At 41.5% G+C, this 461,373-nt stretch carries 407 protein-coding genes, 7 tRNA genes and 3 pseudogenes (2 of these 417 only partly in view); 197 read left to right on the plus strand and 220 right to left on the minus strand.

The window, feature by feature from the left end; translation table 11 throughout:
• On the minus strand, nucleotides 1-786 hold the 5' portion of the coding sequence (holA, locus tag VCM39_RS09725) for a DNA polymerase III subunit delta (RefSeq protein WP_322934010.1). It extends 234 nt beyond the left edge of the window; 786 of the gene's 1,020 nt are visible here — the first part of the coding sequence; the start codon lies at nucleotides 784-786; its stop codon lies beyond the left edge, outside the window.
• A 12-nt stretch (nucleotides 787-798) separates the two neighbouring features.
• The gene (locus VCM39_RS09730) at nucleotides 799-1,575 is read right to left on the minus strand and encodes an AMP nucleosidase (protein ID WP_044166459.1); all 777 of its coding nucleotides are present in this window, start codon (nucleotides 1,573-1,575) and stop codon (nucleotides 799-801) included.
• Nucleotides 1,576-1,637: 62 nt separating this feature from the next.
• Here VCM39_RS09730 and VCM39_RS09735 point away from each other — a divergent pair, with 62 nt between their 5' ends.
• Nucleotides 1,638-2,093, plus strand: coding sequence for a type I restriction enzyme HsdR N-terminal domain-containing protein (locus VCM39_RS09735; RefSeq protein WP_002560185.1), 456 nt, complete (start codon nucleotides 1,638-1,640; stop codon nucleotides 2,091-2,093).
• A gap of 74 nt (nucleotides 2,094-2,167) precedes the next feature.
• On the opposite strand, the gene VCM39_RS09740 is transcribed toward VCM39_RS09735, so the two are convergent.
• The 5 genes from VCM39_RS09740 to VCM39_RS09760 form a co-directional block, all read right to left on the minus strand.
• Nucleotides 2,168-5,269 carry a multidrug efflux RND transporter permease subunit gene (locus tag VCM39_RS09740; protein WP_322934011.1) on the minus strand — a complete coding sequence of 1,034 codons (3,102 nt, stop codon included), beginning with the start codon at nucleotides 5,267-5,269 and terminating at the stop codon, nucleotides 2,168-2,170.
• Nucleotides 5,270-5,322: 53 nt separating this feature from the next.
• Nucleotides 5,323-6,444: an efflux RND transporter periplasmic adaptor subunit gene (locus VCM39_RS09745; RefSeq protein ID WP_221650994.1), complete on the minus strand. Its 1,122-nt coding sequence runs from the start codon at nucleotides 6,442-6,444 to the stop codon at nucleotides 5,323-5,325.
• Between the two features lie 22 nt (nucleotides 6,445-6,466).
• Nucleotides 6,467-7,861: a TolC family protein gene (locus VCM39_RS09750; RefSeq protein ID WP_322934012.1), complete on the minus strand. Its 1,395-nt coding sequence runs from the start codon at nucleotides 7,859-7,861 to the stop codon at nucleotides 6,467-6,469.
• Between the two features lie 183 nt (nucleotides 7,862-8,044).
• Nucleotides 8,045-8,875 carry a zinc ribbon domain-containing protein gene (locus VCM39_RS09755; protein ID WP_007485657.1) on the minus strand — a complete coding sequence of 277 codons (831 nt, stop codon included), beginning with the start codon at nucleotides 8,873-8,875 and terminating at the stop codon, nucleotides 8,045-8,047.
• A gap of 5 nt (nucleotides 8,876-8,880) precedes the next feature.
• The gene (locus VCM39_RS09760; RefSeq protein WP_321029094.1) at nucleotides 8,881-9,975 is read right to left on the minus strand and encodes a Nif3-like dinuclear metal center hexameric protein; all 1,095 of its coding nucleotides are present in this window, start codon (nucleotides 9,973-9,975) and stop codon (nucleotides 8,881-8,883) included.
• 100 nt (nucleotides 9,976-10,075) lie between these two features.
• Between VCM39_RS09760 and VCM39_RS09765 the strand changes: the two genes are divergently transcribed.
• Entirely contained in the window at nucleotides 10,076-11,710 is a 1,635-nt protein-coding gene (locus VCM39_RS09765; RefSeq protein WP_221650991.1) for a DUF4153 domain-containing protein, read from the plus strand.
• 473 nt (nucleotides 11,711-12,183) lie between these two features.
• Here VCM39_RS09765 and VCM39_RS09770 read toward each other — a convergent pair whose 3' ends face one another.
• Nucleotides 12,184-12,570, minus strand: a complete 387-nt coding sequence (locus VCM39_RS09770) for a VOC family protein (RefSeq protein ID WP_221650990.1) — start codon at nucleotides 12,568-12,570, stop codon at nucleotides 12,184-12,186.
• 114 nt (nucleotides 12,571-12,684) lie between these two features.
• On the opposite strand from VCM39_RS09770, the gene VCM39_RS09775 reads away from it, so the two are divergent.
• The gene (locus VCM39_RS09775) at nucleotides 12,685-13,116 is read left to right on the plus strand and encodes an N-acetyltransferase (RefSeq protein WP_289293440.1); all 432 of its coding nucleotides are present in this window, start codon (nucleotides 12,685-12,687) and stop codon (nucleotides 13,114-13,116) included.
• Between the two features lie 30 nt (nucleotides 13,117-13,146).
• Complete coding sequence (locus tag VCM39_RS09780; RefSeq protein ID WP_289293441.1) at nucleotides 13,147-13,599, plus strand: hypothetical protein; 453 nt, start codon at nucleotides 13,147-13,149, stop codon at nucleotides 13,597-13,599.
• Nucleotides 13,600-13,723: 124 nt separating this feature from the next.
• On the opposite strand, the gene VCM39_RS09785 is transcribed toward VCM39_RS09780, so the two are convergent.
• The 6 genes from VCM39_RS09785 to VCM39_RS09810 all read right to left on the minus strand — a co-directional run bounded on the left by VCM39_RS09785 (nucleotide 13,724) and on the right by VCM39_RS09810 (nucleotide 20,013).
• The gene (locus tag VCM39_RS09785; protein ID WP_122201725.1) at nucleotides 13,724-14,251 is read right to left on the minus strand and encodes a complex I 24 kDa subunit family protein; all 528 of its coding nucleotides are present in this window, start codon (nucleotides 14,249-14,251) and stop codon (nucleotides 13,724-13,726) included.
• A gap of 18 nt (nucleotides 14,252-14,269) precedes the next feature.
• Nucleotides 14,270-16,036 (minus strand): NADH-dependent [FeFe] hydrogenase, group A6, encoded by a 1,767-nt coding sequence (locus tag VCM39_RS09790; protein ID WP_221651553.1) that lies wholly within the window; start codon nucleotides 16,034-16,036, stop codon nucleotides 14,270-14,272.
• A gap of 11 nt (nucleotides 16,037-16,047) precedes the next feature.
• Complete coding sequence (locus VCM39_RS09795; protein ID WP_221651552.1) at nucleotides 16,048-17,955, minus strand: NADH-quinone oxidoreductase subunit NuoF; 1,908 nt, start codon at nucleotides 17,953-17,955, stop codon at nucleotides 16,048-16,050.
• 322 nt (nucleotides 17,956-18,277) lie between these two features.
• The gene (locus VCM39_RS09800; RefSeq protein ID WP_221651551.1) at nucleotides 18,278-18,553 is read right to left on the minus strand and encodes a hypothetical protein; all 276 of its coding nucleotides are present in this window, start codon (nucleotides 18,551-18,553) and stop codon (nucleotides 18,278-18,280) included.
• Complete coding sequence (locus tag VCM39_RS09805; protein ID WP_251236880.1) at nucleotides 18,550-19,350, minus strand: ABC transporter permease; 801 nt, start codon at nucleotides 19,348-19,350, stop codon at nucleotides 18,550-18,552. Before VCM39_RS09805 ends, VCM39_RS09800 begins: the two co-directional genes overlap by 4 nt.
• A 42-nt stretch (nucleotides 19,351-19,392) precedes the next feature.
• Nucleotides 19,393-20,013 (minus strand): ATP-binding cassette domain-containing protein, encoded by a 621-nt coding sequence (locus VCM39_RS09810; RefSeq protein ID WP_322934013.1) that lies wholly within the window; start codon nucleotides 20,011-20,013, stop codon nucleotides 19,393-19,395.
• Nucleotides 20,014-20,292: 279 nt separating this feature from the next.
• Between VCM39_RS09810 and VCM39_RS09815 the strand changes: the two genes are divergently transcribed.
• The 6 genes from VCM39_RS09815 to VCM39_RS09840 all read left to right on the plus strand — a co-directional run bounded on the left by VCM39_RS09815 (nucleotide 20,293) and on the right by VCM39_RS09840 (nucleotide 26,770).
• On the plus strand, nucleotides 20,293-20,763 hold the full coding sequence (locus tag VCM39_RS09815) for a T9SS type A sorting domain-containing protein (RefSeq protein WP_289293542.1): 471 nt from the start codon (nucleotides 20,293-20,295) through the stop codon (nucleotides 20,761-20,763).
• Complete coding sequence (locus VCM39_RS09820; protein WP_322934014.1) at nucleotides 20,760-22,535, plus strand: CotH kinase family protein; 1,776 nt, start codon at nucleotides 20,760-20,762, stop codon at nucleotides 22,533-22,535. Before VCM39_RS09815 ends, VCM39_RS09820 begins: the two co-directional genes overlap by 4 nt.
• 256 nt (nucleotides 22,536-22,791) lie before the next feature.
• Nucleotides 22,792-23,322: a ferredoxin domain-containing protein gene (locus tag VCM39_RS09825; protein ID WP_002560202.1), complete on the plus strand. Its 531-nt coding sequence runs from the start codon at nucleotides 22,792-22,794 to the stop codon at nucleotides 23,320-23,322.
• A 47-nt stretch (nucleotides 23,323-23,369) separates the two neighbouring features.
• On the plus strand, nucleotides 23,370-24,485 hold the full coding sequence (locus tag VCM39_RS09830; RefSeq protein ID WP_122201723.1) for an agmatine deiminase family protein: 1,116 nt from the start codon (nucleotides 23,370-23,372) through the stop codon (nucleotides 24,483-24,485).
• A gap of 43 nt (nucleotides 24,486-24,528) precedes the next feature.
• Nucleotides 24,529-25,413, plus strand: a complete 885-nt coding sequence (locus tag VCM39_RS09835) for a carbon-nitrogen hydrolase (protein WP_122201722.1) — start codon at nucleotides 24,529-24,531, stop codon at nucleotides 25,411-25,413.
• 355 nt (nucleotides 25,414-25,768) lie between these two features.
• A complete protein-coding gene (locus VCM39_RS09840; protein ID WP_322934266.1) occupies nucleotides 25,769-26,770 on the plus strand; it encodes an IS110 family transposase in 1,002 nt (333 codons plus the stop codon).
• A gap of 123 nt (nucleotides 26,771-26,893) precedes the next feature.
• On the opposite strand, the gene VCM39_RS09845 is transcribed toward VCM39_RS09840, so the two are convergent.
• From VCM39_RS09845 to VCM39_RS09855, 3 genes are read right to left on the minus strand one after another with little or no spacing between them, the layout of a single operon-like run.
• Entirely contained in the window at nucleotides 26,894-27,277 is a 384-nt protein-coding gene (locus VCM39_RS09845) for a GtrA family protein (protein WP_122201721.1), read from the minus strand.
• Nucleotides 27,278-29,035: an aspartate--tRNA ligase gene (gene aspS, locus VCM39_RS09850; protein ID WP_221651028.1), complete on the minus strand. Its 1,758-nt coding sequence runs from the start codon at nucleotides 29,033-29,035 to the stop codon at nucleotides 27,278-27,280.
• A 60-nt stretch (nucleotides 29,036-29,095) separates the two neighbouring features.
• Nucleotides 29,096-30,124, minus strand: coding sequence for a diacylglycerol/lipid kinase family protein (locus VCM39_RS09855; protein WP_289293027.1), 1,029 nt, complete (start codon nucleotides 30,122-30,124; stop codon nucleotides 29,096-29,098).
• Between the two features lie 222 nt (nucleotides 30,125-30,346).
• Here VCM39_RS09855 and spt point away from each other — a divergent pair, with 222 nt between their 5' ends.
• On the plus strand, nucleotides 30,347-31,531 hold the full coding sequence (gene spt, locus VCM39_RS09860; RefSeq protein WP_221651030.1) for a serine palmitoyltransferase: 1,185 nt from the start codon (nucleotides 30,347-30,349) through the stop codon (nucleotides 31,529-31,531).
• Between the two features lie 188 nt (nucleotides 31,532-31,719).
• Here spt and VCM39_RS09865 read toward each other — a convergent pair whose 3' ends face one another.
• Genes VCM39_RS09865 through VCM39_RS09885 form a run of 5 tightly spaced genes read right to left on the minus strand, consistent with a single transcriptional unit; the run spans nucleotide 31,720 to nucleotide 39,886 of the window.
• A complete protein-coding gene (locus VCM39_RS09865; RefSeq protein ID WP_322934076.1) occupies nucleotides 31,720-32,394 on the minus strand; it encodes an ABC transporter ATP-binding protein in 675 nt (224 codons plus the stop codon).
• A gap of 29 nt (nucleotides 32,395-32,423) precedes the next feature.
• Nucleotides 32,424-34,781 carry an ABC transporter permease gene (locus VCM39_RS09870; RefSeq protein WP_322934075.1) on the minus strand — a complete coding sequence of 786 codons (2,358 nt, stop codon included), beginning with the start codon at nucleotides 34,779-34,781 and terminating at the stop codon, nucleotides 32,424-32,426.
• An 18-nt stretch (nucleotides 34,782-34,799) separates the two neighbouring features.
• Nucleotides 34,800-37,133 (minus strand): ABC transporter permease, encoded by a 2,334-nt coding sequence (locus VCM39_RS09875; RefSeq protein ID WP_322934074.1) that lies wholly within the window; start codon nucleotides 37,131-37,133, stop codon nucleotides 34,800-34,802.
• Between the two features lie 17 nt (nucleotides 37,134-37,150).
• A complete protein-coding gene (locus VCM39_RS09880; protein ID WP_322934073.1) occupies nucleotides 37,151-38,401 on the minus strand; it encodes an efflux RND transporter periplasmic adaptor subunit in 1,251 nt (416 codons plus the stop codon).
• A 39-nt stretch (nucleotides 38,402-38,440) separates the two neighbouring features.
• Nucleotides 38,441-39,886 carry a TolC family protein gene (locus VCM39_RS09885; RefSeq protein ID WP_407934716.1) on the minus strand — a complete coding sequence of 482 codons (1,446 nt, stop codon included), beginning with the start codon at nucleotides 39,884-39,886 and terminating at the stop codon, nucleotides 38,441-38,443.
• Nucleotides 39,887-40,274: 388 nt separating this feature from the next.
• Between VCM39_RS09885 and VCM39_RS09890 the strand changes: the two genes are divergently transcribed.
• Together VCM39_RS09890 and VCM39_RS09895 are read left to right on the plus strand one after the other, a co-directional pair.
• Nucleotides 40,275-41,642, plus strand: coding sequence for a sigma-54 dependent transcriptional regulator (locus VCM39_RS09890; protein WP_322934071.1), 1,368 nt, complete (start codon nucleotides 40,275-40,277; stop codon nucleotides 41,640-41,642).
• Entirely contained in the window at nucleotides 41,639-42,946 is a 1,308-nt protein-coding gene (locus VCM39_RS09895) for a HAMP domain-containing sensor histidine kinase (RefSeq protein ID WP_322934070.1), read from the plus strand. Before VCM39_RS09890 ends, VCM39_RS09895 begins: the two co-directional genes overlap by 4 nt.
• Here the strand turns inward: VCM39_RS09895 and VCM39_RS09900 are convergent.
• The gene (locus VCM39_RS09900) at nucleotides 42,908-43,093 is read right to left on the minus strand and encodes a hypothetical protein (protein WP_002560218.1); all 186 of its coding nucleotides are present in this window, start codon (nucleotides 43,091-43,093) and stop codon (nucleotides 42,908-42,910) included. The genes VCM39_RS09895 and VCM39_RS09900 overlap by 39 nt on opposite strands.
• Nucleotides 43,094-43,140: 47 nt before the next feature.
• Nucleotides 43,141-43,497 carry a DUF1622 domain-containing protein gene (locus VCM39_RS09905; RefSeq protein ID WP_002560219.1) on the minus strand — a complete coding sequence of 119 codons (357 nt, stop codon included), beginning with the start codon at nucleotides 43,495-43,497 and terminating at the stop codon, nucleotides 43,141-43,143.
• Nucleotides 43,498-43,725: 228 nt separating this feature from the next.
• Here VCM39_RS09905 and VCM39_RS09910 point away from each other — a divergent pair.
• Nucleotides 43,726-43,800: transfer RNA gene (locus tag VCM39_RS09910), tRNA-Pro, on the plus strand.
• Nucleotides 43,801-43,828: 28 nt separating this feature from the next.
• Nucleotides 43,829-43,903, plus strand: a tRNA-Pro gene (locus VCM39_RS09915).
• Nucleotides 43,904-43,946: 43 nt separating this feature from the next.
• Here VCM39_RS09915 and VCM39_RS09920 read toward each other — a convergent pair.
• A complete protein-coding gene (locus tag VCM39_RS09920; RefSeq protein ID WP_322934069.1) occupies nucleotides 43,947-44,651 on the minus strand; it encodes a tRNA1(Val) (adenine(37)-N6)-methyltransferase in 705 nt (234 codons plus the stop codon).
• Between the two features lie 186 nt (nucleotides 44,652-44,837).
• Here VCM39_RS09920 and lon point away from each other — a divergent pair, with 186 nt between their 5' ends.
• The 3 genes from lon to VCM39_RS09935 are packed head-to-tail and all read left to right on the plus strand — an operon-like array spanning nucleotide 44,838 to nucleotide 49,532.
• Complete coding sequence (gene lon / locus VCM39_RS09925) at nucleotides 44,838-47,303, plus strand: endopeptidase La (RefSeq protein ID WP_321028574.1); 2,466 nt, start codon at nucleotides 44,838-44,840, stop codon at nucleotides 47,301-47,303.
• Complete coding sequence (gene tgt, locus VCM39_RS09930; protein ID WP_196039863.1) at nucleotides 47,300-48,430, plus strand: tRNA guanosine(34) transglycosylase Tgt; 1,131 nt, start codon at nucleotides 47,300-47,302, stop codon at nucleotides 48,428-48,430. Before lon ends, tgt begins: the two co-directional genes overlap by 4 nt.
• A gap of 4 nt (nucleotides 48,431-48,434) precedes the next feature.
• A complete protein-coding gene (locus tag VCM39_RS09935) occupies nucleotides 48,435-49,532 on the plus strand; it encodes an LptF/LptG family permease (RefSeq protein ID WP_002560223.1) in 1,098 nt (365 codons plus the stop codon).
• A gap of 189 nt (nucleotides 49,533-49,721) precedes the next feature.
• Here VCM39_RS09935 and VCM39_RS09940 read toward each other — a convergent pair whose 3' ends face one another.
• A complete protein-coding gene (locus VCM39_RS09940; RefSeq protein WP_221651035.1) occupies nucleotides 49,722-50,228 on the minus strand; it encodes a peroxiredoxin family protein in 507 nt (168 codons plus the stop codon).
• A 266-nt stretch (nucleotides 50,229-50,494) separates the two neighbouring features.
• Between VCM39_RS09940 and serB the strand changes: the two genes are divergently transcribed.
• Nucleotides 50,495-51,718: a phosphoserine phosphatase SerB gene (serB, locus tag VCM39_RS09945; RefSeq protein WP_221651036.1), complete on the plus strand. Its 1,224-nt coding sequence runs from the start codon at nucleotides 50,495-50,497 to the stop codon at nucleotides 51,716-51,718.
• 51 nt (nucleotides 51,719-51,769) lie between these two features.
• Nucleotides 51,770-53,011, plus strand: coding sequence for a DEAD/DEAH box helicase (locus VCM39_RS09950; RefSeq protein ID WP_002560226.1), 1,242 nt, complete (start codon nucleotides 51,770-51,772; stop codon nucleotides 53,009-53,011).
• Between the two features lie 74 nt (nucleotides 53,012-53,085).
• On the opposite strand, the gene VCM39_RS09955 is transcribed toward VCM39_RS09950, so the two are convergent.
• The 20 genes from VCM39_RS09955 to VCM39_RS10050 form a co-directional block, all read right to left on the minus strand.
• Nucleotides 53,086-53,883, minus strand: a complete 798-nt coding sequence (locus VCM39_RS09955) for a DUF4738 domain-containing protein (RefSeq protein ID WP_221651037.1) — start codon at nucleotides 53,881-53,883, stop codon at nucleotides 53,086-53,088.
• Between the two features lie 36 nt (nucleotides 53,884-53,919).
• On the minus strand, nucleotides 53,920-55,233 hold the full coding sequence (locus tag VCM39_RS09960; protein ID WP_221651038.1) for a UDP-glucose dehydrogenase family protein: 1,314 nt from the start codon (nucleotides 55,231-55,233) through the stop codon (nucleotides 53,920-53,922).
• 24 nt (nucleotides 55,234-55,257) lie between these two features.
• The gene (gene rfbC, locus VCM39_RS09965; protein ID WP_322934066.1) at nucleotides 55,258-55,806 is read right to left on the minus strand and encodes a dTDP-4-dehydrorhamnose 3,5-epimerase; all 549 of its coding nucleotides are present in this window, start codon (nucleotides 55,804-55,806) and stop codon (nucleotides 55,258-55,260) included.
• Nucleotides 55,807-55,808: 2 nt separating this feature from the next.
• Nucleotides 55,809-57,233 carry a capsule assembly Wzi family protein gene (locus VCM39_RS09970; protein ID WP_322934065.1) on the minus strand — a complete coding sequence of 475 codons (1,425 nt, stop codon included), beginning with the start codon at nucleotides 57,231-57,233 and terminating at the stop codon, nucleotides 55,809-55,811.
• Nucleotides 57,234-57,236: 3 nt separating this feature from the next.
• Entirely contained in the window at nucleotides 57,237-57,872 is a 636-nt protein-coding gene (locus VCM39_RS09975; protein ID WP_322934064.1) for a sugar transferase, read from the minus strand.
• Nucleotides 57,873-57,877: 5 nt separating this feature from the next.
• Complete coding sequence (locus VCM39_RS09980) at nucleotides 57,878-58,981, minus strand: glycosyltransferase family 4 protein (protein ID WP_025867763.1); 1,104 nt, start codon at nucleotides 58,979-58,981, stop codon at nucleotides 57,878-57,880.
• Nucleotides 58,978-60,000: a radical SAM/SPASM domain-containing protein gene (locus VCM39_RS09985; protein WP_289059397.1), complete on the minus strand. Its 1,023-nt coding sequence runs from the start codon at nucleotides 59,998-60,000 to the stop codon at nucleotides 58,978-58,980. The genes VCM39_RS09980 and VCM39_RS09985 overlap by 4 nt, the downstream gene beginning before the upstream one ends.
• A 279-nt stretch (nucleotides 60,001-60,279) precedes the next feature.
• On the minus strand, nucleotides 60,280-61,989 hold the full coding sequence (locus VCM39_RS09990) for an alpha-L-fucosidase (protein WP_322934063.1): 1,710 nt from the start codon (nucleotides 61,987-61,989) through the stop codon (nucleotides 60,280-60,282).
• A 216-nt stretch (nucleotides 61,990-62,205) separates the two neighbouring features.
• Nucleotides 62,206-63,123, minus strand: a complete 918-nt coding sequence (locus tag VCM39_RS09995) for a hypothetical protein (protein WP_322934062.1) — start codon at nucleotides 63,121-63,123, stop codon at nucleotides 62,206-62,208.
• Between the two features lie 12 nt (nucleotides 63,124-63,135).
• The gene (locus VCM39_RS10000; RefSeq protein WP_322934061.1) at nucleotides 63,136-64,449 is read right to left on the minus strand and encodes an MBOAT family O-acyltransferase; all 1,314 of its coding nucleotides are present in this window, start codon (nucleotides 64,447-64,449) and stop codon (nucleotides 63,136-63,138) included.
• A 536-nt stretch (nucleotides 64,450-64,985) separates the two neighbouring features.
• The gene (locus VCM39_RS10005; RefSeq protein WP_322934060.1) at nucleotides 64,986-66,728 is read right to left on the minus strand and encodes an alpha-L-fucosidase; all 1,743 of its coding nucleotides are present in this window, start codon (nucleotides 66,726-66,728) and stop codon (nucleotides 64,986-64,988) included.
• Between the two features lie 34 nt (nucleotides 66,729-66,762).
• Nucleotides 66,763-67,509: a DUF2334 domain-containing protein gene (locus VCM39_RS10010; protein ID WP_007485629.1), complete on the minus strand. Its 747-nt coding sequence runs from the start codon at nucleotides 67,507-67,509 to the stop codon at nucleotides 66,763-66,765.
• 29 nt (nucleotides 67,510-67,538) lie between these two features.
• Nucleotides 67,539-68,831, minus strand: coding sequence for a glycosyltransferase family 4 protein (locus tag VCM39_RS10015; protein WP_322934059.1), 1,293 nt, complete (start codon nucleotides 68,829-68,831; stop codon nucleotides 67,539-67,541).
• Complete coding sequence (locus VCM39_RS10020) at nucleotides 68,828-69,862, minus strand: glycosyltransferase (protein ID WP_322934058.1); 1,035 nt, start codon at nucleotides 69,860-69,862, stop codon at nucleotides 68,828-68,830. The genes VCM39_RS10015 and VCM39_RS10020 overlap by 4 nt, the downstream gene beginning before the upstream one ends.
• A 9-nt stretch (nucleotides 69,863-69,871) precedes the next feature.
• Nucleotides 69,872-70,777, minus strand: a complete 906-nt coding sequence (locus VCM39_RS10025; RefSeq protein ID WP_044166296.1) for a glycosyltransferase — start codon at nucleotides 70,775-70,777, stop codon at nucleotides 69,872-69,874.
• Between the two features lie 19 nt (nucleotides 70,778-70,796).
• Nucleotides 70,797-71,219 carry an acyltransferase gene (locus VCM39_RS10030; protein ID WP_322934057.1) on the minus strand — a complete coding sequence of 141 codons (423 nt, stop codon included), beginning with the start codon at nucleotides 71,217-71,219 and terminating at the stop codon, nucleotides 70,797-70,799.
• Nucleotides 71,220-71,436: 217 nt separating this feature from the next.
• Nucleotides 71,437-72,633 carry a hypothetical protein gene (locus VCM39_RS10035; RefSeq protein ID WP_322934056.1) on the minus strand — a complete coding sequence of 399 codons (1,197 nt, stop codon included), beginning with the start codon at nucleotides 72,631-72,633 and terminating at the stop codon, nucleotides 71,437-71,439.
• A gap of 140 nt (nucleotides 72,634-72,773) precedes the next feature.
• Nucleotides 72,774-74,282, minus strand: a complete 1,509-nt coding sequence (locus VCM39_RS10040; RefSeq protein WP_322934055.1) for a lipopolysaccharide biosynthesis protein — start codon at nucleotides 74,280-74,282, stop codon at nucleotides 72,774-72,776.
• 19 nt (nucleotides 74,283-74,301) lie between these two features.
• Nucleotides 74,302-75,858 carry a GumC family protein gene (locus VCM39_RS10045; RefSeq protein WP_320906347.1) on the minus strand — a complete coding sequence of 519 codons (1,557 nt, stop codon included), beginning with the start codon at nucleotides 75,856-75,858 and terminating at the stop codon, nucleotides 74,302-74,304.
• A gap of 48 nt (nucleotides 75,859-75,906) precedes the next feature.
• Complete coding sequence (locus VCM39_RS10050; protein WP_044158554.1) at nucleotides 75,907-76,731, minus strand: polysaccharide biosynthesis/export family protein; 825 nt, start codon at nucleotides 76,729-76,731, stop codon at nucleotides 75,907-75,909.
• Nucleotides 76,732-77,022: 291 nt separating this feature from the next.
• On the opposite strand from VCM39_RS10050, the gene VCM39_RS10055 reads away from it, so the two are divergent.
• The 3 genes from VCM39_RS10055 to VCM39_RS10065 all read left to right on the plus strand — a co-directional run bounded on the left by VCM39_RS10055 (nucleotide 77,023) and on the right by VCM39_RS10065 (nucleotide 80,647).
• Nucleotides 77,023-77,994, plus strand: coding sequence for an SDR family oxidoreductase (locus tag VCM39_RS10055; RefSeq protein ID WP_195351216.1), 972 nt, complete (start codon nucleotides 77,023-77,025; stop codon nucleotides 77,992-77,994).
• A gap of 2 nt (nucleotides 77,995-77,996) precedes the next feature.
• A complete protein-coding gene (locus tag VCM39_RS10060; protein WP_322934054.1) occupies nucleotides 77,997-79,262 on the plus strand; it encodes a nucleotide sugar dehydrogenase in 1,266 nt (421 codons plus the stop codon).
• 86 nt (nucleotides 79,263-79,348) lie between these two features.
• The gene (locus VCM39_RS10065; protein ID WP_322934053.1) at nucleotides 79,349-80,647 is read left to right on the plus strand and encodes an alpha/beta hydrolase; all 1,299 of its coding nucleotides are present in this window, start codon (nucleotides 79,349-79,351) and stop codon (nucleotides 80,645-80,647) included.
• A 53-nt stretch (nucleotides 80,648-80,700) separates the two neighbouring features.
• On the opposite strand, the gene VCM39_RS10070 is transcribed toward VCM39_RS10065, so the two are convergent.
• Complete coding sequence (locus tag VCM39_RS10070) at nucleotides 80,701-81,543, minus strand: hypothetical protein (RefSeq protein WP_322934052.1); 843 nt, start codon at nucleotides 81,541-81,543, stop codon at nucleotides 80,701-80,703.
• On the opposite strand from VCM39_RS10070, the gene VCM39_RS10075 reads away from it, so the two are divergent.
• The 3 genes from VCM39_RS10075 (at nucleotide 81,542) to VCM39_RS10085 (ending at nucleotide 83,610) form a co-directional block, all read left to right on the plus strand.
• Entirely contained in the window at nucleotides 81,542-82,642 is a 1,101-nt protein-coding gene (locus VCM39_RS10075) for an SPOR domain-containing protein (protein ID WP_322934051.1), read from the plus strand. The genes VCM39_RS10070 and VCM39_RS10075 overlap by 2 nt on opposite strands.
• Before the next feature lie 27 nt (nucleotides 82,643-82,669).
• A complete protein-coding gene (locus tag VCM39_RS10080; protein WP_195348515.1) occupies nucleotides 82,670-83,197 on the plus strand; it encodes an FHA domain-containing protein in 528 nt (175 codons plus the stop codon).
• 266 nt (nucleotides 83,198-83,463) lie between these two features.
• Complete coding sequence (locus VCM39_RS10085; protein WP_005931831.1) at nucleotides 83,464-83,610, plus strand: hypothetical protein; 147 nt, start codon at nucleotides 83,464-83,466, stop codon at nucleotides 83,608-83,610.
• An 80-nt stretch (nucleotides 83,611-83,690) separates the two neighbouring features.
• Here the strand turns inward: VCM39_RS10085 and VCM39_RS10090 are convergent, their stop codons facing one another.
• Nucleotides 83,691-85,130, minus strand: coding sequence for a tagaturonate reductase (locus VCM39_RS10090; RefSeq protein ID WP_221651055.1), 1,440 nt, complete (start codon nucleotides 85,128-85,130; stop codon nucleotides 83,691-83,693).
• 27 nt (nucleotides 85,131-85,157) lie between these two features.
• Entirely contained in the window at nucleotides 85,158-86,219 is a 1,062-nt protein-coding gene (locus tag VCM39_RS10095; protein WP_221651056.1) for a substrate-binding domain-containing protein, read from the minus strand.
• A 197-nt stretch (nucleotides 86,220-86,416) separates the two neighbouring features.
• Here VCM39_RS10095 and uxaC point away from each other — a divergent pair, with 197 nt between their 5' ends.
• From uxaC to VCM39_RS10110, 3 genes are all read left to right on the plus strand, one after another.
• Entirely contained in the window at nucleotides 86,417-87,823 is a 1,407-nt protein-coding gene (uxaC, locus tag VCM39_RS10100) for a glucuronate isomerase (protein ID WP_322934050.1), read from the plus strand.
• Between the two features lie 413 nt (nucleotides 87,824-88,236).
• Nucleotides 88,237-89,028 (plus strand): polysaccharide biosynthesis/export family protein, encoded by a 792-nt coding sequence (locus tag VCM39_RS10105; protein ID WP_002560253.1) that lies wholly within the window; start codon nucleotides 88,237-88,239, stop codon nucleotides 89,026-89,028.
• A 10-nt stretch (nucleotides 89,029-89,038) separates the two neighbouring features.
• On the plus strand, nucleotides 89,039-91,369 hold the full coding sequence (locus tag VCM39_RS10110) for a polysaccharide biosynthesis tyrosine autokinase (protein ID WP_322934049.1): 2,331 nt from the start codon (nucleotides 89,039-89,041) through the stop codon (nucleotides 91,367-91,369).
• A gap of 81 nt (nucleotides 91,370-91,450) precedes the next feature.
• Here the strand turns inward: VCM39_RS10110 and VCM39_RS10115 are convergent, their stop codons facing one another.
• Nucleotides 91,451-91,846, minus strand: coding sequence for a BT0820 family HAD-type phosphatase (locus VCM39_RS10115; protein ID WP_221651058.1), 396 nt, complete (start codon nucleotides 91,844-91,846; stop codon nucleotides 91,451-91,453).
• 99 nt (nucleotides 91,847-91,945) lie between these two features.
• Between VCM39_RS10115 and VCM39_RS10120 the strand changes: the two genes are divergently transcribed.
• The 3 genes from VCM39_RS10120 to VCM39_RS10130 all read left to right on the plus strand — a co-directional run bounded on the left by VCM39_RS10120 (nucleotide 91,946) and on the right by VCM39_RS10130 (nucleotide 94,381).
• Complete coding sequence (locus VCM39_RS10120; RefSeq protein WP_221651059.1) at nucleotides 91,946-93,328, plus strand: peptide MFS transporter; 1,383 nt, start codon at nucleotides 91,946-91,948, stop codon at nucleotides 93,326-93,328.
• A gap of 88 nt (nucleotides 93,329-93,416) precedes the next feature.
• Nucleotides 93,417-94,220 carry an MBL fold metallo-hydrolase gene (locus VCM39_RS10125; RefSeq protein ID WP_221651060.1) on the plus strand — a complete coding sequence of 268 codons (804 nt, stop codon included), beginning with the start codon at nucleotides 93,417-93,419 and terminating at the stop codon, nucleotides 94,218-94,220.
• 88 nt (nucleotides 94,221-94,308) lie between these two features.
• Nucleotides 94,309-94,381, plus strand: a tRNA-Lys gene (locus VCM39_RS10130).
• A gap of 96 nt (nucleotides 94,382-94,477) precedes the next feature.
• Here the strand turns inward: VCM39_RS10130 and VCM39_RS10135 are convergent.
• Complete coding sequence (locus tag VCM39_RS10135) at nucleotides 94,478-94,798, minus strand: DMT family transporter (protein WP_221651061.1); 321 nt, start codon at nucleotides 94,796-94,798, stop codon at nucleotides 94,478-94,480.
• A 125-nt stretch (nucleotides 94,799-94,923) separates the two neighbouring features.
• On the opposite strand from VCM39_RS10135, the gene VCM39_RS10140 reads away from it, so the two are divergent.
• Nucleotides 94,924-95,502, plus strand: a complete 579-nt coding sequence (locus tag VCM39_RS10140) for a Crp/Fnr family transcriptional regulator (protein ID WP_221651062.1) — start codon at nucleotides 94,924-94,926, stop codon at nucleotides 95,500-95,502.
• A 34-nt stretch (nucleotides 95,503-95,536) separates the two neighbouring features.
• Here the strand turns inward: VCM39_RS10140 and VCM39_RS10145 are convergent, their stop codons facing one another.
• Nucleotides 95,537-96,124: a lipocalin family protein gene (locus VCM39_RS10145; RefSeq protein WP_322934048.1), complete on the minus strand. Its 588-nt coding sequence runs from the start codon at nucleotides 96,122-96,124 to the stop codon at nucleotides 95,537-95,539.
• A gap of 398 nt (nucleotides 96,125-96,522) precedes the next feature.
• On the opposite strand from VCM39_RS10145, the gene VCM39_RS10150 reads away from it, so the two are divergent.
• The gene (locus tag VCM39_RS10150; protein WP_322934259.1) at nucleotides 96,523-98,235 is read left to right on the plus strand and encodes an ISL3 family transposase; all 1,713 of its coding nucleotides are present in this window, start codon (nucleotides 96,523-96,525) and stop codon (nucleotides 98,233-98,235) included.
• A gap of 152 nt (nucleotides 98,236-98,387) precedes the next feature.
• Here the strand turns inward: VCM39_RS10150 and VCM39_RS10155 are convergent.
• Nucleotides 98,388-98,460, minus strand: a tRNA-Lys gene (locus VCM39_RS10155).
• A 457-nt stretch (nucleotides 98,461-98,917) separates the two neighbouring features.
• Here VCM39_RS10155 and VCM39_RS10160 point away from each other — a divergent pair.
• The 7 genes from VCM39_RS10160 to VCM39_RS10190 all read left to right on the plus strand — a co-directional run bounded on the left by VCM39_RS10160 (nucleotide 98,918) and on the right by VCM39_RS10190 (nucleotide 106,025).
• Complete coding sequence (locus VCM39_RS10160) at nucleotides 98,918-100,315, plus strand: RtcB family protein (protein WP_322934179.1); 1,398 nt, start codon at nucleotides 98,918-98,920, stop codon at nucleotides 100,313-100,315.
• 15 nt (nucleotides 100,316-100,330) lie between these two features.
• A complete protein-coding gene (locus VCM39_RS10165; protein WP_322934178.1) occupies nucleotides 100,331-101,065 on the plus strand; it encodes an RNA ligase family protein in 735 nt (244 codons plus the stop codon).
• Nucleotides 101,043-102,179 carry an AAA family ATPase gene (locus VCM39_RS10170; protein WP_322934177.1) on the plus strand — a complete coding sequence of 379 codons (1,137 nt, stop codon included), beginning with the start codon at nucleotides 101,043-101,045 and terminating at the stop codon, nucleotides 102,177-102,179. The genes VCM39_RS10165 and VCM39_RS10170 overlap by 23 nt, the downstream gene beginning before the upstream one ends.
• A gap of 421 nt (nucleotides 102,180-102,600) precedes the next feature.
• Nucleotides 102,601-103,899 (plus strand): NAD(P)/FAD-dependent oxidoreductase, encoded by a 1,299-nt coding sequence (locus VCM39_RS10175; RefSeq protein ID WP_322934176.1) that lies wholly within the window; start codon nucleotides 102,601-102,603, stop codon nucleotides 103,897-103,899.
• A gap of 476 nt (nucleotides 103,900-104,375) precedes the next feature.
• Complete coding sequence (locus tag VCM39_RS10180) at nucleotides 104,376-104,819, plus strand: DoxX family protein (protein ID WP_289293487.1); 444 nt, start codon at nucleotides 104,376-104,378, stop codon at nucleotides 104,817-104,819.
• A 120-nt stretch (nucleotides 104,820-104,939) separates the two neighbouring features.
• Nucleotides 104,940-105,494: a DUF3332 domain-containing protein gene (locus tag VCM39_RS10185; protein WP_002560268.1), complete on the plus strand. Its 555-nt coding sequence runs from the start codon at nucleotides 104,940-104,942 to the stop codon at nucleotides 105,492-105,494.
• Between the two features lie 78 nt (nucleotides 105,495-105,572).
• Nucleotides 105,573-106,025, plus strand: coding sequence for a hypothetical protein (locus VCM39_RS10190; protein WP_221651427.1), 453 nt, complete (start codon nucleotides 105,573-105,575; stop codon nucleotides 106,023-106,025).
• Here VCM39_RS10190 and VCM39_RS10195 read toward each other — a convergent pair.
• From VCM39_RS10195 to VCM39_RS10205, 3 genes are all read right to left on the minus strand, one after another.
• Entirely contained in the window at nucleotides 105,979-108,288 is a 2,310-nt protein-coding gene (locus VCM39_RS10195) for a BamA/TamA family outer membrane protein (protein ID WP_322934175.1), read from the minus strand. The two genes, VCM39_RS10190 and VCM39_RS10195, sit on opposite strands and share 47 nt — an antisense overlap.
• Nucleotides 108,289-108,439: 151 nt before the next feature.
• Complete coding sequence (locus VCM39_RS10200; protein WP_322934174.1) at nucleotides 108,440-109,723, minus strand: M56 family metallopeptidase; 1,284 nt, start codon at nucleotides 109,721-109,723, stop codon at nucleotides 108,440-108,442.
• 14 nt (nucleotides 109,724-109,737) lie between these two features.
• Nucleotides 109,738-110,100 (minus strand): BlaI/MecI/CopY family transcriptional regulator, encoded by a 363-nt coding sequence (locus tag VCM39_RS10205; RefSeq protein WP_002560272.1) that lies wholly within the window; start codon nucleotides 110,098-110,100, stop codon nucleotides 109,738-109,740.
• 186 nt (nucleotides 110,101-110,286) lie between these two features.
• Between VCM39_RS10205 and VCM39_RS10210 the strand changes: the two genes are divergently transcribed.
• Nucleotides 110,287-111,051: a TrmH family RNA methyltransferase gene (locus VCM39_RS10210; RefSeq protein WP_289293492.1), complete on the plus strand. Its 765-nt coding sequence runs from the start codon at nucleotides 110,287-110,289 to the stop codon at nucleotides 111,049-111,051.
• Here VCM39_RS10210 and VCM39_RS10215 read toward each other — a convergent pair.
• The 5 genes from VCM39_RS10215 to ileS all read right to left on the minus strand — a co-directional run bounded on the left by VCM39_RS10215 (nucleotide 111,002) and on the right by ileS (nucleotide 116,902).
• Nucleotides 111,002-111,253 carry a hypothetical protein gene (locus tag VCM39_RS10215; protein WP_322934173.1) on the minus strand — a complete coding sequence of 84 codons (252 nt, stop codon included), beginning with the start codon at nucleotides 111,251-111,253 and terminating at the stop codon, nucleotides 111,002-111,004. The genes VCM39_RS10210 and VCM39_RS10215 overlap by 50 nt on opposite strands.
• Before the next feature lie 17 nt (nucleotides 111,254-111,270).
• Nucleotides 111,271-112,311 (minus strand): DUF4296 domain-containing protein, encoded by a 1,041-nt coding sequence (locus VCM39_RS10220; protein WP_221651432.1) that lies wholly within the window; start codon nucleotides 112,309-112,311, stop codon nucleotides 111,271-111,273.
• 8 nt (nucleotides 112,312-112,319) lie between these two features.
• Nucleotides 112,320-112,952: a lipoprotein signal peptidase gene (locus VCM39_RS10225; RefSeq protein WP_221651433.1), complete on the minus strand. Its 633-nt coding sequence runs from the start codon at nucleotides 112,950-112,952 to the stop codon at nucleotides 112,320-112,322.
• A gap of 109 nt (nucleotides 112,953-113,061) precedes the next feature.
• The gene (locus VCM39_RS10230) at nucleotides 113,062-113,442 is read right to left on the minus strand and encodes a TraR/DksA family transcriptional regulator (RefSeq protein WP_002560277.1); all 381 of its coding nucleotides are present in this window, start codon (nucleotides 113,440-113,442) and stop codon (nucleotides 113,062-113,064) included.
• Nucleotides 113,443-113,476: 34 nt separating this feature from the next.
• Complete coding sequence (gene ileS, locus VCM39_RS10235; RefSeq protein ID WP_322934172.1) at nucleotides 113,477-116,902, minus strand: isoleucine--tRNA ligase; 3,426 nt, start codon at nucleotides 116,900-116,902, stop codon at nucleotides 113,477-113,479.
• 225 nt (nucleotides 116,903-117,127) lie between these two features.
• Between ileS and VCM39_RS10240 the strand changes: the two genes are divergently transcribed.
• Both VCM39_RS10240 and VCM39_RS10245 read left to right on the plus strand, forming a co-directional pair.
• Nucleotides 117,128-118,177 (plus strand): DUF2776 domain-containing protein, encoded by a 1,050-nt coding sequence (locus VCM39_RS10240; RefSeq protein ID WP_221651435.1) that lies wholly within the window; start codon nucleotides 117,128-117,130, stop codon nucleotides 118,175-118,177.
• Between the two features lie 612 nt (nucleotides 118,178-118,789).
• Nucleotides 118,790-120,178, plus strand: coding sequence for a cytochrome c peroxidase (locus VCM39_RS10245; RefSeq protein ID WP_322934171.1), 1,389 nt, complete (start codon nucleotides 118,790-118,792; stop codon nucleotides 120,176-120,178).
• Between the two features lie 78 nt (nucleotides 120,179-120,256).
• On the opposite strand, the gene VCM39_RS10250 is transcribed toward VCM39_RS10245, so the two are convergent.
• From VCM39_RS10250 to VCM39_RS10290, 9 genes are all read right to left on the minus strand, one after another.
• Nucleotides 120,257-120,502 carry an RNA recognition motif domain-containing protein gene (locus VCM39_RS10250; RefSeq protein WP_002560282.1) on the minus strand — a complete coding sequence of 82 codons (246 nt, stop codon included), beginning with the start codon at nucleotides 120,500-120,502 and terminating at the stop codon, nucleotides 120,257-120,259.
• Nucleotides 120,503-120,714: 212 nt separating this feature from the next.
• Nucleotides 120,715-121,347, minus strand: coding sequence for a peroxiredoxin (locus VCM39_RS10255; RefSeq protein WP_322934170.1), 633 nt, complete (start codon nucleotides 121,345-121,347; stop codon nucleotides 120,715-120,717).
• A 255-nt stretch (nucleotides 121,348-121,602) separates the two neighbouring features.
• Complete coding sequence (gene xylE / locus VCM39_RS10260) at nucleotides 121,603-123,066, minus strand: D-xylose transporter XylE (protein WP_322934169.1); 1,464 nt, start codon at nucleotides 123,064-123,066, stop codon at nucleotides 121,603-121,605.
• A gap of 131 nt (nucleotides 123,067-123,197) precedes the next feature.
• Nucleotides 123,198-124,514 (minus strand): xylose isomerase, encoded by a 1,317-nt coding sequence (gene xylA, locus VCM39_RS10265; RefSeq protein WP_221651438.1) that lies wholly within the window; start codon nucleotides 124,512-124,514, stop codon nucleotides 123,198-123,200.
• Between the two features lie 82 nt (nucleotides 124,515-124,596).
• Complete coding sequence (locus VCM39_RS10270; RefSeq protein ID WP_322934168.1) at nucleotides 124,597-126,087, minus strand: FGGY-family carbohydrate kinase; 1,491 nt, start codon at nucleotides 126,085-126,087, stop codon at nucleotides 124,597-124,599.
• Nucleotides 126,088-126,153: 66 nt separating this feature from the next.
• Entirely contained in the window at nucleotides 126,154-126,885 is a 732-nt protein-coding gene (locus VCM39_RS10275) for an NUDIX hydrolase (RefSeq protein ID WP_002560287.1), read from the minus strand.
• Nucleotides 126,886-127,274: 389 nt separating this feature from the next.
• Nucleotides 127,275-127,745 (minus strand): GyrI-like domain-containing protein, encoded by a 471-nt coding sequence (locus VCM39_RS10280; protein WP_289293498.1) that lies wholly within the window; start codon nucleotides 127,743-127,745, stop codon nucleotides 127,275-127,277.
• A 12-nt stretch (nucleotides 127,746-127,757) separates the two neighbouring features.
• Complete coding sequence (locus VCM39_RS10285) at nucleotides 127,758-128,882, minus strand: GyrI-like domain-containing protein (RefSeq protein ID WP_221651441.1); 1,125 nt, start codon at nucleotides 128,880-128,882, stop codon at nucleotides 127,758-127,760.
• A 6-nt stretch (nucleotides 128,883-128,888) separates the two neighbouring features.
• Nucleotides 128,889-129,320 carry a DUF3788 domain-containing protein gene (locus VCM39_RS10290; RefSeq protein ID WP_289293502.1) on the minus strand — a complete coding sequence of 144 codons (432 nt, stop codon included), beginning with the start codon at nucleotides 129,318-129,320 and terminating at the stop codon, nucleotides 128,889-128,891.
• Between the two features lie 202 nt (nucleotides 129,321-129,522).
• On the opposite strand from VCM39_RS10290, the gene thiD reads away from it, so the two are divergent.
• The 7 genes from thiD (at nucleotide 129,523) to VCM39_RS10325 (ending at nucleotide 134,427) form a co-directional block, all read left to right on the plus strand.
• Complete coding sequence (gene thiD, locus VCM39_RS10295; protein WP_322934167.1) at nucleotides 129,523-130,368, plus strand: bifunctional hydroxymethylpyrimidine kinase/phosphomethylpyrimidine kinase; 846 nt, start codon at nucleotides 129,523-129,525, stop codon at nucleotides 130,366-130,368.
• 91 nt (nucleotides 130,369-130,459) lie between these two features.
• Nucleotides 130,460-131,347 (plus strand): ACP S-malonyltransferase, encoded by an 888-nt coding sequence (fabD, locus tag VCM39_RS10300; protein WP_289293504.1) that lies wholly within the window; start codon nucleotides 130,460-130,462, stop codon nucleotides 131,345-131,347.
• A 405-nt stretch (nucleotides 131,348-131,752) separates the two neighbouring features.
• On the plus strand, nucleotides 131,753-132,046 hold the full coding sequence (locus VCM39_RS10305) for an RNA recognition motif domain-containing protein (RefSeq protein WP_221651445.1): 294 nt from the start codon (nucleotides 131,753-131,755) through the stop codon (nucleotides 132,044-132,046).
• A 223-nt stretch (nucleotides 132,047-132,269) separates the two neighbouring features.
• Entirely contained in the window at nucleotides 132,270-133,343 is a 1,074-nt protein-coding gene (locus tag VCM39_RS10310; protein WP_322934166.1) for a nitronate monooxygenase, read from the plus strand.
• A gap of 53 nt (nucleotides 133,344-133,396) precedes the next feature.
• Nucleotides 133,397-133,861, plus strand: a complete 465-nt coding sequence (locus VCM39_RS10315; protein WP_221651447.1) for a cold-shock protein — start codon at nucleotides 133,397-133,399, stop codon at nucleotides 133,859-133,861.
• An 83-nt stretch (nucleotides 133,862-133,944) separates the two neighbouring features.
• Nucleotides 133,945-134,154, plus strand: a complete 210-nt coding sequence (locus tag VCM39_RS10320) for a hypothetical protein (protein WP_221651448.1) — start codon at nucleotides 133,945-133,947, stop codon at nucleotides 134,152-134,154.
• A gap of 102 nt (nucleotides 134,155-134,256) precedes the next feature.
• On the plus strand, nucleotides 134,257-134,427 hold the full coding sequence (locus VCM39_RS10325) for a hypothetical protein (RefSeq protein WP_007485580.1): 171 nt from the start codon (nucleotides 134,257-134,259) through the stop codon (nucleotides 134,425-134,427).
• 418 nt (nucleotides 134,428-134,845) lie between these two features.
• Here VCM39_RS10325 and VCM39_RS10330 read toward each other — a convergent pair whose 3' ends face one another.
• The 6 genes from VCM39_RS10330 to VCM39_RS10355 all read right to left on the minus strand — a co-directional run bounded on the left by VCM39_RS10330 (nucleotide 134,846) and on the right by VCM39_RS10355 (nucleotide 141,447).
• Nucleotides 134,846-135,430 (minus strand): phosphatase PAP2 family protein, encoded by a 585-nt coding sequence (locus tag VCM39_RS10330; protein WP_323674049.1) that lies wholly within the window; start codon nucleotides 135,428-135,430, stop codon nucleotides 134,846-134,848.
• Nucleotides 135,431-135,563: 133 nt separating this feature from the next.
• A complete protein-coding gene (locus VCM39_RS10335) occupies nucleotides 135,564-136,280 on the minus strand; it encodes an SDR family NAD(P)-dependent oxidoreductase (RefSeq protein ID WP_289293505.1) in 717 nt (238 codons plus the stop codon).
• A 651-nt stretch (nucleotides 136,281-136,931) separates the two neighbouring features.
• Nucleotides 136,932-137,942 (minus strand): IS110 family transposase, encoded by a 1,011-nt coding sequence (locus VCM39_RS10340; protein WP_413544838.1) that lies wholly within the window; start codon nucleotides 137,940-137,942, stop codon nucleotides 136,932-136,934.
• A gap of 502 nt (nucleotides 137,943-138,444) precedes the next feature.
• Nucleotides 138,445-139,014: a Crp/Fnr family transcriptional regulator gene (locus VCM39_RS10345; protein WP_322932715.1), complete on the minus strand. Its 570-nt coding sequence runs from the start codon at nucleotides 139,012-139,014 to the stop codon at nucleotides 138,445-138,447.
• Nucleotides 139,015-139,091: 77 nt separating this feature from the next.
• Nucleotides 139,092-139,808, minus strand: coding sequence for a DUF4396 domain-containing protein (locus tag VCM39_RS10350; RefSeq protein ID WP_322932714.1), 717 nt, complete (start codon nucleotides 139,806-139,808; stop codon nucleotides 139,092-139,094).
• A gap of 136 nt (nucleotides 139,809-139,944) precedes the next feature.
• Nucleotides 139,945-141,447 carry a glutamine synthetase family protein gene (locus VCM39_RS10355; protein ID WP_221651119.1) on the minus strand — a complete coding sequence of 501 codons (1,503 nt, stop codon included), beginning with the start codon at nucleotides 141,445-141,447 and terminating at the stop codon, nucleotides 139,945-139,947.
• 248 nt (nucleotides 141,448-141,695) lie between these two features.
• On the opposite strand from VCM39_RS10355, the gene VCM39_RS10360 reads away from it, so the two are divergent.
• The 20 genes from VCM39_RS10360 to VCM39_RS10455 all read left to right on the plus strand — a co-directional run bounded on the left by VCM39_RS10360 (nucleotide 141,696) and on the right by VCM39_RS10455 (nucleotide 161,994).
• Nucleotides 141,696-142,409: a DUF169 domain-containing protein gene (locus VCM39_RS10360; RefSeq protein WP_221651118.1), complete on the plus strand. Its 714-nt coding sequence runs from the start codon at nucleotides 141,696-141,698 to the stop codon at nucleotides 142,407-142,409.
• A gap of 15 nt (nucleotides 142,410-142,424) precedes the next feature.
• Nucleotides 142,425-142,874, plus strand: coding sequence for a GNAT family N-acetyltransferase (locus tag VCM39_RS10365; RefSeq protein WP_221651117.1), 450 nt, complete (start codon nucleotides 142,425-142,427; stop codon nucleotides 142,872-142,874).
• A 16-nt stretch (nucleotides 142,875-142,890) separates the two neighbouring features.
• Nucleotides 142,891-143,739: a hypothetical protein gene (locus tag VCM39_RS10370; protein WP_322932713.1), complete on the plus strand. Its 849-nt coding sequence runs from the start codon at nucleotides 142,891-142,893 to the stop codon at nucleotides 143,737-143,739.
• A gap of 104 nt (nucleotides 143,740-143,843) precedes the next feature.
• The gene (locus tag VCM39_RS10375; protein ID WP_221651115.1) at nucleotides 143,844-145,043 is read left to right on the plus strand and encodes an MFS transporter; all 1,200 of its coding nucleotides are present in this window, start codon (nucleotides 143,844-143,846) and stop codon (nucleotides 145,041-145,043) included.
• Nucleotides 145,043-145,714, plus strand: coding sequence for a vancomycin high temperature exclusion protein (locus VCM39_RS10380; RefSeq protein ID WP_322932712.1), 672 nt, complete (start codon nucleotides 145,043-145,045; stop codon nucleotides 145,712-145,714). Before VCM39_RS10375 ends, VCM39_RS10380 begins: the two co-directional genes overlap by 1 nt.
• A 172-nt stretch (nucleotides 145,715-145,886) precedes the next feature.
• Nucleotides 145,887-147,422, plus strand: a complete 1,536-nt coding sequence (locus VCM39_RS10385; protein ID WP_289291902.1) for an ATP-binding protein — start codon at nucleotides 145,887-145,889, stop codon at nucleotides 147,420-147,422.
• A 439-nt stretch (nucleotides 147,423-147,861) separates the two neighbouring features.
• The gene (locus VCM39_RS10390) at nucleotides 147,862-148,278 is read left to right on the plus strand and encodes a DUF3788 family protein (protein ID WP_221651112.1); all 417 of its coding nucleotides are present in this window, start codon (nucleotides 147,862-147,864) and stop codon (nucleotides 148,276-148,278) included.
• Between the two features lie 175 nt (nucleotides 148,279-148,453).
• A complete protein-coding gene (locus VCM39_RS10395; protein ID WP_221651111.1) occupies nucleotides 148,454-149,575 on the plus strand; it encodes a DUF362 domain-containing protein in 1,122 nt (373 codons plus the stop codon).
• A 69-nt stretch (nucleotides 149,576-149,644) separates the two neighbouring features.
• Nucleotides 149,645-150,154 carry an ECF transporter S component gene (locus VCM39_RS10400; RefSeq protein ID WP_221651110.1) on the plus strand — a complete coding sequence of 170 codons (510 nt, stop codon included), beginning with the start codon at nucleotides 149,645-149,647 and terminating at the stop codon, nucleotides 150,152-150,154.
• Between the two features lie 4 nt (nucleotides 150,155-150,158).
• Nucleotides 150,159-150,554: a phosphoribosyltransferase gene (locus VCM39_RS10405; protein ID WP_322932711.1), complete on the plus strand. Its 396-nt coding sequence runs from the start codon at nucleotides 150,159-150,161 to the stop codon at nucleotides 150,552-150,554.
• 85 nt (nucleotides 150,555-150,639) lie between these two features.
• Nucleotides 150,640-151,569 carry a DUF362 domain-containing protein gene (locus VCM39_RS10410; protein ID WP_221651108.1) on the plus strand — a complete coding sequence of 310 codons (930 nt, stop codon included), beginning with the start codon at nucleotides 150,640-150,642 and terminating at the stop codon, nucleotides 151,567-151,569.
• 4 nt (nucleotides 151,570-151,573) lie between these two features.
• Nucleotides 151,574-153,097, plus strand: a complete 1,524-nt coding sequence (locus VCM39_RS10415; protein ID WP_322932710.1) for a 4Fe-4S dicluster domain-containing protein — start codon at nucleotides 151,574-151,576, stop codon at nucleotides 153,095-153,097.
• Between the two features lie 160 nt (nucleotides 153,098-153,257).
• Entirely contained in the window at nucleotides 153,258-154,067 is an 810-nt protein-coding gene (locus VCM39_RS10420; RefSeq protein WP_002560317.1) for a patatin-like phospholipase family protein, read from the plus strand.
• On the plus strand, nucleotides 154,058-155,116 hold the full coding sequence (locus VCM39_RS10425; RefSeq protein ID WP_221651106.1) for a Gfo/Idh/MocA family oxidoreductase: 1,059 nt from the start codon (nucleotides 154,058-154,060) through the stop codon (nucleotides 155,114-155,116). Before VCM39_RS10420 ends, VCM39_RS10425 begins: the two co-directional genes overlap by 10 nt.
• 12 nt (nucleotides 155,117-155,128) lie before the next feature.
• Nucleotides 155,129-156,826 (plus strand): alpha-amylase family protein, encoded by a 1,698-nt coding sequence (locus VCM39_RS10430; protein ID WP_221651105.1) that lies wholly within the window; start codon nucleotides 155,129-155,131, stop codon nucleotides 156,824-156,826.
• Nucleotides 156,827-156,983: 157 nt separating this feature from the next.
• A complete protein-coding gene (locus VCM39_RS10435; protein WP_221651104.1) occupies nucleotides 156,984-157,967 on the plus strand; it encodes an aminodeoxychorismate synthase component I in 984 nt (327 codons plus the stop codon).
• A complete protein-coding gene (locus VCM39_RS10440; protein WP_221651103.1) occupies nucleotides 157,951-158,544 on the plus strand; it encodes an aminotransferase class IV family protein in 594 nt (197 codons plus the stop codon). The genes VCM39_RS10435 and VCM39_RS10440 overlap by 17 nt, the downstream gene beginning before the upstream one ends.
• A 276-nt stretch (nucleotides 158,545-158,820) precedes the next feature.
• A complete protein-coding gene (locus VCM39_RS10445; protein ID WP_025866402.1) occupies nucleotides 158,821-159,486 on the plus strand; it encodes a DUF2461 domain-containing protein in 666 nt (221 codons plus the stop codon).
• Nucleotides 159,487-159,521: 35 nt separating this feature from the next.
• Nucleotides 159,522-159,968, plus strand: coding sequence for a YhcH/YjgK/YiaL family protein (locus VCM39_RS10450; RefSeq protein ID WP_221651102.1), 447 nt, complete (start codon nucleotides 159,522-159,524; stop codon nucleotides 159,966-159,968).
• 16 nt (nucleotides 159,969-159,984) lie between these two features.
• Entirely contained in the window at nucleotides 159,985-161,994 is a 2,010-nt protein-coding gene (locus tag VCM39_RS10455) for an alpha amylase C-terminal domain-containing protein (protein ID WP_322932708.1), read from the plus strand.
• A gap of 77 nt (nucleotides 161,995-162,071) precedes the next feature.
• Here VCM39_RS10455 and VCM39_RS10460 read toward each other — a convergent pair whose 3' ends face one another.
• The 5 genes from VCM39_RS10460 to VCM39_RS10480 all read right to left on the minus strand — a co-directional run bounded on the left by VCM39_RS10460 (nucleotide 162,072) and on the right by VCM39_RS10480 (nucleotide 170,221).
• Nucleotides 162,072-162,806, minus strand: a complete 735-nt coding sequence (locus VCM39_RS10460; protein ID WP_221651100.1) for a tetratricopeptide repeat protein — start codon at nucleotides 162,804-162,806, stop codon at nucleotides 162,072-162,074.
• A 695-nt stretch (nucleotides 162,807-163,501) separates the two neighbouring features.
• A tRNA-Arg gene (locus VCM39_RS10465) sits at nucleotides 163,502-163,575 on the minus strand.
• A gap of 89 nt (nucleotides 163,576-163,664) precedes the next feature.
• A complete protein-coding gene (locus tag VCM39_RS10470; protein ID WP_221651099.1) occupies nucleotides 163,665-165,122 on the minus strand; it encodes an AbgT family transporter in 1,458 nt (485 codons plus the stop codon).
• Nucleotides 165,112-165,840, minus strand: a complete 729-nt coding sequence (locus VCM39_RS10475) for a DUF5932 domain-containing protein (RefSeq protein ID WP_002560350.1) — start codon at nucleotides 165,838-165,840, stop codon at nucleotides 165,112-165,114. Before VCM39_RS10475 ends, VCM39_RS10470 begins: the two co-directional genes overlap by 11 nt.
• Nucleotides 165,841-165,907: 67 nt before the next feature.
• Nucleotides 165,908-170,221: a DUF5113 domain-containing protein gene (locus tag VCM39_RS10480; protein ID WP_322932707.1), complete on the minus strand. Its 4,314-nt coding sequence runs from the start codon at nucleotides 170,219-170,221 to the stop codon at nucleotides 165,908-165,910.
• A gap of 229 nt (nucleotides 170,222-170,450) precedes the next feature.
• On the opposite strand from VCM39_RS10480, the gene VCM39_RS10485 reads away from it, so the two are divergent.
• Nucleotides 170,451-171,389 carry a ribose-phosphate pyrophosphokinase gene (locus tag VCM39_RS10485; protein WP_002560352.1) on the plus strand — a complete coding sequence of 313 codons (939 nt, stop codon included), beginning with the start codon at nucleotides 170,451-170,453 and terminating at the stop codon, nucleotides 171,387-171,389.
• A gap of 202 nt (nucleotides 171,390-171,591) precedes the next feature.
• Here the strand turns inward: VCM39_RS10485 and VCM39_RS10490 are convergent, their stop codons facing one another.
• The 5 genes and pseudogenes from VCM39_RS10490 to VCM39_RS10510 all read right to left on the minus strand — a co-directional run bounded on the left by VCM39_RS10490 (nucleotide 171,592) and on the right by VCM39_RS10510 (nucleotide 177,621).
• Nucleotides 171,592-172,743 carry a phosphatidylinositol-4-phosphate 5-kinase gene (locus tag VCM39_RS10490; RefSeq protein ID WP_221651096.1) on the minus strand — a complete coding sequence of 384 codons (1,152 nt, stop codon included), beginning with the start codon at nucleotides 172,741-172,743 and terminating at the stop codon, nucleotides 171,592-171,594.
• A gap of 89 nt (nucleotides 172,744-172,832) precedes the next feature.
• On the minus strand, nucleotides 172,833-174,119 hold the full coding sequence (locus tag VCM39_RS10495; protein WP_322932706.1) for a pitrilysin family protein: 1,287 nt from the start codon (nucleotides 174,117-174,119) through the stop codon (nucleotides 172,833-172,835).
• Between the two features lie 15 nt (nucleotides 174,120-174,134).
• A complete protein-coding gene (gene kdsB, locus VCM39_RS10500) occupies nucleotides 174,135-174,887 on the minus strand; it encodes a 3-deoxy-manno-octulosonate cytidylyltransferase (protein ID WP_255586203.1) in 753 nt (250 codons plus the stop codon).
• Nucleotides 174,888-174,923: 36 nt separating this feature from the next.
• Nucleotides 174,924-175,394 (minus strand): annotated as a pseudogene (locus tag VCM39_RS10505) (2-amino-4-hydroxy-6-hydroxymethyldihydropteridine diphosphokinase); the annotation flags it as partial.
• The gene (locus VCM39_RS10510) at nucleotides 175,285-177,621 is read right to left on the minus strand and encodes a transglycosylase domain-containing protein (RefSeq protein ID WP_322932704.1); all 2,337 of its coding nucleotides are present in this window, start codon (nucleotides 177,619-177,621) and stop codon (nucleotides 175,285-175,287) included. The pseudogene VCM39_RS10505 and the gene VCM39_RS10510, both read right to left, overlap by 110 nt.
• Nucleotides 177,622-178,182: 561 nt before the next feature.
• On the opposite strand from VCM39_RS10510, the gene pyrB reads away from it, so the two are divergent.
• The 6 genes from pyrB (at nucleotide 178,183) to VCM39_RS10540 (ending at nucleotide 183,336) form a co-directional block, all read left to right on the plus strand.
• On the plus strand, nucleotides 178,183-179,139 hold the full coding sequence (gene pyrB, locus VCM39_RS10515; RefSeq protein WP_322932703.1) for an aspartate carbamoyltransferase: 957 nt from the start codon (nucleotides 178,183-178,185) through the stop codon (nucleotides 179,137-179,139).
• On the plus strand, nucleotides 179,126-179,590 hold the full coding sequence (gene pyrI / locus VCM39_RS10520) for an aspartate carbamoyltransferase regulatory subunit (RefSeq protein WP_221651091.1): 465 nt from the start codon (nucleotides 179,126-179,128) through the stop codon (nucleotides 179,588-179,590). The genes pyrB and pyrI overlap by 14 nt, the downstream gene beginning before the upstream one ends.
• A gap of 135 nt (nucleotides 179,591-179,725) precedes the next feature.
• The gene (locus tag VCM39_RS10525) at nucleotides 179,726-180,298 is read left to right on the plus strand and encodes a flavin reductase family protein (RefSeq protein ID WP_289291877.1); all 573 of its coding nucleotides are present in this window, start codon (nucleotides 179,726-179,728) and stop codon (nucleotides 180,296-180,298) included.
• Between the two features lie 93 nt (nucleotides 180,299-180,391).
• A complete protein-coding gene (locus VCM39_RS10530; RefSeq protein WP_323673972.1) occupies nucleotides 180,392-181,090 on the plus strand; it encodes a porin family protein in 699 nt (232 codons plus the stop codon).
• 103 nt (nucleotides 181,091-181,193) lie between these two features.
• Nucleotides 181,194-182,474 (plus strand): serine hydroxymethyltransferase, encoded by a 1,281-nt coding sequence (gene glyA, locus VCM39_RS10535; protein ID WP_221651088.1) that lies wholly within the window; start codon nucleotides 181,194-181,196, stop codon nucleotides 182,472-182,474.
• 154 nt (nucleotides 182,475-182,628) lie between these two features.
• Nucleotides 182,629-183,336: a hypothetical protein gene (locus VCM39_RS10540; protein ID WP_221651087.1), complete on the plus strand. Its 708-nt coding sequence runs from the start codon at nucleotides 182,629-182,631 to the stop codon at nucleotides 183,334-183,336.
• A 240-nt stretch (nucleotides 183,337-183,576) separates the two neighbouring features.
• Here VCM39_RS10540 and VCM39_RS10545 read toward each other — a convergent pair whose 3' ends face one another.
• From VCM39_RS10545 to VCM39_RS10555, 3 genes are all read right to left on the minus strand, one after another.
• The gene (locus tag VCM39_RS10545; protein WP_322932701.1) at nucleotides 183,577-185,244 is read right to left on the minus strand and encodes a formate--tetrahydrofolate ligase; all 1,668 of its coding nucleotides are present in this window, start codon (nucleotides 185,242-185,244) and stop codon (nucleotides 183,577-183,579) included.
• 82 nt (nucleotides 185,245-185,326) lie between these two features.
• The gene (locus tag VCM39_RS10550) at nucleotides 185,327-187,411 is read right to left on the minus strand and encodes an outer membrane beta-barrel family protein (protein WP_322932700.1); all 2,085 of its coding nucleotides are present in this window, start codon (nucleotides 187,409-187,411) and stop codon (nucleotides 185,327-185,329) included.
• Between the two features lie 347 nt (nucleotides 187,412-187,758).
• Complete coding sequence (locus tag VCM39_RS10555; protein WP_007567577.1) at nucleotides 187,759-187,971, minus strand: hypothetical protein; 213 nt, start codon at nucleotides 187,969-187,971, stop codon at nucleotides 187,759-187,761.
• A gap of 106 nt (nucleotides 187,972-188,077) precedes the next feature.
• Between VCM39_RS10555 and VCM39_RS10560 the strand changes: the two genes are divergently transcribed.
• The 9 genes from VCM39_RS10560 (at nucleotide 188,078) to VCM39_RS10600 (ending at nucleotide 191,995) form a co-directional block, all read left to right on the plus strand.
• The gene (locus tag VCM39_RS10560; RefSeq protein WP_004291538.1) at nucleotides 188,078-188,488 is read left to right on the plus strand and encodes a hypothetical protein; all 411 of its coding nucleotides are present in this window, start codon (nucleotides 188,078-188,080) and stop codon (nucleotides 188,486-188,488) included.
• A gap of 161 nt (nucleotides 188,489-188,649) precedes the next feature.
• Nucleotides 188,650-188,865, plus strand: coding sequence for a hypothetical protein (locus VCM39_RS10565; protein ID WP_004291535.1), 216 nt, complete (start codon nucleotides 188,650-188,652; stop codon nucleotides 188,863-188,865).
• A gap of 11 nt (nucleotides 188,866-188,876) precedes the next feature.
• On the plus strand, nucleotides 188,877-189,098 hold the full coding sequence (locus VCM39_RS10570; RefSeq protein WP_004291534.1) for a hypothetical protein: 222 nt from the start codon (nucleotides 188,877-188,879) through the stop codon (nucleotides 189,096-189,098).
• A 13-nt stretch (nucleotides 189,099-189,111) separates the two neighbouring features.
• A complete protein-coding gene (locus VCM39_RS10575) occupies nucleotides 189,112-189,528 on the plus strand; it encodes a PcfK-like family protein (RefSeq protein WP_004291533.1) in 417 nt (138 codons plus the stop codon).
• Nucleotides 189,525-190,856, plus strand: coding sequence for a PcfJ domain-containing protein (locus tag VCM39_RS10580; protein ID WP_004291532.1), 1,332 nt, complete (start codon nucleotides 189,525-189,527; stop codon nucleotides 190,854-190,856). Before VCM39_RS10575 ends, VCM39_RS10580 begins: the two co-directional genes overlap by 4 nt.
• Before the next feature lie 24 nt (nucleotides 190,857-190,880).
• Nucleotides 190,881-191,138 carry a hypothetical protein gene (locus VCM39_RS10585; protein ID WP_004291531.1) on the plus strand — a complete coding sequence of 86 codons (258 nt, stop codon included), beginning with the start codon at nucleotides 190,881-190,883 and terminating at the stop codon, nucleotides 191,136-191,138.
• 19 nt (nucleotides 191,139-191,157) lie between these two features.
• Nucleotides 191,158-191,391: a DUF3873 domain-containing protein gene (locus tag VCM39_RS10590; RefSeq protein ID WP_004304291.1), complete on the plus strand. Its 234-nt coding sequence runs from the start codon at nucleotides 191,158-191,160 to the stop codon at nucleotides 191,389-191,391.
• Nucleotides 191,388-191,633, plus strand: coding sequence for a DUF6956 domain-containing protein (locus VCM39_RS10595; protein ID WP_004291529.1), 246 nt, complete (start codon nucleotides 191,388-191,390; stop codon nucleotides 191,631-191,633). The genes VCM39_RS10590 and VCM39_RS10595 overlap by 4 nt, the downstream gene beginning before the upstream one ends.
• Nucleotides 191,634-191,686: 53 nt before the next feature.
• Nucleotides 191,687-191,995, plus strand: coding sequence for a hypothetical protein (locus tag VCM39_RS10600; protein WP_004304290.1), 309 nt, complete (start codon nucleotides 191,687-191,689; stop codon nucleotides 191,993-191,995).
• Between the two features lie 33 nt (nucleotides 191,996-192,028).
• Here VCM39_RS10600 and VCM39_RS10605 read toward each other — a convergent pair whose 3' ends face one another.
• The 19 genes from VCM39_RS10605 to VCM39_RS10695 form a co-directional block, all read right to left on the minus strand.
• A complete protein-coding gene (locus VCM39_RS10605; protein ID WP_004291527.1) occupies nucleotides 192,029-192,418 on the minus strand; it encodes a hypothetical protein in 390 nt (129 codons plus the stop codon).
• Nucleotides 192,419-192,482: 64 nt separating this feature from the next.
• Nucleotides 192,483-193,010, minus strand: a complete 528-nt coding sequence (locus VCM39_RS10610; RefSeq protein ID WP_004291526.1) for a glycoside hydrolase family protein — start codon at nucleotides 193,008-193,010, stop codon at nucleotides 192,483-192,485.
• Nucleotides 193,007-193,510: a DUF3872 domain-containing protein gene (locus tag VCM39_RS10615; RefSeq protein ID WP_004291525.1), complete on the minus strand. Its 504-nt coding sequence runs from the start codon at nucleotides 193,508-193,510 to the stop codon at nucleotides 193,007-193,009. The genes VCM39_RS10610 and VCM39_RS10615 overlap by 4 nt, the downstream gene beginning before the upstream one ends.
• A complete protein-coding gene (locus VCM39_RS10620; RefSeq protein ID WP_004291524.1) occupies nucleotides 193,507-194,409 on the minus strand; it encodes a toprim domain-containing protein in 903 nt (300 codons plus the stop codon). The genes VCM39_RS10615 and VCM39_RS10620 overlap by 4 nt, the downstream gene beginning before the upstream one ends.
• Nucleotides 194,410-194,416: 7 nt before the next feature.
• Nucleotides 194,417-194,992, minus strand: coding sequence for a conjugal transfer protein TraO (locus VCM39_RS10625; RefSeq protein WP_004291523.1), 576 nt, complete (start codon nucleotides 194,990-194,992; stop codon nucleotides 194,417-194,419).
• Nucleotides 194,993-194,994: 2 nt separating this feature from the next.
• Nucleotides 194,995-195,981, minus strand: a complete 987-nt coding sequence (gene traN / locus VCM39_RS10630; protein ID WP_004291522.1) for a conjugative transposon protein TraN — start codon at nucleotides 195,979-195,981, stop codon at nucleotides 194,995-194,997.
• Between the two features lie 34 nt (nucleotides 195,982-196,015).
• Nucleotides 196,016-197,368 (minus strand): conjugative transposon protein TraM, encoded by a 1,353-nt coding sequence (traM, locus tag VCM39_RS10635; RefSeq protein ID WP_004291521.1) that lies wholly within the window; start codon nucleotides 197,366-197,368, stop codon nucleotides 196,016-196,018.
• Nucleotides 197,349-197,657 carry a TraL conjugative transposon family protein gene (locus VCM39_RS10640; RefSeq protein WP_004291520.1) on the minus strand — a complete coding sequence of 103 codons (309 nt, stop codon included), beginning with the start codon at nucleotides 197,655-197,657 and terminating at the stop codon, nucleotides 197,349-197,351. Before VCM39_RS10640 ends, traM (VCM39_RS10635) begins: the two co-directional genes overlap by 20 nt.
• 6 nt (nucleotides 197,658-197,663) lie before the next feature.
• Nucleotides 197,664-198,287 (minus strand): conjugative transposon protein TraK, encoded by a 624-nt coding sequence (traK, locus tag VCM39_RS10645; RefSeq protein ID WP_004291519.1) that lies wholly within the window; start codon nucleotides 198,285-198,287, stop codon nucleotides 197,664-197,666.
• 31 nt (nucleotides 198,288-198,318) lie between these two features.
• Nucleotides 198,319-199,323: a conjugative transposon protein TraJ gene (gene traJ, locus VCM39_RS10650; RefSeq protein ID WP_004291518.1), complete on the minus strand. Its 1,005-nt coding sequence runs from the start codon at nucleotides 199,321-199,323 to the stop codon at nucleotides 198,319-198,321.
• 3 nt (nucleotides 199,324-199,326) lie between these two features.
• Complete coding sequence (locus tag VCM39_RS10655) at nucleotides 199,327-199,956, minus strand: DUF4141 domain-containing protein (protein ID WP_004304283.1); 630 nt, start codon at nucleotides 199,954-199,956, stop codon at nucleotides 199,327-199,329.
• A gap of 23 nt (nucleotides 199,957-199,979) precedes the next feature.
• On the minus strand, nucleotides 199,980-200,360 hold the full coding sequence (locus VCM39_RS10660; RefSeq protein ID WP_004291516.1) for a DUF3876 domain-containing protein: 381 nt from the start codon (nucleotides 200,358-200,360) through the stop codon (nucleotides 199,980-199,982).
• Nucleotides 200,361-200,400: 40 nt separating this feature from the next.
• On the minus strand, nucleotides 200,401-202,905 hold the full coding sequence (locus tag VCM39_RS10665) for a TraG family conjugative transposon ATPase (RefSeq protein ID WP_004291515.1): 2,505 nt from the start codon (nucleotides 202,903-202,905) through the stop codon (nucleotides 200,401-200,403).
• Nucleotides 202,902-203,234 (minus strand): DUF4133 domain-containing protein, encoded by a 333-nt coding sequence (locus VCM39_RS10670; protein WP_004291514.1) that lies wholly within the window; start codon nucleotides 203,232-203,234, stop codon nucleotides 202,902-202,904. Before VCM39_RS10670 ends, VCM39_RS10665 begins: the two co-directional genes overlap by 4 nt.
• A gap of 10 nt (nucleotides 203,235-203,244) precedes the next feature.
• The gene (locus tag VCM39_RS10675; RefSeq protein ID WP_002560983.1) at nucleotides 203,245-203,562 is read right to left on the minus strand and encodes a DUF4134 domain-containing protein; all 318 of its coding nucleotides are present in this window, start codon (nucleotides 203,560-203,562) and stop codon (nucleotides 203,245-203,247) included.
• 201 nt (nucleotides 203,563-203,763) lie between these two features.
• Nucleotides 203,764-204,492 (minus strand): hypothetical protein, encoded by a 729-nt coding sequence (locus tag VCM39_RS10680; protein ID WP_004304280.1) that lies wholly within the window; start codon nucleotides 204,490-204,492, stop codon nucleotides 203,764-203,766.
• A 16-nt stretch (nucleotides 204,493-204,508) separates the two neighbouring features.
• Nucleotides 204,509-204,862, minus strand: a complete 354-nt coding sequence (locus tag VCM39_RS10685; protein ID WP_004291505.1) for a DUF3408 domain-containing protein — start codon at nucleotides 204,860-204,862, stop codon at nucleotides 204,509-204,511.
• A 2-nt stretch (nucleotides 204,863-204,864) separates the two neighbouring features.
• Complete coding sequence (locus VCM39_RS10690; protein ID WP_004291503.1) at nucleotides 204,865-205,305, minus strand: DUF3408 domain-containing protein; 441 nt, start codon at nucleotides 205,303-205,305, stop codon at nucleotides 204,865-204,867.
• Nucleotides 205,306-205,307: 2 nt separating this feature from the next.
• Entirely contained in the window at nucleotides 205,308-206,234 is a 927-nt protein-coding gene (locus VCM39_RS10695) for a ParA family protein (RefSeq protein WP_005783105.1), read from the minus strand.
• Here VCM39_RS10695 and VCM39_RS10700 point away from each other — a divergent pair.
• The 4 genes from VCM39_RS10700 (at nucleotide 206,233) to mobC (VCM39_RS10715) (ending at nucleotide 210,482) form a co-directional block, all read left to right on the plus strand.
• A complete protein-coding gene (locus tag VCM39_RS10700; protein WP_196029218.1) occupies nucleotides 206,233-206,397 on the plus strand; it encodes a hypothetical protein in 165 nt (54 codons plus the stop codon). The genes VCM39_RS10695 and VCM39_RS10700 overlap by 2 nt on opposite strands.
• A gap of 381 nt (nucleotides 206,398-206,778) precedes the next feature.
• Nucleotides 206,779-207,207: a conjugal transfer protein MobA gene (gene mobA / locus VCM39_RS10705; RefSeq protein WP_004291488.1), complete on the plus strand. Its 429-nt coding sequence runs from the start codon at nucleotides 206,779-206,781 to the stop codon at nucleotides 207,205-207,207.
• A complete protein-coding gene (mobB, locus tag VCM39_RS10710) occupies nucleotides 207,186-208,433 on the plus strand; it encodes a conjugal transfer protein MobB (protein WP_004291483.1) in 1,248 nt (415 codons plus the stop codon). The genes mobA (VCM39_RS10705) and mobB (VCM39_RS10710) overlap by 22 nt, the downstream gene beginning before the upstream one ends.
• A 30-nt stretch (nucleotides 208,434-208,463) precedes the next feature.
• Nucleotides 208,464-210,482: a conjugal transfer protein MobC gene (mobC, locus tag VCM39_RS10715; protein ID WP_004291482.1), complete on the plus strand. Its 2,019-nt coding sequence runs from the start codon at nucleotides 208,464-208,466 to the stop codon at nucleotides 210,480-210,482.
• A 131-nt stretch (nucleotides 210,483-210,613) separates the two neighbouring features.
• Here the strand turns inward: mobC (VCM39_RS10715) and VCM39_RS10720 are convergent, their stop codons facing one another.
• The 13 genes from VCM39_RS10720 to VCM39_RS10780 form a co-directional block, all read right to left on the minus strand.
• Nucleotides 210,614-213,868: a P-loop NTPase fold protein gene (locus VCM39_RS10720; RefSeq protein WP_004291481.1), complete on the minus strand. Its 3,255-nt coding sequence runs from the start codon at nucleotides 213,866-213,868 to the stop codon at nucleotides 210,614-210,616.
• 16 nt (nucleotides 213,869-213,884) lie between these two features.
• The gene (locus VCM39_RS10725; RefSeq protein WP_004291480.1) at nucleotides 213,885-215,015 is read right to left on the minus strand and encodes an ATP-binding protein; all 1,131 of its coding nucleotides are present in this window, start codon (nucleotides 215,013-215,015) and stop codon (nucleotides 213,885-213,887) included.
• Between the two features lie 301 nt (nucleotides 215,016-215,316).
• Nucleotides 215,317-215,922, minus strand: coding sequence for an RteC domain-containing protein (locus VCM39_RS10730; protein ID WP_004304269.1), 606 nt, complete (start codon nucleotides 215,920-215,922; stop codon nucleotides 215,317-215,319).
• A gap of 238 nt (nucleotides 215,923-216,160) precedes the next feature.
• Complete coding sequence (locus VCM39_RS10735) at nucleotides 216,161-216,583, minus strand: dihydrofolate reductase family protein (RefSeq protein WP_004291474.1); 423 nt, start codon at nucleotides 216,581-216,583, stop codon at nucleotides 216,161-216,163.
• A 279-nt stretch (nucleotides 216,584-216,862) separates the two neighbouring features.
• On the minus strand, nucleotides 216,863-218,185 hold the full coding sequence (locus VCM39_RS10740) for a sigma-54-dependent transcriptional regulator (protein ID WP_004291471.1): 1,323 nt from the start codon (nucleotides 218,183-218,185) through the stop codon (nucleotides 216,863-216,865).
• Complete coding sequence (locus VCM39_RS10745; RefSeq protein WP_004291467.1) at nucleotides 218,178-220,496, minus strand: ATP-binding protein; 2,319 nt, start codon at nucleotides 220,494-220,496, stop codon at nucleotides 218,178-218,180. The genes VCM39_RS10740 and VCM39_RS10745 overlap by 8 nt, the downstream gene beginning before the upstream one ends.
• Nucleotides 220,496-222,421 (minus strand): tetracycline resistance ribosomal protection protein Tet(Q), encoded by a 1,926-nt coding sequence (tet(Q), locus tag VCM39_RS10750; RefSeq protein WP_004291466.1) that lies wholly within the window; start codon nucleotides 222,419-222,421, stop codon nucleotides 220,496-220,498. The genes VCM39_RS10745 and tet(Q) overlap by 1 nt, the downstream gene beginning before the upstream one ends.
• A gap of 657 nt (nucleotides 222,422-223,078) precedes the next feature.
• Nucleotides 223,079-228,895: an N-6 DNA methylase gene (locus VCM39_RS10755; RefSeq protein ID WP_004291462.1), complete on the minus strand. Its 5,817-nt coding sequence runs from the start codon at nucleotides 228,893-228,895 to the stop codon at nucleotides 223,079-223,081.
• Complete coding sequence (locus VCM39_RS10760; protein ID WP_004304266.1) at nucleotides 228,885-229,337, minus strand: DUF1896 domain-containing protein; 453 nt, start codon at nucleotides 229,335-229,337, stop codon at nucleotides 228,885-228,887. Before VCM39_RS10760 ends, VCM39_RS10755 begins: the two co-directional genes overlap by 11 nt.
• Nucleotides 229,338-229,499: 162 nt before the next feature.
• A complete protein-coding gene (gene topB / locus VCM39_RS10765; protein ID WP_004291456.1) occupies nucleotides 229,500-231,587 on the minus strand; it encodes a type IA DNA topoisomerase in 2,088 nt (695 codons plus the stop codon).
• 60 nt (nucleotides 231,588-231,647) lie between these two features.
• On the minus strand, nucleotides 231,648-233,219 hold the full coding sequence (locus tag VCM39_RS10770; protein WP_004291455.1) for a DUF3945 domain-containing protein: 1,572 nt from the start codon (nucleotides 233,217-233,219) through the stop codon (nucleotides 231,648-231,650).
• 20 nt (nucleotides 233,220-233,239) lie between these two features.
• A complete protein-coding gene (locus VCM39_RS10775) occupies nucleotides 233,240-233,590 on the minus strand; it encodes a helix-turn-helix domain-containing protein (RefSeq protein WP_004291454.1) in 351 nt (116 codons plus the stop codon).
• A gap of 3 nt (nucleotides 233,591-233,593) precedes the next feature.
• A complete protein-coding gene (locus tag VCM39_RS10780) occupies nucleotides 233,594-233,956 on the minus strand; it encodes a helix-turn-helix domain-containing protein (RefSeq protein ID WP_004304264.1) in 363 nt (120 codons plus the stop codon).
• 201 nt (nucleotides 233,957-234,157) lie between these two features.
• On the opposite strand from VCM39_RS10780, the gene VCM39_RS10785 reads away from it, so the two are divergent.
• The gene (locus VCM39_RS10785; RefSeq protein WP_004291426.1) at nucleotides 234,158-234,457 is read left to right on the plus strand and encodes a helix-turn-helix domain-containing protein; all 300 of its coding nucleotides are present in this window, start codon (nucleotides 234,158-234,160) and stop codon (nucleotides 234,455-234,457) included.
• A 31-nt stretch (nucleotides 234,458-234,488) separates the two neighbouring features.
• Nucleotides 234,489-234,794 (plus strand): helix-turn-helix domain-containing protein, encoded by a 306-nt coding sequence (locus tag VCM39_RS10790; protein ID WP_004291424.1) that lies wholly within the window; start codon nucleotides 234,489-234,491, stop codon nucleotides 234,792-234,794.
• Between the two features lie 77 nt (nucleotides 234,795-234,871).
• Here VCM39_RS10790 and VCM39_RS10795 read toward each other — a convergent pair whose 3' ends face one another.
• Nucleotides 234,872-235,234, minus strand: coding sequence for a hypothetical protein (locus VCM39_RS10795; protein ID WP_004291423.1), 363 nt, complete (start codon nucleotides 235,232-235,234; stop codon nucleotides 234,872-234,874).
• An 11-nt stretch (nucleotides 235,235-235,245) separates the two neighbouring features.
• Complete coding sequence (locus VCM39_RS10800) at nucleotides 235,246-236,481, minus strand: site-specific integrase (RefSeq protein WP_004291422.1); 1,236 nt, start codon at nucleotides 236,479-236,481, stop codon at nucleotides 235,246-235,248.
• A gap of 362 nt (nucleotides 236,482-236,843) precedes the next feature.
• Here VCM39_RS10800 and VCM39_RS10805 point away from each other — a divergent pair, with 362 nt between their 5' ends.
• The 8 genes from VCM39_RS10805 (at nucleotide 236,844) to VCM39_RS10840 (ending at nucleotide 245,306) form a co-directional block, all read left to right on the plus strand.
• Nucleotides 236,844-238,856 (plus strand): HAMP domain-containing sensor histidine kinase, encoded by a 2,013-nt coding sequence (locus tag VCM39_RS10805; protein ID WP_322932698.1) that lies wholly within the window; start codon nucleotides 236,844-236,846, stop codon nucleotides 238,854-238,856.
• A 94-nt stretch (nucleotides 238,857-238,950) separates the two neighbouring features.
• The gene (locus tag VCM39_RS10810; RefSeq protein ID WP_322932697.1) at nucleotides 238,951-240,630 is read left to right on the plus strand and encodes a HAMP domain-containing sensor histidine kinase; all 1,680 of its coding nucleotides are present in this window, start codon (nucleotides 238,951-238,953) and stop codon (nucleotides 240,628-240,630) included.
• A 7-nt stretch (nucleotides 240,631-240,637) separates the two neighbouring features.
• Entirely contained in the window at nucleotides 240,638-241,333 is a 696-nt protein-coding gene (locus VCM39_RS10815) for a response regulator transcription factor (RefSeq protein WP_322932696.1), read from the plus strand.
• Between the two features lie 14 nt (nucleotides 241,334-241,347).
• Nucleotides 241,348-242,118, plus strand: coding sequence for a TonB-dependent receptor (locus tag VCM39_RS10820; protein ID WP_322932695.1), 771 nt, complete (start codon nucleotides 241,348-241,350; stop codon nucleotides 242,116-242,118).
• 134 nt (nucleotides 242,119-242,252) lie between these two features.
• The gene (locus VCM39_RS10825) at nucleotides 242,253-242,783 is read left to right on the plus strand and encodes a hypothetical protein (protein ID WP_322932694.1); all 531 of its coding nucleotides are present in this window, start codon (nucleotides 242,253-242,255) and stop codon (nucleotides 242,781-242,783) included.
• A gap of 9 nt (nucleotides 242,784-242,792) precedes the next feature.
• Nucleotides 242,793-243,680 carry a dTDP-4-dehydrorhamnose reductase gene (gene rfbD, locus VCM39_RS10830; RefSeq protein WP_221651074.1) on the plus strand — a complete coding sequence of 296 codons (888 nt, stop codon included), beginning with the start codon at nucleotides 242,793-242,795 and terminating at the stop codon, nucleotides 243,678-243,680.
• Nucleotides 243,677-244,102 (plus strand): FMN-binding protein, encoded by a 426-nt coding sequence (locus tag VCM39_RS10835; protein ID WP_322932693.1) that lies wholly within the window; start codon nucleotides 243,677-243,679, stop codon nucleotides 244,100-244,102. The genes rfbD and VCM39_RS10835 overlap by 4 nt, the downstream gene beginning before the upstream one ends.
• Nucleotides 244,095-245,306, plus strand: coding sequence for an MFS transporter (locus tag VCM39_RS10840; RefSeq protein ID WP_195350720.1), 1,212 nt, complete (start codon nucleotides 244,095-244,097; stop codon nucleotides 245,304-245,306). Before VCM39_RS10835 ends, VCM39_RS10840 begins: the two co-directional genes overlap by 8 nt.
• A 273-nt stretch (nucleotides 245,307-245,579) precedes the next feature.
• On the opposite strand, the gene VCM39_RS10845 is transcribed toward VCM39_RS10840, so the two are convergent.
• The 3 genes from VCM39_RS10845 to VCM39_RS10855 all read right to left on the minus strand — a co-directional run bounded on the left by VCM39_RS10845 (nucleotide 245,580) and on the right by VCM39_RS10855 (nucleotide 250,309).
• On the minus strand, nucleotides 245,580-246,602 hold the full coding sequence (locus VCM39_RS10845) for an ABC transporter ATP-binding protein (RefSeq protein ID WP_322932692.1): 1,023 nt from the start codon (nucleotides 246,600-246,602) through the stop codon (nucleotides 245,580-245,582).
• 485 nt (nucleotides 246,603-247,087) lie between these two features.
• Nucleotides 247,088-248,023: a DUF1848 domain-containing protein gene (locus VCM39_RS10850; protein WP_322932691.1), complete on the minus strand. Its 936-nt coding sequence runs from the start codon at nucleotides 248,021-248,023 to the stop codon at nucleotides 247,088-247,090.
• Between the two features lie 147 nt (nucleotides 248,024-248,170).
• Complete coding sequence (locus tag VCM39_RS10855; RefSeq protein ID WP_322932690.1) at nucleotides 248,171-250,309, minus strand: AAA family ATPase; 2,139 nt, start codon at nucleotides 250,307-250,309, stop codon at nucleotides 248,171-248,173.
• Between the two features lie 534 nt (nucleotides 250,310-250,843).
• Here VCM39_RS10855 and VCM39_RS10860 point away from each other — a divergent pair.
• The 5 genes from VCM39_RS10860 (at nucleotide 250,844) to VCM39_RS10880 (ending at nucleotide 256,133) form a co-directional block, all read left to right on the plus strand.
• Complete coding sequence (locus VCM39_RS10860) at nucleotides 250,844-251,941, plus strand: MBL fold metallo-hydrolase (protein WP_322932689.1); 1,098 nt, start codon at nucleotides 250,844-250,846, stop codon at nucleotides 251,939-251,941.
• A gap of 291 nt (nucleotides 251,942-252,232) precedes the next feature.
• Nucleotides 252,233-252,793, plus strand: a complete 561-nt coding sequence (locus VCM39_RS10865) for a flavodoxin (RefSeq protein WP_322932688.1) — start codon at nucleotides 252,233-252,235, stop codon at nucleotides 252,791-252,793.
• Nucleotides 252,794-252,803: 10 nt separating this feature from the next.
• Nucleotides 252,804-254,291: a 4Fe-4S binding protein gene (locus VCM39_RS10870; RefSeq protein ID WP_289291854.1), complete on the plus strand. Its 1,488-nt coding sequence runs from the start codon at nucleotides 252,804-252,806 to the stop codon at nucleotides 254,289-254,291.
• Nucleotides 254,292-254,301: 10 nt separating this feature from the next.
• Nucleotides 254,302-255,708, plus strand: a complete 1,407-nt coding sequence (locus VCM39_RS10875) for an aldo/keto reductase (protein ID WP_322932687.1) — start codon at nucleotides 254,302-254,304, stop codon at nucleotides 255,706-255,708.
• 2 nt (nucleotides 255,709-255,710) lie between these two features.
• Entirely contained in the window at nucleotides 255,711-256,133 is a 423-nt protein-coding gene (locus VCM39_RS10880; protein WP_322932686.1) for a DUF1893 domain-containing protein, read from the plus strand.
• Nucleotides 256,134-256,211: 78 nt separating this feature from the next.
• On the opposite strand, the gene VCM39_RS10885 is transcribed toward VCM39_RS10880, so the two are convergent.
• The 3 genes from VCM39_RS10885 to VCM39_RS10895 are packed head-to-tail and all read right to left on the minus strand — an operon-like array spanning nucleotide 256,212 to nucleotide 258,983.
• On the minus strand, nucleotides 256,212-257,108 hold the full coding sequence (locus tag VCM39_RS10885; protein WP_289291849.1) for a helix-turn-helix domain-containing protein: 897 nt from the start codon (nucleotides 257,106-257,108) through the stop codon (nucleotides 256,212-256,214).
• Between the two features lie 41 nt (nucleotides 257,109-257,149).
• On the minus strand, nucleotides 257,150-258,058 hold the full coding sequence (locus tag VCM39_RS10890) for an AraC family transcriptional regulator (RefSeq protein ID WP_322932685.1): 909 nt from the start codon (nucleotides 258,056-258,058) through the stop codon (nucleotides 257,150-257,152).
• A gap of 13 nt (nucleotides 258,059-258,071) precedes the next feature.
• On the minus strand, nucleotides 258,072-258,983 hold the full coding sequence (locus VCM39_RS10895) for a helix-turn-helix domain-containing protein (RefSeq protein WP_025866413.1): 912 nt from the start codon (nucleotides 258,981-258,983) through the stop codon (nucleotides 258,072-258,074).
• Nucleotides 258,984-259,481: 498 nt separating this feature from the next.
• Here VCM39_RS10895 and VCM39_RS10900 point away from each other — a divergent pair, with 498 nt between their 5' ends.
• The 7 genes from VCM39_RS10900 (at nucleotide 259,482) to VCM39_RS10930 (ending at nucleotide 265,367) form a co-directional block, all read left to right on the plus strand.
• Nucleotides 259,482-260,027 (plus strand): flavodoxin family protein, encoded by a 546-nt coding sequence (locus VCM39_RS10900; protein WP_322932684.1) that lies wholly within the window; start codon nucleotides 259,482-259,484, stop codon nucleotides 260,025-260,027.
• Nucleotides 260,028-260,076: 49 nt separating this feature from the next.
• Nucleotides 260,077-261,129 carry an NAD(P)-dependent alcohol dehydrogenase gene (locus VCM39_RS10905; protein ID WP_221649977.1) on the plus strand — a complete coding sequence of 351 codons (1,053 nt, stop codon included), beginning with the start codon at nucleotides 260,077-260,079 and terminating at the stop codon, nucleotides 261,127-261,129.
• Between the two features lie 364 nt (nucleotides 261,130-261,493).
• Complete coding sequence (locus tag VCM39_RS10910; RefSeq protein ID WP_322932683.1) at nucleotides 261,494-262,522, plus strand: alpha/beta hydrolase; 1,029 nt, start codon at nucleotides 261,494-261,496, stop codon at nucleotides 262,520-262,522.
• Complete coding sequence (locus VCM39_RS10915; RefSeq protein ID WP_323673963.1) at nucleotides 262,519-263,073, plus strand: cyclophilin-like fold protein; 555 nt, start codon at nucleotides 262,519-262,521, stop codon at nucleotides 263,071-263,073. Before VCM39_RS10910 ends, VCM39_RS10915 begins: the two co-directional genes overlap by 4 nt.
• 81 nt (nucleotides 263,074-263,154) lie before the next feature.
• A complete protein-coding gene (locus tag VCM39_RS10920) occupies nucleotides 263,155-264,021 on the plus strand; it encodes a DUF3737 family protein (protein WP_002560388.1) in 867 nt (288 codons plus the stop codon).
• A complete protein-coding gene (locus VCM39_RS10925; RefSeq protein WP_322932681.1) occupies nucleotides 264,018-265,178 on the plus strand; it encodes a MalY/PatB family protein in 1,161 nt (386 codons plus the stop codon). The genes VCM39_RS10920 and VCM39_RS10925 overlap by 4 nt, the downstream gene beginning before the upstream one ends.
• Before the next feature lie 18 nt (nucleotides 265,179-265,196).
• Complete coding sequence (locus VCM39_RS10930) at nucleotides 265,197-265,367, plus strand: hypothetical protein (protein WP_002560390.1); 171 nt, start codon at nucleotides 265,197-265,199, stop codon at nucleotides 265,365-265,367.
• Nucleotides 265,368-265,513: 146 nt separating this feature from the next.
• On the opposite strand, the gene VCM39_RS10935 is transcribed toward VCM39_RS10930, so the two are convergent.
• Nucleotides 265,514-268,240: a response regulator gene (locus VCM39_RS10935; protein ID WP_322932680.1), complete on the minus strand. Its 2,727-nt coding sequence runs from the start codon at nucleotides 268,238-268,240 to the stop codon at nucleotides 265,514-265,516.
• A gap of 956 nt (nucleotides 268,241-269,196) precedes the next feature.
• On the opposite strand from VCM39_RS10935, the gene VCM39_RS10940 reads away from it, so the two are divergent.
• Nucleotides 269,197-269,988 (plus strand): class I SAM-dependent methyltransferase, encoded by a 792-nt coding sequence (locus VCM39_RS10940; protein ID WP_413544839.1) that lies wholly within the window; start codon nucleotides 269,197-269,199, stop codon nucleotides 269,986-269,988.
• A 230-nt stretch (nucleotides 269,989-270,218) separates the two neighbouring features.
• Here the strand turns inward: VCM39_RS10940 and VCM39_RS10945 are convergent.
• Nucleotides 270,219-270,292, minus strand: a tRNA-Asp gene (locus tag VCM39_RS10945).
• 194 nt (nucleotides 270,293-270,486) lie between these two features.
• On the opposite strand from VCM39_RS10945, the gene VCM39_RS10950 reads away from it, so the two are divergent.
• Nucleotides 270,487-271,803, plus strand: coding sequence for an aminotransferase class I/II-fold pyridoxal phosphate-dependent enzyme (locus VCM39_RS10950; RefSeq protein WP_221649984.1), 1,317 nt, complete (start codon nucleotides 270,487-270,489; stop codon nucleotides 271,801-271,803).
• 71 nt (nucleotides 271,804-271,874) lie between these two features.
• Entirely contained in the window at nucleotides 271,875-272,468 is a 594-nt protein-coding gene (locus VCM39_RS10955; RefSeq protein ID WP_221649985.1) for a YqgE/AlgH family protein, read from the plus strand.
• 10 nt (nucleotides 272,469-272,478) lie between these two features.
• Here the strand turns inward: VCM39_RS10955 and VCM39_RS10960 are convergent, their stop codons facing one another.
• The 4 genes from VCM39_RS10960 to recR are packed head-to-tail and all read right to left on the minus strand — an operon-like array spanning nucleotide 272,479 to nucleotide 275,293.
• Nucleotides 272,479-273,006: a GNAT family N-acetyltransferase gene (locus tag VCM39_RS10960; RefSeq protein ID WP_221649986.1), complete on the minus strand. Its 528-nt coding sequence runs from the start codon at nucleotides 273,004-273,006 to the stop codon at nucleotides 272,479-272,481.
• A gap of 5 nt (nucleotides 273,007-273,011) precedes the next feature.
• Complete coding sequence (locus VCM39_RS10965; RefSeq protein ID WP_322932678.1) at nucleotides 273,012-274,199, minus strand: glycosyltransferase family 2 protein; 1,188 nt, start codon at nucleotides 274,197-274,199, stop codon at nucleotides 273,012-273,014.
• Nucleotides 274,196-274,648, minus strand: a complete 453-nt coding sequence (locus VCM39_RS10970; RefSeq protein WP_322932677.1) for a hypothetical protein — start codon at nucleotides 274,646-274,648, stop codon at nucleotides 274,196-274,198. Before VCM39_RS10970 ends, VCM39_RS10965 begins: the two co-directional genes overlap by 4 nt.
• A 27-nt stretch (nucleotides 274,649-274,675) precedes the next feature.
• Nucleotides 274,676-275,293, minus strand: coding sequence for a recombination mediator RecR (gene recR, locus VCM39_RS10975; protein WP_002560508.1), 618 nt, complete (start codon nucleotides 275,291-275,293; stop codon nucleotides 274,676-274,678).
• A 105-nt stretch (nucleotides 275,294-275,398) separates the two neighbouring features.
• On the opposite strand from recR, the gene VCM39_RS10980 reads away from it, so the two are divergent.
• From VCM39_RS10980 to VCM39_RS10990, 3 genes are read left to right on the plus strand one after another with little or no spacing between them, the layout of a single operon-like run.
• Complete coding sequence (locus VCM39_RS10980) at nucleotides 275,399-276,874, plus strand: sodium:solute symporter (protein WP_289291820.1); 1,476 nt, start codon at nucleotides 275,399-275,401, stop codon at nucleotides 276,872-276,874.
• Entirely contained in the window at nucleotides 276,855-277,460 is a 606-nt protein-coding gene (yihA, locus tag VCM39_RS10985; RefSeq protein WP_221649990.1) for a ribosome biogenesis GTP-binding protein YihA/YsxC, read from the plus strand. The genes VCM39_RS10980 and yihA overlap by 20 nt, the downstream gene beginning before the upstream one ends.
• 10 nt (nucleotides 277,461-277,470) lie before the next feature.
• The gene (locus VCM39_RS10990; protein ID WP_221649991.1) at nucleotides 277,471-278,067 is read left to right on the plus strand and encodes a DUF4923 family protein; all 597 of its coding nucleotides are present in this window, start codon (nucleotides 277,471-277,473) and stop codon (nucleotides 278,065-278,067) included.
• Nucleotides 278,068-278,249: 182 nt separating this feature from the next.
• Here the strand turns inward: VCM39_RS10990 and VCM39_RS10995 are convergent, their stop codons facing one another.
• The gene (locus tag VCM39_RS10995) at nucleotides 278,250-279,383 is read right to left on the minus strand and encodes an aldose epimerase family protein (RefSeq protein ID WP_221649992.1); all 1,134 of its coding nucleotides are present in this window, start codon (nucleotides 279,381-279,383) and stop codon (nucleotides 278,250-278,252) included.
• Between the two features lie 105 nt (nucleotides 279,384-279,488).
• On the opposite strand from VCM39_RS10995, the gene VCM39_RS11000 reads away from it, so the two are divergent.
• From VCM39_RS11000 to VCM39_RS11020, 5 genes are all read left to right on the plus strand, one after another.
• On the plus strand, nucleotides 279,489-279,881 hold the full coding sequence (locus VCM39_RS11000; protein WP_221649993.1) for a DUF1573 domain-containing protein: 393 nt from the start codon (nucleotides 279,489-279,491) through the stop codon (nucleotides 279,879-279,881).
• Between the two features lie 115 nt (nucleotides 279,882-279,996).
• Entirely contained in the window at nucleotides 279,997-281,985 is a 1,989-nt protein-coding gene (locus tag VCM39_RS11005) for an OPT family oligopeptide transporter (RefSeq protein WP_322932675.1), read from the plus strand.
• Nucleotides 281,986-282,018: 33 nt separating this feature from the next.
• On the plus strand, nucleotides 282,019-285,246 hold the full coding sequence (locus VCM39_RS11010; protein WP_322932674.1) for a glycoside hydrolase family 2 TIM barrel-domain containing protein: 3,228 nt from the start codon (nucleotides 282,019-282,021) through the stop codon (nucleotides 285,244-285,246).
• Nucleotides 285,247-285,248: 2 nt separating this feature from the next.
• Nucleotides 285,249-286,028, plus strand: coding sequence for an N-acetylmuramoyl-L-alanine amidase-like domain-containing protein (locus VCM39_RS11015; protein ID WP_221649996.1), 780 nt, complete (start codon nucleotides 285,249-285,251; stop codon nucleotides 286,026-286,028).
• Nucleotides 286,029-286,036: 8 nt separating this feature from the next.
• Entirely contained in the window at nucleotides 286,037-286,732 is a 696-nt protein-coding gene (locus VCM39_RS11020; RefSeq protein ID WP_323673970.1) for an SGNH/GDSL hydrolase family protein, read from the plus strand.
• Between the two features lie 5 nt (nucleotides 286,733-286,737).
• Here VCM39_RS11020 and lipB read toward each other — a convergent pair whose 3' ends face one another.
• From lipB to VCM39_RS11045, 5 genes are all read right to left on the minus strand, one after another.
• Nucleotides 286,738-287,403, minus strand: coding sequence for a lipoyl(octanoyl) transferase LipB (gene lipB / locus VCM39_RS11025; protein WP_221649997.1), 666 nt, complete (start codon nucleotides 287,401-287,403; stop codon nucleotides 286,738-286,740).
• Nucleotides 287,404-287,507: 104 nt separating this feature from the next.
• Entirely contained in the window at nucleotides 287,508-289,724 is a 2,217-nt protein-coding gene (locus tag VCM39_RS11030; RefSeq protein WP_221649998.1) for a heavy metal translocating P-type ATPase, read from the minus strand.
• Between the two features lie 152 nt (nucleotides 289,725-289,876).
• The gene (locus VCM39_RS11035; protein WP_195350303.1) at nucleotides 289,877-290,188 is read right to left on the minus strand and encodes a heavy-metal-associated domain-containing protein; all 312 of its coding nucleotides are present in this window, start codon (nucleotides 290,186-290,188) and stop codon (nucleotides 289,877-289,879) included.
• A gap of 135 nt (nucleotides 290,189-290,323) precedes the next feature.
• Nucleotides 290,324-292,540, minus strand: a complete 2,217-nt coding sequence (locus tag VCM39_RS11040; RefSeq protein ID WP_322932672.1) for a TonB-dependent receptor — start codon at nucleotides 292,538-292,540, stop codon at nucleotides 290,324-290,326.
• A gap of 329 nt (nucleotides 292,541-292,869) precedes the next feature.
• Nucleotides 292,870-293,265 carry a hypothetical protein gene (locus VCM39_RS11045; RefSeq protein ID WP_289291811.1) on the minus strand — a complete coding sequence of 132 codons (396 nt, stop codon included), beginning with the start codon at nucleotides 293,263-293,265 and terminating at the stop codon, nucleotides 292,870-292,872.
• Between the two features lie 140 nt (nucleotides 293,266-293,405).
• Here VCM39_RS11045 and VCM39_RS11050 point away from each other — a divergent pair, with 140 nt between their 5' ends.
• From VCM39_RS11050 to gcvP, 4 genes are all read left to right on the plus strand, one after another.
• Nucleotides 293,406-294,257 (plus strand): DUF3298 and DUF4163 domain-containing protein, encoded by an 852-nt coding sequence (locus VCM39_RS11050; protein WP_221650002.1) that lies wholly within the window; start codon nucleotides 293,406-293,408, stop codon nucleotides 294,255-294,257.
• 28 nt (nucleotides 294,258-294,285) lie between these two features.
• Nucleotides 294,286-294,906: a 16S rRNA (guanine(527)-N(7))-methyltransferase RsmG gene (gene rsmG, locus VCM39_RS11055; RefSeq protein ID WP_322932671.1), complete on the plus strand. Its 621-nt coding sequence runs from the start codon at nucleotides 294,286-294,288 to the stop codon at nucleotides 294,904-294,906.
• Between the two features lie 28 nt (nucleotides 294,907-294,934).
• Nucleotides 294,935-295,573: an MBL fold metallo-hydrolase gene (locus VCM39_RS11060; RefSeq protein WP_221650004.1), complete on the plus strand. Its 639-nt coding sequence runs from the start codon at nucleotides 294,935-294,937 to the stop codon at nucleotides 295,571-295,573.
• Nucleotides 295,574-295,644: 71 nt separating this feature from the next.
• Entirely contained in the window at nucleotides 295,645-298,494 is a 2,850-nt protein-coding gene (gene gcvP / locus VCM39_RS11065) for an aminomethyl-transferring glycine dehydrogenase (protein ID WP_322932670.1), read from the plus strand.
• A gap of 73 nt (nucleotides 298,495-298,567) precedes the next feature.
• Here gcvP and VCM39_RS11070 read toward each other — a convergent pair whose 3' ends face one another.
• The 3 genes from VCM39_RS11070 to VCM39_RS11080 all read right to left on the minus strand — a co-directional run bounded on the left by VCM39_RS11070 (nucleotide 298,568) and on the right by VCM39_RS11080 (nucleotide 301,082).
• A complete protein-coding gene (locus VCM39_RS11070) occupies nucleotides 298,568-299,134 on the minus strand; it encodes a nitroreductase (RefSeq protein ID WP_322932669.1) in 567 nt (188 codons plus the stop codon).
• A 75-nt stretch (nucleotides 299,135-299,209) separates the two neighbouring features.
• Nucleotides 299,210-300,298 (minus strand): HpaII family restriction endonuclease, encoded by a 1,089-nt coding sequence (locus VCM39_RS11075; RefSeq protein ID WP_322932668.1) that lies wholly within the window; start codon nucleotides 300,296-300,298, stop codon nucleotides 299,210-299,212.
• A 16-nt stretch (nucleotides 300,299-300,314) separates the two neighbouring features.
• On the minus strand, nucleotides 300,315-301,082 hold the full coding sequence (locus tag VCM39_RS11080; protein ID WP_322932667.1) for a C39 family peptidase: 768 nt from the start codon (nucleotides 301,080-301,082) through the stop codon (nucleotides 300,315-300,317).
• A gap of 124 nt (nucleotides 301,083-301,206) precedes the next feature.
• Between VCM39_RS11080 and VCM39_RS11085 the strand changes: the two genes are divergently transcribed.
• Nucleotides 301,207-301,413, plus strand: a complete 207-nt coding sequence (locus VCM39_RS11085) for a CDGSH iron-sulfur domain-containing protein (RefSeq protein WP_002560531.1) — start codon at nucleotides 301,207-301,209, stop codon at nucleotides 301,411-301,413.
• 106 nt (nucleotides 301,414-301,519) lie between these two features.
• Here VCM39_RS11085 and VCM39_RS11090 read toward each other — a convergent pair whose 3' ends face one another.
• From VCM39_RS11090 to VCM39_RS11145, 12 genes are all read right to left on the minus strand, one after another.
• Nucleotides 301,520-302,122: an IMPACT family protein gene (locus tag VCM39_RS11090; protein WP_289291802.1), complete on the minus strand. Its 603-nt coding sequence runs from the start codon at nucleotides 302,120-302,122 to the stop codon at nucleotides 301,520-301,522.
• 93 nt (nucleotides 302,123-302,215) lie between these two features.
• Nucleotides 302,216-303,463, minus strand: a complete 1,248-nt coding sequence (locus VCM39_RS11095; protein WP_322932666.1) for a DUF1015 domain-containing protein — start codon at nucleotides 303,461-303,463, stop codon at nucleotides 302,216-302,218.
• Between the two features lie 8 nt (nucleotides 303,464-303,471).
• Entirely contained in the window at nucleotides 303,472-304,392 is a 921-nt protein-coding gene (locus VCM39_RS11100; protein ID WP_007485459.1) for an NAD(P)-dependent oxidoreductase, read from the minus strand.
• A 120-nt stretch (nucleotides 304,393-304,512) separates the two neighbouring features.
• Nucleotides 304,513-305,580, minus strand: a complete 1,068-nt coding sequence (gene serC, locus VCM39_RS11105; protein WP_221650011.1) for a 3-phosphoserine/phosphohydroxythreonine transaminase — start codon at nucleotides 305,578-305,580, stop codon at nucleotides 304,513-304,515.
• Between the two features lie 516 nt (nucleotides 305,581-306,096).
• Complete coding sequence (locus tag VCM39_RS11110) at nucleotides 306,097-307,428, minus strand: DEAD/DEAH box helicase (RefSeq protein WP_322932665.1); 1,332 nt, start codon at nucleotides 307,426-307,428, stop codon at nucleotides 306,097-306,099.
• 141 nt (nucleotides 307,429-307,569) lie between these two features.
• Nucleotides 307,570-308,841 (minus strand): NADH:ubiquinone reductase (Na(+)-transporting) subunit F, encoded by a 1,272-nt coding sequence (gene nqrF, locus VCM39_RS11115; protein ID WP_002560537.1) that lies wholly within the window; start codon nucleotides 308,839-308,841, stop codon nucleotides 307,570-307,572.
• A 22-nt stretch (nucleotides 308,842-308,863) separates the two neighbouring features.
• Nucleotides 308,864-309,490 (minus strand): NADH:ubiquinone reductase (Na(+)-transporting) subunit E, encoded by a 627-nt coding sequence (gene nqrE / locus VCM39_RS11120; RefSeq protein ID WP_002560538.1) that lies wholly within the window; start codon nucleotides 309,488-309,490, stop codon nucleotides 308,864-308,866.
• 87 nt (nucleotides 309,491-309,577) lie between these two features.
• A complete protein-coding gene (locus VCM39_RS11125) occupies nucleotides 309,578-310,210 on the minus strand; it encodes an NADH:ubiquinone reductase (Na(+)-transporting) subunit D (RefSeq protein WP_195449576.1) in 633 nt (210 codons plus the stop codon).
• Between the two features lie 16 nt (nucleotides 310,211-310,226).
• A complete protein-coding gene (locus VCM39_RS11130) occupies nucleotides 310,227-310,916 on the minus strand; it encodes a Na(+)-translocating NADH-quinone reductase subunit C (protein WP_002560540.1) in 690 nt (229 codons plus the stop codon).
• Nucleotides 310,917-310,931: 15 nt separating this feature from the next.
• Nucleotides 310,932-312,110: an NADH:ubiquinone reductase (Na(+)-transporting) subunit B gene (locus VCM39_RS11135; protein WP_195660114.1), complete on the minus strand. Its 1,179-nt coding sequence runs from the start codon at nucleotides 312,108-312,110 to the stop codon at nucleotides 310,932-310,934.
• A 52-nt stretch (nucleotides 312,111-312,162) separates the two neighbouring features.
• The gene (locus tag VCM39_RS11140; RefSeq protein WP_322932664.1) at nucleotides 312,163-313,512 is read right to left on the minus strand and encodes a Na(+)-translocating NADH-quinone reductase subunit A; all 1,350 of its coding nucleotides are present in this window, start codon (nucleotides 313,510-313,512) and stop codon (nucleotides 312,163-312,165) included.
• A gap of 201 nt (nucleotides 313,513-313,713) precedes the next feature.
• The gene (locus VCM39_RS11145; protein ID WP_221650014.1) at nucleotides 313,714-315,117 is read right to left on the minus strand and encodes a C1 family peptidase; all 1,404 of its coding nucleotides are present in this window, start codon (nucleotides 315,115-315,117) and stop codon (nucleotides 313,714-313,716) included.
• A gap of 231 nt (nucleotides 315,118-315,348) precedes the next feature.
• On the opposite strand from VCM39_RS11145, the gene VCM39_RS11150 reads away from it, so the two are divergent.
• The 17 genes from VCM39_RS11150 (at nucleotide 315,349) to VCM39_RS11230 (ending at nucleotide 339,146) form a co-directional block, all read left to right on the plus strand.
• Nucleotides 315,349-316,602, plus strand: coding sequence for a BamA/TamA family outer membrane protein (locus VCM39_RS11150; RefSeq protein WP_221650015.1), 1,254 nt, complete (start codon nucleotides 315,349-315,351; stop codon nucleotides 316,600-316,602).
• A gap of 124 nt (nucleotides 316,603-316,726) precedes the next feature.
• Nucleotides 316,727-317,476: a TolC family protein gene (locus tag VCM39_RS11155; RefSeq protein WP_221650016.1), complete on the plus strand. Its 750-nt coding sequence runs from the start codon at nucleotides 316,727-316,729 to the stop codon at nucleotides 317,474-317,476.
• A 12-nt stretch (nucleotides 317,477-317,488) separates the two neighbouring features.
• On the plus strand, nucleotides 317,489-319,726 hold the full coding sequence (locus tag VCM39_RS11160; RefSeq protein ID WP_221650017.1) for a GumC family protein: 2,238 nt from the start codon (nucleotides 317,489-317,491) through the stop codon (nucleotides 319,724-319,726).
• The gene (locus VCM39_RS11165; protein ID WP_221650018.1) at nucleotides 319,716-321,065 is read left to right on the plus strand and encodes an O-antigen ligase family protein; all 1,350 of its coding nucleotides are present in this window, start codon (nucleotides 319,716-319,718) and stop codon (nucleotides 321,063-321,065) included. The genes VCM39_RS11160 and VCM39_RS11165 overlap by 11 nt, the downstream gene beginning before the upstream one ends.
• Complete coding sequence (locus tag VCM39_RS11170; RefSeq protein WP_221650019.1) at nucleotides 321,058-321,957, plus strand: glycosyltransferase family 2 protein; 900 nt, start codon at nucleotides 321,058-321,060, stop codon at nucleotides 321,955-321,957. Before VCM39_RS11165 ends, VCM39_RS11170 begins: the two co-directional genes overlap by 8 nt.
• Nucleotides 321,958-321,960: 3 nt before the next feature.
• Nucleotides 321,961-323,151, plus strand: a complete 1,191-nt coding sequence (locus tag VCM39_RS11175) for a glycosyltransferase family 2 protein (RefSeq protein ID WP_322932662.1) — start codon at nucleotides 321,961-321,963, stop codon at nucleotides 323,149-323,151.
• A gap of 1,376 nt (nucleotides 323,152-324,527) precedes the next feature.
• Nucleotides 324,528-325,616 carry a hypothetical protein gene (locus VCM39_RS11180; RefSeq protein ID WP_322932661.1) on the plus strand — a complete coding sequence of 363 codons (1,089 nt, stop codon included), beginning with the start codon at nucleotides 324,528-324,530 and terminating at the stop codon, nucleotides 325,614-325,616.
• 176 nt (nucleotides 325,617-325,792) lie between these two features.
• The gene (locus VCM39_RS11185) at nucleotides 325,793-327,271 is read left to right on the plus strand and encodes a lipopolysaccharide biosynthesis protein (RefSeq protein WP_221650022.1); all 1,479 of its coding nucleotides are present in this window, start codon (nucleotides 325,793-325,795) and stop codon (nucleotides 327,269-327,271) included.
• Between the two features lie 11 nt (nucleotides 327,272-327,282).
• Nucleotides 327,283-328,392, plus strand: a complete 1,110-nt coding sequence (locus tag VCM39_RS11190; protein ID WP_289291782.1) for a glycosyltransferase family 4 protein — start codon at nucleotides 327,283-327,285, stop codon at nucleotides 328,390-328,392.
• Nucleotides 328,389-329,543 (plus strand): glycosyltransferase family 4 protein, encoded by a 1,155-nt coding sequence (locus VCM39_RS11195; RefSeq protein WP_221650024.1) that lies wholly within the window; start codon nucleotides 328,389-328,391, stop codon nucleotides 329,541-329,543. The genes VCM39_RS11190 and VCM39_RS11195 overlap by 4 nt, the downstream gene beginning before the upstream one ends.
• Nucleotides 329,540-330,448 carry an SP_1767 family glycosyltransferase gene (locus VCM39_RS11200; protein ID WP_221650025.1) on the plus strand — a complete coding sequence of 303 codons (909 nt, stop codon included), beginning with the start codon at nucleotides 329,540-329,542 and terminating at the stop codon, nucleotides 330,446-330,448. Before VCM39_RS11195 ends, VCM39_RS11200 begins: the two co-directional genes overlap by 4 nt.
• Nucleotides 330,445-331,593 carry a glycosyltransferase family 4 protein gene (locus VCM39_RS11205; RefSeq protein ID WP_322932660.1) on the plus strand — a complete coding sequence of 383 codons (1,149 nt, stop codon included), beginning with the start codon at nucleotides 330,445-330,447 and terminating at the stop codon, nucleotides 331,591-331,593. Before VCM39_RS11200 ends, VCM39_RS11205 begins: the two co-directional genes overlap by 4 nt.
• Nucleotides 331,590-332,438: a glycosyltransferase family 2 protein gene (locus VCM39_RS11210; RefSeq protein ID WP_221650027.1), complete on the plus strand. Its 849-nt coding sequence runs from the start codon at nucleotides 331,590-331,592 to the stop codon at nucleotides 332,436-332,438. The genes VCM39_RS11205 and VCM39_RS11210 overlap by 4 nt, the downstream gene beginning before the upstream one ends.
• Before the next feature lie 14 nt (nucleotides 332,439-332,452).
• On the plus strand, nucleotides 332,453-333,877 hold the full coding sequence (locus VCM39_RS11215) for a hypothetical protein (RefSeq protein WP_221650028.1): 1,425 nt from the start codon (nucleotides 332,453-332,455) through the stop codon (nucleotides 333,875-333,877).
• Between the two features lie 13 nt (nucleotides 333,878-333,890).
• A complete protein-coding gene (locus tag VCM39_RS11220; RefSeq protein WP_322932659.1) occupies nucleotides 333,891-335,090 on the plus strand; it encodes a glycosyltransferase family 2 protein in 1,200 nt (399 codons plus the stop codon).
• A 69-nt stretch (nucleotides 335,091-335,159) separates the two neighbouring features.
• Nucleotides 335,160-337,808 carry an ATP-binding protein gene (locus VCM39_RS11225; protein ID WP_322932658.1) on the plus strand — a complete coding sequence of 883 codons (2,649 nt, stop codon included), beginning with the start codon at nucleotides 335,160-335,162 and terminating at the stop codon, nucleotides 337,806-337,808.
• A 264-nt stretch (nucleotides 337,809-338,072) separates the two neighbouring features.
• On the plus strand, nucleotides 338,073-339,146 hold the full coding sequence (locus VCM39_RS11230; RefSeq protein WP_322932657.1) for an endonuclease/exonuclease/phosphatase family protein: 1,074 nt from the start codon (nucleotides 338,073-338,075) through the stop codon (nucleotides 339,144-339,146).
• Nucleotides 339,147-339,282: 136 nt separating this feature from the next.
• On the opposite strand, the gene VCM39_RS11235 is transcribed toward VCM39_RS11230, so the two are convergent.
• The 3 genes from VCM39_RS11235 to ettA all read right to left on the minus strand — a co-directional run bounded on the left by VCM39_RS11235 (nucleotide 339,283) and on the right by ettA (nucleotide 345,306).
• Nucleotides 339,283-340,683, minus strand: a complete 1,401-nt coding sequence (locus VCM39_RS11235; RefSeq protein WP_322932656.1) for a choice-of-anchor J domain-containing protein — start codon at nucleotides 340,681-340,683, stop codon at nucleotides 339,283-339,285.
• A 28-nt stretch (nucleotides 340,684-340,711) separates the two neighbouring features.
• Nucleotides 340,712-343,393, minus strand: coding sequence for a TonB-dependent receptor (locus VCM39_RS11240; RefSeq protein ID WP_322932655.1), 2,682 nt, complete (start codon nucleotides 343,391-343,393; stop codon nucleotides 340,712-340,714).
• 218 nt (nucleotides 343,394-343,611) lie between these two features.
• Nucleotides 343,612-345,306, minus strand: a complete 1,695-nt coding sequence (ettA, locus tag VCM39_RS11245; protein ID WP_025866443.1) for an energy-dependent translational throttle protein EttA — start codon at nucleotides 345,304-345,306, stop codon at nucleotides 343,612-343,614.
• 117 nt (nucleotides 345,307-345,423) lie between these two features.
• Here ettA and VCM39_RS11250 point away from each other — a divergent pair.
• From VCM39_RS11250 to VCM39_RS11260, 3 genes are all read left to right on the plus strand, one after another.
• Nucleotides 345,424-345,496 (plus strand) — tRNA-Lys (locus VCM39_RS11250).
• A 274-nt stretch (nucleotides 345,497-345,770) separates the two neighbouring features.
• A complete protein-coding gene (locus VCM39_RS11255) occupies nucleotides 345,771-347,030 on the plus strand; it encodes a site-specific integrase (RefSeq protein WP_005800176.1) in 1,260 nt (419 codons plus the stop codon).
• A 46-nt stretch (nucleotides 347,031-347,076) separates the two neighbouring features.
• Nucleotides 347,077-347,490 (plus strand): hypothetical protein, encoded by a 414-nt coding sequence (locus tag VCM39_RS11260; RefSeq protein ID WP_005800177.1) that lies wholly within the window; start codon nucleotides 347,077-347,079, stop codon nucleotides 347,488-347,490.
• A gap of 29 nt (nucleotides 347,491-347,519) precedes the next feature.
• On the opposite strand, the gene VCM39_RS11265 is transcribed toward VCM39_RS11260, so the two are convergent.
• Entirely contained in the window at nucleotides 347,520-347,762 is a 243-nt protein-coding gene (locus tag VCM39_RS11265; RefSeq protein WP_007667361.1) for a hypothetical protein, read from the minus strand.
• Between VCM39_RS11265 and VCM39_RS11270 the strand changes: the two genes are divergently transcribed.
• Complete coding sequence (locus VCM39_RS11270; RefSeq protein WP_017141539.1) at nucleotides 347,748-348,512, plus strand: hypothetical protein; 765 nt, start codon at nucleotides 347,748-347,750, stop codon at nucleotides 348,510-348,512. The two genes, VCM39_RS11265 and VCM39_RS11270, sit on opposite strands and share 15 nt — an antisense overlap.
• 1 nt (nucleotide 348,513) lies before the next feature.
• Nucleotides 348,514-348,888, plus strand: a complete 375-nt coding sequence (locus VCM39_RS11275) for a hypothetical protein (RefSeq protein WP_005800179.1) — start codon at nucleotides 348,514-348,516, stop codon at nucleotides 348,886-348,888.
• 186 nt (nucleotides 348,889-349,074) lie between these two features.
• Here VCM39_RS11275 and VCM39_RS11280 read toward each other — a convergent pair whose 3' ends face one another.
• The gene (locus VCM39_RS11280; RefSeq protein WP_005800181.1) at nucleotides 349,075-349,347 is read right to left on the minus strand and encodes a hypothetical protein; all 273 of its coding nucleotides are present in this window, start codon (nucleotides 349,345-349,347) and stop codon (nucleotides 349,075-349,077) included.
• A 566-nt stretch (nucleotides 349,348-349,913) separates the two neighbouring features.
• Between VCM39_RS11280 and VCM39_RS11285 the strand changes: the two genes are divergently transcribed.
• The 6 genes from VCM39_RS11285 to VCM39_RS11310 are packed head-to-tail and all read left to right on the plus strand — an operon-like array spanning nucleotide 349,914 to nucleotide 352,071.
• Nucleotides 349,914-350,177: a hypothetical protein gene (locus tag VCM39_RS11285; protein ID WP_005800183.1), complete on the plus strand. Its 264-nt coding sequence runs from the start codon at nucleotides 349,914-349,916 to the stop codon at nucleotides 350,175-350,177.
• An 11-nt stretch (nucleotides 350,178-350,188) separates the two neighbouring features.
• Nucleotides 350,189-350,677 carry an SLOG family protein gene (locus VCM39_RS11290; RefSeq protein ID WP_005800185.1) on the plus strand — a complete coding sequence of 163 codons (489 nt, stop codon included), beginning with the start codon at nucleotides 350,189-350,191 and terminating at the stop codon, nucleotides 350,675-350,677.
• A 6-nt stretch (nucleotides 350,678-350,683) separates the two neighbouring features.
• Nucleotides 350,684-350,902 (plus strand): hypothetical protein, encoded by a 219-nt coding sequence (locus VCM39_RS11295; protein ID WP_005776813.1) that lies wholly within the window; start codon nucleotides 350,684-350,686, stop codon nucleotides 350,900-350,902.
• A gap of 18 nt (nucleotides 350,903-350,920) precedes the next feature.
• Nucleotides 350,921-351,178 carry a hypothetical protein gene (locus tag VCM39_RS11300; RefSeq protein WP_005800187.1) on the plus strand — a complete coding sequence of 86 codons (258 nt, stop codon included), beginning with the start codon at nucleotides 350,921-350,923 and terminating at the stop codon, nucleotides 351,176-351,178.
• Between the two features lie 20 nt (nucleotides 351,179-351,198).
• On the plus strand, nucleotides 351,199-351,786 hold the full coding sequence (locus VCM39_RS11305) for a hypothetical protein (RefSeq protein ID WP_005800188.1): 588 nt from the start codon (nucleotides 351,199-351,201) through the stop codon (nucleotides 351,784-351,786).
• Between the two features lie 27 nt (nucleotides 351,787-351,813).
• Complete coding sequence (locus VCM39_RS11310; protein WP_050443744.1) at nucleotides 351,814-352,071, plus strand: DUF3873 domain-containing protein; 258 nt, start codon at nucleotides 351,814-351,816, stop codon at nucleotides 352,069-352,071.
• An 81-nt stretch (nucleotides 352,072-352,152) separates the two neighbouring features.
• On the opposite strand, the gene VCM39_RS11315 is transcribed toward VCM39_RS11310, so the two are convergent.
• The 16 genes from VCM39_RS11315 to VCM39_RS11390 all read right to left on the minus strand — a co-directional run bounded on the left by VCM39_RS11315 (nucleotide 352,153) and on the right by VCM39_RS11390 (nucleotide 364,478).
• Nucleotides 352,153-352,599, minus strand: coding sequence for a DUF3872 domain-containing protein (locus VCM39_RS11315; RefSeq protein ID WP_005800192.1), 447 nt, complete (start codon nucleotides 352,597-352,599; stop codon nucleotides 352,153-352,155).
• Nucleotides 352,600-352,614: 15 nt separating this feature from the next.
• Nucleotides 352,615-353,199, minus strand: a complete 585-nt coding sequence (locus VCM39_RS11320) for a conjugal transfer protein TraO (protein WP_005800194.1) — start codon at nucleotides 353,197-353,199, stop codon at nucleotides 352,615-352,617.
• 1 nt (nucleotide 353,200) lies between these two features.
• A complete protein-coding gene (gene traN / locus VCM39_RS11325; protein WP_005800195.1) occupies nucleotides 353,201-354,220 on the minus strand; it encodes a conjugative transposon protein TraN in 1,020 nt (339 codons plus the stop codon).
• A 41-nt stretch (nucleotides 354,221-354,261) separates the two neighbouring features.
• Entirely contained in the window at nucleotides 354,262-355,590 is a 1,329-nt protein-coding gene (gene traM / locus VCM39_RS11330; protein ID WP_005800196.1) for a conjugative transposon protein TraM, read from the minus strand.
• Nucleotides 355,538-355,864 (minus strand): TraL conjugative transposon family protein, encoded by a 327-nt coding sequence (locus VCM39_RS11335; protein ID WP_005800198.1) that lies wholly within the window; start codon nucleotides 355,862-355,864, stop codon nucleotides 355,538-355,540. Before VCM39_RS11335 ends, traM (VCM39_RS11330) begins: the two co-directional genes overlap by 53 nt.
• Nucleotides 355,865-355,883: 19 nt before the next feature.
• Complete coding sequence (gene traK / locus VCM39_RS11340) at nucleotides 355,884-356,507, minus strand: conjugative transposon protein TraK (protein WP_005776802.1); 624 nt, start codon at nucleotides 356,505-356,507, stop codon at nucleotides 355,884-355,886.
• 23 nt (nucleotides 356,508-356,530) lie between these two features.
• Nucleotides 356,531-357,538, minus strand: a complete 1,008-nt coding sequence (traJ, locus tag VCM39_RS11345) for a conjugative transposon protein TraJ (RefSeq protein ID WP_065763076.1) — start codon at nucleotides 357,536-357,538, stop codon at nucleotides 356,531-356,533.
• Between the two features lies 1 nt (nucleotide 357,539).
• A complete protein-coding gene (locus VCM39_RS11350) occupies nucleotides 357,540-358,169 on the minus strand; it encodes a DUF4141 domain-containing protein (protein WP_007485401.1) in 630 nt (209 codons plus the stop codon).
• Between the two features lie 77 nt (nucleotides 358,170-358,246).
• Nucleotides 358,247-358,519 (minus strand): DUF3876 domain-containing protein, encoded by a 273-nt coding sequence (locus VCM39_RS11355; RefSeq protein ID WP_005800204.1) that lies wholly within the window; start codon nucleotides 358,517-358,519, stop codon nucleotides 358,247-358,249.
• A gap of 6 nt (nucleotides 358,520-358,525) precedes the next feature.
• A complete protein-coding gene (locus tag VCM39_RS11360; protein WP_196031164.1) occupies nucleotides 358,526-361,036 on the minus strand; it encodes a TraG family conjugative transposon ATPase in 2,511 nt (836 codons plus the stop codon).
• Nucleotides 361,021-361,356 (minus strand): DUF4133 domain-containing protein, encoded by a 336-nt coding sequence (locus VCM39_RS11365; protein ID WP_005800206.1) that lies wholly within the window; start codon nucleotides 361,354-361,356, stop codon nucleotides 361,021-361,023. The genes VCM39_RS11360 and VCM39_RS11365 overlap by 16 nt, the downstream gene beginning before the upstream one ends.
• Nucleotides 361,357-361,387: 31 nt before the next feature.
• On the minus strand, nucleotides 361,388-361,687 hold the full coding sequence (locus VCM39_RS11370) for a DUF4134 domain-containing protein (protein ID WP_005800207.1): 300 nt from the start codon (nucleotides 361,685-361,687) through the stop codon (nucleotides 361,388-361,390).
• Between the two features lie 145 nt (nucleotides 361,688-361,832).
• Nucleotides 361,833-362,555: a conjugal transfer protein gene (locus tag VCM39_RS11375; protein WP_074783448.1), complete on the minus strand. Its 723-nt coding sequence runs from the start codon at nucleotides 362,553-362,555 to the stop codon at nucleotides 361,833-361,835.
• Between the two features lie 12 nt (nucleotides 362,556-362,567).
• Nucleotides 362,568-362,930, minus strand: coding sequence for a DUF3408 domain-containing protein (locus VCM39_RS11380; protein ID WP_074783447.1), 363 nt, complete (start codon nucleotides 362,928-362,930; stop codon nucleotides 362,568-362,570).
• 3 nt (nucleotides 362,931-362,933) lie between these two features.
• Nucleotides 362,934-363,692 (minus strand): ParA family protein, encoded by a 759-nt coding sequence (locus tag VCM39_RS11385; RefSeq protein WP_074783446.1) that lies wholly within the window; start codon nucleotides 363,690-363,692, stop codon nucleotides 362,934-362,936.
• Nucleotides 363,693-364,064: 372 nt separating this feature from the next.
• Complete coding sequence (locus VCM39_RS11390) at nucleotides 364,065-364,478, minus strand: hypothetical protein (protein ID WP_322932652.1); 414 nt, start codon at nucleotides 364,476-364,478, stop codon at nucleotides 364,065-364,067.
• Between the two features lie 13 nt (nucleotides 364,479-364,491).
• On the opposite strand from VCM39_RS11390, the gene mobA (VCM39_RS11395) reads away from it, so the two are divergent.
• Genes mobA (VCM39_RS11395) through mobC (VCM39_RS11405) form a run of 3 tightly spaced genes read left to right on the plus strand, consistent with a single transcriptional unit; the run spans nucleotide 364,492 to nucleotide 368,197 of the window.
• Nucleotides 364,492-364,938, plus strand: a complete 447-nt coding sequence (gene mobA, locus VCM39_RS11395) for a conjugal transfer protein MobA (protein ID WP_074783445.1) — start codon at nucleotides 364,492-364,494, stop codon at nucleotides 364,936-364,938.
• On the plus strand, nucleotides 364,913-366,139 hold the full coding sequence (gene mobB / locus VCM39_RS11400) for a conjugal transfer protein MobB (RefSeq protein WP_322932651.1): 1,227 nt from the start codon (nucleotides 364,913-364,915) through the stop codon (nucleotides 366,137-366,139). The genes mobA (VCM39_RS11395) and mobB (VCM39_RS11400) overlap by 26 nt, the downstream gene beginning before the upstream one ends.
• 45 nt (nucleotides 366,140-366,184) lie before the next feature.
• On the plus strand, nucleotides 366,185-368,197 hold the full coding sequence (mobC, locus tag VCM39_RS11405) for a conjugal transfer protein MobC (protein WP_162098784.1): 2,013 nt from the start codon (nucleotides 366,185-366,187) through the stop codon (nucleotides 368,195-368,197).
• A gap of 56 nt (nucleotides 368,198-368,253) precedes the next feature.
• Here the strand turns inward: mobC (VCM39_RS11405) and VCM39_RS11410 are convergent, their stop codons facing one another.
• From VCM39_RS11410 to VCM39_RS11480, 15 genes are all read right to left on the minus strand, one after another.
• Nucleotides 368,254-368,874 (minus strand): RteC domain-containing protein, encoded by a 621-nt coding sequence (locus VCM39_RS11410; protein WP_005800217.1) that lies wholly within the window; start codon nucleotides 368,872-368,874, stop codon nucleotides 368,254-368,256.
• Between the two features lie 104 nt (nucleotides 368,875-368,978).
• Entirely contained in the window at nucleotides 368,979-369,689 is a 711-nt protein-coding gene (locus VCM39_RS11415) for a helix-turn-helix transcriptional regulator (protein WP_322932650.1), read from the minus strand.
• 166 nt (nucleotides 369,690-369,855) lie between these two features.
• The gene (locus tag VCM39_RS11420) at nucleotides 369,856-370,137 is read right to left on the minus strand and encodes a hypothetical protein (protein WP_005800220.1); all 282 of its coding nucleotides are present in this window, start codon (nucleotides 370,135-370,137) and stop codon (nucleotides 369,856-369,858) included.
• A gap of 77 nt (nucleotides 370,138-370,214) precedes the next feature.
• Entirely contained in the window at nucleotides 370,215-370,727 is a 513-nt protein-coding gene (locus VCM39_RS11425) for an IbrB-like domain-containing protein (RefSeq protein WP_005800221.1), read from the minus strand.
• Nucleotides 370,728-370,731: 4 nt separating this feature from the next.
• The gene (locus VCM39_RS11430; protein WP_074783443.1) at nucleotides 370,732-372,006 is read right to left on the minus strand and encodes a DUF3440 domain-containing protein; all 1,275 of its coding nucleotides are present in this window, start codon (nucleotides 372,004-372,006) and stop codon (nucleotides 370,732-370,734) included.
• Nucleotides 372,007-372,012: 6 nt separating this feature from the next.
• The gene (locus VCM39_RS11435) at nucleotides 372,013-372,453 is read right to left on the minus strand and encodes a hypothetical protein (RefSeq protein WP_322932649.1); all 441 of its coding nucleotides are present in this window, start codon (nucleotides 372,451-372,453) and stop codon (nucleotides 372,013-372,015) included.
• A 29-nt stretch (nucleotides 372,454-372,482) separates the two neighbouring features.
• Nucleotides 372,483-373,793, minus strand: a complete 1,311-nt coding sequence (locus VCM39_RS11440) for an RNA-directed DNA polymerase (RefSeq protein WP_229093100.1) — start codon at nucleotides 373,791-373,793, stop codon at nucleotides 372,483-372,485.
• 124 nt (nucleotides 373,794-373,917) lie between these two features.
• Nucleotides 373,918-374,130, minus strand: a complete 213-nt coding sequence (locus VCM39_RS11445; protein ID WP_140399012.1) for a hypothetical protein — start codon at nucleotides 374,128-374,130, stop codon at nucleotides 373,918-373,920.
• A 132-nt stretch (nucleotides 374,131-374,262) separates the two neighbouring features.
• Nucleotides 374,263-374,577, minus strand: coding sequence for a four helix bundle protein (locus VCM39_RS11450; RefSeq protein ID WP_230583742.1), 315 nt, complete (start codon nucleotides 374,575-374,577; stop codon nucleotides 374,263-374,265).
• 74 nt (nucleotides 374,578-374,651) lie between these two features.
• The gene (locus tag VCM39_RS11455; RefSeq protein WP_005818128.1) at nucleotides 374,652-375,134 is read right to left on the minus strand and encodes a hypothetical protein; all 483 of its coding nucleotides are present in this window, start codon (nucleotides 375,132-375,134) and stop codon (nucleotides 374,652-374,654) included.
• Nucleotides 375,135-375,247: 113 nt separating this feature from the next.
• Nucleotides 375,248-377,926, minus strand: coding sequence for a fimbrillin family protein (locus VCM39_RS11460; protein WP_323673962.1), 2,679 nt, complete (start codon nucleotides 377,924-377,926; stop codon nucleotides 375,248-375,250).
• An 11-nt stretch (nucleotides 377,927-377,937) separates the two neighbouring features.
• Complete coding sequence (locus VCM39_RS11465) at nucleotides 377,938-378,126, minus strand: hypothetical protein (RefSeq protein WP_032588460.1); 189 nt, start codon at nucleotides 378,124-378,126, stop codon at nucleotides 377,938-377,940.
• A 27-nt stretch (nucleotides 378,127-378,153) separates the two neighbouring features.
• Nucleotides 378,154-379,218: a fimbrillin family protein gene (locus VCM39_RS11470; protein ID WP_322932647.1), complete on the minus strand. Its 1,065-nt coding sequence runs from the start codon at nucleotides 379,216-379,218 to the stop codon at nucleotides 378,154-378,156.
• 76 nt (nucleotides 379,219-379,294) lie between these two features.
• On the minus strand, nucleotides 379,295-380,278 hold the full coding sequence (locus VCM39_RS11475) for a DUF5119 domain-containing protein (RefSeq protein ID WP_196031158.1): 984 nt from the start codon (nucleotides 380,276-380,278) through the stop codon (nucleotides 379,295-379,297).
• The gene (locus VCM39_RS11480; protein ID WP_196031159.1) at nucleotides 380,275-381,570 is read right to left on the minus strand and encodes a DUF3575 domain-containing protein; all 1,296 of its coding nucleotides are present in this window, start codon (nucleotides 381,568-381,570) and stop codon (nucleotides 380,275-380,277) included. Before VCM39_RS11480 ends, VCM39_RS11475 begins: the two co-directional genes overlap by 4 nt.
• A 223-nt stretch (nucleotides 381,571-381,793) precedes the next feature.
• Between VCM39_RS11480 and VCM39_RS11485 the strand changes: the two genes are divergently transcribed.
• On the plus strand, nucleotides 381,794-382,672 hold the full coding sequence (locus VCM39_RS11485) for an AraC family transcriptional regulator (RefSeq protein WP_005800233.1): 879 nt from the start codon (nucleotides 381,794-381,796) through the stop codon (nucleotides 382,670-382,672).
• A 217-nt stretch (nucleotides 382,673-382,889) separates the two neighbouring features.
• On the opposite strand, the gene VCM39_RS11490 is transcribed toward VCM39_RS11485, so the two are convergent.
• On the minus strand, nucleotides 382,890-384,092 hold the full coding sequence (locus VCM39_RS11490) for a site-specific integrase (RefSeq protein ID WP_005800235.1): 1,203 nt from the start codon (nucleotides 384,090-384,092) through the stop codon (nucleotides 382,890-382,892).
• Between the two features lie 282 nt (nucleotides 384,093-384,374).
• Here VCM39_RS11490 and VCM39_RS11495 point away from each other — a divergent pair, with 282 nt between their 5' ends.
• The 5 genes from VCM39_RS11495 to VCM39_RS11515 all read left to right on the plus strand — a co-directional run bounded on the left by VCM39_RS11495 (nucleotide 384,375) and on the right by VCM39_RS11515 (nucleotide 396,376).
• Entirely contained in the window at nucleotides 384,375-385,538 is a 1,164-nt protein-coding gene (locus VCM39_RS11495) for a clostripain-related cysteine peptidase (protein ID WP_196031160.1), read from the plus strand.
• Between the two features lie 1,149 nt (nucleotides 385,539-386,687).
• The gene (locus VCM39_RS11500) at nucleotides 386,688-388,016 is read left to right on the plus strand and encodes a DUF3945 domain-containing protein (RefSeq protein ID WP_032846520.1); all 1,329 of its coding nucleotides are present in this window, start codon (nucleotides 386,688-386,690) and stop codon (nucleotides 388,014-388,016) included.
• A gap of 26 nt (nucleotides 388,017-388,042) precedes the next feature.
• Nucleotides 388,043-390,142 carry a type IA DNA topoisomerase gene (locus VCM39_RS11505; protein WP_122139712.1) on the plus strand — a complete coding sequence of 700 codons (2,100 nt, stop codon included), beginning with the start codon at nucleotides 388,043-388,045 and terminating at the stop codon, nucleotides 390,140-390,142.
• A gap of 38 nt (nucleotides 390,143-390,180) precedes the next feature.
• Complete coding sequence (locus tag VCM39_RS11510) at nucleotides 390,181-390,648, plus strand: DUF1896 domain-containing protein (protein ID WP_014298776.1); 468 nt, start codon at nucleotides 390,181-390,183, stop codon at nucleotides 390,646-390,648.
• Nucleotides 390,638-396,376: an N-6 DNA methylase gene (locus tag VCM39_RS11515; protein ID WP_322932645.1), complete on the plus strand. Its 5,739-nt coding sequence runs from the start codon at nucleotides 390,638-390,640 to the stop codon at nucleotides 396,374-396,376. The genes VCM39_RS11510 and VCM39_RS11515 overlap by 11 nt, the downstream gene beginning before the upstream one ends.
• A gap of 278 nt (nucleotides 396,377-396,654) precedes the next feature.
• On the opposite strand, the gene VCM39_RS11520 is transcribed toward VCM39_RS11515, so the two are convergent.
• The 7 genes from VCM39_RS11520 to VCM39_RS11550 form a co-directional block, all read right to left on the minus strand.
• Nucleotides 396,655-397,194, minus strand: a complete 540-nt coding sequence (locus VCM39_RS11520) for a hypothetical protein (RefSeq protein ID WP_032588449.1) — start codon at nucleotides 397,192-397,194, stop codon at nucleotides 396,655-396,657.
• Nucleotides 397,178-397,909, minus strand: coding sequence for a DUF3800 domain-containing protein (locus tag VCM39_RS11525; protein ID WP_032588447.1), 732 nt, complete (start codon nucleotides 397,907-397,909; stop codon nucleotides 397,178-397,180). The genes VCM39_RS11520 and VCM39_RS11525 overlap by 17 nt, the downstream gene beginning before the upstream one ends.
• 33 nt (nucleotides 397,910-397,942) lie before the next feature.
• The gene (locus tag VCM39_RS11530; protein ID WP_055299803.1) at nucleotides 397,943-398,662 is read right to left on the minus strand and encodes a DUF6088 family protein; all 720 of its coding nucleotides are present in this window, start codon (nucleotides 398,660-398,662) and stop codon (nucleotides 397,943-397,945) included.
• Nucleotides 398,663-398,681: 19 nt separating this feature from the next.
• A complete protein-coding gene (locus VCM39_RS11535) occupies nucleotides 398,682-401,723 on the minus strand; it encodes a metallophosphoesterase (protein ID WP_055299759.1) in 3,042 nt (1,013 codons plus the stop codon).
• Between the two features lie 254 nt (nucleotides 401,724-401,977).
• Nucleotides 401,978-402,331, minus strand: a complete 354-nt coding sequence (locus VCM39_RS11540) for a helix-turn-helix domain-containing protein (RefSeq protein WP_005643639.1) — start codon at nucleotides 402,329-402,331, stop codon at nucleotides 401,978-401,980.
• 12 nt (nucleotides 402,332-402,343) lie between these two features.
• Nucleotides 402,344-404,389 carry a bifunctional DNA primase/helicase gene (locus tag VCM39_RS11545; RefSeq protein ID WP_149922529.1) on the minus strand — a complete coding sequence of 682 codons (2,046 nt, stop codon included), beginning with the start codon at nucleotides 404,387-404,389 and terminating at the stop codon, nucleotides 402,344-402,346.
• Entirely contained in the window at nucleotides 404,373-404,717 is a 345-nt protein-coding gene (locus VCM39_RS11550; RefSeq protein ID WP_014298752.1) for a helix-turn-helix domain-containing protein, read from the minus strand. The genes VCM39_RS11545 and VCM39_RS11550 overlap by 17 nt, the downstream gene beginning before the upstream one ends.
• Nucleotides 404,718-405,439: 722 nt before the next feature.
• Here VCM39_RS11550 and VCM39_RS11555 point away from each other — a divergent pair.
• The 7 genes from VCM39_RS11555 (at nucleotide 405,440) to VCM39_RS11585 (ending at nucleotide 411,307) form a co-directional block, all read left to right on the plus strand.
• Nucleotides 405,440-406,651 carry a site-specific integrase gene (locus tag VCM39_RS11555; RefSeq protein ID WP_289292070.1) on the plus strand — a complete coding sequence of 404 codons (1,212 nt, stop codon included), beginning with the start codon at nucleotides 405,440-405,442 and terminating at the stop codon, nucleotides 406,649-406,651.
• A gap of 518 nt (nucleotides 406,652-407,169) precedes the next feature.
• Nucleotides 407,170-407,973: a class I SAM-dependent methyltransferase gene (locus VCM39_RS11560; protein ID WP_195473179.1), complete on the plus strand. Its 804-nt coding sequence runs from the start codon at nucleotides 407,170-407,172 to the stop codon at nucleotides 407,971-407,973.
• 41 nt (nucleotides 407,974-408,014) lie between these two features.
• Nucleotides 408,015-408,641 carry a hypothetical protein gene (locus VCM39_RS11565; protein WP_195473181.1) on the plus strand — a complete coding sequence of 209 codons (627 nt, stop codon included), beginning with the start codon at nucleotides 408,015-408,017 and terminating at the stop codon, nucleotides 408,639-408,641.
• A gap of 129 nt (nucleotides 408,642-408,770) precedes the next feature.
• A complete protein-coding gene (locus tag VCM39_RS11570; protein ID WP_195473182.1) occupies nucleotides 408,771-409,121 on the plus strand; it encodes a helix-turn-helix domain-containing protein in 351 nt (116 codons plus the stop codon).
• Between the two features lie 254 nt (nucleotides 409,122-409,375).
• Nucleotides 409,376-409,960: a BfmA/BtgA family mobilization protein gene (locus tag VCM39_RS11575; RefSeq protein ID WP_195473183.1), complete on the plus strand. Its 585-nt coding sequence runs from the start codon at nucleotides 409,376-409,378 to the stop codon at nucleotides 409,958-409,960.
• Between the two features lie 4 nt (nucleotides 409,961-409,964).
• Nucleotides 409,965-410,906, plus strand: coding sequence for a DUF5712 family protein (locus tag VCM39_RS11580; RefSeq protein ID WP_195473184.1), 942 nt, complete (start codon nucleotides 409,965-409,967; stop codon nucleotides 410,904-410,906).
• Nucleotides 410,903-411,307, plus strand: coding sequence for a GNAT family N-acetyltransferase (locus VCM39_RS11585; protein ID WP_195473185.1), 405 nt, complete (start codon nucleotides 410,903-410,905; stop codon nucleotides 411,305-411,307). The genes VCM39_RS11580 and VCM39_RS11585 overlap by 4 nt, the downstream gene beginning before the upstream one ends.
• 207 nt (nucleotides 411,308-411,514) lie before the next feature.
• Here VCM39_RS11585 and VCM39_RS11590 read toward each other — a convergent pair whose 3' ends face one another.
• From VCM39_RS11590 to VCM39_RS11615, 6 genes are all read right to left on the minus strand, one after another.
• Nucleotides 411,515-412,753: a site-specific integrase gene (locus tag VCM39_RS11590; protein ID WP_322932642.1), complete on the minus strand. Its 1,239-nt coding sequence runs from the start codon at nucleotides 412,751-412,753 to the stop codon at nucleotides 411,515-411,517.
• Nucleotides 412,754-412,773: 20 nt separating this feature from the next.
• Complete coding sequence (locus VCM39_RS11595; protein WP_322932641.1) at nucleotides 412,774-414,009, minus strand: site-specific integrase; 1,236 nt, start codon at nucleotides 414,007-414,009, stop codon at nucleotides 412,774-412,776.
• A 692-nt stretch (nucleotides 414,010-414,701) separates the two neighbouring features.
• Nucleotides 414,702-415,451, minus strand: a complete 750-nt coding sequence (locus VCM39_RS11600) for an RteC domain-containing protein (RefSeq protein ID WP_322932640.1) — start codon at nucleotides 415,449-415,451, stop codon at nucleotides 414,702-414,704.
• A gap of 79 nt (nucleotides 415,452-415,530) precedes the next feature.
• On the minus strand, nucleotides 415,531-416,211 hold the full coding sequence (locus VCM39_RS11605) for an HAD family hydrolase (RefSeq protein ID WP_323673968.1): 681 nt from the start codon (nucleotides 416,209-416,211) through the stop codon (nucleotides 415,531-415,533).
• 4 nt (nucleotides 416,212-416,215) lie between these two features.
• The gene (locus VCM39_RS11610) at nucleotides 416,216-416,812 is read right to left on the minus strand and encodes a sugar O-acetyltransferase (protein ID WP_322932638.1); all 597 of its coding nucleotides are present in this window, start codon (nucleotides 416,810-416,812) and stop codon (nucleotides 416,216-416,218) included.
• Nucleotides 416,813-416,829: 17 nt separating this feature from the next.
• Nucleotides 416,830-417,339: a nitroreductase family protein gene (locus VCM39_RS11615; RefSeq protein WP_221650056.1), complete on the minus strand. Its 510-nt coding sequence runs from the start codon at nucleotides 417,337-417,339 to the stop codon at nucleotides 416,830-416,832.
• Between the two features lie 113 nt (nucleotides 417,340-417,452).
• Here VCM39_RS11615 and VCM39_RS11620 point away from each other — a divergent pair, with 113 nt between their 5' ends.
• The 5 genes from VCM39_RS11620 (at nucleotide 417,453) to tnpA (ending at nucleotide 422,961) form a co-directional block, all read left to right on the plus strand.
• Nucleotides 417,453-418,298 (plus strand): AraC family transcriptional regulator, encoded by an 846-nt coding sequence (locus VCM39_RS11620; protein ID WP_289292074.1) that lies wholly within the window; start codon nucleotides 417,453-417,455, stop codon nucleotides 418,296-418,298.
• Between the two features lie 154 nt (nucleotides 418,299-418,452).
• Nucleotides 418,453-419,544: a PDDEXK nuclease domain-containing protein gene (locus VCM39_RS11625; RefSeq protein WP_289292076.1), complete on the plus strand. Its 1,092-nt coding sequence runs from the start codon at nucleotides 418,453-418,455 to the stop codon at nucleotides 419,542-419,544.
• Between the two features lie 11 nt (nucleotides 419,545-419,555).
• Nucleotides 419,556-420,587 carry an SIR2 family protein gene (locus VCM39_RS11630; RefSeq protein WP_289292078.1) on the plus strand — a complete coding sequence of 344 codons (1,032 nt, stop codon included), beginning with the start codon at nucleotides 419,556-419,558 and terminating at the stop codon, nucleotides 420,585-420,587.
• A 13-nt stretch (nucleotides 420,588-420,600) separates the two neighbouring features.
• Entirely contained in the window at nucleotides 420,601-422,328 is a 1,728-nt protein-coding gene (locus VCM39_RS11635; protein ID WP_289292080.1) for an ATP-binding protein, read from the plus strand.
• A gap of 339 nt (nucleotides 422,329-422,667) precedes the next feature.
• Complete coding sequence (tnpA, locus tag VCM39_RS11640) at nucleotides 422,668-422,961, plus strand: IS66 family insertion sequence element accessory protein TnpA (protein ID WP_407934694.1); 294 nt, start codon at nucleotides 422,668-422,670, stop codon at nucleotides 422,959-422,961.
• Here the strand turns inward: tnpA and VCM39_RS11645 are convergent, their stop codons facing one another.
• Nucleotides 422,962-423,156: a hypothetical protein gene (locus VCM39_RS11645; RefSeq protein WP_289292211.1), complete on the minus strand. Its 195-nt coding sequence runs from the start codon at nucleotides 423,154-423,156 to the stop codon at nucleotides 422,962-422,964. It lies immediately after the preceding gene.
• On the opposite strand from VCM39_RS11645, the gene tnpB reads away from it, so the two are divergent.
• The 4 genes and pseudogenes from tnpB to VCM39_RS11665 all read left to right on the plus strand — a co-directional run bounded on the left by tnpB (nucleotide 423,067) and on the right by VCM39_RS11665 (nucleotide 428,385).
• Complete coding sequence (tnpB, locus tag VCM39_RS11650) at nucleotides 423,067-423,351, plus strand: IS66 family insertion sequence element accessory protein TnpB (RefSeq protein ID WP_289292205.1); 285 nt, start codon at nucleotides 423,067-423,069, stop codon at nucleotides 423,349-423,351. The two genes, VCM39_RS11645 and tnpB, sit on opposite strands and share 90 nt — an antisense overlap.
• A 73-nt stretch (nucleotides 423,352-423,424) precedes the next feature.
• A pseudogene (gene tnpC, locus VCM39_RS11655) lies at nucleotides 423,425-424,997 on the plus strand (IS66 family transposase).
• Nucleotides 424,998-425,830: 833 nt separating this feature from the next.
• On the plus strand, nucleotides 425,831-426,835 hold the full coding sequence (locus VCM39_RS11660; RefSeq protein ID WP_322932637.1) for an MBL fold metallo-hydrolase: 1,005 nt from the start codon (nucleotides 425,831-425,833) through the stop codon (nucleotides 426,833-426,835).
• A gap of 236 nt (nucleotides 426,836-427,071) precedes the next feature.
• Nucleotides 427,072-428,385 carry an FRG domain-containing protein gene (locus tag VCM39_RS11665; RefSeq protein WP_289292084.1) on the plus strand — a complete coding sequence of 438 codons (1,314 nt, stop codon included), beginning with the start codon at nucleotides 427,072-427,074 and terminating at the stop codon, nucleotides 428,383-428,385.
• Nucleotides 428,386-428,704: 319 nt separating this feature from the next.
• Here VCM39_RS11665 and VCM39_RS11670 read toward each other — a convergent pair whose 3' ends face one another.
• A complete protein-coding gene (locus tag VCM39_RS11670) occupies nucleotides 428,705-429,472 on the minus strand; it encodes a hypothetical protein (RefSeq protein WP_278509162.1) in 768 nt (255 codons plus the stop codon).
• Between the two features lie 660 nt (nucleotides 429,473-430,132).
• Here VCM39_RS11670 and VCM39_RS11675 point away from each other — a divergent pair.
• A pseudogene (locus VCM39_RS11675) lies at nucleotides 430,133-430,189 on the plus strand (hypothetical protein); the annotation flags it as partial.
• 158 nt (nucleotides 430,190-430,347) lie between these two features.
• Here the strand turns inward: VCM39_RS11675 and VCM39_RS11680 are convergent.
• Together VCM39_RS11680 and VCM39_RS11685 are read right to left on the minus strand one after the other, a co-directional pair.
• Nucleotides 430,348-430,962, minus strand: coding sequence for a flavodoxin family protein (locus VCM39_RS11680; RefSeq protein WP_289292087.1), 615 nt, complete (start codon nucleotides 430,960-430,962; stop codon nucleotides 430,348-430,350).
• A gap of 239 nt (nucleotides 430,963-431,201) precedes the next feature.
• Nucleotides 431,202-432,209, minus strand: a complete 1,008-nt coding sequence (locus VCM39_RS11685; RefSeq protein ID WP_322932636.1) for a helix-turn-helix domain-containing protein — start codon at nucleotides 432,207-432,209, stop codon at nucleotides 431,202-431,204.
• 412 nt (nucleotides 432,210-432,621) lie between these two features.
• Here VCM39_RS11685 and VCM39_RS11690 point away from each other — a divergent pair, with 412 nt between their 5' ends.
• On the plus strand, nucleotides 432,622-432,840 hold the full coding sequence (locus tag VCM39_RS11690) for a hypothetical protein (protein WP_007485282.1): 219 nt from the start codon (nucleotides 432,622-432,624) through the stop codon (nucleotides 432,838-432,840).
• A gap of 57 nt (nucleotides 432,841-432,897) precedes the next feature.
• Nucleotides 432,898-433,422 (plus strand): DUF2867 domain-containing protein, encoded by a 525-nt coding sequence (locus tag VCM39_RS11695; RefSeq protein WP_322932635.1) that lies wholly within the window; start codon nucleotides 432,898-432,900, stop codon nucleotides 433,420-433,422.
• Nucleotides 433,423-434,053: 631 nt separating this feature from the next.
• On the opposite strand, the gene VCM39_RS11700 is transcribed toward VCM39_RS11695, so the two are convergent.
• The 5 genes from VCM39_RS11700 to VCM39_RS11720 all read right to left on the minus strand — a co-directional run bounded on the left by VCM39_RS11700 (nucleotide 434,054) and on the right by VCM39_RS11720 (nucleotide 440,212).
• Nucleotides 434,054-436,699 (minus strand): carboxypeptidase regulatory-like domain-containing protein, encoded by a 2,646-nt coding sequence (locus VCM39_RS11700; RefSeq protein WP_322932634.1) that lies wholly within the window; start codon nucleotides 436,697-436,699, stop codon nucleotides 434,054-434,056.
• Nucleotides 436,700-436,812: 113 nt separating this feature from the next.
• Nucleotides 436,813-437,805, minus strand: a complete 993-nt coding sequence (locus tag VCM39_RS11705) for a FecR family protein (RefSeq protein WP_322932633.1) — start codon at nucleotides 437,803-437,805, stop codon at nucleotides 436,813-436,815.
• 4 nt (nucleotides 437,806-437,809) lie between these two features.
• Nucleotides 437,810-438,559: a hypothetical protein gene (locus VCM39_RS11710; RefSeq protein WP_322932632.1), complete on the minus strand. Its 750-nt coding sequence runs from the start codon at nucleotides 438,557-438,559 to the stop codon at nucleotides 437,810-437,812.
• Nucleotides 438,560-438,633: 74 nt separating this feature from the next.
• Nucleotides 438,634-439,173 carry an RNA polymerase sigma-70 factor gene (locus tag VCM39_RS11715; protein ID WP_002560591.1) on the minus strand — a complete coding sequence of 180 codons (540 nt, stop codon included), beginning with the start codon at nucleotides 439,171-439,173 and terminating at the stop codon, nucleotides 438,634-438,636.
• Nucleotides 439,174-439,330: 157 nt separating this feature from the next.
• Nucleotides 439,331-440,212 carry a DMT family transporter gene (locus VCM39_RS11720; protein ID WP_221651497.1) on the minus strand — a complete coding sequence of 294 codons (882 nt, stop codon included), beginning with the start codon at nucleotides 440,210-440,212 and terminating at the stop codon, nucleotides 439,331-439,333.
• A gap of 106 nt (nucleotides 440,213-440,318) precedes the next feature.
• Here VCM39_RS11720 and VCM39_RS11725 point away from each other — a divergent pair, with 106 nt between their 5' ends.
• The 4 genes from VCM39_RS11725 (at nucleotide 440,319) to VCM39_RS11740 (ending at nucleotide 444,446) form a co-directional block, all read left to right on the plus strand.
• Nucleotides 440,319-441,662, plus strand: coding sequence for an MATE family efflux transporter (locus VCM39_RS11725; RefSeq protein ID WP_322932631.1), 1,344 nt, complete (start codon nucleotides 440,319-440,321; stop codon nucleotides 441,660-441,662).
• Nucleotides 441,663-441,764: 102 nt separating this feature from the next.
• On the plus strand, nucleotides 441,765-442,439 hold the full coding sequence (locus VCM39_RS11730) for an OmpA family protein (RefSeq protein WP_221651495.1): 675 nt from the start codon (nucleotides 441,765-441,767) through the stop codon (nucleotides 442,437-442,439).
• A complete protein-coding gene (mtgA, locus tag VCM39_RS11735; protein WP_221651494.1) occupies nucleotides 442,420-443,157 on the plus strand; it encodes a monofunctional biosynthetic peptidoglycan transglycosylase in 738 nt (245 codons plus the stop codon). Before VCM39_RS11730 ends, mtgA begins: the two co-directional genes overlap by 20 nt.
• Nucleotides 443,158-443,195: 38 nt before the next feature.
• On the plus strand, nucleotides 443,196-444,446 hold the full coding sequence (locus tag VCM39_RS11740; RefSeq protein ID WP_289292101.1) for a DUF5103 domain-containing protein: 1,251 nt from the start codon (nucleotides 443,196-443,198) through the stop codon (nucleotides 444,444-444,446).
• 71 nt (nucleotides 444,447-444,517) lie between these two features.
• Here the strand turns inward: VCM39_RS11740 and VCM39_RS11745 are convergent, their stop codons facing one another.
• Both VCM39_RS11745 and VCM39_RS11750 read right to left on the minus strand, forming a co-directional pair.
• Complete coding sequence (locus tag VCM39_RS11745) at nucleotides 444,518-446,293, minus strand: oxaloacetate decarboxylase (protein WP_321028984.1); 1,776 nt, start codon at nucleotides 446,291-446,293, stop codon at nucleotides 444,518-444,520.
• A gap of 276 nt (nucleotides 446,294-446,569) precedes the next feature.
• Nucleotides 446,570-447,073: an RNA polymerase sigma factor gene (locus VCM39_RS11750; protein ID WP_007485269.1), complete on the minus strand. Its 504-nt coding sequence runs from the start codon at nucleotides 447,071-447,073 to the stop codon at nucleotides 446,570-446,572.
• Between the two features lie 245 nt (nucleotides 447,074-447,318).
• Between VCM39_RS11750 and VCM39_RS11755 the strand changes: the two genes are divergently transcribed.
• The 4 genes from VCM39_RS11755 (at nucleotide 447,319) to VCM39_RS11770 (ending at nucleotide 452,748) form a co-directional block, all read left to right on the plus strand.
• Nucleotides 447,319-447,879 carry a LemA family protein gene (locus VCM39_RS11755; RefSeq protein WP_002560600.1) on the plus strand — a complete coding sequence of 187 codons (561 nt, stop codon included), beginning with the start codon at nucleotides 447,319-447,321 and terminating at the stop codon, nucleotides 447,877-447,879.
• 25 nt (nucleotides 447,880-447,904) lie between these two features.
• Entirely contained in the window at nucleotides 447,905-448,870 is a 966-nt protein-coding gene (locus VCM39_RS11760) for a M48 family metallopeptidase (RefSeq protein WP_322932630.1), read from the plus strand.
• A gap of 298 nt (nucleotides 448,871-449,168) precedes the next feature.
• Nucleotides 449,169-452,066: a M16 family metallopeptidase gene (locus tag VCM39_RS11765; protein ID WP_322932629.1), complete on the plus strand. Its 2,898-nt coding sequence runs from the start codon at nucleotides 449,169-449,171 to the stop codon at nucleotides 452,064-452,066.
• 187 nt (nucleotides 452,067-452,253) lie between these two features.
• Entirely contained in the window at nucleotides 452,254-452,748 is a 495-nt protein-coding gene (locus VCM39_RS11770) for a DUF4251 domain-containing protein (RefSeq protein ID WP_321028983.1), read from the plus strand.
• 68 nt (nucleotides 452,749-452,816) lie between these two features.
• Here the strand turns inward: VCM39_RS11770 and VCM39_RS11775 are convergent, their stop codons facing one another.
• The gene (locus VCM39_RS11775) at nucleotides 452,817-453,434 is read right to left on the minus strand and encodes a trimeric intracellular cation channel family protein (RefSeq protein ID WP_002560604.1); all 618 of its coding nucleotides are present in this window, start codon (nucleotides 453,432-453,434) and stop codon (nucleotides 452,817-452,819) included.
• A gap of 85 nt (nucleotides 453,435-453,519) precedes the next feature.
• On the opposite strand from VCM39_RS11775, the gene VCM39_RS11780 reads away from it, so the two are divergent.
• Nucleotides 453,520-454,602: a UDP-N-acetyl glucosamine 2-epimerase gene (locus tag VCM39_RS11780; protein WP_025867273.1), complete on the plus strand. Its 1,083-nt coding sequence runs from the start codon at nucleotides 453,520-453,522 to the stop codon at nucleotides 454,600-454,602.
• On the opposite strand, the gene VCM39_RS11785 is transcribed toward VCM39_RS11780, so the two are convergent.
• A complete protein-coding gene (locus VCM39_RS11785; protein ID WP_322932628.1) occupies nucleotides 454,591-455,481 on the minus strand; it encodes a glycosyltransferase family 2 protein in 891 nt (296 codons plus the stop codon). The two genes, VCM39_RS11780 and VCM39_RS11785, sit on opposite strands and share 12 nt — an antisense overlap.
• Nucleotides 455,482-455,583: 102 nt before the next feature.
• On the opposite strand from VCM39_RS11785, the gene VCM39_RS11790 reads away from it, so the two are divergent.
• The 3 genes from VCM39_RS11790 (at nucleotide 455,584) to VCM39_RS11800 (ending at nucleotide 460,534) form a co-directional block, all read left to right on the plus strand.
• A complete protein-coding gene (locus VCM39_RS11790) occupies nucleotides 455,584-458,172 on the plus strand; it encodes a DUF5686 and carboxypeptidase-like regulatory domain-containing protein (protein ID WP_322932627.1) in 2,589 nt (862 codons plus the stop codon).
• A 109-nt stretch (nucleotides 458,173-458,281) separates the two neighbouring features.
• Entirely contained in the window at nucleotides 458,282-459,559 is a 1,278-nt protein-coding gene (locus VCM39_RS11795; RefSeq protein WP_002560608.1) for a replication-associated recombination protein A, read from the plus strand.
• An 18-nt stretch (nucleotides 459,560-459,577) separates the two neighbouring features.
• Complete coding sequence (locus VCM39_RS11800) at nucleotides 459,578-460,534, plus strand: D-2-hydroxyacid dehydrogenase (protein WP_322932626.1); 957 nt, start codon at nucleotides 459,578-459,580, stop codon at nucleotides 460,532-460,534.
• A 713-nt stretch (nucleotides 460,535-461,247) separates the two neighbouring features.
• Here VCM39_RS11800 and cydB read toward each other — a convergent pair.
• Nucleotides 461,248-461,373, minus strand: the final stretch of a protein-coding gene (gene cydB, locus VCM39_RS11805) for a cytochrome d ubiquinol oxidase subunit II (protein WP_002560610.1). It continues 1,023 nt past the right edge of the window; only the last 126 of its 1,149 coding nucleotides appear in the window; the start codon falls outside the window, past its right edge; its stop codon occupies nucleotides 461,248-461,250.

Genomic DNA, 461,373 nt, shown 5'->3' on the forward strand with positions numbered 1-461,373 from the left:
CATTAGATTTGAATAAAAATTGAATAGCAATGAAAGAGTCATTTGTATCGGATTAGTTTTCGGATTTTCCTCAAAGTATTTTATTATTTTATTTGCTTTAAGAATATCCTTCTCTACTAATGCACTACGTAATTCAAAGTTATTATAATCTTTGCTGATACCTATATTCTTCTCTATTTGTTCAGGCGTCACTCTCTTCTGGCCTGCGGGTAAGGTGATGATTAACTTCTCCAGTTCTCCTGTGAGGCGGCTTAGATCTGTACCTACAAAATCCGCAAGCATAGCCGACGCTTTAGGCTCCATGTCGATGCCTTTACGTTTCATGTATGAGTTTATAAATGCAGGAAGTTGTGAGTCTTTGATCTTTTTGGATTCAAATAGAATGCCGACCTTTTCTACTTCTGCCGTCAGTTTCTTTCGTTTATCCAATGTGCCATGTTTGTGGCATATTACAAGGATGGTAGAGTTCAATGGTTTCTGAAGATAAAAAGAAAGCTCTTCCATATTACGGATTGCTTGTGCTTCCTTTACAATTACTACCTGATATTCGGACATCATAGGATATCGTTTAGCAGCATTAATAACTGTTGCTATATCTACATCAGCACCATATACTACAGTCAGATTGAATTCCTTCTCGGTTTCGCTCAATACATTGTCTGTTATATAATCGGCTATGAGATCGATATAATATGATTCTTCTCCCATCAAGTAATAGATCGGGCGGTATTGCTTAGCCCTCAATTCCTTGAGGATGTCATCGCAACTAAGTTCTTGTTTTGCCATATATCAAAAGCCTTACCAGTCGAATTTCAAGTGTTTTACGGTCTTTTTCTCATCAATAATCATGCGTAATGAGGCAATACCTATCTTCACATGTTCCTCGACATAGTTTTGGGTAACAATGTTGTCACTTTTATCGGTTTTTACACCTTCCGGAATCATGGGTTGGTCAGAAACCAATAGTAAAGCTCCTGTTGGGATATGATTGGCAAAACCACAACTGAAAAGAGTGGCAGTTTCCATATCTACTGCCATAGCACGGGTTTTAGTCAGGTATTTCTTGAATTCTTCATCATGTTCCCAAATACGGCGGTTGGTGGTATAGACAGTACCGGTCCAGTAATCACGGGCATAGTCGCGGATAGAGGAAGATACGGCGCGTTGCAGCATAAATGCCGGCAACGCAGGTACTTCGGGTGGAAAATAGTCATTGGAGGTTCCTTCACCACGGATGGCAGCGATAGGGAGAATAAGATCACCTATTTTATTTTTTTTATCGATCCCTCCACACTTACCTAAAAAAAGGCAGGCTTTAGGCTGAATAGCACTTAAAAGATCCATGATGATGGCGGCATTAGGACTTCCCATACCGAAGTTAATGATAGTGATGCCCTCTGCACTTGCAGATATCATGTTGGCATCACGTCCCAGAATGGGAACATTGAATTTCTCTGCAAATATTTCTACGTACTTGTTGAAGTTGGTCAACAGAATATACTCTCCAAAATCTTCCAGGTTACGTTTTGTGTAACGGGGTAGCCAATTAGCTACGATTTCTTCCTTTGTTTTCATAAGATTCATTAAATTTGTGCTCTCTTTACAGAGAGCCATTATTTAACTTACAAAAATACGAAATGTTATCGTTAAACTTGCCAGTATTTGATACTAAAATTGCGTCACGAAATGGAAAAAATGTTATTTTTGACGTAATTCGTAAACGATATGTTGCCCTTACACCCGAAGAATGGGTACGGCAGCACTTCGTTCACTTTCTTATTGCACATAAAGGATATCCGATGGCATTGATGGCTAATGAGGTGCTTCTTAACCTGAATGGAACGAAGAAAAGGTGCGATACTGTACTATATCGGAGGGATCTTACAGCGCGAATGATTGTAGAGTATAAAGCACCGCACATAGAAATTACGCAAGCTGTGTTTGACCAGATTACACGTTATAACATGGTGTTAAAAGTCGATTATCTGATAGTGAGTAATGGAATGCAGCATTATTGTTGCAAGATGGATTATGAGAAGCAATGTTATGTGTTTCTTAAGGATATTCCGGATTATAATAATATGCCAATGTAATAATGTGCCAATTAGCTGCGTGGGGTTAATATAGCGCAGCAATTGGCACATTGGCATATTATTACATTGGCACATTATTTAAATCGTTCCTGCAATTTTTGCATCAGTTCATAGAAGTTTGGTATATAGACGGTAGCAAGTAAAGTATTCATTGCCATACCAAATACTACTGCAGCTCCCAAGGCGATGCGACTTTCAGCTCCTGCACCGGAAGCAAACAGCAATGGCATAACCCCTAATACAAATGCAAATGACGTCATGAGAATTGGTCTTAGACGGACGTGACCAGCTTCATAGGCAGCATCTCTGATGGAGTTTCCTTCTGCCCGGAAGTCGCGGGCGAATTCTACAATTAGAATACCATTTTTGGCTGAGAGTGCAATAAGCAGGATAATACCAATCTGGGTATAGATACTTACCGGTGTACCCATGACAAAGCAGCCAATCATCGCTCCAAGGAGTGCTACAGGCAATCCCATAATAGCTGCTACGGGGCTTGTCCAGCTTTCATATTGTGCGGCAAGTACGAGGAAGGCCACTAGCAACGCCATGAGAAAAACAATTGTAGTAGTATTTCCTGCCTGCGTTTCCTGATAGGCAACAGAGGTCCATTCGTAACCATATTCCCCTCCTAACTGTTCGCTGATAAGTGCCTCCATCTGTTGAATGCCTTCGCCGGAAGAAAAGCCGGGAGCTACATTACAAGTTATAGCCGCCGTTTGATACATATTGTAGCGGTTTATCTGATCTTGTCCCAATTGCTCTTCTACTTTGGTGAAGGAAGAAAAAGGCACCATCTCCCCTTTCCCATTTGGTACACTTAGCTGTAACACATTGTCAATCACCTTCTGAGCTTGATCATTAGCTTCTATTTTCACTTGATAGATGTGCCCGAATTGTACATAGTCGTTCACGTAAGCAGCACCCATATAATAACCCAATGTAGCGAATACCTGATTAAGCTGAACACCCATAAATTGTACTTTATCGCGGTCGATATTCAGAAAATATTGCGGAACATTGGCTTGGTATTGGCTACTGACGGAAGCCAGGGCCGGTTTGCTACGGTAGTTTGCCATTAAAGTTGCAATGGCCTGTTGCATTTCTGTCGGTCCTAGATTACGGGTGTCTTCCAATTGTAGCTGCAATCCCCCGGTAGCTCCAAGACCAGGAATAGCAGGTGGAACCATGGCAAATATCTGTCCTTCCTGTATACTGTATGCCATTTCATTGAAACGTTCTACTACGGCAGCAGCGGTATGTTCTTTACCTTTCCGTTCGCTCCACGGTTTTAGAACGACGAAATACGTACCGCCATTACTTTGCTCTCCTCCCATTATAGAGAAACCGGAAATACCAATATAATCTTTCACTTCGGGATATGTATTGAGTATGTCATTTATCTGTTTTCCAACAGATTGTGTACGTTCCAGGCTAGCTGCAGGAGGGAGTTGTACTACAGCGATAAAATATCCGTCATCTTCGTCAGGAACAAATGTAGACGGCCATTTCACAAATAACAGTATGGCGATAGCGGTGAAAATACCATAAGAGATCAATGCTGTTCCGGGACGTTCGAGCAGCCATTTAACAATGCGGTCATAGGCTCCCTGGGTTTTGTCATACGCTTTATTGAATCCTTTATAGATAAAGAAGGTAGAAGGCTTGCTCTTCTCCAAAAAGAGAGCACAAAGTGCCGGAGTCAATGTCAGGGAGTTAAAACCACTTAATACAGTAGATGCAGCAATGGTAAGAGCGAACTGTTTGTATAATTGTCCGGAGATACCACTGATGAGTGTTGTCGGTATAAATACAGCCAGCAATACAAGTACTACACCGACAATGGGACCAGTAATCTCTCCCATTGCTTTTGTGACGGCTTCACGTGGAGAGTATTGTCCTGTTTCAAGAAGTCGCGAAGAATTCTCTACCACCACTATGGCATCATCTACTACAATGGCAACAGCCAATATTAATCCAAACAGCGTTAGCGTATTGATAGAGAATCCAAGTGCAGCCATCACTGCCAGCGTACCAATAAGAGATACCGGGATGGTAATACATGGAATGATAACCGCTCTCCAGTTCTGAAGGAAAAGGAAAATAACAAGTACTACCAATAGAGTGGTTTCGAGGAAGGTAACGAGTACTTCGTCGATAGATTCATTGATTACGTCTGTTGTATCCAATGTCACGTTATACTCTACCCCTGAAGGAAAGGTCTGAGCCAGTTCTTGCATTTTGGCTTTCACTCCCTTGGATACGTCGAGGGAGTTAGATCCGGGTTGTTGATAAATAGCAATGGCAGCTGTCGGTTTTCCGCGTAACTGAGAAACAACATTATAGGAAGCGGATCCCAGATCGATACGTGCCACATCTTTCAGGCGGAGCATCTTACCCCCTACATCACTGCGAAGAACAATATTACCGAACTCGTCCGGTGATGAGAGGCGCCCTTTCACCGTCAAACTGTATTGGAAAGCATTGGCATTATCTTTTCCAATAGGTTGACCGACCGTCCCGGCACTTACTTCCATATTCTGTGACTGAATAGCCTGATAGATCTCTGCCGGAGAGATACTACGGATGCGCATAGCCTCCGGATCGAGCCAGACGCGCATGGAGTAGTCCCCTGCTCCCATTACATTGACAGCCCCTACGCCCGGAACACGTGTGAGTTGATCTACGAGGTTCAGCTTGGCGTAATTGGTCAGATAAAGTCCATCATATACCGAGTCTTTGGCACTCATGGTGAGGAACATGACGATGTTTGATGATTGCTTTTGTACGGTTACACCTTGTACAACAACAGGTTCCGGTAGTGATGATTGTGCTACACTTACCCTGTTTTGCACTTGTACGGTAGCCATATCCACATCCGTACCCACAGCAAAAGTGATAGTTAACGAATAGGCTCCTGATGAAGAGGAAGTAGACGACATATAGAGCATGCCATCTACCCCGTTCACTTGCTGTTCGATAGGGATACCTACAGTTTGCGCTACTGTTTCGGCATTAGCTCCGGGATATACGGCGGAAACTTGTACCGTAGGCGGTGTAATGTCCGGGAATTGCGCCACGGGCAATATATTGAGTGTCACCAATCCTGCCACCACAATGATAAGCGCCAGAACGGTGGCGAATATGGGGCGGTTGATGAAGAATTTTGAAAACATGATGTTAATGATTAATGGTTAATGATGAATGATTAATGATAAACTGTCAACTGTCAATTGCCAACTGCCTTTACTTTCATTCCATCCCTTACTTTCATCAGGGCTTTGGTGACATAACGTTCCTGTGGAGAGAGTCCAGTTGTAACCTGGCGCAGGCTGTCTCCTATTAGTTGCCCTACACTGATATGACGATAACGTACTATATTTGAATCATTTACAATGTACACATATTTACCAAGCTGATCTGTACCGATAGAAGCTGAATTGATTAGAACAGCTTCTTTCTGTTCTCCGTATGGCAGTGTAATACTGACATATAATCCGCTTTTCAGCAGGCCTTTCGGATTGTCCAGATTGGCTCGGACTGTGAGTGTTCCAGTACTTAAATCCACGTTTGGAGACAGATAATCAAGAGTGGCAGGATAAGTCTGTTTACCATCTTCCCCTAATTTTACAATAACCTCGCGAGGAAGTTCCGGTATTTCTTTACCGTCTTTAGAAGGGGCACTCATCAGCATTGAAAGCCATTGGTTATCGGCTACGTTAAAGTAGGTGTACATACGATTGTCCTTGTAGAGAGTAGCCAATGTGGTAGGTTGTACGGCACCACTGATATAGCTACTTACATCTACTGTACTTCGACTGACGGTTCCATCAAATGGTGCATGAATATAGCAGTATCCCAGATTGGTGCGTGCTGTATTCAGTGCAGCTTCGGCATTACTGACAGCAGCTGTTTCTTCGGCTACGGAAGATTCTGCCTGTAATACTTGTATCCGGCTTACTGCATCGCTTTTCAGTGCTTCACGCATACGGGAATAATTATTGCGGGCGTATGTCAGCTGTGCTTGAGCTGTTTTAAGGGCAGCTTCGGCTTTCGTCACATTGTCTTTATAAATAGTGGGTTCTATGACGAATAGTAATTGTCCCTTTTTGACCCGGCTTCCTGGTGTATAGGAAGCTGATTGTAAAGTGCCGTTGACCCGTGCTACGAGGTTTACCGTCTGTTCGGTGGTTAAATAGCCCGGGTAATCTTTGGTAAGCGTAATATCTTTCACAAGCGGATGGGCTACGCTGACTTCGGGTACAGGCATAGCATCTCCGGTGGCTTTTTTCTTCCCCTGACATCCTATTAATAATGGTAGGGCGAGAAGGATATACAGTAATCTTTTCATTGTTATATAGGTTTTAGTAATTTTAGTTATTCCAGCCCCCTCCTAATGCCTGGTAGAGGGCAATCAGTTGTAGTAGCGAATTGCCTCGTGCCTGTACTAACTGATTTTCGTAAGTCAACAGAGAACGCTGTGCGTCCAGTACATTCTGAAAGGGAGTGAGTCCTTGTTTATATAAGTCGAGAGAGAGGGTCAATGTTTCTTGTCCCTGGTTACGTACTTCCCGCAAGGCCACTATTTGTTTGATAGAATTGCGGTAAGCGTTCATGGCATTATCTGTTTCCTGTATGGCTGTCAATACAGTCTGGTTGAACTGATTTATTGATTCGTCCAATTGTGCACGGGCCAGTTTGGTGGTATTTATCAGTTTGCCACCGTTGAAGATAGTCCAGCTTAGAGCAGGGGCTATTTCGTAGGTGAAACTTTTATGATTGCCAAAGTCTCTGAGGTCTTTAGATGCAAAACCGACGGAACCTTTCAGAAATACTTGTGGTAACCAGTCTGATTTAGAGGCACCCAACAAAGCGGCTTGCGCGTTTACCTGACGTTCAGCACTGCGGATATCCGGCCTTCTCATTAGTAAATCGGCAGGTAGACCAACTCCGATGGGTTCCATATAATCCGGCAATTCCCCTACCCGGTCCAATACGGGACGTACTTCCTGCGGATAGGTTCCGAGCAATACGGACAATGTGGTAATATATTGATTGATACCCGATTCTAATTGTGGTATGGAAGCTTTGGTACTGTAGTATACTGATTTAGCCTGAGCTACATCAAGTTTGGATACCAACCCTGTATTATATCTTACTTCAGTGATTTTCAGTACGGCAGCTTGTGAAGTACAATTTTTCTCTACCACTCGTAACTCTTGTTGTAGTTCCCTCAAATTGATATATGCTGAGGCTACTTGTGCTGATAAAGAAACCATTACTGCTGTATATTCTTCTTTACTGGCGGCAAAAGTCTCTTTCTGTGCTTTTACCCGTTGTCGGATACTTCCGAATATATCTAATTCCCAGCTCATATTGATAGAAGCATCATAATAATGCTGGGTTGTCTGTGGTATCTCACTGGTGTTGCCACTGGTTTGCTGACGTGTCCATCCGGCATTTATTCCAAGGTTGGGAAAGAAACTGCTACGCTCCATACGTAGGTTTGCCTTTGCTGCATTCATACGGTCTATCGCAGTCAATACCGAATAGTTACGGTCTACAGCAATGGTTATCAATGAGTCAAGAGTCTGATCTCCGAAAGATTTCCACCACTGATCGTCTACAGGTAATATCTGTTGAAATACTTTTCCTCCCTCTTCCCAGGTTTGTGGCAAGGGAGTATCCAGATAATGGTTCGCAGTCTGCGCCGAGGCTACGGACGAAAGAAACAAAAGGAGCGATATGCTCCACGCTCGCATATTCATAAGTTCAGGTTTTTAAGAAATGAAAAGAAAACAACTAAAGTTTCAGTTTGTTTAGAATGCCGGGAAGATTGTTCCTCACATACAGAGAAGTATGTAGGATGGGATAAAAGAAAAAGGTGGATAAATTGTAATTATACAATCCATCCACCTTTTAATAGGATATTAACTATCGAGAGTTGTTTTTTATTCAGCAGTTTTTCTTCTGATAGCTCTTTTAGCTGTTGGTGCCGGAGCTTCTTCTACCTTGTGGCTAATCTCTACACCTGCCAGTTCCGGGTCAATCATAATACGTCCGCAGTATTCACAAACAATTACTTTTTTACGTGAACGGATATCAAGTTGTCTCTGAGGCGGGATTTTGTTAAAACAACCACCACAAGCATCACGTTGAACGTATACAACGCCTAAACCATTGCGAGAGTTTTTACGGATACGTTTGAATGACTGCAACAGACGTGGTTCTATTTTGGTCTCCAGATCTTTTGCTTTATCTCTCAACTTTTCTTCTTCCTGTTTTGTTTCAGAAATGATTTCGTCCAGTTCGCTCTTTTTCTGATCCAGGTCTTTTTGTCTTTCTTCCAGAGCAGCTGTACTTTTAGCTACTTCTTCAGATTTCTCCTGTTCTTCGGCAGTAAATTCTTTGATTCTCTTCTCACAGAGCTCTATTTCGAGTGTCTGGAATTCGATTTCTTTCGTTAAGAAGTCGTATTCGCGATTGTTGCGTACGTTGTCTTGCTGTGATTTATATTTCTCTACAGAAGCCTTTGCCGCTTCAATCTCTACTCTTTTGCCTGCGATTGCTGCTTTAAGTTCGCTTACTTCCGCTTTGATTTTATCAATACGTGTACTCAAACCGGCAATTTCGTCTTCAAGATCCTGTACTTCCAATGGAAGTTCACCTCTCAAAGTTTTAATCTTGTCAATCTCAGACAGCATAGTTTGTAGTTGGAACAGTGTTTTCAGCTTCTGTTCCACGGTCAACTCATTGGGATCTTTTTTTGCTTCTTTAGCCATTTTACTTATAAATATTTTATGGGATTTGTGTTCACTTTACTAAATTGGAGTGTAACATTTGGAAATAAATCCCGGATTATGGAATAAAAAATTTCTTTTGTATACTGTTCACTTTCATAATGTCCTATTTCGGCCATTAGAATTTCTGCTTCATGCCCGAAATAATCATGATATTTAATTTCACCGGTAATGAATACATCTGCTCTGTTGCGAATAGCCAATGGCAGCAAGAAAGCCCCAGCCCCGCCACAAAGTGCTACGGTTTGTATTTCACGCCCGGACAGTTTATTGTGCTTCAGGCAGCCTACTTCAAATGTTTTCTTGATACGTTTCAGGAATTCCAGTTCAGTTTCCGGAGTCTCCAACTCTCCTATTATCCCTGCTCCTGCCTGTTGCCAGGAATTCTGTAGTGGATAAATGTCGAATGCCGGCTCTTCATACGGATGTGCAGTAAGCAAAGCACGAATCGCTTCTCCTTTCTTATATACAGGAAGAATGGTTTCAATTCTCGTTTCTCTTTCATGATGAAGCTCTCCGATATTTCCACAGAAAGGACTGCTTCCTTCCTGTGCACGGAATGTTCCTTCTCCTTCAAGATTATAACTGCATGAGTCATAATTACCTATATATCCGCATCCTGCGGAAAACAAGGCGTTACGTACTTCATCCGCCTGTGCGAATGGTACAAATGTAACAAGCTTAACCAGGCTATTCTCTTTCGGATCAAGTACGCGTACGTTCTTAAGTCCTATCTTCTCGGCTATCTTAAAGTTCACTCCTCCGGGAGCGTTATCCAGGTTGGTATGAGCTGAATAAATGACAATATCATTTTTGATAGCTTTCAGTATGCAACGTTCCACGTAGTCTTTCCCCGTGATAGACTTGTAGCCTTTAAAAATAAGGGGATGATGTGATATAACAAGGTTATACCCCATTGCGATGGCTTCATCGAGAACGGCTTCGGTAACGTCCAGACACAACAAAGCCCCTGTTGCTTCCGCATCTGTCAATCCGATTTGCAGGCCGGCATTATCAAATCCGTCTTGCAATGGCAGAGGCGCGAACCGTTCAAGGGCGCTTACAATCTCTTTAATTTTCATTCTTTGTAGAAAATTTGGTTGCAAATATAAGAAAAAAGCAGGGAATAAGTATGCCTTTTATCGTTTTTTAGTACATTTGGGGAAATTTGGAGGAGTACTTATGAAAATAAATCTATCAAAGGTTGGTGCGGATATCATTTTAGCTTTGAAAAAGTATCCGATGGAAGCATTATTGGGCTTGCTATTTTTTGTATTCTTTTGTATTGAAGATCAGTTAAGTTGGGAATCCTCTTCGGAGCTGATTAAGCATATACGGGATGTAATGTCCCTCTTTCCGGCCTTTATGGTACTGGTGTACAGCTTGCATCAGCTTTTGTATCCTACTAAGGGCAGAATATTGTATTATTTGTCGGTATTACTGCCTCTTCCCTTTCTTTGGGCTGATTTGAGTCACTTTGTATTTACTATTTCTTATACATTTACACTGATATTGGCATTTTTCATTCTGCTGGCATGTAAATGTAAGTGGGAGAATCTTTCCTTTGCCCGAAATTGTATGCAAACGTTTGTAAGTCTGATTTTTGCTTTCTTTATCGGACATCTCTTGGCTCTTGCTGTATGGGGGCTTTATTCTTCTGTGGTATACATCTTTAATATAGAGAGGTATGATTTCCCTGAATATATTTATATGTTCTGCCTGTTTGTTGTGATTCCGTTGCTTTATTGCCATTTGCAGGAGAAAGAGAGTGAAGAGAATACGACTCCCCGGTTTATGGAAATTATTATAAACTATATTCTTTCACCGGCAGTGATTGTTTATACGGCAATACTTTACATCTATTTCATAACGATTGCCATTCATTGGGAGTTGCCTAAGGGAGGGATTGGATATATGGTACTTGCGTTGGCTATTTTTGCAATGGCAGGACATATGTTTCAGCTTCTTGTTTCCAAAAATATTTATGGGTGGTTTTACAACCATTTTAGTTGGATTGCGATACCGCCACTTATTCTTTTCTGGGTGGGAACTATTGAGCGCATAACGACTTATAGCTTTACGGCATCAAGAGTTTACCTCTTCATATCCGGTATTTTGATGACACTCTATATCTTTTTCTTGTTTTCCCGGAAGATAGGAAATTATCAGTTGATGGCTGTAGTGAGTAGTATCTGTATTGTGATTTTGACTTTTATCCCTGGCATTAGTGCCCGAAGTATAGGCATTCATTCACAGAAACAGAGGTTAGAAAGATATATTTCCAGGCTTGATATGCTGGATTCTGTTACTCATAAGTTAAAACAAGGAGTCGTATTTAATGAAACTGATTCTTTGAGATGGAAAGATGCCCGGGAACTGGAAGCATGTTATTCTTATTTAGAGGATGAAACAGGTTCTGATTATATGAAAAAGGAATATGGGGAATGCGACATTTCAACTAAGCGTAACTGGCATTACATGAGTCCTGTTTTTCCGTCAGGAATCAATACAGAAGGATATACTCGTTATTATCCAATGAATATTTATGATAGGAAAGAATATGTTGGTAAGGTGGAAGATGGAGTCATTAAGATTCGGCGTGTAGCTGATGACAAGGTGATAATAAGCCGTGATATAAATGCATATATGAATTCTCACCGTGCGTGGATGCAGAATGAAGTATCCGATTCGGTAAGTTCGGAGTTATTTATCACCTGTAATGATTCCTGTATGCTTGTACTTAGTAATATAAGTTATGAAAGCGGAGTTACTCTTCATTGCACCAATGTATTGGTTGATGCTATCTTTATTAAATAATGCGAATCAGTAGTTGAAAACCATGTTTAGTGGGATTTTGTTTATTTCTTCTCCGTTTTGAGTGCTTCCCGCATGGGGAAGTACTTAGTGTTGTAATTAATTCAGAGACGCGTGGGCTGCACGCAACAGAAAAAGAGCTGGTGTTACATGGTAGAAAAATATTACAATTTTAATATTTGTAAGTACTTGATTATTAGCAATATATATGGACGTTTTTTTCTCTACGAGAAACGGGTCGAAACTCTACGGAGATCGAGGTGAAACTCTACGGGGAACGGGTCGATTCTCGTAGAGCAACGCATGGAGTGTTTCTGATGTTTTACAAGACTTATTAATCAAGAGCAATCGACCTGTTCTTATTGTATTAAAGTTTTACTGCAGAGTTTCACTGAAGTTACACAGAGTACTATTTATCTGATTTATAACAATTAAAACTCGGTGAAACTCTGTGTGGCTCTGTGGTGAACTATATGCTAAATAGTAATCTCTACCAGGTTTCCATCCGGATCGAGGATAGCGCTTTCAAAGAATCCATCGCCTGTGGTACGGGGTTCACTGGCTACTACAAACCCATTGTGGCGCAAACGTTCTGTAAGTTCGAGAACAGCTTCTTTACTACCTGCTGAAACAGAGAAGTGTGCCAAACCAATGTGCGGAATCTTGTCTGCCGGAGAAGTAACATCCGTTTTACGCATCATTTCGATTAAAGCGCCTCCTCCATCAAAGCTGATAAGGTAGGATTCGAAACCTTTTGCAGGATTTATGTACTTTTCATTACTTGTTCCATTGAAATAAGTAATGTAAAACTGTCTTAACTCTTCTAATTGAGTGGTCCAAAGTGCAATGTGATGAATATACATGGTTATTTTATAAATGGTTATTTCTCTTCTTTTATGAGTGTATAATAATGTAAATCAAGTATCTTTGCAAAGATAAATAAAGTTGAATACGAACCATTTGATTTGAATCAAAATATGATAAGAAGCTATAATTTTCAAGATACAGACAGGGTGATACGCATTTGGTTAGAAGCCTCTATCCTGGCACATCATTTTATTCCTGCTATGTATTGGATTGGAAAACAAGAAGATATGCGGAATGTTTATCTTCCAGGAAGTGATACATATGTATTTGAAGATGAAAAAACAAAGTCTGTGCAAGGTTTTATTTCGATGGTGGACAACTATTTGGCTGCTATATTTGTAATACCTGAAGCACAAGGTGCAGGTGTTGGAAAGGCATTGATAGAATACGTAAAAAAGATATACCCTGAAATAACATTAAGGGTATATGCTAAAAATGAATCATCAGTGGCTTTTTATGAGAAGCAGGGGTTCAGGTTTGTAGAGAAGCATGTAGAGGAAGAGACAGGCGAGCAAGAGTTTGTAATGAAGTGGAATAGATAAAGTATTACTAATATATTATAATTTAAGAAGATGAAGAAAATTTTATTTTTATTGTTACTGGTTATCACTCTCGGAGCTTGTGAGAGTGATACTGATTCAAATTGGAATAATCGGCCGGGTGGAGGTTCAGATGAAGCTCAGAATTGGGATTCGTATACAATTACTGTTAAAAACTGGGAGCGTATAGGAGGTGTGAATGAAAATAATTCTTATTTTCGTTGTATCGTTGAAGATAAGTATTTAGATCAGTATATCTTTGATAAAGGAAGTGTCATGGTATATCTGATTCAATATGATGGTAATACGCCGGTCCAGACTCCTCTTCCTTATGTAATGTATTATGCTGAGGGAAATAAGAATTGGGCAGAAACGTTCTCCTATGATTATTCCGTAGGTTCGTTTGCTTTCTATGTGACTTATAGTGACTTTCTAACAGAAAATAATCCTGGAGAATGTCAGTTTAAGATAGTAATGCATTGGTAATATTAGGTGTGTATAACAAGAATGTACACTCTTGTCATGCCAAAGTGTACATTCTTGTTATATAAAAGTGTACATTTTTATCATGCAAAACTGTACACTCTTGTATTCATTGATAATCAGCCTGTTATCTTTTGTCTATATTCCCATCGCCCGCCGTACTTCCCCGTGCGGGAAGCACATCTAAGTCATCCAGAATCTTTTTTATGTCTACTGGTTGAAGGCGTCCATATACTTTCTCTCCTATCATCACTACGGGGGCAAGGCCACAGGCTCCCACACAGCGGAGACAATCTAATGAAAACTTTCCATCCGGTGTGGTCTCTCCTACTTCGATACCTAAAATACGTTTGAATTCTTCTAATAATTTTTCCGAACCTCTTACATAGCAGGCAGTCCCCATACAAACTGAGATAGGGTGTTTCCCTTTGGGAGTCATTGTAAAGAATGTATAGAAAGTAACTACTCCATATACTTTTGATACAGGGATATTGAGTTTATGGGCTATGATGCGTTGTATCTCTTCCGGTAAATACCCATGAAGATGTTGGGCTTCGTGCAGAATATTAATGAGCTCTCCCGGAGCATTTCCATGTATGTCACAGATTGCCTTTATCTGTTCGACTACTGTGCATGCTAATTTTATATCTGACATAGTTTTATTTTTTATACGTTAATCAATGGCTTTATTGAAATAATGTGTGTGCAGTAGCATATGTGCTTTCTCACTGAGAGGTTTACCCAAATATTCTTCATAAAGTTTTTGAATATATGGGTTTTCGTGTGATTTCCGCAAAGGTTTCTGCGCATCTTCTTCATATAAAGCACGAGAGCGTGCATACAGTATATCTGCCCGTCCGTGATGGAGCGGTTGCCCTCCGCCACCAATACATCCTCCGGGGCAAGCCATGATTTCGATAGCATGGTACTCATTATGTCCGTTTCGGATATCTTCCAACAAGCGGCGTGCATTCCCTAAACCATGAGCAATCCCCACTTTCAACTCAAAGCCATTCAGGTTGATGGTAGCCCGGCGTACTCCTGCCAGTCCTCTGACGTGTTCAAAGTTTACATTATCCAACGTGGTACCTGTATAAATTTCATATACAGACCGTAAGGCAGCTTCCATAACTCCACCGGTTGTTCCAAAGATAACACCGGCTCCCGTTGATTCTCCCATTGGATTGTCAAACTCACTGTTTGGTAACAGGTTGAAACCGATATTAGCACGTTTGATAAGTGTAGCCAGTTCGCGGGTGGAGATGGAATAATCCACATCGGGATTGCCATTGACTTTAAACTCTTCCCGGTCGCATTCGTATTTCTTTGCCAGGCAAGGCATGATGGAAACCACTATTAGTTTTTCACGTGGAATACCCATTTTTTCTGCCCAATATGTTTTGGCAATGGAGCCGAACATTTGTTGCGGAGAACGAGCCGTAGATGGGATATTTAGTAAATCGGGAAAATGATGTTCAAAGAAGTTCACCCATGCCGGGCAACAGGAAGTCAGGATAGGCAAACATACATTTTTATCCCCATTTAGAAAGCGTGTGAGTCTGTCCAGTACTTCTGCACCCTCTTCCATAATAGTGAGATCAGCTGCAAAGTCGGTATCGAATACATAATCGAAGCCTAATTCGCGGAGGGCATATACCATTTTGCCTGTAACCGGGGTACCGGCGGGCAAACCGAATTCCTCTCCTAAGGCCACGCGTACAGCAGGAGCTGTTTGTACAATAACCACTTTATCAGGATCGTCCAGATCTTCGAGGAGCCGGTTGGTATGATCGCGCTCGGTGAGCGCTCCTACCGGACAAACAGCAACGCATTGTCCGCAATAAGTACATTCACTCTCACTCATCTTTTTATCGAATGCAGGAGCTATAGTTGTATTGAAGCCTCTGCGTACAGCTCCCAAGGCACCTACTGTCTGTACATCATTGCAAACGCTTTCACATCGTCTGCAAAAAATACATTTATCCATGTTGCGAACGATGGAAGAAGTTACTTCCCGTTTACGCAATGAAAGCTCTCCGCCAGTGAATGGCATTTCGCGTACGTTGAAACGAAGAGCAAGGTTTTGCAACTCACAATTGCCGGATTTTGGGCAGGTCAGACAGTCATTCGGGTGATCGGACAGGATAAGTTCAGCTACTATTTTTCGTGCATTCATCACTCGTAGTGTACTGGTACGCACTGTCATCCCTTCTGTACATTTAGTGGCACAGGCAGGAGCAAGATTCTTTCTACCCTCCACCTCTACCACACAGATACGGCAGGAAGCTGGATTGTTTTTGATACAAGTACCCTTCAGGTCAATGTGGCAGAGGGTTGGTATGTTTATGCCGATTTCGGTGGCGGCTTCCAGAATGGTAGTACCAACAGGTACGGTTATCGAGTGACGGTCTATTTGTAGTGTTACTTCTTTTGTTTCCATAGTCTTTGAGATTAACATACAGAGATTGCGTTAAATTTACAGCGTGCCATACACATGCCACACTTGATACATTTTTCGGGAAGAACAGTATGTGGTTTACGTGGCAGACCTGTGATGGCATCTGCCGGACAGTTTTTGGCGCAAAGGTGACAACCGATACACAGATCGGGGTTGATATAGTACGTGAGCAGAGATTTACATTGTTTGGCACGGCAGGTCTTATCCCGTACATGCTCTATGTATTCATCATAAAAGTTATCCAATGTAGACAATACCGGGTTGGGAGATGTCTGTCCCAATCCACACAGCGCGGTATCTTTTATGACTTTACCAAGCGTTTGCAGCGTCTGTAGATCTTTTTCTGTAGCTTTACCTTCCGTTATTTTATTGAGTAGTTCCAATAATCGTTTATTACCGATACGACAAGGGGTACACTTGCCACAGGACTCTTCTACCGTGAAATCAAGGAAGAAGCGGGCTACCGATACCATACAATCGTCTTCGTCCATGACAATCATTCCTCCGGAACCCATCATGGAGCCGGCAGCAAGCAGGTTGTCGAAGTCGATAGGTGTATCGAGGTGTTTTTCTGTGAGGCAACCACCTGACGGGCCTCCTGTTTGTACAGCTTTAAACTTTTTATCTCCTTTGATTCCTCCGCCTATTTCATAAATTACTTCCCGTAGTGTTGTCCCCATTGGAACCTCTATCAACCCTACATTATTAATCTTTCCGGCTAAAGCGAAAACTTTCGTCCCTTTAGAGCGCTCTGTACCGATGGAAGCAAACCATTCGGCTCCGTTGATTAATATAATAGGTATATTTGCTAATGTTTCTACATTGTTCACATTGGTTGGTTTGTTTTGGTATCCCGATTCAGCCGGGAAAGGTGGTTTCAAAGTAGGTTCTCCCCTTTTACCTTCCATAGAATGGATAAGTGCAGTCTCTTCACCGCACACAAATGCACCGGCTCCATATCTTATATCTATATCAAAGCAGAAATCTGTTCCTAATATGTGTCCGCCTAATAATCCGTATTCACGGGCCTGTGTGATGGCTGTTTTCAACCGATGTATGGCGAGCGGATATTCTGCACGGATGTATACCAAGCCTTTGGAGGCTCCGATGGAGTATCCGCACAAAGCCATTGCCTCAATAATAGAATGGGGATCACCTTCCATGATTGAACGATCCATAAATGCTCCCGGATCTCCTTCATCAGCGTTACAGACTACGTACTTAATGTCGGATTCCTGACGGGCAGTCAGTTCCCATTTCAGACCTGTAGGAAACCCACCACCTCCCCGTCCACGTAGTCCGGAGCGTTTTATTACATCTATCACTCTATCCGGAGTATGGTTGAGCAAGTAGTTTGCTAAAGCTACATAACCATTGCGTGCGATGTATTCTTCTATATTCTCCGGATCTATAAATCCGCAGTTACGCAATGCAATTCGTAATTGCTTCCGATAGAAATCCATATGTTTGGAGTCACTTACTTTTTGTTCCGTCTTAGGATCAGTGTACAGCAGGCGTTCTATTTTCTTTCCTCCTATAATATGCTCCTTTACAATTTCTTCGGCATCTTCGGGGGTGACTTGAGTATAGAAAGTGTTGTCCGGAATGATTTTTACGATAGGACCTTTTTCACAAAAGCCAAAGCATCCGGTCGTGATTACTTCTACTTTGTCTGCTATTCCGCTTTCTTTAAGTATTTTGTTCAGATTGTCAGCAATAAGGTGACTGGAAGATGCTTTGCAGCCCGTACCTCCACAGATCAGAATCTGCAAATGTTGTGAACCAAGAGCCAGCCCACAACTGTTTTCAGTTACTTTATCATTGCTCTCTTCACGTAAACGGAGGGCAGTCTCCGCACTTCTTCTGATCTTTTCAAGATCGTGAATTGATAGTATTTTCATCCGTATTAAATTAAGTTCGGAACAAATATAGTAATTCAGACGATTATACAAAAAGAAAGCGTGTGAAATATTAAAAGGAAAGTATTGTATGAAAATTAAATAGCTTATTTAGGATATATTTGTATACTGGAGGTTGCAAAAACGACTTTTATGTATCATTAAGACAGAGTAGTATCTATCTGATGAAACGTGGATTAATACAGATTAAAAGACTGTACTTCTTTATCATACATTTGTTTTCCTTTGCAAAAATCTGCGTTTATGCGTTTTAATAAATATTTAAACTCTGTGGAACCCCGTGTTACTCTGTGGTGAAATACACTCAAAACCGTTTATATTTAATAAGAACTTTATTTTTTAAAGCGTATTTCTCGTCTACTACTCTATCTGTAGGGAAAAATGTGAATATAATCCTCCAATCTTCTTTTTGATAAACGAATTTTCGTGCATTTGTTCCTTGTTCTATTAACACAAGTTTCTCCCGAATGAAGCGTTCTATGTCGGATGGTATAACGATCCCTTCCCGTGAGACTTCTGCTGTAATGAAGAATCCCGGTGTTGATAACTTTGAAATGAATTCCAGAATCTGTTCTGTCATTTTTTCTCTTTCTTTTCTACCATAACCTGTAATAGTTTGCCATAAGCATCAAATGATTTACGTGATGCCAGCGAAATGGTAATCATTAATGAAAGCATGGAAGCTGTAAATGTAATGACCATAATCATCATTTGATATTTGATAGCCACATTCGGACTACTTCCTCCCAATATCTGACCAATCATTGTTCCCGGAAGTGCAACCAGTCCCATTACAGCAATGTTGGCTATCAGTGGGCTGAAAGCTTTAATAATTGCCTGCCGGATGAAAGGTGCCTGTGCTTCCTGCCGGGTAGCTCCGTTGCCGAGCAGATAGCAATAGAGTTGTTCTTCCCGTTTCAAACCACTATAATAGGTATTCAGTGCAATGACATTACTCGAAAGCATGTTTCCCATTAAGATACCGAAAATAGGTATGAAATATTGTGCACTAAATACATTGTCCAGTTGTAACACTATACCGATGAAATACATTCCAACCAGGACGACACTGCATAGGAAACCTACACTGATAGGGATTAATAGTATTTTTCGTTTTAGGCCGGTACGTACGAGAGCTGTCTGCCCGGCTACAAATATCATAATAATCACCCATAGAAAGTTTATCCACGGATTATTCCACAAAAACAGATATTTTAAGTACATTCCGATAAGGAAGAGTTGTACGATCATACGCGCTGTACCGATAAGAGTAGCTCTGAGGAGTCCGGTTTTAAATTTCCATAAATAAAATACAGGGATTATCAGTAAGAGTAACCCTGTTAGCAGACTGAGGTATGATATATCGATGGTTCCCATGGAAATATTTACGATTAGACGATTTACGAGTTACGATTGAAGTTACAAATTTATTAACTGATTACAGCCGTGAGCAAAAGTTTTATCGTGCGAAACGGCTAAAACGGATGCTCCTTGTTCTGTTTGTCGGTGAAAAAAGGCCAGTACTTTATCTGTAGAGCCGGAGTCGAGTGCCGAGGTAGGCTCATCTACTATGATAAGTGGCTTTTTCAGCAAGGCAGCCACGGCTATCATAATACGTTGACGTTGTCCGCCGGATACTTCCCCTACCCGTTTTCGATACAAATCTTCATCCAGCCCCAGTTCTGCAAAACAACCGAACAGTTTTTCTTCAGAAAAAGAGGCTCCCCTGTTTGCTTTTAGTTCGAAAGGTAACTGTACCATTTCTTTTACCCATTCCATAGGCAGAGCCAGTTCCTGCGGAATCCAAGCTATCTGCCGACGAATGGTGTCAATGGTATTTCGGGTCAGTTCGAAGTCACCTACGGTAATTGTTCCTTTACGTAGAGGGACAAATCCCATGACAGCATTTAGAAGAGAAGTTTTTCCTCGCCCCGATTCGCCTGCGATACAAGCGGTTTCACCTTTATGTAACTGCATGCAAAAACCGGAAAAGAGCTCTTCGTCTCCGAAAGCAATACATGCATTGTCTATTTGTAGCATTTTACTTCTTTATTCTATCTTTCTGGCAAAGGTAAACAAAATATTGGAAGAATCGTAGAATAATCTACTTCACATACCTCTTAAGTCTGTTTTTACAGAAACATTGTTTGGGTGTTATTTCTTGTATATTCTCATTGATTTTAAATATAGCTGACAACGATTGTTTTGCTTGAATACTGCGAGTATGCTTAATTGATGTTAAATAACAACATTCCGTTTGGGGTGTTCCTATCTCTCATCTGTTTTATCAAATAGAGTTAATTATTAAATCTTTCTATTATGAAACACATTTATGTATCATTACTGAGTGTCTTTTGCTGTATGTATGCTCTTCCCTCCAATGCTCAGCAGTTAGTAGCCACAGCAGGTGAAGATTCCCCTATAGCAACATGGGCTATAGGAGAAGTTATAGGTGGCCATTATCAATCAGATGATTGTATGGTTATTCAAGGCATTTTGTCTTATGTATCCTTTTCTTCACTTGTTGGACTTGAAGACAATGATTGGCAGGATAAAACGGCTATATGGCCCAATTCGGTCAGTGATTATATAAATGTATGTATACCTCAATACAATTCTCCGATACAAGTTCGTATTTATTCGTCGAATGGAATGCTTGCAAAGCAATTTCGTCTGTTGAGATCCAAAGAAACTTTTGATTTATCGTTTTTGGCTCCCGGTATGTATGCTGTTAGATTGATTGACATAGATGGTAAAGCAGTAATAACCCAAAAAATCATAAAATTATGAGACACGTTCTTTTATTTATCTGCCTTTGTACTTGTTTGAGTTTGTTTGCCACTAATCCCCAGAAAGGATTTAATTATCAGGCAGTCATACGAGATGCTTCCGGAGTTGCTCTGAAAGAGCAAAATGTAACGCTTTTGGTTACTGTTTTATCTGATAATCAAGTCCTTTATAAGGAAACACATCAGCTTACCACATCTGTTTCAGGGTATGTGAATATGATAATAGGTGCCGGAACCAGTGTTTCAGGTACATTTGAAAACATAGAATGGAGTGCTCAAAATCAGTCCATAAAAGTAGAACTTGACAGAGGCAACGGTTATGAAGTGATTAATACTACAACATTGAATAGTGTGCCTTATGCTAAATATGCAGAATATGCGTTAGGTGGTGATTCCGAAGTACTTCAAAAATCAATCAATGCATTGAAAAAAACAAATGATAGTTTAATAAACTGTATTGTTACTTTGGAGGCAAGCTTGAAGAGAAATGAGACATCTATCAGTGATTTGAAAGATGCTACCGCATCATTTACCGAATATCAGGAGCTGAAAGATAAAAAATATACTTCTATTCTTCCGTCGGAGAGCTTAGGACAGGTTAATATAACAGTTAATCTGAATGATGTGACAAAGGATTATCCGGTTTCTGCCAAGTTAACTTATAGTGGTGGGAATGGGTATGGATTCAAGTCGGATATAGAGATAACCTATCAGGGATCTTCATCCATGTCTTACCCCAAGAAGAACTTTTCTATTGACCTTGACAGGAAAATAAAATTTGGAAACTGGATACCAATGGACTCTTATCATTTGAAAGCTAATTATATAGATGCCACACAGGCGCGTAATGTCTGTATGGGACGTGTTATCGATGATGTTGCCGGTACATTACCTTTTGAAAAGCAACGTCCCTGGCGTTCGGGTTGGGGAGACAATATCAAAGGGAGTGTATTGGATAATGGTGCCAAAGGGCATATTGACGGATTTCCTGTGGAGCTTTACATTAATGATGAGTACTATGGACTATATACCTGGAACTTGAAGACGCATCGTGACAACTTCTGTATGGATAAATCCAATCGTAAACATATCTTATTGAAGGCTGAAGACCATAACTATTTCTATGGTTTTGTAGCCGGTAATTGGGAAATGAAGAATCCTAAGATAGATGGTGTAAGTGGTTTGGGTGACATTCCCCAGGATATTCAGAATACAATAGCCCGTCCGTTGAATTGGTTTGGCAGTGTACAGAGGAATCCGAGTTCTTTTAAAAGTGATTTTGCCAGTTATTTTGATAAAGGGTCTATGATTGATTACTATATTCTTCTGGAGGCATTTTATGCTGATGATGATGTAGATAAGAATCTTACGATGTGTACTTGGGATGGGAATATCTGGTATTTTTTGTGGTATGATATGGATACGATTCTGGGGCTTTACTGGAATGGAAGTAAGTTATTGTCAAGTTCGGGTACTGTTCTTAATTCTCCTGAACCCGGAGAAAGTGGCAAACGGTTCTGGAATATGTTTTATACTGCTTTTAAACCAGAAATCATAGCGCGTTGGAATGAATTGAAAAAGGATGCATTGAGTTATAATAATGTAATTGGTCGTTTCTCTGATTTTATGTCACAGATATCACAAGAAGCCTATGAACGTGATTTTAAGAAATGGCCGTATATTCCGTCGAACAGTAGTTGCTATACTTCTTTGGCGCAAATAAGCAGATGGTATCAGGAACGCTTAATATGGATGGATAGTTATTTTAAATGATCTTTGGAAAAGATAAAAGAATAAATGAACAGGCTGTTTCAAAATAATATGGAACAGTCTGTTTTTCTTTATTTTACTGTTAACAATTTGTTTGTAGCAAACGCCTTGCCTGATTGTAGGGGGCGCCTTACTTGCCTGTAGCTTACCCCCGTTCCGCATGTATATAACCCTCCCGGATCAGATAAGGAATTAATTCTTTTTTCAACTGCATTTTTATATTTATCTTTGCTTACTGATTTTATTTAAAGTAAAGGCTATGATACAGAATGAACGAGACATTCGCCACGAGCATATACTCAACGTGGCGCGGCAGATGATGACAGCTGCCCGTACTGCTCCGAAAGGAAAGGGTATTGATATAATAGAAGTGGCTTTGGTTACAGGTGAGGATATCAAAATATTGTCTGACAAGATGATTGCAATGGTTGAGGAACATGGAATGAAATTCTTTCTTCGCGATGCTGATAATATTCTAAGTGCTGAATGCATTGTATTAATAGGTACGCGCGAGCAAGCACAAGGATTGAATTGCGGACATTGCGGATATGCTACGTGTGCAGCTCGTGCCGAGGGAGTGCCCTGTGCGCTAAACAGTATTGATGTAGGTATTGCCATTGGCTCGGCATGTGCTACAGCTGCCGATATGAGGGTGGATACACGTGTGATGTTTTCAGCCGGATTGGCTGCCCAGCAACTCAATTGGCTGAAAGACTGTAAAATGGTGATGGCTATTCCTGTTAGTGCTTCTTCTAAGAATCCGTTCTTTGACCGTAAGCCAAAACAGTAAATAGGGTTGTTCTAAAGATTTATAAATATTAAATTGTAAGTAAACAGATGGGAATTATAGTTGGGCTTCCTCGTTCGGGCGGTTCGGAAAAGGATTTGCAGTTGAATTTTGGTAAGGTGATGGCTCAGCAAACAGAGATGCGGGCGCCCTTTCTTCCTGCTGAATGGTATCCGCAAAGTGGTGTTCAGCTGACCTGGCCTCATGCGGGAACAGACTGGGCCTATATGCTTGAAGAAGTACAGGAATGTTTTGTCAATATAGCCAATGAGATCGCTCAGCGAGAGCTGTTACTGATTGTAACGCCCGAACCGGAAGAAGTAAAGAAGCAGATCGCTGCTACTGTGAATATGGAGAATGTACGCTTTCTGAAGTGTGGCACAAATGATACCTGGGCACGTGATCATGGAGCTATTACCATGATGGACGTAGATGCCCCTTCCCTGCTCGATTTCACTTTTAATGGCTGGGGGCTGAAGTTTGCTTCCGATTTGGACAATCAGATTACCCGTCGTGCCATTGAAGACGGAGTTCTGAAAGGACGCTATGTCAACCGTCTCGGTTTTGTTCTCGAAGGAGGTTCTATTGAGAGTGATGGTATGGGTACATTGCTCACGACTTCTGAATGTTTATTGTCCCCCAATCGTAACGGGCAAATGAATAAAGTGGAGATTGAGGAATATCTGAAGAGTGTATTTCATATTCAGCAGCTACTTTGGCTGGATCATGGTTATCTGGCAGGAGATGATACAGATAGCCATATCGATACACTTGCCCGTTTATGCCCCGCTGATACGATCGTATATGTGCAATGTGAAGATGAGAAAGATGAACATTATAAATCTCTTCATGCCATGGAAGAGCAGCTTAAAACATTTCGCACGTTGGCCGGAGAGCCTTATCGCCTGTTAGCTCTGCCAATGGCCGATGAAGTGCAGGAAGAAGGAGAACGCTTGCCTGCCACTTATGCTAATTTCTTGATACTGAACGATGCGGTACTTTATCCAACTTATGATCAGCCCGGGAAGGACAAACGTGCAGGAGAAGTTTTACAGGAAGCTTTTCCTGGGTATGACATAATTGGCATTGACTGCCGCGCTTTGATCAGGCAGCATGGCTCTTTGCATTGTGTAACCATGCAATACCCCACAGGTATCATAAAGTAACCCCAATCGTAAATCGTAAATTGTCTAATCGTAAATTACTAAGATGAGAAATATAAAAGTCGGCTTGATTCAACAGGCCAATACTTCAGATATCAGAACTAATCTGATGAATCTGGCTCAAAGTATAGAAGCATGTGCCGCACGTGGTGCACAACTGGTTGTGTTGCAGGAGTTACATAACTCTTTGTATTTCTGTCAGACAGAAAACACAAACTTATTTGATCTGGCAGAACCTATCCCCGGCCCCTCTACCGGGTTTTATTCCGAACTGGCTGCCAGTAACCAGATTGTGCTGGTTACCTCTTTGTTTGAGAAACGTGCTCCGGGATTGTATCATAACACTGCGGTTGTTTTTGACAGTGATGGCAGTATTGCCGGAAAATATCGCAAGATGCATATTCCTGATGATCCTGCTTATTATGAAAAATTCTATTTCACTCCGGGAGATATTGGTTTTGAGCCTATCCAAACATCTTTAGGCAAATTGGGAGTACTTGTCTGTTGGGACCAATGGTATCCGGAAGCTGCCCGTCTTATGGCCCTGAAAGGAGCCGAATTACTAATTTATCCTACCGCTATTGGCTGGGAGAGTTCGGATGCGGATGATGAAAAGATTCGTCAGCTCAATGCCTGGATTATCTCTCAGCGTGCCCATGCTGTAGCAAACGGACTTCCGGTTATTTCTGTCAACCGCGTAGGGCATGAACCCGATCCGTCTATGCAGACAAATGGTATTCTTTTCTGGGGAAATAGTTTCGTTGCCGGTCCGCAGGGAGAACTTCTTGTACAGGCCGCTAATGATCGTCCTGAAAATATAGTAGTAGAGATTGATATGGAACGTTCGGAAAATGTTCGTCGTTGGTGGCCATTCCTGAGAGACAGAAGAATAGATGAATATGAAGGGCTGACGAAGCGATTCCTGGATTAAGATTCAAAATTCACCACAGAGTGCTTATTATTTGATAAACGCAGATTAACGCGAATTATCGCAGATTTGAAAGACTGTTATTCTTTTATCTTTTGTTTTCCTTTGCGAAAATCTGCGTTAATCCTTTAGATTTGCATCATAATAAATAGAGGTTGAAATATTATCTTTGTAGTTAAAACAAGTTAACCAAGGGAAGCAGGTGACCTATTGCGTTATCTAGGCAGAAGTCCTATACGCAGAATTAGTCCTGCTTTCCTTTTCAGTTGAATCGTCCCAATTAGAATTTTAGGTCGTTAGCCTATTAAAGGATTTAGTGAGTTCAACCTATGGTTAACAATAATGGTGTAACAAAATTATGAAAAAGAATTGGTTTATCGGCATTGATGTATCCAAAAAAACATTGGATGTGGTTATTTATGACTCTGCAAAGAAACATGCGGACACTGAGAATTACAAACAGTTATCCAACAGCAAGGAAGGATATGATACCTTACTATCCTGGCTTAAAAAGAAAAAGGCAGCACTTGACCAGATCGTTGTCGGTCTGGAGCATACAGGCACTTACAGTTTTGATTTGCGGCTTTATTTGGAAAAACACCAGATCGATTACTGTACGTTTAACCCTTTGCATCTGAAACGTTCATTAGGTCTGGTTCGTGGCAAAAACGACAAGGTGGATGCCGAAGGGATTGCCTATTTCACCTATCTTCATCGGGAAGAACTTACCTATTCTAAACTTTCAGGAAGTACCGTACTTCGTTTGCAGGACTTGTCGGCTGAGAGGAAGCGCTTTGTCACACAGCAGGCTGAATATAAGGCCTTGTTGACTGACAACAAGGAACGTCCCAGAACAAGTACTCTGCTACGCGCTCAAAATATGGTGGATGTGTTGGAAGGAGAAATTAAAACTGTGGAAGAAGAAATGATTGCACTGGTCGGAAAAGATCCGGCTATTGCAAAAAATTATGAATTGCTGACCGGCATAAAGGGTATTGGAAGTGTCAATGCCATTTCCACCCTCATACACACAAATAACTTTGAAGCGTTTGAAACGGCAAGACAGTATGCCTGTTACTTGGGCATTGCCCCCTTTGAACATACTTCGGGAACCTCAGTCAAGGGGGCCACCAGAGTTTCCCATATAGGGGCAAAACTCTTGAAAGCGGACCTTTCGCAAGCTGCAAAGTCTGCAATTGTATGGGACAAGGAATTGAAAGAATATTATATTCGTAAGACAATGCAGGGAAAAGCTTTTGGAGTGGTATTGAATGCTGTGAAGTTTAAATTGATATGTAGAATGTTTGCAGTTGTCAAAAGAGGAACGCCGTTTGTGGAGTTGAATACATATAAAAGTTAAACAGGCTGCTACACTAGATAGCAACCCATTTAACTTATTTAACTGTTTTTTCTTGCACAAATATTTGTGCAGGTCTTAGAATTCTGCGTTTCAATAGTGTTCTCTCTCTGGTGAAATTGAATCTCACCGGAAAGTAAGTTTCCTGTTTGTTATAAAATTAACTGTGCCGTAGATAAATAGTCCGAGGAACTGTGCCAGATACTCGTTTACGTCTCCTGCTTCCACCAGTAAGATAAGGAATATGAATTGCGCACTGTAGGCTATTCCAAAAGCCATAGCAAAGAACAACACCTGTTGCCAGAGGTTGTTCTTTTTGTCTTCTGTGGGGAATACCCAGTACTTACACCATATAAAATTATGTATCTGGGCTACAATATACGCAGTAATATTTGCAGGAATGTAATCGTATGATAGCTCATTCATCATTAACCAGATGACAAATGCTGTAATCAATGCATTGAGCGTACCTATTACGGCAAATCGAAAGATGCGTACTGATTCTTTCACTTATTCCTTAATATCTACTATCAGATTCAGTTCATCAAGCTGAGACGGATCAAGTGCTGCCGGAGCATCCAACATTACGTCACGACCCGAATTGTTCTTTGGGAATGCAATGCAGTCACGAATTGAATCAAGCCCTGCGAAAAGTGATACCCACCGGTCAAGTCCGTAAGCCAATCCACCATGAGGAGGTGCACCGAATTTGAATGCGTTCATTAAGAAACCAAATTGTTCCTGCGCTTTTTCAGGAGTAAACCCTAAAATCTCGAACATCTTGGCTTGCAATTGTGAATCGTGGATACGAATAGAACCTCCACCTACTTCTACACCATTAACAACCATGTCATAAGCATCTGCACGAACTGCTGCCGGATCGCTATCTAATAAATGAATATCTTCATCTTTAGGATGAGTGAATGGATGATGCATTGCCATCAGGCGTCCTTCTTCTTCGCTCCACTCAAACATTGGAAAATCTACTACCCACAAGCAAGCGAATTTATTCTTATCACGTAAACCTAACTGCTTGCCCATTTCCAAACGGAGTTCGCAAAGCTGTTTACGAGTCTTCATAGCATCATCACCGGAGAGAATCAGAATTAAGTCTCCCGGTTTAGCACCGAAAGCTTCCTTCATTTGTTGCAATACTTCCTGGGTATAGAACTTATCGACACTTGATTTTACAGTTCCATCAGCTTCTATACGTGCGTATACCATACCTTTGGCACCTATTTGAGGTCTTTTCACATACTCTGTCAGTGCATCCAGTTGTTTACGGGTATAACTTGCAGCACCCTCTGCACATATGCCACCAATATATGTAGCACTGTCAAATACCGGGAAACCGTGTCCTTTCATGATATCCATCAGTTCGACGAATTTCATATCAAAACGTAAATCGGGTTTGTCACTACCGTAATATTTCATAGCATCACTCCATGGCATGCGTACGAATGGCTCTGTCAGTTCAACTCCGCGAAGTGTCTTAAACAAGTGCTTGGCCATACCTTCAAAAGTAGTGATGATATCCTCTTGCTCAACAAAACTCATTTCGCAGTCAATCTGAGTGAATTCCGGTTGACGGTCAGCACGAAGGTCTTCGTCACGGAAGCATTTTGCAATCTGGAAATAACGGTCGAAACCAGCTACCATCAACAATTGCTTCAGTGTTTGCGGAGATTGAGGCAAGGCATAGAATTGTCCCGGATTCATACGTGAAGGAACAACAAAGTCGCGTGCACCTTCAGGGGTAGAGCCAACCAAAACCGGAGTTTCCACTTCTATAAACCCTTGCTCATCCAAATACTTGCGTACTTCTATTGTCATCTTGTGACGAAGTTCCAGATTGGAACGGACATTACTACGACGAAGGTCCAGATAACGGTATTTCATGCGAATGTCGTCTCCTCCGTCTGTATTTTCTTCGATAGTGAAAGGAGGTGTGGTGGCAACGTTCAGAACGTTCAATTCTGACACGATGATTTCAATATCTCCTGTAGGAATATTTGAGTTCTTGCTAAAACGTTCGTTTACAGTACCGGTCACCTGGATTACGAATTCGCGTCCCAGTTTATTAGCCTGTTCGCACAGTTCTGCATTTACTTCTTCATTGAATACTAATTGAGTGATACCGTAACGGTCACGAAGGTCAATAAAAGTCATACCTCCCATTTTACGGCTACGCTGTACCCATCCTGACAGCGTGACTTGACTGTTTATATCGGAGATTCTCAGTTCTCCACACGTGTGCGTTCTAAACATATATTTTGTATTTTATAATATTCTTTACTTTTGTAGTAGTCTGCAAAAGTACACAAATTCTTAATCCTTTCGGATTAATTTCCGAATAATTTTCTGATTTTTGTGAGTAATATTGTCTACAATAGCTTCGTTAATCATTTTAATTCCATTAACGTATTCCTGGGCCTTCTGCAACACGTTAGCATTGTCTTTTACGATAGTTTCTTTGGGTACAATAACGCGTAGCCCTTTTTGTATAAGCTCAATGTTCACATTCTCATCGGCTTGCATCGGATCACCATCGAAGTGAACTACTCCCGGACTGGTACGGTGAATACGCAACTTTCTGCAGCGAAATGTTTTTATACGGCTATTCTGATCGATGGTTTTATTAAACAACTGAAAAGCAAGTGAAGGAACATCGAGTACGGTAAATGGTTCAAGAATAGTGACATCCAGCAGTCCATCAGTAAGGGTAGCTTGTGGGGTTATATATGCATTATTACCATATTGGGAAGCATTGCCGCAAGCAATGAGGAAAGCCTTATATTTATAAGTACCGTCTTCTGTTTCCAATTCATAAGTTTCCGGCTGATAGGTCAGACTCTCTTGCAGGGTTTTCTCCAGATAAGTCAGTAAGCCGCGTTTTCCGGCATTGGCAAATTTTAAACTGACAAAGGCATCAAAACCTACTCCGCAAGTACAGAAGAAGTCAGCGCCGTTTATCTTGCCGTAATCGATAATGTCGGTTACTCCTTCATTGATTATTTCCAATGCTTTTTTAGGTTCCATTGGGATATGCAGATGTCTTGCAAGTCCATTACCGGAACCACAAGGTATAATGCCCAATGCTGTCTCTGTATGCACCAGTGAACGTCCTATCTCATTGATAGTTCCGTCTCCACCGATAGCTACTACAACATCTGCTTTCTCTGCTGCTGCCTGAGCGGCAATCTCTATTGCATGACCGGCCCTTTTGGTATACACCACATCCCACGTATATCTCTCTTTATTTATCTTTTCATCTAATAAATTGAGAACAAGTTCTTTACCTTGCGTGCCTGAAATCGGATTGACAATGAATATAATTTTCTTCATGCTTTCGTTCATGCTAATTTTAATCGATTGTGGTCGACAAAAGTAATATAAATTTCTTAATTTTAAATCTTCCGGCTTCTCAAAAGCAGAAAGAGTATATTTTTTCTATTAAAAAGAACAGGCAAACGCAAATTTTGTTATCTTTGCCCCCTGTTTTTAAACAGTTATTAAGGATAAAAGGATTTGGACTGTTGTCTATCAGTAACCAATAAAGCGAATAATAAATAACAATTCATGGGATTATTACAAGAGAAGTTAGCTAAGTACGACCTGCCGCAGCAATATATGGCAATGGGCGTATACCCTTATTTTCGTGAGATAGAAGGGAAACAAGGTACAGAAGTAAATATGGGTGGACATAATGTTTTAATGTTCGGCTCAAACGCATATACAGGTCTTACCGGAGATGAAAGAGTTATTGCAGCAGGCATCGAAGCTATGAAAAAATATGGTTCCGGTTGTGCCGGTTCCCGCTTCTTGAATGGTACACTCGACTTGCATGTGAAGTTGGAAAAAGAATTGGCTGCTTTTGTTGGTAAGGAAGATGCACTCTGTTTTTCTACGGGATTTACTGTAAATTCGGGGGTAATATCTTGCTTAACAGATCGTAACGATTATATTATTTGTGATGATCGGGACCACGCTTCTATCGTAGACGGTCGTCGTTTATCATTCTCTCAGAATCTGAAATACAAGCACAATGATATGGCTGATCTTGAGAAACAGCTTCAGAAGTGTAATCCGGATTCTGTGAAACTGATTGTTGTAGACGGTGTGTTTTCTATGGAAGGTGACTTAGCCAATTTGCCCGAAATAGTTCGTTTGAAACATAAGTATAATGCTACTATTATGGTAGACGAAGCTCATGGTTTAGGTGTATTCGGAAAACAGGGACGCGGTGTTTGTGACCACTTTGGTTTGACAGACGAAATAGACCTGATTATGGGAACATTCAGTAAATCATTAGCTTCTATCGGAGGATTTATTGCTGCAGATGAATCAATCATTAACTGGTTGCGTCACAATGCACGTACGTATATCTTTAGTGCATCTAATACTCCTGCTGCTACGGCTTCTGCTCTGGAAGCTCTTCATATTATTCAGAACGAACCGGAAAGACTGGAAGCATTGTGGGAAGCTACAAACTATGCATTGAAGCGTTTCCGCGAGGCTGGTTTTGAAATCGGTGCTACTGAGTCTCCTATTATACCTCTTTATGTACGTGATACAGAAAAGACTTTCATGGTGACTAAACTGGCATTTGACGAAGGAGTATTTATCAACCCGGTTATACCTCCGGCATGTGCTCCGCAAGATACATTAGTGCGTGTTGCGTTGATGGCTACACATACTAAAGAACAGATTGATTCTGCTGTTGATAAATTAGTAAAATGCTTTAAAGAATTAGAGATTATCTAAGCATTCTCTATAAGATATAAAAAACGGTTGTACTCTTGGTTTGGGTACAACCGTTTTTTGTATAGCAAGAGTACGTATTTAAGTCTCCGTTAAATACCTATTTAACAGAGACTTAATATGCATAGTTTGTATGTATAAAGTACGTATTTTTTAATGCATTGAAATACAGATGTATACAGGTGTAATTCCTATATGCTGATTTCTGTTACTACCTGCCCGTCAAATAGATTAATTACTCTTCCGGCGTATCCTGCGTCATGTTGTGAATGGGTTACCATGATAATAGTAGTACCTTCTTTATTTAACTCACTCAGAAGCCCCATTACTTCTTTACCGTTTCTGGAGTCCAGGTTACCGGTTGGTTCGTCGGCAAGAATCAGTTTAGGATTGGCTACTACTGCACGGGCAATAGCAACACGCTGCTGTTGGCCTCCGGAAAGTTGTTGTGGGAAGTGTTTGCTACGGTGAGTAATAGCCATGCGTTCCATTGCTGTTCCTACACGTTTTTTGCGTTCAGAAGCCGGAATACCCATATAGAGTAATGGTAGCTCTATATTTTCGTAGACATTTAGTTCGTCAATCAGATTGAAACTCTGGAAAACGAAACCGATAATTCCCTTACGGAGGTTGGTACGCTGAGACTCGGTGTAGTTGGATACCTCTTTTCCAAGGAGGTAATACTCTCCTCCCGTCGGGTTGTCAAGCAATCCTAAAATGTTCAGCAAGGTGGATTTACCGCAACCGGATGGTCCCATAATGGCCACAAATTCTCCTTCCTTCACTTCTACATTCACATTGTTCAGTGCCCATGTTTCTACTTCTTCGGTCTTGAAGATCTTTTGTAAGTTTACGGTCTTGATCATGATGGTGAGTTTTTATTGATTTCTAAAAGTTATTCTTGCTTCATTGTTACCGTTGGATTCACTTTGACAGCCAGATAACAGTGCAGGCTGATGACAATCATGGATATTCCTACTACGATGAATAGAGGAAGCAGGAAAATCCATAATGACCATCCGGCACTATAGGCAAACTGCTCTTTCCAGGTCTTCATTAACCAATAAGCGGCAGGAATGGCCAGTATATAGCTAATACCTATTTGCAGAAAGAAGGGTTTGCTAAACAGCCAGATCACCTGGCGGAAGGTTGCACCATGTATCTTTCGGATACTAATTTCCCGGATGCGTTGCCGTACTGTATGCCAGAAGATACCGAACAAGCCGAATGAAACAAGCAATAATCCTATCAATGAGTAGTTCATAAGTATTTGCGAAAGTGTAAGGACTTCTTTGTTACGTTCCATAAAGACCTGATGCATATCCTGATAATCAAAGACCTTTCCCCCATTGATTTTTTCCCATCCTTGCCGGATGGCCGGTAGTGTCTCTTTTCTGTTTTCCGGCTTGATCTTTAATTGCAGATAAGAAGCACGAGCCAATTGTTTATCCGGTACAAAGTATATGATCGCCGGAACGATCTTATCTTTCAGTGAGTTTGTGGGGAAATCTTTCACGATCCCTCCGATAATGTATAGCGAATCGGCATACGAATCAAATTCTGTAAGAGTGTGACCTATGGGAGATACGCCGGGGGGAATCATGTGTTTTACATAACTCTCATTCACAACTGCGGAATAGGTATATTGTTTCTTTGAGTTCTTAGGAGGAATACCAGCCAGTTGCTCAATATCCATCGTTTCTATAAAATCGGTATCGGTATATAGTGCGAGCAGATAAGACTTCATTTCAGATCCATCGTCTTGCTTAATTGGTAGCTGGCGTATCCAGGAGTTCAGAACCGATCCTTCTGAGAGCGTCATAGATTCAATTCCCTTTACACTCCGCTGTAGCTCCTGTTGCAATGGCTTTGCCGGATGCTTGTGCGGCATCTTTATTTCAATCTTGTTTTCGTAACAATAAGCCTGATTTTTTAGTATGTTTATCTGGGCATTGGCTGTAAGTGTGGCAAATAATAATCCGATAGAAATAACCAGTTGCAGACACATGAGCCAGGCGATAAGAATACTTTTACTTTTCCCCATGTACCTGCTTTTATATTCGTTCAGCGATATGCGAGATAGCTTATGACTTATATATGCTCCGGGCACAATGGCGATGATGAGTATAAACAGTAGTAACCAGGGTAATACTTGTGTGCTGAAAAAGAAACCTATATGAAGGTGTGCATCCAATAGACCATTAAAATAAGGTAAGATGTCACTGATGAACAATAAGGATAGTATAAATGCAAAGAATACCGTCAAGAAGATATCTCCGAATAACTGCTTTCGGATGCCGGTAAGTGTATTACCCATCAGTTTCTCAATATGTATCATTTTCAGTTGTTGCAGTGTCCGGCTGAGGTTCATATTGGTATAATTGAAACAAGCCATGGCAAATATCAGAAAGGCAGACAGGAGACAGATGTAGAGAAGCTGTACGTTGCTTTGCCGGATGTATGACAATGACTCCTGGCTTGTCTTGCCTGAAGTAGAGAAATAGATTTCAGAGAAGGGCTTGAGGTAATAACGGCCTTCTCCCGGAAGAAGAGTGGGGATAGATTCGTTATTGATTTTATCTGCTAAACTCTGTGGGCTACTTCCTTCTGTTAGTTTTAATAATGTGAATCCACCCCAGAAAGTACTTTCTGTACCTGTGATTAAGTCAAAGCGTAAGAGTGACTGCGGACGTGCTTTAATGACGGCTTTCACTACATATGTTTTATTACCATTGTCTGACATGGATACATCTATATGTTTATCAATCGGATCTGTATCGCCAAACATCTTTTGAGCAAACTCTTCGCTGACGGCTACCTGATCGGGGTGTATCAATACTTCTTTCAAGTTCCCTGTACGAGTCTGGTAATCAAAAAAACAGAGGAGAGATGCGTCGGCACAAATGAATGTGACATCGTGGAATACCTCTGTGTTGTATTTACAGTATTGAGCTGACATTGTGTTGATACGGACGTACTCTTCTATTTCTGCAAATTTATCTTTGAGCAAGGCCGGGATAGTTCCTACTGCATAGCTAACTTTTGCCCCTTCCTGCATGGGAGCATCCTGCTGCAAGCATACAATTTGTTCTTTATCAGGAAGATTGCTTTCTATGTTGTATTCGTAAATAAAGAAAGTGAGCAGCAGATTGGTGCATGCCAAACCGATTGAAAGGCTGAGCAGAGAGATGAAGAAAAAGATTTTATTCCGCCACCAACTACGGGTTATGAGTTTTAGAGTAAAGAGTTCCATATTTGTTGTTCTTTTTGTTTATTCGCTTTTAATTACTTCTGCCGGATTCAGTTTCATGATCCGGTATATTTTGTACCCGATTGTGATAAGTATTACCATTGAGATGCATACCAATGAGCAAGCTCCTATCTGGTAGAAGTTTATAGAAAAATCTTTCAGGTCATTGCCCATGATTGTATGAAAGATATAATAAACCAATGGGAATGCTACGCCGAATCCTATTGCAAGCAAGAGTATGTATAGTTTGCCGAACAAGAGGGTTATTGTACGCGGTGTTGCTCCGTTTATCTTGCGTATTGCTATTTCTTTTTGCCGTCCCTCGGTGTCTAAAGAGATAGCGGAATAGATACTCAGTACAGCAATGAGCAGGCTGATGACGGACAGGAATATGGCTATATCACATGCCATATCTATTGGACCGGTTTCTGCAGTATTGCGTGACTGGTACATGGTTGTGATATTCAATGGGATAGTCTCCGGTGCATAGCACCGGCATATCTTTTCTATCTCTTTTTTTACTTCTTTTTGAGTGCCGGGCACTACTCGCAAACAAATGTTACCACCCAGTGTGGTGGGTATATATACTGAAAATTCCATATATTTCGGATTCAGCTTTTCGTAGGGAGCTGCCTTGTATACACCTGCTATCCGATATGTTTTGGAGTGTATGGTTATGGTGCTTTGTGCGGAGTCCTTTTGCATGATTCTGTCGAGGTTTTCGCTGATATACACTATGTCTTCTTCATCCTCCTTCGGCATTTCTCCTTTCAATAGAGGAATGTTGAAGAAAGATAAGTAATTGGAGTCTGCTCCTGTAACTTTTCCATATAACTTTACCTGATTTCTGGTTTCATAATTCATGTAGCTATTATAGCTGATGATTACTGTTTCCAGTACGTTAGGCAGACTTTTTAGTTGCTGATGGATTTCCTTTGCATGAGGCAGCAATGTGATGCCGGATAGCTCTAATTGCAACCTCTTTTTATATTCAGTGGATGAAACGGGAGTATACATAGCACTACGCATGCTATTGGTGAGTTGTAATATGCCAAATGTCATTCCAGTGAAAAAAAAGCAAATAATAAGCTGTACCCCCATCATGAGATTCCGAAATACGTGTTTACCTTGCTTCCTACCTGAAATGCTTTGCCGGATGCTGATGTATCGTGTTTTGATAACGGATATTGCAGCAATAATCATACATAGCAACAATACGAATATAAAGATTCCCAATTCCATTAGGTTCAGTTGTTGAACATCAATGTATATATACTTCTGATAAGACAGAGGCAGGTAATGATACAGATAGGGAATGATTGATTCGGAGAATGCCAGCGTCAAAAGGAAAGAAAGTAGAAGTATCAACAGGACTTCACATGACAGCATTCGGAACAGTTCCGAATAGGAAGAACCCAGACATTTACGAAGCCCTAACTCCCGTATCCGATTGTAGAAAGACTGAATGGTGAACTTCAGAAAGTTGATCAGCCCGGCCGTTAGTATCAGCGAAGCGATGAGAAGGAGGGATAGCATGGCAACGAACTTTCCTTTGTCTATTTCATATCGTTTATACAGAGGTATGGTTTTAAAATGAAGGGTATCGTCTTGCTGAAATACAATTCTGTTTTCTAATGCTTTATCAACCTGGTTGAAGGTTTGATTCTTATTAATCAATACCTTAGCTTCTAATGACAGCCAATCGGGAGCATCCAGATAAGAGAAAAAGAGATTACTATTGCTATCATAATCATTCTGTATGTACCCAAAATCTGGTATCACATCTTTTATGGTGTAATAGACTGTTTCTGTATTTTCTGTAGGATATTTGGCAAAGGTTAGTTTGTTTCCTATCGGATTCTTTTTGCCAAAGAGCTGCCTGGCATAAGATTCACTCAGGATTACTTCACCTTTGTTCAGTGTAGGAAGATGATGAGTATATATGGAGTGTACGCCAAGATAAATAAAATATTCACTATTGACAAACGTATACCGGGACTGGTAAATATTCTCTTTACCTTCTTCATTTATGACGATTACTTCCCTCTCATTATATCCATATTGGCTTAGTGCCAATAGATCGATACCCGATAAAGGTTGTTGTTCAAGTTGGGCTATGGTTGCCTTTTTTAAACTAGAATGGTTTCCGGTAGTAGTGTTTATAACTTTCAGCGATGCCATCTGATGATAGTGCGGCAACTCGCTATACGGATTACGCATATATTGATTTACATAATAATATACGATACTGAAACATAATATGCCGATAGACAGGCAGAAAATGGTTATAATGTTCTGTGTCTTATGTTTCAGTGAGTTGCGGAAGGCAATCTTTATATAATGTCGTATCATCATTGTGTTTGTTCTCCTTCTTATTTTAATATTAGTTCTTCTACCTCCCCAAAGGTATCATATCCTGTTGTAATTACCCAATCTCCGGGCTGCAAACCGTCTGTAATTTCATATTGCAGCGGATTTTGCCGGCCGATAGAGACCGGAACGCGGGTTGCTCTGGTTTTTGAGGCATTTAGTTTGTAGATCCATTGCCCGCCGGTGGATTGATAGAAATTACCTCTCGACAGGACGATGGCCTGCTCCGGTTGCCCCAGTTCTATTTGCACGCGGAAGCTTTTGCCTACACGTACGTTGTCTGGCATATCGGTAGTAAAAACGAGATCGACATCGAACATGCGGTCTTTTACTTCGGGCACTACTTTGGTTATCTTGAGAGGGTATTTCTTTCCTTGATAATTGATCGTGGCGGGGAGGCCGGTGGTGATGCGGTCGATGTAATACTCACTGAGCGAGGTATGCACTTTATATGGATCGAGCACTTTGATCTCGGCTATACTTTCGCCGGAGCTTACTTGTTGCCCCGGAGTGACTTTGACGAAACTCAGTTGCCCGCTTATCGGAGCCTTCACTATCAGGTTGTCCAGCCGTTCTCGGGTACGGATATACTTTTTCTGTTCTCTCTCTCTGTCATTGCGGATAAGGTCTTTGCGAATGACGGTTACGGTAGAGTCATGTCGGAGCCCTTCGCGTTGAAGCCGGGCATACTTCACTTTATAGTTGTATTCGTCTTCGGCTACTTCGAGCTGTGCTTTGCTTTTGATACCCATATTGAATTCTTCCTTATCGAGATCGTAACTCTTTTTCAGGCGGGCCAGTTCGTAGTTGGTCTGTAGCGTCTGTTGTTGGAGGTTCAGGCTCTTTTGTTCCATCTCTATTTCCTTTTCTTGATAAGTAATGAGTTGCTTCTCCCAGTCATCATGCTGGTCTTCGATGCTGCGCAGAAGGTCGGGATTGGAGAGTATCAGTATGGTGTCACCTTTTTGGAGCAGGCTTCCCTCCTCTCCTGCGATGCGTTCTACACTTCCTGCCTCACGGGTATTGATTTTGATGGTGAGGATGGGCTGGATGAGTCCTTCCACATCTACATATTCCATAAACTTACCTTCGAGTACTTCTGCCATTTGAATGTTTTCCGGGTCGATGCGAAGTCTGCGGGGACCGGCGGAAAGGATAATGACGTATACAAGGAAAGCTATAAAAGTACTCCCTCCGGCTATGTGGTATTTATAGCGGATGTACCAGGGTCTTTTTTTGAGTTGGATGTCCATGAATATATTTACGATTAGATGGTTTATGATTGGAGGAACTTATTCTATTAGGAGATTATAATCGGTGGCAAGGGGGAGGTTCTTCTCGAAGTCGAAAAGCGTCAGGCTACGGAGCGCGTAATACAAATTCCAGTAATTATATAAGGTGGAGATATAGTTGCGCCGGGCGGCATCCTTCTCGGAGATGGAAGCGTTGAGGTCGAGTATGGTAGATTTCCCCTGAATATAGAGGCGGCGGGCTACTTCACTTCTTCGTTGGGCCGTTTCGTCTGTTCGTGAGGCGATGCGTACGCGCTGCGTCTGTAGGTTGAATTGTTTCACCAGTTTGCGCACGTTTAGTTCAAAGTCTGTTTTATCTTGTTCTACCTGCGTATGTACCAGGTCGCGTTGCGAACGGGCCACCTGTATTTGCCCCTTCCCTCTTCCCCAATCGAGAATGGGGAGCGAAATGCCCAGGCTGACATATTGTTTGTCGAGCGGGTCTTTGTAGGCATCTCCCAACTTCCCGGCTTTCTGGGTCAATCCGAAGCTGAGATAGAGGTCTGCTTTCAGCCCGGCGTTGGCACGTGCATACGATACATTGCTTTCACTTTCCAGCTTCCGGCGGATCATGTTTTGAATATCCGGGTTGTTTTCGTTCGCCATCAGCAGGGCTTTGTGCAATTCCACGCTAAAGTCCGGCACGCGGTCACTCACTTTTACTACCAAGTCTTCATCACTTTGAATGCCCAGATACGAGCGGAGTTCCTGCATGCAGTTGTCCATCTCGATGCGGGCGTTCATCTGGTTGGTTTCTTCGGTGAGCATGTTGAGTTCCAGTTGGAGCATTTCATTTTCGGTGATGGTGCCGATGTTGTAACGCCCCCGGGCATATTGATAGAGTGTGTCTGCGTTGGCATAATTGAATGAAGCTATTTCGTGATTGCTTTGCGCGGTGGCAAGGGCGAAGAACTTTTGTGTGGCGCGGGCGGCAACCAGTTCCAGTGTTTCTATGTAAGTCTTCTTGGCTTCTTTGTAGCGGAGCGGTTTGATACGGCGGTTCCATTTCAGGCTGTTGTAGCCAAAAAGCGATTGGCGGTATCCGATGCTGACGGGCGAAGTTTGATAAGACGTACTGTGATCGCCGAACTGATCCATCCGTTGTGCGGCCGTTTCTATAAAAAAAGTACCTCCCGTCCAGGGGATGTTTTGTGAAAGGCTCAACGTAAGATCGGTGCTCAGTAAGTTTTGCTCTACAAATTTCACCTTGCCGTCTTCGAGTGAGATTTTGTCTATCGCCCGGTTCAGATAGGGTGTGGAGGTTAGTTTAAGGCTTGGTAGATAGTTGGAACGATAAGATTTGTAGTTCCAGTATGCCGACCGGAAACTGTGGCGCGCCGTTTGCGCATCGGGCGACTGGTGCTTGGCAAGCTCGACGGTTTGTTGCAAAGATAGATTCATTACCTCCTTTTGTGCTGTTAGCGGAAGCATGAAATTGCTGCCCATTAATATAAGTAGTATTTTGATTTGCATATATTCTGTATTTAATAATTAAAGTTCAAAAGTTATGCCATAGTTGTAACTGATTGTTATTCATGTTGTTGATGTACTATAGCTTACTGTGTGCTTGTGCATATGCGCACAAAAATAGTGCGATATCGCACGCACAACACACGGGCGTAATCGTTATCTTTGCCGTCGCAATAGGCTCTTTATGCTTGATATAGTATAGAAAGCTCCCGATTGTCATAATCAAACGATGTACGACATGTACATGTGGTACTGCTCGACATGTGCATGTGGTGCATGCCGAGATGTACATGTCGTACTGCACGAGATGTACATGTCGTACACCGTTTGATAGTAAGGTAATATACTTAACTCGTAGAAGAACATGGAACACCTCGGTAAGATATTAATTGTAGATGATAATGAAGACGTACTCTTCGCTCTGAATCTATTGCTTGAACCCTTGTCAGAGAAGATAAAGGTAGCTACTACTCCTGATCGTATCGAATATTTTATGACTACCTTTCAACCGGATCTTATCCTGCTGGATATGAACTTCAGCCGGGATGCAATCAGCGGACAGGAAGGTTTTGAAAGCCTCGAGCAGATTCTTAAAGCAGATCCGCAGGCTATCGTGATTTTTATGACAGCTTATTCGGATACCGACAAAGCTGTGCGAGCCATTAAGGCTGGGGCTACGGATTTTATTCCTAAGCCTTGGGAGAAAGAAAAACTCTTGGCAACTCTTTCGTCAGGAATGAAGCTACGTCGCTCCGGAAAAGAGGTGAAGGCACTGAAAGAGCAGATAGAGGTGTTGAGTGGACAGACTGGCCCGGAAAGTGATATTATTGGTGAATCGCCTGCCATGAAGGAGGTGTTTGCTACGATTGACAAACTTAGTGAAACGGATGCAAACATCCTGATACTTGGTGAAAACGGAACAGGAAAAGATGTTTTTGCCCATTTACTATATCGCTGTTCTCCCCGTTATGGAAAGCCTTTTGTTACGATTGATCTGGGCAGCATTCCCGAACAGCTGTTTGAAAGTGAACTTTTCGGTTATGAAAAGGGAGCGTTTACAGATGCGCGTAGAGCGAAGTCCGGACGTATGGAAGTAGCAACCGGTGGAACTTTGTTTCTGGATGAGATTGGAAATCTCTCTTTACCGATGCAGGCAAAGCTACTTACTGCCATTGAGAAACGTCAGATCACCCGCTTAGGCTCTACACAGGCTGTACCGATAGATGTCCGGTTGATTTGCGCTACTAATACCGATATCCGGCAAATGGTGGATGAAGCTAACTTCCGGCAGGATTTATTATACCGTATCAATACGGTAGAGGTACACATTCCTCCTCTTCGTGAACGTGGAAATGATATAATCTTGTTGGCCGAGTATTTTCTGAACCGTTATGCCCGTAAATATAAGAAGGAGATACGCGGATTGACTCGTGAAGCAAAAAATAAACTCTTAAAATATGCCTGGCCAGGTAATGTACGTGAATTACAGCATGCTGTTGAAAGAGCAGTTATTCTTGGAGAGGGATCTTTATTGAAACCCGAAAACTTTCCTTTCCACACTATAGAGCGAAGGAAAAAAGAGGAGGATGAAATTCTTAATCTTGAACAGTTGGAAAGGCAGACTGTGGAGAAAGCATTGCGTCTGAGCCAAGGGAATATGACACGTGCGGCAGAGTATTTAGGGATTACCCGTTTTGCTCTTTACCGGAAACTTGAAAAATTAGGATTATGAAACAATATGGCGTTAGTATTTTTGTACACATTGTATTATTAGTATTGTTTGCTATAGCTTGTTATGTGTTGTTTATACACAATTTATGGTTTAGTACACTTGTTGCTATCCTGCTCTTAGCAGGAACCGGAATTCACCTTTATGTTGTACAAATGAAACTGGCAGGCATGATGACACGTCTGATAGAAAGTATTCGTTATAATGATATGACGCAAACTTTTTATCCTCCATTAAAAAACAGGGTGTTGACAGATATGGCTCAGGAGCTTTCAGAGGCATTGAAAGTTTTCCGTGAGCGGCTTTTTGAAGAAGAGGTTAAACATCAATATTATGAGAATTTATTGAATAAGGTAGACACTGCTGTTCTGGTTACAGATAAATCCGGTCATACGGAATGGATGAACCTTGCAGCTATAACCCATCTGGGCCGGAATCCGCAATTACCGGCAGAAATACTAAAGGCTTCAACGAGCGACACACGGGTTGTACGTATTGAAAGAAATGGAACAGTATTGGAAATGGCCGCTTCTTGTACACTATTTACCACACAGGGAAAGGAACGATTGCTGATTAGTTTGAAAAACATTCATTCTGTTTTGGAGAGAAACGAAATGGAGGCCTGGCAGAAATTGATACGCGTATTGACTCACGAAATAATGAATTCAATAACTCCTATAATCTCTCTCTCAGAAACGCTCAGTGAACGGGGTATACCAAATCAGTTGACAGAAAAAGAGTATGCTGTAATGCTTCAGGCCATGCAAACTATTCATCGGAGAAGTAAAGGATTGTTGGGATTTGTAGAGAACTATCGCAGGCTTACACGAATACCGGAACCTGTATGTACACAAGTCCCGGCCCGTGAATTGTTTGCTGATTTGAAGAAGCTATTTCCAGCTGAAATCTACCATTTTAGACAACCCGATGCTTCCCTTACTCTTTGGATAGATCGGACTCAAATAGAACAAGTTCTGATCAATTTGTTGAAAAATGCACAGGAAGCATGTTTTCGTAAGTCCGATGCCCAGATAGAAATTGAACTTACTCAGACTGCAGAAGGTCCTATTCTTACCGTCTCAGATAATGGAGAAGGTATATTGCCGGATGTAATAGACAAAATATTTGTTCCGTTCTTTACTACCAAACCATCCGGTTCGGGAATCGGGCTCAGCCTGTGTAAGCAGATTATGAACTTACATGGGGGAACTATTTCAGTACGTTCAGAAAAAGGAGCCGGTAGTTGTTTCACACTTGTTTTTCCTGTATTATCCCCTACTTCCCAGACTGTTTATGTCGGGATTTAGCTCTTTAACAACTTCCCGGACATCTTTTTTAGTGGCTTCACTATAGACAGCTATTTGTTGTCCGGGGAGTACTTCTTGTTTTTTACTTTCAAGCTTCAATTGCGCTTCCTCTTTTTTGTTAGAGGGATTCTTCTTCTTTGTATCCATATCTTTTTCTTGTTTAGGTTTAGTATATTTGTAACATAATAAATTCTTTATGGTTCATCAGATTTACCATTTTCTGTCTCAAGTTCTTTAATTTCTTTATTCAGGAAAACAGATAAAACAGTACGCAGTACAACGACTCCTCCCAAAATAGCAAGTTCGTTGAGAGTAGGTTCCAGTACTGTTTTCAGAATATCCGAAGCGATAAGAAATTCGAGTCCTAACAGGAGATAAGTACCAAAAGTAGCCCGTAATCTGCGAATGTTAATAGGGCTGTATTTCCCGGTAAATCGTTTTAATTCATTTATAATGAAAGCTATAAATGCAATCAATGCCCCATAAGTAACAATGAGCAGGCTTATCACACTTATGATAGTGGCCAGAAGGTTCAGAAATTGTGTAAACATAGGTGCGTTTCGTATTTGTTATACTAATACTACATCTGACAGGGCATTTTGGTTCATTTACAGTCGTAAATAACCTTTAGTCTTCTTTAGAAAAAAATGAAACTATAAATAAGTGACAGTCAGTGTATTGAAAATTAAGTAACAAAAATAATGGGTTTAGCTATTGTTAATTTGAAAATACTCCCTATCTTTGCACCGCTTTTCGATAGAACACCAACGATTTTTATTCGGGGTGTAGCGCAGTCCGGTTAGCGCACCTGCTTTGGGAGCAGGGGGTCGTGGGTTCGAATCCCGCTACCCCGACAAAGAAGGAGTTCAATTGAAAAGTTTTCGGGGTGTAGCGCAGTCCGGTTAGCGCACCTGCTTTGGGAGCAGGGGGTCGTGGGTTCGAATCCCGCTACCCCGACGAAAAAGAGGCAATTACATGATTTATGTAGTTGCCTCTTTTTTTACATTTTCAGGTAATATTCTTTGGTTAGTTCAACGTATTCCTTACTGTATTGATAGCGGGTTAGTTCTATTAATAGTTCTTTTGTCCGGTATTCCTGCTTTTTGAATATAAAAGTTATCAAGGTTCTTTTGGGGGGTAATCCGGGTTTGGTGATAACATTCAGTTGTCTGCATGGATATAAAGAGTGATTGAAGGCAACTTCTTTTACATTGTCCGAAACATCTGTAGGCACGACGACAGTAAATTCTCCATCTTCTGAAAGAAGTTGTGATACTCCACTAAACAAATCTTCATAAGTTAATTCATTATTGTGCCGGGCAGCATTTCTTTGCTGATCAGGGCATTTTAAAGAGTCTACGAAATATGGAGGATTAGAGACTATGACATCAAAACGTGCAGTAGAAGTATACTGTTTAAAATCTACCTGTAACACTTCTATCCTATCTTGCCAGGGAGAGCGTACCACGTTTTCTGTAGCCTGTTTGGCAGCGGCACAGTCTATTTCGAGGGCAACAATAAAAGCGTTGCTACGCTGGGCAAGCATTAAAGCTACTAATCCGGTTCCTGTTCCAATGTCGAGTATTCTTTGGGCGTTCTTAACACTGGACCATGCACCGAGTAGTACTCCGTCTGTTCCTACTTTCATAGCACATTTGTCGTGCCATACGGTGAACTGTTTGAATTGGAAATATGGATTTGGCATTTTGCTAATATCTTATGGAATTTGCCAAAAATAAATAATTATTATGAGATAACGTTCGGTAAACGGTATAATTTGGCATTGTTTTTGTGTTTTTATCGTACGTGGGCTTTATTATTAATGAATAATCGATTAACTTTGCAAACAATTTATGCCCATATAATGACATAAACTAATTTAAACGAAATGATGAGAGAAAAATACTTTATGGAAGATTCAGATGATAATGCATTCTCACTGATCGCCGATTTTGAAGGAAATGAAGAGCAAATGTTCGATGTGAAAATCAAATCAGGTGATACTCTTCCGGTACTTCCCCTTCGTAATATGGTGTTGTTTCCGGGGGTATTTATGCCGGTTTCAGTGGGTAGGAAGTCATCCTTGAGATTAATACGTGAGGCTGAAAAGAAAAATATGAATATAGCGGTTGTCTGCCAGAAAGTAGCTCAGACAGATGAACCTCAATTTGAAGATCTGCACACAATTGGAACCATAGGGAAAATTGTGCGTATTTTGGAAATGCCGGATCAAACGACAACTGTTATTTTACAGGGATTGAAGCGTTTGGAATTGACGGGTATTACAGAAACCCATCCCTATCTGAAGGGCAGCATCGAAGTAAAAGATGAAATAATGCCTGACAAAAATGATAAGGAATTTCAGGCTCTGGTTGAAACTTGTAAAGACCTGACAATACGCTATATTAAATCTTCGGATTCTTTGCATCAGGATTCTGCATTTGCTATCAAAAACATTAATAATCATATGTTTTTGGTAGATTTTATCTGCACTAACTTACCTTTAAAAAAGGACGAGAAGATAGAATTACTCCGTTACGATTCATTGAGAGAGCGTACGTATCGCCTGTTGGAGATATTGAACCGGGAAGTTCAGCTTGCTGAAATTAAAGCGTCTATTCAAATGCGTGCCCGTGAAGATATAGACCAGCAGCAGCGTGAATATTTTTTGCAGCAGCAAATTAAAACAATTCAGGATGAGTTGGGTGGCAGTGGACAGGAGCAGGAAATAGAAGAAATGCGCAATAAGGCGTATAAAATGAAATGGAGCGAAGAAGTACGAACTCTTTTCTTGAAAGAGTTGGCCAAACTGGAGCGTACTCATCCGCAATCTCCTGATTTTAGTGTACAGTTGAACTATCTGCAAACGATGCTTAGTTTGCCGTGGAATGTATATACAACGGATAATTTGAATCTGAAGAATGCAGAGAAAACACTGAATAAAGATCATTATGGTCTGGAAAAGGTGAAAGAGCGTATTCTTGAACATTTGGCTGTTCTGAAACTGAAAGGTGATATGAAATCACCGATTATCTGTCTGTATGGACCTCCGGGAGTTGGTAAGACTTCTTTGGGAAAATCTATTGCTGCTGCTCTGAAGCGGAAGTATATTCGTATGTCCTTGGGAGGTGTACATGATGAAGCCGAGATTCGCGGACATCGTAAAACCTATATCGGTGCTATGCCGGGACGAATTATAAAGAGTTTGATAAAGGCAGGTTCTTCCAATCCGGTATTTATTCTGGATGAGATTGATAAAGTAAGCGCAGATCGTCAGGGAGATCCTTCATCTGCTTTACTGGAAGTACTTGATCCTGAACAGAATACAACGTTTCATGACAACTTCCTCGATGTGGATTATGACTTGTCAAAAGTGATGTTTATTGCTACTGCTAATAATCTGAACACGATACCTGGACCATTGCTTGACCGTATGGAACTGATTGAGGTTAGTGGCTACATCACGGAAGAAAAGGTTGAGATTGCCCGTAAGCATCTGGTTCCAAAAGAGTTGGAAGCAAATGGAATGAAAAAGACTGATATTAAGATCCCAAAAGATACATTGGAGGCTATTATAGAGTCTTATACTCGTGAAAGTGGTGTACGTGAACTGGAAAAGAAGATCGGTAAGATACTCCGTAAATCTGCCCGTCAGTATGCTACCGATGGTTATTTCTTAAAGACAGAGATTAAGCCTGCCGATTTATATGATTTTCTGGGGGCACCTGAATATACTCGTGACAAATATCAGGGTAATGATTACGCAGGTGTTGTAACAGGATTGGCATGGACTGCTGTTGGAGGTGAAATTTTATTTGTTGAAACAAGTTTGAGCCGCGGTAAAGGTGGACGTTTGACTTTAACGGGTAATTTGGGGGATGTAATGAAGGAGTCTGCTATGCTGGCGCTTGAATATATCAAAGCACATGCTTCATTGCTGAATCTGGATGAAGAAATATTTGATAATTGGAATATCCATGTTCATGTTCCGGAAGGTGCGATCCCCAAAGATGGTCCATCAGCGGGTATCACTATGGCTACCTCATTGGCTTCTGCGTTGACGCAGCGTAAAGTGAGAGCAAATCTGGCCATGACCGGTGAAATAACTCTTCGCGGTAAAGTACTTCCGGTGGGCGGTATTAAGGAAAAAATTCTTGCAGCTAAACGTGCAGGGATTAAAGAAATTATAATGAGTGCCGAGAATAAAAAGAACATAGATGAGATTCAGGAGATGTATCTTAAAGGACTGACATTCCACTATGTAACTGATGTGAAAGAAGTATTTGCCATCGCATTGACTGATGAGAAGGTGGCTGATGCCATTGATTTATCTGTAAAGAAAGCCAGCCAGGAATGACATTTGAATTACAATATACAGACGCAAAAAGTAACGCCCGTGCGGGTCTGATTACAACAGACCACGGGCAGATACAAACTCCTATATTTATGCCGGTGGGTACACTTGGCACAGTGAAAGGTGTACACCTGACAGAATTGAAGGAGGATATTGAGGCTCAGATCATATTGGGTAATACATATCATCTTTATTTGCGTCCGGGATTGGATGTTATAGAAAAAGCCGGTGGATTACATAAATTCAACGGTTTTGACCGTCCGATGTTGACTGATAGCGGTGGGTTCCAGGTCTTTTCGTTGGCAGGTATCCGTAAACTGCGTGAAGAAGGTGCTGAATTTCGTTCGCATATTGATGGAAGTAAACATGTTTTTACTCCTGAGAAAGTGATGGATATTGAACGTACTATCGGTGCGGATATTATGATGGCATTTGATGAATGTCCTCCGGGAGATTCTGACTATGCATATGCCAAAAAGTCATTAGGACTGACACACCGCTGGCTTGACAGGTGTATTCAGCGTTTTAATGAAACAGAACCTAAATATGGCTATAATCAATCTCTTTTCCCTATAGTTCAAGGGTGTGTGTACACAGACTTGCGTAAACAATCAGCTGAGTTTGTTGCCTCTAAAGGAGCGGATGGAAATGCCATTGGAGGACTTGCCGTGGGTGAGCCTGTGGATAAAATGTATGAGATGATTGAAGTTGTAAACGACATTTTGCCGAAAGACAAACCCCGTTACCTGATGGGAGTCGGTACGCCGGTGAATATTCTGGAGGGTATTGAACGTGGAGTTGACATGTTTGACTGTGTAATGCCTACTCGAAACGGTCGGAATGGAATGTTATTTACCAAGGATGGTATTATAAACATGCGTAATAAAAAGTGGGAAATGGACTTCTCTCCTATTGAAGCTGATGGCGCTTCTTGCGTAGATACTTTATACAGTAAAGCTTATCTGCGTCATCTGTTTCATGCGCAAGAATTATTGGCTATGCAGATTGCTTCTATCCATAATCTGGCATTCTATCTCTGGTTAGTAGGTGAAGCACGTAAACACATTATTGCCGGGGATTTCTCTACATGGAAGCCGATGATGGTAAAAAGAGTGTCAACAAGACTATAATTAAATGAAAAGCAATCGTTTTATCAAACTGCTGGATTGGTATATCATCAAGAAATTCTTGGGGACATACGTATTTGCTATTGCGTTGATTATCTCTATCGCTGTAGTGTTTGATTTCAATGAGAAGATGGATAAGTTTATGGAGCGTGAAGCGCCCTGGACTGCAATCGTCTTTGATTATTATATGAACTTCATTCCCTACTTTGCGAATTTATTCAGTCCGTTGTTTGTATTTATTGCCGTAATTTTCTTCACTTCAAAGCTGGCAGAGAATTCAGAGATTATTGCTATGTTCTCTACCGGAATGAGTTTTAAGCGTCTGATGCGTCCTTATATGATATCGGCAGCCGTTATTGCAGTAGCTACTTTCATGTTGGGTTCATATGTAATACCTAAAGGAAGTGTAACGCGCTTGAACTTTGAGGATAGGTATGTAAAGCCCAAAAAGAAAGGTAGTGCACGTAATGTGCAACTTGAGGTGGCTGACGGCGTAATAGCTTACATTGATAATTATCAGGATTATAATAAGACCGGAAATCGTTTTTCGCTGGATAAATTTGTTGATAAGAAACTGATTTCTCACCTGACAGCACGTCGTATTGTATATGATACAACTACTGTAAACAAATGGACTATTCATGATTATATGATACGTGAACTGGATGGCTTGAAAGAAAATATCATAAAGGGGGATAGAATGGACTCTATTATAAATATGGATCCATCTGATTTTCTGATTATGAAGAATCAGCAGGAAATGCTTACCAGCCCTCAGTTGAGTGAATACATTGATAAGCAACGGAGGCGTGGATTTGCCAATATCAAAGAGTTTGAAATTGAATATCATAAGCGTATTGCCATGTCTTTTGCGTCGTTCATTCTAACTGTGATAGGTTTATCCCTGTCATCAAGAAAAACCAAGGGAGGAATGGGACTGCATTTGGGAATCGGGCTTGCACTAAGTTTCTCGTATATCCTTTTCCAGACAATTACTTCGACTTTTGCTGTTAATGGAAATGTTCCTCCTGTAGTTGCGGTATGGATACCGAATGTATTGTATGCATTCATAGCATTCTACTTATATAAAAAGGCTCCTAAATAATGCTTATTTTCTGCAATGGCAGATGATTAAAAGAGTAATCTGAATCTTTAAAGAAAAAGTCCCGTCAACTTTTAAGTAGACGGGACTCTTTTTGTTGTATTCATTTCCTCTTTTGTCTATTCCCGAACATCTTTATTTATTCAGGAAATTCCCCTTTCTCCTTACACTTTTTATTGAAGTCAGATATATTTATCCGATTTCTTTTATGTGAGCAGAAAGTTCTGCAGCAGAGATGTTTTTGGCTATAATAACACCATTTCCATCTAATAAATAGTTAGTGAAACCCCGGTTCAAACGGTATCTTTTAAATAAACCGGAATCTTCGCCTTTAGTTTCCACGAAACAGGTGGGCGTAACTATTTGATCCTTACGAATAGTCTCTTCAAATACCGAACGGTATTCGTCAAATGACACAGAAACCATTTCCACATTGGGAGCATCAGACCGAAGTGCATTGTTCAAACTTACGTTTTGCATCCGGGACTGTGCATCATAACTTGCCCAAAAACTTAGCAACACATACCGACCTTTTAAGTCAGCCAATTTAAGAGGGCGTTGCTCCCCTGACGTAGATTCGATTCGAAAATCAGGGGCTACGTCACCCACACTTAAGCCTCCGGTAGGTTTGTCTTTTTCAACGAAGGCTGTCAAGGAACAAATTAGTAATACAACAAAAATCCATTTTACATGTCTCATGTAATTCGGTTTTGGTTAATACTATTCGGGACTGTCCTTAAACAGTGGCTTCTCCCCGAAACATCGTCTTTCCAGGCATCAAACGGAGAGGAATCCGTTGATTTTCAATGCCTTTAATTCAGAAACCGGGCGCAAAGGTAAGTATTTATTAAATTAACTTCCAAATAAACAAGCAAATTTCTTACTTTTTGACCATAATTTTTTATGTTCTTTAGCATAGGTACCGACTTTTTTCTCTATTTTTGCAGGATTAAAAGATTTTTTTTATGCAACTCTCAAATACTGAACTTATTCTCATCCGAATAACAGGTGAAGACCGTCCTGGATTGACGGCTTCTGTGACAGAAATATTAGCAAAATATGATGCTACAATTCTGGATATCGGTCAGGCGGATATTCATAATACGCTTTCATTAGGCATCCTTTGTATGACAGAGGAACAGAATTCTGGGTTTATTATGAAAGAGTTATTGTTCAAAGCTTCGTCTTTAGGAGTAACAATTCGTTTTTATCCTATATCTACGGAGGAATATGAAAGTTGGGTAAAGATGCAAGGAAAGAACCGCTATATCCTTACGCTATTAGGGCGTAAACTTTCTGCTCGTCAGATTGCTGCAACTACTCGTATTCTTGCTGAACAAGGAATGAATATCGATGCTATCAAACGTCTTACAGGGCGTATTCCCCTGAATGAATGTGAAGCACGTACACGAGCCTGTATTGAGTTTTCTGTTCGTGGTACCCCGAAGGATCGTATTGTTATGCAGGAACAACTAATGAAACTGGCCAGTGAACTCGAAATGGATTTCTCTTTCCAGCTTGACAATATGTATCGACGGATGCGCCGTCTGATATGTTTTGATATGGATTCTACTTTGATAGAGACCGAGGTTATTGATGAACTGGCAATACGTGCTGGTGTGGGAGACCAAGTGAAACAGATTACTGAGCGTGCTATGCGTGGTGAAATTGATTTTGTAGAAAGTTTCCGTGAACGTGTAGCGTTACTTAAAGGGCTGGATGAATCGGTGATGCAGGAAATAGCGGAGAACTTGCCTATTACGGAAGGAGTAGATCGGTTGATGTATGTTCTGAAGAAATATGGTTATAAAATTGCTATTCTAAGCGGAGGTTTTACTTATTTTGGAAAATATCTACAGCAAAAATATGGCATTGACTATGTGTATGCCAATGAACTTGAGATTGTGGATGGTAAGTTGACCGGGCGTTATTTGGGTGATGTGGTTGATGGGAAACGAAAAGCTGAACTCCTCCGTCTGATTGCACAAGTTGAAAAAGTAGATATTGCCCAAACAATTGCAGTAGGTGATGGAGCCAATGATCTTCCGATGTTAGGTATCGCCGGATTGGGTATTGCATTTCATGCTAAGCCTAAGGTAGTAGCCAATGCTGAGCAGTCTATTAATACAATTGGCCTGGATGGGGTACTTTATTTTCTTGGTTTCAAAGATTCATATTTGAACATGTAAACCTGCCTGTGATTAATTGGTGATATTATTAATTTGTATAATAAGCATAAAATGAAGTTTTCTGAACTAAAACTAAACGATCGTGTACTTGAAGCACTCGACGCAATGCGGTTTGATGAGTGCACACCGATACAAGAACAGGCAATCCCTGTTATTCTTGAGGGAAGAGATTTAATTGCGGTCGCTCAGACAGGTACGGGTAAGACGGCTGCCTTCTTACTTCCTGTATTAAATAAGCTATCTGAGGGAGAGCATCCGGAGGATGCTATTAACTGCGTTGTCATGTCCCCTACCCGGGAACTGGCACAACAGATAGATCAGCAAATGGAAGGATTCTCCTATTTTATGCCAGTATCCAGTGTTGCTGTATATGGTGGAAACGATGGAGTGCTTTTTGAGCAACAGAAGAAAGGGTTGACTCTTGGGGCAGATGTAGTAATTGCTACTCCGGGACGTTTAATTGCTCATCTGAGCTTAGGATATGTGGATTTATCAAAAGTGTCCTATTTTATACTGGATGAAGCTGACCGCATGCTCGATATGGGCTTTTATGAGGATATTATGCAAATTGTAAAGTATCTGCCTAAAGAGCGTCAGACAATTATGTTTTCGGCAACAATGCCTGCCAAAATTCAACAACTGGCCAAAACAATTCTGAATAATCCTGCAGAAGTGAAATTGGCTGTATCCAAACCAGCTGAGAAGATTGTTCAGGCAGCATATGTATGTTATGAAAATCAAAAACTGGGTATTGTCCGTAGTCTTTTCGAAGAAGAAGTGCCCGAGCGTGTTATTATCTTTGCATCCTCTAAAATTAAAGTGAAAGAAGTTGCGAAAGCTCTGAAGATGATGAAGTTGAATGTTGGAGAGATGCATTCGGATTTGGAACAGGCGCAGCGAGAATTCATTATGCATGAGTTTAAGTCTGGTAGAATCAATATTCTTGTAGCGACTGATATTGTGTCGAGAGGAATTGATATCGATGATATTCGTTTAGTGATCAATTTTGACGTTCCTCATGATAGTGAAGATTATGTGCACCGTATCGGGCGTACTGCACGTGCTAATAATGATGGCGTAGCTCTTACATTCGTAAATGAAAAAGAACAGACCAACTTTAAGAATATAGAAAATTTCCTGGAGAAGGATATTTATAAGATACCTGTACCTGCAGAATTAGGTGAAGCCCCGGCTTATAATCCACGAAGCAATGGCAGTGGTGGTAGATCCCGAAACTTTCGTAAGGGAGGTGGACGGAAATCCGGAGATCGTTCAAGAGGGAGAAAACAATAAATGTATAAAAGAGAATAGAGAATATCAATGCTGTAAATTATTGATATTCTCCATTTTTTCTTTCTTCTATTCGATTATTTGTTCGCAAAAATAATGAGCTTTTTATCAAAAGAAATTAATAAATTCACAATATTACATACAGCACTTTCCGGAATACAGACCATAGCCTGATAATGAAATCCTTTATGATCAACACCTTTAAAATCCATATCAGATAATATTGATTGTTGCAGGAAATCTGTGGAGATTACCTTCTCGAACATTTGCTTTGTTATATCACTGGCATACAAACATTTTTTCCCTTCATATAGACATATATGCATAATATTGTCATAATATATATTGTCCATGCTGATACCATCTTCTGAATAAGTGGTTTTTATTACTCTGATTTTAGAAGGATTGATATATACATATGCTCTATAACGGATTCCATCAAATGTTACTACGCTGTCTTTTTTAGTGACTTCTGTATAAGTTGGAATAACCTCAACCGGCTTTCCGGAGAAGGCTAATGAATCATTGGGATCTTCTGATTTGTGGAGTTTTACAATATTATCTGCTAAGGAATGGAACGAAAAGGTATACTCTGTTTGCTTATCAATCTGATAACGTGTCTGTTCATTTCCATAGGTATAAAGAGTGTCCTTTATTACTTTAAAGTATATGGGGGCGCTCTGTGAATCTGCATAATAAATGGTATCACCTTTGATTCGCATTAAAGGAATATCACTTTCGTCATCAAGCCAGATTCCTTGTAATAGTTGTTTGGCTTTGATGTCTTCATTTTGTTCCGAAGAGTTTTGTCTTTGGGTGTTATTACACGCCATAAGCAAGACCGTCAACAACGATATCGCTATGTATTTAATCATTTATTTAGTTTTGTGCAAAAATACACAATTATCTTCTTATTTCCCAATACAATGGTATATGAATCCTAGTTCTTCCATTTCTTTTTTTTCATAGATGTTACGACCATCTAAAACAATTTGTTGTGCCATTGTTTTTTTGATTACTGCCCATGAAGGTAAACGAAACTCTTTCCATTCGGTAACTAACATCAGAACGTCTGCATCAAGTACAGCATCATACATATCACGTGCATAATAAATGGTGTCCCCTATCCTTCTTTTACATTCTTCCATGGCAGCGGGATCATATGCCCTGATATTACATCCGGCCTGCTGCAACTTATCTATAAGTACCAGTACAGGAGCTTCACGCATGTCATCTGTTTCCGGTTTGAAAGCAAGTCCCCAGATAGCAATTGTTTTATTTTGCAAATCATTGCCAAATAGTTTCTGAAATTTATCAAATAGAGCACTTTTTTGTATTTCATTCACTTCCTCTACAGCACGGAGCACACGCATATCATATCCATTTTGCTCTGCAGTCTTTATCAACGCTTTCACATCTTTCGGGAAACAAGATCCCCCATATCCTATTCCCGGATAAAGGAATTTACGTCCGATACGAGTATCTGAACCAATACCGCTGCGTACCATATTTACATCGGCTCCTACAAGTTCACAAAGATTTGCTATATCGTTCATGAAGCTGATACGGGTAGCGAGCATTGAATTTGCTGCGTATTTAGTCATTTCTGCAGAAGGAATATCCATAAAGATCACCCGGAAGTTATTTAATAAGAACGGTTTATAGAGTTTACTCATGAGTTTCTTTGCACGTTCCGACTCTACTCCCACTACCACACGATCCGGACTCATAAAGTCACTGATGGCATTTCCTTCTTTTAGGAATTCAGGGTTTGAAGCAACGTCAAATTCTATTTTGACTCCTCTTTTATCCAGTTCTTCTTGAATGGCATTACGTACTTTCTGAGCCGTCCCTACCGGCACAGTACTTTTAGTAACTACCAGTTTATATTTATTCATATTACGCCCGATTGTATGGGCTACGGCAAGGACGTAACTGAGATCTGCACTACCGTCTTCATCGGGAGGTGTACCTACTGCACTAAAAATCACTTCTACATCATTTAAGCAACTTTCCAATGATGTTGTAAATCGCAATCGTTTTGACTTTGTATTCCGGAGTACCATTTCTTCCAACCCCGGTTCATAAATAGGAATGATACCTTTTTTTAATGTTTCTATTTTTTCACTGTTAGTATCAACACAAGTTACATCTACACCTATTTCAGCAAAACAAGTTCCTGTAACCAAACCTACATATCCGGTCCCTACAATTGCAATTTTCATATTTTGATGTTTTGTTTGAATGGATTATACGAAATATTCAGCTTCTTGAAAAGTTTTAGCTTGTTTGTCCTTCTCAGACATAATAACTTGAGACTCAGCTATAGGCCAATCAATAGCCAATGACGTGTCACAATATAATAAAGATGCTTCTGCTTGTGGAGTATATACATTATCCACTTTGTAAGTAAAAATAGCTTCTTCACTTAACACCAAAAAACCATGAGCAAATCCACGTGGAATAAAAAACTGGCGTTTATTTTCTTCGGTTAGTAAAACACTGACATGCTTCCCAAATGTAGGTGATGATTTTCGTAGATCTACTGCTACATCAAGTACTTCTCCTTTTATGACACGCACTAACTTAGCTTGGCTATATTCCCCTTTTTGATAATGTAAACCACGCAACACACCGAATGATGATTTAGATTCATTATCCTGTATAAAATTTACTGGCCCAATGTATTTTTCAAACTCTTCTTTTTTAAAAGCTTCCATAAAATATCCTCTACTATCAGAAAATACTTTAGGTTCTATTAACCATACGCCATCAATTCCTGTCTGTATGTAATTCATTATCAAAAACTTTTGTGAATCTTTAATTGAAAACCCAAATTATCACCATAGATATCTCCAATATCAAAAGCTGCGGAACCGGTAAAGCTCCAACCTCGCCATTTACTTGGAATATATTTAAACTCTGCAAAGGTAGAAAAATTTTCTAAAATTTCAGGGATTGGTTTAAATGGAGTCCCCCAAGTACGATTGAAGGACAGTTTTGCACGATAGGTCCATTCTTTGGTAATATCACCACTCCAACCAAGATGAATCGCTTTTACACGATTATATAAAAATGCTAAATCTCCGTTTTTATTATATATAGGTGAAGTGATTAATGGATTACCCATTCCCATACCCCAATGTACCCAACCTGGATACCAATCATTATTGTAATAGTCATCAGCACCTCCTGTTTTTTTTATGATAGAATTATCTAATCCATGTAAGGGACCACTTTGATTAGTTGTTTGATAATATTCTATCACTATATTGTTGATAACTTGAGACTTATTCGCTTTGTATTCTATACCCCAAAGACCATCTAAACCATTTTGTTTTCCCATTCCGGAAAAATCATCATAATAATTTTCTAAATATGCGCTAAGGATAAAATCATTATGTTTATATGTTAATTTAAGATGTTCACTCCCCATATAATTTCCTTGGTACCATACTTGTTCTCCTCCAGGACTGGCATTTCCTCCACTTTGAGGTATAAGTACATTCCAATAATCTTTCCATCCGTTACCTAAATCACCTTCATCTCTTCCTCTTACTTTGTACCCTCCAAATTGAGCATCTAAACTCATTCCTACATCAAATAACCACTTTCCTTTTGGAAGGCCAAAACGGAAAAAGAAACTTTTATGGTGATATTTTATCTTTCGTGTATATGAATATTCATCTCCTACATATTTTTCTTGATATTTAGTGTCAGTAAACCAACCGTATGACAATTCTGCTTTTACTTGAACTTTAGGAGCGATATGTACATAATCAAATATACCTACTGCTATTTGTGGTATAGGTCTTGCGTTTCCCGACCATGTTAAACCACCACTACTTAGTTGTTGATTTAATAAAGGAGAATTAATTTCTCTGCTTCCAGCCCACAAACCTATCCATTTATAACGAATATCAGCATAAGCTTGCTGAAGGATAAAGGTAGAAGAAAATCCAGCTGCTACGGCAATATCTACCCCTGTTTCCACTTTCCATGAATGAAGTGTTTTATTGTAAAATACTCCTCCTCTAATATAAGTATTGTTCTTAATAGAAGATAGACCTTGCTGATTGCTAACTTGCCACAGAGGAGTGTAATCTCCTGCATGTATGGCTGTTCCGTACTCTACAAATGTTTCTAAATTTTGTGCATAAATATTCCCTGTTAGAAATAACAAAATAATAGGAAATATTTTATATTGCTTGAACAGAATTTGCATTTATTACTTTTTTATCATCACTCTAATGGTACGTAACATTATCTTCATGTCTAAAACTACTGACCAATGTTGAATATACCACAAATCGTAGTCTACGCGCATTTTCACTCTTCTGATGTCTCTTTCTCCACGTAGACCATTTACCTGTGCCCAGCCAGTAATACCTGGCTTTACCGCATAACGTAAGGGATATTCTTCAATTTTACTCATATATTCTTCATCATGAACAAGCATATGTGGTCTTGGCCCTATAATTGACATGTCTCCTATCAATACATTCCAAAACTGAGGAAGTTCATCTAAACTGGTTGAACGTAAAAAGTTGCCAAGCGAATACTTATTTAATTGTGGATCAATGAATTCATCAGAATGATTCTTTGCATCCATTGTTCTAAATTTATAACATGTAAAAATTACACCATCCTTTCCTGTTCTTTTTTGTTTAAAGAAAATAGGACCTGGCATAAATATTTTTATGCAGCAAGCTATAATTAGATAGACCCATGGAAAAATTAATACTAGGACTATCAAAGCGGTTATAATATCAAATGTACGTTTTATCATTCTGCAACTATTCCGTGTTAACGGTGCATTATTTAATAGAGTCTCTGTTTCCATTTGTAGATATAACGTATTCATATCTGTTATATTGTTTTTTGTGATAAAGAATCATAAATATCTTTGGTTTGCTGAGCTATGTAATCCCAATTATATAAAGACATATTATATTCGCAAGGAGTCCAAGTGGATTGTAGTTTTCTATTTAGGCAATCTCTTAAACTTTGAATATCACCACATTTGAAATAACATGTATCTGTTAATCCAACTTCTTTGTTAGCAGGAATATCACTTACTAAAACGTCACAATGACAATTCATTGCTTCAAGTAATGATATTGGCAATCCTTCATGATAAGATGGTAACACAAATAAACGGGCAGAACTGTATAGCTGTGATAATTTATCTTTTTGTATAAATCCGGTCAATATAACATTCTGGCTTTTTGCCATATCTTTTAGTGCGGATGAATACTGATCCTCATGATCGGCATCCCCTGCTATAATAAGCCTTATATCTTTATTATATATATACTTATATGCTTCCAGTAATAGATCGAATCCCTTTTCTTTTACAAATCTCCCAACAGCTAAAATATAAGAATGTTTTTTAACCCCTAATTCTGCAAGATAGTTATTATCAACTTGTGGACACGTTAGATTCACTCCGTTATGTATGAGAGACAGATTTATTTGGACAGGATATTTTTTTGAAATCATTTTTTGAATATGTTTAGAAATCACGATCACATGATTAGCATATTTTACTCCAATCTTTTCTCCAAACCTTAATATACCTTTTGATAATTTTCCCCATTTCTGACGATCATAGTCGGGGCCATGATGTGTCATTATAGCTTTCATACCTAATAACCGTACAACTGGTATCATTAAAGACGGGCCAACAGCATGGATATGAACGATATCAGCATGGATCCTACGTGCATAGAGTACAGCCATAAAAGTATGCGTAATCGCTTCCAGGTGCTTCCCTGGTAAAGTTTTGATATCTTTAATTAGTATTCCTTTATATTCTTTTATATTATGTCCAGCAGATATATAATCAGGTCTGCGGATGATAATTATTTCATGCCTTTCATCCACAATACGCGGAAACAACTCTTCGCAGTGTGTTTCGACTCCGCCTTGAATGCCAGGGATTCCTCTTGTACCAGTTACTACTATTTTCATTTTTTTTTCAATTCTATAGATATAGCTTTCCCTGTTATAACATTCCATTTATTGCGAATTACCCATCTTAATGGTTGAGTAATGTATTTTTTCATTACAGGCGAGGCTGTTCCCACCATCCAGCAGTTCTTTGGGCAATTTTTCACCATTTGACGGACTTTTTCAGCTTGTTCACTATGCCATATTTCATTGAAAGAAGTTGTTTGTCTTATATTTCCCATGCTTTCTTTCCAGAACTTTTCTTCCAAGCCATTGCAAGGATAAATCTCTCCGTATGGATCAACAAAGAAATTAACCAACCCAGCTTCGCATGGAAGAAGTCTTTCATTATCTTGAATATAATTAATTAACCCCATATTGAAGTATGCTCTAAACCATGATTTAGGATGCTTTTCTTTTAATTGCCATTCCATCAGAGTTCTGAAATTATTACATACCTCCTCTTTATTAGTAATATAATTATCTTCCTTATGAAAGTAGTAAGAATTATGGAATGCAGCTGTCGCAAATTCCATTCCTAATGATTTGGAAAGCTGATATAACGATAGCATATCATTTGAATTATGGTTAGATACCGTAATTCCAAATCCTATATCTTTAATTCCCATATCTTTCAATTTGAGTAAAGTACGCAAACCTTTATCAAAACCACCAACCCTTCCACGAAGTTCATCATTTTTCAATGATAACCCTTCGATACTGATGCGTATTCCTATATTGGGAAAGCGTTTCGCCATTTTTATAATACGATCTTCAAACCAGCCAGAAGTCGAAATAACAACTCTTGGGGACTTACGAAAGCATACATCTATGATTTCTTCCAGGTCTTCTCTCACAAAAGGTTCCCCTCCCGTAATATTTATAAATTTCACAGAAGGGAGTTTCTCTATTTCCGCTATAGTTATTTCTTTCTCTTTCTGAGTAGGATTTTTCCAGATATCACACATTTGGCATTTCATCGGACAGCGATAAGTGACGATAATGCACATGTCGGTAGGGTTAGGTATAGTGGTAGTCATCTTTATTATTAAATATTTCCTGAATGTAAGTTATTCAATACTTTCGGTTTATGATAAAATTAACTTCTGTTTTTAAAAGCTTTTTATATAAAAAAGCCTCTGTTATGTTTCTTAAACGTGAATAACTCATAAAAATTATCTGTTTGCCTATATTTTTGAAGAAATATATGGAATAAGTTTTCTAATATGAAATTTTTAATTGATTTATAAATACAATACAAAATAGGGATTTGCGACAATGTGTTTGAAATTTCTTGATTTGTAATTATAGAATAAGGTCTATTGACGCTCCATTTTAAATTCTCGTACTTTTAGCCATAAATCAATTTGATCAGCAGTAATACTTAGGATATATTCTCCTTGTTTTAAATAAATATTTCCCATATTTTGCCATTCAAAATTGTCATGGCCTGAAGTTGTTCTGTTATTCCCGATCAATGTGAGTTTATTACCGAAATCAAACGTTATTTTCCCCGAGTAAAATCCAGCTAATAGTGCACTGATTTTGTACGTACCATTGCGTGTAATTAGTATTTTATAATTTAGCTGTCTTCCTGAATACCAATTGATGCAGGGCTTTGTTTCAAAATCATCAATAGCTACATGACCGATTTGTGCTCCTAAGGCATCTAATCGGATTATATTATTGATATCTCTTATACCTTCTTTTAATTTAGGTTCATTATTAAATTTAATGTCCAACATAGTGCACATATCCGAGAATTTAGTTTGTGATAAATTGGTTATATGTAATCCTATTCCTTCAACAGCTTTGACTTGAAAAGACATTTGGGGATTTGCTGGAAATGAAAGTTCAACCTCATCGACTGTATTCATTATACCTGGTATCCAAAGTTCGCCACTGCCATCCCAATAAAATATGTGATAGTAAAGGTGCTGAATACCATTTTTCTTACGCCATGTCGTTGGTCCATACGGTAGATTGAATCGTAACGGGCTTTTTTTAGTTTCATATATTCCATCACTATTTATATTAATCCATTGTCCGACTATTTTTAAAGTTGTTTGGCACTCTTCAGGAATGGTTCCATCAGCACGTGGACCTACATTCAGTAATAAATTACCTCCTAATTTATTTGCTCGTAATAAACACCATAAAATATATTCAGGCCTTTTCCATCCATTATCGAACTGATTGTATCCCCATGAATCATTCATAGTCATGCAAAGTTCCATATTTTCATATTCCTCATTTTCGTCCATAGCTTGTTCTGGCGTTGCAAAATCTCCTTGATAAAGAGGTAAGGTGGAAATACGGTTGTTTTGAATGATTGTTGGACTCGAATTGATTACTAAAGAGTTACAACGTATTGCAAATTCTTCATACGGATTGTTTGAGTCCCACCAAAATATATCCGGATGGTAACGATTTAATAATTCTGCTACCATTGGATAGGTATATGTTTCCATGTATGACTGATTTTCGATATATGAATATTCTTTCATTTGCAATTCAGGTATGGGACCAATTCCTCCTGGGTGCATCCAATCTCGAGTATGTGAAAAATATATTCCAAATTTGAGACCTGCATTGCGTGTGGCTTCTGCCAAAGGGGCAATTAAGTCGTGATTCCAACGAATGCCTGCTGGTGTGTGTGATATATCCCAATCGGTGACGTCGCTATCCCATAAGCAGAAACCATCATGATGTTTTGTAGTAATGATAATATACTTCATTCCGGCACTCAATGCTAAATCAACAATTGCTTGTGGATCATATTTTTCAGCGGTAAAAGATGAAGCATATTTGCGGTAAGATTCTCTTGGAATAGAAGCTTCGTATAGTATCCATTCAGCACCGGCTCCTGCTCCGATTTTTACAGAGTCTGATTGGCTGTTATTACGGCCTACGCTTTGAAAATGAATTGGCATGCCTTCTACATTTTTACCAATATATTCTCCTCCTAAAACGGAATATATTCCATAGTGAATAAACATTCCATAGCGGGCATCGTTCCACCAAGACATGTCAACTTCCCTTTTTATCACTTTCCCTCCTTCAGACTGTTTATATGGCTCTTCGGTTTTACATCCGTTACAAATTATACATAGTGTAAACGAAATGTTGAGAAAAAACTTTAGATATGATATTCCTTGCATTTGATTTGATGAGATTTTTAAATTTTGGAATGTGTTTATACAATTAGATCTATCATTCTAATAGATGATGCAAGATATATGTTTCTAATGATTTCTGATTTTTTTAATATAAGTAACTATGTCACTAGAAAAATATTCTGCACCTTTGTCATTCAAATGATCAAAATCGTGGAATAGAAGATTATTTGTGAAATTCGGATTGTTTTGATAAGAAATGAAAGGTATATCATATTCTTTACATGTATTTTTAATGTAGTTAATTGATTTTGAAACGTTTTTTTCTTTTCTATAAGTTGGACTGTATATAACATATAGGCTTGTGCCTTTCTTTTTACATTCTTTGAGGAATTTATTTAGAGAATGTACTTTTTGTTTATCTAATATTTCATTTTTTAGGAAAGTAATGCTGTCTATTGGCTGCTCCCATATTCCTGTTTGAGCTGTAAAACCGTTCTCACTCACATCTTTTGTTGAAAAATTCAGGTTTCCCATGATAATACGAGCAAATAGAGAATTGTATGGATAGATATGAGAAAGAAATTTATATCTTTCAAATTTGCCTTTTTGATTAACCGTTTCTTTTAAAATAGGATGTTTGGCTACATAAGGGTTTAGAATGGATAGTAGATCATAGGATGCTTCATTTATTGATAACTCATAGTTGTTTACATCCAGAATTATAATTTTAGGAGTATATCTTTGAAGTATCGTATTTAATATCGCTTCATGATACAAGATACCTTGACCATCATATCCGGCATTGTAACAAGATAGTTTTAGAGAATCTGAGATAATGTCAGGGTTGTAGTGATGCATTGCCCGGGAGGAACCCATTACAATGACATCATTGGTTTGCTCTTCTATAGCGTATGTTATATTGTATAGTTTCCCCTGTTTTTGATTAAAATATAAATATTCAAGGAATTTTCCTATACCATAATCTAAAATACATAATACAGCAAACAGGTTTGCAAACAAAAAGAAAAAACGTGTATTGCGCATAGAATCAGTATATTAAAATTGAAAATAAATAAATTGCGAACTGTCAAAGACTCCAAACATTAATATTAGGATTACTATTCCAATATAAGATGAATACCGGACCATTTTGCTAGAGTTTTCTAATAAAATATGTCTGTCATTGTTTTTCTCTTGCAAAATATCAGAGCAGATTAGTATTATCATGAAAAAAGAACCATAGATTATGGAATCAATGTTGTTAGTAAATAACGGACCTTTAAATTGGCATATTTTTTTTATTACCAACAATGAGTCTGATAAGTTGTTAGCTCTAAAGAAAATCCAAGTAAATGTAATGAGGATAAAAGTTATTACTACATTACATATGTTTATAGCTTTATTTTTATAGGTGATTCTTTCTTCTCTTATAGCTTTGTTATTTCTTTTAAATAACTTTTCTACAATTTGAAACAGGCCATTCAATGTTCCCCATATTAAAAAGGTCCAATTGGCGCCATGCCATATACCGCTTACAGAAAATGTGATTAATAAATTAATACGGTTTCGACCTTTACTACAACGATTACCACCTAATGGTATATATACGTAATCTTTAAACCAGGTAGAAAGAGAAATATGCCATCTTCTCCAAAACTCTGCTACGGATTTTGATAAATATGGGCGGTTGAAATTGATCATTAAGTCAAATCCCATGATTTTGGCACATCCTATTGCAATGTTAGAATATCCTCCAAAATCACAATATATTTGAAAAGCAAAAAATATAGATGCTACTATTAGCGAAATACTACTATGGTGTGAAACATTATCATACACACTATTTACATATACAGCTAATCTATCAGATATTACTAATTTCATAAAATATCCCCATAAAATAAGTCTAAAACCTTGTACAGCTTTATCTGTATTAAATGAATGTTTTATATGAAATTGAGGTAGTAGACTTTTTGCGCGTTCGATAGGGCCTGCAACTAACTGGGGGAAGAAAGATACAAATAAAGCATAGATCCAAAAATTAGATTCCGGTTTAATATTTTTTCTATATACATCAATTGTATATCCTATAGCCTGAAATGTATAAAAAGAAATTCCGACAGGTAAAAGTATATTCATCTGTGGAATATTCATTTTTATACCTAATATGACAAAAATGTCATTAATGGAGGCTGATATGAAATTAGCATATTTGAAAATAAAGAGAATACCAAGGTTTATTAATAAGCAAATTACTAATATATTTTTTTTTGTATTTGTTGATTTTTTCTTACTCATCCAAATAGCTGATGCCCATGTTACGATTGAAGAAAATAGAATGAGTATACCATACGTAGGATTCCAGTTCATATAAAAATAATAACTGGCTATAAGCAGAAATATATTTCTATATTTAAAAGGTAATATCCAATAGATAATACAGACGATTGGGAAAAATAATATAAAAGCAAATGAATTAAACAACATAATTTATAATATATTAGTGCTATATTGTATTTAAGTCAAAATAAAATTGGTCGTAATTGATAACTTAGTTAATATAGTAAACACGTATTATGATTTTCCCTGAGCCTGTTTTATTACATAAACAATTAATTTTTAAATGTCTATATTGGGATATGTGATTATTTTAATTTATAATTGTATTCCATGATTTCTTTTATTTAATAGAGTTAATGTGGATTTATTTTTGTATTTGCATGCACACATATGAAATTTATTTTTTATGAAGTCCAATATGTTTACGATACTCAATGTATGCTTTGTAGTTTCTGTCTAGTTTTAATTGAGTATTTCCAATAAATTATTGTTTATCTATTGGGAAATAGATAGACAATATTTATTGGAAATTAAGGTTCCAAAACATAACGAGTTTTTGTTAATGTTTAGTTGTCTACACGCACAAGCCTCATAGATGCAAAATTTAATGGACTACCTCCTACTCTTTTGAAAATAATTTCTTGTTTTCCAGATTTAATATACATACTACCAACTTTCATTTCTTGATAATCATCATAACCTCTAGTAGTAGGATATTGGAAATATATATACGCATTGTCATCACCTTCAATTCTCATTTCCAATTCTCCTGGTCCACCATTAGATATGGTAACATAAATATCATATTTTGCAGGATCTTCAACTTTTAATAACCATCCTAAATCGGGCCACAAATTAATCCAAGAATTATAATTTACAGGACCAGATTCAAATCCGCTCATCATCAATCCTCCTTCAGCTAAAGCTGACATAGCATAAAGGTCAGTTTCTTTCATTTTACTACTAATTGGAAAACCTTCATCAATCATAATTGAATTAAACGTAACTTTAACAACTTCTCCTTTTTCTACTCCCATAAATCTATAACCATTGGGAATAGCTTCATATTTTATGTCTCTACCATTTAGCGTTTTTGCACAAAGAATGGGAGAATTCACCCCATATAGTTCAATTTTATCTCCAACGTAGTAATGTAGATATAAAGAATTTCCTTTTCTGGTAACTCGCCCAAAATCTTGTCCATAAATGAAACCACTGTGTTCCGACCCATAAATTGATTCACCATTTGTCCTAATATAGTCTCCGATTTCGTTAAGCATCTTCAATGCATCGGGATGTAAACTGCCATCTCCTTTCGGAGATATATTTAACAGTAAATTCCCTCCCTTTGAGACAGTATTAATAATTTCGTGTAAAAGCTCTAATCTTGTTTTTTTGCTATCAACATAATCACTGTACCCCCATGAACTATCCATTGCAATACAAAGTTCATAAGGTCTTTTAGGTATTTGCACTATAACTCCTTCCGGAGTTTCAAAATCTCCATTAGCAAGAGTTGATAATCTATCATTTTGGAGTATTTTTCTACTATAGTTTTTATGTTGAACTAAAGTATTATACATTTTATCGGTAAATTCCTGACTGGTATTTATTTTAGGTATATCCCACCAAAATACATCCAAGATTTCACCATAACGATCCATCATTTCAGATATTACTTTACATGTATGATCAATATACGATCGATTTGCTTCAATATCATATTTACCTCCATACAGTTGAGGTATCTCCCCTAGACTGCCTTCTTGCATCCAGTCTAAATTTTGTGAGAAATAAAACCCAACTTTTAGGCCTTTTGATTTTGCCGCAGTAAATAATTCCATTATTAAATCACGGCCGTTTGCTCCTGACATGGTTGTACACCAATCAGGTTGTACTTCGGATGGATAAAGTAGGAATCCTTCATGGTGTTTTATAGTGATGATGATATATTTCATTCCGGTTTCTTGAGCTAAAGATGCGATCTCGTTACCATCAAAAGCACTTGCTGTGAATTTGTCTGCTTGTTGTTTGTATGTCTCTCTGGGGATTCCAGCTCTACTTAAAATCCATTCCCCACCCCAGCCACATAGGTAGGGAGAAGCTTCTGTGTATTCTGTTCCATATAGGGAAGGGCCTACATATTTACCTGCCATACCCGAATAAACACCCCAGTGGATGAACATTCCAAATTTAGCGTCATTAAACCAATTTAATCTTGTATCTGGAGGAGATATTTCGATTGGGTCATGGGTGCAACCGATACTAAGTAATGATAATAACAATGAAGCGATGATAATTTTTTTCATATTATTGATATGTGTTAATTTTGAGAATAAAGAATTAGTAATGTCCTTTTATTCTTTTTATAATTAGACGTTTGGCAGATAAAAGATAGCGAAATAGATAATCTTTTATTCTTAGATTTCCATAGGATAAAGCATCTATAGTCGTTACTCTATCTTTATTATTTGCAAGAAAACAATCTAATGAATTTATTTCGTTTATATCACCAACTTCCGGATGTAAACAGATTGTCCAAAGCCCAAAAGGCCTGGAACGAAAACTCCATGATTGCATGGGAATCCATTTAAAACCATAAGCTAAATATGGCTTTAAGGCAAAACCGTCACTGATGGTTGTAATATCAGTGGCTTCTTTCAATGCCTTTAGTGTATTATGATCTAATGTATGTGACGGGGCTACAAAAACGGTGGGATTTAGTCCGTTTTTGTTGAAAATTTCTTTTGCTTTTCTTAATTTCTCTATTTGCCGGTCATAGGGGATACCGGCAAATTCGCTAACTTTAGGCATGGTATTTAACATACCTGAGTTTTTTGATAAATATAAATGTTCATGGCCATGCATAGCTATACACCAACCCTTTTTTTCCCATTCTTTTACCAACTTCCAAAAGTCGGGAATTTGAGGATGATTTAGAAATTCTTGACTTTTATTGTCCGGTATTACTGCTATAATGGGTTTCACATTGTATTTGTCAAACAAATCAAAGTATTTTTGCCACTTCTCGATAGAGAACGTTTCGCAAGCATCATCAAGCCTAATTAAATATTTAGCTTTATTTTTCATCCCATGTTATTTAAGTTGTACATGTAATATTAATAACGCTTATTATAGTTTATTATTGTTTCATTGAATATTTTCGTTAGCTTCTCTAAATGAGACTTTTCCGAATAGTTTTTCTGAAAGAAAGCATCGCACTTTTGGGATTTTTCAAGAATGGATGCGGGATGTTCCAAAACAGCCTGTATCACTTGTTTCAAAGAGTTAAGGGATAGGGCTGTATATTTGAATGAGACGTTGTCATCTACTGTATAAGAAAAAGAACCGAAATCTGGCACAATGACCGGTCTTTGGAAATAAATTGATTCTATCAAAGTATTTGGCAGATTTTCATATATTCTGCTGGGCAGAACGACTACGTTGGCGTTTGTATATGCACTGAAGATGTTCCCGTCGTTTCTGAAAGGTTCAAAAGTGATGTATTTTTCCAGTTGTTTCTCTGATATAAGTCGTTTCACTTTTTCTTGTTCCTGAATACTCACGCCTCCTACTATGTTCAGTAAGAAATTGGAATAATTTTGTTTCAATGAGGCTAAGACCTCCAGCAAATCATAAAGTCCTTTTTTTTCATCTAAGGTACCTATAAATAAGAATTTTATTTTATCAGAAAGGACATTCTCACTTCGCTGGCGAACCGTTTCCTCCGTTTCATGAAAAAAGGTTGGGAGCAACTTCAATTTATTGGCTGCGTATCCATCCTTGTGCATCTGAATTCTCATGAATTCGTTGGTACAGATAAAATTAGATATTTTATTATCCATGTGGAGCTTTTGGTGTAAAAGGATGGATAAATATCGCATTAATGAGAAGAGTGTACTGCCTTTCATACATCTATGGGTAAAGCAGTTTTTTTTAGATCCTTTCACACAATCGTCACATACATGCCCGTCTCTATATAGGTGGGCAGCACCACATATGCTGTTGTAGTCAGATAGCCTATTTACAATAGGAATGTTTAATTCGGAACAAGCATCAATAACACTGGGAGAAAGTGTACGTTTGTATGCTAATAAATAACAGATATCCGGATGAGTGTCTTTGATAATTTTTTTTAGTTTTTTCTTGACTTTAAAGGAGTAGAACTCACGAAAAATCAAATCCCAATAAACTTTAATATTTTTGGGATAGTTATCCATGTATACACTATCAGAATGCCCTATATTCTCAGCAAAATAATTTCCGTATTTAGAACTTATATTGTGAGATGTTTTGACACTGAAGGGGATTATTTCACAGCCTCTTTTTTCAAGAGCGCTCTTTATATTGAATAAATATCGTTCCGGTCCTCCGGTTATGAAATAACGATAATGGACAATTAATATTTTCATCGGATTAAATCATTATAAGAATTGAGATAACATTGGGCTGAATGCGAGATGTTAAAATAAGTATTTACCCGCTCTGATGCTTTCTTTATTTTAATATTATCAGTATGAGGGGTGTTTATGATGTTTTCTATTTTGGTAGTTAAGTCTGCAAGGTTTCCTGCTTCAAAGTAGTCACCACACTCCCCTTCATCGATGACCTCCATTGGACCTGCAAGGTTAGAAACCAATACTGGAACATGGGCAGCCATGGCTTCGATGATTGTAAGACCGAATCCTTCAAAGAAAGAGGGTTGTACCAACAAATCGTATTTATGCAGATTGGCATAAATTTCATTTCGGGATTTTTCTCCTAAAAAGAAGATTTTCTTTTCAATACCTAATTTATCAGTTATTTTTTTTAAATAGTCATAAGATTTCCCTTTACCGGCTAAATATAACTCTGTGTCATATCCGTTTTTTATAACTTTTGAGATGGCTTGAATAAGTAAATCCTGCCCTTTGATGTCTTTGTCTAAACGTCCTATTTGAATGATCCGGAAAGGAGAACCAGGAGGAGATTTTCTTTTTTCTATAAAATCGGGGAATATTCCATTATAAATGACTTGGGCTTCAATTCCGGCTTGTTCTTTGATGTATTCTTTTACAGCATTGGATACTGCAAATACTTTATCATATTTTTTTATATCTGATAATTTGGATTGCACATTATGCAAGGTAAAACATAGTTTTACTTTTGTGAAAAAGAGCATTTTTACTATATTTACATCATGACAATGAATGATTTGTGGTGATATCTTCAGTAAGTGGTAATGCAGTTTTATAAATGCGAATATATTACGGCTTCCCGGGATGCGGTTTAATCGAATTACTCGTACGTCTTTATGAATAGAATTTAAAAGTTCCTGATTGAACAAGTTATTGATAATAATCAATGATACCTTTTCGGTTTTGACTTGTTCGTTTAAGATATCGACAAGCATACTTTCGGTTCCTCCACGCAGGAATGAGAATATAATATGTACTATTACCATGTTGGTTTATCAGTTTATTTTTAAGATAACATGTTTTATATATGCTAATAGAAACCTCGGTTGTTTCCAAATTGTTAATAAGTAAAGTTTTTTCCTTTCATCAATAAATGACTTATAGTTAGGGAATATATCTTCTATTTTGTGATATTTATTATCATAGTATATTACTTTATAATTTATTACTTTTTTGCCGGGACGTAAATATAATAAATCCAGTAAATCATAACCTCCGTATCTCATCATTAACATTGTGTATTCTAACTTTTGGCAAAAACGATTACTGCTTAATTTGGTAGAACCTTCATTTAGGAAAAAACCCATATTTCCTTCACATTTTTTTATTGGAAATTGGCGTACTACTCTTATCTGAAAGTCCAAATCTGCAACTAACCGGAATTGTTCGTCAAAATAGCCAATAGATTTATGGATGCTTCTTCTCCACATTGGAAAACATCCAATATGGTGGTTTCTATAAAAAGCTGAGTTCTGATAAGAAAATTCTGGTTCGGCGCAGAGTCTTCCTATACTATCTCCATATTTTTCCGTTTCAATACAATCACCATAGGTCATTGCTACTTCCGGATTATTATCCAATAAAACGGATTGCCGGTATAGAGAATCGGGGGTACGTATGTCATCTACATTCCATATAGCTATATAATCACTGGTCGCTAATTTTACTCCACGATTCCATGTGGCATAAAGACTTTCACGATTAGGAATAATTATATGCTGGATAAAAGAATATTTGGGTAGTTGCTTTTCTATGATAGCTAACTCTTGTGGCGTAGGAGCATTATGTAACAATAAGACTTTTAATTGTTCTTTGTGCTCTAGCTGTGAGAGTTCCTGAAAATAACTTTCAAGAAATAACTCGCAATTATATAATGAGGTTAAAACAGTGATTTTTTCCATACACATAGATACAAAAAAATTATGGTTTCCATTTAATATTGTGTTTTATTATTTTAGCAGGATTTCCTGCTATCAGAGCGTTGGGTTCATTGAAAACCCCTCTTACTACAGAGTTGGCAGCTATCACACACCCTTCGGGGATTTTTGTTCCTTTATAGATACTGACATTACAACCTATCCAGACATGATTTCCAATATTAATTTTAGGGTCAATCGGAGGTTTATTTTCATAATTAATTTCATGGAAATCATTGTCTAAGAATTGGCACCCCCAAGAAATCGAACAATCGTCTCCTATTTCTATGCCATGTGAGATGATAAATGTGGAGTTTATATTAGTAAAACCACCTTTACCTATCTTTAAAGTAGCACCCTCAGAGATATCCAAGCGACAACCACGACCAATCAGATAGGGACCTTCGATGATTAATTTTCCTTTCAAATTTAAAAAGGTTTTATCCGACTTTAAACTGGTACCAACATAAGCTGTGCCTATATACAAACTATTATGCGTGATAATATTTTCTATTCCCTGTATCTTTACTTTAGGGTGAGCAATAATATCAAGCTTATAGAAAATTTTGTAATATATAAGCCGAAAGAGAACACAATAGAAATTTGACTCCGACTTTTTACAAATGCTATATAATTGAAATATTTTATTCTTCATTTTCATTATTGGTCAGATTGGGATTATTCTTTTCTAAAGTCATATCAAAAAACATGAGGGGAAAAACAAGCATATATACATAATATAATTGGTTTGAAGTTATTGATGTAAATAATAGTAAAAGCAAATACAAAAAGGTTGATAAGGCATAACGTACTTTTCTATGTTTATAATAGAATATCATGATTGAAATATATATCGTTAAATATATTAAAGTACCAATAATTCCATAGCGTATAATTAGGTTAGACCATGCAATATCTGATGTCTCTAATTGTACGATCTCTCCCGTCTTTTCATTTTCAAGGCCAACGATGAAATCAAATTTTTTGTTAGTGTAATTTGATTCTTCCGCCATCAATCCACTACCGAATGCTGTTTCTATAGGTTTTTCTAAGATATGCATGTATCTTTCATAAAAGTGTGCTATTCTGAACAATAAAGTAGATTCCTCACCTAATTCAATTTCTTCAATATCCACAAATTCACCGGTAGTTACACTATTTATATCATTCATCGTTCTACTTGCTAACTGAGCTCCCATAACTGCAACCAAAGGGATTACACATAGTAATAACATAGGAAGATAATTTATGAATTGTTTTATTTTTCCCATTTTCAGGAAAAGTCCTAATATTAAAATGAGAATAAAAGAAATGGTTAGCGAACGGTGTAACGGCATATATACGCACACAATACATATTAATGCTGATATATATTTGTATTTGCCGGTAAATGGATTATTGAATATTCCGTAAAATACAAAGAAATAGAGCATTAACGGTGAATTATAGAAACGCGTAATCAATTTTGCAGATTTATGGCTTTCGGCTCCAATGAGCAATGCGATTCCTGTAAAACCCTGAATAGTGAATAATATAGATTGAAATATTACTATACAAAAAAGAATTTTCAAGATAGAAGAAATGTCTTCCTTTGTTAGCCTTCTCAATACGAAGTAGGATAAGGCAAATAAATAGTAACGGGAGGTACGGATGATTTCAACAAATGGAATATGATAGGTATAATAACTAATTCCTATCAGGCACACAATAAAGAGTAAATACCCTCCTAATAATAAGGTCAATTTATTAATAGGAATGAAGTCTTTAGTATTAATTATGCCATATATAAATAAAATGATAATATATAATAGAGCAAAGTCGGTAGATTTACTGATTCCCATACCTGTTTCGAAGAACTTTTCTGGTATAATTTGAAAACCGTCAAAAAGAAAAAAGAAAAAAAGAATGGTGGAAAGTATCCTTTTACCACTTAGGTATAGAATTATACTTACAATTAATATAGGGATAAACAGCATAATAATTATATTATCTTATAAATACGATTAGCAATTTTACTATCGGAAAAATATCTTGTTAAATCATCAATAGTTACAATCTTTAGATGCTTGTATATCCATATGGTCATAACTGGAATACTTATAGAGATGAATAATAGTTTTAAAATATCAGAGCTAATATAAAATTTCAAAAAATAAATAACCATGAATATTGAGATTAGAATAAGTATTTTTAGCATGTATGAACGGTTCATTTTATAATGAATGGCTAAATATTTTTTTTGATAATAAAGCCCTAATAAATAACTGACAAAATACGAAAGAATATTAGAAATAATAATTGTGTATTCATTTGTAAATTTATAAAGTATAAAAAATACACAAATATTAATGACGACAGAAAGTGATTGAAAAACAACGGTTTTACCCGGATGGCCTTTAGCAGTTAGATATATATATATAGGTAAAGTCAATGGTGAAAATATTAAATATGGAACAACTAAGCCTATGATGAAGATGGTATAATTGAAAATATCGGTACGAAGCCATAAACTAACAATCTCTTCACATCCGACAAATAACATACCACAAACAGGCAATACTAAAAGAAATAGTTTGGAGGTTAAGTCTTTTATTAATTTGGCTATTGATTGTTTATCTGTTAACTGAGATAAGTATGGAAGCAATGGCATAGTTAACTTGGAAAATATACTTGTTAATTGGACTCTTACTTTTAATGCAATTTCAAGATAAGCAACCACATGCATCCCGAAAATGTTTGATACTATTATTTTAAATAGAGGTTCGTTACAAAAACCGATAAGACCGGAGGTATATACTTTACCTCCAAACAATAACTGTTTTTTGGCTACAGGGATAAATTGTTGTCGAAGCTTGTAAGGCTTTATAGGCCCCCAGTAGACGTAAAAGGAACCAATTACAAATAGAAACCAACTAGCGGCTGCTATAAATACAGCCCAACCGATGCTTTCAAGGTTATATCCCAAACTCGTTACACATATAATTCCTCCCCAATAAATGATACTATAGATTAATTGAGCAAAATTAGTAAGGTATATTTTTTGCAAAGCATCAAGTACTGCTGTGAGAATTTGTCCTACAATTAATAAAAAGTTAGAGATTAGGAGTGAAAATAGTAATGTTTTTGTCTGTTCATAATATTGTATTGGGATATTTAATACGTCTATTAGTAGAAATCGATTAAGTATGAAGGCTAATATTGTAATAGGTATGATTATAACCCCAATAATTAATAATGAAGAAAAAATATCATTTTCTGAATCCGGACATTTACCTTGTTCGGAAATATATTTTATTAGTGAAGTATTTAATCCCAAGTTTGCGAATATATTCAGATTCCCAATTACAGACACAATAGCAAATACTCCATATAATTCGACTCCTAATTTATTGATAAAAACAGGAATACATATAAAAGTAAGTAGTGCAGTTATAATAAGCTGCACTAACCCACTTAAAGAATTATTTATCAATGTCTTTTTGGTAACCATAATAATATCTGTTAAAATATCAGACTGATCGTTTTCTATAGAATATAGAAATGAATATCATGGCCAAAATCCCTCCTATTACTATTGCTATAAACATACATTTTAATGGTTTAGGACTAAGTGGTTCTACTAAATTATATGCATGGTCGACTATTCGCATTTTGGGAGTAGTAATAGCCGATTTTATTGCATTTTCCTCTTTTTGCTGTAACATAAAGACGAACATTTCTTGTTTTAAATATTGTTGCCTTTTCATTGTTACAAATTCCCTTTCTTGGGTAGGCATGTTTTTTATCCTATTATAAAATTCATTTTCTTGCTGCCTTAAATCATTTCGAGTAAATTCAATACCTTCTTTAATACTCTTTATTGTTGCCATAACACTTTCATGCGTTGCTTCAATTTGTTCATTCAACAGATTCACTGTTGGGTTACCCTCATGAGTTGAACGTAGCAATTTTAGTCTTTCTAATAATAAGCCATTGTATTTTTGTAACACCTCTACTCCATTTTTGTCGGCAATACCTAAAGTCATAGGAATCATTGCATATTTATTATTTGGATCCTTTAAAAAGGCATCAATTGTTGATATAACAGAATACTGTGTTTCTACTTCAATCATTTTTTCTTTAAAATCACCATTCTTCTCAATTATGATTTTGGCTTCAGCTGTTATATCTGTTAGTTTATTTTTGGTTTTATAAACTTCTATATCTTTTTCTACTTTCTCTAAATCATCTGAAATTAATTTTACACGATCATTGAAAAACACTTCCATCTCTTTTGCATACGCACGTTTATCACTAAGTTCTCGTTCATTATACTTACTAATAAGAGTATTAAGTATGTCTTTACCTCTGTTTATGTTGTTCTCATCAATACCTAATGATATTATATCAGCCTTTTTGGTAACAAGATCTATCAGGATTCTTTCTGTAAGTATTTCCGCTATATATCCGTAACCGGTATAAATAATTTTCATGGATATACTTTTATCAGCTTTATAGAATTGAGTGGTGTTTATTAAGAAATCACCAAAGATTGTGGGTATTTTTGCTGGAAATGATGCCTCTTTTACTTCTGCTATTTTCTTTCTACCTAAATATGTTTTGATATTTACTTTGCTTTCCTCATTTACTTCTACATTGAATTTTAATGCAATTGAGAGAGTATCAGCTATCGGCAACATCGGTTTTAATTCCAAAGGAGAATTGTTATAACAGTCTACGTTTTTAGGAAATTTTTTGATAGTATATATTGTGTTTAGACCAAGAGTTTCGGCTACATTTGACAATAATGTATAAGACCTAAGGGTTTCCATGTCATTATAAATACTACCGTTTGACCCTCCTAACAGTCCGCCAAAGCTTGTGTTTTTCAATAAAGCAGCTTGTATACCACCGACCTTCTCTTCTTCACCTTTTATTTTGGCTTCAACATGGAATATTGGGCTTGCGATTTTTAAATATACAAATGCTAATATGGCACAAACCGTAATTGAAATAACAAAAACATACCAATGTTTTATATATTTTTTTAAAATGTTGGTAAAGTCAACAACTTCTTCTTGTTTCATTTTTATTGTATGTAAAAATTAGTTTTTTTAAGATAAATATACGTACCATTATTTTATAAACAGAGCGATACATAATGAAGCTATCGTGGCAACTACACTTGTAATTGTAGAAGCTACTGATATATTGAATTGCTTTCTTGAATCTATTTTCGAAGAATTTTGTTTAGCCTCATTAGGTTCAATATAGATTATATCATTTTGTTTTAAATAAAAATAAGGAGAAGAAAACAAATCGGAAGAAGTCAAATCAAATCGATAAAAATCTTTTTTCATTCCATTTTCACGAATTAATAATGCATTATTTCGCATACCGTTAATAGTTAAATCACCTGCTAAACTGATTGCATCTAAAATCGTAATACGTTCACCACTAACTGACTTGGTACCAGGAGCATTTACTTCACCTAAAACGGATATTTTAAAATTTATAATTTGTACATTTACCAACGGTTCTTTTACATAAACCTTTACCTTTTCTTTTATATAGTCAGCCAATTCTATTCGGGTCAATCCGCTAGCTTTAATTCTTCCCAGCACGGGAAAATCGATATTTCCATGATTATCAACTAGATAGGTTTGCATTACGGGAGTTGTTGATAATTCAGTGTTACCAGGAGTTAAGTAGGTGGTTGCAGGCAGATTGAATATAGCTACAGCATTAGGGTCTATGCTTGAAACGGCTATTGTTAGTAAATCTGCTGGTCGAATTGTAATTTCATAGCTAGATGAATCCGATATTATTGAACGAATTTTTGTATCATTTTTTGTGTCTTGAAAATAAGTGATTGAATGAGGTGTTTTACATGATACAAATAGAGTTAGTGCAAAAAGCAACACTAAAAATTTAGAATCCCTAAAAAAGAGTTTACTCATAATTCTGAATATTCTTAAAGTATATATAAATAGTTAATCAAGCTGTGTATATACCATAGCTTTTTAATTTAACGGTTCTATTGGTTTTTTATTGCTTAAGCTTTTACTATTTAAAGTATATTGACAAAACGACAATGAGAAGGCTGATCCTCGTAATATCCAAATACCGAGAATGTTCATGGTAGTAAACTGCGGACAATCCTCTTTCTTTGAATTAATAATATTTTCAATGTATTTTTCAAAAACATTCATGTATATTTGCATAAAATTTTAATTTGCAATTTCAATGATATGAAAATACTTGTAACTGGTGGGGCAGGCTTTATTGGTTCAAACCTGTGTGAGGCATTACTGAAGAAGGGTAATCAAATTGTCTGTTTGGATAACTTCTCAACTGGTAAGATTGAAAACATATTACCACTGCTCCGTGATTATTCTTCAAACTTTAAGTTAGTTGTGGGCGATGTATGTAATTATGATGATTGTTCTAAAGCTATTCAAGGAGTGGAATATGTACTTCATGAGGCTGCTTTAGGTTCTGTTCCTCGTTCAATAAAAGATCCAATCACTACTAATCGAGTTAATATAGACGGTTTCTTGAATATGCTTGTTGCTGCGCGCGATGCAGGTATAAAACGGTTTGTTTATGCGGCAAGTTCGTCAACATATGGTAATTCAAAACAATTACCCAAAATTGAGGATGTGATTGGAAAGCCTCTTTCTCCATACGCTATTACTAAATATGTGAATGAATTGTATGCAGATGTTTTTGCCCGTACTTATGGAATGGAAACAATTGGCTTGAGATATTTTAATGTTTTTGGTCGTCGTCAAGATCCATTTGGAAGTTATGCAGCTGTGATTCCTTTATTTGTAAAAAAGCTGATGGCTTATGAAAGTCCAATTATTAATGGAGATGGTGAATATAGTCGTGATTTTACTTATATTGACAATGTAATTCAGATGAATCTATTGGCATTGACTACTAGTAACCCGGAAGCTGTTAACCAAGTCTATAATACAGCATATGGAGAGAGGACAACATTGAATCAATTAGTTCATTATTTAAAAGAATTTTTGAGTGAATTTGACCCAAAAATTGCAGAGGTAAAAGTTGTGCATGGTCCCAATAGATTGGGAGATATACCACATTCATTAGCATGTATTGATAAAGCAAAAGATAAGTTGGGCTATGCACCCGAATATAATATGTATAGGGGTTTAAAAGAGGCTGTGAAATGGTACTGGGAAAATATAAAATGAAAATGGAAAAATTTAAAATTGCAGTAATTGGATTAGGATATGTTGGCTTGCCTCTAGCAAGATTATTTTCAACGAAATATCAAACAATAGGGTATGATTTAAACTCTAATCGAATACAAGCATTAATGCAAGGGCATGATGAAACATTAGAATTATCTGACGATCTATTACAGAATGCGATAAATAACGGTTTCGTTTGTACGAACGAGGTCGATGACATAAAAGATTGTAATTTTTATATAGTAACAGTTCCTACTCCTGTTGATGAGAATAACAATCCAGATTTATCTCCGCTTTATAAGGCTAGTGAAATTGTAGGCCAGGTTATTAACAGAGGTGATATCGTTGTCTATGAGTCTACTGTTTATCCCGGAGTAACGGAAAATGAATGCGTTCCTGTTATAGAGAAAAAATCAGGTCTGTTGTATAATAGAGATTTTTTTGTCGGATATTCACCTGAACGAATCAATCCAGGAGATAAACTGCATACTGTGGAATTGATAAAGAAAGTTACTTCAGGTTCGACTCCGGAAGTTGGTGAAATAGTGAACCGAATATATGGCTCAGTCATTAAAGCTGGAACTCATTTGGCCCCCAGTATAAAAGTGGCAGAAGCAGCTAAGGTTATAGAAAATTCTCAGAGAGATATTAATATTGCATTTGTCAATGAGCTTTCGAAAATATTTTCTAAAATGGGAATAGATACGATGGACGTGTTAGAAGCTGCTGGTACAAAATGGAATTTTTTACCTTTCCGCCCAGGGTTAGTAGGAGGCCATTGCATTGGAGTAGATCCTTATTATTTAGCTCAATGTGCTCAGCGTTATGGGTATAATCCGGAAATTATTTTAGCTGGGCGTCGAATGAACGATAGCATGGGTGAATATGTGGCAAGTCAAATAATAAGGTTGATGTTAAAAAAGGGAATTCAAGTTTTAAATTCAAATATTTTAATTCTAGGATTTACTTTCAAAGAAGATTGTCCGGATATTCGTAATACTAAAGTTGCTAATTTAGTAAATACTCTGAAAGAATATAATTTGAAGATCACTATATATGACCCGTGGGCTGATCCGGAACGTGTAAAAAAAACATATAATTTCGATTTAGTAAATCAATTACCAGAAGAAAAATATGATGCTTTAGTGTTAGCTGTTGCACACAGAAAGTTTGCAGATATTTCATGGAAAACATTGGTTAAAGATAAAAATATTATTTATGACATTAAAGGATATATGCCTCGTGAAATTGTTGACGGAAGATTATAGTACTTTTGTATTATAAACTAGCGCTTCATGTTCACCATATAAGTAAGTTTATAATGAGTGGTTTTAATTTTAAATAGGAAATATGGATGTGTGGCAGAATATATATAATCTATTTATTGGGAAGTATTCTGATATTTAGTTCTTGTAGTGGGGGAAATGATGAAACTTTTGTTAACTTGGATATTTCACTCGTTAATATTGACGGAAATGAATATATTTCAAGAGAGAAAGCTGTTTTAATAGATAATGGCTCTGTTTTTTCTACTAAGTTATTTTCGATTAATGGTGATTTGTCGATTGATTTAGTTGTTTATTTCAAGAATAAAATAATGGATATCAATAACAGTTGCTTACAGCCTATTTTAATTTGTTATAGTCAAAATAATAAGTATTATCAATTTTCTATAATAGATGGAAAAGCTATTATCTCATCTGCTAGTAATGATTCTTTTAGTCTTTTATTTGAAAAATGTGAATTTGGCGAAAACAATTATATTTCCGGTAGTTTTTCTGTTTGCTTAGTGTCGGATATACCTACTCCGAGCTATATTGCTGTGTGGGGGAAGGAACACCCTTTTAAGAGGTGGATAAATGAAGGTACTCAACAGTGGGTAGGAACTACGTTATTGAATGTTCAAAATACAGGTTTGATTATTTATCCATCTGAGAAAAATGAAGTTCCTTCCCCCGCAATTGTTATTTGTCCGGGAGGAGCATACTCGTGTTTAGAAGCTGTTCATGAGGGGCGTTTAGTTGCTGAATGGTTTGCGAAACATGGAGTGACTGCTATAGTTCTACATTACTGTTTACCTAATGGGCATCCGGAAATCCCTCTTAGTGATGTACAAGAGACAATGAGATATTTGCGTGAAAATTTTGCTACTTATAAAATTCGTCCGGATCAGATTGGAGTAATAGGATTTTCTGCTGGTGGACATTTGGCATCTCTTCTTTCGACTCATTTTGATATTGACGAGAAAATAGGTGTGATTTATCCGGAAAAAGCATATAAATCTCGTCCGGATTTTACTATACTTTGTTATCCTGTTATAACAATGAGGGAACCTTATACGCATATAGGTACAAAAGAAAACTTATTGGGAGCGGATCCTTCAGATGTATTAATTGATCTCTGTTCATCGGAAAAGCAAGTAGCTTCTTATACACCTCCAACTCTATTGTTTCATGCGTCAGATGACTATACAGTACCTTTAGAAAACAGTAAAATGTATCATCAATGTCTGGTCCGACAAGGAATAAAATCTCGTTTAGTGGTGTTTCCTACAGGTGGGCATGGATGGGGATTTAGTGAAAATTATCAGTTTGAAGGGGAGTTGAGAGAAAATATATTACATTGGCTAAATAACGAGGTGTTTATTAACTAATTAATAATTAATAAGAGTAACTGTTTTTTCTAAAAAAGAGTAAGTAAAAAGAACTAACGCTTAAATATTTTTTTTATTTGCATGAACCAGATATATGGTAATGAAGCATAGTTATATTCTACGCTTTCTATCCCTCCAAAAGATTTTTTAAATTTATTGATGCCTATAAGATTTGAATCCATAGTGTCATGAGCTATTCCACCCCAATCATAAACAGAATAATTTAACTTTTTAAATTTTAACATATCTTTGTAGTGAAGAAATTTGTTGGCACGTCCAATTAAGTTATGATCTAATTCTTTTGAGAAACGTTGAGTTGCAGACTGATATAATCTAACACGTCTCAACTCTTCGTCAATAATATAAGAATGAGAAGCTAATACCTTATTATTAAATGTAGCCTCTGTAATAATTAAATGTTTACCATACGCTTTCATTTGCGATTCTTTTATAACTTCTAATCCTTTTACACGTGCAAAGTTATTAAAAAAAGGAATAAAATTTTCAATAGAAGTATTGTAAGAAAATGTTCCTCCCTCCCGTTCTGCTCTCTTTATTTCATTACGAACAGTAGCTGAACACTTTCTAAATAATTCCTCCTCGGAGAGTCTAAGATCTGTTAGTAAAGTATGAAATTCTTCTTTATAAAAAGATTGGGTAGGTACATTTATTAGTGCTTGACGATAATAGTAAAATTTATATTTATTTTTTTTATCTATTTTATCGGCAAACCAAGATTCTGTATTAGTAAATCTATATTTTTGTTTAATTATATTGATCATCTTCTGTTTTTTTATGCAAAAGTAGTCAATATTTGGTAAAATACCAGTTAGATGCATATAATTAAGTGCCTTTTTCTGGCATATCTTCAATAAAACTGTTAATTTTGCACTCATGATTGAGTTGTCACAGCATATAGAAGTATTATTATTGGAGAATGATTGTGTAATTGTTCCCGGATTAGGAGGTTTTGTAGCTCATTATACGCCTGCGATACAAGTAGAAGAGAACATGTTTCTCCCTCCTACCCGTACCATTGGTTTTAATCCGCAATTAAAGCTGAATGATGGGTTGTTGGTACAATCTTATATGGCTGTATATGATACGAACTTCTCGGATGCCTCCAAGATAGTCGAGGATGAGGTTTCAGAGTTGATCATTATGCTGCATAAAGAAGGTAAGGTTGATTTGGATAATGTTGGAGAAATCAGGTATACGATCCATGATACTTATGAGTTCATTCCTTATGATAATAAAATTACTACACCTTATTTATATGGGCTTGATTCTTTCGAAATGAAGGAACTGACCGTTTTACATCAGGAAAAAGAAAGGGTATTGGTTCCTGTTATTCAGGAAAGAAAGAAATCATATGAGATCAAGATCAATCGTGGGATGGTGCGTAGTGCGGTGGCTATAGTGGCTGCGGTAGTACTATTCTTCTTCCTTTCCACTCCGGTTGAAAATACTTATGTAGAAAAAGATAATTACGCTCAATTGTTGCCGATTGATCTGTTTGAAAAAATAGAGGGAAAATCTATTGCGATGACTCCTGTTGTGATGAATAAGGATGTGAAGCAGTCGGTAAAGGCAGTGTCCGGTACTTCTAAAAAAACGGGGAAAAAGGTAACAAAACCTGTTGCGGTACGAGAGGTGAAAGTAGCTCAGCCTGTTACAGAAGAGGTACATAAAACGTCTGCTGCTGTACAATCAAATGAGTCTCAATCGATTCCGACATCTGAAGCTGTTGTAAAATCAAAACAGACAGAAGGTAATTTTCATATAATTGTTGCCGGAGGCATTGGTGTAAAAGATGCAGAGGTAATGGCAGAACGATTGAAAGCTGAAGGATTTACAGGAGCGAAAGTTTTAAATAATGATGGTAAGATCCGTGTAAGTATAATGTCGTGTACAACTCGTGAAGAGGGTACAAAACAGCTTTTGAAGTTAAGAGAGAATGACACCTATAAAACCGCTTGGTTGCTGGTTAAGTAATACAAATCCCCCTATATCCTTTAAGATATGAAACGAGTTCGTTGTCCTAAGTGTGAGAATTATCTTTCTTTTGATGAAACTAAGTATACAGAAGGGCAATCTCTGGTATTTGTTTGTGAACACTGCGGTAAGCAGTTTAGTATTCGTTTGGGAAAGAGTAAAGTGAGAGAGACTCAAAAAGAAGAAATACTTGATGAAGAAGCTCATAAAAATGAATTTGGGTGTATTGTTGTTATTGAGAACGTATTTGGTTTCAAACAAGTAATACCTTTACAGGAAGGGGATAATGTTATTGGGCGCCGTTGTGTGGGCACGATGATAAACACTCCTATCGAGACTGGTGATATGAGTATGGATCGTCGGCATTGTATTATTAATGTGAAACGAAATAAGCAAGGGGAACTGGTTTATACACTTCGGGATGCTCCCAGTCTGACAGGTACTTTTCTAATGAATGAAATTTTAAATGATAAAGACCGTATCCGGATAGAAAATGGTGCTATCATAACGATTGGTGCTACTACTTTTATACTTCGGACTGCGGAATCAGAATAAATGCGTTTTATGACAAGTTAATTTCATTTGAGAAGCGAATTATATGCTAAATCGCCGATAATATTAACAGATAAGAAATAATACTATTTTCCTGATATAAAAGTACGTATTCTTACATGTCAAAAGTACGTACTTTAGGGATATAAAATAACGTATTTAATACACTGTTAAATACGTTATTTTGTTTTGGAGTAAAAGTATGCTCGAACAAACTCATCTTCAGTTTGTTCTTTGAGCATATAAAAATTCACTAAACCCTAACGAAAATGAAAGAGAAAAACAGAACATGGATTATTATAGCCATTATTATAGCTGTATTATTGTTGGGCTATTGGGTTTTATCATCTCCCAGAGTGGAGAAAGATGTAAACCAACAGTCAAAAGAGGTTATTGAAGATCTTACTATTGACTAATTCTTTGTATGACTAAAAATAGAAAAGAGCGACCTTCACAAAATGAAAGTCGCTCTTTCCTGTTTATTTTGATCTCTTATTTAGAGAATACTTTTCACAGTTTCCAGCATACCTTTTTCCTGGATAGAATCAAGGTTGGCTTTTACCGCTTCGGCCAGTCCTGGGATATTATTCAGATTTTCACCCCAAATAAACTCAGCGCCAAGTACACCTTCTGTTACTTTCTGAGTACAACCGGTTGCCCACAGTTCTTTCAACAGATTCATGATTTCCGGAGCGTCGTTTGGTATAATTTCGGCGCCATCAGCACGAACACCACCTTTATAATAGGTAATGATAGCAGCCAAACCTAATACTAAACCTTTTGGCAATTCTCCTTTGCGCTCTAAATAAGTTTTCAATCCCGGCAGGTCACGAGTCTGATATTTCGGGAATGAATTCAGCATGATACTTGTTACGGCATGGTCTACAAATGGATTATTGAAGCGCTCCAATACATCGTGAGCAAATTTCTCAAGTTCGTCTTTTGGTAAGTTAAGTGTCTCCATTAACTCATCAAACATTACTTTGTGGATATATTTACCAACAACCTCGTGCTCACAGGCTTCACGCACAATATTTACTCCCGACAGATAGGCTACCGGAGAAAGGACAGTGTGCGGACCATTCAATAAAGTTACTTTACGTTCGTGATACGGAGCCTCAGATGGAACGAATAATACATTCAGGCCGGCTTTGTCAGCAGGGAACTCTTTCGCAATCTCTTGTGGTGCTTCAATGACCCAAAGATGGAATATTTCGGCCTGAACAACCAGATTATCATCGTATTGTAGTTTTTCCTTGATGGCAGCAATGTCTTTACGGGGGAATCCGGGTACAATGCGGTCTACCAATGTAGCATATACGCCGCAGGCTTCTTCAAACCATGTTTTGAATTCTTCACCCAGGTTCCATAATTCAATGTATTGATAGATTGTTTCTTTTAGTTTGTGGCCATTAAGAAAGATAAGTTCGCATGGGAAAATGATTAATCCTTTACTCTTATCTCCATTGAATGTTTTGAAACGATGATATAACAATTGAGTCAGCTTGCCCGGATAAGAAGTTGCAGGTGCATCATCCAGTTTACAAGACGGATCGAAAGCGATACCGGCTTCAGTAGTATTGGAAATAACAAAGCGCATCTCCGGTTGTTCCGCCAACTTCATGAACTCTGCATTTTGTGTATAGGGGTTCAATGCACGGCTGATAACGTCAATCATTGTGAGACTATTAACAGCTTCGCCTTTGTCCAGTCCCTGGAGGTTTACATGATAGAGATCATCCTGCGCATTCAGCATGTCCACCATACCTTTGTCGATAGGTTGAACAACGACTACGCTACTATTGAAATCGGCTTTCTCGTTCATATTATAGATTATCCAATCTACAAATGCACGTAAAAAGTTTCCTTCACCAAATTGGATGATACGCTCTGGGCGTTGTACTTTAAGAGCTGTCTCTTTGTTTAATGCTTTCATGTTAATCAAAATTATAAAATTAATATGTTATTCAAATTCGAAATAAAAATCAATATTCTCTTTTATCAGAATATCAATCGGCATATATTTCAGCGGTTCAACAGATTTTTTGAAGACGATGTTGTCACATAGTGTTTTTACACCACAGTAGCCTTGAAGCCCGGGACGTTGACCTATAAGATAGGTGACTTCTCCTGATTTCAGCAATTCGGTATTGTTCCTTAGAAGATCATACCCTATCAGGCCAGTCATGTTCTGTCCCTTTTCCCGTAAGTAGTGCCCCACCTGGTAAACACGAGAGTTGAATACCGCCCCCAATGTTGCTTTTGGATGTTTCCGGAAAAAGTCACTTAATATTTCATTATTTTTTTCCGGATTATTCTTATTCAATATTACTTCGTGAATCGCGATGTCTTTATGTTCTTCAGAAATATATTTCATGAATCCTTCAAGACGACGTTTCATCTGTATCTCTGCCGGATTATCCTTGTTATTATTTAAAAACAATATCAATTCTTGCCCCTGCTGATAATTGCGCATCAGGATTTTAGCTGCAATATATCCGCTCTTATAAGAATCCTGACCGATGTATTTCAGAGCTTTAGCTTCTTCAATATCAAAATCAATGAATGCAAACGGAATATTTTTATCTTTTAAATATGCGAGCATTGAAAGAGTGTCTTCCCGAAAATTAGGAGCTAAAAGCAGTGCATCTGTGTTGCTTTTCTCTATTTTCTGACATGCATCCTGATAAGATTTTCGGTCTCCATGTTTGTAATGCAAGTAATCTACACTAACGTTAAACGGACGTAACTCTTGCCGGGCACGTTCAATACCGGTTGCCACAGAATGCCAATAATCATGTTCTACATAATAGGGTATCATGCATGTAATGGTGTACTTTTTCTTGGCAGCCAGGCCGATAGCAAATACATTGGGCTGATAATTGATCTCATCGAGCACCTTCTGGACTTTTTCTTTGCTTTTCTGAGATACATCACCCCGATTGTGAAGTACCCGGTCTACCGTTCCGGCAGAAACTCCTGCCATCTGGGCTATATCTTTTATGGTGTAGTTCTGGTCTTCCATAGCTTTAAAACTTAAATATTATAAATATTCGCTGCAAATATACGAATTATTTTGTTCCTACAAGTAATTTTTCTACTTTTGTGTTCGATAACGGTTAATAAAACTAAAACGATAATCAGGCCTATTAGCTTTACAATCAATACTATATAGGTTACGATATAAAAAGTAATTATTTTATATACTTAAAACACAGTAGAATGAAAAACTTTATGGATGAAAACTTCCTGTTGCAGACAGAAACAGCACAGAAGTTGTATCACGAACATGCGGCAAAGATGCCAATTATTGATTACCACTGTCACTTAATTCCTCAAATGGTTGCTGATGATTATCAGTTTAAATCATTGACAGAAATTTGGTTGGGTGGCGACCATTACAAGTGGCGTGCAATGCGTACTAACGGTGTAGATGAGCGTTATTGTACCGGTAAGGATACTACAGATTGGGAAAAATTTGAGAAGTGGGCTGAAACCGTACCTTATACTTTCCGTAATCCGTTGTATCACTGGACTCATCTGGAACTGAAGACTGCGTTTGGTATTGATAAGATTTTGAGTCCGAAGACTGCCCGTGAGATCTATGATGAATGTAATGAAAAGTTGGCTTTACCCGAATATTCGGCTCGTGGTATGATGCGTCGTTATCGTGTAGAAGTGGTTTGTACTACTGATGATCCTATTGATTCACTGGAATATCACATCAAAACACGTGAGAGTGGATTTGAAATAAAAATGCTTCCTACATGGCGTCCGGATAAAGCGATGGCTGTAGAAGTTCCTGCAGACTTCCGTTCATATATGGAAAAACTTTCCGAAGTGAGTGGCGTTACCATCTCTACATATGATGATATGATTGCTGCTTTGCGCAAACGTCATGACTTCTTTGCTGAACAAGGCTGCAAACTGTCAGATCATGGTATTGAAGAATTTTATGCCGAAGATTATACAGATGCGGAAATCAAAGCTATATTTAATAAGGTGTATGGCGGAGCAGAATTGACGAAGGAAGAGATTCTGAAGTTTAAATCGGCTATGTTGGTGGTATTTGGTGAAATGGATTGGGAAAAAGGCTGGACTCAACAGTTCCATTATGGTGCTATCCGTAACAACAACAGTAAGATGTTTAAGCTTCTGGGTCCTGATACCGGTTTTGATTCAATTGGTGAATTTACTACGGCAAAAGCTATGTCTAAATTCCTTGACCGCTTAAACTCTAAGGGTAAACTGACAAAAACAATCCTTTATAACCTCAATCCTTGTGCAAACGAAGTGATTGCCACGATGCTGGGTAACTTCCAGGATGGTACTGTTGCAGGAAAGATACAGTTTGGTTCAGGCTGGTGGTTCCTCGATCAGAAAGATGGTATGGAAAAGCAGATGAATGCTCTTTCTGTATTAGGATTGCTGAGTCGTTTCGTAGGTATGTTGACCGATTCTCGTTCCTTCCTCTCCTACCCGCGTCATGAATATTTCCGTCGTACGTTATGTAATCTGGTGGGTCGTGATATAGAAAATGGTGAAATTCCGGTATCAGAAATGGATCGTGTAAACCAAATGATTGAAGATATCAGTTATAATAATGCTAAGAACTTCTTTCAGTTTTAATCAGATAAAAATCTGATAAGAAAACAGAATACCGGCAGGAACTAATCATGTTCCTGCCGTTTTTTTTATATGAAACCATTGTCATTTCTATTTTATTCATTAACTTTGCAGTCTGTTTAGAAACTTTATATAAAGGTTCTAAATGGTTACATATTAATTAGTTAGAAGCGTTTACGATATTATTCTTGTCAAGGAAATCGCCAATTTCAAAAGAGACACTGGAATAATAAGCAACAAAACGCTCATGCTCGCTGTATATCTACGAATGTATAGTTGGGCGTGGGCTGTTGCTTCATTATTTGTGTTTCGGGTGTTTGGCGATACCTCTTGACAGATAATGGCAACAGTTCCCACGCTTTCTATATATAATTAGAATAGCTGGTGCGGGAACCACCGGCTACGAACAAACAGTAATGAATCGAGCAGTTCAGGCTACCATGGTTGTAGCTTTGTGTCTTGTTGTCATGTCTTGTGCATCAAGCAGGCGGGTTGTCTATTTACAAGAGAAAAGTGTAGAAATACCGGAATCTTCCGTGGCTTTTGATGCCCGGATCATGCCAAAAGACTTAATAACCATTTCTGTCAGTACCCCCGAACCGGAAGCAGCTTTGCCATTCAATCTGATTGTTCCTTCTGCCCAGTCGGGCAACAGCCTTTCCAGTCTTGTCTCCCAACCTACATTGCAAAACTATCTCGTTAACAATGAAGGGGAGATCTCTTTCCCTGTTCTGGGACAATTGAAAGTAGGCGGACTCACAACACAACAGACTTCTGAAATGATTATTTCACAGTTGCATAAGTACCTGAAAGAACCACCCATTGTTACCGTCCGTTTGATAAACTATAAAGTATCTGTCATAGGAGAAGTGAATCGCCCCAATATGTATACGGTGATTAACGAAAAGATAAATGTATTTGAAGCATTAGCTATGGCGGGCGATCTCACGATTTATGGAAGAAGAGATCGTATACGAATCATGAGAGAGGACATCGACTCTCACCGGCATATTATTACACTGAATCTGAATGATGCCAATATCATATACTCACCTTATTTCTATTTGCAGCAGAATGACATTGTATATGTAGAACCTAATAAAGCAAAGTCTCAAAGTGCCAATATCGGTTCTTCTACTACATTGCTGGTTTCTGTTACTTCTATTCTGATATCACTTGCCGGATTGATTGTTAACATACTTCGCTAATTTAAAGATTATGGAAAATAACCGAATGACGAATGACCCTGTTCAGGAACAGGAGATTGATTTAATTGAGCTTTTTTACAAACTTCTTGCCCGATGGAAGTGGTTCGTTGCTTCTCTTATTCTGGCATTGGCTGCTGCTTTTATTTATGTTCATTTAGTAACTCCTGTTTATCAGGCCTCTGCTTCCATTGTTATTAAGGAGACAGAGAATCAGAATAAAGTAGTTGACGAACTTTTTGCCATGGCAAATACCCAACTTCCTAATACAGGAACTCAGATTGATGATGAAATGGAGATACTACGTTCGCGTTCTACCCTTTTACAGGTAGTCAATGAGCTTCGTTTGCATACGACTTATCGCATCAGAAAAAACTTCAGATACGTAGAAGATACTGCTTCACCATTGGTTGCTATTCTTGATGAAGCGGCTATGGATACTTTGACAGGAACTTTGCTACTGGAAATTGATAGTAAGAAAAGAGGATATGTAGTGACTGCAGCATTAAATGATGTTTGCCGGACAACTGAGTTTACAGGGTTTCCGGTTACTGTTGAAACGCCCGCAGGAAAAGTGATGCTTCGTATGACCAACGACCAGAGTGAATGGCCGGGAACTATGAAAATTATGATTTGCCGTCCTATAGATGCTGTGAAAAGTTGCGCATCACGTCTTTCCGTTAGTACCATTTCTAAGAAAACATCGATTATTTCTCTTTCATACACGGATGTCAGTAAGCGCAGAGCAGAGCTTTTCCTTTCCAGATTGATTGAAATTTATAACCGTGATGCGATGGAAGATAAAAACAAAGTGACAGGAAATACTTTGCAGTTTGTAACAGAGCGGCTTGATAGTATCAGTCGTGAACTGGGCTTTGTGGACAAGAATCTGGAACGCTATAAACTGAAAGAGCGTCTTAGTGATATAAAAACCAACATGGTACTTGATCTTAATACAAATAATGAATACGAGAAGAAATTGCTTGATGTAGAAATACAATTGAACATGACTGCTTATATCTATGAATATTTGCAAGATAGTAACCACCCTTTTTCTTTATTGCCCATTAATACCGGAATTGCAGATACTGAACTTGCCAAATTAGTAAATGAGTATAATAAAGAATTGCTGGAGCGTGAAAGATTGTTGCATATAATGAAAGAGAATAATCCGGCTGTTATAAACCAGGGTATTAAGATTGACGCTTTAAGGCGGAATGTGCTCAATTCGCTTTCAGGAATAAAAAATGGTTTACTGATAGCGCGTGACGATATTATGCAGAAAACAAACTATTTTAATACCCGGATAGATAATTTGCCCAAACAAGAGAGAGAATTTAATAACATTGACCGTCAGCAACAAATTAAGGCGAATCTTTATCTGATGTTACTTGAGCGCAGAGAACAGGCTGCTATCTCATTGGCTGCTACTATTAATAAAGCACGTATTATTGATGCGGCGCTTGCTGCTGATGCATCGGTAGCTCCCAAAAGTATGATGATTTATGCCGGAGCGAGCTTCATGTCTCTTGTGCTTACTGCCGGAATAGTTCTGTTTGGAGGAATTTTCCGTACTAAATTGACGTCACTATCTGAGTTGGAAGCAATTGGTTTACCACAGGTGGGGACTATTCCACAGATGAATGATTCGGAACGGCAAGTTGAAGACGGTCGGAATGATGTAATAGATGAAGCATTCAGGCGTTTGCGCAGTAACCTTCGTTTTATGGCCGAAGGAGATGATAAGAAATGTATTCTTGTGACTTCTACGATGAGTGCTGAAGGTAAAAGTTTTACGAGTATAAACTTAGCGCTGACTTTTGCTTTCCTGGGATGCAAAGTATTAATTGTGGGGCTTGATATTCGTCGTCCGAGACTCGCTGAATTTTTTAAGATTAGAAATGAACAGGGAATGACTAATTACCTCTCCGGGAGTGAAGTGTCCCTGGATAGCATTATCTATCCTTCCGGCATTCATAAAGACCTGTCTGTGCTTCCTGCAGGTCCTGTACCTCCCAATCCGGCAGAACAATTGGAAAAAGAAAAACTTAGGGTAGCCTTTGATTATTTGCGTAAACAATTTGATTATATTATCGTCGATTCGGCTCCGGTAGGTATGGTGAGTGATACATTGAGCCTTGGAAAGATAACGGACTTCACTCTCTATGTATGCCGGTTGAATTATACACCCAAAAAGGCTTTGTCAATCATACGGGATTTGGAATCGGGTGGTCAGTTGAATCGTATTTCCATATTGGTAAACGGGTACAATATGTCTGATGAAAAATATGCTTATGGCAAGTACGGTTACGGATATGGCTATGGGCATAAAAACAATAAATAGCATTTTTCTTTTCACTCAACAAAAATACCGCATAAAAGAAATCTTAATATGGGAAGATTTCTCTTGCGGTATTTTTTATTTTCAAAACCATTTTCTTTTCTTTTTAGGCTCTTGCTTGTATATCTCGGCAAAGGTTCTTTTCTCTTTTATTATTTGATAAATAATTCCCCAGTCGGGAAGTCCTCCCAGGTTACGGTCATCAATAAATAAGTCTACTTTTAGTTTCCGGGAATAATCTTTATCTGTCATTTCTTCTTCCGGATAGTCTTTGTTCACTGCATAAAACTCAAGGCCTCGTGCCCTGCACCATTCTACAGCTTCTTCCAGGAGTTTGCCTTCGCGTACACTCCACAATATCAGCCAATGCCCCTCTCGTTGTAACAGTTTCAGGGTCTCAATCGCAAAAGGAATTTCCTTGCCAATACGTGGATAACAATGTTCTACAATGGTTCCGTCAAAGTCTACAGCTATTCTCATTTCACTATTTCTTAGGTGTTATTGCTGACAAATGTACATATAAATAGCCAAAAAAGACTATCTTTGCGCTGAATTAATACATAAAAACAGAAAATTTACATGAACAATTCCCCTCAAAGTGCTACCAAAGGATTCACTAAAGCCTTTTGGGTCAGCAACACAGTCGAACTGTTTGAACGCATGGCTTATTATGCTGTGTTTATCGTTCTCACGATCTATTTATCCAGTATTTTAGGTTTTAATGATTTAGAAGCAAGTATGATATCCGGTCTTTTCTCCGGCGGATTGTATTTACTTCCTATTTTTTCGGGAGCTTATGCTGATAAGATAGGTTTCCGACGGTCTATGATCATTGCCTTTTCACTTCTTTCCATCGGATATTTGGGATTAGGAGTATTACCTACCCTGCTTGAATCGGCGGGGCTGGTTACTTATGGTGAAGTAACCCGTTTTTCCGGTTTGCCGGACAGCAATGCCCGTTGGATGATAGTTCCTGTCCTGACTATACTTATGATAGGAGGCTCTTTTATCAAATCTATCATTTCTGCATCAGTAGCCAAAGAGACAACAGAAGCTACACGTGCACGGGGTTACTCCATTTTCTATATGATGGTAAATATTGGTGCTTTCACCGGTAAAACCATTATTGATCCACTGAGAAACTTTATAGGTGAGCAGGCGTATATTTACATCAATTATTTTTCCGGTGGCATGACATTGCTTGCTCTTCTGGCAGTGATTTTCTTCTATAAATCAACACATACGGCGGGTGAAGGAAAAAGTATGCATGAAATCTGGCGTGGTTTTGTACGAATCATGACTAATTGGCGATTACTGATTCTTATTTTAATCATTACCGGATTCTGGATGGTGCAACAACAATTGTATGCCACTATGCCGAAGTATGTTATTCGTATGGCGGGCGAAACAGCGAAGCCGGGGTGGATTGCTAATGTTAATCCTTTTGTGGTGGTTTGTTGTGTCAGTTTTATTACCCGGTTGATGGCAAAGCGTACCGCTATCACTTCTATGAATATCGGTATGTTTCTGATTCCGGTTTCAGCATTATTGATGGCTTGTGGTAACCTGCTTGGAAATGATATAATATCCGGCATGACTAATATTACCTTAATGATGATTGTTGGTATTGTAATACAGGCGTTGGCTGAATGTTTTATTTCTCCGCGCTATCTTGAATATTTCTCTTTACAAGCACCTAAAGGCGAAGAAGGAATGTATCTGGGATTCAGTCATCTGCACTCATTCCTCTCTTCTATCTTTGGTTTTGGGCTGGCTGGTATTTTATTAACGAAATATTGTCCGGATCCAATTTTGTTTGAATCACATGAAGCATGGGAGGCTGCCAGTGTGAATGCTCATTATATCTGGTATTATTTTGCGGGTATAGGATTGGTAGCAGCTATTGCTCTTCTTATTTTCGCTAAAATCACCCAATCCATCGACAAAAAGAAGAAAGCATAAGGCTTATTTTCTTCTTTTTTGTGTATATTTGCCGTCACTTTGCCACAAAAGTTGACGGCAATTTGCATTTTAAAGAAAAGGATACGAAATGAAAGTAAAATTTATAAGCCTGGCAAGTGGCAGTAGTGGAAACTGCTATTATCTGGGTACTGATACATATGGAATACTAATCGATGCCGGCATTGGAATACGAACGATAAAAAAGACACTGAGAGACATTAATGTAGCAATGGAGTCCATACGTGCTGTGTTTGTGACTCATGATCACGCCGATCACATCAAAGCTGTAGGACATTTGGGGGAAAAACTGAATATTCCGGTTTATACAACGGCTCGTGTTCATGCCGGAATTAATAAGAGTTATTGTATGACGGAGAAGTTACATTCTTCTGTCCGTTATCTGGAAAAGGAACAGCCGATGGAATTGGAGGATTTCCATATAGAGTCTTTCGAAGTCCCTCATGACGGAACAGATAATGTGGGTTATTGCATTGAGATAGATGGTAAGATCTTCTCTTTCCTTACTGACCTTGGCGAGATCACTCCTACCGCTGCCAAATACATCCGCAAAGCCAATTACCTGATTCTTGAAGCCAATTATGATGAAGAGATGTTGAAGATGGGACCTTATCCGCAATATCTGAAAGAACGTATATCAAGCGGTACGGGACATATGAGTAATATAGCAACAGCCGAATTCCTGGCAGAGAACTTTACCGAAGATCTACGTTATATCTGGCTTTGCCACCTGAGTAAAGATAATAATCATCCGGAATTGGCATACAAGACTGTGGAATGGAAATTAAAGAACAAAGGAATCATTGTAGGTAAAGATGTGCAACTGCTTGCATTAAAGCGAAGTACGCCATCAGATCTGTATGAATTCGAATGAAAGCAATAAAAACGGCTAAAAAAGTTCCTGTTTTGTTTGGCTGAATAAAACAAAAAATCTACCTTTGCAAGCGCAAATGAGAAGATAAGCACTCTTAGCTCAGTTGGTAGAGCAACTGACTCTTAATCAGTGGGTCCAGGGTTCGAATCCCTGAGGGTGTACAAGCATTTTGTAAAATAAAAGAATCCGTTGTATTTTGAATAAATACAACGGATTTTCTTTTATTATTAATAGATTCTTTCTGTTTCTGGCTTATTCTAATGTACCATTTTCAGTCCTACTACTCCTGTCAGAATCAGCAGTACAAACAACAGTCTGAATATATTTGTTGAATCATGAAAGAAGAAGATACCGATAAGAACTGTCCCTATTGCTCCGATTCCTGTCCAGATGACATATGCAGTGCCAATAGGAATTGTTCTCTGTGCAAGATATAACAAGAAACCACTTGCTCCCATAGAAACAATGGATATGGTGATGAATAAATAGAAATATTTCTCATAAATACTTGCCAGTTTGAACCCCAAAGGCCATCCTATTTCCAGTAGCCCGGCTCCAATCAATAATAACCATGCCATAATTTAATTATTTAAAATTTTCAGTAAAGATATGAGCTTGGTTAGAAAAAGTAATTGATAATTATCAATTAAGTATTTTAATAGATAAAATCAGTTATATTTGTCGGACAAAATATAGTCATGTTATGGATATTACATCATTTTCCTGTCCTTCAAAGGATACCATTTTACAGAATACAATGAATAAATTGGAGTCTATATGGGATGAAATTTCCTATCCTAAAGGATTTATTTTGTTCACTAAAGATAAGATCGAACGTGATGTATATCTGATAAAGCAAGGTATCGCCAGGGCCTATATTGAAGTGGACGGAAGAGATATTACAATCTGGTTTGGGAAGGAAAATGATATTATTATATCTGCTCAGGGATATGTGAATGGTGAGAAAGGGTATGAGACGATAGAGCTTTTAGAGGATTCCGTGTTGTACAAAATGAATTTAAAACAGTTGCATGAATTGTATCAGCAAGATCTGGAAGTATGCAATTGGGCACGGAAATTCATAGAAAAAGAATTTGTAGGAACCGAACATCGCCTTATTTCCAGTTTGTCTATGACGGCAACCGAACGCTATCTCCGGCTTATGAAAGAGAAACCGGAGATTTTACAGCGTGTACAGTTGCGGCATATTGCTTCCTATCTTGGTATTTCATCGGAGCATTTGAGTAGGATACGTGCCAACACTAAAAGTATGACAATATAAATAAGGTATTCATGAATTACGGTAGGATCTCTGATTACTTTTGCCTTGCCAGTCGCCACACTACTTCTGCCTTTTTGGCCAGAATGAGTGAATCTGCATCGATTTTAACTACATTCAGGGTATCGGTTCCTGTAATGGTCTGTTTGTTGCCAATACTTTCATATCGCAGAGTCAGTGTCCAATTATCCAGATTCCAGTTTTTTATCAGTAAAGTTGCCATATCCACAGAACTGGCCGTTCCGTTTTGATTGAGTGTGAATCCTTGCATCTCTTTGAGATTTATAGGATTGGGTTCAAGCCAGGTTCCCTGAATATAGTAATAAGGAGAATGCACGGTAATTGTTAGCTCGTCGGCTTTCAGAATTTTAACTCCGTCTATATCTTCATGGGTGCAGGTTACTCTGACAGAATCATTGAGTAATACTCCGGGCACTTTCTGTGGATTGGCATCCATTGTGCTGATGTTTACCGTATCTCCCTGATCAGAGATAATTGTCAGGTTGTTCATGCTTGCATCATACACGATTCCGTTAATGATTTGAGTGGCTGGAGCTTGTTTGCATGAAATAATGCCAGCCAATAAAAATACTACTGAAGTCGACAGATAAACTAATTTCTTCATATTCTATTAATTTTAAAATAGTAACAATGAAACAAAGGTAGCATTTATATTTTTAAATTTACATTTTTGCCCGAAGAACTATACTCTCTCCCGAAAAGAAATGAAGGCGTTACACTAACCTGTATGAAGGGGAATTACAAGAGTGTACACTTATGTATTGCAAAAGTGTACAATGATACATAACAAGAATGTACATTTTTAAGGTTCTTCTTCAATTTAGTTGAACCGTGTTTGATAAGTCACTTTTGCAAAGTAGGCTCTATGGGATTCAAAATCATCAACGCTCATTCTTTTATCAGTTTAATGCTCTGTTCACTGATAATAACTGATCTCCTAAAAGAGTTAGGTTTTCCGGCATTTTTGTTATCTTTATATCGCCAAACACAAAGAATCAAGGAATGCCCGATAAACCTAACGGTAACAAAGTTACGATAAAAACCTCATTAAACAATGGCTTGTGTTCAACCCTATTCCATAAAAACAATAGTTTTTCTTTTATTTACGAATCATCCGACCTTTCCATTGAAGATGTAGGGTATGAAGGTAATACGATAGTTCTATATGCCAAAGGTTCAAAGCGGAGTGCGGTATGCCCTTATTGTGGGGGTGAAAGTCATCATGTTCATAGTCGATACACTAGAACAATAAATGATTTGTCCATACTTGGCAAGAAGGTTGTTTTGATCTTGGAATCGCGCAAGTTCTTCTGCAAAAATGCAGATTGCCCCCAAAAGACATTTGCCGAACAACCCGGCAATGAAGTCTTCCGCTACCGCAGGCGTACACGCCGATTAGAGTTAACTGTCATTCGTAATGGTCTTATGATGTCTTCCCGAACCATCAGTAAACTACTTTCGTATTGTGGCGTAGATCTAAGTTCATCAACAATACTGCGTTGCCTACATCAGCTCTGCCCTCCTGATAACAAAGAGATTGAACAAGTTGGAGTTGACGATTGGGCTTGGCGCAAAGGCGTGTCATATGGCAGCATCGTTATCGATTTATTAAATAAGTATCCGGTTGATTTGTTGGGTGACCGTGAAGCGAAAAGTTTCCTCGAATGGATGGAAGAACACCCATGTGTAAATGTCGTCAGCAGAGACAGGGCTACCGGTTATAGTTCGGCCATTGCGTCTACCGGACGGCATGTTGTGGAGGTTGCAGACAAATTCCATCTTATTAAAAACATACACGAATGTATGGACAAGCTCCTAAGCGGGCATTATGCAGCATACTGCAATAAAATCAGGGAGAAAGAATCCATGGACGATTGCCTTTTACAGCCAAAACAGACTGCCATGATCCATATACCTCCAAAGAAAGCGAAAGCAGACTCCCGCATGACAAAGTTTAAAGAGGTGAAAGAACTGCAGCTCAAGGGATTCAACCCCTTTGCCATTTCTAAAAAGTTGGGAATAGCCCGCCCGACTGCACTCAAATTCTGCAGAATGCAAGAACTTGCTCCGCGAAACAGCAAAGCCAGGACCGATTACCATTTGTATGACAAGCACATTGAAGACGGGGTTGTAAATGGAACACCCCTGAGTACCCTTTATGCCCAGATTTGCAACATGGGCTTCAAAGGAAGTCTGGCCCCATTCTATGCCCACTACAGATACTTGAGTGATGGACACAGGGGATTTAGATCCAAATATTTCAAACCCAACCGAAGAGTGAAACAGACCGACGAAAGGTCAAGGATATTACCTCTCAAGCGGATATCTATTATCACTGCCAAATCAATCTATCAAGGAAATATGAATAAGTCGGAAGAAGAACTGATTGAGACATTGTATCAATTCGATTGGTTTAGACAAATGCATGAAGCAGCCAAATCCTTTTATTGTATTATTACAGGCACAGAAACATATGAACTAATAAGATGGATGAAAAAATATTGGAATACAGAGATACAAACGCTTAAAACATTTATACTGGGAATAAGGAAAGATTATAAAGCCGTCAAAAATACAATCAAGTATAACATTACCAATGGGATTACCGAGGGCTTTGTTAACAAACTAAAGGCAGTGAAGCGAACTATGTATGGAAGGGCAGGATTAGAGTTGCTAAGAATTAAGATGGTGATGGAACATGTCTTTTTCAACTAAATTGAAGAAGAACCATTTTTAATATGCAAAAGTGTATACTCTTTTATTGGTTGATTATCAATGTGCTAGCGACGCAGTTTTCTTATTGGTCTTAAAGTTTTTTGTCGACTTAAGACAAATAAAAAAGGAGGCTAAAAATAGTCTCCTTTTTGTACACCCTCAGGGATTCGAACCCTGGACCCACTGATTAAGAGTCAGTTGCTCTACCAACTGAGCTAAGAGTGCATTAGTATTATGCTTTTTTTGATTTCGGGTGCAAAGGTAAAGCTTTATTTTAAAATAGCAAACCTTGCAGCGATTATTTTTAAATTTATTTTCTTTCGCTTTGCTATCATTAAAAAATGAATTACATTTGCAACGATAAATTTAGTATTCACCCTTTAAACTATGGAAAGGGTATTAATTATGTTGGAGAAATAACACATCAAAATCAGGACTAAGCGGCTCATCGGGATGAAGAGCCCCAGTAATTTTATTATCTGAACACTCCGTGAAACTGCTGCCGGAGAAAAATTGATTAGTCCTGCAATCTTATTATTTTATTATTTAATCACTTCAGTGTGGTGAAGCGGGGATGTTATGTTCTGTCTTCTTCTGCACTGCTAACAGGCATATTGCCTCATTACTCCGGAACATTATATGTTTATTCCGGGGATGAGATCAGTGTGCTATGCAAGAAATCATGGGAATACGTTTAAAAGATTTAAGCAAACTGGGATATACAAATAATGTGGCACGCAGTCTGGCTGTTGCCATTGTAAGCAAACATTGCAAGTATGAAAGTAAAGAAGAAATTCTGGTTCGTTTAGCAAATGTGCTTGATAATCCCGAAGCATATAAAAATGATGAAGTATGGGGGAAACTGGCGGAACACTTCTCTCCCACCATTATAGAAAGGAAGTTTCAGGTCTATGATCTGAGAGAAGTGCCGTTGATGCACCAAACTTATGGTAACAAGTTTATAGAAAGTTCTGCCAAACAACAAATGGAACTGGCCATGCGACTCCCGGTAACGCTGGCAGGAGCGTTGATGCCTGATGCACATGCCGGATATGGTTTGCCTATCGGCGGTGTACTGGCAACGGATCATACAGTAATACCTTATGCCGTAGGAATGGATATTGGCTGCCGGATGAGTCTGACGGTTTTTGATGCGAAGCCGGATTTTCTGAAACGATATGCTCATCAGACAAAAGTGGCGTTAAAGGAATACACACATTTTGGTATGGATGGTGGATTAGAGTTTACACAGGAGCATGAAGTGTTGGACAGAGAAGAATTCCGATTGACGCCCCTGTTACAAAAGTTACATGGGAAGGCTGTCCGGCAATTAGGTACATCAGGACAAGGGAATCATTTTGTGAACTTCGGAGAACTGGAACTGGAGGCGGACAATGCTTTACAGTTACCTGCCGGGAATTATGTTGCTTTGTTGTCTCATTCAGGTTCACGTGGATTAGGAGCTGCTATTGCACAACATTATAGTTTTCTGGCACGTGAATCTTGTAAATTACCTCGCGAAGCCCAGTGTTTTGCTTGGCTTGATCTCCATTCGGAAGAGGGACAAGCATACTGGATGAGTATGAATCTTGCCGGAGATTATGCTCGGGCTTGTCACGAAAGGATTCATCTTAATCTTGCCAAAGCCTTGGGATTGATCCCGGTTGCTAATGTAAGCAATCACCATAACTTTGCCTGGGAGGAGGAAATAGCACCCGGTAACTTTGCCATTGTTCACCGCAAGGGAGCTACTCCGGCTTATAAAGGCCAACCCGGACTTATTCCGGGTAGTATGGCTACTCCCGGATACCTGGTCTGTGGTAAAGGAGTACGTGAATCTCTCTTTTCGGCCTCTCATGGTGCCGGACGGGCGATGTCAAGACAACAGGCCCAAAGCACCTTCACACAGTCCGCTTTAAAGAAATACCTGGTACAAGCGGGCGTAACCCTTATCGGAGGCAGTGTGGAAGAGATGCCTCTTGCTTATAAGGACATCGAAAGAGTGATGCGGGCACAGGAAAACCTGGTAGAGATACAAGGGCGTTTTATGCCCCGTATCGTAAGAATGAATAAAGAATAATTAAATAAAAACAAAATGTTATCAGAAAAATATGGTCGTACGTATCACTTTCCTTTCTCACCGGGAACTACAAGTGACGACCGCATCAACCATACTTATTGGGAAGATATCCAGCGGATTGACACGCTTGTATATACCGAAAAATTGGATGGTGAGAATAATTGTCTGAACAGCGCCGGCGTATTTGCACGGTCACATGCTGCACCTGCTACTTCTCCATGGACACGACAACTGCGTGAGCGTTGGGAATTAATGAAGCATGATTTGGGCAGTTTTGAATTATTTGGTGAAAATCTGTATGCTGTTCACTCTATTGAATACAAACGGTTAGAATCGTATTTCTATGTTTTTGCCGTGCGTTGCCTCGATAAATGGTTATCCTGGGAAGAGGTAAAGTTTTATGCTGCTATGTTTGTGTTTGATTTGCCAACGGTTCCCGAATTGGGATTGGAGTCCGTTGCAGAACTTCCTCAGGAACAATTTCGGGAGCAGATACTTACGCTTGCCCGGCAACCGGGAGTCTTTGGTACAAAAGATCCTTTTACCGGAGAAGATTGTACACGTGAAGGGTTGGTAGTGCGGAATACAGATGAATATCCGGTTAGCGAATTTGCACACAATGTATTTAAGTATGTGCGCAAAGGACATGTGAAAACAGATGAGCATTGGACACGTCACTGGAAGCGTGCCCGGCTTTTCTGGGAGTTTAATGAAAATAAAGAAAAATATGATTTGGACATTAACAGATAAGAAAGATCGTAGCTCGCTCGAACTACAATTCGAATGGTTACGCGATATGAATGGGATTTCTCAGGACCAGTTTCATCATGCCGAAGGAGATGTGGCTACACATACCTGGCGGGTGATAGAAGAATTACAGAAACTACCCGGCTATCTTGCCCTTACAGAGCAGGACAAAGAAATACTTTGGACGGCTGCACTACTGCATGATGTAGAAAAACGTTCTACTACAGTCATTGAGGAAGATGGCAGTATCACTGCCAAAGGGCATGCCCGTAAGGGAGAATATACTGTGCGTACGCTTTTGTACAAGGATACATCAACTCCTTTTATCATTCGTGAAAAGATAGCATCACTTGTAAGGTTTCACGGGCTCCCTTTATGGCTGATGGAAAAGCAGGATCCTGTGAGACAGGTTGCCAAGGCAGCTTTCAGAGTGGACACTTCGCAACTCCGTTTACTTGCCGAAGCTGATATAAAAGGACGTATCTGTCAGGATAAAAATACTTTGATGGAATCGCTGGAGTTATTTGAAATCTTCTGCCGTGAGCAGGGGTGCTGGAAAAAGAGCAGAGAATTTACCACTGATCATGCCCGTTTTCGTTACTTTCATACGGAAGAAAGCTATATAGATTACATTCCGTATGAAAAGTTTAAGTGTAATGTTGTTCTGTTATCCGGGTTACCGGGAATGGGAAAAGATCATTATCTTGAAACGTCCGGTATAGCTCTTCCTGTTATCAGCCTGGATGATATTCGCCGGAAGAATAAACTGAGTCCTACTGACAAATCGGCAAATGGATGGGTGGTGCAGGAAGCTAAAAAGATAGCCCGTGCTTATTTGCGTAAAGGGCAGGATTTCATATGGAATGCAACTAATATTACTACTCTGATGCGCTTTCAGCTTATCAATCTCTTTGCCGGGTATGGGGCTCGTGTTAAAGTGGTTTATGTTGAGAAAGACTATTCCGTTTGGCGAAAACAGAACCGTGAAAGAGAATATCCGCTTCCGGAGAGTGTGTTGGACAGTATGCTTGGTAAGCTTGAGGTACCTCAATTGACGGAAGCTCACGAAGTGGAGTATCTGGTAGAGAATGAGATAAATAAAAAAGATTTTCTATGAAATAATACATCGGATGCTTGACTTTTAGTCAAAAAAACAGTATCTTTGTAATTGCAATCATAAAGTAGATTCAGTTAGAATACTTGTAAAGGAGAAAGCTATGGCTTTCTCCTTTATTTTTTTATACCGGCTTCTGAAGGTATATAGGCAGGTATCTATTGCAGTTTTTCCCGGTACTTATTCAAAATTACATGGTATGTTACGGTTCGTTTGTTACTATGTTACGATGCATTTCTCGGTATGTTGCGATGTAAATGCTATTGTGTTGCAATGCAACTGATATTATCTTCTGAGAAAGTCGCTTTCAGGTTAATAATCAATAAATCAGCTCTTGACAAAAACACGTTTGGAGGTAGTGGATAACAAAAACAATTTTCCCTTCCGTGATGTTAATATACTATCAGATTAATATAATAATAACATGATGAATAAAATTGATATTCCCGATAAAGGAAAAAGAAAAAGAGTAGTTATTGTAGGCGGTGGTTTTGGAGGATTAAAGCTGGCACGCAAACTAAAAAATGACAATTTTCAAATTGTTCTGTTAGACAAAAATAATTATCATCTGTTTCAGCCTCTTCTTTATCAGGTAGCTACAGCCGGTATAGAGCCGAGTGCAATCTCTTTCCCTTTCCGTAAGATTTTTAAAAAGCGTAAATATTTTCATATTCGTATCTGTGAAGCCCAGCGGGTTATTCCGGAACAAAATATGTTGGAAACTTCCATTGGAGCTATTGAATACGACTATCTGGTAATTGCAACCGGATGTTATACCAACTATTTCGGTAACGATAAGATGGCTCTCCATACCATGTCTCTCAAAACAACGGCAGAAGCTCTCTATAACCGTAACCAAGTACTGGAAAGCTTTGAGAAAGCGCAGAACACGAGTAATTTGAAAGAACGGGAAAAATTGATGACGTTTATAATTGTAGGTGGCGGAGCTACCGGAATAGAACTTTCGGGTGCATTGGCAGAGATGCGTAAGTTCATTTTGCCACAAGATTATCCCGATCTGGATATAGAGCAGATGCGTATTGTCCTTATCGATGCAGGCCCTCGCCTACTCTCGGCTTTCTCCGAAAAATCGTCTACCGAAGTACATGACTATCTGGCAAAAAAAGGAGTTGAAATAAAGGTGGATTCCAAGGTGGTAGATTATAAAAATGATTTGCTTACTCTGGGAGATGGTACGGCCATACCTTCTACAAATATCTATTGGGTAGCAGGTGTGAAAGCTAACAGTCTTGAAGGACTTCCGCAGGACGCTTACGGACCGGGGAACAGACTGAATGTAGATGTTTTCAACAAGGTAGTCGGTACTAACAATGTATTTGCTATTGGTGATACTGCTCTAATGATTTCAGAAGATTATCCGAGGGGACATCCTCAGGTTGTTCAGCCGGCTATTCAACAGGCTAAGCTTCTTGTTCAGAATCTGAACAACATAGAAAAGGGACTTCCACTTAAACCTTTTGTGTATCATAATAAAGGTTCGATGGCTACCATCGGAAGAAATAACGCCATTGTAGAGTTGAAGAATATCCGTTTTGGTGGTTTTCCTGCCTGGGCAGTCTGGTTATTCATTCACTTAATGAGTATTGTAGGTGTAAAGAACAGACTTTTCATTTTCATAGACTGGATGTGGAGTTATTTCACTTATGACCCTTCGTTGCGATTAATAATAAAGCCTGTGAAAAGAGTAAAACCGAAGAAATGATATATGTTATGTTGCTCTCGTTTTAATAGATATGGGAAAGGGAATGTTTGCGATGACTTATTCCCTTTTTTATTAAGAATAGTATTAGAGTTATAATAGTTATGCTTCTAATATTTGGAACCGGGATGTATAAAATACCTCCGAAGTAATTGAATATACTCCGGAGGTGTGAGAAGATTTGTGGAAGTATATTGCTTCCTTATTCTATTTTATTATTTGTCATCCTCTTCAAAGTAGCCATATTCATGGAGTATGCCTCTACCTATTTCTTCGAGACAATCTTTGAAGAAATCTTTTACCTTTTTCATAACTTTATTCCTTTCTATTAATGTAATATATATCTAATAACAAAGGCTGGCAAAAAGAGTTTATACTTTTTATCTCTGTAATGCTTTATTTGATATGAATCAATTTAAACAATGTGAAGCTAAGGTTTGTTTATATTGTATAAATTATCAAACTAAAAAATGAAACTTATGATCTACAATTTTTTATTCCCCTCAAAGCCCAATAGTACAGGGGCATCTTTATTCTTACTTGCATTACGTATTTTCTTTGGTTTACTGTTGATGAATCACGGCATACAGAAATGGAGCAGTTATCAGGAACTATCCATAGCTTTCCCTGATCCGTTAGGTGTAGGTAGCCCGTTATCTCTGGGACTGGCTATCTTCGGAGAACTCGTTTGTTCAATGGCGTTTATCGTTGGTATATTATATCGTCTGGCTATGTTGCCTATGATTTTTACAATGGGCATGGCGTTCTTTGTAATTCATGGTAATGATGCTTTTGCAGTAAAAGAACTGGCACTCATCTATTTAGTTGTATTTATATTGATGTATATATCCGGTCCCGGCAAGTTTTCTGTCGACTATTTATTAGGAAATGAGCTTCGGAAACGAAGAAAAAATGTAAAATAGAAATTGCACCATGTTTTGTTTCTATTAATTAAAAGGTTTATATTTGCAACTGTATAAAGGACTTATAGCTATTATAAGTCTTTTATCGTTTCACAAAATAACAACTAAAAAACAGAAATTATGAAAAAAAACAGATTGACATTGGTCGCAGCTTTTGCTCTGAGCGGTACTATTTTGTTTAGCTCATGTGTAGGTTCATTTGGTTTATTCAATCGTATTTCTTCCTGGAATCAGTCGGTAGGAAATAAGTTTGTAAACGAACTTGTGTTTCTTGCGCTGAACATCGTTCCGGTATATGGCGTTGCATATTTGGCGGATGCTTTGGTTATCAACTCTATTGAGTTTTGGAGCGGCTCTAACCCGATGGCAAATGCAGGAGATGTAAAGAAAGTAAAAGGCGAAAATGGCAACTATCTGGTAGAAACTTTGGAGAATGGTTATTCAATTACAAAAGAGGGTGAGAAAACTGCTATGGAATTGATCTACAACAAGGAAGCAAATACCTGGAATGTAGTAGCTAATGGTGAGAGTACCGAACTTTTGAAAATGAACAATGATGGTACAGCGCAGATGTATTTGCCTAATGGCGAGTCAATGACTGTCACTCTGGATGCTCAGGGAACTCTTGCAGCACGTCAGATGGTAATGAACGGTCTGCTATTTGCTGCCCGTTAATTTAATGCATAAAGAAATGTCAAAAGATGAAACATGCTCTGTACAAAGAGATGTTTCATCTTTTTTATTCACTAAGTTATGAAAATACTACGAATATTCTCTCTCGTTGTTTTTATGAGTTTGGTTACTGCCTGTCAGAAACAGGTACCTCAAAGTGAAGTTGTACGCAATGCAATAGCATTCTGTGAAACCTTTTATGATCTTGATTATGCGGCTACCAAAGAATTGGTTGCTCCGGCTTCCCTCCCATATCTTAGTTATATGGCTACAAACACTACGCAGGAGCTCATTGACAAGGTAAATGCAAAAGGGCCGGTTATTGTGACTGTAATTAGTGAGCAGATGAATCCGGAAGAAGGGCATGCAACTGTTATCTGTTCAGTAAAAAATTATCTGAAAGCTGATTTCTTCAATGGTACATCTGCTATTCTTACTGAGAAACAGGATACCATTCATTTGATAAAAGAGGGTGAAAGATGGTTGGTTAAAATGGATAACCCACTGCAAAGTGGAATGCAAAATCACGACTGAACTTAGGATGAATAATGGGCCAGCGGTCTTTACCATTTTTATAAGCCGGATTGATAGCTTTCATACCTCCGTCGAAGCGTAAAACAAAGAAATCCAGATCCAAACGTAAACCTAAGCCATAAGCAACGGCAATCTGCTTATAGAATTCATTGAACTTGAATACACCGCCCGGTTGATTGGCGTAATCACGGATTGTCCAGATATTACCAGCGTCGATAAAGGCGGCTCCCTGAAATTTCCAGAACAACTTACTTCGATACTCGATGCTTGCATCCAGTTTGATGTCGCCTGACTGATTCAGGAAGTTACCATCACCGGGAAATGAACCCGGCCCTAAATCACGTACAGACCATCCGCGTACACTGTTGGCACCTCCTGAGAAGTATTGCTTCTCAAATGGAATAGTCTTTGCATTGCCATATGGAACCGCAATACCAAAACCAGCATGAAATGCCAATGAATTACGATTATCTATCCGGATATTCTTGGCAAAGTCAAAATCACCTTTCAGATACTGTGCATACGGAATGCCGAGAATGGCATATTCGCCATCATTGTTTTTTCGTATACTGATCGCTTTAGAGAATGCATATAAAATATTTCCTGCCGATTCTATATTGGCACGGATAGAATAAGAATTAGAACTGATGGTATTGTTCACCAAAGCATTTCCGGCACTGTTATAATTATAACTATAACCCATGCGTACAATAAGCCGGTTCTTATAGTTGTATTCAAAAATATGATTCTGCCCCTTGTTGATATAGTCTTCGCGAAACTTTTGGGAGATCCAGGGTAAATACAGATAACCGATATCTATTAGGTCAATACGGTGTTGTGCCCGTTGACGCTGTGTCCATTTGTAACTCCACGAAGCCGAAGCTACTGTACGTGAGAATTCCGGGCGTAGCTGGTAACTATATTGCAAACCAAACTCTGTGGTAGCACGTATTTTACGTTTAAAATCAGAATTCAGAAAAGGAAATAAGAAGCTCGGAAAGTTTATACTCGTTTCTATACCATATTCTGTGTAGTTGTTACTATGATAGTCGCCTTGCAATCCGGTAATTGCTTCATATGCACCACGAAACTTCATCATAAACGTTTCGGAACCACGAAAGAGATTCCGATGCTGGAAAGATACGGAAGCTGCTGCTCCAAGATCACCGGCAGAATTTGTTCCTTCCAATTCAAAAGAGATTGATTGATGTTTACTTTTGGTTAGCATCACATAACAATTCAGTAATGTACTGTCTCCTGCCAGAGTTTCAAAGAAACGGATATTGGTGTATTTCAATGCTGGCAGGCGTCCGAAGTTTGAGTAAGTACGTTGTACATCGCGTTCGTTATACAGATTTCCTGGAAAGAACAGTAGATTATCTGTCAATACTTTAGGTCGCAGATATAACTTATCTTTATAATAGATGGGATAACCATTGTAATGTATGGAGTCATTAATTTCAATACTACTCAATGCAGAAGACTGGAGAACATCATAGTCTGTGATAAAATTTATTTTGTTGATGTGATATTGATTATGTGCTTTGGGGGTATCAGTAGTGTGCGTTTTATAAGGTTGCAGATGTAAAGTAAGATCCACGAGATAAGTGTTACGCACGGTATCAGCAGTATATGAAATATAGTCTTTATTGAATTTATAGTATCCGTTACGCAATAGATGATCCGTTATTCGTTGCCGTTCTGCGTCCAATACATTTACGTCAAACAACATACCTTCTTTCAACAAAGTATTAGCAGAATCTTTCTGCATATACTCACCTACTTTGGGGTCACTAATGTCATATTTCAATGTACGTACAGTATAAGGCTTACCTGTAGCTACCTCATAATATAGTTTCAGTTTCTTTTTCTTTGTTTTCGTTGTACATTTAACGGAAGCACTCATATATCCCATATTTTGGACAGCTTTTGTTATTTCCTCCTGTGAGCGTTGTGCTTCGTTTTCGTTGTAAATAACCGGAGCATCTCCTATTTTACGAAGAAATTTATTGTACCATTTGCTGGAATCACGCCCTGAAAGATCATAAACATACAACTGTGTTTTTATCAGGCTAAACCATTTTGCATTGGGATTTTGACGTACATAATTACGCAGGCTGGAAGATTTTACGTCTTTGTTGTCAGTAGATACTTTAACTTCGTCCAATAAATAATAACCATCCGGCACAAACTTGGTAGCGGAACACGAAGCCAGCGTCAGAATGGCAAAAGAAAGTAACGTGTAAAGATATCCTCTCCTCATAGGGTTTTATTAGTTGCCTCAAATACCCTACAAATATAGGCGAATTTTTCTGTATGGGGAAATAATAAATGCTAATTCGCCCCTAAGAAGTTGCTACAACATCGTGGGGGCGAACTATTGGTGATTTCAATGTTTTATCTCTGACCGCCGTTTATTTCAGACGGAACATAACTGGTACGGTATATTTTACACGTACCGGTTCACCTTTTTGTGTCCCCGGTTTCCATTTCGGCATTTCATTGATCACACGCAAGGCTTCCGCATCCAATTCAGAATCAACACTGCGAATTACTTTTGCATTATCAATACTGCCATCCGTATTAACAATGAATTGTACGATAACACGACCTTGTGTTCCTTTGGTTTCAGCTCCTTTCGGATACTGTAGGTTTGCAGCCAGATAGTCCATCAGTGCCTTATTGCCTCCTTTGAATTCCGGCATTTCTTCTACCATATCGAAAACAGCATTGGCGATGTCTACTGTATCCGGTTTGACTTCTGTCGGGATGTATTTTACTTCCACTTTTTCTTCTGTTGATTCTTCTTTGGCTGTGTTTGTACAGTTACTGAATAGAATCAACAAAGCAGTTACAGGAATAAACATGAGGTATTTGCTTCTCATGATGTTACGGGTTCTTTTTCTGTTTAACATTTTAATTCGGTTCTTTAAAGGTAATACACTAAAGTTATTATATAAATTTGCTGCAGCCAGTTGATTCTGTTTGAGACCTAAAAGATGATATTGATAAGTTTTTCTGTCGTAACCGCTCGTCACCACCTTCCTGTCGGCAAGATACTCATGGTTAATACGCATTTCGCTTCGTATGAGCCAGGCAAAAGGATTGAACCAGCAAAGAATAATTATGAGTTGTGCCAATAATATATCCGCCGAGTGAAGTTCGCGTACATGCGTCTGTTCATGTACCAATATCTCTTTTGTCTCTTTTTCATTATACATACCTGGATACACACAAATCCACTTAAAGAAAGAATAAGGCTCTTGTTTTTCTTTGGGCTGGCATATGCGGATTCCATCAATATATACTTTTTTACTATGATGAAGTATGATACAGGTTTTGCTGATTTCCAGCAATGTACGGGTTAATAAGATAATCACTCCTGCTATGTAAAGGCCTGTAAGAACTATTGTAACCAATGGAAAAGATGATGCATTATCAGCTGTTTCACTTACGATTATTATTTCGGGCAATACCTTTTGATATAGGGTGTTTACTACGCCGGTTACATTATTGTCTACTATCATCCAGGCAGAAAGATCAAACAAAGGATATGTGAATGCGATGATATAGATTAAAATCAACATCAGTCTGCGTAATCCAAAGAAGGTATCTTTACTAAACAATAATTTATAAAAGAAGTACAGCACAACTAATGCTATATTTACCTTCATGAAGTATAGAATAAAAAGTGTCATATCTCTGGTTGTTTTTAAGATTCTTCGTCTTCAATGATATTAATAAGTTCTTTCAGTTCCTTTTTGCTGATTTTACGATCTCTCACAAAAAATGAAACCATTTCTTTATAGGACCCGGTAAAATAATTACTTACCACTCCACTAAGAAAATAACGCTTGTAATCACTCTCTTTGATTATGGGATGATACTGAATAGAGTTGCCCAGTTTGAAAGGAGACAGATATTGTTTCTTCTCTAAATTACGTACTACAGATGCCACACTGGTATAAGGAGGCTTTGGAGCAGGCATTTGATTCAGTACATCTCTTATAAAACTTGGGCCTATCTTCCAAAAGTAAAGCATTACTTCTTCTTCTTGCTGTGTAAGTCTTTCCATTTTATTTTTATTTACTACTGATAACCAGTCTACTATTTTTAAACAAATCTACGATAATTAAGTAGATAGTATATATTTATTGGTATAAATAATGTTAATCATAAAAAAAAAGATATAGAAAAAGAATCGTGAGAAAGTGGTATATTGGAAATATCTTTATAGCTTTGCCGTAAATATCAGGTTTATATGGCACTATTAAGCAAAAATAAAATAAAGTACATTCGCTCATTGGAGTTAAAAAAGATACGTAAAGAAGAGAAAGTCTTTCTGGCTGAAGGTCCGAAACTGGTGGGTGATTTACTTGGACACCTTTCTTGTACCTTTTTGGCTGCTACTCCTTCCTGGTTACGAGAACACGCATCTGTTCAGGCAGATGAAATAGCAGAAGTTACTCAGGATGAACTATCACGTGCCAGTTTATTGAAGACTCCTCAACAGGTACTCGCCGTATTCAGGCAACCGGAATATGTTTTAAATACTTCTATTCTTCGTGATTCGCTCTGTCTTGCCCTGGATGATGTACAGGATCCGGGAAACCTGGGTACAATTATTCGTCTTGCTGATTGGTTTGGCATAGAGCATATTATTTGTTCATCTAATACAGTGGATGTTTATAATCCTAAGACGGTACAAGCTACTATGGGCGGTATAGCCCGTGTAAAAACATATTATACTCCCCTGCCCGGCTTAATTCGTTCTCTTGGTGATATTCCTGTTTACGGAACATTTCTGGATGGAAAGAATATATACGGGCAGCCATTGTCCCGTAATGGATTGATTGTAATGGGAAATGAAGGAAATGGAATTAGTAAAGAGGTGGAGGCACTAATCAATCAGAAACTATATATTCCTAACTATCCTCAGGAGAGAGAAACTTCCGAATCGCTCAATGTAGCTATTGCTACAGCAATTGTCTGCGCCGAGTTTCGGCGACAGGCTGCATCATTGTAAAATCAAAAGGAAATAAAAGATAAGCGCAGAATTTATCTTTCACCTGGGTTAGTTCTATGACGCCCGGTAACCATTCTACCGATTCTATTTCTTCGGTAAGGGGGAAGAATCTCACAACGTATTCTCCCTCCAATTCTACTACCTGTTGTTTGAGAAAACCAGTATCTGGTGCATGCAAATAATGAGAAGCAAAGCGTTTCATTTTGTTAGTTTTGAAATTTACTGTGACCGGCGGCGTTGATTCATTTGCCGTTCTTGTCTTATTTCACGTTTCTCCATTTGTATGTGCTTCTCTACTTCGAGTTGCTCCGGTTTCACCTCACGTTGCAGATTGCTGCGACGGCGATTCATCTCTTCCGGAGTCAATCTTGGCTGAGGTTGCTGATCTACTTTCTCTATTGTATCGGCTGTTTCTTTTGAAGTAACCTCTTTCACTACATCCCGCTTAAGAGAATCTGTTTTTAAGGAATCATTCAAAACCGGCAACGTATCATTAGAGTGATAACGCATGAGTGTGATACCGTCAGTCAATAAAGTATGCGGTGTCTTTTTCTTTGGATAATAGATAAATCCTTTCACTTCTTTGATAGCTCCCAACGTATCCGATTGCAGGCGGATACGCTGTATCCCCGACTCTGTTACTCGTTTGGTTTCACTAATAATACTGTCATTTTCAAATTGAATCTGCATACCCATTAATGCAAACAGGGTCGTATCCGGTTTGGCACCTTCAAGGAAATGATAACGGACTTCCCATACCAATGTATCGCGTTTCTTGAAATTAGAATCCGAGGGTAGGACAAACGTCAGTTTATTATCTATCGGCATTCCCGTTAGGCGCCTCATACGTTGCCATGCCCATACATCAATGCTGTCGCCAGGAGTAGATGTCATTGGCTTTTTGTCGCGTATAGCAATTAAGTGATTGATCGAGTTTTGTTGTGCTTTTAGCCTTTTGCTGACTCTTTCATAGACTTTGGCCAGTACTTCCGTATTACGTGTATACCATACCATAGACGAATCGAAAACAGCTTCCGTTGTACCATATTTGCTAAATACAGCATTTGTATACAATACTTTTTTATAATTCTCATTGTATGGTAAATTATCACCCATTGCTTTCGCTATATGATAATCATATAACAAATTTTCCATTGTTGCTTCCGGAAGAACTCCATCGGGTCTTTTAACCTTACAACCAACAACGAATACCACTAACAGGCATATGATATACAACCGGCACCGGAAATCTCTTTTCATTTTCTGTCTTAGTCCTTTTTTTCGTGTGAGTGATAAGACTCATTCAGATATTTACTATAAAAAAGAAGCAATGCGATGATACCACAACTGATAGCGGCATCAGCAAAATTAAAGATGGGACTAAAGAATATAAAATGCTCTCCCCCAACAAACGGTATCCATGTAGGCCAGGTAGTATCAATAATCGGGAAATAAAACATATCTACTACCTTTCCATAAAACCAGGTGGAGTATCCTCCCCCTTCGGGCATAAAACTGGCAATTTGTGAATGTGTACTCTCGTTAAACAGTACTCCATAAAATACGCTATCAATAATATTTCCCAGTGCTCCGGTAAGAATCAAAGAAACACAGACAATGTATCCCGTTTTAAATCCTCTCTTTACAATCTTATACAGATACCATCCTATCAATGCTACGGCAATAATACGGAAAGTGGTAAGGAATAGTTTTCCAAAGATCTCCATACCAAATGCCATCCCATTGTTTTCTGTAAAATAGATATAGAACCAGTTGGTAATCCGAATACTTTCGTGCCAGTACATATGGGTCTTAATCCAAATTTTAATAATCTGGTCTATAATCAGCACCGAGAAGATAACGAGCAGGGCAATTTGTCCTTTCGTGAGTAGTTTTTTCATTTTGTTGAATACAAGTTATATAAGCTACGAGCTATAAGTTACAAATTACAGGTACTTTGCAAATAACGCACAGCACATGTGATTTGTAGCTTATAGCTCGTCACTAATTTTATTTCTTGCCACTATTCTTTGCTTCAATGCTGAGTGTAGCATGAGGCACAGCACGCAGGCGCTCTGCAGGAATCAACTTTCCTGTTTCACGGCAAATACCATACGTTTTGTTTTCAATACGTACAAGAGCAGCCTGCAATCCTTGAATAAACTTCAGTTGACGTTGTGCCAAGCGAGTCGTTTCTTCTTTTGACAGTGTGTTAGCTCCTTCTTCCAGTACTTTGTATGTGGGTGATGTATCGTCAGTATCGTTTCCATCAAGACCCATCAGACTAAGTTTCAACTGATCGTAATCACGTTGTGCCAACTCCAGTTTCTCCATTATAATGGCACGGAACTCCTCAAGTTCCGCATCCGAATATCTTGTCTTTTCTGCCATAATTTTTACTTTTTAGAGGTTATTGGTATTAGAATTATTCTTTTACTACATTGACAAATAAAGAAAAATCGTCGAAATTAAGCTCCGTAGCGTCTTTTACCTCATCTGCCAAAGTCAGGGATGTACCCAAAACTTGGTTACAAATATAATTATTATATTCTGTTACCGCATCATCTGTTTGTGGATTTTTAGAGATTGTTATCCGAATCTTGTCAGTTATTTCAAATCCACTTGATTTACGAATATTTTGAATACGGTTCACTAATTCACGGGCAATACCTTCACGGCGAAGCTCTTCAGTAACGGTAACTTCAAGGGCAACTGTCAGTTTGCCTTCATTTGCAACCAGCCATCCCGGTATATCTTCGCTGAAGATTTCTACATCTGCCGTTTCTATCACAGCTTCTGTTCCATCCAGATTCAGCGTATATTTACCGTTCTTTTCCAGTTCGGCGATAGCCTCTTGTGACATTTCTGCAACAGCAGCAGCTACGGCCTTCATCTGCTTTCCAAACTTCGGACCGAGTTTTTTGAAATCACATTTCACTTTCTTCACCAATACACCGGCAGCACCATCTACAAACTTGATATCCTTTACATTCACCTCATTCATAATCAATGCTTTCACCGCTTCGATGTGAGCCTTCTGCTCCTCGTCTATTACAGGAACCATAATACATTGCAACGGTTGGCGAACTTTAATGTTTACTTTACGGCGCAATGCCAATACCATTGAAGTGACGTCCTGTGCCATTTGCATACGTGCTTCCAGCCCTTTGTCTATCATCTCTTCATTGTATTCAGGGAATTTAGCAAGGTGAATAGAAACGACATTGTCACGTCCGGTAGCAGCAATCAAGTCGCTATATAAACGATCTGCATAGAACGGGGCAATCGGTGCCATTAGTTTGGCTACTGTTTCAAGACATGTGTACAGCGTTTGATAAGCAGACAGTTTATCTTGTGTGAACTCACCTCCCCAGAAACGTTTACGGTTCAAACGAACATACCAATTAGATAGATTATCGTTCACAAAATCCGAGATCAGTCGTCCTGCTTTGGTCGGTTCGTATTCATTATAACAAGTATCCACTTCTTTAATCAGTGTATTCAGCACAGAAAGTATCCAGCGATCTATTTCCGGACGTTCTGTCATAGGTACATCTGCTTCCTTGTATTCAAATCCATCGACATTGGCGTATAACGCGAAGAATGAATATGTGTTATATAAAGTACCGAAGAATTTACGACGAACTTCTTCGATACCATCTATGTCAAACTTCAGGTTATCCCATGGCGAAGAATTCGTTATCATATACCAACGCAACGGGTCAGAACCGTATTTCTCAATTGTAGAGAACGGATCAACAGCATTGCCCAGACGTTTGGACATTTTATTGCCATTCTTATCTAATACCAGACCGTTAGAGATAACAGCTTTATAAGATATGGTATCGAATACCATTGTTGCAATAGCATGTAGTGTAAAGAACCATCCGCGTGTCTGGTCCACACCTTCTGCGATAAAGTCTGCCGGATATACCTCATGACTATCCAGCAATTCTTTATTTTCAAAAGGATAGTGAATTTGTGCATAGGGCATAGCACCTGAATCAAACCATACGTCGATAAGGTCTGTTTCACGTTTCATAGGCTTTCCGTCTTCGGATACCAGGATGATATCATCCACATATGGACGGTGCAACTCTATTTTATCGTAATTATCATCTGTATACTGTCCCGGAACGAATCCTTTTTCTTTGTAAGGATTAGATTTCATAAATCCGGCAGCTACCGATTTCTCTATTTCATTGTATAGTTCCTCTACTGATTCAATACATATTTCACTACTGTTATCTTCCGTACGCCAGATAGGCAACGGAGTACCCCAATAACGAGAGCGGCTCAGGTTCCAGTCATTCAGATTTTCCAGCCATTTACCGAAACGTCCTGTACCGGTAGATTCCGGTTTCCAGTTGATTGTTTTGTTCAGCTCTATCATACGGTCTTTGCAGGCAGTAGAACGAATAAACCAACTATCCAGCGGGTAGTACAATACCGGTTTGTCCGTACGCCAGCAGTGCGGATAGTTGTGCACATGCTTTTCTATTTTGAATGCCAGGTTGTTGGCTTTCATCATCATGCAAATACTTACATCCAATGACTCGTCCTGCTCAGTAAGATTCGGATCATAGGCATTCTTTACGAAACGGCCTGCATATTCTTTATATAGTTCAACGTTAACCCGTTCTTTTACAAACGCTTCGTCCAGTTCATTTAAAGTATAGAATTTACCGGTAAGGTCTACCATAGGACGGAGTTCACCTTTCTTATTGATTAACTGCAAAGGAGGAACGCCGGCTGCTTTTGCTACCTGAGCATCGTCTGCACCAAATGTCGGAGCAATATGTACGATACCTGTACCATCCTCAGTAGTTACATAATCACCCAAAATGACGCGGAATGCACCTTCACCTGGGTTAACCCATGGGATCAGTTGCTCATATTCCATACCTACAAGGTCAGTACCTTTGTATTCGGCTATCACTTTGAACGGAACCAACTTGTCTCCCGGTTTATAATCTTCAAGCTTCAGTTCAGCAGCTTTTGGATTAAAGTGAGCATTCAGTAATTGTTTTGCTAATACCACTGTGATTGGCTGGCCGGTATATGCATTGTATGATTGTACAGCTACATAATCTATCTTAGGACCTACACAAAGCGCAGTATTTGAGGGCAAAGTCCATGGCGTAGTAGTCCATGCAAGGAAGAAAGGAGTCCCCCACTCTGTCATTTCAGGTTTCGGGTTCTTCATCTTAAACTGTGCTACTACAGTCGTATCTTTCACATCGCGATAGCAACCCGGTTGGTTTAACTCGTGTGAGCTTAATCCTGTTCCGGCAGCCGGAGAATAAGGTTGAATGGTATATCCTTTGTAAAGTAGTCCCTTTTTATATAACTGTTTCAATAGCCACCACAAGGTTTCGATATAACGGTTATCATACGTGATATACGGATGTTGCATATCCACCCAATATCCCATTTTATGAGTCAGATCTTCCCATTCTTTGGTGAATTTCATCACATCTTTACGGCAAGCTGCATTATATTCGGCCACGGAAATACTCTTACCGATATCCTCTTTAGTGATACCCATCGCTTTTTCCACACCCAGCTCTACAGGCAATCCATGCGTATCCCAACCGGCTTTACGTTTTACCTGATAGCCTTTCATTGTTTTGTATCGGCAGAAAATATCTTTGATAGAGCGAGCCATCACATGGTGAATGCCCGGCATACCATTAGCTGAAGGAGGTCCTTCGTAAAATACAAACGAAGGGCAGCCTTCACGTTCTGTCATACTCTTGGCGAAAACCTGGTTTTCGTCCCATTTTTTCAATACGTCCTTATTTACCTGTGAAAGGTCGAACTGCGAATATTCGGCGAACTTCTTGCTCATGACTATAGATACGATTTTACTATTTACAATTACAGTTGGAGGTACCCTCCTTATTTTAAGGGTGCAAATGTACAAAAACATTCGTTTGCATACAAGAAAAGGCTTTTTAATTTCAATCCGGTAGAAATAGCCCTCTTGTGAAAAGACTCTAAAAAGCAGTAACCGGATAAAAACAAATCACGTTAAACCTTGTTGTAGTGGAAATTTTTAAAATTATATAGAATTATGAATTACGGTATAAGCGTGTTATTCAGAGCTATTCCATTGGCAATGGCTTTGTTATGTTTCGGCTACGGGACATTTATTTATGTATTGGGGGACGATCCTAACCGTTTGGTAGCAGGTCCTGTTGTATTTTCATTGGGTATGATTTGTATTGCACTTTTCGCTACGGCTGCTACTATCATACGTCAGATAATTCATACATATGGGCGAAATTCTCAATATGCTTTGCCTGCCATTGCCTATTTGGTTGCCGTAATTACAATCATTGGTGGTGTTGTTCTATTCACTTCCTCTGATGACTCCCATTCATTCGTTGCCGGGCATGTAGTGACCGGAGTAGGGTTAATTACAATTTGTGTGGCAACTGCTGCTACTTCTTCCACCCGTTTTTCCTTAATTCCCACCAATGCGAAAGATACCGGGCATAATGTTCCTCAGAAGGCTTTTACAGCTGGGCAAGAACGTGTATTAAAAGGAATAGTAGTTATAACGTCTGGTGTTGCCTGGATATGGGCTTTCCTTCTGTTAGGGCAGAGTGAAATACATCCCGCTTACTTCGTAGCTGGGCATGTAATGGTGGGGCTTGCTTGTATTTGTACCAGTCTGATTGCTTTGGTAGCAACTATTGCCCGTCAGGTAAGGAATGTATATTCGGTTACAGAACGTAACCGATGGCCCAAACTGGTACTGTTAATGGGGGCTATTTCTTTTATTTGGGGGGTGTTTGTTATCTTTGCCGATTCGAGCACTACAAACGGAGTAATTGGTTATATAATGATTGGATTAGGATTGGTTTGCTACAGCATTTCCAGCAAAGTAATTTTGTTGGCCAAAGTTTGGCGACATGAGTTTGCTTTATCCAGTCGTATTCCGATCATTCCTGTTCTGACAGCATTAGCATGTTTGTTTTTGGCAGCTTTTACCTTTGAATTAGGAACTATTCACGAAGATTATTTCATTCCTGCCCGTGTTTTGACTGGTTTGGGAGCTATCTGCTTTACTCTTTTTTCCATTGTTAGTATTTTGGAGAGTGGTACATCTTCTAAATAGCGAAAAATATTATTTATCTGTTAATAATGCCGGTAATCGAAGACTTTTCTTTGATTGCCGGCTTTTTATTATTTATGTGAATCATCAGTTAGATATCGGGTTCAAGGCTAAACGGATTTCAACTACTGTTGCATTATTCATAAATCCAAAGCAACTTTCATTCCCCTTTGATTTATCTATTAAATTTAATCCAAGATTGTACTTAATACAATTTAATTCTTACTTTGTACGTTTATATACATAATTTTAATTAGCTTTGTGGCGTTAAACGAAAAGCATCATGCACAAACAATCATTATTTGCAACGTTTTACTATGCATTAGCAGTATTGTTGCAGGCAACGACAGATAATTTCCCGCTTCCTTTTTTGCATTTCTTTTAAATGTGATTTTGGCTATGGCGTGGAGATGTCTGTTACGGTGTTTGTACAGAGAAAACAGTAAACTGATATTATCCCGTCTTTTTATTAGTATCACACATAAGTATACTTTTTTAATATTAATTGGATGCAATCTGATCATTCGTATGTTTCCTCAGTTGTCTGATGTAGATGTTGTCTTTATGTCCGTTGATTTATAAAAATCGCAATAACTAACTAAAAAAGAATGCACAATGAAAAAGAGCACAAAACTAATTATCGCATCACTGGTAGTAGTCGGTTTTCTGGCTGTCACCTATTGCGTGGTAAACAGAGCTCCATCACAGGAGCTTACTGCTGATGCACAAATGCAGGAGATTATTACCTCCGGTGGTTGTTTACGCTGTCACTCTTCCAATCCCGACCTTCCTTTTTATGCAGACTGGCCCGTTGTCAACAGCATGATTATGAAAGATGTTGCTGCTGGTTATCGTACTTTTGACATGACAGAGATGGCTGAAGCATTAAAGGCTGGTAAATCTGTTGGTAGAGTAGCTTTAGCAAAGGTAGAGAAAGTAATGATGGATGGCAAAATGCCTTTGCACCAATATTATATGGTACATTGGGGATCTGCTACCACCGATGCAAAAAAAGAGATGGCACTTGCCTGGGTAAGACAACACCGTCTGGCGCATTATGCCAATGGACTTGCTGCTGCTGAGTTTGCTAATGAACCCATACGTCCCGTTGCGGATTCGTTACCGGTAGATATGAACAAAGTTATTTTGGGAGATATGCTATATCATGACACCCGTCTTTCGGCAGATAATAGCATCTCCTGTGCTTCTTGTCATGGATTGAACACCGGCGGTGTAGATAATAAGCGATATTCTGAAGGGGTCGGCGGACAATTCGGAGGTGTAAATGCACCTACCGTTTACAATGCAGCTTATAACTTCGTACAGTTCTGGGACGGACGTGCTAATACGCTTGCCGAACAAGCAGCCGGGCCTCCCCTAAATCCGGTAGAGATGGCTTGTCATTCTTTTGACGAAATTATAGCTAAGTTGCAGCAAGATGTTAACTTCACAAAAGCTTTTACGGAAGTATATCCGGAAGGTTATTCAGAGAAGAATATAACCAATGCTATCGAAGAGTTTGAGAAGACATTGCTTACTCCCAACTCTCGTTTTGACCGTTATCTGAAGGGCGAGAAGAGTGCAATCAACGATACAGAACTGACTGGATATGAGCTTTTCAAAAAGTACGACTGTGCAACATGTCATGTCGGTGAAACTCTTGGTGGACAATCTTATGAGCTGATGGGAGTGAAAAGAGATTATTTCGCTGATCGTGGATTGGAAATGACTGAAGAGGACAACGGGCGCTTCAAACAGACTAAAGCAGATCGTGACAAACACCGTTTTAAAGTTCCCGGTTTGAGAAACATAGCCCTAACAGCTCCTTATTTCCATGATGGAAGTATGAAAACAATGAAAGATGCTGTTGACTATATGGCGAAATATCAAGTAGATGCTACCTTATCTGATGAAGAGTTAGGCGAGATTGTAGCCTTTCTGGAAACTCTTACAGGAGAATATAAGGGTAAACCTTTGACTAATGATAATAGTAAGGAACTATAGATTCCGGACTCTTAAAAATAATAAGGGGATGTATTGTTAACAATACATCCCCTTACTTATTACTTCTATATGAATGGATTAGTTACGAGGCAAAGCTTCTTTTACTACCATTGCACGACCTTCATATTCAGCACCGTTCAGTTCTGAAATTACATGCTTAGCTTCATCGTCGTTAGGCATTTCTACAAATGCGAATCCTTTAGATTTACGAGTGTCACGGTCGATGATCAGTTTTACTGAATCTACTGTTCCATACTCTTCCATTACCTGTCTCAGATCTGCTTCCTTAACACGATAGCTAAGGTTTCCAATGTACATGTTCATAAAATACAAAAAATAAAAATTGATAAATAAATTTAGAAACAAGAGAGGTTTGAAATTAAATCCGGATTCAACTGATTAGGTAGAAAATAGAGTATAATAAAACGATCAATTGTTTTCGGCGCAAATAACGTCATAATATTTGGAATATCAACTATAAAAGGGCATTTATTTTTCAATAAACGCCCTTTTTCATATTTTAGTATCTCTTTCTATTAATGCTTGCTCAGGTAGTCAGCCACTCCGTTTTCGGTTGCACTCATAGCGTCCTTACCTTTAGACCAGTTAGCCGGACAAACTTCACCGTATTCTTCAAAATGCTGCAACGCATCTACCATACGTAATACTTCATCTACATTGCGTCCTAATGGGAGGTCGTTGATAACACAATGACGAACAATACCTTCTTTGTCAATTAAAAACAATCCACGGAAAGCTACCGGAGCCCCATCACATACCCAATTGCCATTTTCATCGGGAGCATAACTTCCAACCAGTACTCCATAGCTCTCAGAGATTGATTTAGAAAAATCGGATACAATAGGATATTTCACCCCCTGAATACCTCCTTCATTCTTCGGCATTTGCAGCCAGGAGTAATGTGAGTATTCGGAGTCCACTGAGCAACCTACCAAGGCAACATTCCGTTTTTCAAATTCGGCAAATTTTTCCTGGAAAGCATGCAGTTCGGTAGGGCATACAAATGTAAAATCCATCGGATAGAAGAAAAATACTACATACTTTTTACCTTTATATCGGTCCAGTGAGAAATTCGGAACGATTTCATGCCCATTGATTACTGCCGTGGCATTGAATTTCGGCGCTTGTTTTCCAATTAATGATCTCATAATTATCTTCTGTTTTAGATGTTATTTAATGATTACCGGAAAAACAAAGTACACTGGTCTTTGTTCGTAAAACAAAGATTAACGATACATAATATTTCTCTATTTAGATATGAAAACACATTCGTAAACTATTGAATATCAACGGTTATAAAAGTACGTACTTTGTACATATAAACTATGCATTTTAAGTATGTGTTAATAACCTAATTAACGCATACTTAAAATGCATAGTTTATATATGAGAGAACCTATATATTAAATTCCTTTTTTTCTATCTTTCCAAAGTTTACTTATATCTTCCAGAGTTTTACCTTTCGTCTCCGGTACCCAGCGTCCTACAAAGATAGCGGCAATTACACAGATAATTCCGTAAAGGCTGTATGCAAACATCGGACTGAAATCGTAGAGTGCAGGGAAGGTAGAGGATATAATATAGTTGAATATCCATTGGAATGCCACTGCAATGGCAACTGCTTTGCCACGGATTGTATTCGGAAAGATTTCTGAAATCAATACCCAGCAGATAGGCCCCCATGACATCATAAAGAAAGCTGCGTAAACGATAACGGATACTACCGGGAAGATACCTTTTATAGCCATACTATCACACAAAGCTACAGCAAAAGCCCCGAATGCCATACCGATGGAACCAATAATAAGCAGTGGTTTACGGCCAAACTTATCTACAGTAAAGATGGCAACCAATGTGAAGATGATATTTACAATACCCATGATGACCGTTTGCATCATACCCCCACCCTCAGCACCGGCATTTTCAAAAATACGCGGAGCATAGTATAGTACAGCATTAATACCGATAGCCTGTTGGAATACAGAAAGCAGAATTCCTATTACGATTACTGCAACACCATAAGTAAATAGTTTCTCTGTCTTCTCTTGAGAAGTGGCTTTAATTTCTGCTAATATTTCTTTTGCTTTCGAAGCACCATTTACTTTCTCCAGGATAGAGTATGCTTTCTGATCCTGATCTATCATCACCAGATAACGCGGAGTTTTGGGAACGAAGAATAGCAGCAGGCCGAACATGGCTGCCGGGAATGCCTCAGAGCCAAACATGTAACGCCATCCTTCATATACAGTCCACATATCAGACTCGCTACTGACAGAAAGAACACCTGTCATTCCGTCTTTATTGATGATCGGATTCTGATGATCGCCTATAATAAGATAGTTAACGAAATATACCACCAGCATACCGAAGATAATGGCAAACTGGTTACAGGAAACCAATGTTCCGCGAATATTGGACGGAGCTATTTCGGCAATGTACATCGGACATACAGCGGATGCCAGTCCTACTCCGATACCTCCTAAAACACGGTACAGGTTGAATGCAATAAGTAGATTCATATCAGCCTTACCGTATTCAAAAAACAAAAATTCGGGATAGTAAGAACCTAATGCAGAAAGAAAGAAAAGTACAGCTGCCAGTCGTAATGAGTTACGGCGTCCTAGTCGGGAAGCAAAGACTCCGGATAATGCCCCCCCCAGCACACAACCTATCAAAGCACTTGAAGAAGTGATACCGTGCATAACCTTGTCATACTGAAAATCGGTGGCAGTAAGGAAGAAGGCTTCAAGCCCTTTTTCTGCCCCTGAGATCACTGCGGTGTCATAACCAAACAGCAATCCGCCCAGAATGGCTACTGATGTTATGGAATATAGGTAGAGTTTGCTACCTTCATTTGTATTATTCATAATAAATAGTGATAAGTGAGTAGTGATTAGTGATAAGTAAGTAGTGATAAGTGAGTGGTGATAAGTGAGTAGCTGCTATGCGATACATACCGCATGGCACTAATCACTTATCACTAAAAAACTCATCACTATTAACAATACATCGCTACGATTGCTTCATACAATTCTTGCTTGCCGCTGGTTTGCTTGGGTTCGCCGTTTGTTTTAGCATATGAAACCAGATCTTCCAGGGACAGTTTACCATCTTCAAATTCTTTACCCTTACCGGTATCAAATGAGGCATAACGATCAGCAAGCATCTTCTTGTATGGAGACTCATTCAGCAGATTGGCTGCACTTTCCAGAGCACGGGCCATAGCATCCATACCGGCAATGTGAGCTATAAAGATGTCTTCCAGATCGGTAGAGTTACGACGGGTTTTGGCGTCAAAGTTTGTGCCTCCATTACCTAATCCGTCATTACGGATAATCTGCATCATAGCCTGTGTCAGTTCATAGTTGTCGATAGGGAACTGGTCTGTATCCCAACCATTCTGATAGTCACCACGATTGGCGTCAATAGAACCCAGCATACCATTGTCAACTGCTACTGCCAGTTCGTGTTCAAAAGTATGACCTGCCAATGTTGCATGGTTTACTTCGATATTTACCTTAAAGTCTTTATCCAACCCATGAGCTTTCAAGAAGCCGATCACTGTTTCGGTATCTACATCGTATTGGTGTTTGGTAGGTTCCATTGGTTTGGGTTCAATCAGGAAAGTACCTTTGAAACCACGTGCACGGGCATAGTCACGGGCTATCATCAGCATCTGAGCGAGATGTTCTTTTTCACGTTTCTGATCTGTATTCAATAGTGACATATAGCCTTCGCGTCCACCCCAGAATACATAATTAGAACCACCTAATTCGATCGTTGCATCAATTGCATTCTTAATCTGAACAGCAGCACGAGCCACTACATCAAAATCCGGATTGGTAGCTGCACCATTCATATAACGTGCATGACCAAATACGTTGGCAGTACCCCACAACAGTTTGATACCTGTTTCTGCCTGTTTCTGTTTAGCATAAGCGACAATTTCCTTCAGGTTAGCTTCATATTCTTCAATTGTATCAGCTTCTGTCACCAGGTCTACATCATGGAAACAGTAATATTCGATACCCATTTTTTGCATGAATTCAAAGCCTGCATCCATTTTGTTTTTGGCAGCCTGAACAGGATTATTTTCGCCATTCCATGGGAACTGTTTTGTTCCACCACCAAACTGATCACCACCTTCCGCACAGAGTGTATGCCACCATGCCATGGCGAATTTCAGCCAGTCTTTCATTTTCTTACCATTGATCACCTTTTCAGCATCGTAGTAGCGGAATGCCATTGGGTTCTTACTATCTTTACCTTCAAATTTAATTTTTTCAATTCCGGGGAAATACTCTTTTGTTGCCATAATTTAAATTAATTGATTGTGTAACTGATATATATATACTGATTATACATCGGTTACAAGGTTTATACTTTGTTTTTTTAGATTATTTATTCATTGATTGTTCCAGACAGAATTTCCATCTTTCATAAGCCTCTGCATACTCTTGTTGTTTGGCAGTATCGGGTTCAATCACTTCCAGTTTATCCAATGTGGCAAATGCTTCATTGTTATCCTTGTAAATACCTGCTCCGATACCGGCTCCTTTGGCTGCCCCTACCGATCCGTCCGTATCATAAAGTTCGATGATAGCTCCTGTTACACCTGCCAGAGTAGTACGGAAGACAGGGCTTAAAAACATATTGGCCTGTCCTGCATGGATTTTTTGTACCGGGATACCCATTTGTCCCATAATATCGATACCATATTTGAAGGAGAATACTATCCCCTCCTGGGCTGCACGGATTATATGTTGCTTGCCATGTGCATTGAAGTCCAGACCACGGATGCTGCAACCTATTTCTTTGTTACATAACATACGTTCGGCACCATTGCCAAAAGGAAGTATACTAAGCCCGGCACTACCAATGGGAGCTGTTGCAGCCAATACGTTCATATCATTATATGAAATACCTTCGGGAGCGACATTGCGTTTTACCCACGAATTGAGAATACCGGTTCCGTTGATACAGAGTAATACTCCGAGACGGGTCTGGCTGGCACTGTGATTAACATGAGCAAAGGTATTGACACGTGATTGAGGATCATAGTTTACTTCACCATTTACTCCATATACCACGCCGGATGTTCCCGCTGTAGATGCAATTTCACCCGGATTGAATACATTCAGTGAAAGAGCATTGTTGGGTTGGTCACCTGCTCGATAAGTGATAGGTGTACCTTCTTTCAAGCCCAGTTCGTTCGCAGCAGCTGCACTTACACGTCCCTGTTCTGCAAAAGTCGGTTTAACATCAGCAATCAGCGATTCATCAAAACCGTAATATTTCATCAGGAAATCGGCTAACCGGTTGTTTTTGAAGTCCCAAAATATACCTTCGGAGAGCCCTTCTACAGTTGTACAGATGTCTCCGCTCAATTTCATTGCGATGTAATCACCCGGAAGCATTATTTTATAAATCTGCTCATAGACAGCCGGTTCATTTTCTTTGATCCACGCTAGTTTGGATGCTGTAAAGTTGCCCGGAGAGTTTAATAAGTGCGAAAGGCAAAGTTCTTCTCCGAGGGTTTCAAAGGCTTTCTGTCCATAGGGAACAGCACGCGAATCACACCAGATAATAGCAGGACGAAGTACTTTCTGATTCTTGTCTACACATACCAGTCCGTGCATTTGGTAAGAGATGCCAATCGCTTTAATATCAGTAGCGTCTATACCCGATTCTGCCAGGATGGCTTGTGTGGAAAGTTTTAAATTCTCCCACCAGTTCTCCGGATTTTGTTCTGCCCATCCGGAATGAACAGCAATAATAGCAGCTTCTGTTTTTGGAAAAAATGCCGAAGCTATGCACTTGCCTGTTTCAGCATTTACAAGGCTCGCCTTCACTGACGAACTACCTATGTCATAACCTAATAGATACATGATGTTATTTACGATTTAACGATTTACAATTTACGATTGGAGAATCTTTTAATTTATAATTTCCCCCTACCGTCTTATTTTGTTGTATACTTTTTTGTCGAATTTGTAGTAGCGGGCGGCACGGTGGGCAACGCCTTGCTGTTTTTCTTCGAGAGGAACGACATATTCCATTAGGGCTATTTTCTTATGGAAATTGCGCACATCTACCGGTTTGTCGTATACTAATTCAAAGAGTATACGTAGTTGAGAAGCTGTGAATTTTCGTGGTAACAGATCGAAAAGCATTGAGGGATTGAATTCTACCACCTGACGGATATAGGTCAACGCTTCATTGATGATAAGATTATGGTCAAAAGCCAGTACCTTTATATCTTTTAAAGCTACCCAGCATGCCTGATGTTCATCTAAACTCTTATCCAGTGCCCGGTCTATTTTCACCATTGATAAATAGGCAATGGTCACAATGCGTTCTACTCTCGACTGCATGGCACGTTCCAACCAGTGTACATCTTTAGGATTACTTGTTCTGTTTTTAGAGCCAAATGCTTTGAACTGCATCAGATTTACATTTTTGATACCTGTCAGTTCACATAATACACGTTGTGCAGCTTCGTCCAGATCTTCATCCATATAAATCAGGCTTCCGGGGAGTTTCATATCATGGTATATTTCACCGTTCTCCTCTCCCATTCGTTTTACTAACAGTACTTTTAATTGTTCGCCGTCAAAACCAATCACCACACAGTCCACTGAGATGTGATTGTTTGCCAATGGGGCTTGTTGCTGTATATTTTGCATATCACTTGTTTTTTGAACGATGCAAATATAGAGGCTGTTTTTGTTTTTGTAAATAGAAAATCGTATGTTCTAAAACATTGTTTTCCAAAGATATACATATCTTCTATTTTACAGTAACTGCAAATTGTCTTATCATACAAATTACAATATGTATTTTGGGCTTTACAGAAGATTAGTAATTGTATAAAGTACACAAACTACAGATGCCTTTATTTTCAGTTAGTTTCGTCGGTTTATTTCTGTATATGGCAAAAGAGACTTATTGTATTTTATACGATATACCAATTTGTATTTATGGAAAGGATATGAGGGGAATATCATTAGATTGTTAAAAAAGGATAAAGAGAGAAGGCCCCCTGTTTTAATTCCCATACGGGAAGTACTCAATATTAAAATACGGGCATTTCAACTCTTGTGACTTGTTCTGCTTCTGGTACATCCGGACTACTATAGTAATATTCTATGGATGAACCGGAAGCTTTATATCCATTCAATTTTATCCATTCCGTCATCTCATTATAAAGAGCAGCCAGTTCATTATACGGCCCTCTATGCAGGCAGGAGACTATTTTACGTGCAGGTACTATCAATGATTTTATATCTTCTTTACCTTGCAGCCTTCCGGATGATTTAAGGCCAATGATCATTCTGATGTCCTGTTCAGTTAAGCTTTCATAGTGGGGATACTCAACAAAAGGAATATCTGTTGTAACTTCATTTTGCTCTTTAAACAGAGAATCTATTTTAATAAAGTTATCTCCGATCGCTTTAGTCATTCCATTCATATCTGTATGTACTTCGACTATCAATACCGGTTGCTCCGGTTGTTGTAACAACATTATTTCTGAAATCCTTGCCATAATGGTGAATCTTTATTTCTTTGTAATTGGTATATATATGTCTGTTATTAGCTCCGTTTTTGTTGTTGCAGATGAATGATTCGTGTATATTTCGAAGCTTAAAGTATTCTGAGGACGATATCTGCTTGCGGGGAACCACTCTTCATAAATGATTCGGTAGGACTCATATAGTGAAGAATAGTCTCCGGTATGTCTGAATATTGCATAACGCCCGCCAGGTATTTCCATTATCCCGGAATTTAAATCTGTTTTTTTATCATTACATAAGGTTATACCCAAATAGAAACGACATTTTTCTTCAGGAGTGATGGATGGATCATCCATGCTTAGACTTACAAATCTGCGATCCTTTCCGTCTATATTGTATCGTTTAGCATGATGTATAAGTTTATCCCAGATCAGCCTGTACCGAAACTTATCTTTGTAAGCTTCGCCCACTTCGATACAGAATATCTTAATGGGGTTGAGAGTCTTTATTTCAGGAAAGATCACTGTGTTTTGCTCATTACCTGCCTGTTTATACTTTTCCCTGTATTGGGATGCAGATATACCAAAATGTTTTTTGAATGCCTTAGCAATGCTGAATTTGGTCTGATAATTCGTATGTTCCAGTATTTGATTTATGGTATAGTCTGTTGATATTAACAGATGTGCTATGTGTTCTATGCGTAGGCGTTGTATGTAACTTCCGATATTTTCTCCTGTCACTGCCTGAAAAACTCTTCTGAAATGGTATTTGGACAAGCCACTTATCGCACAAAGTATATCCGTATCTATTCTGTCAAACAGATGATTGTTAATGTGAATGATAACATTCTGAATTGTTTGATGATGAACATTATTTGTTTCCTGCTTTTGTCGCCAGCGATTCAATGCAGGCAAACGTTTGTTTAAGATTTCCCTTAGTTCTTCCGGAGAATATGCAGTATTTGCATAGCCATTGTACTTATCTGTGTATTTTATCCAGATATCAATCATCTCCTGCATGGATATATCAACGGTATATTTTCCGTCCTTCAGGCAATAGTAACAAAACTGATCGCTTCTGGAATTATCGGAATTAGTACCTAACCACTCTTCTACATCGAAACGAAGTGGCATTCCGCAACTTTGGCAATATCTTTTATTTATAACCATTTATTTTTATCTGTTTGTAGTTGCGCGATTGGGTTTTCGCTTAATCTGCAACAGCCGTTCCATATCACTGAATAAGTTTGTGTTTTTTAATTCAAACATAATCCATTTGCCATCATGGAAAGTAGTTGCTTCATCATATTTCATCTGTACTTCCCTTGAGAAAAACGCCCGCTGTGTTTCAAATTTAGCGCGTTCATCTTTCCCTAAAATAATCATAAAGCCGAAAGTATATTCCTTAGCATATAAGGCACAAAGAGTTTTGCCTCCTCTACGATATTTGTATTCATACGTCCAGGCCTTACCACCCTTGTTCCAAAGCCGTTCCATCTCATATTTTTGTTCGATGAGCTGACACAAAGAGGTCCATACATAATAAAGATCCTCTCCTATTAAGTTTTCTATCTTTTCAGAAGTTGGTATTTGAAAAGGTTGTTTCATGACATTCTATATTACGATTGATTCTAAATTAGAGCTTATGCGGCAAAAGTAGTACGTTTCTTCCATAATCAGTTGTCCTAAATAGGCATCTTTTTTATATTAAAAATCAAAGAAACGAATTTTAAAAGGAAAATTAAAACATGTTCTGACAGGAGTACGAATTTATACTAACTTTGTTCCCTGAAAATATATAAAAACAAGTATGAAACATTATCCGGTGGTTCTTTCCATTGCTGGTTCCGACTGTTCGGGCGGAGCAGGTATACAGGCAGACATCAAGACCATATCTGCTTTAGGAGGGTATGCTGCGTCCGCCATCACAGCTGTAACCGTACAAAATACAGTAGGCATACGCGCTGTACATGTTGTTCCTGCTGAAATTGTCTGCGGACAGATAGAAGCCGTAATGGAAGATTTGCATCCCGATGCTGTTAAGATAGGGATGGTAAGCGAAGAAGAAACAGTAAGGGCTATAGCTGATTGTTTGCGTAAATTTCGTCCCGAACATGTGGTATATGATCCGGTGATGGTGTCTACCAGCGGGCGAAAGTTAATGAACGATGCTGCTATTGAAATCATAAAGAAAGAACTTTTTCCACTAACGACTCTCCTTACCCCAAATCTGGACGAAGTAGAAGTTTTAACGGGCAAAAAGATTGTTGTATTGGAGGATATGCAACAAGTTGCCCGGGAACTTTCGGCTATTTACCGGACTGCCGTATTAATAAAAGGGGGGCATTTGCCGGGAGATGAGATGCAAGATATCTTATGTGCTGACGGAAACTTATTCATATATAAGGAGAAGAAGATAGTAAGTAAAAATCTACATGGCACGGGATGCACCCTCTCCTCTTCTATCGCTACATACCTGGCATTAGGGTGTACCATGAATGAAGCGGTAGGTAAGGCTAAAAACTACCTGAGTAGAGCCATTGACGCAGGTAAAGAGATAGTTGCAGGAAAAGGGAATGGACCGTTGTGCCATTTTTGGAATCCTGAGAAAACGCAGATAATTGATGATAAGGCAGATAGATTAGAAGGAAAATAGTATCTTCATTGCACAAAATTGCAGATTATGTGCTGTTGTATGACAAAAATATATAACTTTGCACCCGCAAATTTAAATTTAGAACGAAAATATGAAAGCATTTGTATTTCCTGGTCAAGGTGCCCAGTTTGTGGGTATGGGTAAAGACTTGTATGATAACTCTGCGTTAGCAAAGGAATTGTTCGAAAAAGCAAATGATATCCTTGGATATCGCATTACAGATATTATGTTCAATGGTACTGACGAAGACCTTCGCCAGACAAAGGTGACTCAGCCTGCTGTTTTCCTTCATTCGGTAATCTCAGCTCTTTGCATGGGTGACGATTTTAAGCCGGAAATGACTGCCGGTCATTCACTGGGTGAATTTTCCGCATTGGTTGCTGCCGGTGCACTTTCATTCGAAGATGGTTTGAAACTGGTTTATGCACGTGCTATGGCTATGCAAAAAGCCTGTGAGGCTACTCCTTCTACAATGGCTGCTATCATTGCATTGCCTGATGAAAAAGTAGAAGAAATTTGTGCTACGGTTACAGCTGAAGGCGAAGTTTGTGTTCCTGCTAACTATAACTGTCCGGGACAGATTGTTATTTCAGGTTCAATGCCAGGTATCGAGAAAGCTTGTGAATTAATGAAAGCTGCCGGAGCAAAACGTGCCCTTCCTTTAAAGGTAGGTGGCGCTTTCCATTCGCCTTTGATGGATCCTGCAAAAGTAGAACTGGAAGCTGCTATTAATGCAACAGAAGTTCATACTCCCAAATGTCCGGTTTATCAGAATGTAGATGCATTGCCTCATACTGATCCTGCTGAAATTAAAAAGAACTTGGTTGCTCAGCTCACTGCTTCTGTACGTTGGACTCAGACTGTGAAAAATATGGTTGCCGATGGTGCTACCGACTTTACAGAGTGTGGTCCGGGTGCAGTGCTTCAGGGATTGATTAAGAAAATCGATTCTACGGTTTCTGCTCATGGAATAGCATAAGATATTTTCCTTTATACAATAAATGAAAAATGAAGAGGATTTCCGTCACAGGAAATTCTCTTTTTTTAGATATACCCGTTTGAAAACCTTTGTTTGAAATGCAATACAACTCACTTCAAGTAATGTTATTCATTTGCAAAATCAGTGTTAATTTGCGTTTTAATCAATAAAACTCCATGTGCTTTATAGTGAATATGCTCTACTAATAAATGACAATGAACACTTTTAATTTTTAAATTAAGCAACAAAGTATAATTCTCTGATTTATTGTACTATCTTTGTACTCAGAGTTTGAGTTACGAAGTCGTTATCGCATAGTTCTCCTTTTTATGTATTATTAAGCAGGTCTCTCCTTTAATTATCTCCCTCACTCCAGAATTAGTATTTATTTTAATAAAATTTTAAATGAACATTTACATTTCAGGTTTAAGCTTTAGCGCAAATGATGCTGACTTAAATAATTTGTTTGCAGAGTATGGAGAAGTATCTTCAGCTAAAGTAATCTTAGACAGAGAAACAGGAAAGTCAAGAGGATTTGCTTTTGTAGAAATGACAAACGATACAGAAGGTCAGAAAGCGATTGACGAGCTTAACGGAGTAGAATACGATCAAAAAGTGATTGCAGTAAGCATTGCACGTCCACGTACAGAAAAACCATCAAACGGAGGAAGAAACTATAATAACTCCAGAAGATATTAATATCCAGATAATGCAAAAACAGAAGATCCTCTTTTGTTTTTGCATTAAAGTTATCTCATTTTTATTTATTCACGGAATGTTTATTAATTTTCCGTTCTTCTATATAATATCAGGAATTTCCAATCCTGTACCTTTTCATTGGGTCGATACATGCGTCAACTCTTTAGCATAAAGTATATTCAAGGTTGTTTATCCGGCTTATAGTATAGTACAAAATAAATTTATGGAATCATTTTTTATAGGAAATATTGAAATCAAAATACCTATTATACAAGGTGGAATGGGTGTTGGAATCTCACTGTCCGGTTTAGCATCAGCAGTGGCAAATGAAGGAGGATTGGGTGTAATTTCGTGTGCCGGTTTAGGATTGCTATATCCTAAAAGAAAAGGAACTTATACTGAAAAATGTATTAGTGGATTGGAAGAGGAAATCAGAAAAGCACGTAAAAAGACGAACGGAATTATTGGAGTGAACGTTATGGTGGCACTTTCCAATTATGCCGACATGATTCGTACGGCAATCAATGAAAAAATTGATGTAATATTTTCGGGTGCAGGACTTCCCCTTGACTTACCTGCCTACTTAACACCGGATAGTTCTACTAAATTGGTACCTATCGTATCTTCTTCAAGAGCTGCAAAAATTATTTGTGATAAATGGCTGGCCAATTATAACTATCTGCCCGATGCGATTGTGGTGGAAGGTCCCAAAGCCGGCGGGCATTTAGGATTTAAGAAGGAGCAACTGCAGGATCAAAGTTATGCTTTAGAATCATTGATTCCGGCAGTGGTAGCGATAGCCAATAGTTACAGTGAAAAGAAAAAGATTCCGGTAATTGCTGCTGGTGGAATCTCTACCGGAGAAGATATTGCCCGTTTTATGGAGCTGGGGGCTTCGGCTGTACAGATGGGAAGTATTTTTGTAACAACACAGGAATGTGATGCTTCCCAAACTTTTAAAGAAGTGTACATCCATTCCAAACCTGAAGATGTACTTATCATTGAAAGCCCTGTCGGGATGCCGGGAAGAGCCATCAATGGAGAGTTTATCCATAACGTAGAAAGTGGTATGGAAAGACCCAAAAAATGCTCATTTCATTGCATCAAGACATGTGATTATCAAAAAAGCCCTTATTGCATTATCAAAGCATTGTATAATGCTGCAAAAGGTAATATGAGAAGAGGATATGCATTTGCCGGCAGCAATGCTTTTCTCGCAGAAAAAATAAGTAGTGTAAAAGAAGTAATGAATAAACTGGAAAGTGAATTCTTCTTAGCAACTCACAAGTTGGTTTAATCAGAAATCAGCAAACGTTGAGATATTTAAGTATTAATCAAAATATAATTTTAATGGCAAAATCCGTAACAGTTGACAAACGTGAGAACGAAAAGAAAAGACTCGCTCGCCGAGCGGAAAAACAAAAAAGAAAAGAAGAAAAAAAACTATCACCCAAAGCGAATAGCCTGGATGATATGATTGCCTATGTTGATGAAAATGGTATGATAACCTCTACACCACCAACAGAGAACATCAAAAAAGAAGAAATAAAGCAGGAGGAAATTGTTATATCTACTCCTAAAAAGGAAAAAGAGATTCCAACCGTAATGAAAGGACGAGTAGAATTCTTCAACACTTCCAAAGGCTTTGGCTTTATCAAAGACCTTTCGGGAACTGAGAAATACTTTTTTCACGTGAACAATGTAATGGCTGATATTTCAGAAAATGACATTGTGACATTCGATCTCGAACGAGGGATAAAAGGTATGAATGCAGTGAATATCTGCTTCGAGAATGAACAAAAAACAGGAAATTGATAGTACGTCAGACTCTGATTAAAAGTAGATGGAACAAGAATCATTTCTATAAAATATAAAACTAAAATAATACAATTTGAATTATGAAAAAAGGTAATATGATACGATCTGAAATGAATTCGTCCAGTCAGTTGATAGAGAACGTACTCAAAGAGTATAAAAAGAGTGTAGGTGATGTGGTGCTTGTGGCAATCAGTCCGCGAACATCAATTGAGCTTCCCGCGCACCTATCCCAAGCAGAAAGAGATCTTCGCATAGAGGTTTATAAAAAACTGCATAGCTCAAAAGTCTAAAATATTTAGTGTAATAAAAGTCTTTATTGAACAAACTTTTACTTTCGGTGGCTGTTATTCATAGTAATAATTAATTTATATAATCATAAATAAATAACCGATATGGGCAGACGCAGTCAGTTGGAGCATCAGGTATCTGTTGCTCAGGAAAGGATTAAAAAGGCTCCTAAAGATACTCCCAAAGATATTATAAAATTGTGGGAACAGGAGTTAGTCGATTTGGAAATTGAATTAAATAACCTGGTTGATGGTGAAGAAGATAATAATGACTAATCAGAAAGTAAAATAAAAACTGCATTTCTAAATAGTCATATTTAGTAGTAGAGACTTCTTCGGGTGTATAAAGTGACACCCGAAGAAGTCTTTTTTTATCTATAATTGTCATACAAAAAGAGCTGGATTCATTGACATATATCAAAAAACAGAACTTTGAAATATATTTTTTGCTTTATATCAATTCAATCGTAACATTTCTACTTTACATTTGCAGTGTTTTCAAGGTATATAATATAAAATGTTTAAATTATGAAATGGGTAAAAAGATTGTTAGATAGAATCGGAAATGCCGATTCTATGATTTGGGGGTATGTGATGCTCCATGAGTAAAAAAGTTGTTATCAGAATTTTATTGAAAGAAACGTTTGAAAAAGGAGTCCGGTAATTGCCGGACTCCTTTTTGATTGTATAGAGATCAGATCTGTATCTTAGTTCTGTTTTTTTTGAAAAGTAAATTCGTAAAGAAATACCCTGCTTCCACTGCAACAATTCCAATCACTGCCCCTCCTACTACATCGCTTAACCAATGCCTGTTATTAAGCTGGCGGGTAATACCTGTAACTACGGCCGGTAAATAGGCCACTATACTTACCAGGATATTTTTCTTGCCATATTCCTTGTACAACAAACATGCTGATGTAAAAGCGGTTGCCGTGTGCCCCGAAGGAAAAGATAATAAATCAGATCCGTCCGGTCTTAATACTCCAGCCAATGACTTAATTGAAGAGACAGTAATTACCATCAATGCAAATGAAAAAACAGTAGCAACCAGCATTTGTGTCCAGTTACTTCGACTCTTTATTCCTGTTATTTTTAATCCGAACATAATTACCAGCGGAAGATATGGCAGAAAATCATCATATCGGTAGGCAAAAGAAGGAATATGTGTATTACGAAGATTATAGATGTACTGATTCGCACTTTCCAGGACTCCATATCTTAAAGCACACAATGTCAATATACAAATAAACACCCAAAAAAGTAGTTTACGGAGACTCATCATACCCTCATCTGATTTTGTTGTAAATAACGCTCAAAGGTATTAAAAGATATCGGATATAAAGTTGATTGTTATTAAACAAAAACATATTTCTATATGATTTTAAGATTGATAAATAACCGGAATTGTATCATTACATCATTTTACAATACAAATAAGAAGGAATTATTTTTAGAAACCATGCTATGTACCTCCAACGTTTGGATATATAGACTACTTTATTTTTTCGTATAATGGCTTTATATATCTGACATACTGCTTTATCAAGAGATGCCACCCAAAATAAGCCTTCTCCTTTTGCCATAGCTGTGTTAACGAAACCGGGGCGTATATCTGTGATATATAGAGGATAAGGTAATTTTGCAGCTTTCTGCCTTAGCCCTTCTGTGTAGTTCATTTGAAACGCTTTGGTTGCATTATATGCCGGGGCAACACCACTTCCACGAATACCGCCAATGGAAGATATAACAACAAGTTGTCCTGACTGCTGGTGTTGAAAGAATAGGAAAGCCCAATCCGCAATATTAGTAAATCCAATTACATTTGTCAGAAGAGTCGGCTTCTCCAGCCGATAGTCCAATTTTGGATTTACTTCCCCCACACCGGAACAAATTACCAGAATATCCATACCCCCCATTTCATTAGTGAGTGTATTGAGTTGATAAAGTGTATCATTGTCATTGGTAATGTCGCATACTCTGTAGTGACAATCTTCACTTTGCGAACAGATCTCCTGTAGTATTAGTTCCCGACGACCAACAATGCCGACAATATACCCTTCGTTTATAAAAGTCTCTGCCAATCCACGTCCAATACCGGATGTAGCACCTATGATGATAACCTTCTTCATTTTCAGTTCTTATTTGTCTGGTACAAAAGTATTCCGTCAGAACAAAAAAAGTCTTGATTGAAATCAAGATTTTAGATTCTGTTTTAAATTTTCTTCTCGTATACTCTATTAATACCAACTATTTATAAAAAACAGATCTTTAATAAAAGTTAATCAAAAAAGTTCCATTCAATATTTTATTTTCTGTTTTCATAACAATTGATAATTGTTTCTATTTTCATGTTCATGCAAATTGTTATATCTTATGAATATTTAGTTTATTTCTTGGTGAGAAACGGCCCATTGCTCGTAGAGAATCAACACGATCTTCGTATACTCTATTAAAACCAAATGTTTCCGCAGAATATTGCTTTAATAAATGTTAACTACGAAAGATATGTCCTTTCTTCACTATGTTTTCTTTTTCATTACAATTAATGACTGACTCTACTTTCGTAACTATACCAATTGTTATATCTTATGGATGTTTCACTTATTTCTCGGTGATAAATGCCCCGTTTCTCGTAGAGAATCGAAGCGTTTGTCGTAGAGAAACGAGTCGATTCTCTACGAGAAAATAATCTCTCATATAATGTATTAATTATCAATGCATTATAAAACCGTCTACTTGTTTTGAATATTTACTACCTAAACGGTCCATTTGTTCCTTTTTCAGCATTTATGTGTATCTGAAATCACAACACATCTCGGGTCTCTTTGTATATAATCCCTGTCATAGGTCTGTTGCTTGTGAATCAGACTGTAAATCAGCCGCAATAACTTATTGGCAATGTTATTCATCGCTACGAAAAAGTGCTTCTTTTCCACTTTATGCTTTTTTAGGAAGTATAATCTTATTTCTTTATTATGCTCCTTTGCCGAACGTGCACATAAGAAAAGCAGTGTTTTCAATTGTTTGTCACCCATTGGCGATATTTTATGTCCGCATTTCATCTTTCCCGATTCTTTTGGATAAGGAGCGATACCTGCGTAAGCAGCACATTTTTTAGCCGTGTCTAATTTTCTAAAATTCTCTGTCTTTATTATCAGCTCACAACTGGTCACAGGTCCTACACCGACAATGGAGGTAAGAATCTGATAATTCCTGCTGAATTCGGAAGAGTTTTGTATGAGGGCTTCTATCTCATGGTCAAGCCCGGATATTTGGGTATTTAACTCCGCAAGGACAGCTCTCCGTGCATGGACGGCCGCCAGGGAAACAGAAGATTTACAATTATCACCTATGTTTAAAGTGTCCGGGCGCTTACGAGATTCCACCAGCAGAGAGCGTGTACGATACAATTCCTGAAGTTCAGACATCTCTTCCCCAGCATAGAAACAAGGTCTGAGAAGGTCATAAAAACGTTCGGCATATTCACGGATACGACAGGCATCCAGAGGATCGGATTTACCACGCTGAAGCCCCAGACTATGCTTTATCTGATAACCCGGAACAAAACACAGGCATATCCGGTTTAAAGTACACAGACGAAGCAGTAGGTCGCCATAAACGCCTGTATGTTCCGCACAAAGAACGGCAGCGGAAGGCAAGGAGAGAAGAAACTTGCTGATCCCATGAACCGTGTTCTTTACACCGGATAAATGACGGACACTGCCCGATTCACTCAAAAAACTAACGTCAAAGCTTGACATTCCCAAATCAATTCCATAAATTTGTACCATAACATTTTTATTTAGTGAAGGGCTCCGATATTGAACGGCTACTACCATGATAATGGGATCCAACTCCCGAAATACTCTCTGGCTTAGGTTCAATAAATATGTCGTGCTTAATACGAGGAATAATCTAAAAGATTAATAGAGGAAGTAAGCTAACGCGACATATGGAGGCTTTCTTGTTTACGAGACAATATTAAGAAATTTATTCTTATTAACGTTCATAAAGAACTATGTTTTCCATGGCAAAGATAATGGTAGAGGAACGAGTCGATCTTCGTAGAGGAAAAAGTAAGAGAGACAATGTCTTGATTATCAATGTCTTGATAAGAGGTTGAAATGTTGTGTATTTTCAACACTCAAACGATCTCTTTATCTGTTTATTTAGCATTTATATGTATCTGAAATCACAACATGACTTAGCCTTTTTATAAATAATCCCTGTCATAAGGTTATTGCTTGTGAATCAGGCAATGATAGAGAAAGCTCAGCAAATTTAGATAGGTTCTTACTTTTGTACTAATTTTCTTCGGAGCCTACTTAATGTTTCGGGACAGATCATAAGATAAGATGCCAGTTCTTTGAGAGAGATAAGATTGAGTAACGCAGGACAACGGTCAAGGATTTCTATATAACGTTCTTCGGGCGTCATGCTATACATAGCAATCATACGGTCGTATACTTCCCACAGCAATGTTTCTGCAATACTTCTGCTCAACCGTTGATTCTCAATATTCTGTTCATAGAATTGAGTGATCTGCTTGTTTGAAATAACGTATACGGAACAATCACATAGTGCTTGTATCTCAACATTTGAACGGTCTTCAAGACGACAAGCCGGATAATTGCCAACAAAGGAATTTTCAAATGTGTATCCTACTACTTTGCTTTCTCCTGCACTGTTGATACAACAATAACGAAAAGAACCGGAAGCAACATACCCCATTTTATAGCAAACTTCGCCTTGGCGGTTGAAGTACTCTCTTTTTTTATAATGCATCAGTTCTCCGTTCTGAAGTACGAATTCTATTATTGCAGAATAATCAATTTTGGACGTATATTTATTAAAATCACTCACTGCTACTTTATACTACTATTTATTGTACAAAGTTACAGAATATATTGAAAAATAACAGAAGTGCATTCCATTATCCGTTACATCCCCTTTTTAATCCCCAGCTTTAGGAGCAGAACATTCATAGGGAAAGCACAAATAAAACCGAAGAGCATAGCAATCTGCATCATAAACCAAAATTGCCATGAATCTTTTGCTAACGGGAAATTTACAAATAGTATGAAATAAACAATGGCCATCCAACCATACATACCTACCTGCCAGGAGGTCAATGAGAAGAAATCTACTTTAAAAGCACGGACTATACCTTTTGAAACTGAGAGATTTTCCATCTCCCGAATAGCATAGAACTGAAAATAAACTCCTATTATCAAAGCCAAAATAAAATCAAGTATCCAATTACCCAGAATCATACTGCCACCAATGCTTATGGGAATATAATGCGTAATCCACTCCCCGACAATATCTGCTAATGTACATCCCGCTCCGCAGTGTAAAGTAGAAAGAGCAACAGACTGCCATTGTGGATGAGTTTTACTCATATCCATTTCCATATTCATGTCCATCTTCATGCTTTCACCAGTCATATTCTGTTCAGGCATTATCATTTTAGCGGTTATACTTTGCCCAAATTTATTGTAAGCCCATAGTGCAAGATAACTTCCCCATAATGCAGTTAATATCCACACTACATTCATTATTTTCATAGATTGTTTATGGCAGGTAAGATCATATGCGATATGAACGGCAATACCAATTCCGGAACAAACAAAAAATACAGCAATCAGATTGAACATACTTTTATAGTTTTAAAATAATTGTAAGTACAACAGTCGCTTTTTTAAATGGTTCACTGTACCGGTAGTAAATAAACAAAGGGTCCCGGCATTTGCAGAATACCGGGACCCTTTGTTTATAAAATTTGGTAATGCGTTATCCACAGTGGAAAAACTCTTCCACTAATTCCATCATCTCTATGGGTTTATCCTTTATATCACTACGCAATGTGCTGTCATTGTATGCACGCAGCTTAGTGATAATACCGTCAATCATAGCCGGGCTGAATACATTATATTTTTCAAAGAAAGCACGTTGTTTCTCAAGGCAACCTGCAGATGCCGCACAACTGTCCGGAAGTTGTTCCAGCGTTTTCAGCTTATCTGCATTCTCTTGTTTGTGGATATTCACGTTGACATAAGTCTTTTCGGCTACATCTAGTGCATTTTCCATTTCAAAACCATAACGGCAGGCCACTGCAAGTCCGGCTATCAATTGATAAATATCTGCCGAACCATCCGGAGAACGCATTTCTACAGTTTGCTTCTGAGTAGTGTCATAATTGGCAGGCTTCTCCAATGGATTGGCGAGCATACACATGTCAGTTTTGGCCGACCAACCTAATGGAACACGTACTAATACTGAACGGTTGCGGTCTCCCCAACAAATATTGGTAGGAGCTTCCTGATGTGGTACCAGACGGAAGTAAGAAGTAGGGTTCGTATTTCCAAAAGCAGTGATAGAAGGTGCAAGTACCATCATACCGGCAATTGCTTTACGGGCAGTTTCGGATAGTACGCCCTCTTTTAACATTTGGTTTTGTCCGTCTTTCATAATGCGCATGTGGATATGCAGACCTGATCCTGCTTTTCCAACAGTAATTTTAGGAGCAAATGTGATATTGTATCCATAAGAAAAGGCTAGGTTACGAATCACCCATTTTGCAATCATCAATTGATCTGCTGCATCTTCTGCACGTACCGGAAGGAATTCTATCTCATTTTGTTCATATATCATGCCATCCAGCGCAAAGTTGCCAACTTCTGAATGACCATATTTGATCTGCCCTCCCGTTTGTGCAATATATGCCATACATTCTGTACGGAAATCGTTAAACTTAGCATAAGGAGTCGACTCATGATAGCCACGCTGATCAGTTGCCGGAAACATATCCTCATCTTCTGAGATCACATAATATTCCAATTCTCCCATTGCTTGAAATTCCATACCAGTTACATCTTTAAAAGCCTTACAAGCTTTATGTAATGTATATTCGGGAGAACTTTCCAGGGGTTCACCATCTTTATTAAAGAAAGAACAAAGCATGGAAACTGTTGGCAATTCTGCAAAAGGATCAACAAAAGCTGTACGGAACCGGGGAATTACATATAAATCACTACTACCTGCTTCTATAAATGGGAACAGACTGGAGCCATCCACACGTTCGCCACATGTCAGGATTGCATCTAAATAGGCAGCATTGTTGATGACAAAATTCAAAGTCTTCAATCGTCCGTCTGCTGCAGGATACATGAAATTGATCATCCGGATGTCATTCTTCTGAATATAAGTGATGATGTCAGCTTTTGTAAATTCGGATGCTGGTTTCTGAAGAAAGGCCACCAGCGAATGGGGGCTCATTGATAGTTCTTGGTTCATAATACGTCGGTTGTTTTTTATTGTTACATGGTTAACAGTTATATTTTGAACCAAAGATAACAAAAAGTTAGTTAGTTGAGTTATATATGTTGATAATAAAACACCTTTGCTTAACAAATGTTAGCGATTCGGCTATTATCTTCTTTTTCCAGCTATTTAACGCTTGTTCATTGATAAATACCATTCTTTATCTTAAATTTGCGAATATTGCCCTTCTACTTAGTAAAACTCTTAAAAAAACTCAGAAAATGGAAATAAAAACATTTATAGCAAACTACCGGGAAGCTTTTGGAGAGGTGGCAGAATTACCAATCGTATTTTGGTACTCTGATACTCCTGAAAGCCAGACAGAAAAGATCAATGGTTGTTTCTTCAAGAACATGAAAAAGGTAAGAGACGGACATATTATCAGCTTAAATGCAGATGTTATCGGATGTGGTGGTGGAAAGTTTTATACAGGTTTTACCGATATGCCGGAACATGTGCCGACTTTTGTTTCCCTGAAAGAGAAATACAAACAGACCCCAGAGATGGTAACAGAGTTTATTGAACGTTTGGGGGTACCAAGGACTGCAAAGAATTATCTCCACTTTGCACCTATAAATAAGGTAGATACTTTCGATCAAATTGAAGGAATTTTATTTCTCGCAACACCTGATATGCTTTCCGGACTTACGACATGGGCTTGTTTCGATAATAACTCAGAGGATGCAGTTACATCACAATTCGGTTCCGGCTGTAGTACTGTAGTGACTCAAACAATCCTTGAAAACCGGAAAGGTGGAAGGAGAACTTTTGTGGGATTCTTTGATCCATCCGTGCGCCCTTACTTTGAACCGGATGTATTAAGTTATACAATTCCTATGTCCCGTTTTAGAGAAATGTATCAAACCATGCGTAGTAGTTGCCTGTTCGATACTCATGCCTGGGGAAAAATCAGAGAGCGTATGCAACCTCAATAAAAAAACAAAACTAATATGGATTCTATTATAGTTAGAAAATTGGCAGAACATGAAAAAGTTACTGCAATGCAGTTGTCATGGGATGTTTTTGTAGAATTTGATAATACGGATTGTAGTGAAGAAGGATTGAAAAACTTCCGTAATTTCATTGATGATAAAGAAATGGTGGACAGTCTTGATGCTTATGGCGCTTTTGATGCCAATAAACTTGTGGGCATTATTGCAACAAGAAGTACAGGAAGTCACATCTCATTATTTTTTATAAACAAGGAGTTTCACTACCGGGGAGTAGGTCGTAGTTTGTTCAATTTAGTCTTAGAAAATAGTAAAGCAAAAGAAATGACAGTCAATTCCTCTCGCTATGCAGTGGGATTCTATCACAAGTTGGGATTTACAGATGTTGAAAAAGAGCAGTTGACAGATGGAATCCGGTATACTCCAATGAAATACATACGACAAAAATAAAAAAGATAATAACGTTATGCCCTATACGCATTTTGGAAAACAAGCAGATGTATTCAAACATGTCATTTTGTGTGAAGTACTAAAGAGAGAAAAACCGGACCTATATGTAGAGACGAATTCTGCCTGTGCAGAATATATGCTAAGTAATAGTTTGGAGCAACAATATGGTATCTGCCATTTTTTGAATAACGTATCAGAATATAATGAATTTACCGATTCAATTTATCTGAATTTGGAAAGAAAGGCATACCGGGATCATTTGTATTTAGGTTCTCCCGGATTGGCCATGAATATTCTGAATTCTCCTTCGGATGAATTGCTTTTCTTTGATATCGAAAAGGAACCTTTGAAAAACATTGAAGCATTTGCCCTACGAGACGGATTTAGAAACCGAATAAGAACATTCAATCAGGATTCTATCGGAGGAACGATGGAGCTATTACCGTCTCTTCCTGTCTCTTCTTTTATACACATTGATCCGTATGAAATAAATAAATCCGGAGAACCGGGAGGTTTTACTTATTTTGATGTGTTTCTTGAAGCGGCACAGGCAGGTATAAAGTGTTATTTATGGTATGGCTTTATGACTTTGAGTGTGAAAGAGCAATTGAATGCATATATTCTTAATGGCCTCCGAAACAATAAAATAAAGGGATGTGCTTGTGTAGAGTTAATTCTTGAAATAATAGAACGAAATACCATTCCTTGTAATCCGGGGATACTTGGAAGCGGAATATTAACAGCCAATTTATCGAAGGATAGTAACACTATTCTACAGGATTATAGTAACCTGTTAGTCAATATGTATCAGGGAGCAATTTACAACGGAACTAACGGAACTTTATACAAAGAAGTCATTTTATAGCCTGAAAAAAATAATTATTTAGTATTTCATTTAGTGTAGACCTGCTGTGTTTTTGTACATTTGCAGCCAATTTCACGAATATAGAGATAACAGGAGGTCACAAAATGATACAAAATCCACAACGTCCAGTCAGTTCAATTGCTTTTCCTATATTGATAGCACTAAGTATTTCTCATTGTCTGAATGACTTATTGCAATCTGTCATAACAGCAACCTATCCCCTATTCAAAGACGATTTAGCTTTAAGTTTTGCTCAAATCGGGTTGATTACATTGGTTTATCAAATGTCAGCATCGGTATTCCAACCAGTATTCGGGCTTTTTTTTGATAAACGTCCGGTAGCATGGACGCTTCCCGCAGGAATGCTTTTCACAATGACAGGGATGTTGAATCTTGCTTTTGCTTCCAATCTGCATTGGATACTTCTTTCTGTATTTCTGATTGGTATCGGTTCTTCTGTTCTTCACCCGGAGGCATCACGCATCACTTCACTTGCTTCCGGAGGAAGAAGAGGCCTTGCACAATCTTTGTTTCAGGTAGGTGGCAATTTGGGTGGTTCATTAGGTCCTCTGTTGGTGGCATTATTGGTTGCTCCTTATGGGCGTCATCACATAGCTTTGTTCGCTATCTTGGCATTTCTGGCTATTCTGGTAATGATTCCCGTTTGCAGATGGTATAAAAAATATTTAAACCGGATAAAATGTGAATCTGTCACTATGAAGGCACATTTTGCTATGCCATTGCCAATGAACAAGACTGTTTTTTCTATTACACTTCTGCTTATTCTGATTTTCTCCAAATACATCTATATGGCAAGTTTGAACAGCTATTACACGTTCTATCTGATTCATAAGTTTGGAGTCAGTGTTCAGCAATCACAGCTTTTCCTTTTTGTCTTTTTGATTGCTACAGCTATCGGAACACTGGTTGGAGGTCCTATTGGAGATCGCATTGGGCGGAAATATGTTATTTGGGTATCAATTCTTGGTACGGCCCCTTTCAGCATGTTGATGCCTCATGTAGGTCTTGTATGGACAGTAGTACTTAGTTTTTGTGTTGGTCTGATGCTCTCGTCGGCATTCCCGGCTATCCTGTTATATGCACAAGAATTACTTCCTAATAAACTTGGATTGATTTCCGGTTTGTTCTTTGGTTTTGCTTTCGGAGTTGCTGGTATTGCTTCTGCAGTGCTGGGGAATATGGCAGACAAATTCGGCATTGAAGCTGTTTATAATGTTTGTGCTTTCATGCCTTTGCTTGGGTTGGTTACTTGGTTTCTACCAGATTTGAAAAAAATAAAATAATGATGAGTAAGATAAAAACAAAGAAAACTGGCAGGTGGAAAAGAAGAATCAAATGGGCTGTTCCAATCGGAATACTTTTGATTGTTGCAATGACGATGGCTGCTAATTACATTGTTGAATATACTACTGACTCATTGGTCTATAAGGATCCGGTTTCCATTCCCTATAACAAAGTCGGACTATTACTGGGAACTTCCAAAACTCTGCGTTCGGGTAATCCTAATCAGTATTTCCGGAACAGAATACAGGCAACTGTTGCTCTCTTTAAAGCACGGAAAATAGATGCTATTGTTATTAGCGGTGACAACAGTCGTGAGGGTTATAATGAACCCGAAGACATGAAAACTGAATTGTTGAAAGAAGGTATTCCTGAAAATAAAATTTATCTGGATTATGCAGGTTTTAGAACACTTGATTCTGTAGTGCGTATGGAAAAGATTTTCGGTCAATCCAGTTTTACCATCATATCTCAAGAATTTCATAATCGCCGGGCCATTTATATAGCGCAAGCCAAAGATTTACAGGTAGTGGGTTTTAATGCAGAAGATGTGAATGCCTACAGTGGTTTTAAAACACAGCTTCGTGAAAAATTTGCAAGAGTTAAATTATTCCTGGACTTATATACAAATAAGAGTCCTAAATATCTGGGAGAAAAAATTATTATTAAATAATATATGCATCTATTTTTCCATCTATGGTTTTATGAGGGAGTGGTTTACATAAAATAATACTCCTAAAAACTTTTTAATCAATAATTTGTTATTCTTTTATAGGAAAAAGAGAAGGACTTTGGTAGCCTACTATATTGAAACAGATTAGATTGATACAAAACCAGAGATAAAAATGATGGATAATATAATTTTTACAGGAGCACATGAGCATACTATAGAAACTGTGCCAGATATGATATTTGTATATAATGAACAAGCTACACTTTTGAATATTATTAATCCCAGTCGTAACTTACCATTTAATCCGGAGGGAATGATTGGCAAAAAAATAGAAACCTTTCTGGATTGGGAAACGGGACGAATTTGTATGAAACATTTCCGGAAAGCTATTGCTACCGGAAAGTCTGAGTTTTTTGAACTTGATCTGGAAGAAAACGGAAATAAACATTGTTATGAAATCCAAATTTCTCCGATTGACAGAAATAGAGTAATAATGACCGCGCACGATATTCCTCAAGCGTATGCCTCGCAATTGGAATTAGAACGTACACAACTTTCTCTTAGCCGGGCTAAAGAAGAACTTGAGACCAGCAATTCAATACTTTCATCTGCTTTGAGCATTGCCGAAGTATTGCCATGGAGTGCTGACCTGGTGACGCATACCTTCTCTACCGATTACAATCTCTATCACCATGAGAGTGCTTCGGGACCTGATAATAATGGGAAATACAACATTTCTATTGATGAATATCTGGAAAAAGTTCATCCTGACTTTCGTGAACACATTTCAACTGTATTCAAAGAGTTACGTGAAGGAAAGCGAACCGAATTTCATGAAGTGTATCAAATACATTGGTATAATGACCGTGAATATGAATGGGTAAATAAGCAAGGAACAGTTTTCAGGTATGATGTAAAAGGACGTCCTATTAGTGTAATCGGTTCCGGTATGGTCATTACGAAACAGAAAAACATGGAAGAGTCTCTAAGACTTGCCAAAGAACAAGCAGAACAAAGCAATACACTGAAATCTGCTTTTCTGGCAAATATGAGCCATGAAATAAGAACACCGCTTAATGCTATTGTCGGATTCTCAGAGTTATTGACGGAAACAGATAATCCGGAAGAAAAAAAAGAGTATGCAGGAATTATTTTGAATAATAATGCTCTTCTTCTGCAGCTGATCAGTGATATTCTGGATTTGTCTAAGATCGAAGCAGGTACTTTGGAGTTTGTTTATTCTGATATTGATTTAAATAATCTACTGGCCGAGGTAGCACAGACCGCCCAAATGAAAGCAAACAATCCGGAGCTGAAGATTGCCTTTACTGACCATCTGCCGGAATGCATAGTGAATAGTGATCGCAATCGTTTGCTACAAGTGATACACAATTTTGTAAATAATGCTATTAAATTTACTCCTCAGGGACATATTCACATAGGTTATAAGTTGAGTCCGTCAGGTGAACTCTATTTTTATGTAGAAGATACAGGATATGGCATACAAGCTGATAAGGTGAATGAGGTATTTGAACGTTTCGTTAAATTAAACAGTTTTATACAAGGAACAGGTTTGGGACTTTCTATTAGTAAAACCATTGTTTCTCATTTGGGTGGTAATATAGGAGTTTTCTCACAGGAAGGTAAAGGTTCTACTTTCTGGTTTACTTTACCACCCAAAAGTATCGTTTCTATGAGTGAAAAGTAAATATCTGATATTCTAAGAAAAGATAACTCTTTTATAATCATAGAAAAAGAGTGGGCAACAAATCATTTGTTTACCCACTCTTTTTTGTAACCCCAGAATTACTAATTTTCAGGAATTATCTCATTGATATCTGATAGTGCATTCAATGTACGGGGAAAACCAATGTATGGCAAGTATTGGTAATAACAGAGATTAATATTTCTTTATTAATAGTTTTTTTCAATACTGCAGGCTATCTACGATACAAAATTATTCCGATTTTATTAATAGATTGCTATACCGATTACTGATATATGTACCTTTATTACTGATTTGTGAAGTTCTATAGGGCAAGCAAAGAAAAAACTCTTATTTTTGCATCAGTATTAAAGATTACTGAGCTATGGGTATCAGCACAATAACATGATATTTCCAATGAATAATCAAAAAATACGCAAGAATGGAAACATTGGCACTGAGAGATGAAAACATACTTCCAACACAAAAGGTCTTAGAAGCTGTTTTGTGTGGTAGTTACCCGACATTTGAAGAATTGAATGCTTTATTGATTACTATGGAGATAAGGCCGGAATGGAATTATTACAAAGATGGTAAGGCCTGGTTGTGTAAAATGATGTTCAAGAAGAAGAATATGGGTTGGTTACATATTTACGGTGGATTCTTCAGAGTATCATTTTTTTTTATGGAAAGACATTTAACCGCTATTGCGGATCTGAATATATCGGATTATATAAAAGAAGATTTTTATAAAATGAAATCCATTGGCAAATTATTGCCGATGTCAATAGCAGTTAGTGATAAAGAAAAGCTGGAAGATGTTTTAACCGTTTTACGCTTTAAAAAGAGTTTGAAATAAAAAGAGAGAGGCTCTTTATTAATATTCTCTCAATCTTTATAGAAAATGTATCAATAGCTATTCGATCTATTTTCTATAGAAGAATAAATAAAGGATAAATGATATATTTGCAATATGCTATTCAAATATCTTTTTAATTAACCTTTGATAGTATATACGCTACAAGAATAAAATTATGAACACTTCAAAAGTTTATTTTACAAATCTGCGGACTACCCCTACCTCCAATCTACTTGACAAAATGGAGCGGCTGGTAAAGCAAGCTGGTGTTGGAACCATACCTCTTAAAGATAACTTTGTGGCTATTAAAATTCACTTCGGGGAACCGGGAAACCTAGCATATATACGTCCGAATTATGCAGCACGAATGGCCAACCTACTACGTAGCTTTGGCGCAAAACCTTTTTTGACAGATTGTAATACACTGTATTCCGGGCGGCGTGCCAATGCCGTTGACCATTTACAGAGTGCAATGGAAAACGGTTTTAACCCCATTTCGGCACAATGTCAGGTTATTATAGCCGATGGGCTGAAAGGCACTGACTGCAAGGAAATCTCACTAAACGGAGAGTATTGCAAAGCTCCCAAAATAGGAACGGCTATTGCCGATGCTGATGTTATTATTAGCATGAATCACTTCAAAGGCCATGAACAAACTGGATTTGGTGGTGCTTTGAAGAATCTCGGAATGGGATGTGCCAGTGTAGGTGGAAAGTTGGAGTTGCATAGCGCTTCTCAACCCCGAATTGATATCAATAATTGTAAAAGCTGTAATATCTGTGTAAAACATTGCGCACATGATGCTGTACATTTGAATGTAAATCGTAAAGCAGAAATCGATTACAAAAAATGCATCGGATGCGGGCAGTGTGTTGCCCTGTGTCAGTATGATGCAGCTGTAATGGGTGACGAAGATACCTCTGAACGCTTGAATTACAAAATAGCCGAATACTCACTTGCTGTAGTTAAAGGTAAACCGCACTTTCATGTGAGTTTTATTATGAATGTATCTCCGGAATGCGATTGCTGGAATCATAATGATGCTGCTATTGTACCCGATTTAGGGATTCTGGCATCTTTCGATCCGGTAGCTCTGGATAAAGCTTGTGCCGACTTAGTGATACAAGCACCTATTCTGCATAGTGGAAACCGCTTATCTGACAAACATGAACAGGATGATTTATGCGGTTGTGATAAATTCCATCTGATGCATCCTGATACGGATTGGTTGGCTGGATTAAAACATGCAGAGAAAATAGGATTAGGAACAATGGATTATGAATTAATTCGTGTGTGAAATTAAACCATTCTTTGAATATACAATCTAATTTTAAATACAATGTTATCAATCAAAAACAGAATAGAAATGGAAACAACAGTTAAACTTTATTCTTTGAATTACAGTAATGTGAAAACGTATTTGTTCGCTTTGCTATTTGTAGCAGGCAATATTGCATTACCTCAATTGTGTCATTTGGTACCTGCCGGTGGTCCTACCCTATTGCCTATTTACTTTTTCACACTAATCGCATCGTATAAATATGGCTTTCGTGTAGGCTTGCTGACTGCTATTTTATCACCAGTTATCAATCATTTACTATTTGCAATGCCTTCGGCAGCTGTACTACCTGTTATTCTTACTAAATCTGCTTTACTTGCGGGAGCTTCTGCATTGGCTGCCCGTTATGCAAAAAAAGTTTCGTTATTAGCTATCTTGCTTGCAGTACTGTCTTATCAGGTTGTAGGTACAGCCCTTGAATGGGCTTATTTAGGAAATTTCTTTGCTGCTGTACAAGATTTCCGTATAGGTGTTCCGGGAATGCTTATTCAATGGTTTGGTGGCTATGCACTGCTCAAAGCTATTGCAAGAATCTGACAATATGGCAAAAACATTTGATGAGGTGATGGAACGTTTTCGTTCCATCACATTCGAGGATGAATTTGATATGATTGTAGCCATTGCCAATGGTGGAATTGTTCCGGCGGGTATCATCAATCAGCGTTTACAAAAAGAGATTTATTTGTTGAAAATCAATTTGAGAGACGAATATCAACATCCAAAGTATGATCAGCCCAAACTTCTGGCACCAATTGACTTCGATTTCAGAGATAAACGTATTCTTTTGGTGGATGACCGTATAAAAACCGGTTCTACTATAAAATTAGCCAAAGAACTGATGCAAGAAGCCAGAATGATAAAAACTTTCGCCGTTAACGGAAATGCGGACTATGCTCTTTTTGATGAAGCTTGTTTTAAATTTCCGTGGATTGTCTGAATAGTAGATTGTAAATAGATAACGTACCTATGTGATACAGATCGGATAATGGTCATGACTGTAGGGAATAAATTGAAAATAAAAGATGGACAGAAGAGATTTTCTGAAAACAGTAGCGATAGCGGGTGCGGCAATGACTATACAGCGCTCAGAAGCAATGGAAGTACTGACACAAGCCGTAAATAATACTGGTAAACCTGATCTCGTAGCTGTAATGGGTGGCGAACCGGAAGTGATGTTCCAGCGTGCAATTGCTGAATTGGGAGGTATGAAACAGTTTGTGAAACCGGGACAGAAAGTTGTGGTAAAACCCAATATAGGATGGGATAAAGTTCCGGAATTAGCTGGCAATACCAATCCTAAATTGGTTGCTGAAATTGTAAAACAGTGTTTTGCCGCCGGAGCCAAAGAAGTTACTGTATTTGACCATACTTGTGACGATTGGCAAAAATGCTATAAGAACAGCGGAATTGAAGCTGCTGCTAAAGCTGCCGGAGCCAAAGTAATGCCTGCCCATCTGGAATCATATTACCGTTCTGTGGATTTGCCAAAAGGAAAAAATCTGAAGAAAGCCAAAATACACGAAGCTATATTGAATAGTGATGTATGGATCAATGTGCCTGTCTTAAAAAATCATGGTGGTGCAAACCTTACTATTTCGATGAAAAATCATATGGGAATAGTATGGGATAGAGGTTATTTTCATAAGAATGATTTGCAACAATGCATAGCTGATATCTGCACTATGCAAAAAAAGGCAGTATTGAATGTGGTAGATGCTTACCGTATTATGAAAACCAATGGTCCGCGTGGACGTTCAGCCTCAGATGTTGTACTGGCTAAAGGGCTTTTTATCTCACCTGATATCGTAGCCGTAGATACAGCAGCCGCTAAATTTTTCAATCAAGTACGCGAAATGCCTTTGGATACCGTAGGGCATCTTGCCAAAGGGGAAGCCTTGAAAATAGGTACAATGAATCTGGACAAACTGAACGTGAAGCGAATTAAGTTATAAACACATGTTGAGAAAAATACGTATAGGTATATCAGTGGTTCTGTTTACGCTGATTACATTTTATTTCCTGGATTTTGCGGGTATATTGCCCAATAGTTCTCATAGACTGGCACACATTCAGTTCATTCCGGCGCTTTTGTCCTTTAGTATTGGTATACTGATTTTTCTAATTGTATTGACATTACTGTTCGGGCGGATTTACTGTTCTACTATTTGTCCCATGGGTGTTTTTCAGGATGTAGTGGCACGGGGCTCAAAGTTTGTTGGAAAGAAAAAGAAAAGATATAGTTATAGTCCGGCAAAGAATATTCTACGTTGGATTGTTGTAGGGATCACAGCTATTTCCTTTTTCTGTGGTTTTACTGCGATACTTGGGCTGCTTGATCCTTATAGTGCATACGGCCGGATAGCAGTCAATGTGTTTAAGCCGGTGTATATGTTGGGCAATAATTTATTGGAGTCTGTATTTTCTCAATTTAAAAATTATACCTTCTATCAGGTAGATGCTTCTGTTTTGAGTGTGGCTTCACTTGTGATAGCACTACTCACTTTTATCATTATCCTATTTCTTGCCTGGAAACATGGGCGTACATGGTGTAATACAATCTGTCCGGTAGGAACTGTTTTAGGATTACTAAGCCATTTTTCCCTATTTAAAATTCGGATTGATCAAAATAAGTGTAATGGTTGTGGTTTGTGTGCAACTAAGTGTAAAGCTGCTTGCATAGACAGTAAAAACCATGTTGTTGATTATAGCCGTTGTGTAGATTGCTTTGACTGTCTGGAAGTATGTAATAAGCATGCGTTGGTTTATGCTCCGATTTCAGTATCTACCCCCAAAGAGGCCGCAGATAATTCTAAACGTCGTTTTTTAATGACAGGGCTAATAACAGCAGCTACTGCACCCAAAGTGTTGGCACAAGTTAAAGAGACAGCAGCAACTCTGTTGGGAGGCAAAAAGGCATATCAAAAGAAGAATCCAATAACGCCTCCGGGATCTGTTAGTCGTGAGTACTTTCAGAACCACTGTACATCTTGCCATCTTTGTGTTAGTAAATGTCCCTCGCATGTGTTGAAACCTGCATTCACAGAATATGGATTAGGAGGAATCATGCAACCTACGGTGAATTTTGAAAAGGGATTTTGTAACTTTGACTGTACTGTTTGTGGAGATGTATGTCCCAATGGAGCCATAAAACCATTGACTGTGGAGGAGAAACATCTGACTCAAATGGGATATGTAGTCTTTATTGAAGAAAACTGTATTGTGTATACAGATGGTACCAGTTGTGGTGCCTGCTCAGAACATTGCCCGACACAAGCTATAGCGATGGTGCCGTACAAAGGTGGACTGACGATTCCTCATGTGAATACAGATATCTGTGTAGGATGTGGCGGTTGTGAATATGTATGCCCCTCTCGTCCGTTCCGTGCAGTTTATATAGAAGGTAATCCGATACAGAAAGCAGCTAAACCGTTTAAAGAAACAGAAAATGAAGAGATCGAGATAGACGGATTCGGATTCTGATTATATTCACCACTGACGATACAGATTAATACTGATTTTTTCTTTCCGGAGAGACAATCAGTACTAATCTGTGTTATCAGTGGTGAACTTTTTTCTCTATATCAAGTTCTTCTTTGCAGAATTTTACTAATTTCGTGGCGAACAATATAAAATGAAGCAAATGGAGGATGTAGTAACTACCGATTGGGAACACAGAAAATTCCAGATAGGATATGCACTTAGTGGTGGGTTTATTAAAGGCTTTGCCCACTTAGGAGTGATGCAGGCCCTTTTGGAGCATGATATCAGGCCGGATATAATTTCGGGTGTGAGTGCAGGTGCGTTGGCCGGTGTATTTTATGCTGATGGTAACGAACCCCACAAAGTTCTGGACTACTTTTCCGGACATAAATTTCAGGATCTTACAAAGATGGTGATTCCCAAAGTAGGACTCTTCGAACTGGGAGAATTTATAGATTTTCTCAAAAGTAATCTGAAAGCTCAGAAGCTGGAAGAGTTACAAATCCCCCTTATTATAACGGCTACAGACCTGGATCACGGACGAAGTATGCATTTCCGGAAAGGCAGCATTGCCGAGCGGGTTGCTGCTTCATGTTGTATGCCGGTAATGTTTACGCCAGTCAGAATAAACGGTACACATTACGTGGATGGTGGGTTGTTGATGAATCTACCGGTATCTACCCTTCGTAAAGAATGTGAAAAAGTAGTTGCCATCAATGTCAGCCCTCTGGAAGCAGAGAAATATAAAATGAATATTGTTAGTATTGCGATGCGATCCTATCATTTCATGTTTCGTGCCAATACATTTCCGGAACGCGAACTTTGCGATCTGTTAATAGAACCGTACAACTTGAACGGATATAGCAACCGGGAGTTGGAGAAGGCAGAGGAGATATTTGATCAAGGATATAAAACGGCCAATGAAATACTGGAAAATCTGTTTCAGGAGAAAGGAAGAATATGGAGATAATAAAAGTAGGTCTGGCTGCTTACGGAATGTCAGGACAAGTTTTCCATGCTCCGTTTATCAGTGCCAATCCTCATTTTGAACTTTGTAAAATAGTAGAGCGTAATAAGGAGCTTTCAAAGGAACGCTATCCTGGTGCTACGATTGTACGCAGTTTCGAAGAGTTGATAAAAGATCCTGCAATAGAGTTGATTGTAGTCAATACTCCGGATAGTACGCATTATGAATATGCCCGTTTGGCTCTTGAAGCGGGAAAGCATGTCATCGTTGAGAAACCTTTTACCTCAACTACGGAAGAGGGAGAAGAGTTGATAACATTGGCTACCGAAAAAGGACTCATGCTTAGTGTATATCAAAACCGGAGATGGGATGCAGACTTCCGGACTGTACAGGAAATCATTTCCAAAGGGCTGCTGGGACGACTGGTAGAATATGAATCTACTTTTGCACGCTATCGTAACTTTATCAAACCTAACACCTGGAAAGAGACAGGAGAATCAGGTGGCGGATTAACTTATAATCTTGGCTCCCATCTCATCGATCAAGCCATCCGATTGTTTGGTATGCCGGAGGCTGTTTTTGCCGATATAGCTACAATGCGCGCCAATGGAAAGGTTGATGATTATTTTATGATTCGTTTTCTTCGTCCTTCATTGGCTCCGGATGTAAAAGTTACGTTAAAAGCCAGTTATTTAATGCGGGAAGCTGAGCCCCGGTTTGTTCTTCACGGAACTTTAGGCTCATTTGTAAAACATGGAGTCGACAAACAAGAAGCTGCTTTACTGCGTGGTGAAATGCCCGATCAACCTCAATGGGGAGAAGAAACAGAAGAAGAATGGGGATTAATACATACAGAGATTGATGGAAAAGAGATCTGCCGGAAATATCCGGGTATTTCCGGAAATTACGGTGGGTTTTATCAGAACATATATGAACACCTTCGCCTTGGAGAATCATTACAGACAGGAGCGCGTGATATTCTGAATGTAATTCGTGTTATTGAGGCAGCTTATCAAAGCCAACAGGAAGGTAAAGTTATCAGCTTAAAATAAATCTTATATAACATGAGTGACGAAAAGAAAATAATTATCTATCAGGTGCTTACCCGCTTGTTTGGAAATAACAATAATCATTGCATCAATAACGGTGATATTACCCAAAATGGCTGTGGAAAGATGGCAGACTTTACAGTAAAAGCATTGGGTGAGATACAAAAGTTAGGTGTAACACATATCTGGTATACGGGTATTATTGAACATGCTACACAAACTGATTACCGTCGGTATAATATCCGTCCGGATCATCCCGCTATTGTGAAAGGTAAAGCAGGTTCTCCCTACGCTATCAAGGATTATTATGATGTAGACCCGGATATTGCAACAGACGTTCCCGGTAGGATGAAAGAGTTTGAGAACCTTGTGAACCGTACACACCGTGCCGGACTAAAAGTGATCATTGATTTTGTACCTAATCATGTGGCCCGTCAGTATCATTCTGATGCACAGCCCGATGGGACAGTAGAACTGGGAGCAAACGATGACCCGACGTATGCTTTCAGTCCGTACAACAACTTTTATTATATTCCACAATCAGAACTTCACGGACAGTTCGATATGAAGGGAAGCGCTGCGGAACCTTATCGGGAATATCCCGCCAAAGCAACCGGCAACAACCGTTTTGATGCATATCCCAATATCAACGACTGGTATGAGACGGTGAAGTTGAATTATGGCGTAGATTATCCTAACGGAGGCACCTGTAACTTCTCCCCTATTCCGGATACATGGATAAAGATGCTTGATATCCTTCTTTTTTGGGCTTCAAAGAACATAGATGGATTCCGCTGTGATATGGCAGAAATGGTACCGGTAGAGTTTTGGGAATGGGCAATCCCTCAAGTAAAAGAGAAACATCCCAAACTGTTATTCATTGCAGAAGTTTACAATCCGGCAGAATACCAGAATTATCTGTTCCGTGGTAAATTTGATTATTTGTATGATAAAGTGGGATTGTATGATACACTACGTAATGTAGCATGCGGCTATGATTCTGCTACAGCTATAACCCGCAGTTGGCAAAGCCTGGGAGGAATTGAGAAGCGTATGCTCAACTTCCTTGAAAATCATGATGAACAGCGTATTGCTTCGGATTTTTTTGCAAGTGATCCTCGTAAAGGTATTCCGGCTCTGATTGTGTCAGCCTGTATGAATACAAACCCGATGATGATTTATTTCGGACAGGAGTTTGGCGAACTGGGTATGGATAGTGAAGGTTTTAGCGGCCGCGACGGGCGTACTACTATTTTTGATTATTGGAGTGTAGATACCATACGCCGTTGGCGGAATGAAGGTAAGTTTGATGGCAAGATGCTAACGGAGGAGCAAAAATCCCTGTACGCTGTCTACCAGAAGATTCTGACTCTTTGCAACGAAGAACAGGCTATTGTACAAGGAGCTTTCTTCGACTTGATGTACGCCAACCAAAACGGATGGAGATTCAATGAGCACAAGCAATATACATTTTTGCGTAAGTCTAAAAATGAATTACTTTTCATTATTGTCAATTTTGATGGTCAGCCGGTAGACATTGCCATAAATGTACCGTCTCATGCTTTTGACTTCTTGCAAATTCCTCAGATGGATTCTTACGAGGCTACGGATTTACTGACCGGAAAGAAAGAAAATATTTGTCTGCTTCCTTATAAAGCAACAGAGGTTTCACTGAGCAGACATAGCGGAAAGATATTGAAAATAATCATCTAATCAAGCTTTAAAAAATACGTACTTTTATACATATAAAGTACGTATTTAATAGTGACTTAAATACGTATTTAACACCCTGTTAAATACGTACTTTTGTGTTATAGATTATAGTATATTGTTTTTCCATATCTTATCAATGCTCTAATACGGAAATTATATGTTACAATCATACAATAAAGAACAAGCCATTCGGAGGATTAACTATCTGTCCAAACAAGGCAAACCTTTTATTTTTATCATTAATTATCTGCAAAGTTGTTCGTATATAGAAGAAGCAGACAGGCTTGACTCTTCACTCGTATTGTATAATTTTAACGGTTTTACTAACCAACCACCGACTCAGCTTTGTAATAAAGTAATACAGTGGCAAATTGCTCCCCAGCCACTAAGCCAATACAAGGAATCTTTTGACTACGTTATGCAGAATATCCATAATGGTAATAGTTTTCTAACGAATCTGACTTGTAATACTCCAATTACGACCAACTTTGGGTTAAAAGATATTTTCCTTCATTCCAAAGCAATGTATAAGCTATGGGTAAAAGATGCCTTTGTAGTATTCTCTCCTGAAATATTTATTCGGATCAATGGAAAGAAGATTAGTTCATACCCCATGAAAGGAACGATAGATGCTACTCTCCCATCTGCATGTCAACAACTAATGAATGACCCGAAGGAAGCGGCAGAACACGCTACAATTGTAGATCTGATACGTAATGATCTGAGTCTGGTTGCAGAAAAAGTGTTTGTGAACCGTTATCGTTATGTCGATACACTGCAGACAAATTCCGGTCCTATTTTACAGACAAGTTCGGAAATTAGTGGTATTTTGCCTGATAATTATCGCTCACAGTTGGGAGACATTCTTTTTAAACTATTACCTGCAGGCTCTATTACAGGTGCTCCCAAACAAAAGACAATGGATATTATAGCCCGTGCGGAAACATATGAAAGAGGTTTCTATACTGGTATTACCGGGTATTTCGATGGTGAGAACCTCGACAGTGCTGTAATGATACGCTTTATTGAGCAACAGAGAGATAAACTTTATTTCAAAAGCGGGGGAGGAATCACCTGTAAAAGCGATCTGGAAAGTGAATACAATGAAATGAAACAAAAAGTCTATGTGCCTATTTATTGAAACCATACGAATAGAGAATGGGGTAATACACAATTTGGCCTATCACAATAAGAGGTTAAATCGGACCAGAAATTGGTTCTGGAAAAACTGTGCTACTTTGGACCTCGCTGATTACATCCAGCCTATACAAGGTGAAGGGGTAATAAAGTGCAGAGTGGTATACGATAAAGAAATCAGAGAAATCACGTATGCCCCCTATTCTATTCGTAACATTAATACACTTCGTGTGGTCCGTTCCGACGAAATAGATTATACTTATAAAAGTATTGACCGTGAATACTTGAATCAACTTTATGCTTTACGGGAAACAGCCGATGATATACTCATTGTTAAAAATGAACTGATTACCGACACTTCCATTGCTAACATAGCCCTTTATAATGGTACAGAGTGGCATACTCCTAAAGCTCCTTTACTGAAAGGTACACAAAGAGCATTTCTGTTGGATCAACAAATTATAAAAGAAGAAGAAATAACTTTGAAACAACTTTTTACCTACTCCCGCATCACTTTATTTAATGCAATGATTACTTTCAGAAAGATAGAGTTCCCGGTTGGTGATCATATTATTGTATAACTATTATTAACAGCAAAAAAGATTATAACTACGAACAAAACCCTTTTGGGGTGTGTTATATAGATGTGTTTTTCATAGTATTAGATATAAGATTAATTAAAAGAGATTGTACCAGCTTGTGATAAGTAAGTACGTCAGAAACAGAAGCGTCTGTTTTTTTGATAAATGTGTTAAAGCATCGGCTTTCTTTAAGTCGATGCTTTTTTATTGCATTTTTTAGTTTGTTACAAATAAAATTCGTACGTTTGTAGAATAAAGATATAGAAAAGAATGACAATGAACATGCCTGTTATCTTTCAATTTTTAAAAAATCTCGCTGCAAATAATAACCGTGAGTGGTTTAACGAGCACCGTGATGAGTATGAAACCGCCCGTACAGAGTTCGAAAATCTTTTGGCAGCTGTAATTTCCCGTATCGGCCTCTTTGATGAGAGTATCAGAGGTGTACAAGTCAAAGATTGTACCTATCGTATCTATCGGGATACCCGTTTTTCATCAGATAAAACGCCATACAAAATTCATTTTGGCGGATATATCAATGCCAAAGGAAAAAAATCCGATCATTGTGGCTATTATGTGCATATCCAGAATGGGTCCTGTATGTTGGCAGGAGGAAGTCTTTGTTTACCTCCTAATATTTTGAAAGCAGTCCGTCAGTCTATTTACGACAATATAGATGAATATATTGCCATAGTAGAAGATCCTGAGTTTAAAAAATACTTTCCGGTGATAGGAGAAGACTTCCTGAAAACTGCCCCCAAAGGTTTTCCGAAAGATTTTAAATACATTGATTATCTGAAATGTAAGGAGTATACCTGTGCTTACAATGTACCTGACGAGTTCTTTCTTGCTCCCGACTTTTTGGATAAAACAGAAGACGCTTTTCGACAGTTTAAACGCTTTGCTGATTTTATTAACTACACAATTGATGATTTCGAATAATAATACCTAATAATAACTTAAAAACTTTTATAACTATGGTAGTAGATACATTAGAAAACCTGGAAAAATACGCGTCACTGAATCCTTTGTTCGCACAAGCTATTGAGTTCTTGAAGTCTCATGACCTCTATGCTATGGAAGTAGGCAAGACCGAATTGAAAGGTGCGGATCTGGTAGTAAACATCGCTCAGACTACTCCAAAGGCTAGAGAGCAAGCCAAACTTGAAACTCATAACAAATTCATCGATATTCAAATTCCTCTTTCTGGAACAGAAATAATGGGATACACTCCCGGTAAAGACTGTGTACCTGCCGATGCTCCTTATAATGCCGAAAAAGACATTACTTTCTTTGAAGGTTTAGCAGAGACATATGTGGCTGTTAAGCCAGGTATGTTTGCTATTTTCTTTCCGCAGGACGGACATGCTCCAGGCATTACTCCGGATGGTGTAAAGAAAGTTATTGTAAAAGTGAAAGCATAATCAAACTCATCCTGATATGGAGAAAACATTGAATCTTATTAAAAGTGACCCTTGGCTGGAACCGTATGCTGCAGCTATTACCGGACGGCATCAATATGCTATGGATAAGGAAGCCGAACTGACAAACGGAGGAAAACAAACCCTGTCGGACTTTGCTTCGGGATACTTATACTTCGGTTTGCATCGTACAGACAAAGGATGGACTTTCCGTGAATGGGCGCCCAATGCAACCCATATTTACATGGTAGGTACATTCAACAATTGGGAAGAGAAAGAAGAATATAGCCTGAAGCGTTTGCAGAATGGTAATTGGGAAATCAATCTGCCCGTGAATGCAATGCAACATGGCGATCTTTACAAACTGATCGTTTATTGGGACGGAGGACAAGGAGAACGTATTCCGGCCTGGGCTACGCGAGTGGTACAGGATGAGAATACAAAAATCTTCAGTGCACAGGTTTGGAATCCCGAGAAACCCTTCAAATTTCGCAAAAAAACATTTAAACCTTCTACTGATCCATTACTTATTTATGAATGCCATATCGGTATGGCTCAGCAAGAGGAGAAGGTAGGGACTTACAGTGAGTTCCGTGAAAAGATTCTTCCCCGTATAGCAAAAGCTGGTTACAACTGTATTCAGATTATGGCCATTCAGGAACATCCATATTATGGTAGCTTTGGCTATCATGTATCGAGTTTCTTTGCGGCTTCTTCGCGTTTCGGTACTCCTGAAGAGCTCAAAGAACTGATTGATACTGCTCACGGATTGGGTATTGCTGTAATAATGGATATTGTTCACTCTCATGCTGTGAAGAACGAGGTAGAAGGTCTGGGCAATTTTGCCGGTGATCCTAATCAATATTTCTATCCGGGAGCACGTCGTGAACATCCGGCATGGGATTCTCTCTGTTTTGATTATGGCAAAAACGAAGTAATACATTTTTTACTGTCCAATTGCAAATATTGGTTGGAAGAGTATCAGTTTGACGGTTTCCGTTTTGACGGTGTAACCTCAATGTTGTATTATAGCCACGGATTGGGAGAAAGTTTCTCTAATTATGGTGATTATTTCAATGGACACGAAGATGACAATGCAATGTGTTATCTGACGCTTGCCAACGAGTTAATTCATATGGTGAACCCCAAAGCAATTACTATTGCAGAAGAAGTTTCGGGTATGCCGGGATTAGCAGCCAAAGTAGAAGATGGTGGCTATGGCTTTAACTATCGTATGGCTATGAATATTCCGGACTATTGGATAAAAACAATCAAAGAGAAAATTGATGAAGACTGGAAACCTTCCAGTATGTTTTGGGAAGTTACCAATCGCCGTCAGGATGAAAAGACAATATCCTATGCTGAGAGTCATGACCAGGCATTAGTAGGTGACAAGACTATTATTTTCCGTCTGATTGATGCCGATATGTACTGGCATATGCAAAAGGGAGATGAAAATTACACAGTAAATCGTGGTATTGCTCTTCACAAAATGATTCGTCTGCTTACTGCTACTACAATTAATGGCGGTTATCTGAATTTCATGGGAAATGAATTCGGACATCCCGAATGGATTGATTTCCCACGCGAGGGAAATGGCTGGTCGTGCAAGTACGCCCGTCGTCAATGGGATCTGGTAGATAATAAGAATCTGACCTATCATTATATGGCAGATTTTGACGAAGATATGCTGAAGGTAATTAAAAGCATAAAAGATTTTCAGGCTACGCCAATACAAGAAATCTGGCATAATGACGGCGATCAGGTACTCGTATATCAACGTAGAGATCTCATATTTGTATTCAACTTCAATCCTAAACAGTCGTTTACAGATTATGGTTTCCTGGTTGCTCCGGGTGCATATGAAGTAATTTTGAACACAGATAGTGTACAGTTTGGAGGTAATGGACTCTCTGACGATACCATTACACATTTCACTATATCCGATCCTTTATACAAAAAGGAAAAGAAAGAATGGTTGAAACTTTATATTCCGGCTCGTACAGCGATGGTATTGCGTAAAAAGTAAAATACTACTCTAATAATAAAGAAGAGAGCCACTTCCATATAAAAAGTGGCTCTCTTCTTTATTATGATAAGCTTTTATTATTTCAGGCTCTCTTCTACCTGCCCCAACATTTTCTTAATTTCAGCTCTATCCGGAGACAAAGCTACAGCTTCTTTTAAATAATCTGAAGCTTTCTTGAAATCGGCATCGGCAGCAGCTTTTTCCGTTGCATATTTGTCTGCATCAGAAGTAGCCAGTGGAGCGGCTTTTTTCAAGACATTAGCTCCATTATTGTAGAACAACACTCCCAGACTGTAAAGAGCATCTGTTTTCCATTTTTTATTGCTCAACGTAGTTACTTGTTTGTAACTATCTTCTGCCTTATTAATATCATTGGCTTTCTGGAATTTTTGTCCTTCCTTCAAATAATAGATAGCATATAGTTTCTCCATTGTTTTATTGCCCGGGGCAACTTTAAGGCCGGCTTCCAATGTTTCCACCATTTCCGCATCCTTTTTCAAATCTTTTAATGCACCAGCTTTACGGGCATATGCATTGGCTACATTATAATTCTTTTGAATGGCCACATCGAAGTACTTCACCGCATCAGCATATTTTTTTATCTGATCAGCACATACACCACAATTATAAGCCATTACGGAGTCTGAATTATTCGTTTGCTTCAAATACGCATCGTATTTAGTAAAAGCAACCTGGTAATTCTTAGCATTTAAAGCGTCATTTCCTTCTTTTTTTAACTGATTAGGGTCTGTTTGACCAAAGATACTGCCTGTGGCACAGCACAAAGCAGCAAGCAAAATAAATTTTCTCATGGTTCTTAAAATGTGTCTTTTTAATTGTTTATCGTTCAAATGTAACAAGAAATGAATAGAATAACAAAGCTATTTTGTTTTTTATAGGCTCTTTCACACTACGAAACATACATTTTATTCATATATGATGGCGATAAACATACTTCTTTCTGATTGTTTAGAAAGTACATACAGCCTGTTATCAGTTGATTTATATTAATAAATAGATATAAAATAAAAAGATGGATTCTTCTCACGCTTGAGAAGAATCCATCACACACAAACAAAACAAACAATACTCTACATTTTTCTTCTCAGATATCTGTAGAACAGTGATGCAAATATATATTGAAAAAATAATAGTTGTTATTATGTCTGGAAATTCAGTATCTACATTCGGAAATTTAGTACAAATATTTATCATTTTTAAAACTTGATTATTACTGATAAATGGAGAAAGTTGAGCAATCTTCCTTGAATACAAATGTTCATGTACTTCGATTACAAACTTTTTATAGATGGGAAAGAAAGGAGTAAAAAATAGTTTGTGACGATAAGAAAAATGTAATTGCCTGCACAACCCCCAAAAAACTATTTCAATCACTCTTTTTGTGATCCCGATCAAATGCAAAATCATACAACTAACAGTCAGGTGTTTGGCGTATGCTCAATGATATACAACAAAAAAGGAGACTACTATTGTAATCTCCTTTTTGTGATCCCGAAGCGATTCGAACGCTTGACCCACGCCTTAGAAGGGCGTTGCTCTATCCAGCTGAGCTACGGGACCATCCTTAATTGCGGTGCAAAGGTAATGCTTTTTCTGAAACTTCAAAAACATTTCTGTGTTTTTTTGCGTCTTTCTCTGTGCAGAAAAGGCTATAATCCTAAAGGTAAGCCTGTTAAATACCACAAAATAAATAACAAAGTCCAGGCTATTAAAATGTAAACAGAATAACGCCATGTATATCTTAATAGGGAAAGATAAGAGGAGTTCTTGTCATATTGCTGCATATAAGTCAATACTAAAGGCATATAAAAAAGAAAAGGAGTAATGGCATTGGTTGCACTGTCTCCTATACGAAAAGCACACTGCACTACATCCGGGGAAACACCCATTTTATCGAATATCGGAATGAAAATGAATGCCATAAATGTCCATTTGGAGGTTGCAGATACCATGATGAGATTGATCAGCGCACTGAATAAGATAAAAAGGATAAGAGTCGACAAGTTACCAAACTCAATAGAAGAGAGTAGATTTGCTCCCATAATAGCCAGGCACTTGTCGAGGTGTGAATACTCAAAACAAGCAAACATCTGTGCTGCAAAAAAGGCGATAACAAAATATACTCCCAGTAACTTCATAGGTTGTGCCAAACCTTCTATCACATCTGCATCCGTACGATACCGCCCTGAACTGAATCCGTAGATCATTCCCATAAGTCCGGCTCCCAAGGAAATAAGAAACAATATCCCCATAATAAAAGGAGAACGCATCAGATTACCACTTACACCACGCAAAATACCATAGGAAGAGAAAGTTAGCCAAAGTACTACAGCGACATAGGCCACGCCTACAATGATGGCCATTGTTAAAGCACGGCGTTCCTTACGAGAAAGCGGTTTATAACCTTCAAAGAGTGTACTTCCACCATAATTGCCCATAGCCGGAAGTAATTTACGGCGCGTTACCCAATAAACGACGGCAGCAATGAGAAAAGTAGAAACAAACATGAAATAATAATTGCATAACGGCCCCGTATCACCGTGTTCTATACCGCCTGCCACTGCGGCTTCTTCTGTGGTGCGGGCCAGCAAAGGATCCATCGTGCTTAGTACAACATTAGCACTATAACCGCAAGCTACAGATGCATAAGCTGTGATAATTCCAGCTACCGGATGTAACCCCACGGAATGAAACAAAGTAGCAGCAATAGGCAGCAATATAATATAACCAGCATCACCTACTACGTTTGAAAGCAATCCCAGGAAAATAACCCAAAGAATAATTTTCTCTTTCTCCTGCTTTCCACGAATTCCCTGCCGGATACAAGCATCTATAAAGCCGGAGTGTTGCGCTACTCCTATACCAAACATAGCTACAATTACCATTCCCAAAGGAGCAAATCCGGTGAAATTGGTAACTATATGACGAAGCAACCAGCGAATACCTTCCGGACTTAACAAGCTTTGCACACGAATTTCCTCACCTGTTTGTGGCAATGTAACGCTTAGTCCGTAGATGTCAAATATCCACGAAAGAAGCACAACGAACATTGTCAGCACAAGGAACATTGTGGCCGGATGTGGCATACGCCATTTGCTATTCTTCATCGGCTTCCAGATTATCAAGATCGAGGATACGAAGTTCAAATGCACGTACTACCAGACGGGTAGCATTCACCCCTACCCGTTCTCCATTAGGAAAGAGTCGTCCGACAAGATCATTCTGCCGTTTTTCGAGCGACTTCACTCCAAAAGGCATACCCTTGAGATTGGCTATCATCTCTTTGGTATATCCCAAGGCGAGATGGCGTAAAAAACGTTCGTCATATTCATCGATATCGTAATTGATGACAGCTTCCTGACGTTTGGCATCGTTACCTACAGAGGCTTTAAACCGATCTACTATCTTCTCAAGTATGGGATAGTTGAATACAAGTTTCTTGCCGTCCATCACTGCTTGTACATCGGTCTTAGTCAGCAGTTCACCTGTCTTCAGGATAATGCCGTCGGCTCCTGCATTCAGTACATCTACCCATAGTTTTTCATTCAATATTTCACCTGTGAAAATAAGCACCCGTACTCCTTTGTAACGTTTGAATATATTGCGGCAGATATCTACTCCAATAGTGGTAGAACCACCCAAACCAAGATCGAGCAGTACCAGATCGGGTAATTGAGCTTCCATTAACGGCCAGAATTCAGCTTCAGTCATAGCGGTCCCTATAACTTCTGCATTGGGTATTTCATGCCGAAAAATCTCTTCTGTACCTTTCAGTTCTAACTTTACATCTTCTACGATAATTACTTTAAATTTTCTGTCTTCCATACGTTTCGTTACATATATTGTTATGACTCGTTACACATATTATTATGCTGCTTTACATCTATTGTTATCATCGCCTGGGTATGGTAAAGTAAACAGTAAACCCTCCACCCACAGCAGGCTCGGCATTGATACGGCATCCACGTCGTCCGGCAAATTCATCATGATCGCGAATAATTTGCTTACATATCAAATATTCCGTACCGCGGAGTTCTCCTTTTTCACCAGCAGTCATGCGTGCCAGATTGGGATAAAACAATTGGTTCAGCTCTTCTACGCTCTTTTCTCGACGGGTATCAGTAAAAAGAAAGCGTACATATTCATCCTCTTCTTTGGCACTTAATTTCAATATTCCGTTTTCAGACCTATCGAGCGCTTCGTCTATCAGATTTTCAAGAAGAAAACGAAGTTGATTGATATCTCCGATAACCCGGCCCTCCATTGGTTCGATCATTAACTCAACTCCGGTTCTTTTTCCCTTACTAACCCTTCGGAAATACTTAGCTGCGTATTCAAAAAGATCGGAAACCTGAATCGTACTCCGCCGGAATGTAACCTCTTCCAATTGCCGGGAAGCACAGGAACTAAGGATGGTAAAGATGCCTTTATAGTACTCTATCAATTCACTGATAGCTTCCACATTCTCCCGTTCTTCTGTTTCCGAAAGATTTTGTGTATTCAACTTACCAACGATCTGTTTTATTTTATTGGGATAATAAACAGTCTCGTGTTTGATGGTAGAAAGGCAATTGTCGAGTACCATATTCTGAACATGCAGCATACTGTCTTCCCAGGAAGCACGTTGTGCCTCTTCATGTGCAGATTCAATATCCCGGTATTTCATTGCCAGTTTCACTACAGCATTGAACACTACGATTGCTACGTAACGGGCCACCAATTCAAACAGTAGCCGATCTGTTTCTAATTCAGTTCCCTCACGGCGTTCCAGGTAAAGTACACCTACGCACTGATGCTCTCCTCCAGCATCCACTACTAATGGGATAGCCTGTGCAAGCCCATCAGACTGATAAGTTTGCTCGTTGAAACAACATTGCATCAACTCAGGCATTATATCAAGCCGGGGATTGGAAGCAAACTCCAGATGATGTGTAGTCTCATTATACACGGCAAGGCTGAGCCGGTCAATTGTCAGTAGTTCGTTAATAGAATCAAATGCTTCGTCAACGAGTCGTTGTGGAATCTCTTTCAACGTATCCTCTTCGCGCTGCAAAGCTTCGGTCGACTCCTGTGAACGTATAAGTGAAGATGCAAAAACTTTTTTGTTTATCTCAAGCACCTGTTCCAAATTCAAACGGTTGAGTAGGCGTTTGCGTATATATATAAGATAATAGCCTGCCAGAGAAATTACCAGTAAAAGGATGCAAAGAATAATACCTACTATTTTGTTCGTTGTAGAACGTTCCAATTGGCGACAGTAGCCCTCTAATGACTGATCCTCACTTTGCAACTTATAAAGGGCTGTAAATGCTGCATTATTATAGTTATATCCATCCAACTGTTTTAACGCAAGAAAAGCAACGGCTGCTTCGTTTCTTATATCCAGTATTGCATGAAAATCCGAATCGAACATTTCATTCCACCAGGTCAGTTCTGCCGGAGTACCTTCACCAATCAGTTTCATATACCGGTACGGCCGGCGGGCATATTTCTTATAATGCCTGTTCAGTACCATAATAGCGGAGTCTGCATATTGCAGGGCTGCTTCATAATAGCCATCTACATTAGCAAAATAGGCTGCGTTGGCATAGTCTGATGCTTCGTCAAGCAATTGGTCATAATTGGAATCTGCTGCCAAAGTTAAAGAATCCATCGGAGAAACAACATATGCCAGTTCGGCCTCTTTCATACAAGAAGAGAACAGACACGAAGGCAATAGCAAACAGAACAAAATTCCCATTACCTTTCGTACTCCTGGCGGAAGGCGGAAATAGAAACGACTCCCCTTTCCCGGTTCGCTTTCAACGCTGAACAGACATACCCGGAACAAATCATTCGTTTTACGATACTTCTCAATAATGCCTTTGCAGTTCATCAGTCCGAAACCACTTCCCTTATTCTGTCGCAGCACTTCCGTATCCTCCGTATCTTTCATTCCGATAGCACGTGAATCATATACTTTTTCGCCAATAATACGCGCCACATCTTCGGCAGAAAGTCCGCGTCCGTTATCTTCCACCGATATTTCAACGTATTCTTCGGTCTGGCAGGCATAAATATGTACCTTCCCCCCTTCGGGAGTATATTTACGGGCATTTTCGGCCAGTGTATTTATCATAAACAAGGTCAACGCCCTGTCCGCCTTTACCAATGCTTGGGTGGGTTCTATTTCGAGTGTTTGATCCTTCATTTCGAAGGCTCTGCGTCCTTTTCCCAAAAGTTCAAAAAGCTCATTTAAACTGAAAATTTCTATATTCAGACTCAATGTACCCTGTTTCATCTTAATCCACAAGGCAAGAATATCATTATATTCATTGATCGTGGTTACTAATTCGTCAATATATTGGTATTTTTCTTTTTTGATTCGCGGGTCTTTCATGAAACCTTTTTCCGTGAGTTTGTGCACCTCGTTGAGTATGCGGTCTATATAAGGATTGATACCATTCACAATAGCAAGACACGACTTTTTTATCAGATTCTGACGTTTGTTGGCAGCAATATGCTGTTCATAGACATAACGTTGTTTTTCCAGCTGGTTACGCTCGTCACTGAGTAAAGCAATGGCCTGCTCATTATCCATAGCCCACTCAACGTAGGGTATCAATATATGTACTAATGCCTGCTCATCACGACTCAGCCGATGATTGTGGACGAAGTTTGTCTTTCCCTCTTCAGTAACTTCCAAAGTGATCCGGTCCGATCCGAATAGCCGGTCAATGCCTTGCTGGATAAGAGGTATATTCATCGGAATAGAAGCCGTAATATCCCGGCAAAGAACCAGCGTCTGTTGCAACCGTTCTGTGTAAATGCGATTTTTTATTTTGGAACGTTTATTGAAAATCCAGAATAAAACGATTACCAGCAACAAACCTACTGTAACAAAGAAAAGTACGATATTCAGCTGTTTGGACTCTGCTTCCAGATAGGCATAACGACTTTCCAGCTCTTTGTCCTGACGGGTATCATTTAATATATCCAGATAGATATTGCGGTTATAGTCAGATTCCGACTTCATGCCCAAACCTGCATAAGAAACACTCAACTGCTCACGAATACGGGATATCCATTCGGGTACAGTTTTGACCCTCTCTTGTCCTATCCACGTCATTTCGGTAAAAATGGTATCAGCACCGACAAAAGACTGTAATTTGTCTAATGTATCGGCTGCATGATGATAATACAAAAGATGGTGATAATTTACGCATTCCAATGCTTTGCCCAGAGAATCGAGTGCGTCAGAATACAAACCATGAGCATTGAGATATTTTCCGATAGAGACATAAGCACCGGCAATTTGATACAGGTCATCGTATTCTCTGAAGGTTTGCAATGCTTTTTCTCCCAATCTTAAAGGTAGCAAAGAGTCAATTGGTATGCCCAATTGCTTCAATGAATGTGAACGTCTTGAAACAATCAAGTCAAAATCTCCTTTAGGTATCAGCAGGTTAGCCAATCCCTGCATACTGTTCCCGACAAAATAAAGATAACCTTCGCGGGAAGCCAGTCTCCAGGTAGTATAGAGTTCGTCATATTCATGTAATTTCCGTTCGTCCGGTGTATCACCTTCACACAAAGAAGCCGATCCTTTGATATAATGAAAGTAAAGATATTGATTGGTATCCTCATTCAAAGCTTCGTCTTGCGGAATCTTATCCAGTGCTTCCATTGCTTCGGGACGTTGCTGAAGATAATAGTAATAAACGGCAGATACTATAAAGAACTCTGTGAAGGCATAATTCAACCGTAGTGTCTCATGCTTGTCTGCAAAAACATTGCTGTCTTCACGAATACGTTTCATTCGCCGGATAGCGCTGTTACGATAATCGTAATATTCTTTATTCATACCCGCCCGCTGATAGATCTTCATCAGTCCTACATCTGCAATAAGTAATTCCAATTCATTTTTGGTAAGTCCGTATACTTCTTTGTGTAACCCTTCGGCACGTTCAAAATCCATTTTCATGAATGCACAAAATCCCAAATTATTGCAGGCCTCTGCTTTCCCCTGATTATAAAGGCGGGATTTTTGATAGGCTTCTAATGCAGGATGATAGGAAGAATCCAGATTTTTGTAACGATAAGCATACGCTCTTCGATTCAAAGAGTCGATAAATCGTACCTCTTTAGTCGGTGCTGTACCGACACACGAAAAGAGTGCTGTAAGCAACAGCATGCACAGTATATACAAAGGCAGGTGACGGTTCATCGTTTCAATAATTGTTCAATGTACCGATATGCCAATTACCTGCGGTATGTTAAATAGTGCAGCCGATTGGCATATTATTTAATGGGTACATTATTTAATCTCGCAAATCTACAAATATTTCCCGTGAATAGGAATGAAAAAATATTTTTTCTACAATAAGTCTTTTAGATTGTCGGGAGATTTCATACCTTTGCGGGCAAATTAACAAATAGGTAACAACTATTATAAAATGAGCGAAAAAGCACCCTTTATGGTATTCTCGGGAACCAATTCGAGATACCTGGCAGAGAAAATCTGCGCTAGCCTCAATTGTCCTCTGGGAAACATGAATATCACCCATTTTGCAGATGGTGAATTTGCTGTTTCTTATGAAGAGTCAATCCGTGGTTCACATGTATTCTTGGTTCAATCCACTTTCCCAAACTCTGACAATTTAATGGAACTTCTGCTGATGATTGATGCAGCAAAACGAGCATCTGCGAAGAGCGTAGTTGCTGTTGTTCCATATTTTGGCTGGGCACGTCAGGACAGAAAAGACAAACCTCGTGTTTCTATCGGTGCAAAACTGGTAGCCGATTTACTTGCAGTAGCAGGTATTGACCGTCTGATCACAATGGACCTTCATGCTGACCAGATTCAGGGATTCTTTAACATTCCGGTTGACCATTTGTATGCTTCGGCAGTATTCCTTCCCTACATTCAGTCACTACATCTGGAGAATCTGGTTATCGCTACTCCTGACGTAGGCGGCTCAAAACGTGCAAGTACATTTTCAAAATACCTCGGTGTACCTTTGGTACTTTGCAATAAATCACGTGAAAAAGCTAATGAGGTTGCCTCTATGCAGATTATTGGTGATGTGAAAGATAAAAATGTTGTTTTAATTGATGATATCGTAGATACAGCAGGTACGATCACTAAGGCTGCCAACATCATGGTAGAAGCCGGTGCAAAATCTGTTCGTGCTATTGCAAGCCATTGTGTTATGTCAGATCCTGCTTCTTTCCGTGTGCAAGAATCAAGTCTTACTGAAATGGTATTCACCGATAGTATCCCTTATTCGAAGAAGTGCGCTAAAGTTAAACAGTTAAGTATTGCAGACATGTTTGCTGAAACGATCAGACGTGTCGTTAGTAACGAATCAATCAGTTCACAATACATTATCTAAGACAAACGATCCTGATAAATAAAAAAGTGGCGGCACAAATAATAAAGATTGTGTCGCCACTTTTTGTAAAGCCCATTTTAAAGTGCAAATTAACGTAGATTTTTGTAGATCAAGAGTTCTACCATTTGAATTAATTCTTTGCGAAAATTTGCGTTAATCTGCGTTTCAACTAAAAAAAGTATCTTTTCCGTACGGGAGCTCCCTACTCCAATCTTCCGAATTTATAGCTCCCTTTACGAATAACTTTGCCATTACCATCTGTTTCAACAAACGGCCCGTGCTTCTTTCCTTGCTTGAAGAATCCTTCGTAACGGTGTCCGTCTTTATCTTCCTGGATACCTTTACCTTCTTCAAGACCATTTACAAATCCGCCTTTATACTTTGTACCATTGGTCAGAATTAATATTCCTTCTCCATTGGGTTGATTATTCTTCCACTCTCCATCGTATGTATCACCATTACTCCAAGTATACTTACCACGTCCGTTTCTTTTGTTTTCTTTCCAATGCCCTTTGTATACGGCTCCGTTTGCCCATGTAAATGTACCCTCACCATCCTGCATACCATTCTTGAAATTTCCTACATACTTATCACCATTTGCATGGTAATAGATACCTGCTCCAGTACGTTCACCTTGTACATATGAACCTTCATAGCGATCTTCTCCCAGATAGAAAATACCTTGTCCATGTTGCAGATCATCCATCCAGTCACCTACATATTTTTCTCCGTTGGTATATTCAAAAGTTCCTTTACCCTCTCGGACATCATTTTTCCATTCACCATCATATTTGCAGCCATTGTTCCATGCCAGCACACCTTTACCGTCTTTTTTGTCATTCTTCCAGTTACCTACATATTTCGAACCGTCTCTCCATGTATATGTACCCTGGCCCTCACGTTTATCATTAGCCCAGTTACCTTCATAGATATCTCCATTATGGTAATACATTGTACCCTGCCCATGCTGATAGTCCTGAAACCACATACCGTCATAACGGTTGTTATTCATAAAGTAGAAAATGCCTTTTCCGTGCTGCTGATCTTGGAACCACTGCCCTTCATATTTTTCTCCATCCGGAAAAGTATATATTCCGAAGCCTTCACGTTTTCCTTTTACATATTCCCCTTCGTATGTGTCTCCATTCTTAAAAACAGTCTTTCCTTTACCATTTGGTTTACGACCTTTCATTTCTCCGGTATACACGGATCCGTCTTTAAATGTATAGTTTCCTATTTTGATTTCAGTGGAAAAAGTATCCTTGATTTTTCCGAAAAAGCCACCTTTATTTTGTGCTACGGCTCCTTCCTGGGAAAGAAAAACCAATATGAGTGCAGTATATAGATATTTCATTAATTTACAAATTACAAGTTACGAATTACGATTAGCGATGTGACAAAGATACAATTTCTCAGGCAAAACACACAGTTATCATCGCCTTTTTATGACAACTTTTTACCTGCGATGACCTCTTTTAATGTCTCTTTGCACAAATAACGATTAGCCAATTCTTTAATTTCTTCCGGTGTAACTTCTTTTACAGCCTGCAATGAGCGGGCAAAATAAGCATCATCCAACTTTGAAGTATAGATGAACATCCATGCATCTGCCAGCGAGAAAGGAGACTCATAATTACGGCACATTTCTCCCAGCATATAGTTGCGTACCATTGTCAGTTCGCTCACAGGAACAGGTTCAACCCGAAGTCTGTCGATCTCATGATAGACCTCTCTGATTAAAGGTTCTACATATTCGTTATCGGCTTCCGTACTAATCAGAATCATGCCGCTTCCGGGATAAAACAGGGTACCTGCTGAAATACCATAAGTATATCCCTTATCCTCGCGTATATTAGACATCAACCTGCTGCCAAAATAACCTCCGAAAAGGGTCATCAATACGCGTAGTTTCAGATAGTCAGGATGCATACGTTCAATGGTTGTAGTACCCAGCTTTATGGCACTCTGCAATGCGTCATCTCGTTCTACAAATATTCTTTTATCGGCCGTAGTGGTAAAAGTATATTCTTTTTTCACCAAAGGATACCGATAGTTACCAAAAGGAGTATTACCGAAAGCAGACTCTACCTTGCGAATAACGTCGTCTGTTACTTTACCGGACAGGAAAATAGAGCAATTACCGGAATGATAATATTCATTATAAAATTCACGAAGTACATCAGGAGTAATCAAGCGGTAATCTTCCTCTTCTGTCAAACGGCCACAGGGATGTTCGCTTCCATAAAGCGCAGTGAGCAAACTTCGCTGAGCCAGAAAATCAACTTTGGAAGAATTAACAAGATATTGCTGTATGTTTACATCGAGTACTGTGTTTAGTTCTTTTTCGGGAAAAAGAGGTTCTTTTATTATAGATTCCAGAACCTCAATTGTTTCAGCAAAATACTTGTTTAATGAATACAGCGTAATATATGCATATTCTGATGAACTGGAGAGTTCCAGCCACGCACCATAATAATCCAGTTTCTCTGCAATATCCGAAGCGGTATATTTACATGATCCTTCACGAAGCATCCGATTCGTGAAAAGAGCCTGTAATTTCTGAGTCTGTTGCCATCGTCCTCCGGCAAAGAGGATATCCATACGCACTACTTCCTGTTCCCCTGCCTTGATTACCGCCAGAGGAATACCATTGGACAACGTAGCCCGCATCGGGAGGGTAACAATTAAATTTTCCAAGTCCCGGATCTCGGGTTGTATCGTTCTATCCATGGCTGCGATATAAAATCATTTTCTATTTTTCAGAAATTCCTCTGCCCGTACGAGATCCTGAGGAGTATCAATACCAATTGTTTCTACTTCACTGACTCCTACCTTGATTGTATAACCATTCTCCAGCCAACGGAGTTGTTCCAACGATTCGGCTAGCTCTAGAGAAGACTGCGGAAGCGAAGTAATCTCTTTCAATACTTCGGTGCGATAGGCATAAAGTCCGATATGTTTATAATAGGTATGACTTTGGAGCCATTCGGATTTTTCCACACCACGTAGATATGGAATTATAGAACGACTGAAATACAATGCATTCCAGTTCTTGTTTACTACTACTTTAGGCGAATTTGCATTTTCCAGTGTTTCAAAAGCATCATTGGTATCAAATGGTTTGACTAATGTAGCAATTTGAGTCGTTATATCCTCAAAACAAGCTTTTATAGCCTGCAATTGTGATGGCTGAATAAATGGTTCGTCACCTTGTATATTGACTACGACATCAAAGTTACCACCAATTTTAGTCGCAGCTTCATAACAGCGATCCGTGCCACTTTTATGTTCTACAGATGTCATGACAACTTTACCACCGAAAGCTTTTACCGCAGCTTCAATACGTACATCGTCTGTTGCCACGTAGGCATCGTCAAGAATTCCTGCCACTTGTTCGTATACACGCTGTATCACGGTTTTCCCTCCAAGGATAGCCAATGGCTTTGCAGGAAAACGCGTAGAAGCATAGCGGGCAGGTATTATTCCTATAAATTTCATATCATTTAAATCTAAACAGTAATCTAACTCTTTTAATCCCTTCCGAACATATTCTCGTTCCATATCTTCTGGCTTCAGTATCTTGCCGTTGTACATCAATAAGTCTATATCCAGACAGATTTTCTCTTTTGCTTTATCACCCGGACGGCGACCAGCTTCATGTTCAATGGCTTTCAATTTATTTACTACACACACCTCCTCAAGTCCGGTAATAAACTCCGCCACTTGATTGGAAAACAATGCGGAACTCCTCAAATGCAACGGCTCTGTTTCCTCCTCTGCTGCAAAACGAACAGTAGGAAACAGAGCCTGTAGTCTTTGGCGTGCCAGAAGGAGGTTCTCCTTCCGGTCATAGTTACTTCCAATACAGATAAGACAACTTTTCAATGCAGAATTTTTAATTAAAAAGATCATCCAATCCAAGCTCTCCAGAGTCTTCTGAGCTAACCTCCGATCCGGCACAAGGATCAAATCCTTCGGGCAACTGGAAATGCTCTGACGGATCATATCCCAGTGTCTTATCGTCAAATACCTTTTTCATATATTTTCCCCAGATAGGCAATGCCAAAGAAGCTCCTTGTCCGTAGGTCATCGTATCAAAATGAATATCACGTTCCTCGCCTCCGACCCAACAACCGGATACAAGTGAAGGAATAAAGCCCATAAACCAACCATCAGAATTAGCATTTGTAGTACCTGTTTTACCACCCATATCGGCTGTAATACCATATCGGCTGCGAACACGTCCACCGGTACCCTCGTTGATTACCGCACGGAGCATGACCAACATTTTATAGGCGCTCGACGCACTGATCACTTCATCCATTTGCGGAGCAAACGTTGCGAGTACGTTACCTTCATTATCTTCGATGCGGGTAACAAATAGAGGTGCCACACGGATACCCTTATTGGCAAATGCCGTATAAGCACTCACCATCTCTCCTACCGAAATTTCACACGGACCGAGGCAAAGCGATACAGTTGGCATTATGTCTTTGTTACGAACTCCGAAACTATGTATCAACCGCACTAACGCATACGGATTCAGTTTTCCCATCAGATATGCCGATACCCAATTGCTTGAATTAGCCAATCCCCATTTCAAAGTTACAAGTTCTCCATAACGTTTTTTGGTACTATTACGGGGAGTCCAGGGGATACCGTTTTCATCCATTAGCGTCTGCTCTACGTGGCGGGTTTCGTCACAAGGCGAGAATCCATTTTCCATGGCATAGGCGTAGAGGTAGGGTTTGATAGTAGATCCCACCTGGCGACGTCCTACCATAGCCATGTCATACTTGAAATAGTTATAGTTGGGTCCTCCCACATATGCTTTTACATGTCCGTTGAACGGATTCATTGACATAAACCCTGTACGTAGAAAATGCTTATAGTATTTAATAGAATCCATCGGTGTCATGATGGTATCTTTTTCACCTGCCCAACTGAATACAGACATTTCCTCCGGTGTATTGAATGCCTTCTTGATTTCAGCCTCCGAAGCCCCGTCTTTTTTCATTGCCCGGTAACGATCTGTTTGCTTCACAGCTCTTTCAAGGATTTCGTCAATCTGCTGTTGAGTCAGCATATTGCTGTATGGTGCTTTTTTACGACCTTTTTTTTCTTTGAAGAATTGTGCCTGTAAATCTTTCATATGTTCTTCTACAGATTCTTCGGCATAACGTTGCATGCGCGAATCGATGGTCGTATAAATTTTTAAACCATCGGTATAGACATTGTAATTTGAACCATCCTTCTTTTTATTCTTTGCACACCACCCATAAAGAGGATCGGTTTCCCATGAAAGTGAATCCTCATAAAATTTCTGCATTTGCCAACCACGATAATCGCTTTTATCCGGTTTTTTGGCAGTCAGTACTCCACGCAGATATTCACGGAAATAAGTTGCAAGACCTTCATTATGCCCTACGCGATTGTAAGTCAGCGTTAACGGAAGCGCCTGCAAGGAATCACGTTCTGCTTCGGTAATGTATCCTGCTTTTTCCATTTGACCAAGAACTACATTGCGACGTCCCAAAGCGTTTGTCCTTATCTTGGAGTTGCGGGATACCGGATTGTAGAGTGAAGGATTCTGGCACATACCTACCAACATGGCGGCTTCTTCTGTTTTCAGATCTTTGGGTTCGCAACCGAAATAAGTGTGAGCTGCAGTTTTTATACCTACTGCATTATTCAAGAAGTCAAATTTATTAAGATACATCGTCAGAATTTCTTCTTTTGTATAGTAGCGCTCCAGCTTCACAGCAATTACCCATTCAATCGGTTTCTGAAGAAGGCGCTGAAGCGTATTACTTGCAACATTTTCGGTAAACAGCTGTTTGGCAAGTTGCTGAGAGAGTGTGCTACCTCCACCGGCACTTTTCTGCATCAAGATACCACGTTTCACTATGGCTCTGGAAAGAGCTTTCACATCAATACCCGAATGTTGGGCAAAGCGGACATCTTCGGTGGCAATCAAAGCGTTAATGATATTGGGAGATAAATCAGCATAACTGCTGTAAACACGATTATTCTGGTTTAATGAAAAAGTTCCGAGTACTTTTCCGTCTTCGGAAAATATCTCAGCTGCAAATTTATATTCCGGATTTTCGAGCTCTTCCACCGGAGGCATATAACCTATCCAACCATACGATATGGAAGCAAAAATACCCACACAAAACAGTACTACTACAACGAGGAATATCCAAAGGGCTTTTATTATTTTTTTTATCATTGCGTTCTGTTACGAAATTATCAGTTTATTAAGTTGCAAAGATAGTTATTATTCAGAGAACGTACAAATTTCAATTCAAATCAAAGTTATTGAAAAGCAAAAAATAACTAATAGCCTGCATGGTTCTCCTAAGAAATGTGGACTTATTGTAACTATAAAATCGACAAACTATAACTGGCATTTTGCTGTCCGGTAATCAGATGTTATTTCAATTTCCTTTTCTATAATAGTAGTTTCTTTAATCTATTTGACTTATTTACAGCGCACTTTTTGCAAATCACAACAGAAGATCTATGAACTGCGTAGGCCACTGTGATACCGTAAACACCGTTTTTAGTCATTCTTGGTTTAGATCGTTTCTGGACAGACTCACTCGGTTTAAATGCGACTGTAGCCGGGGTGGGTACTAAAATTAAAGGTTCAAAATTGAAAATCAGCTGTACTATCACGCCGCATGGTAATTTTCAGCTTTCAATTTTCCATTTTATAATTGCAGATACCGCATTTTCTCACTACCTTTACAGTCTGAAAACAAGTTCTATCAATATTAAAGATAACAGAATGGAAAACAGAAGTTTAGTAACCATTGCCGAGCATTCAAAAGAAAAAATACTTTATATGCTTGAAATGGCGAAGCAGTTTGAACAAAATCCCAACCGCCGGCTACTTGAAAATAAAGTGGTAGCCACCCTGTTCTTTGAACCATCTACCCGTACCCGACTTAGTTTTGAAACAGCTGCCAATCGCCTTGGCGCACGTGTTATTGGGTTTAGTGATCCGAAAGCGACCAGCTCATCCAAAGGCGAAACGCTGAAAGATACGATTAAAATGGTAAGTAATTATGCCGATATTATCGTAATGCGTCATTATTTGGAAGGAGCTGCCCGTTATGCAAGCGAGATAACAACGGTACCTATCGTGAATGCCGGAGACGGAGCCAATCAGCATCCATCGCAGACAATGCTCGATCTTTACTCAATCTACAAAACGCAAGGTACACTCGAGAATCTAAATATCTATCTTGTAGGCGATCTTAAATACGGCCGTACCGTTCACTCACTACTTATGGCCATGCGCCACTTCAACCCAACTTTCCATTTCATAGCTCCCGATGAACTGAAAATGCCGGAAGAATATAAAATATATTGTAAAGAGCATAATATAAAATATGTAGAACATACTGATTTTACCGAAGAAACGATTGCTGAAGCTGATATCCTTTATATGACTCGGGTACAACGCGAACGCTTCACCGATTTGATGGAATACGAACGTGTGAAAAACGTATATATCTTACGCGCCCAGATGCTGGAGAACACACGGCCTAATCTGCGTATTCTTCATCCGCTACCTCGTGTCAATGAAATAGCTTATGATGTGGACGAAAGCCCGAAGGCCTATTACTTTCAACAGGCACAAAACGGTTTGTATGCTCGTGAAGCCATTCTGTGTGATGTATTAGGAATAACATTGGAAGATATAAATAGAGTTAATGACCAAAAATATGAACGAAAATAAACAAGCCCTGCAAGTGGCCGCCCTTCGGAACGGGACTGTCATCGACCATATACCCAGCGAAAAACTGTTTACCATCGTGCGGTTACTTGGACTGGAACACATGAAGAATAACATTACTATCGGCTTTAACCTTGAAAGTCAAAAACTGGGACGAAAAGGTATTATCAAAATAGCTGATAAGTTTTTTTGTGATGAAGAAATTAACCGCATTTCAGTAGTGGCTCCACATGTGAAGTTGAACATTATCCGTGATTATGAAGTTGTAGAAAAGAAGGAGGTACGCATGCCGGACGACCTGAAGGGAATTATAAAATGCGCCAACCCTAAATGTATCACAAATAATGAGCCAATGCCCACACTTTTTCATGTAGTGGATAAAGACAACTGTGTAGTGAAATGCCATTATTGCGAAAAGGAACAACGGAGAGAAGAATTTACAATAACCAAATAATTTACGATTAGACAATTTACTATTTACGATTGAAATTACTCTTTATGTATAGATTGACAGTAAATGGTATTCTTCAATCGTAAATAATCTAATCGCAAATCTACTTTAATTGTCTAACCGTAAATGTTTAATTTTATGCGTGTTGACTGGAAACCTGGAACAATGATTTATCCGCTGCCAGCCGTCATGGTGAGTTGCGGAAACAATGAAAGCGAATATAATATAATTACGGTGGCATGGACGGGAACGATTTGTACGAACCCGCCCATGTGTTATATATCCATACGTCCGGAACGTCACTCCTATTCTATTATAAAGAGAAACATGGAATTTGTGATTAATCTCACAACGGCAGATATGGCATTCCCTACAGACTGGTGTGGAGTACGTTCAGGGAAAGAGTATCATAAGTTTGAGGAGATGAAATTAACACCGGGTAAATGTACCGTAGTCAATGCTCCGCTTATTGAGGAATCACCACTTTGTATTGAATGCAGAGTAAAAGAAATCGTATCGTTAGGATCACACGATATGTTTATCGCCGACGTAGTAAATGTACGTGCTGACGAAGGTCACCTAAACCCGGAAACTGGAAAACTGGAACTGGCAGAAGCCAATCCACTGGTGTATGTTCACGGTGGATACTACGAACTGGGGAATAAAATAGGAAAGTTCGGCTGGAGTGTAGAAAAGAAGAGGAAGGATTGAAGAATTGATTTATGAATTATGAAAGGGATTAGATATAGATTATGGCGTGGATGTTGGAACCGCAAAGTGGTGGTAATATTGGTATGTGCCCTTATGGGTACATTGCCTGTCTTTGCGCAAGAAAACATACAGAATAAAACAGACCGTCCCAATCATAGAAGATTCAATATCGGGGTAAAAGCAGGTTTTAACGCTTCCATGTTTCTGGTATCAGATTTTAAGATTAAAGATGTAACCATTGATGAGATTCAGAACAACTATAAACTTGGTTACTTTGGTGCACTTTTCATGCGTATCAACATGAAAAAGCATTTCATTCAACCGGAAATATCCTACAATGTCAGTAAATGTGAAATAACGTTCGATAAGCTGGGATCACATCATCCGGACATTGAGCCGGATTATGCTTCGGTCACCTCTATGATCCATAGCATTGATTTCCCAATGCTCTATGGATACAATGTAGTGAAAGAAGGTCCCTATGGTATGTCTATTTTCTTTGGACCCAAACTTCGTTATATCTGGGGAAAGAAAAATGAAATCACTTTTGAGAATTTCGATCAGAAAGGAATACATGAACGTTTGTACCCATTCAACCTGAGTGCCGTTATCGGTGTTGGTGTCAATATTTCCCGTATATTCTTCGATTTCCGGTATGAACAGGGCGTACACAACATTTCAAAATCGGTAACATACGACAATATCAATTCCGATGGAAGTACCGGAGTAAGTAATATTACCTTTCATCGGCGCGATCAGGTACTCAGTTTCTCACTTGGAGTGATATTTTAATAGATAAATCTGCTTTTTTTTGTCGGATTATCATTCTTTTTCCATAAATTTGTGCGCTTAATAAAGAATCTCCAATAAGAAACTTATTTTTATACAATACAGAATGAAAAGAGACGATTTAATTTTCGATATTATCGAAAAAGAGCATCAACGTCAGCTTAAAGGTATCGAGCTGATAGCATCAGAAAACTTCGTGAGTGACCAGGTGATGGAAGCAATGGGTTCCTGCCTTACCAATAAATACGCGGAAGGGTATCCCGGTAAACGTTATTATGGGGGATGTGAAGTGGTAGACCAAAGCGAACAAATAGCTATCGACCGCTTGAAAGAAATCTTCGGTGCTGAATGGGCGAATGTACAGCCTCACTCAGGAGCTCAGGCAAATGCGGCTGTATTCCTTGCCGTATTAAATCCGGGAGATAAATTTATGGGATTAAATCTGGCACATGGCGGACACCTTTCTCACGGTTCATTAGTCAATACTTCCGGTCTTATCTATACTCCATGTGAATACAATCTTAATAAAGAGACAGGCCGCGTTGATTACGATCAAATGGAAGAAGTAGCTTTGCGCGAACGTCCCAAAATGATTATCGGTGGTGGCTCGGCATACTCTCGTGAATGGGATTACAAACGTATGCGTGAAATAGCAGATAAGGTGGGTGCTATCCTTATGATAGATATGGCACACCCTGCCGGACTTATTGCTGCCGGCCTGCTGGATAATCCTCTGAAATATGCACACATCGTCACATCAACAACACATAAAACATTGCGTGGTCCACGCGGAGGCGTTATCATGATGGGTAAAGACTTCCCTAATCCATGGGGTAAGACTACTCCGAAGGGAGAAATCAAAATGATGTCTCAGTTACTGGATTCAGCTGTATTCCCCGGAATTCAGGGTGGTCCGTTGGAACATGTTATTGCAGCCAAAGCCGTTGCTTTTGGCGAATGCTTGCAACCAGAATATAAAGAGTATCAGAAACAAGTACAGAAAAATGCAGCTGTGCTGGCTCAGGCACTGATTGAACGTGGTTTTACAATCGTATCCGGCGGTACAGATAATCACTCAATGCTAGTAGACCTGCGCTCAAAATACCCTGATTTGACAGGTAAGGTAGCAGAGAAAGCATTGGTAGCTGCTGATATTACAGTAAACAAAAACATGGTACCGTTTGATAGCCGTTCTGCATTCCAGACCTCTGGTATACGTTTGGGTACTCCTGCCATCACTACCCGTGGCGCAAAGGAAGATTTAATGCTGGAAATTGCTGAAATGATTGAAACAGTACTCTCTAATGTTGATAATGAAGAAGTAATAGCACAGATTCGTGCACGTGTCAACAAAACGATGGAGAAATATCCGATCTTTGCTTATTAAAGACCGGAACACATAAATTAATAATTTAGACTTATACCCGTGTATCTTCTTCACAGATGATACACGGTTTTTTTTTCTTCTTTGTGAACCTTTTGTGCCAAATGGCGTTCTTACTACATAAAAACGAGAAAAGATAATAAACCTATACTTAATTATGAAGCTGAAAAATCTATTATTAATGGGCGTTATGCTAATTGCAACCAGCGCCGTAGCTCAGGAGAGCTGTACCTTCTTCTTCCCCAACCAGGAGGGACAACAAGTAACTCGCAATTGCTATACAGCTAACGGGAAGCTCTCCAACATCCTCGTTTATCGTGTAGACCAGGTCTATGATTATCCATCCGGTACAGAAGCAATAGCCAGTTACACCTTCTCCAATGCTGCTGGTAAACTTATCAACTCCGGGCAAATGGTAGCACGCTGTAACGACGGAGATTTCTCTATGAGTATGAACGGTGCCACCACTTTCCCTGCTGCAATGGATATGATGAATACAGATGTATACATGATCGGCGATCTGATGAATTATCCGGATGCTATGTCTGATCCGACAAATCCGGACGATGATGATGAATTTGACGATGCTACCATACGCTTGTATCAAAAAGGGAACAAAAACAATCGTGCAGAAGTAACTCTCTCTGATCGTCGGTTTGTTGCTACAGAAAGTGTAAATACTCCCGCAGGTCCTTTTTATTGTACGAAAATTAAATATGACATAGACATTTGGACACCGAAAGGAAAGATAGAGGGTTACGGATACGAATGGTATGCGCCCAATATCGGTATTGTCCGCTCCGAACAATATAACAAGAAAAACGAATTGCAATCTTACAGTGTGTTAGAAAAAATCAAGAAATAACACACTGGACTCTATATATACCCAAGAGTGTGGTGTTTCTATACGGAAAAGTTACATTTAACAATGGATTTCTTTACGAAAGAAGAATCTCCACATTCTTTCCAAAAAAAACAGAAATTGAGTAGTTACTAAACCCATAGTAGCTACTCAATTTTTAATAATGTGCCAATTGTGCTACGCTATATTGGTACAGCGTAGCACAATTGGCACATTGATATATCATATTTGGCACATTATTCATCAGCTCAGCCCGTCTATTTCGCCATCAACAATGTCTATATGTTTGGCTTGCGGCTCTTTGGGAAGTCCCGGCATACGCATGATCTCACCAGCAATGGCAACAATCATTTCTGCTCCGTTATTTATTACAATATCTTTAATGTGGAACTCAAAGTTATTTACTGCGCCATATATCTTCGGATCGGCAGAGAATGAATATTGCGTTTTAGCAATACACACCGGATAATGAGTGATCCCCATCGTTTCGGCAAGTTTGATTTTCTTACGGGCTATCGTGCTGTATGTAATCACGCTTGCGCCATAGATACCAGTGGCCACTTTCTCTATCTTCTGTTCTACGCTATCCTCATCTTTATAAGTGAATTGTAAGGGTGCGGATGGTTTCTTCTCAACAGTTTCCACAACGAGATTAGCCAGATCTACAGCTCCCTCTCCTCCTTCACTAAACGCATTATTAATGGCAAAGCCCACTCCTAATTCTTCGCAATGACGACGAAGTAACTCCATCTCCTCATCCGTATCACTAGCAAACTTATTGAATGCAACAATTACCGTCTGGCCGAAAGCACGAAGGTTACGGACATGTTTATCGAGGTTACGAAGTCCTTCTTTCAAACCTTCCATATTGGGATCTTTAATGCGGTCAAGACTAACACCACCATGCATTTTCAATCCCTGTGCTGTGGCGACAATAATAGTCAGTCGAGGCTGTACACCACTCTTCCGACATTTTATATTGTAGAATTTCTCTGCACCAAGATCAGCTCCAAAACCGGCCTCTGTGATTACATAATCACCAAAAGTCATAGCCATCTTAGTTGCCAGGATAGAATTACAACCATGCGCAATATTAGCAAACGGACCACCGTGTACAAAAGCCGCTGTATTCTCTGTTGTCTGCACCAAATTGGGATGAATGGCATCTTTTAGTAAAACGGTGATTGCACCAGCCACACCAAGATCTTTTACCGTGAATGGCTTATCATCGTAGGTAAAACCAAGCAGTATATTCTCAATACGGCGGCGAAGGTCTTCCATATCGCTTGCCAGGCAAAGAATAGCCATAATCTCTGAAGCAGGAGTAATGTCGAAACCCGATTGCATAGTGATGCCATCTGTCTTCGCCCCCAGTCCGGTAACAATGTTACGCAAAGAGCGATCATTTACATCGAGCACCCGACGCCAAAGGATTTCTTTTAGTCCAAAGCCATTGGATTGGTTCTGATACAGAAAGTTATCCAATAAAGCAGAGATCATATTATGTGCCGAAGTGATGGCATGGAAATCACCTGTGAAATGCAGGTTTATCTTATCCATAGGAAGTACCTGGGCATATCCTCCTCCCGCTGCACCACCTTTCATGCCAAAACAAGGACCTAAAGACGGTTCACGCAAAGCTACAATCGCTTTTTTACCTATTTTATTAAGCCCCAGAGCCAGACCGATAGAAACAGTTGTCTTACCAATTCCGGCTTTAGTGGCAGTAATGGCAGTTACCAGTATCAGATTACTCTGTTTTACTTTTTCTTCGTCTATCAATTGCTCGGGGATTTTTGCAATGTAACGACCATAGTTTTCCACTTCGTCACGCGGGATGCCAATACTTTCAGCAACCTGCTTTATTTTCTTTAGTTCCGTTCCACGGGCTATTTCTATATCTGATTTCATATCGGGTAATTATTAGTTTCGCATTTAAAATTGCAAAATTAACAATTAACTCCATACAAAAGTTGGAATAAGCAGAGAAAAATCACTTAAATCGTGAAGTATCTACTGCCTTCCGCTGTTTCTCCTTATAGCCGCCAAACTTATATGTAAATGAAACACCGAATTCACGGAAGCAGGAATAGTTATTCGTTACATTCTGTGTAGCAAAGTGGATACGTGGCGAAATTTGTCCGGTTTCAAAGATATCATTACAGCGTAAAGTGAGCAAAGCTTTTCCTTTTGCAAACGTATATCTCATAGCTGCATCTACATTGCCGGATGCCGGTAAATCATAAATACCTTGTATTGCTTTACTACGTACCATACCACTGATGATAACTTTAATATCCGGCTTACCGGAAAGTGTAAACGTATTGTTCATAAGAGCCATACCATAACAAATCTTACGGTCAAAAGGAATATCCCAGAAATCACTGTCTTTCTGTCGGTCATATACTCCGATCAGAGTAATGCGAGAGCTTAACCACTCTTTCACTTTAAAAGGGATAACCGCCTGTAGTCCTATCTGTTGCTTCTTATCGAAATTTAAATACTTATAGATTTCCAACAAGCGATCAGGAGATTGATACAGTGTTTGGGTTGAGTAATCTTTCGTTTGGCTGTACCAGGTAGTAAACATATACTTACTTTTCAAAACATATGTGAGTTGTGCCTGGTAATCAATATCCGGCTTCAAGAACGGATTGCCATGAATCTCAGAATATCCGCCTCCTAAATAGGAAATAGCATCTTGTGTAGCCCAATAATCCGGATAATTTTTATCACTGCTAAAAGAAAGTTGCCAGATATTTCCGGTGGATGGAACATAGTTGAGATTCAGAGTCGGATAAAAATTCCATTCATTCCAGACAGGTGTATGAAACTGTTCGGTAGCCAGCGAAACATCCAATGATAATTTATCACCGAAACTTTTATTAAATCCGGCATAGAAGTTCAAGGTCTGTTCACGGCGGCGCGATTTCATGTTGTTGTTCTCAGGCAACAATTCACCACTTTCAGGATTATAATAATACTGATAACTATGATCTATACTGGTAGTATAAACCGCTCCGTAATTGATTCCCCAACCTTTACCCAGATCTTGTTCCTCAGAAAGGAAAAACTTCCAACGATTAATACGTTGACAATCATCGCTCAGAAAATCAAGTTCGTTATCATTTAAACGACTATGTAACAATTGGGTAGAAGGAGACTCATAGAATGTAAATTCTGCACCTGCCTTCAAACCAAATGGAGTACGATAATCCACACGTCCATTATGGAGTTGATCCGTACTACGTGTTTGCGTATTAGATGTTTGTGCTCCTTCTACTGTAGTCCGGTTATGCCCATTAGTGAACGTACCATTATAAACAAAGCTCAATTGATGTTCATTAGCAATCATGTAATCCACACCAAGACGAACGCTATGTGTATTGTGCCGGCTACGCTGTATCTCATGTGTATTCATAGGGTATATATTACCATCCGACAGCGTATGCAAAGCCTCCTTGTCCGTTAAAAAATAGTTGCGTCCATGTCCGTAAGAGTAAAGAAAGTCAGCAGAGAATTTATTTCCGGAATAAAGGAGGCTTGCACGCTCGGTCAATACTTCATAATGTTTCTGTCTGTAATCGCTAAAAAGTTCTCCCTGAAAAGAAGGAGCATTTCCTCCCCCTTGTTTCAGACAAATATTTATCATGGCTCCACGAACCTGATAGCGTGCCGGGGCGGAGTACATCACTTCAGCTTTCTCAATACGGCTTGAAGGAATACTCTTTAGCAACGCATTCAGCTGTTCGGTACTCATAGTAGTCACTTTACCATCTATGACTACGGTAACACCCTGTCCGGCAAGCGTGATACTACCGTTCATTTCTGCAACTCCCGGAAGTTCCTTGATTGCATCATAGGCATTATCGACAGGCAAATCATTAATGAGCCGTGGTATGTCATATACCAACTTGCCCTGTGTGGCTTTTACAATGGGACGTTCGCCTTTTATCATCACTTCAGGCAATTCGTGATAAATACTATCAATATAAGTATCCAAGCTATCTTGAGACTGTGCACACAAGTGTGTTAACCCCATGCCAATCATAGTAAACAGTAAATAAATTCGTTTCATATTGTATCTGGTTTTAGTGATAATGCAAAATACGCCAAAAATCAGTTTAGTCTGCGTTATCCGAAACTTATGTAGTGTTATCTACTGTTATCAGATATGCTATTTAAAGTTAATCTTAAAAGTATTTCTTGATGTCATTAGTAATAAATTAAAGAAAAGCCATTTATGAAATAAAAAATGGATGTAAAAAGATAGTTATATACAGAATATATTGTAAATTTGCATATAGAAGTTACGAAAAGAGTGTAATTTATTGGAAATGAGCGTAGGTTAATTGCTCTTGATAGTAATAGGTTACGATTTAGTTAGTTATCTACTGCATTATCCTTCTGCGCGTTGCGTAACCTTCAAAGAACTCTTCGTATGCAAAAGTAGCTATTTAATTCGAGATTTTGATATAAACTCCCGTTTTTTATCCCCTCATTCATAAGAATTTTCCGTAAAAGCGGTATTGTCCGTCGGCACACCATTGCCCAAAACGAGTTTGGAACAAACGTGTGCCGACTACCGCATAGCTGGAGAAAAGGGCATTGCCTCACGCCTAAACGATGTTTAGACAGATGAAGCAATGCCCCTTTCTTTTGCGCCTATGCCAAGAGGTGCTTTTACGGGTTTTCAAATGATTTTTCTTTTTTCGCTGTCTCTTTTGCCGGAAGCGGAAAGTGAATGCAGAGTGTGTCAGCCTGCCCCATGAATGAAACAGGCGCCCACACACAGCCGGACAAACCGGGAAGAATGATTGTTGCCACCCGGCTGAACAAGTTCCGTCGGATCGGAAACAATCATACTTCCTTTGTTGTGGTTTGCCCTTTTCACGCTTCCGGTGATGTCTTTTTCCTTTTGGTGATTCTTTTTTTTACGGATTTTCCCCTGAAGTTTTTTTCTACACAATCTGCCTCTGTTTTCGTTTACCTCCATTTTGCGCCTTTCAGTAAGCCGCATCAGTCAGTCATTTTCGTTCTGGGCGCAAAGGTAATTCCGGGATTGGACGGGAAAGCAAGGTCAAGCCTCCTGTTTTCGGTAAAAATCTCCAGCCCTGCGGGTAGTATTTTGACCGAAAAACCTTGCATTCCCTAATCCCTACCTTTTCAAGCACCCGAAACGAAAACGACCGATGCGACAGAAAGACGCATAAAAAAAATGTCGGATAAACGAGAGGCAGATAAGATAGTTTGAAACTCAACTCCCTCAGCTCTTGAATCCGCATTAAAAACAAAAAAATCAAAAACAGCGAAGATATGACGGCAACGGCAAATTTCAGACAAATGGCGCAACACATCGGGTTGGCGATATGCGGCTTGATGATGCGCACCGCCTTCGGGGTGTTCGGCATCCTTTGGGGCATCATCAGAGAGATTGTAAACGGAGTGTTCCGAGTGGCGATAGGTGTAATCGTGGCTATCCTTTCCACCATTGCCTTCTTTGGCTTCATCCTTTGGTTATTCACCCTTTAACCCTTACCGACATGGCAAAAAGAAACAGCAAGACGGCAGCGCAGCAGTGCAGATATTACGAGGTGGACAACATCTTCGTGTATATGGTGGAAACGTACATCAACGGCAATTTTGAAACTTTCCGAAGATTGTACCACGAACTGAACAAGGACGCACGGAGGGATTTCATGGACTTCCTTCTCAGCGAGGTAGAGCCGACCTATTGGAGAGAGATACTGAAACAGATAATCTAAAAATGACAGCGATATGAAAGGAACAGACCATTTCAAGAGAACGATATATATGTACTTGGAACAGCGTGCGGAGGAAGATGCGCTATTTGCAAAGAAGTACCGCAACCCTGCCAAGAACATGGACGAGTGCGTGACCCACATTCTGAACTATGTGCAGAAAAGCGGTTGCAACGGTTTCACGGACGGAGAGATATTCGGGCAAGCCATCCACTACTATGAGGAAAACGAGATAGAGGTGGGCAAACCGATGGACTGCCAAGTGGTTGTGAACCACGTTGTGAAACTCACGGCAGAGGAAAAGGCGGAGGCACGTCAGAACGCTGTCCGCAAATACCAAGAGGAGGAACTCCGCAAGTTGCAGAACCGCCACAGACCGTCAGCGAGAAAAGAAAACCAACCCCAACCCTCATTATTTGATTTAGGCTTATGAAACCGAAGACCAAGATACAGAAAGAGGTGGCAAGACTTTCCGCCAACCTTCGCCCCATATCAGCGACACAAATAGATTGGGCATACCGCCACTGCGTTGAGCATATCGGCTACCGCACCAAGAAAGGGAACATCACCTGTTCCGACTGCGGTCACGAGTGGCACAGCGACAGCGGACTATGCGACACCCTTGAAGGCTGCACCTGCCCCAAATGCCATGCCGAACTCAAAGTGCAGGACACACGCAGACGCATCTACAAGGAAACGCAGAATTTCAGCGTGATAACCACCTGCAAAGGGTATCAGGTAATCCGCGTGGCGCAGGTCAGATGCGAGAGCAGGAAAGGCGAACCGATGCGTTTCTACTGCCACGAGGTCGTGCAGCGTTGGATTTCACCCGACGGCAAGGTTACGGACATGGCGTTGCTCCGTGGCTTCCTTTTCTGCTATTGCGATGTGTGGGCATTAGGCAGCGATATGGAGGTAAGACCGCACAACAGCCTATACGATGATGTGGTGGCAAGAAGCTGTGCATATCCAAAGATGAGGATATTGCCCCAACTCAGACGTAACGGCTTCAAGGGCGATTTCCACGGCATCTCCCCCGTGCGTCTTTTCAAAGCCTTGCTTTCAGACCCAAGAATTGAAACCCTTATGAAAGGCGGTGAGATTGAGGTCATGAAACACTTTCTTTTCAATACCCGTACTGCCGATGAATGTTGGGCATCATATCTGATTGCCAAGCGTCACAAGTATCAGATAGACAACCTCTCAATGTGGTGCGACTATCTGCGTATGCTCAAAAAACTCGGTCAAGACCTCCGTAACCCGAAGAACATCTGTCCCGAAGATTTCATGGCGGCACACGACAACGCAACCCGAAAAATTGAAGCCATACACGAGAAGGAAAGAGCCGCAGAGCAACGCCGTTGGGAGATTGAAAGGCGTGAGCGTGAGCAACAGCGACAACTCCAACGAAAGAAAGATGCGGAGGATTTCATCGCCAACAAATCCAAATTCTTCGGCTTGGTAATCACGGACGAGGAAATAATCGTCAAGGTGCTTGAAAGCATAGACGAGTATTACAACGAGGGCAAGACGCAGGGCATCTGCGTGTTTGGCAGTGGATACTACAAGAAAGCCGACACCCTCATACTATCGGCAAGGATTGGCGATGAGATTATTGAAACCGTAGAGGTGGACTTGCGAACCCTCGAAGTGGTGCAGTGCCACGGCAAGCACAACCAGGACACCGAATATCACGAGCGCATCATAGACCTTGTGAACAAGAACGCCAACCTTATCCGTGAGCGGATGAAAGCGGCATAGCATAACCCCTAAAACAACATTGATATGGAAGTAAGAATTGAAAGTATGATTTGTGTGTGGGATGATGCAATCCCCACGATGTTCCTTGAATTTGTGAACCTCCTCACTCTCACAACGAGTGAGGGGGAATTGAGAAAGAGCGTAAAGGAGTTTGCCGAGAAGCACGAACTTGACAAGTTTTTCCTTTACGGCTTCGGCTCACACCATTTCTACCTGCACCAACGCTACACAAGCAACCCCGAAATGGTGATGAAGAACAGAGTTCTGTCAGTACATTTTTAACCATCTAAAAAGCAACATTATGACAACACGAATGACCATCAACGGAGTAAGCACCTGCGCGGAAGCAGGTACGGAGAAATACGAGCGTTTCCAATCGGGTATCGGAAGACGCAGGCGGACACTTGTGCAGTACGACTACCGCCACCCCATAGACAGAGAATTGTTCTCTTGTGTCAAACCCACGTTGGACGAGTGCCGAGCCGCACGGGACAAGTGGCTGAACGCAAAGAAGGGAAAGGAGGACAGACTATGAACACGACCTATCAAACGCTGATAGTCAAGTTCAGCGAACCTATCACGGCATTGGACGGTATCTTTGACGATACCGGAGCGTGGGGAACGGACACCCTCAAGGGGTGGATAGATGATTACGAAAGCACACGTTTCACCGCCACCGACAGCCATACGGCAGTCATCACGAGCGAGTACAATATGGAATGTGTGAAAGAGTGGCTACAACGGCAGACCCCCATTTCCGAAATGCGAGAATTTTGAACGGGATGGCGGTGTCCGCACCGCCAATACTTAAAACCCTAAAAACAAAAGATATGATAGCCAAGACGATATTACAGCAGATAGGCGGAAAACGCTTCACCGCCATGACAGGTAGCCGTGATTTCATAGATATGGGCAACGGCTTACGGATGAGCCTTGCAAGGAACAAAACAAGTGCCAACCGCCTTGACATCATCTATGACGAAGGGGCAGACCTCTACAATATGCGCTTCTACCGCAGGACGTTCAGCAAAAAGACCTTTGAGTGCAAGACAAAGGACATTGCCGTACACGAGGGTATCTATTTTGATATGCTGGAGGAAATGTTCACGATGGTGACGGGACTTTACACACGCTTTTGAGTGGCGGGGCGGCGAGAGCCGCCCTACTTTCTTTCAGTGAGCATGATGGCGGACAAAGAAAGTAGCAAAGAAACCTTTGTCCAATCTGCGATAACTAAAAAATCCGCAAGTAAAACTTGCGGAGGCTATATATTGGGTCGTTATTTTTTGGTGGAGGGGAATGATAATCTCGAACCGTTGAACTACACATTTCTGCTTCGTCTCCATTTCCCCCAACGATTTGATACGTTCAATCATTTTTGTTGTTCCTTTCTGAATTTTCCTAAATACTTTCTTCATAATTTCGCTATACTTTTTATGGTTAATAACTATGTTTTGTATTGCTCTCACAACACTTACAACTTGAAGTGTTATTTGGAAACCGATAGGCAAAAATGGCTCAACGATGTCAATTAACGAGAAAATCCTACGATAATCTATCAAGTGATAGAGCAAAAGACGTGCCAAGTTAAATATGGCACGTCTTTTGCCAGTTTTGTCAGTCCTTTTATGGGATATACAACAGCGCAAACTCCGCCTTTCTCCGTTTGAGCAGCATGGCGTGGCGTTTTCCTTTGTAGTTGCAGAAGGCTATATACTCACGGTAGATGTTCCTGTCACCAGCTTCCAGCTTCTTGATTAAGGTGCTTTTGGGGATTGTTTTGCTGCCTAACAGCTTCGCCGGTCCCACATTGTAAGCTAACGTGCCAAGCAAAATCGAATCAACCCCGAATTTACGGAACATGGCGACAAATTTGCGCAGGTCTTTCCGCAAAAGTTCATCCGCATCCCGTTTTGTCATGGTTCGTGCCGAATACTTCTCGTTTGGCAAAAGTTTGTGACCCCAACCGACGTATGGGTAGTGTTTTTCTGAGTGCCAGCCTTCAAAGTAGCGGCAGCATAAAAAAGCACGTTCCATAAGCGGCAGTCGGTAGATTGCCGCCTGCCCGTCCGTTCCCTCTTGGCGGCTGATCTGCGCGGACACAGAACAGACCGTCAGAAGTGAACAGAGCATTGTCATGAATACACGCATCATTTCAACAAGGGGCTGAAGTTGCCGATGGGAACGATGGTAAGATCGTCGTCCTTTACATTCCTGTTGTTGAAGTCAAATTCCAGTTCGTAGGAGTTGCTAAAGTTATCCTCCACCACCACGATGAAATTATGCGCCTCATCACCCGCCGCCGTGTAGTACAGGCGGAATTTTTCGTTCTCCAGCAGGTAGCGGTCGTTAGGCAGGAAGGTGATGCCGTTATCCATTTTGAGCGAGCCTTCCCCCTCGAACTGGAAATAGCGGATGGTATAGAGCGTACCCGAAAAGTCGCCCTCCTTTTTCAGTTCACAGCGGATTTCCACTGTCTGCCCCTTTACTACCTTGTTCGGCACGGGCATGACCTCCACCGTGAAGGGATAGGACTGCTGGATGTCCATGTCATCGTCACATGACACGAGGGTGAATGACATGGCGGCTATCAGGCATAACGCCACTGCCTTGAATATTGATGTTCTCTTGTTTCTGTTGTTCAGTATGTTCATTGTTCTTCGATTTTTAGATGGTTGTTTTTCTGTTTTTTCGTTGTCAGTTGCAGGTACTCGTTCAAGTCCTTGCAACCGTCATAGAGGGAGGAACGGTCGGTGACACGTTCCCCGTATCGCATGGTAAGTGCGGCAAGCGTCCGCCGTCCGGCTTCGTCACGGTCGAGGAAGCAGCCGATGCGCCCGTATCCGTCCAGCAATCCCGCCGCCTTCTCCACGTTGGCGACTGAGTTCAGCACAAGACAGTCAGCGTTACCGGTTACACCAAGCGTCACGGCAGAGAGAAAGTCCATGAAGCCCTCGAACACGAGGCACTCGTCAGCCGGGATGTCATTCGCCTTTACCAGTGATACAGACTTCGGAGGTATGCAACCCTTGAAATATCGGCTTCTGACTTCATAGCCACCTGCCATGTTCGGAAAGCCAACGGCAAAATACCGTTTCCCACGCACACCGTAGTTCAAGCGGCAGCAGTGACGGGATGCGATGGCGTAAGGGATGCCCCGTTCCTCTAAATACTCCGTCAGCAGTGAGCGGAGCAGCGGAGCGACCTCCACATCCTCAAAAACGGATTCGGTCGGCTTCGAGAGATAGACGGGCTTTTCCCATCCGGCAACCGTCATATTGGCGGCTTCCGCTATGAACTTCGCTTGCTTCATGAAGTCATCGCTTTGCAGAAACTCCCCGGCAAGCGTGAAGATGTCGCCGCCCTTGCCCAAACCGAAGTCGTACCAGAGCTGTTTCGCCACGTTCACACGGAAAGAGGATGTGCGCTCGCCCCTGTACGGGGCAAGATACCACAGCTCGTTACCGCTCCTTCTGACAGGCTCATGCCCCAGCCGTGCGAGAAAATCCGCAAGCGGCATCCTTCTGACAGCATCTATTTCCGTCCTTTCCATGCCCGTGTCAGTTGATGATGAACTTGATACCGACCCCGAACTGCGTGTGGAACTTCCGTGTGTCGCCACCCCAAAGGCAACGCTCCCGCAGGTTGGCAAGCAGGGCGATACGGTCTGCCACGTAACACTCCACATCGAGCGTCAGCGCACCGCCGTAGATGAAGGCGTCCCGGTCGTGCAGCGTGGAGCCGTCATGCAGCACCTTCTTCCCCCAATTTACCGCCTCATATCCGGCGAGAGCCGAAGCCCCGGCATAGACGAAAACAATCTTTCGGGCGTCCGACAGTATCTTGAAGTAATAGCCGCCCTCCGCCGTGAACTGCGCCACGGGTATCTTGGTGTCCTTGTAGGGATTGTTCTTCAACAGGTATTCGCCACCGAACACCCACTTGTTCCCCTTCTTCGTGTAGGTGGAGAGAGCCGCCCCGAAGCTGTACCCGCCGTCCTTGCCGCCGAGATTGAAGCCGTCCGCCATGTCCGCCCTCACCTCGATGCCCTGCATCTTCGGCAGACACCGCTGGGCGTGCGCCTGCCCTGTAAAAAGGGCAAGCGACGCGATGATTATTGCGATGTACTTTCTCATGGTCAGCGTACTTGAAGTTCGTTGATGGTACCCGCGCGTACCAAATCCTCGTTCTCAATCACGAAGGACTGGTGACGGCCGCCGTTCTTCTCGTTCAATTCCACCACGAGGCACTTGTCATCGGGGATGGTGAACTTCGCCATCGTGAAGACCGTGCGCTCGCTCTTTTTGCCCGGCACGAGGGTGGCGTAGTTCTGCGCGCGGAGCGGCAGAATAATCTGCTCCTGCACGGCAGTACGCTTCGCAACCTTCTTGTCCACGATTTTCCAAGTGATGTAGTCCACATCGAAAGGCACGTTGCTCTGGTTCTTTATCTCCGTGTGGAAATAAAGCAAGCCGTTGTGCGTGTAGATGCCTTTCAACAGGTATTGGATGCCGAAACGCTTGCAGCCGATATGCTTCACCTCGCGCTTGTTCTGTTTGTGGATGGACTTCATGATAAGGCGCACCAGCATCGGGCTTTCGCTGCCCAGCTCTTTCAGATAGATTTCCTGCGCGTTGTTCGGGCGGTTCACCGTGCTGCCGTCATGGATGAAGTCGCACATCTCCACGTTGAGCAACAGCGGTTCGGCGGCGTACTTCACGTTGAAGGTGTAGAAACTGCCGTCCTCCGTGATGACGGACATATTCGTTTCGTTGGGAAAATTCCTTACGGTAGCCTTCACACGGATGATGTTCTCCGCTCCGTCGGCTTTCCCGGCAATCAGGTCGGGCGAGCCTAAATCGACATAGCGCACCTCCGCCGGAAAAATGACGTGGACGGTCTTGTCGTAGGTCACTTCCAGACCGTGCGGCGGTATCATGCGGTCGAAGGTCAGCTTGCGTGACAGCCCGTGATATAGGTCGCCGTCCGCCTCCTTCTGCGGATAGACCTCCTTCGTCAAGGTCGGTTGTTCACTTCCGTTGGTCGTTTCAACGGTTACATTCTCCTGCGCGTTGGCAGTTATGATGCCCATAGCGAGGGCAAACATGATGATTACTTTTCTCATTACTTTTGGATTTTAGTGGTAATTTTTATTGTTTTCAATATTTTTCTTGGTAAAGCATGACCCTGTACCCGGCTTTCAGATGCACCTTGACGGTTCGCATCTTTTTGGCGATGTACTGGCTCGTGCCTTGTATCAGCCCCTTGCCCAAGTCGGAGGCGAGCTGCGCCCCGGCATTGGTGGAGATGTTGATGCTGCTTCCCAGCGAGCCGCCCATGTTGGCGGCGACCTCCCGGACGGCGTTCATCTCCATCGAGTTCGGGATGAAGATGCCGGGCTGTCCGTCCGTGTCATAGACCGCAAGCTCCACGGGGATAATCGTGCCGTCGTATTCCAGCGAGGTAATCTCGATGTCGAGCCGCTCACCCTGTATCTTGCCCGTGCCGACCACCACCGCACCCCGGGGTATTGTCCTGCCTGCCACCGCCATAGGCTCCAGCAGGCGCAGCCTTACCGTCTGCCCGTCCGTCACGCTCTGCGCCCCATGCACGCACGCCGGTATGGTGTTCCTGTCCAATACCTCCGCCGTGCCGACAGCCGTGTTGAAACCCCGGTTGCGTTCCTGCGATAAGGCGGCGACAAACTCCGCGTTACTCATAGGCTGTGAGAGTGAAGAAACTACTTGATGCTCCACCTGTCTGATAGGCATTGCCTTGTTCTTCTTCCCTTTCTGCACGGTAGTTGGCTCTGCCCTCTGTTCCGCCGATGGCTGTCCTCCGTTCTGACCGCCCATGTACTTTGCCGCCAGCTCGTAGGACTTCTCCATAAGAGCCACCTGCTCGTCCATAGAGGAAGCCTTGCCCCTCTCGCTTTCCAGTTCCGACTCCAGCGATGCGATGCGCTCCAACAATTCGTCCATCTCCGCATTGTCGTTTTTCGGCTGGTCGTAGAAGTTTCCGAGCGTGGCGTTCAGGTCACGGTAGGCGGCTGCGGAGGACTGGATGGTCTGCGGCGTGGCTGGCTTTGCCCTTTCTTCCTTGCCGCCCGGATTGGCGAGGTCGAAGTCCACTCCGTTCTCCGTTCCCGCTATCTCGCGGTCGAACATGTCGCCCAGCTGCCCGATGGCACGGTTGCGGCTCTCCTGACGCTCTTCCATCTCCCCATGCTCGTAGGCTTTCAGCTTGTCGCCGATAATCTGCCGGTTCGCCTTGTCAGCGTCGGGCATCTCGGTGTTGTATCCGTCCGTTCCCGGCGGTTGCTCCTTGCCGGAGGACGGGGCGAATATCAGCCACATCGCCCCGATGAACACCAACACCATAGCGGGCAGCACGATCATCTTCTGCCGTTTCAGCCGTTGCGCCTCTGTCAGCGGTTCGCGCTCCTTTTTCGGTTTCCCCGTTTCGGGAGCAGCTTTGTTCTCTTTCGTCGGTTCATTCTTTGTCTGTTCCATATAAATAAGGTGTTAAGTGATTGCCTGTTTCCGCCGGGGTCGGCAGTTCCACCCGTCCGGCGTGTCCCGTTTCCATATGTGAGCCGTCGTTCCTGCCGATGTCATAGACGGCTCTGCCGAAGGTGTAAAGGGCAAGCACCGCGAAGGCGGCGAACATCCCCAGCACGATGCGGCGGCGTGTTTCCGGCGGCAAGCCGTCCAGATACCCTTTGAGACTTGCCGCCAAGCGTTTCCGTTTGTCGTGGAGTTTCCAATACATGCCCCACATTGATTTTCTGATACTTTTCATGTCCTGTTACCGTTTGATAGTCTGTAAATCCTTGTTCTCAATGATGGTGAAACCCTCGATGGTAAAACCGTTCGGGTTGTCATCCGACCGCGATGCGTTCAGCAGGCGGCAGGTGGTCACGAGGCTGCGCTCGGTGACGTTGCTCTGCCGGATGATTTTCTGTGTGGCGTAGGTCACGGCACGGTAGGGATAGGCGTTGAAGTCGCACACCACGCTGTCCACCTTCAGCACTTGGTTGATGTTCCCGGCGATGATGCGGTTGTAGTACCCCTTCTCCGCGAAGTCCGAATAATAGTGGTACACGCTCTTGTCCGCCAGCAGCAAGGCACGTTTCACGTTGTGTTCAATCGCGCTTTTTTCAGGTGATAGCGTGAAGAACATCTCGTGGAAACGGCGCACATGTTCCCGTGCCTCCGCCGGGCGGTTCTGCGACAAATCCTGAGACAAGGCGAGCATCAGGCTCTTGCCGTTGTCCAGCACATAGATTTTCTCCCGTTGCTTCTCTGCGAAACGGTAGGAGTTCCACACGCTCCACACCGTCACCACGGCGCACAGCGAGAGGAAGACGATACCGAACAGGCGTATCTGCCTGAACGACGATTCGATGTTTCTAAGTGATTTGAATTCCATTTATATTTTCCAATTTATGATTGCACATTGATTATTTCAGCAATTTGCCGACACGTCCGACTGCGTTTCCTGCGGCTGCACCCGCCACGCTGCCCGCCATGCTTCCGGCTCGTCCCGCCATCTGGTTCACGTTGCGACCGTAACCGCCCATGCCTCCGGCTTGGATAATCCAGCCCGCAACGGTGGGAATGGTAAAGTAGCCGATGATGCCGATGCAGAGGAATACGATATACACCCCGTCGCTCGAATCCAGCGAGAAGTTCGGGTCTGCCTGCATCCGCTCGATGTCGTTTTGCAGCATCAGAACCTGTATCTTCGCCAGTATGGTGCTGAACATGTCCGATACCGGTAGCCACAGATAGACCTGTATATAGCGGCATATCCACTGCGTGAGCGTGTTTTGGAAACCGTCCCATACCGACAGGGCGAAGGCTATCGGACCGAGAATCGCCAGCACCACGAGAAAGAAGGTGCGGACGGTGTCTATCACGAGGGCGGCGGCTTGGAACAGCAGTTCGAGTATCTCGCGGAAGAAGTCGCGGATGCTCTTCTTCATGTTGTACATTCCCCGGTCGATATACATTCCCGCCATCGTCACCATGTCGGAGGGCGACCAGCCGAGTTCCTCCAGTTGCTTGTCAAATTCCTCGTTGGACACGAGGTAGGCGGTTTCGGGGTTGCGTACCATCGCCTCGTATTCCAGTTTGTCCTTCTGCTCCCGGTATCGGTTCATGTCCAGCGTTTCCGCCTCCAGCATCTTTGCCGTGCCCTGTACGACGGGTGAGAGGATGCTGTTTATCGTGCCCAGCACCACAGTCGGGAAGAACATGATGCACAGACCGATGGCAAAAGGACGGAGCATCGGGAATACGTCTATCGGTTCAGCTCTCGCCAGCGACTGCCATACCCGGTAGGCGACGTAGAACAGCGCACCCAGCCCGGCGATGCCTTTCGCCACACCAGCCATGTCCCCACACAGCGGCATCATCTGCTCATAAAGTGAACGTAAAATCTGATGAAGGTTGTCGAACTTCATAGGCTACCAGTATCTTTCGTTCATGTTCCCGTACAGCCCCATGATGCGGTCGAGGTCGTTCTTCTTTTTCGCACGCAGGTAACTCACGGAGATGTTCTTGTTCGTGTAGTAGCTCACGAGGTTGCGGTAACGCTTCATCTTCGAGTGGCAGCGTTCCACCACGTCCATGCGCTCCTTGTCGGTCATGGAGAGCGTGGTGATGTTCACCACGTTCCTGAGTTCCGTCAACACTTCGTTGCTTTCCTCCAGCAGTTTCGTGTAGCCGAAAGCGATTGCGGAAAGCTCTTCGGGTCTGAAATTCCCGTCACGGAGCATCCGTTGGAAACTGTTCACATAGATGTCTGTGATGTCGCCCACCATCAGGATGGTCTGCTGCACCTTGCGGGCGTCCTTGACCAGATTGTTCACCGATTTGAGGGCATCGTAATACTTCTTGCCCTGCTGATAGATTTTCACCGTCTCCTGAAAGTTGCTCACCATGTTCGTGGCGGTCTTGGAGGTATGGATGATGTTTTTGGAGGCATTGATGATGCCCTGCGCTAGATTGCCCGGATCGCTTACGACCCACTGTGCGCTTGCCCTGCCCGCGAAAAGCAGGCACAGGCAGATAATCATTGTTATTCTTGTTCTCATGTTACTTTGGATTTTAGTGGTTGTTATTCTTCGGTCGGATGTCCCGGCTGCGGCTTCACCCGCACATAGTCCCCGTTTGGCGAGAAAGTCAGCACATCCGTGGCCTCGTTGTAGGACACGTCGATGCGGAAGCCGGTGTTCATGAACAGGTTGCCGTTCTCCTCCTGCAAGAGATAGGTTTCCGGCTTGAGCTTGCGGCGCAGACCGCTACGACGGAACACCGTCACTTTGTAGGCTTCGCCCTCCTTGTAGATAAGCACGTCAGGTTTTCCCTCCACGCTCTCCCAGTTCCCGCACAGCATGTCGCGGCGGTTGTCGGCCACGTCGCAGGATTGCAGCATCATGACCGCCAATCCGATAAGGCACTTGCTGACTTGCAGCATTTTCACTTTTGGTAAATTCATACGCGTTTTTCTTTTTTGGTTGATACATTCTGTTTTTTAGTTATTCCTTGTTTCTCCGCCTTTCGGCAAGCTGCCGGATGGCGGCTTCGATGTCGTCGCCCAGCTTCTCCGCCAGACGGTAAACCTCCACTTTTTCCGTTTCCTCGGTGGTGTACGCCAGATACTCTTCCGCGCTGACCTCCGTGGCATAGACCGCCGACTGCGTGCCGCCCAAGCCTATCCACACCTCCTTGTAGAGCCGTGAAGGGTTGTTCGCCATGTTGATGGAGAGTATCTGCGACTTCTCCTTTTCCGTCAGTCCGAGCAACGCCTGTATCTGGTCGAACTTGTTCATATATTTCCTTTGGTCAAGCAGGATTTTACAATCCGAGTTGTTGATAATGCTCTCTTTGACCACCGGAGAACTGATAATGTCGTCCACCTCCTGCGTCACCACGATTGCCTCGCCGTAATATTTTCTGACCGTCTTATACATATAGCGCAGATATTCAGCCATGTTCGCCGATGAGAGGGCCTTCCAAGCCTCTTCCACGATAAGCTGTTTCCGCACGCCTTTCAGCCGCCGCATCTTGTTGATGAAGGCTTCCATGATGATGATGGTCACGACGGGGAACAGTTCGCGGTTTTCTTTAATCGAATCTATCTCGAAGACGATGAACCGCTTGCCGAGCAGGTCGATGTTCTCCGTGGAGTTGAGCAGGAAATCGTAACGCCCGCCCCGGTAATACTGCCGCATGGTGGTGAGCATGTTGTCGATGTTGAAGTCGGACTTCTCCACCTTGATGTCACGCTGTGCCAGTTCCTTGCGGTAGTCGTCACGCATATACTCGTAGAAGGTGTTGAACGACGGCACGATGCTACGGTCGGATTGGATGCGCTCAATATAGGCACTCACGGCACTGCCCAGCTCGCCGCTCTCCGTCTTTGTCACCTTGTCGTCCTCCGACTTCCAGAGCGTCAGCAACAGGGTCTTGATGCTGTCCTTCTTCTCCACGTCGAAGATGTAATCGTCGGTGTAGAACGGGTTGAAGCTGATGGGCTTATCTTCCGTGTAGGTGAAATACACACCGTCCGCTCCGCCTGTCTTGCGTCGGATCATGCCGCACAAGCCCTGATAGGAGTTTCCCGTGTCCACCAATACCACATGTGCGCCTTGCTCATAATATTGGCGCACGAGGTGGTTCATGAAGAAAGACTTGCCGCTGCCCGAAGGACCCAGCACGAACTTGTTGCGGTTGGTCGTGATACCTCGCTTCATGGGCAGGTCGGAGATGTCAAGGTGCAGCGGTTTTCCCGTGAGCCTGTCCACCATCTTGATGCCGAAGGGCGAGAGCGAGCTGCGGTAGTTGGTTTCCTCTGTGAACAGGCACACCGCCTGTTCGATGAAGGTGTGGAAACTCTCTTCCGCCGGGAAGTCCGCCGCATTGCCGGGTATCGCCGCCCAGTAGAGTGTCGGGCAGTCGATGGTGTTGTGGCGCGGCACGCATTCCATGCTTGCCAACTGGCTGCCCACGTCGTTCTTGATATGCTTCAGTTCCTCCGCATCGTCGCTCCACGCCATGACGTTGAAGTGTGCCCGTACCGAGGTCAGTCCGTAGGAATGGGCTTCGTTCAGGTATTGGTCTATCCACTCGCGGTTGATGCTGTTGCTCCTTGAATAGCGAGATAGCGACTGCATGTTACGGGCGGACTTCTCGAACTTCTGCAAGGTTTCCTCACTGTTGTCTATCAGCACATACTGGTTGTAGATATGGTTGCAGGAGAGCAGAAGCCCCACCGGGGAGGCGAATGACAGTCGGCAGTCACTCCGGTCGGTGGAGAGCTTCTCGTAACGGGTGTCGGTAGCCACCTTGCCCGGCAGGTCTTCCGCGTCGGAGAGGGTGTGCAGACACAGGCGGTTGTCGCCGATGCGCATCTCCCTTGCCGAAAGCTCGATGTCCTGCAAGGTGGTGTCACCTTCCGGCATGAGCGAGAAGTAGCGTTCAATAAGTCCCGTCTTTCCCTCAGTACCCACAATCTCATCGGTGGAGAGGCGGCGCAGCCTGACAAGCCCGCTGTCGTTCATGATGCGCTCGAACTGTTCGCAGGCTTCCAAGAACTTGGTCGTGGTTTCCCTGTCCAGCTCCTTCGGGATGATATGTCCCCGGCACAGCGTGCTGAAATTGCTCTGCATCCGGTTACGCTCCTTTGTTGTCTTGGTCAGGTAGAGGTAGCAGGTGTGTTTCAGGTACGGACGCTCGTTGAAGTGACGCTCGAAAGAGCGGCTTAAAAAGCTCATGTCGTCCTTCTGAAGCTCCGGTTTGTAGCGTTCCTTGATGAACCAGTCCTGTTTGTGGACGACGGAGTAGTCCGGCAGCACCTTGATAGCCTTGCACCAGCAACTGTGTATCGCCTCGTACTCCGCACCCGTCACGGTGTAAAGTTCCGGTAGTTCCACCTCGAAAGCCACCGTGATGTCGGCGTCCTTTGAGATGATGCAGCCATGCTCCACCGCTAAAAGTGGGAACCTGTTTTCCAGTGTTGTCATTTTCGATGTATTCCTCATTGTCTTTCTTCCTTTCGTTGTCGTTTGAACAGACGGGTTATCCGCCGCCGGTTGATAAGGTATCGGGGATGGCTCCGTGCCGCTCCTAATTTCATCAGCCCGTGTTCACCGTACCGGGCGTTCAGCGCGAAGGTCTGCCATACAAGGAGGGAGGACGATGCCGCGCCGAAGCCGATACATATCCACTGGTCGATACCGACCATGTAGAGGATGACGAACAGGACGAAGAGAGCCAGCAGACCTCCGCAGAAGATGAAGAGGTACTGTGCCTTCAAGCCCTTGAACTCTACCGGACGGCCGATACCCTTGTTGATTGGGTATTCAGCCATACATTATTTATTAAAGGAAGAATGAGCGCAGGATGGTGGCGGCAACAATCAGGAAGATGCACGCGCCGAACCACGAGGCGGCTGTCTTGCTGGTGTCGGGGTCGCCCGATGAAAACTTGCCGTACACTTTTACGCCCCCGATAAGCCCGACGACTGCACCGATGGCGTATATCAGTTTAGTTCCGGGGTCGAAATAAGAACTCACCATAGAGGTGGCTTCGTTGATGCCCGCGATGCCGTTTCCCTGCGCGAAAGCGGAGGCGGTTGCGGCGATGACAAGTGCCGCGGAGAGGATTGCTTTTCTGTTTTTCAAGATGTTCTTGTTCATAAACTGTTCTTGTTTTTTGCCGTCAAAAGGGTGGATGGTCCTTTGTCGGGCGGTTGATACTTTGTTTCTTTACTTTGGTTTTAGTGGATGCCCGTTTGTTTCCACGGACGTGGGCGTGTCCGTTGCGGATGGGGATGCGCCTTGCGTTTCCTCGCCGCGTGGGTTGATGTCATTCTTTCATGTTCATTTCTTTTATTGTTGTCATACATAGTTGCGAATGTCGAACTCCTCGATGTTGTCCGGCACGACGAACTCCTTTTCAGATTTCTTCAGCCGAATCTCGATAAGCCCCTTGATGCGGATGCCTATCTCCGAAGAGCCTTCCATCATTTTCTCGTACAACTCCGTGCCCTCCATGTCGGTGAACACCTTAGCCGCCTTTTCACGTTCCGCCTGTGTCGCGTCCGGGTTTTTGGCGGTCTTGCAGGCGTCGTCAATCTCGTCAAAGCTGCTGCCCGAAGCCCGTGGCGTGTCCGAGGCGTCCTCTTCCGGTTCGTCGTCCCCGTATCCCAGTTCCTCCGGCGGTATGCTCGTGAAGGTCTCATCGAGTTTTTCCTCCGGGACTTGTGCCGGGCGGGATGCGTTTCCCGTTTTTCCGTCGTCAAAAGTAGCCTCTTCCTCCGACAGCTCAATGCCTTTTTCAATAGTGGCGGCTTCTTGCGTCGGTATGGCAGCGGTTGTCCGGGTGGATGCCATCCTGAAACGGCTCTTGCCGATGATGTCCGCCTTTTCCGCAGGGACTTCCTCGTGTGCCGCTATGCGTTTAGCCTCATTCCCGTCCAGTGACCGCCATAATCCGACAATGCCCTTGAAGAAGCGGACAATCCGCGTGTCCATGATGCGCTCGTAAAGGAGCAGGAACAGGAACCAGAGGTTGCAGCCGACCGATACCGCCAGCAGAATGTCTGTCATGCTGATTGTGTAATTCATATCCTTCCGTTTTTGGTTAGAATACTGAATTGTAATTTCGGGCATAAAGGCTCTTTATCGCATCTTCGCACTGGTTGAAGTGGTGCGTCAGCACATGGTCGATGTAAGCGGACAGCGTAAGCCGGTCATGCCCGATTACACGGGTGATACGCATGATACGCTCGTGGTACTCCGGGCGCACATACGCCATCTTCCCCTCACGTGCCTTTACTTCCGGGTCGCGGATGAACAGGCGTTCATAGTCCTTCTCACTGCATTTGCCGCTTACCGGGACAGGCGACAGTATTTCCACACTCGCCTGCACTTGGGTAAACATACCTCCGCAGTCTTGCTGTGGTCTTTTTTCATTCGGTGTCATTTCTTTTTCCATTTTCAAATCAGATCTTCACGTTGTTTCTTGTACAGTTCGTTGATTCTCTCTTTGTGCTGTTCCAGATGCTGGCGCAGCACGGTATCCACATATCCGCCTACTGAGATTTCCCCTCCGGCGATGTCGTTCACGATTCTGAGGATCTTGCCGTGGACGTCACGGCTGATATAGACACATTGGCGGGTCTTTATCTCGTTGCGGCGCAGGAATAGCTCGTTGTAGTCCTCGTCCTGCCTTTTCCGGCGTCCACTTTCCCTCTGCGCTTTTTCCCGTGTTACGGGTTGCACAGGAGATGGTTCCGGTGCGGCGGTGTCCTCTTCGGTCGGTGCAGCTGCGGGTACTTCCTGTGCGGGGCGCAGTGTCCCGTCCTGTGTGCGCCGCCCGATGGAGGCTAACAGCAGTTCCTCGTCGATGCCTTCCGTGTTCACTTTCCTGCTGCCCATGCTCACTGCGGTCTGATGATGTCGCTTATCTCTTCGGAAAACTCCCGGATGCCACTCCCTTTCAGCAGTGCCGTGTCCATCGGGAAGATGGTGGAGCGGAAAACGCTCTTGCGCTCTTCCGAAAGGTCACGGCGGAACTTCTTGCTGTCGGGCAAGCGGGTGGAAAGTACCGGAAAGCCCATTTCGGCTATCACTTCCTCGTAGATGCCGTACAAGTCGTTCCTCTCCCTGCCGTCCACCATCGTCCAGAACAGATGCAGCCCCTTTGTTTTCGCCTGTCCGGTAGTCATCAGCCTGTCGCGGAACATCGTGACGAATTTCAGGGTACTCTCCACGACAAAGCGGTCGGCACTCAGCGGAGTGAAAATGTAGTCCATCTGCGAGAGCGTCTTTATCACGCCGTTGCTTCGGAGTGTGCCGGGCATGTCGAAGAACACCACGTCGGGTTTCACGTCCTCAGTGGCAATCATCCTCTCGGCATCGTCGAGGGCGTTCACCGCATTGCTTTTGACGATGGTGTAGGCGTTCTTTTTGATCCGGCGGAAATGGTCGCAAGCGAGAGCCTTGAAGTAGGTGCTGCTGTCGATAAGCCCCATTTCGTGTTCGCGCAGCCCGTGGATGCTGTGCTGCGGGTCGTCGCAGTCCACGACGGCGACATTGTAGCCTTTCACGTTGTGCAGGTAGCTGGCGGCAAGTGCCGTGACAGTGGATTTGCCGATGCCACCTTTCTGTGTTGCGAATGCAACGAAGATTTCCTTACTCATAGTTCCATTTATTTTAATTGTTGATGATTTGTTTTTCTGTTTCCATACGGATTTGGCTGTCGCACCATCCGCTTCCGTGACTACACACGCAGGCGGGTCGTCGCGTATCCGGTTCTGTGGTGAAGCGGTGCGTCGGACAAATGGTGATTGACGACATTGCGTCATGAAGTCATTGAATCCATACGTCACCGAATTGTCGGAGAACCGGGTTTCCGACGGTTCGGGTATCCGTTTCGGCAAGTATCCGAAGAAGCGGATTTCCGGGTATTTGAATGTTCCGTTTATCATATCTTCAAATCGTTCGTTTCTTGAATCATGCTGCAAATAAACAAGTATATTTTGGAACCTGTATCACTTCTCCGGCAAGTGGCGGCACGTTGCGCCGGTTGGCAGTCATTGACCGGGTCAAGCATCTGTCCGATACCGCTTTAAGGGCGTAACTTTGCACCCGGACAGCAGGGTTCGCCGATGACGCGCGGCCCGGAGTCCTGAAAGGTATTTTCCCAATCCGTCCCCTGACGGATTTTTATGTTCACCTGAACATAGCAAGATGTCTTTTCAGCCGCTCAAAATATTTTGAGCAGCCACGAAAAGCACTTGCCCTTGCAGGGGGCGGGCTTTCCCTCCGAAGTCGGGAAGCCTTTCAGAACTGCGGTGCTGTAATCCGAAGCGGCGGCTTATGCCGTCAATCCGCTAAATCCAAAGTAATATGAAAGAGAAAAGGAAAAGCAAATCAGGGAGAAATCCCAAACTTGATCCGGCGGTGTACCGGTACACCGTCCGTTTCAACGAGGAGGAACACAACCGTTTCCTCGCCATGTTCGGAAAATCGGGTGTCTATGCACGGTCTGTTTTCCTCAAAGCGCACTTCTTCGGGCAACCGTTCAAGGTGCTGAAGGTGGACAAGACGTTGGTGGACTATTACACCAAACTGTCGGATTTTCATGCACAATTCCGTGCCGTGGGTACGAATTACAACCAAGTCGTGAAGGAACTGAGGCTGCATTTTTCAGAGAAAAAGGCGATGGCGTTGCTCTACAAATTAGAGCAACACACCGTCGAACTCGTGAAACTGAGCCGCCGGATTGTGGAACTTTCAAGGGAAATGGAGGCAAAATGGTCGCAAAAATCAGTGTAGGAAGTTCGTTGTACGGCGCGATTGCCTACAACGGGGAGAAGATTAACGAGGCGCAGGGGCGGCTTCTCACCACCAACCGCATCTACAATGACGGTTCGGGAACGGTGGACATAGGCAAGGCGATGGAGGGTTTTCTCACCTTCCTGCCACCGCAGATGAAGATCGAGAAGCCGGTGGTGCATATCTCTCTCAACCCGCACCCGGAGGATGTGCTGACCGATATTGAGTTGCAGAATATCGCCCGCGAGTATCTGGAAAAACTCGGTTTCGGAAACCAGCCTTATCTTGTATTCAAGCACGAGGACATCGACCGCCACCACCTGCACATCGTGACGGTCAACGTGGACGAGAACGGGAAAAGGCTCAACCGGGATTTTCTCTACCGCCGCAGCGACCGTATCCGCAGGGAACTGGAACAGAAGTACGGATTGCATCCGGCAGAACGTAAAAATCAGAGATTGGATAATCCGTTGCGCAAGGTGGCCGCATCGGCAGGTGATGTGAAGAAGCAGGTAGGCAACACCGTGAAGGCTCTGAATGGGCAGTACCGTTTCCAGACGATGGGCGAATACCGTGCGCTCCTTTCCTTATATAATATGACGGTGGAGGAAGCGAGGGGCAACGTGCGCGGACGGGAGTATCACGGGCTGGTCTATTCCGTCACGGACGACAAGGGTAACAAGGTGGGCAACCCGTTCAAATCCTCGCTTTTCGGGAAGTCCGCAGGCTATGAAGCCGTACAGAAGAAGTTTGTCCGTTCCAAATCGGAAATCAAGGATAGGAAACTGGCAGACATGACGAAACGCACCGTCCTTTCCGTGCTGCAAGGCACTTATGACAAGGACAAATTTGTATCCCAACTCAAAGAGAAGGGCATCGACACCGTACTGCGCTACACAGAGGAAGGGCGCATCTATGGGGCTACCTTCATCGACCACCGCACGGGATGCGTGCTGAACGGTTCGCGCATGGGTAAGGAGCTTTCGGCGAATGCCTTGCAGGAACACTTCACCCTGCCATACGCCGGACAACCGCCGATACCGCTATCCATCCCTGTGGATGCTGCGGACAAGGCACACGGGCAGACCGCCTACGACAGTGAAGATATATCGGGCGGTATGGGCTTGCTCACTCCCGAAGGTCCGGCGGTAGATGCCGAGGAAGAGGCTTTCATCCGGGCGATGAAGCGCAAAAAGAAGAAAAAACGCAAGGGCTTGGGTATGTAATCAGAGTATCAACAATTAAAAAATCAATGTATGTCACAACAAGAAGACGATTTGAGGGCATTGGCGAAAATCATGGATTTTCTGCGTGCCGTGAGTATCATTTTAGTGGTCATGAACGTGTACTGGTTCTGCTACGAAGCCATCCGGCTGTGGGGCGTGAACATCGGCGTGGTGGACAAAATCCTTCTGAACTTCGACCGCACGGCGGGGCTGTTCCATTCCATTCTCTACACGAAGCTGTTTTCCGTCCTTTTGCTTGCCTTGTCCTGTCTGGGTACGAAGGGTGTCAAGGGTGAGAAAATCACTTGGGGGAGAATCTGGACAGCATTTGCCGTCGGGTTCGTGCTGTTTTTCCTGAACTGGTGGTTGCTGCCCCTGCCGCTGCCGCTTGAAGCGGTGACGGGACTGTATGTCCTTACCATTGGAACGGGCTATGTCTGCCTGTTGATGGGTGGTCTGTGGATGAGCCGCCTGTTGAAACACAATTTGATGGAGGATGTTTTCAACAACGAGAACGAGAGTTTCATGCAGGAAACGAGGCTTATCGAAAGCGAGTATTCGGTCAATCTGCCGACACGTTTCTATTACAGGAAACGCTGGAACAACGGTTGGATCAATGTAGTTAATCCCTTCCGTGCGTCCATCGTGTTGGGTACGCCGGGCAGCGGCAAGTCCTATGCCGTGGTAAACAATTTTATCAAGCAACAGATTGAAAAGGGCTTTAGTCAATACATCTACGATTTCAAGTATCCCGACCTATCTACTATTGCCTACAACCATTTGCTGAACCACCCGGACGGCTACAAGGTAAAGCCGAAGTTCTATGTGATCAACTTCGACGACCCGCGACGCTCTCATCGGTGCAATCCCATTCACCCGGATTTTATGGAAGATATTACGGATGCCTATGAGAGTGCCTACACAATAATGCTCAACCTCAATAAAACGTGGGTGCAAAAGCAGGGCGACTTCTTCGTGGAGTCACCTATCATTCTGTTTGCCAGTATTATCTGGTATCTCAAAATCTATCAGAACGGGAAGTTTTGCACGTTTCCCCATGCTATCGAGTTTCTGAACCGCCGTTACGAGGATATATTTCCGATACTGACCTCTTATCCGGAGCTGGAGAACTACCTTTCGCCGTTCATGGATGCGTGGCTTGGAGGGGCTGCGGAGCAGCTCATGGGTCAGATAGCGTCGGCAAAAATCCCGCTTTCGAGGATGATTTCACCGCAGCTCTACTGGGTGATGTCAGACAGCGAGTTTACGCTGGACATCAACAATCCCGAAGAGCCGAAAATCCTCTGCGTGGGTAACAATCCCGACCGTCAGAATATCTACGGTGCGGCACTCGGTCTGTATAATTCCCGTATCGTGAAGCTCATCAACAAGAAGGGGATGCTGAAGTCATCGGTCATCATCGACGAGTTGCCCACAATATACTTCAAAGGGTTGGACAATCTTATAGCTACCGCCCGAAGCAACAAGGTTGCCGTGTGTCTGGGCTTTCAGGATTTCAGCCAGTTAGTGCGTGACTACGGGGACAAAGAGGCGAAAGTGGTGATGAACACTGTCGGCAATATTTTCTCCGGTCAGGTGGTGGGGGAAACAGCCAAGACGCTCTCCGAGCGGTTCGGTAAGGTGTTGCAGAAACGGCAGTCCATCTCCATCAACCGGCAGGATGTTTCCACCTCCATCAACACGCAGATGGACGCGCTCATTCCACCGAGTAAGATTTCCGGGCTTACGCAGGGAATGTTTGTCGGTTCTGTATCCGACAACTTCAACGAGCGTATCGAGCAGAAGATTTTTCATTGCGAGATTGTGGTGGATGCCGAAAAGGTGAAACGGGAAGAAAGTGCCTACAAGAAAATTCCCGTCATTACAAACTTCACGGACGAGGACGGCAACGACCGCATGAAGGAAACGGTGCAGGCGAACTACCGGCGCATCAAGGAAGAGGTGAAGCAGATTGTGCAGGAGGAACTGGAGCGTATCAAAAACGATCCGGTGCTGTGTAAACTGCTACCAGATAATGAGACTGTCTAACAAGTCCCCAAAATTGAAAATTATCCCTATCGAAGTTTGAAGTGACCCCCAAAAGTTGGATACAATTTTTTTGGGGGGCACTTCAGTTCTGACGGGTAAAATCGTAAAATTCGGACTTGTTAGACAAATACTTACGCGGTTTCAACCTCAGGTACTGAATCTATCGAATTGACAAATTTAACCAATTGCGGATCTGAATCTTTTTGTATGAGGTTTCGGAGACTCTTTTTCAATTCATAAGCATCATCCCCTGCTGTATTTATTAAATCCATATAAAAATCTTTGTTTTGCAGAATCAATGAACGGCATGCCCCATCGGAAATTACAGGTTTCACTATTTTATCAATAACGTCTCCAGCTTGACTTTTCAAATTACCATGCGATCTAAGCCATGTTTCGAAAAATTGAAACTTTATTGCATTGATAGTCTTTTTACCGATGCAGAAATCATTTCTTATATCGGTAACTGTCGATTTAATTTTTCGTTTATCCAATCTTTCAACTATATTCTTGAAACAATTAGGGAAAGGATTCAAACTTTGAGTTCCAGAAGCAATATCCATCAGAATCTTTTTGCCAAATTCAGTCAAGTTATCTGGCAAGGATTTGATTTTAGCCAGTAAATGTTTTATTGCGACAAACCAATAATATGATGTATGTGCTGTTCTTTGGGCGTATAATGTATCAACACTTATTTCAGACAACGCTTCGAACGCTATTTTATTGATATGATCGGTCAGGACATTGCTTATTTTAGTGGTCAAATCGTAAAAAGATGCGTCAGGAATTACATCTTTAATATTGTTCTTAGTGATATACTTATCCAAATCGGTATTCCACTCTGCTAAATGCTCGATAAATACCTCATCCGTTACACCTATTCTGTTCTTAATATCTTCAAATTGGGGCAATATGTCTGAGAGCAATAATTTATAGCCAAGTTTATGATTTACCATGTATTGTAGTGTTTCATTTAATAGCGGTATATTCCATCCCACACTATTTACTAATAAGTCTCCATGATCCACATAATAGTCCATGAGTTCTGCAACATATTTTATATCTCCACCCTCTATTAAGGAAACGGAATGACCATGTGCCAATTGCATGGCGACTAAATCGTAATATCCAGACTCTTTAATGTTTCGGCCATCAGTTTCTAATTCAGAATGCAACTGATTTATGTAGGTTGAATCTAACGTTACAGGTAAAGGTCTTTCTTCGTCAGATGCCAATAAACGATAGGTTGTAAATATAGCCCCTATATTATCTTTATTTACATTCTGTTCATCAATGCAATTCGTGATCGCTTGCAAAAGCGTTGGAAACGTATAGGTAGAATTATCTTTTAACGTTTTTACAATATCTGCATGGTCGAAATTATCGGGTAGTAAGTTTGCCAAATAATTATCGAGCGCCTCCGAATTTGTTGCTACTTGATAATATTTATATGCTTTAGTTGTCGCGTTATCCCGATAGGCAGCATCTGTTGCATTTGCAGCTTGAATATAATCGATAAATGTATTTGGCTTGACTGTTTTTGCTTCAATCAATGACGTAAAATCGCACGCCAACTTATTTTGCGCAATAAACCTGTCTATTGCATCTAACGTTTTGAAATAGTCGCCGCCATTGAAGTCATTGAACCGAACTATCTTCTTATATAATTGAGCAATCACATGGTTTTGGCTTTCCGTGTCTAAATGCAACAGCAGTTCTTGGTATTCGACAGGGAACACCTGCTTCTCTATGGATTCTTTTAATTTCAATTGTGCTATTCTTTGCCATACACGCAGAATAACATCGCTCTTTCGAGTTAATTTATGCAAACAATGTATAATCTTATCGATAAGCGCATTGTCCATACATTGTATAACTTCTTCTAATACAGTGTCAAATTGTTTATTAGTCTCTGCATATTGATTTATGTCGTGGTCTTCTTCTCCGTTGATGCAGCCTTCAATATATTTTTTCAATGGAATTTGTCGAGCATCTTCAACATCGACACCATATACCAAAGCTGCAATTTCGCGTTGTGTTTGCAGATCATTGTTAATTATTGTTTGAATGCCATTCAGATAGTCGCCGGACAATATTTGTTCTACTGGATTTGCCAGAATATCCGTCTTCTTCAAACAGAACAATGCTATGTTTATCATCAAAATTTCGTTACACCACTCTTGTTTAAGAGCGACCATCTCATTGATATATGATATAATTTCCCTAACATTGGCATTAGGATTTACCAATCTGAATATCCGATTTATAGTTTCTTTCGCTTCATTTTCTGTTTCTCCAAATGCTTCAACAAACAGTTTGTTGAATATACTTCGATAGTCGGTAATAACAGGAGGAGCAACACGATAAACAATAGGGAAAGTTTTATTGATAAAATACTTGGTCAGTTGTTTCGTTTGTTCGTCGGTCTCATCTCCGAATGCACAAGCTAAATGTGTTTCATCGAAAGGAATAACAGCCCAAACATTTTCAAAACCGCTATCGGCGAAGAACGTATGGATAGAAGACCATAATTCTTTTACTTTTTCAGCGGGGAGACGATCCATGTTGTCAAAAACAAGGACTAATTTACGTTGTCCTTTTTCCTTGATAAAATCAGAAATGTCTTGCATCCATGTTTTGAACTCGTAAACCGTTGGTTCGTCTTCGCTCAAAGTCTCATAGCAAACGTCCTTTTCGACTTTATCTTGATAAATAGCTAACATATAACTCCATCCATATTTATGATCTTTGCTATATGCCCATTTCCAAACGCACAATGCAATAAGAACTGGCAGTGCAGCTATGATAATAGACAATAAAGAAAACCACCATGTTGTGGGTGTAGGTTTTACTGCATACGCAATAAATGTAAATATCGGAGTTAAAACTGCAACCAAAAATGCCGCAACCATACCATTACTGATAAGGGGATATTTTTCGGTTACGGTCTCCGTTTTACGGGCTAATAAATATTTCAGCTTTTCAGACCATGATACGGTTTTCGTACCTCCACCTTTGACTTTTATTGTTGCATTTCCAGATAGGATACCATCATCAATAAGTTTGCTTGTAAGCAATTCCAATATAGAGCGGCGTTGCAAGTCCTCTTGATGTCCCCATGCGTCATACTCAAAAAAGTAATAGTCGTCTGATAATTCACGTTCCAACATTTTAACCACGTTGGATTTTCCAGATCCCCAAATACCTTCGATGCCGATAATTCGAGGTAAAGTACATTCCTCATCCAATGAATCATTCTGACAAAAATGGCGAGCAATAGTTTTTGCCAACCTTTCTTGCGAACCTCCATCGAATTTGTCAATACCACACGGTTTATTTTGGATAAACCGCGGATATTGCTGTTTGGATTGTAGTTTTGTTTCCATATACGTAATTTATTGATTATACGAACTCCAAATAATTCTCCCGATTTACCACATGAAACTCGGCATAGGGATAGGCTTCTTGGAAGGCTTTCGGTGCGGCCGGCATTTTATTTCCCCACTTGAACTCCAAGGCGGTAAGACTGTCGGCACTCTCCTCAATCAGGTCGATTTCCTGTTTGTCGTAGGTGCGCCAGAAATAGAACTCCCTGTGCAGTCCCTCATTGAAGTTCGCTTTGCGCCGCTCTCCGATGATGTAGTTCTCCCACAGCGCACCGACATCCTGCCGAATGGCCAGCGGTGAGAAAGCCCCGATAATGGCATTGCGAATGCCGTTGTCGTAGAAGTACCACTTGCCAGCTTTTGTAACCTCCTTGCGTAGGTTACGCGAATAAGCCCCCAGACGATAGATAACGAAGACCTTTTCCAATAGGTCGAGGTATTTTTCAACGGTCGTCTTGCTCATGCCGAGTTGTTTACCTAACTCTTCGTAAGAAACTTCGCTGCCCAACTGAAAAGCTATCAATCGCAGTAGATCGCGCATCTTGCTCGAATTTTTTAAGCCGTCAATTGCTAAGATATCTTTAAGCAGGTATGCACCGACAATATCACGTAGGTAGTCTGTTTTACGTTCATAGTTCTCCATCATTACTACTTCGGGATAGGAACCGTAAATCAAGCGCGCTTCGAGGTTCTGGCGGGTTTCAAGTGCCGTTTCCGTCTGTGCGATTTCCCGTTGCGAGAATGGTGTAAGGAGAAATTGCGTACTGCGGCCGACCAACGGTTCACCAGTCTTATTCAGCAAATCGAATGACGAAGAACCACTTGCCAAGACACTTATTCCCGGTATTTCATCAACTATCAACTTCAGAATACTACCGATTTGTGGTATGTTCTGTGCCTCATCAATAGCCAGCAAATCAATACCATCCAATAAATGCCGATAATTGGCTATTGAGCGATTCTCCAATAGTGCTAATGTGTCGTAGTCTTCGCCGTTGAGCATCATCGTCCTACCTGAATAGTTGTCCACAATTTTACGCATCATTACCGTTTTACCAACACGGCGAGCACCAAAAATCAGTACTGCTTTATTGGGCGCGATTCGTGCTGTAATCTTCTCTTGAAGTATTCTATTTACTGTTTCCATACCTTATAAAATATAATGCAAAGATAATCATATTTTTTTAATTGGCGAATTTTACAAAAAAAACGGGCTATTAAATGGCGATTTTTACAACCACAATCTTATGGAAGTTGTTTCATTGTTTTTAGTAATGATATATGTTCATACTATGATGACTCAATAATTTACCAGACATACGTTTCTGAAATTTGTCCTTATAGGAATGAAAAACTCACATATATTGTGCTAATTAATATATAATTAAATGAAAATAAAAAGACAGGATACGAGTATTCCTGTCTTCTCATATGTAATGGATATTTTTTTATTTTCTCATCCGCTCCAACTCCTCATCACGCAACATTCTCTCGTTCAGTTTTTCCTGCATCCTGTCAATGAAATAGGTGCGGCTTTCGTTCTTCCGGCGTTTGATATCAGTGTAGAAGCGGTAGCAGTCTTTAGAATCAACCCCGAATATCTTATAGAGAAGTGGGGCGAGCTGTTTGAGCGGCATATTGCCGTTGTTGATGCAGCCCATCACGTCTATGCCGTAGATAAGTTCCACGAGGTCGATGGCATTGCCCGTCCATTGAAGAAGGCTGGCGGTGGTTTCTGTTGCGTTGTTGGCGGATATTAGTGGTGGCACTTGGGGCGTGGCAAGGAATTTCTGCATCTTTCTTACGAAAGACAGAGCCTTGCTGACGTAGGCGGCAATCTCTCTTTTTTCTTCTGACAGATTACGTACGGGATGGTGCTGCAACTCGATTTCGATGTAGGCAAGCGCGATGACGGTAAGGTTCATGTCCATGCCGCCGTTGCACAGTTCGATCACTTGGGTGGCGAAAGCCGTGTATGCCGTTTCCATATTGCAGTCGCCGGCTTCGTTTATCAGGCGGAAAAAGTCGGTTTCCGCCAGCAAGAAATAATTCATGGTTCTGTCAATTTTGAAAATTACACTTTGTTTTCTGCGTGCGCACATGAATATAATTGGCAAAAAACGCGGCAGAAAATAAAAAATCCAACACTCAATTTTACAAAGTGCTGGATTTCAGAGGTATAAAATTCAGTATTTTTTCACAAGGACAAATTATCTCCGACTTAAATTGTTTGTAATCGGAACATTTATTCTATTCCTGAAAATAGAAATGTATGCTTGCCGCACATTTTGGCTATCTTGCTTTTTTATCAAGGATATAGATAATGCGACATACACCGTTGGGATAGCTTTTCAAAGAGGAAAGCGTCCAGTGTTGCTCTGGCAGAGCCGACTTAAAAAAATGTCGTCCGCTTCCGGATATGAAAGGAACGGTGTATAGTATGATTTCATCCACAGCGTGCATCCGCAGCAGTCCGTTTATATAGTCTGCCGTGTCCGGTGTGGCTTCCGCGAGGTAACGGATGTTTGTGCAGTCTTTTCTCCATTCGTGCAGCATTGAAATGGAATAGTCCGGTGTCACACGGTAAAAGGCTTTCTTCCTGATTTCATCAAGACCGCAACGGTCAAGGCACAAATCCTGATGTGCTTTATCATATAACTCTGAAGAAAGACATCCGTCCATCGTCAGTACGGCGAGAATCTGAACTTTACCCATAATCGTTTCCTTTCGTTAGGCAAGGGTAAAAAAGTAGCGTGCAATTCACACTACCTTCAAGCGATGGCTCTGGTAAAGCCTTTACGGAGAGTACGTGAATGCACGCTATGCGTAAGCATAGCATAAGCATCACGCAATCGTCTCCGTAGTTCCAATTTACCAGATTTTCGCTTGAAACGCCTTGCGGTCTTATCCTATATGTTGGCGGCGAAAAGCTCCTGCCAATCGCCGTTTTTCTCAAATGTTATGCAAAGATAGCCAAATTCAGTGAATTACGGGCTATGATTGCTTGAATTTATATTTAAGTCCATACTCTTCAAGTTTGCTGTATAGTGTTGTCCTGCCTATGCCGAGCAGTTCTGCGGCGACACTCCGGTTGCCGTTTGCCTGTTTCAACGCACGCAATATCCGCTCCTTATCCTCCGCGTCATTGCGCAAGGCGAAGCTGACAGTAGAGGTCGGTTTCGTCACGGCAAGTTCCAGATGCTCTTTCATGACAACACCTTCCTGCGCCTGCAATACAGCACCCATAACTTTCTGCCGAAGTTCCCGCACGTTGCCCGGCCATGCGTGTGTCAGCAACGCTTTACGTGCTTCGGAACTGAACCCGCTCACGCTACACTCCAGCTCTCTGTTTGCCATATCACGGAAGAACTCTGCCAGCGGCATAATGTCTTCTTGACAGTCACGCAACGGAGGAACGGTTATCCCGAAGTCGTGCAGGCGGTACAGAAGATCCTGCCGAAAACGCTTTTCATTCACCGATACCTCCAAATCTTCATTGGTAGCAGCGATGATGCGGACATTGAAATTCCGGTCTGCCTTGTCTCCGACCGGGCGATACCGCCTCTCCTGTATGGCACGGAGCAACATCTGTTGGGTTTCCAACGCGAGGTTTCCTACCTCGTCCAGAAACAACGTGCCGCCTTCCGCCTCATGGAAATATCCTTTCTTGGCATTGTCCGCACCTGTAAATGCACCTTTGACGTGTCCGAAGAAAGCCGACGGTGCAAGCTCTTTGGAGAGTGAACCGCAGTCCACCGCCACAAATGGCTTGCCTGCACGTTTGCTCTTGTCATGCAACAGGTGGGCAATATGCTCCTTGCCCGTGCCGTTCTCACCAAATATCATCACGCTCATATCGGTGGCGGCTACCAGCCTTATGCGGTGCATGATTTTCTGAAAGGCGGAACCTTCACGGGCGAATATAGGCATACGGCGTTGTCCTGCCTGACGTTCTTTCAGTATGGAACGGATCAGGGGGACAAGTTTATCCTCCACAAGCTGTTTGGGAATATAGTCTATCGAGCCGAGTTTCATGCTTTCCACGGCGGTATTAACTTCGGCGTAGTCGGTCATAATGATGAAGGGCTGCATCTTTCCCTCCTTTCGCATCCAGCACAAAAGGTCTATGCCACTGCCGTCAGGCAGACGCAGGTCGGCAACCACGATATCATTATCTGTTGCCTGTTGCAGATGTTTCTTCGCGGTTGAGAGGTGGTAAGCCTTCATATTGCGGTAGCCCTCCCGTGACAGCATATTGCAGACATATTCGCAATACACGATGTTGTCTTCCACCACAATTATTTTTGTCTTATTCATCTTCGTATTTTCTCCTTTCCTCTTCTGCCAACCGTATTATTTCCACTCCCTTATCCAGCACGGCAGTCACGGCATGGCTTAACGCTTCACCATCCGGGAGAGCATCGCCACGAAGCAATCCGTAAAGTACATTCAGCGGTTGGTCGGCACGGAGCACCTCCCACGAACTGCGCAGGTGGTGGATCAGGGAATCCAGCTTTTGCAGGTCTTTTTCTTTTGCTGCATCCCGTACCGCCTGCATTTCCTTTTCTGTTTCAGTTATCAACTTTTCCAGCATGACGGCTTCATTGCCATAGGACAATAAGGCGGAAAAGTCCGGTTTCCCGTCCGGTGTCGCTTTTATGGCACACCTGTCGGAAACCTCCATCAGTTCCGATATGGAGAACGGTTTGAACAGGCATCCGGCAAAGCCTTTTGCCAATAGTTCCCCTTTGTTACAACTGCCCGAAGCGGTTGCCACAACCACCGGGATTGTTGGTGAATTGCCCACGTTGGACGAACGCAACAGTTCCAGCAATTCGAAACCGTTTATATCGGGCATATTCAAGTCTGTCAGCAACAGGCTGTATTCTTTCTGGCGTATCATTTCCATCAGTGCCGCAGCATCGGTGCAAGTGTCGCAGTGTATTCCTTCTTGGGAATACATCTCTTTCAGCATCAGAAGTAATACCTCATCATTGTCAATGGCGACAACATCATGGAATTTATTGTTATGATAAACAGGTGTATTGCTTGTATATCCAAGCTGTTCTTCAGCTTCCTGCATCGAAATTTCAACTGTGAAACGACTGCCTTTCCCTTTCTTGCTGTCTAAACGGATTGTTCCGCCAAGCATCGACACAATATTACGCATTATGGCAAGCCCAAGCCCGAAACCCTCCTTTGCGGCGGCATTTGATAGACGTTCAAACGCACCGAACGCTTGTTTCTGTTCCTCTTCTGTCATGCCTGTACCTGTATCTTCAACGACCAGTGTCAGAACTCCATTATCATATTCAGTAATCAAAGAAACACCGCCTTCTTCTGTGAACTTGACAGCGTTTGACAGCAGGTTATTCCCGATTTGTATTATTCGCTCTTTGTCGGTCAATACAATGGCATCGTGTCCAGTCTTCACGGACAAGGACAGCCCTTTGTTCACGGCAACAGGCATGAACTCCGTTTCAAGTGTGTGCGTGATTGCTGAAATCCGGCAGGGTGACAGACGGGGCTGTTCCTTGCCGTTGTCCAGGCGGAAGAAGTCAAGCAAAGTGTTAAGCATATCCCGCATACGGTCGGAGGATTGCAGTATGTTTTGGATATACTGCCCGGACTTATCCTCACACTGTTCTTTCCGTATCAGTCCGGCATAGCCTGTTATTGCTGTCAGCGGTGTGCGCAGTTCATGGGTGATAGTATGTACCGCCTTCTTCCTTGACGTTATCAGTGCCTCGTTCCGTTGTACGGATTGTTCCAGTTGCCTTATCAAATCAGTTGTCTTGTGCTTGTATTGTTTAATGCTTTTTGCATCACGATGTATGATGATGTAGGAAATTAACAACAATAGAAGAACGAATCCCATTAAACCGCCTACTTGCATAAATGACTTTTCACGCATGGCAACTATTTCGTTTTCCCGGCTTTGCAGTTCGGTTTGTACCTTTTCTTCTATTTGGCAAATCAATTCTTGCAGTTGTCTGTTAAGTTCTGCATTACGAGCTGCAAGGCTGTCGGCTTGTTCCGACAATTGGCGATCCTGCACTTTCTGTTCGCTGATTACGTTTCTATTGACCGAATGAAGGATAGTGGTTGATACTGCTGGAGTTACTTCCTTTTTTTTGCCGAATATGCCTAAGAAACCTTTTCGTTTTGGCTTTTTGGACTGTTCCTGCACACTTTTCTGTACAATAACCGGAATTTGATTGGCTATCTTCTTGTTAATAGATTGTTGTTCATCCATTAACCGGACTATCTGGAACATCTGTCGTTCCTTATCCTCTAAAAGACTGCGCACACTATCGATGCGCTCTGCTGGATAGGTGGCCTTGAAACGGCAGAGCATACTGTCCATTGCCATACGCCGTGCATGGTAATGCTCGATATCTTTATCGTTCCATTCCAGTATTGTTTCACCCAATAGAGAAAATTTTATCATTTGAATATTGATATTGTTTATTTCTTTTCGGAGCTCGTCTATTTTTTTATTGCCAAGTTCTAATGCTTCTATCTCCTGCCATTCATAGAGGCTATTATATGCCATACATCCGATAAGAATGGAGATAAGTATATATCCCAACCGTATTGCCTTATAGAAATTTCCTGACCGCTCCATTATTTTAATGACATTGATTTTTGGAACATGAATAAAAGTTTATCTTTTTCGTTCATGCGGATATTATCAGAATAACCGTCTTTTGTTATTTGATACCCACATGGCTTAACCATAAAAATGCCTAAGCCCTTAGTGTACGAACTTACTTCTGAGGCATAGTCTTTACTTGTATTTAATGGAACTTTCCCTTTAATATGACACCACTCATTATTACAACTGATGTCTTCAATCTCAGACATCAGTTTTTGCAAATCTGTAATAGCTTTGGAACTCGCTACTTGGGGTATCTGCAACTCAAAACAGAGCATCGGTTCGAGAATGTCCACACCTGACTGTTGCAAAGCCAGCCTGAAGACATAAGGGGTCAGCTGTCTGAAATCAGCAGGTGTACTTACCGGGCTATAATACTCGGCTTGAGTAAAAGTTACTTTCAGATCTGTCACTTCCCATCCATGTAAACCAGATTGGCAAGACATACGAATCCCTTCAAAAACGGCATTTTGAAAAGAATGGTTCAGATAACCATAGGAGATGTCACTTTCGATTTGCAACCCTGCCCCTAACGGTAAGGGTTCAAGAGTCAGCCCTATTGTGGCCCAGTAAGGGTTGGGTGGTACTTCGATCTGAATAATCTTATTGACCTTTTTTATAGGTCGTTCTTTGTAGATAGTCTTGATCTCATCAAAATGGACCTTTACGGAAAATCGTTCTTCCAGCAATGTCTGTATGATTTCCTTTTGGGTCAAACCATATAACGAGATTTCCAATTCATCACTATATGAGTTTATGGAAAAGGACAAAGACGGGTCTTCAATCCACAATGTATTCAGAGCGGATATCACCTTGCTTCTCTCTTCGGGCTTATTTGGCCGGACGGAGGATTTGAGAGCGGGATGCTGATGAGATAATCCTTGAATCAAACAAGGTTTAGCACCTAAATAATCTCCGATTCGAAAATCTTCTATATCTTCTACAATCGCGATATCATTGGCACCCACTTCATCAACATTTATCTCTCTGCCCTGATAAATAGTCTTTAGATTTTTAATCTTGATGAATTTTTCCGAATCGTTGATTCTTACAACGTCTCGAAGTCTCAGACTTCCGTCAATTATTTTAAGAAAACTTCTTTTATGCCCTTTGGGGTCATGCTCTATCTTATAGAGATAAGCTGAAAGTCTGTTTGAGACTGATGCCGGAGGAAGTATAAAAGAAGAAATGGCGTCCAACAACTCATTGATACCGATATTGAACATTGCTGATCCATGTAGCACCGGATAGACTTTGGCTTTTGCCACAAGAGCGATTATCGTATTCCAATAATCAGCCGGTGAAATTTCGCTATCCGCCAAATATCGTTCTAATATATCGTCGTCATGGTTGCATACAAATTCTTTGTATTCTTCCTTTATATATGTTTGGGAGCAAACCGGATAAACCGATCCATCGACAACAGTTTGCATAAACAGGACATCTTGCGACAGATTTGTTTTTATATCCATATACAAACGCTCCAAATTCACACCGGCACGGTCAATCTTATTGATAAATATAATTGTCGGGATTTGCAGCTTTTGTAAAGTACTGAACAGCAACTTTGTCTGCGCTTGTATGCCTTCCTTTGCGGATAAGATGAGGACTGCTCCATCAAGCATTTTGAATGTCCGCTCCACTTCCGCAATAAAATCCATGTGTCCCGGAGTGTCAATGATATTGCATTTCACTCCATTCCAGATAATAGATGTCGTAGAAGCCCGGACAGTAATTCCTCTACGTTTCTCTATATCCATAGAGTCCGTTATGGTGTCACCATTATCCACACGGCCGCACTTTTCCGTTGCTCCACTGGCAAACAGCAGATTCTCGGTTACGGAAGTTTTTCCTGCATCAATGTGAGCAAGAATTCCTAAATTTATAATATTCATTTGGATTAAGCAATAATATACTACAGTAGATGCATTGTCGAAACGCACCTTTTAATACCTCCTCGTAGCATATGAGAACTACAGGATTACTAACTCGTATTAATATGTATATTATTACTGCCGCATAACGATTACAAAATTACACAAAAAAATATATCTAACAAAAGTGGGAGGATTTTTTAACTTTTTACCATAGACATTTTATTAGGGAAGCGTAGGTTCAACTGGCAAGTACAAATAAGTAGAAATGTTTGAACAACACCGTTTTAGGAAGTTGAAAAATCAAGTTTCTCTCTCGGTATAGCGTTTATTTTGGCCAATATCTTCTTTAGTTTAGCATTTGTGTATTTCCCATTCGTGTTCTATTTAGCTCCTTATTATGAGTATGTAGCAAGTTACTTATCAAATTCAGCCTCTTTGAGGGTCAAATATGGTTTTGCAAATGGTGACTGACAAGACATAAACAAGGTCAGCAGGAATTTTTTACATAAATGGACATGAATGTATATAACCTAAAATAAGAATAAATTTTAATAAGGGCTGCCCAAAAAGAAAAAAATGCAGTTGCCATCCTATAGATACTTGCAGAAAGGATAAAATTTACTTTTAGACCTTTTGGGATAGCCCTTATTAATACTTCAGATAAAATTCCTTAGGTTATATTTTCAATCCTTTGGACCGGGTTTCCTCCTTGGCATACAGTCCCGGACGCCCGATTATGACATGGTTGGCAACGATACTATCCGCCGGACTGCGTATCTGCGGCGGTGCATTTTCGGGATATTGCGCCTGCCTGTTCCTCACATCTTCCGCTTCCGGCTTGAGCTGTTGCCCTTCATTCTCCTTTTCTGCGACTTCGGGCGTGGGTGGCGCAAGCTCCAGCTGAATTTTTCGGTCAAGGGCGGCAAGTTCGGACTTCAACTGCTTCAGCTCGTCCTCCTTCTTCCACACCTTACCCGCTATCTCCTGTAACTGCGGTATCTCCATCTCCAGCACCTCGTTCTTCGCCTTGTACTGGTCGATGATGGAGGGTATCCTCTCCATCGCGTTGAGGAAGTTGCGGGCGGCGGCCAACGGGTCAGCCATCGCCAGATGCCCGTTGTTGTAGGTGTACTTGTAGTTCCCCTCGACCACGAAGCGGTTGTCGGTGAACTCCAATCCCTCTTTGAGTATCCTTTCGCTCACCACCTTTATCGGAAAACCGTAAAGTTCACCGACCTGCGTGTACAACCCTCCGGTCGTGGCATTCTTGGCTATCTCCTGCAAACGCTTTCCGATGACCTTCTCATCGGCGGAATCCACTCCGTCCACCTTTATTATATTAAGGCGGTTGCCCTCCTTGTCGGTCTGCACCACCGACAGGAAGCGGTTCCAGTCCTCCGTCATGGCATCTATGAAAGCCGTGTTGTTGCGCAACTCGCCGGTCTTTGACTCCAGCTTGAACTCCGAATCACGCTTGCCCTTGTTGAACGACTTGCGTTCCCCTTCGAGCGATGCGATCCGCTTTTCCAGTTTCGCCTTGTCCAACAGGTCGGTATTGCCGGAGAGCAACGCCATGTATTCCGAGAAATTCATGCCCGATTTTTCGTCCATTGCCCCCTCGTCGATGGTACGCGCACCCATCGCACCGCTTTTGAGCTGGCTTATGAAAGTCTGCTTGCAGTGCAGGAGGTTGAACTTGTAGCTGTCCAGTGACTTCTCCACCGCGTAGATGATTACATCCACGTTGTTCCCGGCGAAATGTTTGGCAATCTCATTACCTGCCCTAACTCCGCGTCCGTCACGCTGTTGCAAGTCGGACGGTCGCCACGGCGTATCGAGATGATGGATAGCCACACACCGTTTCTGGGCGTTCACACCCGTTCCGAGCATAGAGGTAGAGCCGAACAGCACACGCACCGTCCCGGCGTTCATGGCGTCTATCACCGCCTTCCGCGCCTTGTCGGTCTTGCACTCCTGAATGAAGCGCACCTCGCTTGGCGGTATACCGTAGTCCTCCGTCAGTTTGCGCTTGATTTCCGAATAGACGTTCCACCCGTCGCCCGGCTGGTATGTCCCCAAATCAGAGAAAACGAACTGCGTGCCTTTCTGGGCGTCGTATTTTTGATAATACTCCGCGATCATCTTGGCACAGTGACTCGCTTTGTTGTCGGGATGATCTTCGTAATTCGGGTCTATCATGCGCATGTCGAGTGCCATTTTCCGGGCATAGTCCGTGGCGATGAGCATCTTCGCCTTTTCTTCCGTTTCCGAAAGCGGCAGCCTGCCCAACAAGGTGGCATCGCCCGTCTTGGCGAACTGCATCAGTTTCTGTATGAAGTCCTCCTGTTCCGGCGTGGGCGGTATATGGTGCAGTATCTCGTTCTTGGCAGGACGGTCAACGCCCACATCCTCCGCCGTGCGGTAGTCCGTGATTTCATTATAGAAGGCGGCAAGCTCCGGCACTTTGATGAAGTAGCGGAAACGCTCCTTCTGGACCACATTGTTCGTCACGTTAAATTCAAAATCCGTCGTCTTCTTGGCAAATATCGCCGCCCAAGCGTCGAAACACCTTATGTCCTGCCGTTCCAGCTCCTTCGGGCGCAGGTACTTGAACAGCAGGTACAATTCAGTCAGTGAGTTGCTGATAGTCGTGCCGGAGAGGAAGGTCGCACCCAAGTCTTTTCCTGTGCGCTCCTGTATGGTGCGTATGGCAAAGAGCATGTTAAGTGCCTTCTGGCTTCCCTCGCTGTTTCCCAATCCCGCCACACGGTCGTGGCGCGTGTTGAAAGTCAGATTCTTGAACTGGTGGCTCTCATCTATGAAGATGTGGTCGATGCCCATCTGCTTGAAATCCACCACGTCGTCCGTGCGTGACTTTATGGCGTGTTCCACCTTCTCCAGCTTCGCTTCAAGGTTGTGCTTGCGCTTCTCCAATCCTTTCAGCATCGCCCGCGACACGTTCTTTCCCTGCTGCCGTAGCACTTCGAGGTTTTCCTCCACCGTGTCAAGCTCTGCTTGCAGGATGCGCTGCTGCAATTCCGGCGACTGCGGTATCTTGCCGAACTGGTCGTGCGACATGATGACGCAATCGTAGTCGTTGTTCTTTATATTATTGAAGAAGCGCACACGGTTGGCGGTCGAAAAGTCCTTCTCCGAAGCGTACAGAATACGTGCGTTGGGATATGCCGCCTGATAGGTGGCTGCAATCTCCGCAACGTTGGCTTTCAGCCCGATAATCATCGGCTTGTGTGCCAAATTCAGACGCTTCATCTCATGCGCGGCGATGCACATTATCAGCGTCTTACCGGTTCCCACCTCGTGGTCGCAAATTCCGCCGCCGTTCTGTTTCAACATCCAGACGCAATCCATCTGTGAGGGATAGACGCTCTTGATACCCCGGCTTGCCAGCCCTTTCAGGTTGAGGTCGGGAAAGGTCTGATGGGAGCCGTCGTAGCGCGGGCGCACGAAACAGTTGAACTTGCGGTTATACATCGTCACAAGCCGCTCCTTGAACTGCGGCGACTGCTCTTCGAGCCATTCGGAGAAGCCGTTTCGTATCTCGTCAATCTTGGCGTTGGCGAGTTGTATTCCCTCGCTGTCGCGCATCTTGATGTCGTTGCCATGCTCGTCCTTGCCGATGGACTTCATCATGTCAGGGCAGGTGTTGTGCAGGGCGTGTTTTAGGAGGTGCATACCGTCATAGTTCCGGTAATACCCCTTCACCAGAAACTCGTCCGTGATTTTCATGGTGCGGTAGCCGCACACCACCGAAAACTCGTCCATGCTTGCGGAATAGGCGATTTTCACCTCCGTGTCGAACAGCCGGCTCATGTAGGCGGCATAGACACCCGTCGGAATCCAGCGTTCCCCGAAATTGAAGTCCAGATCCTCGAAGGCGATGCGCTGCGGCTCGGCATCTTTCAGAGCCTCCAACGCCTGCTTCACCTCCGGCATACGCTCATTTTCGGGATTGTCACCCATCCATGCCTCTATGCGTTCCGCTTTCTCTATGACATTTCCGGCGATGAAACGGTCTTTGATTTCGTAACCGGTCACGAGCGGATTGTAGTAGATGCGCCCTTGCAGGGCAGTGAGCAAATCCTCCGCCGTGCTGTCGGTTATCTCCCGCATATAGTCGAGATTGACCGTACCATATTTGTTGAGCGACGCAGACAGGGCTTCTTCGGGAGAGCCTACGTTGGCATGGCTCTCCACCGCGAAGGAAACAGGATGCTCGAAGATGTCCGCCTTGACGAACTTTCCGTTTTCCATCCGTTCCAGCGAAAGGATGTCGCGCCCGCCCGCATCCATCATCACTAACTTCACGTTCTGCTTGGCGTTGAGGTTGCCGTAGCGCATGACAAACTCATCGTAACAGGTATTCAGATGCTCTCGCCACGGAACATTTGCCTCGCGCCGGAGCGATTCATAACGGTACAGACGCTCGTAGGCGTCACGCAGCGACACATACAACAACGCCTTTTCCTTCTGGTATCCTTTCAGGTCGAGCGGCTGGAATGTCGCCCCGTATGGCGTGATGTCTTTCAGGTAGCCGATGTTATGACGCCCCCGGTCAGCCACCAGCGACCCTTCGCGCAGGTGCATCTCCGGCGTGCGGTGGTAGGCACGCGGAGAAAGGTCCACGACTTCCTCCTTCGGCTTTTCCGCTTCGATGTCGGGGAAAAGGAAAGTCCCCACCGCTTCCGATGGGGTATCTGTAACGGCAGGTGCGGCGACTGCCTCCGGCTGTGTTTCCTCCTGTCGTGGCTGCTCACGGGAAGTTTCCGGCACGGCTTTCACTTCCGTCTTTTCCGCCACTTGTTTCTCGTTATGCTGCCTTGCCAGTTCCCGAAGTTCTTTCCTACGCTCCGGCGTCAAACCCATCATCATTTCATAGAAACCGTTGATGGGAGGATTGGTATCCCAGTCCAGTGTGGCATAGATGTCGTCCGGGTCGGCAGGCTTGGCGGTGTTCTCCGCTTTCACCTCCTTATTCTCCATTGCGGGTTTTGCAGTTGGAGCTGTCGGTGTAACCGTGACTTTCGGTTTGGGCGGAGTGGACTTTGCCGTAACTGCCTTTTTCACCGTCTTTTTCTTTTTGGAGGTTTTCGGTTGGCTGACCTCTTCCGTCATCCCCCAGAGGTCAAGCAGGGTGAGCTGCACGCCTGCGGAATATTGCGGGCGCGGTTCTATCTCCGGCTTTTCATCTGCGGGTTGCGGCTTTTCTGTCGGAGTTTCCACCGTCTGCGCCGAGGATACTGTTTCCAATTTTATGGCAGGACGCTCTACTTTATTTTGAACGGCAACTTTTTCTTCCGTTCCTGCCTGCCGGATTGAACCCGAATACAAGCGCATGGCAAGCCTGTAATGGAAATCCTCGTCGAGCATACGGCGCAAATCCCCGGCGATGCCTGCTGCCTTGCCCTCGTGCAGATAAACCATAGCGGGCTTCCCGTAGGGGTCTGTGTCAAGTTTCGCCATCGTATGCACGATGCGTTCCGGGTGGTGGATGAAATAGGCGTTGTCGGTCAGGGCGGTTTTCGTGTCCGTCTGTATCACGGTCATCAGCCGCTCGTCCTGCGACATTTCCTTCTTGCTGAGGTTCTTTTGCAGGACAATCAGGTCACTGCCCACCTCCGTGCCCGCGTTGTCCGTGAACAGGTTGTTGGGCAGGCGTATCGCGGATACCAGATTGGCCTGACTGAACAGCTCGTTACGCACGGAGGTCTTGGTGCTATTCAATACCCCTTGCGAGGTGATGAACGCCACGATACCGCCGTCACGCACGGCATCCAGTCCTTTGAGAAAGAAATAGTTGTGGATGGTTTTCTGGGCGGAGCGTCTGCCGAAAGAGTCGCTCCGCTGAAACTCCGCGTCGAACACGGCAATGTCACCGAACGGAATGTTGGACACCGCCAAGTCGAAATAATTGTTGAACGGTCTTTCGATTTTCTCAAAACCGCAGGTGCGCATTTTCTGGTCGGGATAGAGATGCCTCAAGATTGTACCCGTGAGCAGATCCTTCTCGAAAGCCATCACATCCGCATTGGGGCTGTGCCGCAGCATGGAATCCACGAACACGCCGACACCTGCCGACGGTTCGAGCATACGGGCGGGGCGGACGCTGTAATCTGCCAGCACGTCCGCGATGGTGTCGGTTATCTCTTTGGGGGTGTAGAAAGCGGTCAGCACGGACGCTTTCAGCGAATCCACAAACCGCTTGTACTCTGTTTCGTCCTTGCTGTTCTCACGGATAAGCCTGTGCAGCTCCACCGTCGGGGCGAACAGTTCGAGGTCGGATTTCGCCCACCGGACGGCATCCGTCAGTTCCTTTGCAGGGTTGAGGATACATTTCAGACCGCCGAAACCGCAGTACCTTTGAAGTATGGCACGCTCTTCGGTTGTCGCTGTCCTATTTTCCCTGTCAAGGATGAATGCCGTCCGTATCGCCTCGATGTTGTCCCGCAGTTTCTGTTTGCGGTTAAACGCCATATTCGTCTAAGTAAAGGACGGTTGCTCCCGTCAGCTCCGTGTAGAGCAGGTCGTAATCGGAAGACAGGGCGAAATTGTCATCCGAGAGGTCATAGACGGAGAACACGTTGCCGACAAGCGGCAGCAGTTTCAGGACAAAGGCTTCACGCTTCTCTTCCGGCACTTCATCGGCAAACTCGTTTTCCACGACTTCGCGGAGGATGGCGTAACGGGAATAATGCAGCCCGCGCAGCAGCGTGTCCATCGCCAGTTCCTGCGCACCATCGGCGGGATAGCCTTCAAGCCGTGCCCTCTCATACGTTTCGGCGGCACGGTCGGCCCGTTCCCGTATGAAAGCGGTGTCGTCAGCCTGTTCAAACTTGTTCGTGCGGAGATAGTCCAGCAGGTACAGACCGTAATAGGAAAAGTCGGTCTGACCCTCGTTTTTCTTCTTGTTGTTCATTACTTTGGATTTAGCGGATTGATAATTAACGGGATAATCGGTTGGAAAAAGGAAGAAAAAGGCACTCGGTATCCCTCCGAGTGCCACCACTAAATCCAAAGTATGAGTGTAATCCGGTATCGAAGAACAATTCATTACTCTGAACAAGTGGCAAAGTTAATACTATTTCTTCCGTCCTGAAAATTTCTTGTCCTTTTTAGCCTCCGGGAACACAAAAGTCGTGTTATATTCCCCGTCAAAGGCGACAACAGCATCGAAACTCTTGCCCTGTTTGCTCTTGAACCCTTTGAGCAGCTTGGTATGCCCTTCGGTGAGCAGGTCTTTGATTTCATCGTCGGACAGGGTGCGTCCCGCTTTCAGCCGGAACACGGGCAGTCCGCACTCCGTGTTGTCGCAGCGTACCACCTTGCCGTAGAACCGCATCCTGCCCGTGCCACACTTGGGACACGCGCAGCCGGAGTCACGGCTGCCGAAGAGCTTGTCGCACGAGATCAGTTCGGAGGTTATCTCACGTGTGTACGCCTCTATCTCCTTGCGGAAGGTGTCGTCGGACAGTTCCCCGCGCTCGATACGCGCCAGCTCCTTTTCCCATTCGCCCGTCATGGCAACATCGGCGATGCGCATCGTCTTGACGACGGAATTGAGGGCAAGTCCTTTTTCGGTGGGAACAAGCGACTTCTTGCAGCGTTCCATGTAACCGCGCTTGAAAAGCGTTTCGATGATGGAGGCGCGTGTGGCGGGAGTACCGATGCCACAGTCCTTCATCGCCTGCCGCAGTGCGTCGTCCTCAATTTCCTTGCCCGCCGTTTCCATTGCCGAGAGCAGGGTGGCTTCGGTATGCAGCGGCTTGGGTTTGGTCTTTCCTTCGGTAATGGACGAGCCTTTCGGTGTCAGCGTGTCGCCTTCCTGCCAGCCGGGGATGGTAATTTCCTCTTTTTCCTCGCCATAGACGGCACGCCATCCGGTTTGCTTCACGACGCTGCCTTTTACGGTAAACTCCACTCCGGCACATTCCGCCGTGACAGTGGTCACATCCTTGACGCATTTCTCAGAGAATGCCTCGACCATGCGCCCGGCAATCATCTGATAGATGGTATTGTCCTCTTTGGAGAGGAAGAGCGGTTTCTCACCCGTGACGAGCAGGGCATGGTGGTCTGTCACCTTGCCGTCGTCCACGCTGCGGCGTGTCGGGGCGGCTTTTGCCCGCACCTTGTCTTTCCATTCGGGCTGTGTGCCGATGAAAGCGAGCAGTTTGGGAATTTCGGCAAACACGTCTTCGGGGATGTAGCGGCTTCCCGTTCTCGGATAGGTTATCAACTTCTTTTCGTAGAGTTTCTGCGCGATTTCAAGCGTCTGTTCCGCCGTGAAGCCGTGCTTGGCGTTGGCTTCTTTCTGGAGCGTGGTCAGGTCGTAGAGCAAGGGAGTTTCCTCCGTCTTCTCCTTGCGCTCGGCTTTCGTGACAGTGGCGCAACCTGCCGCCTTTACCTTATTATATAGTTCCATCGCCGGTTCTTTCTCTTTCCATTTCTCGGAGGATGAGAATTTCACGACTTCGCCGTCGCAACCGTCCGTTGCGATATGGAGCTGCCAGAATGCTTCGGACGTAAAGCGGCGGTTCTCCCAGTAGCGTTCACATACCATAGCCAACGTTGGTGTCTGCACCCGCCCCACGGAATACGTGCCGTGTCCGGCGGCGATGGATAACGCCTGTGTGCCGTTGATGCCCACGAGCCAGTCGGATTCGCTCCGCGCTTTGGCGGCGAGGTAGAGGTTGTCGTATTTGCTGCCGTCTTCGAGTTTCCGCAGTCCCTCGCGGATAGCTTTGTCGGTGAGAGAGCTGATCCACAGGCGCACGAAAGGAGTGGTGCAACCCGTATAGTGGTAGAGGTAGCGGAAGATAAGCTCTCCCTCGCGTCCGGCATCGGTCGCCACGATGATATGTTCGCTTGTGTCGAACAGTCTTTTGATGACTTTTATCTGCGACACCACGCCGCTGTCGGGCTTGTAACCTTTCTCCGTCCTGACCTGACGGGGGACGAGCGTGAATGTGTCGGGAATAATCGGGAGGTTGTCACGGACAAATCCGCGCACGCCGTAGCCGTCGGGCATGGCAAGCTGAACGAGGTGTCCGAATGCCCATGTCACGGCATAACCGCCTCCCTCGAAATATCCTTCCTCTCTCTTTGTCGCGCCCACGATGCGGGCGATTTCACGTGCCACGGAGGGCTTTTCTGCAATGATTGTCTTCATGTCTTCTTCTTTTTTGTTGATACTTTGGATTTTATTTTGGATTCAGTGGCGGACACGGGATTACATTTTCATGCCCTTGCCCGTTTTCTTCTGCGGCTTCTCCTGCTGCTGTTGCTGGCGGGCGTCCTTCGGGTTGGTCTGACCTTTCTGCAACGGCTCTCTCAGATTCTTTGTAGCCTCGTTGGTCTTGCCATCGTTGTTCACCGCCACCTGCGTGCGGCTCTCGTTGGACGGAGCAACCTGCTGTGCATTGTCAGGGTTCGTGTCGTAGCGGTACGGGCGTCCCTTCTCCGGGTTGAACTTGATATACATCGTGGCATGGAAGCCCTGCTTGTCGGTCACGTTCTCCAGCTTCACGGCTTTACCCGCCACATAGTCGGCTTTCTGCTGGTCGGTGAAGCTCACGCCGCTCCATTTGCTGATGGGGCGGATGCTGCCGTCCTCGTTCGTCCACGTGTTGCGGCGTTGCTCCTTCTTGGTCTGTGCGGCATTTTCCCCGCCCTGCGCCTGACTTTTCGATGTGTCGCCTTTGGTTTCCTGTGTCTGTGCGGTACGGGGCGACTTGCCGGTTCCCGGCACGAACTCCACGCCGCGCTGCTCCACGTTCACTTGCAGGGTGGTGACGAACTTTCTGCCGTCGTTGCGCTCGATGAGCTTGTCGCGTACGGGCAGTCCGGCGCGGAGCATGTCCCGCTCCTGCGTGGTGATTTCCGTCTTGCCGATGCGCTCCGGGATGCGCACCCTGCTTGCCGGAATGTCCGTGATTTCATTCGTCTTGCGGTCGATGCTGATGTAGGAGGGGATGATCTCGCCCGTTTCCCTGTCCACAATGTCCACGACCCTACCGAGATTGCCCGTTTCGCGGAGGTTCTTCCGGTCATTGTCGGAGAATTTGTGTTCCTTGTACTCATCCAGCTTCTGCTCCTTGCGGATGAAGTGCGGCACGAGGCTGATGTTTCCCTCACCGTCCTTCTTGAAGGAGAGGCGGGCGTCCAGCTCGAATGATTCGCCGCCGAAGGTCGGTTTGACCTTTACCAAGTCGGACTTGCCATAGTTGAGCATCTTCGTAAGGTCGCCGGACTTTTCAAGGTTGTCCCGCTTTACGCCCCATCTGTCCTCCAGCTCCTGCCAGTTGATTTTACTCTCGTCGATGGGCTGGTAGCCACGTTTGCCCTGCATCTGTTCGGATTTGTCCTGTTGCTGTTCTTTCCGTTGTTCCATGTTCTCCTGTTTTTGAGGTTCTTGTTTCTCTGTCTGTTGTGCTGCCATCTCTTCCTGCACCTTCTTCTCATAGTCGGAGGTGTCCACCTTGTGAGGGGCGAGCAGCTCCTTGTTCGCTTCGGGGTCTTTCAGCAGTTGCTTCATCACCTCTAAGAGATTTTCAGCTTGGTCTGCCGCAATGCGGTAGAAACCGAAGCGGCTGGGTTCCTTGCACTGCCGGAAGAAGTTCTTGAAGAAGTTGTCCAGCACGTCGCCATGTCGGTCGAATTGCAGGAAACTCTGCGCGTTCTCCGCTTTTGCGGGGGTGCGCTTGGGTGTGCCGTCCGCGTTCAGCCCGGCTACCACGCTGATCTCGCCTGTCTTCTCGTCACGGACTACCAGCACGTCCTTTTCGTCTTTTTTCTTTGCCATCTGAAAAATGTTTTAATGGGTTATTTATGAAAGAAATTATGGATACGAGCCTTGTAGAAGGCTATATCTTCCTTTTTGAAGTCCTTGATATGGTTGGAAAGGAATGTCAGCACGTCCTCCTCGCTGTAATAGGTCTTCTTGCCCAGCGTCTTGTAGGGCAATGCGCCTACGCTGCGGTAGCGTTGGAGGGTGCGTTTGCTTATCTGGAGCAACATGCACAAATCCTGATTGTCGAAAAGGCGGATGCTTTCCGTGATAGTGGGCTGTTTCCCCTCAGCCTTCATCGCCAGCAGCAGTTCGTCCTGACGGTCGAGCCGTTCCATCAGCTTCTGCATCCAGCCCTCGAAGTTGTTTCGTGTGAGCAGTTCCATGACCTATGTCCTCCTTCCTTTTGGTTTGCCGCCCGTGCGCAGCGTGTGGTTGTGGAACAGGGTGTCTATTGTCCCTTCCTCGTTCCTTACTGTGTTGTCCTCCAATAGCCGCAGTATCTCGGAAAGGCGGTAGCGGCAGCTTCCGCGTACCACCACATACTCGATACGGTGGTCGGTGCGCATACGCTGCATGGTGCGCTTGCTCACGTTGAGCATCTTCGCCGCCTGTGCCGTGTCAAGCAGCTTGTCTTCGGTTTCCCGCTTCCGTTTCTTCTCGTCCCTTGCCTCGCGGATGTACCCTGCGATGTTCGCAATCTGCGCCATCATCTCCTTGTAGGCGGAACTTTCCATTGTTATCACTTTCATGTTCAGTCCTTTCTTTTTGTTTCTGCGACAAAATTCGGCAATAAACAAAAGGGGCTTTAACAACTCACTACGTGACTCACGTAAGATTTTTGCGGAAGATGGCTCCGTAACCCGGTCAAACGGCGCAACAGGCAGCCTTTCAGCGGAAAACGATACGTCTTGTATGCCGTTTCGTTACCTTTGCGGCAAACTCTAAATGACATGAATATGGAAATAGTATCTATCGAGAAAAAGACTTTCGAGATGATGGTGGCGGCATTCGGCGCACTCTCGGAGAAGGTCGCCGCCCTGAGGCGCAAAAGCGACACGGGGCGCATGGAAAGATGGCTCACGGGCGAGGAGGTCTGCGGGCAGTTGAGAATAAGCCCGCGCACGTTGCAGACGCTGCGTGACAGGCGGCTTATCGGCTACTCGCAGATAAACCGCAGGTTCTATTACAAGCCAGAGGAGGTGAAGCGGCTGATACCGCTTGTCGGCACGCTCTATCCGCACGGCAGATGATTTGATTTATTCACCCACTGAATCCGAAGTTATGATGAACGAGAACAACGATGTTTTTACGATGGAAGACGAGCCGATAGCCTCTGTGGTGCAGGATATGCGCAAAGGCTCGAAATGGCTGTCCGCATTTCTGGAAAGCTACCGTCCTCCGCTGGACGGGGAACGTTACCTGACGGACGGCGAGGTGTCGGAACTGCTCCGTGTGAGCCGGCGCACCTTGCAGGAATACCGCAACAACCGCGTGTTGCCCTTCATACTTTTGGGAGGGAAGGTGCTTTACCCGGAAACGGGGCTGCGCGGGGTACTGGAAGCGAACTACCGCAAGCCGCTGGAGTGAGGCGGTTTCATGAAAAAGTAAACGGGTGACACCTTTTGTGGTGCTACCCGTTTACTTGTCTTATGGGGTATGTGCAATCAGCAATACCCGGCTTTTCCGTTCTGTATGAACATCACGTATGTCTGCCGTTTCTCTTGTGAGAGTGCCTTTCCCACCAGCCATGTGCGGAACAGGTGGGTGTTGTAGGTATTCACCCTGAAAGCGACCGGGATGATGATTTCAAGGGCGTACACGTCCGCGTGCAGCCCGTTTTCAAGCTGCATGTAGCGGCACACCTCGTAGTCGTTCAGCACGTCCGACTTGCGGACGGCTCTGATGGCGGCGTTCACTGCCGGGACGGTCGTATGGAACAATCCGGCTATTTCGGTGGCGGTCATCCACACGTCGTTACCGGTTACGCTGACTGCCTTGTCCTCGATGATGATTGTGTCACGTTTCATGGCTTTTCTTTTTAGATGGTGCAACCTGCAAATTCCTCGACGCCGTTCAATCTTGCGGCAAGGTTCTCCATGTCCTGATTGAGCTTCTCTTTGGTTATCTTTGCGTAAATCTGCGTCGTCTTTATGCTCTTGTGTCCGAGCATGGAGCTGACCGTTTCGATGGGAACACCGTTGGAGAGGAATATCGTCGTGGCTGCCGTGTGGCGGCTCTGATGCCACGTGATATGCTTGGTGATGCCGCAACGCTTGGCGACGGCACGGATACCGGCAAGGCACGTGTTATAATGCGGAACGGGAAATATCCTGCCGTCCCCGCACAGTCCCCGGTATTTGCCGATTATGCGGTTGGCGATGTCGAGCAGGCGGATGTTGGACACCACGCCCGTTTTCTGGCGGTTGATGTTTATCCACTCGTGTTCGTCGAAGTAGGTGCGGATATTCTCTTCCGTAAGGTTGCGCATATCCGCGAACGACAGCCCCGTGAAGGCGCAGAACAGGTAGAGGTCGCGGTACAATTCCTGTTTGGCGTTTTTCAGTTTCCCCTCCATCAGCAGGCGGATCTCATCTTTGGTCAGGAAACTGCGTGTTGTTTCCTCCTTCTTGATTTCATACTCGCGGAACGGGTCGCGCGTCAGCCACTCGTTGTTGATGGCGATGAATACCATCGTCCGTAACGGGCAGACGTACAGCCACACGGTATTGGTGCAGCAGTGCTTGTCCGTGCGCAGGAACATCTCGAAGTCGGAGATGAAAGCCGGGGTAAGCTCTTTTAGGGCGATGTCCTTCACATGGTAGCGGATGTCGAGGAACTCTTGCATGTGCTTGTAAACGGTGCGGTACTTCAGCAGCGTGCCTTTGGCTTTCATGCCTGCCTCCACCTGCTTCTCGTAGTCCTCGTTGTGCTGGCGGAACACCTGCATCAGCGTGTGGTAGCGGTGTTCCAGTCCGAGAAAGGCGTTCTTCACCTTCTCCGCCGTGACGAAGTTGTCACGCTCCATGATTTCCTGATAATGCCTGTTGATGCGTACCCGCATCTTGTCAAGCATACGGTTCGTTTCGAGTGCCGCCGTGCTTCTGCCCGTGACACGTCCACCTTTGGTGTCCCACAGTTTCGGATCGACAGTCAGTTTGCAGCTGAACTGTGTCTGGCTGCCGTCCACCGTGATGCGTCCCATGACGGGAACTGTCCCGTCCTTTTTCACTACCTGACGCTTGAGGTAGTAGATTACTGAAAATGTACTCTTCATTGTCCTTAATTTTTGGGTTTCAAAATTAGTTGGTGAAGAGTCCGGTGTTGGTACGCAAAACGGGGAGGAACGGCGCAATCTTTTTCCGTAACCTGATTTTTCGCATGAGTTATGGATAACTCACTATTCCTTAGAGCCTTGTTTCGCTATTCGTACCCGTTTGTCGCATTTTCGGGCATGGTTACGAACAAGTAACGTAGCGGCGTCAGGATTTGGCTTCGGCAGGGATTGTAATGGCTTCACGGATTATCGCCACTTCAACCAAAACCCTTGTAACTCAATTCTATCACTATATCTTTCCGCATTTCACTTTTTTGTAGTAACTTTGCAACGTCAAACAACCCAAACAAACCCAAACAAACATGATTCGATATATAATCTCCACTCTCTTTTGTTTCAGAATAGTATTCTCTGCCTATGCTGTTGATACTCATATAAAAGATAGTTTGTTGCAGCAATTAACACATACGACAGAACCATCGCAAAGAATCCAAATTTATAGAAATCTGGCGGATGTATGTTTTGAATCACCTGATGAAAAAACATACTTATTAAAAATGTATCACGAAGCTCGTCAGGCTGGTGACAAAGCAAGTATGGTAAATGCGTTGACCGATCTTAGTTATATAGCCACCGATAACGCTCAAATGGATTCAGTTTTTTACTACATAAATTTAATAAAGAAGGTAGGTACTCCGGAAATAATAGCTGCGTTACCTGCTTATATTCATATGCGCTATTTTGATACGTTATGTTATGAAGGTAAAGCTGCAGAAGCTATTGATAACGAATCAGACTATCTGAAAGATAATAGCCAGGATAAACAAGATGTGTATAACAAAGTAGCCAAAGCATACATTACCGGAAGTAGTCTCCGCTCGAATGGAATGATCAAAGAATCTCTCCCCTATTTGAAAACAGCTTATGAACTATCACGGAATATATCAGATGTATATAATAAATATATGTTCAAAAGCATGGTGAGCTGGCGCCTGAGTAACACTTACGGTCGAATAAATAAACGTGACTCTGCAACTTGTATTCTTGAAGAATTTCTACATGACCAACTGCAATATTATGATACATATTATAAACAACGTCCTTATTATAACATTGCGACACGCAAGCTTCAGACATATTCTATGATATTGACTAACAATGTATTAGATAATCCTCAAAAGGCACATAAATACTGGCTGCAGATTGTAGCTCTCAGTAAGGAATTGATCAGTTTAAGTGATCGGTATAACTATTTCTTATCTATGAGCAACTATTACATAAGCCAGAAGCCAAAACCAGATTACGAAAAGGCACTATTGGCCAATGATAGTCTCATAAAATTTGCGCCCAATATTGCACCCAACAATATACCAGGGTTGTATAACACTGAATCAAGCATCTATGAGAAAATGGGCAAATATAAAGAGGCGTTGGAATATCTAAAACTCTCATATCAGTCCAAAGACTCACTTACAAATAATGAGATGCTTAAACAACTCAGTGAGCTTCAGGTAAAATATGACATAAACAAACTTAATAATGAGAAGTCGCAACTTGAAATAAAGAACAAACGTATCCTCCTTGTATTTCTCTCCAGCATATTGGTCATTGTTGTCGTTGTATGCCTGTATTTGTTCTATAGCCTGAGAAAAGAGAGAAACATGAAAATCAGCTTGCAAAAACTCAACCAGAAAGCTATGGAAAGTGAGAATATGAAAACGGCTTTCATCAATTCTATATGCCATGAGATACGTACTCCTTTAAATGCAATTGTAGGCTTTTCTGATTTGATATTCAATGAGGAGATTGACGAAGAGATACGTCAGGAATTCCCCAAAGAGATACAGAGTAATACGACAATGTTGATTACATTAATAAACAATATGCTGGAAGTTTCCAGTCTTGATGTATCAAAAGAGAAACTGCCATGTGTCCCTACAGATATCAATAATATCTGTCAGTACGAAATGGATTTATTGATGAAGTTCGCTAAACCGGATATAAGTTATCAGCTGGATCTGCTCCAGGAGTCAATTCATATCCCAACCCACGAAAAATATCTTTCCCTTGTGGTAGAACACCTGCTGAATAATGCCAATAAATTCACAGAAAAAGGAAGCATCACGCTTAGTTGTCGGCTGGATACTGAACGCCAACAGCTCTCTATCAGCGTATCTGATACTGGTTGTGGGATTCCAAAAGACAAATACGAAGAAGTCTTTAAACGTTTTTCAAAGCTCAATACTTTTGTTCAAGGCAACGGGCTCGGACTTTATCTTTGCCAGCTTATTATCAGTCGCTTGTCTGGGGATATATATATCGACCCGGCATACAATCGGGGAACACGGGTAGTAGTAACCTTACCAATAACATGAAAATGGAGGGAAGTGTTATTTAGTCTTACCATTAGGTGCGATTAATATACTTTCCTCTTATCTTTGCCTATACAAAAAAACAGATGTATCGGGCATGAAACTACCTTTTAAACATATTGCCATCCTTGTACTCGTTTCGCTCATAGGTATCTTTGCATATCAGGCATATTGGCTTACGGGACTTTACCATACTATGAAAGATGATCTTGAACATAGTATCATGGAAGCTATGCGCATGAGCGATTATAATGAGATGATGCTCCGCGTAGAGAATCTGAGAAACTATGGAGATGCACACGGTGAGGTATCTGTTGCTGCCGGATATAATGACGAGGGAAAATCTTTTGTTCGCAGTAGTACCACTACTTATCAGAATGCAAGCCAGCTGGATAGTACAAAATTCGAGAAACTTACTTCCCAAAGCGATAGTAACATTGCCTATTTGAAAGATTCTACAAAAGTAGTGGAGATATACGTACATAATGACACTACCCGTTCCGCCAGAGATTCTAATAAAAAAGCAGAAATGCTATTCAATGGTAAGATTGTAAACTCTCCCGATGATTCAATAAAAGGGCAGAAGGATACTCAGATGGCAGACCAGGAAGAAGGAGAAGCAGCCTTAACCTCCAACAGCGGACTGGATATAATATTAAATGGCAAAAACAGTATGCTGGAACTCGCCACTCACTTCCAACGCGGACTGCATTCCGGCTTAGATATTCTTCTGGATCCCAATTTGCAAGTATATGATAGTTTATTAACCCTTTCTCTCAGAGCAAATAATATTTTTCTGCCGCACCGGACGGAGTTTCTTCATTCCGGAAGTAATATCGATTCTACACTGACCTTTACTGACACACTCGGTATTGCCGGAGACAGCAGTTATATTCCGGGACCGAAAGCACAATGTTACAATTATGCATTCGATCTTCATACCTTATTTATGTATCGCCTTTGGATAGAGCCTGTGACTCTGCTCGTATTAAAGCAAATGATCGGTATACTTATTACTTCATTCATTATTTTTATCATACTTTCTTTCTCTTTCTGGTATCTCATTCGTACCATTCTGCGTCAGAAATCACTGGAAGAAATTACAAGCGATTTCACCAATAATATCACTCATGAGTTGAAGACTCCTATCTCTGTAGCTTATGCTGCCAATGATGCCTTACTCAACTTTAACCAGGCCGAAGAGAAAGTGAAGCGCGATAAATATCTCCGTATCTGCCAGGAACAGTTGCAACGGCTCAGCGGACTGGTTGAACAGATATTAAGTATGAGCATGGAGCGTCGGAAAACTTTCCGTCTGCATACCGAACATTTGGAGTTAAAACCAATGTTAGATACTCTGATCGAACTTCATAAACTGAAAGCAGAAAAAGAGATTACCATCACTTATGAAATAGAACCTGCCAATCTTTCTGTGACGGCAGATCGTACTCATTTCAGTAATATTATCAGCAATCTGATAGATAATGCCGTGAAGTATTCTCCGGGGCAGGTTCTGATTAAATTGCATTGCCATCGTAATGCGAACGGACAGGTTGAAATATCTGTTACCGACCAGGGTATCGGCATAGCTTCCGAGAAGCAAAAACATATATTTGATAAGTTCTATCGTGTGCCTACCGGTAATCTTCATGACGTTAAAGGCTATGGGTTAGGGCTCTATTATGTCCGTACGATGATAGAGAAACATGGCGGCACTGTTAGTGTTGAGAGTGAACCGGGACACGGAAGTACATTCACATTGGTAATTAATGAGTAGTTTTATTATGAGTAAGGACAAAATCAAAGTACTGCTGGTGGAGGATGAACTCACCCTCGCCATGATCATCAAAGACACGCTTGAAGAAAGTGACTTTATTATCCATACTGCTGGCAATGGTGAAGAAGGATTACGCCTGTTTTTTGATTTACGTCCGGACGTTCTGGTAGCTGATGTAATGATGCCTCGTATGGATGGATTTGAAATGGTACGTCGTATCCGCCAGACAGACAAGCAAACGCCAGTACTCTTTCTCACAGCCCGGTCGGCAATCAACGACGTAGTAGAAGGTTTTGAACTCGGTGCAAATGATTACCTGAAGAAGCCTTTTGGTATGCAAGAACTTATTATACGCATCAAATCATTGGCAGGAAAGGCTTTTTCTTTTACCGAGACACACAAGGAAACACGTTTTGAGGTCGGACACTATATTTTTGACTCTATAGCACAAACACTTATATATGCCGGTACAAAGCAGGAACTCTCTCACCGTGAATCGGAAATACTGAAGCGATTGTGCGAGAATCGTAATCAGGTTGTGAATACGCAAAACGTTTTGCTGGAGCTATGGGGAGATGACAGCTTCTTCAATTCCCGCAGTCTGCATGTATTTATCACCAAGTTAAGACATAAATTAGCACAGGATGAGCGGATACGTATCGTTAATGTGCGTGGTATTGGTTATAAAATGATCGTTAACTAACGGAGGACGAAATTATGAACAAAAGGATCTGCATCGGCTTTCTATTCTCTCTTTTCGCAATCACGGTTTTTTCACAGGCCGAGGCGCCCAATGATAGTATAAAGTTGTTGGTTCCCACCGTCCCGGAAAGCCGTTCACCTGTACATACTGATGACAGTGGTTTCATTTTACCGGATGCTACTCCTGACTCACATCACGCCTCTCCTGTGGCAGCAGACAGCATGACGATACGTATCACTATCCCCGAATTTATCCAGACTCCCTGGCCCAAACCACGTCTTGGTCAGGATTCCAACCCCTGGGCACGCGACTATAACAGATATGACAATTTCATACTCACTCCCAATAGTTACATCAGCACCTATAGTACATACAATACGTATCCCACTATGGGTACTCACATAGATGTCGGTGCTGCCTATACCTATCAGTTCAATGAGCGATGGGATGTTACCGGAGGGATTTATACAACAAAATATACAATGCCTTCCTTCGTTCATGGGTCTCAATTTGATGCAGGCTTCAACGGCTCATTCGGATATCGTATTAATGATTGGCTCAAAATAAGAGCAGTCGGGCAATACTCCATCAACGGGCAACGCAATGCAGCACACGGCTATCTCACTCCTATGGCTCCACAGAGTTACTACGGAGTAATCATGGAGTTGAAGGTAACCAATTGGCTTGAACTCCACGGAGGCATGGAACGGGTGTACGACCCAATGAAGATGAAGTGGAAAACAGTTCCAATCGCTTATCCTGTTTTTAAAATCGGAGGGAAATAAAACAGAGCGATTGTAAGAGAAGCACTCAATGATTAACCGCCCATTATTCAAGTTAAGTTTCTACAACAGATTATTCCCCGATATAGATAATCAGCAAATATTTTCTATCTTTGCCTCAATAATAACCTACGGATATGAAAAAGCTGATATTATTCTTTTCATTGCTATTGGCAACGGCTGTAGTGTCCGCACAATCGGAACTACCGTCAGATGATCGTACCCCTCGTGCTCCGGAAGAGAACTATAAGGAGTTTGGCGGATTTCTGCTGGATATGGGTTTGATGAGTGTTATGCCTCCCCATTTGCCCAAAGTAGATCTTTCTCTATCCGATACCAGCAAAGATTTTAATCAATTGTTCCGTCTCAATCCGGATGTAACTTATTCACAGGGATTATCAAACGTTTTTACCCCTTCTTTCTCCGGATTCGGCGGATTTGGTTTCGGCTCTGCACAAAACCTGCAAATGGGATCATTCAAGCTGAAAAACGGTATGCGAATCAATACATACGGTGAATATAATGCCGATGGATACAGGGTGCCTAACCGTAGTGCACTACCCTGGGAAAGAAATGCTTTCAAAGGAGCTTTCGAATTGAAATCGGCCAATGGTTCATTTGGAATACGCATAGAAGTACAGCAAGGAAGAAACCCCTATTACCCTTAATAATAAAGTATGAATATACTGATTATTGGTGCCAACGGCTTTACCGGCCGGCGGATACTGAACGACCTCGTGGCACGCGAAATATACAACATTACTGCTTGTTCGTTACGCAATGACATCCAAAGTGGCGACGGCTATCAGTTTATCCGCACGGATATACGTAATGCATCAGAAGTACGGGCACTCTTCAAGGAGGTTTGTCCGGATGTGGTTATTAATACTTCTGCACTGTCAGTACCAGACTTCTGCGAAACACATCATAATGAGGCGCGCGCTACCAATATCACTGCGGTAGAACATCTGGCGCGTGCCTGCGAACAGTATGGAAGTCGTTTTATACACCTTTCCACCGATTTTGTGTTTGATGGCAGAACTGACCGGTTGTATACAGAAGAAGATGAACCTAATCCGGTCAATTACTACGGAATCACCAAACTTGAAGGGGAAGAGCGTGTTGCCGAATATTGTGGCAATTACGCCATTGTCCGCGTAGTCGTAGTTTATGGGAAAGCATTGCCCGGGCAACATGGTAATATTATACAGCTGGTAGCCAACAAACTACGTAGCGGTGAAACAATTCGTGTTGTTTCCGACCAATGGCGTACTCCTACCTTTGTAGGTGACATCTCGCATGCTGTAGAACAATTAATGCATCATCCCCGTAATGGAATTTACCATATCTGCGGAAGCGATTGCGTTTCTATAGCTGATATAGCCTATCGCGTAGCTGAGGTATTAGGGTTGGACCGTTCCCTCATTTTGCCTGTCACTACGGAAGAAATGCAGGAAGCCACTCCCCGTCCCCGTTTTAGCGGCCTGAGTATTGCAAAAGCAAAACGAGAAATTAATTATACCCCACATACCCTTGAAGAAGGGATAAAAGAGATGTTTACATGAATAACGATACCCTCATACTACAATCGAAACCTTATACAGATAAAGTAATCGGCTTTGCCGGTCCTACCCCATTGGAAATCGTATTGGATGCTTCCGGAAAGATATCAGAAGTGAAGCTTTTACCCAATAAAGACACTCCGAAATACATACAGATAGCCATAGATGGCGGCTTACTGAAAGCCTGGAACGGACTTACGCCCCAAGAAGCACTGGCAAAGAAAGTAGATGCAGTATCCGGAGCTACTTTTACATCAAGGGGGATTATTAATACGGTGCATAAGCGTCTCGAAGTTTATGAAGCCGAACAAAGCCGTTCCGATGTCTCACTCCTTGCTACAACAGGTACAGGATTGCTAATTATTATCGCATTGGGATACTTCCTGATGCGTAGAAAGAAACGACGAAAGAAAGGTTATGAATAATTGGAAGAAAAAGTTTATTATTATATGGTCAGGGCAATTATTTTCTATTCTCAGCAGTTCAATTGCTCAGTTTGCTATCGTACTGTGGATCAGTCTTGAAACGGGTTCTGCCGAAGTACTTTCATTTGCTACTATTGCTGCATTATTACCTCAGGTAGTATTAGGTCCTTTTGCCGGTGTATTTGTAGACCGCTGGAGCCGTAAGTGGACTATGATATTGGCAGATAGCTTTGTTGCTCTCTGTTCCGGGGTTATTGCGCTGTTGTTCTATCTCGATATTATCGAAATATGGCAAATTTATCTGTTGCTGATGCTTCGTTCCATTGGTAGTGCTTTCCATGCACCTGCCATGAAATCATCCATACCGTTGCTTGCTCCGGAGAAAGAGCTTACGCGTATTGCCAGTATTAACCAGGCGATACAAGCAGTGTGTAATATCTGTGGTCCGGTGTTGGGTGCTGCATTGATTGTTGCTACGGACATGAGCATAGTGATGCTTCTCGATGTGGTAGGAGCTGCCATAGCTTGTACGGCTCTGCTGTTTGTATTCATTCCCAATCCGGAAAAAACAGGAACAGATACCGCCGATAATGTATTGCGGGATATGAAGGCAGGCTTCAACGTTATTAGTAGGAATCGTGGATTGAGTTGGGTAATGGTAATCGAAGTGCTTATCACTTTCTTTGTAATGCCTATCGTAGCCCTGTTACCTCTGATGACGTTAAAAAACTTTTCGGGAACAGCTTATCAAGTCAGCCTGATCGAACTTCTTTTCGGTTTAGGTATGCTACTTGGGGGCATTCTGCTGGGGATATGGAATCCCCGTGTCCGAAAGGTAGTGATGATGAATGTATCTTATGTTATCATCGGAATAAGCATTTTTATTTCAGGTATTCTACCGCCTTCGGCATTCATTGCCTACGCCATATTTTCTGTAGTACAAGGCCTTGCAATTCCATTTAATTCGGGTCCCTTCACAGCGTTGCTTCAAACCAAAATCGAAGCTTCTTTCCTGGGACGTGTATTCTCGTTGTTTGACAGTATCAGTTTACTGCCTTCTATTTTAGGATTGATGGCTACCGGATTTATAGCAGATGCTATCGGTGTTGCCAATGTATTTGCAATATGCGGTATTGCTATTGTATTGACTGGGACACTGGCGTTCTTTATTCCTTCGATAATGAAATTGGAAAGGAGAGAATAATTTGCTAATGTGCCAATGTGCCAATTGGCTGCGCAATGAGTGCTTCCCGCACGAAGAGGTACGACAAACGATGATTCATTGAAACGCAGATGAACACAGATTTTCGCAAAGGGAAACAAATATAAATAAAGATACACAGTCTTTTAATCTGCGTTAATCCGCGTTTCATCAAAGACTTAAAACTCCGTGCTCTCTGCGTTCTCTGTGGTGAAATACCCTACAGAATAGACAGCGCAGCCAATTGGCACATTGGCATATTAGCATATTGCCACATTATTCTATTGCCACATTATTCAGAATCTTTTCCAGCAATTCCTCAATAGTATCTGCCTTTGAAACGTCTCCTTTCTGAGAATAAACAGTAAAACTCCCCTCCTTTTTCAAGTCACCGACTTCAATACAAAACTCTGATTCTACACCTTTATCAGCAAGAATACCGTTACGTTGTAAAGCTTTACGCACCATAGCATATCCCTGCCCTTCTCCTATAAGACGAAGTTGTGTAATATATTCATTATCTACCCGGAAAAGACCGGTTTCAATATCAAAAATAATCCCCTTATGAGCAAAGAAGGTACTTAAACTACCATTGAGTGAAAGATCTTCAGGAGTACCAATTATAACTCCGTTCATTTTATCCATCAACCATATTTTGTCGGCAATCTGCAATGCCAATTCCAGGTCGTGTGTAGAAAGAAAAATAGTTTTATTCGTCTGACGGCTCAACCGATGAAGTAATTGCATCATCTCTACCTTACTGGGAAAATCAAGAAAAGCGGTCGGTTCATCCAGAAAGATAATAGGCGTTTCCTGTGCCAATGCTTTTGCAATCATCACTTTCTGCCGTTCACCATCACTTAACGTATGCACCATTCTATCAGCAAGTTTCTCTATCTTCACTAAAGAGATAGAACGTTCTACGATTCGTTTGTCATCTTCGTCAAGTGTTCCCCAAAAACCGGTATAAGGAGTACGTCCAAGTCCCACCAACTCCGTTACAGTCATATTGCGCACTTCACATTTTTCGGTCAGCACTACGCTGATGGCCATAGACAGGTCTTTATCCTTGTATTGTTCAATCTCTTTGCCCTGAATGCAAATTTCTCCGCCAAGCTTAGGCTGAAAGGCAGAAAGAGTACGTAACAAAGTAGATTTACCGATACCATTAGCTCCCAACAAACAAGTTAGTTCACCACTATTGATGCCGGCATTGATATGCTCGGCAACAACCTTCACCTCTCCTTTACCAGGATAACCGATGGAGAGATCTTTTATATGAATGGTATTTTGCTTCATGATTATTGATGTATGGCTACAATTCCGGGGAACAAAGATACTTATTTATGCAGTGATAGCCCAGACGATAACGGTTTTCTTTTCTATCCTCACCGTTCTTCTTTAGTTTACTTACCGGGGAATGCTCCTGCTCTCACCGGGGGAAGATGTTTTAGATGTACATGTCGTACTGCTCCACATGTACATGTCGTACCGTTCCACATGCACATGTCGTACTGCTTTACATGTACATCTAAAACATCATTCCCCTACGACCTTCGGTACGTTGGGTTATAATAAACTTACCAATGTCCTTACTGCAAGACAAACTACCCAACCCGTTTGTGTACAAAAGGAGCGCAGAGAAAACAAAAGATAAAAGTCTGTATATCAACCGATAATAAAGTACGTACTTTATAGGTATAAGAGAACGTATTTAACAGCATGTTAAAATCTATTTTAACACACCTTTAAATACGTACTCTTGTTTATATGATATTCAATCTTTAAAACAGCGAAAACTGATCATTGCGCAGGCTTTTAACCAAACGCTCTTTCACGATATCATCTTCTTGCAATTCACCTACAAGCATAGGAGAATTTTTATCATGCTTGTTTAAATTATACTTCACCGTGTTATAGTTTCCTTTGATGGCATAACAATAAATACAGCCATTCAGGCAACTCTCATAAGTACCGATGTCAATACTCTCCGCACACCGGCAAATATCACGCTGATTTTTATCTTTCCGGACGGATATAGGATAACCTGCAATTCTTTCCACCAATTGATTATCAATGCACAATCCACCCGGAATGCCCAAGTGAGTCAAATCTACCTTGACTGTACATGTATCCAATTGAATAGAACAGGTATCCACCGTTTTTTTAAAGGATACCGCCATCTCCTCAATATCCGCTTTCAGTAGAGGTTGTATGTTGAATCGGCTGACAGCAGTGCGGATATGCTGATAATGATCTATAAAACCAAGCATACATTTCTCTGTATGTTCCTTTAACTCATAGGCGATTTCAGCAAATTTCTCTTTGTGAAAACCAGGGGTATATGTCTCATTGGTAAGAACCGGATCATAACGCCAGATTACTTTCTCCTTACCTATCCGGTCCGAAAGACGCTTAAAAGTATCAATACGTTTGCTTATTGCAGGGAGATGATTCTCAATATCCGGTCCATAAGGGTTGAGAGTAAACTGAAAATAGTAATTGTAATCTTTCAGTTTGTCCAGCTTTTCAAGCATCGGAGCCGGATTCTTTGACCAGAAAACAATACAATCCACTACGGCAGGATCCAGACTAATCCTACTTATCATTTTTGAGTTATAAGGATTGGGAACAAGCACATACCTTTCTTTTATCCGGTTAAAAAAACAGTCTGAATAAAAGGCGGGTATATCAGTTCTGCGACTTGCACTAATTATCATCTTGTAAAGTTAGCAAAAAGAGAATAAGGGGAGAAAAAGGGAACGTAAAAAAAAGACAAAAGACTTTAAAGCTATCCAGGCAAAAGGTAAATAGTATAAAGTCTTTTGTCTTTATCCGTAAATCAGTAATCTACTGACTCTTAATCATCAGGCCCTGAAACCGATAACAGAACGTGGAGATAGCCGCATTTCATTGATCTTCATCCGATTTACGGCAAAACGCACATCTTCTTCTTCAATAGTCTGATAAAGCCCCTTATCCTCTGAAGGCGTACTTCTGAATACTCTTTCTGCCATCGCAGGAAGTACCCCGTTCGTTATTAATTGCCCCATCCAGCGGGCGTTACTGAAATAAGAATCTTTATGCTCACAGACGTGAACCACTGTTTCTTTCAGAACACTCCGCGCACCATTCGTCAGCACATACCCTTTCTTATCCAACAGATCATATCCTATCCGTAATAACTCGTCAACAGAGTAATCTTCAAAATGAAATTGATGCGGAAAACGTCCCCACAGTCCCAGGTTGGCATCCATCATCGCCTTCATCTCTTTTTCATAACCGGCAAATATAACCAGTATATCAGCATGCTCCAATGCAAGTACGGCTAATAAGGACTCTAATACCCGAAATCCAAAATCCTTATGGTCACTTGCTCCATCATAAAGCGTATATGCTTCGTCTATGAAAAGAACATTGCCCCGTGCACGTTCCAGAATCTCCTGCATATTTTTTTCCGTCTCTCCGATAAAACGCCCTACCAACTGCGAACGCCCGGTCACTATAACCTCTCCTTTGGACAGTTGCCCCAATGCATGATATATTTTTCCTACCATCTTGGCTACTGTTGTTTTTCCCGTTCCCGGATTACCGGTAAAAATCATGTGATGTGCCCCCGGCCCTTGAACAGGTAACCCCAACTGTTTACGTTTTTCATTGAAACGTACAAATTTGAAAGCCTGTTCCATATTCTGCTTTACTTTACTTAAACCAACCAAAGCATTCAGTTGCTTCATACTTTCATCAAACAAGTTGGCCTGAGCTTCAAAAAAAGTTGTATCGATATCTTGTGCTTCAATACGTATAAGGGCTTCTGATAAATCTTCGGATGGTTGATTCTCTTCGAGAAGAATGCGCTCCTGCATACGGGGATAGATAGCCTTATGGATAAACTTACTGACGGTATCTTCTTTCCAATATAACAATGTTCCGTTATCAGATTCTGTCTTCATGCTCCGGTACAAAACCTGTTGTGCATCCGACGAAAGATAAAAGGATTCGTTTTCCAGTTGTTGCTCTATTAAATTAAGTATATCATGCATAGAGAAACTTTCTGTCTTAAAACGGTTCTCTTCCGGAAAATACGCAACAAGTTCAGGGACTAACTCAAACAGTTGATTGATCTCAGCGTCCATGCCGGACAGTATAAACATCCCCTCTTGTTTTTGCAATGCATTAATCATCTTGCCAATCACGTTCGAAGCACCCGGAGAGGTTAATGCTAATAAATGATCCAGATAAATAACTTTTCCAAAACACTGGGTGAAAAGTTCAGTTGCCGCTTCATATGGATTAACCGCATTATGTGTTTCGGTCAGCGTATACGCGTTCACCTGTTTAAAGTAAATTTCCGAACCGGTAAGTAGAAAAGCCGCATTTTTTGCGAAAATCTCCTTATTCTTTCCACCCGTTCCGGTAATGACAAAATTTGAATAATACCGGAGAATATTCAGCTTACGACGTTTACGCAACCGGCCGAATTCACTCTGTTTATATAAGTCCAATAGTTGATAACGCGCAGCTGTCATGCCCGGAAGCTTGTGTAACTCATTATACCACAATGGATTCTTTCCTAAATAACGGGCAAGCATATAGTCAACTGAGTTTTTATGGATAGGTTCATAGCTGCAATCGATCATTCCTTTTCCTCCTAAAGAGAAAGAAACCCTGTAAAGAGGCTCATCATTGTGTGATAATAGTACAAAATAATGCCCTTCCTTCCACATTCTTTTAGGATGGAAAGTCAGTCTCACGACGTTCTCATCTGACTCTGCATCTCCCGGCCTGCCTTCGGATTCACCTACCAGATTTAGCAAACTATTATAACAGAATGCTGTAAAATGATGAAAGGAAGTAACTGCTTCCCAAAAAAGGATATTCAAATACATACGTCCGGAAGTTCCGCAGATTTCTTTAGAATCCCCATGATGCTCAATATGTACCGATTGTATAGTATACTTATTACTTTTATCCGTAAATGTTTTGTTTGATTTATTCTTATTCATAGTAGTATAATAATTAAGAGTAAAGAATATAAGACTTTTAAATGTATAGAAACACGAAACCCCGCACAAGTTAATATACGGGCATGAGAAAGACCGCCTCAGTGAAGAGACAGTTATGCGCAAATCATAAAATGAATGAGGAAAAAGGTTCAATTATGAAAAGTACAGGCCTACATAGCTTTCTTCGTTCCCGATCTGCACGAATTTTATACCGGACAGATCTTGAACGTTGTTCAAAATGTCAAAGATCAAAATGTATCAACCAACAAAATCCCAGCCGGGACTCCGTTAATCGAATAACATTGTTCATCTTTGAATTCCGAATTTCAAAACTGTGTAGCCTCATTTTGAGAAAATATTTCTAGTTTTGTGCAAATATACAGGAACTTCCGGGTGTTTCCAAATAATGCTGAAGAAAATTGGAGTAAGCTCTAAAGATAACAACCGTAATTAAGGTATAACTATCCGTAATTTGTATACCTGGGCTTTTGTATATTCCAAGTAATTTTGCAACGTGAAATAATAGATAAGAATATGAAGTTATTAAAACAAATCCGAATGCGTATGTTTATAGGAATACTATTAGTTATTGTAGCTGTTTTCGCCTTGATTGGAATTGTTTTCATTAACCAGTCAAGCTTTGGCAAACTTCCTCAGGGTAAACGGCTGGAAAGAATCAGGCAGTCACCGCATTATAAAGACGGAGCTTTCCAGAATCTGCATGAGACAGTGATGATGACCTCCGATAAGAGCCGTTTCAGAAGCATCCTGGATTTTTTATTCAGAAAAGTCGAAGGACTACGCCCTGAAAAAGAAATACCGGTTATCAAAACGAATCTCCGGGGAATAAGCAACAACAAAGATGTACTGGTCTGGTTTGGACATTCTTCCTATCTTATTCAAATCGACGGGAAACGAATACTGGTAGATCCGGTCTTTTGTATGGGCTCTCCGGTTTCGTTCATCAACAAGCCATTTCCGGCTACCTATACCTACCAACCCAATGACATGCCGGATATTGATTATCTGGTGATAACGCATGACCATTGGGATCATTTGGACTATCAGACGATTATGCAACTGAAAGATCGTATCAGAAAGATAATATGCCCATTGGGAGTCGGCGAGCATTTTGAATATTGGGGATTTGAAGAAGATCAGCTTATAGAACTTGATTGGTATGAAAATTCCACTTCCGACAATGAGGCAGGGCTATCCATACACTGTCTGCCAGCCCGGCACTTCTCAGGCCGTGGCCTTACTGCCAACCAGACACTCTGGGGCTCTTTCCTTATCGAAACCTCGTCAAAGAAGATCTTTATCGGAGGAGATGGTGGGTATGATACGCATTTTGAAGAGATAGGGAATCGTTATCCCGGAATAGATCTGGCAATTCTGGAAAACGGACAATATAATGAGGATTGGAAATACATCCACACAATGCCATCAGAATTAAACCGGGTTGCCAAAGACCTGAAAGCCCGGAAGATACTGACGGTACACCACTCTAAATTTGCTTTAGCAAAACATCGGTGGGACGAACCGATCATGAATGTACGAAAAATGATAGAGACGGATTCGCTAAATGTTCTCAACCCTGTGATTGGTGAAGTTGTCAACATAGACAAATAGATACCGCATTCATACTCATTGGGAGTACAAGTACTGTATCCCAACTATTTTGAAACGCAGATTATCGCAAAGTCATGTAAAGAATATCATCCCTCAACTATAATGTAGTCTTATTATAATCTGCGAAAATCTGCGTTTATTTGCGTTTCAATAAAACACCGTCATAGTATGAACTAAATCTTATCTTTTTATTTCCAATCAGTAATATTGGTAACAATATCCGTAATTTATCTATTTCTTAACCAAACATATCAGAGTAATTTTGCATCAGTCAGATAAAAAATAAAAGATATGAGAACAAGAAACATTTTAATGATGCTTATAGCTATGGTAACAATGTCAGGAACAAATGTAAAAGCTCAGCAAGTATTTAAAGCAAAAAAGGTGTTAGTCGCCTATTTCTCATGGTCGGGAAATACCCGTAGTGTTGCAAACCAGATCGCAGAATTGACCGACGGAAAGCTTTTCGAAATTCAAACAACAACACCTTATCCGGAAGAATATCGCTTATGTACGGAGGTAGCTAAAAAAGAAAAAGAAGCAGACGCACGCCCGGAACTGAAAACCAAAGTCGACAATATAGATACCTACGATGTCATATTTGTAGGATACCCTAACTGGTGGGGAACTGCTCCTATGGCTATATGGACTTTTCTGGAAAGCTACAATTTCTCTGGCAAGACAGTCATTCCTTTCTGTACACATGGTGGCGGAGGTGAACAGAATTGCTTCAAAGATTTTGTAAAGCACACTGAGAAAGCTACAATAAAAAAGGGCTTTCTCATCAATGGAGGAAGCGCAAACTCAGCTCGGACAAAGGTAGAAAAATGGCTGCACGAAATTGATCATTAAAAACACAATTATGTTACGAAAAGTAAGACTCATTTCCGCCCTGGTATGTTTCACTCTGATCACTTTACTGTTTCTTGATTTTACAGGCACTATTCATACCTGGTTTGGATGGTTGGCAAAGATTCAGTTCTTACCGGCTTTATTGGCACTGAATATAGGAGTAATCATTGCACTAATGGTATTAACTCTCATTTTGGGGCGGATCTATTGTTCAGTCATCTGCCCGCTCGGTGTGTTTCAGGACCTGGTATCGTGGATAGCCGGAAAACGCAGAAAGAATCGTTTTCGTTATTCCCCCGGCCTTTCGTGGTTACGGTATGGAGTACTGGCGGTCTTTATCATTGCCATTATTGCCGGTATAGGTACGATTGTTACCTTACTGGCACCTTATAGCACTTACGGACGCATCGTTTCCAATCTGTTTGCACCGCTTTACCAATGGGGAAACAATCTTTTGGCCTACTGGGCAGAACGTGTGGACAGTTATGCTTTTTATTCAGTTGATGTATGGATGAAGGGTGTCACAACTTTTGGTATTGCTATTGCAGCATTTATCATTCTTGCTTTGCTGGCATGGCGAAACGGACGTACTTACTGTAATACAATTTGTCCGGTGGGAACACTTTTGGGTTTCGTAGCTAAATATTCATGGTTGAAGCCGGTAATTGACACTTCAAAATGCGTAAATTGTCAGTTGTGTGCCCGCAATTGCAAAGCTTCATGTATCAATATAAAAGAACACAAGATTGATTACAGCCGGTGTGTGGCATGTATGAACTGTATCGGAAAATGTCCTAAAAATGCAATTCAATACAAACACCCTCTCAATGCCGGCACAAAAATAGTCAAAGTAACAGACGAACAGATAGACAATGCACGCCGTAATTTCTTGTCTGCCACTTCTTTGTTGGCTACTTCTACCCTTCTGAAAGCACAAGAGAAAAAAGTAGATGGCGGACTCGCGATAATAGAAGAAAAGAAGATTCCCAATCGTACTACTCCCGTCACTCCGGCAGGTTCATTGAGTGCCCGGAATTTCGCAAATCATTGTACGGCTTGTCAGCTCTGTATATCCGTTTGTTCCAATCAGGTACTGCGTCCTTCCGCTAAGCTTGAAACACTGATGCAACCGGAAATGTATTATGAACGTGGTTATTGCCGCCCTGAATGCACGAAATGTGCCGAAGTATGTCCGACAGGTGCTATACGGCCCATTACTACAGCAGAGAAATCTGCAATACAAATCGGTCATGCAGTATACATATATGAAAATTGCGTAGTCAATACAGATGGCGTAAATTGTGGAAACTGTGCCCGTCACTGTCCGACAGGTGCTATACAAATGATAGCCAGTATTGCCGATGACCCGGAATCTCCTAAACTTCCGGTAATCAACGAAGAACGTTGTATTGGTTGCGGAGCTTGTGAAAACCTTTGTCCGGCACGTCCGTTTAGTGCAATTTATGTAGAAGGACATCAAAAACACAGAATTGTTTAAAAGAGAAGCCATGAATAAGAAAAATAAAAAGGAGATAGACCGTCGGAAGTTTCTGAAAGTATTAGGTGCAGGTGCCGTAACTACTACAGCTGCCATGTATGGTTGCAGTTACCAAAGTGACTCGGCAGCAATAAATGGAAACCCCGGCGACATCCAAACAGGCGAAATGACCTATCGCACCTCCCCTTCCACAGGTGATAAAGTTTCCATACTGGGATATGGCTGCATGCGCCTGCCAACTATTAATAATACCAGTGCAAGAGACACTCAGGATGAGATTGATCAGGATATGGTCAATGAACTGACCGATTATGCAATTGCACATGGCGTCAACTACTTCGACACATCGCCTGCATATTGCAGAGGACGTTCCGAACATGCTATGGGGATTGCACTCAGCCGGCACCCGCGCGACAGCTATTTTATAGCTACGAAGTTATCCAATTTCAGTCCGGATACCTGGAGTCGCCAGGCTTCCATAGCGATGTATCACAATTCCCTGAAAGAGCTACAAGTAGATTACCTGGATTATATGCTGCTACACGGCATTGGAATGGGAGGTATGGAAGCTTTGAAAGGCCGTTATTTAGATAACGGCATGCTCGATTTTCTTATCAAGGAACGCGAGGCGGGACGCATCCGTAACCTCGGTTTCTCATACCATGGAGATATTGAAGTATTCGATTATCTACTTTCCCGGCACGATGAAATAAAATGGGATTTTGTACAAATCCAGCTGAACTATGTAGATTGGAAGCATGCCAAAGAAGTAAATACCCGTAATACAGATGCTGAATACTTATATGCCGAAGTTTCCAAACGAAACATTCCTGCAATTATCATGGAACCTCTATTAGGAGGGCGTCTGTCTAATGTGCCCAACCACATAGTAGGGCGCTTAAAACAGCGTCGTCCGACAGACAGTGTTGCCTCATGGGCATTCCGCTTTGCGGGTTCACCCGAAGGAGTACTTACGGTATTAAGTGGAATGACGTATATGGAGCATCTGAAGGATAATTTACGTACCTATTCACCTTTGGTGCCATTGACTGAAAATGATAAAGAATTTCTGGAAGAAACGGCACAACTGATGTTGAAATATCCTACAATCCCCTGCAATGATTGTAAATATTGTATGCCTTGCCCCTATGGCCTCGATATTCCGGCCATTCTGATACATTACAATAAGTGTGTAAATGAGGGTAATGTCCCGGAAAGCAGCCAGGAGGAAAATTATCGTAAAGCACGCCGTGCATTTTTAGTGGGTTATGATCGTAGTGTACCACGCCTGCGTCAGGCCAATCACTGTATCGGATGTGACCAATGTGTACATCATTGTCCGCAGAATATAAATATACCGGGAGAACTACATCGCATTGATCAATTTGTAGAACAGCTAAAACAAGGTACATTATGAACATGGAAACATTAATCCGATTACTACATGAAGAGCAATGTTCATGCGTTATCTGCCACAAACAAAAAGTCTATGTATTTGAACAACGGGGAGTTGCTGATTTATACAACTTACTAAAACAGACTCCATGGATACTACAAGGTGCCTATATTGCAGACAAGGTAGTTGGAAAAGCTGCGGCCGCCTTAATGATAATGGGTCAGGTAAAACAACTGTATGCTGATGTAATAAGTGAACCTGCCTGGGAAATATTACAGGAAGCAGCTATCAAGGTGGAATTCAGGCTAAAAGTACCTCTGATAAAAAACCGCACTCAAACAGGCTGGTGCCCGTTGGAAACGCTATGCAAAGAAAAGGCTACTGCCCAAGAGTGTTTTATATCTATACAACATTTTATAAATACACAGAATAAGATTACAACGTGATAGAAGTAACTATCATAAAAGCATTTTATGCCCAAAGCGACATTTTACAGGTGAAATAAATACAGATTCCCGGCAACATTAATTTTGTGAGATTCTGTATTCATTCGGTGCCACTCCGGTTATCTTCTTAAACAGACTGCTAAAATACTGTACATTAGAGAAACCTAACTTATCTGCAACCAGGGCAGTCGTATTGTTCTTATCGGACAACATTCTTTTAGATGTCTCAAAACGTTTTTGCTGGAAATACTCATATATATTTTTCCCTGTCTCAAACTTTAACAGGTCGCTAAAGTAATGAGGAGATAATTGAAGGTTCCTTGCACAATACTCAGCTGATGGCAATATGCCGTTCATGAGTTTGCCAGACTGAACATATTCATCCCATAACAAGTCGGTTTTATTGATTATGAGTTTATTGGGTTCGTTGCGTGTGATGAACTGCCGTTCATAGTAACGCGTACAATAGTCTAAAAACAACTCGATATATCTCGAAATAATTGTTTTAGTATGACAATCGATGGCATGTTGCAATTCTTCTCCGATATTGCATAAACATTCTATTATCTTTGTCTTTTCACGCAAAGAAAGATGTAAGGCTTCCTCCGGTTTATAATAAAAGAATGAGTAATTCTTTATATTTGCTTCCAGCGAAGTGTGATAAAGTAAATCCGGGTGAAATGCCAGCAACCAACCTTTCTGAGAAAGTATCTTGTTTTTATCCGTTTTAAAGGATTCTCCCGGAGTAAGAAATATCAATGAGGCATTGGAATAATCGTAATATTTACGCCCGTACAGGAAATCTTCAGCATGACCTTCTATCAATATGACTGTATAGAAGCCAAACTTAAGGGTACGTTGTTCCAAATTAGCTTTCGACAAATCAATGACACTTATCAATGGATGAAGCGTTTTACACCCTAAACAGCAATTACATTGATGTACAGTTTCTATATTCAATATGTTTTTTTTCATAAAACAGCCTGTTTTTAGCAAAGACTACACTAAGTAGTTTATCAAAGAACTATATCGTTTTGTGCCCTGTACTCATTAGGTGAACATCCGACGTTCTTTTTAAACAGACGTGAAAAATGTTGCGTATACTGAAACCCTAACTTATATGCAATCTGAGAAATTGGCTGATTGGTATTGAGTATCTGGTCTTTTGCATGATTGATTATTTTGAACACAATGTGCTGCTGGGCACTCTTCCCTGTCTCTTTTTTTATTAAATCACCAAAATAATTAGGCGAAAGAAAAACCTTATCTGCAAAGTATTTCACAGTAGGGAAACCATTCTTTTCTGCATTTTGTTCCAGGAAATAATCATCCAGGAGATGTTCAAACTGTACAATAATGTCTTTATTCACTCCACTGCGGGTGTTAAATTGCCGTTCATAAAAACGCATACAATAGTCAAGCAATAGTTCTATATTTTTAGCTATCAAAGTTTTGCTATGCTTATCTATTGCACGTTCTAACTCCATCGTGATATTTTTAAGGCAGTCCATTATTATTTGCTGTTCAGCATGAGACACATGAAGCGCTTCACTTACCTCATAAGAAAAGAAAGAGTACTTATTGATGTTCTGCCCCAAAGATGTACCACGAATTAAGTCAGGATGAAACACAATACCTATGGAAGACGGTTGGACGTTTTCTTTCAATTCAATACCTATAACCTGTCCCGGCGCAAAACTAACAATTGTTCCTTCCTGATAATCATATTGTTTTTTACCGTATTTAAGATCTCCGCACTTCGTATGTTTCAAGAAGAGCGAATAGAAACCCATATTGATCCGGATATGATTCGGACGATTGGTTGCCTTTTTCAAATCTACAATTCCGACCAGCGGATGCATGGTTTCCAACCCGTATAACTTATTGTATTGATCAATAGTATCAATCTTTATAATTTCATCCATAATATGAAGTATATTAAATAATTTGACCTTGTTGCGTTCTGTATTCATTGGGAGTACACCCTACGCGTTTCTTAAATAACCGACAAAGGTGCTGCGGATATTGAAAGCCTAAAGTATAGGCTATCTGACTAACAGTTTCATCCGTTTCGGTAATATGTTCCTTTGCCATTTCAATAACCTTATCCTGAATATGCTCTTGCGGAGTTTTTCCGGTTTCCTTTTTTACCATATCTCCAAAATAGTTGGAGGAAAGGCAGATTTTGTCTGCAAAATATTTCACTGAAGGTAATCCTTCCTGCATGGGGAGTTTACTTAGGAAATATTCATTCAAAAGTTGCTCAAATTTCGTAAGAGCATCTTTATTTGCATCACTGCGGGTAATAAACTGTCGTTCATAGAACCGCATGCAATAATTGAGGAGTAATTCTATATTCATTGCAATCAGAGCCTTACTATGTTTATCAATAGCATGTTCCAGCTCAATGCTGATTTTCTTGAGACAATCCATAACAATCCCCTTTTCCTGATCTGAAAGATGAAGTGCTTCATTGACAGCATAGGAGAAGAAAGTATAGTTTTTTATACTCTTTCCCAAAGAAGTGCCACGAATCAAATCGGGATGGAAAACAATACCATAAACTTCCGGTGTGATTTCATCTTCGATCATATCTACACGTACAGCCTGACCAGGTGCGAAACAAACAATAGTCCCTTCCTGATAGTCATAAGATCTACGTCCATACTTAAGATCACAGCTCTTGGTCTGCTTTAAAAAAAGTGCATAAACCCCATAATTCATTTGGGTATGGTTAACTATCTTAGTTGCTTTCGTAAGATCTACAACACTCACTAACGGATGCAATGTTTCGAGTCCATACATGCTGTTGTACCGGTCTACACTTTCTAAGTTTACTATATTATCCATAGACATAAGTATTTGAATTTTAGCAAAGATATAAATAAAATATACACTGATTCAGCGGAATTAGTCAAATCTGTAATTTGGGTTATACTATCTGTAATTTGGGTACATTTTTTTTATGCTAACAGCTAAAGTTGATTTTGAAAGCCATTTTCTTCTGTAATCAGGGTTAGCATACCTGAATAGAAATGAAACGGTTCACCACGGAGAACACGGAGAGCACAGAGATATTATTTTCTCTGATGAAACGCGGATGATCGCAAATGAACGCAGATTAAAAGACTGTAGTTCTTTATCATACATTTGTTTCTCTTTGCGAAAATCTGCGATCATCTGCGTTTTAATAAAGATTTAAACTCTATGTCCTATGCTACCTCTGTGATGAAACCTCATACAATCTGTAATTGAGGTTATATTATCCGTAATTTATCTACAAAGTATCTTCTCACAACAGTGTATCTTTGTAACATAAAAAAACAACTAATTAAACGACCTATCATTATGAGTAAAAAAGTACTGATTTTATCATCCAGTCCGCGACGCGGAGGCAACTCTGACACACTCTGTGATGAATTCATGCGTGGAGCTATAGAAGCTGGAAATGAAGCGGAAAAAGTTTTTCTACGGGATAAAACGATCCACTATTGTATGGGATGCAGTGTATGCAGCCAATATAAGAAACCATGCCCTCAGAAAGATGATGCAGCGGAAATCATTGCTAAAATGCTGGCTGCTGATGTCATAGTTCTTGGTACTCCCGTATATTTCTATGCAATGAGTGCACAACTGAAAACATTGCTCGACCGTTGTTGCGGGCCTTATACCGAAAAGAAAAACAAAGAATTCTATTTCCTTGCTACCGCTGCCGAAGGAAAAGAAGGGCTTGCCAGCTTAGAACATGTTTTCGATAATCTGATGGGCTTTATAGATTGTCTGGAAAATCCGGTAGTAAAAGGCAAAGTTCTTGCTACCGATGTCTGGCATGTAGGTGAGATAAAAGGCAATCCAGTCTTGATCGAAGCCTATGAGATGGGAAAACTAATTTGATAGTGATATCTTCTTCCAAAGTATGGATTGATTACATTAAAATAAAAATATGGAAACAAAAACAGTAAAAGCATATGGAACGGAATCAGCAGAAACTCCGCTCCACAGTTTAGAAATTCAACGTCGTTCGCTTCTACCGAATGATGTGGAGATTGATATTTTGTATTGTGGTATTTGCCACTCTGATCTTCACTCCATCCATAATGATTGGGGTGGAACTACTTATCCTATTGTTCCCGGACATGAAATAGTAGGACGTATTACCGGAATAGGCAGAGATGTAACTAAATTCAAAGTCGGAGATTTGGCCGGCATCGGTTGTATCGTCGATAGTTGCGGACACTGCGAACATTGTCACAATGGTGAAGAACAATATTGTGAAGAAGGTTGGACGGTTGTTTTTAATTCTCCCGACAAATATCTTGGAGGACAAACTTATGGTGGTTTTTCGCAAACGATTGTAGCCGATGCTAATTATGTATTGAAACTGCCTGAAACAATTGATCTTGCAGCATCAGCTCCTATCTTATGTGCAGGAATCACCGTTTATTCTCCCTTGAAACATTGGGGAGCAGGACCTGGGAAAAAAGTAGGTATCATAGGTATTGGTGGTTTGGGCCATATGGCTATAAAGATTGCAAAAGCGATGAAAGCCCATGTAACCGTTTTTACTACGTCTCCCTCCAAAATAGAAACAGCCAAAGAGTTGGGTGCGGATGAAGCCGTGCTGTCTACTGACGCGAATCAAATGGGAAACCTCTCTAAGTTTGATATGATTCTGGATACGGTTTCCGCACGACACGATGTTAATATGTATTTGAATCTTTTGAAAGTAGATGGTAGTCTTGTATTGGTTGGCCTTCCTAATCAACCGTTGGAAGTCGGTGCATTCAATATCGTAAATGGACGCAAAAGTTTTTCCGGTTCCAACATTGGTGGCATTGCCGAGACACAAGAAGTAATTGATTTCTGTGCAGAACACCATATCACGGCTCAGATAGAACTAATCAGCGTTGACCAAATAAATGAAGCCATGGAACGTTTGGAAAAGAATGATGTCAAATATCGTTTTGTGATTGATATGAAGACAAAAGGAATGTAATCTATAATCAGATATCAACGGTAGTAAGAGGGTATCAAAAGTCTGAGGAAGCTATCAATATCTAACTTTAGAAACGCAGATTTACGCAAATTATCGCAGATTTAAACAGGCTCTTAATCTTCGCGTAAATTAGCGTAAATCTGCGTTTTAATGATAGTGAGTTTCACTTTTGGCACCCTCTTGCCATATCTTCAGATTCTCTTTTTATCCGGTTTTATTAAGAAAAAGTGAATGTAAATATTACAATCTGTAATTCGGGTTATGATGTCTGTAATTTGTCTACAAAGAATCTCTTTTCTTCCCCGTACATTTGCAATATAAAAAATAGACAATCAATTCTTTATTCATTAAAACCCTAAGAGATATGAGACGAAACTTATTATTAGCAGCAACATCCCTTACAATGCTCAGTACTACCCTCTCTTTTGCGCAAACCGACGCAGACAACTTCTATAAAAGTAGTACGGTAGGCACTGAGAAAGTAACCTTTCTCAATCAGTACAAAATGAAAGTGACAGGCAATCTCTTTCTTCCCAAAGACATGAAAGAAAGTGAAAGATATCCGGCAATTATTGTAGGGCATCCTATGGGAGCCGTCAAAGAGCAGAGTGCCAACCTCTATGCAACGAAGATGGCCGAACATGGTTTTATAACCTTGTCCATCGACTTATCTTTCTGGGGAGAGAGTGAAGGGGAACCACGTAATGCAGTCCTTCCCGAACTTTATGCAGAATCTTTCAGTGCTGCAGTAGATTATCTTGGTACACATCCTTCTGTTAATCGTGAACACATTGGTGTGATCGGGATTTGCGGTAGTGGAAGTTTTGCTATCAGTGCAGCTAAAATCGATCCGCGGTTGAAAGCCATCGCAACCATAAGTATGTACAACATGGGGACAGCCAGTCGTAATGGCCTGAAACATGCATTAACACTGGAACAAAGAAAACAGATCATTGCCGAAGCTGCCGAACAACGCTATGTGGAATTCTTAGGTGGGGAAACGAAGTATACCGGTGGTACAGTACACGAACTAACAGAAAACTCCTCTCCGATAGAACGCGAGTTTTACGAATTCTATCGTACAGAACGCGGAGAGTTTACGCCCGAAGGTGCAACATCACTGACTACTACACATCCCACATTGACAAGCAACGTGAAATTCATGAATTTTTATCCGTTTGCTGATATTGAGACTATCTCCCCCCGCCCCATGCTTTTCATTACCGGAGAAAATGCACACTCACGTGAATTCAGTGAAGATGCTTACAGTAAAGCTGCCGAACCGAAAGAATTGTATATCGTGCCCGGTGCAGGACATGTAGATCTTTACGACCGGGTAAACCTCATTCCATTTGACAAATTGGAATCTTTCTTCAAAGAATATCTGAAATGATGAAAATGGATATGAAATATTATATTATAACTCCTCTTGTGACACTGACATTATTGATTAGTCTCACATCATGTAGTACTGATGACCCTTTCCCAAGCCCGCCGGATACAGCACAGCCCTCTCCCACTGTCAACCCTAATGAGTCCGATGATAACAATGATCCCGATAAACCAGGTAATAATGAGAATGATAATTCTATGAATAATAATCTTAAAATAAACATTGGTTCCACCTCGTTCAATATAACTCTGGAAGACAATCCAACAGTAACAGCGTTTAAGTCATTACTGCCAATGACAGTGAATATGTCAGAAATGAATAATAATGAAAAGTATTATTACTTACCGGAAAACCTTCCGACGGCATCTTCCAATCCTGGTAGAATCCAAACAGGAGATTTAATGCTTTATGGTTCTTCATGTGTAGTACTCTTTTATAAGACATTTTCCACGTCTTACAGTTATACATGTCTGGGACGTGTGGACAATCCTGTGGGCCTGGCATCTGCTCTTGGTTCGGGCAATGTAACTGCCACTTTTGAATTACCATAATGGAAAGAAGATGCCGTCTGAAGAATAAAGAGTCGGCAAAATGCTTATAAATAGAATTATAAAATTAAAAACAATTGGAATATGGAAATAATTAAAAACACAGAATACGAAGGCGAACGCCCTCTATTTGCAACACATGACTTACAACTGGAAAATGTAACCATTCATACCGGCGAATCAGCATTGAAAGAATGCAGTAATATTATAGCTGTAAACTGTCGTTTCGAAGGTAAATATCCTTTTTGGCATACGAATGGTTTTATCGTGAAAAATTGTCTCTTTACGGAAGGGGCACGTGCCGCCCTCTGGTATTCTCAAAACCTTCATATGACCGACACTGTGGTAGAAGCTCCGAAAATGTTTCGCGAAATGGATGGGGTCAAACTGGAAAATGTACAGCTCCCCAATGCACTCGAAACCTTTTGGTATTGCCGCAATGTAGAATTAAAAAATGTACAGATAGATAAGGCCGACTACTTGTTTATGTACGGTGAAAATATCCGTATTAAAAATTACAGTCAAAACGGAAATTACTCATTCCAATATTGCAAGAATGTAGAAATCCGCAATGCAGTAATCAATTCGAAAGACGCTTTCTGGAATACTGAAAATGTAACAGTGTACAACTCTGAGCTAAATGGCGAATACTTAGGTTGGCATTCTCACAACCTACGTCTGGTAAATTGTAAAATTTCAGGAACCCAACCACTTTGCTATGCCCATAATCTTATTATGGAAAATTGTATAATGGCTGATGACGCTGATCTCTGTTTTGAGTATAGCAGTGTACAAGCCACTATCAACAGTCCGGTACATAGTATAAAAAATCCACGTAGCGGGAGTATCATGGCAGAAAGTTACGGTGAAATTATCATCGACGAAAACATCAAAAAACCTGCTGACTGTGAATTACAACTATGGGACAATATAACCTGCTTTAGCGCATGAGATACGATTTTGATGAAGTAATCCCCCGTCGTGGTACCAACTCTTATAAATGGGATACAGAGACGGAAGAGGATGTTTTGCCTATGTGGGTAGCTGATATGGATTTCCGTACAGCTCCCGCTGTGGTTGATGCATTGAAAAAACGGGTAGAACACGGTATTTTCGGTTATACAAAAGTTCCCTCTGAATATTATGATTCTATTGTAGATTGGTTTGGGCGAAAACACAATTGGACAATAGAAAGAGATTGGATTATTTATACAACCGGAGTTGTACCGGCACTGTCTGCAATAATAAAAGCCCTGACATCTCCCGGAGACAAGATATTGGTACAAACTCCGGTATACAATTGCTTTTTCTCATCCATTCGTAATAATGGATGTGAGATAGTTGCCAATCCTCTCATTTATATAAACGAGACATACCAGATTGACTTTGATGATTTAGAAAAAAAAGCAGCTGATCCGAAAGCAAAACTTCTGTTATTGTGTAATCCACATAATCCGGCAGGCAGAGTATGGACAAAACAGGAATTAATACGTATTGGTAAGATCTGCCTTCAAAATGATATATTGATAGTAGCGGACGAAATTCATTGCGAATTGGTTTTTCCCGGACATACATATACTCCTTTTGCCTCTGTATCGGAAGAGTTTCTAATGCACTCTGTTACCTGTACTTCGCCAAGTAAAGCCTTCAATCTGGCAGGACTTCAGATTGCAAATATTATTTCTGCCGACACGAATATACGTATGAGAATAGAAAAAGCAATTAACGTAAACGAAGTATGCGACGTAAACCCATTTGGAATTGAAGCTTTGATGGCAGCATACAATAATAGTGAGGAATGGCTGGATAAACTTAATCACTATTTATTTGTCAACTACAATTATCTGAAAAACTATTTCAAAGAACATCTTCCACAGTTTCCCGTAATAAGGCTCGAAGGTACTTATTTGGTATGGATAGACTGCTCTGTATTGAAACTGTCATCTAAAGAAATTGTAAAAATACTGCTTAAGAAAGGTAAGATTCGAGTAAATGAAGGCAATCTGTACGGAGAAGCAGGTGATGGTTTTATTCGTATCAATATAGCTTGCCCCCGACAAACATTGATTGACGGGCTAAACAGAATAAGACGTGCTTTAAGCAATTAACAACCCAATAAAGGAAATATGCCGGAAGGGAAGAAAGTAAACAAGATTTCATTGATTTCTCTGATTTCTTTTGGCTCTTATTCAGTTTATGTGTGGTTATTAAAAGTTCGTCCGGCAGCAGAAGTTGGAACTCATGCTTATGTCAATCCTTTTATAGCCATTCTGTTTTGGAGTGCTTTTAGGGAATGAAAGCGTCAGCATTATTCAGTTAATCGGTCTCATGGTCATATTGTTAGGAATGACTATGATAAACCGAAAATGTTTATTCAATTCTTAATACTCTATGCACTGATGCTATTACTGTAATAAACCGTTAAAACAAAGATATATAACTACTACCACTTTGTTGAAAATATTTCCAATAATTGTTTTTTAGATAAAGGTTTTGCTAAGAAAACATTACACCCTGCCTCAATGGCACTACCTTTATCAGAATCAAAAGCATTGGCTGTTAGTGCTATAATAGGAACCTTAGCATTGAATTCACGAATTCTTCGAGTTGCTTCCAATCCTCCCATTACAGGCATTTTCATATCCATAAAAATAAGATCAAAGTTTTCATTCCGAGCCTTCCAGACGGCATCTGCACCATTCAATGCTCTCGTAAGATTATAGTTTTTGAGAATATGTCGTATTAATAAATAATTACTATCATTATCTTCAGCAACTAAAATTTTCAAATCTTCCTTACTAATTTCATTCAGTACAGACAGCTGGCCTAACGGTTGAGAATTGACCGAGGGTACTTTTTCCGGCATTTCTATCTCACATGGAACCCATGCCCAGAAAGTAGATCCTTTGCCTGGTTGAGAAATAAATCCGACTTTACCTCCTGCCCCTTCTATTATGGCTCTGGAAATGGCAAGTCCAAGCCCCGTCCCTTGTGCAAACTCATTGAGCTTTTGGAACCGACCAAAAACTCTATCCTGTAATTCTACAGGAATACCCTTTCCGGAATCTTCAACATAAAATCGAATCCCCTCTTCCTCAATTGAATATCCCATTTTTATATATCCGGACTGAGTACATTTCACAGCATTAGTAAGGTAGTTCATCCACACTTGCTTGAGCCTGTTTCTATCCAAGAAGACCAAGCATTCCGGACCGGATTCATCCAGGCAAAATTCAACATCAGGATTTGTAACCTTGGGTTGAATCATAGTATACAATTCACTACAAACCTTACTCATGTTAAATTTTTCCGGTTTACGTTCAATAATTCCCGACTCTATTTTAGAGAGATCAAGAATGTCATTAATCAAACGTAATAATAATTCATTATTAGATTGAATAATTTCCATATATTCTTCTTTTTCAGAAGAATCATCACAATTTATCATCAATTCGGAAAATCCTACAATAGCATTCAACGGAGTACGAATCTCATGGCTCATATTGGCAAGAAAAGCTGATTTCAAACGATCAGAAAGCTCTGCTTTTTCTTTCAGATCTTTCAATTCCTGTGCCATCTTTTCCCATTTAGTATTATTAATTTTAATACCAGTGTAACGAGTTACTTGCCCTTTCTTGTTCCTTTCAATCGGAATTCCAGTAACTAACAAGGTTTGCCATTCATCATCCCATTTAGTTTTAGAACGATATTTCAAGTTAAAGTCGCTATTAATTCCCTGAAGTATACGATTTATATATTCACGAACACAATCCACATCATCCGGATGGGCGGTACTCAAATATTCTTCCGGAGAAATTGGCTTTTCGGAATGAAAGTCATTGACCGGATCATTAAACGCTCGGAATTGCCCGCTCTCTACATCAAAATCCCAATAGGACATTCCAACGGTCTTGAAAGTGAGCTCCATTTTGTAGTTTCTCTCTCTAAGTTCTTCATCCAATTGATGTTGTTTCGAAATATTTTGTCTGAATCCTGTATAGCGTACAATATCTCCATTTTCATCTCGCTCAAAAGGCTCTCCGATTATATTGTAATATGACCACGTTTTGTCATATTTTGTTTTAATACGACAAGAAAATTCTACGGTAAGATCTTTACCAGATAACATGGCTTGTATGGCATCATAAGCGGAAGAACGATCTTCAGGATGTATCACATTCATCTGTTCTTCAATAGTCAATAGTTTGTCGCTGGCGTAATCATTAACAGGATCATTGTAAGACTCGAATTTCTGAGTTCGCACATCAAAATCCCAATGAACGATATTGCTAACCTGCATAGCAAGCTCACGCTTTGCTATTAATTCCTCTGTTTTCTTTGCCAACCGTACCTTTTCAGTCACATCCATTTCCGTACCGATAATCAGTAATTTTCCGAAATGCTCAGAGGATAAACGTATTCTACCTTCATAATAGCGGTATTGTTTTTCCTCTTCATTATAAATACGTACAGTGATTTGTCCATGTTGAATTTCTTTCTGCTCCAGTTGATCAAAGAGTTGAATTAAACGAAGCTGATCCTGCGGATGCATTATTTTTAATAATTCTTCTAACGTCGAAATAGCTTTTACTACAGGAGATCCATATAATGAACTGAATGTTTTTTTATATACATCATATACCCATGAAGACATATTGGTGGCATCCATAGCCATTTCCAGATTTTTCTTGCTTTCCTCCGTGTGAAACTCCGCTTCTTTTTTTGCAGTTACATCATTAGTAAGCAGTATATGTCCGATGATAGTTTCTTTTTTATTACGTACGGGAACGACCTTAACTTCGTAAATCATACTATTCTTGTTATTGGAAGAAAAATATGCATTCCTGTTTATCCGATCAAAATCATACTCAAACTCTAATATAATATCCTCACCACGTTGTATCCTTGCCTTTAGTTCTTCATCGACATACGGGCTATTAAACAGATTCACAACACCTATCACTGTATTCCGGTCTTCCACACCATACATCTTCAATGCATAGTCGTTTATACTGTGAAGGAGACCCGCCACATCATAAATTTCAACTCCCATTGGTAAATGAACATATATACTTTCTGTGAACAGAAGTTGTTCTTGCATCAAATTGGAGATTTCTTTCTCAAAAGATATACTGTCGCTCTCTTGAGATTTTACTTTAATTTCTTTCATCTGTTATTATATCTATCAGAATATTATACTCTAAAGAATCAAAATGTTATTTTATGAAAGTATTACTACTATTGTTTATTTTGCATAATTAAAAAACGAAATCTATCCAATATAAAAACAAGAAGTAATGACATTGTTTTGTTTGAGTGCTTTCATTGTTAATTATTTTAATCGACAAATTCATTATTTTATTTACAAATATAATATTTATTATCACAATATTCTTAAACAAGAAGAAATAATAAGCTTTTTTATACTATCGAATCATCCTATTTTTTACCCACAAAAAACGGTTTCTAAAGTTATTGCAATCGTATAAACAATTTATTATTTACTTATTGAATTTACATTATATTTCTACAAGATTTCTTTCTTTTATTTTTTCAAGTAAAAGTAATACTATTGATCCATATATTGAATTTTATCGGAAACAGATAGAATGAATTTAATTTTAAAAGATACAACAACTTGCATAAAAATGAAAACGGAAATAATTATCAATTGTTATGAAAACAGAAAATGAAGTAAAGAGGTGAGGATTTTATTGATTGACTTTTATCATTGAAAAATATCAGCCAAAGCTTAGGCGGTACGATCACAATAAATGATCGTATGCTGTTTGAAGTAGTTGAGACTTTAAATAAAGGCTTCTACTTCTAACAAAAAACTAACCACTAAATCAAAGAACGGTGAAAAAAACATAAAGCACCAGAATATTTATATCACACAATAACCTATTGATTATCAATAATTATATATATTTGCGATATAAACTTAATCTTTATCCTAAGAAAGCATTCTATTCTATCTCTTTACCACCAATTAAAACAGCAAAATATACCTGGAATATGAGCTGAAAGAGACTTATCGTTAAAGTCAGAATAAAATAAGGTATAAAGATGGATTCAGGAACATAAATTGCCTATAAATAGTAACATTAAAATTAAAGGAATAGGATGGAAGATTATAAGAAGATAAATAAAGCCGCTTGGAACTTGAAAACCGACATTCACATTAAAAGTGAATTTTACAATAATGCACTCTTTTTGAAAGGGGATTCATCATTGAAACATATTGAACTTGATTTATTAGGAGAGATCAAAGGTAAATCTATCCTCCACTTGCAATGCCATTTCGGTCAAGACACCATTTCACTATCTCGATTGGGTGCAAAAGCTACAGGTGCAGACTTATCAGATAATGCGATTAGTTATGCTCAAAATATGGCAAAGGAGTTAGAGACTGATACCAAATTCATTTGTTCGGACATATATGAACTTCCAAACGTCTTGGATGATAAGTTTGACATCGTTTTCACAAGTTACGGAGTAATAGGATGGTTATCGGATTTGAAAGAGTGGGCCAAAGTTGTAGCCCATTTTTTAAAACCAGGTGGACAATTTATTATGGTAGAATTCCATCCTGTAGTGTGGATGTTTGATGACGATTTTAACTCTATTGATTATAGTTATTTTAAGGGGGCAGAAATCATCGAACAATTGGAAGGAAGTTATGCCGACCGAAATGCTAAAATCAAATACTCTACTATCACATGGACTCACAGCTTGAGTGAAGTCATTAATAGCCTTATTCGATCGGGTATTCACCTCACAGGATTTGAAGAATATGATTATTCTCCATATAACTGTTTTAAACATACGATCCAAATTGACAAGGATAAATATCGAATAAAACATTTAAACAATAAATTGCCTATGGTTTATGCCATCACAGGAGTAAAACTATAAAATGAACAATTATAGAGCTCCTTTCATAATAAATAGTGATATAAAAGTAGATGATATGATAGTTACCAGAAAAGCATTAAATACAGATTTATTTGAAATTAAGTCTTGATATCCCTCCCAAAAACACCGAATTAGCTACTATCAAAGTTCGTCCTTCCTCTCTTTTTTATTCGGTAAGAATAAAAAAAAAGCCCTGATTCTGTTAAAATCAAGACCTTACAATAACTGAGCGGTGCGTACGGGACTCGAACCCGTGACCCCATGCGTGACAGGCATGTATTCTAACCAACTGAACTAACGCACCAATATTTCATTTTAATTTCCTTGCTATCTCTCTCGATTGCGGATGCAAAGGTAGACATTTTTTTTATATCTGCAACAATTAGAAAGAAAAAATGCGAATATTTTTGTTTGCAGTAACTCATCAATAAAAAATATTTCATGGATGGATTTATTCTTTATCTTTGTAGCTCAGAAGTATAATATAAAAATAAAGACATGAAAGATACACCTATCAAACGACATCTGATTGACGAAACTATCGAAGAATTTCAGATTGCAGACTTTTCAAAAGCAACCATTCGCGAAGTAAAAGCCATTGCAGCCAAAGCTGAAGCTGAATCAGGAATAGAATTTATTAAAATGGAAATGGGCGTACCTGGTCTCCCACCCTCAGCTGTGGGCGTAAAGGCAGAAGTGGAAGCATTGCAAAAAGGGATAGCAAGCCTGTATCCGGATATTAATGGACTTCCGGAACTTAAACAGGAAGCATCACGTTTTATTAAAGCATTCATAAATGTAGATTTAAAACCAGAAGGATGTGTACCTGTTACAGGATCCATGCAGGGTACTTTTGCTTCATTTCTAACTTGTAGTCAGTGTGATGAAAAGAAAGATACCATACTTTTTATTGATCCGGGATTTCCTGTACAAAAACAGCAACTTGTGGTTATGGGACAAAAATACGAAACCTTTGACGTATATGATTTCCGTGGAGAAAAACTAAAAGAGAAACTGGAAAGTTATTTGCAAAAAGGAAATATATCTGCAATCATCTACTCTAATCCCAACAACCCAAGCTGGATTTGCCTGAATGATAAAGAACTTAGAATCATAGGCGAACTGGCAACTCAATATGACGTTATTGTTTTGGAGGACCTTGCCTATTTTGCCATGGACTTCCGTCAGAATCTCAGTACTCCGTTCCAGCCACCTTATCAACCGTCAGTAGCACATTATACAGACAACTATATATTGCTCATCTCCGGTTCTAAAGCATTCAGTTATGCAGGACAACGTATCGGTGTCAGTTGTATTTCCGATAAACTATATCACCGCCACTATCCCGGACTCACAAAACGTTATGGTGGAGGAACCTTCGGAACAGTATTTATCCACCGTATTCTTTATGCGCTATCATCCGGCACCAGTCATTCGGCACAATTTGCCATGGCAGCAATGCTGAAAGCAGCCAATGAAGGAGAATATAATTTCCTTGATGAAGTAAAAATCTATGGGGAACGGGCAAAGAAGCTAAAAGAAATTTTCCTTCGCCATGGTTTCCATCTTGTATATGATAAAGATTTGGGTGAACCCATTGCCGATGGTTTCTACTTTACAATCGGATATCCGGGAATGACAAGCGGAGAGTTAGCTAAAGAGCTGATGTATTATGGCGTAAGTGCTATTTCTCTTGTAACTACCGGAAGCCATCAGGAAGGTCTGCGAGCATGTACCTCTTTTATAAAAGACCATCAATATACACAATTGGATGAAAGAATGAAAATTTTTAAAGAAAATCATCCTATATCATAAAAAGTACACACAAAAGTAAAAAAAAGGAGAAGATAGTTTGTTCCTGCGAAATAAATATTTATATTTATCGCATGAATAATATCAATTCCGACATATTTAAGATACAATCTAATAATGTATTGCCTTCACGGGGAAAGATTCTGATATCAGAACCTTTCCTGTGTGATGCGACATTCGGACGTTCGGTAGTATTACTCGTTGACCATACCGACGAGGGAAGTATGGGGTTGATAATGAACAAACAACTCCCTTTGCTGGTGAACGATGTTATCAAAGAATTCAAATATCTGGAAGATATACCTCTTTATAAAGGCGGTCCTATAGGAACAGATACACTTTTCTATTTGCACACTCTACCGCATATTCCCGGAGCACTTCATGTAAGTAAAGGATTATACCTGAACGGAGATTTTGATGCATTGAAAAAGCATATTTTACAAGGGAACAATATCAATGGAAAAGTGCGTTTCTTTTTGGGGTATTCGGGATGGGAATACGAACAACTGATACAAGAAATCAAAGAGAATACGTGGTTGATAGCCAAAGAAGAATCCTCTTATCTGCTCAATGGAGAAGCCAAAGATATGTGGAAAAATACACTGGGAAAGCTGGGTAGCAAGTATGAAACCTGGTCGCGCTTTCCACAGGTTCCTTCATTAAATTAATTGATTAACACTATCCGAAACGTTGCATCAATGCAGCATCTTTATAGCCCTCTGAAGTTACAATCCAGTCTTTCAACAAACCACATTGTACAAAACCACAGGAAAGAAATAACTTCATACTGGCTTCATTCTCTATTGCGACATGTGCATAGAGTTGATGGATTTGCAGAAAATCAAATGCATAATCGCACAATAGGTTGAGTGCATCAGAAGCATAACCCTCCCTACGAAAATCAGTATGTACTGCAATACCTACAGCTCCACGTGAATGCAAAGGAACAAAGTCGGTTATGTCAATCGTTCCAAGGATACGATTGTCTTCACGACGTATAATCATCAGACGCAATTGTTTATCAGCAAACATATCGCTTTGAGATCCCTCAATGTACTGACGCAATACATAACGGGAATAAGGCACAGTAAAACTGCTTATATCCCACATCAAAGGATCATTTTCCATTTCGTACATCACATCAATATCTTCCGGTTCTACAGCACGGAGATAAATACGGTCATTTACTAAAAAAGGTTGTTTCATGTTACTTACACATAGTTTTTTTCGGGAGTTACCAATACACAACTCTCAGCATTATATACACCTAATTGTAAATTCTTTCTTTGGTTACGAACAAGCAAAGAAAGTATCATTGAATAAGAAAAAGCGCTACTATCATATACTACATGTGTAAATTCATCAGAAATACTTGATAAAAGCTCAGGCTCATTAATAACAGATTTCTCATCTACTATCACAAAGTGATGGTGTCCGTTCAACTGATTAGAATTAAAGATAGTGCGAATATTACCCAAATTTTTCTCATTGATAAAAATAAGGAAACAAGGCATATACTTTTTGATTGGACGTAATATAAAAAAAAATTTCTTTACACAGACTATAGCTAATTTCAGCCAAGTTTGTATCTTAATTCCCGCCCTAATCATCCAACGATATAGCAAAGGATAGTGCGAACCATGTTTACGAAAGAATATATCCATTGCACCATAAAACACACACACATATCGATACGATTCTTTAGAAGTACTTTCACCTTTATAGTGCAGAATTGGATATGGCAGATAATAATTCTTATATCCAGCTTCGGTGATACGACAAGATAAATCAATATCTTCACCATACATAAAAAAATCCTCGTCAAGCAGTCCCGAACGATCTAATGCTTTTTTACGAAGCATCATATAAGCTCCGGCTAATACAGGGACTGAGTGAATAGAGTTTTCATCCAGCCGCGAAAGATAATACCTATCGAATCGAGGATTATTCGGAAAACAACGATGCATTCCTGTAAGTTTCCAAAACGAAGTTAACGGAGATGGATATCCTCTTTTTGATTCTGGTAAAAAGTGCCCGTCAGGCGCAAGCATCTTTACTCCACAAGCGCCGGCGTCAGAATGAGTATCCATAAAGCGAAGTACTTCCATAATATTAGTTGCAGGAAGCAAAGTATCGGGATTCAATAATAATATATATTCTCCTTTAGCTTTCCGCATTGCCTGATTATTTGCACGTGCAAAGCCTACATTTTCTTCATTATAAATATATGTAAGATTAGGAAAACGTTCTGTTATGTATTCTTTAGAGCCATCAGTAGAAGCGTTATCTACCACTACTACTTCTGAAGAAATATCATTAATAGCCTGATAAAGGGATACAAGACATTGTTCCAGGTAATATTTTACATTATAATTAACTATAACTACTGTAAGTTTCATTCTTCTTTCGTTATATAAAGTTCGTTACGAAGTCGTTTTTCGCCTGGCAAACAAAAAAATGAAGCAGTCAAAGCACATAAGGCGCAGAGAGCACCGGTACTATTCAATGTCATGTAATAACACAAAAGATTGTATATAACAACAAAACTAAGTAATCCTAAACGTACAATACTCCATAAAGCATATCGACTAAGAGCGACCGGAAAAGTTAGTTTATCAATTTTACGCGTTAACATAAAAGAAAAAAGCTTCATAGAAAAAGGAATACAAATAGCCGTGAATAATATCCCTGCCGTTTCGAGAAAATAACAAGCTCTCACATCATCAGCTAACAGTCCAATAGGGAAAAGTTCAGTTTCACCAATAACAACCAATAATATAGTAACCGCCCAAAAGATTATATAACTTATCTTCATTTTTTTTACAACGCGCTTTATCTGTTTCTCCATTTTAATATCTGTTTCTTTTATTAAAAACTATACAGTTCCTGTAAATACCGTCCGGTTAACAATGCTTCGTCCCAGTGTCACTTCATCAGTATACTCCAACTCATCACCTATAGAAACACCACGGGCAAGTACACTCAACTTAACACCCATTCTTTCGAGCTTACGGTAGATATAAAAATTGGTCGTATCTCCTTCCATGGTAGTGCTCAAGGCAAGTATAACTTCTTTTATTCCACCGTCTGCCACACGTTGCACAAGGCTATCTATCTGAAGATCACTGGGTCCTACTCCATCCATAGGTGAGATAACACCTCCCAGCACATGATATAATCCACGGAATTGCTGAGTTCCCTCTACCGCCATTACATCCCGGATATTCTCTACCACACAGATTGTTGAAGCATCACGGGCGGGATTGGCGCAAATCTGGCAGGTATCTGTATCGGATATATTATGACATACATGGCAATACTTCACCTCGCGTTTCAATGTGATAATTGAGTTTCCAAAAGCTTCAACGGTAGCGCTATCTTGCCGCAGCAGGTGAAGCACCAGTCTCATAGCAGTCTTTCGTCCTATTCCGGGAAGTTTGGAGAACTCTCCGACTGCCTTTTCAAGCAGTACAGAAGGATATTGTTGGTTCATATATTTCTAACTGAATCTATTATTCAGTGCAAAGATACTTATTATTTGCAGATAGAAAAAACCCGTCACGTGAATTGCAAAATAAATCGTACCTTTGTGCCCGTTATGAGAATACTTGTCACTATTATATGCTACTTTGCAGTACTGCTACTGATAGCCCGCCTTACCGGAAGGGGAAAAAGAAGCGGTTCGGATGCCGCATTCTTCCGGGGAGAGAATCGGTCACCATGGTATATCGTCTCTTTCGGGATGATCGGTGCCAGCATATCGGGAGTGACCTTTGTATCTGTACCTGGTATGGTGCGAAGTATGGACATGACGTATATGCAAACAGTTTTCGGCTTTTTCTTCGGTTATCTGGTGGTAGCACACGTGTTACTTCCCTTATATTACCGGCTCAATCTGACAAGTATCTACAGTTATCTCGGCACACGAATCGGACCACGAACTTACCGTACAGGTTCTTTCTTTTTCTTACTGTCCCGTATGCTGGGTACAGCTGCCAAAATGTATCTGGTTTGCCTCATTCTTCATACATATGTATTCGGTAGCATGGATATACCCTTTTGGATGATTGCTGCCGGTTCAGTGGCACTGGTTTGGATATATACGCATAAAAGTGGTATAAAAACAATTGTCTGGACAGACACTTTACAAACCTTCTGTCTGATAGCAGCATTAATCTGCATCATCTATATTACCATACAAAAGTTGGATTTAGGAGAAAACAGCATAATACAGCTTATCAGTAATAACCCACATAGCCGTATATTCGTATTTGATGACTGGATGTCACGACAGAATTTTTTCAAGCAATTCCTGAGTGGCATTTTCATTGTAATTGTGATGACAGGGTTGGATCAAGACATGATGCAGAAAAATCTTTCCTGTAAAAACCTGCGCGAGGCACAAAAGAATATGTATTGTTACGGGTTCTCTTTTATCCCGCTGAATCTCCTGTTTCTTTGTTTAGGGATACTTCTGTTGATATTGGCAGGACAAATGAGCCTTATCCTCCCGGAAGTGAATGACGATATACTTCCGATGTTTACCACACAAGGATATCTGGGGCAAACAGTACTTATACTCTTTACAATCGGTATCATTGCAGCGGCATTCAGTAATTCCGATTCCGCACTGACTGCAATGACTACCAGTGTATGTGTAGACCTTCTTGATACCAATAAAGATACAGAAGAAGTAGCCCGGCAACAACGTGGGAGAGTACACATCATATTATCTGTGATACTCATTTTCTTCATCTGCCTGGTAGAAGCACTCAACAATAAAAGTGTAATCGATGCTATCTATATCATCGCTTCCTATACGTATGGCCCGTTATTGGGTATGTTTGCTTTCGGACTATTTACACGCAGAACCACCCGAGATCGGTGGGTGCCGTTTATAGCAGTAGCTTCTCCATTGATATGCTATGCTCTCGATTGTTTCGCAATGCAGAGGTATGGATATAAGTTCGGGTATGAGTTGCTAATGTTGAACGGAATACTTACTTTTGCAGGGATGTACGCTTTATCTTCAAATGAAATAATTAATAAAGAATATGGAAATATCAAACGCTGAATTTATCATTAGTAATACGGACGTAAAGAAATGTCCGGCCGGGCGCCTTCCTGAGTATGCTTTCATCGGACGCTCCAATGTGGGTAAATCCAGCCTTATTAATATGCTGACTGGCCGGAAGGGGCTGGCTATGACATCGGCTACTCCCGGAAAAACAATGCTTATCAATCACTTCCTAATCAATGATAGCTGGTACATCGTCGATCTTCCGGGTTACGGTTATGCCCGTCGCGGAATGAAAGGTCAGGAACAGATTCGTACCATCATCGAAGACTATATCCTGGAACGTGAACAGATGACAAATCTCTTTCTGCTGATAGACTCCCGTCTGGAACCACAGAAAATAGATATGGAATTTATGGAATGGTTGGGCGAAAACGGAATACCATTTTCCATTATATTTACCAAAGCAGATAAATTGAAAGGTGGACGCTTAAAGATGAATATCAACGCATACATACGCGAACTTCGCAAACAGTGGGAAGAACTTCCCCCCTATTTTGTATCCTCTTCGGAAGACCGGATGGGACGCACGGAAATATTGGATTATATAGAAAGTATCAATAAAGAAGTTAATTCAAAATAGACAAAGTAGAATGAAAAAGTATGTTTTATCGCTGACAGTCGTGTCAGCTTTATTGCTTGTTACAACGAATGTACAAGCACAATCATGGAAAGATTTATTTAACAAAGACAACATTGAAAAAGTCGTAAATGCCGTAACTGGTAATCAAACGATAGATATGACTGGAACCTGGACATATAGTGGTTCGGCTATTGAATTCGAATCAGATAACCTATTACAGAAGGCAGGTGGTGCAGCAGCGGCTTCCATTGCAGAAAAGAAATTGGACGAACAGTTGGCAAAAGTCGGTATCAAAGACGGACAGGTCAGCTTTACTTTCAATGCGGACAGTACTTTTACAAGTACAGTAGGAAAACGTACCATGACAGGAACTTATTCATATGATGCGACAGACAAAGTTGTACATCTAAGATACTTCAAGTTGCTGAATATGAATGCAAAGGTAAACTGTACAAGTACTAATATGGACCTGCTGTTCAACTCTGACAAACTACTGAAACTGATTGCATTTATATCAAGTAAAAGTAGTAGTACAACTCTTAAAACAATCAGTTCACTGGCAGACAGCTATGACGGAATGATGCTGGGGTTTGCATTGAAGAAATAAACCATTGACAAACAGAAAAAGTGTCAATGGGATTTACAGAAAGTGCCGATTGCATTTGGTTAATATGCAACCGGCACTTTTTTATTAGCCAAAATTCATGGAAAGTTATGTTTCCCGCACGGGGAAGTGCATCAGGCGATAGTTGGTGAATGGAAACACAGGACGAACGTAGACTTTTACTCTTAATCTACTACTCCGAAACGATACACACAATGACTGTAATATTTTTCTCCGGGACGAAGTACTGTGGACGGGAATTGTGGCTTATTAGGACTATCCGTAAAATGTTGCGTCTCCAGACAAACGGCCGTACGCTTCTGATAAGCAATCCCCTTCTTTCCTACCATTGCACCACGCAATCCGTTTGCCGTATATACCTGCAATCCAGGTTCTGTAGTATAAACCTCCATACTACGTCCGCTTTTAGCATCTACCAGACGAGCCGCCAGCTTCGTATCATCTCCGTTCGTATTCAGCACCCAATTATGATCATATCCTTTCACTATATTCAGTTGCATTACATTTTCATTAATACGCTCACCAATTAAATGAGGAGTGGTAAAATCAAAAGGTGTTCCCGCTACCGGTAAGATCTCTCCCGTAACACATTTCAACGAATCATAAGGAGTATACATATCCGCATTGATATAAAGAGACTGGTCTTCAACTGTCGTATCGAAATCACCGGAGATATTAAAGAAAGAGTGATGTGACAGATTAATAACAGTAGGTTTATCTGTTTCCGCTTCGTAATGAATATCCAGTTCATTGTCATTGGTCACCACAAAAATAACATGTACCTGCAAATTACCAGGAAATCCATTCTCCCCATCCGGAGAAAACAAACTTAATTTCAGTGCATTTTCATCCAGCTGTTCTGCCTGCCATATTTTAGAAGCAAAGCCCGGATCTCCTCCGTGAGCGCAATGTTCTCCGGTATTAGGAACAAGATGATATGTAATAGAATCCAACGTAAAAGTAGAATACATGATTCTACCGATATATCGTCCGATGGTAGCACCAAAGTTCTGTTTTTTAGCGAGATACTCAGCAATAGTAGGATATCCACATACGATGTCCTCCATTTTTCCATTACGGTCCGGTACCATTAACGAAACTACCCTCCCACCATAGTTTGTAATGCAAACCTCCATTCCATTCTGATTTTTAAGCACATACAAATTTGTCAGTTGTCCGTCTACTTCCGTCTGAAAGTCCCGTACATCCAAACCGGAAAGTGTCATCTCTTTTTCTTTTCCACAAGATGCACACAGCAATAAAATAAAAGCTATAAAAATGATACTTCTACTATTCATAAGCTATTGTTCGTCTTTTTTTAATACTATTTCGCAAAGATACGGCATTATTTTTAAAAAAAAGCTCTACCTTTGTCATTCATAAACCATAAAAAGGAAATGAATATGAAAAAAATAGCATTATTCGTTGCAATGTTGGTAATGGGAATCAGTTATGCATCTGCTCAAACTGCCGACATTAAGTTTGACAAAACCACTCATGATTTCGGAACATTCTCAGAAAACAATCCGGTTGTATCTTGTGTATTTACTTTCACCAATATCGGCGATGCTCCTTTGGTTATTCATCAAGCTGTAGCATCTTGCGGATGTACAGTGCCCGACTATACAAAAGAACCGATTCTTCCAGGAAAAACAGGAACAATCAAGGTGACATACAACGGAACGGGTAAATACCCCGGACACTTCAAGAAGTCAATTACTCTTCGCACAAATGCAAAAACAGAAATGATGCGTTTGTACATTGAAGGTAATATGACAGCAAAAGATGCTAAATGAGAAAAAATAGACAACAACAGTAAGGAGAATCTTTCGATTCTCCTTTTTTTTTGCTTTCTTTGATGCATATTTACAGAATACATAATTAAACACATTAAATATTTATATAGAAACTATGAAACAAGAAGAAGACAAATTCACCGGCTTGCCCGAGAATGCGTTTAGAGAATTAAAACCGGGCGAAGTATACAACCCTCTGATGAGTCCCGGTAAAAATTATCCGGAAGTAAACTTCTGGTCAGTCACTTGGGGTATCACCATGGCCATCCTTTTTTCGGCAGCCGCTGCCTACCTGGGGCTGAAAGTAGGTCAGGTATTCGAAGCTGCCATTCCTATTGCTATCATTGCGGTAGGTGTTTCCGGCGCGGCAAAACGCAAAAATGCATTAGGAGAAAATGTGATTATCCAGTCTATCGGTGCTTGTTCGGGTGTTATCGTAGCCGGAGCCATCTTTACACTCCCCGCTTTGTACATTCTGCAAGTTAAATATCCGGAGATGACGGTTACTTTCATGCAGGTATTCATCAGTTCGCTGTTGGGTGGTGTATTGGGCATTTTGTTTCTTATCCCTTTCCGTAAATATTTTGTTAGTGATATGCATGGCAAATACCCCTTCCCGGAGGCTACAGCAACCACACAGGTACTCATATCCGGTGAAAAAGGAGGCAGCCAAGCCAAACCATTATTAATGGCAGGTATGATCGGTGGTTTGTACGACTTCATTGTAGCTACTTTCGGCTGGTGGAATGAAAACTTTACCACCCGTGTATGCAGTGTCGGTGAAATGCTGGCAGAGAAAGCCAAATTGGTATTCAAAGTAAATACAGGTGCTGCCGTATTAGGTCTGGGATACATCGTCGGATTAAAATATGCATCTATCATTTGTGCCGGTTCACTGGTAGTATGGTGGGTTATTGTACCAGGTATATCAATGTTTTGGGGAGATAGCGTGCTGAATGCATGGAACCCGGAAATCACTAACACCGTAAGTATGATGACTCCCGAAGAGATATTCAAATACTACGCAAAAAGTATCGGTATCGGTGGTATTGCTATGGCTGGCGTTATCGGTATTATCAAATCATGGAGCATTATCAGAAGTGCTGTCGGGTTGGCTGCCAAAGAGATGGGCGGCAAAGGGAATGTTGAGAAAAACATTATTCGTACACAGCGTGACCTTTCTATGAAGATTATCGCTATCGGCTCTATCATCACACTGATTCTTATTTTCCTGTTCTTCTACTTTGACGTGATGCAGGGTAATCTGGTACATACAATAGTGGCTATCGTACTGGTGGCAGGTATCTCTTTCCTGTTTACTACAGTGGCCGCCAATGCAATCGCAATTGTTGGTACCAATCCTGTTTCGGGTATGACACTGATGACGCTTATTCTGGCTTCTGTTGTAATGGTAGCTGTAGGATTGAAAGGTCCTTCGGGTATGGTAGCTGCGTTGGTGATGGGTGGTGTAGTATGTACAGCCTTGTCCATGGCAGGTGGTTTCATTACCGACCTGAAAATTGGTTACTGGCTGGGAAGTACTCCTGCCAAACAGGAGGCATGGAAATTCTTAGGAACAATTGTTTCGGCTGCTACGGTAGGCGGAGTCATGATTATCCTGAATAAAACATATGGTTTCACAAGCGGAGCGCTGGCTGCACCACAGGCAAATGCTATGGCAGCCGTTATCGAACCACTGATGAGTGGTGTAGGTGCACCCTGGTTGCTTTACGGCATCGGTGCGGTATTAGCTATCATTTTGACACTCTGTAAGATTCCTGCTCTTGCTTTTGCATTGGGTATGTTTATCCCGTTGGAGCTGAATGTGCCTTTGGTAGTAGGTGGAGCCATTAACTGGTATGTGACCAGCCGCAGCAAAGACACTTCACTGAACACTGAACGTGGCGAAAAAGGTACGTTACTTGCTTCCGGTTTCATTGCCGGTGGTGCATTAATGGGTGTTGTAAGTGCAGCAATGCGTTTTGGTGGTATCAATTTAGTGAATGATGCCTGGCTGAATAATACCTGGTCGCAGGTACTCGCTCTAGGTGCTTATGCCCTGTTGATTCTTTATTTTATCAAAGCTTCGATGAAAGTGAAGTAATATTTCTCAAGTAACGATATAAAAACTATTTTCATGAAAAACCTATTAATGGTTGCATGTTTCGTAATCCTCCCCCTGAGCTCCACAGCCCAGGGGGATCGTTACAAGCAGATAACCGACCCTAAACTAACCAGTATCAACCGTGAAACTCCCCGCAGTACTTTCACATCGTACACCAACGAAAAAGATGCAACCGTAAACAACCGCAAAGATGGTACTTTCCGCCTCTTGCTGAATGGTAAATGGAAATTCAACTATGTAGACAGCTTTTCCACCCGCCCTACAGACTTTATGCTTCCTGAGAAAAATGTAAGCGACTGGGCAGATATTGAAGTTCCCGGCAACTGGGAACGACAGGGTTTCGGGATTCCGATCTACGTAAATACCACTTATGAGTTTTGTTCACCGGGCTATGCTCCCTACTGGAATAAACCCAATCCTCCGTATGTACCGGAAGAATGGAACCCGACAGGTACCTATCGCCGTGACTTTAACCTCCCTGCCAACTGGGATGGAAAAGAAATATTCCTCAGTGCCGACGGAACCAAAGGTGCAGCATTCTACTACCTGAACGGAGTATTCATTGGAATGAATAAAGATGCAAAGACTCCTGCCCGGTTCAACATCACGAAGCAGGTGAAACCTGGTAAGAATGTGCTTGCCGTACAAATTCACCGCTTTTCGGATGCCAACTATTTGGAATGTCAAGATTTTTGGCGATTGAGTGGCTTTGAGAGAGATGTCTATCTTTATGCACAACCCCAGCTCCGTATTGCAGACTTTAAAGTGGAAAGCCCGTTGGATGCTGACTACAAAAACGGTATCCTGAAATTCAAAATTAAAATAGCCAATAGTGGCAAGCCGGTTTATCCTTCATATGTTATCTCTTACAAACTTCTTGATAAAGACGGACAACAGGTAGCTACTTCAGACTATGCTGTAAAGGCAATGCCTGCTCCGGGCATCTCTCAAAGCCTGAACGAATTTGTTTTTGATGACAATATCATCAAAACCCCCAAACAATGGACAGCTGAAACTCCCTACCTGTACACCCTTGTTATCAGCCTGAAGAAACCCGAAGGTGGTAAGGTAATGGAAGCAACCAGTGTGAAAGTAGGTTTCCGTACCGTGGAAATGAAAAATAATCAGCTTTGCGTCAATGGTAAACCAATTCTCGTAAAAGGTGTAAATGTACACGAACACGATGAACACACCGGACATTACGTCACTGAAGAGCTGATGTTGAAAGACTTCGAACTCTGGAAGAAGTACAACGTAAACACCGTCCGTACCTGCCACTATCCACAACAAGAACGTTTTTACGAACTATGTGATGAATATGGAATCTATGTGATTGATGAAGCCAATATCGAATCTCACGGAATGGGATATAATCGCGAAGTAGGTGGTACTTTGGCCAACAACCGTCTATTCATGGATGCACACGTATACCGTACCATCAACATGTACGAACGTGATAAAAACCATCCTTCGGTGATTGTGTGGTCATTGGGAAATGAGGCCGGAAACGGTGTTAACTTCTACAAGACTTATAGTGCACTGAAAGAACTCGATAGTCGTCCGGTACAATACGAACAGGCACACCTGGAATGGAATTCGGATATCTACTGTCCGATGTACACATGGCCTGCCGACATCGAGAAATACGCAAAGGATCCAAAACATACCCGCCCGCTCATTTTGTGTGAATACGCACATGCTATGGGAAACAGTCTGGGTAATTTCCAAGAATACTGGGACATCATTGAGAAATATCCGCTCTTACAAGGTGGTTGCATTTGGGATTGGGTAGATCAAGGCTTTGCAGAGAAAACTGCCAACGGACGTAAATACTGGACCTATGGTGGTGATTACGGTGCCTTTGGTACTCCTTCCGACGGAGATTTCTGTATCAATGGCGTTGTTTATCCGGACCGGACTGTGAAACCGCATACTACGGAAATGGGTAAAGTGTATCAGAATATCAAGTTTATCAACTTCAACAAAGACAAGAGAACAGTCGATTTACACAATGATTTCAGCTTTACCAATCTGAATAAATACGATTATCACTACATTATTCGCGATCACGGAAATGAGATATATACAGATAAATTCCAGGTCAGTGGAGCGCCGGGCGAGACGGTAACCGTACAATTGAAAGGTATCCCGCAGGCACAAACCAATACCGGCGATGTACGCATCGAATTTTATGCTACCGTCCGCACTCCGGAACCATTCCTTCCGGCAGGTACAGTAATAGCCCGTGAACAGAACTACATCTATACTTTCCACAAAGACAAAGTGGCTCAGCAAGAAGCTGCACCCATGAAGGAAACAGATACACAGGTTATCTATTCAGGAAAGAACTTCAAGGCTGTTTTCAATAAGAAGAGTGGACTGCTCGTCTCTTACCAGTACAACGGAGCAGAGTACATTCTCAACGGACAAGGATTACATCCTAACTTCTGGCGTGCACCGATTGACAATGATTATGGTGCAGGATTGCCACGCAAACTGGGAGTATGGAAAGAAGTAAGTTATCAGGATATAACGGCTGCCTCTTTCAATGCCTGTAACGGAGAAGTGACCTGTACTTACCAATTCCCGCAAACTGACGCAACTTGGGATATTATTTACAAAATTTACACAAACGGAGTAATAAAGGTAGATAACCGCTTTGTGGCAGCCAATGAAAAGACTCCGATGATTCCACGTATCGGCCTGCGTATGCAAATGCCGGAAACATTCACCACACTTACTTACTACGGACGCGGACCAGAAGAAAACTATCGCGACCGCCGTACCTCACAGTTCTTTGGTGAATACTCCACTCCTATCAAAAAGATGTACGAACCCTACATTCGCCCACAGGAAAACAATCACCGCACAGATATTTACTGGTGTGCACTTACCAATAAATCCGGTGCAGGATTGCTCCTTGTAGCCGACCGTACTTTCGAAATGAACGCCTCAAACTATCCACTCGAAACCCTTGATAGCGGAGACGATTTGCACAACGCTGCCCCGCGTACAGCCGAAACCAACCACCGTCATCTCACTGATCCGAAACCGGAAAAGATGGTAGATCTCTTTATTGATTACCGCATGATGGGTGTCGGTGGTGATAATAGCTGGGGAGCACTTGCACACGAGCCTTATCTGATTCGTACCGGTGTACAGAATGTTGTTGAATATGGCTTTACACTGGTTCCTTTCGGTCGTAAAACCGATTTCAGAAACTTAATTTATCAATATTAATAATGAAAACAATCAGTTCATTTTTACTGGCCACCTGTTTACTGGGTGGCCCGGTTGCAGCGCAACAGGAAACCAATCTTATGCTAACCAATGCCCAGACATTTATCGATACTCCATACTCTGCCCACACGCTGGAAATGGATGACGAAGAAGATCTTATTATCAATTGCGACGAAGTAGACTGCACCACTCTTGTAGAATATGTGCTTGCCATGTCTCTCTGCCCCACCCAGGATAAAGATATGCGTGAAGGTGATTTCGCAGAGAACCTGCAACGTATCCGGTATCGCGGCGGAAAGATTGACGGATACACTTCACGTTTGCACTACATTGCCGACTGGATAAACAACGGAGTACGCGAAGGAATCATGGAAGATGTAACCGCTGCCAATAGCCCATATACACAGAAATTATCTCTCTCGTACATGTCTACTCATCCGCAACAGTATAAACAACTTGCTAATTCCCCGGCCAATGTCAGTAAAATGGCAGGTTATGAAAAAGCGTTGACAGGACACGAAGTTCATTGGTTACCCAAAGATGCATTACCCGTAACGGGACTTCCCTGGATTAAAAACGGAGACATCATCGCCATTACTACAAACACCCCGGGACTGGATGTGGCTCATATGGGAATTGCCATTTATATAAAAGGTAATCTATGTCTGCTTCATGCCTCTTCTTCAAAAGGAAAAGTATTAGTAGAAAAACTTGCACTGAGTCGCCTGCTCGACCGTAACAACAGTTGGACAGGAATACGCGTAATCAGAATGAAAAAATAAAAACAATGATGAAAACGACAAAGAAAATGAAAACAATTTATCTTTTACTTATCAGCCTGTTCCTTATGAGTGGCAACATTGTCGCACAGGATTGGGCTAACTTAAAACAGTTCCAGAAAGACAACGCAGCACTGGGTGCTCCTGCAAAAGGAGAAAAACGCGTCGTATTTATGGGTAATTCCATTACAATCGGATGGCTTCACAACTGCCCGGAGTTTTTCAAAGACCGCCCTTATATCAATCGTGGTATTAGCGGACAGACTACTCCGCAGATGTTGATTCGCTTCCGTCAGGATGTGATTGACTTACAGCCGAAGGTAGTAGTGATACTTGCCGGAACAAATGATATAGCAGGAAATACAGGCCCTTCTACCCTTGAAATGATAGAAGATAATCTGGCATCTATGGCCCAGCTTGCCAAAGCGAATGGCATTAAAGTAATCCTCTGCTCTGTACTTCCCGCTTTTGATTATCCCTGGCGTCCGGGTATGGAACCTAATGTGAAGATTCCTGAACTGAACAAATGGATTAAAGCTTATGCAGAAAAGAATAAATTTATCTATCTGGATTACTTCTCCGCAATGGCTGATGAGAGAAATGGATTACCTGCTGATTTGTCAAAAGATGGCGTACATCCCAATAAGAAAGGATATGAAATCATGCAGCCAATGGTTGAAAAGGCTATCGCTAAAGCTCTGAAATAACGAATTCAAGATCGCGTAAGCAGGCTCTTTATTTCAAGTTCAAGGCGTTGCTTCACTTCGGACATCGGGATCTCAAATCCCAGTTCCTGACGCAGTGAAGTAACGCCTTTATCTATAAACCCACAGGGATGTATATAGCTGAAATAACGCAAATCGGTATTTACATTCAACGCCAGTCCATGCATTGTGACATAATGGCTACTCCTCACTCCTATCGCACAAATCTTACGGGCGCGGGAAGTATCTCCTTCCAACCACACTCCAGTTGCTTTCTCCAGCCTTCCGGCAGTGATGCCATAAGAAGCACAAACACGAATAACGGCTTCTTCCAGTAAATGTACGTATTCTTTCAATCCGAGATCAAACTCTTCAAGATTAAGAATAGGATAGCAAACCAACTGTCCCGGACCATGATAAGTTATATCTCCACCGCGATCAATATGGTAAAGTGTAGCACCAATCTTTTCTAACTGTGCTTCACTCAAAAGCATATTATTTTCTTTTCCGCTACGTCCCAAAGTATAAACAGGAGGATGTTCACACAGAATTATGCAGTTCTCATACTCTTCTCCGTTTTGTTTGGCCCGGACAAGGGTGTCAAAATATTCAGTCTGCCGTTGCCAGGCTTCGGCATACGGGATAAGATTCCAATCAATTACAATCGTTTTCATAAAGACAAAGATAAAAGAGAATTATGATTTATGAAGCATGAACTATATTAAAACTCCAATAAAGCAGTATAATAAATCACACTTCATAAATTATAACTCTAAAATCATTTCCTCCTTCCCAAACTCAATGAATTTAATACTACACTCACACTTGAGAATGCCATAGCAGCACTTGCAAGCATCGGATTCAGTAATAATCCATTCAATGGAAAGAGTATGCCGGCAGCAATAGGAATGCCTATGAGATTATAAATAAATGCCCAAAACAGATTCTGATGAATAAGTCTCACAGTCTGCCGGGATAAGTTAAATGCTTTCGGAAGCAACAGCAAATCAGAAGTCATCAGAGTAACCATAGCCACATCCATTGCAATATCCGTTCCCTTGCCCATGGCTATACTGACATCCGCCAGAGCCAGTGCCTGCGAATCATTAATTCCATCACCCACCATTGCTACAGTCTTTCCCTGTAATTGCAACTCACGGATAAAGTCCTCTTTGTCATCCGGCAAAGCATCTGCAATAAAACGGTCTATACCCAATTTCCCGGCTACCGCCAAAGCCGTACGTTGTCCGTCACCTGTCAGCATACAAATATCAATACCTTGGCGTCTCAGTTCCTTCACAGCTTCGGAAGAGGTAGATTTTATTGCATCTGTAACAGCGATAATAGCCAATAACTGATTCTCACGGCCAAAATAAATGATTCCGTTTCCTTCGGATTCATATTGCACAAGCATATCTGCCATTACATCCGTAACAATAGCATCAAAATCTTTAAGTAACTTGTGGCTACCTACCCAGAACAGATCGCCTTCATAAACCACCTTCACCCCTTTTCCTGTAATACTTTCAAAACTTTCAAGTGGTGCAGGAACAACCTTTTCCTCATCCTGCAGAGAGGTGACAATAGCCCCGGCAAGGGGATGTTCTGATTTCATTTCAGCAGCCAGAAGAACATTCTTGAAACACTCTTCCTGCGTTTGTGCCCATAACCACCCGCTTACGGTAGGATGCCCTTCTGTCAATGTCCCGGTTTTGTCAAGTACCACTACATCGACCTTGCGCATCTGCTCCAAAGCCACCGCATCTTTTATCAGAATGTGCTGACTGGCAGCTTTGCCAATACCTACCATAAGTGCGGTAGGTGTGGCAAGTCCCAAAGCACACGGACAGGCAATTACCAATACCGAAACTGCAGAAAGCATGGCGTATGAGAAGTATTCTGTTCCACCTATTACCAGCCAAAGCACAAAGGTAAGTATGGCAATACCAAGAACCACAGGAACGAAAATTCCCGTTACACGGTCAACGATACGCTGTACAGGTGCCTTGCTTCCCTGGGCCTCTTGTACCATGCGGATAATACGGGCCAGTACCGTCTCACTTCCTACCTGTGAAGCCTTTATTATAAAAGAACCTCGTTGATTGATTGTTCCGGCAAGCACCTTGTCGCCTTGTTTCTTTTCAACAGGAATCGGCTCGCCACTTATCATACTTTCGTCTACAAAAGATTCTCCTTCGGCAAGAATCCCATCCACAGGAATCTGTTCGCCGGGACGGACCACCACAAGATCACCTACCTGTAACTGGTCGATTAAAACTTCTTCTTCAATGCCATTACGCACGATACGCGCTACTTTGGGTTGTAATCCCATCAGTTTTTTGATAGCAGTTGAAGTATTACCTTTGGCACGTTCTTCCATTAACTTACCTGTCAATACAAAAGCGATGATAACAACGGAGGCCTCATAATAAACATGTGGCTCCAGTCCCCGGCTATACCAGAATTCGGGAAAGAAAGTATTAAATGCACTAAACAGAAATGCAATAGAGGTACTCAACGCTACTAAAGTATCCATATTGCTACGCCCCTGTTTGGCTTGCTTCCAGGCACCCGTATAGAATGAACCACCAAAAAGTATCATCACCGGAAGAGTGAGTAACAATTGCAGTTCATTTGAGTATGGTACATGCATAAAAACCATAGAAAGAAACAGCATAGGGACTGCAAATATCCAAGCTCCGATAACCTGCATCTTCAGCTTTCGGTAGTGTTGCTGTTGCGCCTCTTCCTTTCGTTCTTCTTTAAGATTACCCTCTTCTATTATAAGGTCATAACCACCGGACAATACAGCGGCACGAATTTCTCCGGGAGTCAGTTTGTCGGCTTCATATGAGACAGAGAGCGTATTGGTAGCAAGATTGACCGAAGCATCTACAATACCCGGCAACTTACGAACTGTCTTTTCAACATTATTAGCACATCCTGCACAGTGCATGTTCAGCACAGGAAACGCTTTCTTTGTAATAGTACTCATAATATTATTAATTAGCGATTAGTGAATAGTGATAAGTGAGTAGTGATAAGCGATGAGTGATAAGCGCCATACGGCATACAGCGTAGCTTGCTAATCACTTATCACTACTTACTCATCACTATTAAAACAATCTCTCCGGGACGTTTGTTCAATTACTTCTTTTCTGCCTGCTTTGCTTCTTTCACAAACTCAGCTTCATAATTAAACTTCTTAAATCCAGCTTTCAGTTTCTCTACATTTGTCTTGTCAGCGTCATAAGTGATAGAAACGGTTTTCGTTTTCAAGTCTGTAGAGAACTCTTTTACTCCCTTCTCAAACTTGATGTTATCTTTCACTTTTCGTTCACAATTTTCACAATGCATCTGCGATACTTTAAACACTGCCGTACGGATATCTTTTGCCATAACGGCTGTCACACTCAATAAAGCTACTGCTAGAGCAGCTACCATTCTTCTTGTTTTCATAAACTGTTTTTTTTAGTAGTTAAGTAGTCAAAGTAGTTAAGTAGTAAGTAGAGGTAGTTAAAATGTATATGGCAGGATAACGTTAGCACTCTGCTACTTACTACTTAACTACTTTGACTACTTAACTACTCTCTTCTACATTCTCGGTAAATTAAAACGAACCCCTATATACGCCTTTGCTCCATGCATTGGCCCCCATATCATGGTCGAATCAAAATTTTCTCCCCATGGATTAGCGGCATCTATAATCGGATTCTGTTGTTTAAAGTTTGTCAGGTTCTCCCCACCCACATAGACAGACCAACGACGGAAATAACGCGTCACTTGTGCACTCAGTTGCTCAAAGCTGCCATAGCGCGCCTCCCATGACGGACTACCATCAGCAAGTGTATATGGATTCGGCATCCTTCCCCCACCGTTCAACTGCAACGTTGCATCAAATTGCCACAATCCAAGTGGCGTTTGATAAGAGGCCGTCAAAAGTCCTTTATACTTACTGGTCAGAGGTTTCTCCAATAACTTCCCGTTATAAGTTGTCTTTGCATCTATCAGACGATAAGCAACCGTCAGGGTGAAACCCTTGAAAAGCGGATAGTTCGCTTCCAATTGCAACACTTGTGAGTAAGAACGTCCGTCCAGATTGTAGAATGACACTTCATGGGGGGCTGTATCCATATCCACAACAACCTGTTTCAGGAAATCAGTGTAATAATATTCCGCATTAATATTCAAAGTCTTACCAAATAAAGGAATATAGGTTGAAACACTTGCTCCATAATTCCAGGCTTCTTCCTGATTAAGATGATCAGCTATCTTTACCTTCCTGCTGCTGGCAAGCAGATAATTGTTCTCTGCCAGTACATGATTGGTGCGATAGCCTTTTCCAGCTGAAAGCCGAAAATGGACATACTCATTCGGATTATATTTGATGTGCGCACGGGGAGTTACAAAGAAACCATATTTACTGCTATGATCTCCGCGAAGTCCACCCATAAGCATCAATTTATCATTCAAATTAAATGTGTACTGAATATATGCTCCGGGAACAGATTCTTTTACCAAAGCCTTTGTCAATCCCTGCCCTGCATCGTTGGTCAGGCGATAATGTTGATTATATCCATCATAATTGAAACTCAATCCGGTAGAAAGGCTGTGTTGCTTACTGAACTCCGTCTCAAAAAGCAGAGAGGCATACACATTACTCTGATCCACATCATAGAGTTTAAGACCATAGGTAGCATCCTGATTGTGAATCGTCCCTTGGAGGATAAGGGCAAGATTGGTATTCTTCTCCTTATTAAATATATAAGCATTCTTGGTGAAAGCTTCGTAACGATCCGTTTTAATACCTATTTCATAAAGATCATGTGCCGGTTCTTTCCCATGACTGACCTGTCCGCTGTTACGACGTTCAGATAATCCCTTGATACCTGCCTGAAAGACATAGTGATCGCCCATATACGCCCAACGGTTCCACAAATTATACTGCTCTACCCGGGGAATATCGGCAAAGCCATCATCATTTGCATCATGTGCTTTTGTTTCATTTTCATAATGTGCCAGCAGTGAAGTACTCCACCGTTTGGAGAGTTTTATCGTTGCATCAGCATTGGCTTCATAACGGCTCGTACTACTGGCAAACAGATTGGCCGATACCCAGTCCGCCTCCGGGAGCTGAGGTTTCTTGAACTCTACATTGATCTGCCCGGTGATAGACTCATAGCCATTTTTTACCGAAGAACTACCTTTGCTAACTTGGATACTCTGCATCCACGGGCCGGGCACATATCCCAGACCGTAGGGTGCAGCAGCCCCCCTGTAATTAGGAATATTTTCCGTCATCATCTGTACATACATACCCGAGAGTCCCAGTAACTTTATCTGCTTGGCTCCCGTTGCAGCATCCGAATAGCTGACATCTACTGAGGGATTAGTAACAAAGCTTTCGCCAAGATTACAGCAGGCTGCACGTGTCAGCTCAGCACTGCTGATGATATCTTCATTCATCACGCTGTTTCGCAATTTCATCGTACCGAGTTTCCGGCTTACAATGTTCACCTCACCTAATTCAACACCTTCGTGAAGAACTATATCAAGTTCCTGATTCTTACTGCTGACATGAATTGTGTCATTCTCAAAACCGATAAAGCTAACGACAAGCATATGGCTTTTAGCTGGTTTGGAAATAGAGAACCGGCCCTCTTCGGTAGTTGTCACACCGTTTGTAGTATTCATCCAAAACACATTGGCACCGGGAATGGGTTCTCCGGTGTTGTCTTTTACAATTCCCGTCACCTGTGCCTGTAAAGCATGGAAAGTGAAGAGAGTAAATAATAAAAATATATATTTCATATAAATTAATTCATTTCATGGTGCAAATTTACAAAATAACCTGTGCAACACGGTTGCATGAAAAGTACATTCTGTATTCGTACATTTACAGGCTTCTTTACATTCTGTTTACCAATATCTTATCTGTATAACATATGAGATGAGAAATCAGAACATCCGGATGTTGTTATACAAAACACCCGGATGTTTTAGTACACAACATGGGGATGTTTTCATAAAGAACATGGGGATGTTTTACATTCTGAAACCTAAAGATACAAACACAAGGAATAGTGAAAGCAGTACTATGAAACACTACCAACACGTATACCTTTCTTATATACTTTTGGCTAAATAAGAAGAGTTGAATAAAGAGCCAGATAATACCGCGAACTGACAGGATGCGGAGGGACAGCATAAGATACTTCCTGCCATTTATTAAAAGACGGAAGGAATTGGAAGTCCGGTAACAATTCACAGATAAGTTGTATCACGGGCGCAGCAACAGAGGCTTCGCACGAATGTTTCATCAAATCTACTTTATAGATAGTAGCTGTACAACCTTCGTCTTTACATGATTTATCTGACTGATGATGAGCTTTATTACATTTAGGGCAACCACTGGTGCAGCAAGTCTGCGCAGTTTCGCAACCGACACAGCAGTAATGGACAACAGAGACTCCCACCCCAGCGTAAATAATCAACAGGGAGAGCATAGCAACCAGTATGTATCGAAGTCTTCTCATAAATTCGGAACAAAGATAGGGAGATTTAACCGTTTCAGCACATTATTTTTTTCTTTTTTATTCGTTCTATTCGTTAATATGTTCTATATTTGTCGATAGGGAATAGCCTAACAAATGTTGAATTTAAAGAAAAAGCCCTTATGAAAAAACAATATGTCAGCCTACTTGCAGTTATACTTGCGGCAAGCGGCTTTTTATTTTCTTGTGGTGACAAGATGAAAAAAGATACCGGTTCACTGGAATTCGATAGCATACAAGTGAACAAGACGGCACATCTCTTTGGAGATACAGCCAAACCAGCCTGCAACCTGCTGATAAACTTTGCCTATCCCTCCAAATCATCTGACGAATTACTGAAAGATACGTTGGATAAATATTTCATTGCTGCTTGTTTCGGCGATAAATACATGGGAGAGAAACCTCAGGAAGTAGTAAAGCAATATACAGAGACATATATCAGTGAGTATCGCCGCGACTTGGAACCTATGTATCTGGAAGATGAAAAAGATAAAGAAAATGAATCATCCGTAGGTGCATGGTACTCTTATTACAAAGGAATCGAAAGCCATGTACAGCTCTATGAAAAGAATTTGCTTGTATATCGTATTAACTACAATGAATATACAGGTGGGGCCCATGGCATCTACATGACTACTTATCTTAACTTCGACCTCGGTCTGATGCGTCCGTTACGTCTGGACGATATTTTTGTTGGAGATTATCAGGAGCCACTGACCGATCTTATCTGGAATCAGCTTATGGCGGATAACGGAGCCAAGACACGTGCCGAACTGGAAGATATGGGCTATGGATCAACAGGCGAAATAGCCGCTACAGAAAACTTCTATCTCAACAAAGACGGAATTACTTTCTACTATAATGTATATGATATCACTCCATACGCAATGGGACCGGTTATAGTATCCCTGCCGTTCCAGATGCTGGAGCATATGCTGGGTAGTAACCCGATTATTGGTGAACTGAAAAATTAAAAATATAACTCATACATTAAACAAAGCAGTGGAAATCATACTAAAATATTTTCCAGACCTTACGGAAGAACAGCGCAGACAATTAGCTGCTCTATACGACCTATACATCGACTGGAATGCTAAAATCAACGTTATTTCGCGTAAAGACATCGAAAACTTGTACGAACATCATGTGTTGCATTCACTGGGTATTGCCAAAGTGATTCAGTTTCGTCCCGGTACCAGCATTATGGACTTGGGTACGGGCGGTGGTTTTCCCGGTATTCCGTTAGCTATACTTTTTCCTGATGTAAAGTTTCATCTGGTAGACAGTATCGGAAAAAAGGTGCGCGTAGCTACTGAAGTAGCCAATGCCATCGGGCTGAAAAATGTAACCTTCCGCCATGCACGTGCCGAAGAAGAGAAACAGTTATTCGACTTTGTAGTGAGCCGCGCTGTTATGCCGTTGGCAGATTTAATCAAAATCATCAAAAAGAACATCTCACCCCGGCAACAAAATGCATTGCCAAATGGTTTAATCTGTCTCAAAGGTGGAGAACTTGAACATGAAGCAATGCCGTTCAAGCATAAAATCACCTTGCACAGCTTAAGTGAAGATTTTAAGGAAGAATTCTTCCAGACAAAGAAAGTGGTATATGTGACCGTATAAATAGATAGATACGTAACGTCAAATAATCATGAAAATAAAGAGATTTGAATTTAATATGTTTCCCGTAAATTGTTATGTATTATGGGATGAAACAAAAGAAGCAGTTGTCATAGACCCAGGCTGCTTCTATGATGAAGAGAAACAAGCATTGAAAAACTTCATCAACACCAATGGGTTAACAGTGAAACATTTGCTGAATACGCACCTGCATCTGGACCACATCTTTGGAAATCCGTTCATGCTGAAAGAGTTCGGTCTTTCAGCAGAAGCCAGCCAAGCGGATGAATACTGGATCGAAGAAGCTCCGAAGCAGAGCCGTATGTTCGGTTTCCAACTACAGGAACCTCCTGTGCCATTGGGGAAATATCTGCATGACGGAGATATAATCACCTTCGGAAATATATCGCTGGAAGCAATTCACGTACCGGGACACTCTCCGGGAAGCCTCGTATATTATTGTAAAGCAGAGAACTGTATGTTCTCCGGAGATGTACTTTTTCAAGGCAGCATCGGACGTGCCGATTTAACGGGAGGCAATTTTGATGAACTAAAAGAACACATCTGTAGCCGTCTGTTCATTCTTCCCAACGAAACTGTGGTTTATCCGGGACACGGAGCACCAACTACCATCGGTATGGAAAAAGCGGAAAATCCGTTCTTCCGATAACTGTTTCGCATACGGAGAATCTACGCCAAGCGATTATACAATCCATATGAGCAACTTAAAAACTAATTAATATGAAAACCGATTCATTCGCCAATCGCCATATAGGTGTTAGCGAAAAAGACATTGAAGTGATGCTCCGCAAGATAGGCGTAAGCACCCTTGATGAACTGATTGATAAAACAATACCGGTCAATATCCGGCTCAAAGAACCATTGGCATTGCCTCCGGCTATGACCGAATATGAATTCAGCAAGCACATTGCCGAACTGGCTGGTCAGAATAAACTATTCACCACTTATATCGGAATGGGCTGGTATAATACCATCACCCCTGCCGTAATTCAGAGAAATGTGTTCGAGAACCCTGTATGGTACACCTCTTATACACCTTACCAGGCAGAAGTATCACAAGGACGCCTGGAAGCATTAATGAATTTCCAGACAGCCGTTTGCGATCTTACAGCTATGCCATTAGCTAACTGTTCCTTACTGGACGAAGCCACCGCCGCCGCAGAAGCAGTTACAATGATGTACGGACTGCGCCCGCGCGATAAGCAAAAGTCGGGAGCTAATGTTGTATTCGTTGATGAGAACATTTTCCCGCAAACGCTGGCTGTGATGAATACACGTGCCATACCACAAAGTATTGAGCTACGCATAGGCAAGTATCAGGAATTTGAACCGACTCCGGAAGTATTCGCCTGCATCCTCCAGTATCCCAATTCGGACGGAAGTATTGAAGATTATCGCAGTTTCACTGAAAAGGCACATGAGGCTGATTGTAAAGTAGCTGTAGCTGCCGATCTGTTGAGTCTTGCACTCATCGTGCCTCCGGGTGAATGGGGAGCAGACATTGTATTCGGTACAACGCAAAGACTGGGAACACCGATGTTCTACGGTGGTCCTTCAGCAGCCTATTTCGCTACCCGTGACGAATTTAAACGCAACATGCCGGGACGTATCATTGGCTGGTCAAAAGATAAGTACGGAAAGATGTGTTATCGCATGGCTCTGCAAACCCGTGAGCAACATATCAAACGTGAAAAAGCTACTTCCAACATCTGTACCGCCCAAGCATTACTGGCTACAATGGCAGGATTCTACGCTGTTTATCATGGTCAACAAGGCATTACGGATATTGCATCGCGTATCCACAGTATCAGTGCTTTCCTTGAAAAAGAGATCAGCAAATTGGGATACAAGCAGGTGAACAAACATTATTTCGACACGCTTCGTTTCATATTGCCCGACAATGTTTCGGCACCGCAAGTACGTACCATCGCCCTTAGCAAAGAAGTGAATCTGCGCTATTTCGACAATGGTGACGTTGGTTTCAGCATTGATGAAACCACTGATATTTCTGCTGCCAATATGTTGCTTTCTATCTTCGCTATCGCTGCTGAGAAGGATTATCAGAAGATTACTGAAATCCCCGATGCTGATACACTCTCTAAAGAACTTAAACGCCAGAGTGCATTCCTTACCCACGAAGTATTCAATAAATACCATACGGAAACGGAAATGATGCGTTATATCAAGAGACTGGACCGCAAGGATATCTCGCTTGCCCAATCTATGATTCCGTTGGGTTCGTGTACCATGAAGCTGAATGCTGCTGCCGAAATGTTACCACTGAGTCGTCCGGACCTTCTGTGTATGCATCCGTTGGTACCCGAAGACCAGGCCGAGGGGTATCGTAAATTAATAGAAAACCTGAGTGATGAACTGAAAATAATTACCGGATTTGCCGGTGTCAGCTTGCAACCGAACTCCGGTGCAGCAGGTGAATATACAGGTCTTCGTGTGATTCGCAGTTACCTCGAAAGTATTGGTCAAGGACACCGTAACAAAATTCTGATACCCGCATCGGCACATGGTACGAATCCTGCATCGGCTATACAGGCAGGCTTCACAACAATCACTTGTGCTTGTGACGAACATGGCAATGTAGAAATGAGTGATCTTCGTGCCAAAGCTGAAGAAAACAAAGAAGAGTTAGCCGCCCTGATGATTACGTACCCGTCTACACACGGCATTTTTGAAACAGAAATCGTAGAGATCTGCGATATCATCCACGCTTGTGGTGCACAAGTGTATATGGACGGTGCAAATATGAATGCTCAGGTAGGACTAACCAACCCAGGCTTTATTGGCGCAGATGTCTGCCATCTGAATCTGCATAAGACCTTTGCATCTCCCCATGGTGGTGGTGGCCCCGGTGTAGGTCCTATTTGTGTAGCCGAACACCTGATACCATTCCTCCCGGGTCACGGATTGTTTGGTAATCCGATAAATGAAGTATCTGCCGCTCCTTTTGGTAGTGCAGGAATACTACCTATCACGTACGGCTATATCCGCATGATGGGCACCGAAGGTTTGACTATGGCAACAAAAGCCGCTATCCTCAATGCCAATTATCTGGCTGCCTGCCTGAAAGACACATATGGTATCGTATATCGCGGAGCCAATGGTTTCGTAGGACACGAAATGATTCTGGAATGCCGCAAAGTACATGAGGAAACAGGAATCAGCGAGAACGACATCGCAAAACGTCTTATGGATTATGGATATCATGCTCCTACTCTCTCCTTCCCTGTTCACGGAACACTGATGATTGAACCTACAGAAAGTGAAAGTTTGTGGGAACTGGATAATTTTGTAACCGTGATGCAGACGATATGGAAAGAAATCCAGGAAGTGAAAAATGGCGAAGCAAGCGTGGAAGATAACGTACTAATAAATGCTCCGCATCCGGAATACGAGATCGTGAACGACCACTGGGAACACAGCTATACACGTGAAAAAGCTGCCTACCCGATAGAAAGCGTACGTGAAAACAAATTCTGGGTAAATGTGGCGCGCGTAGATAATACATTGGGAGACAGAAAACTGTTGCCAACAAGGTACGGTTCGTTTAGTTGAAAGTTGAAAGTTGAAAATTACTATGCAGCGTGACAGCGCAGCTAATTTTCAACTTTCAACTTTCAATTTTCAACTAAACAACGGTTATCGTTCCCGCCTTTACTTTCTTTTCTTTCATTGGAATAGAAGGATCAGGATATCCTAAGGCTACACAACCGTATACTTTGTGATTTTCGGGGACACCGAGAGAAGTGATAAATTCACGTACTTCGGGGGCATCGCATGTTGTCCCCAACTGGTTGATCCAGCAAGAACCAATGCCCAGAGAACGGGCAGCAAGAAACATATTTTCAATAGCACAGGCACAATCCATTCCTGCCCACCATTGTGTCGGTTCATTAGAAACAATTACAAGCGTTGGTGCATGATAATAACAGCAATACGTCTGGCTATGTCCGCGCTCCTGCAAATGTTTATCCTCACTTTTGGCAAATGCACCTTTGATACGGGCATTTAATTCTTCGAGTTTCTCTGTATTTTGTATAGCTGTGAAATGCCAAGTTTCAAGATGCATACCACTCGGAGCATATGTGGCAGCTTCAAGAATAGTCAGCAAATCTTCTTCAGCTACCTGTTGAGTAGTATAAGCACGTACGCTACGACGTGCTTTGATATTTTCTAATACTTCATTTGTTTTCATGATGAATAGTGTTTTAATTTTTATTTGTTAGAAATAAAATGATGAACTGGTTACACTGCAATGTATCATACCTCATCACCTTTTAACCAACCCAATCTTCACATTCAACTTAAAGTAATATACCCCATTCTCCCGTTCCAGGAAGCCGTACTTATCTTTATCCACAGATCCTTTCTCTAAACGGGTATTCAGATAGAGAAAATCCTCAAATGTCTTTTTCTCCGCTTTATGATAACAAAGCACTTCTCCGTTTCCATCTATCAGCAAAATTCCTTCCACTGCAGAATCCGTCCCGTTATAAATCTTTGCCGGACGCATCCCCAATGCCAGAGTAAGCAGGAACTGCTTCATTTTAAATTCATAAAAACCATGTTTATTGATCAGTTCATCCTTAATTTTCAACGGATTGATTCGTTTTATCTCCTCCGTTAATTCACTGATACGTGTGATGCCATCCAAATGCATAATACGTACCATCTCTGCCAGAACACGCGGAAAGTGCAAATCTATCATCAACAGGTTGCAACGGAATACACGGTCTGCCACATCAGAATACTTTAATACACCGCCCAGACGTTCTATCATCATCATACGCTCTGCCACTTCTGTAGGCGACTCTTCCAATGCATTTATTTTATTCACAGTAGGTACGGCAAACTTAACACCTGTCTGCTCCAATTTCAGATTGGTAGTTCGTCCGCCATCAAGCAAAGGATTCATGGCACTAAGACGTGAACGAACATTGAATCCTGTCAATGGAGCCTCAGGATGCCAAAAGGCAACAGAAAAATCCGTACGATCATCCGTTTTTGCTTCAAGATCAAAAATACCTGTTTCATCCAGGAACTCTTCTACCCCATCAGGAGAGGTCACATCATTTTCTGACGAGGACTTGACTGCATCGAGAATTAATCCAGCCACTGTGGCAAAATCTTCCCGTGGTATTCGCTTATCTACTGTTTCGTTTACAATATGAATTTCCTCTTTCTCAATATAATAGCGACGCGTACCATCATGCTCTTCGCGCTGTACCATTGCTACAGGCCAGCACTGTGTATCGTCTTTTTTTGCTTGCGGCGTACCCAACGAAACCTTTCCGTCTGCCAGCAAACGGAAAAAAGCATACAGTTCACTCCATTCTCTTTTTGTTGCTTCAAATGCCATATTTAATATATTTGTTTTACAGATTAATCATTTCGGACAGTTCCTGCCAAGGGATCAACGGACGTTGTATCTCTATCTCTTTCTCCACAGGTGGTAATTTCCCAGCACGTGCTATAGCCAGTGGAATACGTGGAGTTATCACAATATACCTCCCTGTCCAGCAGCCATCAAACCAGGCCGGATTACCCCGCTCCCGCTTTATTGGAAAACATTGATTTTCACCCTTACTCCGCATCATAGCCGAACGCCCGGGATCGTTGATCCATACATGAGTATCATTTATACCGCGAAGCACCATCCAATGACGGTGACTACCCGGTTGCATCAACCCATGAGACGAACCGCGATGCCTCACATTTATCAGTACGGGAATACCCTGATCAATATATGCCTTCAGCGCCCGGTAGTCTTTATTCATAAAATGCTTAGCACTCACCATATGTTCATAATACCGTGTCAACGAATCTATTTCAAAAGAATAATAGCCACCCTGTCCTATGGATGTACGCCGCTTGAAAGGAGCACGTTTTTTCAAAAAATAATTCTTCTGATACTCTACAAGCTTTGCTTCGGCTTCTGCTGCCGAACGGCAACTATCTACGGTCATCCCTTTATAATAATCAAATACCATCAATGAGGATGCCAGCGAGCAATGCGCATAAGGACATCCGCTGATCTTCTGCGAATACCAGGGTAAAGGAATATCGTTGGGAGCCACTTCCTGAGCCTGAACAGAAGGCAAATGGCTTCCAATCAAAAACAAACCGAGATACAGAGCTTTCATTATCACATTTCGTATCATTGTGTGCAAAGATAAGGAAATCTGATAAAACAAATGGTGGACAGAAAAAACTATTTCCAATTCCAAATGTTATATAAATAGAGTTGACTACTTAAAAAATAAAATTATGGATAAAAATGAAAATCTGATTAGTATCACGGAAGTCCCTGCCGGGCCCTACATCATCAAAGGTGAATTTAAGATGATTAACAAAGAAGGGAAAGAGAGTATTTTGCAAGGAACAAACGCTTTGTGTCGTTGCGGCCACTCTAAAAACAAACCATTTTGCGACGGAACACATCGTAAAATAAATTTTGAAAAGGACAACGAATAAGGCTACACAAATGCGTCTTTTATAAACTCCAGTGCGTGTATCAACGGAATATTTACCCGAAGAGACACGCATTCAATTTTTCTGTTCCACCAACGTGTTATTCTTCTTATTCTTCCTCAAGGATACGTGCTGTCTCTACTTTTTCCAAGCGTGCCCGCAAACGAGGCATCATAGAACGACGAATACGAAGCGTCATACTACAATCCATGTCATAGGACTGTCGCAAAATTTCCGGTTCTTCTTCTTTCACAATACGCATCACATCATTCATAAAAGGATATTCAAAAAGCACAGTCACCTCGTCATCTACCGTTTTTTCTACAATGGTAGCCGTGGCAATGGCTTCGGCGGCAGCAGCTTTATAAGCCACAATCAATCCACTTGTTCCCAGCTTGATTCCACCAAAATAACGAACTACAATAATAAGTATATCAGTCAGTTCATTAGAGTTGATCTGTCCCAGAATAGGTTTTCCGGCTGTACCGGAAGGCTCACCGTTATCATTCGCACGAAAATCTTTCCGTTCATGTCCCAGCATATAGGCATAGCATACATGACGTGCATCGTAATATTTCTTCTGGTACGTTTCGAGATGTGTCTTTATTTCTTCGTACGTACGCACAGGCAAAGCAATAGCAATGAACTTGCTACGCTTTTCGGTATAGATACCTTCGGAGGGTTCAGTAATGGTTTTGTATGTATCTTCCATGCTTTTAGAATTAAAAATGGAAAGTTGAAAATTGAAAATTACTATGCAGCCTATTATGCAGTTAATTTTCAATTTTCAACTCTTCATTTTCAACTAACTAAGTTTATGAATCACCAGTCCCGAACGAAGTTTCGGTTCAAACCAGGTAGTCTTCGGCGGCATGATATTGCCAGTATCAGCAATATCCATCAATTGTTTCATTGAAACAGGATAAAGTGCCAAAGCTACTTTCATTTCACCGCTATCTACACGTTTGCTCAATTCTCCCAGACCACGGATACCACCTACAAAGTCGATACGCTTATCCGAACGAAGGTCTTTAATACCTAAAATTTCATCCAGAATCAAGTTGGAAGAAATAGTAACATCCAATACACCTATCGGATCGTTATCATCATACGTTCCGATCTTCGCTGTAAGACTGTACCATTTACCATCCAGATAGAGGGCAAAATTATGCAGTGCATTCGGTTTGTAAATCTCCATACCTTTTTCTTCTACAACGAAATTCTTTTCGAGCGCAGTAAGAAACTGTGCAGGAGTCAAACCATTGAGGTCTTTAACCACACGGTTATAATCAATAATAGTCAATTGATTGGCAGGAAAACATACAGCCATGAAATAGTTATACTCTTCATCTCCACGATGATTCGGATTCTGTTTTGCCTTCTCAGCACCTACAAGTGCGGCAGCGGCAGAACGGTGATGTCCGTCAGCAATATAGAGTGCAGGCATTTTAGCAAACTCAGCTGTGACAGAAGCGATATCCTCTGCCTGGTCTATAATCCAGAAAGTATGTCCGAAACCATCACCCGGAGCTATAAAATCGTATACAGGATTCTGAGCAGTATATTTCTTGACGATGGCATCCAGCTTCGCATTATCAGGATATGCAAAGAATACCGGTTCAATGTTGGCATTGTTCACGCGGACATGTTTCATGCGATCTTCTTCTTTGTCGCGACGGGTCAGTTCATGCTTCTTGATAATACCATTCATATAATCAGGAACATAAGCACCCACAACAAGTCCGTATTGTGTCTTACCATTCATTGTCTGAGCATAGATGTAATAGTTTTCTTTATCATCCTGCACCAACCAGCCTTTGTCTTGAAACAGTTTAAAATTATCGGCAGCTTTGATGTACACCTTCTCGTCATGCTCATCCGTACCTACAGGAAAATCTATTTCAGGCTTAATTATATGATAGAGTGATTTCTCATTTTCACCAGCTTCTGCACGTGCTTCTTCTGAATTAAGTACATCGTAAGGACGCGAGGCAACTTGCTCCACTAATTCTTGTGGAGGACGAATACCTTTAAATGGTTTAATTGTAGCCATAAGTCTTATTACTTATTTACGCGGAATTTTTCGCAACCGTCTTTCAGGAAACCAACGATCTGTTGTGCAGCAGCAATGCCGGCATTGATATTAGCTTCAGCTGTTTGTGCACCCATTTTCTTAGGAGTGGAGAAATAACGTCCGGCAAAAAGTTCGGTGAACTTAGCATTAGCAGCAGGCATAATATCGGTAATATATTTGAAATCGGGACGATCTTCCATCAACTGAATAAGTTCGTCTTCATTGATAACTTCCTTACGTGCAGTATTTACCAAAATAGCTCCTTTGGGCATATCCTTCAACAAAGCATAGTTGATAGAGTTCTTCGTTTCGGCAGTAGCAGGAATATGCAGAGAAACAACATTACAGGTTTTGTAAAGTTCTTCGGCAGAATCAACCGCTTTAACGCCATCTTTCTCGATTACTTCTTTCGGGCAGAATGCGTCATAAGCATAGATTTCCATTCCGAAACCTTTAGCTACACGTGCTACATTACGACCTACGTTTCCGTAAGCATGAATACCCAGCTTCTTACCCATCAGCTCAGTTCCTGATGTTCCATTATAAAAATTACGGACAGCATATACCAGTAAGCCAAAAACAAGTTCGGCTACCGCGTTGGAATTCTGTCCCGGTGTGTTCATTACACATACCCCGTGTGCAGTTGCAGCAGCAAGGTCTACGTTGTCATAACCGGCTCCGGCGCGTACCACGATTTTCAGTTCTTTGGCAGCATCCAGCACTTCGGCATCTATAATGTCACTGCGTATAATGATTGCATTGGCATCTTTTACTGCATCCAATAATTGTGCCTTCTCTGTATATTTTTCAAGTAAAGCAAGCTCGTATCCGGCTGCTTCGATTTCTTTGCGAATACCGTCCACAGCTACTTTAGCAAACGGTTTATCGGTAGCGATAAGTACTTTCATGATTCGATGTGTATAATTATAAAAAAAACGATCCACTACAAACTGACACAGAGTTTCATAGAGAGGACTGCTAAAAACAGAAAACTCCGTGAAACTCTGTGATACTCTGTAGTGAGAATATTAATGAAGTTTCTCAAATTCCTGCATGCAGTCAATCAATGCCTGTACGCTTTCTTTAGGCAGAGCATTGTAGCATGATGCGCGGAAACCACCTACAGAACGGTGTCCCTTGATACCTACCATACCTCTTTCAGTAGCAAACTTCATGAAGTCAGCTTCCAGATCTTTGTATTCGGGAGCCATTACGAAGCAGATGTTCATACGTGAACGGTCTTCTTTAACAGCTGTTCCTACGAACATCTTGTTACGGTCGATTTCAGCATACAGCATATCGGCTTTTTCGATAGCACGGCGTTCCATTTCTTTCACACCACCTTGTGCTTTGATCCAACGCAATGTCTGCAGTGCAGCATAGATAGGCACTACCGGAGGAGTATTGAACATAGAACCATTGTCAACATGTGTCTGATAATTCAACATGGAAGGAATAGACCGTGATACTTTGCCCAATGCATCATTCTTCACAATTACAAAAGTAACACCTGCAGGTGCCAGGTTTTTCTGTGCACCACCATAGATACAGATATATTTTGAAACGTCGATAGGACGAGAGAAAATATCGGAAGACATATCGGCAACCATCGGAACCGGAGAGTCAAGGTCTTCTTTCAATTCTGTACCATAAATAGTGTTATTAGTAGTGATGTGGAAATAATCAGCATCAGCCGGAACTGTATAATCTTTCGGAATATATGTATAGGTAGCTTCGGCAGAAGAGGCAACTTCTACAACTTCGCCAAAGGCTTTGGCTTCTTTCATCGCTTTCTTGGCCCATACGCCGGTATTCAAATAAGCAGCCTTCTTCTCAAGGAAATTGTATGGTACCATGCAGAACTCCATACTGGCACCACCACCCAGGAACAATACCGAATACCCTTCGGGGATGTTGAGTAATTCCTTGAATAGTGCTACGGCTTCATCAACCACAGGTTGGAAGTCCTTAGCGCGGTGGCTTATTTCCATCAGTGAGAGACCGGAACCATTGAAATCTAAAATAGCCTTCGCTGTATCCTCAATCACCTCACGCGGAAGAATAGAAGGTCCTGCATTGAAATTATGCTTTTTCATTTGAAGTTTGTTTTTGGTTTAACATTTCGTTACTTGTGTCTTTTGACATTGCGAAATTACGGAATTATTTCCGTAAAACAAATCTTTCATTATAAAATCACATTCGGTTTGCTGATTTATCTTACTTTTTATTGGTTTATGCAGGATATATGCACCATTTTGTCATGTATGGATATCAAGAGTGAGCATAAAGAATAAAGTAATAGTATCGGATATTTTTTACTTAAAGACTGAAAGTAAAAGGGATATAAAATGAATATTTATGATATAAAAGAAAGAAAAAATATCCTCCGGAGGATATTCATGTTTAATACGGTATTTCACCACAGAGGTCGCAGAGGGCACGGAGTTTTAGTTCTTTGATGAAACGCGGATGATCTCTGATTCCCGCAAAAGGATATAACAATAAAATAAAGAACTACAGTTTTTTAATCAGCTTTTATCTGCGATCATCCGCGTTTCATCAGAGAAAATAATATCTCTGTGCTCTCCGTGTCCTCTGTGGTGAACTGATAATTAATCAGCTTCTTCAATAACGGTTTTCATTCCTTTTATCTTTTCTCCCCGGATAAGAGTCAGTAACTGCTTCACCTTCCCCCGACGAATAGCAACGAAAGCATAATGCTCTTTTACATCAATCATCCCCACATCTTCACGAGAAAGGTTTCCCTTCTTATACAAGAATCCTGCAATGTCTATACGGCTTAGTTTATCTTTTTTTCCTTTACCTATATATAAGGTAACCCAAAGCGGCTTTGAAGGACGCGGAGCTTGTTCCGGAAGTTCATACATTTCGATATCCATAGGAATATATTCCGGTGTTTTTTCTTCTGCGTTCAGAATGAGATAAGAGGTTCCGGTAGCATCCCAACGAGCTGTACGCCCGTTCCGATGGGTAAAGGCTTCTTCATTCACAGGCATATGATAGTGAATGATGTGCTCTACTTCCGGAATATCCAGTCCACGGGCAGCAAGATCGGTGGAGACAAGTACATGACAGCTTCCGTTACGGAATTTATAAAGTGCACGTTCGCGGTCGGGCTGCTCCATACCACCATGAAAGCGTTCGTTATACATGCCCTTTTCAGTAAGCAGTGCACTCACACGTTCCACCGCATCCCGATGATTACAAAAGACAATACTGGAACTACTCCCCAGTGTACAAAGCAACTTATAGAGTGTATCAATTTTATCTTTTGCAGGAGAGATGACTTTCATTAAGGTCAGTCGCGGTGCTTCTGTGGGGGTATCCGGCAGAAAATTCAGTTTAATAGTACGGTTCAGTCCGGTGAACTGTGGGATTTCTTCGGCATCTGTTGCAGAGAGGAGTACCCGTTTTTTTAATCCGGGCAGTTGAGTGATGATCTCAGCCATTTCATCATGGAAGCCGAATTCAAGAGACTTATCAAACTCATCAATAATAAGTGTACGGATTGTATCGGGATTGAAATTCCCTTTGGCAAGGTGATCTGTTATACGTCCCGGCGTACCGATAATGATTGTAGGATGATTACCTTGAATGCTCTTTTTCTCTTCACTAATAGGGTGACCGCCATAACAGCAACAAGTCTTCCAGGAGGAATTCATGGCCTTGAATACAGAATCTATCTGTAAAGCCAGTTCCCGCGAAGGTACGAGAATCAGTACTTGTATTGTATTATCATCCGGTTTCAGGGATAAAAGCAAAGGTAGCAGAAAGGCCAATGTCTTACCCGATCCGGTAGGTGAAAGCAATATTACGTCTTTTTCTTCAGAAGCAGCATCCAGCGCAGCTTCTTGCATAGGATTCAGCGCTTCAATCTTCAGATTTCTCAGCGCAGCTTGTATCAATTCATTCTTTTGTTTCATAATGGCACAAAGATAGGGAGATTTACGATTAGACGATTTACGATTTACGATTAAAGTTTACTATGATTCCTTAAAATCAATAGCTATAACTAACTCCAATCATAAATTGTAAATCGTCTATCGTAAATTTCAGCGCTTTCCTTATGCTCCGAAATTATCGAACATCAGATTCTTAGCCGGTACCCCCAGGCTATCGAGCATCTTCTCAACAGCTTTAGACATCGGACCAGGACCACACATGTAGTATTCAATATCTTCAGGTGCTTCGTGGTTTTTCAGGTAAGTTTCATAAATTACTTCATGAACAAATCCTGCTGTATAGCTAACACCCGCTGCATCTGCTGCAGGATCCGGACGGTCAAGAGCCAAATGGAACTTGAAGTTCGGGAAGTCTTTTTCAATCTGCAGGAAGTCTTCCAGATAGAACACTTCATTCAACGCACGTGCACCGTAGAAATAGTTCATGATACGATCTGTTGTATGCAGTGTCTTGGTCAGGTGCATGATTTGTGCACGCAACGGAGCCATACCGGCACCACCACCAATCCACATCATTTCATTCTTAGAATCGAATATCGGATGGAAGTCTCCGTAAGGACCGCTCATGATTACCTTGTCGCCGGGTTTCAGTGTGAAGATATAAGAAGAAGCGATACCCGGCATTACATCCATAAATCCAGGACCTTGATCTTTCGGTTTGAAAGGAGGTGTAGCAATACGTACAGTCAACATGATACGGTCACCCTCAGCTGGATAATTGGCCATAGAGTAAGCACGAATGGTCTCTTCATCATTCTTGCACTTGAGTCCCATGAGACCAAACTTTTCCCAAGCCGGCAGATATTCGTCACCGATCAGACTTTTATCAATGTCTTTATTATAATCCATTGAAAATTTAGGAATCTTGATCTGTGCATAAGAACCCGGAACAAAGTCCATGTGTTCGCCCTTCGGCAGAGCTACGATAAACTCTTTGATAAAAGTTGCTACATTCTTGTTTGAGATAACCTCGCACTCCCACTCTTTCACTCCCAGGATTGACTCGTCAATCTTAATAGACATATCCTGTTTCACTTTTACCTGGCAACCCAGACGCCAGTGATCAGCTTGCTGTTTACGAGAAAAGAATCCGGTTTCAGTAGGAAGAATCTCTCCTCCTCCTTCGAGCACCTGACAGCGGCATTGTCCGCAAGAACCTTTACCACCACAAGCCGATGAAAGGAACACATTGTTGGCAGACAGCGTACCCAGCAATGTACCACCGGGAGATGTCTTCAGTTGTTGTTCGCCATTCATCGTAATCGTAACCTCGCCCGAAGGAGTCAGATAACCCTTCGCAACGAGCAGTATAATGACAAGCAGGAGAATCACTCCAAGGAATACTCCGATACTCGCTAATATTAAAGACGTCATTGTATTATTCTTTTTACTTTAGTTATAATTTCAATCCAGAGAAACACATAAAGGCCATTGCCATCAGTCCTACAGTGATAAACGTAATACCCAAACCACGTAGCGGAGCGGGAACATCAGAGTAAGCCATCTTTTCGCGGATAGCAGCCAGACCGACGATTGCAAGCAACCAACCGATACCGGAACCTAAGGCATAAACCACCGCACTACCCACACCTGTGATAGCTTGCGGATTGGCAGGGTCCATTGTTATTCTCTGCTGCATGAACAGTGAAGCACCCATGATAGCACAGTTCACAGCAATCAGTGGAAGGAAGATACCTAAAGAGGCATACAGTGAGGGAGCGAAACGCTCTACCACCATTTCTACCAACTGCACAATACCGGCAATAACGGCAATAAAGAGAATAAAGCTAAGGAAGCTAAGATCGACACCTTCGATGATAGCATTGGCAGCCAGCACCTTCGTCTGGAGCAAGTAGTTCACAGGAAGCGTAACCACTAATACGAAAGTTACCGCAATACCCAGACCTACAGCAGTTTTCACATTCTTCGATACAGCCAGGTAAGAACACATACCCAGGAAGAAGGCGAATATCATATTGTCCACAAATATGGAGCGGACGAATAAACTTAATAATTGATCCATTTGATTTATGATTTCTAATTTATGAATTATGAATTATGTTAGAATTAGGATATGACTATGTACACGACATAAATCACACTTCATAAATCATAATTCTTGTAATTCTTTATGTTTCGCACGCTGATACCAGATGATACAAGCAACGATAATCAATGCCATAGGAGGCATCAACATCAGACCGTTGTTCAAGTAACCCATTTTGTAGAATGACTCCGGGATAATACGGAAGTTCAGCAAAGTGCCCGAACCCAACAATTCACGGAAGAAAGCTACAATAATCAGAATCTTAGCATATCCAAGTCCGTTACCTATACCGTCGAGACATGACTCCCAGGGACCGTTCTGCATAGCAAAAGCTTCAAGACGTCCCATCAGGATACAGTTAGTAATAATCAGACCTACATAAACAGAAAGCTGAACACTTACATCATAAGCAAATGCTTTCAATATTTCACTCACAATAGTAACCAATGCAGCTACTACTACCAACTGAACAATAATACGGATACGGTTAGGGATTGTCTTTCTCAGCAACGAAATAACAACATTGGCAAAAGCTGTAATTACTGTCACGGATAAACCCATAACGATAGCCGGTTCCAATTTGGCTGTTACCGCCAGTGCCGAACAGATACCAAGCACCTGTACGGTAACCGGATTGTCGACTCCCAACGGAGCAAAGAATACTTCTTTATTCTTTTTAGAAAATAATTGGCTCATATTCTATCGTTCCTCCTTATTTATTAGTTAAAAAATTATTGTACTGACCCAGACAGTTCTTAATCATATCATCTACACCCTTAGAAGTAATTGTACCACCCGAAATACCATCGACCTGATATGCAGGATCAGTAACTTTACCATTCTTCTCAACAGCCAGAGCAATCTGCCCGTCTTTCATCACTTTCTTACCATCAAACTCTTTCTGAAAAGCAGGAGTTGCAATCTCAGCTCCCAAACCCGGAGTTTCACTTGCATGAGAGAAGTACACACCGTAAACCGTGTCTTTGTCTTTGTTTAAACCTACATATCCCCAAATCGGCCCCCAAAGTCCGGCTCCCGACAAAGGAATTACATATTTGGTCTCTCCCTTCACATCGCACACATACAGCGGAAGCTGACGCTCTGCTTCCGGCTTAGACATTTCGGCAGCCATATCTATTGCGAAACCACCATTTTCGGAAACAACCTCTCCGTTGGCGTTCAGAATCTCATCTGCTTTCACATATGTTTTATACAGTTCTTCCGCATTCTGACCTTTTGTGTCAACGTTCAATGCAGCCAGAATCTGTTTCATCTTATCCAACTCTTCGTTCTTTTTCTGCGTCGGTTTCAGAGAAGCAGAAACAAAAGCCAGAAGGAATGCTACGATAACAACCATTACCGAAGCATAAATGATAGTATAGGTATTACTATTTGTATTCATTGTTTTCGTTCGGTTTTAATTGTTAGACTTAACAGCACGTTTCTCGCGACGACCGATATTGCTCTGTACGATACAGTAGTCAATCAGCGGAGCGAAGATATTCATCAACAGAATAGCAAGCATCATACCTTCGGGATATCCCGGATTGAGCACACGGATTATGATAGCCATAGCACCGATAAGGAATCCGAAAATATACTTACCTGTTTCCGTACGGGCAGAAGTAACAGGATCGGTAGCCATAAATACAGCACCGAAACAAAAACCACCCAACACAAGGTGTTCGTACCAAGGCATATGAGCCATAGCAGTGTCCGGACCAGCAACATTAAAAATCCATCCCATAAAAGCACCACCTACAAATACAGAAAACATAGTTTTCCAGCTTGCAATGCCTGTCCACAACAGCAGGATCGCTCCCAGTGCAATGGCAATAACACTTGTTTCACCGATAGAACCCGGAATAAGCCCCGTCACCATATCCCATGAGAATGGAGGATAACCATCGGGGGTTAATGCAGTAGAAGCTACACCGAGTGAAGTAGCAGCAGTCAGCCCATCTACGCTCTGTCCCATACCGAATATACTCTGTCCGGATACCCAAACGGCATCACCAGACATCTTAGTAGGATATGCAAAGAACAAGAATGCACGGGTTACAAGAGCAACGTTGAACACGTTCATACCCGTACCACCAAATACTTCTTTTGCGAAAATTACAGAAAATGCAGTTGCAACAGCCAGAATCCAGAGTGGGCAGTCAACCGGCACAATCATCGGAATAAGCATACCCGAGACCAGAAAACCTTCCTGAATTTCTTCTTTCTTCCATTGTGCTATAACAAACTCGATACCAAGACCGACTACATAGGATACAATAATTTTAGGCAATACAGCCAGGAATCCGTAGGCAAACATTTCCAGAAAACTACCTTCGCCTCCTGTATGAGTGAAATGCTGGTAACCTACGTTGTACATACCGAACAGCAAAGCCGGCATCAACGCAATAACCACGATCGACATTATACGCTTACTGTCAATCGCATCGTGAATATGCGTTCCCGTTTTCGAAGTGGTGCTGGGGACGAACAAGAATGTTTCAAAACCATCAAACACCGAACGAAACGCGTGGAATTTGCCGCCCTCTTCAAAGTTCGGCTTTATCTTGTCGAGATAATTTCTTAACGCTTTCATTAATATATTTACTATTTATCTATTTACTAATTACTATCTGATACCTCAATGCTTACATCATTTCGGCACGGAGCATATCCAGTCCGAGGCGGACAATGTGTTGCAGCTCCAGTTTGGATGAATCTACAAACTCACACAGGGCAAAGTCTTCCGGAGCTACTTCGTAGATACCAAGTGCTTCCATACGGTCGATATCCTGAGCAATGATTGCTTTGATAAGGAACTCGGGCAGAATGTCCATCGGGAACACTTTATCGTATTCGCCGGACATGATCATATGACGTTCCCCCCCCTTGATACGTGCATCCATTGTGTATTCTTTCTTAGCCATCAACCAGCTGAAGTAAGAACGGTGTACACTGAAGTGGTTGAAACGCGGCATGATCCATCCCAGCATTTCGTGGATATCATTACCTTCGGGGATAACTGTCACCTGGCTATGGAAAGCACCAAGAAAGCCATTCGGAGATACCAATTTACCAGTCAGCACATTGCCGCTGATATAGCGTAATTCTTTATCTTTTGTTACGTTTCCGGCAAAGATATTAGTCAGTAATGCACCTACACGCAGCTTACAATAAGCTGGTCTCAGTACTTCAGAACCTGTTACGGCAACCGTACGAGTCATATCTACACGCCCTGTATTCATCAGTCGTCCGATGAAGATTACGGCTTGCGGGTCAATGGTCCATACTGTTTCACCTTTTACTATAGGGGCAACATGGTTAATCTGCACGCCTACATTTCCAGCGGGGTTTGGTCCGTCGAAAGCAGTGATAGTAACATTCTTCGCCTGTGTTAAGGCTGCTGATTTCTGTTTCACACTAATGCCGAGATAAGTTTTAGCCATCTTAGCCAATGCATCGAGACCCGTCTGGAAATTTACTTCTTCTCCTTTGAGTGCGAATTCAAATTCAGGAGCCAATGGATTACTGTCGAATGCAGAAACGAAAATTGCTCTAGGGGCACTATTCGGATCGGCAATCACATCGTAGGGACGTTGCTTGATGAAAGCGAACATACCTGCCTGCAACAACAGTTCCTTGACCTGATCAGCATTCAGCTGGGCAACATTCTGCTTGCCGAACTCCTCGTAGTCCTGCTCAGCAGCGGCTTCCACAACGATACTCATCACCTTACGGCGATCACCGCGTTCCACGCTTGTTACCACGCCGCTAACGGGCGAAACAAATTTCACTTCAGGATGATTCTTGTCGATAAACAAGGGTCCTCCAGCCATCACATATTCCTGCTCTTTGACTACCACTTTAGGAGTCACCCCAGGAAAGTCGTCGGGTACGAGTCCGTAAAATCCCGGCTCCTTCACTGCAGCTATCTCTTCAGCAGCTTTGCCTTTCAGGTTGATGTCAAGGCCTTTACGTAACTTTATTACATTTGCCATGTGTTATATAAAATAATGGTTTCATAATTTGCCCGCAAAAGTAATAAATAATAATGTGAAATAAGAGGAAAAAAGAAAGGAATTACGGAGATTTTTCCGTAATTCCTTTCGTTAACGTACACGAGGAAGAGAATAGTGAGTAGGGTTTAGTGATAAGTGATTAGTAGTTGCGCTATTACGCCGCATGGTACTAATCGCTAATCACTCCTCTTCCGGAGCAAACATCGGGTCCCATGCCGGCAGACGAACAGGCTTCTGTTTTAGAATTTCCATGACTTTTGATGTGGCGAATTTCTTTTCCACTACCAGACGAAACATATATTCATTAAACCATTCATCCGTCATTATAAGATGTCCCTGATAACCGGAACCTGCGCCCCAGCTATTCTCAACCATCCATTTCACAGGCTTTCCGTCTTTGTTGATATCAACAGCCATTAATGTCATCGCATGACTTGAGCCACTGGAAAAAGTCTGAATACGCTGTTTTTTATCCATTCCAAACGTAGTACCCATTAAAGAACCGTAGTCATAGTTATTAACATCAAGCAGTCCGCGATCTGAGTTCAGAAATTTACCCACATCACAAGAGAAATACATCATAGTGCTGTCCTTCAACGAAGCAATAGCCATCTCTTTAATCTCCTCTATCGGCAAATTGACGTATGTCCAGTTATGTCCGTCATAACGATGGCGATCAAAATCTATTTCATAACATTTATAATACTCACGACTCGGATCATTCATCAGCATCACATAATTATTGATAAGATTCTCATCTCCGTATTTCTTCAGAAAAGACATTGGAGTGTACTGTTCTGTTTCCACCGGATTCCCTTTGGCATCGTAACGAGTCCATGTAAATTCTGTAGGAGGGACACCCAAATTTAATACCAACATACGATAAACAGTACCCAGCATCTCTGTTTTGCTCTTCTCAAGAGCAGCAGCCTTCGCCCCTTTCGAAGCCTGTTCACGCAATTGCAAACCAAATTCACGTAGTTTAAGTGAAATCAGATTTGCCATCCGTGCCGTATTCTCACTGCTATTCGTTTCAGGCATCACGCCCTTGGGTACCAATCCATATTTCCCCACAATATCTGCAACTCCTGTAAATGTCCCACCGTCACTCAAAGGATTGCGGAACAACCATTCCACCATCTTATCATCCATCGGTTTTTCGCGTGTATCAATCACTCCCTGCAAGAAGAGATTAGCCTTCTCCAGCTGATCATAAAAAAATGGATAGGTCTGTGAGAATTCAAACGAAGTCAATCCATACTTTGCAATCGTTTTGGCACGCATTACGTTCAGTCCGGTGAAAAGCCAGCAACGCCCCGATGACTTCTGATCGGTAATCCCTTTGGAATCTACTTTGATAGAGAAGTAAGTATCCAGCCCCGTCATATTATCCTGATTCAAAGCCAGTTTGCGGATATCATTATTACCAATTGCATTACGCAATGCCTTATCTGCACTTGTTTCCTGGTAACTCTGTTTAATCTGATTCAGCATCTCACTGCTGATTCCACCCTTGTCCCGCTGTGCCTGTACAGAAAAAAAAGCAGCACTCAGAACAAATAATGATAAAATTCGTTTATTCATATAAATAATGTATTAAATAATATGCCAATGTGCTAATGTGCCAATTGGCTGCGCTATGATGCCTCACGGTAATTGGCATATTGGCACATTAGCGCATTGACACATTATCCTTTTGCAAAATTAGTATCCTTTTTTGGAATTTTTATCCATTCCTTTAGATTTATTACCTATTCGGCTGGAAACTATTCCGAATAAAACAGTTTTCTTTGCACCCTCATTCATAAAGAGAATATGAAAAGATATATAATAGGTATATATATGGCGCTAATTCCCGCCATTACTCTTCTGGCACAAGAAGAAGGCATCACATTTTTAAAAGACGGCAAACTGGAAGTTAATACGGTATTTAATCCCGACAGTCTGAAACAGGATACTCTTCCGAAACTTTCCAAACGCGAGCTACGCCGATTGCATGTGGCGAAACGAAATCTCCATTACAACATCCTGGGTGGTCCGAGTTACAGTCCGGATTTCGGATTCCTCATTGGCGGTAGCGCTCTTATGACCTTCCGCATCAATCCTAGTGATACTACCCAGCAGCGTTCTGTTGTACCCATGGCTATTGCCTTCATGTTCAACGGCGGATTGAATCTCTTCTCCAAACCTCAGTTATTCTTCAAAGGTGACCGTTTCCGTATCTTCGGACAGTTCAGCTATAAAAATACACAGGAAAATTTCTATGGAATAGGCTATACCACCAACAAAAATTATGTACGTAGTGACACCACCAGCCAGTACCGATATAGTGGCGTGCAGATAAACCCCTGGTTCCTTTTCCGCCTGGGCGAAAGTAACTTCTTCGCAGGTCCACAGATAGATATTAACTACGATAAAATGAGTAAACCTGCAAAATACCTTGTAGACCAGCCTTCTTATATTGAAGCAGGTGGAACGGCTCATGGTTATAGTAACCTTAGTTCCGGGGTTGGTTTCCTGCTGACGTATGATACACGTGATGTTCCGGCCAATGCATATCGGGGCATATATCTTGACCTTCGCGGTGTCACGTATCAGAAGTTTTTTGGTAGTGACAACGAATTCTACCGTCTTGAAATAGATTACCGCCAATACAAAACAGTAGGCCACCGTAAAGTGATCGCCTGGACTGCACAAACCAAAAATGTCTTTGGAGATGTACCTCTGAATAAGTATGCCCTCAGTGGGACACCATTTGACCTTCGTGGTTATTATATGGGACAGTACCGGGATAAGTCTTCTCATGTCATTATGGGTGAGTATCGCCAGATGTTCAACACGGACAAAAGCACATGGATAAAGAAAATGGTCAGCCATATCGGTTTTGTAGCCTGGGGTGGATGCGGTTTCATGGGTCCTAATCCTACCAAAATCGAAGGCGTGCTGCCCAATGCCGGAGTCGGATTGCGTATCGAAGTGCAACCCCGTATGAACGTCCGCCTCGACTTCGGTCGCAATATGGTAAATAAGCAAAATCTGTTCTACTTCAACATGACAGAAGCCTTCTAAACGAGGGCTATCTCCATTTTTAATTAAAAAAAGAAAATAGAAGAAGCATAAAGAACACAGAATAAAATAATTATCTATATTTGCGGTAGATTACACAATTAAATACAAGCAATTCAGGATAATTATGAAGCATTTTTGCTATCTGTATTCTTTTTCTATACTTCTTCTTTGCGCAGTGCCTTCGTTAGTGAAGGCACAAGAGATGAATGATAATATTAAATCTGAGGTAACAGATTATACTAACATCGTACTCCCCCCACTTGATTTACTTTTTGAAAATGCAAAAGGCGGACCTACTTACGAACTCGCCCAAGTAAAGGAACAGATAGAACGCAAATTATTGGCGAAAGAGAAAAGAGCTTTCCTTGGTTTTTTCAGTTTAAGAGGTAGTTATCAATATGGTATGTTCGGCAACGAAGGTACATACACGGATGTTGCCATTGCTCCGTATCTTACTTATACTACTCAAGCACAAAGAGGTTATACTGTTGGTGCAGGAGTTAATATTCCTATCGATGGTCTTTTCGATTTAAAAGCTCGTGTTAACCGACAGAAGCTTGCAGTAAAGGGTGCTGCATTGGAAAAAGAAATTAAGTACGAAGAAATGAAGCGAGAAATAATCGAAATGTATACGACGGCAACCTCACAGCTCAGCGTACTAAAATTACGTGCAGAAGCACTTGAACTTGCGACACTGCAATATGAAATTGCAGAAAAAAACTTTGCTAATAATAGTATTGATACCGGAGATCTTTCTGTAGAAAAACAAAGACAATCTTCTGCTATGGAAGCCTATGAAAAGAGTAAGTTTGAACTTACTAAAAGTTTAATGATACTTGAAGTTATTACCCGTACTTCTATTTTACGAAAATAAACACAATTTCTTATGGATTATATACTTTATCTATTCCGATCTTTGTATCGTAAATTAGTATGGATCATTTTGGGTGCACTACTTATTACAGTTTTTGTTTACCTTAAAACAGCGAATATGCGAGGTTCCTATAATGTTGAAACAACTCTCTATACTGGTGTTGTATCCGGTTATGGTATCGAAGCCAACAATGTAGGAGTCAATTGGGCCATTGCTCAAAATGCCATCGATAATCTTATTAACATAATACAATCAGAGAGCACCCAAAAGCGTGTTTCCATGCGATTATTTGCCCGTGTACTTGTAAAAGGGAATCCTGATAAAGATCAAAACTCCATAACAGCTGCCAGCTACAAATACACATACGACCATATGAAGAACAGTCCTCACGGCAAAGAGTTAATTACTCTTATCGACAAAAGCAGCGAGGAAAAAACAATGGAGAATTTTATGAAATATGAGAAAGCTGATGTGAACAATTATATTTACGGACTCTTTTATTATCAGCATCCTTATTACAGCCGTAGTGCATTAAAAAAAATACAGGTAACTCGATTGGGGAATAGTGACTTATTAAAAATAAACTATTCATCAGGTGATCCGGGTATCTCTTATAACACTATAGAGATACTAATGAAAGAATTTGTCAATGAATATCGCATACTCCGTTATGGAGAAACAGACAAAGTAATCGAATACTTCAGAGCTGAATTGAACCGCATTGGTGACGAACTGACCAGACACGAAGATGATCTCACCAAATATAATGTAGATAATCGAATCATTAACTACTACGATGAGACTAAAGAGATTGCCGCCATTAACAAAGAATTTGAATTAAGAGAGCAAACCGTATTATTTGCATACAACAGTTCTAAAGCTATGCTCGAAGAACTGGAACGTCAAATGGATAATAACACAAGACAAGCCATTACCAATCTGAACTTAGTTGATAAACTTAGAGAAGCCTCAAGTCTTACCGGAAAGATTACAGAAATGGAAACTGTTTCTGCTAATAAGTCCAAGGATGAGAAGATGTTGAAAGATTATAAAGATCTTTTAAATAAAACCCGCCAGGAATTGTCGAAGATCTCCGATCAGTATGTGGGAGATAAATATACAAAGACAGGAATTGCTCGTACCAATATTGTTGAACAGTGGCTTGATCAGACCTTAGCATATGAAAAGGCTAGGGCAGAACTTGATATTGTGAAGAAAAGCCGGATAGACCTAAATGAGAAATACCAGTTTTATGCTCCTGTAGGTACTACAATCAAACGTAAAGAGCGTGTTATTAACTTCTCTGAACAAAGTTATTTAACCAATCTTGCCAGTTATAATGAAGCTCTGATGCGTAAGAAGAATCTTGAGATGACTTCAGCGGCTCTCAAAGTATTGAACCCACCTGCATATCCTATTAGTGCAGAGGCCACTAATCGCCGTAAAATCGTATATATGGCTTTTCTGGGTACTTTCTTATTTCTAACAAGCTTTTTTATACTGATAGAACTGATAGACCGTACATTACGTGACTCTCGACGTACACGCAAATTAACTGGTTGTCCTGTTTTGGGAGACTTTCCTAGTAGGAAAAAGACTTCCCCATATAGTGTTACCTATGATAATAGTGCTACCCGTTATCTGAGTAGTGCCATACTTCGATTCTTCACACAACGAAAAGAAGGATCTCCTTTTATACTCAACATGCTTAGCATGGAGGACGGATGTGGTAAAAGCTACGTATCCGAATCCATTGAAGCATACTGGAAAAAACTTGGACTCAATGTACGTAAATTGACAGATGGTGTCGATTTTCAGTCCAATTCCTCTGAATTCCAGTTGGCTAATGGTATCCATGAATTATATACACCTGGCAATGAAGATATTTTGATTGTAGAATATCCAGCGATGAGTAACAGCAATGTCCCTACTCCATTACTTCGTGAAGCCCAACTAAACCTAATGATTGTCTCGGCTAACTACGGATGGAAAGCTACGGATAAAATAATGCTCCAAAAACTTGAAGCTCAATTAGGAGCAAAACCCTATCTCTGCCTGAATCGTGCTCCAAGATACGATGTAGAAAACTATACTGGAATGCTTCCTCCATATACACCATTACGCAAAGTAATGTATCTCCTGTCACAATTAGCTTTGACCGAAAATGCAATTCATTGGAAGGACGTCTGGAAAAGAAAAAAGAACTCTCGTACAAGCGTTGCTGAAGTAGAAGAAGACGATGACGATTAATAGTAAAGAAAAGAAGATATACGAAGACAACCAATCGGCAGTCAGTTTTTATATATTGTTCGCCTTCCAGTTTCTATTGGTAGCCGGAGGTATGTTTGTCAACATCAAGACAGGAATATCAACCTCCCTGTTGGTATTATTAATGACTCCTTTTATATTGTCGCGCTGTTCTTCTCTGAATTTTGATTTATCAAGAATTCGCAATGGCATGACAGGACTTTTTGTCTTCCTTTGTGTGTTTTATCTTCTTGAGATCGGAAACCCCAATAATGTGCAGGAAGCCTGGAACATCAGTATAACTCATTATGCAATTTATCCTATTGCTATGGCCATACTGGTGCCAGTTGCAATTCGTGATCGCAAAGGCATAGAATGGCTTTTATTTATTTGGTCAGTATTTATACTGATAGCTTCCATGAAGGGGTACTGGCAAAAGAATCATGGATTCAACCAGCAAGAGCTCTATTTTCTTTATACAATGGGAGGTTATCGTACACATCTTATCTGGTCAGGAATACGTTATTTTTCATTCTTCTCAGATGCGGCCAATTACGGAGTACACTCTGCTATGGGACTTACAGTATTTGCCATATCAGCCTTACTGGTTCGTTCTAAATGGATGAAAATATATTTTGCCGTTATAGCCATTGCTGCTGCCTATAGTGTAGGAATTTCGGGTACCCGCTCCGCGATGGCTATTCCTCTCGTTGGATTAACAATGTATGCATTCATTTCTAAGAGCGTAAAAAGTATTACCATTAGTCTCATCACACTTGGAGCTGTGTTTTGTTTCTTCTATTTTACAAACATTGGTGACAGTAACCAATATATCCGTAAAATGCGAAGCGCTTTTCATCCTACAGAAGATGCTTCTTATTTAGTGCGTGTAGAAAATAGAAAGAAGATGAAAGAACTTATGGCAGATCGTCCTTTTGGCTACGGTGTAGGCTTATCCAAAGGAGCACGCTTTGAACCAAAAGAATTAATGCCTTATCCACCCGATTCCTGGTTGGTATCTGTATGGGTAGAAACCGGGATCGTAGGTTTAGTACTTTATCTTGTTGTACATGGTGCACTCTTTGCATGTTGTGCATGGATATTGTTATTTAAAATAAAGAATAAACACTTGCGAGGATTACTCGCTGCGTGGCTTTGTATGAATGCGGGTTTCTTCGCAGCTGCCTATGCCAATGATGTGATGCAATATCCCAACTCCATTGTAGTTTACACAGGTTTTTCCCTTTGCTTCGCTGGCCCTTACATAGATAAAGTAATGTTAGAGGAAGATAGGCAGAAAAAAGAAAGAAAAAAGAACAATAGTTCTGATAAACATGAATAACACTCCTTTACTATCATTTATCACAATTTGCTATAATGGCATAGCAGACACGTGTGCACTTATTGATTCTATCCATAAGATTATCCACTCAGTATCCTATGAGATCATCGTTGTGGATAACGCTTCCCGGAAAGATGAAGCAACTATCATTAAAGCACACTACCCTACCGTCATCACCGTGCGTAGCCAGCAAAATCTGGGCTTCTCCGGAGGTAACAATCTAGGATTAGAAATAGCACAAGGCAGATACCTGTTCCTTATCAACAATGATACTTATTTTGAATCAGACGGAATACAAGCGCTTATCGACCGGCTAGAAAGCGATTCTCAAATCGGTGCTGTATCTCCCAAGATACGATTTGCCTTTCCGCCGCAGCACATCCAATTTGCCGGATATACACAACTGAGTAGTATCACAATGCGCAATGAACCTATCGGTATGGGACATCCGGATAATGGAAGCTTTGAGACTTCACACCCCAGTCCTTACTTGCATGGAGCTGCTATGCTTATCAAACGTGAAGTTATAGACCGCACGGGACTTATGCCCGAGATTTATTTTCTCTATTATGAAGAGTTGGACTGGTGCACTGCCATGACCCGTGCTGGATATACGTTATGGTACGAACCCCACTGTACCGTCTTTCATAAAGAGAGCCAAAGTACCGGGCAGCAGAGTCCCCTGCGTACATTCTATCTTACGCGTAACCGTCTGCTCTATGCTTGGCGTAATTTCACAGGAATGCGCTGCTTACTGTCTATACTCTACCAGATGACAGTAGCCGCTGGAAAAAACAGTCTCGTCTATCTTCTCAAACATCGTGTAGATCTGGCATCCGCTGTTTGGAAAGGCGTGTTTGCCTTTTTTTCTTTACCGAATAAAAAAAATTAACCTATGAATACTCTGATTACTCTTATCGACTGGATACTCTTCATTCCACTGGCACTGTGTGTTGGCTATCTTTTTTTCTTTGCCATTGCTTCGCGTTTCCAGTCACATCTTATTGACAAAAATTTCATACCACAGGAGCAACACCGTTTCCTTGTGCTCTTTCCCGCCTACAAAGAAGATCGAGTCATTGTAGATTCTGTCAGTAGTTTCCTGGAACAGGACTACCCTTCAGAATTCTACGATATCCTTGTTGTCTCAGACCATATGCAACCACAAACAAATGATGCTTTGCGTAGCCTTGGAGTAACAGTCCTGGAAGCCACTTATACGGATAGTTCAAAAGCCAAAGCAATGAAGCTCGCCATGCAAGAGATACCTGCCGGAGAGTACGATGCGATCGTTATTATGGATGCCGATAATACTACCGTCTCTTGCTTTCTCACCCGTATTAATCAAGTTTACGCACAAGGTTTCATCGCTTTACAGGCACACCGCACCAGTAAGAATCTCACTACTAATATCGCACTGCTCGATGCTGTGAGTGAAGAAATCAACAATGGATTTTTCCGCAGTGGACACAATGCCGTACGTCTCTCTGCTGCCCTGTCCGGTTCGGGAATGGTGATAGCCGAAGAAAAATTCCGCCGTTATGTATTGCAACTGAAAACAGCAGGTGAGGACAAAGAGCTGGAAGCATTGATACTGAAAGAGAACCACGGGCACATAGCTTACATACCTGATCTGCTTGTATACGATGAGAAAACACAACGGCAGGAAGCCATCAGCAATCAACGCCGCCGTTGGATAGCTGCTCAGTTTGGTGCTCTGCGTGCATCATTACCCGATTTACCGAAGGCGCTGATGCAAGGTAACTACGATTATTGTGATAAGATATTACAGTGGATGCTTCCGCCACGACTGGTACAATTGGCAGCTGTCTTTGGGTTTACATTACTGGCCACAATAGTTAGCCCTACAACAAGTGTAAAGTGGTGGATACTTTCATTTGTACAAGTAATAGCAATGATTGTTCCTGTACCTGCAGAACTGATGACTATCAAACTTCTGAAAGCACTCATGAGAATACCGACATTAGCATTCATTACGATAGGTAATCTGTTCAAATTAAAAGAAGCAAATAAGAAGTTTATACATACGGAGCACGGGAAGGAAGAAGGAAGAAAGGAAAATTGAAAAAGCAGAAAAGATGTACCGACATAGCATAGTAACTGCCATCTCTCCTCCTCCACCACTTGTACCACAAAAGCATTTAATAAATGAATAGAAGCCTTTTCGGAATTGATAGAGAAACTGGAACAGACTTGAAACAGCGGCCGAAACGCGATATACACCGAATAGGTACTGATAATTGTGGAAACGATAGGAAAACCGTGAAAGAGTTATATGAGTTATGGACTGTAATTTATTAGCTGCGCTATATACTGCATGGCACAAATCACAATTCATAACTCATAACTCATAATTTATTTACCAAGCTGCTATTTGTCCAGTTACAGAGTAAATCATCTCCATTAGACTCAACCCAAGCCTTGAAGCCCATGCAGACGTTGTTGTTCCAATGTATAGTATCAGTCAAAATTCTCCCAACCCATCTCCGCTCTCAAGCCGAAACTATTCTTATACATTCCATTAAAACCAACTATTTGTAACACACACATTTTTAATAAAAGTTAATCAACGAAAGTCTCATTTCTTGACTCCATTTTCTGTTTTTATAACAATTGATAATTATTTCCATCTTCATATTCATGCAAATTGTCGTATCTTATGGATATTTAGTTTATTCCTCAGTGAGAAACACCCCGTTGCTCGTAGAGAAACGCTCCGTTTGTCGTAGAGAAACGAGTCAATTCTCTACGAGTAAATAATACAACACATAACATGTTGATTATTAACGCATTAAAATATTATCTTTTTTTTAACAATCAAACAATCTCTTTATCTGTTTATCCAGCATTTACATATATCTGAAATCACAACACACCTTGGATCTCTTTGTGTATAATCCCTGTCATAAAGCTGTTACTTGTGAATCAGACTGTAAACAAGACGCAATAACTTACTGGCAATATTATCCATCACCACGAATTTACTTACGTAAATGGACTGCTACTTTGCGACGGATTTGTTCCTGTAGCTCGACTTCATTGGGGATATGAAGGCTACAACCTAATAGATGAACCTATCGTCGAGATTGGCATAAAGGACTTGTCGTGCTCGTTACTGCGATAGTTATGACACTGAAGACAGTATGTTTCCAACCGGGTACTAGTACGACCTCCTACTAAGGTGTTGAACTTGGGAAAAATTCCCATACTGTTGTACTTCCTGTACGGAGTATTGAATAAATTAATAGTTGATTTACTGACAAGTAGGCGGAGAATGGTGGATGATGGATAATTGGCAGCACAGTATATTGGCAAATTATTCAAAACCACCAGAAAGAAATTAATTCTACCAGCAAATCATTGATACTAATATTTTTTATGTATTTTTGTCCCTATTCTAAAATATAAATGTACCAAACGGACAAACATTATAAAAAAACAATGAAAGCATTGATAGTTTTCAGGGAAGATGACGCTGACAATCTCTTTGTCCACGTCCTTTGTCAGGCCATTTACAATTTAAAGATTGACATACATTGTTCTTGTCATGACTTCTGGGAGAAAGACGATATATATGATATTGTTCATTTTCAATGGCCGGAAGAAGTTGTGGGATGGAATTGTACAGATGAGTCTGTTATAGAACGCCTCAAACAGCGTATTGCATATTTCAAGATTGCAGGAACCCAATTTGTCTATACCCGCCATAACAGTTGTCCCCATTACAGTAATCCAGTCATTAAACAGGCATACGAAATAATAGAATCATGCAGTGATTTAATAGTACACATGGGTAAATACAGTTTGGAAGAATTCAAACAAAATTACCCCAGTAGCCGGAATACTATCATACCACACCATATTTACGAAAACACATATAACGAAAGCATAACACGCGAAGAGGCACGTGCCCGGATAGGAATCCCTAAGAATAGGTTTGTTATTACCGCTTTTGGTAAGTTTCGCAATCATGAAGAAATCAAAATGGTGCTAAATAGCTATTTACGTTTCCGGAATAAAAACAAATTCTTACTGGCTCCACGAATGCTCCCATTCTCTAGGCGTCCCGGACAACGAAATATACTAAAACGGATCCTCTCTTTCATCGGATATTATCTCGTTCCTCTTTTTCTAAGATTAAGAGGTGTCAAAGCTGGAGCAAGTGAAGAGCTCATAGACAATGACGAACTCCCTTATTATATTGCAGCATCAGATGTAATATTTGTACAACGGAAAAAGATTTTAAACTCTGGTAATATCCCTTTAGCATTTTTGTTCAGGAAGGTCGTAATAGGTCCCAATGTAGGAAATGTAAGTGAATTGCTTCACGAGGTAAAAAATCCCATATTTATCCCTAATGATATCAACAGTATAACGAATGCTCTAGAACAGGCAAGACAACTTTGTGAACAAGATAAAGGTGAAGATAATTATCACTTTGCGAAACAGCAAATGGGTCTCAATACAGTTGCAGATGCTTATATAAACGCGTATCAGTCGATTTTGAACATCGATTCTAAATTTGTTTAAACTCTATTTGCTACGGATAAATAATGAATATAGCGCGCTGTGCCGATGCAGTTCCCTCGCCTAGAAAGGCACCCTTATCGGAGGCTGGAAGTGTATTGACACAGCGCAGCCAATTAATATATTTAACTCAATAGCATTTCGCTTTGAATATTTAACAGATTCATATAATACTTTTCATGGCAAGTAACCTCAAACAACAACTTTTCTCCGGCGTATTTTACACTGCCCTCGCCAAATACAGCGGAATCATCATTTCCCTTGTGGTAGCCGGAGTGTTGGCACGCCTCCTCTCACCGGATGATTTTGGTATAGTTGCCATTGCTACAGTCATCATCGCCTTTTTCGGTATTTTCACCGATATGGGCATCTCCCCTGCCATTATACAAGATAAAACTCTGACCGAACATGAACTGTCAGACATCTTTTCATTCACCCTCTGGATGGGAATAGGGCTATCCGTACTCTTCTTTGCCGCCTCGTGGTCCATTGCTGCTTATTATGACAGTCCCATTCTGCGTATCCTATGCCAATTGCTCTGTCTCAACCTCTTTTTTGCCTCTGCCAACATAGTGCCCAATGCACTATTTTATAAAAATAAAGAGTTTAAGTTCATTGCCCTGCGTAGCTTCGGCATACAAGTGGCGAGTGGTGTAGCCGCAGTCATCGCTGCACTGAGTGGCGCCGGACTGTATGCATTAATTATCAGTCCAATTCTTTCCAGCATACTAATATTCGGTATATCAATTAAACGTTATCCTCAGCGCGCCTCGCTAACGTTGGGATTGAAAGCAATTCGCAAAATATTTTCCTACTCTGTCTATCAATTCCTGTTCAATGTCATCAACTACTTCAGCAGAAACCTGGACAAGCTATTAATAGGCAAATACATGAGTATGTCGCAGCTGGGCTATTATGAAAAGTCTTATCGGTTGATGATGCTTCCGCTTCAGAATATCACGCAAGTGATTACACCAGTAATGCATCCCGTTTTCAGTGATTATCAGAATGATCTGCAACGCCTTAGCTCTGCCTACGAACGTATCATGCGCTTGCTTGCTTTTATCGGGATACCACTCAGTGTATTGTTATTTTTCACTGCCAGAGAAGTTACCCTTATCATCTTCGGAGATCAATGGTTACCCTCTATACCCGTATTCCGTATTCTCACCCTTTCGGTGGGCATACAAATTATCCTTTCCTCTTCTGGAAGTATTTTTCAAGCAGCAGGAGATACGCGTAGCCTGTTTATCTGCGGATTGTTCTCGTCCGTACTCAACGTAAGTGGTATGCTGTTGGGCATTTTCTGGTTTGGCACACTCGAAGCAGTAGCATGGTGCATTGTCATTACATTTTGTATCAACTTCATCCAATGTTACTGGCAGATGTACCGCATCACGCTCAAACGGAGTATGTGGACGCTGTTGCGACAATTTGCATCACCTATTATTGTAAGCATGCTTATTACTGCCGCCTTGCTACCGCTGCACTACCTTACAGAGGGGGATAACATTTTTTTCACGCTACTATTGAAAAGTATTATAAGTTTCCTTATCTTTGGGCTGTACATACAGACCACACACGAATATGATCTGATAAGAAGAGCACGCGGACTGGTCGAGAAACTAAGAAAAAAAATAAACGATACAAACAAGTAACAAAGCAAACAATGAAAATATTGTTTCTTATCTTTCATGGATTTGATGAAGCTAATGGTATCAGCAAGAAAATCCGTTATCAGGTGAAAGCATTACGCGAATGCGGCGCCGATGTACGTGTATGCTGGCTTGACGATGCCAATGGGAAGAAATACCGGATGATAGACGATACTGTACTACAAGACTATGGCTCAGGAATAAAAGGTAAAATTCTGAAACGAACGGGATTGAACTGTATTGCACAGTACGTACGTAAAAATGACATCCACCAGATTTATATCCGTAGTGACCACAACACTACTCCTTTTCTTATCAACCTACTTCGGAAGCTGAAAAAAATAGGATGTGGGATAGTGATGGAAATTCCAACTTATCCATATGATCAGGAATACAAGGGATTATCTTCCGGATACCAACGTGTTATATTTATGGACAAGTGTTTGCGCCGTTTTATGTCAATGTACATTGACCAAATAATAACTTTTTCAAATCATAGAACCATTTTCGGTCGCCCTACCATTCGTATAGCAAATGGAATAGATTTTGATGCAGTACCTCTGAAAACAGACTTACAACCGGAAGATGGCAAACTACATCTTATAGCCGTAGCAACAATCCATCCGTGGCATGGATTTGACCGCGCTATTCGTGGAATAGTAACACAGACTGCTCTCCTGCAAAATGTCGTATTACACATCGTAGGACAGGGTATTCCTACTATTATGGACGAATATCATCAACTGGTAACAGAGAATCACCTCGAAGAATCGGTTATATTTCATGGTCCTCTTTTCGGAAAAGCGCTTGACGACGTATTCGATCAATGCCAGTTAGGCATTGGTAGCCTGGCACGTCACCGAAGCGGGATCACCCACCTTCGTTCACTAAAAAACCGGGAATATGCGGCACGAGGAATCCCATTTGTTTACTCCGAAATTGACGACGATTTTGAAGAGATGCCATATATAATGAAAATTCCTGCTGATGAGTCACCACTGAATATACAGAAAGTAGTAGATTTCTACCACTCAGTGGCATTAACTCCAAAAGAAATACGGACATCAATACTCGAAAAATTATCGTGGAAAACACAAATGAAATATGTGATCGAAAGCCTATGAACCGAAAAATAAAATTGGCCTATTGTATTCCTGGACTTTATGCTTCGGGAGGGATGGAACGCGTATTAACATTAAAAGCCAACTATCTGGCAGAAAAACTGGGATATGACGTAACAATCATTCTTACAGAAGAAAAAGGGCGGAAATTGTATTATGAACTCTCCCCACTGGTGAAGGTGATAAATCTGGATATCAACTTTGATCGTATTGGAGGTGGAAATCTGGCTATGCGTCTATACAATTATTTCAATCGTCAACAACGCTACAAAAAGCGATTGCGTAAAACTCTTTATGAACTACGTTCCGATATTACTATATCTACATTACGACGGGAGATAAACTTCATTACCTCTATCCGGGACGGAAGCCGAAAAATAGGAGAATTTCATTTTAGCAGAGACAATTACCGGAACTTTAATGATATAAAAGCACCCGCGAGTATCCGAAAAGTAGCTGCTCGCATGTGGATGAATCAACTATTGGGTATACTGGAAAAACTGGAAAAGTTTGTTGTATTAACCAATGAGGACCGGGACAAATGGGTAGAACTAAACAATGTAATATGTATACACAATCCTTCCACTTTCCGTACTACCTGTACATCGGACTGTGAAGCCAAAAGAATACTCGCTATCGGCAGATATACCTACCAAAAAGGGTTTGACTTATTACTCCCAGCTTGGAAGAAAGTAAGTGAAAAACATCCGGATTGGCAACTTGTAATATACGGTGATGGGGAGAGAACTGAATACCGGAAACAAGCTGATGCACTGGGACTAACCCATGAGAACTGCCGGCTTGAAGGTACTACCCCAAAAGTAGCAGAAGAGATGGTAGCAAGTTCGGTATTTGTACTCTCATCACGCTATGAAGGAATGCCCATGGTATTGGGAGAGGCAATGGCATGCGGTATCCCCCCTGTATCATTTACTTGTCCGTGTGGCCCGCGAGATATTATTACCGACAGAGAAGACGGACTGCTGGTAGAAAACGGAAACATAGACCAACTTGCAGCGAAACTGGACTTCATCATCACCAATGAAGATGTACGCAAACAAATGGGAAAAAAGGCAGTAATCAATATACATCGTTTTGACCTCGAAAATATTATGCAAAAGTGGGATGAATTATTTAAAAGTATATTATCATGAATATAAAGCCATTGATTGATAAGATACAGTATAAGATACGCTATGGAAGTACGGTAGAGTGGTATAACTTTTGGTATATCGTGTTGCGACATCGGCAGAAAGTAGTTCCCCGGGTAGCTTCCATTGACGAAACAATACAAACAGTGATAGACAAGCATTGTTCAGTAAGTCGCTACGGTGACGGAGAAATGCTGCTTACCTGTGCAGATAAGGAAATCGGATTTCAAAAAGGAGATCAGTTACTGGCGGCACGACTCAAAGAGGTGCTGGTGAGCCATGAAGAAGGACACCTGGTATGTATATCGGATGTATTTTCAGATTTTTACCGATACAACCGTAAAGCGCGCCGATTCTGGAGAACTCACTTTTTTCTGTATGGTGCATGGTGGGACAAATATCTACAACCGAATCGGTTGTATTATAATACTTTTGTAACAAGACCTTACATGGATTTTGCCTCGAAAGAAGCATGTGGACGCTGGTTTAAAGCCATGCGAGGTATTTGGACTGACCGTAACGTAGTTTTTATAGAAGGCGAAAAGAGTCGTTTGGGAGTAGGCAACGATCTCTTTAGCGGAGCACGTAGTATTCGTCGTATTCTTTGTCCGCCTCATGATGCATTCAGCCGGTATGATGATATTCTGAATGAAGCGCTCAAGCTGGAAAAAGAGGTACTCTATCTTATTGCTTTAGGACCTACAGCGACCGTATTGGCATACGATCTGTTTAAAAACGGACGCCAAGCAATGGATATAGGACATGTAGACATTGAATACGAATGGTGGCGGATGGGCGCACAAAGGAAAGTAAAATTAGAACGTAAATACGTAAATGAAGCACCAGATGGTAGCCAGGTAGCGGATGCCGGAGAAGAATATCAGAAACAAATCATTGCTAAAATATGAAATTAGTATATTATCTGCCTTCTTTAGAAGCACCGGGAGGCTTGGAACGTATTATTACATTCAAAGCTGGCTATTTCGCGGAACAGGGAAATGATGTAACGATTCTAACTTCGGAACTTGGAGATCGTAAACCATACTTTCCGTTATCACCGAAGGTAAAACACATTGACCTGGGAATAGCTTTTGACTATCCATATAATCAGTCACACTTCACAAAACTATTAAAATATCCATTTCGTTATCGTTGTTTCCAAAAAAGATTCACCAAAACTTTGCGGAAACTCAGTCCAGACATCACCATATCAACTTTGAGGCGGGAACTGAATTTTATCAATAAAATAAATGACGGTAGTATTAAAATCGGAGAATTCCACGTTACCCGCCATGCCTATGGAGCCGAAACACTTGCAAGTGGAAATCCTGTTTTGAAATGGTTAAAGGTGCAATGGAATAAGAAATTTGTACACAACCTATCGCAACTGAAACAAGTTATATTACTGACACATGAAGAAGCAGGATTCTGGCCTGAACTTTCCAATATAAGTGTTATTCCTAATCCTATTATTACACCACTGAATAAGAAATCAGACGGAAAAGAAAAAAGTGTAATAGCCGTAGGACGATATGCGCCACAGAAAGGATTTGATAGATTGATAGACAGTTGGGCCCTTGTGATACGCGAACATCCGGACTGGATGTTACGCATTTATGGCGACGGCTTTTTGCGAACAGAATTGCAAACACAGATAGAACGTCTGGGACTAACAGAAAAATGCCAACTGGAACATACTGTGAACAACATTGCCGATAGATACAGCGAAAGTTCCATTTTTGTGCTCTCATCGCGATATGAAGGCTTTGGAATGGTTATAACAGAAGCAATGGGTTGCGGGGTTCCACCCGTATCATTTACATGTCCCTGCGGACCACGTGATATTATTAATGATGGAATAAATGGACTACTGGTAGAAGATGGTAACATTGAAGATATGGCAGAAAAAATAAGTTTTCTCATTGAAAATGTAGACAGACGCCTGCTAATGGGACAGCAGGCATATGAAGACGCTCAAAAATATAAGATGGAAAATATTGCAAAACAATGGGAAGAGTTATTCCAATCAATAACTAAAAAGGACGATGTATGAAATGGTATAATAAATACATACAAGTATATGAAAAACCAGTTTCCGAAATTCCGGCTCCTATTATAGAAGAAGTATGTCGGAAATTAGCAGAATTTCAAAGTAACGAACCATTGGCAAGCATAGTACTTATTGCCCACAATGAAGCAACTCATCTCCTGAGTTGCCTTTGGTCGCTTTGTGATAACCAGTTCAATTTCCCTATTGAAATAATAACCGTTAACAACAACTCAACAGATAATACAGAAGAGGTATTACAACAACTGGGAGCCCGCTATTATAATGAGTCACAAAAAGGCCCCGGATATGCACGACAGTGCGGACTGAATCACGCACGTGGAAAATTGCATCTCTGCATTGATGCCGATACACTTTACCCCCCTTATTATATAAAAACACATGTTGAGCAATTAATGAAACCGGGAATAATAGCTACATTTAGCTTATGGAGCTTTATGGCGGATAACAAACACTCACAAATCGGATTATGGTTCTATGAAAATCTACGAGATGTACATCTACATATTCAGGCTATCAAACGTCCAGAACTATGTGTAAGGGGAATGGCTTTTGGTTTTCATACGGAACCAGCCAGACTATTTGGTTTCAGAACAGATATTATTCGCGGAGAGGATGGATCACTGGCGTTAGCTATGAAATCACAAGGCAAGTTGGTATTCATTAGAAACCATAAAGCAAGGGTACTGACAAGTAATGGTACCATTAATGCAGATGGCTCACTTATGAACAGTTTCAAAATAAGGATGATCAAAGCATTAAAAGGTATAACAGGACTGTTCACTCCAAAAGATAATTACAAAGATGAAGATTCTAATTTGATAAAATAAAAGATCGGTAGTTCATGAAACAAAAATTTATTTATCTCATGTTGTCGGTTCTTTCCTTATTCGCAGTATCATGTATCAGGGAGGTAGACTTAACCAGAGGAAATTTAATAGAAGATAAGCCAATTTATCTTTATCCCTTTCAAAATGAAGAGGAAAATATCAAAACGGAAATTTTCATAAAAATAAAGCAGCCTTTGGTACGTAAAAGCTTAAATGCAGAAATTCCTCATTTGAAATATAACAAATCGTGGCTGTTTATGCTCACACAGGATGATTGTAAACAAGCAGCATTTTCTTGTACATGGGCAGCTATTAACGGAAAGCCTTTGACTAATAAATATTATTATAATGTAGGCCATCTTTTATGGAGTGACCTTCCGCCCGATATCTGGTATTTGGAAAAAACACTTGGAAGTACAGACGGAGCTGGCAATGAAATACGCTTTACTCCTACTACTACGCTCAATCCCGACCAAACATGGATGAATGAGAGAACAGAAATCTTCATGTACAATCCAAAGAACCATAATCGTTTTGGTATAAAAAAAGGCCTAGTATGGAACAACGTGCGCGAAATGCTGAATTATGGTTGGGGAATCGCCTTCCATAATCTTGTCGTAAACAATGAAAAAGACGTAAATGCATTGCTAGAACAATACCCTAATGCACAAGACAGTATATTGAAACACCTCAATGGCCGGGGCTGTAAAACACTGGCTGAACCGGATGGCAATAAGGCATATGTAACCGCAGCACTTGAATATCCTCCCATACAAACCATGGTAGCACAGGCAGGAACAGTCAAACTGTACCCTTTTAAAGTGGCAGACGATTTGCACAATGTGTTAATCGAACGCTGGTTTAACGATTCTCCCAACTACTTTAAACCCTTGATCGAGGAACAACTCCAAAAGCCTAAAGAAGAAAGAATGGCTATTTATATCGGAGTACACGGAACAGACTCCGGCTGGGTAAACTTCCTGCTTTGGCTCAATGACAATTATGGTAAAGACGGAGACGACTCCATGTGGTTCCCTTCTCAGGAAGAGTATTATGAATATAATTACTACCGTACTCATGGGGCCGCTCCGCAAATAGAAGTTATAGACGAAACGACCCTGAAACTAACCGTTGACCTACCAAGTGGACAATATTTCTACTACCCGTCTGTCACCATCAATCTAACAGGTCTGAAGAAACAGGATATTGTTTCTATCGAAACAGATAACGCCGTTAGTGGACTGTCATATGCTGACTTTGAAGATAAACTAATGTTAAACATAGACTGCCGGAAGTATCTGACAGAACATGCCACACATTTTGTAGAACAATACGAAAATGATAAAAGCAACGCTTCCAACAAAGCAGATGCCCTTTATTTTGTGAATATGCTTAAAGATTCACAGAAGAAAACAGAATTACTCAACAGAATAAAATAAAGATACTTACTATATGAATACTCTTTGGATTGAAATCATCTTTTGGATAGCCCTCTTCATCGTGTTCTACACGTATCTGGGCTATGGTATCGTTCTCTACCTGCTCGTAAAGTTGAAAGAGCTTTTTGTAAAACCAATAAAGCGAAAACTTCCCGAAGACGGTACACTGCCCGAAGTAACGCTGTTTATCACCGCTTTCAACGAAGAAGAAGTGGTGGACGAAAAGATGGAAAATTCTCTCGAACTGGACTATCCAGAGGATAAACTACACATCGTATGGGTGACAGATGGTAGTAATGACGGAACAAACGAACAGCTACGCACTCGTTGGGAAGGAAAAGCCACCGTACTGTTCCAATCCGAACGACAAGGAAAAACTGCTGCGATGAACCGGGGTATGAAGTTGATAAACACGCCTATTGTAGTGTTTACTGATGCCAATACGATGGTAAACCAGGAGGCTATCCGCGAAATCGTACTGGCGTTTGAGGATACACGCGTAGGCTGTGTGGCCGGAGAGAAACGAATTACCGTACAAACACGGGATGGTGCAGCTGCCGGAGGAGAAGGTATCTACTGGAAATACGAATCAACCCTGAAAGCCTTGGATGCACGATTGTACTCGGCCGTAGGAGCGGCTGGAGAACTGTTTGCCGTACGCCGGGAATTGTTTGAAGAGATGGAGCAGGATACATTACTGGACGACTTCATCCTCTCACTGCGTATTGCCATGCAAGGACATACAATCGCTTATTGTACAGAAGCATACGCTATCGAAAGCGGATCGGCAGATATGCACGAAGAAGAAAAACGAAAAGTACGCATTGCCGCCGGAGGTCTGCAATCTATCTGGAGACTGCGCCCGTTGCTGAATCCGTTCCGCTATGGGATACTGAGTTTCCAATATGTATCGCACCGGGTACTACGATGGTCGCTCACTCCCATACTGTTGTTTCTGTTATTGCCACTCAATGCGCTATTACTGTGTATGGGAGCTTCGTGTGAGATATACGGAACGATTCTGATTCTTCAGATATTGTTCTACATTCTGGGACTTTGGGGGTATTACCTGTCAACACGACAGATAAAAAACAAACTGCTGTTTATTCCTTATTATTTTCTTTTTATGAACGTCAATGTACTGAAGGGAATAGGATATCTGAGGAAAAAACGTGGAACCGGTGCGTGGGAAAAGGCTAAAAGAGGGAAATAAATCCTCATAAATCATAATTCAACATCCTCTCATAATTCATGAATCATAAACCATAAATCATAATACCATATGGACAGAACATTGCATGACGCGCAGAACGCCAAAAAAATACTGCAAATCACAGCTGATACAATGATACTGGTAGATCAGGATGGGACTTGCGTAGACATTGATACACACAGTAATCTTTGGTTTCTGCAGGAAGAGAAACTATTGGGAAAAAACATATTTGATTTATTACCTCTGTATACCCGTCAAAAGCTGGTCCCGATTTTCCGGCAGGTTATAGACAAACAAAAAAGTGTTAGCAAAAACTATAAATTAGAATTGCCAAAGGGAACGTATTACTTCAAATGTATCATGTATCCTTATGAGGATAAAGTACTTTGCCAATATCGGGATATCACGGCTCGAAGCAATGTGAAACTACAGCTGGAACGCACCAATCATGAATTAAGAGAGATTCAAAAGGCTGCCCAGATCGGACAATGGAAATACGTCAGTAAAGAACGGATGTTCTATTACTGGGGATACACAGGTATTCTTTGTAAAGAAGAGCAACGTTCTATTCCAATCGAACGTTACTATGAGATGATAGTTGAGGAAGACAGAAATCTCTTTGCCAAATGGCTGGAGAATAATGAAAAAGAAATTAATGAATATAACATAAACTACCGCATCAGCTATGATGGTGAGGTGTGTTATCTGAGAATACAAACGTATACCCGTGAGGAATTGCCCGACGGGACATTCTACATGGAAGGATATGTACAAAATGTGACAGACATACAACGCCACCGAAATGATATAAATACACTTACGCATGCTATCAACAATGCCAAAGAGAGTATCTTTGCCGCTCGGGAAGATGGTACGCTGATATTCGCCAACAGATTATTCAAAGAGAATCACGGAATACCAGAAGAAGATAAATTGAATCTGTATAAGATATACGAGTTGGCAGGTGATATAAACACGATCGAGGACTGGCAGCAGAGATATAAACAAATAAACGAAGGAGGTTGCTGCAACTTTATCGCATACCAGCCGATACCAGGTAACAAAAAGATATTAGCTTTTGAAGGAACAATGTATCATGTGACAAGTGACGAAGGAGAAAGTAGTTACTGGTCGTTCGCACATGATATCACAGAACGCCTGCACTACGAATCGCAGATAAAACGGCTGAACAGTATCATGGATACCACGATGGAGAATCTACCGGCAGGTATTGTGGTCAAAGATGTGAACAGCGATTTTTGCTATGTATACCGTAATCGGGAATCATACAACCGAAATATGAGTTTTGAGAATGAAACCACCGGAATGACTGATTTCGACTACTATCCTCAGGAAGTGGCCGAGCAGAAGCGAAAAGAAGATATGGAGGTTGCTGCCACCGGAAAATGCAAACACTGGGTGACGGAAGAAAAAGATAAGAATGGAAATCTGATTATCCTGGATAAACAGAAAATAAAGGTAGAGGGGAAAGATTTCTCACCGGTTGTCATCAGCATTGAATGGGACATCACGCAACTGGAACTGATGAAACGCGAATTGATGATTTCTAAAGAAAAAGCTGAAACATCGGATAATATGAAGTCAGCTTTTCTGGCAAACATGAGCCACGAAATACGTACCCCACTTAACGCCATCGTAGGATTCTCACGTCTCATAGCAGAAAGCGAAAATGCTGACGAAAGACAAGAGTACTATACCATTGTAGATGCCAATAATGAACGGTTACTTCAACTGATCAATGAGATACTGGATTTATCGAAAATAGAATCGGGCATTGTAGAATTTACTTGTGCCCCTGTAAGGCTGAATGGATTATGTAAGGAGATCCATGATGCACATGTATTTCGCACCCCGCAAGATGTACAACTACTCTACGAGCCTTCAAATGAAGCAATTATTATTGACTCCGACAAGAATCGTATCTTCCAGGTATTATCCAATCTGATAGGAAATGCCTTGAAATTTACAACAGAAGGAAGTATCAGTTATGGATACCGGCAAGAAGGAGAAAGGATAATCTTCCATGTGACGGATACAGGAACAGGTATCGTAGCAGATAAAGTGAACAAAGTATTTGAACGCTTTATGAAACTAAATAGTACGGCACAGGGAACGGGACTCGGACTTTCTATCTGCAAGACAATCATTGAACGGCTGGGCGGAGAGATCTCCGTAACCTCAGAAGTAGGGAAAGGAACAACATTCAGCTTTTGGCTACCTGCAAAAGTCAGTATGAAAACAGAACCACCCACACTGGAAAAAGCACCCTTATCTACAGGTACGGAAGATAACACAGTTACCGTAGAATCACAACCCGGCAATGCCGATAAAGGAACTGATAAACCAAGCATTCTCATCGCTGAAGACACGGACAGTAACTATGATCTGCTGAATGCAATACTGAAAAAGAATTATAATCTGACACGTGCACGAGATGGTATGGAAGTAGTTATGATGTTTGAAGAGGTAAAACCGGACCTGATATTAATGGATATCAAAATGCCTAATCTGAATGGATTGGAGGCTACAAAAATTATTCGCGAACTATCTCCGGACGTACCTATCATCATGCAAAGTGCATTTGCTTATGAGTATGACAGAAATGCCGCTACGGACGCAGGATGTACTGAGTTTATCTCAAAGCCGATAGCACAAGAGAAATTAAAAACAATTATAAAAAAATACTTAAAGAGTTGACAATTGACAGTTGACAATTGACAGTTACTATGTAGGGGGGAAACGTAACCAATTACTCGAGAGGAGGCTGCTCCATAATTACAATGACATATAAACGCACAGTGCAATCTTCTAAACAAATTGAGAAGGAAAAAAAATAATTACACCACAAAAGTTTCCCCAAAGTCCCCCCTCTCAGAAGAGATGAGTAGCACCGTCATACTGCATAGCAACTGTCAACCGTCAACTGTCAATTATCAACTGTCAACTGTCAATTAAACAATTATGGGAAAAAGAGCTGTATTCAAACTATTTTATTGCATATCAATTGTAATAACCTTTATATTGGCAGGTATAACACTGGCAGGAGCTTTCTCCGGTTACGTATCTCCGGATAAATACATCGGCTTTGCCTTTATAGGCCTTGCATTGCCGGTATTATTGCTGATAAATCTTATCGTACTTATCTATTGGGCCGCACGGCTCCGAATATGGCTGCTCATCCCCCTTATCGCCATCCTTGGCAACTGGGCATACTTGAACCGGATTATTCAGCTCTCTTCTCCGGATACAGCTAAAGCCCCACTCACCCTCGCCACCTACAACGTAGATGCTTTTAATGGAGATCAGACCGGATATTCCTGTAAAGAGATAGCCCGCTTCATGGAGGAACAAGGTGTAGATATCCTGTGCATGCAAGAGTTTGGCAGCAATCGCGAGTTCAATGAGGATAGCATAAAACAGGTTCTTTCTGCATGGCCCTACTATTCCATCCCTAAACCAACAGACGGAACGTCCATTTTGCAAGTAGCTCTGTTCAGCAAGTTTCCCATCCAGAATACTGTACTTATCACGCATCCGGACAGCAGAAATTGCAGTATGCAATGCGATATCAATGTGAATGGAAAAACAATCCGTATCTTCAATAACCATCTCCAGACAACAGAGGTGAGCAGTAACAAACGCATTTTAGAAAAAGAACTCGCCACAGAGAATACCACCGGTACCGAAAATGCAATTCATAAACTGGCAGCAGGGCTGGAAGAGAATTTTGTGAAACGTGCCGCTCAAGCAGCAGAACTGCATAGGATGATAACCGCTTCCCCCTACCCTACATTAGTATGCGGTGACTTCAACTCACTGCCTTCATCCTATACATATCGCACCATGAAAGGTGATAAACTAAAGGATGGCTTTCAAACCTGCGGACATGGATATATGTACACTTTCCGCTATTTCAAGAAACTGTTGAGGATTGACTATATCCTACACACAAAAGACTTTGAAGGGTTGGATTATTTCTCTCCGGAAGTGGATTATAGCGATCATAAACCAGTGGTGATGAGAATGGGATTCTGAGGAAAAAAACAATCTTTGAAATACAGGAAAAAAAAGAGGCTGTCTCGAAAATGAATGCACCCCAAAAGTTTTATCAGACTTTTGGGGTGCACTTTTAGTTATAAACCGATCTTTCTAATTATCGAACGTCAGGTTCTTATTTAGGAATTCCTACATATACATTATCAATCTGACAAGTAGTTGTAAGTCCGGTAGCATTATTACCAATATAGCGGAAACCAACATATATAGTCTGACCGATATATGATGCCAAGTCTACACTATACGAAGTAAACGCTTTGTCATTGGTTTTGTCCAAGTTATCCGGTGTAATGTCAACCCAAGTAGCAGAAGATATGTTTGATGGATCACCATTGAAATCAGTAGAAATCATCAACGTAAATACGTCACCTGCCAGATATCTATACTCAAAATCAAAGTTCAATACCATTTCTTTCTGCAGAATTAGTGCAGGGGTAATCAGCCATGCTTCTAACTCCCCATTATTAAAGGCTGTGATACTGGCATATCTGTTATTCTGGTACGATCTGTATTCCCAAGATTTTTCACCCTTCATCTTGCTGTTACACCAGCCATCCAGAGCAACATTATCATAATCTTTTCCTTTTTCAAAGTCTTCATTCACCAGGATATCGGGAATATCGCTTGGAAGAGTCACAATCCATGTGCTCTTATTGTTATCAACTACTGCACGTGCCTCTTTCACTACAGTTGATGTCACTGATACTTCACGAGCAATATGGATGTTATCCAGCTGAATGGTGGTAGTTTTTGTATCAAGAGCACCAGAGTATTTGAATGCAATATTGATAGCCTTTCCTTCATAAGAAGATAAATCTATCTCACCGGCAGGTCCCAATTTGCCATAAGCATTTGTTGGTTCCTTAGGGATGTTAAAGCTCTCCGTCACATCTTTCCAGGTAGTATATTTGGAAGTAACATCCGAACTTGAACCAGAAAAATCTTCAGAAATGAGAACCTGCAAACAATCTCCTTTATAATATCCGACGCAAACATCAAAGCTGAATTTATCACCTTTTACTACTGTGTATTTAGGAGTAATAAGCCATGCCTCAGTAGTTTCAGCATCACCATTAGCCATCTGGGTATATGCATTTCCACTATATATCTTATTAACCCAAGTCTTATCACCGGTGAAATAATTCATCCATCCCTGAATTTCAGTATTGGCTCCATTTACAAAATTTCTTTGGAAATCTTCATTAAACCCTACTTCATCAGAATAAGATGTTTTAAACAGATTGTATTTAATGGTAGCTTCCGAACCCTTTTCTGCCGTATAATAAGTGGAATTCATCCATTTTTCTATATTTACCTTAGCAGGAGCTGTAGGATTATCAGGATTGTCTTCACCATCAAGAAATCCACCTGTCGATGTGTAATCACCGGCGTAGGTCAATTCCAGTTTCAAAACGTTTCCTGGACTATATTCTTTCATTCCGTCAAATTCGGGTTCATGATTACATGAAACGAATACGAGCGCCAACGCTGCAGTTGCCAATAATATCTTTTTCATACTTGTTATATTCTTTATTATCATAAAATTAGAATCTAATCTTCATACCCATAGACCAAGTACGTCCGAAGCCATAGAACACAGTTGCATCTTTCCATCCGTGACCACCGGTTTTGGCACCATTGTCTGTAGCATCAGTAATATACTGTTCATTTAGCAAATTGTTGCAATTAGCAGTCCAGGTTGCATCAATACCAGCAATCTTAAACTTATAGCTAACACCTGCATCAAAAGTAAAAGAAGAAGGTATGCGCCATGGTTGTGCTACATCTACCGGATCTCCATTCAAAGTACTGGTGGTAATCAGACCCGCAATATCATATTCAGAGTAGTTGCGACCATTAAATAATCCACCGACAAAAACACGAAGACCTTTCAGTATCTCATAATTTACATCCAAAGACGCTGTTGTCTGGGCAGCATTACCAATCTTAACGCCTTTTGTATTCATAAGCAACCGTGCATGTTCTTCCGAACCAGGAGTTACAGGTTTCATACTTTTGTCAACAGCTTGTCCTTGCCCGTCATACATATATCCGAGTACATTGTCTTTTGTCATCGTCCAATCACCGAAAGAGAACATACCATTGATTGTCAACGAACGAACAGGACGCAAAATGAAGTCCAGTTCAATACCCTGATGCAATTCTCCCACACCATTCAAGTATACGTAAGAACTTTCTTGCGATACCGACAAGCGTTTTTGGATAGTACGGTCATCCCAAGTTGTACGATAAAGATTCAAATTGGCAGAGAAAATAGGAGATACGAATCCATAACCTAATTCAAAAGAAAATACACCTTCATTCTTACAATTAGGATTGAGCGCATTACTTGTTTGAGAGTTAAGGAAGATACCACCCGAGAAATATGGAGTACGAGAATAGTAACCTACATTGGCAAATACGTTATGGTGACTATCAATATTATAGTTTACACCACCTTTGACTCCATAGCCAACTTTAGTTTTCGTTGCAGACTTTTCATTATCTGTATAGAAATAACCTTTACGCCAGTTTGAAGCTGCATTCACATTTCCGGATACGATAACAGAAAGCTTGTCCTGAGAATACTCAGCCTGACCAAATGCACCATATTGTGCAATATAGCTATCAAAATTACGATAAACAACATCACCTACACCCAGACGTTCATTCTGCCAAGCTGTATCATCCTTTTTATATCCTACATTTTTTCTGTCAGGATCGACAATAAAATCTCCTCCCATCAAATCTACAATTTCAGCTTTGTGACCTCCATTGTAGTAGCGAAGATCGATACCACCCTGCAAATTCAGATAATCGTTTACCTGGTTGGTATAAGTAGATAGAAGTCCGTACCAAAGATGGGTATTCATATTTTTGGCCAAAGCTACTTTGCTACCATTGTCAGAAGCTGCATTTTGTTCCATTATAGCAGCATAATCCATCGTTCCGTCTATTCTACGATAGGTTGTATTAGGAATACCGGATGTTGCTCCATACAAACTACCTGTGTTACCTACACCTCTATATCCAAAACCGTCGCCAATAGACATGTATACAGAAGAAGAAAGGCTTGACTTACGGTCGATATCCCATACATGATTCAAAGAAATCTGTGGCTTGTGATAAGAGTTATAACTGGTACCGGTCATACCTTTGCCATTAATATCATATCCGAAAGCGGCATTATAACGATAACCTAAACCTTTGTTTACTTTCTTTTGCTTGTCCCATTCTTCGATGGTCAACTCATCATAACGTTTATTATGAGTCTGAGGTGCACCGGTTGCAGTCAATGACAAAGAGTGGCTGTCCCCAATACGCTTGGATATATTAACAAACCAGGAGTATGCCTCAAATTCACATCCCTGAATGTATCCATCACCCCATGTTTTAGAACCTAAAACAGAAAAAGCCCAGCCGTCTTTTGTCAATCCGGAAGAAAGGCTGAACAATACTTTGTTATATCCATCATTACCAACACCATAGGATAGCGTACCACCTTTTTGTGCGTCAGTAGAATTCGTTATAACATTGATAGAACCACCTACAGACGGAGAAGAAAGCTTGGATGCACCCAATCCTCTTTGCACCTGCATAGAACGTGTTACATCTGACAAACCTGCCCAGTTGGACCAATAGATACCGCCCCATTCCATATCATTCATAGGGACACCATTAATCATCACTCCCACATTGGAAGTACCGAAACCACGTACAGTCACGCGGGATTCACCAAAACCACCGTTATCTTTGGAAGCATATACACCCGGAGTAGATTTCAATATTTCCGGAAACTCTTGTGTACCCAACTTCTCTGAGATAAATACCGGATCAACAGTAGATACTGCCACCGGAGTTTTACGTGAAATGGCAATAGATGAAGTAATTGTTACGTCATTCAACATCACAGCTTCCTGTTCTAACTTTACAATACCTAAATCCACAGAAGATCCCTTCTGTATTACTTTCTTTTTCAGGTCTTTGAAACCAACATACTTAAATAGTAATGTTGCATTGGGAGCGATACTTAAGGCAAATTTACCATCAAGATCGGTAACAGTTCCTTGTGAAGTACCTTCCGCCATAACGGCTGCGCCAATCAATGGGTCACCGGTTTCAGCATCAACAACTTGACCTTTCACTGTAGTCTGGGCAAAGGCAGTAGCAGCAGAGCAAACTGTCAGTATTGCAACCAGCAGGAAATGAATTAGATGTCTTCTCATAAATTCTGTTTGTTAGTTAATAGAATTTGTTAATTAATAAATGTTTTGAAGTGCAAATATAATTAATAAGATTTAAAACCACATTACATTTTCATGTCGATTTTTAAGAGTAACAAACATTTTATTGCATTATAAAACACGAGAAGCTCCGCAGTAAAACCACGGAGCTTCCCATTTGAAACTGAAAGCTTTAGAAAGCTTTCAGAATATCATAAATATCAGTCATTAACGAGCTTTCTATAACGAACACGTTTCGGTTCTTCATTACCTAATCGCTTCTGTTTATTCTCTTCATACTCCGAATATGAGCCTTCAAAATAGAACACATTTGAATCTCCTTCAAAAGCAAGAATGTGAGTACAGATACGGTCGAGGAACCAACGGTCATGCGAAATAACAACGGCACATCCTGCAAAGTCTTCAAGACCTTCTTCAAGTGCACGAAGTGTATTCACATCAATATCATTGGTAGGTTCATCGAGAAGAAGCACATTGCCTTCTTCTTTCAATGCAATAGCAAGGTGCAGACGATTACGTTCACCACCTGAAAGCATTCCACAAAGCTTTTCCTGATCAGCACCAGAGAAGTTAAAACGTGAAAGATAAGCACGTGCATTGATATCACGCCCACCCATACGAATCAATTCCGTACCACCGGAAATAACCTGATAAACGGTCTTATTAGGATCAATATCTTTATGCTGCTGATCTACATAGGCTACCTTTACAGTCTCTCCTACTTCAAACTCACCTTTATCCACGGCATCAAGCCCCATTATCAGACGGAAAAGGGTTGTCTTACCTGCACCATTAGGACCGATAATACCTACAATACCATTAGGAGGAAGCATGAAATTAAGATCATCAAAGAGCAACTTATCACCATAAGCCTTAGCCACATGTTTAGCTTCGATCACCTTATTTCCCAAACGAGGACCATTGGGAATAAATATCTCAAGTTTCTCTTCTTTCTCTTTTACATCCTCGTTCAGTAGCTTATCATAAGAATTCAGACGAGCTTTACCTTTAGCCTGACGTGCTTTAGGAGCCATACGCACCCAATCCAGCTCACGCTCAAGTGTTTTGCGACGTTTGCTCGCTGTCTTTTCTTCCATCTCCATACGTTTGGTTTTCTGTTCAAGCCAACTGGAATAGTTACCTTTCCAGGGGATACCTTCACCACGATCCAGTTCAAGAATCCATCCGGCTACATGATCAAGGAAGTAACGGTCATGTGTTACGGCGATTACCGTACCTTCATATTGTTGCAAGTGTTGTTCAAGCCAATCGATAGACTCAGCATCAAGGTGGTTGGTAGGCTCATCAAGAAGAAGGATATCCGGCTTCTGTAGCAACAGGCGACAAAGTGCTACACGACGGCGTTCACCACCTGACAGATTTTCCACTAATTGATCTTCCGGGGGACAACGAAGAGCATCCATAGCACGTTCCAACTTACTATCCAGATTCCAGGCATCAGTAGCATCAATAATATCCTGTAATTCTCCCTGACGGGCAAAGAGCAGATCCATTTTATCCTGGTCTTCATAATACTCGGGCAAACCAAACTTCTGGTTGATCTCTTCGTATTCGTTCAGCGCATCAACAATGGGTTGTACCCCTTCCATCACGATTTCTTTCACCGTTTTCGTATTATCCAAATAGGGTTCCTGAGCCAGATAGCCAACCGAATACCCCGGTGAAAAGACTACCTCACCCTGATAGGATTTTTCCAGTCCGGCAATAATCTTCAGCAAAGTCGATTTACCCGATCCGTTGAGACCAATGATACCAATCTTTGCTCCATAGAAGAAGGATAGGTAAATATTTTTTAAAACCTGTTTATTATTCTGGAAGGATTTACTCACTCCCACCATTGAGAAAATAATCTTTTTATCGTCTACTGTTGCCATATTATATAATAATGTGTAAAATGTAATTTGGTACAAAGATAAGAAAAAATATTAGATTTTCTTTGGCAGTTAAAAAAATCCCTCTATCTTTGCACCCGCTTAACAGCAATAAGGATTGATTCGCTAGCTCAGCAGGTAGAGCACAACACTTTTAATGTTGGGGTCCTGGGTTCGAGCCCCAGGCGGATCACATAGGAGAAATGAAAATACTCCGACAATCTAAGACAAAGCTCTTTAAACCAATGGTTTAAGGGGCTTTTTTCTTACCTGCCTACGACAGAAAAAGAACCTCAAAAAGCCACCCTGTGAAGATGAATCGTTACTAATTCGTTACGGTTTTCCGTTACGATAAAAACCGTAACGAATTTATAGCTAAGTCGCTCATTTGTCGAATATTGGCAGTCGAAAGTCATAGCCGTTACGGAATGAACAAATTAACTTTGCAACAAGAAAGGAGTTACGGTATGAAATCGACATTCAAGACACTCTTCTATTTAAAGAAGAACGAACCGAAGAAAAACGGTCATGTAGTAATAATGGTACGTATCACGGTGGACGGTGATCAGGTGCAATTCAGCAGCAAGTTGGATATACACCCCGATAACTGGGACACGAAAACGGGAAGAGCCGTCATCAACAAACAGAGTGCGGACAAGAAAGAAAACCTCAGGGTATCCTCACTTAACAAGACACTGGACGAGATACGTTCGGCCATCACCATGCACTACACACGCATGATGAACGTGGACGGTTACGCACTGCCGGAAAAAATCAGAAACGCATTCCTGGGATTGGAGGAAAAGGAGAAAACACTCATCAGTTACTTCACCCAGCACAATGAACAGTATGCAAAGAAGGTCGGCAAGACTGCCACGCAAAAGACCTATTCCCGCTACGAACTGACCAAGCAGCGGATGATAGAGTTCTTGCAAAAGGAATACAAGTTGTCGGACATTCCCGTGAAGGAAATCACCGTCACCCACATCGAGAACTTCTACCTTTATTTGCGTCAGGAATGTGAGGTAAGCAACAATACCGCCATGAAATTTGTACAACGTTTCCATACGATACTGTTGTTTGCCCAGAAAAGCGGATTGAGCTTCATTGATCCCTTCGGGAATTTCAGGTTCAATTTTGACAAGACCGACAGAGGGTATCTCACGCAGGAGGAAATTGACACGATCTATTATAAGGAGTTCAAATCAAAGCGGTTGGAACACGTGCGTGACGCTTTCATCTTTAGCTGTTATACCGGTTTGCCCTACTGTGACATCTATACGCTTTCAAGCGAGGACATAAAGATCGGGGTGGACGGCAAGAAGTGGATTATGAAAGACAGGGGTAAAACCGGCGTGGAATCATTCATTCCCCTACTGCAAATACCGTTGGATATTCTCGCCAAATACGAGGGCAAGTTGAAAGATGGAAGATTGCTTCCGGTAATCAGTAACCAGAAGATGAATGAATATTTGGCGGAGATAGCCGCAATTTGCCAAATCAACAAACGGATCACCTACCATCTCGCCCGGCATTCGTTCGCCACAGAAATCTGCCTTACCAAAGGCGTTCCCATTGAGAGCGTATCCAAGATGCTCGGACACACCAACATTCAGACCACACAGATTTATGCCCGTGTGGTGGACAGAAAGTTGAGCCATGACATGAATATGCTGGATCGAAAACTAAAAAATATGCAAAAAGGTACGGCGCAAAACGCTGTATGAATAAACAAATCATTATATTGTCACACCATTTAAAAAACAACGCCTTATGAAAAATAGAGGATACATCACCATCACCGGTTTGGAAAACAAGGATGAACAACCCATCGTCAGTGTAAAGATAGAGAACGGCAACGTATGGATGACCAAGCACGAACTTGCCCGTCTGTTCGGAGTGTTCGTTCAGACAATAGACGCCAATGTGCGCTCCATCTTCAAATCCCGCCTGCTTTACGACGGCGACGTGACCATAACCGAGAAACAGAACAAAAGCATTGTTACCTATTATAATCTGGAAGCGATCATATTTCTCAGCTTCCGCATCAACACCTATTGCACGAAGCTGTTTCGTGAGTGGGTACTCAACTCCCTGTGCGAGTACAAACGCCTGCAAGAGAAAAAGCCCGAAGTCCTTGTTGTTTTCCATCCCGACAGCAACCGGACTACCATTTCTTATAACTAACGTGCATAGAAACCTGTAAATAGCGAGCCTTACCCGAAAATCCAACGGGCAAGGCCTCTTTTTCTCCCGAAATTTCTATCTTTACGCCAAATAACAATGTCATGATAGAAAACCTCACCATATCCGTATCCTTCAGCGAGGTGGAGGAAGCCCATATCAGCAACTATTTTCGCCTTTCCGAAATGTCCGGCGAGTTTCTGATTATCCAGAGGTCTGACAATACCTTCTACTTCCTTTGCACCAATAACTGTGACATCGTGAGCATCTGCCAATCTTTTGATTGGTATATTGTATCAAAAGACACTTTCAATGACCACCTGATAATCGGCATTGGTTTATCGGATAAAGAAAGTATCAACGGAGAACTCTATCGGGTACAGGATGAAACCACGCTCACCCTTTGGCGTGATATACTCCACTTTACTTTCGAGAGCGATTTCGTGCGCCAGTTCTTCCCATACAATACCCATTTCAAAGGCAAGATGCGTATCGACGGAGCCTTGTGTTTCTATATCCACGATTATTACCCGACCAGATGCAAGGACATATCGGTATCTGACAGAAAGACGAGCAATCTGGTATTTAGATTTAAAGAAGGACGACAAGCAGCTCTTGTCGCCAAGATCTTCTCGCTTTGTATCGCCCGGATGCCGTTCTTTAAGGAGAAAGCCGCCAACGCCGTGCTGATCCCCATACCGGCGGCAACCCGTGAACGGAACATCACCCGCTTCGCCCGTTTTTGCAGCCTTCTCTCACGTCGACTTAAAGTCGTGGACGGATTTCGTGCCACATGGATAAAAGAAGACCGTGAGCAGATGAAAGGAACTCACGGACAAGACAAGTTATCCAACTTGATCTTTCATCCCGATTATTTTAAGGGCCGGGACGTATTTTTAATAGACGACATTATCTCTTCCGGCGAGAATTTCACGCAAATGAAATGCAAACTGATACAACTCGGTGCAAAATCCGTTACCGGTTTGTTTTTAGGTAAAACAATAAAGTCTGAAAATCAAAAGTAATATGGCAATCAAGAAATCCCAGATCGAAAAATGGATAGTCGCCCAAAAGAAACACCGGCTATCGGATACCCATGTACAAATGGCCCGTGAACTTGGACTCAATCCCGATAAACTCGGCAAGATAGACAACCACCGGCAAGAACCGTGGAAAGCCCCCTTACCGGAATTTATAGAAGAGATCTTCTATAAACGTTTCAAAAAGGAACGTCCTGATGTAGTCAAGCCCCTAAAGCAAATCCTTAAAGAACAGGAAATAAAGACTAAAACAAAAAAGAAGGAAAAAGAAATACGGCGTAAAGAGCGTGAACAGGAACAGATTAATAACGGAACAGATGAAGTTCTTACATTTCAATCCCCAACCTCAATAACGGAATAAAAGCCACATTATTATCAGTAGAAAAAACGTTCCCATTCTTCCGGAACCGGAACAATCTTTCATCCATACAAAACCGCAGAAAAGTGTTGTACAAACAAGCGCGATGAATCACACATTGGACAGTACAACACCTTTCTTTTTTCCGGTTTTGAAATAGGAAGGCTTTTATTATATCGCTCTGTTTTTTTACTCTCTGATCTCCTCAAAGGCAGTATCTATCACATCATAGTGATCACCGTCATTAACACTCAATGCAGCCACAAGGCTGTTCAATGTCCGAACTGCGTCCAAACGCTTTTCCACATCACTTTCATCCGGATTGCTCAAGACATCTATCGCACAGGTCAAATGCCCTTTCATCTCTTGCAATGTAGATAGACTCTGAATGGGAAACAGATAGAAAAGCCCATCTTCTGAAGACCGGACTACTCCTTTCAGGAGAGTCGATTGTAAATCCATAACAATAACGTTATTATATTAAATTGACGTAACGCTGCCAGTCACAAGTCCAAAGCATCGCCAAACGCTCAATACAGAGTGAACCGACAGGTTACGTCAAAGTATATAACCTACCTGGTTCATTTACCTCTGTATTTTTGAAATTGGCGATTTCTGGACTACGGTAAACGAACAGATTACACGATGCTATTTGCATCGCTAACACAAAGGTAGAATTTTTTTCGTATTAATCATCGCTTTATGTATAAGGGATTTATAACACAACGATTTTAAGCAAAGTTTAAGGCTAACTTCCTTCGGGGTATTTCTCTCACTGTTTTCAGTAGCCATCACTCCACATTTAAAGCAAAGGAACGAATTAAACTAACTTATTCAAGTGCAAAGGTACTTCGGGTTCTTAACGGAAAAACAAGGTCAAGCCGTTCCGGTTTTGAAAAAAATCTTCCCTGCGCCATAATGGCACGAGGTATTTTTACCCAAAACCTTGTTTTTCCTAAACCCGACCTTTTGACGCACATGAAATAAGTCAGCTCAACTCGTCAATGCATAAAAAAAATGTCGTGATTATGAAAACAGCAAGAGAAATACATAAAGGAAATAAGAACAGACTCAATCTGCCTCTGCATAAATTGTTTGGCTGGTTAGTTCGGCTCCTTCTTTCAGGCTGCTGTTGGAGTCTGTACGGTGGCAGTCTTTTAGCGTGGTTTATCGGTTTATGGCTCGCAAAAGAACTGATAACGGACGTGATCCGCTCCGCATGGGGGTGTCTGGTTTCCATTCTCTCCTTTGCAGTCGTAGTCGGGATTATCATTTGGTTATTAATTCTTTAACACATACAGTTATGACAATGGATATTACAAAATCAGTAGCGTTCACCGGACACCGTTCAGAGCGTATCCTCCAAGTCGGTATGCTGCATCTTTATCTGGATATAGTTTCGCAAGTAAGAAGGTTGTATAGTCTGGGCTATCGCTACTTTCTAAGCGGAATGGCGGAAGGCTTCGATTTGCTTGCAGCCCAAGCGGTAACTGCCCTTAAAGCGGAATACACGGACATTCGACTCATTGCCGTTGTGCCGTTCAGCCGGCAGTCAAACAGATACCGGCCGGAGAACAAGTCCTTATACGACCGGATAATGAAAACTGCCGATGAAACGGTCATTCTCCGAGAAGATTACCGCAAAGGCTGCTTCCACCACAGGAACGACTACCTGATTGACAACTCCGAGATTGTTTTAGCCTATTGGGACAAGCAGCCCTATGGCGGTACTTATTATACCGTAGGAAAAGCACGGATAATGAACAGAATCATTATAAATCTTTATAAATAAAGCCTTATGAAACGATACAGCAGGACTGTCGCACAGCAGTGCAGATATTACGAGGTAAGCAACATTTTCGAGTACATGGTGGAAACCTACCTGAACGGCAACATCACCACCTTTGGAGAGCTTTACCAGGAATTGTGCAAAGAAGCGAGAAAAGATTTTATCGATTTCCTTCTCAGTGAGGTGGAGCCGATATACTGGAGAGAGATTTTGAAAATGACTGTCTAATGAATAAATCAGAAAAATATGAACGTAACGTTTGAAACCACAATTTGTGCATGGGATGAAAAAATCCCTGCACTCCTTATCCGACTGGTAAACACCCTTCTCTTTTGCCGGACAGAAGAGGAACTCCGCCAATCCATTGACAAACTTCGGGAAACGACCGAACTGGACGAGTTTTTCACCTACGGCTACGGCTCACACCATTTCTGGTGCAACCAGCGCATTTCCAAAGGAAGCATGCAGTTCATCCAAAGCCGGTTATTCATTGCAACATTTTAACCCTCTAATACATAAATGATATGAAACCAATATCCCAAATGACACGAGAAGAGAAATTGCAGGAGATTGTAGAGTACAACCCTTGCAGGGTAGAGCGTAGTGCAGTCCTCCGTTACTTGTTGGCAGTACGCCGTAATGACACGGAACAAATCGCTTATTTCGAGAGTTTTGGCAAGAGTGTACGACATATCATACTCAATGTACGCACGTATGAAAGAGGGATGATTTTCGGTTATGTCGGCAAGCAGTTCAACGAACACGGTTGGATAAATGGCATGTTGCCGATAATAGAGGAAATCAAGTTAGACACCTTCAACACGATCCATATCGGGCAATCCGTTGACGGGACGTATGCGGTAGCCATCGACTGGTGTACCGGCACAGCCGGAGGCGGTAGCCACCCGTCCGTTTGGGATGAACCTGTCAGAGATTATAAGGAAGCTATCCGACAAGGAATCCGCCTGTTGGAGCAACAATACAATAAAGCGGAACGTTGGTCTGTTTCCGACAGAAGCAATTACAACCCAAAGGTTATCCGCAGTCTGAAAGGAAAACTGTTGGAAATCAAGCGGAAATACACACAGCCCCGACAGTTAAGTCTGTTTTAATATTCACGAACTATAAAATCATAAGTTATGGCAACAAAAATGAACGAGAACGGAGTTTCAACCTGCAAGACGGGTGAGAAATATGAAAAATTCCAAATGACCGTAGGACGGAAAAGGCGCACGTTCTATCACTATGATTATAGGGATACGGCAGACAACGAACTTTTCTCCTGTGTGAAGCCCACATTGGAAGAGTGCAGGCGACGGTGCAACGAGTGGCTTAAAAAAAAGAGGATAAGAAATAATACAGGAACAAGCCCCCTTTACCGGAATGGAAGCCGGTAAGGGGGGATCTCATTAGGTTTTCATTCAGTTTCTCCACTCAGCGTTGTCGCTGCTTTTTTTTCGGGGTATATCCGGCATAAATCATTCGGTATCCTCCTTTTCATCTTCCGCTTCATTATTAAAGGCAAAAGACTTTTGCACAACCTGACCGAAGGAATCAAGAATGTAAATGTCTATTTTCTGCTGGTCTGTGCCAAATGACCTGTAATAGAGCCTGAATGTTTCTTCCGGTAACGGATACAGGTCGTTCGGCAACAAAACCGTACCGTTCTCCATGCGAAGCTCCCCTTTGCCTGTCGGTTGGAAGTACCTGATGAAGTATTTGGTGTCCTGATACTCGCCGCTTCTTACAAGTTGACAACGGATTTCCGCTTCCTCGCCCTTTACGATTGTCGTCTGCACCGGCAAGGTCGCCAGATCAAACTCATACATCTGCTGAACGTCCAATTTGTCAGAACAGGCGGTCATATATAACAAGGCTACCAGCATACAACCTGCTATAATCATGCTTTCAATCATCTTTTTCATTCTATTATTGTTTTATCAATTCAAAATAATTTTCAATCCCACCCCGAACTGGAAATGAAAGTGTCCGCTGTCATTTCCCCAGAGGCAACGCTCACGGGCATGGAACAGCAATACCACCTGATTGGCAAGGTAGGTTTCTATCTCCAGCGATACCGCACCGCCATAGACAAACGCATCCCCGACACACAGGCGTGAACCATCGAACAGCATGCCTGTGCCCCAATTCACGGTTTCATATCCCGCCAACACCGAACCGCCGGCATAGCAGAGAAACACCTTGTTGGCATCCGAAAGGAAATTATAATAATAGCCGCCTTCCGCAGTGAATTGGGAAACCGGGACACGTATGTCCTTGTATGGATAATACTTCTGGAGATACTCGCCACCGAATACCCACTTATGGCAGCCGTTCACATATCTGTCCATTCCCATCCCGAAATGGTAACCCAGCTCGTTACGTTTGTCCGCAGTGTGAAAGCCGTCCGTCATGCCGGCGGTAATACGCAGCCCTTTTGTACTGGGCAGGCAACGTTGGGCATGTGCCTTGTCCGTCAGGACAAAGCACAAAAGTATACATATAATAACAGAGACCCTTTTCATACTATTTCACCTTCAGCTCGTTAATGACTCTGGCACGGATCAGCTCGGCGTTGGTCAGAATAAACCGCTGATGCCTTCCCCCGTTCTGTTCGTTCATCTCGACAACCAGCTGCTTGTCATCCGGAAGGGTGAATTTGGGCAGGGTAAATACCGTCCGTTCCTTGCTCTTTCCGTCAACCGCCGTCACATAGTTGAAGGCACGAAGCGGCACGATAACCTGTTCCTGAATGGCGGTACGTTTTGCAACCTTTTTATCCACCACCTTAAAAGTGACAAAGTCAACGGAGAATGGCACGTTGGAAGCGTTTTTCAGTTCCGTATGGAAATAAAGCAGACCGTTGTGCGTATAAATCCCCTTCAGGATGTACTGGATACCGAAGCGCTTGCAGCCGATATGCTTCACCAGACGTTTGTTGTTGTCATAGACGGACTTCATGATCAGCCGTACCAGCAGCGGGGACTCGCTGCCGAGTTCCGTAAGGTAGATTTCCTGCGAGTTGTTCGGCCGGTTCACCGCCTCGCCATCATGGATGAAGTCTTTCATCTCGATATTCAGCTTGGCCGGCTCGTCCGCATACTTCACGTTGAATGTATAATAGCTGCCGTCATCCGTGATCACCGCCAGATTCGTTTCACGGGAGAAGTCCCTCAACGCCGCTTTCACCCGAAGCACGTTCTCCGAACCGTCCGCTTTGCCGGCAAGAATGTCAGCCGATCCCAGATCCACATACTTGATAGCAGCCGGGAAGATAAGGTGTACAGTTTTATTAAATGTCACCTCCAAGGCGTATGGAGGAACCATCCGGTCGAATGTCACCGGACGTGTCAGCCCGTCAAACAAATCACCGGTGGACGGGCTGCGCCTTGCGTCCTCCTTATCCGGCAGCGGCGTGGTTCCCGTTTCTCCGGAATCCGCCGTTTCTTCCGTGTCATTTCCCGTCTTTTCCACTTTCACGGTCTTTTGTGCATACGCACCGGTCATACCAATGGCAAAAGCCATCATTAAAATTACTTTTTTCATGCTTGTTGTTTTTTCTTGATTAATAAATTGATTTTAACCGTTTATTGTCTTGACACGAGCAATAGCTCGTAATCCGCCTTCAAAGTCGCCTTGGCACTCCTGAACTTTGTGGAAAGGTATTGCGATGCCCCCTGTATCACCCCTTTGCCCAAGTCCGCAGCCAGCTGTGCACCGGCATTGGCGGAGATATTGATGCTGCTTCCCATTGCCGAACCCATGTTGGCCGCCATCTCCTTGACGGCGGTAAGCTCCTGCGATCCCCTGACCTCAATGCCCTTCATGCCCCTCGTGTCATAAGCATCCAGTTCCACCGGCAGGATTGTTCCCTGAAAGGCGACCGAGGAAACGGTGATTTCCATACGTTCACCGCTGATTTTCGCCGTGCCGGTCAGTATCGTGTTGGCGGGTATGTACAACTCTCCGGCCTGCACCGGCTCCAGCAGGCGGAGTCCCACCTCCTGACCGTCGCTGCCCGAAACCGTTACCGTCCTGTACACGCAGGCACGGATACCGTTCCTTTCCGTACGGCTCCGGACTGTCCCCACCGTGTGGAAACCCATGTTTCTGGGCTTGCCGTACTGTCTGGCGAACCCTTCATCGGACAGGGGTGCGGTCAGCAGGCTGACCACCCGTTCCGTTACCTGCGTAACCGGGCAGACCGGCATTTTACCCGTAGAGGAGGACACGGCGACCTGTTTGGTTTCGCCACCGCTGCCCGGCATGTACCTTGCCGCCATCTCGTAGGACTTCTCCATCAGCCGCAGTTGTTCCTCACCGTTTTCTCTGGCCTTGCGCTCTTCCTCCGCCTGACGCTCCAGCTCCTGAATACGCCATTCCAGTTCCAGCGTTTTCTGGTCATCTTCCGCAGGCCGTGTTTCATAAAAACTGCCCAACTGCCGGTTGATGTCCTGATAGGCATTGGCGGAGGAACGGATAGACGGACTGCCGTTGTCCGTGTCCTTTTCCGTCAGGAATACCTCGTCCGCCACCGGCTCTTCCTGTTCCAGCGATACCGCCAGATCCTGGAGCGTGTTCATTTTCTCCTTTTGTTTCTTTTCAAAGGCACTTTGTTCGTAGGCGGTCTTTTTATCCGACAGCAGCCCCTTGTCCTCCGGCATCGGGACATCCACGTTGAATCCCTCCCTTAATGGCTCGTCGCTGTCAGAAGGAGCGAATATCAGCCACATCGCTCCCAGAAACACGAGAAAGAACAACGGATACACGAGCATCTTCTTTCGTTTGAGCATCTCTTCCGGAGTCAGAGGTTTGGCCTCTTTCTTCCCCTGTTTCGGCGTTTGCCCTTTCTCTTCCGCTTTTTCAGGCGTTGCAGCGTTCGCCGGTTGCCGTTCCTGATTTTTTAGGTTCTCCATAATCCACCTGATTTTTAATATTTATACTATCCTTGTTTATCCCCCTGTACAGTTCCATCCGCCTGATATGCTCCATTTGCAACTGCTCCCCCTCATGCCTGCCGATGCGGTATATCGAAGATACCGTCATGTATATCGACAGACAGCCGAAGCCGGTGAGCATGGCCACCACGCAGACGAGCCGTACATCGGGCGACATCCGTCCGCACAGATAGCGGAGTCCGTCGTCTATCCTGTCAGGCACGTACCTGATCCATTTTTTCAATCGGTTCATTTCCTGTCTTTTTTTTAAGTTATCGTTCAACGGTTCTCAAATCCCGGTTCTCCACGATATTGAACTGCTCCATCGTGAAGCCGTGCGGGTTATTGTCCGACCTGACCGAGTTCAACAGCCGGCAACGGGTTACAAGGCTCCGTTCCGTGATGTTACTCGACCTGACGAGCGACTGCCGTGCGTAAGTTGTCACCACATACGGGTAGCTGTTGAAGTCGCACGCCACGCTGTCCACCCGGATGCTCTGGTTGATATTGGCCGAGATTATACGGTTGTAATACCCCTTTTCCTCCCAGTCCTTGTAGTAGCGGAACGCACTCTCGTCGCACAGGAACAACGCCCGGCGGATATTCGACTCGATAGCCGCCTTATCGGGCGACAAAGTGAAAAACAGCTCGTGGAAACGCCGGATATGTTCTTTCGCCTCCACCGGCCTGTTCTGCGAAAGGTCTTGGGAAAGAGCAAGTATCAGGGACTTCCCATTGTCCAGCACATAGATTTTCTCCCTCTGCCGTTCGGCGAACCGGTAGGAGCTCCAGAGAGCATAGCCGGTAACCAGAGCACAGAGCGAAACGAACACGATCCCCATCGTGCGAATTTGCCGGAAGCTCGTTTCTATATTCTTTAAACTTTTAAATTCCATACATCTCTAATATTTACGTTGGTTCATCTTCCTCTTAACTTGCCGGCTATATGCCCGATGGAAGCACCGGTGATGGCGGCAGCAGCACGTCCGCCCTTTAGCGACCACGAGTTCACCTGTTTGCCATAATTACCGGCTCCCGATGCCTGAATCACCCACATTGATACTGTCGGGATAGTGAAATACCCGACAATGGCTATCAGCATGAAGATGATGTAAGCAGAATTGTTCACGTCGGGCACATAGGCGGGATCGCTTAGTGCGGCGATGTCCTTCTCGATCATCAGCACCTGAATCCTTGCCAGCACGGAGCTGAACAGGTCGGATATGGGCAGCCACAGATAGATGCTGATATACTGGCAAATCCATTGGATCATTGTATTGTGGAAGCCGTCGTACACCGATATGGCGAATGACAAAGGTCCCAGAATGCTCAATACGATCAGGAAGAAGGTTCTCAGCGTGTCCAGTACCAGCGAAACCGACTGGAACAGCAGTTCCAGAAAGCTGCGGAAGAAATTGCTCACGCTCTGCCTGGCCTGGTATTTAAGGCGTTCCGCCGCCATGCCCGCCATGGCCTTCAAATCCGAAGGCGACCATCCCAGATCCTCGATCTGGCGTTCATATTCCTCGTTATCGACCAGATACGCCGTTTCCGGATTTCTCGTCATCGCCTCGTATTCCAGTTTCTGCCGCTTCTCGGAATACTCCCGTATGTTCAGTGTCTGGCCTTCCATGATACTGTGGCAGCCGGTGACCACCGGACTCATGATACCGTTGATAGTCCCCAGAACGAATGTGGGGAAAAACATGATGCACACCCCCAGACAAAAAGGTCTGAAGAGCGGATAAATGTCAATCGGCTCGGCTCTCGAAAGAGCCTGCCACACCCGTGAGGCCACATAGAACAGCGCACCCAGCGCAGCCACTCCGGTAGCCACACCCGTGATGTCCGAACAGAGCGGCATCATCTCGTCATAAAGGTTACGCAACACTTCGTGAAGGTTGCCGAAAGTTTCCTCGCCTGTCATGTCACCAGTATTTTTGATTGTCCGTTCCGTACAAGTCCAGCACCCTTTGGGTATCATTCTTCTTTTTCGCACGCAGGTAAGAGATACCGATGTTCCGGTTCGTGTAATACCTGACCAGATTGCGTTGGTTCCTCACGTCACGGTACACACGGTCTATCACGTCCATGCGCTCCTTGTCCGTCATGGAAAGGCCGGTGGAGGTCACAACGATCTTCATCTCGTTCAGCATACCACTGCTTTCTTCCAGCATCTTCGCATATCCGGAGGCGATTGCCGAAAGCTCGTCCGGCGTATAGTTCCCGTCCGTCAGCATTTTCTGGAAAGAATTTACATAGATGTCCGATATTTCACCGACCAAGAGAACGGTCTGCTGCACCTTACGGGCATCTTTCACCAGATTGTTGACCGCTTTCAAAGCGTCGTAATAACGCTTCCCCTGTTCGTAGATCTTGACTGTTTCCTGAAAATTCTTCACCATATTTTCTGCCGTCGTCGTGGTCTGCACCACGTTACGGGTCGTATTCACGATGCTTTGTGCAAGGTTCGAGGGATCGAACGTTACCCATTGCGCCTTTACCGCCATAGTCGGACAAAGCAGCCCGGCCAGACAGACAGCCATTATTCGTTTCATGTCTTTTAAAATTTTAACGTTAAATAAATCGGATAGTTTTCTTTCCATTTACAGGAGAACCGGAGTTCTCCTTTTTCTTATGAATCATCCGCACGTACATATATCCCTTCGGTAGCCAGCACCAGACGGTCTTCCTCCCGGTCATAAGCGAGCTGCACCCTTCCCAGAAGATCCGCCCAGATGATGCCGCCGCTTTGGTGGATCGTGCCGACCACCACCGCATCAAGGTGGTAGGTCAGGGCAATCTTGTATGTACCACCATCACGGAATACGGTGACGGGCGGCGACTTGCGGCTGCTTTTCCACTCCCCGCATATCCAGTAGAGCGGAAACAAGGTTTCATACTCCATAAGCACTTACGGTATTTCATTGTTTTGATTCCGTTTCTTTTCCGCAAGCCTTCGGATAGCCAGTTCGATATTGCCGCCCAGCTGTTTCGCCAGTTGTTCCACTTCCACTTTCTCGCTCTCTTCGGTCGTGTAGCACAGATATTCTTCGGGCGATACCTCTGTGGCGTACACCGTTGACTGTACGCCCCCCAATCCGAACCAGACCTCCTTGTATTTGCGCCTCGGATCATTAGACATGTTCACCGACAGGATCTGCGCCTTTTCCTTGTCCGTCAGCCCCAGCAGGGACTGTATCCGCGAGAACTTGTTAAGATACTTCCTCTGGTCAAGCAAAATCTTGCAATCGCTATTGTTTACAATAGACTCCTTCACGATAGGAGAGGAAATGATGTCATCGACTTCCTGCGTCACAACAACCGCCTCTCCGTAAAATTTGCGGACAGTCTTGAACAGGTAGCGGATATAGTCCGCCATCCCTTCTTTGGCAATGGCCTTCCACGCTTCCTCTATGATGATCATCTTGCGTACCCCTTTCAGACGACGCATCTTGTTGATAAACAGCTCCATAATAATAATAGTCGTCACCGGAAAAAGAATGGGATGATCTTTGATCTGATCAATTTCGAAGACGATAAACCGCTTACCGAGCAAGTCAAGCTGCTTGTCGGAGTTAAGCAGGAAATCATATTCTCCACCACGGTAATAAGGCTCCAGCACGTTCAGGAACCCCGCAAGGTCGAAATCCTTTTCCCGGACTTCTTTCTCTTCCAGTATCCTCCGGTAGTCCGTTTTCACGAACTCGTAGAAGGTGTTGAACGAGGGAACGATGCTTTCATCCTCCTTGATGCGTCTGATATACAGGGACACCGCATTGGACAGAGCCACTTCTTCCGAACGTGTCGCCGGTTCATTGTCCTTTTTCCAGAGTGTGAGGATCAGTGTCTTGATACTCTCACGCTTCTCAATATCGAAAACTTTATCATCCGTGAAAAAAGGGTTGAACGCTATCGGGTTTTCGTCCGTATAAGTGAAATAGATACCGTCCTTTCCACCGCTCTTCTGGTGTATCAGCGAGCAAAGCCCCTGGTAACTGTTTCCCGTGTCGATCAATACCACGTGCGTGCCCTGTTCATAATATTGCCTCGCCAAATGATTCATAAAGAATGACTTGCCGCTTCCCGAACCGCCCAATACGAATTTGTTGCGGTTGGTGGTTACGCCACGCTTCATCGGCAGGTCGGAAATGTCCACATGCAGCGGTTTCCCGCTGATACGGTCTGACATCTTCAGTCCGAAAGGTGAAACGGAGCTGCGGTAGTTCGTTTCTTCCACCCAGAAGCAGAGAGCCTGTTCGATGAACGTGTAGAAGCTCTCCTCTGCCGGAAAGTCAGCGCCGTTCCCCGGCATCGCCGCCCAGTACAGCGTGGCGGCGTCCACCGTATTATGGCGTGGCTTGCATTCCATCATGGCGATCTGGCTGCCCACGTCATTACGCATATTCTTCACCTCCATAGGATTGTCCGTCCATGCGATGATGTTGCAATGGGCACGCACCGAGGTAAGCCCGAACGAATGTGCGTCATTCAGGTACAGATCGATCCACTCTTTATTAATTTGGTTACTCCGTGAGTACTTCGAAAGCGACTGCATGTTACGTGCGTTCTTCTCAAAACGTTGCAGATTCTCGCCGCTGTCATCCAGAAAAATATACTGGTTGTACAGGTGATTGCACGAGAGCAGCAGGCCTACCGGACTGGCGAATGACAGCTTGCAGTCGCTTTTGTCCGTTGACAGTCTTTCATACCGGCAGTCCGTACCCACCTTGCCAGGCAACGCATCCAGTTCCGAGAGCGTATGTACCGAAACGTGCTTGTCACCGACACGCAGGCCGTCATCTCCGAGTTCGATGTCTTCCAGTGCAGTGGTATTTTCCATTGACAGACAGAAATATTTCTCCACCAGTCCGGCCTTATTCTCCGTGCCGGTAATCTCATCACCGACGAGCCGTCTTAGGTGTACCAGCCCTGTATCGTTCACGATACGGGCGAATTGCCCCACCGTATCCAGAAAATGGGCGGTGGTATCCTTGTCCACCTCCTTGGGGATGATGAATCCCCTGCACAGCGAAGAGAAGCTGCTCTGCATCCTCATGCGCTCTTTCGTCGTTTTGGTCAGGTACAGATAGCATTTATGGTTCAAGAAAGGACGCTCGTTGAAGTGCATCTCGTAGCTTCGGGAAAGGAAACTTAGATTCTCCTTGTCCGTCTGGCTGCGGTAATCCTCCCGGATAAACCAATCCTGCTTATGTACCACCGTATAATTGGGCAATACCTTGATTGCCTTTGCCCATGCCGCATGGACAGCCTCGTATTCAGCTGCCGTCACCGTGAAGAGTTCGGGCAGATCCACCTCAAAGACGGCGGTGATGTCCGCATCTTTGGAGATGATACAGTCCGCTTCGACGGCGAGAAGCGGAAACTTGCTTTCCAATGTGGCAGCCTTTAGTGTGTTACGCATACGTTCTTCTTTTTAATCGTGAATAGTTTCCGGGGACTGATCCGGTTGATCAGGTAGCGGGGATGCTGTTTCCTGGCCAGCAGCTTCATCAGTCCGTGTTCCCCGAACTTGCCGTTCAGATGGAAAGTCAGCCGGACCAATACGGATGCGGATATTACGCCGAAAGCAATGCAGAACCACTGGTTCATGCCGGCCATATAAAGAATGACAAACAGCACGAACAGAGCCAGCAGCCCACCGACGAAAATAAAAAGATATTGAGCCTTGAGTCCCTTGAACTCCGCACTCTCGCCGATTCCCTTGTTCAGTTCATAATTCATATACATTATTATATATAGGTGAATCCGGTTCTTAGAGAAAGAATGAACGAAGAATAGTGGCAGCCACGATTAAAAAGATACACGCACCAAACCAGCTCGCCGCCGTTTTCGAGGTATCCGGATCGCCGGAGCTGAACTTGTTGTACACCTTAATCCCGCCGACCAGACCTACCACAGCTCCGATCGCGTAGCACAATTTCGTTCCCGGATCGAAGTAGCTTGTGACCATTTTCGTCGCTTCCGTGATACCGGCCGATCCATTTCCTTGCGCATAGAGCGAGCCTGTGGCGATTAGCATAACCGCCACGAACACAAGTTGTTTCGTATTCATAAAATAATTGAATTTGAATGTGGGCACGACAGATGGAAAAGTCCGCCGTCTCCCGTTGTTAATTAAATTTGTTTGGGTTTCTTCTCGTGAAAAATGAATAGACAAGCTATCCGTAATCTCTTTCCTTCATGTACGTTTTACTTCGTTAAACAATATCACTTATGGAGAAAGTGTCCGGTATGGTTTCTGTCGCCACTTCGCTGTCCGGGCTATTCCGCCTGCGGTATGCCGCAAGATGCAGCTCTATCAGCGAGTCGATACGTTCCTCACGCTCCGCATCGCCGAAGGTCAGCTTGTCGAACATCGGCGTGTTGCGCAGTTCAGCCAGTGTCTTTCCGGCCTGAAGCCTTTCCTCTTCACTGGCCGCTTCACCGTTGACCGCCACACGCACCGCCAGTCCCATGTCCTCGAAGCGGATGCCCGTGGCTTGCGGCGTGCATCCCGGCAGGCATCTGTCCTGCTCGTCATCGTCTATCCGAAGATTGTTATCCGCCGGTTCTCCCCGGAACTCCAACGGGACATCCATATCTTCCATCAGTTCAAGATCTTCTGGCAGCGGACTCCCTTCGGCAAACAGCTTGTCCAGTTCCTCGGCAGAAACTATTTTCGGGAACTTTTCCTTCTCCGGTACAAAAATACCTGCTTCGCTTACAGATTTTTCGTTTTCAATTTTTTCGGGCGTTTGTGGCGTGGAGTGGCTAAGGGAAAATGTACTTTTGCCTAAAATCTCGCTCACGTCCACCGTAATCCGGGTAAGGATCTGCCCGGCTTTTTCCGCTCTCTTCCTCCGACTGTTCCGCTCGTGGAAGAGGTAGGCGGCTATCCATAACAGATAGCTACCGATAAGTAAGAATAAGATTGCTGACATGGTTTCCGGGGGTTAAAACAGTTCGGTACTTCGTTTTCTGTATTCCTTCGTGATCTCGTCCTGATAGGCGGCAAAGTGCTGTTCCAGCACATTGTCCACATAGCTGAAAATGGACATCTCGTTGTTCCCGATTGTCTGGACGATCCTCTGAATCCGTTCATGAAACTCCTTACGAAGATAGATTGTCTTGCCAAGCCGTGCGCAGACTGGTGACTCGTGGATGAACAGACGGACATATCCGCTCTCTTCACCGGACTGTCCCTTGTTCCCGGCTGCTTGCGCCTGCCCGTTCGCCGGCCGGCCTTCCTTGAACGAGGCGACTATGGAGTTCTCGTCAATGTCCGTCAGGTTTATTTTTTTCCGTTCGTTTCCCATAGCCTACTTCCTGATAATGGACAACAGCTCTTCCGTAATCTCTTTCAGGTTGCTGCCTTTGACCAGCGCACCGTCTGCGGGGAACAGCGTGGAACGGAACAATGCCTTATGCTCCCCTGTCAGCTCACGACGGAACCGTTTGCTGTCCGGCAGGAAGGTATTCAGCACTTTCAGTCCCAGCTCGCCGATCACCTGTTCATACACCTTGTACAGTTCTGATTTCTCCCGGCCGTCCACCATGTTCCACAGCAGGTACAGGCCTTTGATATTCGTCTTGCCCGTAGCGATCAGCGTGTCATTCAGCCGGCTCGCAAAGCGGAGTGTGCTTTCCATCACCACCCTGTCGGCGGCAATGGGGGAAAAGACATAGTCCATGTTCGCCAGCGTGTTCAACACGCCTGTACTGTTTACCGTGCCCGGCAGGTCGAAGAACACGATGTCTGTTTCCGGCATCTTTTCCAGCAGCTCGTCCGCTTTCGTGACAGCGTCCTCAGCCGTACTCTCCGCTACCGGATAGGCTTTCTTCCTTATCCGTTGCAGTTGTCTGTACGCCATCAGCTTGTAATGCTCGTCCTCCATGACCGTTTTCAGGTCACGTTTTCTCATCTCGGCAATGCTGTGTTGCGGGTAGTCGCAATCCACCACCGCCACATTCATCCCTTTCACATAGTGCAGGTAACTTGCCACCAGCACGGTCAGCGTTGTTTTTCCCGCTCCGCCTTTTTGCGTGGAAAAGGCGATAAAGAGTGTTTCTTTTTCCATGATGCAGTTTGTTTACAAATGATACTTTTGAATCAACGCCGCAAATAAAGAAGGAAAAAGAAGGGAAATTCATGGTTTGGGAACGGCGGGGTTCAAGTGGCCGGCTCCTGACGTGGAATGGCTGACTGAACAGCCAACCGACCGAAATATTGTCCGTCTGATTGGCCGACCGACGGTCTGACCATACATGACACAATCCGGCGGACTGCATAGCCTGTCGGACAAACAGGAAGATAGTCGGTTGCCTAATCATCCCGCCGGACAGACAGCCTTTTATCCGCTTGGTTGGCTGGTCAGCCAGCCGACCGCACCAACGTTGCAACGGCTGACCGTCTGGTTGGTTATCTGACCGGTTGGTCATTCAGTCCGTCATTACGCATCCCATTCAGGCACATCCTCAACCGCTGATTCAGCCATCATCGGCCGCCCGTTTTTCCTCCTGTTCCACCCGTGTGTACAAGTGGCTGCCATTTGGCATAATGTGGCTAATGTTAGTGATATACAACTGATTATATCACTTCCTAACTTTGCACCATCCAACCGGGAATGGGCAGTTTGCCTTCCGTCGGTCACCAATCCCCGCTTTCCCCGAAAGCGCTCTTTCCTCTCCAAAGAGGAAAGATTTATGTTCGCCAGAACATAGCAAGCTGTGTTTTTTGCAGCACCACTCCGTTTTGCAGCAAAAAACGCTTGCCCTTGCAGGGGGGCTGCAATTTGCTCCGAAGTCGCAAATTGTGGGAGGGGGAGCTGACGGAGGCAATTCCACCCGGTGGAATTGTACCACATAAAAAACGTATATATGAACAACGAGAAAAAGCGTCCCCGCACAAGGGGAAAAGGGGGCAGGTTGCCCAAGCCGAACCCGGCCATCCGCCGTGAGACGGTCAATCTGGACGAAGCCGGCCATGCACGGTTTCTCACCATGTTTGAGCAGTCCGGCCTGTTGTCCAAATCCAAGTTCATCGCCGCACGGATCTTCAACGAAGAGTTCAGGGTGATCCGGACAGACCGTGCCACAATGGAGTATGTAGCCAAGCTCACGGAACTGTTCCGGCAGTTCCGTGCCATAGGAGTGAATTACAATCAGGCAGTCAAGGAATTGCACATCCATTTCACTGAAAAGAAAGCGTTGGCACTGCTCTACAGACTTGAAAAGCTCACCCTTGAACTCGTGGAGCTGAACCGCCGGATTGTCGAACTTTCCCAAAAACTCGCCTCACATGGTAGCCAGGATCAGCGTGGGTAAGAACTTGTACGGCGCACTGGCCTACAACCAGAACAAGGTCGATGAAGGCGGGGCGAAAGTCCTCTGGGCACATCTCCTTCGTTATCCCGAAGACGAGCGTTTCCGTCCGGATGAATCCGTGCGGCAGTTTCTCGAATGGATGCCGAACCATTACCGCACCGAGAAGCCGGTCATACACATCTCCCTCAATCCGCATCCCGACGACGTGCTGACCGACAGCCAGCTGGCGGAAATCGGCAGGGAATACATGCAGCGGCTCGGTTACGGCAACCAGCCGTATCTTGTCTTCAAGCACGAGGACATCGGCCGGCATCATATCCACATCGTTTCCCTGCGTGTCGACAGTGAGGGAAGGAAGGTTTCCGACAAGTTCGAATACCGCCGCAGCAAGGAGATTACCGAACTTCTGGAACAGAAATACGGTCTGCATCCGGCGGAAGGTCAGAAGAAAGGCGAAGAGTGGCAGCTGAAGCCGGTAGATGTTGCCAAAGGGGACATCAAACGGCAGATCGCCCGTACGGTCAAACCCCTGATCCAACTTTACCGTTTCCGCACAATGGGCGAACTCCGTGCCCTGCTTTCCCTGTATAATATAGGTGTGGAAGAAGTGAAGGGGGAAATTGGTGGACGCACCTACCACGGCATACTCTATACCGCTTTGGACGGCAACGGCGAAACGGCGGCCACTCCCATAAAGTCCTCCCGGCTGGGCAGAATGACCGGTGCACAGCAGCTGGATAAGAAGATGCAGGAATCCGCTGCAAAGATCAAGTCCGATCCGTGCCGTGAACGGCTTCGACCGTTAGTGGCCGAGGCTTTGCGCCAGTCCGTGGACGAACGGGATTTCCGTGACCGCCTGGCGAAAGAACAGATAGACTTGGTTCTCCGCCGCAACGAAACCGGCAGGATTTACGGCGTTACCTTTATAGACCACCGCAGCCGCACCGTACTTAACGGCTCACGTCTGGGCAAGGAATTCTCGGCGAACATGCTCAACGGACACTTTCAGGAACAGCCGCCAAATTCCCTGTCGCCACTTCTGCCGCCCGTTCCGTCCGCTGTGGCTTCCGGAAACGGGGAAAAAATTCCGGGAGGGTTGCTTTCCGATATGGAGCCGGAGCTGAACTATGTCCCCCGGCATCCCAGGCTCCTGAAGCCCGACAAGAAGAAATGCCGCCGGCGTTACGGTCGTCAGGACTGACCCGTATTACATAATTATCAAGACGATAACTTTTTTAAATTCAGTATTATGTCACAAGAAGATGATCTCAGGGGACTGGCGAAAGTCATGGACTTTATGCGTGCCCTCAGCGTATTATTCGTAGTTGTCAATATCTATTGGTTCTGCTATCCGTCCATCCGGGAATGGAACGTCAATATCGGAGTGGTGGACAGGATTCTGCTGAACTTCCAGCGCACGACCGGATTGTTCGGCTCCATCCTTTGGACAAAGCTTTTCTCCGTTACCTTCCTTGCCCTCTCGTGTCTGGGCACGAAGGGTGTAAAGGAGGAAAAAATCAAATGGGTGCATATCTGGACAGCCCTTTGCGCAGGTGTCGTCCTCTTCTTTTTCAACTGGTGGCTGCTCTGCCTGCCCGTACCGTTATTGGCACGCACCGCCTTTTATATATTCACTCTTGCCGTCGGCTACCTCTGCCTGCTCGCTGCCGGTGTATGGATCTCCCGCCTGCTCAAACAGAATCTCATGGACGATGTGTTCAACAACGAGAACGAAAGTTTCATGCAGGAAACAAGGCTTATCGAAAATGAATATTCCGTAAATCTGCCGACACGGTTCTATTATGGCAAGAAGTGGAACGACGGATGGATCAATGTCGTGAACCCTTTCCGTGCCTCCATCGTGCTGGGAACGCCCGGTTCGGGCAAGTCCTTTGCGGTGGTGAACTCCTACATCAAACAGCAGATAGAGAAAGGCTATGCCGCCTATATCTACGATTTCAAGTTTCCCGACCTCTCCACCATTGCTTACAACCACCTGATCGGTCATTTGGAGGGGTATAAAGTGCCGCCGAAGTTCTATGTCATAAACTTCGACGATCCCTCACGCAGTCACCGCTGCAATCCCCTCAATCCGAAGTTCATGACCGACATCTCCGATGCTTACGAGAGTTCATACAGCATCATGCTCAACCTCAACCGGTCGTGGGCGGCGAAGCAGGGCGATTTCTTCGTCGAGTCGCCCACCATTCTCTTTGCCGCCATTATCTGGTTCCTGCGGGTGTATAAGGACGGCAGGTATTGTACCTTCCCCCATGCCGTCGAGTTCCTTAACAAGCCCTACGAGCAGATTTTTCCCATCATGTCCTCCTATCCCGAACTGGAGAACTACCTCAGCCCCTTCCTCGATGCGTGGCTGGCGGGAGCTGCCGACCAGCTCATGGGCCAGATCGCCAGTGCGAAGATACCCCTGTCCCGCATGATCTCGCCGGCACTCTATTGGGTGATGTCCGCCGACGAGTTCTCTTTGGACATCAACAATCCCGACGAGCCGAAAATCCTCTGCATAGGCAACAATCCCGACCGGCAGGCGATCTACGGTGCTGCGCTCGGACTGTACAACAGCCGTATTGTAAAGATTGTCAACAAGAAGGACAGGTTGAAAAGCTCCATCATCATCGACGAGCTGCCCACCATCTTCATCAAGGGACTGGACAACCTGATAGCCACCGCACGCAGCAACAAGGTCGCCGTGCTGCTCGGCTTTCAGGATTTCAGCCAGCTTATCCGTGACTATACCGACAAGGAGGCAAAGGTGATCATCAACACGGTAGGCAACATATTTTCGGGACAGGTCGTGGGGGAAACGGCCAAAACCCTCAGCGAGAGGTTCGGCAAGATACTTCAGAAACGCCACTCCATCTCCATCAACCGGCAGGACGTTTCCACCTCCATATCCACCCAAATGGACAGTCTCATTCCACCCAGCAAGATCAGCGGACTGACACAGGGGATGTTCGTCGGCTCCGTAGCCGACAACTTCGGGGAGAGGATTGAGCAGAAAATCTTCCACTGCGAGATTGTCGTCGATGCCAAAAAAATAGCCGAAGAGGAAAAGGCATATCAGAAGATACCCGTTATCACCGGCTTCGTGGACGATGAAGGGGTGAATCACATGAAGGAAATGGTACAGGAAAACTACAACCGGATCAAGGAGGATGTCAGACGGATCGTGGCCGACGAGCTGGAGCGCATCGCCGCAGATCCCAACCTCAGACATCTTCTGGAACTGAACAAATAACCGTAAATGCAAGGCCTTCACACACGTGGAGAACCGTGTGTGAAAGGGTCCGCATTTCATCGGTTGCGTCTCCTGTGCCCCTCGTCATCGTCTTCCATCCGTTTGAGCAGAACTTCACGCAGGCGGTCGATGAAGTAGGTTCTGTCTCCCGCCTTACGCCGCCGCATCCGCGCGTAGTAGCTCGAAGCATTCTTCACGTTCACCCCCAGCACATGACAGACGTATTCCACCACACGCCCGAGTGTCACCTCACCGCCGTTGAACATCTTCAGCTCGTGGCAGGCATACAGCAGTTCCATCAGGCAGATGACCTCTGCCGTCCAGCAGACGGGGGGATCACCCTCTGTAGTCGGCAGACCTGCCGGAGCAATGGCGGAACCGGACTTATGAATGAACCTGCATCTGTCCAGCAGACCTTTCAGGTACTCCAGCGTACCAATGATATAGGCATAGCAGGGCAAGTGCTCTTTTTGTGCTGTGCGGTAATGCTCACGCAGAATGACCAGTTTGCAACTTAGATATTGCAGCTGGAAAAAGACGAGCGTAACATCCTTTTCCACACGTTGCAGCTCATAGACCTCACGGATGAACTCGGTGTTGGCGTTTGCCAGTGTATTCCTGTCACTCTCTTCTCGCTCCAGTAACAGGAAATAAGGGATAAAAGTAAACAGTTCCATGCTGTTCGGGATTTTAATTAAACACCGGCAAGATAGCGAAACGAGCACTGATAGCCGTTACGCTTTTTATTTGAAATAAGCTCTACATCAAGCCTGATGAATTTTTATTTGCTCCGCCACCGGTGAGCCAGTGCCTGCTTCAGCCTCCCCGGAGTGCATCCCATGTTTCTTTTACAGAATTCACACAGACGGCTTGCTGATGAAAATCCGTTCCTCTCCGATATTTCTCCCAGTGAAAGTCCATGATTATATTTTATATCCAGACATATGCGTTTTATTCGCCGATTCCTTAGCCAACGTCCCGGGGGCAACCCGTAAACAGACAGAAACCTGTTTCTGAAGGCCGAATAACTCATACGGCACAGCAGGGAGAGTGTACCGACGGAATACACGCCGGGGCTGTAAAAAATAACTTTCAGACGAAATACGGCGACGGACAATATCCTCAACCGCCTTTCTGCGAACTGAAAGTCCAGTTCACTGACACAAGTGGAATATCCCCGGAGTTGTTTCCTCCGTTCCAGATAGAAGTACAGACAAACCTCCCTGTAAATATCATACAGGGAAACAGATGGGCCTATAGCATACAAAATCTCACAAAGCCAAAGCATTTCCTCCGTACGTCCCCTCTTGCGGCATGGCAGGACGACATTCTCCCGCAACCTGCACAAAACATCCCTGTCCCGTGAAAGGAAGAGCAATACCAGAACGCCCCTGTATGCAGGACAAGCCATGCCGGGGAGTTCCGGCAGCATCTCCAGCACACGGAGTACATGCCCGCAAAGTTCAGAGTTCCCTGCGTACCTTCCCAACACGAGCAGCCTCTTTATCTTCTTCGTCCGGGAGAGTCTTCTCACATCATTGCAAAACAGGCTGACCATCTCTTTCTGCCCATCCTGCGCATGCTTTCTGAACAGTTCCAGAAGATCAGGCTCCGCCATTCCCGCCCATACCCGTTTACTTCATACCGTGCCTTATCATTCACAGCACACACATTATTCTGATACAATCGTCATCAACCAGACACGGGTATTGCGCCAGTCGTTCCAGCACCGGTTCCAATGCAAATCCCTGTATAATTCTGTGACGTTTGCTGTCACTACAAAACACACTTTCCATCTCCATTTCAGGAAAGTAACACAGAAGATGGGCGGCAGAGGCGTCAAAAGCCACAGGGCCGTCCTCGTGAAGAAAAATGTAAATATCCGACACATTTGCACTTTCCATTCCCTTGATCAGATCTGTTATCTCCATCTTGCACATTTTATAATATTTTTACATTTTTTCCTTACTTCCCGAATACTCCGAGCATACGAATTTTCGGTTTTATGCCAAATATCCTATTCTACGGCCTTACGGAATTCCTTATCCGCAAAAAGCTCCGCCAGTCCCGATATCTGCTTCAGGCGCAGCAACTCATCCTTGTCCATACCCAGGTTCCTGCGTATCCACGAATCCGACATGCCCGACCTCGTAAGTTCCCCGACAAGCCGTGTCATAAGCTCGATCTTATGCATTCCACGGGCACGGTTATGGCGGATGGTAGAGGCCATACGCTCGGCCAGATCCTTACGGATGACGGTAACGGGTAACAGTCCGTTCTCCCGCTTGTATATTCTGGGCGAGGTCATCATGACCTTATACCTGTGATAGCCGTCCACAAGCTCGTACACATCCTCTTTCTCAATGTAATAACACACGCACGGCATCGTGTACCCATCCTCCCAAATCGAGAGTTCCAAAAGCCGCATCTCAGGAGGGGCCGTCACGTTGGGATTATAGGAATTCGCCCTGATCCTTTCCACCGGTACAGCCTTGACGCCATACACGGGACTGGTAAATTCATTGTCCATCTTTTCATTCATTAAAATAAGATCTATATTCATCCATCATCTTCCGTCTTCTTTCCTGTTCCTGTTTATTTGGTGAAAAGCCCATGTACTTGCAACAGTGGCCGTTTTTCAGGATACAGATGCACATCCGCTTGTACGAGGGCAATTCACGGAATTCAGGCAGGTCTATGTCATCAAGGTATTCCATCCTGACCGGGAGCTTGTGCGTCCTGTATCCCGATGTCCCGCCAAGTTTGAAAGGGATATTCAACCTCTTGAGTTTCATGATCGTTTCTTTTGCCAGACAGCCGCCCTTCTCCCGCCAGAACCGCACGCTTACCTCCAGTTTATCCAGATAGTTGTTCCTGGCATCCTCAGGAAGGGTGTCCAGAAGGAAAAAAAGATATTTTTTCCAGGTCATTCCCTCAGGCAGCCTGACACCCCGCCATCCCATCGCTACAGAGTTACCGTAACCCCCGGCAAAATTAACACCGTTCACACGTCCCAGCATCTTGCCCCACATCTCCGGCTCGATCACCCTGTACAGATGCAGCGACGGGATGGCCTGGGAAATGAACGGGCTCGCAACACGCTGGCTGTTCAGAGGAACACCCGCCTGATAATAGAGGTCATACAACCTGTTGTATTTCCAACGGAAACGGCCATTGGCAGTCCATATATCCGTAGTATGCCAGTCATACAACGGATACACGTTGTCTATGCCCTCATCGACAGGACATATCCAGTCGGCTGAAGGGCCCGGAGTGCTACGATAGATCGTTCTCCAACGGTTAAAGCTTTCCTGGGTACGTATTCCAACCAGACATGCCACTTTTTGCACTCCAAGTTGCTTGCGGAGCCAAAAGGAAAAACATTCCTGGAACTCGTAATCCCACATCTGCGGAGTATAAAAATCAAATGCTTCCGTACCCAGGTATTCCACAGGCATCTCCCTGACCCAACGGACACAAGGGTCCCAGGGCCGCCAGAATCTCTGGTACATGGATGCAGCCGAACCGACCTTGAAAGGCACGCAACAGCGGTAAACATCCAGAATATCCCGGTTCGAAGACAGCATCTCATCCACATACTCCGTGGTCAGGGAATACTGCACTTCGTAATCCATATGGAATACTCCCATCCGACCTCCATATTGCCTGATATGCTCCACACAGGCATTCAGCAGCACACCGCTGTCCTTACCCCCCGAAAAAGAAAGGTACACATAATCATACTCGCCGAAGATTCTTCTGATCCTCTCCCGCAACGCCTGATATACATTCATCCGAGTTCCTCCCATTCTCTTTCAGCCATCCTGTTTCCCACTGTCGGAACCCATACGTACCAATTCCATCATAACATATAACTTGGTTTCCCGGATCGTGATGAAATTCATGTATTTGAAAATTCCGACATCCCGTTTCTGAACGGTCGCCCGCAAAGGGGAAGTCTCATCGCCCGACTCCTTGATCACGCTTTTCAACAGCTTCAGCAACTGGTTCCCCCTCTTCCTATCGGGAGTGGCATAATAATTATCAATTTTATAACCACCATCGAGTTTTCTCTCAACAGGCATGAAAGCCACTACCTGGTCTTCATGGTAGAGAACATGCCAGGTAAACATCCGGGAGGATTTATAAGGGTAGTTGTTATTCTCCCGCAGACATGCAGGACTAAGTACAAAGTGCCCTACGGCCAGATAAAGTTCGGGAGATTTTCCCTCAAATATTCGTACTTTCAGTTTCATAGGCATACATTTCATACATATACTGGTGCTTATTTACTATTCCTGCCCCCGCTATCTTCACGATGTACGCTATTATCCATAATCCGCCCCCCGGTTTCAGGAAAAGTTTCGGGTTCTTTTCCTCTCCCGTACGTATCTTTTATAGGGATCAGAAAACGACTCCTAATACCGGCTTTTCTATAACCTCCCGTAAAATAGAAATATTCTTTCAAAGGTGAATTACGCAAGAACCTATCCAGCAGAGCGTATGATCTGAAATGCTTCAAATGCCCCTGGTAGGAGTTTAGCACAGCCAACATCTTTCGCAGTCTTTCCGGAGCGGGTTTTCCTTTGGAACTCTCTTTTTCCAGCCTGTGTACCGCTTCCCGAAAAAATCCTGCGGTACGTTTTGACGGATATTTCCTGTACGGTCTCACATACGCTCCCAGAAAAGCCACACCACGACTGTAATGCTGCAATTCGATTTTATCCGGATGCAACTCCAACTCCAATTCTTCCTTCAAGAATTCCCGTATCCATGGAATCAGTTCCTTTAGATAGCGTTTGCTTGGATGGACAATAAAAAAATCATCCACATAACGCCCGTAATGTTTACAGCGTAAAACACGCTTCACATATCCATCCAACTCCCCCAAATAGATGTTACTGAACAGCTGGGATGTCAAATCTCCTATGGGAAGTCCCACACCTTCCGGAGAATTGAACAAACTTTTCGTGGGTGGAAGTCCTTCCCAATCTTCCGCGCTACCCCGTATCCGGCAATCCCGCTGGGGATTTCTGAATATAATCTGTCTTAGCAGGAAATCTATCAGTTCCATATCCGGGCATTCTTTTTGTTTCCGGCTTCTTCTATATCGTTCCAGTCCCTTGCAGATAAGATCGTACAGACGATCCTTCCTGATACTCATGAAATACCCCCTTAAGTCCAGTTTTAATATATAGGCACTATAACGATAATTTTGCGTACAACTGCGTATGTGGTGTTCCAGGCGTGCTATTCCCTGACTTGTCCCCTTTCCTCGGCGACATGAATAACTGTCAAAAATCATTCTGCCCTCAAACATAGGAGAAATATAATTATACAACAGATGATGCACTACCCTGTCCCTGAAATCCGAGGCAAAAATTTCTCGCTTCACTGGCCTGTTAACCACGAAACATACCCCAGGTGAAGGAGTGTAGTTCCTATCCCTTATCTGTTCATACAACTCCATAAGATTATGTTCCAGATCAATCTCAAACGCAAGCTGGCTCGCAGTATTTCTTTTCTTCTTCCTCGCCTCGTAATAGGCCTGAAAAAGATCCGTAAGCAAATCCTGTCTCTTATAACATTCAGCCATTTCTGTAATTTACATTCAAAGGATTCCCTGCCTCGTACAAGGATAAATTCTTGGGAAGAACGCACCCCAAACCCGTACGCCCGATTGTTGTTGTTCAACGGGTTCACGTTCGACGAGTTGAAGTTCAGGTTGCGACCGTTGTTCTGGTTGTTCGGAACCGCCGACCAACAGTAGCCGTAGCTGCCAACGTTGTTCGCCCCGCCATTGGAATAGTTGCGATACCCCGACGCAGGGAAATATAACCACTTATTGTATATATCGGAGGACCTTTCGGAACCCCGATATAAAACTGTCCATTACTGCCCGCAACATGACTTCGGATACATCTATCCGCCATGACCGTTTTTACACGGACAGTGGGTTACTGAATTTATCTGGCACTCTCTCGCAAGTCTTGGCTATACGAAATGCTGGCCTTATCCTGTTTTGTATAGGCAAAGGAATCCTTTTTATTTATATCTTTTCTTGTTTATATTTTTTCTTGACTCTTTGCGTCCTGTCTCCGTGCATAATCATGCCAAGCCGACAATTGCTTCGACAGCAACTCCACCTGTTGGGCAAACGCCGCATACTGCTTCACACTGATATGCCGCATATCTTGCAACAGTCTTAAACGGACCTTGACTCCTACAACCAGATCTCTTGCCCGTTCAATATACGGAAGTTTTCCAGTCGTAGCATTAGCCCTGTATATCATTACCATAATCTCGGTCAGATCCTTTTTCAACACCTCCACCAGTGTATATTTCACATCACGGGGAATCTTTCCCGTCTTCTCATACATACTCCTTAACAAGTCATATGCAGCCTTATACACAGGCAAATTATCATAAACTGCCACTTCTCATTCATTGTATATTAGAGCATCTTTTTCAACTCATTTACAAATAACATACAATCCATCGGAGTACTTTCCGCCAGATTGAACATCCGGATTCGCATGATTAACTCTCCATGCGGAATATTACTCCGTGACAGATTCTGCACACACGCATCTCTCCTCCCTACAACTGAATGCTCCGATGAAAGTTCCTGTTTCCATTCTTCAAACCTCTGTCCGTCTATAGGTTTTAGCGTTCGCAACACAAGACGGTCAGGCATAGTCTCCATATGCTCCAAAGAACCTATATACTTTTGTTCATGCTTACATGGAAATCCCACTGAAACTATCTCACCGCCACCGAGTGACTTTAACCTTCTTTTTATAGCCTTCAAAGGCTTGATCTGCGTACAGACAGCGTAAGCAGACTTTTCATAAGCTTTCCAGAAAAGCCCCTCACGATAAAGAATGATACTTCCGTTATTACCTGCTTCAGCTTCTATAAAATCCTTGCTGGTCATAATTATTTAATTTTAATATCTATAAAAATCGACCGGCTTCGCCGGTACTATCCCTACGGCCTTAAAGCCGTAGGGAAAATAATCCAATAAAACGGATACGGTCGCTACGCTCCCTATTCTTGACAAGAACGCACCCCAAACCCGACAGCCCGATAGTTGGAGGTGCTCAAAGGGATCACTTGCAACGAGCTGAAGTACAGGTAGTGACCCTTGGTCGGGCTGGACGGAACCGCCGACCAATAGAAGCCGTCGCTACTAACGTTGCTCACCATGCCATTGGAACGGTAGCGATACCCCGACGCAGGGAAGAAGATGGTTTTACTCTTTGAAGAATCAGTGTAGAAATTCCATCCCTTCAAGGAACTGCTGCTCCACGTTCCGTTGATTTCAGAAGACGTACTTGTACTGCCTCCGGTTGTTGTGAATCCAGTGAAAACATTACCGGGAGGAAGTTTGAAGCCCACAGGAGAGGGATCATAAATCGTTTTTATGACATTTTCGTCATTGGCAGTATAAACATTGTTATCGGCACTCCATAGATTTGCATATGTATTATCGCCATAATATTGACTCTGCATCACATCCGGTTTGAGAATATAATTCATGATACAAGTGGCGCCGGTAGAAAAGTTCTCCGTTTTAGGACTTTCCGTGTGAGCATTGCCGTCTTTGTCGTACCAGATTTTATTGGTATTGGCCAATCCGTTCGAAGGTGGGAACGGATCTTTACGACCCCACTCATAATAAGGATGATTGCCACCTGTTGTGATTGAAGCCGAAACTTGTTTGATGATCACTTCCTTGCTTGCGTCTCCGGCAGTGAATCTCACCTTGCAACTACGCTCTGCATAAGTTTCGGTACGACCATCGCACCAGCCGAGATTAACGGGCATAAATTTATATTTTTGGCTTTGGTGATTGGTTACCTCGATGGTTTGGCCGATATTTTCATCGGTCACCCAGATATGCCAGGACCAGAGGACGTTGTCGCCGGCATCCTTGATGGCGATGACGGCATTACCCTGCCGGATAGTCCGAGCATACACTTGGAAGGATATGTAATTCTCGGGATTAACGAATAGTTGCATTTGGGAATTATTGTATTGTACATTGGAAATCAAACCCGGCGCGTCCTGCCATAACAATTCGGCCTTGGCAGGAACACAACCGGCATTCTCTTTTATGTAAGGGCTGGTGATTGGATTACCCGTATGGTTGATGAAAGGTGTCAGAATATCACTTCCTGTTTTATTGGAGGTATATGCAGAAGTGTTGGTCTTACCATTTTTGATGGCATTTCCATATACTAAAGGGAAACAGTAGTATCCCGGAGCACTGACAACATAGCAGTTGGCGGTGTTCTGAACCGTTGAACCACCATCAGTCTGGTTGGCGAGGTTATGGTGATAAATTACACCACCGTGTGATGGGTTATCCCTTAACTTTTGCGCATGGGGGTCACTACTCGTACCGATCTGTGCGCCGACAGTTGCATTGTATGATTGTGGAGTCTCTCCACCGGGACCGGCTGTGGTGAAACCGGTCACCCAATCGAGTGGGGTATTTTTCCATGATACTCCGTCGTCCTCCGAAAACTCTGCCGTCCATGGGACGGATTGCTTTTCCCCTCTGGAGTTATGCTTGTAGCTTGTGACACTGTATTGTTGTGTACCGCCGCTATAGGTGAAGTCCCCTGGCATGTTGACGCTAAGCTCGTATGTCCAGTTTATGGAGCTGCTGGAGATTTTATAAGTGACAGTCTTTCCAATAGGCCAGACTGTGCCTTTGATGTCAGCGGTCAGCGTGTGATCGACGTTGGATTTGTCGGTGAATACGACTTCAATTTGTGCGCCGTCGGGAAGCGTCTGCGGAATCATCATGAAGGTCTGCGCATCGGTAGTAAGGGCTTCGTCCGGGGTTCCCGTAGTGGATTTATCCAATGTCTGCGAGAAATCGGCGGGAGTATCTACACCGCTCCAGCTATGTGTTCCATAGTTCAAAATCCCCTTGGAACAGACATTTTTCAGACTGACGCTCTTTACGGTACCTCCCTGCATGTCATTCCCGCACACGAACCTGACGGCTGTCAGGGCATGGTTGAAAGTAAGCGGCGCGGCATTATTAGCGTTTTTCAGAGTACCTGTCGGAGTAGTATAAATCGAATTTGCAAAAAGAAGGTCTTTCTGGTCGGCGACGTCTGCCGGGACCGTGTAGGTGATTGTCGGGCTTCCCGGCTTCGCCTTGTCCGAAAGGACGATCCCTTCCCCGTGGTAGGGCGCGTAAGCGAAGACGCTTAGGTGTTCCGTAGCCGGCCAACGATAGGAGGTGGTCCAGTTCGATGCTTTCGTGACCTCGACATCGTACATGTAATCCGGCCGGTACGAGGTCTCACTCCAGGAACCCGTATAAGCCGATGCCGATATGCCGAACGATTCGTAGAGAGTCTCCGTTTTTACGGGCGTGGCACGGGTAAGGACGGCCGTGTCCGGACAAATGTCCGAAGAGGGGGAAGCGATACTGTCGGTGTAAAGCGTGTGCAGGTAAAGGGGAGTATTGCCATCTCCGCCGTGCAGGGGCTGCACGGAATCCCGTGGGACCGCCTTTTCTGCCGGGCCGCCCGCCGCCCGCGTGCTATGCCACTCCGACCCCTCGGATACCGAAAAGCGGATATAGGGTCCCGTGTACGCGCCCGTCTCAATCTCATCCCGGCACGAGGCGAGCAGGACGACCGAAAGCAATACCGGCAGGCTCAAGTTTCCGAGCCTCCGGCATAAATTCTTGTTCATTTCCATATTCGTGTCATTTATATCATCGTTTCTTGTTTTTCACGTGCACGGGAGGCCCTTGCACGCTTGTTTGTGACCGGGAAGGGACAGAGCCGGAAACCGGCTTTCACCCCGGTTTCGGCTCCCCGACGAATCTTCAAGGCAAAGACACCGTGATGCCGATGAAGGTATCGGATACCGGTCCAACCCCGCCCGGCCTGTTTCATCCGGCCGCCATGCGGCCGTCCGATTCTTTACATGTCAACATCCTTCGTTTCTTCTACCCACTCTGTTACCTGAACCGTAAACTTGATGGCGTTATTTCCCAGGATGTCATCGCCAGGCTTGAACGGATCGGTCGGGTCAGAAGGATTCGGTTTTTCGGGATCAACCTTGCCGGCACCGCTTGTGAAATCGAGTGTGTAAACGTATTTCTTGCCGGCCTCCCAATTCGTGTTGACAGGCACGGCAGCCCAGTCGTAGTCACCGACAACTTCAGCCGGATAGACACGGGCGCCGGCTTTGGTGGTTATCTGGAGTTTTACGGCCAGGTAAGCACCCTTGTTCGCATTGGGCTTATCCCCGGCAGCATCCCATGCTGTAAGCTGCTGCGGGATCAGCATGGCGCTGCCTCCCGTTCCCATAAGCGATTCGGGCGTTCCGTTCAGCGTTATTTCACCGAAATCAGGCACTGTATAGTTGACCTTATCCATTTCCAAGTTCCAGTTTTCAGTACCGAAATCGAATGTCCCCTTCGATACCGGCTGTCCGATGCGCACGGCCACCACCTTGTAACGGTAAGCATCCTGGTCGTTCTTGGCCTTGATCTCGATCTGGGAAAGTTGATGTTTGAAAGTCAAGGCAACACCGGCTGACTCGTTGACCGACTTTTTACCGGTAGCTTTGCAGGACACAAAGTCCTTCTGGTCGGCGATAGTCGTTTTAGGAGAAAAATCGGCGAGCGTCTTGGTTGCATTGGTGATTGTCACGGTACCGCCCAGATCACCGCTCGAAGGCGCGTAGGCGAAGAATTTGAGTTCGCTGTCGTCGTTCGGCCAATAATAGGAGTTGGGGGAGGATTTAAAGAAGTTATCCACGTCTTTAGTGAACTGTTCATTAGTAAAGAAATTGGCATTGTTCTTGTCAAGAGCCGTCACGAAAATGTCATTGAGGTTAGCCGTTACCGTTTCTGTGGCGCGGGTTGCCATTGCGCCACGGAAATCGATTGCAGCACCACGGTTGACAGCTGTCTGTTCGTCTTTCGAACAGGCTGCCATGACGAGAGCCGCCACGGCAATGAATAAAAATTTCTTTTTCATAAAAATAAAATTTAAAAATTAATAAATGAATGAACTATATACTCTCTCGTCTTTGCTTGAAGGACGAAGGGAAAGACTACATCTCTATATCTATCGGCACGGTCTGCCAGTCCTCGACCTCGGGCTGGAAACCGCCGCCGTTGACGATCGGTTTGGGCAGGGGAAGCCCGTCCAGGACGATATGCACGTTGCGCGGGTCCGGAGCCGAGTGGATTTGATCCGTCACGTCATAGGTGTAATACCACTTGCTTCCATCGGCCAGAACGGCATAGACAGTCAGCGTATGGTTGTTTCCCGTCTTATGGCCGAAGGTGAGCAGACCGCCCGTGATGACGGTTTTCTCCCCGTCCTTATCCTTGCCGGTAACGGCATCGAAGGGGATTGTCACACGCTCTCCCGTAAGGGCATCGGCTCCCGCACCGGGCAACAGACCTCCCGCCAGGCCCGAGATCGAGCTGCCGACCCCGGAGACGTATTTCAGGTTTTTGGCATTACGGATCTCGACCGTGTAGCGGCAGACTGACACTGCCGGGTAAAGCGTGATCGTCGGCGCGGCTGTTTCCTGATTCAATCCGATACCCTCCGCATGGTCACTCCACAGCATGTCGGGAGGCAGCACGATACGCTCATCCTCCGTACCTCTGGCACGGGGTACACCGGCGGACCGCACACCCAGTGCGGAAAGGCCCGATAACAGATCGGCCGTGCGGGTGGTGACCTCGAAAGTCGTTTTCGATCCGGTATTGCGATAGGTGACGTTCTCCGTGTCGCTGTTCAGGCAAAATGCATCGTAATGCCCGACAGGAACGCGGATGATACCGCCGTTACGGTCCGTGAACTCGTAACGCAATGCCTCCCCGCCATGGGTCGGGAACAGGTAGAGCGACATGGACGCGGGGGCGGCATCCGGAGCCTTCCGCCAGTCGAAGACAACCTTCACGTTGACCACATGCAAGCTGTCATGGCACAGATCCTTGTGCTCGCAGGAGGTCAATGACAAGACCGCCAGAACAGCGATGGCCAGCAATACATGGTTCATACGTTCCAACATCCTTTTCATTGTCCGCCTCCTTTCTTGTCATTATAATTACCACGTCCCAGAAGCCACACGAGCGAAACCTCCGCTTTCGTGGGCCCGAACCAATGACGCCGCCTGGTCTCTCTCCAGACATACCGGCCGCCATCGGGAACGTATGTATGGTATTCGCCGCCCCAGTAGCCCGCGCCGATGACGAAATCCAGGTTCAGGCGACGGCCCACGGGCAACGAGTAACCGTACTCCACACCCACGGCGTAATTGCATTTTTCCCAGAGGGAACCACCCGGCTTGCCGCCCATGTAGCCTTTTCCTCCTGTCTCGAAATCGTACGTGAACAACTGCCCGTAAAAGCCCAGATGGTGTCCTGTAAGCGGTTTTTCCGCCGCGCGGCGACCGAAGTATTTGCGTACGTCCAGCTCCCCGCCGTACAGGCGCCAGTAATTATGGCGCTTATTGCTGTTCCACCAGGCGTACATCCAGTTGCCGCCGACCGTCCAGCCCTTGCCCAGGTAGAGCTCCACGCCGATATTCGGGACGAGAAGGGCATCGTAGAGCAGGTTTGTCTTGAGTCCCATGTAGAAAGCTTTGGGAACATCGGCAACGGGAACGGCTGCCTGTACCGTGTCGCGGATGACGACGGTCCTTTCAATGGTATCACGGACGACGACGGTATCCCTTGGTTCCGCCTGTCGGGGCAGAACGACAGTGTCCCCTTCCATCCCTTTGGAGACCGGTTCGAACTCGCATTCGATTACGGAACAATTACGCAGTTCCGGAAAGAAATGTTCTGCCATATAATGCCATACGCGGCCACCGCGCAGATTCATTAGCTGCCGCTTGCGGGAATCGACGACGACTCCGTTACGGGTCACCCACTCGGGAGTATCACGAAGGATACGGAGGGCCTCCTCGCGGTAGGGCATGTCGGAAGCCTTGACAAGTGAGGCAAGCCCCTCCCAGTCATTCCCCGAAGAGGTGCATGCGAATACCGAATCGGGGACGGGAAGGCGTTCCAGGATAAGGCCCCGCAAGGACGCGAGCCGTTCATCGGACAGGCGCCTGTTTGAGGCGGAATTTCCCTCGGGCGACGATCCCGAGCGCATACTGATACGGCGCAGCACGGAATGGGCCTGCCGGGAACGGATGCCCGAGAGAAGCGAGTCCAGGCGGACACCGTTGTCCCGGTAGGAAAGATCCGGTGTGGAACTGCCCACGGGAAAGTAGAGCCGGCAATGCAGGGTATCACCGCAGCAAAAGGCCGGACAGAAAATACCGAGGAACAGGGTCAAAACAAAAACTCTTTTTAAATCCATCTGCAAAAAAGACTAATAAATTATCTACTTAAAAGCCAAGCAATAGTTTCCACTCTCCATGACAGAGAGTGGAAAAAAGAATAAAATAGCGTAAATAGAGCTCAAAAAGGGGACTTTGTATGAAATAAGATGAAAAAAAGATTGGATATAGAACATATATAAAAGATAAATACGCAGATAAGCAATAACATAACCTTATATTTTTTACTAAATGGCAGAAACAATGCGAATATTATATTTGAAAGGGGATACCCCCTGTTACAATTATCCAAAATGCATCCGGGAAGGATTTTCATATTACAAATTTTGTAAAATAGAAATGGATGAAGATCCCAATGAGACTGATTGTATTTGGTTTGTAACGGAAGGAGAACTGGAGGTATCCTGCAACGGAGAAAAAACAAAGATTTTGGCCGGTAATATGATTTGTTTCAGCAGGGGAAGCATATGCAGGATATTCTCACGGGGAAAAGCGACTGTTGTCATTGCACAATTTGACAACATCGTCCAAAGTTGTGAAAAGATATTATTCTCACAGCTTAACAGTCTGAGTTTCCCGGGTGAAAAAGCAATATATCCACTTGAAATTAGAACCAGATTACAAATGTTTCTCAAGCTTTTAATAGGCTATCTGAAGGATGGAGCCAATTGCGTTCATTTTCATGAAACAAAGCTGAAAGAGCTGTTCTGGAACATACAGTTTTATTATACTAAAACGGAACAAGTTTCCTTTTTCCGTCCTATATTGGGGAATGAGCATGAATTCAAAAAGAAGGTGCTTGATAATTACAGAAATGCCAGGACAGTAAAGGAACTTGCCCGCCTATGCGGAAGTTCTCTTTCTACTTTTAACAGGAAATTTTTAAAAGAGTTCAGAGAGCCTGCGAGTGAGTGGTTGCAGAAACAAATAAACACTATTATTAAATATAAATTAGCTGATGAGGATATACCGATAGGGAATATAGCTGATGAATTACATTTTTCTTCACATGCCCAATTTTGTAGATACTGTAAAAGGAACTTCGGATATACTCCCGGAGAATGGAGAAAACTACTGAAAAATAGTGATAAAACTCCAGAGAGGCTATCCGGAAGAATGTAATTGAGTGAAAAAGATAAAAAAAAGACTTGTTATGATAATTATAGTTAATTGACATCTGTCTAACTTTGCGACCGAAATTTCAATGTTGTCATAATATTATTTTTTGCAAATAAAAACAGCCTATTAATAGGCTTTCCACTCTCTGTCATGGAGAATACAAGAGCATGCTTGCAAATATATCATATCCCCAATTAAATAGGACACCATAACTATAAAATTAACATATATTATCTGCTATGTGATTATTCACTTCGTCCAGTACCGACCGGTCAAGTTCCTTCAGATAAATTCTGGTCACTTTCTCCGAAGAATGCCCCAAACATTCACTGATGGTATGAAGCGGGGTACCGTTTTCACGGGCCATTGTTGCCCAGCAGTGACGGGCAGCATGCAGACGCAAAGGAATATTTATATCGATTCTTTGGGAAATCTTTTTCAGTGCATACCTTATCTTGTTATAAGCTTTTTTATACCCCGAATAAGGAGTTTCAGATTCATCAACCAGAGGGAAAAGATAGTCACCCGAAGTATCTCCATACCTTTCCAGCAAACTCTGTATCTGCCGGTTAATACCTATTTCAAGCAACTGGCCGGTCTTCTGCCTTCTATAGCGGATTACCCCGGGAAAAATATCGCTCTTTTTTAGAAAAGCAATATCTACGAATGACATTCCGCGAGTATAGATACTGAACATAAAAACATCTCTGGCCAAGCATTCCGGTGTTCCGACTGAAAGTGACAGGTTGGCAAGAGACTTCACCTGATTCATAGGAAGACTTTGTTTGACGGTCTTTTCAGACCGGATTCTGATATTGCAAAAAGGTGAAGGAAATACCAGATTCAATTCAAGACATCCACGCCTGTATACCGCTTTCATATTATGTAAATAAAACCCTATCGTATTCTTGCCCACACCGGCCTCCAGGAGAGTGTCACGATACTTAATGACAAGGCGGGAAGAAAGATGTGCAAATGGAAAATCAGTCTTACACAAATGTTTTTGCATGGAATGCAGGGTCGCCTCATACGCTTTTGCCGTCCCTTCATGCCCGGTGTCGAAAAGCACACGGATTCTCTCACGGAAATAGCTGTAAAAACCCACTTTACCAGTCAGGGTTTCATAGACTCTGGCTATATCACATGTCGTATATTCATTACCCTCCCTTTCCAATATGCCTATGGCTTTATCCAAGATTTTACAAATTTTCCGGCATGTACGGTTCATGCGTCGGACAGTTTCCATGGTATATGCACCATTAAAGAGTACTCGTCCGCTAAAAGAATCAAACTCACAGGGGGTAATGCTGTATCCTGTATAAAAAACTTTCTTTTTCCGTTTATGAAGGACCTGCACAGCCAATGGATAGGCCCCGCGACTATTACACCGCCCCTTTACTAATACCGTTTTTACTGTTGCCATAACTATAAATACATTACAAATGATTATATGAATTAACTGTTTGCATAAAAAAATGCAAAAATCGCATGAAAGAAGCAAAACAGCAAACAAAACACCATATGAATCGAATTGGGTAAGTTGATATTTTATCAACAATGTTAACTGTATTAAAATATGTTTCCAGGTAGAATTGCAACAATTTGAAACAAGCTATTACTGTTTTCGACTTAAATTTCTAAATTTGCAGTCATAAAAGATTTTTGGCAGAATAAAAGTGAGTATAAAATTATAAATAAAAGTTATATGGGAATCAAGAATCTAATAACACTCTTATCTTTTTTATTCGTCTTATTCTCCTGCGAAAAAGAAGAATTTGAACCGGAAATTAATCAAAGAACCACCTTTATGTATTTCCCATGGTCCGAGGATTTAATAGACTATTTCTATAACAATATTTCTGATATGGAATATGCCATAAAAGAAACAAGCTTGAAGAATGAAAGAGTGATTGTTTTTCTTTCTACAAGTTCCATCAAAGCCCAAATGTTTGAAATTATTCTGAAAAATGGAAATTGTATCCATTCCATTTTGAAAGAATACGAAAATCCCCAATTTACCATAGAACCTGTATTAACAGATATTCTCAATGATATGAAGACATTTGCCCCGGCAAAGTCCTATTCCATGATTATAGGTTGCCATGGTATGGGATGGCTGCTTGTTAATGGCAGCAAGTCAAGAATGTTGCAGGATTTCAGGCATCACTGGGAATACAAGAATGTACCTCAAACACGTTTCTTTGGCGGGCTATCCGCCGAATACCAAACAGATATAAAAACCCTTTCCAACAGTATAAAAAATAGTGGATTATCTATGGAATATATCTTATTCGACGATTGCTATATGTCCTCCTTAGAGACTGCGTACGAGCTACGTCATATAACAGATTACATAATAGCTTGCCCCACGGAAATAATGGCATTCGGCATGCCTTATTCCACAATGGGAAAACATCTTTTATCAAGAGAACCAAATTATAAGGCGGCATGTGATGCTTTCCATCAATTTTATTCCACCTATCAATATCCTTATGGAACTTTAGCCGTAACAAACTGTAGCGAATTAGATAATTTGGCGGCACTGATGAAACGAATAAACCAACAATACATATTTGATAATACCCAAGAAGGTTTTGTACAGCCTATGGATGGATACAGTCCTGTTATTTTTTACGATTACGGGGATTATGTAAAAGTATTATGTAAAAACGACAGCACTCTGCTGTTACAATTTTCTGAAACTTTAAACAAAGTAGTTCCTTACAAAACACACACAGAAAAATATTACTCAGCAAGCCGTGGTGCAGTGCCAATAAATTCATATTCTGGAATAACAACATCTGAACCAAGCCATAATGTTAAAGCAAATGATTATAATCAAACGCTATGGTATCAGGATACTCATTAAAATTATTCCCGGCATCTCGTCAACTACATATATAGTGATAAAATGACAAAGTGGATAATCCACCAAAAAAAATAACATTTTTTCTTATTTACCGAAAACCAGCCAACAAATCATAAACTATTTGTCTGGGGCACAAAGATCAAAAATACAGTACGAGCAAACCGAATAGAGGATCTTTGTGCCCCGGAGGATGAAACCTTCCCTTACAAATTGGCATGTGGAGTTAGCTCTATGGAGGAAAATAGAAAAATACGAGATTCGGCTTTGAAGAATCTTCCCCATGTGTCAGATACAAAATTTATTTCGAATGCAGAGGCACACTACCCGCCAATATCTTCCTAAACACTCTATTTGCCGTCTAAACGTCCAATTGATTGATCAATCAATATTGATATGCTTCCGAAAGAAAAACGTTTCAAAATTTCATATTTTCAGAAAAGCTGGTATTTTTGCCTGTGAAAAAGTTTTCCAATAGTAATGCAACACAAAATGATAAAAATAGGACGGTCGCTAAAACATTACTTTTTTCTATAATCCGATACTAAAACAACAAATATTCAAATAGTTGAATAAATCAATCACTGTTTGAAATAAAAAGTTGTATAAATAAAAAGGCAGAAAAGCTGTGAGAATCTCCCATTGGTCAATAATTAAATACAGACAAAGCAACAATAGCCATCCCCAAAATTACAGTATGGTACTACCCTGATAAATAAGGCAAGGATATATTTGCTGTTGTTTAAGCATTTATTCTATTAACTATTCTTAGTTTTATCTCGAAGGAAAACATTTCATGACTCCCGGAAAAGTCACAATATCAAAAAAAACTGGCCGATACCCATGGGATACTTTTCTTGATAATCCTCCTACCCCACCGTATTCTCTGTCATGTACTCAAAAACGGGACCGTTCTTTTCCGGCCCGCCGTTCGGATCATCTAAAATATCCGATGAATGATTCTTCCGCAACGTCTTGATGTTGCCTGCGATGTATAAAACGAATCACACAGAATAGGAAACAGGAGACATTTCATGCCAACCGGTAGCCACTTGTACCCGATCGTCACGTTCCCTCTCGTCCTACAACCACTTAAGCCTACCTTCGTACCGCAATTAACTTTATTGTTTCACAATTTAATCCGATTGATTTATGGACAATCTCAAAGATTTCAAGAACGAGGCATTGGTAGTCACCAACGCCTCCGACGGTAACACGCCGCACATCGTTCAGGGTATTGAGCCTGACGGTTCACTCCGCACCAAACCGCTGGCACAGGCAAAGCCCTCCGAGACTTTTCTGCACATCGACCGCAACGAGTCCGTGATCGGGACGTTTTTCTCCAACATGAACCGCCAGTATGATCGACCGTCGGACTTCCGCTTCTACCACCTGCCGGTGGAAATGTTATCCGCAGCCAAAGAGCTGGTGGAAATATTCAAGTTTCCCAAAGAGAACGAACAGCTTCTTTCCAGTTACGCCATTGACATCCGGCAACCGGCACAGGAGCAGAGCATCACAGGCGACACTCCGCAACAGACCACCCGTTGGGGAGTGGACGAGGTGGATTGGCAGCAGCTCGCACGCATGGGCGTAACTCCCGAATCGTTGGGCGAAACGGGCATACAACGCCTGCTGAACGGCCACGAGTCCGCAGTCCTCGACATCAGGATCTCCTTCGAGGGTATCGACTTTGAAACGCCGGCCTGCATTCGTCTGGTGGAATCAGCCGGCGGCAAACCGGTCCTGAACGTGGAATGCTGCAAGCGGTATCCCGAACTGGACCGGCCGTACATGGGTACGGAGCTTTCTCCCGAAGTGAAAGAGAATCTTTCCAGGAGCAACAATGCCGGTTGTGTCGTTGAGCTGGAACTTGCCAGAGGAGTGCGTGAATCGTGTCTGCTCTCGCTCAATCCCAAAACCAACCGCCTGCACCATGTTCCGGTCAGTGAAATCACCATACCGCAGGAAGTGAACCGGGTACGACTCTCCGACGACCAGACCACAAGGCTGGCACGGGGCGAGTCCGTGCTGGTTGAGAACATGTGGTCCGAAAAGAAACAGGGATATTACGACGCACGCCTCCAGTATAACGTCTGCAAGGGCGGCTTCACTTATGACTTCAGGGGACTGAATCGCAAACAGGCGCAATCAGAGACACAGATGCGAAGCCGTGAACTGGTCATACCACAGGTGCTCAAAGGCGTCGGGCTGACACCCGAGGTACGGGAGAAGTTAGCCGCCGGCAAGACAGTCCATATCAAGAACATGACCGACAACGAGGGAAACTTGTTCAGTGCTTTCGTCCGTGTCAACCACGAGCGGGCAAAGTTCGATTTCTTCAAATGGAACCCGGACAAGAGCAAAAAGCAGGGACAGTCGCAACAGGCGGCCGTCCGTCAGGACAGCACGAAGCCGGAAAACACCGTCAGCCAGAACCGCCCGGTACAGAAAACCGATAAGAAAGGAGTATCCATTTAACCATTCACATAAATAATACATTATATATGAAAGTTATCATTGCAGAAAAGCCCAGCGTGGCGCAGGCCATAGCGTCCGTAGTGGGCGCACGCCAACGGAAAGAGGGGTATCTAATGGGGGACGGATATGCCGTGGCATGGGCATTCGGGCATCTGGTCGGTCTTGCCATGCCCGAAAGTTACGGTCTCTCCGGTTTCCGTCGGGAACACCTGCCCATATTGCCACAAGAGTTCAGGCTTGTTCCCCGTCAGGTGCGAGAGGGTAAGGCTTACAAGGACGATCCCGGAGTCGTCAGGCAATTGGGAGTGATCCGGGAGCTGTTCGACAGATGCGAATCCATCATCGTCGCCACCGACGCTGGTCGTGAGGGTGAGTTGATTTTCCGTTACGTGTACAACTATCTCGGTTGTACCAAGCCCTTTGCCCGTCTGTGGATCTCTTCGCTCACCGACAAGGCCATCCGTGAGGGGTTGCAAAATCTTAGGGAGGGAAGTCTTTACGACAACCTTTACCTCTCCGCCAAAGCCCGCAGCGAGGCGGACTGGCTCGTGGGCATCAACAGTTCTCAGGCACTCAGCCTTGCCGCCGGACAGGGCGTGTTCTCCCTGGGACGGGTGCAGACACCCACATTGGCGATGATCTGCTCACGCTACCGGGAGAACAGGCAGTTCGAGTCCCGGACATATTTCCGGATAAAGGTTTCGGTCTCTAAAAACGGCATCGACTTTTCCGCACTCTCACAGAACCGCTTCGATGATCTTGATTCGGCCACTGCCAGGCTTCGTGAGATTAAGGACGGCGGTATGCTTGCCGTCACTTCCGTAGAACGCAGGGAGGCCGTTCAAGAGCCGCCGCTGCTCTATGACCTGACCGCCTTGCAGAAAGAGGCCAACAGCAAACTGGACTTCTCCGCAGACAAGACGCTCACGCTTGCGCAAAGCCTGTACGAGAAGAAAGTGCTAAGCTATCCACGTACCGGCAGCCGTTATATATCCGAGGATGTTTTCGACGAGATCCCCTCGCGCATAATGCTCCTGCGGCAATATCCACGTTTCACCGCCACCGCATCCGTCTTGCCGGACGCACCGCTCAACCGCCGTCCGGTAGATGATGCCAAAGTCACCGACCACCATGCGCTTCTCATCACCGAGAACCTGCCCGAAGGTCTGTCGCAGGACGAGCAGGCTATCTATGAAATGGTTGCCGCACGCCTGCTCGAAGCCTTCTTGCCATGTTGCGTCAAGGAAATGACCGAAGTTGCCTTGTCCGCAGGCGGTGAGATATTCACCCTCAAGAGTGCGGTCATCAAGTCCGCCGGTTGGCGTGCCGTGTGTGGCGAGCCGGAAGAGGAGGCGGAGGAAACCACGTTGCCGGGACTGCAAACGGGTGAAACCCTGCCACTGCTCGCCTCCGAAACAGTGGAGAAACAGACCAAGCCCAAACCACTGCATACCGAGAGTTCACTGCTCTCCGCCATGGAGCATTGCGGCAAAGAGATCAGCGACGAACAACTGCGTGCCGGAATCCGTGAGATCGGTATCGGCACTCCGGCCACTCGTGCAGCTGTCATCGAAACATTGTTTGCCCGTGACTATATACGCCGGGACAAGAAGAACCTTGTGCCTACCGAAAAAGGACTGGCGGTTTACGATACGGTAAAGGACAAAAAGATTGCCGACGTCGAAATGACAGCGGCGTGGGAGAACACCCTCGCCAAAATAGAAACCGGAGAGGCCGATGCCTTCTCTTTCCGCCGGAACATAGAGGTCTATACCGCACAGATCGTTACCGAACTGCTGGCCGCCACCCTTGATGTCGCTCCTTCAGGAGAGCAATGCACTTGTCCCAAGTGCAGGAAGAGCCGCATCCTGTTCTTCGACAAGGTTGCCAAATGCGCCGATGTCGATTGCAGCTTCACCCTGTTCCGTAACAAGGGAGGTAAGATACTGACCGACGGACAGATCATCGAGCTGGCGACCAAAGGCCGCACTCCTCTTGTCAAAGGCTTCAAGAGCCGTGAGGGCAAGAGCTTCGATGCCGCACTGGTGCTTAATCCTGACTTTACCATAAGTTACTCCTTCCCGGACAGGAAACCGCAGGAAAAGAAAAGCGGCAGGAAGAAATAACCCGTCCGAATTGTATCACTTAATAATCCGATAATTATATGAATCAGAATAAATCCAATGTGCCGGTATCCGTAGCGGAAGAACCGGATGAATTATCTTACTACCGTCTTACCCTGTTGTCCTTCCTGCGTGAGTCGCATCCGGACTTGGCGGATGACGGGTCTTTCGTCACCATCCGCAGCGATCAGGCCGCCGAAGCCTTCAGCGCAGCCATCCGTTCCGGCCTGACCTACGACGATGCGGCGCAACAGGCGAACGCCCTGCTTTTTCAGGGGTTGCATTTCTCACCTTTGGACACGCTGGTCACCGTCCTCTGGAACGAGTTCGCCGCCGAAGTCCCCGAAGGCAGCGCACGCAGCGTGGCCTTGCAGTTGCTTCCCGAATGCCGGAAGGCCTTCTCCGGCTATACGCTCTCGGATGATTTCATGTTCAGCCCGGAGTTCGAGCAGCTCTATGACGAGCTGACAGGTACGGTTGTAATCTGGCTGGAAGAGAATGGCTTATAATAAAAAGGCACATCTCAGGGACAATATAGAGGCAATCCGGCTGATGTTCCGTTTGGAGAAGGAACAACGCACCGCCACACCGGAGGAAGCGGGCACACTCGCCGCCTACTCCGGGTTCGGAGGTATCAAGGCGGTTCTTTCCCCTTTCGGGAAACTCACCGACATACTCCGCTGGACACAGGCCGACCGTGAACTGTTCCCCCTGGTTACGGAACTTCACAACGTCCTGCATGACGGAGCCGCTGACGAACGTGAATACAAGCGACTGGTGGAAAGCGTGAAGGCATCCACCTTCACCGCTTTCTACACACCGCCGGCGATTGTCAATGCCATTGCCTCTTCTTTGGGCGAACACGGAGTGTCGCCCGGCCGTTTCCTCGATCCTTCATCGGGAACCGGCAATTTTGTTTCAGCCTTCCAACCGCAATTCCACTCCGCAGCCGGCAACGGCCCCGAAATTGTCGCCTATGAAAAGGATTTGCTTACCGGCCGCATCCTCGCCCGGCTCCATCCCGAAGCACAGGTCAATATCAAGGGCTTCGAGGAACTGCCCCCGCATCGCAACGGCTATTTCGACGTGGTGAGCAGCAACATCCCCTTCGGCGACATACGTGTTTTCGACCCGTCCTTCGACAACGGCACGGCCAGGCGTTTTGCGCTGAACAGCCTGCACAACTATTTCTTCGCCAAAGGGCTGGATGCCGTCCGTGAGGGAGGCATCCTTGCCTTCATCACCTCGCAGGGGGTGATGAACTCCGCTATGGCCTATCCCGTAAGGCAATACCTGATGAACCAATCCCGGCTGTTATCGGCTGTCCGCCTGCCCAACAACCTCTTTACAGATTATGCCGGTACGGAGGTGGGCAGCGACCTGGTCATCTTGCAGAAGGACACACTTTCCCAAAGGGAATACACCCCGCTCGAACGGTCTTTCGTCGAAGTCGGCACGCAGGCCGACGGGACAACACAGAACGAGTATTTCGAGCATACCGCCGCCATTGTGCATACACGTGCCCATGTCGGTACCGATCCCTACGGAAAGCCGGCACGCATCTACCTGCATGACGGGGGTATGGAAGCCATCGCCGCCGACATGAAGTATTTCCTTGACCGCAACCTCTCGGAACAGCTCGACCTGGACCTGTATCTCCGCCATTCACCCGTGCAGGAGTTCCGCAATCTGGTGAGCCGTCCGGCAGAAACCATGTCGCAACGCATCGCACAGGTGCGGGAAATCAACCGGTCCGGTAACATGAACGGACATTCCACTTCAGTGGATCGACAGACGGTACAGGTGGAGCGTGGGACTCTCACGCCGGAGCAACCGTCAGCGGAAGCCCGGCCAACCGCCGCAAAGACCACGCCGGAGCCGGTCATGTCCCTGTACGACCTTTTCGGCTTCACCCAAGAGGAGCGTTCACAGGTCAGAAAAAGGAAAACAAGGCGCAAAAAGGAGGACTCCGGACAATTGTCCCTCTTCGATATGCCGCCGTTGGAGCAACATTCCGCCATGCAGACCGTCCCGACCGAACCGGCTCCCCAAGAGAAAGAGCGGCAGGAGCAGGAACGTCAGGAACGGGAACGCCGCCGGCAGGAGGAAGAGGCCGCACGTCAGGAGCGCATGAAGCCCCGTCCTTATCCGGCCGACCTACAGGGGCACCACCGTAACGGCTCTCTTGTGGACGACGACGGGCAGATAGGCTACCTTTCCGCCATCGGCGAGGCCGCACCGGTATTCAACCCGTTGGATCTGCCCGAACGCCAGCGACGCCGTGCGTCGCTATACATCGAGATACGTGACACCTACCATCACCTGTACGAGAACGAAGCCGCCACCCATGCCGAAAATCCGGCGTTGCGCACCATGCTCAACACCCTTTACGATGATTTCATCCGTCAGTTCGGCAACCTGAACGACAAGAAGAACATCGACCTGTTCCGCATGGATGCGGGCAACCGTGAGATACTGTCGCTGGAGCGTTACATCGACGGCCGGGCGGTCAAGGCCGACATCTTCGACCATCCCGTTTCGTACAACATCAACGAGATCACCCATACCGACGACGTGCACGAGGCGCTCACCGCCTCGCTCAACAAGTATGGCAACGTGAACATGTCGTACATGGAGTCCCTGACCGACAAGTCGCAGTCCGCCCTGTTGGAAGAACTGCGTGGGCGGATATTTTACAATCCCCTCTCGAAGAACTACGAGATTGCCGACCGTTTCATTTCCGGCAACGTCATGGCCAAAGCCGAACATATCGAAGAATATTTGCAGTCGCATCCCGACAACGGCGAGACCCGTATTTCTCTCGAAGCCTTGCGGCAGTCGCTTCCCACGCCCATACCTTTCGAGGATCTGGATTTTAATTTCGGCGAGCGTTGGATACCGGCGGCGGTTTACAGCCGCTATGCCTCATGGCTGTTCGATACAGATGTGTCCGTCCGCTATACCGCCAGCAGCGACGAGTACAGCATCAGGGCCGACATGACCTCCCCACGCATCATGAACCAATATTCGGTGCGTTCGGAAAGCCGCATCTTCAACGGCATCGCCCTTATGCGCCATGCCATCCACAACACCACGCCCAACATCACCAAAACCGTCTTGGACAAAGCGGGCAACGAGATGAAGATACGTGATCCCGAAGTCACCTTGCTCGCCAACAGCAAGATTGACGAGATCCGTAACGGCTTCTCCGACTGGCTCATGGAGCAGTCACCGGAGTTCAAGCGGAAAATGGCGGACATGTACAACCGCAAGTTCAATTGCTTCGTCCGTCCCAAGTACGACGGATCGCACCAGAGCTTTCCCGGCCTCGACCTCAAGGGCTTGGGCATTCCCGACCTGTACCCCAGCCAGAAGGACTGCATCTGGATGCTCAAGCAGAACGGAGGGGGGATCGCCGATCACGAGGTGGGCGGCGGCAAGACGCTCATCATGTGCTGTGCCGCCTACGAGATGAAACGTCTGGGACTGGCGAACAAGCCCCTTATCACCGGCCTGAAGGCGAATATTCACGAGATCGCACAGACTTTCGCCACCGCCTACCCCAACGCCAAAGTCCTCTATCCCGGCAAGGAGGACTTCACGCCGGAACGCCGTGTCGAGATCTTCCATCAGATGAAGAACAACGACTGGGATGCCATCATCCTCTCGCACGAGCAGTTCGGCATGATACCACAGTCCCCCGAAATCCAGCGTGACATCTTGCAGCAGGAGCTGGACAGCGTGGAAGAGAATCTCGAAGTCCTCTACCAGCAGGGTGCGGAAGTAAGCAACGCACAGATCAAGGGCATGGAGAAGCGTAAGATGAACCTTGAGGCCAGACTGAAAGGGCTGCTCCACGAGATCGAGACCCGCAAGGACGACGTGGCGGACTTCAAGCGCATGGGCATCGACCACCTCTTTGTCGATGAATCGCACCGGTTCAAGAACCTGATGTTCACCACCCGGCACGACCGTGTGGCGGGGCTGGGAAACAGCGAGGGCAGCCAACGTGCGCTCAACATGCTGTTCGCCCTGCGTACTATCCAGCAGCGCACCGGCAAGGATTTGGGAGCCACCTTCCTGTCGGGAACCACTATTTCCAACTCGCTGACCGAACTGTACCTGCTCTTCAAGTACCTGCGTCCCAAGGAGTTGGAGCGTCAGGGGATCAACTCCTTTGATGCATGGGCGGCGGTATTTGCCCGAAAGTCCGTCGATTACGAGTTCTCCGTCACCAACGAGGTGGTGCAGAAAGAGCGTTTCCGTTACTTTATCAAGGTTCCGGAACTTGCCTCGTTCTATTCTGAAATTACCGACTTCCGTACCGCAGCCGACATCGGCATCGACCGGCCGGAGAAGAACGAGATACTGCACAACATCCCCCCGACGCCCGACCAGAGGGAGTTCATACAGAAGCTCATCGAGTTCGCCAAGACCGGCAATGCCACCGTACTGGGCCGCCCGCCACTGAACGAGAGGGAGGAGAAGGCGAAGATGCTCATCGCCACCGACTACGCCCGAAAGATGTCGCTCGACATGCGGCTCATCGATCCGCTGTCCTATGGCGACGACAAGGACAACAAGGCCACCCATTGCGCCGATATGATTGCGAAGTATTACAATAAATACGCCGGGCACAAAGGGACGCAGTTCGTCTTTTCGGACTTGGGAACTTACAAGCCCGACCAGTGGAATCCGTACAGCGAGATCAAGCGCAAGTTGGTGGAGGATCACGGCATCCCCGAAGACCAGATACGTTTCATTCAGGAAGCCAAGACCGAGAAGAAACGCAAGGCGATGATCGAGGCGATGAACGAGGGAAAGATACGTGTTCTCTTCGGCTCTACTGAAATGCTGGGCACGGGAGTCAACGCCCAGAAGCGGTGTGTCGCCATCCATCACCTCGACGCACCGTGGCGGCCTTCGGACTTGCAGCAGCGGAACGGTCGGGGTATCCGCAAGGGAAACGAAGTGGCCAAGCTCTATGCGGACAACAAGGTGGACGTAATAATCTACGCCGTGGAGAAGTCGCTTGACAGCTACAAGTTCAACCTGCTCTACAACAAGCAGCTTTTCATCACCCAGCTCAAACAGAACAACATGGGCTGCCGTACCATCGACGAGGGAGGCATGGACGAGAAGGGAGGCATACCCTTCTCCGAATACGTGGCGGTGCTCTCCGGAAATACCGACCTGCTCGACAAGGCACGGTTGGAGAAACGGATTGCCGGCATGGAAGGCGAGCGCAAAGCCTTCCAGCGTGGCAAGGGAGAATCACGCATCAAACTGGAAACTTTCCTGGCGAACCGGGCAAGCAACGATGACATTATCGCCCGCGTCAGGAAGGACAAGGCCGCCATCGAGAGCCGTATGCAGTACGACAAGGAGGGCAACAGGCTCAACCCCTTGAAAATTGACGGCGTGGCAAGCGATGATCCGAAAGTGATTGCCGCCAAGCTCCACGAGATAGAGGACAGGGAACGCACGCACGGCCAGCCGAAGGTCATCGGCTCGCTCTATGGTTTCGACATCGTTGTCAAGACCGATACCACCGTCAAGGACGGTCTGGACTTCTGCGAGAACCGTTTTTTCGTGCGTGGCGAAGGCAACTTCCTCTACAACTACAACAACGGGCGTCTGGCGATCGATCCGAAAACCGCCTGCCAGAACTTCATCAACGCCTTCGACAGCATCCCCCGCCTGATAGAGAAATACACGAGGGACAACGAAGCCATTGAGAAGGAACTCCCCGTCCTGGAACAGGTCGTCGAGGAAGTCTGGAAAAAGGAGGACGAGCTGAAGCAGCTCAAAGCCGACCTTGCCGCCCTTGACCGTAAGATACTGCTCTCCCTCAAATCAGTGGATACACAGGAAAAGAACAACGACGGAGTGATCGAAGTCGTGCCCTCCCAACCGGTAACACCCGACGGACAGGATAACGCCCCCGTCGCCGGCATCCCCGTCGTCGATGCTCCGCCCGGCAGTCCCTCACCGAACAGTGTCCCCACACAGGACACGCCCCCAGCCGAGCCTTATGTCCACCGGATGCCCGACTTCCTTACCGACAGGCAGCGCACTCCGCCCAAACTAAGCGGAATGCCCCAAAGCATCAGCATCAAAGAGGCAATGGATACACTCGACGGCAAGCTCGTCATCGGAGGTGTCCCCAAACTCGGCAACAAAGACGATCCCGATCCTGACCAGCCCGAAAAGCCCAAACCCAAGCTGAAGTTATAGTTCCTGTAACCGAAGCCATAAAAACAACCCCACCCCGCCGGCTTCCAACGAAGCAGCGAAGTGGGGTTTATACTATACATATAACCAAAATTTTACCGTTGTAAACTTTACGGCGGTAAAATTTCAACTTATACGAAGTTAAAAAAACATATATTATTCCTTATATATACTCAAACCCTTGTTTAGAACAAAAGGAATATCTATATTTGCAGTGTCATCGCTCGAAGAACGAAGGACTTGGTTGCCCGCATTACCGTAAATGCGGTTTTTTTATGCCCTTATTTTTCCCTGTTTATATATTTGTTTTGATAATAAGGTTGATTATCGCAATCAACACAGAATCCTGTAATTAATGCGTAATCCGGTTGTATGTATTCAACTATAACAATATATTGTTTGCCCCTGTACCAATAATAGTCACGAAGAGTTCCGTCATCTTCAATATACTGAAAATAAGTAATGCGCTTATCTTCTTTATTCTCTAAAATAGGTCTTATCCAATGTACCCTATTGGCTCTTTCTTCACGAAACTCCCGTATTTTCCCAGAAGTTTTATACCTTCCACCTTTGATAGTACGAGTAATCACGTGAACAAACTTCTCATAGTACCGTTCAAAATCAACGGGAAGATTGTCTTTTTTGCTATTTTTATACAAATACGGTTTCACTTTTAAAGGAATACCATCAATGATTACGGTATTCTCAAAAAAATCCCGATGAAAAATGGCATAAAGTTCATCCATTTTTTCCTGTTCCGTTTCCGCAACCCCGTCTGCAAAATACGGTTTTAAAGCTCCTAATTCATCTGCCACTGTCATTGCGCTTACGAGGTTGGTGATCAAAAATATTAAATTTGATTTCTCCCGGTTCTGTGCCTTCATCCAAAACATAACCAGATTTCATTTCAATATAGTTGATCAGTTCTTTTTTTGCCAGGCTGCCATCTTTCTTCAAGTGAAGGCCTCTCGCTTTATAAGTTACTGCACCTATGAAAAAATCCGCTAACTGTATAAATTGTGATTCGTGAGAACGTATATGCTGAAAAGAAAGAAAAGGCGATTTACCATGAAACTTATTAGAGAATACCTCTTGGATTTTATTAAGTTTTGCACGTCCTTTCGTATCTTTTATATCTAAAAACACACGGTAATTATTCATTGCAGAAGGATTGGTGTATGGATTGACAAGCAAGTAATAAATCATTTTATAGTAAAAATTATCATGCTCGCCGTTATTGAAAGACAAATTGTCTAAACGGTCTTTGTACTTAACAAGAATACATCTGAACTCCATGTTTGAATCAAAAAAGTAATCTATAAGTTCTTTATACATATCAATATGGGTGTTACTGATTGTATTCCATTTTATCTCATGTAAAATATTATGCCTTCGTTTAATCGCTTTTATGCATTGTTTCATTTCTTCAGTCTGTTCCTTTGGCACCTTTATATAACCAATACACATGACAGGAAAATGATCATGTTCTAAATGACAGCTTTCATCTATATAGAATGTTAATTGTTCTTTATTCATAAGGTTGCTATATATTATTCCTTCCAATTATAATTACTGAATTCTCCATTTTCTCGCTTCGGGTAATACTTGCTTATCTATCTTTACATTGTAGAAGGTAAGAGGGTTTAGTGTATTCCATAATGGCAATGCTTTGTTTGTACCGTATATGCTCTCAACCATCGCTCCAAGTAAAGCACGCACCATTGGAGGATATTTTTTTGCAAGCATAAGTAGCTCATCCCTATCTTTTTTATCCAAATTCTGAATAATAGTCATTATACACTTACATAATTGGCTGGTAGTCGTATCCGGTATTTCTTTTATAAACTTAATGGCATCCAATAGCTGCAATAAAGGTATATTTTCCTTTGTTATGGGATTAGATTGAATCACGAAACTAATCGTGAACATTCCTCTTACCGTTTTGTTTTTACGTACATTTGTGCCAATTTGGATGATATTCGGCACTTGTGTAGTCAATCCTAATCGATTAAAAGCTAAGTATCCAGTCATATAACCAATAACTTCTCCATCCTTCTCAAGAAAGTCTTTTACAACTTCTTCTAACTTAGGCTTTAGCGTTCCAAAAGCACTTTTTTTAGGTTTATAGAAACGTCCTTTTGAGATTTTGGCAATAATACCTTCAGCTACTAAACGATTTAAGATTTTGATAACTCTTTCACTCCGTTCTGGAGACAAATTTAAATCTTGATATGTAAAAACATAATCAGACTCAATATTTTCAATTCTTTGTCGAATTTCCTTTATCATTACCATCTTTCTTCAATAGCTATGTCCTGCTAATAAGATTATTACCACGAGGTTGTATTAATGACATTTTTAAAGTACTCGCTATTCTTTGTCTTTCATCATATTTTACATAATTATTGTATAAGTATGATTTAACACGTGCTTTTAGTATTCTTAATGCCACAGGATTATTCTCAAACTCTTTATATAATAATTTTAACTCGGGTATTGATAATTTCCCATAGCACGTCTTTATTGAAAATGATATTAATTTCGCAGCAGGAGTATTCAATTCATTTGCTACATCATCAAAAATAGGTTTAAGATCTCTATTCCCTACTGAATTGATCACCTTTGAGAAGATACCCAAGCAAAAATTAAAAGACATTAGTTGAAAGAATAAATTTATTCTTTCAGCAATTTCTGATTTAGAATCATCCTTTTCAACTTTACTCTGAATAGAAATAGTCAATTCTTCTTTAGTGCTTTTGATTATTTTCCCCAAAAAACCGATAGTTCTAAAAGCAGTTAGATACAACTCCTTTATCATTTCATGTAACTTTTGTTTTGAAATAGAACCTTTCCTATTTTTAATAATTTGTCCTACAATTTCCAATGATCTGACTGCTTGATAGAAAGATATTATTTCAGAAGGCATATTTTGATAATCTTCTTCGTAAGTATTATCTTTCATCTGCAATTCTAACTTATCCCTACTTTCTAAGCTTTTCTCACGTTCCTGTATAGGATCTGTATTAGATCGGATAATATCATCTTTAAATTCCTGAATAATATCTTTTATTAATTCATTAAATGAACCATTCCTTTCAAGGGTTATAGGCTCAATATCATCAAATGGAATCATTGATGCTAATATTGTTTCATCTATTAAAAATGGATCTTTTGAATGATGTGCAACAAAAATCAGAATATTAGCATATTTATCAACCTGTATATTTTTACATAAATATTGTATTATTTGCCTTCCTTTTTCTTCTGTTAATATTGTTGCAATCTTTTGGGCAATAAGAAAATAGAAAATATAATTATAGCCAAAATGAAACCATTCATCTTCATCATAGACAAGAAGACCGGATCCTAATAGTTTATCCCTCACTTCAATAAAAGAAGGTGCTATATAATTAGCTGAATAATTTTTATGAAACTCTTGAAATTCAATATCAGACAACGTTTTTTTCTTTTTATCAAACAAAGAAAATGCTAATTCTGACAAATAATTTATATAAGTATCAATATCTTCATTTTTGATTTTAGCCTTTGCCGCTAAAGCGAAATGTATCAAAGACTGATAGCAATATCCATATGAAGTTTGTTCATAATTGTTAGGTTTTACTAAATTCATTGATTGAAGAATGGATAATACAAATATAGGATAGGAAGGTATTAATTTATCTCCCAAAAAAGTTTGAACTTGTTCATATGAATCTTTTGTTTTTTCTAAAAAAATCTGTTCTGTAATACTATATGGATTTTCCTCATTTAAACGATGGTAATTTTCTATTAATTTATTTCTTTTCTTGTGACCAAGAGGTAGTATCTTACCACAAAAAACATCTTTAGTTGTAGATTCTAAAACAGAAATAATATTATATATAGAAGAAGTTGTAATGATAATTCTCGAAAAACGATTCTCGAGCTTTTTTAATAATTCTAAGATTGATTTATTATTCAACTCTGCCGAATTAAGATTATCTATAAACAATATCTTACATTCGTTAGAATATTGATTATATTCTTCAAATGATTTATTTTCATATTGTTCTATAAAGGCTTTTTCTAAAGGTTTATCTATTTCCATCTTCTTAAAGCATTTCCCATTAATCAACAATGGAAATTTTTGATGTAAAATAGAGTCAAGATACATCATATTAATCAAGCTGGATTTACCAGATTGATTTTCTCCTTCAAGCAATACTACTTTGTAATTTGAACTCTCTATAAAAATAGAACTATCAACATAATTCTCATATAATTCTTTCTTTAAATCATTGGTTTTCTCAATGTCAGGGTATATAAATATATCTTTCAATTTGATTTTTTTATCATCATTGAAAAATAAAGGCAGTTTCATATCATTCAAAGAAGACAAGAAGGTCTGATTTGAATGAAAATCAAGATTGTTATGTCCTATTTCTTTTAGTGAAAACTCTTGTTCTTTCTGTTGTGAGTAGATAGTTCCATTCCAATGAAATGGATAATTAAATCCAATCCTATTTTCTGTGTTTATGATGAACACTTGAAAACCTGAATGAACTTTTTTTGCTTGATTCATTTGTAATGCCTCTCCTGCAAAAATATAGCACTCCTTATGTGTGTTTAAGTCCGTATGAATCATTCCTTGCCTTTCATGTTCATGTCCATAAATAACTACATCAGAAAAGCTATTGATCAGTTCGGAAAATTCATGCTTATTATTTTCTTCTGTATTAGGATTTAACCAAGATGAATGATGATGAAAAACTGATATATTTATTGTTGCTTTTGTATTAATAGTTTCTTCTATATTTTTTATAGGATAGAAAAGACTACCAACATTTTCATTAATAGAAGACATCCAAGCTGTATTAAAAGAATGAAAAATAACAACCTCTTTTTGTATATCATCTATATATTCCTTGTAAATACATGGTTTGGTTTCTTTCCCATTAATCGAATTTTCAAAATTCCAAAAAGGTTCTTGCACGATAAGACATTGTTCTATAACACTATTATCATCACCGATATAATCATAATTCATATTTTTTATAGCATTTTTCCTTGCCTGCCTATCCATATTGAAATTACAATCATGATTTCCGGGAGTAAAAATTATTTGTTCATAGACCTTATCTTTATACAATGTTTTAAGTAAACTTCTTATTGAATTCAAAAACTTTGAAGCCAAAATATATTCTTCTTCACTACCAGAGTAAACAACATCACCTGTAAACACTATATATATGCGATCACATTCTTCATATATCGTTTTGACGGAAGCAACAAGGGATGAAAACTCACTCAAAATCCAATCAGTGGCACTCTTTATGTGAGAATCTGTAAAGTGTAATATTCCTAATTTCATAAATGATAGTTTTTGCAAAGATAAAAAAACGCCCAGTTTTTACGCCACAAAACTGGAATATTTTTAGGTGCACACATAAAAAATGATACTCCTCCGAACCGCTGTCCTTTGGAGTATCACCATTCGAACAAGAAAAGAAACTTCATCCTGTTTCACAACTGTATGAAGCCATTGCTATGACAAACACCAATACGCAGTTTGGGATTTCCTGCCTCACGGCAGTAGTTTCACCGGTACAAAGCAAAAACATGGACTTATTCTTTCGGCAGCGGATAGCTCTCGGACAGCTTGTCCTCACGTGCCTGCCGTTTTATCTCGTTCTCGTCGAAGTTGTTGCGGATGAACTCGTGCAAGTCCGACTCCTTGTAATACGTCTTGTGATATATCGAATAGAACTTCAACACCCCGTTATTCCGGTATCGTTGCAGTGTGCGTTTGCTGATGCGCAGCAACAGGCATACTTCCTGATTGTCGTACAGACGCTCTCCGTTCAGGTAGTTCAGGTGCTTTTCCCTCGTTTCCGCCTTGTCCAGTTTCCGGGAGATGCGGTACAGCTCACCCATGATACGTTCCATCCATGCTTCAAATTCCGTTTTATCTACTAACATACGCTTCCCTCCTTAAAAGTTCCCGATAACATAATAGCTCTGGTTATCGGATGATTTCAGAATGATTTCTTTCTCACGCATGAACTTGATGTAGCTTTTCGCCGTGCGCTCCTTCACCTCCAGTATCGACTGGATTTCTTCCGCAAGCTCCACGTAAGTAACGAACCGCTTCCGGCTGAATACCTCTTTGGCCACCGCTACAAGCTCGTCCTCTTTGCGCTTGTCCTTTTCCTCTTTCGGCTTTTCGCCCAGATAGACGTGCATGGCCTTTTCCTTATCCCACGAAAACTGCATGATAGGCACGTCCAGCGGACTTCCATCCCTTACTTTCAGAGCCTTCACCATCGATACGGCCGGATCGCTGTCCTTCTCTATGGAAAGGATCGCCGCAGCCTTCCGCTGCAACTCGCTTCCCAAGTGTCCCCTCAGCTTCAGCCCGTTGGGGATAAAATGCAGTACTGTAACGATACACGTCTTGTAGATACCGGCCAGCCGGTACAGTTCTTCCACGACGGCTATGCTCTCCGCTTCATCGTTGGCGCATTTTATCAAATCCGCAATCCCGTCTATCACCACCAGATGAACACCCCCATATTGATAATGGTATTTGTCCAAGCTCTGGATTATGGAAAACAGGCGTTCTTTCCGGCTCATTCCCGTAAGGCAATACGCCTTGAACCATTCCGGCATCGCCTCACGTCCGCATCGCCGCAGTAGGTTGCTGATATTCTTATACAGCTGTACTTCACTCTGCTCCGTGTCATAGAACAGGACCGCCTTGTTCCGGCTGTTTTCGTGGAGCGTAACACCCAGCGCATCCACATCCGTTCCGGAGAGACGGATAGCACCGGCAATCAACGCCGCCACATAGTTACTTTTTCCCGTGCCTTCTCCGCCGGTGACACAAAGCAGGTTGCCTTGACTTCCGAGAGGCACGTCATTTACCGATACGATCATCTGTGCAATGGGAGGCGGGTTGTTGAAATCCACCTCGCAGGATTTCAATGCCGACATGGTTTCACTGTATAAGGTTTCCAGATAGTCCAGAAAAAGTTTTATCAAATCCTCACGGCTGTTTCCCAGCATAAAGTAGTCCGAGACATCCTTCTCCGTCTTTGTACCGGCAAGCGGGAGCAACAACCGTTTAACCCCGTATTCTTTCAGTTCCTCTTCACGCTTCGCCGAGCTTTTCAGCCCGGTACTGTCCACATCATAGAGGAGGATGATATGTTTGAACCGGAACGAAAGCCGGTGTATGACAGCCGCAGGGATAAAAGCCGTTTCCGAATTGAAACAGATCGCATGGAAGCCGTGTGCCGCCAGGCTCATCACGTCCTTTTCTCCGCCTGTGATAAAGAGCAGATCACCTTTTGCCGGCAGTTGTTCCAGCCCGAAACAGTAGTTGTCGCCAAAATCACCGGCGTACAGGAACCGCATTTGTGAACATGGACGGTAAACCTTGATATGCTGTTTACCCATATATCCGAACATCGGTTCATCGACGCTTGTCATACAGGAAAAAGGCTTTCTTTCCTGGTTCTCACTGCTGAACTTCTTTAGCGATACCGTCCGGTACGCTTTCAGAATATTCTCCCCGATACCCGATTTACCCCAGAAAGCAAGTTCCGCAGCCGTAAAGGGCTTTTGCACGACAGTATAAGGCCGGACACTTTTCGCTTTCGGCTCTTCCGATACCACTTCACTCTTTTGTGGTACTTTGCTATGGCTCACATGATATTCCTCATGTGCGGACAGCCCCAAATGCAGGTCACGGTTTATTATTTCCATGATCTCGACAAACTCTTTAGGCTCCTTGCAGTTAAGGCCGTTCAGCCTGCCCACCAGTTCAAAGCAGTCCCCCGAATAATCCTCATTCCCGAAATCTTTCATTTTAAACACTCCGGCCTTACGTTCGTAATAAATATTGCAAGAAGCCTCCGTATCCTTATAAAAAGGGTTCAGGAAGTTCTTTCCCACCTTGAAGTCCACCGACAGGTAATAGCGGAATACAGAAATACCCTTTTCCGTCATTTTCAGTATATCATCCTTTCTTATCATTGCCGGTTCTCGTTAGGTAGTTCTTGCGAAAATCCTCCAATGTTTGAGGTTTGCACCGAATGGTACGCTCTTCCAGACAGCGTTCGACTTCCGACAGCTTGTACATACACCGTCCACGCAGCATGGAGTAGCTGATCAGGTTTTCATCCCTCAGGCGTTGCAATGTACGTGTACTGATCCCCAACGCTTCCGCCAGTTGGTTGCTGTCCAGCCAAGCCTCCTTTTTTTCTTCCGAAGGCAACTGCGCTGCGGCTACATACTCTGCGATTTTTTCAATCTTCCCTACAAGCGCTTTATACGCTTCACTTTCAAATGTAATAACTTCCATAACAAACTTAATTTTCAATGTTTGCTGCAAAAGAATAACAATAAAAGGCAGCGCATGGGATACTATACGTGTACTACACCATGATTTTTTCGGTTCAGCGAAAAAGGAGGGGAACCGCTTCACATAAACGGCGGTATTGAGGCGGACGGCAAGGCTGTAGGACTGATGCAACATCCGCCCGGTGCAAGGGGCAAACCTATCCATATATATAGGTTCGCCCCTTGCACTGGGGATCTTTTTTAAAGATTTAATAATCAAATGTTTGGAAAATAAAAAGTAATCTTCTATCTTTGCGGCATCAGAGAACGGCTGACAAACGAATGCCTCTCACTGACAACAAGCGTTCCTATAAATCGTTACTAATTCGTTACGGTACAATTTTTCAAGGTTTACAAGAGCTTATAAATCAAAGATATAGACCGCTACGGTGAAAGCCCCAGGCGGATCACTGAAAAACAAGTCAAAACAAGACTTAAAGAAGACAACTCCTACAATATCAAGGTATTGCAGGAGTTTTTTCTTTGTATAATGTCCGTGACCAAAGACACCAAAAGGTCACGAAAAGACACACTTCTATGACCAATTCGTGACCAATACAAAAGCATAGAAAAATAGGTCACGGAATGTCCCAAAATGGCTAACCTCTGTCCATATTTGTCTACCCTGCAAATATCTCATTTACAATCAATAAAATTAATTTTGCAACCAAAAAAAATGAGATTATGAGGACTACTTTCAAGCTCCTATTTTTCGTTAAGCGAAATGCAGCGAAGAAAAACGGTAATGCGCCAATTATCGCGCGTATCACCATCGACCAAATTGTGTCGCAGTTCAACACACAAATGGAAATAAACCCTGCCAACTGGAATGTCAGTACAGGAAAGGCTTCCGGCAGAAGTGCCGAAGCCGCAAGTATCAATTCAATGTTAGACAGTATCCGCAGTACAGTACACCAACATTACCATGCTCTATTGGAGCAAGACGGTTATGTGACCTCTGAACGGGTAAAAAAGGCCTTTTTAGGTAAGATTGAACGGGGTAAAACATTAATTGAGTTCTTTGAGATGCACAACGAGCAATATCTTCAAAAGGTAAAAATGAACACTACCGACAAAACCTACTCACGCTATGAACTGACAAAGAAACGTCTTATCGAGTTCATGAAGTTTAAGTATTCGGTTTCGGATATGCTTATCAAAGAGATAAATGTCGTGTTCATTGATAATTTCCTGTTGTACATCAAAAACTATCATGGATGCAGCCACAACACAGCGATGAAGTTTATACAGCGTTTCCGCACGATTATAAACTTTGCCAAGAACACAGGGTTGGTTACTGCTGATCCCTTCGGGAATTATAGGGTTAAGTTTGAGCAAACCGACAGGGATTATCTGACGATGGAAGAGATAACCACCATCTACAACAAGAAGTTTGCTTCTAAAAGGTTGGAACAGGTACGGGATTTATTTGTTTTCAGTTGCTATACGGCTCTCTCGTACATTGATGTATGCGAACTTACCCAAGAAAACATTCGCACTGCATTTGATGGCAATCTTTGGATTATGACCAAACGCCACAAAACCAATGTTGCATCTAACATTCGATTGCTTGATGTACCCAAAGCTATTCTTGAAAAGTATAAAGACCAGTTACCAAACGGGATGATTTTGCCAATTATAAGCAATCAAAAAGTCAATGAGTACTTGAAAGAAATTGCGTCTATTTGCTCTATAAATAAGAGCCTTACATTTCATGTTGCACGTCATTCGTGTGCGACTTCGGTACTGATAACCAATGGAGTACCGATTGAAACGGTATCTAAAATCTTAGGGCATACCAATATTAGAACTACTCAAATCTATGCACGAATTGCTGATGTAAAGGTCAGCAATGATATGGAATTATTGGTGCGTAAATTAGATATGGCTAAATGAATTTCAGGTGACTGAAATTGGTTATCGTCAGATAACAGCAAGGTGTGTTCAGAGTAACAAGAAATATGATTGTAATCTATTGAATAATAGATTTTTGAAGAAGAAGAGCCTAACAATGGGTAACGATGTAGAAACGAGCGAACTTCTTTAGTCTGCTGTATTTTTCCATTGCCTCAAATAACTCTATTGCGAATATAAAGAATATCTAAATATTAAAAGAGCCATTCATTCTTTTTTTTCAGAAAAACACTAAAATATATCACGATTAAAAGAAAAATCACTATTTTAGCGCAGTAAATCAATACTTTCTATATGTAGATACGCGGATATTCTATCCATACAAACTTTTAGTTGTAGCAGAAAACCTTTCTGTTACGTGTTTGCGTATCATTTCCTAACGTATTTTGAATATCATTTTTAGCCCGAAGAAGGTGCGTGAATTTCTATGTTTGTAGCGGATAATTGTGTTTTCTTATCCCGTTATGGGATTTTTGTAATAACAAATATTCAAAAGAAAAATGAGAATTATCAACAAGAAACCAGTTCTATTTGAAAAATCCAATCATAATATTTGGACTGATCCTTATATTCAACAGCAAATATTAAAAAAACATCTCGATTTTCAGTCTGATGAAGCTAGTCGAAGGCAAGAATCTGTTTTAAAGATAGCGAATTTTATTCTCAAACATTCAAAGCCTGAAAGCCATTTACTTGATTTAGGATGTGGTCCGGGATTATACACATCGCTTTTTGCAGATGAAAATTATATTGTAACAGGCATTGACTTTAATAAGGCTTCGATAGAGTATGCTATAGAAAAACGGAAAGGAATTAAATACATTCTGAATGATTATATTAATAATTACCCCAATGGTAAGTATGATACTATAACTATGATTTATTGTGACATGGGAACCCATTCGGATAGTGACCGTGACCGATTATTAAATAGTATATATTGTTCGCTGGCTGATGGTGGAGCTTTTATTTTTGATATTTTCTCAGAAGGGATTATTAATGATAGGCAGGAAGATAGAAGTTGGGAATATGCACCTCATGGTGGTTTTTGGGATGAAAGTGAATATCTACTTTTAAGCCAAACATTTCATTATCCAAAGAATAAAGTATTTGCATATCAACATAACTTGATACTCGAAAGAACAATCAAACATTTTATTATTTGGGAAAGGTATTATTCGGAGAAAGAAATAACAGACATATTACGAAAGGTAGGATTTCGCAAAATATCAATTTATAAAGATTTAGTCGGCAAGAACAATTTCACGTCAAGTAGTGAAATTTTCATAGTTGCAAAAAAGTGAAAGGTATGATTGCAAATGTAACATAACTATTTCAAGAGTAAATGAAACGTTTCTTAGAAACAAAGTTATTCAACCTACTCTCTTGTTCTGTCAATGGCAAAGAGATTGATTATATAGAATTATCAGTAGCTTATGATGATTTTGTACAACAACTTCTTATGTTTTGCCAAGAGGAGCAGAATATTATATTATTATGTTTTACCATAAATTATACAATAGCAGAGATGAAAGAATTGAATATGCGGATAGAGGTTAAAAATGACAATTATTCGCTTGAAATCCGATTGTTATTGCAAAAAATATTGGGATTATTAGATTCTACTTTTAGGGTGGTACAATTCCGTATAGATAACCCCGATTTATTCCCGATAAACATAGAGGATAGTTTTGAACCTGATGTCTATTTAGCCAATGATATTGATATGATTGATATAATGGAATTGATATGTGGTTTGTTTTATTCACACGCTGTTAGGAACAAGATTGGAAATCCTGTGAATTTTTCTGAATTAACACGAGTGTTTGAAAAAGGAATGAATTTTAAATTTGCAGATATATACAAGAAAAGGGATGATGTTTTTAAGCGTAAAGCTACAAAACTAACAGAGTTTCTAAATGAATTAATTATCGCCATCAAGATAGAAAGAAAAAATAGAGGATATATGTAAATCAGCGAGTTATCAACTATTTATAGGGGAGTAGATAATCTACTCCCCTAACTTGTTTACATCCATTTGCCGAACTTTGCTTCATCAATCGATTGAAAACAATAATGTTAAACTAAAAATTGAAGCAAAATGTATGTAGATAACGAAAACTTCGATAAGTGGATGGAACGACTATCAAAGAAACTCAATGAGATAGGTCAGAATCTGCAATCTCTTATCAATACTGATAATGTGTTAGATGAAAACGACCGACTATTGGATAATCAAGATTTAGCTTTCCTGTTGAAAGTATCTTTCCGAACCCTGCAACGCTATCGGGCAAGTGGCAAACTTCCTTACTTCACGATAAGTCATAAGACTTATTACCGTTCAGCCGACATTCGTGCATTTGTACAAGAAAATGCAGATAGCAAGACCTATGAACGGTTCAAAAAGGAAAATCAACTTGATAAGCAAATCGAAGTAAAACAAGGTGGGTAATATTAACGCCCGATGAAGTGCTACCATTCCCCATTTAGCAGAAATCGCCTCGCCCTGTGGCTCGGCTCGTTTCGCTAAATGAAGCAAGAGGGAACTGGACAAGTCCTGTTCTTCCCTCTTGCCCTGCGGGGCAAAGCCTTAGGCTTTAATGGGTTACATTCGTAACCATTTATAACAGTGATTATAAGTGAAAAATCTATTCTGCTTATAATCAACTGAATGAATATCACATTCTTTATAAAAAAGTTATAATCATGGATAAGACCAATAATATACCCACACTTACCACCATCGGAATAGACCGACAAACGAGTAAGTTAATAGATAAGCTCTGTAAACGCTATTCGCTGAAAAAAGGGGAAATAGTCCGGTTGGCATTTGTCTATATTGATAAAGCATGTATCAACCCATCGGAAGCACCGGAATCCGTAAAATCGGAACTGGCGAAGATAAACAAACGGCAAGACGATATTATCCGCTTCATCCGTCACTACGAGGAAGAACAACTGAATCCCATGATACGAACTGCCAATTCTATTGCGGTTCGGTTTGATACCATCGGCAAAACATTAGAAACACTTATTCTTTCGTGGCTGGAAACCAATCAGGGAAAACAAACAGCCGTATTGCAAAAAGTAAGTGAACAGTTTAGCAAGCACGCTGACGTAATCAACCAGCAAGGGAAGCAACTAAACGCACTCTATCAGATACACCAACGAGATTATAAGAAGCTACTAAATCTAATACAACTCTATTCGGAGTTATCCGCTTGTGGAGTAATGGATAGTAAACGGAAAGAGAACCTAAAGGCAGAGATTATCAATCTGATAAACACATAGAGCTATGCACATAGATTTTGCTTCACCATCAAGCGGAACATACAACAATGCAGGAAGTAGCCAGCAATTAACTTCATACATGGAACATGAAGATTTGGAACGTATGGAGAAAGGAATCTATACCGATGGCTTTTTCAACCTGACGGATGATAATATCTACAAATCAAAGGTTATTAAGGATATAGATACTAATATCGGGCAACTGCTGAAAACGGATGCAAAGTTTTTCGCTATCCATGTCAGCCCATCGGAAAGTGAACTTCGGGCAATGGGAAACACCGAGCAGGAGAAAGCCGAAGCAATGAAACGGTATATTCGGGAAGTCTTTATTCCTGAATACGCCAAGAACTTCAACAAAGGACTATCCGAAGCGGATATAAAGTTTTACGGGAAGATACATTTTGACCGTAGCCGTTCCGACAGCGAACTGAATATGCACTGCCATTTGATTGTTAGCCGGAAAGACCAAGCTAATAAAAAGAAGCTATCTCCACTAACCAACCACAAGAACACCAAGAACGGGGTAATCCAAGGTGGTTTTGACCGTGTGAACCTGTTCCAGCAGGCAGAGCAAGGATTTGATAAACTGTTCGGCTATAACCGCCAATTATCAGAATCATTTGAGTATGCCAATACCATGAAGAACGGTTCTGTTTCCAAGCAGATTGAATTACAGGAACAGGATTTGAAAGAACCAAAACAATATTTCACTGGCGAAAATAAAAAAGAAGTATTCCAATCCGGTGAAAAAGAAAACAATGTTCCTTGCAATATTGATAGCAAGCGAAATGAGAATCACTCTTTTAATCAGGGAGATAATAAAAGCGGTGATTCTCTGTTATCTATCTTTTCATTGGGAGATGGCAGCAACTACGATGCAACATTAGCGGAAGAATTACAGGCACAGAAACGTAAGAAGAAAAAGAAGAAAGGAATAAGAAGATGATTGAAAACGAAGAACTAAGAGCCGATATAGACCGCTACTTAATGGAACATTTCAAGTATCGAAAATCACTCGTTTGCCTGACGGTGGATAATATAATCGCCTCCCGAAGAAATAGCCGGATAGATTTGTATTTGCGTATCAGGAGGATAGAAAGCCGATTTCCACCTGATTGCCTGATTATCGCCCGATTGGGTTTCATTAAAGAGCGGATAGGACACGGAACACACTTTCTTAGGTTTTTGACCGGAGTAGCCCGGAAATATGGTTTCAATTATATCGGCATTGAGTGTGCCAACATCAAAAGCAGTGCATTTGCCAGAAAATTAGGCTTTTATTCCATAGATGGCGAGAACTACGCAATAGCGGTAACCAATCTAATATCTTATTTTTCAATGGAATAATCTTAATTAATCCTTTCTTTATCTGAACACAAAGATATATTCCAAGAATAAAACGGCAACACCGAGCCGCAAGCGGTTTTTGTAAATTTCTTCCTTTTTCGTCCCGAAAAAGAGTAAATTTACAAAAAGTGTTGCCTTATTTATTCTTTCCATATATGGAATGTTTATCAGAGAAAAAAAGGAAAAAATATATTGGTTGTGAGATGCTTACTTTGTCAATTCATATTTACCCTCAATCCGTTCCGCAAGGTTTGTCATATCCTCATTAATTTTGGTACGAGTTATGTCCGCATAGATTTGAGTAGTGGAAATACTTTGATGTCCCAATGTCTGACTAATCGTTTCTATCGGAACACCCATTGAAAGGCAGAGGGTCGCATAGCTATGTCTTGCCATGTGATAGGTCAGCCGTTTGTCAATATTGGCGGCTTTAGCTATCTTTTTCAACTGAATATCAGCATTTCCGAGTGTGCGTAACCTGAACACCTTTCCATCAAGACCGGCAAAAGCCGTATTCCGGTATTTCTCAATAAGCCGTAACGGAATATCAAGTAGGGGAATATAAGAAGTAGTTCCGGTCTTTTGCCGATTTAAGACAATCCACTGTTTGCCATCTTCTTGCCATACAATATTATCATGCCGTAAGTTCTTTAAATCCACGTAAGCAAGCCCCGTAAAGGTCGAAAATAAAAACATGTCACGGACAAAATTGGCACTCTCATGTTTCATGTCTATCTGCATCAACCGTTCTATCTCATCCATCGAGAGCCATTTCCGGGTAATGGTTATCCGCTGCGGACGATAGCCAAAGAACGGGTCTTGATGCATCAAACCTTTGTTTAAGGCTCGCATTACAACTTTGCGTAATGGCTTTATGGTATTGTTGGTTGAATTCGGGTTAAATTGTAGATTGATTTTCAGATAGTAAACATACGATTCTATAAAATCGAAATCAACTTGGGTAAACGGAATATCCGTTACCCCGTATTTGTATTGTACAAACTCTTTTAAATGCCGATAAGCACGGTTAAGATGCGTATAGGTAGTTTGGACTATCAAAACGCCAACAGACTGCCGTTTTTCTTCTACTAAGGCTGCAAACTCCTGTATCAGAGTATTTTGCCTAATACCTATTCCTTTGATAGCATTTTTCAGAATTTCAGCAGTAATATAACTCTTGCTGTCCAGTAAGGTTTTATAATAGCGGATAAGTTCAGCCCGATAGTTTTCTATCTGCCTGTTGATGTTTGTTTCTTCCTTTGACTTGCCTGTGGCTATTCCCTGTTTGGCATCCCAATATTCAGGAGACAGTTCTAATCCCGTACTGAAAGCCGAGCTTTTACCATCCACACTGATACGCCCCATGATAGGGCAATTACCTGATTTTTTCCGTTTACTGGTATTCAGGTAAAAGAGTATAGCGAAAGTGCTTCTATTGTTTTGCATAATATTTTTAGTTTGGATTATTAAAAGTTGAATTTAGTGGCAAGACGTGCGGATAGTTGCTGCATATCATTGCCTATTTTCTCATTGTTAAGACGTGCGTAACGTTGGGTAGTCTGAATATGTTTGTGCCCCAACATCCGGCTGACACTCTCAATCGGAACACCTTGTGAAAGGCAGATTTGGCTTGCGAAGGTGTACCTTGCCATGTGATACGATAATACCCGATTAATACCACAGTTTCTTGCAATGCGCTTTAAACCGACATTCACCTGTCCTAAACTCATAGACGGAAATACTTTACCATCGGGGGCAAGCCCTTTGTAATACTCCATGATTTGGATAGGGATATTCAATAGCTTTACATTAAATTCCGTCTGCGATTTTTGCCTGTTGGCTGAAATCCACAAACTACCGTCATCTTCGGTGATAATATCTTTCCAAGAAAGTTTATGCAGGTCTGCATAAGCCAAGCCGGTAAAGGTCGAAAACAAAAACATATCACGGATAAACCGTTGTGTACCTGATTTAAGGGGAGTTTTCATAAGCAAGTCCAGTTCGTCATTGGTGAGTGATTTATTTTTAAGCTCTGTCTTTTCCAATTCAAAACCGTCAAAAGGTGGACGGGTGATAATTCTCCGATGCAACGCCAAATGTATAACCTTGTTTAACAGAACTATCCTTGCCTTGACGGTTCTCGGCTTCATCTTTCGTTTTACCCGGAAAAAGAAATTCAATGCTTCAATGAAAGGTAAATCCAACTCGGTCAGGGGAATATCCTCTACATGGTATTCTTCCCGAAGAAATTGTTTAAGCTGTTTGTAAAGGACTTCATATTGCTTGTAGGTGGATTGCGCCCTGTCAATGCCGATTCTCCCTTTGAAGTCTTCCATCATTTCACCGAATAGGACAAGCAATGTTTTTTGTGCGATAGCAATTCCCTGAAAGGCGTTCTTCACTTCAATAGCGGTTACTTTTCCGGTTCGCTTTAGAATGTCCTTGTAGTGCGCATGTATGGAGAGATTAATTTTATTAATCTCTCTGTTGATTTCAACGGCAACACGGCTTTTGCCGATTGCCCGACCTGATTTTACACCCCAAAGCCTTTCTTCGATTTTTAGCTTTGAGCCGAATTGTGCAATGGTGTTACCGATAATGATTTTCCCGACAATCGGAAAAACGGCATCGGGATTCGTTTCTGTTCTCTCTGTGTTCCCCTCTCGTTTGAGGTAAAACGACACTTTCAGTTCGTTGTCCATAACGCTCACATTTTTAGTTCGTAAAATTACTTTCAATATGAGTTATCTGAACAATGTAAACCGCAGACAAACAGTGCTATATCCAGACGTTTAACGTCATTGGATTGCCGTGTTTTTCGCCTTTCGGAATGGGTAACGGTTTAGAAACGGAAAGTCTGCTTAAATCTGCTTTTTCCTGCTATTTCGCCACCGGACACCATAAGACACTGAAAGACATACATTTCTATTTATCAATCAATTACCCTTATTTTCTCTCTTTCTCCTTTTGCACTACTTGTTTTCAAAGCTGCTGAGATTTATCCCAGCAGCTCTGAACTCTTTTAGAAAAGCACTCCAAAGTCGTGTTTCCAATGAAAGAAAAATTACTCAAACAAACATCTTTTTCGCTCGTCGGGACGGGTGGTCCCGCCCCTTGCCGCTGGGCGTTCCCCGACCGATGAGTTTTTTAGTGTAGTATTGAAATATTGTTTTCTTGAAATATTGATAGCTTGATTTCCTGACAACTTGTTTTCTTGATTGCAAGATGTCAAGATTGCAAGGCTGTATAAAAGCAGGACTGAAAAACAGACAGGTAGGCAGACATCATTCTATCTTTCGTGTATAGACAAGAAATATTTTCTCTTTTCAAAAGCCCAAGTAGTTTATGAGGACTTGCGAAAAGAGAAAATAATTAGTTGAACCTTACAAGGAGGTTAATTATCGCTTTCGTCCATCTTCCGAAGGAGTTTTTCTATTAAGCTGTTAAGGAAGGCTGTTCTATCCCTTTTGCGCTCCCTGATGGTGAGATAAGTACGGTAGTAATCACCTAAGTCTATTTTGAAAGATGCTTCTATATAGGTCATTATTTCCTTTATATCGGCATTTCCATTGTTCAGCACTCCGGCTGCATATATGGCATACCCCAATTCAATGGCAGCAATCTTTGTGCCTGTCCATCGAAATGGATTATCAAGAAGAGAAGCTCGACTAGTTTCTACTACTTCTATCCTTTCTACGTCTTGTAATCGCTGTTGCAGATAAATTTCCAGCATATCATAAGCCAACATCTTAGCTACTCTATGGTCACAACAGGTAGAAAACAAAGGATCTTTATCCAACAACCCACAATTATGGCACAACTTGTAGTTCTCATGTCCTCTAAAGAAATAGTATCGGTCTAAATGTGTCGCTTTGGAGCGATAATACTGGTAAAAATCAAGGTTATTATTACAGAAGTCTACGATTGCTGCCTGCTTCTTCTTGTAATGCTCCTTAACTACTTCTTTATTACCATTGGGTTTTCTTAATTCAAGCGTATAAATATCATTGTAATATATCAGCTTACTTAGAATTAATGGTTTGCTATTTTTAAAGAAGTCTATCTCTTCCTCATTATCCTGAAAGTTATATTTGTGTATATACTCTCTTAGTTCTTCAAACAATGGTCTGATGAAGTTTATCATATGCAAAGCTTTATCAGAAGACACATCACTATCCACACAAAAGACTTCTATCTCTGCACTAATTTTAGATATTATTCCATCAGAAAATTATTTCATCTTTTTGCGTATTAGATTCACGTAAATAATCACTTAAGAATTCTTTTAAAGACTGAATAGAATAAAATACCCTGTTTGGATTTCTTTCTTCCAAACCAACAGCTATCTTATCAGAAGTAGCCCATGCTGCAGATAAACAACACACACTATTTTTAACACATGCAGAAATATCAGAAACTGCATCACCTATATAGAGCATCTCGCAAGGCTGTAATTTATACTTATACAACAAATGCCTAATAGCCTCAGATTTCGTATTTCTTTGAGGATTTCCTGTTAGTATTTGGTCGAAGCAGTTCTCCATACCAAATTTTCTTAGCGTAATATCACAGCTTCTTTCTCCTTTACCTGTAATCAGAGCAATAAAAATAGCTTTTGATTTCAAATCCTCTATTAAATCCCTAATGCCACTAAAAGGCTGTGAGCAGATTTCATGTATCTTGCTATAAATAGTATAAAAGTCTTTGAGGGCACTTTCCCAACTTTCACTATCCACCAATTGTTTTATCATGCCTTCCTCATTCAGACCAAAAGTCTGTTCAACTTCAGTATCCGACAACTCACGCATAATATAAGGTTCTACAGCTTCCTTGCAAGCCTGTATACACATAGGAACTGTATTACCTATTGTACCATCCAAATCAAATGCTATTAATCGAATCATCATGTTACTTTTCATTGACTGCACGTATCACTTTACAAGGATTTCCTACTGCTAAACTATTGGCTGGAATATTCTTTGTGACTACACTTCCTGCACCAATAACGCTTCCCCTACCGATAGTCACACCTGGCAAAATAATAACTCCGCCACCAATCCAACAGCCATCCTCTATTGTCACAGGGAGAGCATAAGTATGACGGATGTATTCAAAACCATCCTCTGTTTCGGAAGGAGTTAGGCGCTCATTCAATTCAACAGGATGGGTTGCCGTATAAATTCGTACATCAGGAGCAATTAGCACATTGTTGCCAATAGTAATCTTGTTACAATCAATAAATGTACATCGCACATTAACACTCACGTTATTCCCTATATGAATATTGCGGCCATAGTCACAAATAAAAGAAAATCCAACAGACACCTTAGTGCCAATACTACCAAACAACTCCTGTAGTATTGCATACTTATCTTCTTTTCTTTCGTAAGGTAGGGAGTTATACTTCATCAATAAACGATGTGACTTTTCCTTAAATTCAAGGAAGACCGGATCATGACAATCATACCATTCACCTGCCAAGCATTTTTCCAATTCTGTTTTCATGGGCACCTATTTTCAATTTATAAAAATGTAACGATTTCATCAACAGGCTTTCTGGTAGAAGACAGTTTAGGCAATTCATCCACATATCCTATTGATACAATGGCAACAGGATATTTTTCAAGAGATAACTGGAAATGAGATTTAAGCATTTCTACATCAAAGTTACACACCCAACAACTACCTAAACCAAGAGCTGTTGCAGCTAAACAAATATGTTCGGTTGCAATAGCGGCATCAATATCTGCATGATTCTTATTGTCTGACTTGCGTACCCATGCGGCAGAGCTATCTGCACATACAACAATGTAAACCGGGGCACAGGCAAACCATTCTCTATTGTAGCATTGTTGCACTTTCAAACGTTGTTCTTTACTCTTCACTATCAAAAAGTGCCACGGCTGATAATTAACGGCAGAAGGAGCAAAACGAGCACACTCTACAATCTTATTTAGTTTCTCTTGCTCTACTGCATCCGATTTATAACTTCTTGCAGAAAAGCGTTTTTTAATCAGTTCTAAAAACTCCATAATGTTATTGGTTTTATTATTCGGAGCAAAATTATACCATTTCCAGCACTATTATTAGGTATCATTTTGCGTTTTATCAGTATCTTTGCGTTTTACAAGTCTATATTTAAAATATGAGAAGAGAAAACTTACACCAGCCGTTTGAAATTAGTTTCAACGAGCTTGACGAGTCTCTGTTAAAAGAACATGACCACACTTTTTTTGAGTTAGTGTATGTTTTAACAGGAACAGGTATACAATGGATAAATAATAATAAGTTTGCTTATCATGACGGACACCTCTTCATGATCACTCCCGGAGACACCCATTCATTTGAAATTCATACAACAACAAAATTTATCAATATCAAATTTAACGACATATATATACACTCTGCTGTTTTTGGAGCAGATAATATAAAACGCTTAGAATTTATATTGCAACATGCTAATCATCAACCGGGATGTATTCTAAGAAATAAAACGGATAAATTGTTGGTAAAGCCAATGATTGAAGCTATTATTCGAGAATATGTAAATAGAAACATATACAGTAAGGAAATTATAACCCAATTGATTAATACCATAATTATTGTAGTCGCCCGTAATATTACCATGTTCTTACCTGAACAGGTAGATGAATGTACGGAAGAAAAGTCTTTAGATATTTTGCAATACATTCAGTCCAATATTTATCAGTCTGATAAAATTAAAACAAAAACAATAAGCCAGCATTTTGGTATCTCACCCAGCTATCTCGGGCGATACTTTAAGAAACATACTAATGAAACGATGCAGCAATATATATTAAATTACAAGATGAAATTAGTTGAAAATAGACTGCTACACAGTGAAATGAGAATTAGTGAGATTGTTTCAGAACTGGGGTTTACTGACGAAAGCCATTTAAACAAGCTGTTTAAGAAATATAGAGGATGTACCCCTACTCGCTTTAGAAAAGACGCTACTCTTTCTAAATGATAGAATCCAAATCCAAGAAAAAAGCAGTTATATGCGAATGTGTCTTAGAGAACATAGCCAATATAAATAGATTACAGACAGAATCTCGCTAAAAGAATGTATTTCAAAAACATACTATCATAAATTTATTTACTTTTGCAAAAAACATAGTTATATGCAAGATTATCCTATAAGCTCAATAGATAGCGAATATATAGAGTGGCTAAAAGCCATCAAGCAGCAAATTCGTTCTACCAAAATACGAATGATAAAAACAGCCAATACAGAGTTGATACACTTTTATTGGCAGTTGGGGCAAATGATCTCTCAAAAGCTGAAAGAACAGAATTGGGGTGACAAAGTAATAAATAAGCTTTCAGTAGACTTACGCAATGAATTTCCTGATATGCAAGGTTTTTCTCGTCAGAACCTATACTACAGTAAGAACTTCTATGAGTTCTACGCAGAGAAAATACACTTTTCATCCAATAATGTAATTGTCCCCCAGATTGAGGGACAATTACAAGTAGCTGATAACTATAGAATTATCTTCAATATACCTTGGGGACATCAAAAAGTGATAATTAGCAAAGCACAAAATATAGAAGAAGCATTATTTTATGCGCACCAAATCCTATCTAACGGTTGGAGTAGAAGCGTTTTAGAGAATCAGTTGAAGCAAAAATTCTATGAGCATTACGGACAAGGACAAACAAACTTCTCGCAGACCTTACCAGCCTTAACAGCAGATATGGCGCAGGAAGTAGTAAAAGACCCATATTGGTTTGATTTCGTGTCTGTATCTCAAAAAGCGCGGGAGCGAGATATAGAAAAGCAGCTTGTCATGCACATAACCCAGTTTCTTCTCGAACTGGGTAAAGGCTTTGCATTTGTAGGGGAGCAATACTGTTTGAGTCTGAACAATAAAGAATATTTTTGCGACCTATTGTTCTATCATATCCCGTTACGAGCTTATGTAGTTATAGAATTGAAGAATGGCAATTTCAAGCCGGAACATTTGGGACAGTTAAACTTCTATCAGAACCTAATCAATAACACACTAAGAGGAGAATATGACAATCCCACTATAGGAATGTTACTTTGCCGAGATAAAGATAGGATTGAAGTAGAATATGCATTGCAGAATATATCTTCACCGATTGGGGTTAGTGAGTTTAATGTAAAGGAGCTACTTCCTGATAATCTGAAAAGCAAATTGCCAACAATTGAAGAAGTTGAAGAAGAGCTAAATAAATTTGTAGAATAAGTTTAGACGTCATGATTAACAAGGAGAAATTATTTACTCAGATTCAGAATATTATAAATGCCAATCCCGTTATCGTTTTAGGTTCGGGAGCATCTATTTCATACAACATATCAAGTATGTGGGATTTAGCATTAGAACTCAAAACTTTTTTCAAAGCTAATCCATATTCTAATGAAGAATCTCAAGATTGTATCAATAAATTCATTGATAACTTAAATGCAGGTTTAGGCTTAGAAGAAGCTCTATTAAAAATCAAGGTTACAATGGAAGTTGAGCTAAAAATAGTAGAACTTGTTTGGAACAAAATAGTAAAGCAGGACAAGGAAATATATGAAAAAGTGAAGCAAGGCGAAGAAATAAATTTAGTATCTTTGTTTAATCACATTATATATGGTAGAGATTCTGCTATCCTTAATATTGTGTCTACCAATTATGATAAAATAGCGGAATATGCCGCCTCGCAAACTGATGCATTCTTAAATACAGGATTTTCACACAACCTAAGAGGTGTCTTTTTTACTGATCTGAACCCTAAGCTATATGCTAAATTGAAGCCTTATACAGGATGTATAAATATCTGGAAGGTACATGGATCATTAGATTGGTTTTATAGAAATGAAGATATTTTCTGTTTCCCTAATACCTATGATATACCTTTAGGATGTACACCATGCATTATTACACCTGGTACTAATAAGTATGAAAAGACTCAGAATGACCCTCATAGAAGCCTATTATCCATCGTTGATAATATATTTAATGAAGCTAGTGGCTTCTTATGTATTGGATATGGCTTTAATGATAGTCATGTACATCCTAAATTGATTAACCACTCAAAGAAAAAAAGAGTGCCAATACTTATAGTTACTAAAAAAGCAACAGATTCAATAAAAGAGTCAGTAATGAAGCAATGTAGCAATTATATTATTATTGAAGATGATAATCATAATGGTACTAATTTTTGGATATCTAATGAACCTGATGCTTTAAACATCCCAAATGAAATATATTGGACAACAGAAGGTTTGTGCAAAATAATTTAAAAACAACAATACGATGAAAGAGAAAACAATATTTAGTTATAATAAGAATGAAGCTATTGCTCTCATTAATAGTGTCGATACAGGTACTGCTACCGCTGTTGTTGAAAATGACAATAATTTGTCTACATTACAAATTAACCAACTAATAGCTATAGAAAGTCCTTTTTCAAGCCGTAACATAGTTGGAATGATTGTGAAAATTGCTAGAAAATCATCAACTAACAATGATGATGAAATGGAAGAATTTACTCCAGTAAACACAATCAAAATAGTATTTGTAGGCGAACTTCATGATAGACTTGGGACATTCTCTAATGTATTCAAACGTAATGTTACAGCATTACCTTACATCGATGCTAAGTGTTATAAAATCGATGGTGAAAAGTTATCCGAATTAATGAAAACAATTTCTGCCGAGATCGAAAAAGGAATTAACCCGTTAAACCTTGGAAAATATTCTATGGATGAAAACTCTGTAGCTTACCTTGATGGAGATAAATTTTTTCAAAGGCATGCGGCTATTGTTGGTTCTACAGGAAGTGGAAAATCATATTGTGTAGCAAAATTGGTTGAGCAAATATCTGATTTAGAAATGGCGAATGCAATATTATTTGATATACATGGAGAATATTCAAGTGAAAGTTTTTTAAAGTCTGGAATTAAGCAATACAAAATAGCCTCTCCAAATGACTTAATATCAAAAGAAAAATTATCAAATAATATTTTAATGGTTCCTTACTGGTTACTGAACTACGAAGAAATGCAAGCGTTACTTTTAGATCGTAGCGATATGAATGCTCCCAACCAAGCCATGCTTTTATCTAAACAAATTCTAACTCATAAAGAGAGTAACGTTGAGGGGACAATATATGCAAAACAAATAACATTAGATAGTCCTGTTCCATATGATTTGAAGGAAGTATTGCAAAAACTTCAAGAATTAGATGAAGAAAAAGTAGAAGGAAGTAGAGGAGAAAAAGCAGGTCCATACAATGGAAAACTAACAAGGTTTAATCAAAGATTGGCTAATAAATTAGAGGATAAACGATTGGGATTTATGTTTTCTCTAACATCTGAAGAAATGGATGTAGATTGGTTAAAGAATTTTTGCACAAAATTAATGGGAACGGATGATGGTACTGGGAAGGGAGTGAAAGTTATAGACTTTTCCGAGGTTCCCTCTGATATTTTACCTTTGGTTATTGGTTTAATGACAAGAATAATATTCTCTGTCCAGCAGTGGAGCGACAAAAGTTCCCGACATCCTGTTGCATTGTTATGCGATGAAGCTCACCTCTATGTTCAGCAATTAGATCATAGTGATTCAGTAGCTGAAATTGGATTAAAAAGTTTTGAACGCATAGCTAAAGAGGGAAGAAAATATGGAGTTGGGCTTGTCATCATTAGTCAAAGACCATCAGAAGTAAATCGAACTGTCCTAAGTCAATGTAATAACTTTATCAGTCTTCGGCTAACAAATGTAGAAGATCAAAGCGTAATAAAAAGACTATTACCAGATAATCTAGGTAACATTGCAGATAACTTATCATTGCTAGATATTGCAGAAGCCATTATTGTTGGTGATGCTACTCTACTCCCTTCTAGAATCAGAATTGATGAACCCTCTATTAAACCATCTAGCCAAACGATCAAATTTTGGCAGATATGGGGACAAACTGAAGGTTCTCAAAATCTATTATCTGCCATAGATAATATGATAAAACAATATAAAGCAGAATAAACTAATCTCTAAGGTTTTTCTAGGACAAGTGAATTTTAGGTGCAAGGTGCAAGCATATATGTATATATAGCTTGCACCTTGCACCTAAGTTGAAATATTAATAATCAAAGACTTGCATAATTTCAAAAGAATGTATACTTTTGAACCCAAGATATAAGCAGACAGACACCGGACAGAAGTGGACTATTTTTAAGGACTAAAACGTGACTGATGCAAAGCTTATAATTCCGAAAGCATTGATTTTTAGTAAGCATCCGATAAAGTACCCGTTTTCTCTGTCATATTTTCATTGCACCTTTGCCTTTGCAATATTGCATGAACTTCTAACATATTTTCATTATGACACAAGAACAATTTACCTCTTTACAGGAACTGCATCGTTTAAGCGGTCTGAGTCTTCTGAAATTTCTGCAACGTGAACATGTCAGTTACTCCACGTACAATTATTGGAAACGTAAATCTTCCAGTGTTCCCGATCACGAAACATCTGCTCCCCAATCATTCCTAGCTCCCATCAGCCTCAAGTCCCCCTGTATTGCTTCCTCCTCTTCCGTTTCCGGAATGACTCTGTTTTTCCTAATGGCGTCCGTGCCCATTTGGGTGCCGGTATGGAAGAGACCGCTTCCCGTTTGATTAACCAATACGCTTGTTGCCATGTTCTGCCTGAATGATACGATGCGGTATTTTCTCTGCCCCGGCAGGACTGATATGCGCAAAGGGATCAGTTCCCTCTGCGGTGTGGTACACGAGCGTATGGGCTGCAGTGTCAGGAACGGTGATGTATTCATCTTCATTGGCAGCAGCCGTAAGTTGATGAAGCTTCTCCATGCCGAGGATAGCGGTCTGGTGATGTACGTCAAGCGCCTTGAGGCCGGTCACTTCAAGGTTCCCGCATATGATGAGAAGTCACGCAGCTATCCGATGGAATGGCGCGATCTTGTCATTATGGTGGAAGGAATCCGGGAATCTCCCGGGCAGCGTTTGAGACGTCTGAGGGCGGAACGAAATGTATATACCGTATAAAAATAGATGTCGTATTTTTTGTCTGTCCGGGATATATTTTGTACATTTATAGTGTAATTAAAAGAAACGGATTATGACCCAGGAAGAGATGCTTTCACAGATGAACTCAATGCTGCAGTCCCTGCAGCAGGTGAACGCATCCCAGGTTGAGACCATCATCAGGCTTACCCGGCAGAATGAATCCTTACAGAATCGTCTCAATGAGCTGACGGCTCAAGTCGCATGGCTGAACCGCCAGCTTTTCGGTCACAAGTCGGAGAAACTCCCGTCTCTTGACTCCAACCAGCCTGACCTGTTCAGTGACTTTCTTCCTGATAATGCGGCTGAACTGGAAAAAGCGCGTGAAGTAGCGGTGCAGACAATCACAAAAGAAACGGGAACGGAATAACCGCAGGATAATGGAAGGTCTTCCCGTACTTGAAAGGGTAATTATCGAGCCGGAAGACATTGACCTGGAACTGTACAGGAAGATTGGTGAGGAAGTGACCCGTGTGGTGGAACATAAGCCCGGACAACTGTATATAAAGGAGATTGTACGCCCCAAGTATGCCCTTAAAGACAACACCTCACTTCCACCGGTCGGCAGAAAAGGAGTGGAGATAGCCGCCATGCCGCTGTTGCCTATATACAAAGGAATAGCGGGACCTACACTTTTGGCGGAGATACTCCTGCAGAAATATGAGTATCATCTTCCCTTCTACCGCCAGGTGAAACAGTTGCATCACCTGGGCTTCAAGGCTAGTGAAAGTACCATAGACGGATGGTTCAAGCCTGCGGTTGAACTTCTCAAGCCACTTTACGAGGTACTCAGGCAGGAAATCATGAAATCCGACTACATACAGGGGGATGAAACGACCGTACCTGTACTGGACAAGGCAGGACATCAGACCAACAAGGAATACTTGTGGATGGTCAGGGCGGTAGTCGAACGACTGGTGCTTTTCCATTATGACAAAGGATCACGGTCAGGTACAGTGATAGGGCAACTGGCTAAAGACTTCAAGGGTTATTTCCAATGTGACGGCTTTGAGGGTTACGAATCTGCTTTCAAGGTCAACCCGAACGTGCGTATTGTTAACTGCATGGCTCATATACGCAGGTATTTTGAACAGGCACTTGCTGAAAACAGGCAGATGGCGGAACATGCCTTAAAAGAAATACAGCTTCTATATCGTATAGAACATGACTGTGACCAGAAGCAGCTTACAGAAAATGAACGAATGGGAAAACGTCAGAAACTTGCCGGACCTATTATGGATGCCTTGAAACTATGGATGGAAACAGAAGGGATAAAATACAGCCCAAACAGCCTGACCGGGAAGGCGATAACCTATGCCTATACCCGCTGGGAGAATATGATGAGGTATCTGCAGGATGGACGTATCCATATTGATAACAATCTGGCGGAAAATGCCATCCGACCAATCACACTGGGTAGAAAGAACTACCTGTTCTGCGGAGATCATCAGGCGGCCGTCAGCATGAGTGTCGTCTGTTCGTTGCTGGCGACGTGCAAAGCGCATAAAGTAAATCCGCGCACGTATCTGAATGATGTTATAGCAAGAATGCCATATATGCAGAAGGCAAATTATGAGGAACTGCTACAAATGTTGCCACACAAATGGAAAGAAATGAATAAAGAATGATGGAGATACAACTATAATGGCTGCTTACCTTGAAAGGAGATACAGCCATTTTTTATAGTGTACTTTATCGGATGCTTACGTATATAAGGTGGTAACACCATCAAAAAAACGAAAAAAAGCGATACACTTGGAGACAAAAAGCCCCTTTTGGACGTTTTTTGTATTACCGTAGCTGTGTTACCATTATGAATAAGTACGTAAGATTATTCTTCAACCAGAAGAAAAAAGCCACATCAACAATGGCAGGAGCCATTGAAATAGTTGTTTGCCTACAACGAGAACGCTATTATTTTCATTCAAGGCATAATGTCACCATCGACCAATGGTGTCACTTTGATTTCCGTGAAAAATTATGAACATAGAGTCGATGTGACTTCAATCAACGATGGCGTTTACATAGCTGCAATACTTACGACAAACGGTGTTGTCTATCGTAAATTCCTCAAAAAAGGATACTGATCACTCCTAAATATAAAAGCCTTTATACAACAACTTCAAAGTCCACAACTTTGAGACTATTGTTATTTTTCATCGTGCAAATTGAACGCATAATAACCAAATATATTGTTCATATATTGATTTAGACATGAATTGAAAAACAAAGAGTCTAACCACTTCTAAGCAAAATACTACCTCTATTATTCTCCCATAAATACTAAATCTTCGTCAAGCAACGCAATTATGCGATAAAAATTGCTAAATTTGCATAGTTATCCGAAGCTGCAAACTTGAGTAAACTCGCTTCGAACACTCTCAGCAAAACACTACCGCTGCTTCCAATCAGGATAATGATAACGCCATTAAAAAAAGGTGCTTTGGTATAAATGACAACTATGGTAGAACGGTATTTTTATAAAGTTTGTAACGGCCTTTTTGCATTGGAAAAGACCGAAGGGATAGTAAGTGTATATGACTGTGGCGGACAAAACCAATCTGCAATCCAAAAAGCTATAACAAAAGCTTCTGGTGGAAAGCATGGACATATAGATAATCTCTTTATTTCACATTATCACCACGATCATATCAATGGTCTTATGCTTCTTCTGGGATTATTTGATGTGGGAAGAATAATCCTACCCATGGTTCCAAATCTAACCAGAGTCTTGAACTACAGCTCACTTCGGTCTATATATTATGCTGATTTTGTACTGAACCCTCAAGATTTTATATCATACGTATCTCCAGATACTACTGTGGTTCAAATCGGAAACGAGGATAAAGAAAATTATCCTGGAGATGACAATGTGATAAACTTGGACGGCATCAAGAATAACATAGTTTTTAAAGGAGACGTTGCGAAGTTTATTCAAAATGACTGGCAGTATGTGATTTACAATAGGCGAATCATGACTATGGCTGAACTTGCTAAGTTTATGGGAAAACTCGGATTGCCAGTGTCAGCCACTACCGATGAAATAATAAAAGCTCTACAGAAAACCAAGGCTAAAAATATAAAAGACTCCCTTGCACGAGTGTTTTCAAAGTCAGAGATAGAGAATATTAATGACTATAGCATGGTCGTATGGAGCGGACAGACTAAAACTTTGGATCATGGCTGTCTATATACCGGTGATTACAATGCTTGCTCGTATATGAATAATCTGAAAGTGGTATATAAGTACCTTCTTCCTCGATCTGAAATAATTCAAATTCCACATCATGGATCGACTTATAACTTTCATCTGGATATTTGTAATCCCAAAGCCATTCATGTAATATCAGCATCTTCAGGTCCATATAATTCTCGGAAAATTGTTGACCCGAGTGATGTTATAACACAACTATCGGTCCTGAAATATAAAGGAAAGGACACTCGTGCTAACGATGTTCTTATCTAATATTCGTATGATACGTTGGTTACATATTTCCTATTTGCTGTTTGGAAGCATTAATATGTCTTCTATGTTGAGGAAGAAATTCATCTCATTTATAAAGGAATCTGGATGCTCGATTGATTATATATTTTAACTGGAGATATAAAAGCTACAGGTCGTCGATTTACAGGCTTCGCAACTGATATGGCTTTAAACAGCATAATGTACAAAGATAATTAACAAATGTTGTAAAACGAGCGATGAATAATACGATAACATGCTATAATCCAAATACGAATCATAGATGGGACTCTAATTTGGAAGGTCCCACGGACAATGTTTTGAATTTGTCTCAAAGTCAGATTAATCAACTGCCAAATATAAATCAGGTAGTCGAATTTTGTCATTCAGTTGAGAATATTTTTATCAATTCAGGAGGATGGGATAGCATTGATATGGGGATTCCTCAAATAGGATTATTCAAACAGTTAGGTCTTAATAATCCATGGGGAGCTTATGATAATAATGGGACTAACGAAGACTTCATCGTTTCGAGACTTAACAGTGGTCGTTTTGCTCTTAAACCTAATTTAATGTACCGACCATTTCTTTATAGAGGGCAAAACACCTTCCATCCCCGGATTGTTTCGGGGTTTGATAGATGCTCGAAAGAAGAAAAACTCATTGCAAATTTAAAGGTTACTGAATTTATTCTCCTTTTGAGAACTCACCCTCTATTCAGGATGTTTGATGCCGGTATTAATTTAGATGGATACAGCAAGACCATATTTTTTGAGATGAATTATTATGGACTTGCACAGCATTATGGCTTCAATACGGGATTATTAGATTTTTCATCAGATATCGAGGTTTCTGCCTTCTTTGGTGCAACCAAGTGGTTGGCACCAGATAAATACTGCCGTTTTAACAATCCCGAAATTCCATACGGAGTTATCTACCACTACTCTGTTCATCCCTCATCAACATTTATAAGTGAGGGGTTCTCTTCAATCGGATTGCAGGTTTTTCCACGAAGCGGTCAGCAAAAAGGTTTCCTTCAAGACTCAGGGAAAATGAACATTAATGTCAATCCGAGTATCATTGCAATCCCTTTCAGACATGATGCCATCGAGGACCAAAAAATCATTGATCGATGGCATGGCGGTCAACTTCTATTCACTGTTGATGAATTAAGCCCAATATCAGATCTTATTCTCGATTCAAAAGAGATTTCTTTATCAGCCTTTGCATACAATCTATTTGTTAATCCTCAGGATAATGAAGCTACTAATAGAAAGATGTGCAAGAACCAGGGGTACACGATTAAACCTCATTTAAGATATGTTTTCACCGAAAAGATTCTTGAAATGTATTTCGATAAAATCAGGAATGGTTGGTGGGAAGATTTCTGTAATAGAATATATTGGGGTGATTCAAAAAAAGCCATTAGTCTAAAACAACAGATGATAGAATTGCCACGAAATATGTATTATTGGCAGTATTTTCACAAAGAGGATTATCGCCGATTGTATTATCATCAAACTGATGAGGAGTTTAAGGCTTCAAGGGTTTGATATTATTATATCACGACAAAGAGAAATATTCCTCTATCGTATAAAAATATTTAACCTTAGAATTCTAACCATCCATTGTACGGTCAAAAACTTGCCGGATTTGTGCCGCATTGTTGCTAATTTATTCCCTTCTATTGTACGCTTTGTCGTCGTTTTGGCTACCCTTTGGCTACCCGACTTTGCAAGAAGAGGATGTCCGTTACGGGTACCCTCTTTTTTCTTTGTATAAAGTCCGTGACCTAAGACACGAAATAGTCACAATTATCACATACTACTCTAAACAATTTACAGAAAATATATTGATTCCCATTTCAAATCATCATATGTTATCTTTAAGAAAGCCACATGGAATAGATATAACCTTCATTTTCTCAATAATATTATCTATTAGCCCAATGAAATGCTCTTCATCTTGATAGACGGAAACAATAAAACGCCCTCCCTCATCAATACTCTTGTAGCCAATCTGCTTATACCATTCTATTTTATCGGTCATCTTTTCACCGTATTCCAGATCATCTGTCATTCCAAAATGTTCCCAGTGAAAGACTGTCCGAGTTTCTTTATTATATACGGTAAAGTCAGGGTATCGTTCTTTACCAGCAGCAACTAAAAGACGTTCATAATAAACATCGAATATCTCTACTGCCAATAACCGATTCATTATATTGAGTTCTTGTATAGATCGGACCATTGTTCCATTGGCTGCCCGATATTTTTTATTTCCTCTAAAGAACTGGCTTTTATCCGGATGCGAACTTGCAATATTCTTATTTTCTGACGTCGTTTTTTTAGAGTAAACTCTTAATGGAGGAAAGAAATGCCATTGATAAAAATTTTTATTAGAGGTGTCAACTTTCACATTCTTGATAATTTGAGTTAATACTCCCCGGTCGTGCATCCTACGCATAAAACCATTAAATTCTTTAGCTGATGCGAAATGTTGTCTAAAATCATCTTTATGTTTCAAAAACTCATATATATCTGTACTTCTTACTGTTTTCGTATTGACCGTCATAGCAAAATACTCTCCAATGTACTTGTTAATGGTCATTAGTAAACTATATTCTTTCGGAAGTGATTCCATTTTCAATAGATTAAGTTTTATATTTTAATAATTGGTATCTATAATTTCGATCTTTACTTGTTGTGCTGTTTTTTTTATACAAGTCCAAATCAGGAATACCATTCTATTTATCATTTAATCTCTGATTCTAAATACGAATAATCTTTTCTCGGATTTTTCAACTCAGTTTACAAATATATCTATAAAAAAAGATTCAAGAAATATTTTCCAAGTTTTTTAAACAGTATATCTTCAAAATAATTACTTTTCCGTTTTAGTTATTTCTTCCCTATGAAATGAAAAAACTCTTCTCATACCTCTTACATAGTAGAAAATGAATCTACAAATCAATTCTATAAATAATCAGTCTTAAAAAAATAAGAGTTCGATTCATCATGTAACTTTGCAATTTTTACACCAAATTTGTATTTACATAATATAATAGTAAAACTACACGATATAAAAACTAAAAAATATTCGGAACACTCTGACTATTCCTTTCTACACTCTGCTTCGCAGGCTGTTTAAACAATGATGATTCACAAGATAAAGTTTAAACCATTAAAATGTTTGTTTCAGCAGAAATGAGCATGTATCAACCTTGAGAAGCATCTGATCCTATTGAATGTATGTTAGTAAAAGAAGAAAAAGAAAACGACATTAGCTAATCCTCCAGCAGATGGAAGTAGTATTAGATATCAATTGATAGAAATATTATCGAAAGATAAAGTAGAATAGAAAATTATGTAGTTTCCTGTTAGAAGGTATATCATAAATTATGCTTAAGGAGAAGTTATAGAAAACAATTTTCAGATCGGATAAATTTGAATTTAAAAACCCAGACTTATCCGATCCGAAAATCAACCATTAAATATACACATCCAGATTTCTTTAGATCAACGAATAAAATTAGTTCGGATAGCAGATTCTATTTCAGGATACTTTTTTTCTTTAGCAATGTTTTCCAACAACCATGCCATATTTTTACCTAACATCCGCATTGTCTGCAAACCTTCCGCATCTTGCAAAGCATCTCCAGGTAGCATCCCATGTACAATATTCCAGTACTGGGAGGAAACAACAGGCATATGATTAATTGTGAAATATTTATTCAACCGGTCAAGAGTTGCACTCGCTCCTCCCCTTCTGCAAACAGTTACCGCTGCAGCAGGCTTGTACTTCATCAAATCCGAACTTGAATAAAAGACCCGGTCAAGCAGAGCACACAGTGAACCATTAGGCCCTGCATAATAAGTTGGTGAACCCACTATTAATCCGTCAATTCCATCTTCCAGTTGTTTTCTGATTCTATCGTACAATTCATCTTGAAAAACACATCGTTCCAACTCTCTGCAACGATTACAAGCGATGCAACCTTGCATGGCCTTTACCCCAATTGAAACGATTTCTGTTTCCACTCCATTCTCATTTAAAGTTTTAGCCACTTCTGACAAAGCAATATAAGTATTCCCACCCTTTCGTGGACTACCATTTATTAGTAATACTTTCATATTCAGATCATTTTTTTATTAATGAATTTATATTTTCCTATTACATAATACTTAAACAATGCAAAGTTACAATTGTCATTAGACTAATAAATTATACTGATTACAGATAAAAATACCTTTTTTACTGGATCTGATCAAATAGTTACGACCATCTATATTAGCATAAGATCCGGATCCTATCATAAACTTTAAAAGGAAAGTATATCATTCATTCCTTATCTTCCCCTTAAATAATCAATTTAATTACTCTCTTTATATGCGGATGGTTGCACTCCAAAATGTTTTTTAAAGAATTTATTAAATGCACTTTGGCTCTCAAATCCAAGAAGAAATCCGATTTCTGTCAGGGAGATTTTTTCTCTCAAATATTTTAAAGATAACTCCATACGTAGATCATCAAGAATCTTTTGATATGAAGTACCCTCCGTCTTTAACTTTCTCTGAATATTACGTTCACTCATATTAAATCTCTTTGCAACATATTTCAAAGATAAATCATCATTTAAAAGACTATGCACAAGATACCTGCGAACCGTTTGAGACAAGCCATGATTCTGTGCTGTTTCCTGTATTTGTATCTCATTCATATAGTCTTCAAAAATCACAAGCATCTCTTTATTTCCCGTTATGATTGGTAAATCCAATACCGTCTTATCAAAAACAAGAATCAACCGATCATGATTAAATATCACAGGACATCCCAAATACTCTTCAAGTTTATCCCTCCTCCCCTCTTCCTTATACATAGAATACACAAGAATAGGGTACAGAAACCGCCCTGTAAAACTATAAGCATATTGGAGAAAAAAGCCACATTGCATTTCAATCCACTGTCTGGAAGCTATCGGATACAATCGTTCGAACCGGGGTTCTATCGATATTTCAAGAAAAAAATTAATATCATCCTCTTTCGTCACAAATGTATATATGTCATTTATTGCCGGGTCAAATGGTGCATCATTCTCAAAAATATCACGCACCGTTTTACTTTGATTGAAAATATTAAAGAAACTTCCGGTCAAAACAAACGGTAACAAGAATCCCGTTTCCAAACCGATTCTGGAATTACCTGTCTTTTTAACAATATATTCCAGATATAACCCCAGTATATTGGCATCAATTTTGGCTGTCGGATTTTGTAATATCACATAATCATACTTCAATTCCACCAGAACTTCAGACAATTCGGCTTCCGTAGTTCTAAAATGCTTTAAAAGCATATTTAACAATCCGGCTGTAATAAACATACATTTGTCGCTTTTGGACAAATATATGGCTTTATTTTCAATATGACAAAAGAACACCTGACTTATCTTTGCATTCCCAATAACAGAACTAATTTGATATGATAAAAATCATTAGGTATTATGACTATTATATGAGCATTAGTCGCTTATATTATACATTTTGTCATAAGTAACAAGGTAGTTCGTCAAATAATCTCTCACTGCAGAATTATTTGGTTTATCTTTACACCTAAAATAGTAACTATCATCATCAAACTAATTTATTATTCTACCTATGCCTATAGAAAATGTGATTCAACAGAAATTAAAATGATTAGGTGCAGACTTCATCCGCTTTGTCGATATCATTGTGTGGAATGTTTAAAATGTTTAGTAACCTGCCCATAAACTAAATCAGCTAAAAAAATAAAATATGCAAAATCAAATTTTTATATTCCGAACATCAATAAAAAATAAACAGGATATAAAGCGTATCAAAACCCTTTTTACCCAATATCCTACTATTCATAAATGGAACGTAGATTTAGAAGACTGGGAAAAGATACTAAGGATAGAATGTTTGGAGATAACTCCAATTGATGTGCTAAATGCATTGCAAACAATCAATATCTATGCAGAGGAATTAGAGTAACTCTCATTAAGATCTAAATTATAACAGCTATCATATCAACATAAAATTAAAGAGAAGATGAAAGAAGAATCATTACTGCATTTCGATAATTCGGCCTATGACTACATTGATAGTTATGAATATACAATCATAGATAAGAAAAACAGGATCGATATCCCTGAAATAGTGAAAGCATTTGCCAAGCCTGGTCCAAAATGGTTTGAAGGACTATTTGCCCTAAGAAATAAAATAGCATCACTCTTTAAACTAAAAACACCTTCTATAATCACCAAAAAAGAAGACAACGATAGTAATAAATACGAAGTAGGAACACGGGCCGGAATATTCAAAGTATATGGTAAAACAGCAACAGAAATTATCCTTGGCGAAGATGATAAACATTTGGACCTAAGAATTTCACTACTTCTGGAACAAAGTAAGTACAATGAAAACGAAAAAAAGATCACAGTAACAACCATCGTCAAGTTGAATAATAAATTAGGAAAATATTACTTTTTCATAATAAAACCATTTCATCGGACTATTGTTCCATTAATATTAAAACGCAACTTTAAACAACTGGAATCGGAAATCAATGTATAAATATTGAGTTCCTCCTCTCCTATTCATCAACTCGTATCATAACCAAAGATTTTGATTATAGTCCTATAACAACCCCATTATTACAACGTAAATCTTTATTATAAAATAAGCAATTTATCATTCTAAAATTTAATATTTCTGTCATATCTTATAAACATCTTATTCATTTATCGTAGAGTTTCACCCCGTTACTCTACGATAAATGGGATGAAACTCTACGACAATCTGAATAATTGTCGTAGAGAAAAAGATAAGCCACGTAACCATCTGATAAACAAAGTGTTATAAAAGATTAAAAATGTATCATTTTTTCATCTTACATACATCAATCCCTATTCTTTTAATTATTTTAAAATAATTTACAATAACCCAATAAAATATTACCTACCAATGGCAACTCTGATTAAAGATTGTCAGGTGTAAGTATAGATCGGGATATTCGTTTGAAATTAACATTGTTAACGGGAAATTATATCTATATATCTTCTGACTGTAAGAATACGTACTTTTAGACCACAAAACTACGTACTCTTTGTATATAAAACTACCTAATTAACACACTATTAAATACGTAATTTTGTAAATAAAGATATAGATAGTTGTAACTTCCTAAAGCAGAAGCTGGCCAGACTTAGAATTGGATTTTATAACTAAGATTGGGCAACATATTACTAACCTTTATTTTTTCGATTTTATTCTTTTGTTCGTTATATTGATATCCATGTTGGCCTGTATATCCGGTAACATTTAGCAATTGAAACCCAAATTCATGCGAAAGATGTTTTTTGTTTAGTTTATAACTCATACCTAAATCGGCAGTAAAAGCAGGTGAAAACTGTTTACTAAAGGCTTGTGTCTCGTCATAGACAATATCTTTACTATCCATTGATGCAGCTTCGTCAATGGGGGTATAGCGATCTCCTCCCTGATAAGAAATACGGAGATTGGCATTAAAAATATGTTGCCGGTGTTTCCCCCATATCCATTCTTTACCACCTAAAGCATTGAACAGGTACCTCCGGTCGAGTCTCGTATTACGCCAGATCTTATCTCCGCCGCAATATTCCGACTTGAATACCGAGCCAGTAAGCATATAATAATACCCTTGGGTCAGATAGCGTTCCAATGTAATATCCACTCCATAATTTCGTCCTTTACCCTGGTTTACCAAAGGGCGGTCCAGATAATAGAAATCATGATTAATGATAGAGAATGAAGTACCTGGCTCCACAGGGATGTTATACAAAGACTGATAATAAGGTTCTATCTTCAGATGAGTATTCTTAGAAATGCCAAAATCATAGGTTAATACGAAATGATGCGCTTTGGCGAAATTCAGGTTCTTATTTATCTCCCTATCGCCGGTCTGTGGAGTTTTTATGTAATAATAATCTAACTTTTCCCGCCTGCTATGCATGCCATAAGCTATTGCCAATGATTGAAATGGTAAAAAATCCCATTTTAAAGCGAACCGAGGCTCTATAGTCCAATGGTCGTTAAGCGTAAAAAACTGGGTAGTCACCCCTAAATTGGCCGTCAGCAGATCTGTTAGTTTAATGACAGAATTACTATATGCCGACACTACAATAGCATGTCCGTCTCCCTTAGCAATCTTCTGCATAGGTTTGTTCAATCCGAAATTGGGCGACAGATTAAAATCCAGGTCATATAACAACCCGGTAATAGTAACGCCCGAGCGGTTGGTATGCTGCGAACTGTATTTCTTGTTGAAGTACGAACTCAGTACAATGTCCAGATTCGTACTTTTCATATCCACCACAGGTAAATAAAACAAGGGATTTTCAGAAACAACCTGCTTTAATCCAGGATGATTATCTGAATAAGTAGCAGCGAGCGAGGTCTTAAAATAGGCATTGTCCTTCAGGTTATATCGATGAGTAATTCCACCCGCTATCTTTATCATTGATGTTTCTGAGCGTTGTCTGTCACTATACGTCTCCCATTTATTACGCTCCAAAGGGTCACTTTTTATTCCGTCCAGAAGCCCTATTCCCCATATGGCAAATGTTCCGGCTTTACGTGTCGGCAGATTAATCTTAAATGTAAGGTCCTGATAAGTAATCCCCGTATTATCAGTAAAAGCTTCCATCAGGCCGGTTGTTGAGTAACGATAATTAAAGATATAAGAACTTCCGTTTTTCTTACTTATTGGTCCTTCGGAAGCTACATCCAACCCTAATAACCCAACCTGGATAGCATGTTCATACTTTTCATTATTACCATTTCGGATAGACAAATCAAATACTCCCGAAAGTGCATTACTGTATTCTGCAGGAAAAGCCCCGTTAAAGAAATCAGAATTCCCCATTACCTGGCTACTCAAACCGGAAAACAAACCACCACCAACGCCTATCATATCCGAAAAGTGAGTAGGGTTCGGGATTTCTACACCTTCGAGTTTCCATTGTAAAAACTGAGGAGAGTTACCTCGTATTGCTATGGCATTTGTTCCGGGACTTCCGGCTACACCGGCAAAGGAAGTAGCAAGACGGGCCGGATCATCCAGACCACCGGCATAACGGTTAGCTTCTTCTACACTGATCATACGCCCACCGGTCAGTGCCATAGGATTCAAAGGATGTTCCTTATTAATATTTGCCCGTACAATTACTTCATCCAATTTTTGTGCACCTTCAGTCAAAGTAACCTCATAATAAACTTCTTTGGCAGAAGTAAGCAATATTTCCTTAATAATTGCAGGCTCATAGCCAAGACATGTCACTTGCAGATCGTATCTTCCCACCGGGACATTTGCGAAGCGAAATCTTCCCAGACTATCAGTTGGTCCTCCCCTTTGGGAAATTATATTCAACAAAGCTATATTTGCAAAAGTAACAGGTAAACCGGATGCAGCATCTCTGACCACGCCTCTTATTGTCTGTTTCGGAGAACCGGCTGGAGTTGTATCCGGTGAAGATTTGGAGGCTTCACGAACGACTATAATATGTAAACCGTTAATTTTATAAGTAAATCCGGTATCTTTAAAGATAAAAGTAAGTGCCTCTTTCAAACTTACGTTTTTTACATTGACGGTTATTTTCCTTTGTGCGTCAAATTGAGCAATGTTGCAAGCTACCGTATAGTTACTTTGTGCTTCTATCTGTTCAAAAGCCTGTTTTGTTGTGATATTCTGTCCCGAAATTGAAATTTTTACAGCTTGTGCCATTGATGTCACTGAGACAAAAATTGCAATTATCAACCAGATAATTTTAGGGATCGTATTATTTTTCTTATTTTTGGATTTTAAGAAACGCATATCTATTTTTTATTATAGAAAAGTTAAGTACTATTTTAATTTTACAGAATGGAATATATCTGACTTTTCAGAACCGGGAAGTGGCTTCGAAACAGCTTTCCGGTTCTTTTTTTCTATCTGCCTCCCTCCTTTTTTATCAGTGTTATCTCATTGTTTCGTATCTCGTATTCAAATCCACCTACAACATCTTGCAGAACATTCAATATTTGCTTCACATCCTCATCGTTAATAAATTTAACAGAATAAGAGTCATTCGCAAACAATTTCTTATCATAATGAATAATCACATTATACCGGCGTTCAAGTGTATTCATCATATCGTTAAAGGTAGACTCTTGAAAAATAAGCTTCCCCTCCTTCCAACTGAAACTCCCGGTTGGAACAGTATTTACCAATACCGATTCATCTGTTTTGTTGTAAACAATCTGTTGACTGGGTTTCAATACATAGTGGCTGTCTGTTTGCCCCGTTCTCACATCGACCTGTATTTTTCCGCTATTCAGGGTAGCCGTACTTCTATCATCAGTAGGATAAGCACAAATATTAAACTTAGTACCAAGAACCTTCACTGACAGATGATTGGTTTTCACAACAAACGGTTTTACGGCATCAGGAACCACCGAGAAATAGGCCTCACCTACTAACGTTACAGTACGTATTGTATCACTAAATCCGGAAGGATAAATAATTTTGCTACACGAGTTTAGTTGAACAACCGTCCCATCGGGCAGTGTACACTGCTTCTGTTCGCTACTTAGAGTGATTACCTCTATCATTCGTACCTCCCTGTTGATATACAGATATCCGCCTAAAAATAAAAGTACCGGAATAACTACTGCTGTATAACGCAACCATTTGAAAGATAAAACAGAACGTTTCTTTACAGCCTCTTTCATTCCAATCGTTGATTTTACTTTTTCAAGTGACGCGTAAAGAGACTTATCCGGCTGAATCTGTAATTTATTCCAGACAGCATACAATGAACGATCTTTCTCCATTCTCCATTTCTCGTCAACGATCCACTTTTGTACTTCATCTACTGTTTTCGGTGGATAAGAATGGGTGAAAAACAGAGTAATAACTCGTGATATATAATCAGGTTTCATACACTTAAAAATTTATTTTCACATTACCACTTGATTCACTATTCCACTTTTCTTTGTATGGGTCATATTGATACCGCGTAGTTACTCCAACCTGCGAATTGTTTCCGATCTTCATTGTAGCCGCCGCACCTGCTTCTGTCTTAGGCAACAACCGATACGAAGAGCGGGATGCATCATTAAGCACATCAGTTAAGTACTGCCCCCAAATATCAAAGTTTACTCTATCACTTAACTGATAACGAAACAGAAACCTTGTGCCGGAACGATCTGAAGAATGCATTCCGGTAAATTGCTTCAAGGCAAGCAGTCCTCCCATTATAGAAAGCTTACTATTTATTTTTAATCCCACTGCACCAAAAGCCGAAATATAGCTTCCCAAATTCTGATAAGTATATTTTTCACCTTCTAAAAATATAAATGTATGTTTAGAAATAGCAAAAATATCGTTTCTGCTGTAGTCAGAAAAGAAAGAGAAAGTGTTCGGCCTCATTTGAACCGGCAGAGGATAGTATCCGGAATAATCACTGACCGGATCCATAAAAGAACTCTCGCTTACAGAATATTCCGCACCAATTTTGATCTGTTCTTTGGAGGGAATAAGTAACCCGGAACTTTCAGGAAGCTTATCATAAATATTTACCTCTGTGAGAGTATGTTCGGATTGAGCCTGTAAAGGCAATGCCGGCAATAGTAATCCGAAAATGAAAAGTGCTTCTTTTAACTGCATGGCTATGTTTTTTATCAAATACTCCATAACCAACTTTGGTTATGTTCTATACTATAGATACAACTCTATCATCAACCACTCCCGACCTAAAACATTTTTTTTCAGATAAATAATAAAAGGAAAGCAGATATTACCCTTCTTATTTCCTGCAAAGCCAAACTAAGCTGATTTTCCACAGTCTTTTTTGATATCCCCAATTTACCGGCTATTTCATCATTAGGAATACCTTCGTTCCTACTCATACGATAAATTCTACTCCGCTGAGAGGGCATTCTGCACACAGTCATTTCTACCAGTAAGCTGATCTCTTTAGCAAAAAGAATTTCATCAGAACAGTCCGCCTCTTCCAAATGATTACAGTTTTCCAGAAATGCCTCTTCAACAGATTTGTGCTTGATATAATTAAATGCAGTATTCCGGGCAATAGTATATATATAAGCATTAAACGGTTTCTGTGGATTTATAGACTGACGGTTTATCCATAACTTTACAAAAATATCCTGTGCCAGTTCTTCCGCATCACTTTCTGATTTTAAAAGTCCGTTTAGGAAATACTTAACTTTCCCAAAATAAGCAATAAATATATCTTCAAAAGCTTTATGATCGCCATTCTGTAATGCTTCAACAATTTCAATTTCCATATATCTGATATTTGCTATGAAAAGGTGATGACTTCTTTCTGTATTAATACAACCAGATATCTGTTTTCTCCCGGACTATTCAAACTTTTTATTTTATTCAATGATAGCGTTCCCCTACTGGCACATTGACACATTATAATATTGGCACATTATTAATTCATCTCTCAGCCAGATACACTCCGCTAAGAATAAAAGCACACCCAATCAATGCTATTAAAGTAATCCGTTCGTCTATTACAACGGCAGAAGTAATCAGAGTGACCAATGGCACAACGTAAATATAATTGGCTGCACATACCACCCCCAAACGTTTCACAGCCAATGTCCACATTATATAGCAAAGCATGGAAGCAATGACTCCCAGAAACAATAAATTCGCAATCACCAACGGTTGAAACAGGATAGTGGTATCTGTCTGCAAAGGATAAAAGAAGAAAAAAGGAAGCAATGTCAATATGCCATAAAAGAATACTTTACGCGTAATAAAAAGAGTAGAGTAATTAGAATTCATACGCTTCAGCAGCAAACAATAGATGGCCCACATCAAAGCAGCAATTAAAGTCAGGATATCCCCCAGCGGACTGATACGAAGAATAAAACTACCATTGAATACTACTAAAGCCACACCAGCCAATGCCATCAAAGAACCGATAATCAGTTTCGGTTTCAATCTTTCACCTTTATAAAAAAAGAAAGATAGAAAAGCCGCTAATATCGGAGCAGTACATATGATAAGCGATACATTGGATGCAAGTGTCATGCCAAGAGCTGTATTCTCGGCAATGAAATAAAGCGAACCGCCCGTTAGTCCGAGGAGTACAAAAATGCCTTCGTCCCTCCATGATTTAGCCCACAAAACACGGGGCGAAAAGAACCAGATACAAATGTAAGCCATGATGAAACGGTAAAACAGGATATCAGTGGCAGAAAGACCGTAGCCAATCAAAATTTTAGTTGAAACGAAGGTAGTCCCCCAGATAGCAACTGTTACTGCTGCCATAAGATGAAACCAGACGGAGGGTTTAGTTGTTGTATTCATGCTTTATGCTTAGAAGAAAAAAAATCGCAGCAAAGATAGGCATATCCGAGCATAGTTTTTTATATCTTTGCGCCTCATTTCAAAAAGACCAACTAAAAAAATATCGATGCAAGGAATAAAAAACTTAACCCAAGGTCCTATCAATCGCCAGTTGTTCAATCTGGCAATGCCGATTATGGCAACCTCATTCATACAGATGGCATATAGCCTGACAGATATGGCATGGGTAGGACGTCTGGGTAGTGAAGCAGTAGCTACAATAGGCTCTGTGGGGATCCTTACATGGATGTCCAGTTCTATTTCTTTATTAAACAAAGTAGGTTCCGAAGTTAGTGTAGGTCAGTCCATAGGAGCACAGAATCAAAAGGATGCACGTCATTTTGCATCACATAATATTACAATTGCACTGATCATTTCTCTTTGTTGGGGCGGACTGCTCTTTCTTTTTGCCAGCCCGATAATCAGAATATACGAACTGGCACCACATATCACGGATAATGCCATCTCCTATCTCAGGATTGTATCTACCGGTTTACCTTTTGTTTTTCTTTCGGCTGCCTTCACAGGTATATATAATGCAGCAGGCCGGAGCAAAGTACCCTTTTATATCAGCGGTACGGGATTAATAATGAATATCATACTTGATCCTCTCTTTATATTCGGTTTGGGACTCGGAACAAACGGAGCCGCCTATGCCACTTGGTTATCACAAGCTACCGTATTTGGTATTTTTGTATATCAGTTGCGTTGCCGTGATGCACTGCTGGGTAGTTTTCCTTTCTTCACCCGATTAAAAAAGAAATATACGCACCGTATTTTAAAATTAGGACTGCCAGTAGCAACTCTCAATACCCTGTTTGCTTTTGTCAATATGTTCCTCTGTCGCACAGCTTCAACGCATGGTGGCCATATCGGATTGATGACTTTTACTACCGGCGGACAAATTGAAGCCATAACCTGGAATACTTCACAGGGGTTTTCAACTGCGCTAAGTGCTTTCATTGCACAAAACTACGCTGCGGGACGAACAGAGCGGGTTATACGTGCCTGGCATATGACCTTATGGATGACAGGAGTATTCGGAACGTTTTGCACATTACTGTTTGTATTCTTTGGCAATGAGATCTTTGCTATCTTTGTACCGGAGCAGGCTGCATATGAAGCAGGAGGGGTATTCCTAAGGATAGACGGCTATTCACAACTATTCATGATGCTGGAAATTACTATGCAAGGAGTTTTTTATGGTATCGGACGTACAGTTCCGCCGGCTATCATCAGCATTACATGCAACTATATGCGCATTCCACTTGCCATTTTCTTTGTCCGTTTAGGGATGGGAGTTGAAGGTATTTGGTGGGCAGTATGTGTTACTACAGTAGCTAAAGGGCTGATACTGCTGACATGGTTTGCAATTATACGTAAAAAAGTACTTTCGGTCAACAAAATATAAGAGATGATTGTTTTTGAAGTAAAGGAACGACAACGCAACTAAATATTTTCTTTATCTTTGCCCCGTTCTAAGATTTATCACTAATATTAATTTAATAAAAGTATGAAAAAGATTAAATTTATGGCCTTTTTCTTGAGTATGGCCTTAGTATTCGGAAGCTGTGGAACAATGAACAATACTGCCAAAGGCGGAATAGTTGGTGGTGGCTCAGGCGCTGCTCTGGGTGCAATCATCGGTGGAATTGCCGGTAAAGGTAAAGGTGCCGCCATTGGTGCTGCTATCGGAACAGCTGTTGGTGGTACCGCAGGTGTATTGATTGGTCGCAAAATGGATAAAAAAGCAGAAGAAGCAGCACGAATTGAAGGTGCACAAGTAGAACAAATCACTGATAACAATGGATTGGCTGCTGTGAAAGTGACATTTGATTCCGGTATTCTTTTTGGTTTCAACTCTTCTACATTGAGTAATACTGCCAAACAATCATTGCGTGAATTTGCAGGTGTACTGAAAAGTGACCCGACCATAGATATTGCTATTATCGGACACACCGATAAAGTAGGTACGCAGGAAGCTAACCAAAAGGTTTCTAACAATCGTGCTTATGCAGTAGAAAATTACCTTCAGTCATGCGGTGTTCAGCCTTCTCAGTTTAAGACAGTAGAAGGAGTCGGTTATTCACAATATGACGAAGCGCTGACTGCAGCTCAAAACCGTCGTGTGGAAGTTTATATGTATGCCAGTGAGCAGATGATTAAAAATGCAGAAGCCGGTAAGTAAAATACTTCGTTTTATACGCAATCTGCTGCTCTTTTTCTTCGTATCGACTTTGCTTGCAGTTATCATCTATCGGTTTGTTCCGGTATATGTTACTCCATTAATGGTCATCCGAAGCATGCAGCAGATAGCATCAGGAGATAAGCCCACGTGCAAACACACGTGGGTTTCTTTTGATAAAATCTCCCCCTACCTGCCTATGGCAGTCATCGCTTCCGAAGACAACCGTTTTGCAGAGCACAACGGGTTCGACTTCAAAGAGATAGAAAAAGCGATCAAAGAAAATGAGAAACGAAAAAGGAAAAGAGGCGCGAGTACCATCAGCCAACAGACTGCAAAGAATGTATTTCTTTGGCCACAATCATCATGGGTACGAAAGGGGTTAGAAGTCTATTTCACTTTTCTCATCGAAACATTTTGGTCAAAAGAACGAATCATGGAAGTATACCTCAATTCCATCGAAATGGGTAAAGGTATTTACGGAGCACAGGCCACTGCGAAATATAAATTCAATACAACAGCAGCCAAACTGGCCAAAGGACAATGTGCCCTCATTGCTGCCACGCTTCCTAATCCGATACGTTTTGATTCGGCTCATCCGTCATCTTACATCCTGAAGCGACAAAAACAGATATTGAGACTGATGAACCTGGTCCCTAAATTTCCACCTGCAGAAAAAGAGAAAAAGGCCTCTAAACCACAAAAGAAAAAGAAGCGATAGCCTCCTAATCTGTATTCATCTATAAAATTATAACTCTTATGAAGAAATACATCCCACTTCTTTTCTCTCTGGCCTGCCTGTCAGTCGGAATGAGAGCACAACGTACAGAAGTATACGCTCCGCATATACAAACGGTGCAGGTAATAGCCAACGATAATTATAATGCCCCGGCAATTATAACGCTGGAAGCCGGAGAATATGTGGAAATATCTTTCGACGAACTTTCACATGACTATCATCGTTATCAGTATGTTCTCTCTCATGCCAATGTAGATTGGACTCCTTCCAACCTTTCGGATATAGACTATCTGGACGGATTTAATAATAACCCGATTGAAGACTACGAAACATCTGTCAATACTACGATGCCCTATACACACTATCGCCTCAAACTGCCCAATGATGAAGTGCGCATGACATTATCCGGTAATTATATTGTGACTGTTTATGATGATTCTGATAGCAGTAAACCCATCTTCAAGACCTGCTTCCGGATACTGGATAAACAAGTCAATGTATCGGCTGTAGTAAGCAGTGATACAGAAATAGACCGTAACAAAGGACACCAGCAAGTTAGCTTCAATGTTAATTACAAAGGATACACAATCCGAAATCCGCAACAGGAAATAAAAGTACAAGTGATGCAGGATGGACGTACGGACAACATGGTAACAGGAGTAGCGCCAACTTATGTAGGTCCCGACGAACTGCGTTACACACACAATCGTGCCCTGATATTTCCGGCGGGAAATGAATACCGTAGATTTGAGACAGTCAGCACACGTTATGCAAATATGGGAGTAACAAGCCTACAGTTCCACGATCCTTATTATCACGCAACACTCTTTCCAAGTGAACCGCGTACAAAAAACTACAGCTATGATGAAGATCAGAACGGACGTTATCTGATTCGTTACGATGACGCAACGGATAATAATATTGAGGCCGATTACTTTTTTGTACATTTCAGCCTTCCCTGGGAAGATCCTTTTATAGACGGTAAACTCTATCTGGAAGGAGAATTCACTTATGATAATTTCAATTTGCAGAGTGAGATGAAATACAACAAAGAGACTTATTCGTATGAGTCGGTACAATTGTTGAAACAGGGGGCATATAATTATCAATATCTGTATGTACCCAATGGAAGTACCAAAGGCGAAACCGGGCCTATAGAAGGAAACTATTATGAAACAGAAAATGAATATCTGATTTTGATATACAATCGTGCATTTGGCGAACGATATGATAAACTGATAGGTATGCAACTCGTAAAATTCAAACCGTAGTCGGAATAATATAAAGAAGGGAAGTACTAAAAAGCAAGTACTTCCCTTTTTTATTTATATTCTATCGATGATCAGGCAAATATATCACTCCGTTCAATATAGGCTATCACATCTCCTTTATTAACAGTGGCTCCTTGCTGGGCACATACTTCAACAACACGACCTGTAAATCCGGTCAACAACTTCTCATATTCACCCCATGGTGTAGAAAGGAAACAAAACGTTTCGTCATGCTGGTACTTACGACCGATAAACGGTGCAGTGGAAGGACCTTCTACTGATACTTCCCAAAGTACCTGACCCTTATCCGGAGCAATGATAGGATCGGCTTTTGCACGTTTCAACTTTCTTATCTCTTCTTCAGAGTAACCATTCTTTACCATGGCGGCATCTTTTGCATGTTCCAAATCAGTCTCAAAGCGCTTTTTGGCAACTCCCGATTTATAGTCACGATATTGACGGTCGTGCATAGCCAATTCAAAGAGCTCTTCATTATCGTCTCCATATTCCCAACCGTTCTCGTCCATCTCTTTTCTGTAATCATCCAAAGCATCCGGATAATTCGCTTGTGGATCAGTATCCACAAATGCATATCCTTGAGATTTTGCCAGTTCAATAATTTCAGGAGCAAGCTGGCCCGGTAAACGTCCACTCTTTCCCAGAATCATATCCCAGGTATGATTGTCAATCATCGTCCAACGCTCTTCACCTTTCACAAGCTGCATCACATTCATTAATGCCACATTCTTCACGTATTGACTAAATGGTGTTACCAATGGGGGATAACCGAGTTTGGGCCATACATACTCTACTTCATCAAAAAGCATTACCAACAGATCATCAATACTTAGTTCCGGTTCGTTTTTGCCCCTCAATATCATATTAATCCCGGCATGAACACCCTTCAAATCAGCCATCATAGATCCCATCATCCCACCAGGAAGACCACATTTTAAAAGAAGAGATGACATCTGCTTATTAGTAGGATCCATAAAATATCCCAAAAAGTCATCAATAAATTCCTGAGTCATGGCACGTGCCTTCATATAAGCTTTCATATTGATCTCAGGTACATCATAGCCTTTATCTTTAAGCATCGCCTGTACCGAAATTACATCCGGATGAACTTTTCCCCACGACATAGGTTCCATAGCCACATCAATAATATCAGCCCCATTCTCACAAACTTCAAGAATAGATGCCATTGAAAGACCTGGCCCGCTATGACCATGATACTGGATAATTATTTCAGGATGTTTCTCTTTAATAGCTTTTGTCAGTCTGCCCAGCATTCCGGGACGACCGATACCTGCCATATCTTTCAAGCAGATTTCAGGTGCACCGGCTTCTATCAGTTTATCGGCAATATCGGCGTAATATTCAACGGTATGCACCGGAGAATGGGTAATACAAAGAGTAGCCTGGGGAATCATCCCCCCTTCAAGAGCATACTTAATAGAAGGAATAATGTTACGTACCTCATTCAGCCCACAAAATATCCGGGTGATATCCACTCCCTGGGCATGTTTTACTTTATACATCAATCGCCGTACATCAGCCGGTACAGGATACATACGTAAACCATTCAGTCCGCGATCAAGCATATGAGTCTGAATGCCTGCTTCGTTAAAAGGTTTGGTAAATGCACGTACGGCTTTATTCGGATTCTCTCCATACAGCAGATTTACTTGTTCAAAAGCTCCTCCGTTGGTTTCGACACGGGCAAAACAGCCCATTTCTATAATCAATGGAGCAATTCGCACTAACTGGTCTACGCGGGGTTGATATTTACCGGACGATTGCCACATGTCCCGATAGACGAGACTGAATTTAATTTCCTTTTTCATTGCCGTAATCTAATAAGGTGATTTTACATAATTTGGTTAACATATCATCTGTTACAAATATACAGAGTTATCTGACATAAAGACAAAATAAATCTAAAAAAGTTTAGTAAAAAGGATATGTTTTATATCATATTGTCACAAAATAAAAGAAATAAGAAGAATTCATCTTCTTATTTCTTACAATTAAACAATAACAAGCCGTCTAAAACCACAAATTAAAATAAACACGGCTAATTCTCTTTCAGTTTAAAAATCTATCTAATTTATACCTATTGATTAAACAAAATCCTTCAATTCTTGTTGTAGCCTCTGACGTGTGAAAAAGATACGGCTTTTTACAGTACCAAGTGGTAAATCAAGTTTCTCTGCAATCTCACGATATTTAAATCCTGAAACATGCATAGAGAAAGGTACTTTATATTCTTTGGGTAATGCATTAACAATGCGGCGCATCTCTTTAAGATCGTAAGCCCCCTCTGTACTTTCAAATCCGGAATCTTGCGGCAAATTCAAATGGTAAAGATTATCTGTCTGGTCTACAAAAGTCTGATCGCGTACAATCTTACGATAATTATTAATAAAGATGTTACGCATGATAGTGTACATCCATCCTTTGAAGTTTGTATCCGGGATATATTTGTCCTCGTTATCCAAGGCCTTTAGTGATGTTTCCTGCAACAAATCATTTGCTTCCTCACGGTTAGCTGTTAACTTATAAGCAAAACGAAGCAACTCTTCCTGAACTCCTATTAAATCTTTCTTAAAACTTAAACTTTTCATACTTAATGGTTTTTACGGTTAATATTTCGTTTCTTTATCGATGTTGCAAGTTTAAAGGTATTTTTAGACTTCAGTAGGGGGGAATTCGTCTTTCTTTGGGGTAAAAACTATCAAAAAACAGTTTTTAGGTGCTTTTTGATAGTTATTGGGTGCTACTGATGATTTTTATTCTCTGTTCTATTGCAAGAATGATCACTTTCACCTATCTTTGAAAGTATTAATAACTCTAACAAATACACAAAATTATGACTCTATTAATCATTTTAGGAATTATCGTCATACTCGGAATCATGGTAGCTTCGATGTACAATTCATTGGTAAAATTAAGAAATAACCGTGAAAATGCATTTGCAGATATAGATGTACAGTTAAAACAACGTCATGACCTGATACCACAATTGGTAGATACCGTAAAAGGCTATGCCACTCATGAAAAAGAAACGTTAGACCGGGTTATACAGGCTCGTAACGGAGCTATCAACGCACGTACTATTGATGATAAAATTAATGCGGAAAATCAATTGACATCTGCTCTTTCGGGATTGAAGATTACACTGGAAGCTTATCCTGATTTAAAAGCAAATCAGAACTTCCTTCAGTTACAGGAAGAAATATCAGATGTTGAAAACAAGCTGGCTTCAGTCCGCCGCTATTTCAACTCAGCTACAAAGGAACTGAACAATGCTGTCCAAACATTTCCTTCCAACCTGATTGCCGGTATGTTTGGCTTCCACAAAGAAATTATGTTCGACCTGGGAACAGAACAGCGTGCCAATCTGGAACAAGCCCCTAAAATTAATTTCTAAACTCCTCACGGATAATTGATAAATCATGCAATACGTCGGAATTCAAACACAACAGAACCGGAATAATATCCGTTCCGCATTTCTGCTGTTTCTGTTTCCTTGTTTAGTAGGGGTACTCTCCTATCTATTCTGTTATTTGCTGGTAATGCTTACGCAAGAGCAGTATGTGGACTATAGTCGTATGGATATGGTGAATGACATATTCCTCCAATCTATACCTTATATAATAGGAGGTGTTACGATTTGGTTCCTTATTGCCTATTTTGCCAACACAAGCATTATCAAAGCTGCTACCGGAGCAAAGACACTGGAACGCAAGGAGAACAAGCGCATCTATAACCTGGTAGAGAACCTCTGTATGTCACAAGGTATGAAAATGCCGAAGATCAACATCATCAATGACTCTTCTCTGAACGCCTATGCCAGTGGAATTAATGAGCGTACTTACACTGTTACACTTTCCCGTGGGATTATTGAGAAATTAGACGATCAGGAGCTGGAAGGAGTCATAGCACATGAATTAAGCCATATTCGTAACCGGGATGTGCGTTTACTGATTGTTTCCATCGTATTCGTTGGTATCTTTTCTATGTTGGCGCAGATTGCCATACGTTCTATTTATTATAGTTCGCGTGCGCGTAGTAGCAATAGCAAAGGAAACGGTGTTATTGTGTTGATTCTGATTGCTCTCATTGTAGCTGCCATTGGCTATTTTTTTGCAAGTCTTATGCGTTTTGCCATCTCACGCAAACGTGAATACATGGCAGATGCAGGTGCTGCCGAAATGACAAAGAACCCGCTTGCCCTTGCCAGTGCACTGCGTAAGATTTCAGCCGATCCTGATATTGAAGCCGTAAAACGGGAAGATGTAGCCCAACTTTTCATAGAACATCCGGGCAAACAGGCAAAGAGCAGTTTCAGCGGACTCAGTGGGCTGTTTGCAACCCACCCTCCTATTAAAAAGAGAATTGAGATATTGGAACAATTCTAAAAACGTCCATAACCTCATCTTTAAAGCATATAAAAACTTTTGCCATATAAATACGAATTTATTAAAACGCAAATGAACGCAGATTTTCACTAATTAGATTGCTGCGTTATGATTGAAAACAATATTCCATCAGAAAATCTGCGTTCATCCGCGTTTATCTGCGTTTCAATAATAATCAATTGTGATGTATTACTTATTTGTAATCACAATGTTATTTTTCCGAGGTTTTCGTAGTTCTTTTGTGATTTTTTCATAGCTTTGCCTACATATACATAAAAACACTTTATTTAATTATTTTATGAAACTAATCAAATCTCTCATCCTTTTGGCTGCGATAGCAGTTTCTGTCCCGTCATTTGGGCAAGGACTGAAAGCATTTAAGCTGAAAAACGGCCTTTCCGTATATATATGGGAAGACAACACGAAGTCTGACGTATTCGGATTGGTAGGAGTACGTACAGGGGCAGTTAACGATCCTACCGAATATACCGGACTGGCTCATTATCTGGAACATGTAATGTTTAAAGGAACCGACAAAATTGGTACACTCGACTGGGCTGCAGAAGAACCTATTTACCAACAAATCATCGCCAAGTATGATGAAATGGCCGATGAATCCGATCCGGTAAAAAAAGAAGCCATTGGTAAAGAAATCAATGAGTTGACTATTCAGGCCGGAAAGGTAAGCGTATCTAACGAATTTTCTAACCTGATGGAAAGTATGGGAGGTAAAAATCTAAACGCTGCTACAGGTATGGATTTAACCTATTACCATAATTCTTTCCCCGCTTTTCAGATTAACAAATGGCTGGAAATCTCTTCTCAGCGTTTTCTGAATCCGGTATTCCGTACCTTCCAATCTGAGTTGGAAACGGTATATGAAGAATACAACCGCGGGCAGGATAATCCTTGGCGCGTGCAATACGATTTTATTCAGAGTAAAGCGTACGAAGGACACCCTTACTCACGTTCGGTACTTGGTTTGCCCGAACATCTGAAAAACCCTCGGTTAAGCCAGTTAATCAAGTTTTACAATGACTGGTACACAGCAGAAAACATGGTATTGGTTCTGGTAGGTAACGTAAATGCCAACCAGATCAGTGGAAGAATAGCATCTACTTTCGGCCGTCTTCCTCAAAAAGCAACCCCCGAACGTAAAACCTATCCTGATCTGAATATCAAAGGGCGTACACAATATACGGCTAAAATTGGTCAATATCCATCAGTATGTATGATTTACAAAGGTGTGCCAGCCGGACATCCGGATGAAAAACCCCTGGAAATAGCACTTGCATTATTACACAACAGTAGTGCTACCGGAGCACTCGATAAACTATCAATTGATGGTGAAATAACAAATGGTTCCGCATCTCTGGAAGCCAATCGTCAGCAAGGTCGTTGCAAAATAGCAGTAACTCCATTGTATGATGAAAACCAAAGACGTTTTGAATCAAACAAGAGTGCCGAGAAGAAAGCATTGAAAGCGATTCAGCAGATTGCTAATGGTGAAGTGGAAGATTGGATCATTAATGCCATCAAAACCAATATGTGCCGCGAATTTGATCAGGTTATGGAAGCAAGTGAAAACAAAGCACTTATTCTTTTACAAGCTTTTATCAATGAAGAAGATCTGGGACAGGTACTCAACTACAAAGATGAAATCATGGCCATCAACATCGATGATATTAAGCGCGTAGCCAAACAATACCTAAGCAATGATTATCTGGCTCTTTATATAGAAAAAGGCAAATTAAGTAAAGATGCCAAAATAAAGAAACCAGGATACAAACCTATCGAACCTCCTGTAGGCAAACAGTCACTCTATGCACAACAATTCAAGAACTTACCTATCGGTCAGGTAGAAGAAAAATTTATGAATTTCGGTGAAGTACAGACTAAACGGATCAATGACCGTTCTAAACTGTTCTACACTCCCAATTCGGAAAACGAAGTATTCAGCCTGACACTGAAATATGGTGCGGGAGAACGCACATTCCCTAAAATTGGTATTGCAGCCAGCTTAATGAATAATGCAGGTATCATGGGAATTTACGAACCGCAAGAATTGAAAAAGGAACTTAGCAAGCTGAATGTCAGTTGTAATGTATTTGCCGGTGATGACTATCTGTACATCTCAATGCGCGGATACGAGAACAATCTTCCGGAAGCCTGCCAACTACTTGCTCGCCAGATCTTAATGCCTAAACTGGACGAAAAACAGTTAAGCCGCATCAAAGGTAGTACACTAGGATCACGTCAACAGCGTAAAGACAATGTACAGACCCTGGGTGCTGCTTTGAATCAGTACATCCGTTATGGAGATAAATCTCCTTTCATAGACGAACTGACTGACAAACAAATCCTGGAATTACAGATATCAGAACTGACAGGCGATATCAACCGTGCCTCCAATTATGAAGCGGAAATCTACTATACAGGTACGTTGCCTTTCGACAATGTATATGAAATCCTGAGCAAAAACCTTCCGTTGGTGGCTAATGAAAAACCAACTGATTCACCACAAGTGAAACCAATTGCTCCCGTTACAGAAAACACGGTTTATTTCCTGCCGAATTCAGACGCAGAACAAGCTCAGATCTATTTCTTCATGCCGACAGCAAACTATGACAAAAAGGATGATGTATTGCGCGATGCATTCTACCAATACTTCTCCGGAGATTTCAACGGGCTGGTATTAAGTGAGCTTCGTGAAAAGCGTTCTATGGTTTATACCGCTTATGGAGTAGTTACAACGCCTATCCTTCCGGGATATCCAACTACTTTTATCGGGCAAATCGGAACACAAAACGACAAAGCCAATGAAGCATTAGCTCTTTACATGGATTTGTTGCGTAATATGCCGGAAAATCCGGATCGTATGGACAATATCAAGAGTTATCTGCGCCAGGAAGCACTTACTACACATCCGGACTTCCGCGATAAAGCTCAATACTTTGAACAGTATAAGAGAGTGGGATATACACAGGATCCCGCTATTGAAAACATACCGAAAATTGATGCTTTGACTTTTGATGATATAATGAAGTATTATAAAGAAAACATCAAAGACAAACCAATTGCTATCGGTATCATGGGTAACCCGAAGGATATCAATGTAGAAGAACTGAAGAAATTCGGTAAAGTGGTAAGATTAACAGAGAAGAAACTGTTCAATACCAAAGATGCACTGTTCTAAGAACTGAAAAGTAACTGATAATATGCAATCCCTGTTTGTAATACATTTATTACAGGCAGGGATTTTCATTTCCGGACATTAAACATTATAACTACCTCCTCCTTTTTCTGTTTAATTTCATTAAATAAAGTACAGTTAATCTGTATTTTAGTATATTTGAATGTTAGTAATTAAAAAGAGTAGCGATATGAAAACGAATAAACGTACTATTACCTTAATGCTCCTGTTGATTATCGGTTTATCCGGAGTTTCTGCTCAAAGTAAGAAAGAGCAAAAAGAACAGAGAGAACAAGCTGTGAAAGAACAGATTGTATCGGAGAAGTATAAAATTAGTGTGAGTACCGCCTATCCTCGCCGTGGTAAGACCGTCTACTTATCTTCACCTTATTCCCTGGAGATAAGAAATGATTCTGTTATTTCGTATCTACCTTTCTATGGACGCGCATACTCCATCCCTTATGGTGGAGGCGACGGATTGATATTTAAAGCACCCCTTGATAAATACGAAATGAAAATGAATAAGAAGGGAGCTGCAAAGATCGAATTTATTGCCCGTAGCCCGGAAGACAGGTTTAAGTTCAGCTTAACCATCTATCCCAATGGTTCAACCAGCATCAACGTCAACATGCAAAACCGTGAATCGATAAGTTTCTCGGGAGAAATGGAAGAGAAAGAGTTATAGAGTTGTAGGGTTATAAGGTTATGAGATTGTAAAGTAATGGAGGGTAACCTTATAACCCACTTTATATATCATTCTTCCTCCTCCCCCTTCAAAATCGGCAAGCAAATTTGATACTTTACTGCCAGAATGCGCGTTACAAAGACACTGCATCCACTTATAATTTGCGTTACGACAGAGTCCAGTCCTAGAAGGTGGCACATCCAATATACAACACCACCTACCACACATGCCATGGCATAAATCTCTTTACGAAATATCAAAGGGATCTCATTAATAAACACATCACGGATCACACCGCCTGCCGCACCGGTAATGCTACCCATCATGATTGCAACCCAGAATGGGTATCCCAAAGCTATACTCTTTCCCACACCTACTACGGTAAACAGAGCCAGACCGACACTATCAAACACAAAAAATGTATTATGCAAATGAATCAGATGTTTACCAAAGAAAATAACCCATAACAGAGCCATTGCCGTACAGATCAGATAGACGGGATTCGTCATCCACCCGGGAGTAACCCCAAGCAATACATCACGAATAGTACCACCGCCAATGGCAGTAGCCAGGCCCACCACATAAGCCCCGAACCAATCAAAGCGCTTGGCAGAAGCCAGACGAATACCACTGATTGCAAAAGCAAACGTACCTATAAAATCCAGAATTTGAACGAATGTTGGCATATACTACTTTTTTTGTCTGCAAAGGAACAAATAATTCCGCAAGAAAGCGTACTTTTGTTTTCAGAAAAATAGATAGAAGAGCGATATGAAAATAACTATTGTTGCCGGGGCCCGCCCTAACTTTATGAAAATAGCGCCTATCACACGTGCCATTGATGCTGCACGGGCGCAAGGTAGAAGAATCTCTTACCGGTTGGTATACACCGGAAGACGCGATGATACCAGTTTGGACGCTTCTTTATTTGCCGACCTCCATATGAGGCAACCGGATGTTTTTCTGGGAGTTAGTGATAGCAATGCCACTCAATTAGCTTCGGGCATTATGGTTGCTTTCGACAAGGAACTGACAGAGAATCCCGCACATATCGTTCTTGTGGTCGATGATCTTACAGCTACAATGAGCTGTGCCATCGTTGCCAAGAAACAGGGAACTAAAGTAGCGCATCTTGTAGCCGGTACCCGCTCATTTGACATGAACATGCCCAAAGAAGTAAACCGGATGATCACTGACGGGCTATCCGATTATCTGTTTACGGCAGGCATGGTAGCAAACCGCAATCTAAACCAGACCGGAACGGAGGAAGCCAATGTATATTATGTAGGAAATATTCTTATTGATAACATCCGCTATAATCGTAATCACTTTATTCGTCCGCTTTGGCTTTCCGTACTCGGTGTAGAAGAAGGAGATTATCTTCTGCTCACCCTCAACAGACGGGTATTGCTGAACAAAAAGGAGAACCTGCGCCGACTGATGGAAACAATTATAGAGAAAGCGGCCGGCACGCCAATTGTTGCCCCAGTGCATACCTATGTACGTGATGCAATCAAAGAGCTGAGTATCTCTGCTCCCAACCTTCATATCATGCCTCCGCAAAGTTATCTTTCTTTCGGGTATCTGATGAATAAGGCAAAAGGTATTATCACAGACTCTGGCAATCTGGCTGAGGAATCCACATTCCTGGGAGTTCCCTGTATCACACTGAACAACTACTCGGAACATCCGGAAACATGGCGTATCGGAACCAATGAGCTGGTAGGTGAAGATCCCGCCGCACTGGGCAAAGCAATGGATACACTGATGAAGGGAGAATGGAAACACGGCGGACTGCCCGAACGCTGGGACGGACGGACAGCCGACAGGATTGTGCAAATATTATTGTCTTGATTTCTTTTCAGAAAGAAAGGTACAGAGATACCCCAACTTATAAAAAGCAAAAAGATTCAATGAAGGATGCTGGCTGGTAAGATTGCTTACCAGCCTTTTTTCATTATGCTTGAATAAGAAAACGACGACAGGCACCATTTGCAGACGTTTTACAGTAGTATACCATCGTAACAACTTTACATGCGAATGCATCTGGTCAATGTGTCCGTCAAGATTACGGACCGCCCTGCGTATTTTCATAAGAAACTGTTCACTGTTTTCTTCCACCAGATGATATACCGCATTGTCTATATGCAATATTTCTACTCCCGCTTGCTCCAATTGCATTCCGAACAATGTATCTTCGTATCCCAAATGGAATGATTCATCAAAACAGACCTTCAGAAAAGCATCTCTACATATCATGAAATTCATGCTGATAAAGCGGTTATAAGGCTCCCGATTTCTTTGTTCAGCACTCTGCTCTTCAACAGCCATTCCATATTTATAACGTAATATGGCATTGGCGGGAATATTTTTACGCGGATAAACGAATCCACCACAAACCACCAGACCGGGACGAGCCACCTTAAGATACTCAGCAATGAAAAAGTCGGATACTGGCATGACGTCCGAGTCTAGAAACAACAGATAAGGATATTGTGCCTCCGAAGCCAGATAATTACGAATACGGGCAGGGCCCTGATTTTCTTCCTTTTGCAGATAGCGGCAACCTTGCCATTCTGCTATTTTCCGGTTCTGTTGACGAATGTCTTCACAGGAGGCATCATCAGCCAGCAAAATCTCAAAAGGGATTTGCAAAGCAACTGCCTGACTATGTACTTTCTCTATTAACGGCAGACAGACAGCATTGTACGTAGGTATCAATATAGAAATCATTATCAATCACAATTATAGGAGACAAAAGTAATACAAAAAAGGTTATTAAGAACTACGTTTTCAAGAGTAATTTGTTAACTTTGCCACCTCATGTTGAAGTATATGAAGCTACTATATAAAAAACTTATCCTTTTATTTCTGCTCGTATTTGCTGCGTCACAGTCTTTTGCGCAGCTAAAGGGGGTTATTACAGACTCAATCACACACGAGCCACTGATGTATATTTCTGTTTACTATGAAGGGAAAGGCGTTGGCGGAGTGTCCAATGCCAATGGTGAATATCAGATAGAGACCCGTAAAAACTGGAACGAAGTAACCTTCTCATCCATTGGTTACCGTACTAAAGTTATCAAACTGACTCCCGGGCAGAAAGTATTGGATGTACAAATGGTACCGGACGATGTAATGTTGTCCGAGGTCGTTGTAAAACCAAAGAAAGAGAAGTACTCAAAGAAAAATAATCCGGCTGTAGACTTCATGCGAAAAGTAATAGAGCATAAGAAGGCTCAAAAGCTGGAGGTAAACGACTACTATCAATATGATCAGTACGAGAAGATGAAGATGTCTCTCAACGATATCACTCCCGAAAAGCTGGAGAAAGGCATCTACAAGAAATACTCTTTCCTAAAAGATCAGATTGAAGTATCGGAAACTACTAACAGCCTGATTCTTCCCATATCTATTCAGGAGACATCCTCACAAACTGTATTCCGTAAAAGTCCGGAAAGTAAGAAGACAATTATCAAAGGAATGAATTCCAATGGTATCAATGAATTCTTCTCAACAGGAGATATGCTTGGAACCGTACTACAGGATGTATTTACCAATGTTAATATCTATGATGACGATATCCGCCTGTTGCAAAGGCGTTTCACTAGTCCTATTGCCAAAGAGGGACTGAATTTCTATAAATACTATCTGATGGATACGCTGACGGTAGAACGGGATACCTGTGTACACCTCACGTTTGTGCCCCAAAACTCGCAGGACTTCGGTTTTACGGGGCATTTGTATGTGTTGAAGGATTCAACATATGCCGTCAAAAAGTGTGTTATGAACCTGCCCAAGAAAACAGGCGTTAACTTTGTCAATCAACTGGACATTGTGCAACAATACGAACAGTTACCCAACGGAAACTGGGTCTTAATGGATGACGATATGCTGGTAGACCTTTCTCTGGTAAAGTCAATGGGTGGGCTACAGGTACAGCGAACAACGAAATACAGCAATTATAAGTTCGATCCTATTGAACAAAGGCTTTTCCGCCTGAAAGGTTCGGTAATCAAAGAGGCCGATATGCTGTCAAAGAGCGACGAATACTGGGCGGAAGTTCGCCAGGTGCCGCTCACCAAAACAGAAAGCAGCATGGATGTGTTCATGAACCGGATAGAACAGATTCCGGGATTCAAGTACATCATTTTCGGAGCCAAAGCATTGATTGAAAACTTCGTGGAAACTACCGGCCCTAAGAAGCCCAGTAAAGTCGATATCGGGCCTATTAATACGATGATATCCAATAACTATGTAGACGGCTTACGCTTACGACTGAGCGCCATGACCACTGCCAATCTCAATCCGCACTGGTTCCTGAGCGGTTATGGAGCTTATGGTTTCAAAGATCATCGCTGGAAGTATAATGGGACACTGACCTATTCGTTCAATAAACGCGATTATGTAGTCTGGGAGTTCCCAAAACATTTCATCTCTGCCACTTACAGTTACGACGTTATGTCTCCAATGGATAAATTCTTGTTTACGGATAAAGACAACGTGTTCGTGTCGTTCAAGACTACAACCGTAGACCAAATGTCGTATATGCGTGATGTTGCTATTAACTATGAACTGGAAACCCCGACAGGTTTTGGTGTAAAAAGCATGCTCCGTCATCGTAATGATGAACCGACAGGTAATCTGAAATACTGGGCGAACAACAGTAGCGCAGACAAGATGCCATTACCCAATGAAAAACCAATTCACGACATTACCACTGCCGAAGCAAGTGTAACCTTACGATATGCGCCGGGAGAAGCTTTTGTAAATTCCAAGCAACGCCGTATCCCGGTGTCACTGGATGCTCCTATCTTTACCCTGACCCATACGGCCGGTTTCAAAGGAGTATTGGGTGGCGAATATAACTTTAACCGTACCGAAGCAAGTATCTGGAAACGTGTATGGCTCCCTTCGTCCTGGGGTAAAGTAGATATCAGCCTCAAAGGGGGAGCCGAATGGAATACGGTTCCCTTCCCATTGTTGATATTGCCAGAAGCCAATCTTTCGTACATTACACAGCGCGAAACATTCTGTCTTATCAACAACATGGAATTCCTGAATGACCGTTTCGCCTCCCTTTCATTGTCGTATGACATGAACGGAAAGCTATTCAACCGCATCCCCTTATTGAAGAAGCTAAAGTGGAGAGAAATGATCCGCTTCCGCACCTTATGGGGTACACTGACAGATAAGAACAATCCCTTCAAAAGTAACAACCCCGACCTCTTCCTTTTCCCGATGCGCGACGGACAGTACACAAGTCATGTGATGGACCCTAAAATACCATATATGGAAGCAAGTATAGGTGTTTACAACATTTTTAAGCTGTTACATGTTGAATATGTACACCGCCTGACATATCGTGATAATCCGGGTATCAACAAATGGGGAATACGGTTCATGGTATTAATGGTATTTTAAATAGTGATTAACGGAGTAGTGATAAGTGATTAGCTCCATGCGGATATAGCGTAGCCCACTTATCACTAATCATTTATCACTTATCACTAAATCACTTATCACTAACAATATGCAACCATTAGCAGAACGACTTCGGCCAAAGACACTGGATGACTATATAGGTCAGAAACATTTAGTAGGACCTGGTGCTATCCTGCGCAAGATGATTGATGCAGGACGAATCTCCTCTTTTATCCTCTGGGGACCTCCCGGAGTGGGGAAAACAACGTTAGCGCAGATCATCGCCAACAAGCTGGAAACTCCGTTTTATACATTGAGTGCAGTTACTTCGGGGGTAAAGGATGTACGCGAAGTGATAGACCGTGCCAAGAGTAACCGTTTCTTTTCGCAGGGAAGCCCGATACTTTTCATTGATGAAATACACCGTTTCAGCAAGTCTCAGCAAGATTCACTGTTAGGGGCTGTAGAGCACGGAACGGTTACACTCATCGGTGCTACCACGGAGAATCCCTCTTTTGAAGTGATTCGCCCCCTCCTCTCCCGCTGCCAGCTTTATGTACTGAAGTCTCTCGAAAAAGAAGACTTACTGGAGTTGTTGCAACGTGCCATTACCACAGATACGATACTGAAAGAGCGCCGTATCGAACTAAAAGAGACCAACGCCATGCTCCGTTTCTCGGGAGGCGATGCCCGTAAGTTACTGAACATACTGGAACTGGTAGTAGAATCCGAAACAGAAGAAACTGTCATCATCACCGACGAGATAGTAACCGAACGCCTGCAACAGAACCCGCTTGCTTATGACAAAGACGGAGAGATGCATTATGATATTATCTCTGCCTTTATCAAGTCTATCCGCGGTAGTGACCCCGATGGCGCTATCTACTGGCTGGCACGCATGGTAGAAGGTGGCGAAGATCCTGCTTTCATAGCCCGCCGCCTTGTTATTTCGGCAGCCGAAGATATCGGACTTGCCAACCCCAATGCTTTACTTATAGCCAATGCCTGCTTTGACGCACTGATGAAATTAGGCTGGCCCGAAGGTAGAATCCCATTAGCAGAAGCCACCATCTATCTGGCTACAAGCCCGAAGAGTAACTCTGCATATAGTGCCATTAATGATGCTCTTGCCATGGTACGCGAAACCGGCAATTTACCCGTTCCGCTCCACCTGCGCAATGCACCAACCAAACTGATGAAACAGTTGGGGTACGGACAAGAATACAAATATGCCCATAGCTACGAAGGTAACTTCGTGAAGCAGCAATTCCTGCCGGACGAGTTGAAAGATCGCCGTATCTGGCAACCGCAACACAATGCTGCCGAACAAAAGCATGCCGAACGAATGCAGCAGTTGTGGGGTGACAGATATAAAGAAGGAAAATAATCATTAAAACAAAAGAATATGAAAATTGTAGTATTAGACGGTTATGCCGCCAATCCCGGCGATTTATGCTGGGAAGGCCTGAAGGCACTGGGCGAATGCACGATTTACGATCGCACTGCTCCCGAAAAAGTATTGGAACGTGCTACCGGTGCAGAAGCCATTCTGACCAATAAAGTAGTGATTACCGCAGAACATATAGCAGCCCTGCCCCAATTGAAGTACATCGGAGTACTGGCTACCGGATATAATATCATAGACATTGATGCTGCCCGTGCACGCGGAATCATAGTTACCAACATCCCCGCATACAGTACACCTTCTGTGGGACAAATGGTATTTGCACATATCCTGAACATCACTCAACAGGTGCAACACCACTCCGAAGAGGTTCATAAAGGACACTGGACCAACAGCCCTGACTTCTGCTTCTGGGATACTCCGCTCATTGAATTGCTTGGAAAGAAAATCGGCCTTATCGGTCTGGGACAAACCGGATACAATACAGCCCGTATTGCCATCGGTTTCGGTATGAAGGTATGGGCATACACTTCTAAATCGCGTCTGCAACTACCACCGGAAATCAAAAAGATGGAACTTGACCAGATTTTCCGCGAGTGCGATATAGTGAGTCTGCACTGCCCGCTAACTGAGCAGACACGTGAATTGGTAAATGCACGTAGACTGGCACTGATGAAACCCACAGCCATACTTATTAATACCGGACGCGGCCCGTTGGTAAACGAACAAGACCTTGCCGATGCCCTCAATGAGAAAAAGATTTATGCAGCCGGCGTAGATGTACTTTCTACTGAACCGCCTCGTGCAGATAATCCGTTATTGACGGCACGCAACTGCTATATTACCCCACACATTGCCTGGGCTACCACCGCTGCCCGCGAACGGTTAATGGGAATTATGCTGGAAAACCTGAAAGCTTATATGGCAGGTAAACCAGTAAATAACGTAGCAAAATAATAGAGAACTGTTCTTTTTACTGACACACTCTTTTTAAAAAAGAGACGAAGTAGAGAGAAAACAGAGAACATTGCATCATAAAAAATAGAAAAAGGGGCGTTATACACCTGGAAAAGGTGGATATAATACTGGAATAATCACCGTTTCATGCCATGAAAAGTTCAGTTTTCTTGTGTGCAAAAAGTTTCTCGGCTCCGGGGAGGCACTTCCCCGGCTCCGAGGAGGGAACGGCTCGGCTCCGGGGAGCAATAGGTTCGGCTCCGGGGAACAAAAAAAAGGGTTATCCGATTCTACTTCTCTCTCACTGAGAGAATATCTCCTGATAGCATAATAAAGCCGAAAAACAAGAAGGAAGAACCTTTGGAAAATAAAACAGGATGAATGACGTTCCATTAGTCATTCATCCTGTTGTTTTATTATCAAACTGCAAAAAGCTTAACGTTCTACAGTCCATTCTTTTCTATCCAGCATACAATGAGTAGGAAATAGAGTACTCCTTGACTTATAGAAATACAATTTGATAGTTGTTTAATTGACAGTTGACAATTGACAGTGGACAGTGGACAATTGACAGTGGACAGTGGGCTGCGTTATGACAGTACACTCCTCCTACCCTGAAGGACATCCTTCTCAGAAAGGAATGGATTGTGCGGCCACGCTGCATAGTAACTGTCAATTGTCAATTGTCCACTGTCAATTGAATAACTGTCCACTCAATAAGCGTGCCCCCCTTCATCCATCTCCTCAGCATCTATCTTCTTCTTATCAATGCTACGCCATGCATAGAAAATATAAGCAATAACGAAAGGCACGAGAATAGATACATATGCCATTGTCTT

The organism is Bacteroides mucinivorans (genome assembly GCF_034654355.2).
GTDB lineage: Bacteria > Bacteroidota > Bacteroidia > Bacteroidales > Bacteroidaceae > Bacteroides > Bacteroides nordii.

Excerpts from the sequence above, each read along its gene's own strand:
- yihA (WP_221649990.1), top strand. The coding sequence starts at position 276,855 with ATGGAAATATCAAACGCTGAATTTATCATTAGTAATACGGACGTAAAG.
- VCM39_RS11475 (WP_196031158.1), bottom strand. The coding sequence starts at position 380,278 with ATGAAAAGGATGTTGGAACGTATGAACCATGTATTGCTGGCCATCGCT.
- uxaC (WP_322934050.1), top strand. The coding sequence starts at position 86,417 with ATGAAAAACTTTATGGATGAAAACTTCCTGTTGCAGACAGAAACAGCA.
- VCM39_RS10785 (WP_004291426.1), top strand. The coding sequence starts at position 234,158 with ATGAATATGGAAATAGTATCTATCGAGAAAAAGACTTTCGAGATGATG.
- VCM39_RS09985 (WP_289059397.1), bottom strand. The coding sequence starts at position 60,000 with ATGACTACCACTATACCTAACCCTACCGACATGTGCATTATCGTCACT.
- VCM39_RS10090 (WP_221651055.1), bottom strand. The coding sequence starts at position 85,130 with ATGAAAGCATTAAACAAAGAGACAGCTCTTAAAGTACAACGCCCAGAG.
- VCM39_RS10835 (WP_322932693.1), top strand. The coding sequence starts at position 243,677 with ATGAATAACGATACCCTCATACTACAATCGAAACCTTATACAGATAAA.
- VCM39_RS10815 (WP_322932696.1), top strand. The coding sequence starts at position 240,638 with ATGAGTAAGGACAAAATCAAAGTACTGCTGGTGGAGGATGAACTCACC.
- VCM39_RS11710 (WP_322932632.1), bottom strand. The coding sequence starts at position 438,559 with ATGGAGTATTTGATAAAAAACATAGCCATGCAGTTAAAAGAAGCACTT.
- traM (WP_005800196.1), bottom strand. The coding sequence starts at position 355,590 with ATGGAGAACCTAAAAAATCAGGAACGGCAACCGGCGAACGCTGCAACG.
- VCM39_RS10160 (WP_322934179.1), top strand. The coding sequence starts at position 98,918 with ATGGGAATACGTTTAAAAGATTTAAGCAAACTGGGATATACAAATAAT.
- VCM39_RS10035 (WP_322934056.1), bottom strand. The coding sequence starts at position 72,633 with ATGGGAATCAGTAAATCTACCGACTTTGCTCTATTATATATTATCATT.
- VCM39_RS11785 (WP_322932628.1), bottom strand. The coding sequence starts at position 455,481 with ATGATTTCTATATTGATACCTACGTACAATGCTGTCTGTCTGCCGTTA.
- VCM39_RS10600 (WP_004304290.1), top strand. The coding sequence starts at position 191,687 with ATGATAGCCAAGACGATATTACAGCAGATAGGCGGAAAACGCTTCACC.
- kdsB (WP_255586203.1), bottom strand. The coding sequence starts at position 174,887 with ATGAAATTTATAGGAATAATACCTGCCCGCTATGCTTCTACGCGTTTT.
- VCM39_RS11240 (WP_322932655.1), bottom strand. The coding sequence starts at position 343,393 with ATGAGAAGACATCTAATTCATTTCCTGCTGGTTGCAATACTGACAGTT.
- VCM39_RS10415 (WP_322932710.1), top strand. The coding sequence starts at position 151,574 with ATGTTGAGAAAAATACGTATAGGTATATCAGTGGTTCTGTTTACGCTG.
- gcvP (WP_322932670.1), top strand. The coding sequence starts at position 295,645 with ATGAAAACCGATTCATTCGCCAATCGCCATATAGGTGTTAGCGAAAAA.
- VCM39_RS11350 (WP_007485401.1), bottom strand. The coding sequence starts at position 358,169 with ATGAAACGAATAATGGCTGTCTGTCTGGCCGGGCTGCTTTGTCCGACT.
- VCM39_RS10990 (WP_221649991.1), top strand. The coding sequence starts at position 277,471 with ATGAAAAAGTATGTTTTATCGCTGACAGTCGTGTCAGCTTTATTGCTT.
- VCM39_RS10350 (WP_322932714.1), bottom strand. The coding sequence starts at position 139,808 with ATGTTCAATCTGATTGCTGTATTTTTTGTTTGTTCCGGAATTGGTATT.
- VCM39_RS10140 (WP_221651062.1), top strand. The coding sequence starts at position 94,924 with ATGGATATTACATCATTTTCCTGTCCTTCAAAGGATACCATTTTACAG.
- VCM39_RS10725 (WP_004291480.1), bottom strand. The coding sequence starts at position 215,015 with ATGGAAACAGTAAATAGAATACTTCAAGAGAAGATTACAGCACGAATC.
- VCM39_RS10665 (WP_004291515.1), bottom strand. The coding sequence starts at position 202,905 with ATGAGGAATACATCGAAAATGACAACACTGGAAAACAGGTTCCCACTT.
- VCM39_RS10590 (WP_004304291.1), top strand. The coding sequence starts at position 191,158 with ATGACAACACGAATGACCATCAACGGAGTAAGCACCTGCGCGGAAGCA.
- VCM39_RS10075 (WP_322934051.1), top strand. The coding sequence starts at position 81,542 with ATGATTGAGTTGTCACAGCATATAGAAGTATTATTATTGGAGAATGAT.
- VCM39_RS10615 (WP_004291525.1), bottom strand. The coding sequence starts at position 193,510 with ATGAACATACTGAACAACAGAAACAAGAGAACATCAATATTCAAGGCA.
- VCM39_RS11585 (WP_195473185.1), top strand. The coding sequence starts at position 410,903 with ATGATTGAAAACGAAGAACTAAGAGCCGATATAGACCGCTACTTAATG.
- mobB (WP_322932651.1), top strand. The coding sequence starts at position 364,913 with ATGGTAGCCAGGATCAGCGTGGGTAAGAACTTGTACGGCGCACTGGCC.
- VCM39_RS11140 (WP_322932664.1), bottom strand. The coding sequence starts at position 313,512 with ATGGCAAATGTAATAAAGTTACGTAAAGGCCTTGACATCAACCTGAAA.
- VCM39_RS10220 (WP_221651432.1), bottom strand. The coding sequence starts at position 112,311 with ATGAAAAGAGATTTCCGGTGCCGGTTGTATATCATATGCCTGTTAGTG.
- VCM39_RS10120 (WP_221651059.1), top strand. The coding sequence starts at position 91,946 with ATGAACAATTCCCCTCAAAGTGCTACCAAAGGATTCACTAAAGCCTTT.
- VCM39_RS09870 (WP_322934075.1), bottom strand. The coding sequence starts at position 34,781 with ATGGAACTCTTTACTCTAAAACTCATAACCCGTAGTTGGTGGCGGAAT.
- VCM39_RS09840 (WP_322934266.1), top strand. The coding sequence starts at position 25,769 with ATGAAAAAGAATTGGTTTATCGGCATTGATGTATCCAAAAAAACATTG.
- VCM39_RS11320 (WP_005800194.1), bottom strand. The coding sequence starts at position 353,199 with ATGAAAAGGGTCTCTGTTATTATATGTATACTTTTGTGCTTTGTCCTG.
- traN (WP_005800195.1), bottom strand. The coding sequence starts at position 354,220 with ATGAAAAAAGTAATTTTAATGATGGCTTTTGCCATTGGTATGACCGGT.
- VCM39_RS09865 (WP_322934076.1), bottom strand. The coding sequence starts at position 32,394 with ATGATCAAGACCGTAAACTTACAAAAGATCTTCAAGACCGAAGAAGTA.
- VCM39_RS10110 (WP_322934049.1), top strand. The coding sequence starts at position 89,039 with ATGGAAAATAACCGAATGACGAATGACCCTGTTCAGGAACAGGAGATT.
- pyrI (WP_221651091.1), top strand. The coding sequence starts at position 179,126 with ATGAACGAAAATAAACAAGCCCTGCAAGTGGCCGCCCTTCGGAACGGG.
- VCM39_RS10280 (WP_289293498.1), bottom strand. The coding sequence starts at position 127,745 with ATGGCAAGGATTTCAGAAATAATGTTGTTACAACAACCGGAGCAACCG.
- VCM39_RS09960 (WP_221651038.1), bottom strand. The coding sequence starts at position 55,233 with ATGAAAATTGCAATTGTAGGGACCGGATATGTAGGTTTGGTTACAGGA.
- VCM39_RS10200 (WP_322934174.1), bottom strand. The coding sequence starts at position 109,723 with ATGACACTTTTTATTCTATACTTCATGAAGGTAAATATAGCATTAGTT.
- VCM39_RS11385 (WP_074783446.1), bottom strand. The coding sequence starts at position 363,692 with ATGGAAAAAGAAACACTCTTTATCGCCTTTTCCACGCAAAAAGGCGGA.
- VCM39_RS10020 (WP_322934058.1), bottom strand. The coding sequence starts at position 69,862 with ATGGTAATAGTACATATTATATTCTCATTCCTGCGTGGAGGAACCGAA.
- pyrB (WP_322932703.1), top strand. The coding sequence starts at position 178,183 with ATGGAAAACAGAAGTTTAGTAACCATTGCCGAGCATTCAAAAGAAAAA.
- thiD (WP_322934167.1), top strand. The coding sequence starts at position 129,523 with ATGAAACATTATCCGGTGGTTCTTTCCATTGCTGGTTCCGACTGTTCG.
- VCM39_RS11425 (WP_005800221.1), bottom strand. The coding sequence starts at position 370,727 with ATGGACAATGAATTTACCAGTCCCGTGTATGGCGTCAAGGCTGTACCG.
- VCM39_RS11000 (WP_221649993.1), top strand. The coding sequence starts at position 279,489 with ATGAAAAAAATAGCATTATTCGTTGCAATGTTGGTAATGGGAATCAGT.
- VCM39_RS11435 (WP_322932649.1), bottom strand. The coding sequence starts at position 372,453 with ATGAAACTGAAAGTACGAATATTTGAGGGAAAATCTCCCGAACTTTAT.
- VCM39_RS11520 (WP_032588449.1), bottom strand. The coding sequence starts at position 397,194 with ATGACAGTGGCAGATGAATTAGGAGCTTTAAAACCGTATTTTGCAGAC.
- VCM39_RS11605 (WP_323673968.1), bottom strand. The coding sequence starts at position 416,211 with ATGATTCGATTAATAGCATTTGATTTGGATGGTACAATAGGTAATACA.
- VCM39_RS11580 (WP_195473184.1), top strand. The coding sequence starts at position 409,965 with ATGCACATAGATTTTGCTTCACCATCAAGCGGAACATACAACAATGCA.
- VCM39_RS10935 (WP_322932680.1), bottom strand. The coding sequence starts at position 268,240 with ATGAAAGAAATTAAAGTAAAATCTCAAGAGAGCGACAGTATATCTTTT.
- VCM39_RS11060 (WP_221650004.1), top strand. The coding sequence starts at position 294,935 with ATGAAAATAAAGAGATTTGAATTTAATATGTTTCCCGTAAATTGTTAT.
- VCM39_RS10855 (WP_322932690.1), bottom strand. The coding sequence starts at position 250,309 with ATGAATAAGAATAAATCAAACAAAACATTTACGGATAAAAGTAATAAG.
- VCM39_RS10880 (WP_322932686.1), top strand. The coding sequence starts at position 255,711 with ATGGAAACATTAATCCGATTACTACATGAAGAGCAATGTTCATGCGTT.
- VCM39_RS11185 (WP_221650022.1), top strand. The coding sequence starts at position 325,793 with ATGGCAAGTAACCTCAAACAACAACTTTTCTCCGGCGTATTTTACACT.
- VCM39_RS10675 (WP_002560983.1), bottom strand. The coding sequence starts at position 203,562 with ATGAACAAGAACATCTTGAAAAACAGAAAAGCAATCCTCTCCGCGGCA.
- VCM39_RS10305 (WP_221651445.1), top strand. The coding sequence starts at position 131,753 with ATGAACATTTACATTTCAGGTTTAAGCTTTAGCGCAAATGATGCTGAC.
- VCM39_RS10795 (WP_004291423.1), bottom strand. The coding sequence starts at position 235,234 with ATGAAACGTGACACAATCATCATCGAGGACAAGGCAGTCAGCGTAACC.
- VCM39_RS10065 (WP_322934053.1), top strand. The coding sequence starts at position 79,349 with ATGTGTGGCAGAATATATATAATCTATTTATTGGGAAGTATTCTGATA.
- topB (WP_004291456.1), bottom strand. The coding sequence starts at position 231,587 with ATGAAGACAATCATTGCAGAAAAGCCCTCCGTGGCACGTGAAATCGCC.
- VCM39_RS10330 (WP_323674049.1), bottom strand. The coding sequence starts at position 135,430 with ATGAGTCTCCGTAAACTACTTTTTTGGGTGTTTATTTGTATATTGACA.
- VCM39_RS09780 (WP_289293441.1), top strand. The coding sequence starts at position 13,147 with ATGAAGAAAATTTTATTTTTATTGTTACTGGTTATCACTCTCGGAGCT.
- VCM39_RS11715 (WP_002560591.1), bottom strand. The coding sequence starts at position 439,173 with ATGGAAATTGAAATTGTTGAAGCATTACAGAATGGCGATCATAAAGCT.
- VCM39_RS10670 (WP_004291514.1), bottom strand. The coding sequence starts at position 203,234 with ATGGCTGAATACCCAATCAACAAGGGTATCGGCCGTCCGGTAGAGTTC.
- VCM39_RS09835 (WP_122201722.1), top strand. The coding sequence starts at position 24,529 with ATGAGAAATATAAAAGTCGGCTTGATTCAACAGGCCAATACTTCAGAT.
- VCM39_RS11660 (WP_322932637.1), top strand. The coding sequence starts at position 425,831 with ATGGTAGAACGGTATTTTTATAAAGTTTGTAACGGCCTTTTTGCATTG.
- VCM39_RS11430 (WP_074783443.1), bottom strand. The coding sequence starts at position 372,006 with ATGGGAGGAACTCGGATGAATGTATATCAGGCGTTGCGGGAGAGGATC.
- VCM39_RS10495 (WP_322932706.1), bottom strand. The coding sequence starts at position 174,119 with ATGGATAGAACGATACAACCCGAGATCCGGGACTTGGAAAATTTAATT.
- VCM39_RS11565 (WP_195473181.1), top strand. The coding sequence starts at position 408,015 with ATGAAACGTTTCTTAGAAACAAAGTTATTCAACCTACTCTCTTGTTCT.
- VCM39_RS10335 (WP_289293505.1), bottom strand. The coding sequence starts at position 136,280 with ATGAAGAAGGTTATCATCATAGGTGCTACATCCGGTATTGGACGTGGA.
- VCM39_RS10190 (WP_221651427.1), top strand. The coding sequence starts at position 105,573 with ATGAAAATACTACGAATATTCTCTCTCGTTGTTTTTATGAGTTTGGTT.
- VCM39_RS10150 (WP_322934259.1), top strand. The coding sequence starts at position 96,523 with ATGCCCGATAAACCTAACGGTAACAAAGTTACGATAAAAACCTCATTA.
- VCM39_RS10640 (WP_004291520.1), bottom strand. The coding sequence starts at position 197,657 with ATGAAAAGTATCAGAAAATCAATGTGGGGCATGTATTGGAAACTCCAC.
- VCM39_RS09825 (WP_002560202.1), top strand. The coding sequence starts at position 22,792 with ATGATACAGAATGAACGAGACATTCGCCACGAGCATATACTCAACGTG.
- VCM39_RS11305 (WP_005800188.1), top strand. The coding sequence starts at position 351,199 with ATGAAACCAATATCCCAAATGACACGAGAAGAGAAATTGCAGGAGATT.
- VCM39_RS10285 (WP_221651441.1), bottom strand. The coding sequence starts at position 128,882 with ATGGTTATAAATAAAAGATATTGCCAAAGTTGCGGAATGCCACTTCGT.
- VCM39_RS10570 (WP_004291534.1), top strand. The coding sequence starts at position 188,877 with ATGGCAAAAAGAAACAGCAAGACGGCAGCGCAGCAGTGCAGATATTAC.
- VCM39_RS10490 (WP_221651096.1), bottom strand. The coding sequence starts at position 172,743 with ATGAAATATCTATATACTGCACTCATATTGGTTTTTCTTTCCCAGGAA.
- VCM39_RS11725 (WP_322932631.1), top strand. The coding sequence starts at position 440,319 with ATGCAAGGAATAAAAAACTTAACCCAAGGTCCTATCAATCGCCAGTTG.
- mobA (WP_004291488.1), top strand. The coding sequence starts at position 206,779 with ATGAAAGAGAAAAGGAAAAGCAAATCAGGGAGAAATCCCAAACTTGAT.
- VCM39_RS10105 (WP_002560253.1), top strand. The coding sequence starts at position 88,237 with ATGAATCGAGCAGTTCAGGCTACCATGGTTGTAGCTTTGTGTCTTGTT.
- ileS (WP_322934172.1), bottom strand. The coding sequence starts at position 116,902 with ATGAGCAAGAAGTTCGCCGAATATTCGCAGTTCGACCTTTCACAGGTA.
- VCM39_RS10905 (WP_221649977.1), top strand. The coding sequence starts at position 260,077 with ATGGAAACAAAAACAGTAAAAGCATATGGAACGGAATCAGCAGAAACT.
- VCM39_RS10530 (WP_323673972.1), top strand. The coding sequence starts at position 180,392 with ATGGGTACATTGCCTGTCTTTGCGCAAGAAAACATACAGAATAAAACA.
- VCM39_RS11150 (WP_221650015.1), top strand. The coding sequence starts at position 315,349 with ATGAAAAGATATATAATAGGTATATATATGGCGCTAATTCCCGCCATT.
- VCM39_RS10660 (WP_004291516.1), bottom strand. The coding sequence starts at position 200,360 with ATGAATTTACCAAAAGTGAAAATGCTGCAAGTCAGCAAGTGCCTTATC.
- VCM39_RS11545 (WP_149922529.1), bottom strand. The coding sequence starts at position 404,389 with ATGATAAGAAAGGATGATATACTGAAAATGACGGAAAAGGGTATTTCT.
- VCM39_RS10430 (WP_221651105.1), top strand. The coding sequence starts at position 155,129 with ATGAGTGACGAAAAGAAAATAATTATCTATCAGGTGCTTACCCGCTTG.
- VCM39_RS11625 (WP_289292076.1), top strand. The coding sequence starts at position 418,453 with ATGCAAGATTATCCTATAAGCTCAATAGATAGCGAATATATAGAGTGG.
- VCM39_RS11720 (WP_221651497.1), bottom strand. The coding sequence starts at position 440,212 with ATGAATACAACAACTAAACCCTCCGTCTGGTTTCATCTTATGGCAGCA.
- VCM39_RS10885 (WP_289291849.1), bottom strand. The coding sequence starts at position 257,108 with ATGAAAAAAAACATATTGAATATAGAAACTGTACATCAATGTAATTGC.
- VCM39_RS11095 (WP_322932666.1), bottom strand. The coding sequence starts at position 303,463 with ATGGCTACAATTAAACCATTTAAAGGTATTCGTCCTCCACAAGAATTA.
- rfbC (WP_322934066.1), bottom strand. The coding sequence starts at position 55,806 with ATGAATTACATACAGACAGGAATTGATGGCGTATGGTTAATAGAACCT.
- VCM39_RS10655 (WP_004304283.1), bottom strand. The coding sequence starts at position 199,956 with ATGAGAACAAGAATAACAATGATTATCTGCCTGTGCCTGCTTTTCGCG.
- VCM39_RS11560 (WP_195473179.1), top strand. The coding sequence starts at position 407,170 with ATGAGAATTATCAACAAGAAACCAGTTCTATTTGAAAAATCCAATCAT.
- VCM39_RS10340 (WP_413544838.1), bottom strand. The coding sequence starts at position 137,942 with ATGGTACAAATTTATGGAATTGATTTGGGAATGTCAAGCTTTGACGTT.
- nqrF (WP_002560537.1), bottom strand. The coding sequence starts at position 308,841 with ATGACGTCTTTAATATTAGCGAGTATCGGAGTATTCCTTGGAGTGATT.
- VCM39_RS11290 (WP_005800185.1), top strand. The coding sequence starts at position 350,189 with ATGACAATGGATATTACAAAATCAGTAGCGTTCACCGGACACCGTTCA.
- VCM39_RS10800 (WP_004291422.1), bottom strand. The coding sequence starts at position 236,481 with ATGAAGAGTACATTTTCAGTAATCTACTACCTCAAGCGTCAGGTAGTG.
- VCM39_RS10790 (WP_004291424.1), top strand. The coding sequence starts at position 234,489 with ATGATGAACGAGAACAACGATGTTTTTACGATGGAAGACGAGCCGATA.
- VCM39_RS10315 (WP_221651447.1), top strand. The coding sequence starts at position 133,397 with ATGGCAAAATCCGTAACAGTTGACAAACGTGAGAACGAAAAGAAAAGA.
- VCM39_RS11795 (WP_002560608.1), top strand. The coding sequence starts at position 458,282 with ATGCAACCATTAGCAGAACGACTTCGGCCAAAGACACTGGATGACTAT.
- VCM39_RS10225 (WP_221651433.1), bottom strand. The coding sequence starts at position 112,952 with ATGAAAAAACTACTCACGAAAGGACAAATTGCCCTGCTCGTTATCTTC.
- VCM39_RS11310 (WP_050443744.1), top strand. The coding sequence starts at position 351,814 with ATGGCAACAAAAATGAACGAGAACGGAGTTTCAACCTGCAAGACGGGT.
- VCM39_RS10475 (WP_002560350.1), bottom strand. The coding sequence starts at position 165,840 with ATGGAAGACAGAAAATTTAAAGTAATTATCGTAGAAGATGTAAAGTTA.
- VCM39_RS10045 (WP_320906347.1), bottom strand. The coding sequence starts at position 75,858 with ATGAAACAAGAAGAAGTTGTTGACTTTACCAACATTTTAAAAAAATAT.
- VCM39_RS11410 (WP_005800217.1), bottom strand. The coding sequence starts at position 368,874 with ATGGAACTGTTTACTTTTATCCCTTATTTCCTGTTACTGGAGCGAGAA.
- VCM39_RS11485 (WP_005800233.1), top strand. The coding sequence starts at position 381,794 with ATGCGAATATTATATTTGAAAGGGGATACCCCCTGTTACAATTATCCA.
- VCM39_RS10395 (WP_221651111.1), top strand. The coding sequence starts at position 148,454 with ATGAACACTTCAAAAGTTTATTTTACAAATCTGCGGACTACCCCTACC.
- VCM39_RS10925 (WP_322932681.1), top strand. The coding sequence starts at position 264,018 with ATGAGATACGATTTTGATGAAGTAATCCCCCGTCGTGGTACCAACTCT.
- VCM39_RS11280 (WP_005800181.1), bottom strand. The coding sequence starts at position 349,347 with ATGGATTTACAATCGACTCTCCTGAAAGGAGTAGTCCGGTCTTCAGAA.
- VCM39_RS10805 (WP_322932698.1), top strand. The coding sequence starts at position 236,844 with ATGATTCGATATATAATCTCCACTCTCTTTTGTTTCAGAATAGTATTC.
- VCM39_RS09765 (WP_221650991.1), top strand. The coding sequence starts at position 10,076 with ATGAAAATAAATCTATCAAAGGTTGGTGCGGATATCATTTTAGCTTTG.
- VCM39_RS10125 (WP_221651060.1), top strand. The coding sequence starts at position 93,417 with ATGAAAGTAAAATTTATAAGCCTGGCAAGTGGCAGTAGTGGAAACTGC.
- VCM39_RS11275 (WP_005800179.1), top strand. The coding sequence starts at position 348,514 with ATGGCAATCAAGAAATCCCAGATCGAAAAATGGATAGTCGCCCAAAAG.
- VCM39_RS10585 (WP_004291531.1), top strand. The coding sequence starts at position 190,881 with ATGGAAGTAAGAATTGAAAGTATGATTTGTGTGTGGGATGATGCAATC.
- VCM39_RS09760 (WP_321029094.1), bottom strand. The coding sequence starts at position 9,975 with ATGAAAATTAAAGAGATTGTAAGCGCCCTTGAACGGTTCGCGCCTCTG.
- VCM39_RS09730 (WP_044166459.1), bottom strand. The coding sequence starts at position 1,575 with ATGAAAACAAAGGAAGAAATCGTAGCTAATTGGCTACCCCGTTACACA.
- VCM39_RS11380 (WP_074783447.1), bottom strand. The coding sequence starts at position 362,930 with ATGGGAAACGAACGGAAAAAAATAAACCTGACGGACATTGACGAGAAC.
- VCM39_RS11375 (WP_074783448.1), bottom strand. The coding sequence starts at position 362,555 with ATGTCAGCAATCTTATTCTTACTTATCGGTAGCTATCTGTTATGGATA.
- VCM39_RS11070 (WP_322932669.1), bottom strand. The coding sequence starts at position 299,134 with ATGAAAACAAATGAAGTATTAGAAAATATCAAAGCACGTCGTAGCGTA.
- VCM39_RS11770 (WP_321028983.1), top strand. The coding sequence starts at position 452,254 with ATGAAAACGAATAAACGTACTATTACCTTAATGCTCCTGTTGATTATC.
- VCM39_RS10460 (WP_221651100.1), bottom strand. The coding sequence starts at position 162,806 with ATGAGAAAATTTATTTTGCTTGCTGCTTTGTGCTGTGCCACAGGCAGT.
- VCM39_RS11285 (WP_005800183.1), top strand. The coding sequence starts at position 349,914 with ATGAAAACAGCAAGAGAAATACATAAAGGAAATAAGAACAGACTCAAT.
- VCM39_RS09940 (WP_221651035.1), bottom strand. The coding sequence starts at position 50,228 with ATGAGACATGTAAAATGGATTTTTGTTGTATTACTAATTTGTTCCTTG.
- VCM39_RS10740 (WP_004291471.1), bottom strand. The coding sequence starts at position 218,185 with ATGAATAAGACAAAAATAATTGTGGTGGAAGACAACATCGTGTATTGC.
- VCM39_RS11075 (WP_322932668.1), bottom strand. The coding sequence starts at position 300,298 with ATGGCATTTGAAGCAACAAAAAGAGAATGGAGTGAACTGTATGCTTTT.
- VCM39_RS10390 (WP_221651112.1), top strand. The coding sequence starts at position 147,862 with ATGGAAACATTGGCACTGAGAGATGAAAACATACTTCCAACACAAAAG.
- VCM39_RS10080 (WP_195348515.1), top strand. The coding sequence starts at position 82,670 with ATGAAACGAGTTCGTTGTCCTAAGTGTGAGAATTATCTTTCTTTTGAT.
- VCM39_RS10165 (WP_322934178.1), top strand. The coding sequence starts at position 100,331 with ATGTTATCAGAAAAATATGGTCGTACGTATCACTTTCCTTTCTCACCG.
- VCM39_RS10770 (WP_004291455.1), bottom strand. The coding sequence starts at position 233,219 with ATGGCAAAGAAAAAAGACGAAAAGGACGTGCTGGTAGTCCGTGACGAG.
- VCM39_RS10915 (WP_323673963.1), top strand. The coding sequence starts at position 262,519 with ATGATGAAAATGGATATGAAATATTATATTATAACTCCTCTTGTGACA.
- VCM39_RS11005 (WP_322932675.1), top strand. The coding sequence starts at position 279,997 with ATGAAACAAGAAGAAGACAAATTCACCGGCTTGCCCGAGAATGCGTTT.
- VCM39_RS11740 (WP_289292101.1), top strand. The coding sequence starts at position 443,196 with ATGAAGAAATACATCCCACTTCTTTTCTCTCTGGCCTGCCTGTCAGTC.
- VCM39_RS09920 (WP_322934069.1), bottom strand. The coding sequence starts at position 44,651 with ATGCCAAATCCATATTTCCAATTCAAACAGTTCACCGTATGGCACGAC.
- VCM39_RS11445 (WP_140399012.1), bottom strand. The coding sequence starts at position 374,130 with ATGGCGGATAGATGTATCCGAAGTCATGTTGCGGGCAGTAATGGACAG.
- VCM39_RS09830 (WP_122201723.1), top strand. The coding sequence starts at position 23,370 with ATGGGAATTATAGTTGGGCTTCCTCGTTCGGGCGGTTCGGAAAAGGAT.
- VCM39_RS11125 (WP_195449576.1), bottom strand. The coding sequence starts at position 310,210 with ATGAGCCAATTATTTTCTAAAAAGAATAAAGAAGTATTCTTTGCTCCG.
- VCM39_RS10890 (WP_322932685.1), bottom strand. The coding sequence starts at position 258,058 with ATGGATGAAATTATAAAGATTGATACTATTGATCAATACAATAAGTTA.
- VCM39_RS11685 (WP_322932636.1), bottom strand. The coding sequence starts at position 432,209 with ATGTTTATTACAGCCGGATTGTTAAATATGCTTTTAAAGCATTTTAGA.
- nqrE (WP_002560538.1), bottom strand. The coding sequence starts at position 309,490 with ATGGATCAATTATTAAGTTTATTCGTCCGCTCCATATTTGTGGACAAT.
- traM (WP_004291521.1), bottom strand. The coding sequence starts at position 197,368 with ATGGAACAGACAAAGAATGAACCGACGAAAGAGAACAAAGCTGCTCCC.
- VCM39_RS11695 (WP_322932635.1), top strand. The coding sequence starts at position 432,898 with ATGAAAGAAGAATCATTACTGCATTTCGATAATTCGGCCTATGACTAC.
- VCM39_RS11205 (WP_322932660.1), top strand. The coding sequence starts at position 330,445 with ATGAAATTAGTATATTATCTGCCTTCTTTAGAAGCACCGGGAGGCTTG.
- VCM39_RS10365 (WP_221651117.1), top strand. The coding sequence starts at position 142,425 with ATGGATTCTATTATAGTTAGAAAATTGGCAGAACATGAAAAAGTTACT.
- VCM39_RS11615 (WP_221650056.1), bottom strand. The coding sequence starts at position 417,339 with ATGGAGTTTTTAGAACTGATTAAAAAACGCTTTTCTGCAAGAAGTTAT.
- VCM39_RS10355 (WP_221651119.1), bottom strand. The coding sequence starts at position 141,447 with ATGAACCAAGAACTATCAATGAGCCCCCATTCGCTGGTGGCCTTTCTT.
- VCM39_RS10420 (WP_002560317.1), top strand. The coding sequence starts at position 153,258 with ATGGAGGATGTAGTAACTACCGATTGGGAACACAGAAAATTCCAGATA.
- VCM39_RS10215 (WP_322934173.1), bottom strand. The coding sequence starts at position 111,253 with ATGAAACGCTTTGCTTCTCATTATTTGCATGCACCAGATACTGGTTTT.
- VCM39_RS11190 (WP_289291782.1), top strand. The coding sequence starts at position 327,283 with ATGAAAATATTGTTTCTTATCTTTCATGGATTTGATGAAGCTAATGGT.
- VCM39_RS09950 (WP_002560226.1), top strand. The coding sequence starts at position 51,770 with ATGAAGTTTTCTGAACTAAAACTAAACGATCGTGTACTTGAAGCACTC.
- VCM39_RS10775 (WP_004291454.1), bottom strand. The coding sequence starts at position 233,590 with ATGGAACTGCTCACACGAAACAACTTCGAGGGCTGGATGCAGAAGCTG.
- VCM39_RS11225 (WP_322932658.1), top strand. The coding sequence starts at position 335,160 with ATGGACAGAACATTGCATGACGCGCAGAACGCCAAAAAAATACTGCAA.
- VCM39_RS10180 (WP_289293487.1), top strand. The coding sequence starts at position 104,376 with ATGATCTACAATTTTTTATTCCCCTCAAAGCCCAATAGTACAGGGGCA.
- VCM39_RS11145 (WP_221650014.1), bottom strand. The coding sequence starts at position 315,117 with ATGAATAAACGAATTTTATCATTATTTGTTCTGAGTGCTGCTTTTTTT.
- VCM39_RS10970 (WP_322932677.1), bottom strand. The coding sequence starts at position 274,648 with ATGGAGAAACAGATAAAGCGCGTTGTAAAAAAAATGAAGATAAGTTAT.
- VCM39_RS10960 (WP_221649986.1), bottom strand. The coding sequence starts at position 273,006 with ATGAAACAACCTTTTTTAGTAAATGACCGTATTTATCTCCGTGCTGTA.
- VCM39_RS10560 (WP_004291538.1), top strand. The coding sequence starts at position 188,078 with ATGCAGAGTGTGTCAGCCTGCCCCATGAATGAAACAGGCGCCCACACA.
- VCM39_RS11300 (WP_005800187.1), top strand. The coding sequence starts at position 350,921 with ATGAACGTAACGTTTGAAACCACAATTTGTGCATGGGATGAAAAAATC.
- VCM39_RS11590 (WP_322932642.1), bottom strand. The coding sequence starts at position 412,753 with ATGCAAAACAATAGAAGCACTTTCGCTATACTCTTTTACCTGAATACC.
- VCM39_RS11220 (WP_322932659.1), top strand. The coding sequence starts at position 333,891 with ATGAATACTCTTTGGATTGAAATCATCTTTTGGATAGCCCTCTTCATC.
- VCM39_RS11645 (WP_289292211.1), bottom strand. The coding sequence starts at position 423,156 with ATGGAGAAGCTTCATCAACTTACGGCTGCTGCCAATGAAGATGAATAC.
- VCM39_RS10700 (WP_196029218.1), top strand. The coding sequence starts at position 206,233 with ATGAAGTCATTGAATCCATACGTCACCGAATTGTCGGAGAACCGGGTT.
- VCM39_RS09810 (WP_322934013.1), bottom strand. The coding sequence starts at position 20,013 with ATGCTACAAATAGACAATGCATGTATTGCTTTCGGAGACGAAGAGCTC.
- VCM39_RS10940 (WP_413544839.1), top strand. The coding sequence starts at position 269,197 with ATGGAAGATTATAAGAAGATAAATAAAGCCGCTTGGAACTTGAAAACC.
- VCM39_RS10680 (WP_004304280.1), bottom strand. The coding sequence starts at position 204,492 with ATGAATTACACAATCAGCATGACAGACATTCTGCTGGCGGTATCGGTC.
- VCM39_RS10275 (WP_002560287.1), bottom strand. The coding sequence starts at position 126,885 with ATGCAAAATATACAGCAACAAGCCCCATTGGCAAACAATCACATCTCA.
- VCM39_RS11450 (WP_230583742.1), bottom strand. The coding sequence starts at position 374,577 with ATGTATGAGAAGACGGGAAAGATTCCCCGTGATGTGAAATATACACTG.
- VCM39_RS11525 (WP_032588447.1), bottom strand. The coding sequence starts at position 397,909 with ATGAATAAAGAACAATTAACATTCTATATAGATGAAAGCTGTCATTTA.
- VCM39_RS11535 (WP_055299759.1), bottom strand. The coding sequence starts at position 401,723 with ATGAAATTAGGAATATTACACTTTACAGATTCTCACATAAAGAGTGCC.
- VCM39_RS09770 (WP_221650990.1), bottom strand. The coding sequence starts at position 12,570 with ATGTATATTCATCACATTGCACTTTGGACCACTCAATTAGAAGAGTTA.
- VCM39_RS10240 (WP_221651435.1), top strand. The coding sequence starts at position 117,128 with ATGAATTACGGTATAAGCGTGTTATTCAGAGCTATTCCATTGGCAATG.
- VCM39_RS10780 (WP_004304264.1), bottom strand. The coding sequence starts at position 233,956 with ATGAAAGTGATAACAATGGAAAGTTCCGCCTACAAGGAGATGATGGCG.
- VCM39_RS11575 (WP_195473183.1), top strand. The coding sequence starts at position 409,376 with ATGGATAAGACCAATAATATACCCACACTTACCACCATCGGAATAGAC.
- VCM39_RS10435 (WP_221651104.1), top strand. The coding sequence starts at position 156,984 with ATGTTACAATCATACAATAAAGAACAAGCCATTCGGAGGATTAACTAT.
- VCM39_RS09805 (WP_251236880.1), bottom strand. The coding sequence starts at position 19,350 with ATGGGAACCATCGATATATCATACCTCAGTCTGCTAACAGGGTTACTC.
- VCM39_RS10040 (WP_322934055.1), bottom strand. The coding sequence starts at position 74,282 with ATGGTTACCAAAAAGACATTGATAAATAATTCTTTAAGTGGGTTAGTG.
- recR (WP_002560508.1), bottom strand. The coding sequence starts at position 275,293 with ATGAACCAACAATATCCTTCTGTACTGCTTGAAAAGGCAGTCGGAGAG.
- VCM39_RS10095 (WP_221651056.1), bottom strand. The coding sequence starts at position 86,219 with ATGGAAGACCAGAACTACACCATAAAAGATATAGCCCAGATGGCAGGA.
- VCM39_RS10745 (WP_004291467.1), bottom strand. The coding sequence starts at position 220,496 with ATGGAGCGGTCAGGAAATTTCTATAAGGCAATACGGTTGGGATATATA.
- VCM39_RS10070 (WP_322934052.1), bottom strand. The coding sequence starts at position 81,543 with ATGAGTGCAAAATTAACAGTTTTATTGAAGATATGCCAGAAAAAGGCA.
- VCM39_RS10550 (WP_322932700.1), bottom strand. The coding sequence starts at position 187,411 with ATGAAACGAATTTATTTACTGTTTACTATGATTGGCATGGGGTTAACA.
- VCM39_RS10440 (WP_221651103.1), top strand. The coding sequence starts at position 157,951 with ATGTGCCTATTTATTGAAACCATACGAATAGAGAATGGGGTAATACAC.
- VCM39_RS11110 (WP_322932665.1), bottom strand. The coding sequence starts at position 307,428 with ATGAAACAAAAGAATGAATTGATACAAGCTGCGCTGAGAAATCTGAAG.
- mobA (WP_074783445.1), top strand. The coding sequence starts at position 364,492 with ATGAACAACGAGAAAAAGCGTCCCCGCACAAGGGGAAAAGGGGGCAGG.
- VCM39_RS11020 (WP_323673970.1), top strand. The coding sequence starts at position 286,037 with ATGAAAACGACAAAGAAAATGAAAACAATTTATCTTTTACTTATCAGC.
- VCM39_RS10255 (WP_322934170.1), bottom strand. The coding sequence starts at position 121,347 with ATGAGATCATTAATTGGAAAACAAGCGCCGAAATTCAATGCCACGGCA.
- VCM39_RS10380 (WP_322932712.1), top strand. The coding sequence starts at position 145,043 with ATGATGAGTAAGATAAAAACAAAGAAAACTGGCAGGTGGAAAAGAAGA.
- VCM39_RS10000 (WP_322934061.1), bottom strand. The coding sequence starts at position 64,449 with ATGAACTGGAATCCTACGTATGGTATACTCATTCTATTTTCTTCAATC.
- VCM39_RS11495 (WP_196031160.1), top strand. The coding sequence starts at position 384,375 with ATGGGAATCAAGAATCTAATAACACTCTTATCTTTTTTATTCGTCTTA.
- VCM39_RS09890 (WP_322934071.1), top strand. The coding sequence starts at position 40,275 with ATGGAACACCTCGGTAAGATATTAATTGTAGATGATAATGAAGACGTA.
- VCM39_RS10405 (WP_322932711.1), top strand. The coding sequence starts at position 150,159 with ATGGCAAAAACATTTGATGAGGTGATGGAACGTTTTCGTTCCATCACA.
- xylA (WP_221651438.1), bottom strand. The coding sequence starts at position 124,514 with ATGGCAACAAAAGAGTATTTCCCCGGAATTGAAAAAATTAAATTTGAA.
- VCM39_RS10965 (WP_322932678.1), bottom strand. The coding sequence starts at position 274,199 with ATGAAACTTACAGTAGTTATAGTTAATTATAATGTAAAATATTACCTG.
- VCM39_RS11460 (WP_323673962.1), bottom strand. The coding sequence starts at position 377,926 with ATGGAAATGAACAAGAATTTATGCCGGAGGCTCGGAAACTTGAGCCTG.
- VCM39_RS10525 (WP_289291877.1), top strand. The coding sequence starts at position 179,726 with ATGCGTGTTGACTGGAAACCTGGAACAATGATTTATCCGCTGCCAGCC.
- VCM39_RS11540 (WP_005643639.1), bottom strand. The coding sequence starts at position 402,331 with ATGTTAGTAGATAAAACGGAATTTGAAGCATGGATGGAACGTATCATG.
- VCM39_RS11100 (WP_007485459.1), bottom strand. The coding sequence starts at position 304,392 with ATGAAAGTACTTATCGCTACCGATAAACCGTTTGCTAAAGTAGCTGTG.
- traJ (WP_065763076.1), bottom strand. The coding sequence starts at position 357,538 with ATGACAGGCGAGGAAACTTTCGGCAACCTTCACGAAGTGTTGCGTAAC.
- VCM39_RS11480 (WP_196031159.1), bottom strand. The coding sequence starts at position 381,570 with ATGGATTTAAAAAGAGTTTTTGTTTTGACCCTGTTCCTCGGTATTTTC.
- VCM39_RS11050 (WP_221650002.1), top strand. The coding sequence starts at position 293,406 with ATGAAAAAACAATATGTCAGCCTACTTGCAGTTATACTTGCGGCAAGC.
- VCM39_RS10250 (WP_002560282.1), bottom strand. The coding sequence starts at position 120,502 with ATGAACATGTACATTGGAAACCTTAGCTATCGTGTTAAGGAAGCAGAT.
- VCM39_RS11465 (WP_032588460.1), bottom strand. The coding sequence starts at position 378,126 with ATGAAACAGGCCGGGCGGGGTTGGACCGGTATCCGATACCTTCATCGG.
- VCM39_RS10845 (WP_322932692.1), bottom strand. The coding sequence starts at position 246,602 with ATGAAGCAAAATACCATTCATATAAAAGATCTCTCCATCGGTTATCCT.
- VCM39_RS10370 (WP_322932713.1), top strand. The coding sequence starts at position 142,891 with ATGCCCTATACGCATTTTGGAAAACAAGCAGATGTATTCAAACATGTC.
- VCM39_RS10310 (WP_322934166.1), top strand. The coding sequence starts at position 132,270 with ATGGAATCATTTTTTATAGGAAATATTGAAATCAAAATACCTATTATA.
- VCM39_RS09755 (WP_007485657.1), bottom strand. The coding sequence starts at position 8,875 with ATGGCTAAAGAAGCAAAAAAAGATCCCAATGAGTTGACCGTGGAACAG.
- VCM39_RS11035 (WP_195350303.1), bottom strand. The coding sequence starts at position 290,188 with ATGAAAACAAGAAGAATGGTAGCTGCTCTAGCAGTAGCTTTATTGAGT.
- VCM39_RS11030 (WP_221649998.1), bottom strand. The coding sequence starts at position 289,724 with ATGAGTACTATTACAAAGAAAGCGTTTCCTGTGCTGAACATGCACTGT.
- VCM39_RS10210 (WP_289293492.1), top strand. The coding sequence starts at position 110,287 with ATGGCACTATTAAGCAAAAATAAAATAAAGTACATTCGCTCATTGGAG.
- VCM39_RS10185 (WP_002560268.1), top strand. The coding sequence starts at position 104,940 with ATGAAAAAAAACAGATTGACATTGGTCGCAGCTTTTGCTCTGAGCGGT.
- glyA (WP_221651088.1), top strand. The coding sequence starts at position 181,194 with ATGAAAAGAGACGATTTAATTTTCGATATTATCGAAAAAGAGCATCAA.
- VCM39_RS11080 (WP_322932667.1), bottom strand. The coding sequence starts at position 301,082 with ATGAAAGCTCTGTATCTCGGTTTGTTTTTGATTGGAAGCCATTTGCCT.
- traN (WP_004291522.1), bottom strand. The coding sequence starts at position 195,981 with ATGAGAAAAGTAATCATCATGTTTGCCCTCGCTATGGGCATCATAACT.
- VCM39_RS10375 (WP_221651115.1), top strand. The coding sequence starts at position 143,844 with ATGATACAAAATCCACAACGTCCAGTCAGTTCAATTGCTTTTCCTATA.
- VCM39_RS11235 (WP_322932656.1), bottom strand. The coding sequence starts at position 340,683 with ATGAAAAAGATATTATTGGCAACTGCAGCGTTGGCGCTCGTATTCGTT.
- VCM39_RS09820 (WP_322934014.1), top strand. The coding sequence starts at position 20,760 with ATGAGACACGTTCTTTTATTTATCTGCCTTTGTACTTGTTTGAGTTTG.
- VCM39_RS10175 (WP_322934176.1), top strand. The coding sequence starts at position 102,601 with ATGATGAATAAAATTGATATTCCCGATAAAGGAAAAAGAAAAAGAGTA.
- VCM39_RS09785 (WP_122201725.1), bottom strand. The coding sequence starts at position 14,251 with ATGTCAGATATAAAATTAGCATGCACAGTAGTCGAACAGATAAAGGCA.
- VCM39_RS10290 (WP_289293502.1), bottom strand. The coding sequence starts at position 129,320 with ATGAAACAACCTTTTCAAATACCAACTTCTGAAAAGATAGAAAACTTA.
- VCM39_RS10735 (WP_004291474.1), bottom strand. The coding sequence starts at position 216,583 with ATGGGTAAAGTTCAGATTCTCGCCGTACTGACGATGGACGGATGTCTT.
- VCM39_RS11315 (WP_005800192.1), bottom strand. The coding sequence starts at position 352,599 with ATGAAAAAGATGATTGAAAGCATGATTATAGCAGGTTGTATGCTGGTA.
- VCM39_RS10145 (WP_322934048.1), bottom strand. The coding sequence starts at position 96,124 with ATGAAGAAATTAGTTTATCTGTCGACTTCAGTAGTATTTTTATTGGCT.
- VCM39_RS11230 (WP_322932657.1), top strand. The coding sequence starts at position 338,073 with ATGGGAAAAAGAGCTGTATTCAAACTATTTTATTGCATATCAATTGTA.
- VCM39_RS11210 (WP_221650027.1), top strand. The coding sequence starts at position 331,590 with ATGAAATGGTATAATAAATACATACAAGTATATGAAAAACCAGTTTCC.
- VCM39_RS09815 (WP_289293542.1), top strand. The coding sequence starts at position 20,293 with ATGAAACACATTTATGTATCATTACTGAGTGTCTTTTGCTGTATGTAT.
- VCM39_RS11045 (WP_289291811.1), bottom strand. The coding sequence starts at position 293,265 with ATGAGAAGACTTCGATACATACTGGTTGCTATGCTCTCCCTGTTGATT.
- traK (WP_004291519.1), bottom strand. The coding sequence starts at position 198,287 with ATGGAATTCAAATCACTTAGAAACATCGAATCGTCGTTCAGGCAGATA.
- VCM39_RS10760 (WP_004304266.1), bottom strand. The coding sequence starts at position 229,337 with ATGAACAACAAGAAGAAAAACGAGGGTCAGACCGACTTTTCCTATTAC.
- VCM39_RS09905 (WP_002560219.1), bottom strand. The coding sequence starts at position 43,497 with ATGTTTACACAATTTCTGAACCTTCTGGCCACTATCATAAGTGTGATA.
- VCM39_RS11160 (WP_221650017.1), top strand. The coding sequence starts at position 317,489 with ATGGATTATATACTTTATCTATTCCGATCTTTGTATCGTAAATTAGTA.
- tnpA (WP_407934694.1), top strand. The coding sequence starts at position 422,668 with ATGACACAAGAACAATTTACCTCTTTACAGGAACTGCATCGTTTAAGC.
- VCM39_RS11295 (WP_005776813.1), top strand. The coding sequence starts at position 350,684 with ATGAAACGATACAGCAGGACTGTCGCACAGCAGTGCAGATATTACGAG.
- VCM39_RS11630 (WP_289292078.1), top strand. The coding sequence starts at position 419,556 with ATGATTAACAAGGAGAAATTATTTACTCAGATTCAGAATATTATAAAT.
- VCM39_RS09935 (WP_002560223.1), top strand. The coding sequence starts at position 48,435 with ATGAAAAGCAATCGTTTTATCAAACTGCTGGATTGGTATATCATCAAG.
- VCM39_RS10425 (WP_221651106.1), top strand. The coding sequence starts at position 154,058 with ATGGAGATAATAAAAGTAGGTCTGGCTGCTTACGGAATGTCAGGACAA.
- VCM39_RS10840 (WP_195350720.1), top strand. The coding sequence starts at position 244,095 with ATGAATAATTGGAAGAAAAAGTTTATTATTATATGGTCAGGGCAATTA.
- VCM39_RS11090 (WP_289291802.1), bottom strand. The coding sequence starts at position 302,122 with ATGGAAGATACATACAAAACCATTACTGAACCCTCCGAAGGTATCTAT.
- VCM39_RS10010 (WP_007485629.1), bottom strand. The coding sequence starts at position 67,509 with ATGAAAAATAAAGCTAAATATTTAATTAGGCTTGATGATGCTTGCGAA.
- VCM39_RS10320 (WP_221651448.1), top strand. The coding sequence starts at position 133,945 with ATGAAAAAAGGTAATATGATACGATCTGAAATGAATTCGTCCAGTCAG.
- VCM39_RS11135 (WP_195660114.1), bottom strand. The coding sequence starts at position 312,110 with ATGAAAGCGTTAAGAAATTATCTCGACAAGATAAAGCCGAACTTTGAA.
- VCM39_RS11705 (WP_322932633.1), bottom strand. The coding sequence starts at position 437,805 with ATGAAACCTGATTATATATCACGAGTTATTACTCTGTTTTTCACCCAT.
- VCM39_RS11600 (WP_322932640.1), bottom strand. The coding sequence starts at position 415,451 with ATGATAAACTTCATCAGACCATTGTTTGAAGAACTAAGAGAGTATATA.
- VCM39_RS10610 (WP_004291526.1), bottom strand. The coding sequence starts at position 193,010 with ATGATGCGTGTATTCATGACAATGCTCTGTTCACTTCTGACGGTCTGT.
- VCM39_RS09800 (WP_221651551.1), bottom strand. The coding sequence starts at position 18,553 with ATGACAGAACAGATTCTGGAATTCATTTCAAAGTTATCAACACCGGGA.
- VCM39_RS11555 (WP_289292070.1), top strand. The coding sequence starts at position 405,440 with ATGAGGACTACTTTCAAGCTCCTATTTTTCGTTAAGCGAAATGCAGCG.
- VCM39_RS11750 (WP_007485269.1), bottom strand. The coding sequence starts at position 447,073 with ATGAAAAGTTTAAGTTTTAAGAAAGATTTAATAGGAGTTCAGGAAGAG.
- VCM39_RS11130 (WP_002560540.1), bottom strand. The coding sequence starts at position 310,916 with ATGAATACAAATAGTAATACCTATACTATCATTTATGCTTCGGTAATG.
- VCM39_RS11510 (WP_014298776.1), top strand. The coding sequence starts at position 390,181 with ATGAATCAGAATAAATCCAATGTGCCGGTATCCGTAGCGGAAGAACCG.
- VCM39_RS10720 (WP_004291481.1), bottom strand. The coding sequence starts at position 213,868 with ATGGAAACAAAACTACAATCCAAACAGCAATATCCGCGGTTTATCCAA.
- VCM39_RS10730 (WP_004304269.1), bottom strand. The coding sequence starts at position 215,922 with ATGAATTATTTCTTGCTGGCGGAAACCGACTTTTTCCGCCTGATAAAC.
- VCM39_RS11610 (WP_322932638.1), bottom strand. The coding sequence starts at position 416,812 with ATGAAAACAGAATTGGAAAAATGCTTGGCAGGTGAATGGTATGATTGT.
- VCM39_RS10625 (WP_004291523.1), bottom strand. The coding sequence starts at position 194,992 with ATGAGAAAGTACATCGCAATAATCATCGCGTCGCTTGCCCTTTTTACA.
- VCM39_RS10920 (WP_002560388.1), top strand. The coding sequence starts at position 263,155 with ATGGAAATAATTAAAAACACAGAATACGAAGGCGAACGCCCTCTATTT.
- VCM39_RS10055 (WP_195351216.1), top strand. The coding sequence starts at position 77,023 with ATGAAAATACTTGTAACTGGTGGGGCAGGCTTTATTGGTTCAAACCTG.
- VCM39_RS10470 (WP_221651099.1), bottom strand. The coding sequence starts at position 165,122 with ATGAAGAATAGCAAATGGCGTATGCCACATCCGGCCACAATGTTCCTT.
- VCM39_RS09795 (WP_221651552.1), bottom strand. The coding sequence starts at position 17,955 with ATGAAAATACTATCAATTCACGATCTTGAAAAGATCAGAAGAAGTGCG.
- VCM39_RS09895 (WP_322934070.1), top strand. The coding sequence starts at position 41,639 with ATGAAACAATATGGCGTTAGTATTTTTGTACACATTGTATTATTAGTA.
- VCM39_RS10595 (WP_004291529.1), top strand. The coding sequence starts at position 191,388 with ATGAACACGACCTATCAAACGCTGATAGTCAAGTTCAGCGAACCTATC.
- VCM39_RS10205 (WP_002560272.1), bottom strand. The coding sequence starts at position 110,100 with ATGGAAAGACTTACACAGCAAGAAGAAGAAGTAATGCTTTACTTTTGG.
- VCM39_RS10955 (WP_221649985.1), top strand. The coding sequence starts at position 271,875 with ATGAATAATATCAATTCCGACATATTTAAGATACAATCTAATAATGTA.
- VCM39_RS11570 (WP_195473182.1), top strand. The coding sequence starts at position 408,771 with ATGTATGTAGATAACGAAAACTTCGATAAGTGGATGGAACGACTATCA.
- serC (WP_221650011.1), bottom strand. The coding sequence starts at position 305,580 with ATGAAAAAGCATAATTTCAATGCAGGACCTTCTATTCTTCCGCGTGAG.
- VCM39_RS10450 (WP_221651102.1), top strand. The coding sequence starts at position 159,522 with ATGGTAGTAGATACATTAGAAAACCTGGAAAAATACGCGTCACTGAAT.
- VCM39_RS10005 (WP_322934060.1), bottom strand. The coding sequence starts at position 66,728 with ATGAAAAAAATTATCATCGCTTCATTGTTATTATCATTACTTAGTATC.
- spt (WP_221651030.1), top strand. The coding sequence starts at position 30,347 with ATGGGATTATTACAAGAGAAGTTAGCTAAGTACGACCTGCCGCAGCAA.
- VCM39_RS10085 (WP_005931831.1), top strand. The coding sequence starts at position 83,464 with ATGAAAGAGAAAAACAGAACATGGATTATTATAGCCATTATTATAGCT.
- VCM39_RS10135 (WP_221651061.1), bottom strand. The coding sequence starts at position 94,798 with ATGGCATGGTTATTATTGATTGGAGCCGGGCTACTGGAAATAGGATGG.
- VCM39_RS10060 (WP_322934054.1), top strand. The coding sequence starts at position 77,997 with ATGGAAAAATTTAAAATTGCAGTAATTGGATTAGGATATGTTGGCTTG.
- VCM39_RS10690 (WP_004291503.1), bottom strand. The coding sequence starts at position 205,305 with ATGGGCAGCAGGAAAGTGAACACGGAAGGCATCGACGAGGAACTGCTG.
- VCM39_RS11215 (WP_221650028.1), top strand. The coding sequence starts at position 332,453 with ATGAAACAAAAATTTATTTATCTCATGTTGTCGGTTCTTTCCTTATTC.
- VCM39_RS11455 (WP_005818128.1), bottom strand. The coding sequence starts at position 375,134 with ATGACCAGCAAGGATTTTATAGAAGCTGAAGCAGGTAATAACGGAAGT.
- VCM39_RS10115 (WP_221651058.1), bottom strand. The coding sequence starts at position 91,846 with ATGAGAATAGCTGTAGACTTTGACGGAACCATTGTAGAACATTGTTAT.
- VCM39_RS10850 (WP_322932691.1), bottom strand. The coding sequence starts at position 248,023 with ATGATAATTAGTGCAAGTCGCAGAACTGATATACCCGCCTTTTATTCA.
- VCM39_RS10825 (WP_322932694.1), top strand. The coding sequence starts at position 242,253 with ATGAAAAAGCTGATATTATTCTTTTCATTGCTATTGGCAACGGCTGTA.
- VCM39_RS11790 (WP_322932627.1), top strand. The coding sequence starts at position 455,584 with ATGAAGCTACTATATAAAAAACTTATCCTTTTATTTCTGCTCGTATTT.
- VCM39_RS11155 (WP_221650016.1), top strand. The coding sequence starts at position 316,727 with ATGAAGCATTTTTGCTATCTGTATTCTTTTTCTATACTTCTTCTTTGC.
- aspS (WP_221651028.1), bottom strand. The coding sequence starts at position 29,035 with ATGTTTAGAACGCACACGTGTGGAGAACTGAGAATCTCCGATATAAAC.
- VCM39_RS09900 (WP_002560218.1), bottom strand. The coding sequence starts at position 43,093 with ATGGATACAAAGAAGAAGAATCCCTCTAACAAAAAAGAGGAAGCGCAA.
- VCM39_RS11550 (WP_014298752.1), bottom strand. The coding sequence starts at position 404,717 with ATGGAAGTTATTACATTTGAAAGTGAAGCGTATAAAGCGCTTGTAGGG.
- VCM39_RS09995 (WP_322934062.1), bottom strand. The coding sequence starts at position 63,123 with ATGCGCAATACACGTTTTTTCTTTTTGTTTGCAAACCTGTTTGCTGTA.
- VCM39_RS11730 (WP_221651495.1), top strand. The coding sequence starts at position 441,765 with ATGAAAAAGATTAAATTTATGGCCTTTTTCTTGAGTATGGCCTTAGTA.
- VCM39_RS10480 (WP_322932707.1), bottom strand. The coding sequence starts at position 170,221 with ATGAACCGTCACCTGCCTTTGTATATACTGTGCATGCTGTTGCTTACA.
- VCM39_RS09750 (WP_322934012.1), bottom strand. The coding sequence starts at position 7,861 with ATGAATATGCGAGCGTGGAGCATATCGCTCCTTTTGTTTCTTTCGTCC.
- VCM39_RS09990 (WP_322934063.1), bottom strand. The coding sequence starts at position 61,989 with ATGTCTTGGTGGAACGATGCCCGCTATGGAATGTTTATTCACTATGGA.
- VCM39_RS11670 (WP_278509162.1), bottom strand. The coding sequence starts at position 429,472 with ATGGAATCACTTCCGAAAGAATATAGTTTACTAATGACCATTAACAAG.
- VCM39_RS11440 (WP_229093100.1), bottom strand. The coding sequence starts at position 373,793 with ATGGCTGAATGTTATAAGAGACAGGATTTGCTTACGGATCTTTTTCAG.
- VCM39_RS10810 (WP_322932697.1), top strand. The coding sequence starts at position 238,951 with ATGAAACTACCTTTTAAACATATTGCCATCCTTGTACTCGTTTCGCTC.
- VCM39_RS10485 (WP_002560352.1), top strand. The coding sequence starts at position 170,451 with ATGAGCGAAAAAGCACCCTTTATGGTATTCTCGGGAACCAATTCGAGA.
- VCM39_RS11370 (WP_005800207.1), bottom strand. The coding sequence starts at position 361,687 with ATGAATACGAAACAACTTGTGTTCGTGGCGGTTATGCTAATCGCCACA.
- VCM39_RS09875 (WP_322934074.1), bottom strand. The coding sequence starts at position 37,133 with ATGATGATACGACATTATATAAAGATTGCCTTCCGCAACTCACTGAAA.
- xylE (WP_322934169.1), bottom strand. The coding sequence starts at position 123,066 with ATGAATAATACAAATGAAGGTAGCAAACTCTACCTATATTCCATAACA.
- VCM39_RS10910 (WP_322932683.1), top strand. The coding sequence starts at position 261,494 with ATGAGACGAAACTTATTATTAGCAGCAACATCCCTTACAATGCTCAGT.
- VCM39_RS10170 (WP_322934177.1), top strand. The coding sequence starts at position 101,043 with ATGATTTGGACATTAACAGATAAGAAAGATCGTAGCTCGCTCGAACTA.
- VCM39_RS10360 (WP_221651118.1), top strand. The coding sequence starts at position 141,696 with ATGGAAATAAAAACATTTATAGCAAACTACCGGGAAGCTTTTGGAGAG.
- tgt (WP_196039863.1), top strand. The coding sequence starts at position 47,300 with ATGACATTTGAATTACAATATACAGACGCAAAAAGTAACGCCCGTGCG.
- traK (WP_005776802.1), bottom strand. The coding sequence starts at position 356,507 with ATGGAATTTAAAAGTTTAAAGAATATAGAAACGAGCTTCCGGCAAATT.
- VCM39_RS10025 (WP_044166296.1), bottom strand. The coding sequence starts at position 70,777 with ATGGAAAAAATCACTGTTTTAACCTCATTATATAATTGCGAGTTATTT.
- VCM39_RS11085 (WP_002560531.1), top strand. The coding sequence starts at position 301,207 with ATGGATAAAAATGAAAATCTGATTAGTATCACGGAAGTCCCTGCCGGG.
- VCM39_RS09745 (WP_221650994.1), bottom strand. The coding sequence starts at position 6,444 with ATGAAAAGATTACTGTATATCCTTCTCGCCCTACCATTATTAATAGGA.
- VCM39_RS11470 (WP_322932647.1), bottom strand. The coding sequence starts at position 379,218 with ATGAAAAAGAAATTTTTATTCATTGCCGTGGCGGCTCTCGTCATGGCA.
- VCM39_RS11700 (WP_322932634.1), bottom strand. The coding sequence starts at position 436,699 with ATGCGTTTCTTAAAATCCAAAAATAAGAAAAATAATACGATCCCTAAA.
- VCM39_RS11170 (WP_221650019.1), top strand. The coding sequence starts at position 321,058 with ATGAATAACACTCCTTTACTATCATTTATCACAATTTGCTATAATGGC.
- VCM39_RS11165 (WP_221650018.1), top strand. The coding sequence starts at position 319,716 with ATGACGATTAATAGTAAAGAAAAGAAGATATACGAAGACAACCAATCG.
- VCM39_RS10325 (WP_007485580.1), top strand. The coding sequence starts at position 134,257 with ATGGGCAGACGCAGTCAGTTGGAGCATCAGGTATCTGTTGCTCAGGAA.
- VCM39_RS11175 (WP_322932662.1), top strand. The coding sequence starts at position 321,961 with ATGAATACTCTGATTACTCTTATCGACTGGATACTCTTCATTCCACTG.
- VCM39_RS09855 (WP_289293027.1), bottom strand. The coding sequence starts at position 30,124 with ATGAACGAAAGCATGAAGAAAATTATATTCATTGTCAATCCGATTTCA.
- mobC (WP_004291482.1), top strand. The coding sequence starts at position 208,464 with ATGTCACAACAAGAAGACGATTTGAGGGCATTGGCGAAAATCATGGAT.
- VCM39_RS11390 (WP_322932652.1), bottom strand. The coding sequence starts at position 364,478 with ATGTGGTACAATTCCACCGGGTGGAATTGCCTCCGTCAGCTCCCCCTC.
- VCM39_RS10015 (WP_322934059.1), bottom strand. The coding sequence starts at position 68,831 with ATGAAAATATTAATTGTCCATTATCGTTATTTCATAACCGGAGGACCG.
- VCM39_RS10995 (WP_221649992.1), bottom strand. The coding sequence starts at position 279,383 with ATGAATAGTAGAAGTATCATTTTTATAGCTTTTATTTTATTGCTGTGT.
- VCM39_RS11010 (WP_322932674.1), top strand. The coding sequence starts at position 282,019 with ATGAAAAACCTATTAATGGTTGCATGTTTCGTAATCCTCCCCCTGAGC.
- VCM39_RS10230 (WP_002560277.1), bottom strand. The coding sequence starts at position 113,442 with ATGGCAGAAAAGACAAGATATTCGGATGCGGAACTTGAGGAGTTCCGT.
- VCM39_RS10870 (WP_289291854.1), top strand. The coding sequence starts at position 252,804 with ATGTTACGAAAAGTAAGACTCATTTCCGCCCTGGTATGTTTCACTCTG.
- VCM39_RS11690 (WP_007485282.1), top strand. The coding sequence starts at position 432,622 with ATGCAAAATCAAATTTTTATATTCCGAACATCAATAAAAAATAAACAG.
- VCM39_RS11635 (WP_289292080.1), top strand. The coding sequence starts at position 420,601 with ATGAAAGAGAAAACAATATTTAGTTATAATAAGAATGAAGCTATTGCT.
- VCM39_RS11515 (WP_322932645.1), top strand. The coding sequence starts at position 390,638 with ATGGCTTATAATAAAAAGGCACATCTCAGGGACAATATAGAGGCAATC.
- VCM39_RS11745 (WP_321028984.1), bottom strand. The coding sequence starts at position 446,293 with ATGAAAAAGGAAATTAAATTCAGTCTCGTCTATCGGGACATGTGGCAA.
- VCM39_RS11680 (WP_289292087.1), bottom strand. The coding sequence starts at position 430,962 with ATGAAAGTATTACTAATAAATGGTAGTCCACGAAAGGGTGGGAATACT.
- VCM39_RS10455 (WP_322932708.1), top strand. The coding sequence starts at position 159,985 with ATGGAGAAAACATTGAATCTTATTAAAAGTGACCCTTGGCTGGAACCG.
- lon (WP_321028574.1), top strand. The coding sequence starts at position 44,838 with ATGAGAGAAAAATACTTTATGGAAGATTCAGATGATAATGCATTCTCA.
- VCM39_RS11195 (WP_221650024.1), top strand. The coding sequence starts at position 328,389 with ATGAACCGAAAAATAAAATTGGCCTATTGTATTCCTGGACTTTATGCT.
- VCM39_RS11260 (WP_005800177.1), top strand. The coding sequence starts at position 347,077 with ATGAAAAATAGAGGATACATCACCATCACCGGTTTGGAAAACAAGGAT.
- VCM39_RS10695 (WP_005783105.1), bottom strand. The coding sequence starts at position 206,234 with ATGACGCAATGTCGTCAATCACCATTTGTCCGACGCACCGCTTCACCA.
- VCM39_RS10565 (WP_004291535.1), top strand. The coding sequence starts at position 188,650 with ATGACGGCAACGGCAAATTTCAGACAAATGGCGCAACACATCGGGTTG.
- VCM39_RS09885 (WP_407934716.1), bottom strand. The coding sequence starts at position 39,886 with ATGGGCAGCAATTTCATGCTTCCGCTAACAGCACAAAAGGAGGTAATG.
- VCM39_RS10980 (WP_289291820.1), top strand. The coding sequence starts at position 275,399 with ATGAGAATACTTGTCACTATTATATGCTACTTTGCAGTACTGCTACTG.
- VCM39_RS09880 (WP_322934073.1), bottom strand. The coding sequence starts at position 38,401 with ATGGACATCCAACTCAAAAAAAGACCCTGGTACATCCGCTATAAATAC.
- VCM39_RS11780 (WP_025867273.1), top strand. The coding sequence starts at position 453,520 with ATGAAAATAACTATTGTTGCCGGGGCCCGCCCTAACTTTATGAAAATA.
- VCM39_RS10245 (WP_322934171.1), top strand. The coding sequence starts at position 118,790 with ATGAAAAAGAGCACAAAACTAATTATCGCATCACTGGTAGTAGTCGGT.
- VCM39_RS11040 (WP_322932672.1), bottom strand. The coding sequence starts at position 292,540 with ATGAAATATATATTTTTATTATTTACTCTCTTCACTTTCCATGCTTTA.
- VCM39_RS10685 (WP_004291505.1), bottom strand. The coding sequence starts at position 204,862 with ATGGAAAAAGAAATGACACCGAATGAAAAAAGACCACAGCAAGACTGC.
- VCM39_RS10895 (WP_025866413.1), bottom strand. The coding sequence starts at position 258,983 with ATGGATAATATAGTAAACTTAGAAAGTGTAGACCGGTACAACAGCATG.
- VCM39_RS11765 (WP_322932629.1), top strand. The coding sequence starts at position 449,169 with ATGAAACTAATCAAATCTCTCATCCTTTTGGCTGCGATAGCAGTTTCT.
- VCM39_RS09955 (WP_221651037.1), bottom strand. The coding sequence starts at position 53,883 with ATGATTAAATACATAGCGATATCGTTGTTGACGGTCTTGCTTATGGCG.
- VCM39_RS10270 (WP_322934168.1), bottom strand. The coding sequence starts at position 126,087 with ATGTATCTATTAGGTTATGACATAGGTAGTTCGTCAGTGAAGGCGAGC.
- VCM39_RS10195 (WP_322934175.1), bottom strand. The coding sequence starts at position 108,288 with ATGAGGAGAGGATATCTTTACACGTTACTTTCTTTTGCCATTCTGACG.
- VCM39_RS11365 (WP_005800206.1), bottom strand. The coding sequence starts at position 361,356 with ATGAATTATGAACTGAACAAGGGAATCGGCGAGAGTGCGGAGTTCAAG.
- VCM39_RS09975 (WP_322934064.1), bottom strand. The coding sequence starts at position 57,872 with ATGAATACGTTATATCTACAAATGGAAACAGAGACTCTATTAAATAAT.
- VCM39_RS10445 (WP_025866402.1), top strand. The coding sequence starts at position 158,821 with ATGAACATGCCTGTTATCTTTCAATTTTTAAAAAATCTCGCTGCAAAT.
- serB (WP_221651036.1), top strand. The coding sequence starts at position 50,495 with ATGCAACTCTCAAATACTGAACTTATTCTCATCCGAATAACAGGTGAA.
- VCM39_RS11500 (WP_032846520.1), top strand. The coding sequence starts at position 386,688 with ATGGACAATCTCAAAGATTTCAAGAACGAGGCATTGGTAGTCACCAAC.
- VCM39_RS11420 (WP_005800220.1), bottom strand. The coding sequence starts at position 370,137 with ATGTGCAAGATGGAGATAACAGATCTGATCAAGGGAATGGAAAGTGCA.
- VCM39_RS09740 (WP_322934011.1), bottom strand. The coding sequence starts at position 5,269 with ATGTTTTCAAAATTCTTCATCAACCGCCCCATATTCGCCACCGTTCTG.
- VCM39_RS11255 (WP_005800176.1), top strand. The coding sequence starts at position 345,771 with ATGAAATCGACATTCAAGACACTCTTCTATTTAAAGAAGAACGAACCG.
- VCM39_RS11015 (WP_221649996.1), top strand. The coding sequence starts at position 285,249 with ATGAAAACAATCAGTTCATTTTTACTGGCCACCTGTTTACTGGGTGGC.
- VCM39_RS11200 (WP_221650025.1), top strand. The coding sequence starts at position 329,540 with ATGAATATAAAGCCATTGATTGATAAGATACAGTATAAGATACGCTAT.
- VCM39_RS10385 (WP_289291902.1), top strand. The coding sequence starts at position 145,887 with ATGATGGATAATATAATTTTTACAGGAGCACATGAGCATACTATAGAA.
- VCM39_RS10580 (WP_004291532.1), top strand. The coding sequence starts at position 189,525 with ATGAAACCGAAGACCAAGATACAGAAAGAGGTGGCAAGACTTTCCGCC.
- VCM39_RS11595 (WP_322932641.1), bottom strand. The coding sequence starts at position 414,009 with ATGGACAACGAACTGAAAGTGTCGTTTTACCTCAAACGAGAGGGGAAC.
- VCM39_RS10875 (WP_322932687.1), top strand. The coding sequence starts at position 254,302 with ATGAATAAGAAAAATAAAAAGGAGATAGACCGTCGGAAGTTTCTGAAA.
- VCM39_RS11490 (WP_005800235.1), bottom strand. The coding sequence starts at position 384,092 with ATGGCAACAGTAAAAACGGTATTAGTAAAGGGGCGGTGTAATAGTCGC.
- VCM39_RS10755 (WP_004291462.1), bottom strand. The coding sequence starts at position 228,895 with ATGGCGTTTAACCGCAAACAGAAACTGCGGGACAACATCGAGGCGATA.
- VCM39_RS11620 (WP_289292074.1), top strand. The coding sequence starts at position 417,453 with ATGAGAAGAGAAAACTTACACCAGCCGTTTGAAATTAGTTTCAACGAG.
- lipB (WP_221649997.1), bottom strand. The coding sequence starts at position 287,403 with ATGAAAACGATTGTAATTGATTGGAATCTTATCCCGTATGCCGAAGCC.
- VCM39_RS11355 (WP_005800204.1), bottom strand. The coding sequence starts at position 358,519 with ATGGAGTATGAAACCTTGTTTCCGCTCTACTGGATATGCGGGGAGTGG.
- VCM39_RS10510 (WP_322932704.1), bottom strand. The coding sequence starts at position 177,621 with ATGATAAAAAAAATAATAAAAGCCCTTTGGATATTCCTCGTTGTAGTA.
- mtgA (WP_221651494.1), top strand. The coding sequence starts at position 442,420 with ATGCAGAAGCCGGTAAGTAAAATACTTCGTTTTATACGCAATCTGCTG.
- VCM39_RS11800 (WP_322932626.1), top strand. The coding sequence starts at position 459,578 with ATGAAAATTGTAGTATTAGACGGTTATGCCGCCAATCCCGGCGATTTA.
- VCM39_RS11530 (WP_055299803.1), bottom strand. The coding sequence starts at position 398,662 with ATGATAAAGGAAATTCGACAAAGAATTGAAAATATTGAGTCTGATTAT.
- VCM39_RS09775 (WP_289293440.1), top strand. The coding sequence starts at position 12,685 with ATGATAAGAAGCTATAATTTTCAAGATACAGACAGGGTGATACGCATT.
- VCM39_RS10865 (WP_322932688.1), top strand. The coding sequence starts at position 252,233 with ATGAGAACAAGAAACATTTTAATGATGCTTATAGCTATGGTAACAATG.
- VCM39_RS11760 (WP_322932630.1), top strand. The coding sequence starts at position 447,905 with ATGCAATACGTCGGAATTCAAACACAACAGAACCGGAATAATATCCGT.
- ettA (WP_025866443.1), bottom strand. The coding sequence starts at position 345,306 with ATGGCAACAGTAGACGATAAAAAGATTATTTTCTCAATGGTGGGAGTG.
- VCM39_RS09980 (WP_025867763.1), bottom strand. The coding sequence starts at position 58,981 with ATGAAAATAGTAGTAACTGGTACAAGAGGAATCCCTGGCATTCAAGGC.
- VCM39_RS10950 (WP_221649984.1), top strand. The coding sequence starts at position 270,487 with ATGAAAGATACACCTATCAAACGACATCTGATTGACGAAACTATCGAA.
- VCM39_RS10400 (WP_221651110.1), top strand. The coding sequence starts at position 149,645 with ATGGAAACAACAGTTAAACTTTATTCTTTGAATTACAGTAATGTGAAA.
- rfbD (WP_221651074.1), top strand. The coding sequence starts at position 242,793 with ATGAATATACTGATTATTGGTGCCAACGGCTTTACCGGCCGGCGGATA.
- fabD (WP_289293504.1), top strand. The coding sequence starts at position 130,460 with ATGAAAGCATTTGTATTTCCTGGTCAAGGTGCCCAGTTTGTGGGTATG.
- VCM39_RS09970 (WP_322934065.1), bottom strand. The coding sequence starts at position 57,233 with ATGCAAATTCTGTTCAAGCAATATAAAATATTTCCTATTATTTTGTTA.
- traJ (WP_004291518.1), bottom strand. The coding sequence starts at position 199,323 with ATGAAGTTCGACAACCTTCATCAGATTTTACGTTCACTTTATGAGCAG.
- VCM39_RS11665 (WP_289292084.1), top strand. The coding sequence starts at position 427,072 with ATGAATAATACGATAACATGCTATAATCCAAATACGAATCATAGATGG.
- VCM39_RS11775 (WP_002560604.1), bottom strand. The coding sequence starts at position 453,434 with ATGCCAACATTCGTTCAAATTCTGGATTTTATAGGTACGTTTGCTTTT.
- VCM39_RS10575 (WP_004291533.1), top strand. The coding sequence starts at position 189,112 with ATGAAAGGAACAGACCATTTCAAGAGAACGATATATATGTACTTGGAA.
- VCM39_RS10860 (WP_322932689.1), top strand. The coding sequence starts at position 250,844 with ATGAAGTTATTAAAACAAATCCGAATGCGTATGTTTATAGGAATACTA.
- VCM39_RS11335 (WP_005800198.1), bottom strand. The coding sequence starts at position 355,864 with ATGAACCGATTGAAAAAATGGATCAGGTACGTGCCTGACAGGATAGAC.
- VCM39_RS10900 (WP_322932684.1), top strand. The coding sequence starts at position 259,482 with ATGAGTAAAAAAGTACTGATTTTATCATCCAGTCCGCGACGCGGAGGC.
- VCM39_RS10620 (WP_004291524.1), bottom strand. The coding sequence starts at position 194,409 with ATGGAAAGGACGGAAATAGATGCTGTCAGAAGGATGCCGCTTGCGGAT.
- VCM39_RS11180 (WP_322932661.1), top strand. The coding sequence starts at position 324,528 with ATGAAAGCATTGATAGTTTTCAGGGAAGATGACGCTGACAATCTCTTT.
- VCM39_RS10930 (WP_002560390.1), top strand. The coding sequence starts at position 265,197 with ATGCCGGAAGGGAAGAAAGTAAACAAGATTTCATTGATTTCTCTGATT.
- VCM39_RS10545 (WP_322932701.1), bottom strand. The coding sequence starts at position 185,244 with ATGAAATCAGATATAGAAATAGCCCGTGGAACGGAACTAAAGAAAATA.
- VCM39_RS11360 (WP_196031164.1), bottom strand. The coding sequence starts at position 361,036 with ATGCGTAACACACTAAAGGCTGCCACATTGGAAAGCAAGTTTCCGCTT.
- VCM39_RS09735 (WP_002560185.1), top strand. The coding sequence starts at position 1,638 with ATGTTATCGTTAAACTTGCCAGTATTTGATACTAAAATTGCGTCACGA.
- VCM39_RS10540 (WP_221651087.1), top strand. The coding sequence starts at position 182,629 with ATGAAGCTGAAAAATCTATTATTAATGGGCGTTATGCTAATTGCAACC.
- VCM39_RS09790 (WP_221651553.1), bottom strand. The coding sequence starts at position 16,036 with ATGGAAACAAAAGAAGTAACACTACAAATAGACCGTCACTCGATAACC.
- VCM39_RS10050 (WP_044158554.1), bottom strand. The coding sequence starts at position 76,731 with ATGAGTAAACTCTTTTTTAGGGATTCTAAATTTTTAGTGTTGCTTTTT.
- VCM39_RS11755 (WP_002560600.1), top strand. The coding sequence starts at position 447,319 with ATGACTCTATTAATCATTTTAGGAATTATCGTCATACTCGGAATCATG.
- VCM39_RS10820 (WP_322932695.1), top strand. The coding sequence starts at position 241,348 with ATGAACAAAAGGATCTGCATCGGCTTTCTATTCTCTCTTTTCGCAATC.
- mobB (WP_004291483.1), top strand. The coding sequence starts at position 207,186 with ATGGTCGCAAAAATCAGTGTAGGAAGTTCGTTGTACGGCGCGATTGCC.
- VCM39_RS10410 (WP_221651108.1), top strand. The coding sequence starts at position 150,640 with ATGGACAGAAGAGATTTTCTGAAAACAGTAGCGATAGCGGGTGCGGCA.
- VCM39_RS11505 (WP_122139712.1), top strand. The coding sequence starts at position 388,043 with ATGAAAGTTATCATTGCAGAAAAGCCCAGCGTGGCGCAGGCCATAGCG.